Here is a 461,373-nt window from a genome sequence, read left to right as displayed (position 1 = left end):
GACGACCTGACCGCCACCCTCGACCGGCTCCGCGAGGTCATCGACCACGCCGAGCACAGCGACCCGGGACACTGCGCCGCGCGTGGCACCGTGATGTCGGTGGACAGGGCACCGGCCCTGAACCTCAGGTCCGGCGCCGGACCTGCGTGATCTTCACCTGAGCACGTGTCCGACGAGGCCGGTCCAGGCTGTCAGGCTCAGTACGCGCCGAACGGCCGGTCCGTCGAGACGATCTCCTTGCCGAGGGGCAGCAGCGAGATCGGGATGAGCTTGAAGCTCGCGATCCCCATGGGGATGCCGATGATGGTCACGCACAGCGCGATCCCGGTGACCAGGTGCCCGATCGCGAGCCACCAGCCCGCGACGACCAGCCACACGATGTTGCCGATCGTCGACCACGCCCCGGCGTTCGGGTGGTCGACGACGGTCCGGCCGAAGGGCCACAGCACGTAGTTGGCCATCCGGAACGACGCGATGCCGAAGGGGATGGTGATGATGAGGACGCAGCAGACGATGCCCGCGACCGCGTACCCGACGGCCATCCAGAAGCCGGCGAACACCAACCAGATGATGTTGAGGATCGTGTTCATGGTCTGAGCGTAGGCCCAGAGCCTCTCGCGGGCAGGGTCTCAGCACCCTCACCGCGAGATCCGCACCGCTCCCTCGCGGCTCCGCACGGCCCTACCCGTCGCCCCAGCGCTCGTACCGGACCGCCGCGAGCCCCGTCATCCCGCGGTGCGCTCGACGATCACGTACCCGTCCTCGTCGAAGACCACGGAGTACGCCGTCCCCGGGTAGGCCCGCTCGGCGTACTGCTCGACGTCGACAGGGGCGTTCCCGCCCCACGACAGCCTGTCGACGACCACGTAGTCGGGCCGCACGGACGGGTCCGTCGAGATCCAGTAGACCTCACGGTCCGTCGCGAGCTGGACGATGAGTCCGCGGTCGCTCGCCACGCTCGCACCGGCCGGGACCGCTGCGACGGCGCGCTCGGCCGAGGCGATCCGGTCGCTGCGCTCGTAGGTGGCGGGCGACCACAGGTCGCGGAGCGGGAACTGCGTCACGAGGACCGCCGCGACGACGGCCATCGCGACAGGCGCCAGCCGGGCGTAGGTACGCAGCAGCTCGAACCTGGATGCGCGCAGGCGCACGATCCCGTCGATCGCCGCGGCGAAGAGGATGGGCATGAGGATGACGGAGTAGTGCCACGTCGTCCCCCAGTAGAAGACCGTCGACCCCGCGAAGCGCCACACGAGGGTGGGCACGGCGACGAGCGCGAGCGGGGACCGCAGCGCGACGAGGGCCGTGATGACCACGAGCATGACGAGCGTCTCGATCTTGACCGCAGGCGTCAGCAGCCCCGCCAAGGTGTCGAGCAGACCCGAGACCGTGCTCCCCGAGCTCGCCGCCGAGCCGTCCTCGCTCAGCTTGCCCCAGTAGTCGTAGCGGCTCTGCGGGTTGAAGAACGGGATGATCACCGTGAGCACCAGCACGAACCCGACGGCGCCGGTCGCCGCGACGACCGCACCGAGCCGTCGCTGCCCGCGCAACCAGAGGACGACCCCGAAGGCAGCGACCGTGAGACCGAGGTCTTCCTTCACCCCGAGCAGCAGGACGACCCAGATCGCGCTCGCCCGCCACCTCTCGGTGAGGAAGGCCGCCATGCCGAAGGCGAGTATCGGCACCGCGAGGGAGTACTCGTGGAACTGCACGTCGACAGCCGACTGGATGCCCCACGCGAAGGCGTAGGCGAAGCCGACGGCCAGCCCGGGCCACGCGCCGAGAAGGCGCCGCGCGACGAGCGTGATCGGCACGATCGAGACCGCGACGAGCACGCACTGCGCGACGAGCAGCGTCACGGGCGAGGGGAACAGGCGGTAGAAGGGCGCGAGCACCACGAGCAGCGGGGAGAAGTGGTCACCCAGCTGGTTGAAGTCCGGCCCCTTGATGGGCACGATCGGCGCACCGAGCCGGGCGTACCCGGCGACGGCCTGCTCGAAGATCGCGTTGTCCCAGGACGGGTTCTCCCACCTGTACCAGCGGGCCAGCGAGAGCGTGAGGTACGCGGCGAAGGCCACGAAGGTCAGCAGCGTCACCGGCCAGTGGACGAGCGGGCCGCGCACGGCGGACCTCAGAGCCCTGTGGATGCGGCTCTGCGGCTGCGCACCCGGGTCGACGACCCGCCCGTCGGAGGTGCCGTCCCCACCGCCGGCTGCGGGCGCTCTGGGAGGAACCGCGGCCGGCTCTGTCCTCGGCTCGGCGGTCTGCTCGCGTTCGTCGTACCCGTGGTCCACCGGGACAGTCTGTCGCACGACCACGAGAACTACGATGCTGTCCATGCCCCCGACCCCCTCGACACCTCAGGCTGCGTCGCTCCCGGCCCACGCGGCGTATGCCGACGCGCTGGCCCGCGTGCACGACCGCATCGAGCAGGCGCGCAGCGACGCCGGTCTCGCGTTGTCTGGTGTCAGCGCCCCGGGTGAGGCCACCTCCTCGGTCCGCCTGCTCCTGGCCACCAAGACTCAGGATGCCGCCGCCGTGCGGGCTGCGGTGCAGGCCGATCGCGCCGCAGGTCGCGGGGCGTCGGTCCTCGTCGGCGAGAACCGCGTCCAAGAGCTCACCGAGAAGGCACCGGCCCTCGCCGACCTCGGGCTGACCACGCACCTCATCGGCCCCCTCCAGTCCAACAAGGTGAACCACGCGCTGCGCGCCCTGGCCCAGCACGGTCGGGGCTGCATCGAGACCGTCGACTCGCTCGCCCTCGCCGAGAAGATCGGCAGCCGGGTGCTCGCCTCGGCTCCCGCGCACGCGTCCCCGGCCGGCGGCCAAGGCGGCAACCACGTCGAGCCCTCAGCGCCGCCCGCGAGCGCCGTGCTCGACGTCTACGTCCAGGTGAACGTCTCGGGCGAAGAGTCCAAGGCTGGTGTCTCCCCCGACGCAGCCGTCGACCTCGCGCTCGCTGTCGCCCAGGTGAGCGGGCTCAGGCTGTCCGGCTTCATGACGATCGGCGCACGGTCGACCGACGAGGGCCTGGTCCGGGCCGGCTTCACGCGGCTGCGCGAGATCCGCGACGAGGTGGTCGGCTCGGGGGCCCACGGGACCCAGGGCGCCCGGGAGCTGTCGATGGGCATGTCCCAGGACCTCGAGTGGGCCGTGGCCGAGGGCGCGACGATCGTCCGCGTCGGGTCGGCGGTCTTCGGGGCGCGCTGACTCTCACGTGCGGTGCGCCGGGCCCGGGCAGATAAGGTCAGACCATGAAGATGCCCTTCTCCCGCAAGCCCGCCGTCACTGCACTCCCGCCGGGTGTCACGGAGGTGTGGGACGCCGAGGGGAACAGCGTGGTCGTGCACCTGCCGTTCGACTCGAGCAGCCCTGACGCGAGCCTCGTCGCCGACACCCTGTCCGACGCGATCGTCGCCGTGGTGCGCTCGGTCCAGGCGGGCGACTTCGGCCACAGCATCCCGGAAGGCACCTCGGGCGCCGGCGTCCGGATCCAGGTCGACGCGACCACACCGCTCGGTCCGCTCGCGAAGCGCAACGTCGAGATCTTGCAGGAGCGCCTGGGCCGGTCGATCCCGCTGTCGGTCGTCGAGACCCCGCTGCCGGTCGTCGTCGAGGAGGAGCCCGCTGCGGCCGCCGCTGTCACGCCCGCGGTCCCCGCGAAGCCCGTCGTCCGCGGCCCCGAGCCGAGCGAGGGTCTGGTGCCCGGGGTGTTCGTCTGGGACGAGGAGAACTCACGCCTGCGCACCGAGATCGTCGTGCTGGGCGAGACCGGGGCGGACGCCCAGACCCAGGTCGACCTGCGCCGCCTCGTCGAGCTGACCATCGCGTCGCTCGCGACCCCCGCGGTCCGCGAGCTGATCCCCGCCGACGCCCCCGAGGACTACGCGGTGTGGATCACCGTGGTCGTCAACGACGACGCTGCCGGCCCCCTCACCGAGAAGATGTTCACCGACGGCGAGGAGCAGTTCGAGGACACCCGCGTGGACTTCGTCGCGATGACAGAGTCCCGAGAGACCGTCGTCGAGATGCTCGCCGGCCGCTGATCACGGCTCAGCCCTGAACGGCTGCTGGCCGACCTGTCGGTCAGGCCGGACTCGGGTCGGCTCGTCTCTGGCGGGTCGAGAAGGGCAGGAAGTAGACCCCGGTCTGACGCCAGCAGCATCCTTGACAGACGCCCCGGACCTCCCTTCAGGGAGGTCCGGGGCGTCTGTCGTCCTGCAGGCCTCGGAGGTCTTCAGCACCGCGGGGCGTGCTCGCGTCCTGTGCCGCGCGTCCTCCCTTGCTCTTGGTGCCCCGGGGTCGCGGGTCGCGGGTCGCGGGGAGACAAGCACCCTTGACACCCCATTCACAGTCAAGCATGCTTGACAGGAGTCAAGCTCCTTTGACACCCGAACGGAGTATCCGTGAACGACCTCGTCTCGCACCTCCAGTCGCTCGACCCACCCGCCGCCACAGTGGTCCTGCTCGCCGTCGCCTCGCTCGTGCTCGTCCTGCGCGAGCCGATCACGGGCCGACGCTCCTTCGCGCGGTTCCGCGTCGAAGAGGCAGCCGAGGGCGAACCAGCCCGGCTGCGCCACTACAGGTCGTGGACGCTCCAGGGATGCACGTCCGCGATCCTGGCCGTCGTGCTGGTCCTCACCCTCCCAGGCGTGGGCCTCGCCGACATCGGCGCGCGCTGGCCGTCGTGGCCGAGCGGCGACTCGGTGGCCAGCAGCGCCGTGCGCGGGATGATCGCCGGCGTGCTGCTCATGATCGTCGTGGTCGCACTGGCGATGCTCGTCCGTAGGTGGCGCTCACGCCGCGCCGCGGCCAGCGCACCCACCGCCGCGGCCACCTCAGTCGAGTCAGAGGCTCCCTCCGCGGAACCTCGGGGCCAGATGGCAGCAGTCCTGCCGATGCTCCCCAGGACCGCAGCCGGGAGACGCGGATGGGCGATGCTCTCGCTGAGCGCCGGTGTCACGGAAGAGATCACCTACCGGGGCCTGCTCCTGCTCACGCTCGCGGTCGTCCTGCCGAGCGACGCTCCCACGGCCCTGCTCGTCGCGGTCGCAGCCGTGTCCTTCGGGCTCGCCCACTGGTACCAGGGATGGACCGGGATCGTCAGCACGGGGATCTTCGGCGCTCTCATGGCCGGGCTCTTCCTCGTGACGGGCAGCCTCCTCCTGCCGATGGTCCTGCACACGCTCGTGGATCTCCGGGCACTGATGCTCCCGGTGCCCGCCGGGCCCGCGACAACCCAGATCGGTACCACCGCCGACCGCGAGGCCACGGCTGGCACGACCACCCCCACCACCACGGCACCCCGTCCAGACCCGAGCTAGGTGACCTGCATGCGCAACGACGTCCGCACTCTGCGGGAGGCCGCAGGACTGTCCCAAGGGGCGCTCGGCACCGCCCTCGGCGTCTCACGCCAGACCATCAACTCGATCGAGACCGGGAAGTACGACCCGTCCCTCCCCCTCGCGATCGCCATCGCCCGCCACTTCGCCACGACAGTCGAGGAGATCTTCCATGTCGACGCCTGACAACCACCAGGACGGGGCCGGCTCGACCGCCCGCGGAGCACGCGCCGGGTTCAGCACCCGCGCCCACCACGTGCTGCTGCTCGCGACCGTCGGTCTGCTCCTGGCCATCGCGGGGACCTACGCCGCCTTCGACGACTGGGCGACGGGCGCCGGGGTCCTCTGCGGCGGAGGTCTTGTCCTCGTCCTGCTGTGGGTCGCCGGCCGCCGAGCCAGCCGGAGGGGCGCCGACGCAGCGACCGCAGAGCGGGTCTTCTCCGGTCGAGGAGACGAGCGAGACACCCGCGTCTACCTCGTGACCATGTCGGTCGTCGGCTTCGTCGCCTTCGTGGTCAGCGCCCTGCTGCCCGCCGCCTCGGGTCTCGGTCTCGACGCGGACGCCGCTCTGCGCGTCCTGCCCTACCTGCTCATCGCGACCGGTGTCATCACCTTCGTCGTCGTCGACCGCCGGACCTGAGAGTCGCGCCCGCACCTCGACCGCAGCACGCACAGCCAGCCCAGAGACGGGTCGACCCCGAGAGCATCGCTCTCGGGGTCGACTCGTCGTGCGCAGCCTCGGCCCGCTGCGAGGCCCGCGCACGGTGGCTAGCCACAGACGCCGGCCTCTCGGTGCCGTGCCCGTCACGGCACGCGTGCGGTCCACTCCGTCGTGGAGAACTTCGTCTCGACGAGCTCACGCGCCCGGGCCCACTCGGCCTCGGTCACGCTCCCCTCGACAGTCTCGTAGCGTCCTCGGAAGTGCGCCTTGAAGGCCTCGATGACCTCTGCGCGCGACATGCCCGTCTGCGAGCGCACGGGGTCGACACGCTTGTTGGCGCTCTTGGTGCCCTTGTCGCTCATCTTCTCGCGGCCGATGCGCAGGACCTCGAGCATCTTGTCGGCGTCGATGTCGTAGGCCATCGTCACGTGGTGGAGCACCGCTCCCCCGACGAAGCGCTTCTGCGCGGCACCGGCGATCTTGCCGGCGGGCGACGCGATGTCGTTGAGCGGCTGGTAGGTCGCCGCGACGCCGAGCTCGGCGAGGGCGCCGAGCACCCAGTCGTCGAGGAAGGCGTAGGACTTCTCGAAGCTCAGGCCCTCGACGAGCGAGCTCGGGACGGTGAGCGAGTAGGTGATGGTGTTGCCGGGCTCGATGAACATCGCGCCACCGCCCGAGACTCGGCGCACGACGGTGATGCCGTGCTTCTCGGCGCCCTCGGGGTCGACCTCGTTCTTGAGCGACTGGAAGGAGCCGATCACCACGGCGGGGGCGCCCCACTCCCAGATGCGCAGCGTCGGCGGGCGGAGCCCGGCGTCGACAGACTCCGAGATCGCCTGGTCGAGGGCCATGTGCATCTCGGGAGCCTGCGGACCGTCGTGGACGATCTCGAAGGTGTGGTCGTACCACCCCGTCGCACGGCCGAGCGCGCGCCGCGCCGCGATCGCCACGGCCTCGGGGCTGAAGCCCACGAGCACGGCGGTCGGGTCGAGCGTGCGGGTGATCGACTCCGCGAGCGCCGCGACCGACGCGTCGGCGGGCATGCCCTCGAGCGCCCTGTCGATGTCGGCGAGCGCCGTGTCGGGCTCGAGGAAGAAGTCTCCGCTGACCGCGACGTGCGCCAGCCGACCCTCCTCGACCTCGAGGTCGATCGCTACGAGCTTGCCACCTGGGACCTTGTATTCGCCTCTCACACAGGTCACCCTATGCCCACCGTCGACGGAGGTCTCCTGAGACACCCGACACACCGTCCTCGCAGCCCTGCCAGGTCGGAGCCAGGCCAGCGAGATCGTGACTTCGGAGCGAGATCGTGACTCCCGAGGGTCGATCTCGCTCCGAAGTCACGATCTCGACACCGGCCAGCCGGCCGGCACCGTCAGCGCGGGTCGACGCCGGCGTGGATCAGGCCGTAGATCGCGGAGTCTGTCAGCGCCTCCCACGAGGCCTCGAGCAGGTTCGCGCCGACCCCGACGGTCGACCAGCTGCGCTGCCCGTCCGTGGTCTCGATGAGCACCCGGGTGACGGCGTCGGTGCCGTGCATCTGGTCGAGGATGCGCACCTTGAAGTCGATGAGCTCGAAGTGCGCGATCTCGGGGTACACGGTCGCGAGCGCGAGCCTGAGCGCGTGGTCGAGGGCGTTGACAGGCCCGTTGCCCTCCCCCGTGACGACCTGACGCTGCCCGCCCGCCTGGAGCTTGACCGTCGCCTCGGACACCGGGACCGTCCCGCGGTGCCCTGTGCGCTCGACGATCGTCCGCCAGCTCTCGACGGTGAAGTACTGCGGGCGCTCTCCGCGGACCTCTTCGGTGAGCAGCAGCTCGAAGGAGGCGTCTGCGGCATCGTAGGTGTAGCCGTTCGCCTCGGCCTCCTTGACGCGGGTCGTCACCCGCGTGAGCACCTCCCCCTGCCCCGCGAGGTCGAAGCCGAGCTCTTTGCCCTTGAGCTCGATCGACGCGCGCCCGGCCATCTCGGAGATGAGCATGCGCATGTCGTTGCCCACGAGCGTCGGGTCGATGTGCTGGTACAGGTCGGGGTCGACCTTGATCGCGCTCGCGTGCAGGCCCGCCTTGTGGGCGAAGGCGCTCGCCCCGACGTAGGGCTGGCGGGCGTAGGGCGAGATGTTCGTGATCTCGCTGATGGCGTGCGCCAGGCGGCTGGACTCGGCGAGCCCGTTCCCGGCGAGCAGCGTGCGGCCGCCCTTGAGCTCGAGGTTCGCGACCACGGTGATGAGGTCGGCGTTGCCGGTGCGCTCCCCGTAGCCGTTGACCGTGCCCTGGACGTGCGACGCCCCGGCGTCGACCGCTGCGAGGGTGTTCGCGACAGCGCAGCCTGTGTCGTTGTGGGCGTGCATCCCGAGGATCGGGCCCTCGCCGACGGTCTCGCGGACGTCCGCGACGATCTCGCCGACCCAGTTGGGCAGCATGCCACCGTTGGTGTCGCAGAGCGCGACCACCTCGGCACCGGCCTCGAAGGCCGTGACGGCCGCACGCCGGGAGTACTCGGGGTCGAACCTGTACCCGTCGAAGAAGTGCTCGGCGTCGACCACCACCCGTCGTCCCTCGGCGACGAGGAACGACACGGTGTCCGTGATCATCGCGAGGTTCTCCTCGGGCGTCGTGCGCAGTGCCCGCTCCACGTGGCGGACGTCGAACTTTGCCACGAGGGTGATGACAGGTGCCTGAGAGGCCAGCAGCGCGAGGACCTGCGGGTCTTCGCTCGCCTGCAGCCCGACCTTGCGGGTCGCCCCGAAGGCGGCGAGCACGGCGTTGCGGAGCGTGAGCTCCTTCTGCGCCCGGGCGAAGAAGTCGGTGTCCTTGGGGACCGCGCCGGGCCACCCACCCTCGATGAACCCCACCCCGAGCTCGTCGAGGAGCGGCGCGATCGCCAGCTTGTCGGAGACCGAGAGGTTCATGCCCTCTTGCTGGGCGCCGTCGCGCAGGGTGGTGTCGTAGACGTGGAAGGTCACTCGTCTGCTCTTCTCTCGGTGTGTCACATGCTTCGGGACTGCTGATACCTCTCGGTGCCCCTCCCCTCCGCCGCGCTCGCTGCCCGGCGGGGTGTGCCGGACAAACAAAAAACCCCCCGGGGTACGGGAGGTCTGCGCGTCCGGAGGAAGGAACCGGACGCGCTACATGATGAGGAGCGCAGTGCTGACGTGGTGTGTCACGCCTCACATGATGCCACGTCTGCTCGCAGAGTCAACTTCCTGTCCGCGATGTGCGACTGGCGTCCCTGCGGCGCAGGGACGGGCTCCAGGCCCGGGCGGGATCGTCCCAGCTCTCTGACGCGTTGCCCCCACGCAGACAGCACGCTGCCCGGCGACGATCGCTCGTCGCCGGGCAGCCTGTCTGGTCACCCTGAGTGGTCGCTCAGACGAGGCGCGTCATCCATCCGTGCGGGTCCGCGACCCGGCCGGTCTGGATCCCTGTGAGCTCGTCACGGATCGACAGCGTGAGCTCGCCCGGGCCGCCGCCCGAGATGGTCGCGTCGAACTCCGCGCCCGCCAGACGACCGATCGGCGTGACGACAGCCGCGGTCCCGCACGCGAAGGCCTCGACGATCGAGCCGTCGGCCAGGCCCTCCTGGACCTCGGTGAGCAGGATGCGACGCTCGACGACCTCGTGACCGCGGTCCTTGAGCAGCTGGATGATCGACATGCGCGTGACGCCCTCGAGGATCGAGCCGGAGAGCTCAGGGGTCTCGACCGAGCCGTCGGCACGGACGAAGAACACGTTCATCCCGCCCAGCTCTTCGATCGCCGTGTTGGTCGAGGCGTCGAGGAACAGCACCTGCTCGAAGCCGTGCTCGTAGGCCTCGATCTGCGGCTTGAGGCTGGCCGCGTAGTTGCCGCCGCACTTGGCGTCGCCGGTGCCACCGGCACCTGCGCGGTGCATGTCCTGGGAGACCCAGATCGACACGGGCTTCACGCCGCCCGCGAAGTACGGACCGACGGGCGAGGCGATGACGAGGAACTCGGCCTCGAGCGAGGGACGTACCCCGAGGAAGGCCTCGGAGCCGTACATGAACGGCCGCAGGTAGAGGCTGGCCTCGGCTCCCGAGGGCACCCAGGCGGCGTCGGCGCGCACGAGCGCGGTGATGGCCCCGAGGAAGTCCTGCTCGGGCAGCTCGGGGAGCGCGAGGCGACGGGCCGACCGCGCGAAGCGGGCGGCGTTGGCCTCGGGACGGAAGGTCCAGACCGAGCCGTCGGCGTGGCGGTACGCCTTGAGACCTTCGAAGATCTCCTGCGCGTAGTGCAGCACCGCACTGGCGGGGTCCATCTGGAGCGGCCCGTACTTCTCGACGCGGTGGTCGGCCCACCCCGTCCCGGCGGTCCAGGTGACCCTGGCCATGTGGTCGGAGAAGACCGTGCCGAACTTCGGGTCGGCGAGGAGCGCCTCGCGCTCCGCGTCGGGCAGCGGGGCGTCAGAGGGGCGGATGTCGAAGGACGCGGCGCGGGCTGCGGCGTCGGACGTCTGGTCGAGCGTGGAACTCATGGTGGTAGGCCTTTCACCTGGCGACCAGACGAGTTTCCCACGCCGCGCCCCGTGATGGGGCACGGCGTGGGAAGAGGCCGTCCGGTCTGCGGGGACGCACGTCCGGCGACGGGCGTCCGGTGGAGCAGTGGCGGTGAAGACGGCCGAAGGGGTCTGAGCGTCAGCCGCGCACGCGGTCTGCGAGCTCTGTGCCCACCTCGGTCGTCGACCGTACTCGCGCGCCGCGCTCGACGAGGTCTGCCTCGACGGCAGCCTCCACGCGACGCGACTCCTCGGTCAGACCGAGGTGGTCGAGGAGCATCGCGACCGAGAGGACTGTGGCCGTGGGGTCGGCCTTGCCCTGCCCGGCGATGTCGGGCGCAGAGCCGTGGACGGGCTCGAACATGGAGGGTGCGGTGCGGTCCGGGTTGATGTTCGCCGAGGCCGCGAGGCCGATGCCGCCGGTGATCGCGGCGGCCTGGTCCGTCAGGATGTCGCCGAACAGGTTGTCGGTGACGATGACGTCGAATCGCGACGGGTTCGTCGTGAGGAAGATGGTGGCGGCGTCGACGTGGAGGTAGTCCGTCGTCACGTCCGGGAAGTCGGCGTTGACGGCCTCGACGGTCCGGCGCCACAGGTGACCCGCGTGCACGAGGACGTTGTGCTTGTGCACGAGCGTCAGGTGCTTGCGGGGGCGGGCCTGGGCGCGGGCGAAGGCGTCGCGGACGACGCGCTCGACGCCGAAGGCCGTGTTGACGCTGACCTCGTTGGCGACCTCGTGGGGCGTGCCGACGCGGATCGCGCCGCCGTTGCCGACGTACGGACCTTCGGTGCCCTCGCGGACGACCACGAAGTCGATCTCGCCGGGCTCGGCGAGGGGGGACTTCACGCCCTTGTAGAGCTTGCCGGGGCGCAGGTTGACGTAGTGGTCGAGGGCGAAGCGCAGCTTGAGCAGCAGCCCGCGCTCGAGGACACCCGAGGGGACGGACGGGTCGCCGATGGCGCCGAGCAGGATCGCGTCGTGCGTGCGGATCGAGGCGAGGTCCTCGTCGGTGAGGGTCTCCCCCGTCCGGTGCCAGCGCTGCGCGCCGAGGTCGAAGGCGGTCGGTGAGATCGTGGTGCCGGTCCCGGCCAGGGCTGCGTCCAGGACGGCGAGCCCCTGCTCGACGACCTCGATCCCGATGCCGTCGCCTGCGACCACTGCCAGCTCGATGTTCCTCGTCATGGTCCAGAGTCTAGACACAGTCCCACGTGTCGGGATACGGATCTCGCGATGCGAACCTTACGCAGGTCACGGGAACGGCCTTCTGTGAGACGCTGAACCGCATGACAGTCGTGAAGATCAACGCCATCGACGTACCTGAGGGCTCCGGCCCCGAGCTCGAGAAGCGGTTCGCCGCCCGCAAGGGAGCCGTCGAGAACTCACCCGGGTTCCTCGGCTTCGAGCTGCTCCGCCCGGTCAAGGGCGAGACCCGCTATTTCGTCTACACCAAGTGGGAGTCCGAGGAGGCCTACCAGGCCTGGGCCGACGGCCCCGCCCGCGCAGCCCACGCCGGCCCCCCGGCCGGAGCCGACGGCGCCCCCGCCGCCCGCCCCGCCTCGGTGGCCTCCGGGGCGAGCCTCCTCGAGTTCGAGGTGGTCCTGGGCGTCGACAGCCAGGGCTAGGGCTCTCAGGAGTCGCCCCGACCGGTGGAGCGCCGGGGCGACTCCGGCTCGAGCGAGACGGTCTCTGCCCGACCGGCCTCGACTGCCGCCACATAGCCCGCGAGGTAGCTGTCCTCGATCTCCTCGGCGCCGCTCTGCCCGTCCCAGCGGTCCGCGAGCCGCTCGCCGTCCACTGTGCAGCGCTCCAGCCGGAGCGCTCCGACAGGAGGACCACCTCCCCGGAGCTCGCACCGCTCGAAGGACGTGAGCGGCGAGACGACGGCAGTCCCGAAGGTGCAGTCGACGAACCGCCCGCCGACGAACCGCGCGTCGGAGAGGTCCGTCGTGTCGAAGGAGCACCGCTCGAAGGTCGCGTTCTCCCCGAGCGCGGCCCCTCGGAGCGATGCCCCGCCGAAGTCGCAGTCGACGAAGGTCCCGGCGAGCCTGACCTTCGGCATCCGCGCCGCGACGAGGCTGCACCGCTCGAGCCGGCGTCCGAGGATGCTCCCCACCGCGAGGGTGGCACCGTCGAGCGTGCACGCCACGAGCTCGGACTGGTAGACGTGCAGCCGGCCCTTCATGTGCGAGAGGTCGAGCGCCTCGAGGGTCAGGTAGTGGACGGCGAGGCCGTCCTTGCCCGCCGGGAAGCCCCGGAGGTCGACGGGCACGACGTCCGGAGCCCCCCACGGCGAGACCACCCGGTGCGGACCACGCGCGATCTTCGCCTGCTGCACCAGCTGGTCTCGGACCTCGGCGACGCGGTCTTCGTCCCACCGGCGTCGCAGGGCTGCGGCGCCGGACGACCGTGGAGTCTCGTGTGTCATGGCGGCACCCTAGCGGGTCGCCCCGACAGTGCGAGCCGGTTCGGTCAGGTGACCTGCTCGAGTCTCGCGCCCACTGCGCTCCGGCACCGTGGTCCCGTCCTCGACCTCACCCTCGCTCACGCCGAAGCGGTCGTGGACCCTGCGCAGCGGGCCGGGCAGCCACCAGGTGGCGCGCCCGAGGAGGGCGAGCGTGGCCGGGACGAGCAGCGCACGGACCACGGTCGCGTCGAGGGCGACCGCGAAGGCCAGCCCGAGACCGACCACCTTGAGGAAGGTGACGCCGCTCGTGGCCATCGCGGCGAGCACGACGACGAGCAGGAGCGCCGCACTGGTGATCGTGCTGCCCGAGCGGACCAGCCCCGTGGTGATCGCCTCGTGAGTCCCGGCACCGGCGAGGTGCGCCTCGCGGATGCGGCTGAGCAGGAAGAGCTCGTAGTCCATCGCGAGACCGAAGGCGACGACAGCGACGAGCACGAGGTTGCCCGGGGCGACGGCCCCAGCGGCGGTGAAGCCCGCGACGCCGGCGAGGTGCCCGTCCACGAAGGCCCAGGTGAGCACGCCGAAGGTCGCCGCGAGGGACAGCCCGTTGAGCAGCACGGCCTTGACCGGCGCGACCACAGAGCCGAGCGCGAGGAACAAGAGGACCAGCGTCACGCCGGCGATGAACAACGCGGTCCACGGGGCTGTCGAGACGATCGCCCGGATCGAGTCGGCGCTCGTGGCGGCGGCGCCGCCGACGAGCACCTCGGTCTCGGTCAGGACGTCGACGTCGCGGATCTCGGAGACGAGCGTGCGGGCCTCGGACGAGTCGGTGAGCAGGTCGGTCGCGACGGACACGTGCGTCACCGAGCCGGCCTGCGCGACGACCTCGGCGCCGAGCACACCGTCGAGAGCCCCGACCTCCGCGAGGAACACTTCGGTCTCCCCCGGGTCGAGCGGCCCCTCAACGCTGCGCACCGCCACCTCGACGACAGTCCCCGACTGCCCGGGGAACAGCTCGGCGACCCGCTCGGTCGCCTGACGCGGACCGGACGCCGTGGGCAGCTCGCGGGCGTCCCCGTCGGCGACCTGCAGGCCGAGGACCGGGAGGGCGAGCACCAGGAGGAGAGCGACCGACGCTGCGGCGACAGCCCCGGGGAACCGCAGGACGAACGCTGCGACGCGAGCCCACCCGCGCGCACCGGTACGGTCCTTGCCCCGCCGCAGACCCGCGAGGCGTGCGGTGAGGCTGCGGGGCAGCCGACCCGCGTCGACCCGGCGCCCGAGGACCGCGAGCAGGGCCGGCAGCAGCGTCACGGCGAGCAGCATGTCGAGGAGCACCACGGCCATACCGCCGAGGCCCATGGACCGCAGGAACATCTGTGGGAAGAACAGCAGACCTGCGAAGGCGATGAGCACGGTCACCCCGGAGAACACGACCGTGCGACCGGCGGTCGAGACCGTCGTGCGGACAGCCCGCTCGACGTCGTCGGTCCGTGCGAGCTCTTCGCGGAAGCGGCTGACGATGAACAGCGAATAGTCGATCGCGAGACCGAGCCCGAGGATCGTCGTGACGTTGACCGCGAAGGACGAGACGTCGGTGACGGTCGTCAGCACCCGCAGGAGGCCGAGGGCTCCGAGGATGGCCACCACCCCGATGGTCACGGGGAGCAGCGCGGCCACGAGGCCGCCGAAGATCACCAGCAGCAGGAGCACCAGCACGGGCATCGCGAACATCTCGGCCCGGACGATGTCGGACTCGGAGAGGTGCTGCATCTCGGTCATGACGACGACGGAGCCACCTACCTCGGTGGTCCAGCCGTCCGGCGCCCCGAGGGCGTCCTCGATGCCGTCGACCTGCGTCTGGCGTGCCTCCTCGGTGGTGCCGGACAGCGTGATCACGGCGAGGGCGCTGTGCCCGTCGCTGCCGAGCAGGCTGGTCGCGACGTCGGCCGGGAGGCCGTCCGTCCACGGCGTGAGCACTGACAGCGCAACGCCGTCCGGGAGCCCGCCGAGAGCTGTGGCGACGGTCTGGGCGAAGACCGGGTCCTCGGTCGAGACGGTCTCCGACCCGTAGACCACCACGACGTCGGCCGCGCTCCGTCCGAAGGTCTCCTCGAGCAGGGCGTCGGCGGCGGCGCTCTCCGACCCCGGGTCGGCGAATCCGCCGCTCTTGACGGACTCGGTGACGGCCGGCCCCAGGACGGCGGCGATGACGGTGAGGAGCCCCGCGAGCAGCAGGACCAGACCTCTGCGTCTGTAGGCGAAAGACCCGAGGGCTGAGAACACGATGGACTCCCTGACGTAAGATGTGACAGCCGATCACTTCAGTGAACACTGTTTGCTAACGGCGTTCACTAGAACATCTGGTGTTTACATATGTCAAGGCGGCGCACCCGTGCGCGGCGCGCCCAAGGAGGACGAGAGCGTGACGGCACAGACGACCCGCCGCGAGATGCAGCGGATGGCGACCGAGCTCGAGATCAAGTCGGTCGCCCGCCAGCAGCTCGCGCAGGACGGCGTCCAGGAGGTCACGCTGCGCGGTATCGCCCGCGACATGGGGATGACGGCGCCTGCGCTCTACAGGTACTTCCCGAGCCTCGACGACCTCGTGGCGTCCATGTGCGAAGACTTCTTCGAAGAGATCTCCGAGGCCCTCTCGGCGGCGGTCGTCGCGGCCGGTGACGACGGAGGGCGTGCCATGCACGCCGCGATCCGCACCTTCCGCGCCTGGGCCGTCGGGCACCGCAACGAGTTCGCGCTCATGTTCCGCCACGGCGCGGAGAACCCTGGAGAGGCCAGCAGCACCGCTCGCTTCGCAGCGGTGTTCTTCGACCTCTACCTGCGCCTGTGGGGGACTCAGCCCTTCGAGGTCCCCGAGCTCACCGCCACGTCAGCAGCGACCTGCGGCACGATCCGCGACTTCGTCGAAGAGTCCTTCGACCTGGTCGCCGCGGGAGACCACGCTCCCCCGCCCGCCGCGCTCTTCGTCTTCACCCGCACCTGGGTCCGGCTCTACGGCGTGATCGGCATGGAGGTCTCCGGACAGCTGGCCTTCATGTTCGACGACGTCACGCCCTACTTCGAGAGCGAGCTCGAAGACGCGGCGACAGCCCTCGGCATCCCCTACGTCCCGTCCGACGCTCCCGCGTAGCCAGCCCTGCGCAGCTCACGTGCGGTGACGGCCTCGCGCCCGCGCTCAGCCTGCGGAGCAGCAGCACGACAGAGGGGCCGACGTCCTCGCGGACGTCGGCCCCTCTGCGCGTCCGGGCGACGCGGGGTGGTGCGGTGCGGCTCTCGGCCGCGTCAGCGCGGGTAGAGCAGCTCAAAACGCTCGGTGACCACCATGAAGTCCTCGGGGACCGTGACGAGCCCCAGCACCCGGGTGAAGAACTCGGTGTGGTCCGTCCGCCACGCCTCGAGGCTCCGGTCGCCCTCTCCCTCGGCGGCCGCGAAGTCGTCGCTCACCTCGCCGAAGGGCACCACGGCGACGTCGGTCGTCCGGATGAGCGCCTTCGGGTGCCCTGCTCCGTCGACCACGATCGACAGGTCGCCCTCGCGAGGCAGCGGCGCGTCGTCGCCGTCGTACTCCGACAGGGCGGAGGACGTCGCGGTCTTCGTGCCGTCGAGGACGAGCCCGAGGAGCCTGTCCGCCTGCTCGGGGTTGTCGCCGAAGGACCAGGCGACAGGAGCGACGTTCTCGGCGACCGTCAACCCGCCCACGACAGCGATGCGCCCGAGACCGGCCTGCACACGCGCGTTCTCCCAGAACTCGGCGATCTCGTCGTCGAGCTCGGTGGCCTTCTCGATCCGCTCGAGCTCCTGCTCGGTCTCCTCGTACGGGAGCCCAGCGTCCGCTGCGCCGGCGACCACGCCTGCGTCGGAACCTGCGACAGCTGCGGTCCCTGCGTGGGTCCCTGCCCCCGCATCCGCAGAGCTGTCGTGCTGCTCCGCGACCTCGGGGTCCACGGGCTCGAGGACGAACACCGGGATCAGCCGTGACGTCTTGATCGCGTAGTCCGCGTAGTCGGGATAGGCCTCGACGGACCTGGCCCACCAGGTCTCACGCTCGGCACCCTCGAGCTCGCGCGCCAGGTAGTCCCGCACCACGGCGCCGTCGCGGAGCTCGACGTGGGGGTGGGCGACCAGGTTGTAGTACCAGGTCGGGTGCTTCGGCGCGCCACCGAGGGAGGCGACCACCGCGTACTGCCCGTCGTGCTCGACGCGCATGAGCGGGATCTTGCGGATCTTGCCGGACTTCGCACCGCGCGAGACGAGCACGATGACAGGCATGCCTCGCATCGTGGTGCCCTCAGCACCGTTCGTGCGCTCGATGAGCTCGACCTGCTCGCGCGAGAAGTCGTCGGTGCTGGGCTCGTACGTTCCGTGGAGAGGCATGACCCCAGTGAAGCAGGTCGGGCCCGCCTGCAAAAGCGCAGACGGGCCCGACCAGGGGAAAGACGAGGATCAGCGTCCTGCTGAACCCCGATACCTACTCATCGGGAAGCCCCGGGCTTCGACTCCGCCCGGAGCTCCTCCGTCACTCCGCGCTGCGTCAGCGCCCGGCGCTTCCCTCGACGTAGTCGGTGTCCGAGGGCTTGACCCAGGCGAAGAGCTTGCGCAGCTCGCGGCCGGTGGCCTCGATCGGGTGCGCCTCGCCCTTGGCACGGAGCTCCTTGAACTCGGGGGCACCGTTGTCCTGGTCGGCGATGAAGCGCTCGGCGAAGGCACCGTTCTGGATGTCCGCGAGGACAGCCTTCATGTTCTCCTTCACCTCGGGGGTGATGACGCGCGGGCCGGAGACGTAGTCGCCGTACTCAGCGGTGTCGGAGACCGACCAGCGCTGCTTGGCGATCCCGCCCTCCCACATGAGGTCGACGATGAGCTTGAGCTCGTGCAGCACCTCGAAGTACGCGACCTCGGGCTGGTAGCCAGCCTCGGTGAGCACCTCGAAGCCGTACTGGACGAGCTGCGACGCACCGCCGCAGAGGACAGCCTGCTCGCCGAAGAGGTCGGTCTCGGTCTCCTCGGTGAAGGTGGTCTTGATGCCGGCGGCGCGCAGGCCACCGATCGCCTTGCCGTAGGAGAGCGCGAGCTCCCACGCCGAGCCGGACGCGTCCTGCTCGACAGCGACGATCACGGGCACGCCGCGGCCGTCGAGGTACTCGCGGCGCACGAGGTGCCCCGGGCCCTTGGGGGCGACCATGACGATGTCGTGGCCGGCCTCGGGCTTGATGTAGCCGAAGCGGATGTTGAAGCCGTGCCCGAAGACGAGGGCAGCACCCTCGGTGAGGTTCGGGGCGATCTCCTCGGTGTACACATGACGCTGGACCTGGTCCGGCGCGAGGATGACGACGACGTCGGCGCCCTTGACGGCCTCCGCGACGGTCAGGACGCGCAGGCCCTCGTCCTCGGCCTTCTTGCGGGACGCAGAGCCCTCGCGCAGGCCGACGGTGACGTCGACGCCGGAGTCGCGCAGGTTGAGCGCGTGGGCGTGGCCCTGGCTCCCGTAGCCGATGACGGCAACCTTGCGGCCAGCAATGATGGACAGATCAGCGTCGTCGTCGTAGAACAGCTCAGCCACCGTAGATCTCCTTGGTTAGACGTGTGTGTCGTAGGTCGTGCATGAAGTGTGTCAGGCCGAGCGCGGGACGCGCTCGAGTGCCCGGTCGGTGATCGAGCGCGATCCGCGCCCGATCCCGACGGTCCCCGACTTGACGATCTCGCGGATGCCGAAGGGCTCGAGAGCCCCGAGGAGTGCCGAGAGCTTGTCCGGGTTACCGGTCGCCTCGATCGTGACGGCGTCAGGGACGACGTCGACGACGTGGGCGCGGAAGAGCTGCACAACCTCGAGCACGTGGGTGCGCGTGCTGAGGTCTGCTCTCACCTTCACGAGCATGAGCTCGCGCTGTACCGCCGCTGCCGGGTCCAGCTCGACGATCTTGATGACGTTGACCAGCTTGTTCAGCTGCTTGGTCACCTGTTCCAGCGGGAGGTCGTCGACGTCGACGACGACGGTCACCCGCGAGAGCTCTTCGTGCTCCGTCGGTCCGACGGCGAGAGAGTGGATGTTGAACGCCCTGCGTGCGAACAGGCCGGCGACGCGCGCGAGCACGGCGGGCTTGTTCTCGACGAGGACCGAGAGGGTGTGACGAGTCATGGTCTGGGCTCCCGGTCAGTCTTCGCGGTCCCACGCGGGCGAGATGCCGCGTGCGTACTGGATGTCGTCGTTGCTCACGCCCGCGGCGACCATCGGCCACACCATGGCGTCGCGCGACACGTGGAAGTCGATGACGACAGGCTGGTCGTTGATCTGCTCGGCGCGCTTGATGGCGGCGTCGACCTCGTTCGCGTGCTCGACCCGGATGCCCACGCAGCCGTAGGCGTCGGCGAGCTTGACGAAGTCCGGGATGTGCCGCGTGCCGTGGCCGGTGTGCAGGTCGGTGTTGGAGTACCTGGACTCGTAGAACAGCGTCTGCCACTGGCGGACCATGCCGAGCGAGGAGTTGTTGATCAGCGCCACCTTGATGGGGATGTCGTTGATCGAGCAGGTCGCGAGCTCCTGGTTGGTCATCTGGAAGCAGCCGTCGCCGTCGATCGCCCACACGGTGCGGTCGGGCTGGCCGACCTTGGCGCCCATCGCGGCCGGGATCGAGTAGCCCATGGTGCCCAGACCACCAGAGTTGAGCCACGTGTTCGGCCGCTCGTAGCGGATGAACTGAGAAGCCCACATCTGGTGCTGCCCCACGCCCGACACGTAGATGCTGTCGGGGCCCGAGATCTCACCGAGGCGGCTGATCACGTGCTGCGGGGCGAGGTGCCCGTCGTCGGGCTCCGTGAAGCCGAGCGGGTAGGTCTCGCGCCAGCTGTCGATCTGACGCCACCATGCCTCGAGGTCCGGCTTGCCGTGCGCCTCCTGCTCGCGGGCGAGCTCGGGCAGCAGGTCGGCGATGACCTCTTTGAGGTCTCCGACGATCGGCACGTCCGCGGCACGGTTCTTGCCGATCTCGGCCGGGTCGATGTCCGCGTGGATGATCGTCGCGTGCGGGGCGAAGCTCGAGAGCTTGCCAGTGACGCGGTCGTCGAAGCGGGCACCGAGGGCGAAGACCAGGTCGGCCTTCTGGAGCGCCGAGACGGCCGGGACCGTCCCGTGCATCCCCGGCATGCCGAGGTTCTGCGGGTGCGAGTCGGGCAGCGCGCCACGAGCCATGAGCGTCGTGACTGCAGCGGCGCCGGAGAGGTCGACGAGCTTGCGCAGCTCGGCCGCAGCGCCGGAACGGATCGCACCGCCGCCGACGTAGAGGACAGGCCGGCGCGCCGAGGCGAGCAGGCGGGCGGCCTCACGGATCTGCTTGCTGTGCGGCTTCGTCACCGGGTGGTACCCGGGCAGGTTGAGCTCGCTCGGCCAGTTGAACGTCGTGGACGCCTGCATCGCCGACTTCGCGATGTCGACGAGCACGGGGCCGGGGCGCCCGGTCGAGGCGATGTGGAAGGCCTCGGCGATGGTCCGCGGGATGTCGTCGGGGTCGGTCACCAGGAAGCTGTGCTTGGTCACCGGGAAGGTGATGCCGACGATGTCGGCCTCCTGGAACGCGTCGGTCCCGATGAGCGAGGCACCCACCTGCCCGGTGATCGCGACCATGGGGATCGAGTCCATGTTGGCGTCGGCGATCGGCGTCACGAGGTTCGTCGCACCGGGGCCCGAGGTCGCCATCGTCACCCCGACACGGCCCGTCGCGTGGGCATAGCCGGACGCCGCGTGACCGCCACCCTGCTCGTGCCGCACGAGGATGTGCCGGATCTTCTTCGAGTCCATGAGCGGGTCGTAGGTCGGGAGGATCGCGCCGCCCGGGATGCCGAAGACCGTCTCGACGCCTGCGGCCTCGAGCGAGCGGACGATCGACTCGGCGCCGGTGATCTCGGCCGTCGAGACGTCGGTGCGCGGCCGGCGGACGGCGTCGCCGGGGGCAGGCTTCGGTGCGGTCGGCGTCGCGGCGGGTGCCGCGCCTGCCGGCGCTCCGCCGCGAGGCGGTGCGGGTGTGGGGCCCTGGACCATCGGGTTCTCCTGGGTGCTGAACGACGTGTGCGGGAGTGCTTACTGGTCAGTGCTGGCGAGTGCTGGGAGCGCTGGTCGAGCTCGCCGGTCGTGCTGACAGGCACCGACGCTGGTGCGTGGTCCTGCCTGTGCGAGCTGAGGTCCGCTGCCGGGTGGGCGAAGATCCTCTGGTCGCAGGTCGTGACATGAAAAAACCCCTCGTCCCCGGGTAGGGGCCTTCGAGGGGTGAGCGCGCTGACGAAACCGAAGTGCTGGGCCTCAGCCGGCGCGCTCGGTAAGTACTACGAGGATGTTCGTCTGCATACGAAGCAGAGTACGCCTCCCCCGGGTTGATGTCATGCGGCCCCCCAACCGTCTCGCCTGGTGAGACGTGAGTGTTCATCCGGGAGGTCCTCGTCGCTCGGCCACAAGCCGCTGGCCCGCCCCGTCCTGCCAGCCTGCGCACGTCCTCGCCGACCGGCCGACGCCCGTCGGAGCGCCCCGGTGCAGACGCACGAGAGCCCGCTCCTCAGTCCCGCCCGGCCGCCGTCGACACGCAGACCTCGTTGCCGTCAGCGTCGGCGAGCACCCACCAGCTCGGTGCGTGCTCGTCCGACACGAGGGTGCCACCGGCGGCGAGAGCAGCCTCGACCCGGCCAGGCCCCTCGTCGACCGCGACCGAGACGTCGACGTGGAGCCGCCCCCGTCCCGGGCGTGCCGCGTCGGCCTCCTGGAACCAGACCTGCGGGCCCAGCCCGCGGGGGTCGGCCAGCGCGTCGTCGTCGTCCGGTGCCGCGTCGTACCCGAGGACCGCGGCCCAGAAGGGACGGATGCGGGAGTCGTCGGTCGTGTCGACGGCGATCTCGACGGCCTGCGGTGCGCCCGGCGCCTGCTCGACCCCGAGCTCGTCGGCGACCTGGGCCACACGCCGCGCCAGCAGGACGTCGCGGTCGGTCAGCCGCGCCACGTCGTGGCTGACCAGAGAGAGCGCGACGTAACCGTGCTGCAGCTCGACGTCGGGATGGTGCCCGGCCAGCTCTGCCTCCTCCCCGACGCGCTGCACGAAGGCGAGGGCCGAGACGAAGTCGGGGGTGCGGAAGTGCGCGCGGAGGCGTCCGAGGACGACGCGCCAGGGGGTCCCGGCGAGCGCGTCCTCGATCTCACCGGTCGTCAGATCAGCCATGACAGCCACTGTCGCACCTAGAGTGGGACACCACAACGCCTTCCGCCACCAGCACGAGACTCCCGGGACCTGCCGGGCGTACGAGAGGAGCACCGCCCCGTGGCCGTCCAGCCCCGCACCCGGCGCTCCCTCAGCACCGCAGCAGCTCTTGCTCTCGTGCTGACGCTCGGCGCGTGCGGCGACGACCCCGAGACTCTCGAGCACGTGACGGTGTCCGCATCGGTCACCGACCCCGACACCTCGCAGACGACCACGGTCCACGGGTACGTCCCGGACCTCGCCCTCCCCGCAGGGACGACCCTCGAGGCACCCCTCGACGACCCGGTGATCCTGGCCGTCGACGTGACGGTCGCGGTCGGACCGGACCGTGGCTTCTCCGTGCGCCCGAGCGACTTCACGCTCCGGACGTCGTCGGGAGACTCCGTGGCTGCGCTGACCTCCGTGAACCGTGCCCTCGAGGACGAGTCGCTGTGGCCTCTCCTCGAGGTCGGCTCGGGCAGCACCTTGCGCGGGTGGCTCGCCTTCCCGGTCGAGCGCGGGTCGGTCGACGGCGCGACGCTCGTCGCGGCGCGTCCCGAGTCGATGACTGTCGAGGGCCGCGGCTCGCTCGAGGCCGCGACCTTCGAGATCTCGCTCGAGCCTTCGGGCTGAGCCACCGACCAGCTCGGCCGCCTGGCGGCGGGGTCTCCGGTCAGCAGAGCCTCCTCCGACGAGAGCCTGAGCTCTCGCCTGCGTCGGCACCGGGTCGTAGACATGACCGTTGGTCGCACGCGGCACCGCAAGTCGCACACGCCACCGCCGGTCGCACACGCCGAGAGGGCGGGACTGGTCCTGATGGACCCGTCCCGCCCTCTCGGCGTCTAGCAGCAGCACCTCTGGGGCGCCGCTCGCGTCCGTCAGTACAGGACGGCACCCTGCGAGGCGGAGTGCACGAGCTTGGCGTACTTGGCGAGGACTCCCCGCGTGAAGGTCGGGGCGAGCGGCTCCCAGCCTTCCTTGCGCGCCTCGAGGACCTCGGGGTCGACGAGCACGTCGAGCGTCGCGTTGGCGACGTCCAGACGGATCCTGTCACCGTCCTGCACGTAGGCGATCGGTCCGCCGTCGACGGCCTCGGGCGCGACGTGGCCGACGCACAGACCCGTCGTGCCACCCGAGAAGCGGCCGTCCGTGAGCAGCAGGACGTCCTTGCCGAGTCCGGCCCCCTTGATCGCACCGGTGATGGCGAGCATCTCGCGCATGCCCGGTCCGCCCTTCGGGCCCTCGTACCGGATGACGACGACGTCGCCGGCCTTGATGGTCCCGTCCTCGAGGGCGTCCATCGCCGCACGCTCGCGCTCGAAGACGCGGGCGGTGCCCTCGAACACGTCGGAGTCGAAGCCCGCGGACTTCACGACCGCGCCCTCGGGGGCGAGCGAACCGTGCAGGATCGTGATGCCACCGGTCTTGTGGATCGGGTTGCTGAGCGCCCGGAGGATCTTGCCGTCGGGGTCGGGCGGCGCGATGTCCGCGAGGTTCTCCGCGACGGTCTTGCCGGTCACCGTGAGGCAGTCGCCGTGCAGCAGACCCGCGTCGAGCAGCGCCTTCATGACGACGGGGACGCCACCGATGCGGTCGACGTCGGCCATGACGTAGCGGCCGAAGGGCTTGAGGTCTCCCAGGTGCGGGACCTTGGCGGCGACGCGGCTGAAGTCGTCGAGCGTGAGCTCGACCTCTGCCTCGTGCGCGATCGCCAGCAGGTGCAGGACAGCGTTCGTCGAGCCGCCGAAGGCCATGACCACGGCGATGGCGTTCTCGAAGGCCTCCTTCGTCATGATCTGACGCGCGGTGATGCCCTTGCGGAGCAGCTCGACGACGGCCTCGCCCGACTTGTGGGCGAAGGCGTCGCGGCGGCGGTCCGCCGAGGGCGGTGCAGCAGAGCCGGGGAGCGACATACCCATGGCCTCGGCCACCGACGCCATCGTGTTCGCCGTGTACATGCCGCCGCAGGCACCCTCGCCCGGGCAGATCGCGCGCTCGATGCGGTCGAGGTCGCCCTTGCTCATGAGCCCCTTGGCGCAGGCGCCGACAGCCTCGAAGGCGTCGATGAGCGTGACGTCCTTCTCGGTCCCGTCCTCGAGCTTGACCCAGCCCGGCATGATCGTGCCGGCGTAGAGGAACACCGAGGAGAGGTCGAGACGAGCAGCCGCCATGAGCATGCCGGGGAGCGACTTGTCGCAGCCCGCGAGGAGCACAGAGCCGTCGAGGCGCTCGGCCTGCATGACGGTCTCGACCGAGTCGGCGATGATGTCGCGCGAGACCAGCGAGAAGTGCATGCCCTCGTGGCCCATCGAGATGCCGTCCGAGACGGAGATGGTGCCGAACTCGAGCGGGTAGCCACCACCGGCGTGCACGCCGCCCTTGACGGCCTTCGCGAGGCGGTCGAGCGACAGGTTGCAGGGCGTGATCTCGTTCCACGAGCTGGCGACGCCGATCTGGGGCTTGACCCAGTCGTCGTCTCCCATGCCGACGGCGCGGAGCATGCCGCGCGACGCGGTGGCCTCGATCCCGTCGGTCACCTTGCGCGAGCGGGGCTTGATGTCGACACCTGGTGCGGCGGACCTGTCCGCGGCGGCGGTCTCGGGGGCGGTGTGTGGCGTTTCGGTCATGCTCCCGAGTGTAGGACCGCCCGTCCGTGCGCACGTCAGAGGGTCACCCTTCGGACGGGACCTACGTCCCCGGATATCGGGGACCTACGGCCCACAGATCCGGTCCCCCGGCGGTCAAAGATTGAACTACGAACACACCACAGCTTCACAGTTCATCTGAGGGGATGAGAGCAATGACCGCAACAACGAGCACTCGAACACAGGGGCACACCGCAGTCGTCACGGGGGACGACATCGTGGTCCGGCCCGGGGCGCGACGCGCACTGGCCCTCGCCCGGCTGTCGACGGGGTTCATCTTCCTCTGGGCCTTCCTCGACAAGACCTTCGGTCTCGGCTACTCGACCCCGAGCGACCGCGCCTGGATCAACGGCGGAGAGCCGAGCCAGGGCTTCCTCAACAGCCCGGCCGTGGTCGGACCGTTCAAGGACTTCTTCGCCAGCATCGCCAGCCCCGCGACCGACGTCCTCTTCATGCTCGGCATGCTCGCCGTCGGCGTCGCAGTGATGGCAGGCATGGGCGTCCGCGTCGCAGCTGTCGCCGGCTCGCTCATCATGTTCCTCATGTGGGTCGCCGAGTGGCCCATGGAGGCCGGCACCAACCCGTTCATGGACTACCACATCATCTACGCGCTCGTCCTGGTCGTCGTCGCCTTCACGCTGGCTGGTGACACCTGGGGCCTCGGCAAGTGGTGGGCCAACCTCCCGATCGTCAAGAACAACGGATGGCTCCGCTGACCACATCTCCCGCGGGCTGCACCCAGTCCTGCAGGGCACCTCGAAGGGCCCCGTCGCCACAGCGACGGGGCCCTTCGGGCGTCCCAGGGCACCCGGGCTGCTCCCGTCCTGCCGAGCGACCGACGCCGCACTAGGGTGGCCCGATGACCACGATCCACTGGTTCCGACGCGACCTCCGGCTGGCCGACAACCCCGCGCTCAACAGCGCCTGGGAGGAGGCACAGGCCGACGACTCCCAGGTGGTCGGGCTGTTCGTCCTCGACGACGGGCTGTGGGGTCCCTCCGGGTCGCCGCGCCGCGACTACCTGCTCGCCAGCCTGCGCGCCCTCGACAAGAGCATGGGCGGACGGCTCGTCGTGCGGCGCGGGGACCCCGTCGACGTGCTGCCGAGGGTGGCGCACGAGGTCGGCGCCCAGACCGTGCACGTCGCGGAGTCCTTCGAGCCCTACGGCCGGGCACGCGACGAGAAGGTCGAGTCAGCCCTGGCAGAGGCCGGTGTCCGGCTGCAGCGCACAGGCTCGGCCTACGCGGTGTCCCCAGGACGCGTGCTGACCCGCACCGGCACGCCCTACAGGGTGTTCACCCCCTTCCGCACAGCCTGGCTCGACCACGGCTGGCGCGGACCCGCGGCAGACCTCGGTCCTGTCGACTGGGCAGACCTGGCCTCCGAGCCGTTGCCCGAGGCCGACGGTGAGCCGCTGCGCCCGGCGGGCGAGGCAGCAGCGCTCGAGCGGTGGCACGAGTTCCTCGAGGACGTCGACGGCTACGACTCCGACCGCGACCGCCCTGACCTCGACCTCACCTCCCGGCTCTCCGTCCCGCTCAAGTGGGGCGAGATCCACCCCCGCACCCTGCTCGCCGACATCAAGCAGGCGAGGGGCGACGGTGCCGCGAGCTTCAGGTCCGAGCTCGCGTGGCGGGAGTTCCACGCGGACGTCCTCTTCCACTCCCCCGAGGCCGCGACACTCTCAATCCGCGAGGTCATGCCGGACGACGCCTGGGCTCCGCGGTCGCAGGCCGACAGGTGGTTCCAGGCCTGGACGGAGGGCCGGACCGGCTATCCGATGGTCGACGCCGGGATGCGGCAGCTGCTCGCCGAGGGGTGGATGCACGGCCGGGTGCGGATGATCGTCGGGTCGTTCCTGGTCAAGGACCTGCACATCCCGTGGCAGCGTGGCGCACGGCACTTCATGCAGCACCTGCTCGACGCCGACCGCTCGCAGAACCAGCTGAACTGGCAGTGGGTCGCCGGGACCGGTCTCGACGCGTCGCCGTACTTCCGGATCTTCAACCCCGTGACGCAGGGACTGAAGTTCGACCCCGACGGCGACTACGTCCGGCGCTGGGTCCCCGAGCTGCGCGCCGTGCCCGGCAAGGCCGTGCACGAGCCGTGGAAGCTCCCCGACCCGCCCGAGGACTACCCTGACCAGCTGGTCGACCACTCCCGTGAGCGCAAGGAGTCGCTCGACGCCTACGCCCGCTTCAAGGACGCCTGAGCGGATCAGGCGTCGCGTGACCTGTAGTCGTCCTCGAGGACTGCCATGAGGAAGACGTCGCAGTACGAGTCGCCGTCGAGGGCGGCGTCACGCTGCCTGCCCTCCAGCACGAAGCCGAGAGACTCGTAGAGGGCGCGGGCCCGAGGGTTGATCGCGAGCACGTCGAGCTGGACGCGGTGCAGACGCGGTCCGTCGTCCCCTGCCCTGTCGCCGTCGAAGGCGTAGCGCAGCACCTGGTCGATCGCATCGCGCCCGTAGCCACGGCCGCGGTAGTCCGGGAGCTGAGCCAGACGCAGGTTGGCGCAGCGGACGTCCTCGTCGATGTCGTTGAGGACGATCTCGCCGATCATCTCGTCGCTCACCAGCTCGCCGCCACGTGTCATCGCGGGGGTGACAGCCCAGTCGTAGCGCCCTGGGCGGTCGCTGACCGTCCTGGCCCACTCGTCGATCTGCTCCCGGTCGAAGTCGGCCGTCGTCCCCGTCAGCCTCATGGCCTCGGGGTCCTGGAGCGACTCCCACATGCGGTCGGCGTCGGTCGCCTCGATCGGGCGCAGCCGGGCGATCTCACCGGTCAGTACAGGGCCGCGGGTCATCGGTTCTCCTCGTCAGGTGGTCCCGCCTGCGGGGCGTCAGCCGAGCAGCGGGGCATCAGCGTCGGCGCTGATGCAGGGATGCGGTCGTGACGCGTGCGGGGCGGGTACGGCGGTCGTCCGCCGTGCCCGCCCCGCACGCTCTTCGAGAAGTCGTCCCGGTCCCCGGGCGGCGACGTGTCAGCCGATGCGCTCGACGACCAGCTCGCGGACGCGGCCTGCGTCAGCCTGGCCGCGGGTGGCCTTCATGACGGCGCCGATGACAGCACCGATCGGGCCGAGGTTGCCGGAGCGGATCTTCTCGACGATGTCAGGCTGTGCGGCCAGGACCGTGTCGATCGCCTCGAGCAGCGGGCCGTCGTCGGAGACGATCTCCAGACCGCGGGCCACGACGACCTCTTCCGGGGAACCTTCGCCGGCGAGGACGCCTTCGAGGACCTGGCGGGCCATCTTGTCGTTGATGCGACCCGAGTCGACGAGCGACTGGAGCTGACCGATCTGCTCCGGGGTGACGGGCAGGTCCGCGAGCTCGACCTCGGTGGTCTTCGCGGCACGGGCGAGCTCGCCCATCCACCACTTGCGGGCGGCGGCCGGGCTGGACCCTGCAGCGATGGTGGTCTCGATGAGCTCGAGGGCACCGGCGTTGACGACGTCGCGCATCTCCGGGTCGGAGAAGCCCCAGTCGCCCTGGAGGCGACGACGACGGTCCGCAGGCATCTCGGGGAGCGTCGCGCGGATCTCTTCGACCCACTCCCGGCTCGGCTCGACGGGGACCAGGTCGGGCTCGGGGAAGTACCTGTAGTCCTCGGCGTCGGACTTCACGCGCCCGGCCGTCGTGGTCGAGGTGTCCTCGTGCCAGTGACGCGTCTCCTGCGTCACGGTCTTACCGGCGTCGAGGACGGCGGCCTGACGGGAGACCTCGTAGCGGACCGCGCGCTCGATCGACCGGAACGAGTTGACGTTCTTGGTCTCGGTGCGGGTGCCGAGAGGTGACTCGGGCGTGGCGCGCAGCGACAGGTTCACGTCAGCGCGGACGTTCCCTCGCTCCATGCGAGCCTCGGACACGTCGAGGGCCCGGAAGATGTCGCGCAGCGTCTGGACGTACGCACGGGCGACCTCGGGGGCGCGGTCTCCGGCGCCCTCGATCGGACGCGTGACGATCTCCACGAGGGGGATGCCGGCGCGGTTGTAGTCGACGAGCGAGTGGTCGGCTCCGTGGATGCGGCCTGTGCTGCCACCGACGTGGGTGTTCTTGCCCGCGTCTTCTTCCATGTGCGCACGCTCGATCTCCACACGGAAGATCGACCCGTCGTCGAGCTCGACGTCGAGGTACCCGTCGAAGGCGATGGGCTCGTCGTACTGCGAGGTCTGGAAGTTCTTCGGCACGTCCGGGTAGAAGTAGTTCTTCCGGGCGAAGCGGCAGGACTCCGCGATCGAGCAGTTCAGCGCGAGGCCGATCTTGATCGCGGACTCCACGGCCTTGCCGTTGACGACAGGGAGCGCTCCGGGCAGACCGAGCGACACGGGGGTCGTCTGGGTGTTCGGCGCTCCGCCGAACTCGACCTCGGCGGCGCAGAACATCTTGGTCTTCGTGCCGAGCTCGACGTGCACCTCGATGCCGATCACCGGGTCGAAGCGCGCGACGGCCTCGTCGTAGTCGACCAGGTCGACGTGGGCAGAGTGGCTCATCAGCGGATCTCCAGTTCAGGTGCCTGGTCGAGGATCGGTCCGCCCCAGACGTTCTCGAGGGCGGACTCGAGCGCTGCACCGACGCGGTACAGGCGCTCGTCGGCACGGGCCGGGGCGAGGATCTGGAAGCCGACAGGCAGGCCGTCGTCCGACAGACCGTTCGGGAGCGAGAGCCCCGGGACGCCGGCGAGGTTGGCCGGGATCGTCGCGACATCGTTGAGGTACATCGCGAGAGGGTCGTCGAGCTTCTCGCCGAACTTGAAGGCCGTGGTCGGGGCCGTCGGGGAGACGAGCACGTCCGCCTTCTCGAAGGCTGCGGCGAAGTCCCGCTGGATGAGCGTGCGGACCTTCTGGGCCGAGCCGTAGTAGGCGTCGTAGTAGCCGGCGGACAGCGCGTAGGTCCCGAGGATCACGCGTCGCTTCACCTCGTCGCCGAAGCCCGCTCCACGTGTGGCGGACATGACGCGCTCCGCGGTGACCGGTCCCTCGGTGGGCTCGACCCGCAGGCCGAAGCGCATGCCGTCGAACTTGGCGAGGTTGCTCGAGGCCTCGGCCGGCATGATGAGGTAGTACGCGGCGAGTGCGTTGACGAAGTGCGGGCAGGAGACCTCGACGACCTCGGCACCTGCGGACTTCAGCAGCTCGAGGGACTCCTCGAAGCGTGCTGAGACACCGGCCTGGTACCCCTCGCCGCTGAGCTCCTTGACGACTCCGACACGCACGCCGGTGAGGTCTCCGAGCGCGCCCTGACGAGCAGCGTCGACCAGGGTCGGGACGGGCTCGTTGAGCGAGGTCGAGTCGCGGGGGTCGTGCCCACCGATGAGCTCGTGGAGCAGCGCCGAGTCGAGGACCGTGCGGGTGACGGGGCCAGCCTGGTCGAGCGACGAGGCCATGGCGATGAGGCCGTAGCGGGAGACGCCACCGTAGGTGGGCTTCACGCCGACGGTCCCCGTCACGGCGCCGGGCTGGCGGATCGAGCCGCCGGTGTCGGTACCGATCGCGAGAGGGGCCTCGAAGGCAGCGACGGCAGCTGCCGAGCCACCGCCGGAGCCACCGGGGATACGGTCGAGGTCCCAGGGGTTGCGGGTGTTGCCGTAGGCGGAGTGCTCGGTGCTGGACCCCATGGCGAACTCGTCCATGTTGGTCTTGCCGAGGATGGGCAGCCCGGCTGCCTTGATCTTCTCCACGAGCGTCGCGTCGTAGGGCGGGATCCAGCCCTCGAGGATCTTCGAGCCGGCGGTCGTCGGCAGCCCCTTGGTGACCACGACGTCCTTGACGGCGATCGGCACACCGGCGAGGGGGTGCAGGTCCTCCCCCGCGGCGCGGCGGGCATCGATGTCACGAGCCGCGGCAAGGGCCGACTCGGTGCTGACGTGGAGGAAGGCGTGCACGTCGGTGTCGACCGCGGCGATCCTGTCGAGGTGCGCCTGGGTGACCTCGACGCTCGAGACCTCCCCGGCGGCGAGGTGGGCCGCGAGCTGCGCGGCGCTCTGACGTGTCAGGTCGCTCATGAGTCCTCCCCGAGGATCTGCGGGACGAGGAATCGTCCGTCTTCGCTCGCAGGAGCGCTGGCCATGATCTCGTCGACGTCGAGCGGGGCGACGGGGACGTCGTCACGGAAGACGTTGGAGAGCGGCAGCGGGTGGCTGGTCGCGGGGACGTCGGGCGTCGCGACGGCACTGACCTCGGCGATCGCGTCGACGATCACGACGAGCTCGCCTGCGAGGCGGTCGAGTTCTTCGGGGGTGAGGTCGATACGCGCGAGCGCTGCGACGCGCGCGACCTCGTCACGGGAGAGTGTGGACATAGGTCCAGTCTAGGCCAGCGGCCAGGCGCTCCGGCAGGGCCGTGGGGGCCCGTTCGAGTGACGAAGAACGAGGGATCTGCTTCCGTGCGACTGCAGACGTGCGACGTGCGATGTGCGACGTGCGACGTGCGACGTGCGACGTGCGACGTCAAAGTATGCGGGTACGACAAGAGCCCACCCCCGTGAAGGGGTGGGCTCTTGTTGAATGGTTGTCCGGCGGCGACCTACTCTCCCACACAGTCTCCCGTGCAGTACCATCGGCGCAGAGGGGCTTAGCTTCCGGGTTCGGAATGGGACCGGGCGTTTCCCCCTCGCTATGACCGCCGTAACTCTATTGGGTTGTCAACCGGTTCTCGGCCGTTACCCGAGAACCGCACAGTGGACGCGTAGCACACAAAATTTTGAGTGTTATCAAGTTGTCGGCTTATTAGTACCGGTCAGCTCCGAGAGTCGTTAGTCCTCTCTTCCACATCCGGCCTATCTACCCAGTGGTCTGCTGGGAGCCTCTCGAGGGTCAAGCCCTCATGGAAACCTCATCTTGAAGCAGGCTTCCCGCTTAGATGCTTTCAGCGGTTATCCCTTCCGAACGTAGCCAACCAGCCGTGCTCCTGGCGGAACAACTGGCACACCAGAGGTTCGTCCGTCCCGGTCCTCTCGTACTAGGGACAGCCCTTCTCAAGTTTCCTGCGCGCGCAGCGGATAGGGACCGAACTGTCTCACGACGTTCTAAACCCAGCTCGCGTACCGCTTTAATGGGCGAACAGCCCAACCCTTGGGACCTACTCCAGCCCCAGGATGCGACGAGCCGACATCGAGGTGCCAAACCATGCCGTCGATATGGACTCTTGGGCAAGATCAGCCTGTTATCCCCGGGGTACCTTTTATCCGTTGAGCGACGGCGCTTCCACAAGCCACCGCCGGATCACTAGTTCCGACTTTCGTCCCTGCTCGACCTGTCAGTCTCACAGTCAAGCTCCCTTGTGCACTTGCACTCGACACCTGATTGCCAACCAGGCTGAGGGAACCTTTGAGCGCCTCCGTTACATTTTAGGAGGCAACCGCCCCAGTTAAACTACCCATCAGGCACTGTCCCTGATCCGGATTACGGACCGAGGTTAGATGTCCAGAGCGACCAGAGTGGTATTTCAACGTTGACTCCACGAACACTGGCGTGCCCGCTTCACAGTCTCCCACCTATCCTACACAAGCCGCACCGAACACCAATACCAAACTATAGTAAAGGTCCCGGGGTCTTTCCGTCCTGCTGCGCGTAACGAGCATCTTTACTCGTAGTGCAATTTCGCCGAGTTCACGGTTGAGACAGCGGAGAAGTCGTTACGCCATTCGTGCAGGTCGGAACTTACCCGACAAGGAATTTCGCTACCTTAGGATGGTTATAGTTACCACCGCCGTTTACTGGGGCTTAAATTCTGAGCTTCGCCTTGCGGCTAACCCGTCCTCTTAACCTTCCAGCACCGGGCAGGCGTCAGTCCGTATACATCGTCTTGCGACTTCGCACGGACCTGTGTTTTTAGTAAACAGTCGCTTCTCCCTGGTCTCTGCGGCCCTTGCACGCTCGGCCAGCTAGTGGCTTCACGCTCCGGGCCCCCCTTCTCCCGAAGTTACGGGGGCATTTTGCCGAGTTCCTTAACCATGATTCTCTCGATCGCCTTAGTATTCTCTACCTGATCACCTGAGTCGGTTTAGGGTACGGGCGGCTTGAACCTCGCGTCGAAGCTTTTCTCGGCAGCATAGGATCACCAAATCCCCACCTAGGGTGGGTCCCGTCAGATCTCAGGCTATATGAACAGCGGATTTGCCTACTGTTCGCCCTACGTCCTTAGACCGAGACAACCGTCGCTCGGCTTGGCTACCTTCCTGCGTCACTCCTGTTAATACGCTTACCTACTACAAGCTTGGGTCCCGCGCTCCCCTGAGTCCTCAGCCCCGAAGGGCCTGTGGACCAGGCTTGGGCGGTTAGCATCACCTGGCTCGGTATGGGCGGTTCTTCGCCGGTAGGAGAATATCAACTCCTTGTCCATCGACTACGCCTGTCGGCCTCGCCTTAGGTCCCGACTTACCCAGGGCGGATTAGCCTGGCCCTGGAACCCTTGATCATTCGGCGGACGGGTTTCTCACCCGTCTTTCGCTACTCATGCCTGCATTCTCACTCGTGTAGGCTCCACCACTGGGTTACCCCGCAGCTTCACTGCCCACACGACGCTCCCCTACCCATCCACACACCTGGACCACGAAGGCCTGGTTAATATGTGAATGCCACAGCTTCGGCGGTGTACTTGAGCCCCGCTACATTGTCGGCGCGGAATCACTTGACCAGTGAGCTATTACGCACTCTTTCAAGGGTGGCTGCTTCTAAGCCAACCTCCTGGTTGTCTGTGCAACTCCACATCCTTTCCCACTTAGCACACGCTTAGGGGCCTTAGCTGGTGGTCTGGGCTGTTTCCCTCTCGACTATGGAGCTTATCCCCCACAGTCTCACTCCCGCGCTCTCACTTACCGGCATTCGGAGTTTGGCTAACGTCAGTAACCTTGTAGGGCCCATCGGCTATCCAGTAGCTCTACCTCCGGCAAGAAACACGCGAGGCTGCACCTAAATGCATTTCGGGGAGAACCAGCTATCACGAAGTTTGATTGGCCTTTCACCCCTACCCACAGGTCATCCCCCCAGTTTTCAACCTAGGTGGGTTCGGTCCTCCACGCGGTCTTACCCGCGCTTCAACCTGCCCATGGGTAGATCACTTCGCTTCGGGTCTAGACCCAGCGACTCATTCGCCCTATTAAGACTCGCTTTCGCTACGGCTTCCCCACACGGGTTAACCTCGCCACTGAGCACTAACTCGCAGGCTCATTCTTCAAAAGGCACGCTGTCACCCCTGCTAAGGAGGCTCCAACGGATTGTAGGCACACGGTTTCAGGTACTATTTCACTCCCCTCCCGGGGTACTTTTCACCTTTCCCTCACGGTACTTGTCCGCTATCGGTCACTAGGTAGTATTTAGGCTTATGAAGTGGTCTTCACGGATTCACACGGGATTTCTCGGGCCCCGTGCTACTTGGGATCCCCTTCGGGAGGTCACGTCATTTCGTCTACGGGGGTCACACCCTCTACGCCGGGCCTTTCAATGCCCTTCGACTATAACGAGACTTTCTGACTCCCTGACAAGCCGGCAGACTCATCTGAAAGGTCCCACAACCCCGCCCATGCAACCCCTGCCGGGTATCACACATGAACGGTTTGGCCTCATCCGCTTTCGCTCGCCACTACTCACGGAATATCTCTTCCTGTCGGTACTGAGATGTTTCACTTCCCGACGTTCCCTCCACACACCCTATATATTCAGGTGCAGGTAACACGACATAACTCGTGCTGGGTTTCCCCATTCGGAAATCCTCGGATCACAGTTCGTTTGCCAACTCCCCGAGGCTTATCGCAGGCTACTACGTCCTTCATCGGCTCCTAGTGCCAAGGCATCCACCCTGTGCCCTTAAAAACTTGACAACAAAAAATTGCAAAGAACCAAAGATAAATCTTTGATCTTACAAAGATGCTCGCGTCCACTGTGCAGTTCTCAAGCTACGGACGATCCCACCCAACACCACCGCCTACCCCCGAGCAAAGCTCAAGAGCGGTTCAACTGGTTCAGGGTGACCCGTGTCGAAAGCAACCAACCCGATCCGCCACCACCCGAAGGTGCTAGCCGGCTTGGCGCCTGAAGTTCACTTGCGTACAAGACGCCCGTGCCTTCAGGACCCAACAGTGTGCTCATGTCCCCACCCTCACAAGCCACCCGTTCCAACCAGACGAAGCTGGTGTACTGAAGCGACCGCTCGAGGCGAGTCCTAGTCAATGTTCCACCCGTGAGCAACCACCCACACCCTCATTCGGAGTGTGGAAGTGGCCACCTGAACCCTGCCGGGGTAGTCCCCGACTCGAGCCAGTGTGTAGCTCCTTAGAAAGGAGGTGATCCAGCCGCACCTTCCGGTACGGCTACCTTGTTACGACTTAGTCCCAATCGCCAATCCCACCTTCGACGGCTCCATCCCACAAGGGGTTAGGCCACCGGCTTCGGGTGTTACCGACTTTCGTGACTTGACGGGCGGTGTGTACAAGGCCCGGGAACGTATTCACCGCAGCGTTGCTGATCTGCGATTACTAGCGACTCCGACTTCATGGGGTCGAGTTGCAGACCCCAATCCGAACTGAGACCGGCTTTTTGGGATTCGCTCCACCTCGCGGTATCGCAGCCCTTTGTACCGGCCATTGTAGCATGCGTGAAGCCCAAGACATAAGGGGCATGATGATTTGACGTCATCCCCACCTTCCTCCGAGTTGACCCCGGCAGTCTCCTATGAGTCCCCACCATAACGTGCTGGCAACATAGGACGAGGGTTGCGCTCGTTGCGGGACTTAACCCAACATCTCACGACACGAGCTGACGACAACCATGCACCACCTGTACACCAGTCCGAAGACGCACACATCTCTGCATGATTCCGGTGTATGTCAAGCCTTGGTAAGGTTCTTCGCGTTGCATCGAATTAATCCGCATGCTCCGCCGCTTGTGCGGGCCCCCGTCAATTCCTTTGAGTTTTAGCCTTGCGGCCGTACTCCCCAGGCGGGGCACTTAATGCGTTAGCTGCGGCGCGGAACTCGTGGAATGAGCCCCACACCTAGTGCCCAACGTTTACGGCATGGACTACCAGGGTATCTAATCCTGTTCGCTCCCCATGCTTTCGCTCCTCAGCGTCAGTAGTGGCCCAGTGACCTGCCTTCGCCATCGGTGTTCCTCCTGATATCTGCGCATTCCACCGCTACACCAGGAATTCCAGTCACCCCTACCACACTCTAGTCTGCCCGTACCCGATGCAAGCTCAAGGTTGAGCCTTGAGTTTTCACACCAGACGCGACAAACCGCCTACGAGCTCTTTACGCCCAATAATTCCGGACAACGCTTGCGCCCTACGTATTACCGCGGCTGCTGGCACGTAGTTAGCCGGCGCTTCTTCTGCAGGTACCGTCACTTTCGCTTCTTCCCTACTGAAAGAGGTTTACAACCCGAAGGCCTTCATCCCTCACGCGGCGTCGCTGCATCAGGCTTTCGCCCATTGTGCAATATTCCCCACTGCTGCCTCCCGTAGGAGTCTGGGCCGTGTCTCAGTCCCAGTGTGGCCGGTCGCCCTCTCAGGCCGGCTACCCGTCGACGCCTTGGTGAGCCATTACCTCACCAACAAGCTGATAGGCCGCGAGTCCATCCTTGACCGAAAAACTTTCCAGACGCCGACCATGCGGTCGCGTCTCGTATCCGGTATTAGCCCCGGTTTCCCGGAGTTATCCCAGAGTCAAGGGCAGGTTACTCACGTGTTACTCACCCGTTCGCCACTGATCAACCAGAGCAAGCTCTGATGTCACCGTTCGACTTGCATGTGTTAAGCACGCCGCCAGCGTTCGTCCTGAGCCAGGATCAAACTCTCCGTAAATGTCTGCTATCAACCAGCCGAAACCAGTTAACAACCATACGAAGCAAGCCTCCCTGCAAAGAGAGAACTTGATTAATCAAGGCTACAAACCGAAAACTTGCGTTTTCAATTCATACCAAATAAACCTTGCCATCAGACCAGCCCCGACCGAAAGGCCGAGCACCAATCCAAGACAAGGGGTCTTGGCATTGACTATTAAGCACACTGTTGAGTTCTCAAGGAGCGGACGCGCATCACCCGTTCACTCATTACTGAGCGTCTGGCGTGAGGCAACCGTTCAAACTTACCCGACTCGCTTCCCTGCGTCAACCCGCCGTTTCCAGCGCGTTAACCCGGTCAAGCGGGCCTGGTGAAGACTACCTGATCTTCGCGGCCCTCCGAACCACTCTCACGAGCGACTCGGGCCGATGCCAGACAGCGTGACCGCTGTCCGAACCAGGCTCTCGACACTACCAGTCCCAGGCGAGCCTGAGTAGACCTTCGTGCGGAGAAGTCAGGACCCCGGGACCAGCCACTTCGCGCCGGCTCCGAAGAGCTTCGCAGTGGTGTCTGTGCCTCCCTGTCGGGCTGACGTCGAGAACATTACGCGACGTCAGCCCTGCCGCCAAACCCGTCGACGGTGACCGCAGTCACCCCTGCGACCCATCACTGCGCGGTCCGTGCATCCCCCTCGAGCCCACCCGGTCGCCGCCGGTCCGGGTGGCGACCGGGCACTCCCGGGGGCCGACCGCTCACCGCGCGCTGAACGCCGCGTCGAAGGCGGCATCGGGGGCGTCGAGCGCCAGACGTCGCACGAGCTCGAGCGCCTCGGGTGCGCCGACCAGCCGGTCCATCCCGGCGTCCTCCCACTCGATCGAGAGGGGTCCGGTGTATCCGATGGTGTTGAGCATGCGGAAGGCGTCCTCCCAGGGGACGTCGCCGCGCCCTGTCGAGATGAAGTCCCAGCCCCGGCGTCCGTCGGCCCAGGCGAGGTGCGAGCCGAGGCGCGAGTTGCGACCGTTGTGCATCCGCTTCTTCGTGTCCTTGCAGTCGACGTGGTAGATCCTGTCCTTGAAGTCCCAGAGGAACCCGACGGGGTCGATGTCCTGCCAGACCATGTGGCTCGGGTCCCAGTTCAGGCCGAAGGCCTCCCTGTGCCCGATCGCCTCGAGGGTGCGGACCGTCGTCCAGTAGTCGTAGGCGATCTCGCTCGGGTGGACCTCGTGCGCGAACCTCACGCCCACCTCGTCGAAGACGTCGAGGATCGGGTTCCAGCGGTCTGCGAAGTCCTGGTAGCCGGCGTCCACGGCCTGCTGGCTCACGGGCGGGAACATCGCGACGTACTTCCAGATCGAGGACCCCGTGAAGCCCACGACGGTCTTCACCCCGAGCCGGGCCGCGAGCCTGGCGGTGTGCTTCATCTCCTCGGCCGCGCGCTGGCGCACCCCCTCGGGGTCTCCGTCCCCCCACACGACGTCGGGCAGGATGTCGCGGTGCCGCTGGTCGATCGGGTCGTCGCAGACCGCCTGACCCTTGAGGTGGTTCGAGATCGCGTGGACCTGCAGACCGTGCTCGGCCAGGACGTCCAGCTTTCCCTGCACGTAGGCGTCGTCGTCCCAGCGCCACGGGTCGAGGTGGTCGCCCCAGCAGGCGATCTCCAGGCCGTCGTACCCCCAGCCGGCCGCGAGACGCGCGACCTCCTCGAAGGGCAGGTCGGCCCACTGGCCTGTGAAGAGGGTGATCGGTCGGACCATGAGGGACTCCTTCGAGAGGTCTGCGTCACGACTGCTCCGTCGTGCCGTCGGCCGCGCCTGCGCGGCCTGGTTCCTGCGGGGGTCGGACGCGACCGGCGTCCTGCGCCGGCCGCGAGCGCGACCTGTCGGCGCGACGGGCCGGCTGCGGTCCGGCCCCGAGCAGTCCACCCGGCCGTGTGCACGACCGTGGCGGGACGTTCGCCCGGGGATCAGACCCCGCGCCACGTACTGCCGTCGGCGGCTGACTCCTCGACCGCGGCGAGGACCTTCTGGACGGCCAGACCGTCGCGGAAGCTCGGGGCCGGTGGGACGCCTGTCGCGACCGCGCCGACGAGGTCGACCACCTGGTGGGTGAAGGCGTGCTCGTAGCCGAGCCCGTGACCGGCGGGCCACCAGTGCGCGAGGTAGGGATGGCCCGGCTCTGTCACCACGATCCTGCGGAAGCCGGCGGTCTCGGCGTCTTCGTCGGCGTCGTAGAGGTGGAGCACGTTCATGTCTTCGAAGTCGAAGGCGACCGAGCCGCGCGACCCGTTGATCTCGAGCCTGATGGCGTTCTTGCGCCCGGCCGCGAAGCGGGTGGCCTCGAAGACGGCGATCCCTCCCCCGGACATCCGGGCGAGGAATGCCGCGGCGTCGTCGACGGTGACTGGACCGCGACCGCTCCCTGCGACAGCGGACAGCCCGGCCGAGCTCTCGGCGAGGGGCCGCTCGGCGACGAAGGTCTCGAGCATCCCGGACACCCCCGTGATCTGCTCCCCCGTGACGAACTGGGCGAGGTCGATCACGTGCGCACCGATGTCTCCGAGAGCCCCCGAACCGGCTCTGGCCTTGTCGAGGCGCCAGGTGAGCGGAGACTCCTCGTCCGTGAGCCAGTCCTGGAGGTACTGGGCACGGACGTGACGCACGGTCCCGATGCGGCCCTCCTCGACCAGGCGTCGGGCGAGCTGGATCGCCGGGACCCGGCGGTAGGTGAAGCCGACCATCGCGAGGACGCCGCGCTCTGCGGCCGCATCGGCTGCGTCGGCCATCTGCGTCGCCTCTGCGACCGAGTTGGCCAAGGGCTTCTCGCAGAGCACGTGCTTGCCCGCCTCGAGCGCCGCGATCGCGATCTCGGCGTGCGTGTCTCCAGGTGTGCAGATGTCGACCAGGTCGACGTCGTCGCGGGCGACCAGGTCCTTCCAGCTCGCCTCGGAGCCGAGCCAGCCCAGCCTGTCGGCAGCCACCTGCGCGCTCTCGGCCGTGCGACCTGCGACAGCGGTCATCTCGGTCTCCAGCGGCAGGTCGAAGAACCGTGGGGCGGTGCGCCACGCCTGCGAGTGGGCGGCACCCATGAACGAGTGGCCCACCATCCCGATCCCCAGCCGGGGACGTCCGTCAGCCGACATCGTCGACTCCCTTCGAGCAGGGGTGGGGCCGGCCGCCTGGGCGCCGGCCCCACCGTGAGGTCGTGCGGACGGTCAGGACTCGAAGGCTGACGGGAGGTACTGCGCGACGTTGTCAGCCGTCACGACGGGCGCGTACAGCTGCACCTGGCGCGGGACCCCGAGCGAGGCGAGGTCGCTGACCGACTTCTCCTGGACCGCGAGGCGCGCCATCTTGATGCCGTCGGCCGCCTGGGTGGACGGGTAGACGACCGTCGCCTGGAGCACCGAGTCGCCGGCCTCGATCGACCTCATGACGTTGGCCGAGCCAGCCCCTCCGACCATGAAGAACTCGTCGCGCCCGGCGCTCTCGATGGCCGCGAGGACACCGACACCCTGGTCGTCGTCGTGGTTCCAGATGGCGTCGATCTGCGGCGCGGCCTGGAGCAGGTTGGCGGTCGCCGACTCACCACCCTGGATGGTGAAGTCGGCGGCCACCCTGTTGTCGACGTCGAGACCACAGCCCTCGAGCGCGTCCGCGAAGCCCTGGCTGCGGTCCTGGGTGAGCGGGAGCGAGTCGATCCCGGCGATCTCCGCGACGACGGCGTCGGGGTTGTCGCCCAGCTGCTCGCAGATGTACGTCCCGGCGCTGACCCCCATGCCGTAGTTGTCTCCGAGCACCGTGGCGCGCGCGGCGAAGGGGCTCGAGAACTCGCGGTCGACGTTGATGACGACGATCCCCGCCTCCATCGCCTCGGTCGCGATCTCGGTGAGGGCAGCCCCGTCGAAGGGCAGCAAGACGATGGCGTCGACCCCGTCGTTGATGAAGGTCTCGATCTGGCTGATCTGGAGGCTGACGTCGTTGGTGCCCTCGGCGACACGGAGCTCGACGTCGGGGTAGTTCTCGGCCTCGGCCTTGGCGGCCTCGGTGATGGCGCCCATCCAGCCGTGGTCGGCTGCCGGGGCGGAGAAGCCGATGACGACGGTGTCACCGGAGGCGTCGTTGTCGGAGGCTGCGGCCGGGGCGGCCGCAGCTGACGAGTCGGCAGGGGCCGGGGTGTTGGAGGTGCAGGCCGTGAGGACGAGGCCTGCGACGGCGAACCCTGCCACGAGGGCGGGGACGCGTCGTCGGTCGGTGCCGCGCTCCGGCGATCCGGTGCGGGCCGGCGGTGTCTGGCTGAACAGTCGAGCGGACATGAGAATCTCCTGTGATCGTCGTCCTGCTGCGGGTCTGGTGCGGGTGTCGTGCTGTGGCCGGGCCCCGCGGAGGGTGCCCGGGAAGGTCAGGTGGTGCGGCTGCGGGTCGCGAACCTCTGCTGGATGAGGACAGCCGCGACGATGATCACGCCCTTGACGACGGCCTGGGCCGAGGTGGACATGTTGTTCTGCGTGAACACGTTGGTGAGGGTGGTGAAGATCAGCACGCCGAGCACGGTGCCGACGATGGTGCCGCGTCCTCCGGCGAGGAGGGTCCCGCCGACGACGACAGCCGCGATGGCGTCGAGCTCGTAGAGCTGGCCGTTGGTCGACGAGCCCGCCGTGGTGCGGGCGAGCATCATGATCCCGGCGATGCCGGCGGTGAGGCCCGAGAGCGCGTAGAGGTACATGGTGTGGCGCCTCACCTTGATCCCGGCGAGGCGCGCGGCCTCCGGGTTGCCGCCCACCGCGACGGTGCGGCGTCCGAAGGTCGTGCGGTTGAGGAGCACCCACCCGCCGACCGAGACGAGCACGAACATCCACACGAGCACCGGGACCCCCAGGACCGAGGCCCTGAAGAAGTCGAGGAACTCCGGGACGCTGACCACCTGGGTCTTGCGGTTGGCGATGATCTCGGCGAGACCGCGCGCGCCGACCATCATGGCGAGGGTCGCCATGAAGCCGACGATCTTGCCGTAGGCGATGAGGATGCCGTTGATGAGCCCGCACGCGACACCGACCGCGAGCGCGACACCGACCATGACGATCCAGTGCGTGTCCCGCGCCATCGTCTGCGTGGCGAGGGTGCTGGCCCAGACTGTGGCGAGCCCGAGCACCGAGCCGACGGAGAGGTCGATCCCTCCGGCGGTGATGACGAAGGTCATCCCGATGCACAGCACGCCGAGCACGGCCGCGAGCCGGAGGATGGTGAGGGCGTTGTCGATGCTCGCGAAGCGCTCTCCGCCGGTCACCGCCCCGACGACGCAGAGCAGCACGAGGGCGAGGACAAGACCGAGGTTGCGGCCGACCGAGCCGTGCAGGCCCAGGCCGCGCGACGTCCCCTGCCCCGACGGCCCGGCCGCGGGGCTCCCTCGTCCGTCGAGGGGGGCTGGTGTGCTGAGTGCGACGCCCGCGTCGGGTGGCAGGTCTGCGGAGACGGTCCCGGCAGCGGCGTCCTTGCCGAGGGAGAGGCCTGGTCGTCCCGAGGGTGCTGTCGCACGGTCGCGGTCGCCGGTGCCTGACGGGGGTGTGGTCCTGTGCTCGCTCATGCGGCACGTCCTTCCATGACGAGGGCGAGCACACCGTGCTCGTCGATCGAGTCGGCGGGGCCTGTGTAGACGACGGTTCCTTCGGAGATGACGAGGACGCGGTCTGACATGCCGAGCACCTCGTCGATCTCGCTCGAGACCACGACGACGGCGGCGCCGTCGTCGGCGAGCCTGCGGACCAGGGCGTAGATCTCGGCGCGGGCGCCGACGTCGACGCCGCGGGTGGGCTCGTCGAGCAGCAGCACCCGGCAGCCGTGCACGAGCCAGCGGGCCAGCATCACCTTCTGCTGGTTACCACCTGACAGGGTCCGGGCGGGTCGGTCGACGTCGCTCGGACGCAGGTCGAGCGCTGCGGCCTGCTGCTGGGCGGCGGCGCGCTCCTCCCCCTCGGCGAGCATCCCGCCGCGGGCGAACCGCGCGAAGGTGGAGAGCGTGACGTTGCGGTAGACGGGCTCGTCGAGGAGCAGCCCCTGGCTCTTGCGCTCCTCGGGCGCGAGGCCGATCCCCGCGTCGACGGCCGAGCCGACGGAGCCGGGCCGCGTGCGCTGACCGGCCACGCGGACGGAGCCTGTGGTCGCGCGGCGGGCTCCGTAGACGGTCTCGAGGATCTCGGACCGGCCGGAGCCGACGAGACCGGCGAGCCCGACGACCTCGCCGGCACGGACCTCGAGGCTGACGTCAGCGAAGACGCCTGCCAGCCCGAGGCCCTCGACCGCCAGGAGCACCTCGGCGTCAGGGGCGAGCGGCGTTCTCGGGGGGAAGACCTGCTCGACGGTGCGCCCGGTCATGAGCCGGATGAGCTCGGGGGTGGGGGTGTCGGAGACCGCGAGGTTCTGGGCGACGGTCCGGCCGTCCTTGAGGACGGTGATGCGGTCGCCGATCGCGCGGATCTCTTCGAGCCTGTGGGAGATGTAGACGATCGCGACCCCGGCCGAGGTGAGCTCGCGCACGACCCTGAAGAGGTTCTCGACCTCTTCGGAGTCGAGGACCGCTGAGGGCTCGTCCATGACGATGACGCTCGCGTCACGGGACAGGGCCCGTGCCATGGAGACGATCTGCTTGCCCGCCGCGGAGAGCGACCCGACGTCCTGGGTGGGTGAGATGCCGGGGTGCCCGAGGCGGGCGAGCAGCTCACGGGTGCGGCGGACCGCGGCACGGCGGCGGGAGAATCCGGCCGAGGCGAGCTCGTGCCCGAGGTAGACGTTCTCGGCGACGCTGAGCCCGTCGACGACGTCGAGCTCTTGGTACATGGTCGCGATGCCGAGGTCCAGGGCGGCGACGGGGTGCGGGATGGTGACGACCTCCCCGCGGACGAGGATCTGCCCCTCGTCGGGCTGGTGGGCTCCGGCGAGCACCTTGATGAGGGTCGACTTGCCGGCGCCGTTCTGGCCGAGGAGGCAGTGCACCTCTCCGGGGAGGATGTCGAGATCGACGCCGTCGAGTGCACGGGCGCCGGGAAACTGCTTGACGATGCTGCGCATCTGCAGGAGCGGCTCTGCTGCTGAGGGTGGGTCCACGGTGACCATGCGTCTGAACCTAGGCGGTACTTCTGTCGACAGTCAAGCAAAAGTTGCAAGCAAGGCGATTGTTACCTGCTCGTAATCTGCTAAAGTCGCGCTCATCTGATCCGAGAGGTGGACCCCATGACGACCGAGGAGGCGCTCCGCGTCGTCCCCCGCACGGCCGGAGCCGGCGAGCTGTTCCAGCTGCTCCGCGACGGCCAGCCCCGCACGCGCGCCGAGCTCGCCGCCGTCACCGGGCAGGCACGCTCGACGATCGCTGCGCGCATCGACCTCCTCATGGCCTCAGGGCTCGTGGCCCCGGCCGGGGCGACGACGTCGACCGGCGGGCGACCGCCGGCCACCTTCGCCTTCAACCCCGATGCTCGGGTCGTCCTCGCCGTCGACCTCGGCGCGACGCACGCCCACCTCGCCGTGACAGACCTCGCGTCCACGGTGCTCGCCGAGCTCGAGGCTCCGATCTCGATCGCGGACGGGCCCGACGTGATCCTCGGGTGGGTGGCTCAGACGGGCGAAGAGCTCGTGAGGTCGAGCGGTCGCAGCCTCGAGGACCTCGTCTCCGTGGGGGTCGGGCTCCCCGGGCCTGTCGAGCACTCGACGGGCCGTCCGATCAACCCGCCGATCATGCCGGCCTGGGACGACGTCGACGTCCCAGGCGTGCTGAGCACCCGCCTGGGCGCCTCGGTCCTCGTCGACAACGACGTCAACATCATGGCGCTCGGCGAGCACCGCACCGAGTGGCCCGGGGTGAGCGACCTGCTGTTCGTCAAGGTGGCCACAGGCATCGGTGCCGGGATCATCAGCGACGGTGCGCTGCGCCGCGGCGCCCAGGGAGCCGCGGGCGACATCGGGCACGTGGCAGTCTCGGACCGCTCGGAGGTGCCGTGCCGCTGCGGCAACCTCGGCTGCCTCGAGGCCATCGCGAGCGGGCAGGCCGTCGCGCAGCAGCTCGCTGCGGGCGGGCTCGAGGCGTCGGGGTCCAACGACGTCGTGGCCCTCGTGCGGTCCGGCGACCTCGCTGCGAGCCGGGCTGTCCGCCAGGCCGGGCGCGACATCGGGACCGTGCTCGCCGGGTGCGTGAGCCTGCTCAACCCGTCGATGATCGTGGTCGGCGGGGTGGTCGCGTCGTCCGGGGAGCACCTGATCGCCGGGATCCGCGAGGTGGTCTACAGGCGCTCGCTCCCCCTGGCCACCCAGCACCTGCGGATCGTCGCCTCACGGACCGGCAACCGTGCCGGGGTGCTCGGAGCGAGCGCGATGGCGGTGGACCACGTGCTCTCGCCCGAGGCGATCGACGCGCTCATCGGCTGAGGGGGTCGTCGCCCGCTACGTCAGTCTTCTGAGTCCGTTGCTGCAGTCTCGGGCTCTGCTGCCTCGACAGACGAACCGACTTCGTCCAGGAGCGGGTCTGCCGCGGCCGGCGGTCCCTCGGCGAGGAGCGTGACAAAACCGGCCTCGTCGAGGATCGTCAGGCCGAGCTCACGCGCCTTGGCCTCCTTCGAGCCCGCGTTCTCCCCCACCACCACGAAGTCGGTCTTCTTCGAGACCGAGCCTGCAGCCTTGCCACCGCGCGCGATGATCGCCTCTTTGACCTGGTCGCGGTTGAAGCCCTCGAGCGATCCTGTCACCACGACGGTGAGGCCCTCGAGCGTTCGGACGATGGACTCGTCCCGCTCGTCGCGCATCTGGACCCCTGCCGCACGCCAGCGCTCGATGATCTCGCGGTGCCAGTCGGAGCCGTCGACCTCGAGGTCGTCGTCCTCGTCCGCGGGCGGGAGGGTCGCGGGGACCGCGGAGTCCCCCGGGACGGCATCCTCGGACAGCTCCGGGGCATCTCCGGGCACCGCGCCGTCGGATGCTCCGTCGACTGGCCTGACCGCGCCAGACTCATCCGGCTCGGACGCCTCGGGCTCGGGTGCCGCAGCGACCGAGGCCCGTCCGTTGAACCAGATGCGGACGGCGCGCGCGATCGTCGGACCGACGCCCTCGGTCGCGGCGAGCTCTTCTTCGGTCGCGTCCATGATCGCCTCGACCGACTCGAAGGCTGTCGCGAGCGCGCGTGCGGCGGTCGGGCCGACGTGCCGGATCGACAGGGCCACGAGGACGCGCCACAACGGCTGCGTCTTGGCCTTCTCGCGCTCGTCGAAGAACTTGACCGTGGTCGCCGACGGCTTGGACGGGTTCTTGGCGGTGGCCCTGGTGTAGAAGAACGGGATCTGCTCCCACACCCCTGTCCCGACGCCGGCCTTCTTCTTCTCGCGCCACACGAGGACGTCGGCGAGGTCGTCCACCTCGAAGTCGAAGAACCCGGCCTCGGTCTCGAGGACCGGCACCTGGACCGGGACGCCCTCGGCGTCGGCGCCCTCGGGTCGGTTGTGCTCGGGGTCCACGAGGGCGATCGCCGCCTCCCAGCCCATCGCCTCGATGTCGAAGGCACCCCGGCCAGCGAGGTGGAAGACCCGCTCACGGAGCTGAGACGGGCAGGACCGCTGGTTGGGGCAACGGATGTCGACGTCGCCCTCCTTCGCGGGGGCGAGCGGGGTCCCGCACGACGGGCACTCGGTCGGCATGACGAACTCGCGCTCGGAACCGTCACGCAGCTCGATGACAGGCCCGACGATCTCGGGGATGACGTCGCCAGCCTTGCGCAGCACGACGGTGTCGCCGATGAGCACGCCCTTGCGCTTCACCTCGCTGCCGTTGTGGAGCGTCGCCATGGACACCGTCGACCCGGCGACGAGGACGGGCTCCATCACCCCGAAGGGGGTCACCCGACCGGTCCGCCCCACGTTGACGAGGATGTCCCGCAGCTTCGTGTTGACCTCTTCGGGCGGGTACTTGTACGCGATGGCCCACCGCGGTGCGCGGCTCGTGGCGCCGAGCTGGCGCTGGAGGGCCAGCTCGTCGACCTTCACGACGATCCCGTCGAGCTCGTGCTCGATGTCGTGGCGGTGGTCGCCGTAGTAGTCGATCATCTCCTGCACACCGGGCATGCCCTCGACCACGCGGTTGTGGCTCGAGACCGGCACACCCCACTGCTCGAAGAGGGCGTACGCGTCGGACTGGCGGCGCAGGGTCGCGGGCGCACCCGCCTCCCAGTGCAGCGCGCCGACCCCGTGGGCGTACATGCGCAGCGGGCGGCTCGCGGTGACCTTCGGGTTCTTCTGGCGCAGCGACCCTGCCGCGGCGTTGCGGGGGTTGGCGAAGGGCGGCTTGCCGGCGGCCACCTGCGCCTCGTTGAGAGCGGCGAACTGGTCGACGAGCATGAAGACCTCGCCGCGGATCTCGATGAGGTCCGGGTGCGTGGACGGGTCCCCGCCGAGGGTCAGCGGGATGCTCTCGATCGTGCGGACGTTGAGAGTGACGTCCTCCCCAGTCCGCCCGTCACCGCGGGTGGCAGCACGGACCAGGACGCCCTTCTCGTAGAGCAGCGCGATGGCCAGCCCGTCGATCTTCACCTCGCAGAGGTAGTGGACCTGCGTGGTGCCGATCTCCCGGTGCACCCGCTCGGCCCACGCGTCGAGGTCTTCGGCGTTGAAGGCGTTGTCGAGGCTGAGCATCTGCTCGCGGTGGTCCACGGCCGCGAAGTCCGTCGAGAAGGTCCCACCCACCCGCTGGGTCGGAGAGTCGGGGGTGCGCAGCTGCGGGTACGTCTCCTCGATCTGACCGATCTCGCGCAGCAGGACGTCGTACTCGGCGTCCGACACCGTCGGGGCGTCGCGCACGTAGTAGGCGAACTGGTGCGCCTCGATCTCCTCGGCGAGCACCTTCCAGCGCTGCTGGGCTGCGCTCTGGTCAGGGCTCGCGGCGGTCGCGGACTCGTCGGGACCCTGGGCTGCGGGGGGTGTCTTCGTGCTCACCGGACCATCATCGCGCGAGCCACCCACATCCGCCCTGTGACACACGTGCGACGGCGCACGTGTGACGCCCTCGGCGCGGCCGGCCGACCTCGTACCGCTGGTGACCAGCGCACGAGCACACGTCGGGCGTCGTCCACAGGCAACCGGCGTCGCTCGACAGCAGGTCACCCGATGACCGTAGGGTGGTCCGATGACTGCAGAGCAGACCGACACCACCGCCCCGACGGCCGACGCCGACCCGCGCCTGTGGCTCGAGGACGTCGAGGGGGACGACGCCCTCGCCTGGGTCCGCGAGCGCAATGCGCAGACCACGAGCACCCTCGCCGCGACCGAGGAGTTCACGAGCACCCAGGCCGCGCTGCGCGGCGTGCTGGACTCCGACGCGAAGATCCCCGACGTGTCGAAGATCGGCGACCACCTCTACAACTTCTGGAAGGACTCGACGCACGTGCGCGGGCTGTGGCGCCGCACGACGCCCGAGTCGTACAGGACCGACGAGCCCGAGTGGGAGACGGTCCTGGACGTGGACGCCCTCGGTGAGACCGAGGGCGAGAGCTGGGTGTGGCACGGGGCGAGCATCTTGCGGCCCGCGTACCGCAAGGCTCTCGTGAGCCTGTCGCGCGGAGGGTCTGACGCCGACGTGACGCGCGAGTTCGACCTCGCGACGAAGGAGTTCGTCGCGCCCGAGGACGGCGGGTTCTACCGCCCGGAGTCGAAGGGCGACCTCGCGTGGGTCGACGACGACACTGTGTACGTGTTCACGGACACCGGTGAGGGCAGCATGACGTCCTCCGGGTACCCGCGGGTCGCCCGCCGCTGGCACCGCGGGACCCCGCTCGAGTCGGCGACGGTCCTGTACGAGGGCCGCACGGACGACATGTACATCTCGGCCTTCCGCAGCCACACCCCGGGCTTCGTCCGCGACTTCGTGGCACGCTCCCTCGCCTTCTACAGCAACGAGCTCTACGTGCTCGCCGCCGACGACTCCCTGACCAAGATCGACGTGCCAGACTCGGCCGAGGTCGGGTTCCGTCGCGAGTGGCTGCTGGTCGAGCTCCGCGACGACTGGACCGTCGGTGGGACGACCTACACCTCGGGCTCGTTGCTGGCGACGGGCTTCGACGACTTCCTCGCGGGCGGTCGAGACTTCACGGTCTTGTTCGAGCCTGACGAGTCGACGTCTCTCGCCGGGGCGACGTGGACGCAGCACCACCTGGTGCTCAACGTCCTCGCCGACGTGAAGAACCGCCTGCACGTGCTGACGCCGCCGGCCGACGGCGCTGGGCCGTGGGAGCGCAGCGAGATGCTCGGTGCCCCGAAGATCGGGACCGTCGCCGTCCGTGCCGTGGACGTCGACGCCTCAGACGACGTGTGGCTGGTCGCGACCGACTACCTCACACCGACGACGCTCTCGATCGCGACTGTCGGGCAGGAGCCAGAGCTGCTCAAGTCGATGCCGGTGTTCTTCGACGCCGACGGCCTCACGGTCGAGCAGCACTTCGCGACGTCGGACGACGGCACGAAGGTGCCGTACTTCCTGGTGCGCCGCGCCGACCTCGCACTCGACGGCACCGCCCCGACGCTGCTCTACGGCTACGGAGGCTTCGAGATCTCCTTGACCCCCGGGTACTCGGGCGGGCTCGGACGGGCGTGGCTCGAGCAGGGCGGCGTGTACGCGGTCGCGAACATCCGCGGGGGCGGCGAGTACGGACCCCGCTGGCACCAGCTCGCCCTCCAGGAGAACCGCCACCGCGCCTACGAGGACTTCTCCTCGGTCGCGAAGGACCTCGTGACGCGCGGCATCACCTCCCGCGACCACCTCGGGGTGCAGGGTGGGTCGAACGGCGGGCTGCTCACGGGGAACATGCTCACCCAGTACCCGGAGCTCTTCGGCGCCGTCGTGATCCAGGTGCCGCTGCTCGACATGAAGCGGTACTCCCACCTGCTCGCGGGCGCGTCGTGGATGGCTGAGTACGGCGACCCGGACGACCCCGCGCAGTGGGAGTTCATCCGGACCTTCTCGCCCTACCACCTCTTCGACGCAGACCGGGAGTACCCGCCGGTGCTCTTCACGACGTCGACGCGCGACGACAGGGTCCACCCGGGCCACGCGCGCAAGCTCGCCGCAGCGATGATCGAGGCCGGCAAGGACGTCACGTACTACGAGAACATCGAGGGCGGCCACGGCGGCGCCGCCAACAACGAGCAGGCATCCTTCATGCAGGCGCTGGCCTACAGGTTCCTGTGGGAGCGCCTGGGCTGAGCCGCACAGCATCCCAGCCCACGACGGCGGCGCACCCCACCGGGTGCGCCGCCGTCGCGCTGCCCGGCCACCTGTCGACGCGCGAGACGCGAGACGCGAGGCGCGCCCGCTCACCCGCGAGGTCGCACCCGCAGCGCCGAGGTCGCACGGACACGCCACATCAGCCCGGTGGGACGGCGAGTCGTGCGGATTCGTGCGACCTCGACGAGAAGGATGCGACCTGGACACGGGGAGAGCGACCTGGACACGGGGAGTGCCACCTCGCGGGTCGGGCTCGAGGGTCAGGGCTCTGGGTGGCGGGAGTCGTAGGCGAGGAGCCGGGGCTGCCAGCGCAGCAGGAGCAGGAGCACCACGACGCAGGCGAGTCCCCCGACCACGGCAGCCCAGCCCTCGCCCCACCAGGACGACTGCGCGCCGAGCACCAGGTCGCCGAGACGCGGTCCACCGGCGACCACGACGATGAACACCCCCTGGAGCCGTCCGCGCATGTCGTCGGGGGTCGCCGACTGGAGGATGGTCTGGCGGAACACCGAGCTGATCGCGTCGGACGCCCCGCACAGCACGAGCATGAGCAGCGCGGCGCCCAGCGCGACGACGAGCACGTGGTCCGGGCTGGTCCGCCCCGCCAGGACGAGCACGACGCCGAAGCCCGCGACCGACAGACCCCAGCCGATGATCGCCCACATGATGACGACCCCCTGCCTGTGCACGCGGGTCAGCCCGCCCGAGAACACCCCGGCGAGCAGACCGCCGACCGCGAGGGCGGCGGTGAGCGCACCTGTCGTGGCTGCTCCCCCGCCGAGGATCACCACGCCGATCGCGGGGAACAGCACGCGGGGCATCGCGAGGATCATCGCGACGAGGTCGACGAGGAAGGTCATGCGGACGTTGGGGCGCGTGGCGAGGTAGCGGAGCCCCTCGAGCACGGACGACAGCCCGACCCGGCGGCGCGCCGCGTCCTTGGTCCCCGACCGTGGGTCGACCTCGCCCTCGGCGCCGTCGACGCCGTCCCCGGCGTGCGAGGGCTCGGGTGGCATGCCGGGCAGCTGGACGAGGGCCCACAGCGCGGCGGTGAAGCACAGCACGTCGACCGTGTAGACGATGCCGTAGCCCCACCGGCTCACCACGAGGGCCGCGACCAGCGGACCGGCGGTCAGCGCGATGTTCCAGGTGATGGTCATGAGGGTGTTCGCCGCCGGCAGCAGGCGCGCCGGCAGAAGCCTGGGGATGATGGCCGAGCGCGCCGGGTTGTTGACCGCGAAGGCGGCCGACTGGAGCGCGACCAGCCCGTAGAGCAGTCCGACCGAGCCGATGTCGAGCCACGCCTGCGCGGCGAGCAGCATCGTCACGACCCACAGCACCACAGACGCCGAGAGCGCGACCTTGCGGCGGTCGTAGGCGTCGACGAGCGCACCGCCGTAGAGGCCGAGCACGACGAGAGGCACGAGCGCGCAGATGCCCAGCACACCGACGGCGAAGGTCGACGAGGTGAGCGAGTAGACCTGGAGCCCGACCGCCACGACCGTGAGCTGAGCGCCGAGGTTCGAGATCCCCAGCCCCCACCACAGGCGCCTGAAGGCAGGCGACTCGCGCAGCGGGGTGGTGTCGGCGAAGAGGCGGCGGCCGCTAGCCACCGGCGCGCTCGGCGAGGATCTCCGCGGCCCGCACGACGGTCCCGAGGGCGCCGCGGGCTCGGTCGGGGGTGCCGTCTGTGGTCCAGGTCGCGGCGCTGCCTGCGGAGGTGAGGACCACGTCGGCGAGCCCCTCGGCCGGGAGACCGAGACGTCGCCAGGGAACGCTCACGAGGTCGGCGAGCCCTCGGACGTCTGCTCCTGCGCACTGCGAGACGGTCGCGGGCGGCAGACCGGCCCAGAGCTGTGTCCCCCGCTCGACGGCGCGGGCGAGGAGCTCCCAGCCGCGAGAGTCCCAGCGTCCGTCGGCGACAGGGCCGACCTCGAGCCCGACGGCGTCGGCTCCCGACAGCACGACGGGCGGGACGGCGTCCCAGACCTGCCCGACGTGGACCACCGAGCGGGCACCTGCGGCGCGGACCGCGTGGACGACGGGCTCGAGCCCTTCGAGGATCTCCGGCCCGCGGACGGCACGCAGACGTGAATAGCCCGAGAAGCTCGGGATCACCCCCGCGGAGACCTGACCGAGGAGCGACTCGTCGACCTGGACCGTGAGCTCGACGCCCGGAGCCTGCGCCCGGACAGCAGCGACGTGCTCACCGATGCCCTCGGCGAGGGCGCCGACGAGGGCGCGCACGGCTCCGAGGTCGGAGAGCACCCTGTCACCGCGGGCCAGGTAGAGCGTCGCGGCGAGCGTCCACGGACCGACGACCTGGACCGTCAGCGGCCCGCTGTACCCGGCGCCGGCGATCGCGAGGGCGTCGAGGTCTTCACGCAGGAAGGCCTCGGCACGGCTCGCGTCGAGGCCGGGGTGGTCGGCGATCTTCCAGCCGTGCGGGCCGAGCTCGACGGGCATCTCGGGCAGGAGCAGCGCCGTCCGGGCGACGGGTTCGGACCCGGCTCCCCGGCCCGGGAGCTGGGTGAAGAACGGGAGACCGTCGACCCCCGTAGGCGCGGCCGACAGGTCGCCGATGATGGTCAGCAGCGACTCGAGAGGATCTGTCCCGGGCCAGACACCCGGACCGCTCGCCCCGGTCACGCCGAGCGCGCGGGCTCGGCCGTCGCGAGGCCTACCGGCTCGGCCGGGCGAGAGCGCGACGACGACACCACTGTGGACTGACCGAGGACCCGGGTCCCGAGGTACGCCACGAGCGACTGGCCCGCCGCGACCCCGCGGAGCGTCGCCCCCACGAGCTCGACCTCCATGGCACCGGTCGGTCCGCTCGCGTCGGGGACTGCGCGGACGCGGGCCGCCACGGGCTCACCGTGGGCACGGACCTGGACCTCGGCGTCGATCCACGCTGACGGTGCCGGGTCGCTCGGAGCAGCGGGAGCGTGAGCACCCGAGGCGGTTGCAGGGGTAGCTACCCCGTGCGCCGCGAGCACGTCGTCTGCGAGCCACACGCTCTGGTCGCCGACGATCCGGTCGACCGAGAGCATCTCGGCAGGTCCGACCACGACGGTGTTCGAGATCGGCTGGATGTCCAGGACGTAGCGCGGCTTGCCGTCAGCGGCAGGACGCCCGAGCTTGAGCCCCTTCCGCTGCCCGACCGTGTAGGTGTACGACCCCTCGTGCTCCCCGAGGACCGTGCCGTCGGAGTCGACGATGTCGCCGGTCTTCGCGCCGAGGCGCTCGCGCAGGAAGCCCTGGGTGTCGCCGTCCGCGACGAAGCAGATGTCGTAGGAGTCAGGCTTGGTCGAGACGCTCAGCCCGCGGGCCGCAGCCTCTGCGCGGACCTCGTCCTTCGTCTCGAAGGCCCCGAGGGGGAACATCGCGCGCTGGAGCCTGTCGGGGCCCATGACCGCGAGGACGTAGGACTGGTCCTTCGCGGTGTTCGGCGAGCGGTGCAGCTCGCGCAGCTCCGTGCCGTCGGCACGCGTCGAGGTGATCACCTGGGCGTAGTGCCCTGTCGCCACGGCGTCGAAGCCGAGGGCCGTCGCCTTGTCGAGCAGCGCCTCGAACTTGATGTGCTCGTTGCACCGCACACAGGGGTTGGGCGTGCGCCCCGCCGCGTACTCGGAGAGGAAGTCGGCGACGACAGTCTCCTCGAACTTCTCGGACAGGTCCCACACGTAGTACGGGATCCCCAGCACGTCGGCTGCGCGGCGGGCGTCGCCGGCGTCCTCGATCGAGCAGCAGCCGCGCGACCCCTCGCGGAACTGGTTGCGGTTGCGGGACAGCGCCATGTGCACGCCGACCACCTCGTGGCCGGCGTCGACGACGCGTGCGGCGGCCACGGCGGAGTCGACCCCGCCGGACATCGCTGCGAGGACCTTCATGAGCTCACCTCTCGATCGCTGCGGGGACGGCGCGTCCCGACAGACGCAAGACCGGCTGTCGTCGCGCGGGCGACGACGTCGGGGAGGACCTCGAGGACGAGGTCCACGTCGCTCTCGGTCGACGTGGCGCCGAAGGAGAAGCGCAGGGCCCCTCGTGCGTCGTCTTCGTCGATGCCGAGCGCGAGCAGGACGTGGGACGGCTGCGGCACGCCGGCCTGGCAGGCCGAACCCGTCGAGGACTGGACCCCCGCAGAGTCGAGGAGGTACAGCAGGGAGTCGCCCTCGCAGCCCTCGAAGGTCAGGTGCGCGTTGCCGGGCAGCCGCAGCGTCGGGTCGAGCGCCGGGTCGGGCCCGCGGAGCGTGGCCGACGGGACGAGGTCGGCGACCCCGCGCAGCAGGCGGTCCCGCAGCGAGGCGAGCCGGGGCGCCGTGGTCTCGCGCGCGGCGACGGACTCGCCGACCGCGACGGCGAGGGCGCGGATGCCGGCGGTGTCCAGGGTGCCCGAACGGATCCCGCGCTCTTGACCGCCCCCGTGCAGGACGGGAGTGACGTCGAGGCTCCGGCGGACGAGCAACGCACCTGCGCCGACGGGGCCACCGAGCTTGTGGCCGGTGAGGGTGAGCGCGTCGAGCCCGCTCGCGGCGAAGTCGACGGGCACGTGCCCGACGGCCTGGACGGCGTCCGAGTGCACGGGGATGCCGTAGGGACGCGCTGCGGCGACGACGGCGTCGATCGGCTGCACGGCGCCGACCTCGTTGTTGGCCCACATGACCGAGACGAGAGCGATCTCGTCGGCGTGGGCCGCGAGCTCGGCCCGGAGCGCGTCGACGTCGAGGATCCCCCGCGAGTCGACCGAGAGCAGGACGATCTCGGCGCCGGCGTGCTCGGCCATCCAGAAGGCGGGGTCAAGGACAGCGTGGTGCTCGACGGCCGAAACGAGGATGCGACGACGCTCGGGGTGCGACACACGGCGGGCCCAGAACAGGCCCTTGACCGCGAGGTTGTCCGCCTCGGTGCCGCCACCTGTGAAGACGACCTCGCTCGGACGGGCGCCGAGCGACCCGGCGACCTGCTCACGGGCCTCTTCGACGACGCGCCTGGCGGCCCGCCCTGCGGAGTGCAGGGAGGACGGGTTGCCCACGAGCGCCATCTGCTGCGCGTAGGCCTCGATCGCGGCCGACGACATGGGGGTCGTCGCCGCGTGGTCGAGGTAGGCAGACCGGTCAGGATTCACAGTCGACCAGTCTACGAGCCACCGCTGGGCGCGCGATCCGCCAGGGCTGTGACGTCTGCAGCCCTGAGTCCTGCTCCCTGCGGCACGTCATCCCTGCGCTGCGCGCTCCTTGTGCGCCCGGACGGCCTGGGCCGCCTGCGGGAGGACGTCGGCGAGGTCCCCCACCACGCCGAAGTCCGCGATCTCGAAGATCGGGGAGTCCGGGTCGTTGTTGACGGCGATGATGACGCTCGAGGCCTGCATGCCACCGCGGTGGTGCGGTGCACCCGAGATGCCCGCGCCGACGTAGACCCGCGGCGCGATGGTCACGCCGGTCTGGCCGATCTGCGCATCGTGCCCGACCCAGCCCTCGTCGACGGCGTCGCGAGTCGCGCCCACGGCGGCGCCGAGAGCGTCGGCGAGATCTTCGACGGGCCCGAAGTCACCGAGGGTCCCTCGACCACCGGCGACCACGTAGGCGGCCTCGTCGAGCGCGGGACGCCCGGAGGTCTCCCCTGCGGAGGCGTGGGGTGTGCGCGAGACGAGCACGGCGGCCGTCGCACGCTCTGTCGGCTGGACCGCGAGACGCTCGACCGCAGGCGCGGAGGGGACGGGCGCGCTCGAGGCCAAGACAGCGTTGGAACGCAGGGTGAAGACCGAGCGGCTCGTCGTCGGGGCGCACTCGACGTCCCAGGTCCCCGCGAAGACCCGCTTGACGCCCACCAGCCCAGCCTCGGTCACCGTGACACCCGAGGCGTCGTAGACGTAGCCGGCCGAGAGCGAGCGTGCGGCGAGCGCACCGATCTCCCTGTTGACGAAGGACGAGGTGAGCAGCACGACGTCGGCACCCCTGTGCTCGGCGGCAGCCGCGAGCGCCTCGGCGGCGACAGGGGTGAGGTGGGCTCCGACGGTCTCGTCGCCCGGGAGGTCGACGACCAGGACCGACGCCGCGCCCTGGTCGGCAAGACCGGCGAGGGTCGCCTCAGAGGGTTCGGCGAGGGCGACGGCGGTGACCGTCCCGAGGCTGCGGGCGAGGGTGAGCAGCTCGCGGGCGGGTGAGCGGAGGCCCTCGGCCGGGGTGTCGAGCAGGACGAGGACGGTGCGGTCTGGTGCAGTCATGGTCGGTCCGTCTCTCTCAGGTCAGACGAGGTCGTTGCGGATGAGGTAGTCGGCGAGCGCGAGCCCGCCCTCACCCTTGTCGGTGACGAGCTCCACGTCGGGGCGCGGCGGGCGCGGGGCGCTCGTGACGACGGTCGCCCGAGCAGCCTGCGCGCCGACGACCTCCGGCGCGAGGCCGACGTCGGAGAGCCCGAGGACGGTGATCTCCTTGGTGCGAGCCGCCATGATGAGCTTGAAGTTGGGGTAGCGCGGGGTGTTCACGTGGTCGGTCACGGAGACGACGGCGGGGGTCGGCGCGCTGAGCACCTCCGTCACGCCGTCGAGGTCGCGCTCGATCTCGACCTGGCCGTGCTCGACGCTCAGCCTGGACGCGAGCGTGAGCTGCGGGAGCCCGAGCTCGGCGGCGACGAGGCTGGTGACGACCGAGCCGAGACCGTCGAGCGCCGCCATCCCGGTGATGACGAGGTCGACGGGGGTCTGCGCGTCGAGGGTGCGGACGGCTGCGGCGACGGCCGTGGCGGTCGCGAAGACGTCCGAGCCGGCGAGCGCGTCGTCGCCGAGGCGGACGGCGGAGTCGACACCGATCTGGAAGGCCTTGCGGAGCGCGGCGTCGGCCTCGACGGGTCCGACGGTGAGCGCGACGACCTCGCTGGTCGCCCGCTCGGCCTCGTCGAGGGCCTCGACGATCTGCAGGGCGGCCTCGACGGCGTTCTCGTCGAGCTCGTTGAGGGTGCCGTCCTCAGCACCGCGCCTGACCCGGCCCTCGGGGGTGAGCCCTCGGTCGGAATGGATGTCGGGGACGTGCTTGACCGGGACGACGATCCTCATAGTGCCGCTCTCTCTTCCGTCGCGATGATCCTGCTGAAGCCTACAACGGGGCCGCGACGCGACCGGGCCGGTCGGGCGGCGCTGGAGAGGTCGGCGACGAGCCACAATAGGGCCATGAGCGACACACGAGCCGCCTCCGTCCACGGTCCGGTCCCACCCTTCGGGGTCCACCTCGACGGCGGTGGCGTCCGCGTCTCGGTGCTGGCCTCGCACGCGACCGGGGTCGACCTCTGCCTGATCGACGTGGTGCGGTCCGCCCCGGGCGCAGAGCCCCGCTACACCGAGCGGCGGGTGCCGCTGACCGAGCGTGCGTACGGCGTGTGGCACGGCTACGTGCCGGGCGTGCACGAGGGTCAGCGCTACGGGTTCAGGACCTACGGGCCCTGGGACCCGGCGGCCGGTCTGCGGCACAACCCGGCCAAGCTGCTGGTGGACCCCTATGCCCGCGGGATCGTCGGCGAGCTCGACTTCGGCCCGGAGACCTACGGCCACGTCGCCCACGTCGAGCCCGTCGGCGGGGCGCAGACCGCACCCACCGCAACCATCGCACCCACCGCACCCACCGCACCCACCGCACCCACCGCACCTGCGAGCCTCATGGGGGTGGCCGACCTCGCCCGCACGGACGACGCTGACCAGACGTCCCTCCCCGGCGTCCCCCGCACGCGCACACCGATGCTCGGCAGGCACGTCGTCGGCGACCCCTACGGCCCCGCTGACGACCGTGACTCCCTCGGCTCGGTGCCGCACTCGGTCGTCGTCGGGCCGCGCCACCACCACCCACCCGTCCGCCGCCCGCAGGTGCCGTGGCGCGACACCGTGATCTACGAGGCGCACGTGCGCGGGCTGACCCAGCAGCTCGCCGCAGTGCCCCAGCACCTGCGCGGTACCTACGCAGGTCTGGCGCACCCCGCCACCATCACGCACCTCAAAGACCTGGGCATCACCACGGTCGAGCTCCTGCCGATCCACGCCTTCGTCCCCGAGCCGCACCTCGTGACCAAGGGGCTGACCAACTACTGGGGCTACAACACGATCGGGTTCTTCGCCCCGCACAGCGGGTACGCGACGGCTGCAGCCCAGGCTGCAGGCCCGGGAGCCGTCCTCGACGAGGTCAAGGGCATGGTGCACCTGCTCCACGAGGCCGGTCTCGAGGTCCTCCTCGACGTCGTCTACAACCACACCTGCGAAGGGGGTGCGCCCGGTCAGCACATCGGCTGGCGGGGCCTCGACAACAGCGCGTACTACCTGCACGACGGCGGCTCGCCAGCACGGCTCGTCGACGTCACGGGGTGCGGCAACTCCCTGGACTTCAGCAGGCCGCGCGTCGTCCAGATGGCGCTCGACTCCTTGCGCTACTGGGCGCAGGAGGTCGGCGTGGACGGTTTCAGGTTCGACCTCGCCGTGACGCTCGGCCGCGACCACGCAGGCTTCACCTCGAACCACCCCTTCCTCGTGGGGCTGCAGACCGACCCCGTGATCAACCAGCTCAAGCTCGTCGCCGAACCGTGGGACGTCGGCATGGGCGGGTGGCAGACCGGCGGCTTCCCCGCACCGATGGCCGAGTGGAACGACAGGTTCCGCAACGCGACCCGCTCCTTCTGGCTCTCCGACCCCGCCGCCGCCGCCCACGGGCGCGGGGGCCACGGGATCCGCGAGCTCGCGACACGGCTCGCCGGGTCGGCTGACCTCTTCGGGCACTCAGACCCGCCGCTCGTGCGTGGCGCGATCGCCTCGGTCAACTACGTGACCGCCCACGACGGCTTCACGCTCGCCGACCTCGTCGCCTACGAGCACAAGCACAACCAGGCCAACGGTGAAGACGGCCGTGACGGCAGCGACGACAACCGCTCCTGGAACCACGGCATCGAGGGGCCGGTCCCGGCCGACTCGCTCGGCATGGAGATCGCTCCCCTGCGGCGCCGGTCGATCCGCAACCTGCTCGGCATGCTGCTGCTCTCCGCAGGCACCCCGATGATCACGGCCGGGGACGAGACCGGACGGACGCAGGGCGGCAACAACAACGCCTACTGCCAGGACAACGAGATCTCGTGGGTGGACTGGGACCTCACCCCGTGGCGAGAAGACCTCCTGGCCACCACCCAGCACCTGCTGCGCCTGCGGCGCGAGCACCTCGCGCTGCGCGTCGACGGGTTCTTCCTCGGCCACCCCCAGCCCGAGGACGAGCCCGGTCAGCCGGACCTCGCCTGGTACGACGCCGAGGCATCACCCGTCTCGCACGAGCAGTGGCACGACACCAGCACCCGGATCGTGCAGATGCTGCGCCGCGAGCGCCGAGGCCACGACGACCAGGAGATCGACGACTCGCACGTGCTGCTCGTCCTCAACGGCACCCTGGACGACGTCCACGTGACGCTCGCCGGGCGCGGCAACAGCTCGCGCGCCTGGACCCTCGCGTGGGACTCCGCGTGGGAGCACCCTGACGACCGCGAGCTGGCCGCGGACGGCGGACCGCACGACGTGGCGGCGGGGACGCGGGTCCACCTCGAGCCGCTGAGCATGCAGGTCTACCTCGCGTACCTGGACCACGCGTGAGCGGCCCGCAGGCTCCTGTCCTGTGGGAGGTCGTCGACCCGACGTCTGACGCGGCCCGGCAGATCCTCACGGAGTACTTCGACGACATCGTCGGCCGGTACTGGGGACGCCCGGCCACCCCGACCGAGGTCGCGACGGCGATGACCGACGAGCCGAGCGACGACCTCCAGGTACCGACGGGGCTGCTGCTCGTCGGCTCGGTAGACGGGACACCCGTCGCGTGCGGCGGGGTGCGGCTCGTCGGCGGCGGCGTCGGAGACCTCACGCGCATCTTCGTCTCCCCCGCCGTGCGCGGGAGGGGGCTGGGGGCCGGGCTCGTGGCCCGGCTCGAGGCGCTCGCGGTCGAGGCCGGGGTGCGGACGCTGCGCCTGGACGTGCGGGCCGACCTCGCGCAGGCCCGCTCGCTGTACCAGCGCCTGGGCTTCGTGGACGTCCCCAGGTTCAGCGACGCCCGCTACGCCGACCACTGGATGGCAAAAGAGCTGACCGCGCCCGCTCAGACGTCGAGCGCCCCTACGGTCTGACCGAAGAGCTCGACCCCTGTCGGCACAAAACCGAGCCGCAGGTAGAAGCCCTCGGGCCCACCCTCATCGCGCTCCCACAGGACCGTGATGCGGGAGGTCCCACGGCGGCGCGCCTCGGCGACCACCTGCTCGACCGCATAGCGCCCGACCCCTGTCCCCTGGGCCGACGCGTCGACGAGCAGCCGCCAGATGCCGGCCCGGAGCTCTTCGAGGTCGTTCTCCGGGTCGAAGCTCGCCATGACAAAACCGACCGCGACCCCGTCGCGCAGCACCACCCGCGGCCAGGCCGAGGGGTTGACGTAGGCCTCGGCGACGGACTCCAGGACCGACGCCACGAGACCCTCCTGGCCAGGGGCGAGGCGCAGGCCGACAGCCGCTGGCAGGTTCTGCGGGGTGAGCTCGGCGAGCGTCAGGCTGGTCATCCCCCGAGTGTAGGCAGACACCCCCGCCGGGAGACCCGGCGGGGGTGTCTGGTCCCTCTCACGCGCAGGGCGTCAGAAGGTCGGTGAGGCGAGGAGGTCAGGCGTTGCTGACCAGCCCGAGCTCGGCCACGTTGGCGAGGCCGGCGTGCCGCGGCACGACCCGGACCGTGTAGCCGAAGGCCCCGGAGAAGTCGAGGACGATCTCCCCGCCGAAGGCGAAGCGTCCGTTCTCGTACTCTTCGGTGACCTCGAGGGACTGCGTCTCGAAGCTCGACATCTCGTCGGACTCGGAGACCTTGCCGTGCACCACCTGCACGTCGACGTCGGCGGGCGTCAGCGCACCGAGCGAGACGTAGGCCCTGACGGCGAGCCTGTCACCGACCTGCGGGGACTCCCCGAGCCCTGCGGACTCGACGTGGTCGACGCGGACCTGCGACCAGTCGGAACGGACCGTGGCCTTCCAGCCCGCGAGGTCCTTGGCCCCCGCGTAGCCCGAGCCGTGCAGCTCCCTGCCCGCGACAGCAGCCGGGGCGTAGAGGTGCCGGACGTAGTCCTCGACCATGCGGGTCGCCTGGACCTTGGGGCCCAGGGTCGCGAGGGTGTGCCGGACCTGCTGCAGCCAGTGCTGCGGTGTCCCGTCCTCGCCCCGGTCGTAGAAGCGCTGGGCGACCTGGGACTCGATGAGGTCGTAGAGCGCAGCCGCCTCGAGGTCGTCACGACGGTCTGCGTCTTCGACGCCGTCAGCTGTCGGGATGGCCCAGCCGTTCTCGCCGTCGAACCACTCGTCCCACCAGCCGTCGAGGATCGACAGGTTCAGGCCACCGTTGAGCGCGGCCTTCATGCCCGAGGTGCCGCAGGCCTCGAGGGGGCGCAGCGGGTTGTTGAGCCACACGTCGCAGCCCGGGTACAGCGTCTGGGCCATGCCGATGTCGTAGTTCGGCAGGAACACGATGCGGTGGCGCACCGCGGGGTCGTCCGTGAACTTCACGAGCTGCTGGATGAGGCGCTTCCCCTGGTCGTCGGCCGGGTGCGACTTGCCGGCGATGATCAGCTGGACAGGGCGCTCGGGGTCGAGCAGGAGCGCGCGCAGGCGGTCAGGGTCGCGCAGCATGAGCGTGAGCCGCTTGTACGTCGGGACACGACGGGCGAACCCGATGGTCAGGACGTCGGGCGAGAGCGCCTCGTCGACCCAGCCGAGCTCGGCAGGGCTCGCGCCGCGCTTGCGCCAGGACTTGCGCAGGCGGGCCCGCGCGTCCTCGACGGTCTGCGCCCGCAGCTCGCGGCGCAGCGCGAACAGCTCGGCGTCGGTGATGGCCGAGGGGTCGAGCCAGCCTGTCGAGTCCGCGAGCGCCTCGGGGGTGAAGCGGCTCTCGGCGAGCTCGCTCACGCGGCGGTCGACCCAGGTCGGGGCGTGCACGCCGTTGGTGATCGAGCTGATCGGCACCTCAGAGCCGTCGAAGCCCGGCCACAGACCGTTGAACATGCCGCGAGACACCTCGCCGTGCAGCAGCGAGACACCGTTGGCACGGCCGCCGAGACGCAGGCCCATGACGGCCATGTTGAAGACCGTCGGGTCCCCACCCTCGTAGTCCTCGGCCCCGAGCGCGAGGACGCGGTCGAGCGGGACACCGGCGATCTCGTTGGCCCCGCCGAAGTACTGGCTGATGGTGTCGACACCAAAACGGTCGATACCCGCAGGGACGGGGGTGTGCGTGGTGAAGACCGTCGCGGAGCGGACGGCCTCGAGGGCCTCGTCGAAGCCGAGACCGTGCTGCGAGACGAGCTCGGCCACCCGCTCCACGCCGAGGAACCCTGCGTGGCCCTCGTTGGTGTGGTAGACCTCGGGCTCCGGTGCCCCGGTCAGGCGGGACCACAGGCGCAGCGCACGGACGCCGCCGACACCGAGCAGGAGCTCCTGCTGGAGCCTGTGCTCGCCGCCGCCACCGTAGAGGCGGTCGGTGACCTTGCGGGCGAGGTCGTCGTTCTCGGGGATGTTCGAGTCGAGGAGCAGCAGCGGGACGCGGCCGACGGCAGCCATCCACACGTGGGCGTGCAGCATCCGGTCGCCAGGCAGGTTGATCGAGACGGTCGCCGGGGTGCCGTCGTCCTCACGGACCAGCGTGACGGGCATGGCGTCGGGGTCGAGCAGCGGGTAGTCCTCGACCTGCCAGCCGTCGCGCGTGAGGGACTGGACGAAGTACCCGGCACCGTAGAGCAGGCCGACGCCGACGATCGGCACACCGAGGTCGGAGGCGCTCTTGAGGTGGTCGCCCGCGAGGATGCCGAGGCCGCCCGAGTACTGGGGCAGGACCTTGGTGATGCCGAACTCGGGCGAGAAGTACGCGATCGCGGCGGGCAGGTCGTCACCTGCGCCCTGGTACCAGCGCGGCTCGGTGAGGTACGTGCGCAGGCCTGCGGCCTCCACGCGGACACGCTCGACGAGCCCGGCGTCGGCGGCGAGGGCCGCGAGCTTCTCGGGGCTCAGCGCACCGAGGAGCGAGACGGGGTCGCCCTTGACCGAGGCCCACAGGGCAGGGTCGAGGCTCTCGAACAGGTCCCGGGTCGGGCCGTGCCACGACCAGCGGAGGTTGTGGGCCAGCTCGTCGAGATCGTGGAGCGCGGCGGGGAGGACGGTGCGGACGGTGAACCTGCGGATGGCTTTCACCTGGCTGACACTAACCACCCGACGGGCACCCCGTCACCAGTTCTCGGTAAATTCTCTGCAAGATCTGAAAAGGGTTGCTCGGAAGGGTGCCCGGACCCTCACGACCTGGGCCCTCTGTCCCGGTCAGGACGTCGCCGAGCACCACCAGGATCGCCTCCCGAGTGTCCGGACCGGCCAGGAGTCGGTAGGTTCGTCAGGTGACCTCCAAGCGCAGCGCGAAGCAGTCCTCGCGAACCAGTCCTGCACCCGCTCCGGCCGCCACCACTGACCCCACCAGCAGCGCGACCCCGAGCGCCGCCGCGGCACAGCCCGTCGGTCGGCACACCGCTGACGACTCCCCCGCAGCGGTGGCCGTCCTGGTCGACCCGATCGGCCGCATCCCCGTCGTCGACGTCGCCCCCGTGATCGCCGAGGGCCGCTGGCCCGCGAAGGCGAGCGTCGGCGAGGTCGTCCCCGTCGAGGCGACGGTCTTCCGCGAGGGGCACGACGCCGTCGCGGCCACAGCCGTCCTCGTCTCGCCCACGGGCGATCGCCACGAGGCCCGGATGGTCGACATCGCGCCCGGCCTCGACCGCTTCCGCGCCGAGATCGTCCCCGGCGAGGTCGGCGCCTGGACCCTCCTGGTCGAGGGCTGGTCCGACCCCTACGGCACCTGGGAGCACGACGCGACCGTCAAGATCGAGGCCGGCGTCGACGTCGACCTCATGCTCGCCGAGGGCGCAGCGCTCTTCGAGCGCGTCGCCGCCCTGCCCGGCCTCTCCCCCGAGGACGCCCAGGTGGTCGCCGGCACCGTGACGGCCCTGCGCGACACGAGCAGGCCCCCCGAGGTCAGGCTCGCCGCAGGCACCGCCCCCGAGGTGCACGCCGTCCTCGCACGGACCCCTTTGCGCGACATGGTCTCGCCCAGCCGCGCGTACCCGCTCCAGGTCGACAGGCCGCTCGCGCTCGCGGGCTCCTGGTACGAGTTCTTCCCGCGGTCGGAGGGTGCACGCCTCGACGAGACGACGGGCACCTGGGTGTCCGGCACCTTCTCGACGGCGGCCGAGCGCCTGCCGGCGATCGCCGAGATGGGCTTCGACGTCGTCTACCTCACGCCGATCCACCCGATCGGCACGACGAACCGCAAGGGTCGCAACAACACCCTCGACCCGCAGCCTGGCGATCCCGGGTCGCCCTACGGCATCGGCTCGGCCGACGGCGGGCACGACGCGATCCACCCCGAGCTCGGCACCTTCGCCGACTTCGACGCCTTCGTCGCCCGCTCGCGCGGGCTCGGCATGGAGATCGCCCTCGACCTGGCGCTCCAGTGCTCCCCGGACCACCCGTGGGTCACCGAGCACCCCGAGTGGTTCACCACCCGGGTCGACGGGTCGATCGCCTACGCCGAGAACCCGCCGAAGAAGTACCAGGACATCTACCCCCTGAACTTCGACAACGACCCCGAGGGCATCTACACCGAGATCCTGCGGGTCGTCAGGCTGTGGATCGAGCACGGCGTGACCGCCTTCCGCGTCGACAACCCGCACACCAAGCCGCTGCCCTTCTGGGAGCGCCTGATCGCCGAGGTCCGCACGACGAACCCCGAGGTGATCTTCCTCGCGGAGGCCTTCACCAAGCCCGCGATGATGCACACCCTCGCGAAGATCGGGTTCCACCAGTCGTACACGTACTTCACGTGGCGGAACACCAAGGAAGAGCTCACTGAGTACCTGGAAGAGGTCTCAGGTCCCTCGGGCTCCTACATGCGTCCGAGCTTCTGGCCGACGACCCACGACATCCTCCCGCCGTACCTGCAGGAGGGCGGCGTGGCCGCCTTCGCGATCCGTGCTGTCCTCGCAGCGACGGCGTCCCCGACGTGGGGCATCTACTCCGGCTACGAGCTCGCCGAGCGCGTGCCGCGCCCGGGCGTCGAAGAGCAGATCGACAACGAGAAGTACGAGCTCAAGCAGCGCGACTGGTCGCAGGCCGCGACCGTGGGCATCTCGACCCTGCTCACCCGCCTCAACGAGATCCGCCGCGAGCACCCCGCGCTGCGCCAGCTGCGCAACCTCACGGTGCACCCGACGACGGACGACTCGATCTTGGCCTTCTCCTCCCACCTCGCGGCCGAGCACTCCCCGACGGGCGTCGCCGACACCGTGGTGACAGTCCTCAACCTCGACCCGCACAGCACCCGCTCGGCGATGGTCTGGTTCGACATGGCTGCCCTCGATCTCGACGACGCATCGGGCCACCCCGCGGCCTTCGCCGCCCACGACCTGCTCACCGGAGAGACCTACTCCTGGGGCTCGCAGGCCTTTGTCCAGCTCGACCCCTGGGCCAACTGCGCCCACATCATCGACGTGAGGCCGCTATGACGCGCGCGACCGACCCGCCCACCATGCCGATCCCCGTGGGCGCGCTGCCGCCCCGGCGCCAGCCCACCGCCCCGGGCGGCGGTGCGAGCGACGAGGCCATGGAGACCGAGCACACCTTCCCCGGGCTGACCGACGACCCCGAGTGGTTCAAGACGGCCGTCTTCTACGAGGTGATCGTCCGGGCCTTCTCCGACTCGACAGGCGCCGGCTCGGGTGACCTCCGCGGGCTGATCCAGCGCCTGGACTACCTCCAGTGGCTCGGCATCGACTGCCTGTGGCTGCCGCCGTTCTACCCCTCGCCGCTGCGCGACGGCGGGTACGACGTCGCCGACTACACGGCGATCGCCTCGCAGTACGGGGCCATGAGCGACTTCACCGAGCTCATCGACGAGGCGCACAAGCGCGGCATCCGCGTGGTCATCGACCTCGTCATGAACCACACGAGCGACGAGCACCCGTGGTTCCAGGCGTCGCGCTCGGACCCCGAGGGTCCCTACGGCGACTTCTACGTGTGGAACGACGAGAACACGAAGTACCAGGACGCCCGCATCATCTTCGTGGACACCGAGACGTCCAACTGGACCTTCGACCCCGTGCGCCGGCAGTACTTCTGGCACAGGTTCTTCTCGCACCAGCCCGACCTCAACTTCGAGAACCCGAAGGTCGTCGACGCGATGATCGACGTCGCGCGGTTCTGGTGCCAGGTCGGCGTCGACGGCTTCAGGCTGGACGCGGTCCCGTACCTCTTCGAGGACGAGGGCACCAACTGCGAGAACCTCCCGGCGACCCACGAGTTCCTGCGGACCGTCCGCAAGGTGATCGACACGGAGTTCCCGGGGCGCATCATGCTCGCCGAGGCGAACCAGTGGCCCGAGGAGGTCGTCGAGTACTACGGGACCGACGAAGACCCCGAGTGCCACATGTGCTTCCACTTCCCGGTGATGCCGCGCATCTTCTACTCGATCAAGGACCAGCGCGCCAAGCCGATCCTCGACATCCTCGCGGACACCCCGGCGATCCCGGCCGGTGCCCAGTGGGGCACGTTCCTGCGCAACCACGACGAGCTCACCCTCGAGATGGTCTCGACCGAAGAGCGCGCATCGATGTACGGCTGGTACGCACCGGACCCCCGGATGCGCGCCAACGTCGGCATCCGGCGCCGGCTCGCGCCGCTGCTCGACAACTCCCGCAAGGAGATCGAGCTGGCGCACGCGCTGCTGCTCTCGCTCCCGGGCAGCCCGTGCCTGTACTACGGCGACGAGATCGGCATGGGCGACAACATCTGGTTGCCCGACCGCGACGCCGTGCGTACCCCGATGCAGTGGACCCCGGACCGCAACGCCGGGTTCTCCACGGCTGACCCGGGCAAGCTGTACCTGCCGCTCATCCAGTCGCTCGTGCACAACTACCAGCACGCGAACGTCGAGGCCCAGTGGGCCCAGCCGACCTCGCTGCTGCACTGGGTGCACGGCATGCTCAAGGTCCGCCGCCAGCACCCCGCCTTCGGGACCGGCACCTTCGTGCCCCTCGAGGCGGACAACGAGTCTGTGCTCGCGTTCTTGCGCGTGACTGCGGACGAGACGCTGCTGTGCGTGACGAACCTCGCATCGACCGCACGATCGGCCAAGATCAGCCTCCCCGGGTACGCCGGCGCGCAGCTCACCGACGTGTTCGGGGGTTCTCCACTCGGCTCGACGGGCGCCGAGGGCGAGGTCGTGGTCACCTTGGGTTCACGCGACTTCTACTGGCTCTCCGTCGCCCGTGCCGAGGAGCCCCTCGGCACGGTGTAGACGGGAGCGACGACCGCCTCCGGGCGGTCGGTCCACGACGACGAGGACGGCAGGTTCACCCCTATGGCACACGAGAGCCCAGCACCGGAGACCTCCGAGCGTCTCGACGCCCCGGACGTCCTCGAGGCCGTGCGCGCCTGGTTGCCCGAGCGCCGGTGGTTCCCGACGACGGCCGACGCGACGTCGGTCGTCCGGGTCTCCCGGACCGACCTCGGGACCGACGAGCACGGCGCGCACGCTGTCGTCGACCTGCTGCGGGTCGCGGGGACCTCGTCCTCGTCGCCGCTGACCCTGCAGGTGCCGCTCGTGCTCGAGCCGGCCGGGACACCACCCGCGGCGGTCGACGCCCGCGGGCTGGTGGCCGTGCTCTCCGACGGCAGCCGGCTGCTCGACGGGGCGTACCACCCGGCCTTCGTGTCGGCGTGGCTCGAGAGGGCCACCTGGGCCGAGGGCTCGGGTGCTGCGGGTGGGGAGTCCAGCTCCGCCCTCAGCCCGGCACGGTTCGACGTCCGTGGCCTGCACGTCCTCACCGGCGAGCAGTCGAACACCTCGATCTTGCTGCCGTCCGTCTCCGGCGGGTCGATGCTCAAGGTCATCCGGGCGCTGGCCCCCGGGCAGAACCCCGACATCGTCGTGCCGCTGGCCCTGACCCGCGAGGGCTGGGGCGGCGTGCCCGCTCCCTATGCGTGGAGCGAGACCGCGGTCGACGAGGGCGCTGTGGTGGGCGGGGGTCCTGCGGCAGGCGAGAACGCCGCTGCTGCCCCGACCGCCCTCCCCCGGACCTGGACCACGCACACCGGGGTGCTCGCCGAGCTCGTGCCGCAGGCGCGGGACGGCTTCGAGCTCGCCTGCGACTTCGCCCGTGAGGGTCAGCCCTTCGCCAACCCGGCGCGCGAGCTCGGGACCCAGGTGGCCCAGATGCACAGCGCCCTGCGCCGCGCCTTCGCGTCCGAGGTGCACGAGGCCGACCCCGAGTGGCTGCTCGACGCGATGCACCGCAGGGTCAGGTCGGCTGCCGGGGCCAGCACGGCCGTGCGGTCCAGGGTCGACCAGATCGAGGCCTTCCTCGAGCACATGCGCGGCGTGGCCGAAGAGGCCGTCCGTCAAGGACGCCCCCTCCCCCCGGTCCAGCGCATCCACGGAGACCTCCATCTAGGCCAGGCCCTCTACAGCCCGCAGAAGGGCTGGCGCATCCTCGACTTCGAGGGCGAGCCTCTGCGTCCGCTCGCCGAGCGCACCCGTCCGGACCTGGGCGAGCGCGACGTGGCCGGCATGCTGCGCTCCTTCGACTACGCCTCCGCGGTCGGCGGGGCGACGTCGAGCGAGTGGGCACGCTCGGCCCGCCGCGCCTTCCTCGAGGGCTACACGGGATACCTCAGCGTCCCGGGTGCCCTCGGTTTCGGCCGTCCCCCGTCGCTCGCCGACAGGGTGCTCATCCGCGACGCCTTCGAGCTCGACAAGGCCCTCTACGAGGTCGTCTACGAAGAGCGCAACAGGCCCTCCTGGATCTCGATCCCGCTCGACGCCGTCGACCGCGTGCTCAGCGGGCTGCCCACGCCCCTCACCTCGGCAGACGCCGGACGCCCCGGCCGCGGTGCCTGACCGTCCACCGTCCGCCCCGTCGTGCGCGCCTGGCCCTGCACGACCCTCTCGACCATGGAATGGTAGGGCTATGACCGACTCTGAAGCACCGGCTCCCGCAGCGTCCCGGGTCCCTGCGACCCTCGACGACCTCGCAGCCGTCGCGCACGGCACCTTCTTCGCCCCGCACAGCGTCCTCGGCGGGCACGTCGACCCAGGCTCGGGGGCCGTGACGGTCCGCGTGGTGCGCCCCCTCGCCGACGAGGTGGAGATCCTCACCGAGCACGGGGCCACCCCCGCCGAGCACGAGCACGAGGGCGTGTGGGCCGCGGTCCTGCCCGACGCCGGCGGGCACGTCCCGGACTACCGCGTGAGGGCCCGCTACGGCGAGGACGTGACAGTCGCCGACGACCCGTACAGGTTCTTGCCGACTGTCGGCGAGCTCGACCAGCACCTCGTCCGCGAGGGCCGCCACGAAGAGCTCTGGACAGTCCTGGGTGCGAACACCAAGACCTTCCCCGGCACGCTCGGCGAGGTCCACGGGACCGCCTTCGCGGTCTGGGCTCCCAACGCGCGCGCCGTCCGCGTGATCGGCGACTTCAACACCTGGTCCGGCTCGAGCCACCCGATGCGGTCCCTCGGCTCGACAGGTCTGTGGGAGCTGTTCGTCCCTGACGTCACCGCCGGGTCCCGCTACAAGTTCGAGATCCTCTCGGCCGACGGCTCGTGGCACCAGAAGGCCGACCCCATGGCCCAGGGCACCGAGATCCCGCCGGCCACGGCGTCGGTCGTCGTCGAGTCCGCCTACGAGTGGCAGGACGCCGACTGGCTCGAGCGTCGGGCCGCGGACGACCCGCACAACGCGCCGCTGAGCATCTACGAGGTCCACCTCGGCTCGTGGCGCCAGACGCTCTCGTACCGCGAGCTCGCCGAGCAGCTGACCGACTACGTGGTCGACATGGGCTTCACGCACGTCGAGCTCATGCCCGTCGCGGAGCACCCCTTCGGCGGTTCCTGGGGCTACCAGGTGACGTCCTACTACGCACCGACCTCACGCTTCGGGCACCCCGACGACTTCAGGTTCCTCGTCGACTCGCTCCACCAGGCGGGGATCGGCGTGATCGTCGACTGGGTCCCCGCGCACTTCCCGAAGGACTCGTGGGCTCTGGCCCGTTTCGACGGGACGCCGCTCTACGAGCACCCGGACCCCATGCTCGGTGAGCAGCAGGACTGGGGCACCTACGTGTTCAACTTCGGCCGGCCCGAGGTGCGCAACTTCCTCGTCGCCAACGCGACCTACTGGCTCGAGGAGTTCCACGTCGACGCGCTGCGCGTCGACGCCGTGGCCTCGATGCTCTACCTCGACTACTCCCGCGAGCCCGGCCAGTGGCGACCGAACGTCCACGGCGGGCGCGAGAACCTCGAGGCGATCGCGTTCCTGCAGGAGACCAACGCGACGGCCTACCGCCGCACCCCCGGGATCATGATGATCGCCGAGGAGTCGACCGCGTGGCCCGGCGTCACGAAGCCGACCGACGGTGGCGGGCTCGGCTTCGGCCTCAAGTGGAACATGGGGTGGATGAACGACACCCTCCGGTACCTGGCCGAGGAGCCCGTCAACCGGCGGTACCACCACCACGAGGCGACGTTCTCGCTGGTGTACGCCTACTCCGAGCAGTTCGTGCTGCCGATCAGCCACGACGAGGTCGTGCACGGCAAGGGCTCGTTGCTGCGCAAGATGCCCGGAGACGACTGGCAGCAGCTCGCCGGGGTCCGCACGCTCTTCGCGTACCAGTGGGCGCACCCGGGCAAGCAGCTGACCTTCATGGGCAACGAGCTGGCCCAGGGCACCGAGTGGGCCGAGTCGCGCAGCCTCGACTGGTACCTGCTCGACCACGCCCCGCACGCCGGGGTCCAGCGGCTCGTGCGTGACCTCAACACGGTCTACCGCGACCACCCGGCGCTGTGGGCTCTCGACCACGACCCCGCGGGCTTCGAGTGGCTCGACGCCTCGGACGCCGACCACAACGTGCTGTCGTTCCTGCGCAGGGACCGCGAGGGCAACGTCATGGCCGTCGTCATCAACTTCGCCGGGACGCCGCACCTCGACTACAGGCTGCCCCTGCCCTCGGGCGGGACGTGGCGTGAGGTCATGAACACCGACGCGCAGGTCTACGGCGGGTCCGGGGTGGGCAACCTGGGAGCCGTGCACTCCGACGACGTCCCCTGGACCGGTCGGCCGTTCTCGGCGCTCGTTCAGGTCCCGCCGCTCGGGGCCGTGTACCTGACGCCCGAGGGCTGACGGGCAGACGAGACGGCGCATCTTCTCGATTCGCCGAGAATTCACCCCGATGCGCGTACATTCCTCAAGAATTACTCCCCAGCACCGGGTCGTAGGTCCTCGAGAACCTCGACCCGTGAGTGGTAACTTGCGGTGCGGAAATCCTCCGCGCGCGGCTGGGTCTGATGAGACCCAGCCGCACCGGTACCACGCAAGGGGAGTTTCATGGGTCCGGTCCGACGTAGGACATCGCATCACCTCACAGTGCTTCTCGCATTCCTCCTGCTCCTCGGTGGGCAGGTTCTGGTAGCGCCGGCTGCCAGCGCCTCGACTGTCGACGGCGAGATCTCCCGCTCGGAGATTCTCGCGCGGGCGAACTTCTGGGTCAGCCGCAACGTCCCGTACAACCAAGGCCTCTCGACCGGAGACATCGACGGCCGGAAGTACCGTCAAGACTGTTCCGGCTTCGTCTCTATGGCCTGGCACCTTCCGACGAGCGCATCCACCCGCACGCTGTCGACCTACGGCAACCGGCTCTCCAGCCTTGATCAGCTGCAGCCTGGAGATATGCTCCTCGACGCGGGCACCCACAGCTCCCTCTTCGTCGGCTGGAACAACTCGTCCCACACCTCAGCGACAATCTGGCACGAGTCGACACCAGGGGTAGGAACGGTAGCGGCGACCTGGACTCGCGCCACGATGGGAAAGTACGTCCCATACTCCTACAAGAAGGTAGTCGGCGACACCGCGACAAACCCTAACCCCGGCATCCTGAAGCGCGAGGTCTTCGAGTCCGCGAGCAGCACGGGATGGTCCGCGCTACCGACCGGGATCGCCGGAGAAGCCGTGGCCTCGATCACCATGGACGGCGTCAAGTACATCTACACCGTCAATGACGGGATCGTCTACGAGGCAGCGTCGAACAACAACTGGAAGAACCTCAGTACTCAGATCACCAGCAGCGGTGGAGTTGCCGCTATCGCGATCGACGGGGTCAAGTACGTCTACACAGTGAACGGTGGCCAGGTCTACGAGGCAGCCTCCAACAACAGCTGGAAGAACCTCAACTCCGGGATACCCACCAGCGGACCCGTCGCAGTCACCTCGATGGGCGGCGTCAAGTACGTCTACACCGTCAACGGTGGCCAGGTCTACGAGGCAGCCTCCAACAACAGCTGGAAGAACCTCAACTCCGGGATACCCACCAGCGGACCCGTCGCAGTCACCTCGATGGGCGGCGTCAAGTACGTCTACACCGTCAACGGTGGCCAGGTCTACGAGGCAGCCTCCAACAACAGCTGGAAGAACCTCAACTCCGGGATCCCCAGCCGGGGACCGCTGGCTGCGACGTCAGCCGACGGGGTCAACTACGTGTACACGGTCAACGGCGGCCAGGTCTACGAGGCAGCCTCCAACAACAGCTGGAAGAGCCTGAACTCGGGCATCTTCAGCACTACCGGCGTGGCAGCCACCGAGATGGGCGGCATCAAGTACGTCTACACGATGTGACCTTCGTGGACACCTGACCCCGCGCTCGACTCACGTCGACTGGACGACCGTCGTGGTCCGAGCGAGGCGTCCGCTTGAAGGCGCAGGTGAGCCGCTGGCGATCGGGAGATCCCAGCGGCTCGCCTGCGCTCTGTCGTTCAGCTCGTCACCGCCGACCGGCTGGAATCGCTGACGTCAGTAGAGCGCGTTCGTCAGGGCGCGGCGGGCCGGTGCGACCCGCGGGTCCTGCGGGCCGAGGAGGTCGAAGTACTCCACGAGACGCTTGCGGAGCACGTCCTTGTCCTCGGCGTCGGGGACGAGCTCGATGAGACGGCCCAGGGCGTCTTCCACCTTGCCACCCAGGAGATCGAGGTCGGCCACGGCGAGCTGCGCCTCGACGTCCTCCGGGTGGTCGGCCGCAGCGGCACGGACCGTCGCGAGGTCCGCCCCGCGGGTGCGGAGCAGGAGGCGCGCCTGCGCCAGACCTGCGGTCGCGAGGTGGTCGCGAGGGTCTTCGCGCAGTGCCTGCTCGTAGGCCGCGACGGCCGTCTCGAGGTCGTCGGCCTCGATCGCGTCGTAGGCCTTCTGGTGCAGCGGGGGGAGCTCGGGCTCAGGCTCGGCTGCGACAGCGGGGACCGTCGGCTGCTGGCCCTCCGGCGGGGCCAGGACACCTGTCACACCGTTCGCCTCGGCGGCGGTCAGGAGCTCGTCGAGGACAGAGCGGATCTGTGCCTCGTCGGCGATCCCCTGGAACAGCGGGACCGGCTGCTGGGCGAGGACCGCGACGACAGTCGGGAAGGCCTGGACCTGGAAGGCCTGGGCGATCTGCGGGTAGGCGGTCGCGTCGATCCGGACGAGCAAGAACCGTCCGGCGTACTCGGCGGTCAAGGCCCCGAGGGTCGTCGCGAGACGTGCGTTCTCGGCGTCGGTCGGCATCCACAGGAGGGCCACCACGGGGACCTGGGCCGACTGCTGGACGACCGAGGGGAACATCTCGTCGGTGATGTCGACGACGAAGCCGCCGGCTGCGGGCGCTCCTCCCGGGGCTCCGGGCGGCGGCGCGCTCGGACGGCCGAGCGAGGACAGGTCGACCGCTCCGCGGACGTCGAACTGGGGACCGGGTGCGCCAGGCTGACTCATGGGGACTATCTTTCCATCCGTCGGTGACAAGGGAGACGGCTCGCCGTCCGAGCTGGACGGGGCGGGCCTGAGGGCTCGGACCACTCTACCGAGAGAGACGGCCACCCACCGGGCGGCCGTCTCTGAGCTGCTGCTGCCGGACCAGGAGCCCCCGCGAGCCCGTCAGGCTGCTGGGGGGCGGAGCGATCCCTGCGAGGGTCGGGGACCCGGGACGGTCAGGGGATCGACGCCGAGGTCGTGAGGAACTCGCTCCCGACAGCCTGCATCCCGGTCTCGCCGCCGTCCGCCGGCGGGACGTAGATGCCGACGACGATCGTCCGGCCCCACGACACGGAGTTGGAGTCGGGGGTGTCTCCGATCAGCGCGCGCTGCGAGGCTGCCGGGGACACGATCGCGCCCTCTTCACCCGTCAGGGTCGACGCGGAGTCGATCTGTGCGACCACGAGCGCACCGCCGTCGGCGGTCCGCACCGAGCGCAGGGCACCCTCGGGCGCCGAGTAGGTCTCGGTGTAGGTGCCGGCGAGCTCGGCCGCGATCGCCGTCTGCTTCGTGAAGGAGTCGGCCATCGCGGCCCGCAGCGGGTCGGCCGCGAAGTCCGCCGCGTAGGCAGAGCCCTCACGCGAGGCCAGCACGTCGACGTAACGGGCGACGGCGTCGGCCGGGGTGACCAGCAGCGAGGTGTCGTCGGGGGCCACGGCCTCGGAGCCGACGCTCGGTGCGGCGAAGGTCGGCAGGGTGATCGAGGGGAACAACCGGATCCAGGCCCAGAGCTGGTACTGAGCGCGCGCCGAGTCCTGGCCCAGCACGAACAGGCGCTCGGTCCCGAGGTCGTCGGGACGTGCCGACACCGCCATCGAGGTGCGTGGCCAGGTCTGGGTCGTCGGGAGGATCTCGGACTGGACCGTCGTGGGGAGCTCGGTGAGCCCGTCCTGGTTGCCGACGGCCGCGGCGACCTGCAGCTCGACGGTGCGCAGGGTCAGCGCGGGGCCGGTGAGCCTGGGCGCCAGCTCGGCCGGGTCGCCCGTCTCGGAGGCCGTGGTGAGGGCGGCGCCGATGGCGTCGAAGACTGCCGCGTCCTGGGCGCTCGAGAGCACCGGGAGCGGTGTCGGCGGGGCGGGGTCGGTCTGGACCGTGGGGAGCTCGGGGGTGCACGCGGTGAGCGCGACGAGCCCGGCGGCCACGAGCACGAGGGCGCGAGGGGTGCGGCGCATCAGTCGGAGTCCTTCGAGGTGTCGTCGGTCGGTTCGGTGGTCCCGTCGGTGCGGCCGGAGCCTGTCGACGGCGTCCCGCCTGCGCCCGGCGCGGGACGCGGGGTCCCGGCCGGGTCGGTTCCGGGCCGGGCGGGCTGCGCCCACGGCGACCTGGAGGCGCTCCAGGCCGAGGGCGCCTGCTGCTGGTCGCGGCGGATCCTGCGCGCGGGTGCGCTCTCGTCGCTCGACCGCAGCGTGATCCGCTGGAACGGCGAGCCCGGGTCGACAGGCCGCGCGGCGGGTGGGCGGGCGGAGGTGGTGGAGGACGTGGGCTTCGACGACTGCGGGGCCGGGCGCTGCCCGGACGGCGTCGTCGGTGCGGACGGGGCCGTCGGAGCCGGCCGGGTCGTCGGGGCCGAGGCGGCACCGGAGGCGACAGAGGCAGTAGTCGCCGGTCCCGGACCCGCGGTCGAGGACGCCGGAGCGGTCGGAGCCTCCGGGGCCGCTGTGCTGGGCGTGCTCGCGTCCGTCGCGCCTGCGGCGCCGGAGGCACGTCCCGCGGGCGCTGTGCCAGCCGCGGCAGCCCCGGGGGCGCTCGGTCCCCCGACGGCGGCAGACCCAGGTGCGGCGTCGTCCGGCGTGGTGCCGGCCGTCCCGGTCTCCGGGGTGCGGACACCCCAGGCCGCTCGCCAGCTGGACCCTGAGGTCGAGCCCGTGCCTTCAGGGAGCCAGGCGGCACGGTGCGCCTCAGGTGACGCTGGCTTCTTGTCGGCCTCGTCGGAGTCTTCAGGCTCGGCAGGCTTCACCACGGGGATCGCACCGGTCCAGGGCCACTGACGCTTCTGTCGCGGCGCAGCAGCAGCCGCGGCCTCGGTCTCGGCTTCTTGCTGCTCGGCGAGCTCGCGCAGCTGGCGGCGGGTCAGGGCCCCGGTAGCTGGAGTCCCACCAGCAGGTGTCGGCGCCGCAGCATCGTCAGCACGGGCGGCGGGCACCACGACGGGGCGGCGACGACGGCGTCCTCGGGTGACGATCCCGTAGATCAGGCCGAGCACGACGAGCAGGACCCCGAGGGCCACGCCGGGCCAGAGGAGGGGCGTGGTCACCTCGCGCGGCCACGACAGGGTCAGCTGGGGAGCCGCTGCGTCTTCTCCCACGGCCGCGACGAGCAGCACCTGGTCGGTCGACGTCGCGTCCCAGTCGAGGGTGGCCGTGCCGGTCCCGCTCGTGGACTCGACCCACATGTCGGAGCCCGACGGGTCCGGTCCGGGGGCGGCAGGGGCTGCAGCGTCGGTCTCGGCGGTCGCCTCGGCACTGGGATCGGCGGACGCGTCGGTCGCAGCGTCCGTCGCGTCACGTGTGTCTGAACCAGCGCTCGAGACCTTCGAGACCGTGAGGGTCTCCCAGTCCGAGGCGCCAGTCACGCGCAGGGCGGGGTCTTCTCCGACCCATCCCTCGACGTCGACCTGGGACCCGAGGGCGAGCACCACCTGGGCGTCGTCGGAGGACCGCGCCGTGATGGTCACGTCGCGGTCGACGAGCGAGAGGACCCCGGGGGCGGTCGTGAGCAGGGTGGCGCCGGACTGCTCTCCGGTCGTCATCACCGCCGTGTCGCTCGGACGCCAGACGGTTGCGGACGCGACGCCGAGGCCCGCCACGACGAGCCCGACGACCACGAGGCCGACCATAACGATTCTGTGCAGCACTGAGTGTTCCCTTCCGAACCAGATCTGTCAGCGTAGCGGCCACGGGCCTCGGGTGACGTGCCAGAACGCTCACAGGACCCGCCCCGGACCGGCCCGCACGAGCCGTGTTCACGAGACCGTCGAACGGATAGGGTGGTGGCGGACCGAGCCCGGACCGCAGTCAGCCCTCGTCAGACGACGACGGCCGACGCTCCCTGGCCTCTCGTCCCCACGACCTGATCTGGCATGTGAATGTTCAGTGCAGCATGCCCTACCCCGACCCCGGAGGTCTGCAGTGTCCGACGAACGTCCGATCTTCCCTGTCGTGATGCGCGGCTACGACCGCAGCCAGGTCGACGGCCGGGTGAGGTCGCTCGAGTCGGCCCTGGCAGACGCCCAGGCACGGATCGACGCCCTGGACGCCGACGTGCGACGCACCGGCGAAGAGCTCGTCGCCGCGCAGGACCAGCTCCGCGAGATCGACCGTCCGTCCTACGCCGGGCTCGGCTCGCGGATCGAGCAGCTCATGCGCTCGGCCGAGGAGCAGTCGAGCGACGTCCTCGACCAGGCGACCCGGCAGGCCGAGGAGGCCGTCGAGCGCGCCCGCCTCACCTCCTCGCAGATGAAGGCCCGCGCCGAGAACGAGGCCGCCGAGATCCTCGCCGCCGCGCGCCGCGAGGCCGAGGAGGTCCGCTCGGCTGCGGCCAACGAGGCCCAGACCACGACAGAGTCGGCCGAGCGCCGCGCCGAAGAGCTCGTCGGTTCCGCAGAGCGTGAGGCCGCGCGCATCCAGACCGCGATCTCGACCGAGGAGACCGAGCGACGGACGGCCCTCGAGCGTGAGCTCGGGACGCTGCGCGCGACCACGGAGCGGGAGACCACAGAGCTCCGCGTCACGACCGAGCGCGACGCTGACGAGCTCCGGACACGGACCGTCGCCGAGACCACGACCCAGCGCGAAGAGGCCGACCGCTACGCCCGCGAGCTGCGCGCGGCCGCCGACGTCGAGACCGCGGAGCTGCGCCACTCGACCGAGACCGAGATGGCCGACCTGCGCCGCACGACCGAGCAGAATGCCGCCGTGCTGCGCTCGACGACAGCCCGCGAGACGGACGAGCTCCGCCAGCGGACCGAGTCGGACGCCGCAGCCCTGCGGACCGCCGTCGAAGAAGAGGCCACCGCACGGCGCAACGAGCTCGACCGCGAGCTCGCGACGCTGCGCCAGGACACCGAGGCCGAGATCGCGAAGCTCCGCTTCGGGGTCGACCAGGAGCTCGACGCGCTGCGCCTGCAGGCCGAGCACGACCTCAACGACCTGCGCTCGACCACGCAGGGGTCCGTCAACGAGCAGCTCGCGAACGCGCAGCTCCAGGCGTCGCACCTCGTCGAGACCGCGCAGCGCGAGAGCACCGAGCTGCGCGAGACCGCAGCCCGCGAGACCACCGAGCTGCGCGAGACCACGACCCGCGAGACCACCGAGCTGCGCGAGTCGACGACCATCGAGGCGGAGCGGCTCGTCTCGGACGCCCGCCGCGAGGCCGAGGACGTGCTCTCGAGCGCCCGCGACGAGGCGTCGACGATGCTCACCACAGCGCGCGAGACTCTCGCCGCCGCCGAGCTGGAGATCGCCGCCAAGCACGAGGCCGCCCAGCTGGCCGACACCGAGCTGCACGCCCAGAGCAAGGCCGAGACCGACAAGCTGCTCGGGGACGCCGAGCGGCACGCCGCCGAGGCCGAGCGCCGCGCCGCCGAGGCGCTCTCGACCTACGAGCAGATCCGCAAGGACTCCGACGCGCACGCGAAGGAGTCCGCCGAGACCGCGCGGGCTACCGCAGCCGAGATCCTCGGCTCGGCCCGCCAGCAGGCCGAGCAGACCCTGTCCGACGCCCTCGTCGAGTCCGAGCGTGAGCGGTCGACCGCCCAGCGCCAGGTCGACGACCTCAACCGTCAGCGTGAGTCCATCACGGCCTACCTGGACGAGCTGAGGTCGCTGCTCGGCAGCGAGGCGATCCCGAGCGCGCAGACCCTCGAGAAGGCTGCTGCGGTCGAGGAGTCCTTCGCCGCGGCGACCAGCGGCTCGGGGTCGGCACCCGCTGCAGCCTCGACCGACGGCACGAAGAACGGCGCCGACGAGGCCGAGAAGACCTCCGGGGCGGCACCGTCGAGCCCGGCGCCCGCGCCCAAGGCGAAGAAGGCTGCGCGTCCGGCGCCGCTGTCGGCCGCAGGCACACCGGCTCAGCAGGCCCGCAAGGCCGCGTCGGGCAAGGGTGCCCGCCCCGCGCCGGTCTCCGCGACAGGCACCGGGACACCTTCCGAGACGGGCGCATCGGACGCCGAGGCCGGGACACCTGCCTCGGACGAGACCGTCTCCCCCACCCAGGACTGACGGCAGCCCAGGTGTCCGACGGTACGAGCACGTCAGACGCCGCGTGGCGCGAGGAACGCTCGCGCAACGCGGCGCACCAGGCGGCCGAGCTCGAACGACGCAGGTCGGTCGAGACGGCCGCCGCCCGCGAGCTGATCGCGGAGTTCGTCGCCAGGGCTGAGGCAGCCGGTGTCCCCACACAGCGGCTGGTCGCCCGGGGCTACCGAGGCTCGGGCACGTACCGCACGTCGATCGACGGCTGGTACCTCCGCAAGAACCAGAGCGTCGGGATCGGGTCGGACGGCCAGTTCTACGTGCTCTCCGTCGAGGGCTCGCTGCGTGCGCGACTGCGGGGCGCCACACCACCGCCGAGCGACCCTCCGCTGGTCCTCGGCCAGGGGGCTCGGGACGGCGAGTCGATCGACCTCGCCGAGGCCCTGGACCGCGCGCTGCACGGCACGACCGACGACCCGGCCTGACACGCTCCGTACGGTCAGCCGGTCGGGGTCTCGGGGCTCTGGGGCGTCGCCTCGGCCGCGCGCCAGAGCAGCCTGTCGAGGGCGGCCGCGACAGGTCCGGGCGCCTCGAGCGCACTGAGGTGGCCGGCCCCGGGGACCGTCACGAGCTCGGCGTCCCGGGCAGTGCTGACCATGTGCTGCGCAACCGCGAGCGGGGTGATGGTGTCGTCCTCCCCCACCACGACGACCACAGGTCCGTCGACGTCGGCCAGGACGTCGCTGCGGTCCGGACGCGCGGCCATCGCCCGCTGGGACCACGCGATCCCGGCGGGCTGCTGCTCGCGTATCCAGCCGGTCACGACGCCCGGCAGGTCCGGACGCTCCCGCACGCTCTCGTCGCTGAGCAACGAGGCGACCATGCCGAGCACGGCCTCGACCGAGCCTGAGGACTCCACCTCGTCGGCGACCCGCTCGCGGTTGGCCCGGGCGGGCTCCTCGTCGGCGGTCGACTTGGTGTCGACCAGGGCGAGCCCCGCGACGAGGCCCGGGTGGCGCTCGGCGAGCGCCAGAGCGACATAGCCGCCCATGGACAGGCCGGCGACGACCACGCGCTCATGACCGGCGGCCTCGACCAGCGTGGCGACCTCGTCGGCCGACCTGTCGACCGACGGCTCGCCGTCGGGGACGGCCGCTCTCCCGAGCCCGGGGAGGTCCGGGGCGAGGACCTGGAGGTCCGTGGCGAGCGAGCCGGTCAGGTCGTCCCACATGCGGTGGTCGAGCGGGAAGCCGTGCAGGAGGACGAGCGCGGTCGCAGGGCCGGTGCTGCTGGAGGTGTCGGTGTCGTTCACTGTCGTCCTTCGCTGTCGGTCGGTCGTCGGCGGATGTCGGTGCGTCGCCGGTGGCTCCTGGTGCGCTCACCTGGGAGGAGCGCGGGCGCGGCCCTCGGTGCTCGAGGGGCCTCAGCCCCAGCAGCGCAGGTGCCAGTGCCGGCGTGCGGCGAGCGCCGCCTCCCTGCCGAAGAGCGACTCTGTGGCCCAGGCGACGACGTGCGCCGAGCCCGCAGGCACCGGCTGGTGGCAGCCCGGGCAGGTGTAGGTCCTCTCGCTCGACCGCACGTTCTGCACGGTCCACTCCTCGCCGCGGCGGATCTCGGTGCGCCGACCCCCGGTGGCCCGCTCCAGGTCGAGCGGGCGGGGTTCTTCGGAGTAGGGGCGGCGCGAAGAGCGGCGGGACGACGGCATCCCTCCAGTCTGCCTGTGCTGCGCAGGCGAGACCAGCCGTGCTCGGTCGCGCCTGGCTGCGGCTGGTCGCACCCAGCCCTGCGCAGTCGGCCTGGCGACGCCTCCCCGTCACCGGCACGCCCCGCCGCGCCTGGTCGGCCCGCCTGGACGTGGCCCTGTCTGGCTGGACCTCGCTGGCACCCGCGCTGCGCGTGTGTGGAGACCGTGACCACCTGGTGGGAGCCCTGCGTCACGCGCACGGACCCAGCCCGCGCACAGCCTGGGAGGCTACAGTTGACGAGGCCGTCGACCGCGGACCACCCCCAGATCGAAGGACTGACGTCTTGAAGCACCGCACCTCGCGCGCCGTGACCGCGCTCACCATCGCCACAGCGCTCCTGCTCGCCGGGTGCGGGAGCTCGAGCGACGACGACGCCACAGCGACACCGAGCGCGACGGACGCCGCGACAGACGTCCCCACCCCCACCGCCGAGGACATCGCGGCCCTCGACGCCGTGACCGTCACCGGCGACGCCGGCAGCGAGCCGACGCTCGAGTTCACCGCGCCGCTCACGGTCTCCGCCCCGACGGTCCGCGTCCTCGACGAGGGCACCGGCGAGGACATGACGGAGACGAGCCTCGCCTCGATGCACTCCGTCGTCTACAACGCGGGTGACGGCAGCGTCGTCGACTCCAGCTGGGCCGAGCCGGCCGCCCCCGAGTGGGACCTGGCGACGGACTTCTCCGGCGTGCCTGCCCTCCAGGAGGCGCTCGTCGGCAAGAAGGTCGGGACGCGCATCCTCTTCGCGCAGACCGCGACCGACGGCACCACCTACCTCTACGTCTTCGACTCGGTCTCGGTGCGCGACACCCCGACCCGCGCCGACGGTGAGGCCGTGGCTCCGGCCGAGGGCCTGCCGACCGTGACGCTCGACGACACGGGCAAGCCGAGCATCGAGATCCCCGAGGGCTACACGGCCCCGGCCGACCTCGTCGTCCAGCCCCTCATCAAGGGCACCGGCCCCGTCGTCGAGGCCGGCCAGAACGTCCAGGTCCAGTACTCCGGCTGGAAGGTCTCCGACGGCGAGCAGTTCGACTCCTCGTGGGAGAACGGGTCGCCCTTCGTGGTGAACAACCTCGGCTCGGGTGCAGTCATCGCCGGCTGGGACCAGGGCCTCGTCGGCCAGACCGTCGGCAGCCAGGTCCTCCTGGTGATCCCGAAGTCCCTCGCCTACGAGGGATCGCAGAACGACCTCGCTGACGAAGACCTCGTCTTCGTGGTCGACATCCTTCGCGCAGGCTGACACAGCCTCGCTCGACCGAGAGCCCCGGACCGTCACGGTCCGGGGCTCTCGGCGTCTGCGGGCGAGGCTGTGACCACGCCCGGGACGGACTGCTTCCGACCGCGCCGTGGTGCACGCCTGCCGGCACCATCCCTCGCGTCCTCGGTCTCGGGACCCCGCGTCCTCGGACCGGGACCTCGGTGCGATCTCGGGCCGCTCTGCGGGTCGTATCGTTGAGGGGTGACCGATGCCACCGCCCCCAGCCCTGCCCGTGAGGTCCTGACGTGGGACGCCTTCGGCGTCGCCACGCGTGAGATCGCCGAGAAGGTGGTCGCGAGCGGCTTCCTGCCCGACGTCGTCGTCGCCATCGCCCGGGGTGGTCTGCTGCCCGGTGGCGCTGTCGCCTACGCCCTCGGCACGAAGGGTGTGGGCACGCTCAACGTCGAGTTCTACACGGACATCGGCGAGACCCTCCAGGACCCCCGGGTCCTCCCCCCGCTCATGGACACCTCAGAGCTTCCCGGGTCGAAGGTGCTCGTCGTCGACGACGTCGCCGACTCCGGTCGGACCCTCAAGCTCGTCATGGAGATCATGGAGGCCAAGGGCGTCGAGGCCCGGTCAGCAGTCCTGTACTCCAAGCCGCAGTCGATCGTGACCCCGGACTACTCCTGGAAGGACACCGACCTCTGGATCACCTTCCCGTGGTCGGCGCAGCCCCCGGTCGAGGGTGCGCACACCGCTGCGCGGGAGTGAGCTGGCCCTGGGCGGAGCGGACGACGGCGCCCACGCAAGGACGGGAGCGCTCCTCCGTCCAGCCGCACAGGTCGGCTCCACACCCTGACGTATCGTGGTCGATTCACTGTCGGACGAGGGACACGTGTCAGACAGTGGTCGGCACTCGAGGAGTTGGTGATGGCTAGGCTCAGTGACGTCGCACGGTCTGAACGCCGTGACAGCATCATCGCCGCAGCCGCTGAGCGATTCTCCAGCCAAGGATTTCATGCGACGTCGATGGCTGAGATCATCTCGGACTCCGGAGTGGCTGCAGGCACCGTCTACATGCACTTCGCCAGCAAGGACGATCTGATCGTCGCGACGGCAGAGCAGGCTCTTGACGGGGTCGCACGCACTCTGGCTGGCCTTCTCGACCGCGACCCTGCTCCTTCCCTGGCGGCCTTTCTCACGTCGATCCGGACCTCGCTGCCGTCGGACGCCTCAGGTGCGCTCCGCGCTCACCTAGTCCTGCACAGCTGGGCGGAGACGAGCAGAAATCCTCGTCTGGCCGCCCTCGTGAGCGACCGCTACGACGCGCTGCTCGCCGGGGTAAACCCGTTGATCTCGATGTGGAGAGAGCGCGGTGAGATGCCGAGCGACCGTAGCAGCGCTGAGCTCGGTCGGGACCTCTTAGCCCTCGTGCAGGGACACATCGTCCAGGCCGCGGTGCTCAGCGGCGGGCGTGATCCACGGAGGCGCGCTGTCCTGGACGCCGGCTCTGACCCCCCACCGGTAGTAGCGACGCGCCGCCCTGGTCGCACAGCCCGGCCACCCGCCGTCATTCGATCCCCTTCAGCGCACCGACCATGTCTACCCGCCTGATCCGCCTGCCGAGCAGCACCGTCGTGAGCAAGGAGAAGAACACGGCGATGAGCGTCGCGATCCCGATGCTGGCCAGTCCGATCTGCGCCGTGTACTCCAGACGTGCCGTCGAGAACGTCCCGACGTACATCCCCAGGAACCAGAAGCCAGCCGGTACACCCAGCAGCACGCCCAAGGCGGTCGCGACGATGTTCTCCCGGAAGGCCAGGCGTCTCAGGTCACGGGTCGTGAACCCGAGGACCTTGAGGGTGGCGTAGTCACGGGTGCGTTCGGTGAAGGCGAGCGCCCCGAGGCTGTAGAGGACGATGACGGCCAGGAGAACTGCGAAGACGCGGATCAGCATGAAGATCCCGCCCAGGTCGGTGACCATATCTGCAGCGTTGGTGCGCTGCGCCTGGAGCGTCAGGATGCTTACCACGTCCGCCCGTCCTCCCAGCTCGACGAGCGACGTCTCCTCCCCGACCAGCAGTGTCGTCGGCGTGAAGGTCTGCCCGAGGCTCTCCCACACCTCTCGTGACATGGTGAAGCCCTGCGGAGCGCTGCCCTTGACGACCTGATCCACTCGGAGGTCGACAGTCCCCTGGCCTGCTGGGAGCTCGAGCCTGACGGCATCACCAGCCGAGAGCTCGAGGCGTCGGGCCGTCGCCTCGCTCACCGAGACCACATCTAGGTCTGCTGCGCTCCCGTCGAGCATCTCGAGGTGCACATAGTGTCCGTCGTCGAGAACCGTCATGGCGCGGTCGAAACCGTCCGTCGGATCTGTGCGCACGACGACCTCCTGAACACGCTGCCCGTCTGGCGCGACCTCCTCCAGGGAGTCGAGGTCCGCCGAGGCTGCCAGTGCGGCACGAGCTGTGTAGGTGCTCTCCTCGACGAACGCCGTCCTGACCTGGCCGTTCATGCTGTCGGCCATCCCGAACCCTGCAAACAGCAGCATCAGGCTTCCTGCGACGGCGACGACCCCCATACCGAAACGTGCTGGGTTGGCACCGCTGTCACGCCAGGCCCAACGGCTGCCATAGCTGGTCCGCGCCCAGACGCTGCGAGCACGTTCGAGGAAGACTCGGCGCCCCCGAGCGATCCCGGGTCTGAGCTGGTCCGCAGGTATGCCTCGGAGGGCCGGGCGCGCCGCGAGATAGGCGCCCAGGACACACACCGCTACGACCAGGACGAGCACGACCACGGGGACGGTGGTGTAGGCGATAGACCATCGCGGCATGGACAGCATCGCCTCCTGAGTACCGAGGACGAAGGTCGACATCACCGGTGCCACAAGTAGCCCGACCAGAGCACCAAGCCCTCCCGCCACGAGCCCGTACATCATGAAATGAGCACCGATGGACCGGGCCGAGAAGCCGAGAGACTTCAGTGCCGCGATCTCCCGTGTCTGCATCTCGACGAGCCGTCGGGTGGAGGTGTACATGGCGAGGACTGCCAGAAGCACGAAGATGAAGGAGAACAACAACGAGAGATTCCGGATCTGGTCGACGCGGTCGAAGGCTGTGGAGACAGCGGGATTCGACTCCTGCCCTGTGACCCTGATCAGCTCGTCCCCTGCAAGAGCAGCAATCTGATCTTGCAGCTCGACGTCCGGCCGCGCGTCTACCCGCAGCACTGTCTGTCTCAGAGGTGCAGGGTCGAGGTCGGCGACCTCCGCTGCTGGGAGCAGCGCGTAGCTGTACAAGCTGTGATCGGGCGCCACCAGCGCCGGCGTTCCCGTGTAGTACAGCCTCTCCGCCGAGTGGTAGGTGCCGCTGACTGCGAACGACCGGGTCTGAAGCCCGATCGTCAGGTCGACTGTGTCGCCCACCTCGATGCCCTTCTCCTCGGCGAAGGGCACCGCCAACCAGATGCCCTGACCGTCGTGCTCGGGTCGAGAGCCCTCGTCGATCACCGGACGTGAGATCTCAGACGAGTCCTCCCCGAGGACCTCGATCTCGAGGGAGACATCGCCGTGGCTCGACGCCGCAGCACGGAGGAACGAGGCCTCTTCGACAGCGTTGACACCTTCGAGGGATGCGACGTCGTCGGCGAGCGCTCCGGCCGCGCCCGTCGTCGTCACCCACACGTCAGCAAGGTTGGTCTCGTCGGCGAGCTCTTCGAGCTGGTTGCTCAGACCGTTCCACGCACCTTCTAGCCCCGTGTAGATCAGCACGGAGAGCAGCGCCATGAGGAAGACGGCTACGAACTGAGACGCGTAGCGACGGAGATCGCGCACCAGCTTGATGGTGAGGTACCGGCTCACCAGTCGATCTCCTCAACTGAGATCGGTACCTGGTGCTCGACATGCGACTGCACCCGTCCGTCATGGAGGGTGACCGTGGCGTCACCGACGGCCGCGACAGACACGTTGTGGGTGACGACGACCACCGCTGTCTGCGTCGTCCCCGCGATGCTGCGGAGCAGTGCGATGACCGCGCGGCCGGTCTCCGAGTCCAGTGCTCCTGTGGGTTCGTCGCAGAGCAGGAGATGAGGCCTCTTCGCGATCGCTCGGGCGATCGCGACCCGTTGCATCTGCCCACCGGAGAGCTCGGAAGGGAATGACCGTTCTCTGCCAGCCAGGCCCACGCTCGCCAGCGCGTCGTCCGGCGACATGGCGTCACGACTGTACTGCGACCCGATACCGACATTCTCCGCTGCCGTCAGGTTCGGGATCAGGTTGTAGTGCTGGAAGACGAACCCGACCTGCTCGCGGCGGTACAGGGTGAGCCGGGCATCGTCGTAGGAACTGATCTCTTCACCCGCTGCCACGATCGTCCCCGACGTCGGCGTATCCATACCGCCGAGCATGTTCAGGGCTGTCGATTTCCCAGAACCCGACGGCCCGAGGACGACCGTCATCTTCGCGGGCTCGATATCGAAGCTGACATCGTCGAGAGCGGTGACATCTTGCGCGCCGGCGCTGTACTTCTTGACGACGCGAGAGAGTGAGATGAGCGTCATGATTCCTTCCACCAGCCGTTCAAAGACGAAAAGTAATTGCTGCTCGTTCGCGCAACGTCAGTGGGGATTCTTGGGCGAGGATTCTCTGAGCTACTGCTTCCCTGCTCTGAGCAATGTCTTCTCGCGCCTCGGAGACCGCAGCCCGAACGCTGGACACCTGCGGAAGCCCCAGCGCGTGGATCGCCGCCTGGACCCGGTCCTCGATCGTGCCGCGGACCACGTGGACGCCGAGATCGAGAGCAGTGAACTCACGGAGCAGCTCCGTGTCGGACAGCGTGCGGTAACGCTCAGAGACAGGCCGGTGACCATCCGGGTTCATGCTGAACTCGATCGGGAGATGGATCACGTCGGTGTACGTGTCGCGGGCGTGGAATCGGGCCATGACGCCGTACGCCCGGACATATCGTTTCAAGAATGGCAACGACGGGACCGTCACAGCAGCCTTGACCAGCTGCTGAGGGATACCCGCACCTGGGTTCAGTCCGATACGGGCCCTCACTGCCGCGTATGCCCACTCGTTTAGCACAGACCCGTCCGAGATGAAGCCGGTCTCGTGGAGCTCCGCCTCGGCCCTCAGTCGCTCTCCAAGCCGACGAAGCCCGAGCGCCAAAAGCTCCTCGGCACTCATGTGGTGGAACTTCCGTCCTGGGTACAGTGACGTGAGGATCTCTCGTGCGGACTGAGCGCTTACTAGTGGCATCCCAGTGGCCTTCGAAAGCGCAGTGGCTGTCGTGGTCTTACCGGTTGAGTAAGTGCCAGACACGACAACGCGTCGACCGTCCGTCACAGTGCCTCACTCGCCGCGTCTGGCAGGATATGCGCGACGTCCGCGATGGCATCGATCCCCTGCCCGGCGGCCGCCAGTCGGAGAGTTCGCCACACGGCTCCACGGACGACTACCTCATCGGCCTTCAGGATCTCGACGCGGACGTCGACCAGCTGGCCGACCTTGATCCAGGGACGGACGAGGTTGATGTCGAACCTCCGGAGCCAGAAGACTGCGCTCTGGTCACGAGACATGTGGTCGTACTCATACGCGATCGCCTGGGCGAGCTGGGCGAGGCATACGATCGCCTCACAGACCGAGAAGACCTTGGAATGAGCGCTCTGGAGCCCACGGAATCCGTCCGCGACTCCGCTCGACGCCGCAAGCGCCCCGAGCCGGGCGCGCATCACTCCCGCTTCGAGGTCGATGTCGATGTCAGTGATGTGCTGGGCCCGACTCCGCAGATGCCCCGCGAAAAAAGCCGGACTCGGCTCCTCCGCCCGGTGAGGAGTCTCTGCCGCGACCGGCACGACGGTCAGGGAGACCTTCATCGTCCCGACCACCACGGAGCAAGCAAAAGCGCGATCTTCTGGCAGCCAGTCGACGCGAGCCTCTACCGGGACAGCGACTAAGTCGTCCGTGGAGGCGGATCCCGCCCTGACCGACGCCGAGGTGACCATCAGACTCTCGAGCTCGACCGGCTCTTGCTGGAGCACGACCTCGAGCGCTAGACCAGCCAAGGAGACAGCATCGATCGTGCTGAGATGCCGCGAGACGACCCCCGCCTCTTTCGAGGACCAGGACCCGTCCTGCGTCACCGTGCTGATGCCGGTGACGAGACCCCTGACCAGGGTTTTCGTCGTGAAGGAGTAGGTCGAGCGACGGTGCCCGTCCCCAAAATAGCGTTCCCCGGGGGCCCCCAACGCGTGGTCGATCGTCGAGTAGTGGCTGGCCATGAGCGATCCCCCTGTCCGCCCAAACAGAGCCGAATGAGCGTTTAGGCTCAAAATAGACCAAGGGGACAGTGCTGTCAAACACCGAATATCACTCGGAGCGCCTGTAGTCGCTCGTCGTGTCCGAGATACGACACCAGGACCCGACATGGGTGAGGATCTCGATATCGGTCCGGTGACCCAGGCCGGACCCGTCGGCTCCGGCTCCGGCTCCGGCTCCGGCTCCGGCTCCGGCTCCGGGCAGCCTGGACCTGCTGGTATGCGGAGAGGCCCGGACCTGCAGATGTCTGCAGGTCCGGGCCTCTCCGAGGTCCAAGGGAGCTGGGTGGTTCTAGAAGTCCCAGTCCTCGTCTTCGGTGTTGACGGCCTTGCCGATGACGTACGACGAGCCGGAGCCGGAGAAGAAGTCGTGGTTCTCGTCGGCGTTGGGGCTCAGGGCGGAGAGGATCGCGGGGTTGACGTCGGTCTCGTCCTTGGGGAAGAGGCCTTCGTAGCCCAGGTTCATCAGCGCCTTGTTGGCGTTGTACCGGAGGAACTTCTTGACGTCCTCGGTGAGGCCGACACCGTCGTAGAGGTCGGCGGTGTACTGGACCTCGTTCTCGTAGAGCTCGAAGAGCAGCTCGAAGGTGTAGGCCTTCATCTCGTCGCGCTCGGCGGGGCTGAGCTTCTCGAGGCCCTTCTGGTACTTGTAGCCGATGTAGTACCCGTGGACGGCCTCGTCGCGGATGATGAGGCGGATGAGGTCGGCCGTGTTGGTGAGCTTGGCGCGGCTAGACCAGTACATCGGCAGGTAGAAGCCTGAGTAGAAGAGGAAGGACTCGAGCAGCGTGCTCGCGACCTTCCGCTTGAGCGGCGAGTCACCGTGGTAGTACTCGAGGACGATCTCAGCCTTGCGCTGGAGGTTGACGTTCTCCTCCGACCAGCGGAAGGCGTCGTCGATCTCCTGCGTGGAGATCAGCGTCGAGAAGATCGAGGAGTAGCTCTTGGCGTGGACCGACTCCATGAACGCGATGTTCGTGTAGACGGCTTCCTCGTGCGGCGTGATGGCGTCAGGGATGAGGCTGACGGCACCGACTGTCCCCTGGATGGTGTCGAGCAGCGTCAGTCCGGTGAACACCCGGGTCGTCAGCTCTTTCTCGACAGCAGTGAGGGTCGCCCACGACTGGATGTCGTTGGACACCGGCACCTTCTCGGGCAGCCAGAAGTTCCCCGTGAGCCTGTCCCAGACCTCGGCGTCCTTCTCGTCTTCGACACGGTTCCAGTTGATCGCCTGGACCCGGCTGACCAGCTTGAGCTTTCCGGTGGACATCGCTCTGAACTCCCTCTCCCACCGACACCGGTGGGGACTGACCAAACACCAAGAACCACACACCAGCAGGCACGAACCCACCAGCTTCCAGCAACACCCTAAGCCCAACCGCACCACCCAGACCGAGCGTCCAGAACAGTGCAGGTCGGGCGGCTGTCCAGCATCTGACGCCCCGAAGAGCACCGACGCCCAAGCACCAGACAAGAGGTCTCACGACCCCTCAAGCCCCAGACACCACCCCGCAACGCCCACCCCAGCCGCACTACGGTGACGTGCACCGCAGAGCGACTGGAGCGGGCGGGGTCTGCGATCGTGGTGGGCCTGGCAGGCCGCCCGCGGCCCGGCGATCGCAGACCCCGCCCGTGGAAGTCGCGGACCCTGCGAGCGGGTCCCTACCGGCAGCACGCCCTGCGGCCCGGCGATCGCAGACACGCGCCGCGGAAGGCGCGGACCCGACTACGACGTCACAGCATGCAGGAGACGCATCCCTCGACCTCGGTGCCCTCGAGCGCCAGCTGCCGCAACCGGATGTAGTACAGCGTCTTGATCCCCTTGCGCCACGCGTAGATCTGCGCCCGGTTCACGTCGCGCGTCGTCGCGGTGTCCTTGAAGAACAGCGTGAGCGAGAGTCCCTGGTCGACGTGCTGCGTCGCCGCGGCGTAGGTGTCGATGATCTTCTCGTAGCCGATCTCGTACGCGTCCTGGTAGTACTCCAGGTTGTCGTTCGTGAGGTACGGCGCCGGGTAGTAGACGCGCCCGATCTTGCCTTCCTTGCGGATCTCGATCTTCGAGGCCACGGGGTGGATCGAGGAGGTCGAGTTGTTGATGTAGCTGATCGAGCCTGTCGGCGGCACGGCCTGGAGGTTCTGGTTGTAGATGCCGTGCTCCATGACGGAGGCCTTGAGCTCGGCCCAGTCCTGCTGGGTCGGGATGTGCACGCCTGCCTCGGCGAAGAGCTCGGCGACGCGAGGTGTCGCGGGCTCCCACACCTGGTCGGTGTACTTGTCGAAGTACTCGCCGGTCGCGTACTTGGAGTCTTCGAAGCCGCCGAAGTAGCGCTTGCGCTCGATCGCGAGGCGGTTGGACGCCGCGATCGCGTGGAAGGCGACCGTGTAGAAGTAGATGTTCGTGAAGTCGATGCCCTCTTCGGAGCCGTAGAAGACCCGCTCACGGGCGAGATAGCCGTGGAGGTTCATCTGGCCGAGGCCGATCGCGTGGCCGGACTCGTTGGCGCGGCGGATCGACGGGACGGAGTCGATGCTCGTCTGGTCGGAGACTGCCGTGAGAGCACGGATCGCGGTGTCGATGGTCTTCGCGAAGTCGGGCGAGTCCATGGCCTTGGCGATGTTGAGCGAGCCGAGGTTGCACGAGATGTCACGACCGATGTGGTCGTAGGACAGGTCGGTGTTGTACGTCGACGGCGTCGAGACCTGGAGGATCTCGGAGCAGAGGTTCGAGTGCGTGATGCGGCCCTTGATGGGGTTCGCAGCGTTCACGGTGTCTTCGAACATGACGTACGGGTAGCCGGACTCGAACTGCAGCTCGGCGAGCGTCTGGAAGAACTCGCGAGCCTTGATCTTCGTCTTGCGGATCCGGGCGTCGTCGACCATCTCGTGGTACGTCTCGGAGATCGCGACGTCGGCGAAGGGCTTGCCGTAGACGCGCTCGACGTCGTACGGCGAGAAGAGGTACATGTCCTCGTTCTTGCGGGCGAGCTCGAAGGTGATGTCAGGGATGACCACACCGAGCGAGAGCGTCTTGATGCGGATCTTCTCGTCGGCGTTCTCACGCTTGGTGTCGAGGAACCGCATGATGTCGGGGTGGTGGGCGTGCAGGTACACAGCACCGGCACCCTGACGCGCCCCGAGCTGGTTGGCATAGGAGAAGGAGTCTTCGAGGAGCTTCATCACGGGGATGACACCCGAGGACTGGTTCTCGATGTGCTTGATGGGCGCGCCGTGCTCACGGATGTTGCTGAGCAGGAGGGCCACTCCGCCGCCGCGCTTGGACAGCTGGAGGGCGGAGTTGATGCCGCGGGCGATCGACTCCATGTTGTCCTCGATGCGCAGCAGGAAGCAGGAGACGGCCTCACCGCGCTGCGCCTTGCCCGAGTTGAGGAACGTGGGTGTCGCGGGCTGGAAGCGCCCGGCGATGATCTCTTCGACGATGTTGACGGCAGTCGCCTCGTCGCCGTCGGCGAGGGTCAGCGCGACCATGCAGACGCGGTCTTCGAAGCGCTCGAGGTAGCGCTTCCCGTCGAAGGTCTTGAGCGTGTACGAGGTGTAGTACTTGAAGGCGCCGAGGAAGGTCTCGAAGCGGAACTTCTTGGAGTACGCGAGGTCGAAGAGCGACTTCGTGAAGGCGGGGGTGTACTTCGCGAGGATCTCGGGCTCGTAGTACTTGTTCTCGACGAGGTACTCGAGCTTCTCCTCGAGGCTGTGGAAGAAGACCGTGTTCTGGTTCACGTGCTGCAGGAAGTACTGCCGCGCAGCCTGACGGTCCTTGTCGAACTGGATCTCGCCGTCCGGTCCGTAGAGGTTGAGCATCGCGTTGAGCGAGTGGTAGTCGAGCTCGGTCTCTAGGCCGATTTCCGTGACTGTCGTTGCCAAAACTGTTCCAATCCTTCGCGGACGCGGAGAACGTCCTCGGTCGTCCCGAGGAGCTCGAAGCCGTACAGGTACGGCACGGAGCACTTCTGGGAGACGATGGCGCCGGCGAGGCAGTAGGCCTCGCCGAAGTTGGTGTTTCCGGCGGCTATGACGCCGCGGATGAGCGACCGGTTCTGCTGGTCGTTGAGGAACTTCACGACCTGGCGGGGCACAGCCCCACCGTCGTTGCCTCCGCCGTAGGTCGGGACGACCAGGACGTAGGGCTCGTCGACGTGCAAGAACTCGTCCTTCGGCAGCAGCGGGATGCGCTGCGCCTCGAGACCGAGCTTCTCGACGAACCTGTGGGTGTTCTCCGACGCGCTGGAGAAGTAGACGAGGCGGGCCACGTCAGGAGACCTGAAGGGTCAGGCGACGGACGCGGAGACCTTGGCCGCGAGCGCGTTGATCTGGTCGGGGCGGAACCCGGACCAGTGGTCGTCGCCGGCGATCACGACGGGGGCCTGGAGGTAGCCGAGGCCACGGACCATCTCGAGGGCTTCCGGGTCTGCGCTGATGTCGACGATCGAGTACTCGATGCCCTTCTTGTCGAGGGCCCGGTAGGTCGCGTCGCACTGGACGCACGCCGGCTTGCTGTAGACCGTGATGCTCATGCGGAGTCTCCTCGAGGTGAGGGGCTGGGGAAGCCCGGAGTGTGCTGTGGTGCGGTGCCGCCGCTGCAGTGGTGACGGCCAAGAAGGCGGGTTCCCCAGAGCTGTGTGGCGTGGTGTGCTGCGGTGTCTGACGCCCTCGCGCGGATTGTGGTGTGGCCTGCGCGCTGGGAGTGAAACCACTATACCTAGTGCCTGGACCTGTTGGCCACCCCTAGAACTTGTAGCGCGTGTCGTGAGAGACACACGGTTGTGGATGGCCTGTGGACAACCTCGACGGGCCCCGTCGCCCCTGCGGGGCAGACGCACGAGCTTTGCCTGGACCACCCGGTCAAGTATCCCCGGGACCTCTGACATCCGGTGGTCAGGTCGATGTCGGACCGGCCCGTCGAGACCCGCCGGAGACTGTCCACCGCCTGTGGACGACGGCTTCCACGGGCGGTGGACAGCGAGGACGAGACGACCGTCACGCACCTCAGGACGCGCGGGTGAAAACAGTCTGCGTGCCACGCGTCCCGGCGTGTCCGGCGAGCGCGGCACCCGGGCGTCGGCACCGCCTGCCCCACGCGTCCCGCCTGGCCCGTGCGTCCCACCTGCCTCGGTGCCACCATCCTCACCAGCTCCGTCCCCGCCCACGAGGTCGCACCGCGAGGGACGAGGTCGCACCACGACAGACGAGGTCGTACAGACACGCCGAACCGTTCCCGTCAGCGGGAGAAGTTGGCGTGTCCGTACGACCTCGCGGTCAGGCGGACGACCTCACGGGCCGCGGGTCAGTACCGGATGTCGTCCTCAGCAGGCACCGTGCCCGTCGTCGCGAGGGTCCGGTACCAGTACGCGGAGTCCTTCCAGGTGCGCTCGAAGGTGTCGTAGTCGACGCGGATGATCCCGAAGCGGCGGTCGTAGCCGTAGCCCCACTCGAAGTTGTCGAGGAGCGACCACGCGAAGTACCCGCGGACGTCGGCCCCGGCGTCGATCGCCGCGCCGACGGCGGCGACGTGGTCGTGCAGGTACGACACGCGCAGCGGGTCGTGCACCCGGCCGTCCTCGGAGACCTCGTCGTAGAACGCCGCACCGTTCTCGGTGATCATCATCGGCTGGTCGGGGTAGGCGTCGCGGACCGTGAGCAACAGCTCGGTCATGCCGGCCGGCTCGATGTTCCAGCCCATCGCCGTGTACGGCCCCGGCTGCTGGATGAACTCGACGTCGGTCACGCCGATCCACGGAGATGCCGCGGACGCACCGTGCCCGTCGTTCTGCGCGGCCTCCCCGTCCCCCTCGAAGTGGCGGACGCGGACCGTCGAGTAGTAGTTGACGCCGAGCACGTCGAGGCGCTGGCGGGTGATCTCGCCGTCGCCGGGGAGGACGAAGCCCCAGTCGGTCACGTGCGCGGTGTCGGCGAGCAGGTCGTCGGGGTATGCCCCGTCGAGGACCGGGCCGAGGAAGGCCCGGTTGGCGAGGGCGTCGATCTTCCGGACCGCGTCGAGGTCGGCCGCCGCGGAGGGGTCGTCCGGGCGGATCACGTGCAGGTTGAGCGTGATCGAGACCTTGGCGGCGTCACCGAGGACCTCACGGATCGCCAGGGCCGCGAGACCGTGGGCGAGGTTGAGGTGGTGGACTGCGGCGAGCGCCGCAGCAGGCTCTGTGCGTCCCGGCGCGTGGACGCCCGAGCCGTACCCGAGGTACGCCGAGCACCAGGGCTCGTTGAGGGTCGTCCACACGTCGATCCGGTCCCCGAGCTCTTCGGCCATGCGGCGGGCGTAGACCGCGAAGGCCTCGGCGGTCGCACGGTTCGCCCAGCCCCCCTCGTCCTCGAGCTCCTGCGGGAGGTCCCAGTGGTAGAGCGTGACGACGGGCTTGATGCCGGCCTCGATGAGGCCGTCGACGAGCGAGGAGTAGAAGGCGATGCCCTCCGGGTTGAACTCACCGGTCCCGCCGGGCTGCACGCGTGACCACGAGATCGAGAACCTGTAGGCGTCGAGGCCGAGGTCCTTGATGTGCTGCACGTCTTCGGCCCAGCGGTGGTAGTGGTCGTCCGCCTGGTCGCCGGTGTCGCCGTTGAGCGTCTTGCCGGGGGTGTGCGAGAACGTGTCCCAGATGGACGGGCCGCGGCCTCCCTCGGTCGCTGCTCCCTCGATCTGGTACGAGGCCGTCGCCGAGCCCCAGACGAAGTCTGCGGGGAACTGGCGGGCGGCGGTGCCTGCTGCGGTCATGACTCTCCTCGATGTGTGCGGCGCTCGTCGTCGAAGCGCTTCGCTCCGACCTTATACGGGTGGGGCCAGGTCGGGCCGGACGCCCCTCGTCGGGGCGTCCGACCCGGGTAGTCAGGACCGCGCGCAGCTGTTGACGGACCTCACGACGGACGCGACGACGTCCGCGGCGGCCAGCTCGGCGACCCGCTCCGCAGAGACCCCGGCCCCGCTCGACACGAGGAAGGTGTGCGCCTCCCCCGGGAGCAGCGAGACGAGCATGTCGTCGACCACCCCGTCGGGCACGATGCGGTCGGCGAGGACCGAGACGTCCAGGGCCAGGGTCGCCGCCGAGACGTCGACCACGAGACCGCCCTCGACCGCACGGAAGGACACGTCGACCGCGGACGGGTCGAGCACGAGGTCCTTGGGCTCGGCGAAGAGGTGGATCTCGCGGACGTCGTCGAGCTCGGCGACGAGCACCTCGCGGGTCGCGTCCCCGGGGGTCGTGAGTGCCGCAGAGAGCGGCACCTCGTGCACGGAGCGCGCGGGCACGGAGACCGAGACCTGCTCGGTCTGGCTCTGCTCGCCGCCGCTCACGTCGAGACGACGCAGCGTCACCTGGCCGTCCCACGCCTCTGCGTGGTCGTTGACCACCACGAGCGTGGGCACGCCGTCGCGCGGCTGGACCGTCAGCAGGCGGTCCGCGTAGGCGTGGCGCAGGGCGTAGAACAGCGGCTTGGGGCGCTCGTCGCCGTCGACCGCAGCCCACGAGGTCACCGGCCAGCAGTCGTTGAGCTGCCAGACGATCGACCCGGCAGTCCGCGGCCAGTGCGAGCGGTAGTGCTCGATCCCGTACTGGACGGCGTGCGCCTGGTTGAGCTGGGTGGTCCAGTGCCAGTCGTCGAAGGCCGACGGCGTGGGAAGGTGCGGCTCGAGGCCTCGGTCGAGCTTGAGGTTGCCGTCGGCGGCCTTCTGGTGGAGCAAGAACTCGGGCGACTCCTTGGTGAGCGCCGCCTCGGGGATCGACCGGGTCAGGGTCGTCCACGCCGGCGGACCCTGGAAGCCGAACTCGGAGCTGAAGCGCGGGACCTGGTCGCGGTACGTGGTGTAGTCGACGCGGTTCCACACCTCCCACTCGTGCCGGGTGCCGTGGTCGGCGTCGTTGGGGTGCACGGCCGGTGCGCCGCTGGCGACCTCGGCCGTGAAGCCCGGGCTGTAGGGCGAGCCGTCGCAGTAGGGCCGGGTCGGGTCGAGCTCGGCGACGATCGCCGGGAACAGCTCCGTGTAGTAGCGGAAGCCCCACGTGCGGCCCTCGAGGTCCTGCTGCCATCCCCAGTCGAGGTAGCCCCAGAGGTTCTCGTTGCCACCGTTCCACAGCACGAGCGAGGCGTGCGGGGTGAGGCGGGCGACGTTCTCGCGCGCCTCGGCCTCCATCTCGGACCAGATCGGCTCTTCTTCGGGGTAGGCGGCGCAGGCGAGGAGGAAGTCTTGCCACACCATGACGCCCCGCTCGTCGCAGACGTCGTAGAAGTCCTCGGTCTCGTAGATCCCGCCGCCCCACACGCGCAGCAGGTTCATGTTGGCGTCGAGGGCCTGGTCGACGCGCCGCTCGAGGCGCTCCCGGGTGATCCGCGTGAGCAGGTGGTCGTCGGGGATCCAGTTGGCCCCCTTGACGAAGACCGGCTGGCCGTTGACCGAGATCGTGAAGGGCGTGCCCTGGTCGTCGGGCGTCGTGTCGAGCTCGACGGTGCGGAAGCCGATGCGCCGCTCATAGGTCTCGAGGGTCACGCCGTCGGTCGTGCCGAGGGTGAGCGAGAGGTCGAAGAGCGGGTGCTCCCCGTAGCCGACGGGCCACCAGAGAGGTGCGCCCGGGACCTCGAGGTGCACGACGGCGGTGGGGTCCCCGGGGACCACCGTCACCGTCGCGACGTGGTCGCCGATCCCGTGGGCGGCTGCGAGCGTGGCCGTGAGGATGACGTCGCCGTGGTGGCGGTCGTCGACACCCCGTCCGAGGTCGACGTGGACGTCGACGTGCCCGGTCCCGTCGGGGCCCACTGTCACGAGCGGCCTGACCTGGGCGAGGTGGGCGAGGGTCCAGCGCTCGAGGCGCACGCCCTTCCAGATGCCTGCGGTCTGGAGGTCGGGGCCCCAGTCCCAGCCGAAGGAGCAGGCCATCTTGCGGACCATGTTGAAGGGGTGGTCGTAGGCGCGCGGACGCAGCACGATCTGGTCGGCGACCTCGCGGGCGTGGGTGAGCGCCGAGCGCAGGTCGACGACCAGGTGGTTCTCGCCGTCAACGACCAGAGCCGCGACGTCGAACCTGTAGCTGCGGTGCTGGTTCGCTGCACGCCCGACCTCGGTGCCGTTGAGGCTGACCGTCGCGACGGTGTCGAGCCCGTCGAAGACGAGCTCGAGCTGCTCGCCGTCGGCCGCAGGGGACGCCGTGAAGGTCGTCTCGTAGCGCCAGTCGACCAGGTGCATCCACGCGAGCTCGGTCTCGTGGAGGTCGAGGTACGGGTCGGGGATCAGACCGGCGTCGAGCAGCGCGGTGTGGGAGGTCCCGGGGACCTGGGCAGGGACGGTGTCCTCGACGAGCCTGGAGGTCAGCTCGGGTGGCACCGGTCCGCCCGTGGCTCGCAGGGTCCATCCTGTGTGCAGCGTCTGGCTGGTCATCTGTGCGTGGGCTCCTGGGTCGAGAGGACGGTGGGGCCGCGAGACGTCGGCGGCTCGGTTCGATGAGGTGCAGGTCGGCGACAGGCCGGCGGGAGGTGGGGGGCAGCGGGCGGCAGACCGACGTCTGCAGCGCACCGGTGCGTCAGGGGTCGGGGGGTCGGTGCTGGCAGGACAGGTCGGGCTCCAGTCCATCCTGGGGCACCTCGCGAGACTTCGTCAACCTTCCTGACGAACCGTCTCGCAGGCCGTCTGCGCATGCTCCTTCCACAATCTTCGGAGAGCGAATAAAGTGGGCTCCAGACCGGTCAGCACACCTGAGACGGAGCAGTCGGACATGGTTCAGGCACAGCGTGGCGCGACGGCGAGCACCTCCGCCGTCGTCGACGCGATCCGTGCCGCCGGGACGATCTCCAGGGTGGGGCTCACGACCGTCACAGGGCTCACCGGTGCGACAGTCTCGACAGTCGTGCGACGACTGATCGACGAGGGCCTCGTGGTCGAGATCGGCCGCGCGGAGTCGACGGGCGGCAAGCCACGGGTGCTGCTCGAGCTCGAGCCGACAGCCCGCTACGCCGCCGGCGTACACCTCGACCACGCGTCGATCACCTGCACGGTGACCGACCTGACCGGCACGCCTGCCGCGATCTCGACCCGTCCTGGCCCCGGGACCGAGCACCCTGCCGCTGTCCTCGAGGCTGTCGCCGCCGAGGTCGACAGGCTCGTCGACGAGGCCGGGGTCGACCGCGAGCGCCTCTTGGGCGTCGGCGTCGTGGCCCCCGGCCCGCTCACCTCCTCGGGAGGCATGCACCGCACCCCGCCGAGCATGCGGCCCTGGACGGACTACCCGATCACCCTCGAGCTCGGACGGCTCACCGGGCTGCCGGTGCTGCTCGAGAACGACGCCACGGCCTCGGCTGTCGGCGAGTACTGGTCTGGCGGGACGGACTCCGAGGGCAGCTTCGCCGTCCTGTACATGGGCACGGGGCTCGGCGCTGGGCTCGTCCTCGACGGTGTCGCGTACCGAGGGTCGAGCGGCAACGCCGGGGAGATCGGTCACACCACGCTCGACCTCGACGGGCCGCTGTGCTGGTGCGGCACACGCGGCTGCGTCGAGGCCCTCGCGGGACCGGCCGCCGTCGTGGCCGAGGTGCGCGCCTCCCCGGGTCTCGCGCGCCAGCTCGGGGTCGCACCGGCAGACGGAGCACCCGCAGGAGAGCCCGGGTCGCCAGCAGACGCCGGCCGCACCGACGACCCTGCCACCGCGGACGACTCTGTGGTCTCGGCCTTCGCCGCCGTCGCCGCAGCTGCCGCCGCCGGCCACCCCGAGGCGCGCCGGATCCTCGACCGCTCGGCGCGCTACGTCGCCGCAGCCGCCCTCAACACCGTGAACCTGCTGGACGTCCGCATGCTCGTCCTCTCGGGGGCCAGCCTCGCTGCGGCCGGTGACGTGTACCTGCCCGTCGTCCGCGACCTCTTGTCCGCAGCACTCTTCGCCCGGGGCGACCACCCCGTCGACGTGCGGCTGTCCCGAACAGCCGCGAGCGCCCCGGCCGTCGGCGGCGCGGCCCTCGTGCTGCAGTCCCACCTCGTGCCGACGCTGGCACCCACTGCACACCCTCGCCCCAGCGCCCCGCTGAGCGAGATCTCCACCCTGTCGACGTAGGAGTCACCGATGACCTCACCTGCCAACAGCTGGCTGACCACCCCCACGCACCTCGACTGGCTCGACGAGCACGCCCGCAGCCTGCTCGCCTTCGGGTCAGGGTTCGTCAGCCCGCAGGGCGGTGCCGGGTGGCTGACGGACGACGGGACCCTCGACGCCGAGCGCGGGGTCTTCACCTGGATCACCTGCCGGATGGCGCACGTCTACGGGCTGGGTGCACTGCTCGGCGTCCCCGGGGACCGCCCGCTCGCCCAGGCTGCCCTCGACGCGCTGCGCGGCCGGCTGCACGACGACGTGCACGGCGGCTGGTTCGCCTCGGTCGCAGCCGACGGGACCGTCGACACGACCAAGAGCGGGTACGCGCACGCCTTCGTGGTGCTGGCCGCGAGCACGGGTGTGGTGGCCGGGCTCGACGGCGCGCGGGAGCTCCTCGACGACGCTCTCGACGTGCTGGACACGCGGTTCTTCGACGCCGAGACAGGTCTGCACGTGGACGAGTGGGACGAGTCGTGGTCGACCCTCGACCCCTACAGGGGTGTCAACGGGAACATGCACGCCGTCGAGGCGCTGCTCGCCGCGGCCGACGTGACAGGTGACGCCCGGTGGCGCGAGCGTGCCCTCGGGATCGCCCGGTACGTGGGCGTCGAGTGGGCGCCCGGCAACGGGTGGCGGATCCCGGAGCACTTCGACGAGGCCTGGGTGCCCCAGCCCGACCTCAACGAGGCCACACCGGACGACCCCTTCAAGCCCTACGGTGCGACGGTCGGCCACGGCATCGAGTGGGCACGGCTGTTCCTCAACCTGTCGGCCGGGCTGGGCGCGGACGCACCCGACTGGCTCGTCCCCGCGGCGCAGGAGCTCTACGCCCGCGCCGTCGCCGACGGCTGGCGCGAGAGCACCCCGGGAGCCCACGGCTTCGTGTACACGACGGGCTGGGACGGAGAGCCCGTCGTCGAGACCCGCATGCACTGGGTCGCCGCCGAGGCCGTCGGCGCGGCGGCGTCCCTGTTCAAGGCGACGGGCGAGGCCCGCTACGCCGCCGACTACGAGCGCTGGTGGGACCACGTCGCCGCGGTGTTCCTCGACGGCGAGCACGGCTCGTGGCACCACGAGCTCGACGCGACGAACACGCCGACCGCGAAGGTCTGGCCCGGCAAGCCCGACATCTACCACGCCTTCCAGGCGACGCTGTTCCCCCAGCTCCCGCTGGCTCCGTCGCTCTCGGTCGCGCTGCGCGACGGGCTGCTGCGCAGCTGAGGCTGCTCGGCCCCGCACGCGGGACGCCGAGCGCCGAGCCTGAGGGCCCCCCTGGGCCCAGGCTCGGTGCTCGTGCTCGTGCTCGTGCTCGTACCCGTGCTCGTCAGACCTGGACGACCAGCACGTCATCCTCTCCGTCAGCCTCGACGCGCGCCCCTCCCACCTCGACAGCCCAGGCGCTGCGTCGCTGCGACTCGACCCTGCGGACCTCGACGGACCCGCCCGTGCGCTCGACCGTGAACCTCGCCGCGACGTCGCCGTCGTGCTCGCTCGAGGGGACGACCACCTCGCTGCTGTGCCCGTCGGCCAGCTCGAAGAGGCGCAGCGTGACACCGTCCGCCCAGTCGTAGTCGGGCCTGTCGGAGCGTGCCCCGACCGGGAGCACGCGCCCCGGCCGGACGAGCAGGGGCAGGGAGTCGAAGCCGTGGTGCTCCTCGACCCACCGCGGGCCGACCACGGTCTCCCCGCTCAGCAGGTGCGTCCACGTCCCCTCGGGGACGTAGAAGGAGACCGTGCCCTCGGCCGAGAACACCGGGGCCACCAGCAGGCTGTCGCCGAGCATGTACTGGGTGTCGACGGTCGCGGCGGTCCGGTCGGCCGGGAGCTCGAGCATCATCGGTCGCATGACCGGCAGACCACGGGTGTGCGCGAGCTCGCCCAGCCTGCCGAGGTACGGCATGAGCGACATCTTCAGGCGCGTGAACTGGCGGGTGACGTCGACGGCCTCGTCGTCGAAGGCCCACGGCACGCGGTACGAGCTCGACCCGTGCAGCCGCGAGTGCGAGGACAGCAGACCGAAGGCCGCCCAGCGCTTGAAGACCGCCGGGTCGGGTGTCCCCTCGAAGCCGCCGATGTCGTGGCTCCAGTACCCGAAGCCCGACAGCGCGAGCGAGAGCCCGCCGCGCAAGGACTCGGCCATCGAGACGAAGGTCGACTCGCAGTCACCGCCCCAGTGCACGGGGAACTGCTGGCCACCGGCCGTCGCGGCCCGGGCGAAGAGCACGGCCTCGCCCTCGCCGCGCTCGGCCACGAGCAGGTCGAAGACGCACTTGTTGTACAGGTGCGCGTAGTAGTTGTGCATGGCCTGCGGGTCTGAGCCGTCGTGCCACACGACGTCTGTCGGGATGCGCTCGCCGAAGTCCGTCTTGAAGCAGTCGACGCCCTGGTCGAGCAGCACCTTGAGCTTGCTCTGGTACCAGGCTGCGGCGTCAGGGTTGGTGAAGTCGACCAGGGCCATGCCGGCCTGCCACATGTCCCACTGCCACACGTCGCCCTGCGGCGTGGTCACGAGGTACCCGAGCTCGCGCGCCTCGGCGAAGAGGTGGGAGCGCTGGGCGATGTACGGGTTGATCCACGCGGAGATCTTCAGCCCCTTGGCCCGCAGCCGGGCGAGCATGCCCTCGGGGTCGGGGAAGGTCGCCGGGTCCCACACGAAGTCGCACCAGTGGAACTGGCGCATCCAGAAGCAGTCGAAGTGGAACACCGACAGCGGGATGTCGCGCTCGGCCATCCCGTCGATGAAGCCCGTCACCGTCTGCTCGTCGTAGTCGGTCGTGAAGGAGGTCGACAACCACAGCCCGTAGGACCAGGCGGGCACGCGGGCCGGTCGGCCGGTGAGGGCCGTGAGCTTGTCGAGGATCTCCGCAGGGCTCGCCCCGTAGATCACGTAGTACTGCAGGTGCTGGCCCTCGACGCTGAACTGGGTCCGCGAGACCACCTCGGTGCCCACCTCGAAGGAGACCCTGTCCGGGTGCGCGACGAAGACTCCGTAGCCCGCGTCGGAGAGGTAGAAGGGCACGTTCTTGTAGGCCTGGTCGCTCGCCGTGCCACCGTCCTCGTTCCAGATGTCGATCGACTGGCCGTTCTTGACGAAGGGCCCGAACCGCTCGCCGAGGCCGTAGACGTGCTCGCCGACCCCGAGCGTCAGCTGCTCGTGGACAAAGCTGCGACCGTCGTCCCTCGAGACGATGCCCACGCTGCGCGGGGTCGACGACGTCAGGACGCGGCCGTCGGCCACGAACTCGACACCCCAGGCGCCGTCGGTCGAGACCCGCGCCGTGAGCGCCCCCGAGGTGATGCTCGCGACAGGGTCGCCGTCGACCACGGGCGCGATGGCCTTGGCGTCCCCGGGGGTGCGGGTGACGTCGAAGGACGGACCACGGTCGAGCACCCCCTGGAAGTGCTCGATCCGCACGCCCACGACGTCGTCGGCCGGGGTGTCGAAGGTGACGGTCACCTGGGGCCGGTTGAGGGTGTCGCCGCGGGTCTGGATCCGGGCGGTCGGGGCGAAGACCGTGAGCCGGGCCCCGTCCGCGGTGTCTTCGGCGACGACGTCGTCGACCGAGCCCGGGCGCAGGATGGAGACTCCGGGCAGGACCTGCCAGTAGCCGTCGGTGAACTTCATGAGGGCCTCTCGGTGAGCACTAGGACGTCCACGGGTGGGACGACGGCCGAGCCTCTGTGCACGGCGCTGGTGAGGAGGTCGGTGAGCGGGGTGCTCCCGACCGGGACGGAGACCGGCGAACCGGTGTGGTTGAGCAGGAAGAGCAGGTCGCCGCGGCGCACGGCCTCGACGCCGAGCCGCGCGGCAGGGGTGCCGAGCGCGGACAGGGTGCCGCTCTCGCGCAGGACCTCGGCCAGGACCGCGTCGAGCGCGGCGTCGGGGAGCAGCGCACCGACGTACCAGGCGCGGCCGGCGCCCGAGCGACGACGGACCACGACTGGGGCACCGGACAGACCGGCCGGCGCGCTGCTGCTGGCGACCACGACGGCCTCGACGGCCTCTGCGGTCAGGCCGCTGCCGTCAGCGCCGTGGGCGGCTTGGGTGCCTTCGGTGCCGTCAGCGCCCTCACCGCCGTCGAGCCGCAACCTCTCGACGTAGGAGTCGACGTGCGCGATGCCGGGAAGCACACCGTCCGGCCCGGCCCACAGGTCGGAGACGACGTCGAGGCCGTGGTCGTCGAGCGGCAGCCACTCTTCGCCGCTCGCACCGACGAGGTCCGCGAGCTGGACCGGGAACCGGCCCGGGCGCACGTGCGCGTCACGTGTGGCGACGTCGCTGAAGGGCCCCAGGACGAGCGTCCCGCCGCCCGCGACGAAGGCCCGCAGGTTCGCGGCGTCAGGCTCGTCGAGCAGGTAGAGGTTCGGGGCGAGCACCAGGTCGTACTCCCCCAGCGCGTCTCCCGGGCGGACCAGGTCGACCGCGACGCCGCGCTCCCACAGCGCCCTGTGCCACCGGCGGACCTCGTCGACCACGCGCAGCCGCCGGGTCGGCCCGGCCTCGCCCTCGGCGGCCCACCAGCTCGACCAGTCGACGGCGATCGCCACGGTCGCCCGCGAGCGCCCGCCGACCACGGGCCGCAGCCGCGCGAGGTCCGCGCCGAGGCCGACGACGCCGCGGTGCACGGCGGTGTCGGCTCCGGCGTGCGGGAGCATCGCCGAGTGGAAGCGCTCGGCCCCCGCGCGCGAGGCGCGCCACTGGAAGAAGCAGATGCCGTCTGCACCGTGCGCCACGGCCTGGAGGGACTCGAGCCGCATCCGCGCGGGCGTCTTGGGGACGTTGTGGTCGCGCCAGTTGACCGCGCTCACGGCCTGCTCCATGAGGAGCCACGGCGCTCCCCCGCCCAGGGACCGCATGAGGTCCTGGGTCAGGGCAGCCGAGGCGAGCGAGGTGGGGTCGACAGGGTCCGGGTACGCGTCGTCCGAGACGACGTCGAGGTCCTGCGCCCAGGACCAGTAGTCGACGAGCGGGAAGAACCCCATGAAGTTGGTCGTCACGGGGCGGCGGGGGTCCCGCTCGCGGATGATGTCGCGCTGCTCCCTGTACACCGCACGCAAGGCGTCCGAGGTGAAGCGCCGGAAGTCGAGCTCTTGGGTGGGGTTGATGAGGTACGGCGCCCGACGGGGCGGGACGACCTCCTCCCACCGGCTGTACCGCTGGCTCCAGAACGTGGTGCCCCAGGCCTCGTTGAGACCGTCGAGCGAGCCGTAGCGCTCGTCGAGCCACGTGCGGAAGGCGAGGGCCGTGGCGTCCGAGTGGCACACCTGCCCGAGCTCGTTGCCCACGTGCCACATCCGGACCGCCGGGTGCTCGACGTACCTGTCGACGAGGTCGCGGGTGATGTCCCGGGCGAAGCTGCGGTACACCTCCGACGACGGGCTGAACTGGTTCCGGGAGCCGTAGGTGAGGCGCACCCCGTCGCGGTCGACCGGGAGGGTCTCGGGGTACAGGTGGCCCATCCACGGTGGCGGTGACGCCGTCGGGGTCGCGAGGTCGACGGCGATGCCGTGCGCGTGCAGCAGGTCGAGGACCTCGTCGAGCCAGCCGAAGCTGCGCTCGCCGGGTCGTGGCTCGAGCAGAGCCCACGAGAAGACCCCGACGGTCACGAGGTTCACGCCCGCCGCCTGCATGAGGCGGGCGTCCTCGAGCCAGGTCTCGCGGTCCCACTGCTCAGGGTTGTAGTCCCCGCCGTAGAGCAGACCGAGCTCGTCGGTGAGCGTGGCCAGGGTCGGGCGCGTCGCTGCGTCAGGTGCCCTGCTCGCGTGGTCCGTCATGCGTGTCTCCTCCGAGCTCCGGCGTCCTCGGCGAGCCTGCGGAAGACCGTCGGCTCGTCGTCGAAGCGCTTCAATGATTGTAGGGGCTGCATCACTGCGCAGCTGTCCTCTCTTCTGTCTCGTGCCAACGTTCTGACAGAGGACGACGGGGCGAAGAACCGTCGAAATACTGTCGTCGAGGGCCCCGCTCCCCTACGCTGAGCCTGCGCGCAGCGCACGTCTGGCACCCGGCCGCCGGGGCCCAGGCCGACCGTCAGACCGAGGAGCACCCCGTGGCCACCATCGACGACGTCGCCCGTACGGCCGGTGTCTCTACCTCGACCGTGTCCTACGTGCTGAGCGGCAAGCGACCGATCTCGGCACCGACCCGGCTGCGCGTCGAGAAGGCCATCCGCGAGCTCGGCTACCGCCCGCACGCCGGTGCGCGGGCCCTCGCCTCGAGCCGTACCCAGGTCATCGCGCTCATGGCTCCGCTGCGGGTCGACGTCGACGTGAGCGTGATCATGCAGTTCGTCACCGGCGTGGTCACCGCCGCCCGGACCTACGAGCACGACGTGCTGCTCCTGACCCAGGACGACGCCGCCGGGCTCGACAGGGTGGCCAGCGGGTCGATGGTCGACGCCCTCGTGGTCATGGACATCGAGGACGACGACCCGCGCGTCCCGCTGCTGGCGACGCTGCGCCAGCCGACGGTGCTCATCGGCCTGCCGCACGAGGCTGCAGGCCTGAGCTGCGTCGACCTGGACTTCGAGGGCGCCGGACGGCTCGCCGTCCGCCACCTCGCAGCCCGCGGGCACAGGGCCGTCGGCCTGGTCGGCTCGCCGCCCGCCGTGCTCGAGCGCCACACCTCGTACGCCGAGCGCATCTTGCGGGGCTTCCGCAGCGAGGCGCAGTCGCTCGAGGTGCAGTCCGGGCACGTGGCGTGCGAGTCGTCGCCGAGCGGCGCACGTGCCGCCGTCGACGCCCTGCTGGCCGCCGTGCCTGATGTCACCGCCGTGGTGGTCCACAACGAGGTCGCCCTCCCGTTCGTCGTCTCTGCGCTCCACGACCGCGGGCTGCGCACACCGCAGGACGTCTCCGTCCTCGCGGTGTGCCCGCCCGAGGTGGCCGAGTCGCAGCCTGTCCCGCTCAGCTCGATCGACCTGCCTGCGCACACGATCGGCGCCGTCGCGGTCGAGATGGTCATGGCCCGTCTGGACCAGGACCACCCCGCCGAGACCCGGCTGCTCACCCCACGGGTGGTCGACCGCGGCAGCGTGCTCGACCGGGCTGCCGTGCCCGACCAGAGCGTCAGCCCTTGATCGCCCCGAAGATCACGCCCTTGGTGAAGTGGCGCTGCACGAAGGGGTAGACCAGCAAGATCGGCACGATCGCCAGGACCATCACGGCCATCTGGATCGGCAGACCTGTCACCGCCCCCGAGGCCACGTCCACCTGGCCCGTCCCGCTGCCCGGCAGCGTGACGCCCTGGAGGACGTAGGACCGCAGGACGAGCTGCAGTGGCCACTTCTCGTTGTCGTTGATGTAGAGGATCGCGTTGAAGAACGCGTTCCAGTACCCGACCCCGTAGAACAGCGCCACGACAGCCGTCGCGGCCTTGGACATCGGCAGCACGAGCGACCCGAGGATCCGCCAGTCGCCCGCACCGTCGATGCGCGCGGCGTCGAGGATGGCCGGCTCGATCCCCATGAAGAAGTTCCGCAGGATCAGCACGTTGAAGGCCGACACCGCCCCTGGCAGGATGAGCGCCCAGTAGGAGTCGATGAGCCCGAGCTCGCTCACGAGCAGGTACGTGGGGATGAGCCCGGCACCGAAGAACATCGTGATGAGGAAGACGAAGAGGATCGGCCGGTGGCCGAAGGAGTTCGACCGCGACAGCCCGTAGGCCGCGAGGATCGAGACGACAGTCGAGATCACCGTGCCGACAGCGGTGATCCCGATGCTGACGATCGTCGCCCGCGTGACGATCCCTCCGCTGAGGATCTGCTTGTAGGCGTTGAGGGTCATCTCCCCCGGGACCACGACGAGACCACCGGCGCGCAGCGTCTCGGCCTGCGTCGACAGGCTGGTCAGGACCACGGTGTACAGCGGGAAGACCACGACGAGCACCATGACGGCGAGGGTGAGGAACTTCAGGCTCGCGCCGACGGGGGTCGGTGGTTCTTCCCACACCGGACGGTGCTGGGACTGGAACCGGCGTCTCTTGCGCGGGGCCGGTGGCCCGGAGCCCCGGCTGTCGTCGACGACGTCGGAGGGCAGGACGGCCACGGAGGCCGAGAGCTCAGGTGATTGTCCGCTCATGCTCGCTTGTACACTCCCGATTCTCCGAAGACGTGCGCCAGCTTGTTGGCCCCGAGGACCAGCCCGAGGCTGACGACCCCCTTGACCAGACCGGCCGCGGCGGCGAAGCTCCAGTCGCCGTAGACGACCCCTTGGTAGTAGACGAAGGTGTCGATGACCTCGGAGACCTCGGCCCCGACAGCCCCGCGCTGGAGGATGAGCTGCTCGAAGCCGACGGTCAGCGCGTCGCCGAGACGCAGGATGAGCAGCAGGATGATGACGGGCTTGAGCGCGGGCAGCGTGATGTGCCACATGCGTCGCCACCGGCTCGCCCCGTCGACGGCCGAGGCCTCGTACAGCTCGGGCGAGACCGTGCTGAGCGCCGCGAGAAAGATGATGATCCCCCAGCCGGCGTCCTTCCACACGGACTGCATGGTGATGAGCAGGAGGAAGGTGTCCGGGTTGGTCATGAGGTCGAAGCCCTGGTGACCGTGCGCCCGCAGCGTCTGGTTGATCAGGCCGGCCCCGCCGAAGATCTGCTGGAACAGCGTCACCACGAGCACCCACGAGAAGAAGTGCGGCAGGTAGACGATCGACTGGATCGTCGTGCGGATCCGGGGTGTGATGACCGAGTTGAGCAGCAGCGCCAGGACGATCGGCACCGGGAAGAAGAACACCAGCTGGAAGGCGGTGATGGTCAGCGTGTTGCCGACGGCGTTGAGGAACAGCGGGTTGCTGAAGACCCTCTCGAAGTTGGACCAGCCGGCCCAGCTGCTGTTGAAGAACCCGGAGTACGGCGAGTAGTTCTGCCACGCGATGACGTTGCCGAGCATCGGGATGTAGGCGAACACGACGAGCAGGCCGACAGCCGGCAGCGTCATGATGAGCAGCGAGCGGTCGCGGCGCAGGCGGGTGCGCCAGCCGATCTTGCGCTGGACGACCGGGGTCCGCGCAGGGGGCGGGGCCGGTGTCCCCGCTCCGCTGCGTGCCCCGTCCTTCACGTCGGACGCCGTCACTGCTTGTCCAGGATGTCCTGGTAGAAGGTCCGCAGCTCGTCGCCGCCGGCCGACTTCCACGTGGCGATCGCCGCGTCGAGGTCGGAGAGCGACTTCCGGCCGCGCGAGATGTCCTTCTCGAGGTCGACGAAGGGCTGCGCGATCGAGGCGTACTGCTGCGGCTCGGAGATCTGCTGGCCGAAGAACACCGGCTCGGTGACGAACTCGGAGGCCGCAGCCTGCCAGGTCGACGAGGCCTCGACGTACCCGGGGTACTGCACCCGGGTGTTCGCGATCGGACCGTCCACGAGGAAGATGTACGTCGGCTGCAGCTCGGTCGCCGCGAGGTCGGTCGGCACGGGCAGCCCCTGCGCGTCCCGCGTGAAGTGCACTCCCTCGACGCCGTTGTTGACGACGTCGAACTCCGTCGTGCCGAAGGGGGCCGCGAGGACGTCGGCAAGCGAGAGCAGCTCTTTGATGCGGGCCTCGTCGTCGGACTTCTTGAGGAAGGAGAAGATGTTGGCGGGGTTGCCCTTGAACAGGACCGGCGTCCCGCCGTCGCCTGCGAAGGGGGCGAAGGGCTGCTGCCAGAACTCCGGGTTGCTCGCGAGGTTGTCGCGCAGCGCCTCGTGCCACGAGCCGAGGCCGTCGTTGGCGATGAGGGTCTTGCCGGACTGGAAGCGCTGCTTCGCGTCGCCGCTCTGGTCGGCGACGGCGTCGGGGTGGACCACACCCGCGGCGAAGACCGACGCGTTCCACTCGAGGGCCGCGCGGTACTCCTCGCTCTCGACCCTGTGGACCAGCTTCCCGGCGTCGTCGAGCTTCCACTTGGGCGGGACCGCGAAGATGATCGCCGCGCTGTTCCACAGGTCTTCGGTGCCCCAGCGGCCGGCGTTCGTGTCGGTGATCTCGACGGCGAGGTCGAGCAGGTCCTGCGCGCTCGTGACGTCGGGGGTGATGCCGAGACCGTCCAGGACGTCCTTGCGGTAGAAGATCGCGTCGGTGAGGATCTCGCCCGGGAACGGCAGGCCGTAGAGCTTGCCGTTGAAGACGCAGTACCTCCAGGCGTCGGTCGGGATGTTCGCGAGGTTCGGGTAGTCCTTGACCTTGTCGCCGCCGAGGTAGGGCGTGAGGTCCTGGAAGACGTTGCCGACGATCTCGCTGCCGAAGCGCGGCGGGAGGTTCCACGTCGGGACGCAGACCCAGTCCGGCACGTCGCGGGACGAGGCGAGCACCGTCGCGAGCTTGTCGCCGTAGGTGTTGCCGTCGGTGATCTGGAAGTCGATGGTCGACCCGAGCATCTCGTCGACGGCCGCGTAGTACTGGTTCCCGGACTTCGGCGGGATGGTGCCCCACAAGGGGGTCATCGCCGTGAAGGCCGTGCCCTTGCCGGGCGGCGTCGGGACAGACTGCACCAGCTCGGCGGGCAGCGTCGCGAACCCGGGCGTCGAGCCGTTGACGCTCGGGAAGTCAGGCTTCGCGTACTCGATCGGTACGTAGGTGGGGATGACGTCGGCGCCGGCTGCGACATAGCCGGTCGTCGGACCGGCGGACGAGCCGCCGCAGGCGGACAACAGGGACGGGACCCCGACGACGGCCGCTCCTGCGGCCAGCATGCCGAGGAAGGACCGTCGGTCGACCTGGAGGTCCATGAGGCGTCGATCGGTTCTGGTGTTCATGAGGGCGTCCTTCACTACGGTGTGTGGTTCGCGGCACGTCGATGTGCGTTCTCAAGGTCTGATCTTCGTCGAAGCGGTTCGACGGAAGGGACTTTACGACAGTTCGATGGTGCAGACAAGGGTTGGCAGCTGGCACTGAGAAACCTTCCAGAGCCTCGGTTTTTGGCGTCAACCAGCCGAAGAGGACACGAGGCGCCGGAAATCCAGACGCGACGACCAACCGACTCTGGTCATCGAACCGTTTCGAGGGCTACCCTGTCTGCACCTCGACCGAAGGACACCACAGTGCACCTCCAGGCAGACGACGACGTCAGGCCGACGACCGAGACCCACCCCGCCGGACCACCCGGCCCGACAGCGCCCGCAGACGGCCCAGGCCTCTCGGCGCGCAGCACCGAGCCTGGCGACCCCGGTGCCGCCGCAGCCCCCTCGGACAGCTCTTTCGCGCGGCGCGCCCGCACTCTCGTGGGGCAGATGACCCTCGCGGAGAAGATCGCCTCGCTCCACCAGGCCGTCCCAGCGCTCCCCAGGCTCGGGCTCGCCGCGTTCCGCACCGGGACAGAGGCGCTCCACGGTGTCTCCTGGCTCGGCACCGCGACGGTGTTCCCGCAGCCCGTCGGGCTCGCGGCCAGCTGGGACACCGACCTCGTCCGACGCGTCGGCGACGCCGTCGCGACCGAGGTGCGCGCCAAGCACGCCGCCGACCCGACAGTGAGCCTCAACGTGTGGGCTCCGGTCGTCAACCCGCTCCGGAACCCTCTGTGGGGTCGCAACGAAGAGGGCTACTCCGAGGACCCGGCGCTCACGGCCGAGATCGCGACCGCCTTCTGCTCAGGTCTGCGCGGCGACCACCCCGCCTTCTGGAAGACCGTCCCGACCCTCAAGCACTTCCTCGCCTACAACAACGAGGTCGACCGCGCCGTCACCAGCTCCCAGCTCCGGCCCCGCGTCCTGCACGAGTACGAGCTCCCGGCCTACCGAGGACCGGTCGAGGCAGGCGTCGTCGGCGCCGTGATGCCCTCGTACAACCTCGTCGACGGACGACCCAACCACGTCGCCCGCGAGCTGCTCGACGAGCTGAGGTCCTGGACACCGGCGTCGCTCCTCGTGGTCTCCGACGCCGCGGCACCGAGCAACCTCGTCGAGGGCGAGCGGTACTTCACCTCGGGGGCCGAGTCGCACGCCGCGGCGCTGCTGGCCGGCGTAGACTCCTTCACCGACCACGACACAGACTCTGGCCCGACGGTCCGCGACGTGACCGCCGCGCTCGAGGCCGGACTGCTCACCGAGGACGACGTCGACAGGGCCGTCGTACGCCTGCTCGAGCTCCGCCTGCGCACGGGCGAGCTAGATCCTGACCTCGACCCCTACGCCTCGATCCCCGCGGACGCGATCGACCTCCCTGAGCACCGAGCCCTCGCGCGCGAGGCGACAGCCGCCGGGGTCGTGGTGCTCGCCAACGACGGGATCCTCCCGCTGCTCGGACCGGACCGCGCCGCGCCGCGCCAGGTAGCCGTGGTGGGCCCGCTCGCCGAACGGGTCCTGCACGACTGGTACTCCGGCACTCCCCCGTACCTGTCCGACCTCGGCTCCGCTCTCGCCGACAGACTGTCTGACGCCGAGGTCACTGTGGTCGACGGCGCCGACAGGATCGGTCTGCGGGCGCGCAGCACAGGGACCTATCTCTCGGTCAGCGAGCCTGACGGAACCGTCACGGCCTCGGCCGAGCGCTGCGACCTCACCGCCCAGCTCGACGTGACCGACTGGGGGCACGGTGTCGTGACCCTGCGCAGCGCGGCCACCGACGCCCTCCTCAGCGGCGGGTCCTGGATCGTCCGGGCCGACGCGAGCCGGGTCGGCGGATGGGTGGCCCAGGAGACCTTCCGGCTGCACAGGCACACCGACGGAGCGTGGTCTGTCCAGCACGTCGGCTCCGGACGCTGGCTGCGCGTGCAGCACGGGTCCCTGACCCTGGTCACCGACGCGACCACCCTCGAGGACGCCGAGCGCTTCGACCTGCGCACCGTCCGGTCGGGCGAGGCGGCCGTCGCCGAGGCCGCGGGTGCTGCGGACGTCGTGGTCGTCGCCGTCGGCAACGACCCGCACGTCCTGGGCCGCGAGACCGAAGACCGCCCCGACCTCGACCTGCCCCGGGCCTCCCAGGAGATCTGGCGTGCTGCGGTCGAGGCGAACGACCGTGCTGTGCTCGCGGTCGTCTCGAGCTATCCCTACGCGCTGGGCGATGCCGCCGAGCAGGCCGCCGCGGTCGTCTGGTCCTCGCACGCCGGCCAAGAGCTCGGACCGGGCCTGACGGACGTGCTGGTCGGAGACGTCGAGCCGACAGGCCGGCTGACGCAGACGTGGGTGGCGAGCACCGCCGACGCCGGCGACATCCTCGACTACGACATCGTCTCGGCGAAGAGCACGTACTGGTACGACGAGACAGCGCCGCTCTACGCCTTCGGTCACGGTCTCGGGTATGCAGGAGCCTCCTACGGTCGCACGACCTCGCCGAGCAGCGTCGAGGTCGTGGCCGACGGTCACGTCGCCCCCTTCGACGTGTCGGTCGAGGTGACCAACACCGGAGACCGGCCACTGCACGAGCTCGTCCAGGTGTACGTCTCGCTGCCCGACCAGCACCCTGCTGGCCGCCGTCGACGGCTCGGCGGGCATCACCGTGTCGTCCTCGCCCCCGGCGAGTCACGCCGCGTCGAGGTGACCGTAGACCCAGCCTCGCTCGCCACCTGGGACGCTCATCACGACAGGTGGCAGACAGCGCCCGGGAGCTACAGGCTGGACCTCGGACGCTCGAGCGTCGACGTCAGGTCCGTCGAGTCCGTCGAGGTCGTCGGGCCGCACGCGCCGTCGCTCGGGCTGGGTGATACGGTCTCCGCCATCGCCTTCGACACCGTGCGTAACCTCGACCTCGTGCCATGGAGCCCACTCCACGGCACGGCGCTCGGTGTCCGACGAGGGGCGCGCAACGGCGAGGCGGTCTACTCGCGTGTCGACCTGGAGGATGTCACGGAGGTCCGGTTGTCCGCAGCCCGCTGGTCCGGCAGCCCTGGGCCGTCCAGAGACCGGGCGACCCTCTCGCTCGTCCTGCCCGACGGGACTCGCTCCGGGTCTCTCACTCTCCCGGCCGCGACCGAGGTCTGGACGGAGGTCGTCCTCCCCGTGCCGGAGTCGGCTCGACGGCTCGGAGACCTGACCGTGAGGCTCGAAGGCAGCGCACGGATCGCCCACCTCGATCTCGCCGGGCCTCAGGTCTGAGAGGTGCAGACGCCGCATCGCCCGGACGGCGTGTCCCCGTCAGGCTTAGTCAGGAGAAGGGACTGAGCTGCTCCAGGAATGAGGGTTCACCGTCGACGGTGACCTCACGGAGCATCGCCTTGCCCTGGGCGTCGGCGTCTGGCCAGTACACGTCCTCGTGACCGAGCTCGATGCCACAGACGACAAAGGCACGCCCCGCACGCTCCTCGTCGTCCTCGTCCTCGATCGGCACGCCGAGCTTGGTCACGATGCATGACCGCATCTCCTCGTGCTGCTCGCGGCTGAGCGAGAGCTCAGGGTCGAAGGGAAACTCCGTCGGCTCGGCCGCCCCCGGTGGCTGCGTGCCCTCAAGACCTGCATCCCCGCCGTCGGGGGCACTGCAGCCCGACAGGACGAGACCAGCAAGAGCGATGATGACAGCACCCAGGACATGAAGCCTGGAGGCACCCGGTGTCGAGAGAACCCCGCAGGTGGAAGATCTATGACTCACTGGGCGACGTCCTCGTCCGGGCTGACTGTGCGGGCAGTCATGACCGTAGACGGGCGCGTCGGTCTCATCGGCAGCCCGGTGCAGAGCTCAGAGGCGCTACTCGGAAGATGCGCGAGACAGTGCCAGGACCTGAGTGCAGAAACGCGTCCGCTAGGGGATCAGCTCGCCCCTAGCCCGCCGCGAGCGGTCAGAACAGCCGCGAGTCCACGTCGTCGACGCCGCGCATGGCGTCGTAGTCGAGGACGAGGCAGGCGATGCCACGGTCTGTCGCGAGGGTGCGGGCCTGCGGTTTGATCTCCTGGGCGGCGTAGACGCCGCGGACCGGGCGGAGCATCGGGTCCCTGTTGAGCAGCTCGAGGTAGCGGGTCAGCTGCTCGACGCCGTCGATGTCGCCACGGCGCTTGATCTCGACGGCCACGGTGCCGCCCGACGCGTCACGAGCCAGGATGTCCACAGGACCGATTGCCGTCGGGAACTCGCGGCGGACCAGCGAGTGGCCCGTGCCGAGCAGCTCGATCTGCGCGGCGAGCATGGCCTGGAGGTGGGCCTCGACGCCGTCCTTGATGAGGCCGGGGTCGATGCCCAGGTCGTGCTTGGAGTCGTGGATGATCTCGTGCAGCTCGATCTCGAGCCTGTCGTCGCTCTTCGCGTGCTGCACGGCCCAGACCTCGCTCACCCCGCGCTCGGAAGCCTCGGCGTCGGGCGCGGAGACGAGCATGGAGCAGGGCGGGCTCATCCAGTTGAGCGGTTTGTACGAGCCGCCGTCGGAGTGCAGCAGCACGCTGCCGTCGGCCTTGACCACGAGCAGCCGGGTCGCGAGCGGCAGGTGCGCCGAGAGCCTCCCCGTGTAGTGGGCCGAGCACCGGGCGACGACAAGACGCACAACAGACTCCTAGGTCGGGATCGCGGGGGTCCGAGCCAGGCGCTTCAGCCTGCTCAGACGACGTAGTGGCGGATGTTCGGTGGGGCTGCCTCGATCCACGAGGCCAGCCCGGAGTACGCGTCCCTCGACATGCTGAGGTCGAAGACCATCTCACGGTACCGGCACTGGACCAGATAGTGGTCCGGCTGGCCGGCCTGGTCGAGCGGGACGCGGCCTGTCACGACGAGGTCGTCACGCAGCCACTCGTGCTTGGGCGCGGGCCACAGGGACCTCGCACGCCACCAGACCAGCCGGTCCGCGCGGTACACCCCGAAGCCTGAGCTCCACGGCCCGCCGGCCACGTCGTCCGTCCGCAGGCGCAACGAGGCCGAGAAGGACCCGATGTGCCCGGAAAGAGCACGGAGCCGTGAGAACACCAGGGCCACCCCGAGCAGGGCTGCTACCAGCAGCCCCGCCAGGACGACCCAGAGTGTTGTCACGGCTCCGTCAGTTCCCTGTGCCTGCCGTCAGCGCTTCGCGCCGATGGAGACGTCCAGGTCCGTCGCGTCCACGACGACGGTCACGGTGTCGGAGTCGACCGAGAGGAAGCCCCCGGAGATCCCGACCGTGACGTCGTCGCCGTCGACAGCGGTCACCCGCACGACGCCGTCCCGCAGGACGGACAGCAACGGGGTGTGGCCGGCGAGGATGCCGATCTCACCGTCGGCCGCGGGTGCGCTGACCTGCTTGGCCGCGCCGGACCAGACCTTGCGGTCTGCTGCGACGAGGTCGACCTCGAGCTGTGCCACGTTCTACTCCTTGCGTTCAGTGCGGTCCTGTCGGGTCGTACAGCGTCAGACGCCGTACTCCTTCTGGATCCGCGCCCAGTTGCGCTCGAGGTCCTCGAGCCCACCGATGTTGAAGAAGGCCTGCTCGGAGATGTGGTCGAACTCTCCGTCGGCGATCTTCGAGAACGCCTCGATGGTCTCCGTGAGGGGGACCGTCGAGCCGGGCACGTTGGTGAACTGCTCGGCCATGTACGTGTTCTGCGAGAGGAACTGCTGGATGCGTCGCGCACGCGACACGACAGTCTTGTCCTCTTCGGAGAGCTCGTCGACACCGAGGATCGCGATGATGTCCTGCAGCTCCTTGTTGCGCTGGAGGATCTGCTTGACGCGCGTCGCGGTGTCGTAGTGCGCCTGGCCCACGTACCGCGGGTCGAGGATGCGCGACGACGAGGCGAGCGGGTCGACGGCCGGGTACAGACCACGCGACGCGATCTCGCGAGAGAGCTCGGTCGTCGCGTCGAGGTGCGCGAAGGTGGTCGCCGGCGCCGGGTCGGTGTAGTCGTCAGCAGGGACGTAGATCGCCTGGAGCGACGTGATCGAGTGACCACGCGTCGAGGTGATGCGCTCCTGCAGCTGACCCATCTCGTCGGCGAGGTTCGGCTGGTAGCCCACGGCGGACGGCATGCGGCCGAGCAGCGTGGAGACCTCAGAACCGGCCTGCGTGAAGCGGAAGATGTTGTCGATGAAGAGCAGCACGTCCTGCTTCTGCACGTCGCGGAAGTACTCCGCCATCGTCAGAGCAGACAGGGCCACGCGAAGACGCGTGCCCGGCGGCTCGTCCATCTGGCCGAAGACGAGGGCTGTCTGCTTGATGACGCCCGAGTCGGTCATCTCCTCGATGAGGTCGTTGCCCTCACGGGTACGCTCGCCGACACCTGCGAAGACGGACACACCGTTGTGGTTGTTGGCCACACGGTAGATCATCTCCTGGATCAGGACGGTCTTGCCGACACCTGCACCACCGAAGAGACCGATCTTCCCACCCTGGACGTACGGGGTGAGGAGGTCGATGACCTTGATGCCGGTCTCGAACATCGCGGTCTTCGACTCGAGCTGGTCGAATGCCGGGGGCTTGCGGTGGATCGGCCAGCGCTCGGTCACCTCGATCTGCTCACCGGGCTTGGCGTTGAGCACGTTGCCGGTCACGTCGAAGACGTGGCCCTTGGTGACGTCACCGACGGGGACGCTGATGGGCGCACCGGTGTCGGTCACGACGGCTCCGCGGACCAGGCCGTCGGTCGGCTTGAGCGCGATGGCGCGGATGAGGGAGTCACCGAGGTGCTGGGCGACCTCGAGGGTGAGCGTGAAGGACTGCTCCCCCTCGCCCTGGGCCGAGAGGTCGATCTCGACCGTCAGGGCGTTGTACATGTCGGGGATGGAGTCGGCCGGGAACTCGATGTCGACGACCGGACCGATGACGCGGGCAACACGGCCCACGCCGGGTCCAGCCTGGGAACCGGCCGTGGTTTCGACGGACGTGGCGGTCATTGCTGGCCTCGCTTCGCTGGGCCGGAGATGACTCCGGCGTGGTCTGTGCTTCGTGGTGGTGCAGGTGTCCTGGTGACGACGGCCAGGTGCGTCCCGGCCGTCATGATGCTGCCAGGGCGTCGGCACCGGAGACGATCTCGCTGATCTCCTGCGTGATCTCTCCCTGACGGGCCTGGTTCGCGAGCCGCGTGTACATGCGGACGAGATCTTCTGCGTTCTCCGTGGCCGTGTGCATCGCGCGCTGGCGGGAGGCCAGCTCGGACGCAGCAGCCTGGAGGAGGCAGCTGAAGATGCGGCTGCGGACGTACCGCGGCAGCAGACCGTCGAGCACGGCCTCGGGTGAGGGCTCGAAGTCGTACAGCGGCAGGACCGCTGCCTCTCCGGCCTCGCCGACACCGTCGACGATCTCGAGGGGAAGCATCCTGATGACCCGGGGACGCTGGGTCACCATGTTGACGAACTGCGTGTACACGACGTGCAGCTCGCCGACGCCGCCCTCGTCCGCCGGCGCGAGGAACGCGTCGAGGAGCGTGTCGGCGATCTGCTCGGCCTCGGCCGCGTCGGGGGCGTCAGAGCCACCCGTCCACGACTGCGTGATCTCACGTCCGCGGAACTGGTAGTACGCCAGTGCCCGACGTCCGCTCACGTAGAGCGAGACCTCCTTGCCAGCCTCGGTGAGACGCTGGATGAGGCTCTCCGCCTCACGGATCGCGCTCGCCGAGTAGGCCCCGGCCATGCCGCGGTCCGACGCGATGAGCAGGACCGCGGCACGGTTCGTGTCGTGACGCTCGGACGTGAGGGGGTGCCTCACGTCCGAGTGCGTCGCGACGGCCGACACGGCACGCGTGATCGCGGTCGCGTACGGCTGAGCCGCGGTTACCCGCGCCCGAGCCTTGCCGATGCGCGACGCCGCGATGAGCTCCTGGGCACGGAACATCTTCTTGAGCGACTGCGTCGACTTGATCCGCGCCTTGTAGACGCGCTGGTTGCCTGCCACGCGTCAGGCCTTCTTCTGCCGGACGATCTGCTCCTGCTCGACCTGAGCAGACTCGTCGTTCTCCTCGTCGCCGCCGACGAGCGGCGAGCCGTCACCCTTGAGGAAGCCGTTGCGGAACTCGTCGACCGCAGCCGTGAGTGCCGCCTCGGTCGCGTCCTCGAGCTTGCCCGTCGACTTGATGGTCGTGAGCACCTCGGTGTTGCGACGCAGGTGGTCGATGAGCTCGGCCTCGAAGCGGCGCACGTCGTCGACGGGGACGTCGTCGAGCTTGCCCTTCGTGCCGGCCCAGATCGACGCGACCTGGTCCTCGACCGGGTACGGCGAGTACTGAGGCTGCTTGAGGAGCTCGAGAAGACGCGCACCACGAGCGAGCTGGGCACGCGAGGCGGGGTCGAGGTCGGAGGCGAACATCGCGAAGGCCTCGAGCGAGCGGAACTGCGCGAGGTCGAGCTTGAGCGTCCCCGAGACCTTCTTCATGGCCTTGATCTGCGCGGAGCCACCGACTCGCGAGACCGAGATGCCGACGTCGACAGCAGGACGCTGGTCGGCGTTGAAGAGGTCGGACTGGAGGAAGATCTGACCGTCGGTGATCGAGATGACGTTGGTCGGGATGTACGCCGACACGTCGTTCGCCTTGGTCTCGATGACCGGCAGACCGGTCATCGAGCCGGCACCGAGCTCGTCCGAGAGCTTGGCACAGCGCTCGAGCAGACGGGAGTGCAGGTAGAAGACGTCACCCGGGTAGGCCTCGCGGCCCGGCGGACGACGCAGGAGGAGCGACACGGCGCGGTACGCCTCAGCCTGCTTCGACAGGTCGTCGAAGACGATGAGGACGTGCTTGCCCTCGTACATCCAGTGCTGGCCGATGGCCGAGCCGGTGTACGGCGCGAGGTACTTGAAGCCCGCGGGGTCGGACGCCGGAGCAGCGACGATCGTCGTGTACTCGAGCGCGCCGGCCTCTTCGAGGGCGCCACGGACGGCCGCGATGGTCGAGCCCTTCTGGCCGATCGCGACGTAGATGCAGCGGACCTGCTTCGACGGGTCGCCGGTCTCCCAGTTGTCCTTCTGGTTGATGATCGTGTCGATCGCGATCGCCGTCTTGCCGGTCTGGCGGTCACCGATGATCAGCTGACGCTGGCCACGGCCGATCGGGATCATCGCGTCGATCGCCTTGAGACCGGTCTGCAGCGGCTCGTGGACCGACTTGCGGGCCATGACGCCGGGCGCCTGGAGCTCGAGGGCACGGCGTCCGACGGTCTCGATCTCGCCGAGGCCGTCGATCGGTGCGCCGAGCGGGTCGACGACGCGACCGAGGTACCCGTCACCGACGGCGACGGAGAGGACCTCTCCGGTGCGGCGGACGACCTGTCCCTCTTCGACCCCGGTGAACTCACCGAGGATGACCACACCGATCGTGCGGACGTCGAGGTTGAGCGCGAGGCCCAGTGTGCCGTCCTCGAAGCGCAGCAGCTCGTTGGCCATCGCTCCCGGAAGACCCTCGACCTGAGCGATGCCGTCACCAGCCAGGACGACCCGGCCCACTTCCTCGGTGACGACAGTCTCGGGCTCGTAGGACTTCACGAAGCTGTCCAGCGCGGCCCGAATCTCGTCGGGCCGGATCGTCAGCTCAGCCATTGGTTCTCTCCTGTCGTGGCCGCGTGTGCGGTCGAACTTGCATGTCTGTGGTGCCGGCGCGGTGGACCGGTCGGGGACTGCTGGTCTCGGTCAAGAGGCCAGCTGCCGTCGTGCGGCCGCGAGACGGCTGAGGACCGTCGAGTCGAGGACGTCCGACCCGATCTGGATCCGCAGCCCACCGACGACCGCCGGGTCGACGGTCACGTTGAGCTGGACGGCTGTGCCGTAGGCCGACTCGAGCAGCGCTGCGAGACGGTCCTGCTGGGCGGCGCTGAGCTCGGAGCCCGAGGTCACCGAGGCGACCCTGCGCGACCGACGCTTCGCGGCGATCTCGCCGACCCGGCCGAGAGCCGGGACGAACCGCTCGCCACGAGGCTTCGCGGTCGCACGACGGCAGATCGCCAGCGTGACCGGGTCAGCCTTGCCCGCGAACAGGTCGTCGACGAGCTTGACCCGGCGGGCCGGGTCGGTGCTGCTGTCGGAGAGCGCCTGGCGGACCTCGCGCTGCCCGACCAGACCACGGGTGATCTGGAAGAGCTCGTGCTCGACCTTCTCGAGGGCTCCGCGTGCCTCGGCCGAGGCCAGGTACGCGTCGATCCCGAGGATGTCGACAGCATCGACGAGGTCGGCCTCGTGCGACCAGCGGTCTGCCACGAGGTCGGCGAGGGCGTCGACCGTCTTCGGGTCGAACGCGCTCGACAGGAGGTTGCGCACGAGCCCCGACTTGTCAGCCGCGGGACGTGACGGGTCTGCGAGAGACCGGCGCAGCGCCCCGGAGGCGTCGAGTGCGTCGACCACGGCGAACATCTGGTCACCGATGGTGTAGGCCTGCTCCCCCGCTGCCGCGAGCACCGGCGCGAGCCGGGCCTGAGCGGCGTCGAGAGACGACTGGCTGGTCCCGCGCATCACTTCCCCTTAGGTGCGGTGGTCAGGGCCGTCGCCTCGAGCTCGTCGAGGAAGCGGTCGACCACACGAGACTGGCGTGCGGTGTCTTCGAGGGACTCGCCGACGATCTTGGAGGCGAGCTCCGTCGCGAGCGAACCCACGTCGTTGCGCAGCGAGGTCGCTGCCTGCTGACGCTCGGCCTCGATCTGACGCTGAGCCGTCTCGAAGATGCGAGCAGACTCCTCGGACGCCTTGGCCTTCGCCTCGGCGACGATCGCGGTGGCCTCGCCACGTGCTTCCTCGCGGATGCGAGCAGCGTCGGTACGGGCTTCCTGGAGCTGGGCCTTGTACTCGGCGAGCAGCGCGTCGGCCTCGGCCTGCGCGTGCTCGGCCTTGCTGAGCCCACCCTCGATCTTGGCGGTGCGCTCGTCGAGGATCTCCGTGAACTTCGGCAGGACCAGCTTGTAGAACATCAGGCCGATCGCGACCATGACGACTGCTGACCACAGGATGTCGTACCCCGCGGGCAGGAAGAGCTGGATCCCGTCGACGTCGCCCTCGGTCGCGGCCAGGACGGCCACGGGTGCGGTGAGGGCTGTCATCACGCGGTGAAGAGGAAGCCGGCGACGATACCGAGAAGAGCGAGCAGCTCGACGAAGGCGACACCGATGAACATGGTGGTGCGGAGCTGACCGGCGACCTCAGGCTGGCGTGCCATGCCCTCGACGGTCTTGCCGATGAGGATACCCAGACCGATACCCGGGCCGAGCGTGCCGAGACCGTAACCGATGGTCGCGATGTTTCCGGTGAGCTCGGCGAGAGTGGTGGTGGTGTCCACTGGGGTGTTCCTTCCGTTGGGCGCCCGTCCGGGCGTCATGTGGGACGTGCTACGCGTGGTGCGTTGTCAGGGAAGTGCGGGTGCGCCGTGGCGCGTCGAGGCGCGAGCCTCGGGTCGAGACCGACCGTGAGGTCAGTGCTCCTCCTCGATGGACATCGAGATGTACACCGCTGCGAGCAGGGTGAAGACGTAGGCCTGGAGGGCCGCGACGAGCATCTCGAAGAGCGTGAAGCCGAAGCCGGCTGCGAGCGAGACGACGCCCATGGCCTTGAGGGCTCCGGCAGCCTCGAAGAAGAAGAACTGCGTCGCGCTGAAGCACAGGACGAGCAGCAGGTGGCCGGCGATCATGTTCGCCGCGAGACGCAGGGCGAGCGTGACCGGGCGGAAGACGAAGACCTGGAGGATCTCGATCGGCGTGATGAGGAAGTAGAGGAACCACGGCACGCCGGGCGGGAAGAGGCTCGTCTTGAGGTAGCCGAGCAGCCCGAACTTCTGGATGCCGGAGGCCAGGTAGACGACGTAGACCCAGGCTGCCAGGAGCAGCGGCAGGCCGATGAGGGCCGTGCTGCCGATGTTGAGGAGCGGGATCACGCCGGTGATGTTGAAGGCGAGGATCGCGAAGAAGATCGTCGTGAGCATCGGCAGGTACCGACGGGCGTTGTGGCCCAGGATCTCGTCCGCGATGGAGACCCGGACGAAGTCCAGGCCCATCTCGGCGATGTTCTGGCCGCGGCCGGGGACGAGCTTCGCGCGGCGCGCAGCGACGACGAAGAGCGCGATGAGCACGATCGCGGCGATGACGCGCACGAGCATGATCCGGTTGAACTCGAAGAGGGACCCCTCGAAGAAGATCGCAGAGGGGAAGAACTCAGAGATCGACGGGGGGTGGAACTCCCCGCTCTCACCGGAGGCGCTGAGAAGCACGATCGGGGCGATGGTGGACAGAGCAAACTCCCGGTGTTCATGGCCTCGTCGCCGACTACCTCGCAGGCGCGCGTCGATGGACCTGTCCGTCATGGATCAGAGGAATCCTAACCCACACCGTTGCGTGACGAAGACTGGATCTTGCCAGAACCATCACGACCAATCGACTAAAGCACCCTATCTGGGTGACACGTAGGGCTGACGTCCCTTGACGACCGAATACATGTCCAGACCGGCCGAACCGACCACACCCACGAGCACGACCACGGCGAACACCACGCGGTCGTAGAAGTCAGCCTGCCCGAGCAGCGCGAGGATGACCACGAGCACGACCATCTTGGCGATCCACACCCCCATGAGGACCGCCATCATCGTGTTCGGGCTCTTGTCGGCGGTGTAGAGCATCGACGCGATGGTCGACCCGGAGAAGAGCAGGGCGATGCCGACGCCGAGAGCCGCCGCCCACACACCGGGCGTACCGGACACCAGATATCCGATACCGACCCCCAGCACGGCGAGGCCGACGAGCAGCGCGAGCGTCGCGCGCAGCGCCGACCTGAAGATCTCCTTGCTCACATGCTCGGGCACGTAGGGGAGCTCCGAGGCGCCCTCACCAGGCTCGACGTCGTGGGTGGGCTCGGGGGTGCTCATGCGTGGTGTCCTCCGGGGGAGACGTGGCGGGCCCCACGCTCGCGGCCGCGGAGCGGGCCCAGCGTGAGGATGATCGAGACGACGACGGCGACGCCCAGGCCGGCCAGGACGGTCTGCCAGGGCACGACGACGAGCGCCGCGGTACCGAAGGCGAAGACCGCGCTCCACAGGTACATGATGACGACGGCGCGGGGGTGCGAGTGGCCGAGCTGCAGGAGCCTGTGGTGCAGGTGCATGCGGTCCGGGTGGAACGGCGACTTGCCCGCCAGGACCCGGCGGACGACAGCCAGGCCCATGTCGAGCAGCGGCAGCATGAGCACCGCTGCGGGCAGCAAGATCGGGATGAACGCGGGGATCTGCTGACGGTCGGAGGCCTGCTCGGGGTCGATCTGCCCTGTCACGACGATCGCGGCGGCGGCGATCGTCAGACCCAGGAGCATCGAGCCGGAGTCACCCATGAAGATCTTCGACGGGTGGAAGTTGTGCGGCAGGAAGCCCAGACAGACCCCCACCAGGGCAGACAGGATCACCGTCGCGAGGTTGGAGTAGTCGCCGGGGCTCGACTCGAGGGTCAGCAGGTAGGTGTAGACGAAGAACCCGGCCCCGCCGATCGCGATCATGCCGGCGGCGAGACCGTCGAGACCGTCGACGAAGTTCACGGCGTTCATCGCGACGACGACCGAGATGACGGTGACGAAGAGCGACATCCGGCTCGACCCGATCGTCAGACCGCCGATCGGCACGGTGATGAGCTGGACACCCTGCCACGCCATGAGACCAGCGGCCAGCACCTGGCCCGCGAGCTTGGTCATCCAGTCGAGGTCCCAGATGTCGTCGGCGACCCCGAGCAGACAGACGATCGCCCCGGCGCCGAGGATCACCCAGGCGTTGTTGTTGACCTCGAAGACACCCTCCAGGAAGGGCATCTGAGAGGCGAAGAGGAAGGCTGCCCCCAGACCGAGCAGCATCGCGACGCCGCCCAGCCGTGGGGTCGGGATGGTGTGGACGTCGCGCGAGCGCACGGCGGTCACGGCGTTGGTCCGGACGGCGAGCCAGCGCGCGAAGGGGGTCGCGAGGTACGTGACGGCTGCCGCGACGAGCATGACCAGCAGGTAGACCCTCACCCGGCGTCGCCACCGGGCCGGTCGGGGTCGGTCGAGGGCTCGGCGCCCTCGGCACGCTCTCCGGGCTCAGCAGGCTCTTCAGGCTGGGAGTGCTCGGGAGCACCAGCGACCTGGTCGGAGGCATCAGGCGCGCCCTCGGGCTCGGGCTCGGGCTCGGGCTCGGGCTCGGGCTCGGGCTCGGGCTCGGGCGGGAGGATGTCCTCGACAGCCGTGACCGTCCGGAGCTCCTCGAGGGAGATCGCCCCGGCGCGGACGACCCGGAGGGTCTCCCCCGTCGCGTCGACGATCGTCGACGCGACCCCGCCGGGGGCCTCCCCCGCGTCGAGGTAGGTGCGGACCGAGGCGCCCAGCTGCTCGTGCGCGTCGGTGGCCGTCGTGGCAGCAGGGTTCCCGGTGCGGTTGGCGCTCGAGACGGCCATCGGACCTGTCCGCGCGAGCAGCGCGAGGGCCGTGGGGTGGTCGGGCATGCGCAGCGCGACCGTGCCGTGCGTGTCGCCGAGGTCCCAGGCGAGGGACGGCTGGGCGGTGAGGATGAGGGTGAGCGCTCCGGGCCAGAACCTGGCCGCGAGGGCGCGTGCGCCGTCGGGCACGTCGGTCGCGAGACCGTCGAGGGTCGCGACCGAGCCGACGAGGACGGGCGGCGGCATCTGCCGGCCGCGCCCCTTGGCCGCGAGCAGCGCGGCGACGGCGTCGGCGTCGAAGGCGTCTGCCCCGATGCCGTAGACGGTGTCGGTGGGGAGGACGACGAGGCCCCCCGCCTGGACGGTGTTGACGGCCTCGTCGAGGGACGGGCCCCAGGTGGACGGGTCGTGTGCAGGGCGGATCGCGGACGTACTCACGACGACGAGTCTTCCACGATCCTCGCGCTGCTTCGACGAGCCACGACCATCCGGGGACGTCCTGTGAGGTCGGGACGGGTGTGGATCCCCTCGAAGTCACCCGTCGCGTCGACCATCTGGCGGGCTCCGGCATCCTGCACCTCGGCGTGCTCCATCACGTACAGCCCCCCGGGGACCAGCAGGCGTGCGGCCGCTCGTGTGACACCGCGAGGCACCTCGAGACCGTCAGCACCGAGCCCGTAGAGCGCGACGGCAGGGTCGTGCTCGGCGACCTCGCGGTCCTTCGGCACGGCGCCCGTCGGCACGTACGGCGGGTTCGACACGACGACGTCGCAGCGCCCGTCGAGCGCGGTCAGCGCGGTCCGCGCGTCCCCACGGACGAGCGTGACGCCTGGCGCGAGCCTGTCGACGTTGCGCAGGGCCCAGGCGTGGGCGGCGGCGTCGAGCTCGACGGCGTGCACCTGCGCCTGCGGCACCTCCTGGGCGATCGCGACGGCGATCGCACCCGACCCCGTGCAGAGGTCGACCACGACGACGCTGCCGCGCTCGGCGACCACGCGCAGCGCCTCGTCGACGGCCACCTGCGCGACGACCTCGGTCTCGGGCCTCGGGACGAACACGCCGGGCCCGACCTCGAGCTCGACGTGGCGGAACGGAGCCGTACCGGTCAGGTGCTGGAGCGGCAGCCGCTCCGCACGGGAGGTCGCGAGGCTGCGGAGGCGGTCGACCTGGTCCTGGTCGGCAAGCACAGGCCGGCCCAGCAGGGCGGCGTGCTGCAGGTCCCCGCGGGACACACCGGCCGCGTGGGCGACGAGGATCTCGGCGTCGACGCGGGGCGTCTCGATCCCTGCAGCGGCGAGCTCACGGGCCACGGCACGGACCAGCACGTCGGCGGTCTGCGACACGGCGAGCGTCGCGAGGGTCACCTCGGCCACGTCTCAGCTGCCGGCGGCGGCGAGCCGGGCGGCCTCGTCTGCCTCGATGGCCGAGCGGACCACGGGCTCGAGGTCGCCGTCGAGCACCTGGTCGAGGTTGTAGGACTTGTACCCCGTGCGGTGGTCCGCGATGCGGTTCTCCGGGTAGTTGTACGTGCGGATGCGCTCGGAGCGGTCGACGGTGCGCACCTGGGAACGACGGATGTCGTTGGCCGCGGCGGCCTCTTCTTCCTGGCGCGCGGCCAGGAGCCTGGCGCGCAGGACGCGCATGGCCTGCTCGCGGTTCTGCAGCTGAGACTTCTCGTTCTGCATCGACACGACGATCCCCGTCGGGATGTGGGTGATGCGGACTGCGGAGTCCGTCGTGTTGACCGACTGGCCACCGGGGCCCGACGACCTGTAGACGTCGATGCGCAGGTCGTTCTGGTCGATCTCGAGCTCTCCGGCGTCTTCGACCTCGGGGAACACGAGGACCCCTGCTGCGGAGGTGTGGATGCGGCCCTGCGACTCCGTCACGGGGACCCGCTGCACGCGGTGGACACCGCCCTCGTACTTGAGGTTGGCCCAGGCGCCGTCTTCGGGTGCCACGGTGCCCTTCGCCTTCACGGCGACCTGGACGTCCTTGTAGCCGCCGAGGTCGGACTCCGTGGCCTCGATGATCTCGGTCTTCCAGCCACGCCGCTCGGCGTAGCGCAGGTACATGCGGAGCAGGTCACCTGCGAAGAGCGCCGACTCCTCGCCGCCCTCACCGGCCTTGATCTCGAGGATGACGTCGCGGCCGTCGTCGGGGTCGCGCGGGATGAGCACGCGGCGCAGCTTCTCCGCGGCGTCGGTCGCGGCAGCTGTCAGCGCGGGGAGCTCTTCGGCGAAGGCTGGCTCCTCGGCGGCGAGCTCGGCCGCTGCTTCGGCGTCGTCGACGGCGGAGCGCCAGCCGCGGTACGCGGCGACCACCTGGTTGAGCTCGGCGTAGCGACGCCCGAGCGTCCGGGCGCGGGCCGCGTCGGCGTGCACCGCAGGGTCCGCGAGCTGCTGCTCGATCTCTGCGTGCTCGGCCATCAGCGGCTCGGCTGCCACGAAGGTCTCACTCATCTGGGGTTCCTGCCTGCGTGCGTGCGTGTGGGGTGCGCTGGACGGGTCGCGCTGGACGGCGCCTGGAGGCCGCCCGCCCGGGAATAGCAACAGCGCCGGTGAGACACCGTCCGACTGCCCCTGGAGAGGTTGTCGGCGGATCGTCTCACCGGCGCTGGAGAGGTGCTAGGACTTCTTGCCGTAGCGAGCCTCGAAGCGGGCGACGCGGCCACCGGTGTCGAGGATCTTCTGCTTGCCCGTGTAGAACGGGTGGCAGGCGGAGCAGACGTCGGACGAGATCTGTCCGGAGGTCTGGGTGCTACGGGTCGTGAACGTGTTGCCACAGGTGCAGGTGACCGTGGTGTCGACGTACTCGGGGTGGATTCCAGCCTTCATGGGGTGCATCTCCTTGGTTCGTGCGTCTGGGTCGAGGACAGGACCGTCCCCGTGAACCAGAAGCCAACGGGACATCATGCCACAACCACCGGGGGGACCGGAATAGTCCCGACGGTCGTCCTGGCGTCGGACCGTACCGCTGCACCGGCTCTGTGAGGAGCCGGTGCAGCGGTACGACAGGTGGTTCTGCGGCCGGAGCCAGCAGGTGCTGCAGGCGTCAGACGGTGCGGCCGGCGTTCTCGTCGTCGACGAGCCCGCTCGGTGTCGTCTTCTGCACCTGCATGAGGAACTCGACGTTGGACTTGGTGTCCTTGAGCTTGCCGAGCAGCAGCTCGATCGCCTGGGTGTGGTCGAGCGCACCCATGACGCGACGCAGCTTGTAGATGACCCTGAGCTCGTCCTGGGCCATGAGGATCTCCTCGCGGCGGGTCCCCGACGCGTTGACGTCGACTGCCGGGAAGATCCGCTTGTCGGCGAGGGACCGCGCGAGGCGCAGCTCCATGTTGCCTGTGCCCTTGAACTCCTCGAAGATCACCTCGTCCATCTTCGAGCCGGTCTCGACGAGCGCGGAGGCGAGGATGGTGAGCGAGCCACCGTTCTCGATGTTGCGCGCCGCGCCGAAGAACCGCTTGGGCGGGTACAGCGCCGAGGCGTCGACCCCACCCGAGAGGATGCGGCCCGAGGCCGGGGCCGCGAGGTTGTACGCGCGGGACAGGCGGGTGAGCGAGTCGAGCAGCACGACGACGTCCTGGCCGAGCTCGACAAGACGCTTGGCGCGCTCGATCGCGAGCTCGGCGACGATCGTGTGGTCCGACGCGGGGCGGTCGAAGGTCGAGGCGATGACCTCGCCCTTGACCGTGCGCTCCATGTCGGTGACCTCTTCAGGCCGCTCGTCGACGAGCACGACCATGAGGTGGACCTCAGGGTTGTTCGTCGTGATCGCGTTGGCGATCTGCTGCATGATGATCGTCTTGCCGGCCTTGGGCGGCGCGACGATGAGGCCGCGCTGGCCCTTGCCGATCGGGGCGACGATGTCGATCACGCGCGGGGTCAGACGTGTCGGGTCCGGCATCTCCAGGCGCAGGCGCTCCTGCGGGTAGAGCGGCGTCAGCTTGGAGAAGTCCGGGCGGGTGCGCGCCTCCTCGGGCGACATGCCGTTGACGCTGTCGAGGCGGACGAGCGCGTTGTACTTCTGGCGCCCGGCCGTGGCCTGGCCGCTCGTGTCGCCCTCGTGAGGCTGGCGGACGGCACCGGTGATGGCGTCACCGCGGCGCAGACCTGACTTCTTGACCTGATTCAGGGAGACGTAGACGTCGTTCTGGCCGGGCAGGTAGCCGCTGGTCCGGACGAAGGCGTAGCTCTCGAGGATGTCGAGGATGCCGGCGACGGGGAGCAGGACGTCGTCGTCGTTGACCTCGATGTCGTCGAAGCTCAGGTCGGGTCCGCCGTTGCGGCTGCGGCTGCGCTTCCCACGGTCGCGGTCGCGGTCACGGTCCCGGAACCTGTCACGTCCGCGACGACGACGGCCGCCGCGCTCGTCGTCCTCGTCAGAGGGACGGTCGGTCGCGCCGGCGCCGCGGTCGGTGGCGCGCTGGGCGTCGCGGGCCTGCTGGTCGCGCGTCTGCTGGGCGTCGCGCGTCTGCTGGTCACGAGACTGGCCGTCCCGCGTCGGCTGGCCGTCGCGGTTCTGGCGGTTGGCACGGGTCTGCTGACCGTCGCCGGACTGCTTCTCGGCCCCGGTCTGCTTGTCGGCGCCTCGCTGCTGGTCGCCGCCACGCTGCTCGGTGCGCTGGGCGTCCTCGCCCTGGGGCGCGTCGCCGGCGGCACCGGCCGAGCGGCCGGCGCGGCGTGAGCCACGGTCCCGACGGGGAGGCAGGGTGACGTCGACGACGGCGTCCTTCGCGCGGGCTGCGCGCTCGTCGGCGGTCTCGCCTGCGGCGAGGCGCACCTCGGCGCGCTCAGAGCGGACGCGGGAGAGCTCAGGGCCGTCGAGAGAGATCTCGGCGGGCGAGGAGACAGGGGACGAGGACACCGCGGGCGCCTCGGACCGGCCGGAGCGGCGTGACCCACGCTGGGCGCTGCGGCCGGACGTCTCGTCACGGGTGGTGGAGTCGGCGCTGCTGGCGCTCTCGTCGCGGCGCGTCGAGCTGTCGCTGGTGACGCTCTCGTCGCGGCTGGTGGTCGTGGTCGCGGGAGCATCTGCGGGAGCCTCGGTCCGAGACCTCGCCGGACGGTCGTCCTCGCGGGCCGGCGCTGCAGAGGCCGCCGGGGCCTTCGACGCTGCGGCGGAGCGGCCGGAGCCACCGCCCTGCGTCGACTTGATGGCGTCGACAAGATCGCTCTTGCGCATCTTGGACGTGCCCTTGACCCCGAGCTGGGAGGCGAGTGCCTGGAGCTCTGGGAGCCGCAGCGCGGAGATCGCGCCGGTGCGGGCTGTGCCACCAGCAGCGTTGCTGCGTTCGGTGGCGTCGATGGTGTCAGTCACGAAGGACCCTTCCCCTCGTACACAGCCACGACGGGAGGCGAGGAGGCTGCGGGCGGTCGACGTCCGGCACCGATGCGGCCGGGACGTAGTAGGAACGCGTCACGCGACGACAGACGTCGAGAGGTGACACGGTTCGGAGTGCTTCCCGCGTGTGTGCCGTGGCGACCATCGATGCTGTCCGCAGAGAGCAGGAGCACTCGCCGATGATGCGCTGTGGGTGGCTTCCGCGATGTCGACTGCACACCCGCGGCACGCTGCATCCCGGCTCAGAAGCCGGGCATAGCAGGAAACTGCACCCACTATAACACCGGAAGACCCGCGTGATTCCCGGGCTCAGAGCGCCCACCGGGTGATCTCAGCACGCACCTCTCCGGTGCCCCGCGCGCACTCCCCCACCGAGGTCGCACGCACTCTCACGAGGTCGTACAGACACGCCAGATTGTGGGGCCGGCGCCCCCGAGACGGCGTGTCCGTGCGACCTCGCGGGCAGACGTGCGACCTCGCCAGCAGACGCCCGACCTCGCCGGCGGATGTGCGACCTCGCCGCCGGACGTGCGACCTCGCGGGCGGACGTGCGACCTCGCCGGTCAGGTCGTTCAGAGACGGTCGACCGTGGCGCCCCGTCGGTCGATCTCCGGGTGCAGGACTGCCCAGCCGGAGGACCCGGCGAGGATCTCGTCGAGCACGGCGTCCAGGCGGGCACGGTCCTGGCGACGTCCCATCACGAGGACCGTCGGCCCCGCGCCCGAGACCGTGGCCGCCTCGCCGCGCTCCCGCAGGCGCTCGACGAGCTCCCACGTGCTGGTCATGACCGAGGATCGGTAGCCCTGGTGGAGCCTGTCCTCGGTCGCGTCGAGCAGCAACGAGGGGTCGGAGGCGAGCGCGTGCACGAGCAGCGCGGAGCGTCCGGCCGTGAAGGCGGCGTCGACGTGCGGGACCACCGAGGGCAGCACGCCACGGGCTGTCGAGGTCGCGAGCCGCACGACCGGGACGACGACCGTCGTCTCGACGTCAGGGTGCACCTCGAGGCGTGCCGCCCGAGCCGCGCCCCCGGATGTCCAGGCCACGGTCGCACCGCCGTAGATCGCCGGGGCCGCGTTGTCGGGGTGACCTTCGAGCTCTGTCGCGAGGGCCAGGACCGTCGCGTCGTCGAGGCTCGCGGGGTCCTCGAGCAACCCACGGGCAGCCAGCAGACCGGAGACCACAGCGGCAGCCGACGACCCCATGCCCCGGCCGTGCGGGATCCGGTTGGTGCAGCTCAGGTGCAGCCCGGTCCGGGGCGCCCCGACGTGGTCGAGGCCGCGGCGCAGCGCTCTGACGACGAGGTGCCGCTCGTCCGAGGGCACCTCCCCCGCCCCCTCGCCGACGACGTCGACCCGCACCTCGTCGGTACCGAGGGTGCGGACCTCGAGATGGTCGTGGTGGCCGAGCGCCAGACCGAGGCTGTCGAAGCCCGGACCGAGGTTCGCGCTCGTCGCCGGGACCTGGACACGGACGTGGTCGGCTCCGAGCCTCATCGCGGGCTCAGAGACCGAGGGCGTCGGCGATCGAGACCACGTCGGCGGTGACCCGCTGCGGGACGATCTCCGAGCCGTCGGCGGTCCGCAGCGCCCACTGCGGGTCCTTGAGACCGTGACCCGTGACGGTCACGACGATCCGCGCCCCGGCGGGCACCAGGCCACGCTCGGCGCGGGAGATGATCCCGGCGACGCCCGCAGCAGAGGCGGGCTCGACGAAGACGCCGACCTCGGCCGACAGGATGCGGTGCGCGAGCAAGATCTGCTCGTCGGTGACGGACTCGATGACCCCCTTCGACGTGTCGCGGGCCTCGACGGCCTGCTCCCACGAGGCAGGGTTGCCGATGCGGATCGCCGTCGCGATGGTCTCGGGGTCGGTGATCGGGTGGCCGGCCACGATGGGCGCGGCGCCCGCGGCCTGGAAGCCCCACATCTGCGGGAGGTGCGTGGAGACCCCGGCCTCGAGGTACTCGACGTAGCCCTTCCAGTAGGCGGTGATGTTGCCGGCGTTGCCGACGGGCAGCGCGTGGATGGTCGGCGCGTCGCCGAGCACGTCGACGACCTCGAAGGAGCCGGTCTTCTGGCCCTGGATGCGGTCGGGGTTGACCGAGTTCACGAGCTCGACCGGGTACGCCTCGGCCAGCTTGCGCGCCGCGACCAGGCAGTCGTCGAAGTTCCCGTCGACCTGGAGCAGCTTGGCGCCGTGCGCGATGGCCTGGCTGAGCTTGCCCATCGCGATCTTGCCGTCCGGCACGAGCACGGCGCAGGTCATGCCCGCAGCTGTCGCGTAGGCGGCGGCCGAGGCCGAGGTGTTGCCCGTCGAGGCGCAGACGACAGCCTTGGCACCCTTGTGCGCGGCAGCCGAGATGGCGGTCGTCATGCCGCGGTCCTTGAAGGAGCCTGTCGGGTTCATGCCCTCGACCTTGAGGAAGACCTCAGCACCTGTGAGCGCGGAGAGCGCCGGGGCGGGGACCAGCGGCGTACCACCCTCGCCGAGGGTGACGACGTGCGTGGTGAGGTGCTCGGGCAGCAGGTCGGCGTACTCGCGGATGATGCCTTGCCACACGTGGGCCATCAGGAACCTTCAACTCTCAGGACGGACAGGATGCCCTGGACGGCGTCCAGGTCGGCGATCGCGGCCACAGTGCCGGCGAGGGCCGACTCCGGGGCGTGGTGCGTGGTGATGACGAGGTGGGCGGCGGTCACGCCGTCGAGCGAGCTCTCGATCGGTGCCTGGCGGACCGCCTCGATCGAGACCGAGTGCTCGGCCACGACCTGGGCGACCTGGGCGAGCACACCCGGTCGGTCGGAGACGGCGATCCGCACCTGGTAGCGCGTCACCGCTGACGACGCCGGGGCGATCGGCAGCTGCGCGTAGTGCGACTCGGCCGGGCCCTTGCCGCCGAGGACGCGGTGCCGGGCGACCGAGACGACGTCGCCGAGGACTGCCGAGGCTGTCGGCGCGCCACCTGCTCCGCGCCCGTAGAACATGAGCTCGCCGGCGGCCTCGGCCTCGACGAACACGGCGTTGAACGCGCCGCGGACACCTGCGAGGGGGTGCTGCTCGGGGACGAGCGCGGGGTGCACGCGGGCGGAGACGCCTGCCTCGCTCGCCTCGCAGATGGCGAGCAGCTTGATGACGTGACCGGTCTGGCGTGCCCAGGCGACGTCCTCGGCCGTGACCGACGTGATGCCCTCACGGCTCACGTCGTCGATGGTCACGCGAGTGTGGAAGGCGAGGGATGCCAGGATTGCAGCCTTGGCGGCAGCGTCGTAGCCCTCGACGTCGGCGGTCGGGTCCGCCTCGGCGAAGCCGAGCTCCTGCGCCTGGCGGACCGCGTCGTCGAGGGCGAGGCCGTGGGTAGCCATTTGGTCGAGGACGTAGTTGGTGGTGCCGTTGACGATGCCCAGCACCCGCTGGATCGTGTCTCCGGCGAGCGACTCGCGCACGGGGCGGACGATCGGGATCGCCCCCGCGACCGCAGCCTCGTAGTACACGTCGACCCCGGCCTCGTCGGCCGCGTGGTAGAGCGTGGGGCCGTCTTCGGCGAGCAGGGCCTTGTTGGCCGTGACGACCGACGCCCCACCGGCGATCGCGCGCAGCAGCAGGGTGCGCGCAGGCTCGATGCCGCCCATGACCTCGATGACGATGTCCGCTCCGTCGACGAGCGTCTCGGCGTCGTCGGTGAGGAGCGCACGGTCGATCGACGGGTCACGGGGCGCAGCGGCGTCCCGGACGGCGATGCCGACCAGCTCGAGCCTGGCGCCGACGCGCGCAGCGAGGTCGTCGGACTGGTCGGACAGCAGGCGCGCGACCTGGGTCCCGACCACCCCGCAGCCGAGGAGTGCGACGCGGAGCGCCGATGGAGCGGGCACTGTGGCCACCCTTCAGGTCGTCGGTCGGTGCGGCTGCGCACCCTGGGGTGCGGCCGTGCCGGTCGGTCGTGGTCGAGCTGGTGGGACGAGGTCGAGCAGGTGGTGCGGGGTCGAGAGGTGCGCACGACGGACGGCCGCAGAGGCTGCTCGTCGGGCGGACGCCCACAGGATACGCGCTCCGTCGAGGCGGGCGAGCCGCCCGTCCGGCGCCGTGCGGGCAGAGCCTCGCGAGGTCGTGCTGTGGACGACCACGGGTCTGCAGCGCAGGCCCGAAGGGTCCGAAGGTCGATCAGCGACCGGTGCCTGGACCCTCGTCGCTGGAGGTGTCGTCGTCTGGCACCTCGCCGGTCTGCGGGGCTGCGGGGGCACCGGTCGTGGACCCCTGCGCCTCGCGGGCACGGATCTTGCGGATGCCGAGCACGACCAGGACCGTGAGGGCAGCGACCCCACCCGCGATCGAGAGCGCGAGGCGCAGACCCGGCGACAGCAGCGCGTCGTCGTCGGTCCCGGGCGTGGGCGAGTCCGTGGGGGCGTCGGTCGCCTCGGTGCCGCCGTCAGAAGGGTCGGTCGCCTCGGTCGACGCGTCCTCGGTCGTGGCCTCGTCCGAGGGGGCAGCCTGCTCGGCTGCCGCAGCCTCTTCAGCCGCTGCTGCCTCGGCAGCGGCGGCCTCCGCAGCCGCAGCGTCTGCCGCAGGGTCGCCGAAGGTGACGGGGGTGAAGGTCTCGTTGGTCGCGTTCTTGATGCCGTGCGCACCGAAGGTGATGATCCCGCACTGCACCTGCGTGCAGTCGACGGGCACCGCAGCACCCGCGCGGTCCACGGCCTCGAACTGGGCCGACGGCACGGTCAGGGGTGTGGTCCAGGTGCCGTCGGCGGCGATCTCACCACCGTTGGCCGCGACGGCCGTGCCAGCCCCGGGGAAGGCGACGAAGCGCTGGAAGCCCGCGTTCTGCGCGTCCTCGGTGTCCGGGGCGTAGAGGTAGTCGGCACCCGTCGCGCCACCCTCGCTCGGTCGCCACGACCCGCCCTCGGGGTCGTCGACCCACCCGAACACGACGTAGATGCCGCCGGCACCGCCCTGGACGGACTGGAAACCTGTCCCCGAGACCGTCACGACGCCGCCGGCGGCGACGGTGCTGACCGGCGCGCCGGACTCGTCGGCCACGGTCACCTGCGCCTCGGCCGAGGCCGTCGTCGAGAGCCCGACGAGCCCGACGCTCGCGAGCAGCAGCGCCACCCCGGTGCGGGCGAGGGCATGACGGGTGGCAGACGGTCGTCGGGTGACGGTTCGCAGCACGGGGTCCTCCTAGGAGAGCGGGGTGAGAGCGGGACGAGAGATCAAGGCAGGGTCGGGCTGTCGGGCAGGTCGTGGCGCGGATCGTCCGGCCGGGCGTCGCGCTGTCCCTTCGAGAGGATCGACGACTGGTGGTCCGTCTCCCCCGGCGTCGGTCGCACAGCGTGCTCGCGCACGGGCAGCACCACGAGCTCTCCGCGGTCGGGGTGCTCGAAGACGTCGATCGGGTACCTGTAGACCGCGGTGAGCAGGTCGGAGGTCATGACGTCGCGCGGGACCCCGTATCCGCTCAGGCGACCACCGTCGAGCACGGCGACGACGTCGGCGTAGGCGGCGGCCAGGGTCAGGTCGTGGAGCACCACGACCACGGCGTCCCCCGCCGCGGCCTGCTCGCGCGCCTGGACCAGGACAGCCTCCTGGTGGCGGATGTCGAGGGCTGCCGTCGGCTCGTCCAGCATGAGGACGCGCGTGCCCTGGGCGAGGATCCGCGCGAAGGACGCGCGCCCCTTCTCCCCGCCGGAGAGGGTCGGGAAGAGCCGCGGCGCGAGGTGCGTGACCTCGGAGATCTCCATCGACCGGGCGACCACGGTGTCGTCGTCGTCCTCCTCGGGGAGCCCACGCCACGGCGCACGGCCCATCCGGACGACGTCCTCGACGTGGAAGGGAAAAGACAGCCGCTGCTCCTGCAGCAGCACGGCGCGGCGGCGCGCGAGGTCCGACAGCCGGAGCCCGTGGAGGTCTTCGCCGTGCAGCCGGACGGTCCCAGAGCTCGGTGCGAGGTCGCCCGCGAGCACGGAGAGCAGCGTCGACTTGCCGGCACCGTTGGGCCCGACCAGGGCGAGGACCTCACCTGCGCGGAGCTCGAGATCGACGCCGCTGACGATCGGCACACCGTCGAAGGCGACGTGCACGTCGTGCGCGCTGAGCACGACGGTGCCCCGCGTCGGTGCATGGTCCTGCGGGCCCAGGGCCCGGCGACGGTGCGTCATGCCCAGCCTCCGGCGGTGCGTCGTGTCCGGCGGATGAGCCAGAAGAAGAACGGCCCACCGACGAGCGCCGTGAGCATGCCGATCGGCAGGTCTGCGTAGGCGACAGCGGTCCGCGCGACGAGGTCGGCGGCGAGCAGCAGCACCGCCCCGCCGAGCGCGGAGGCGGGGAGCAGGACCCGGTGCCCGGGCCCGACGACCATCCGAACCAGGTGCGGGACCACGAGGCCGACGAAGGCGATGATGCCGCAGAAGGCGACGGCCGCAGCGGTGAGCAGCGCGACGAGGACGACTGACACGATCCTCAGCCGCTCGACGTCCACGCCGAGGTGACGGGCCGACCGCTCCCCGAGGGACAGCAGGTCCAGGCGGCGGGCCAGCATCATGACGCCGACGAGCCCGACGACCACGAGCGGCAGGACCACGGTCACGTACTGCCAGCGCGTCCCGTTGAGGCTGCCGAGCTGCCAGAAGACGATCTGCTCGCGGGCCTGCTGGTCGCCGAGGAAGGTGAGGAAGGCGATGCCCGCACCGCACATGGCGTTGACCGCGACACCTGTGAGCACGAGGGTCACGACCTCGGTGCGTCCCCCCGACCTCGAGACGAGATAGACGAGCAGGGTGGTGACGAGCCCGCCGACGAAGGCGAAGACGGCGACGGTCCAGGTCCCGAAGAAGGTCCAGCCGAAGACGATGACCGTGCAGGCGGCGAGGGCTGCGCCGGAGGACACACCGACGACACCGGGATCGGCGAGCGGGTTGCCGAACACACCCTGCATGAGCGCACCGGCCGAGGCCAGGGCAGCTCCGACGAGCACGGCCATCACGACCCGCGGGAAGCGGATGGACCAGAGCGCGGCCTCGCCGTTCGGGTGGGTGACGCCGTCTGTCGCGAGGCCGAGGCGGCCGAGGACCGACCCGAAGACCTCGCCGGGCGGGATGCGCAGCTGGCCGCTGCCCGCAGAGATCACGGCGAAGGCGAGCAGCGCGACGGCGAGCCCGACGAAGAGCACCGTCACCTTGGCGGAGCGGGTGGTCACGAGGCTGGCGCCGCGGGTGCGTAGAGGGCGACGGCGAGGGCGTCGAGGACGTCGGCGGTCCCCGGTCCGTAGCTGAGGATCTCGTTGTCGCTCATGTCGACGATCCGGCGCTTCTCCCCCGCCGGTGTGCTCTGGAGCGCGGGGATCGCCTCGAGCAGCCCGTCGACCCCGCCGGCGGACTCGAGCCCCTTGGTCATGACGAGCACGACGTCGGGCGCGGCCGAGACGAGACCCTCGTCGTTGAGCGGTCGCATGCCCTCCCAGCCGATCTCGGTCGCGACGTCTGTCGCCCCGAGCGCGGTGATGAGGGTGTCCGCCCCGGAGTCGGTGCCGAACATGTAGTAGACCCCGGCCTGGCCGCGGACGTAGAGGAAGGCGACCCGGAGCTTCTCGGCAGGGTCCTGGGGTGCGACGGCCGCGATCTCGGCGATCTTGGCGTCGATCTGCGCGGCGGAGCGCTCGGCCAGCGCGGCGCCCTCGTCCGGGAGCCCGACAGCTGCCGCGACCTGGTCGATGATCGTCCCGACGTTCTCGAGCGAGCGCTCGGAGTCGACGACCACCACCGGGATCCCGGCGTCGCGCATCTGCAGGACGACGTCCCACGGGCCGAGGCTCGTGTCCGTGATGATGAGGGTCGGCGAGAGCGCGAGGATCGCCTCGGCGTTGAGGTCGTGCCCGGACTGCGTGACGAGCGGGAGGTCGGCGGCCTCGGGGAAGGACGACGAGGCGTCGCGCCCCACGAGGTTGTCACCGAGACCGAGCTCGTAGACGATCCGAGACGTGGTCCCGTAGACGTCGAGGGCGAGGATGCGGCTCGTGTCCGTGACGGTCACCTCGGTCCCCTGCATGTCGGTGACCGTGGCGGGGAGCGCGGGGGTGGGCGCGGACTCGGGGACCGGGATCGCCGCCTCGGCGAGCAGCGCCGTCGAGGGACCGACGTAGCCCTTGGGGTCGTCCACGAGCGTCGCGTCGGCGAGCGTCGTGCCTCCGTCGATCACCGCGGGTGCTGCGGCCTGCGGCGACGCGACCTGGCACCCGGCGAGACCGACGGCGACGACGACCGCGGCGACTGTGCTGACGAGAGCCCGCACGTCGCGTCGGGCGGTGCGGGGGTGGCCGGTCATGTCAGTCCGTTCGCGGTCGCGCGGGAGCGCCGGGCGGCGCCGAGGGAGGACCCCCGAGAGGAGGTATGGCTATCCTAACCCAGAGCCGTCGTGGGCCACGTCGACCTCCAGGGCCCGAGGCCGGCGTGACCCCGACCCTCCCGACCAGCATGTCAGTCCGGCGACGCGACTCCGAGGTCCCGAAGGTCCCGGATGTACCGCAGGTCGTCGTCGGCGTGCGCGCCGTGCGGGTCTGCCACCAGGATCACGTCCTCCCAGCCGGAACGGACGAGCTCGTGGAGCGCGACGCGGAGCGCCGAGCGCCCCGGGTCGACCGATCGCCAGGCATCGTCCGCGACAGCCTCGGCCGTCACCACGGCCTGCAGCTCCGGGTTGCGTCGGACGAACCTCGCCGGGTAGCCCCGGATCGTGAGGTCTCCGGTGGCCTCGGTCAGGTCGAGCATCCACTCGGGGTCGGCGAGGCGCTCCTGGTGCCACCGGGCGTACAGGGCCTCCGTCGCAGGGTCGGGGTCGTCGAGCCCGGTGGCGAGGACGAGGCCTCGGACCCTCCCCCGGAGCGTCACGCGGCGGAGCTCGCACCCGAAGAGGAAGCCCGAGCCGTGCACGGCCCGCAGCCCGTCGACGGTGACGTCCTCGAAGACCGCCCCGCTCAGCGTGCTCGCCTGCAGCTCGAGGTCGGTCACGTGGACACGGGAGATCGTGGGACGAGAGTCAGCCTCGGCCGCACGGGCCACCGAGCAGCCGTCGAGGGTGAGCCGCTCCGCGCGGAGGTCGTGGAGGTGGGCACCCGGCTCGAGCCTGTGGTCGCGGTGCACCGTGCGGACAGGCTTACGGCGTGACGCCCGGATCAGGAGGGACTCGGCGGACGCGGTCGCGGCGACCACCAGGTCGTCGAGAGCGCCCGGGACGGTGCCCGGCGGTGGTGGGCCGAAGACACCGAGCACAGCGGTGAGGCTGCGAGACCGCCCGAGGTCCGGGGCTGCCGCGACGATCCCGTCGTGCACCACGTGCACGCTGCTCAGACCCGTCGGTTGCTCGACCGACGCGATCTCGGTGTTGTCCTCGAGCGACACCACGAGCAGCCGCTGCGGCGCGGCCTCTCTGGTGGCGGTCCCCCCGGCCAGGACACCTGAGCCCTCGTGGAGCACACGGACGATCCCGGCCCGTCGCGCGGCCGCGGTCGGCAGGGTGAGCCTGAGCGGAGCCCGGCGCCTGCGCCGGACCACGGTCAGGGTCGAGCTGTCGACGACGCTCTCCATCGTCGACGTAGAGCCCGCGACGACGACCGTGCCGTCGCTCTCGGCTCGCAGCTCGTCGTTGCCCTTGCCGATCTTCGTCCGCAGGCTCCGGGTGACGCTCAGGGCGACGAGATCGATCTCCCACAGCCCCTGGTCCGTGAGCACGAGGGCGTGCCCGTCGATCCCGGGCTGGGCAGCCCGGAGCATCCCACGCACGCCGCTCACCACGCTCCATCGGCCGGTGCGCAGGTCGAGCACGCCGAGGCGGGTCGCGGCCCGTCCTTCGACCCACGAGGTCAGGAGGACCGAGCTGCCCAGCAGGACTGTGCTCGTGGGGATGTGGTGCGGTGCGTCCTCAGGGACCGGGGCACGCAGAGCGCGCACCACCGTCGTCGGCAGCTCTGGTCGTCGATCCACAGGGCGAGGGTAGCGCGAGGTCGTGGCAACCTGAGAGCTCGGGCCAGCACTCGGCCGTGCGCGAGCCGAGCCGTGGTCCAGCCAGGACGACGACCGGGGACGTCGCTGTCACCCGGCGGGCCCTGGGCCGGACCTCGCAGCCTCAGCCGACGTCGAGCGCCAGCAGGTCGTCCTCGGTCTCGCGCCTGACGATCACCCGGGCCGCACCGTCGGCCACGGCGACCACGGGCGGGCGCAGCACGTGGTTGTAGTTGCTGGCCATCGAGCGGCCGTAGGCACCCGTCGCCGGCACGGCGAGCAGGTCCCCGGGCGTGACGTCGGACGGGAGCTCGATGTCGGAGATGACGATGTCGCCGCTCTCGCAGTGCTTGCCGACCACCCGGGCGCGGACGGTCTCGGCCGAGCCAGACCGGTTGGCGAGGCGGGCCGTGTACTCCGCGCCGTAGAGGGCGGGACGGATGTTGTCGCTCATCCCGCCGTCGACGGACACGTAGGTGCGCACGCTGCCGTCGTCGAGGGTGACCGGCTTGACCACACCGACCGTGTAGAGCGTGACGGTGGTCGACCCGACGACCGAGCGACCGGGCTCGATCGAGATGCGCGGGACCGTCGTGCCGAGCTCCGCGCAGACGGCGCCCACCGCACCGGCGAGGTCGCGGGCGAGGGCTGGCACGTCGATGGGCGTCTCGGAGGGGACGTAGGCGATGCCGTAGCCACCGCCGAGGTCGAGCTCGGGGAGCAGGTATCCCGTCTCGGTCTCGAGGTCGGCGCGCAGCGCGAGCATCTTGCGGGCGTTCGCCTCGAAGGCTGCCGCGTCCTGGATCTGCGACCCGATGTGCGTGTGGGCGCCGAGCAGCTCGAGCTCGGGGTGGTCCAGGACGGCGCGCAGCGCCGCCAGGGCCTGCCCGCCGGTGAGGGAGACGCCGAACTTCTGGTCTTCGTGGGCCGTCGAGATGAACTCGTGGCCACCGGCGTGGATGCCGGTCGTCACGCGCACCATGACGGGCACACGGGTGCTGCTGTCGCGGCCTGCGTCGCGAGCAAGCTCGGCGACGCGGTCGATCTCCGCGAAGGAGTCCACGACGACCCGGCCGACACCGGCCTCGATCGCGCGGGAGATCTCCGCGTCCGACTTGTTGTTGCCGTGCAGGCCGATCTCCGCACCCGGGACCCCGGCACGCAGAGCGACGGCGAGCTCGCCCCCCGTGCAGGTGTCGACCCGGAGACCTTCCTCCCGGGCCCAGCGGGCGACGGCGACCGACAAGAAAGACTTGCCCGCGTAGTAGACGTCGACCTCGGCGCCGACGGCCGCGAAGGCCTCGGTGAAGGAGTCGCGGAACAGACGGGCCCGGTCACGGAAGTGCTTCTCGTCCATGACGAAGGCCGGCGTCCCGAAGTCTCGGGCGAGGTCGGTCGCCGTGAGACCGGCGAGGACGAGCTCTCCCGCGGGGGTGAGGTCGGCGCTCGTCGGCCAGACGTGCTGCTCGAGGGGCGCCGGGATCTGCGGGGTGCCGATCGCACTCACGTCGGGCGTGCTCACATCCGCTCCGGGGCGCTCACGCCGAGCAGCGCGAGGCCGTTGGCGAGCACCTGGCGGGTCGCGTCGTTGAGCCAGAGACGGGTGCGGTGGGTGTCGCCGATCTCCTCGTCGCCGACCGGGGTGACGCGGACGTCCGCGTACCACTTGTGGTACGCCCCGGCGAGGGCCTCGAGGTAGCGGGCCACGCGGTGCGGCTCGCGCAGCTCGGCGGCCTGGGCGATCACCCGCGGGAACTCGGTGAGAGAGCCGAGCAGCGCCGACTCGGTCTCTGCGGTCAGCAGCGACGGGTCGAACGCGTCCTCGCGGCGCACACCGTGGTCGGCCGCGTTGCGGGCGACGTTGGCGGTGCGGGCGTGCGCGTACTGGACGTAGTAGACCGGGTTCTCGTTGGTCGCCTTCGAGAGCAGGTCGAGGTCGATGTCGAGGCTCGAGTCCGTCGAGGAGCGCACCAACGAGTAGCGCGCGGCGTCGACACCGACGGCGTCGACGAGGTCCTCGAGGGTCACGACCGTGCCGGCACGCTTGGACATGCGCAGAGGCTGACCGTCCTTGAGCAGGTTGACCATCTGCCCGATGAGGATCTGCAGGTTGGTGCCCGGCACGTCGCCGAAGGCTGCGCACACGGCCATCATGCGGCCGACGTACCCGTGGTGGTCCGCGCCCAGCATGATGATGACCTCGTCCGCGCCGCGCTCGCGCTTGTCGAGGTAGTAGGCGATGTCGCCCGCGATGTACGCGGCCTGGCCGTCCGACTTGATGACCACGCGGTCCTTGTCGTCGCCGAAGTCCGTGGTGCGAAGCCACGTCGCGCCGTCGGCCTCGAACATGTGGCCGGACTCCTTGAGGCGCGCGATCGCGCGGTCGACGGCCCCGGTCTCGTGGAGCGTGTCCTCGTGGAAGTACACGTCGAAGTCGACGCCGAAGCCGTGCAGGGCAGCCTTGATCTCGTCGAACATGCGGTCGACACCGATGGACCTGAAGACCTCCTGGGCCTCCGCGTCGGGGAGCGTCAGCGGGTCCGGGTCACCAGCAGCCGCGACGTCGGCGAGGACCGCGTCGGCGATGTCCTGGATGTACTGGCCGCCGTAGCCGTCCTCGGGCGCGTCCTCACCCTTGGCGCGGGCGAGCAACGAGCGCGCGAAGCGGTCGATCTGCGCGCCGTGGTCGTTGAAGTAGTACTCGCGGGTCACCTCGGCGCCGGCGGCCTCGAGGACGCGGGCGAGCGAGTCGCCGACAGCGGCCCAGCGGACACCGCCGATGTGGATGGGCCCTGTCGGGTTGGCGGAGACGAACTCGAGGTTGACTTTCTTCCCGGCCTCGGCGTCGCCGCGGCCGTAGGCGGCACCCTGGTCGATGACCGTGCGGGCGAGCTCGCCCGCTGCTGCTGCGTCGAGGGTGATGTTGAGGAACCCAGGACCGGCGACGTCGACGCTCTTGATGCCCGGCGTCTGGGCGACACGGACGGCGAGGTCGTCGGCGAGGGCGCGCGGCTGCGTCCCAGCCTTCTTGGCCAGCTGGAGGGCGATGTTGGTGGACCAGTCCCCGTGCTCGCGCTGGCGCGGTCGCTCGACGAGGATCTGCTCGGGCAGAGCAGCGAGGTCGAGGGCCAGGGTGCCGTCGGCGATCTTGGCGGCGAGGGCAGCGCGGAGTGCTTCGGAGAGCTCGTTGGGGGTCACCGGTCGATCCTAGCGAAAGTTCCCCTGGGTCCCTTCGTCTTCCCAGCGCAGACGCGGAGCTCCCACGTCGCTCCTGGCCCTCCTGGCGAGACGAGAGCACCCCGGCTGCTCCTCCCGCGGGGACCCTGCCCGCGGACTCCTGCCCTGCAGCCACCCGACTCCCGTACTCTCGCAGGTGAGCGTCCAGGCGTCGCCGCCGGCGAAGACGCACCAGCAGAGCAGACGAAGAGAGTCCGACCGATGAGCGACAAGTCAGGGTTGATCGACCGCGCCGTCCACCAGCTGCGCTCGCACATCACCTCCGGGGACTGGCCCGTCGGCAGCAAGATCCCGACAGAGCCCGCGCTGACCGAGCTCCTCGGCGTCGGCCGCAACACCGTCCGCGAGGCCGTGCAGTCGCTCGTCCACGCCGGTCTGCTCGTCAGGAGGCAGGGGTCGGGCACCTACGTGCTCTCCGACTCCGAGCTCATGGTCGTCATGGGGCGCGAGATCGCCGGGGCCAACCAGCAGCACGTCCTCGAGATCCGCCGCAGCCTCGAGGTCGAGTCGGCGCGGCTCGCAGCCGTCCGCCGCTCCCCCGCCGACCTCGCGGTGCTCCGCGAGCTCAACACGGCCCGCCAGGACGCCTTCGCCTCAGGGGACGTCGACCTCATGGTCTCCTCCGACCTCGCCCTGCACCGTGCCATCGCGGCTGCGGCGGGCAACCCCGTGCTGCTGTCTCTCTACGAGAACCTCATCGACGCGATCGGCGCGAACATCCGCACCAACGTGATCGGCCTTGTCCACACGCAGTCCGAGGACGACCACGACGCGCTGGTCGACGCGATCGAGGCAGGCGACCCGGAGCGTGCGATCGACGAGATCACGTCGTACCTCGCGGTGTACATCGCCGGTGGACCTGCGACCCACGGTCCCGAGACACGCCAGGCCTCGACCGGAGGAGCACGGTCGCCTCAGCAGCCGAGGTGAAGGAGCGCTCGTCGTGCTGGTAGTGTGCTCCATGCCTGACCGGGCGGTCTGCACAGCGCGACACGTGCGAGACTCCGCCTGATCGTGGTCCCCGCCCTCGTAGCTCAGGGGATAGAGCGTCTGCCTCCGGAGCAGAAGGTCGTAGGTTCGAATCCTATCGAGGGCACCATCGCCGCGGATCGCGGCAGCGGCGCCTCACGTCGTGCAGCACGAACCCGGCCTTGCAGGCAGCGGACAATCGCCTCACCTCTCCCTGGCGAGATCAGGGCCAGGGAAGCAGCCCAGCCGACGACGATCAGCGAGTCAGCGCGGTCCGGCCGATCGCGTCATGAAGACGTCGACCTCGTCCTCAGAGTCCACGGTGAATCCGTGCCTCTCGTACAGCCGCCGAGCCGGGCTGCCCTGGAGGACGTTGAGCCGGAACGGGCGCGGGTCCTCCTCGGCGAGGATCTCACGCAGGACCTGGCTGCCGATCCCTCGCCCGTGCGCGTGCGGCGCGAGGTAGAAGTGCTCGAGCCAGCGCGCGTCGTCCTCGACGCGCACGGTGACGCAGCCGACCTCCGTGCTGTCCTCGACGATCACGCGGGTGCTCGTGGGCACGTAGGAATCACGCATCCGCTGCCGGACACGGTGGGGGTCGTAGCGGCCGAGACGCTCGAGATCCTCGCGCAGCACCTCCGCCCGGAGGTCTACGAGCCACTCGATGTCGTGCTCCGTCGCGGAGCGGAAGGTCGTCGCCACGGCGAGATCCTACCGACCCTCGCGGCTCCCGCGAGCCTCGCGGCTCTCGCGGCTCTCGCGGCTCTCGGCTAGCGTCGCTCTCATGCCGGACGAGCTCTCCGACCCCGACCGCCGCCCCGTGCGGCTCTTCGTCGGCCATGCCGAGTCGCCCGTGTGGTTCCCGGACCCGCGTGGGTTCGAGGAGATGCACCTCGACGACGAGCTCACCGACGCGCTGCGCGCGTGGGACGCCGAGTGGTACTCCTCGCGGCGCCCCGACGACTTCGAGTGGATCGGCGCGACCCCCGAGATCGAGCACCTGCGCCGTGGTGTCGACCTCGCCTACAGGATCTCCCGCGCGCTCGGCTCCGAGTTCGTCGTCGAGGTCGACCCCGCCGTCGACCGCTCGGGTCATGACGCGTACACCGTCCCGGAGAAGCTGCGCATCCGCTCCGACGGACCCCCACTGCAGCCTGAGGCTGCAGCGCAGTTCACCGAGTGGGCGGACCTCGAGCATGCTGAGCGCGAGCGCTTCCAGCGCGCCGTGTCCGAGAGGGAGCCTGGCGAGACATGGTCCGCCTACGCACCGCTCTCCGGGACGACATTCCGGCCGGGAAGTCCCAAGAAGCGCGGACGATGACCGTGCCGGCACCGTCACCGTCACGACGGGAGCAGAGCGGGTCCGTGCCGGAGCGAGCGACGGCCGCTCCCCGACGCCCGGTACTCGACCTGCCTCCAGCGGGCGAGAGGCGCATCGTGAAGCACGGCATCCGCACCCGGTGGGTCCCGACGGTCGTGGTGATGCTCGTCCTGGCCGTGGTTCTCGCGGTCGTCACTCTCGGGCGGAGCGTCGGCGGTCCTGACGCGCCGTCGCTGCGGGACGGTCCTGGGATGGCCTGCGTCCAGCTTGCGGACGAGGGCGCGTTCTCGACGGTCGAACCTGGCCTCTCGCCGGTCTCGGCCGACGTGCGGCTCGACGGTCGCCTGCTCTGCGTGTGGCCGGACGGGTCGGCGAGCACCTTCCACTACCTCCAGACAGACGCCACGTCGGTGAGGATGCTCTGGGTGGCCCTCGCCCTCGCAGCCGCCGCAGCCACCCACGCCGCGATCTGCACCAGCCGCCGGTTCGCCGTCTACGACGCCTGACTCAGGAGCGGAGTGCACCGAGCCCAGCCATGAGGCCCCAGCCCCACCCTCTCTGACCTGCTTCGACGCACGGAGGCTGCAGCTCGTGCCCTGGACAACCCCTCCGACCGTCGTGCAAGATCGACATGGAGACCGTTTTCCGCGGCGATGGTGCCGCACTCGACGAGGAGCCCCCACATGACACGTAGAGCACTCGTGGTGCGCGGGGGGTGGGACGGCCACTCTCCAGAGGCCGCGACCGACCTCTTCGTGCCCTTCCTCCAGGCGCAGGGCTTCGTGACCGAGATCGAGACGGACAACGAGGTCTACGCCGACGCCGACCGGATGGCGGGCGTCGACCTCGTGGTGCAGTGCGTGACCATGTCGGAGATCAGCGGACCAGCCCTCGCCGGGCTGCGGTCCGCCGTCGAGGCAGGGACGGGTCTTGCCGGGTGGCACGGCGGGATCGCCGACTCCTACAGGGCGAGCTCGGACTACCTCCAGCTGGTCGGCGGGCAGTTCGCGACCCATCCGGGGCGCCACCCCGACGAGCGGCCTGGCGATGCGAGCGACAACTATCTCCGGCACACCGTGAACATCACGGCCGAGGGACGCCAGCACCAGATCACCGCAGGCCTCACAGACTTCGAGCTCGACACCGAGCAGTACTGGGTCCTTCACGACGACCTGATCGACGTGCTGGCCACGACCACGCACCCGGTCCGTCCGTGGCACCCGTGGCACAGGCCGATCATCTCCCCAGCCGTCTGGACGCGGCTGTGGGGCGCGGGGCGCATCTTCGTGGCCACACCGGGTCACTCCCCCGAGGTCTTGGCCGACCCGAACGTCCGCACCATCGTCGAGAGGGGTCTGCTGTGGGCCAGCCGCACGGAGTCGGAATAGTCGGTCTGGGTGTCATCCTCGATGCCTACCTCGCCACGCTCGCGGAGCACCCTGGGATCCGCATCGCCGCCGTCGCCGACCTGGACGCCTCACGCGCCGAGGCCGTGGCAGCGCGGCTGCGCGACAGCCGGGCGAGCACCGTCGAAGAGCTCCTGACCTCGGACGACGTCGAGACCGTCCTCGACCTGACGACTCCCGGCGCCCACGCGCAGATCGCCCTGGCCTGTGCACGCAGCGGGAAGAACCACTACGGCGAGAAACCGTTGGCCGCGACCCTCGCTGACTCCCGAGCTGTCGTCGACGCTGCCGCACGGGCAGGGGTCGGTCTGGGCTGCGCCCCGGACACCGTCCTCGGGACAGGGGTGCAGACTGCTCGGGCGGTCGTCGACGCTGGCCTCATAGGACGCCCGACGGCGGCTGTCGCGACATGGGTCTCGGCCGGCCACGAGGCCTGGCACCCCCACCCCGACTTCTACTACCTGCCAGGTGGTGGACCGCTGCTCGACATGGGGCCGTACTACCTCACGAGCCTCGTCCACCTGCTCGGGCCTGTCGTCGCAGTGACGGGATCGGCCGGGCGTCTGCGTAACACCCGCACGATCGGGTCCGGTCCGCGCGCGGGCGAGGTGATCCCGGTCGAGGTCGCCACGCACGTCGCGGGCACCCTCGAGCACGCAGGCGGCGCGATCTCGACGGTGACCGTGAGCTTCGACGCACCTGGTACCCGGGCCCGCCCGATCGAGGTCTACGGGGAAGAGGGCGCCGTGTCGGTCCCCGACCCGAACACCTTCGGCGGAGACGTCGAGCTGCTCACCCGGGGTGGCACCTCGTGGGAGACCGTGACACCTCGTGCCGGCTTCGTCGACTCCTCCCGCGGGGTCGGGCTGCTCGAGATGGTCGGGGCTGCGGGGCTCGGGGACGCCCCGGCGCAGGCCCGCGCGAGCGGGGCCGTCGGGCTGCACGTCATGGAAGTCATGACAGGGCTGCTCGACTCCGCGAGCAGCGGTCGTCGGACCCAGATCTCGAGCGCACCCGCTCGACCTGACCTCGTGCCGCTCACCGAAGCCGCGACGTGGCGGGGCCTCTCCTGACGCAGAGCACCAGGAGAGATGTCGACCCGTCTCAGACGACGGGCTCGTCCCTGGCGACTGCGGCGGCCGACGACCTCGCCCCTGCTGCTGGTCGACCTGTCGCGGCCCAAGACGCCAGCAGGGTCAGCGCGTCCGCCGACGGTGTCGACGGAGCCGCGGTGTAGACGTTCACCTGAAGGCCTGGGTCGGCAGGGAGCACCAGGGCCTCGAAGTCGAGCTCCATCCTGCCGACCACCGGGTGGCAGAACACCTTGGTCCCCGACCGGTGGTACCTCACGTCGTGGGAGGCCCACAGCCTCCTGAAGTCCTCGCTGCGTGTCGAGAGCTCACCGACGAGCGCCGTGAGCGACGTGTCGTAGGGGTTGCGGCCTGCCTCGGCCCGGATGATCGCGACAGAGTCGTGAGCGACACGGTCCGCCTTCTCACCCCAGAACGCCCGGGCCGGCGTCGGGTCGAGGAACATGAACCGCGCGGCGTTCACGGGCCCACCGATGGTCTGCTCGGCCGACTCGAACAGCGGCGCGTAGAGCGCACGCCCGAGCACGTTGCAGCCGAGGACGTCGAGCCTGCCGTTGCGCACGAAGGCAGGGACGTCGGGCATCGCGTCGAGGATCCGCTGGACGGCCGGGCGCAAGACCGGCGCCGGTGCGCGGCGCGCCCGCGAGCGCGCAGCACCCGAGGCGTTCGCGGCCCGTGCCAGGTCGAAGAGGTGGCCGCGCTCCGCCTCGTCGAGCTGGAGGGCCTCGGCCAGCGCCTCGAGCACCTCTTCGGAGACCCCGCCGAGGTTCCCGCGCTCGAGCCGTGTGTAGTAGTCGACGCTCACCCCGGCGAGCATCGCCACCTCTTCGCGCCGCAGACCGGGCACCCGGCGGTGACCGCCGTAGGCAGGTAGCCCGGCACGCTCGGGGGTGATCCGCGCGCGGCGCGTCGAGAGGAACTCGCGGGTCTCGGTCTTCAGGTCCATCCTCCGACCGTACGACCTCGTGCCCGCCCGCGGGAGGTACCAGCGGTACCCGCCACGCTCATCACGCTCTCGCGCCGAGCCGCCAGGGGTCAGGTCGTGACGAAGCTCTTGAGGTACGCCGCTGGCGTGTGCCCGAGGGTCTGCCGGAACAGGTCGGTGAAGGTGCTCGGGTTCGCGTACCCGAGCCTGAGGGCGACCGCCGCGACCGACCGGCCTGACGAGATCTCGAGGAGCGCCTGCCGCATCCGGACGAGGATGCGCCACCGGGTCAGGGTCGTGCCTGTCTCCCGCACGAAGGCACGCGACAGGGTCCTCGAGCTGATGTTGAGGGTGTCGGCCCACTCGCCGAGCGTGCGGTCGTCTGCGGGGTCCGCGACGATCGCCTCAGCGACGGTGCGCAGCCTGGGGTCTGCGGGCATCGTGAGGTCGAGGGATGCGCTCTCGACCGGGACGAGGAGGTCCACGACCACCTGCTGCAGGCGCATCCGCACGGCGTCGTCGAGCACGGCCGCCTTGTTGTGGAGCACGAGCTCGTGGACGGCCCTGCTCAGCGTGATCCCCGCGATCCCGGCAGCCCAGGGAGGGTCGACCCGCTGGGGCGCGAGGTAGGTGACGTGGGTGAGCGTCCCCGGTGCCGCACGGACGTGGTGCCGGGTGTGCGCGGGGATCCAGATGGCGAGGCCCGGGGGGACGGTCCAGAGCTGGTGGTCTGCCTCGACCGTGAGAGCTCCCGCCCCGGTCCAGATGAGCTCGTGCTCCCTGTGCAGCCCGTCGACCCAGCTCCCTCCGTCGGGGCTGAGGATCGTCTCGGTGATGAACAACCACGGGTCGTCGACACGTGCGGGCTCCGCGTGGTCGTCGGGCGAGGTCCGCCGCGGCACCACGGACCGGCCCGTCGCGCCAGGCTCGTGCGCCGTCGGACGCTCGTCGAAGACCGGCGCCACCCACAGGCGCGTCGCTTCGGGCTGGTCACCGTGCGGCACGGGACGACAACCTACTAGACGCAGCCGCCTCGTGGCCTGCTGCCGTGCAGGACCCCAGGGGCCGGGCACCGGGCGCCTTGCGGCAGGTGTCGGGCACTAGGTGTCGGGCTCTCGCTGCCAGGACGTGATGCACGCGTCGGTTCAAGAGAAGGCCGTCTGAGTCCAGAGATGCGTGACGGCGTAGGCCCGCAACGGTGCCCAGTCCTCGCTGAGCCGTGCAGCCGCTGTACCGGTCCGGACCCCGAGGGCCTTCTTGAGCACGAGGTCGTCCGCCGGGTAGGCGTCACGATCACCGAAGAGGCGCAGCGCCACGTAGTCGGCTGTCCACGGTCCGATACCCCGCACGGCGAGCAGCGCAGCACGGGCGGCGTGCGGGTCGTCGTCCATACCTAGGAGGAGGTCGCCCGAGGCGACGGCATGAGCGAGGGCTGACACGGTCGCTGCCCGGGCTCCGGTGAGCCCGACGATGCTGCGCAGGGTGTCGACATCGACCGCTGCGACAGCCTCGGCTGTCGGGAAGGACCGGAATCCTGCTGGGGCGTCTCCCCCGAGCGCCGCGACCAGCCGCCCACCGAAGGTCCTGGCCGCGCCGAGCGACACCTGCTGCCCGATCACGGTCATCGCGGCGGTCTCGAACCCGTCGACCGAGCCCAGGATCCTCAGCCCCGGGCGCGCAGCGACAAGAGGTGCGAGCGTCCCAGACTGCGCGAGGTGCGCGTCGATCCCCTCGACCTCGCGGTCGAGGTCGAGCCAGCGCCGGACTGTCGCGACGAGCGCGTCGTCGACCGGGGCGTCACCGTCGTGGTCCACAACGCTCAGCCGGACCGATCCTGGCTCGTCCCACGCGACCGTGACGACAAGCTCGCCCCCACGAACAGTGCGCGAGTGCCGAGCAGCGAGCAGGTCGCAGGTCTCGATGCCGGGAATCGCATGGGCGGCAACAGTCCGCATCAGAGGCTCGAGGGTGATCGGGACCGTGTGCTCGAGCCGGACTGCCAGAGCGTTGCTCATGACGCCGCCTCGAGGTCGAGCAGCCATCGCTTGGCGGCAGTCCCGCCGGCATACTGCCCGGTGGTGCCGTCAGAGCGCACCACCCGGTGGCACGGCACGACGAGCGGCAGAGGGTTCTTCGCACAGGCTGTGCCCACCGCGCGGACCGCACGGGGGCTACCCGCGAGTGCGGCCACCTCGGTGTACGTCGCGGTGCCCCCATAAGGAATCTCGGGGAGGTGACGGACCACCTCGCGGCGGAACCCTGTCGTGAGAGTCAGGTCCAGCGGCAGGTCAAAGCTGTGCCGGCTGCCGGTCAGGTACTCCTCGACCTCGAAGGCCAGCCTGTCGAGCCGGGCCGGCGCACGCAGGACCCGAGGGCTCACCTTGCGGGCCAGCGTGTCGAGCACCTGATCGAAGCCCTCGACCGCGAAGGCCAGGCGGAGGACGCCGATCTCGGTCGCTGCCAGGAGCATCTCGCCGACAGGTGTGTCGACGGTGCGGTAGGCGACGTCGAGCAGCCCGCGCTCTTGCACGGCGAGCGCCAGCCGTGCCCGCAGCACCGACTCGACGACACTGTCCGCGTCGGTGTCCAGACCGACGAGGCCGTCCCAGCCCAGACCACTCTGCTCCTTCGGTTCCTTCTGCTCAGAGTCGTGCACCGTACACCTCCTCGTCCGTGGTCACAGGTCCAGCGAGTGCCGCGCGGAGCGCTCGCACCCCGTCGGCGGCGGCCCGACGTGCGGCTGCCTCGGTCCCGCCCAGCACGGCGGCGACCTCGGCGTAGGGCAGGCCACCCAGGTGGTGGAAGGCGACGCACTCCCGCTGGCGGGTAGGCAGCGTCGCGAGCGCGGCATACAGGTCGAGCCGTTCGGCCGCACCGATCCCGGCGGTATCCGGACGCTCAGGAACCGCCTCGACCGGGAGGGCGCGCCGAGCTCTGGCGCGGAGGTGGTCGATCCCCTTGCGACGGGCGATGGTCACCAGCCACGCCTCGACGTTGGCATCCTGAGGTAGCTCCGGGTAGGCGCGTATCGCCGAGACGAAGGTCTCGGCCCACACGTCGTCTGCGTCGTCAGGGCCGACGAGGGCCCGGCACACCCGCAGGACAGCGGCGCCGTGCGCCGTGACGACGTGGTCGAAGGCCCGTTGCATCAGAAGAGCACCTCGGCGAGTCGGCGCGGGTCTTCGATCGCGAGGAGCTGCTCCTTGCGGGCGATCCCGCCCGCGTACCCGGTCAGAGTCCCGTCAGAGCCGACCACGCGATGGCACGGCACGATGATCGAGAGGGGGTTGCGCCCGTTCGCGGCTCCCACCGCCCGCACCAGCCGGGCATCACCCAGAGCCAGCGCGAGGTCGAGGTAGCTGCGGGTGGAGCCGTAGGGGATCTCGGCCAGCTGGGCCCAGACCCTGTGCTGGAAGACGGTCCCGACAGCGGCTGTCGGCACCGTGAACTCGCGACGCCCGCCCGCGAAGTACTCGGCGAGCTCGCTCTCGAGCTGCCCGGCACCGTCGTCCGAGGGCTCGCCGAAAGAGTCGGGGAGGTGAGCCGCCCCCGCCATGAACAGACCGCTGAGCACTCCGTCTGTGCTCACGGCCGTCAACGGACCGACGGGCGACTCGATCACCCGGAACGTCCTCATACGACCCCCTCCCTTCCTGAAGCTGGTCCTGCTCGCCAGGCCCGCGTCCATCCGTGTCGACCGCCGATGCAGGAAGATGCAGAGAGCTGCGCACATCTGCTGCGGCACCTCGTGCGGACGCCGCACCATCATCCCAGTCACCCTGCAGACGTCGGCCAGACCCGGTTCGTGAGGTCCCGAACCTGTCGGATCTCGGAGGTCGGCATCCGCATCAGGTCCCGCACCCGCTCTGGAGAAAACATGGGACCTTTGACGCATGTGAGGGCGGACACACCCGCATAGCGTTGAAGACATCACATCCCCCGCACGACATCCCGATCGAAGGACCCGATGACCCTCACCGACGCACCGACCACAGTCGCCGCCGAGATCGACGCTCTCGTCGTCGCAGGCAACGCTGCGCTCGCCGAGTACGCGAGCTTCACGCAGGAGCAGATCGACCACATCGTCAAGAAGGCCTCGGTCGCAGCCCTCAACCAGCACGGCGAGCTCGCCGTGCACGCCGTGCGCGAGACCGGCCGCGGAGTCTTCGAGGACAAGGCCGTGAAGAACATCTTCGCGTGCGAGCACGTCACGAACTCGATGCAGAACCTCAAGACCGTGGGCGTCATCAGCCGCGACGAGCTCACCGGCATCACCGAGATCGCAGAGCCTGTGGGCGTCATCTGCGGTGTCACCCCGGTGACGAACCCGACCTCGACCGCGATCTTCAAGTCGCTCATCGCGCTCAAGACCCGCAACCCCATCATCTTCGGCTTCCACCCCTCGGCCCAGCAGTCCTCGGTCGCCGCAGCACGGGTCGTCCGTGACGCCGCCGTCGCCGCGGGCGCACCCGCCGACTGCATCCAGTGGGTCGAGCACCCCTCCCTCGAGGCCACCAACCTGCTCATGAACCACCCGGGTGTCGCGCTGATCCTCGCGACCGGCGGCAACGCGATGGTCCGTGCTGCGTACTCCTGCGGCAAGCCCGCTCTGGGCGTCGGCGCCGGGAACGTCCCCGCCTTCATCGAGCGCAGCGCCAAGCTCAAGCGCGCCGTGAACGACGTGGTCCTGTCCAAGGCCTTCGACAACGGCATGATCTGCGCCTCCGAGCAGGCCGTCATCCTCGACGCCCCGATCTACGACGAGGCCATGTCCGAGTTCGCGATCCTGCACGCCTACCGCGTGGACGCGGCCGAGAAGGCGATGCTCGAAGAGTTCATCTTCGGGGTCCAGGCCAACGGCACGAACTGCGGCGAGGCCAAGCTCAACCCCACCGTGGTCGGCCAGAGCCCCGAGTGGATCGCCGAGAAGGCGGGCTTCTCGGTCCCCGAGGGCACGTCGATCATCCTCGCGGAGGTCTCCGAGGTCGGCCCCAACGAGCCTCTCACCCGCGAGAAGCTCTGCCCCGTGCTCGCCGTGCTGCGCGCCGACGGCGCCGAGGAGGGTATCCGCCTCTCCGAGCAGATGGTGGAGTTCGACGGCCTCGGCCACTCGGGCTCGATCCACTCCGAGGACCAGGCGATCATCGAGGAGTTCGGCTCCCGCGTGAAGGCCGTCCGCATCATCACCAACGCCCCGAGCTCGCTCGGCGGCATCGGTGACATCTACAACGCCTTCATCCCCTCGCTGACCCTGGGCTGCGGCTCCTACGGACACAACTCGGTCTCCAACAACGTGTCGGCGATCAACCTCGTCAACATCAAGCGCATCGGCCGGAGGAACAACAACTTGCAGTGGTTCAAGGTCCCCGCCAAGACGTACTTCGAGCCGAACGCGATCCGGTACCTCGCCGACATGCGCGGCATCAGCCGGGTCACCATCGTCACCGACTCGACCATGACCCGCCTCGGCTTCGTCGACAAGATTCTCGACGTGCTCAACCGCCGCGGTGACCGCGTCGCCCTGCAGATCATCGACGACATCCTGCCCGAGCCGACCGTCGACTCGGTCACCGCAGGCGCCGAGCTCATGCGGGCCTTCAACCCCGACACGATCATCGCCCTCGGTGGCGGATCGCCGATGGACGCCGCCAAGGTCATGTGGCTGCTCTACGAGCACCCCGAGATCGAGTTCGCGGACATGAAGGAGAAGTTCTTCGACGTCCGCAAGCGCGCCTTCAAGTTCCCCGACCTCGGCGAGAAGGCCAGCCTGGTCTGCATCCCGACCACGTCGGGAACCGGCTCCGAGATGACGCCCTTCGCGGTCATCACCGACCCGGTCACGGGCAAGAAGTACCCGCTCGCCGACTACGCGCTCACCCCGACAGTCGCGATCGTCGACCCGGCACTGACCGCGATGATGCCCGGGTTCCTCGCCGCAGACTCCGGCTTCGACGCCCTGACCCACGCGACCGAGGCATTCGTCTCCGTCTACGCCAACGACTTCACCGACGGCCTCTGCCTGCACGCCATCAAGCTGATCTTCGAGAACATCGAGGCCTCGGTCAACGGCGCTCCCGGCAGCACCGAGCAGACCGTCGTCAAGGCCCGAGAGAAGATGCACAACGCCGCGACGATCGCCGGCATGGCCTTCGGCAACGCGTTCCTCGGGATCGTGCACGCGATGGCGCACGTCACGGGATCGGCCTTCCACCTGATCCACGGCCGCACCAACGCGACGTACCTGCCGCACGTCATCCGCTACAACGGCACCGTGCCCACGAAGCTCACGAGCTGGCCCAAGTACGAGCACTACGTGGCACCCGAGCGCTTCCAGGAGATCGCCAAGCACCTCGGTCTCCCGGCGTCGACCCCGGCTGAGGGCGTCGAGTCCTACGCCAAGGCCGTCGAGGCGCTCCGCGACAAGGTCGGCATCGCCCCGTCCTTCCAGGCACAGGGCGTCGCCGAGGAGAACTTCATCGGAAGCCTCGACTCGCTCGCCATGGCCGCCTACGAAGACCAGTGCGCACCGGCCAACCCGCGCATGCCGATGCTCGAGGACATGAAGACCATCATGGAGGCCGCGTACTACGGCACATCCTTCGAGGCAGTCCGCGCGAGCCGTCGCGCCGCGGTCGAGGCCGTCCCAGTGGTCTCTGCCAGCCCTGAGGAGGCAACCCCGGTCGACTCAGCTGCTGTCGAGATCCCTGAGGACCTCGCACCTGAGGCACCGAAGAAGGGCCGCCGCCGCTGAGACGCGGTGACCGCTAGCACCACCGCAGACGGCCGACGCCCCGCTCCTCTCGTCAGGAGCGGGGCGTCAGCCGTCTGTCGAAGGCTCTGCGGGAGTCGGAAAGACCCGTCGGTCACGTCAGGACTGGTCTGACCCGTCGCGGCCGGTCGAGCCCGTCACGGAGTGCAGTCAGGCCGGAGCGCGGTCACGCCACGACCTGCACACCGGCTCCAGCCGCGGGACCACGAGAGGGCCCGGCCACCTGGCCGGGCCCTCTCGTGAAGACGATGCTGGGGAAGGTCAGCTACGACCCTCGACACCCTCGGTGAACTCCCAGTGCCACGGCTCGAAGGCACCGCTGCCGCCGGCACGCGCCCAGGCGGGGTTGTCCCAGCCGTAGAGCGGTGCGTTCTCCTTGAGCCAGGCGAACTTCTCAGTTCCTTTGTAGGTCTCAGCGTTGAGGTCGACGGCGAGACCCCAGCCGTGCTCGGACTTGCCCGGGGTAGCCGCCAGGCCGCCCTTGGTCCCCTTGAGGGAGACCTGGGACGCGAGCGTCCTGTAGCCGTCGGTGATCTTCATGTTGACGCCGTACTTGGCCTTGTAGGCCTCGTTCAGCGCGATGAGCGCGTCGGCTGCGTCAGCGCGAGCGTACTGACCGGTGTCCCACAGCTCGCAGAGTCCCTCAGAGGACAAGTTGCCGTTGGTCCCCGTCGGGAGGTTGGTGATGTCGCAGCCCGAGGTGGTGAGCGAGGTGCGCTCCTCAGACCGGCTCGCGGCGGCGACAGTGCGCTGCTCGGTCGGGACGGACTGCGCGAGGCTGGCCGGCACGGCCGAGCCGCTCGACGCCGTAGCGAGGATGCTCGTCGCGGTCGGCCCCACGGCTTCCGCCTGGACCTCGGGGACGTCGACCACCTGGGGCTCGACCCCTGACTCGGCCTGGACGTCCGTGGACACGTTCCCAGCGCCAGCGGAGATCGGTACGGCGATCGTCGCGACAGCCAGGCTCGTCAAGACGGCGGCGCGCGGGATCCAGCGGTGCGACCCGGGGGTCGGGTTGTTCACGGGTGACGGGGTGCGTCGGACGCGAGCGGGACGCCGTGACTCACGTTCTGCCGCTTCGCGGATCGCCCGTCGGGAGAGGGGAGCTTCACCTGTGACCAGGTCGGACTGCTGCTCCACTACACCTCCATCATCTCTGCGGGCCTGACCGGCAACCACCGGGCAGACGAAGCGGCCTCGCACTCCTGGTCCGGGAGAGCCCGGACGAGGTGGCAAGACCGCAGTACCTCTGTCACAGAACAGTAACGAACGATCGGCCCGTTTCCAAGCCGTCTACCCAGACTTCACCTGCATCTACGGTGATCAGCGTGTGCGCGGACTGTGAAGCCGCTGGTGCAGCGGACCCGTTCACCGGGCCTCGCGCTGCATGGCGTCACGCACCTCACCTACGAGCTCTTCCAAGATGTCTTCGAGGAAGACGACTCCGAGGACCGCAGAACCGTCCCAGACCCGCGCCAGGTGTGCGCCGGAGCGCTGCATGGCGCGCAGCACGACCTCGACCTCGTCGTCCGGCGAGGCCTCGGCCAGCGCGCGGGTGCGCCACACCTGGAGCGGCACGTTGCGCTGGTCCTCGGTCGCGAACAGCACGTCCTTGAGGTGGAGGTACCCGATGAGGTCGCCGCCGGGGTCGACCACGGGGAAACGGCTGAAGCCTGTCCGTGCGACGAGCCTCTCGACCTCGTCCGGGGTGCAGCCCTCGGCCAGGGTCACGAGCTCGTCGAGGGGCACCATGACATCGGCGGCGGCGCGCTCCGAGAACTCGATCGCCCCGGCGAGCAGCCCCTGCTCGTCGACGAGCGAGCCCTGGGCCTGCGAGTGCTCGAGGATCGACTGGACCTCTTCGGCCGTGAAGGCCGAGGCGACCTCGTCCTTGGGCTCGACCCCGGTCAGCCGGACGGCGTGGTTGGCGAGCCAGTTGAGGGCGACGATCACAGGACGCAGCAGACGCCCCACGAGCACGAGCGGCGGGCCGAACCACAGCACGGCCTTGTCCGGCCCCGAGACCGACAGGTTCTTGGGGACCATCTCGCCGAGCACGACGTGCAGGTAGACCACGAGCGCGAGCGCCAGCACGAAGGCGATCGGGTGGACGAGCGCCGAGCCGACCCCGAGGGCCTCGAGCGGGACCTCGATGAGGTGCGCGAGCGCGGGCTCGGCGATCACCCCGAGCCCTGTCGAGCAGACGGTCACCCCCAGCTGGGCACAGGCGAGCATCAGCGAGACGTGCTCCATGGCCCACAGCACGGTCTTGGCGCGCTTGTTGCCGGCGAGCGCGAGCGGCTCGATGGCGCTGCGCCGCGCGGAGATGATCGCGAACTCCGCGCCGACGAAGAAGGCGTTCGCGGCGAGCAGCAGCGCGCCGATGGTCAGTGCGAGCCCGGAGCTCATGCCGTGTCTCCTGTCCGCAGACGCAGCCGGTCGACCCGGCGCCCGTCCATCTCCTCGACGGTGGCCGTGACGGTCCCACCCTCGTACTCAGCGTCGAGGCGCACCACGTCGCCGACGATGGGCACCCGGCCCAGCCTGGCCATGACGAGCCCGCCGAGGGTCTCGTAGTCGGGACCCTCAGGGACGCGAAGCAACGTGCGCTCCTCGAGCTCGTCGGGCCGGAGCAGCCCGGGGACCACCCACGAGCCGTCGGAGGCGAGCAGTGCGCCGGCGCGGCGCGCGTCGTGCTCGTCGGAGACCTCGCCGACGAGCTCTTCGACGACGTCCTCGAAGGTCACGACCCCCGAGGTGCCGCCGTACTCGTCGACGACCACGGCCATCTGCATGCCGAAGGAGCGCAGCTCGACGAGCAGCGGGCCGAGCCGCACGGTCTCCGGCACCCGGGGAGCCTCGTCCATCAGGGCGACCGCCGGGACGTGGTCTCGGCGCTCCCGCGGGACGGAGACGGCGCGACGCAGGTGGACGAGCCCGACGATGTCGTCCCTGGACGCGTCGATCACCGGGAACCTCGAGTGGCCGGTCCGTCGCGCGAGCTCGATCACGTCGTTGGCGGTGTCTTCACGGGCGACAACGGCCACCCGCATGCGGTCGGTCATCACGTCGACCGCCGTGAGCTCGTCGAGCTCGACGGCATTCGTGATGAGGCGGGCCGTGGAGACGTCGAGGGTGCCCACCTGGGCGGACCTGCGCACGAGCGCGGCGAGCTCGGGGGCCGAGCGCGCACCCGAGAGCTCCTCTTTGGGCTCGACGCCCACGCGCCGCAGGATCGCGTTGGCCGAGCCGTTGAGAGCCGCGATGACAGGACGCAGCAGCCGGGTGAACACCCGCTGCACGGGGACCACCTGACGAGCTGTCGGCAGCGGCCGGCTCAGTGCGTAGTTCTTGGGGATCAGCTCTCCGAACAGCATGGAGAAGAAGTTGACGAGCACGAGGGACACCGTCACGGCGACCACCCCGGCGACCGTCGCGGACAGCGCGGTGCTCTCGAGCGGACCGCCGACCAGGTTCTTGATGGCCGGCTGCGCCGTGTACCCGAGCAGGATGGTCGTGATGGTGATGCCGACCTGCGCGGAGGAGAGCTCGGTCGACAGGTGCTTGACGGCTCCGCGGACGCTGCGTCCGCGCCAGTCGGGGTCGTCGTCCTCGTCGTCGTCCGACCCGACCACCGCGGGATCGAGGGTGACGAGCGAGAACTCGCTCGCGACGAAGACTGCCGTGCCGATGGTGAGGAGGACGCCGAGACCGACGAACAACCAGTCGGTCACCGCTGCTCACCGCAGACGGAGGTGAGGCCCGCGTGGTCGTCGTGCAGACCAGGCCCGGAGGGAGTCGATGTCGAGGACACGTGTCGTGACGGATGGTCGGCTGTCATCAGGATGAGAATAATAGTCGACCGGCCGTCCGCCACCCGGCGCTCTCCACAGTTCCTCCAGGGAACTCGCGCGGGTCGACCGCCGTTTCTCGTGCCGAAGGGCCCGCCGGTGTGCAATTGTGAAGGCATGTCAGTCACCTCACCGCGCCCCGACGGCTCCCCCTCAGCCGGTGCCTCGATCCTCATCGTCGAGGACGAGCCCGCGATCGCCACGGCGATCGCCCAACGCCTGGGCGCCGAGGGCTGGCGCACCGAGGTGGCCCGCGACGGCCTCAGCGGGGTCGACGCCGCCGCCCGCATGCAGCCCGACGCCGTGGTGCTCGACGTCATGCTCCCCGGGATCGACGGGCTCGAGGTGTGCCGCCGCATCCAGGCCGAGCGCCCCGTCCCGATCCTCATGCTCACCGCGCGCGACGACGAGACCGACATGCTCATCGGCCTCGGGGTCGGCGCTGACGACTACATGACCAAGCCCTTCTCCATGCGCGAGCTCGTGGCCCGCCTCAAGGCGCTGCTCCGCCGCGTCGACAGGGCCGCTCAGGCCTCCTCGGCCTCCGACGGGGCCGAGCCGCCCATGGTGATCGGCGACGTCGTCATCGACCGCGCCCAGCGCCGTGTGCACCGCGCCGAGCAGGAGATCCACCTCACGCCGACGGAGTTCGAGCTCCTCGTCATGCTCGCGAGCTCACCCAAGACCGTGCAGACGCGTGAGCGCCTGCTCGCCGAGGTCTGGGACTGGGCCGACGCGAGCGGGACCCGCACGGTCGACTCGCACATCAAAGCGCTGCGCCGCAAGCTCGGCGCGGACCTGATCCGCACAGTGCACGGGGTCGGCTACGCCTTCGAGCCGCCCGCGAGCGCCTGAGGTCTGGACGCCTCGACCATGAGCTCCTCGCGCAACGTCCGCCCGCTCCGGCCGCACCTGCCGGACGTCAGGCCGCTCGACAGGTTCAAGACCCTCAAGATCAAGATGGCGATCGTGGTCGCCGCGTCGGTGACCCTCGCGGCCTTCGTCACGTGGCTCGGGCTGCGGTACAACCTCGGCCCGACCCGGACCTTCCCGCTCGCGATCGTCGCCTCGATGCTCTTCACGATGCTGCTGGCCCGCGGCATGACGTCGCCGCTGCGCGAGATGACCTCGGCAGCACGGTCGATGTCCGAGGGCGACTACAGCCGCAGGGTGCAGGCGACGAGCCGGGACGAGGTCGGGCAGCTGGCGACGGCCTTCAACATCATGGCGGAGGACCTCGACTCCTCCGACAGGGTGCGCCGCGAGCTCATCGCGAACGTCTCGCACGAGCTGCGGACACCCGTCGCGGCCCTGCACGCCCAGCTGGAGAACCTCGTCGACGGTGTGGTCGAGCCGACCCCCGCGACCATGCAGACGGCCCTGACGCAGACCGAGCGGCTGACGCGGCTCATCGCGTACCTGCTCGACCTCTCGCGGGTCGAGGCCGGGGCCGCCGACCTCAACCTCACCGAGGTGGTCGCGAAGGACTTCCTCGAGGACGTCGTGAACTCGGTGTCGACGATCGAGGCCGGCAAGCAGCTCGCGTTCTTCGTCGACGTCGAGCCCGAGGACGCGACCTTCACGGCGGACCAGGAACGGCTCCGGCAGATCTTGGTGAACCTGCTGCACAACGCGATCCGGCACTCCCCGTTCATGGGCGAGGTGAGCATCATGGCGCGCCGGACCGACGACGAGATCGTCTTCGACGTGAGCGACAACGGTCCCGGCGTCGCGGTCGAGGACCGTCAGCGGATCTTCGAGAGGTTCGCCCGCGGGGGCGCCGGGGTCAACGGTGCGCCGACGGCTGGCGGGACCGGGTCCGGTGGGACCGGGATCGGTCTGGCGATCGTGCGCTGGGCCGTCGACCTGCACGGCGGGACCGTCGAGGTCGCCGACACCCTCGCCGGTGCGACGATGCGGGTAGCTCTGCCGCAGCACCCACCGGGGGAAGAGCCTGACCCCTCGGAGAGCGACGTCGTGGGCGGGGCGAGCAGCTCCGGGGCCGACACGCTCTGAGGTCGCAGTCATCGCCACTTGTTATAGCCGGGCTATAACAACTACGCTGCTCGCATGACCTCCGACGACGCCGTCAGAATCGTTCGACCTGCCAAGCCCGTCGACACGCGACCCGCGGGACCTGCCCTCGCTCCCGGCACGGTCTCGGTCCGCGGTCTCACCAAGACCTTCGGGGCCGTGACGGCCGTCGACGACCTCAGCTTCGACGTCCTGCCAGGGCGCGTGACCGGGTTCCTCGGCCCCAACGGTGCCGGCAAGACGACCACGCTGCGCATGCTGCTCGGGCTCGCCACCCCCACGAGCGGCACGGCGACCATCTCCGGACGGGCCTACGCCGACATCCCGGACCCGCTCCGCGAGGTCGGAGCCGCGCTCGAGGCCACGAGCTTCCACCCGGGGCGCACGGGCCTCGACCACCTGCGGACCTACGCCCCGTACGCGGGCGCCGACGACACGCGCTGCCACGAGCTGCTCGAGCAGGTCGGCCTGGGGGCCGCCGGACGGCGCCGGGTGGGTGGCTACTCCCTCGGCATGCGCCAGCGCCTCGCCCTCGCGACCACGCTCCTCGGGAGCCCGCGGGTGCTGCTGCTCGACGAGCCGTCGAACGGCCTGGACCCCGAGGGCATCCGGTGGCTCCGCGGGTTCTTGCGGCACCTCGCCGCGCAGGGAATGACGGTCCTCGTCTCGAGCCACATGCTCTCGGAGGTGCAGCAGTCCGTCGACGACGTGGTGATCATCGCGGGAGGGCGCCTCGTCCACGCCTCGTCGATGACCGAGCTCAGCGCCCTCGCCTCGCCACGGGTCGCCGTGACCTCCCCCGACGGGCCTGCGCTCGACAGGCTCGCCGCCGAGCACCGGTGGCACGTCTCGAGCAGGTCGTCCGACGGCACGACCCTCGAGGTCGACCACGTGAGCACCGCGCAGGTCGGCGCCGCCGCCTTCGCCGCGGGCGTCGAGCTGCACGGGCTCCTCGACCAGACCGACAGCCTCGAAGACCTCTTCCTCAGGCTCGTCCAGCCGAGCACGTCAGGAGCAGCAGCATGAACGTCGCCCTGCGCAGCGAGTACAGGAAGTTCGTCACGACCCGCCTCTGGTGGGTCCTCCTGCTCGTCATGGCCGCCTACATGGCCTTCATCGGCATCTTCCTCGGCTGGTCCCTCGGGGCGGGCACGTCGGGCCTGGACTCGGGCGACGGCGCGAGCCTCACGTCGCCCGACAGCATCCGCAGCTCGGTGTACGGGACGGCCGCAGCCTTCGGCTACGTCTTCCCGGTGATCATCGGCGCACTGTCGATGACGGGTGAGTACAGGCACCAGACGATCACCCCCACCTTCCTCGCGAGCCCCTCACGCACCCGCGTGCTCGTCGCCAAGATGATCGCCGCCCTGCCGATCGGCGTCGTCTACGGCACCGTCGCGACCCTCGCGACCGTCGGCGCCGGAGCCGCAGGTCTGGCCCTCGGCGGGTCGGCGACGCTCCTCGGCGACGGCGAGACCTGGACGCTCGTCGCACGCTCCGTCCTCGCGCTCACGGTGTGGGCCCCCGTCGGTGTCGCCCTCGGCTCGATCCTCACCAACCAGGTCCTCGCGATCATCGTGATCCTCGTCTACACCCAGTTCCTCGAGGCCGTGCTGCGGCTCGGCCTGACCCAGGTCGGCGACGTCGGCGCGAGCGTGGCCAGCTATCTCCCAGGAGCAGCCGGCGAGGCGATCACCGGGGGCAGCGTCTTCTCCTCCGCCGGGATCGCCGACGTGCTCCCCTGGGGCGCCGGTCTGGCCGTGCTGGCGGGCTACGCCCTCGTGCTCGCCGCAGTCGGCTCGCTCACGACGCTGCGGCGCGACGTGTCGTGAGCCATACCCGCCACAGACGAAGCCCGGACCCTCTTTGGGTGTTCACCAGACTCTCGTTGCCCTGGGTTTGCCATGCGGTGAAGCCCGGAGAGATCGGACGAAAGTCACTGGGCGAATAGCCCCGGTTACGGTCCGGGACGTAGGTCTTTAGGCCCTAGGCTGGGAGCGTCAGATACCGCGCGCCGCGGTAGCGATCTGTACGAAAGTGGGCGAACCCTTCCGTGTCCTCGAATGCTGAGTCAGAGTCGATCAGTGCTGTGAGTGCCATCTTCGGAGCCAACGAGTGGCTGGTCGACGAGCTGTACGAGCAGTTCCTCGCCGACAAGAACGCCGTCGACCCTGCGTGGTGGGACTTCTTCGAGAGCTACACCCCGGGAGAGGCGAGCCCCGACACCTCGTCGATCGGCGGTGCGTCCGCAGGCAGCACCGCGCAGGCAGCGCCGGCCCCTGCGGCCCCGCAGCCTGCCACGACGCCGGCACCGGCAGCCCCCGCGCAGCAGGCCCCGGCCGAGAAGGCCAGCGCCGCAGCAACAGCCCCGCGCACCCACGGCGAGCAGGCCGCGCGCCAGGCGCAGAAGGTCCAGAAGGCCGCCGAGTCGCAGGAGGCCGCCGTGCACGCAGACTCTCCCACCCAGCCCCCCGTCGCCACAGCCCAGCCCGCGACGGCCCCCTACGCCGAGGTCGCGAAGGTGCGGACCTCCCCGTCGGCGACCGAGGGGCAGGACGACGTCCAGAAGCTCCGTGGCCCCGCCGCCCGGGTCGTCTCCAACATGGAGGCCAGCCTCACGGTCCCCACGGCGACGTCGGTGCGCGCCGTGCCGGCCAAGCTGATGGTCGACAACCGCATCGTCATCAACAACCACCTCGTCCGTGGTCGTGGCGGCAAGGTCTCCTTCACGCACCTCATCGGCTTCGCGCTCGTCGAGGCCCTCAAGGAGATGCCGTCCATGAACGCGAGCTACGCGCTCGTCGACGGCAAGCCCTCGGTCATCCAGCCGGCCCACGTGAACTTCGGTCTCGCGATCGACCTCCCGAAGCCCGACGGCACCCGCCAGCTCCTCGTCCCGAGCATCAAGGCTGCCGAGACGATGGACTTCGCGCAGTTCTGGGCCGCCTACGAGGACATCGTCCGCCGCGCCCGCAACAACAAGCTCACGGTCGAGGACCACCAGGGCGCCACGATCTCGCTGACCAACCCGGGCACCATCGGCACCGTGCACTCCGTGCCGCGCCTGGTCACCGGCCAGGGCGCGATCATCGGCGTCGGTGCCATGGACTACCCGGCGGAGTTCGCCGGGGCCTCGCTCGAGCAGCTGTCGAAGATGGCGATCTCCAAGGTCCTCACCATCACCTCGACCTACGACCACCGCATCATCCAGGGTGCGCAGTCGGGCGACTTCCTGCGGATCCTCGGGCTCAAGCTCATCGGCGAGGACGGCTTCTACGACCGCGTCTTCGCCTCGCTGCGGGTGCCCTACGAGCCCGTGCGCTGGGTCCGCGACAACACCGTGGACGCCGACGCCGAGGCTGCGAAGCCTGCACGCATCGCCGAGCTCATCCACTCCTACCGCTCGCGCGGCCACCTCATGGCCGACACCGACCCTCTCGCCTACCGCCAGCGCAAGCACCCGGACCTCGACGTCCAGACGCACGGCCTGACGCTGTGGGACCTCGACCGCACCTTCCCGGTGAACGGCTTCGGCCCCAAGCCCAAGGCGACGCTGCGCGACATCCTCGGTCTGCTGCGCGACTCCTACTGCCGCACCATCGGCGCGGAGTACATGCACCTCGCCGACCGCACGCAGCGCAAGTGGCTCCAGGCCCGCCTCGAGGCCGGCTACGAGCGCACCCCGCGCGAGGAGCAGCTGCGCATCCTGCGCCGTCTCAACTCGGCCGAGGCCTTCGAGACCTTCCTGCAGACGAAGTTCGTCGGGCAGAAGCGCTTCTCCCTCGAGGGCGGCGAGTCGGTCATCGCGCTCCTCGACGGCGTGCTGTCGAGCGCGGCCGACGCCGGCCTCGACGAGGTCTGCATCGGCATGGCGCACCGCGGCCGCCTGAACATCCTCGCGAACATCGCGGGCAAGAGCTATGCGCAGATCTTCTCGGAGTTCGAGGGCAACCAGGACCCGCGCACCGTCCAGGGCTCGGGTGACGTCAAGTACCACCTCGGCACCGAGGGCACCTTCACCTCCGAGTCTGGCGCGACCACCAAGGTGTACCTCGCGGCCAACCCCTCGCACCTCGAGGCCGTCGACCCTGTCCTCGAGGGGATCGTCCGCGCCAAGCAGGACCGCATCGACCTCGGCGGCGACGGGTTCTCCGTCCTGCCGATCCTCATCCACGGCGACGCGGCCTTCGCGGGCCAGGGCGTCGTGACCGAGGTGCTCAACCTCGCCCAGCTGCGCGGGTACCGCACCGGCGGCACGATCCACGTGGTCATCAACAACCAGGTCGGCTTCACCACGGGGCCGTCGTCCTCGCGGTCCACGCTGTACTGCACCGACGTGGCCAAGGGCCTCCAGGTGCCGATCTTCCACGTGAACGGCGACGACCCCGAGGCTGTCGTGCGCGTCGCGCAGCTCGCCTTCGAGTTCCGCGAGGAGTTCGACCGCGACGTCATCATCGACATGGTCTGCTACCGCCGCCGCGGCCACAACGAGGGTGACGACCCCTCGATGACCCAGCCGCTCATGTACAACCTCATCGAGGCCAAGCGCTCGGTCCGCAAGCTCTACACCGAGAACCTCGTGGCCCGCGGCGACATCAGCGTCGAGGAGGCCGAGCAGGTCCTCCAGGACTACCAGGCCCAGCTCGAGCGTGTCTTCACCGAGACCCGCGAGGGCGGCTACACCCCGCCCGCCAACTCCGACCCTGTCGCCGGTCTCGAGCGTCCTGAGTCCCAGCGCGAGGACGCCGGCACGATGGTCGGCTGGAAGACTGCGACCGACCAGTCGGTCCTCGACCGCATCGGGCAGGCGCACGCCACCCCGCCGGCCGGCTTCACCGTGCACCCCAAGCTCGCGCAGCTCCTCGAGAAGCGTGCGGCGATGTCCTCCGAGGGTGGCATCGACTGGGGCTACGGCGAGATCCTCGCCTTCGGCTCGCTGCTCATGGAGGGCACGCCGATCCGTCTCGCGGGCCAGGACTCGCGCCGCGGGACCTTCGTGCAGCGCCACGCCGTGATGCACGACCGCGAGACCGGCGCCGAGTGGACCCCGCTGCTCTACCTCTCGGGCGACCAGGCGAAGCTCTGGGTCTACGACTCCTCGCTCAGCGAGTTCGCGGCCCTCGGCTTCGAGTACGGCTACTCGGTCGAGCGCCCCGACGCGCTCGTGCTGTGGGAGGCGCAGTTCGGCGACTTCGTCAACGGCGCGCAGACCATCATCGACGAGTTCATCTCCTCGGCCGAGCAGAAGTGGGGCCAGAACTCCTCGGTCGTCCTCCTCCTCCCGCACGGCTACGAGGGCCAGGGACCGGACCACTCCTCGGCCCGCGTCGAGAGGTTCCTCCAGCTCTGCGCCGAGGACAACCTCACGGTCGCGTTCCCGAGCACCCCGGCCTCGTACTTCCACCTGCTGCGACGCCAGGCCTACGCCCGTCCGCGCCGCCCGCTCGTGGTGATGACCCCGAAGTCGATGCTGCGCCTCAAGGCCGCCGCCTCGCCGACCGAGGACTTCACGAGCGGCACCTTCCGCGAGATCATCGCCGACGACCTCGCCGAGGCCTCCGCCTCGTCGGTCGACCGTGTGCTGCTCTGCTCGGGCAAGGTCTACTACGACCTGCTCGCGCACCGCGTGAAGAGCGGCGACAGGTCGACGGCGATCGTCCGTCTCGAGCAGCTGTACCCGCTCGAGGGCGAGATGCTCCGCGAGGCGCTCGCGCCCTTCGGTGACGCCGAGGTCGTCTGGGTCCAGGACGAGCCCGAGAACCAGGGCGCGTGGCCCTTCATCGCGCTCAACGCCCCCGAGGCCATCGGCCGCGAGATGCGTGTCGTCTCGCGCACGGCGTCGGCCTCGCCGGCGGCCGGCTCGGCCAAGAAGCACCTCGCCGAGCAGACCGACCTGGTCGAGCGCGCCTTCGCCCGCTGACCCGGCTGCACGACCGCTCCACGTGGACGGGCGCACGACACGCGAAGGCGTGGCGGGCGCCCGTTCCGCGTCTGGCGCGCCGACCTGACGGAGAATGGGCTCAGCAGCCGTGACAGGCTCAGCACGACCGGACGCCCGGCATCCCTCGCCGTCCCCCAGCACCGAACGACCAGGAGCACCCGTGACATCGCCAGGCCAGGACCAGCTCCGCATCTGCGTCGTCGGAGACGAGCTCGCCGCAGGCGTCGGGGACCCGAAGGGCCTCGGGTGGCTGGGCCGGGTCACAGCCCGCACCCACTCCCCCGCGCTCACCATGGTCTTCCCGCTCGTGGTCCCCGGCGAGACGACGACAGCGCTCAGCGCCCGCTGGGAGGGCGAGTTCAACCGTCGGGCGACAGGTGCCCCCGAGGTCGACCACAGGCTCGTCATCGCCCTCGGCCGCGCTGACGTCGACGCCGACCTGTCGGTCGCCCGCAGCCGCCTCAACCTCGCGAACATGCTCGACGTCGCCGACTCCCGGCGCATCCCGGCCTTCGTCGTCGGCCCGCCCCCCGGTGCGGACGCCGACCGCGAACGGCTCGCCGAGCTCTCGTCAGCCTTCGGGGACGTGGCCAACCGCCGCCGCGTGCCCTACGTGGACACCTTCACCCCCCTCGTCGACCACGAGCAGTGGCTCGGCGACATCGCCGCCAACGGCGTCCCCTACCCGGGCCAGGCGGGCTACGGCCTCATGGCGTGGCTCGTCCTGCACACGGGCTGGTACGGCTGGTTGGGTCTGCCGGACGACGACGCGTCAGCCTGAGGGCTCGCGGACGGCTGCTAGGGGGCAAGCACCGTGCGCCCATCGGTGACACACCCGGCGACGCGTCGCACAGCGCCGTGACACATGACGAGAGCCCGTCCCCTGAGGGGCGGGCTCTCGTCGTGCGAGCGTCTGGTCCGGTCAGGCAGGATGCTCAGACCACCTGACACCGACCGCCGCGCTCGCTGTCGCTGTCGCTGTCGCTGTCAGAGCGTGTGCGAGACCGTGACGTCTCCGGAGACCGTGCTGGCGTCGACGAAGAGCGTCGCGCCGGCCTCGGCACGGACGATCTGCGCCGTGCGGTTCTCCCCCGTGATCCGCTCGCCGTCGAAGGACGCCGTCCCGGTCACGGTGCGCGCCTTGAGATCGATGCCCGTGCCGGGGGCGACCCGCACCGAGATGCGCCCGGACACGGTCTTGGTGCTCACGTGACCGGCGCTGCCGGCCAGCTCGAGGGCGACCTGGCCCGAGACTGTCTGCACGTCCGCCCGGGTGATCGTGCCCGCCACGTGCGCCGTGCCCGAGACCGTCCGGACGGTGACAGGTCCTGTGTGCTGCGTGACGGCTGCCCGTCCGGAGGCCGTGGTCAGGGACAACGGACCGGTGAGGCTGACTGCCTCGGCCGAGCCGCTCGCCGTGGTGACGGTGACCGGGGCCTCGACGTCCTGCACGCTCACGTCGGAGCGCGCCGTGGTGACCTTGACCGTCGCGGCGCGCGGGACCCGCACGACCACGTCAGCGGTGTCCTTGCCCGAGAAGCTCTTGACCCTGTCGACCAGGCCCTCGACACCCGAGAAGTCGTAGGAGACCGAGAAGGTCTCCCCCTCCAGCCGGGCGACGACGGGACGGTCGGACAGCGCGAGGACGTCGAGCTCGACGTCGACCCTGTCGTGCGCCTCCACGCGGACCGAGCCGCCCGTCAGCGAGACGACCACGCGGGTCACGGGCCCGTCCCCGGCGCCGAAGGTCGGCTGCTCACCGAAGGCTGCCGCAGCGTCGGCCGCGTTGGCCACCACAGAGGTCGTCAGGGTCCGCGGCTCCGCGATGACCCAGGTCTCGTTGCGCATGCACACACTCCTGTCGTCGGGGCGGTGCACGTCGGCTCGTCGGCTCTGCGCCCGGCCGGGTCCGTGCACCTCGTCGTCCCACCGTAGACGCCCTGGCTGGGCGTCACCAGAGACGTGCACCCGACCCGGCGACGACGCGCCCCGCCCAGACCTACCCTGCGGTGCTGAGGACCTCGCGGTCGAGGCGGGTGAAGGGGCTCGACGGGAACACCTGCTCGGTGAGCGTCACCAGCCCACCCCCGACGTAGACCTCGACGACAGTCGCGTCGACCACCACGACGACGTCGACGACGTCGTCCGCCCCGACCGGCAGCGGTGCCCAGTCGACCGAGGGGAAGGCCGGGTGGAAGTCGACGGCACCGCTCTGCGTCCTGTCGCAGGTGATGCTGCGCTCGTCCCCGTCGACCGTGAGGACCAGCCGATCCGACCCGCCGTCGTCACCGGTGAGCACGAGGGCTGTCCGGTCCCCCGCGCCGCAGGGCACGGAGAGCTCGAAGACACCCGGCAGGACCTCCGCCGGAGGCAGGACGGGGTGCTGGCGCACCCGGTGACGCCCGTCCGCGCCCAGCACGAGGTCGACCTCCCGGACGAGGGACATCGCCGAGCGCCACGGAGCTGTCGGGGTGTCGTTGGCGTACTCCCAGTTGCTGGCCCACCCGACCATCAGGCGTCGACCGTCCGGGACGTGGTTGAAGGAGACCGCGGCGTAGTAGTCCCTTCCGTAGTCGAGCCAGTCGTGGTCGGCGGGCTCGGTCGAGGTCGACAGGCGCTCCGCGACGAAGGTCGTGCCGTCGAAGTCTCCGACGAAGTACTGCGAGCCTGATCCTCCGGCGATCCCGCCGGGGTTGAGGCTGACGACGAGCACCCAGCGGGTCTCGCCGGTCTCCTGCACGACGAGCGGGAAGAGGTCGGGGCACTCCCACACACCACCGGTCGCGTGCGCCGGGCCGAAGGCCGAGGCGTAGGTCCACGAGAGGAGGTCGGGCGAGGTGTAGAGGACCGCACGCCTGTCGACGGCCTCGACGGCGACCATCACCCAGTGGCCCTCCCCCGGGCCGCCGTCGGCTCCGGTCTCTGCGCCGAACCAGAAGACCTTCGGGTCGCGGAACTCGGTCGACCCGATGTCCAGGACCGGGTTCCCCGCGTACCTGGTCCAGGTGGCTCCGGCGTCCACGCTGTAGGCCAGCGACTGCGACTGGATCCCCGGCGCACCGGCGCGAGGGCGGGCCGCACTGGTGTAGACCGCCACGAGGGCCGTCTCACCGGGCCCTGCGAGCCCGCTGGTGTTCTGGCTGTCGACGACCGCGCTGCCCGAGAAGGCCATCTCGTCGTCGGTCGCCCAGATCGCGACCTCCTGCTCCTGCCAGGTCACGAGGTCGGTCGAGGTCGCGTGCCCCCACGAGATCTCCCCCCAGGTCGATCCCTGCGGGTTGTTCTGGAAGAAGAGGTGATAGGTGCCGTCGTGGAACAGCAGACCGTTGGGGTCGTTGAGCCAGGTATCGCGCGCCGTGAAGTGGGCGACGGGACGCAGCGAGGGGACTGTGCCCGTGGAGGGAGGGGGGAAGGTCACGGTGTGGCTCCTGAAGAGTCGAGGGGTCGTCGTGCTGCGAGGGGGCGGCCGGAGCCGGAGCGGGCGGTGCGCCCGCCCCGGCTCGGTGGTCAGGCGCCGCCCTGCTGGAAGCGGTCGTAGGCCTGCTGGTAGGTCGCGGTCACGTCGTCGACGCCCATCGACTCGAGGGTCGAGACATAGCCGTCCCACTCGGCCCCGACGGTGCCCTCGACGATCCAGCTGGCGAACTTCTCCTTCACCAGGCTGTTGATGTCGGTCACGACGAAGGACGTCCGGTCGAGCTCGTCGGTCGAGAGCAGGACCGGGGGGTAGGCCTCGTTGGCCGCGTAGGGGGCGTAGTACTCCTCGACGAGGTCCTGGCGGACCTTGGCGCGCGGCTCGGGGGCCACGACGGTCTCGAAGTCTTCGGCCGTGGTGATCTTCGGGCCGCCGGGGGCGACCTTCTGGCGTCGCTCGCCCTCAGACTCGCCCTCGGCGGCAGGGATCTGGACCAGCATGCCGTCGGCGTCTTCTTCGAGGGTCACGCCGAGCGGGCCCCAGCTGGCCTGCGCGGACATCACCGGGTCGTACAGACGGTCGGCCCAGCGCATGGTCGCTGCCGGGTAGGCGTTGGCACGGGTGATCGCCATCGCCCCGCGGCTGATCTCCTGGTTGTTCGCCACGCTCGCCAGGCGCTCTCCGTCGACACCCTCGAGGACGCCGAGCATCGCGTAGTCGCCGGCGCGGTCGTCGCCGACCATCTCCTCGAGCTCCCACCAGAAGAACGACCCGAGGACCGGGGTCTCGGCCTTGCCCTTGGACAGGTAGGCCACGTCGTCCTGCGAGAAGGACTCAGGGTCGATCAGACCCTGGGAGTACCACTCGGAGAGGCCTTCGATCCCGGCGCGGTACTCGTCGGTGCTCGCGGTGAACTGCACCTTCCCGTCCCGGACGATGCGGTGGTCGTTGTTCTCCGGCTGGCCGCCGAGGGCTGCGACGAGGTCGTGCGGGTTGGCGCAGAACGAGTCGGTCCTGAAGGACAGCGGGATCTCGTCGGCCTTGCCGTTGCCGTTCGGGTCCTGCGTCTTGAAGGCCTCGAGGGCCGCGTGGTACTCCTCGACGGTCGTCGGCATCGCCAGCCCGAGGGCGTCGAGCCAGGCCTTGTTGATGTACAGGAAGTTCGGGTACTGCAGGATCCCGAGCTCTTCGACCGAGGGGAGGGTGTAGATGTGCCCCTCGGAGTCGGTGAGCGCCGCCCGGATGTCGGGGCGCTCCTCGAGGATCGCAGAGAGCGTCGGGGCGTACTCCTCGATGAGGTCTTCGAGGGGCAGCAGCGTCCCGTTGCTGCCGTTCTGGACGATCTCGGCGTCGCTCAGACCCGTGTTGTAGAGGACGTCGGGCAGGCTGTCGCCTGCGAGCATGAGGTTCTTCTTCTCGGCGTAGACCTGCTCGGGGAGGTTGGTCCAGTCGATCGCGATGTTGGTGTCCTTCTCCCACTGCTGGACGAGCTCCATGTCGCCGTAGTCGGGGGCGAGGGCGGACTTCGTCCCGCCGAAGGTCAGCGTGATCTTCGTGTCGACGACCGGCAGCCCCTCGAGGTTGAGGCCGACGTCGGCCGACTGGTCGTCGACGGCTCCGCCACCCCCTCCTCCGCAGGCGGCCAGCAGCAGCGACCCGGTGACGGTGAGCGTGGTGACTGTGGTGAAACGGCGGTGTCTCATGAGGGTCTTCCTGTCGGTTCGGCGCATCAGGGGGAGCATGGGCGGATCAGCTCTTCACAGCGCCGAGCAGGGCGCCCTTGGTGAAGTGCTTCTGCATGAACGGCAGCACGACCAGGAGAGGGATGCTCGAGATCACGATCATCCCGTACTTGATCAGCTCGCCGAGGCGTTGTGCAGCGGCGTAGGAGTCGAGGCCGGCGGTGCCTCCGGCGGAGGTCACCTCGGACTGGATGAGGACATTCCTCAGCACCAGCTGCAAGGGGTACTTGCTCTCGTCGTCGAGGTAGATGAGGGCGTCGAAGAACGCGTTCCAGTTCGCCACGAGGTGGATCATGATCATGAGGAAGATCAGCGGCTTCGACAGCGCCAGGACGATCTGGAAGAAGAACCTGAAGTCGTTGGCACCGTCCAGCTGGGCGGCCTCGCGCAGCTCGCCGGGGACGTTGTTCTCGAAGAACGCCCGGGCGATGATGAGGTTCCACACCCCGACGGAACCAGGCAGCACGACGGCCCAGATCGTGTCGAGCATGCCGAGGTCGCGGACCACGAGGTACCGGGCGATGAGACCGCCGTCGATGAACATCGTGGCGATGAAGACCATCATGATCACCTTGCGGCCGAAGAGGTCCCTGCGGGACAGCGCGTAGGCGCCGCACAAGATGAGGACCACGCTGATCGTGGTGCCCAGGACCGTGTACAGGACCGAGTTGGCGAAGCCCCTCAGGATCGCCGGGTCGGCGAAGATCCGCTGGTACCCCTCGACCGTGAAGCCCTTCGGCCAGAGCCACACCTGACCGTTGAGGATCGCCGAGGGCTCGCTGAACGAGGCGATCACGATGAAGTAGAGGGGGTAGAGGATCACGGCGATCGCGACCAGCAGCGTGCCGATCGAGACGACGGTGAACGCGGGGTCGCCGAAGCGCTCCCTGAAGGACCGCAGGGGTGGCAGCCTCCGAGGCTGACGCGGCGGCGGGTTCGAGCCTGCATCGGTGGCAGGGCTCGGCGGAGAGATCGTGTGGGTCATGGCGTCATCACCAGAGGCTCGATTGGCCTGCGCGCCTGGCGATCCGGTTGAACGTCAGGAGCAGGACGAGGTTGATCAGGGAGTTGAACAGGCCGATCGCGGCCGAATAGCTGAACTGCGCCTGCTGCAGCCCTGCCTTGTACACGTAGGTCTGGATCACCTCGGAGGTCGGCAGGTTGAGGTCGGTCTGCATGAGCAGGACCTTCTCGAACCCGAGGTTGAAGAGGTTGCCGATCGCCAGGATGAACAAGATCGTCACGACCGGGAGGATCCCGGGGATGTCGATGTGCCGGATCCGTTGCCACCTGTCGGCGCCGTCGACCCGGGCCGCCTCGTGCAGCGAGGGGTCGATCGCGGTGAGCGCGGCGAGGTAGACGATCATCGAGAAGCCGGCGTTCTGCCAGATGTCCGACCCGATGTACAGGGGCCGGAACCAGTCGGGTGATCCCATGAAGAAGATCGGGTCCCCGCCGAGGGCGACGATCGCGTTGTTGACGATCCCCGACTGGGGCGAGAACAGCAGGTGGATCATGCCGACGACCACGACGACCGAGATGAACGACGGCGAGTACAGGACCGTCTGCGTGAACTTCTTGAACCTGTCGCTCTGCAGCTGGTTGACGATCAGCGCGAGGATGATCGGCACCGGGAAGGCGATGAGCAGCCCGAGAGCGTTGACCGTGAGGGTGTTGGCCAGGAGCCTCTCGAACTGGAACGAGCTGATGAAGCGCTCGAAGTGCTCGAGACCGACCCACGGGCTCCCGGAGAAGCCGTCGGCCGGGTTGTAGTTGCGGAAGGCGATCTGGGCGCCGTACATCGGCCAGTACTTGAAGACGAGGACCGAGAGCAGCGCCGGGGCTAGTAATACGTATAACTGCCAGCTCCGCCGAGCACGCCTCAGCATCTGCCGGAAGCCTGCGGGACGTCGCACCGGGCGCGTCTGCGCGCTCCGGGGTGGGGACTTCGTGGTCATGCGGGCACCTTTGCCTCGGTCACCGATCCACGAGAGATCAGCGAGCACTCGACGGGATGCGCACCGGCGGTGTCCGGAGCGCCAGAGAGAAGGATCTCGACGGCCGTGGTGGCCATCTGCTCGTACGGGAGCTCGAGCGTCGTGAGCCCCGGGTCGAGATAGGGGGCGACCATCTGGTGGTTGTCGAAACCGACGATCGAGCAGTCCTGCGGGGTCCTCAGACCGAGCCTCTCGAGGGCCCTGTAGGCACCCCAGGCCGTGCGGTCGTTCCCGCAGAAGATCGCTGTGGGACGGTCGGAGGCGGACATGAGCTCAGTGGTGAGCGCGAGCCCGTCCTCGACGATCCCGGTGCCGTAGCGGACCCAGTCCGGCCGCTCGGCGATCCCGGCCTCGTCGAGGGCTCGGCGGTAGCCGGCGAGACGTCCGATCCCCGCAGGCAGCGTGCTGTCCGGTGACTGGATGTTGATCATCGCGATCCGGGTGTGACCTGCCTCGACCAGGTGCCGGGTCGCCGTGTAGCCGCCGAGCTCTTCGTCAGGGAAGACGCTCGGGACCAGACCGGCGCCGTCCTGGGCGTTGACGACCACTGTCGGGACGCCGGCGAGCCCCTCGGGCACCTCGACCACCCTGTGGAACATCGAGGCGTAGACGACGCCCCGGACCCTGTAGGACAGCATCGTGTCGACGGCCGCAGCCTCGAGCCCAGGGTCGCCGAAGGTGTCGACCCCGAGGATCACGTTGCCGGTCTCCCAGGCCAAGAGCTGCGCACCCTTGAGGAGCTCTCCTGCGAAGGGCGAGCTCGCGACCTCGTCGGAGATGAAGCCGATCATCCCGGACTCGCCGCTGCGCAGGGACCTGGCGAAGGCGTTCGTGCTGTACCCGAGATCACGGACCGCACCCATGACACGGTCCCGGGTCGCGTCGGCGACCCTGCTCCCGCGCACATTGTTGAGGACGAGCGAGACAGTCGCCTGCGAGACACCTGCACGCTCCGCGACATCCTTCATCGTCACGGGCTGGGTACGTCGCACCATCGCTGCTCTCCATCGAGTCGGTTAATCGTATGACTGAAAGGTAGGGGCGGTCTGCGGGCGGTGTCAAGAGCCGTCTCGCGGCAGTCTGACGGAGGCGGTCGCGCAGGGCAGGCCGGGCGCGTCGACGCCGCGCACGCGGCGCTCGCCGGCCCCGGCGCGACCCGGCCCGCTGGCATCTCAGCCGATCAGACCTGCACCGCGCAGCTCGACCGTGAGGTCTTGCGGGTTCGTCGCGACGGCGCACGCGTCCTCGTAGCTGACCACGCCGTCGCGGACCAGGTCGAAGAGGTGCTGGTCGAAGGTCTGCATCTTGTAGTAGCCGCCGTCGGCGATGAGGTCGAGCAGCGGCGGGTTGTTCGCAGGGTCGACGATCGCCTCGGCCGTGCGTCCGGTGTTGACCATGACCTCGCAGACCACCCGGCGCCCGGCGGTGTCCGCCCGGCGCACGAGCCGCTGCGAGACCACCCCGCGCAGCGACTGCGACAGCGCGGCACGGACCTGCGTCTGCTCGTGCGGCGGGAAGAAGTCGACCACCCGGTTGACGGTCTCCTGCGCGTCGATGGTGTGCAGGGTCGACATGACGAGGTGCCCGGTCTCGGCCGCCGCGAGCGCAGCCCGCACGGTCTCGGAGTCGCGCATCTCGCCGACGAGGATCACGTCGGGGTCCTGGCGCATGGCCGCGCGCAGGGCCGAGCCGAAGTCGTTGGTGTCGTGGCGGACCTCCCGCTGGGAGATGATCGCCTTCTTGTCCTCGTGGAGCACCTCGATCGGGTCTTCGATCGAGATGATGTTGACCTCGCGGAGCGTGTTGATGAGGTCGACCATCGAGGCGAGGGTCGTCGTCTTGCCCGAGCCTGTCGGTCCGGTGACGAGGACGAGGCCTCGGGGTTCCAGGGCGAGCTCCCCGACGATCTCGGGCAGCCCGAGCTCGGAGAGCGACACCGTCCCCTCGGTCACACGGCGCAGCACGAGCCCGACGTGCCCGCGGGCCTGGTAGGCGTTCACGCGGAACCGGCCCACGCCGTCGAGCTGATAGGCGAAGTCCGCCTCGTGGTTGCGCTCGAAGTCGCTCAGGAAGGAGTCCGGGAGCACCTCGGCGAGCATCGACAGGGTGTCGGCGGGCTCGAGCGGGGCGACCTGCAGCTTGCGCAGCCGCCCGTCGACCCTGACGCGCGGCGAGGAGCCGACCTTGCAGTGCAGGTCGGAGGCTCCTGTGCTCGCGAGGGCGTGGAGCAGCGGGATGACGGACTGGCGCGTTTCGCTCACGTGCGATCCATCGGCAGGAGCGCAGCGAGACTTGAGGCACGAGGGCAGGTGACAGCCGCCGCCACGCCCGGGTTCGAGGCACTGTCCTATGTGTGGGACCATAGAGACGAGGCTCGTGCGCTGTCGCGCGCGACCAACCAGTCCTTCGACGTCAGGGAGTAACCATGAGCAAGCGCGGACGCAAGCGTCGCAGCCGTAAGGGCAGCGCAGCGAATCACGGCAAGCGTCCCAACGCCTGATTCGTCGATACGTACACGAAGGGCCCCGTCGCAGCTGCGACGGGGCCCTTCGTGCGTCTGGGGTGAGCACCCGGATCCGGCGCTCCGGTGCTCCGGTGCTCCGGTGCTCCGGTACAGCCTGACGTGTCACGTGCGCACGTGACCAGGCCGAGGCACCGGCGGGCCTGCTCGCCCGGCCGTGCTCAGCCCTCGCTGAGCAGCGTGATCTGGGTGTGGATGCGCACCCGCAGGTGCTCGGGCGCCTGCTCGGTGCACGAGCGGCGGAGCAGACGCTTGACCATCTCGTCGATGCCGAGCTCGGCGAGGCACGGAGAGCACTCGGCGACGTGCACGCGCATCTTCTCGGCGTCCGAGGTGGTCATCTCGGAGTCCAGGAACTCGAAGAGGTGCTTCATCACCTCGTCGCAGCTGTCGTCGTCTCTCACCGTTCCCCCTTCGTGCTCGTCGTCCCTGCCGTACGGTCTGCCCCTGCGAATCCTCGGTCGGCCGCGTAGTCCGTCAGCAGCGCGCGCAGCTGGCCACGCCCACGGTGCAGCCTCGACATCACGGTGCCGATCGGCGTGCCCATGATCTCGGCGATCTCCTTGTACGGGAAGCCCTCGACGTCCGCGAGGTACACCGCGATGCGACGGTCCTCCGGGATCTCCTGGAGGGCCCGCTTGACGTCCGAGTCCGGCAGCCTGTCGAGCGCCTCGGCCTCGGCCGACCGCAGACCCGTCGAGGTGTGCGACGCCGCCCGGGCGATCTGCCAGTCCTCGACGTCCTCGGCAGCAGACTGCTGGGGCTCGCGCTGCTTCTTGCGGTACGTGTTGATGAAGGTGTTGGTGAGGATCCTGTACAGCCAGGCCTTGAGGTTGGTGTCAGGCCTGTACTGGTGGAAGGCCGCGAAGGCCTTGGCGAAGGTCTCCTGGACCAGGTCCTCGGCGTCGCTCGGGTTGCGGGTCATCCGCAGCGCGGCGGAGTACAGCTGGTCGAGGTGCGCGAGCGCGTCACGCTCGAACCGTCGGGTCCGTTCGGCGTCGCCCTCGGCCTCGGGCGCGCGGTGGGTGTCTTCAGTCATCACGACCGAGCCTAGTCCCACAGGCACCCCGGTGCCTGCACGGGCAGCCCGGGTGGTCGTCGTCTCTTCCAGTACGCATGTCACGAGGGCGTCAACACGACTGCGGCCGCACGCATTCCCGGTCGCCTCTGCGACGCCCTCGCGCAGCGTCCGCCCACGTCCGGCGATAGAGTCGGAGCCAGACGGCGCCGACCCCGGCGCCAGCACCTGCGAGACCCCGCGGGACCTGCTGGACCAGCTGCTCCCGGCCGGGCACAGCGGGACCTGCCGGACCCTGGTCGTGAGGAGACCCACCGATGCTGCTGCGCAAGATCGCCCGACCCCTGCTGGCCACCTGGTTCGTGCACGACGGCCTCGACGCCCTCCGCCACCCTGCGGCGCACGCCGTGGCGGCGCGCGGTCCGGCCGACCAGGTCACCTCCCGGATCGGCCAGGCCCCGCTCACGGAGAACCAGCTCAAGACCGCCGTCCGCGTGCACGGCGCGCTCACCGTCGCCGCCGCCGTGTCGATGGCCACGGGTCGCGCACCGCGCCGCTCGGCCCTGTTCCTCGCCGCACTGACGGTCCCGGTCGCCCTCGCCGACCAGCCCTTCACCTCCGGCCCGGTCTCCCGCTCCGTGCGGACGGAGCGGTTCGTCCGCAGGCTCGGCGCCCTCGGCGCTGCGCTGCTCGCCGGCGTCGACACCGAGGGGCGTCCCGGCATGTCGTGGCGGATCGAGAACGCCCGCGACAAGCACGCTGCGATCAAGGCCGCAAAGGAGACCACGGCTGCGCGCGCGGCCCGGGTCGCGAAGGTGAGCAAGGCGGCGTCCTCCGCCAAGACGAAGGTCGTCGACGCGGTCACCCCTGACTGACCCCAGCTCTCCAGCCCCGTCCGCGGGGCCCTCGCACGCCACCGGGTGCCGAGACCGCTTCACGGTCTCGGCACCCGGTGCCATAACCTGGGGACCATGACGAGCACCCCCACGACGAGCCCCGCCGAGCACGCCGACCTCTGGGCTGCGCCGACCCTGGCAGCAGCCCCCGGCCGGCTCGACGCGACGGTCGAGGTCCCCGGCTCGAAGTCGCTCACCAACCGGTTCCTGGTGCTCGCCGCGCTCGCCGACGGCCCGGGCACCCTGCGCGGCGCGCTGCGCAGCCGCGACACCGACCTCATGGTCGCAGCGCTCCGCTCCCTCGGTGCGACCGTGGTCGAGGGCGAGAGCCCGAGCGAGTGGCACATCACCCCCGGTGAGGTCACCGGGGACGTCACGGTCGACTGCGGGCTGGCCGGCACCGTCATGCGCTTCGTCCCGGCTGTCGCCGCGCTCTCCGGCGCCCGGGTGACCCTCGACGGCGACGAGGGCGCCAGGGTCCGTCCGATGGGACCGATCCTCGACGGGCTCCGCGGTCTCGGCGTGCGCGTCGACGACGGCGGGCGTGGGCTGCTCCCCTTCACCATCCACGGCACAGGCTCGGTCCGCGGCGGGTCGGTCGACGTCGACGCCTCCGCGTCGAGCCAGTTCGTCTCCGGTCTCCTGCTGGCCGCAGCGCGCTTCGAGCAGGGCCTCACGCTGCGCCACACGGGCACGACGCTGCCGAGCATCCCGCACATCGACATGACCGTCGAGCTGCTGCGCGAGGCCGGCGTGGTCGTCGACGACTCCCGACCGGCGATCTGGCAGGTCTCGCCGGGCCCAGTCGCAGCGCGCGACGTCAGGGTCGAGCCCGACCTGTCCAACGCCGGTCCCTTCCTCGCCGCAGCCCTCGTGGTCGGCGGCACGGTCCGCGTGCCGGGGTGGCCGGCGACCACCACCCAGCCCGGCGCGATGATGGCCGAGCTGCTGACCCGCATGGGCGGCTCCGCGCACCTCGAGGGCGACGTCCTGGCGGTCACCGGCACCGGCGAGGTCCGCGGGATCGACGTCGACCTGCACGCCGCGGGCGAGCTCGCCCCGACCATCGCCGCCCTCGCCGCGATCGCCGACTCCCCCAGCCGGCTGCGCGGCATCGCGCACCTGCGCGGGCACGAGACGGACCGTCTCGCGGCCCTCGCGACCGAGATCACCCGTCTCGGCGGGCAGGCCGAGCAGACGAGCGACGGTCTGGTCATCACCCCGCGCCCGCTGCACGGCGGGGTCTTCGAGACCTACCACGACCACCGCATGGCGACAGCGGGGGCGATCATCGGCCTGCGGGTGCCCGGGGTACAGGTCGAGAACGTCGGCACGACGGCCAAGACCCTCCCCGGTTTCACCGACCTGTGGTCCGGCATGCTCGCCGCACAGGGCGCGGGAGCCTGACCGCCGTGGGACGACGCCCGATCGACGAGTCCGACTTCCACAGCCGTCCGAGCAAGCGGGGCTCGCGCCCACGGACCAAGACGCGCCCCGAGCACGAGGACGCCGTCTCGGGCCTCGTCACCGGTGTCGACCGCGGCCGCTACACGCTCCTGCTCGACGAGGACCAGCCTGACGAGCACGTGATCTCGGCGATGAAAGCACGCGAGCTGACCCGGCAGCGTGTCGTCTGCGGCGACAGGGTCGACGTCGTGGGTGACACCTCCGGAGAAGAGGGCAGCCTCGCCCGCATCGTCCGGATCACCGAGCGCACCACGGTCCTGCGCCGCACAGCCGACGACACCGATCCCTACGAGCGCATCATCGTCGCGAACGCCGACCAGCTCGTCATCGTCACCGCCCTGGCCGATCCCGAGCCCCGCACCCGCATGATCGACCGCTGCGTGGTCGCCGCCTACGACGCCGGCATGGACGTCCTGCTCTGCCTCACCAAGGCCGATCTCGCCTCCCCCGACGCCCTGCGCTCCCTCTACGAGCCGATCGGTGTATCCGTCGTGACGACCTTCCGCGGCGACGAGGGCGAGATCACGCCGCTCGACGCCGTCCGCGACGCGCTCTCGGGGCGGACCTCGGTGTTCGTCGGGCACTCGGGGGTCGGCAAGTCGACCCTCGTCAACGCCCTGGTCCCCGGTGCCATGCGCACGACAGGCGTCGTCAACGACGTCACCGGGCGCGGACGCCAGACCTCGACCTCGGCGGTCGCCCTGCGCCTGCCCGAGCACGACGGAGCCCGCGGCTGGGTCATCGACACCCCAGGGGTCCGCTCCTTCGGGTTGGCCCACGTGCAGATCGAGCACCTGCTCACGGCCTTCGACGACCTCGACGAGGTCGCCCAGGAGTGCCCGCGTGGCTGCACCCACCTCGAGGGCTCTCCAGACTGTGCGCTCGACGACTGGGTCACCGCCGCCGACGACGACGAGGTGCGGGCTGCCCGCGCTGCCCGGCTCGACTCCTTCCGCAGGCTGCTGGTCTCGCGCAGCTGACGTCTCGCGCAGGCACGAGCCGGTGCGCCGTCCGCTGGTGACCTCCTGCTGGTGGACGCGCGCCGCGGCGCAGCGCCGCGACCTCACGAGATACGGTGAGGGGCATGACCGCCCGCTCCCAGTACGACGACGACCTCAGGCTCGCGCTCGTGATCGCCGACCAGGTCGACGCGCAGACCATGTCACGCTTCAAGGCCCTCGACCTGCACGTCGAGTCGAAGCCCGACCACACGCCCGTCTCCGACGCCGACAAGAGCGCCGAGGAGATCATCCGTGGGCAGCTCGGCAGGTCACGCGGCCGTGACGCCGTGCTCGGCGAGGAGTTCGGGGCGACGGGCCACGGCGCGCGCCGGTGGATCATCGACCCGATCGACGGCACCAAGAACTTCGTGCGCGGGGTCCCCGTCTGGGCCACCCTCATCGCGCTGGCCGACGGCGACGACATCGTCATGGGTGTCGTCAGCGCCCCGGCGCTCGGGCGCCGCTGGTGGGCCGCTCGCGGGACCGGCGCGTGGACCGGCCGTTCGCTGTCCTCGGCCACCCGTCTGCGGGTCTCCGGTGTCAGCGACATCGCTGACGCGTCGATGTCGTACTCGAGCCTGAGCGGGTGGGAGGAGCGCGGTCGGCTGCCGCACTTCCTCGACCTCTCGCGCCAGGTGTGGCGCACCCGCGCCTACGGGGACTTCTGGTCCTACATGCTCGTCGCCGAGGGAGCCGTGGACATCGCCGTCGAGCCCGAGCTCGAGCTGTACGACATGGCGGCCCTCGTGCCGATCGTCACCGAGGCCGGTGGACGCTTCACCTCGCTCGCCGGTGTCGACGGGCCCTTCGGCGGCAACGCGGCTGTGACCAACGGGCACCTGCACGACCACGTGCTCTCGGCCGTGGGGTTCCAGACGCACTGAGACCGCCTCGCGCTCGGCAAGGTCGGCCCCCCCGACGCGTCAGTCGGCAGCCGTCAGTCGGGAACCGGCGGACGGCCGTCGTGCGACTGTCAGCGAGGGATCGAGGAGATCTCGGTCGCGTCGTACCAGAGCAGGTCGCGGTCGGCCAGACGCTCGATCGCGTCGTCGTCGCCACCCATGACGGCCTGGATGTCGCTCGCGGCCTCGGGCTCGTCGACGTGCGCGCAGACGATGCGCACACCTGTCAGGGGTCCCTCGACCGTCACTGCGCTCGACGCGACGTCGTCGTCGTCCGCCGCTGCGTCGACGGGTCGGACCGAGGCGTCGGGGACGTCGACGGACACGACAGCGCGGAGCCACGGGACGGCGGGGTCGGCGGCGACGAGGACCAGAGAGTCGTCTGCTGCGGCGAGCTGGGCGACGTACTCGACCTCTTCCAGGTCGTCGACCCCCTCGGCGGCGAGCTCGGCCACGAGGGCCGGCGTCGCGGCGTGAGCCCCCCGCGTCTCGAGCGTCATGGTGGGGCCGGTGAGGGCGTCGATCTCGGCGAGCGTCACGGGGACGTAGAGGCGCATGGCTCTAGTGTGCCACCCGCGGCACACCAGTACGCCGAGTGCACAGACGCGACCGCCGGGTGATGTGGGCGACTTATCCACAGCATCCCGTTTGTCTGTACTTCGTCAACCTCACGTAGCTATACCTAGAGGACCGAGGACCCGGGCAGGAGTCGACGGAGCCGGACGTGCAGTCTGGCCCGAGCACTGGTCTCGGGCCCATCTGTCACCTACCGAAGGACCATCATGACTGCGCTGGCCCCTACAGCCCCCGCCGCCGACAGACAGGAGCTCCGTCGCACCGACACGGCATCTGTCAACCGGGAGAGCTCCGCCGCCACGGTCTCGGCACGCCACGGGCTGCGGCACAGGGCTGCTCCGGCCCCTGTGCGGCGCACACCCGCCCCACCAGGACGAGAACCTGCCGCCGACCCCGGCGACCCGACGGCGCTGTGCTGCGCCGTCGCCCACGCCGCGACCGAGGTCCTGCGGGGTGTGCGCCCTCTGGCCCAGCTCGTGCGGTCGGTGTCCCCCGAGGTCTACGACCAGCTCGAGACGCTCGCCCGCGTGAGGTCCGCCGCACGCGACCGGCGGGGCGCACCACCCACCCCGCAGTCCCGCTCCCGGGTCCGCAGGGCACGCGTGGTCCGGGTCGCGCCGGATGCCGCCGAGGCCACCGTGATCATCGACGACGTCGACAGGGTCAGGGCCGCCGCCCTCCGTGTCGAGCTGCACCGCGGACGGTGGCGCGTGGTGGTGCTCGAGATCGGCTGACACGACTGGCTGCAGCGCGACCAGCATCGCGCCAACCCTCCACCTGCGTGCCAGCAGCGCGCCACCTGCGCGCCAGCAGCGAAGGTACCCAGAACGCAGAGAGGGCCCCACGGTTGCCGTGGGGCCCTCTCTGCGTCTCGCCGTGCGGTCCTGCTCCGTTGTCAGGTGCAGTCCCTGCCGGCCTGTGTCACTTCTTCTTCCTGGCCCGTCGACGCTCTTCGCGGTTGCCCGACCCGTCCTCGTCGTCGGACGAGACCGTGCGCGTGGCGCCGCCCTCGCCGGTGACCACGGCACCGACGCCGTCTTCGCTCGGGGCCGTGTAGCTGAGCGGGACCTTGCGGTCGGGGCCGTCGAGCCCCTTCGCCACGAGCACCTTCTCGGTCCCGTCCTCGTCGGGCTGGGCGACGACAGCACCAGCCGCTCCGAGAGCCTGGGCGGCAGCGGTACCGGCTGCTGCCGCAGCACCGGCTGCCGTGACGGCCGGAGCGGTCTCGACCTTGACCTCGAGGTTGAACATGTAGCCGACGGACTCTTCCTTGATGGCCTCGGTCATGGCCTGGAACAGCAGGAAGCCCTCACGCTGGTACTCCACGAGCGGGTCGCGCTGGGCCATCGCGCGCAGGCCGATGCCCTCCTTGAGGTAGTCCATCTCGTAGAGGTGCTCGCGCCACTTGCGGTCGAGGACCGAGAGCACGACACGACGCTCCAGCTGGCGCATGTTCGCCTCGCCGAGCTCGGTCTCGCGCGCCGTGTAGGCGTGCTCGGCGTCGGAGAGCACCTCGGTGAGGATGAGCTCGTGGGTGAGCGCGTCGACGCTCCCCGCCTGGGCGACGACCTCGTCGACCGTGATCGAGACCGGGTAGACGGCCTTGAGCGCGGTCCACAGGCCCTCGAGGTCCCACGAGTCGGGGTGACCTGTCGCGGTCGCACCCTCGACGTAGGCGGTGAGCACGTCCTTGATGAAGTGCTGGATCTGCTCGGCCATGTCTTCGCCCTCGAGCACACGACGACGCTCGTCGTAGATGACCGAGCGCTGGCGCGAGAGGACGTCGTCGTACTTGAGGACGTTCTTGCGGATCTCGAAGTTGCGGCTCTCGACCTGACCCTGGGCCGAGGCGATGCCTCGGGTGACGATCTTGGACTCGAGCGGCATGTCGTCGGGGAACCGCTGCATCATCGAGTCGGCGAGCGCGCTGCCGAACAGGCGCATGAGGTCGTCCTGGGTCGACAGGTAGAAGCGGGACTCGCCCGGGTCTCCCTGACGGCCCGAGCGGCCACGCAGCTGGTTGTCGATACGACGCGACTCGTGGCGCTCGGTGCCCAGCACGTAGAGACCGCCGAGCTCGGCGACCTCGTCGTGCTCGTCGGCGACGGCCTTCTTCGCTGCCTCGAGGGCGTCGGGCCACGCGGCCTCGTACTCCTCCGGGGTCTCGGCGGCGTCGAGGCCCCGTGCCTTGAGGTCGGCGATGGCGAGGAACTCGGCGTTGCCGCCGAGCATGATGTCGGTGCCTCGACCAGCCATGTTGGTCGCGACGGTGACAGCGCCCTTGCGTCCGGCGAGGGCGACGATCGACGCCTCACGCTCGTGCTGCTTGGCGTTGAGGACCTCGTGCGGGACGCCCTGCTTCTTCAGCTTGGCGGCGAGCAGCTCGGACTTCTCGACGCTCGTCGTGCCGACGAGGACGGGCTGACCGGCCGCGTGACGCTCGACGATGTCTTCGACGACGGCGTCGAACTTCGCGTTCTCGCTCTTGTAGATGAGGTCGGGCTGGTCGATGCGCTGCATCGTGCGGTTCGTCGGGATGGGGACGACGCCGAGCTTGTACGTGCCCTGGAACTCGGCAGCCTCGGTGTCGGCCGTACCCGTCATGCCGCCCAGCTTGCTGTACAGGCGGAAGTAGTTCTGCAGCGTGATGGTCGCGAGGGTCTGGTTCTCGGCCTTGATGGCCACGCCCTCTTTGGCCTCGATGGCCTGGTGCATGCCCTCGTTGTAGCGGCGGCCGGCCAGGATACGGCCGGTGTGCTCGTCGACGATGAGCACCTCGCCCTTGATGACGACGTAGTCCTTGTCGCGCTTGAACAGCTCCTTCGCCTTGATGGCGTTGTTGAGGAAGCCGATGAGCGGCGTGTTGAGGGACTCGTAGAGGTTGTCGATGCCGAGGTAGTCCTCGACCTTGGCGATCCCGGGCTCGAGCACGCCGACGGTGCGCTTCTTCTCGTCGACCTCGTAGTCCTCGTCGACGGTGAGGCGGCGCACGACCCGGGCGAACTCGCCGTACCACTTGTTGGCGTCGCCCGAGGAGGGGCCGGAGATGATGAGCGGGGTGCGGGCCTCGTCGATGAGGATCGAGTCGACCTCGTCGACGACCGCGAAGTTGTGGCCGCGCTGGACGAGGTCGTCGGTCGACCACGCCATGTTGTCGCGCAGGTAGTCGAAGCCGAACTCGTTGTTCGTGCCGTACGTGATGTCCTTGGCGTACTGCTCGCGGCGCTCCGCGGGCGTCTGCCCGGACAGGATGCAGCCCGTGCTGAGCCCGAGGAAGCGGAAGACACGACCCATGAGCTCGCTCTGGTACTTGGCGAGGTAGTCGTTGACGGTCACGACGTGGACGCCGTCGCCCGACAGCGCGTTGAGGTACGCGGGGAGCGTGGCGACGAGGGTCTTGCCCTCACCGGTCTTCATCTCGGCGATGTTGCCAAGGTGGAGCGCCGCACCGCCCATGAGCTGGACGTCGAAGTGACGCTGCCCGAGGGTCCGACGGGAGGCCTCGCGGACGGCGGCGAAGGCCTCCGGGAGGAGCTCGTCGAGGGTCGCGCCCTGGGCGATCCGCTCCTTGAAGCGGTCGGTCTCCTCGCGCAGCTCTTCGTCGGTGAGCGCCTCGAAGCTGTCTTCGAGGGCGTTCACCTGGTTGGCGAGCCCTGAGAGCTTCTTGACGATGCGCCCCTCGCCGAAACGTAGGACCTTATCGAGGATCGCAGCCACGCAGTACTCCCGGTTCGAGTTCACAGCTCTCCCGCCGAGCCGAGCGGCTCAGAGGGCATACAACTCTCATCGTATGCGAGACCGGACCGGTCTCGACACACCTCTGCCGGGCGATGTCGGAGCCGACCTGGGAGGTCGTGGTGGTGGGCGCCGGGTCGTGGTGGTGGACGCCGGGTCGGGTGGTGGTCACCAGGTCGGGTGGTGGGACGAGGGGTCAGGCGGTGGGCGCCGGGTCGGGTGAGGCGTCGCACGTGCGACGGGGGGCCGGGGGGCAGAGTCTGACTCTGCTCCCCCGGTGCCCTCCGACCGACGCCCGGCCCCCTCCCCGATCAGGCCGGGTGGGGCGCGTCGCCCTTCCCGCTGCTGGGCTGCTCGGTGCTGCCCGCAGTGCTACCAGAGAGGTCCTCCAGGACTGTCGCGGCGTCCGCTCGCGTCTCCGCAGCTGCCGCCTGGCCGTCGTCCTGGTCGCCGTCCTCGTCGTCGACCGCCGTGTGCTCGCCACGGAACTGCGTCATGTAGAGGCGGTAGTACGCACCCCGACGCTCGAGCAGCTGGTCGTGCGAGCCGGTCTCGACGATCCGGCCGTCTTCCATCACGAGGATGGTGTCGGCGTCGCGGATGGTCGAGAGCCTGTGCGCGATGACGAAGGACGTCCGGTCGGTCCGCAGCGCCGCCATCGCGTGCTGGACGAGCAGCTCGGTGCGGGTGTCGACCGACGACGTCGCCTCGTCGAGGATGAGCAGCGACGGGTTGGCGATGAAGGCCCGTGCGATGGTCAGCAGCTGACGCTCACCTGCCGAGACGCTGCCACCGTCTGCGTCGAGCACGGTGTCGTAGCCGTCGGGCAGCTGCCGGACGAACCTGTCGACCATCGTCGCCTGGGCCGCGGCCACGACCTCGTCGTCGGTCGCGTCGAGACGCCCGTAGCGGATGTTCTCCCGGATGGTGCCCTCGAAGAGCCACGCGTCCTGGAGGACCATGCCGACCTGGGACCGCAGCTCGCCACGGCTCAGCGTCGTGATGTCGACCCCGTCGAGCAGGATCCGCCCGCCCGTGAGCTCGTAGAACCGCATGATGAGGTTGACCAGGGTGGTCTTGCCCGCGCCCGTCGGTCCGACGATCGCGACGGTGTGCCCGGGCTCCGCCGAGAACGACAGGTGCTCGATGAGCGGGACCTCGGGGTCGTAGCTGAACGAGACGTCCTCCAGCTGGACGAGCCCCTCGGTCCGCTCGGGGAGCGTCGCTGTGGCCTGCTCGGGCTCCTGCTCGTCGGCGTCGAGCAGCTCGAAGGTCCGCTCGGCCGAGGCCACACCGGACTGCAGCATGTTCGCCATCCCGGCGATCTGGCCGAGAGGCTGGGAGAACTCGCGGGAGTACTGGATGAAGGCCGTCGCGTCGCCGAGGGTGATCTGGCCCGAGGCGACCCGCAGGCCCCCGACCACGGCGATGAGCACATAGGAGAGGTACGAGACGAAGGTCATCGCGGGCATGATCATGCCCGAGACGAACTGGGCCCCGAACGACGCCTCGTACAGCTTCTCGTTGCGGACGTCGAACTCCTCGAGCATCTCCTCGTCGCGGCCGAAGCTGCGGACGAGCTCGAGCCCGGAGTACGTCTCCTCGACGTGACCGTTGACGGCCCCGGTGTTCTTCCACTGCGCGGCGAAGAGCTTCTGCGAGCGCGTGCCGATCACCCCGGCGATGACGCCGGAGAGCGGCAGCGCGATGAGGGCGATGAGCGCGAGCTGCCACGACACGATGAACATCATCGCGGTGATGCCCAGGACCGTGAGGACCGACTGCACCAGCTGGGAGAAGGCCTGCTGGAGCGCGGCCTGGATGTTGTCGACGTCGTTGGTCACGCGGGACATGAGATCACCGCGCTGCCGGGTGTCGAAATAGCTGAGCGGGAGCCTGTTGATCTTGTCCTCGATGTCCTGGCGCAGCCTGTAGACCACCCGCATGACGAGGCCGTTGAGGATGAACCCTTGAGCCCAGCTGAGGAACGACGCGACGACGTACAGGCCGAGCACCACGAGGATGAGCTGGCCGAGCCTGTCGAAGTCGATGCCCTGGCCGGGCACGATGTCGGCGTTGGAGAGGAGGTCGGCGAACTGGTCGTTCCCCTCCGCGCGCGCTCCCGCGACGACCTCCTCGAGCGGCACGCCCTCGGGCAGCCGTGAGCCCAGCACCCCGTTGAAGATCGTGTCCATCGCACGGCCGAGGATCCTCGGCGCGATGACGGTGAGGACCACCGAGACCACGACGAGCGCGACCACGACAGACATGCGCACCCGCTCGGGGGCCAGGAGCCCGACGAGCCGCTTGGCGGAGGGCCAGAAGTGCTGGGCCTTCTTGGCGGGGGCACCGCCGAACATGTCCCCGTCCATCTCGGTGGGGACGTACTCGGGCTCGAGGTCGTCGACCTCGTCGAACACCACTGTCGAGCCGGGCTGCGGGTCGCCTGCGGCGACGTCCTTCGGCTTCTTGCGCGCCATCATCACGCCACCCCCTCCACGCTCAGCTGTGACTCGACGATCTCGCGGTACGTCTCGTTGCTCTCGAGCAGCTCGTCGTGGGTCCCTCGACCGACGACAGCGCCCCCGTCCATGACGAGGATCTGGTCGGCCGACCGGATCGTCGAGACGCGCTGGGCCACGATGATCACCGTCGCGCCCGCCGTGGCCTCGCCGAGACCTTCGCGGAGCCTGGCGTCGGTCGCGACGTCGAGGGCCGAGAAGGAGTCGTCGAAGAGGTACACGCGAGGCCGTGCGACGAGGGCTCGGGCGATGCAGAGCCGCTGACGCTGGCCCCCGGAGACGTTCGTGCCGCCCTGGGACACCCGCTCGTCGAGGCCGTGCGTCTTCTCCCGCACGAAGTCAGCCCCCTGGGCGACCCGCAGAGCCTCCCAGAGCTCGGCGTCTGTCGCCTCGGGGCGGCCGAACCTCAGGTTCGAGCCGATCGTCCCCGAGAAGAGGTAGGGCTTCTGCGGGATCAGACCGACCACGCTGGCCATCTCGTGACGCCCGAGATCGCTGACCGAGACCCCGTCGATCGCGACGCTGCCCTGCTGGGGGTCGTACTGGCGCGAGACGAGGCTGAGCAGCGTGGTCTTGCCGGCACCTGTCGACCCGATGATCGCGGTCGTCTGGCCCGGCTCGGCGACAAAGCTGACCCCGTCGAGCACGGGACGCTCGGCGCCCGGGTACCCGAAGGTGACGTCGCGGAGCTCGACCCGGCCTGCGGTCGGGACCGTCGCAGCAGTCGTGCGCGGCACCGTCAGGCTGGTCTTGGTCCGCAGGACCTCGTCGATGCGCTCGGCGCAGACGACGGCGCGCGGCACCATCATCACCATGAACACGCCCATCATCACGGCCATGAGGATCTGCAGGAGGTACTGCAGGAACGCGGTCAGCGAGCCGATCTGCATCTCGCCCGCGTCGACCCGGTGACCTCCGAACCACAGCACCGCGGCTGTGGCCAGGTGCAGGATCATCATGATGATCGGGAACATCAGCACGAACACGTTGCCGACCTTGACCGACACCGTGGTGATCGCCATGTTCGCGCGCTCGTAGCGCTCCGACTCGAAGGGCTCCCGGACGAAGGCACGGACGACGCGGATGCCGGTGATCTGCTCGCGCAGCACACCGTTGATCCCGTCGATACGGTCCTGCATCAGCCGGAACAGGGGCAGGAGCAGGTAGACGAGGAAGCTCACGACGATCAGCAAGAACGGGACCGAGACCCACAGCAGCCACGACAGACCGACGTCCTCGCGGAGCGCCATGATGATCCCGCCGATGCACATGATCGGCGTCGACACCATGAAGTTCAGCGTCATGAGCACGAGCATCTGCACCTGCTGCACGTCGTTCGTGCTCCGGGTGATGAGCGTCGCGGTGCCGAAACCGTTGATCTCGAGAGCGCTCAGCGAGTCGACCTTGCGGAAGATCTCGCGGCGCAGGTCGCGACCGACGGCCATGGCGGTCTTGGCGCCGAAGTACACGCCGCCGATCGCTGTGAGCACCTGGACGAGGCACACCACGAGCATGGTGATGCCCGTGGACCAGATGAAGTCGGTGTCTCCGGTCGAGACGCCCTTGTCGATGATCTGGGCGTTGAGGCTGGGGAGGTAGAGAGCAGCGATGGTCGAGACCAGCTGCAAGATGAACACCCCCACGATCCACGCGGAGTACGGCTTCGCGTGGCGCAAGGTAAGAGCGACGAGTGTCACGGGACTTCCTTCGAGCAGTCGAGCAGACAGGGGAAGGGACAGGTCGACGCCTGTGGAGGCAGGTGCGACGGCACGGACCGGAGAGGTCCGACGACGGTGCGGTCCAGAGCTGGACGACCGGGGGCGAGCACGTCCGCACAGATCATGCCCGACATGAGCGAAATTCTGCTACTTCATTCTTGCTCTCCTCCGGACGGGGGCGCCGAGTCGTCAAGGGGTGCCGAGTCGTCCGAGGGCACCGGGCCGTCCAGGGGCACCGAGCGGTCGAGGTGCCCCGAGAGCTCGCTCGCGAGGTCGCCGGCCCGCTCCACCTCGACGCGGTCGAGCCCGAGCCACCGGGCGAGGACGCAGAGCTCTTGGGCGAGCGCAGCCGGGGTGCGGTCGGTGACCTCGGGGTCGCGGTGCGCCGAGAGCACCCTGAGGACACCTGCGCGCCTGTCCGCCTTGAGGTCGACCCGTGCGGCGATCGACTCTCCCTCGAGGAAGGGCAGCACGTAGTAGCCGTGGACCCTGCGGGGCGCCGGGACGTAGATCTCGATGCGGTAGTGCGTGCCGAAGAGCTCGGCGAGTCGCCTCCTCTCGAAGACGAGGGGGTCGAAGGGGCTCAGCAGCGTCTGCGCGACGGCCCTGCGCGGGGTGGTCGCGTCCCGGTGACGGAAGGTGGGGCGGTCCCACCCGTCGACGACCACGGGCTCGAGGGTGCCCTCGTCGACGAGCTCGGCGAGAGCGTCCCGCGGGGCCGCACCCTTGAGCCGGAAGTAGTCGGAGAAGCAGCGGAGCGTGCCGACCCCGTGCGCCCTCGCACCGATCTCGACCAGCCCACGGACGCACTCGGCGTCCGTGGGCACAGGTGCCGCCAGGACGTCCGCGGGGAGCACCCGCTCGACGAGGTCGTACCTCCGCTCGAAGCTGGCGGTCCGCCCTGCCGAGGTGATCTCGCCTGTGAAGAACAACAGCTCGAGCGCACGCTTGGCCACGCTCCACCGCCAGCCCCAGCCGTCCTCGGGCCGGTCAGAGGCCGAGCCGAGGTGCCGCTCGACCTCGGTAGCCGTCAGCGGGCCGTGCTCGGCGACGATCTGGCGGATCGCCTCGACCTCGGCGCTGTGGGTGGCCTCGGTCGCGCTGATGCTCCCCCAGGCCTGCTCCCGGTACCTGCGTCGTCGCCACTCGAGCAGCCTGTAGGTGGCGGGCGGGACGAAGGACGCCTCGTGCGCCCAGTACTCCACGAGCCGTCGCGGCGCGCGACCGGCGGCGCGGTCGAGCAGCGTGGTGTCGTACGGGCCCAGCCGCGAGTACACGGGGACCAGGTGCGCCCGGGCGAGCACGTTGACCGAGTCGATCTGCAGGAGCCCCATCCGGCCCACGGCCTTGTGGAACCGTGCCGCCGTGACCGGCCCTGACGGCCGCTCCCCCGCCAGCCCCTGCGCGGCGAGCGCGGTCCGGCGCGCGGCAGACAGGGACATCCGACGGGCGGCACGCGGTGCTGGAGAGACCATGGGCTGAGTGTGGCCTGCGCCACCGACATCCGTCGAGGTCAGGTCGCGCCCCTCACCTGCGCCCGCGCACGACGACGGCGCGACCTCTGCTGAGGTCGCGCCGTGGTCGTGCTGTCCCGCTGGTCACCGCCGCAGGTGATGCTGCGGCGGGTCGGGCGTACGCCTCAGTCGGCCGCTGCCGCCGCGGCTGCGAGCGCTGCAGCGTCGATGCTGCACGAGGTGTCCAGGGCGATCACGCCGTAGGTCCACCCTCGACGCCTGTAGGCGACGGAGGGACGCGCGGTCTCAGAGTCGATGAAGAGGAAGAAGTCGTGCCCCACCATCTCCATCTCGTAGAGCGCGTCGTCGATCGTCATGGCCTCGGCCGAGTGGAGCTTCTGCCGGATCACGACAGGAGAGTCTCCGAGCTGCGTCTCGACGGTCTCGCCCGGGTCCGAGGGAGCTGTCGGCTCCGGGGTGACGGGCGGGAGCGGCGGCTCGTACGGCCGGACGTCCGCGGTGTCCATGGGGGCGGGGTTGCGGAAGCGGTTCTTGCGACGGTCGTTGGCGCGACGCAAGCGTTCGGTCAGCTTGTTCATCGCGAGGTCGAGTGCTCCGAAACGGTCGTCTGCTGCGGCTTCGGCGCGGACGACGGGTCCCTTGTCGCGGACGGTCAGCTCGACGCGTTCGCGGATCCCAGACTGCCGGGGGTTGTTCTCGTGAGTGACCTCGACGTCGACGCGCTGGGCGCTCGGTGCGAGCTGCTCGATCTTGGCGAGCTTGTCCTCAGCGTGTCGGCGAAAACGGTCAGCCACCTCGGTGTGCCTACCGACGACAACGATCTCCATGTGAGCCTCCAAGGGAGTGGGTGGGCGTTGCTCCAACGCCCGTCTACCAGGTACGGGGGCGCCCTCGCGGGAGCCAGTTCTTCACCACCTCCCACCTCTGTCGAGATCTTCTAGACAGGCTATCCCGTCGGACGACCCGAGTGCACCACGAGACTCTGAGAAGAGGCTGTGACACCCTCGTCGGAGCTCTCACCAGGAAGTTCTCGACCGATCGTGCCAGGCCTGGGTGCGACCGCCAGCACGAGCCCGAGGACGACCGAGCACCCCACCTCGTGCAGGGCGCGCTCGCACTCCGCGAGGGTCGCACCCGTGGTGAGGACGTCGTCGACGAGCACGCAGACGATCTCCCGCCCGGTCCCCGGCCGTGCGCGACGCCGGTGACGCCGGCGGGCCCGCAGCGCCCCGGAGAGGTTGCTCGCGCGCTCTCGCGCACCCAGGCCAGCCTGGTCGAGCGTCCGCCTCTTCCGGTGGCCCAGCGCACGGACGAGCCGGACGCCGGGCTCCTGCGCACGCCTGGCGGCCGCGCCCCGTCCTCCGGCTCTCCCCGAGCCCGCTGCGGGCCCCGCGCCCGACAGCACCTCGACCGCCGCCCGCGCGAGCTCGGTGGTCGGCTGCCTCCCGCGTCGGCGCACAGCAGAAGGCGTCGAGGGAGTCGGCACCACCCACACCTCGCAGCCCAGCCGGAGGTGCTCGTCGACGACGGCTCGGCCCTCGGCGACGACCTCGAGGAAACGCGAGACCAGGACCGGCGTGACGTCGGTCCGTCCGCGGTCCTTCCACGCACCGACGAGCGTCTTGACGGACCCGGCGTACGGGACGCCGGCGAGCACCGGCCACAGGCTCACGAGCCCGTCATCCTCCCCGGCGTCTGCCCCGAGACCTCCGGCTAGAGAGGCGCCGACGTCTCGGGTGGGGTCGTCCGCACGGTGCCGCGCCGGAGCAGCACGGGGCGGCGGCAGACGGGCGAGCCGCGGTGCTGACAGGTCAGCACGGCGCGCAGCCGTCCCGAGCGCACCGAGGCAGCCCGGGCAGACCACAGCGTCGGGGGCACCGCAGCCGGCACAGGCCAGCGGTACCACCAGGCGGACGAGGTCCTGGAGGAGTGTGACGCAGGTCGTGGTCGTCCGCTGAGATCTCATGGTCCGACGGTCCCAGGACCTGCCGCTGTCCTGCCATCCAGCCCGCGAGACCTGTGGACGTCACCCCGCGTCCAGCGCAGTGTGGACGACGAGTCCTGAGCCCCTGCGAGGACCCCGTCGGCGTCGAGAGCACCGGAGGCAGCAGGGCACCCGAGGTACCGGAGCCGAGGAGCCTGGGCTCCCTGGGCCACCCGGTCGGCCAGCCTGGTCGACCCAGTCAGCCCGGGAAGGTCGGCAGCCTGACGTCCTGGGCGACCCGCGTCCAGGTCGCCCCTGTCGTCGCGCGGTTGAGCAGCTCGCCGTCTGTCGTGACCACGTAGACGGCCCGTCGTCCGCGACCCGAGGCGATCCACTCGGCCCCCTCGACCCCGGACAGCGCCTCGGAGTGTGCAGCGAGCGGCACGAGGTGGACCGTGCGCACCCCCGAGGTCTGGCCCTGGGCGAGCACGGCGAGCGTCGACTCGTCGACCCACACCACCTGCGAGGCGGCGACGACGGCCGCGCCTGCCACGAGCGCGTCGGAGAGCCTCACGGGGATGTCGGTATCGCCCCGGACGATCCCGGCCACGTCGATCCTGGTCTGCCCCGCAGTCCCCGTGCCGTCGCTCGAGACCACGGCGATGCGCGCCCCGTCGCGGGACACCTGGATCGACACGACGCTGCGGCCGTCGAGCCAGTCGGCGGCCACGGCCGTCACCACACCGTCAGGGGACACGACCTGGAGCGGCGAGCCGGGGAGCATGTCCCCGGACCAGGTCCAGCCGAAGCGGTCGATCGACGGCGCGACGAGGTCTTTCCCGGTGAGCAGCACCCGGCTGGGCTCTGCTGCCGTCGCCGCGGTCCGGATCGTCGTCCGCCCCGACCTGTAGACCACCTCGGCCCCGGTCACGCTGATCGCGAGGGCCGTCGGGTCGCTGCCCGCGAGGCTCAGGAGACCCTCGACGGGCTCGACCCCGGAGCTCGACACCGTGCTGACGGCCTCGCCGCTCAGGACCAGCGGGCTCGCGAGTGCGGGCATGGGGTCACGGCTCGGGTCGACCCGGGTGCGGATGTCGAGCGGCGCAGAGCTGACGGTCACCTCGACGGCCCGGACACCCGAGACACGCAGCAGCACGGCCTCGAGCTGGGCCCGGAGCATCGCCCGCTGGTCGTCCGTCGCCCCGAGCACCTCTTGGCTGAGGTCGACGCTCGCCGTCCCGTCCTCGTCCACGACGACAGAGTCGAGCACGAGCCGCGTGCCCTCGGGAGCGACGACCGAGACAGAGTCCCGCAGCCACTCGGACGGTCCGGCGAGCACCCCGTTGACAGCGTGCGCCGCGGTGTTCGTGCTCGGGTACCACCGCACGTCGGGGACGAGGAACTCTCCGTCCCGCGACGGGAAGTACAGGCTCGTCTGGCGGAAGATCGTGCTGAAGTTCGAGTCCGACATGAAGGTGCCGTCTTCGGTCCCGGTGATCCGCCACTGGCCGTCGGGCTGCTGCTCGAGGGAGAACGAGAGGTCCTGCAGCGTGCCGACGGTCGCCTCGGTGTAGCGCCCCTCGGCGTCGAGCTGGGAGGTCACCGCGACCTGACCGCGGATCTCCGCGACGACAGGTTCTGCGGGCTCGTCGGTCTCCGAGCCGTCGTCGAGGTCGGTCGGCGCACCCGCGATCGTCTCGTCCGTCGGGCCGGAGATCTGGTCCAGCTCGGGGTCGCGCGCCATGACGACGGTCCGCACCGTCGGGTCCCAGGCCTGCGCCGCCCCCTCGTCGAGGAACTCGCGGGCCGTCACCCAGTCTTCGTAGACACCGCCGGCCTGGGCGCTGAGGAATCCGGCGACGATCTCCTCAGGGCCGGCCCCCGCGCGCGGACCGCGCGGCTGGAGGTAGACGGGACCGGGGTCGGTGATGGTCACGTCGCCTCGCTGGACCCCGCCGTCCTGGGGGATCTGCGCACAGGCTCCCGTCACGAGCACGCTCGCGGCGACGAGCAGCCCCGTCACGGCGCGGCGGCCACGTCCGGCCCGCCCCGAAGCACCAGTGCAGGGTACGGACTGACGCTGTCGTCGGCTCATCGTGGTCCTCCGAGCTCGTGGACGGGTCCGACGGCACCGGGACCTGCACCGTCGTCGCCGTCAGGCTCGTGGTCGTCGTGCCCGGGCATGTGGGCGATGTCGGGCAGGCTCGCCGGTCCTGCCTCGTCGCTGCGGCGCGTGTGCGTCTCCGGGTCCGACTCGCGGTCTTCTGGCGCCTGGCCGGCCTCGAGCTCGATCGGCGAGCTCGTCAGCACGATGCCAGCCCGCCGCGGCAGGGTCAGCCTGAAGGCAGCACCCAGACCGGGCCGGGCCCACGCCTCGAGCCACCCACCGTGCAGGAGCGCGTCCTCGAGGGAGATCGCGAGCCCGAGCCCTGTCCCGCCGCTCGTGCGCGCTCGCGCAGGGTCGGCGCGCCAGAACCTGTCGAAGACGTGCGAGACCTGGTCCTTGGGCATGCCGACCCCGTAGTCGCGCACGTGCACCGCGACCGCGGTGAGGTTGGAGGAGACGCGCACCTCGACGGGACCGCTCTCGGCGTACTCGATCGCGTTGACCAGGAGGTTGCGCACCACCCTCTCGACCCGGCGACGGTCGATGTCGGCCGTGACAGGCCGCTCGTCGAAGTAGGCCGCGACCCACACGTCCTTGCGCGAGGCGAGCGGGGTCGCGTGGTCGATCGCCGCGTTGACGACGTCCCGCAGGTCGAGCGCCTCGGCGTCGAGGACGGCCGCCCCGGCGTCGAAGCGGCTGATCTCGAGCAGGTCGGCCAGCAGGTCCTCGAACCTGTCGAGCTGCGCCTGGAGCAGCTCCGCAGAGCGCTTGAGGACGGGGTCGAGCTCGTCACGGCTCTCGTAGATGAGCTCGCTCGCCATGCGCACAGTGGTGAGCGGGGTGCGCAGCTCGTGCGAGACGTCCGAGACGAAGCGGCGCTGCAGGGTCGAGAGGTCGTCGAGCCGCTGGATCTGGTCCTGGAGGCTCTCGGCCATCTCGTTGAAGGAGCGGGCCAGCGTCGCGATCTCGTCTTCGCCCTTGGCGAGCAGCCTCTCGTCGAGGTGCCCGTCGGCGAGACGCTCGGCGACCTGCGCGGCGCGCTGCACCGGTCTGACCACCTGGCGGGTGACGACCCACGTGCTGCACGCGAGGAAGATCACCAGGGCCGCACCGGCGATGGCGAGCACACGCTGCATGAAGCTCAGGGTCTCCTGCTCGGCCTCGAGGGAGTACAAGAAGTACAGCTCGTAGCTCCCGGCGACCGGGACGTCGACCTTCGACCCGACGAGCACGCCCGGGATCGTCCCCGTCCCCGAGCTGTCGGGGATCGAGACAGACTGCCAGCGCTGCTCCTCGCCCTGGGCGGTCTGGGCACGCAGGTCGTCGGTGACGAGCCCGCTCAGCTGAGGGGCGGTGCTGCTGTTGAGGACCGAGGACGCGCTGTCGGGGTCGGTGCGCCAGAGGAAGATCTCGCGGCCGCTCGAGCCACCGCCCTGCAGCAGCCGGACCAGGTCGTTGACGAGCTGCTGGACACCCGTCGTGGTCGTGGCGGTCGTCGTGTTGAAGGTCGTCTGCGCCTGGGAGGTCGAGCGCGCGCTCTCGGTGAGCACCTGGGTGATCCGCTGCTCGAAGAGACCGTCGCGGATCGCGCCCGAGAGGTACGTGCTGAGCACCATCACGGCGAGGAGCCCGAAGCCGATCGCCGTGGACGTCACGCGCAGCTGCATCGACGTGCGCCAGGCACGCACGACCTTGCGCAGGGCCCACTGGACCCGGCGGACGGCACGTCGCAGGCTGCGTCTCACCGACCGGGGGACCGGACGAGGCGCCCCGGTCATGTCGCCGTGGCGCCAGCCTTGTACCCGACGCCGCGGACCGTCAGCACGATCTCGGGGATCTCGGGGTCGTGCTCGATCTTGGACCGCAGACGCTGCACGTGGACGTTGACGAGGCGGGTGTCGGCCGCGTGCCTGTAGCCCCAGACCTTCTCGAGCAGGACCTCGCGGGAGAACACCTGCCACGGCTTGCGGGCGAGGGCGACCAGCAGGTCGAACTCGAGGGGCGTCAGGGAGATCGCGGTGCCGCCCCGGGTCACGCGGTGGCCGGTCACGTCGATCTCGAGGTCACCGATGGTCAGCCGCTCGGGAGCCGGCTCGTCGGTCCTGCGCAGCCGCGCACGGATCCGGGCGACGAGCTCCTTCGGCTTGAAGGGCTTGGAGATGTAGTCGTCTGCACCGGACTCGAGGCCCTGGACCACGTCGAGGGTGTCGCTCTTGGCGGTGAGCATGATGACGGGCACGCCGGACTCGGCGCGGATCTGACGGCACACCTCTGTCCCGTCCTTGCCCGGCAGCATGAGATCGAGCAGGACGAGGTCCGGGGAGGTGCTGCGGAAGACCCCGATCGCAGCATCGCCGTCCGCACAGAACACCGGGTCGAATCCCTCGGTCTTGAGGACCAGCCCGATCATCTCGGCGAGCGCGGTGTCATCGTCAACGACCAGCACACGTGACTTCATCCAGCCATCTTGCCATCCTCCCCGCGTGGGCGGCGCGTGGCACGATGAGCAGGGAGGATGATCTTCCACGAGCAGCACCCCGTTCTGGTCCGGCGAGCACAGCGAGAGGCACCACCGATGACGAGCCCTGAGGACGCGCCCGAGGAGAAGCCCGCGCCGTTCGCACCGCCCGGTGGGACGCCGCCTGAACCCGGTCCTGCTGCTCCCGCGCAGCCTGGTGCCGTGCAGCCTGATGCCGTGCAGCCCGCCTCCCCGAAGGCTCCGGCACCCGGTGGCTGGGGCCAGCCCTCCGCGCAGATCGGCTACGGCCAGCCCCGCTACGGGCAGTACGCACCGGGCGGCCCGCCGCAGGCAGCGCCCGGGGCTGGGCAGCAGCCGTACCCGGGTGCACCGCCCTCGGGCCCCGGGTACGGGACGCCGCAGAGCGGGCAGCAGTACGGCGGACAGCCGCAGTACGGCGCGCAGCAGTACGGAGGTGCCCAGTACGGCGGGCAGCAGCACGGCGGCTTCCCCGCGCCGGGCTGGCGCCCAGGTCCGGCGAAGCCCGGGATCATCCCGCTGCGTCCGCTCTCCCTCGGCGAGATCTACGACGGTGCCTTCGCGGCGATCCGCAAGAACCCCAAGGTGATGCTCGGGGTGGTCGCCCTCGTGACCGCTGTGGCGACCATCGTCCCCGCGCTGATCTCCTACCTCCTCGCACCGTCGGCCAACCAGTGGCTCGACGACGGCGTCGTCTCGCTCTTCGACGACGGCTCAGGGCAGGTCTCCTCCGAGCTCGGGCTCGACGGTCTGGCCGGCCAGCTGTCCCAGACCCTCTTGGTCACGATCGGCGTGTACCTCGGCTCGATCGTCACCACAGGGCTGCTCATCGTGGCCATCTCGCGCTCGGTGATCGGCAAGTCCTTCACGGTCTCCGAGCTCTGGCTGCAGGTCCGCTCGAAGCTGGTCGGGCTCGTCGCGATCTCCCTGCTCCCCTCGATCGGCATCCTGCTGGTGGCCGGGGTCTTCATCGGCGCCATCGCCCTGCTGGCGTCGGCCGACGCCGTCGGGCTCGTGCTGCTCGTGACTGTCGTCGCCCTGGTCGTGATCGTCGTGGTCGCCGTGTGGCTCACGACGAGGTTCATCCTCACCCCCGCCGCCTACGTCCTCGAGGGACAGCGGCTCGGCACGTCGATCGCCCGGGGGTGGACGCTGAGCCGCGGGTCGTTCTGGAGGCTCTTCGGCATCTACCTGCTGTCGTCGATCATCACCTCGATCGTCTCCGGTCTTGTCGCCTCGCCCGGTCAGATCATCGCCAACATCCTCTTCCCCACAGGTGACACCGTCCCCCTCGGCGCGGTCGCGATCACCGTCGTCGCGCAGATCATCGCCTCGACCATCTCGACGACCTTCTTGTCCAGCGTGGTCGCCCTGCTCTACATCGACGTGCGGATGCGGCGCGAAGGACTCGACGTCGAGCTGGCCGCGGCGGCCGACGAGGCCTGATGCACCTCGCAGGCATCCCCGTCGACCCTGACGCGACGACAGCCCGCGACCTGCTGCGCGGCGAGCTGACCAACCCCGTCTACCACGACAGCCCGACACTCTTCGAGAGGTTCGTGCGCTGGTTCACGGGGTTGTTCGACGGTCTTGTCGTGCCCGGGGTCAGCGGTGTCTGGGGCGCGGTGCTCGTGGTCGCCGGCGTGCTCGTCGTCGCCGGCGTCGCGCTGGTCGTGTCCGGGCCGTTGCGCCGAGACCACCGCCGGACCGCGGCCCCGGTCCTGGACCAGGACGACACCCGGTCGGCCGCAGACCTCCTGGCTGCCGCGGATCAGCAGGCCCGCGCCGGCGACCTGTCCGGTGCGACGCTCGACGCGTTCCGCGCCCTCGTGCGACGCTGCGAAGAGCGCGCGCTGCTCGACGACACCCCCGGCAGGACCGCCGACGAGGCCGTCAGGGCGCTCGGGGCACCGTTCCCCGGCTACGCGTCGGCCCTCGACCACGCAGGCGACACCTTCGACGCCGTCTACTACGGGCGGCGCCCGAGCGACCGCAGCACCTACGACGGCATCCGCGCGCTCGACGACGCGCTCGCCGCGACCTCCCCGCAGCTGCCGGCCGCGCGCACGCCCGTCGTCGGGACGCTCTCATGAGCCTCCAGGTGCCCGGGGCCCCGGCACCCGTGCCTCCGGCGTCTCCGGCGTCTCCGGCGTCTCCGGCGAGCACGACGACGTCGTCGTCTCAGTCGTCGAAGACTTCGGCCGCGCCTGCGAGCGCGCCGGTGCGCGGGGACGGGACCACCGTCGCGTCCCGCGCGCGACGACGCTGGCGGACGTCCCGCACGGTCGTGGCCGGGCTCGCCGCAGCGTTGCTCGCCGGGGCCGTCCTCGTGACGCTGACCCCCACGACGTCGACCATCAGGTTCGCCGCCGACAACCCCTCCCCCGACGGAGGGATGGCGCTCGCGCAGGTGCTCGGCGACCAGGGGGTCAGGGTCCGCCCGACCACGTCGGTCGCCGAGGCGATCGGCCTCGCCGGCCCCGGGACGACCCTGCTGGTCGCCGACGACTACGGCATGCCCGACGACGTCGCACGGTCGCTGACGGGCACCGGTGCCCAGGTCGTGCTCGTCGCCCCCGGGCCCGACCTCCTCGCCGCAGCGACGGACCAGGTGACCCACGCCTCCCGCAGCCCCGACCTCTCGACACCGCTGCCCGCCCGCTGCGAGGACCCCGACGCCGTCGCGGCCGGCGAGGTCACGACAGCCGGGGCCATGCTCAGGCTCGCCGACGACGCGCAGGACGCACAGGTCTGCTTCACCGACGCCTCGGGCGCCGGGCACTACGCCGTCACGACGCTCGACGACGACCCCGACGTCACGGTGCGCGTCCTCGACGACGCGACAGGCCTGACCAACGCCCAGGTGACGACGGCCGGCAACGCGGCGCTCGGCCTGCGGATGCTGGGGCACGAGGAGACCCTCGTCTGGCTGGTCCCCGACCGCCCGACGACGGCCGACGAGCCCGGGGGCGTCGTGGCGATGCTCCCGCCGTGGGCCGTGCCGCTCGCCGTCCAGCTGCTGCTCGTGGTGGTCGTCCTGGCCCTGTGGCAGGGGCGGCGTCTCGGTCCGCTCGCGACCGAAGACCTCCCTGTCGTGGTTCGCTCCTCGGAGACGACGCTCGGCCGGGGGCGCCTCTACAGGCGGTCGCGTGCCTACGGGCACGCCGGTGCGTCGTTGCGGGCCGGCGCTGCCGACAGGATCGCCCGGCGCCTGGGCCTGCCGAGGTCGAGCAGCCCCGACGCACTCGTGGACGCCGTCTGCCGCGCCACCTCCCGACCCTCCGAGCAGGTGCTCGGACTCCTCTACGGACCACCCCCAGCAGGCGACGTCGAGCTGACGCGCCTGGCCACAGATCTCGACGAGCTGGAGAGCGAGGTTCACCGCGCGTGAGCACCCCACCCCCACCCCCCTCATCCGAGACCACCCCACCCGCAGACCCCCGCGGACCCCAGGAGCCGAGCGTGAGCACCGAGAAGGCACAGGCCGCGGCGACCGAACCAGCCTCCGACGACCTGCGCGCCGTGCTCGGCCGTGTGCGGACCGAGGTCGCGAAGGGGGTCGTCGGCCAGGACGCCGCGGTGACGAGCCTGCTGATCGCCCTGCTCTGCCGTGGCCACGTGCTGCTCGAGGGGGTCCCCGGCGTCGCGAAGACGCTGCTCGTCCGCACGCTCGCGGCGAGCCTCGCCCTCGACACCAAGCGTGTGCAGTTCACGCCCGACCTCATGCCCGGCGACATCACCGGCTCGCTCGTCTACGACGCCCGGACGGCCGAGTTCAGCTTCCGTGAGGGGCCGGTCTTCACCAACCTGCTGCTCGCCGACGAGATCAACCGCACCCCTCCCAAGACCCAGGCCTCGCTGCTCGAGGCGATGGAAGAGCGCCAGGTGAGCGTCGACGGTGCGCCGCTGCCGCTGCCCGACCCCTTCCTGGTCATCGCGACGCAGAACCCCGTCGAGTACGAGGGCACCTACCCGCTGCCCGAGGCGCAGCTCGACAGGTTCCTGCTCAAGGTGCTGCTCCCGCTGCCCGAGCGCGACCAAGAGCTCGAGGTGCTCGCCCGGCACGCCGCCGGCTTCGACCCGCGCAACCTGGGTGCCGCGGGCGTCAGGTCGGTCGCGACGGCCGACGAGCTCGAGCGGGCGCGCCGCGAGGTCTCGCAGGTCCAGGTGTCGCCCGAGGTCCTGGGATACGTCGTCGACGTCTGCCGCGCGACGCGGTTCTCCCCCTCGCTGTCCCTCGGCGTCTCGCCCCGTGGCGCGACGGCCCTGCTCGCGACGTCGCGCGCCTGGGCCTGGCTCAACGGGCGCACCTTCGTCACGCCCGACGACGTCAAGGCGCTCGCCCACCCGACCCTGCGGCACAGGGTCCAGCTGCGCCCGGAGGCCGAGCTCGAGGGCGTCAGCGCCGAGACCGTCCTGTCGACGGTGCTCGCCTCTGTGCCTGTCCCGCGCTGACCCGTGGTCCTCACCTGGCGTGCCGTCGCCCTCACAGCGCTCGGGGTGGTCCCCGTGCTGCTCACAGGCAGCACGGGGACGGTCCTGCTCTGGGCCGTGGTGGTCGCCGCTCTCGTCGCCCTCGACGCAGGTCTCGCCGCATCCCCGCGCGAGGTGTCGGTCGAGCGGACGGTCCCGCGGGCCGTGCGCCTCACCGAGCAGACACGGTCGACGCTGCTGCTGCGCAACGAGTCCCGGCGACGGTTCGTCGGCGTGGTCCGCGACGCGTGGCAGCCCTCGGCAGGAGCCGTGTCGAACCGGCACGCCCTCGACCTTCCCCGAGGTGAGCAGCGCCGCGTCGTGACCACCCTCGCGCCGACCCGGCGCGGGGACCGGCAGGCCGACAAGGTGACGCTGCGCTCGCTCGGACCGCTCGGCATCGCCGGACGGCAGGCGTCGGTCGTCGTCCCCGGTGTGCTGCGGGTGCTGCCCGAGTTCGCCTCCCGCCGTCACCTGCCGAGCCGGCTGGCGCGCCTGCGCGAGCTCGACGGGCAGGCCGCCGTGCAGATCCGGGGCGAGGGTACGGAGTTCGACTCGCTGCGCGAGTACGTCATCGGAGACGACGTCAGGTCGATCGACTGGCGTGCGTCTGCGCGCGGGCAAGAGATGGTCGTGCGCACGTGGCGTCCCGAGCGGGACCGACGGGTGCTCATCGTCCTCGACACAGCCCGTACCTCGGCGGCTCGGATCGGCGACCAGCCGAGGCTCGACGCGAGCATCGAGGCGGGTCTGCTGCTCGGCGCTCTCGCCTCCCGCGCGGGTGACAGGGTCGAGATGGTCGCCTACGACCGCCAGCTGCGCGCCCGGGTCGCCGGAGCCGCAGGACCCCGGCTGCTGCCAGCCCTCGCCGACTCGATGGCACCGCTCGAGCCGAGCCTCGTCGAGACGGACTGGCCAGGGCTCGTGGGCCTGGTCCGCGAGCGCCTGTCGCAGAAGTCCCTCGTCGTGCTGCTCTCGACCCTCGAGCCCGCTGCGATCGAGACCGGTCTGCTGCCCGTGGTCGAGCAGCTGACAGCGCACCACACCGTGGTGCTCGCCTCGGTCGCCGACCCGGCGGTCGCCGCGCTGCGTGCCGGGCGGTCCACGGCCGCCGAGGTCTTCGACGCCGCGGCTGCCGAGCGCACCGAGCTCGAGCGTGCAGCAGCGACAATGGTCCTGGGCCGACGCGGCGTCGACGTCGTGTCAGCCCTCCCCGACGAGCTCGCCCCGCGGCTCGCCGACACGTACCTCTCACTCAAGGCCGCAGGAAGGCTCTAGATGCGACTCTCACCCAACAGCTCCGAGGCGCGCGAGCGCCGCAACCGCCGCGTCGCGCTCGCGATCGTCGCGGCGCTCGTGCTGACGACTGCTGCGCCTGCGTTGCTCTGGCTCTTCGGCTGAGCACCGTCGGCTGAGCTGCGCGGGCCGGTCGGCGGCTCGTCGCGACGTCCCTCCCGGCGGACGGCGACCCGGTGCGAGCCGGTCGCCGACGGAGTGCGAGACGATCGAGGACCAGACGGGTCTCAGCCCGCGACCTGCTGGACGCTCCCGGCACGTTCTTCGTCGAGGTCCCCGGTCGCGCCCTGCGTGACAGCGCGCTGGCCGAGCACGAGCACGTAGACCCAGAACACCGCGAGGGCGAGCGCCCCGATGACGATCTTGATCCACCAGACGAGCGACGACCCGGTGACGAAGCCCTCGACGAGGCCTGACAGCGCGAGGGTCGCCACGAGGCCCACGGCCACGGTGAACAGCGAGCGCCCCTCCTCGGCGACGGCGCGACCGCGGGGCCTCGGGCCGGGCGAGACGAGCGTCCAGAAGATCTTGAGACCCGCGGCGCCGGCGACGAGGATCGACGTGAGCTCGAGCAGGCCGTGCGGCGTGATGAGCTGGAGGAACATCCCGAGCTCGCCGTAGTGCGCCATCATGCCGCCGATCGCGCCCACCATGACGAAGTTCTGCACGAGCATGTAGACAGGCCAGATCCCGGTGATGCCGAAGGCGACGCACTGCGCGGCGATCCACGCGTTGTTGGTCCACACCACGGCGGCGAACCCTGCGCCCGGGTCGTAGTACGACGCGAAGGCGCTCTCGACGTACTCCTCGCGGTAGCTCGGCGGCCCGACCGCGGCCAGACCCTGCGGCGTGGTCGCGACCCACACGCCGGAGACCACGGCGAGCAGCAGGCAGGCGAGGGTGACAGCCACGACCCACCAGCGGAGCCTGTAGAACGCGGCAGGCAGCGACACGAGGACGAAGGTCTTGACGTCTCGCCACGCAGGCTCGTGCGCCCCGGCGATGGTCGTGCGCGCCCGGTTGAGCGTCTGGGACAGCTCGGAGACCAGGACGGGGTCCGGCGCTGAGGAGCGCAGGGTCGACAGGTGGGTGGCGACGGTCTGGTAGAGACGGACGAGCTCGTCGGACTCCGCCCCGTCGAGGCGGCGGCGTGCGCTCAGCTGCTTCAGCCGCTCCCACTCGCCGCGGTGCACGTCGGAGAATGCGTCCAGGTCCACGGACGATACCCTGCCATAGAACTGTGCGGTGCGTCGCTCGACGTACGCACCCCGACGGACCTGCAGGAGGACTCCGTGGACGACGGCATCGTCATCGGCGAGGGCGTGGTGCTCGACGCCCGTCCAGCGTCCTTCGCGACCCGGATGCTCGGCAGCGCGCTCGACATCGCCGTCCAGGGAGCGGTGCTGCTCGTCCTGCTGTGGCTCGCGACAGGGAGCGTCGCCGTCGGCGGCGAAGACATCGCGCCCGCGCTGCTCGTCTCCGTCCTCGTGCTCGTCATGGTCGTGGTGCCCACGACCGTCGAGACGCTGACCCGTGGCCGGTCCCTCGGCAAGCTGGCGACGGGCATCCGGGTGGTCCGCGACGACGGTGGGCCTGTGCGGGTGCGGCACGCGTTCATCCGGTCGCTCGTGGGCGTCGGGGAGCTGTGGCTCACCTTCGGGACCGTCGCGCTCGTCGCGTCCCTGACGAACACCAAGGGCAAGCGCATCGGCGACATGCTCGCCGGGACCTACGCGATCCGCATCCGCGGCGGGCGGTCGACCGTGGCTGTGGTCTACATGCCGCGGCCCCTCGCCGGCTGGGCGGCCTCCGCAGACATGCGCCGCCTCCCGGACGGCCTGGCCCTCGCGGTCCGGCAGTTCTTGGCGCGCGGGCAGAGGATGAACGAGACGTCTCGGGCCCGGATGGGCCAGGACCTCGCCGGGCGGGTCGAGAAGCTCGTCGCCCCAGGGCCGCCGCCCGGGACCCCGCCCGAGACCTTCCTCATGGCCGTCCTCGCCGAGCGCCGCTCACGCGAGTGGGCCGCAGCCCAGCGTGCACGGTCTGTCGCTGCCGAGCAGGCCGAGACCGTCCGCACGCTCCCCTACGGGATCCCCGACCCGGCGCGCTGAGGGACCTCGGTCTGCAGCGCCCGGCTCTGTCACCGCTGCGTCCCCTGCGGCCCACTGCTGTCCCTTGCTGTCCCCGCCATGTCCCCCGCTGTGCTCCCACAGCGTTCCCGCCTCGTCCCCACCGTGTCCCCGTGGCGATCAGGCCGCGGCCAGGACGACGACCGGCCGCGGCCGCCGCTGGCCGAGGTGCTCGACCCTCTCGAAGACACGGACCAGGACGAGCAGCACCACCAGGCAGGCCGCGAACCACGCCGGCCGGGTGAGCCACCAGGACGAGGTCCACCCCTCGGGCAGGTCGACGTGCGCTCCGACGGTCATGAGGCCGATCACCACGAACATCGCCGTGAGGTGCCAGAGGTAGACGGTCATGGACCGCGCCGACAGCCACGCGACAGCGCGGGCCACCCATGGAGTCTGGGCGAGCGCCACCAGCGGTCCCCGCAGCGCGACCGCACCGAAGACCTGGACGAGGGTGAGCGCGACGAGGCACAGAGTGGGCGGCCCCATGTTGGAGAAGGTGTCGCCGGGCATGCCGACCATGCTCAGCGGGTAGGGCCCCACGGTCACCGCGACCACGAGGCCGACGAGCCCGGCCGCTGCCAGCGCCGCGCAGGTCCGGGACGACCAGGAGAGCCGTCCGTCGGCGTAGGCGAAGCCGAGCGTGTATGCGAAGGCCCACACGAGGAAGAGGTTGGCGAGCCCGACGTGGGGGACGTCGGCCCCGAAGCGCAGGACGTCGACGCACAGGGCCGCGGCACCGATCGCGGCGACCCCGACCACCCCGGTCTTGGCGTACCAGGCCAGCAGCCCGTGCGACGCGGCGAGGAGCACCACGTAGATGCCCAGGTACCAGAGCAGCTGTGGGGCGATGGTCGCCGCGACCTCGACGGCCCCCTCAGGCACCCCGAGGGCGGGCAGGGCTGCCCGCAGCACCAGCCAGGTCCCGGCGAAGACCGCGACAGGCGGGACCAGTCTCCGCAGCCGGGCACCCATGAACTGCGACCAGGGCGCAGGCCTGCGCCGCACCTGCCCGAAGGTCGCCGCCCCGGCGACGAAGAACATCAGCGGGATCACCTGGATCAGCCAGGTGACCACCCACCCGGGCCCGCTGCCGAGGACGTTGACGACACTCATGTCGGAGCCGTCCCACGCGACCTGCGGCATGAGCCAGTGAGCGACCACGACGGCCACGGTCCCCACGGCACGCAGGAGGTCGAGCAGCGGGTCACGGGCCGGGCGGGCCAGGGTTCCAGCCGTCGTTCCAGGCGTCGACATCGCAGAGGTGGTCGTCGTGGAGCGTGTCGCAGCGGACGACGACACACGCTGCGCTGGCGGGCGAGAGACGTGCGAGACGGCCTGGCTCAGGCGCACCTGGGCGGTCGGCGTGGAGGGGGCGGGGCGGGACATGTGGACGACCTCGAGAGCTGGGGGACTGTGCTCTTCGAGTCTTGTCGTCGCAGGTCACAGGGCCCATGGGACAGTCCTCCGACTCTGGCGGAGGCCGACCCACCCACCGGGGTCGGGTTCTCCCACCCCCGGCACTGGGGGTGCCCGTGGTGCGGTCCGCCCCTCAGGCGTTGAGGCGGCGCAGCACGGCGAGGACACGACGGTGGTCGCCGGCGTCGAGCGGGAGGTCGAGCTTGGTGAAGATCGACGAGACGTTCTTCTCGACAGCACCGTAGGAGAGCACCAGACGCTCGGCGATCGCGGTGTTGGACCGTCCCTGGGCCATGAGCTCGAGGACCTCGTTCTCACGCGGGGTCAGGCGGGTGAGGCCGTCGTCGGCCCGCGCGGCTCCCATGAGCTGGGTGACGACCTCGGGGTCGAGGACCGTGTGGCCGTCGGCGATCCGCTCGAGGGCGTCGATGAAGTCCGAGACGTCGGCGACACGGTCCTTGAGCAGGTAGCCGACACCGCGTGCGTCACCTGTGAGCAGCTGCGCGGCGAACCGGGTCTCGACGTACTGCGAGAACAGCAGCACACCCTGCTGCGGGTCGGCCGAGCGGATCGCGAGGGCCGCGTGCAGGCCCTCGTCGGTGAAGGTCGGGGGCATCCGGATGTCGATGATGACCACGTCGGGTGCGCGCTCGGGCTCGAGGTCGGCGAGGAGCGCGCGGAGCTGCTCGCCGTCGCCCGCCGCCCCGACGACCTCGTGGCCGCGCCGGGTGAGGAGCGCGACGAGTCCGTCGCGCAGGATGACGGAGTCTTCGGCGATGAGCAGACGCACGGGGCTGTCCTGTCGGTCGTGGTGCGGGCGGGTGATACGGAGACGGACGGGTGTCCGGGTCGGAGACTGCTCAGACGTGCAGCGGCAGCACGACAGTGACGAGCGTAGGCCCACCGGGCGGGCTGGTGACGACGAAGGTCCCGTCGACCGAGCCGACCCGCTCGGACAGGCCGGCGAGCCCGCTGTGGTGCCCTTCGGCGTCGGGGACGAGGATCACCGCTCCGCCGACCCCGTCGTCACGGATCTCCAGGCGCAGCGCCCGGGCCCGGACGGCGACCCGGACGTGCAGCGCCGTGGCCTGGGCGTGCTTGATCGCGTTGGTGAGCAGCTCGGTCACGCAGAAGTACGCGATGGTCTCGATCGCCTCGGCAGGCCGTGACGCCGGCGGGCCCGGGAGGTCGACGTCGAGCTGGACGGGCAGCGGGCTGCGCGCCGCCAGGGTCTCGAGGGCGACACCGAGACCGTTGTCGAGGGCCGGTGGGTGGATCCCGCGGGACAGCTCTCGGAGCTCGACGAGCGTCTCCTTGGTCGAGACGTGCGCCGCCGCGATGAGATCCGTCAGCTCGCGCGAGGCCCCGCTGGCCGAGGCCTGCTCCTTCGCCTCGCCGAGCTGCATGGCGATCGCCACGAGCCTCGCCTGGGTGCCGTCGTGCAGGTTGCGCTCGATGCGGCGCAGCGTCGAGTCGGCGTCCTCGACAGCACGCCCGCGCGACTGCTCGAGGCTCGCGACACGCATGCTCGCCTCAGTGGGACCGAGCAGGCCCTCGGCGAGCATCCTGTGCAGGTGGGCCAGGCCGCGGACGATCGCCGCCCCGACGAAGAACAGCAGCAGGCCGGCGACAGCCATGACCACCTGGCGCGGGGTGGTGTCGACGAAGTAGTCGGGGAGCAGCTCGGCGCCGCGGTGCAGGACACCTCGGGTGTCCGGGACGGCTGGGAGGAACCTGGACCAGTACCAGTGGGTCATCGCGCCGAGCGGGACGGCGAGCCACACGACGGCGATCACCAGGGTGGCGATCGCGAGGGGCAGCTGGAGCACCATGAACGCGACGGCGCGCCAGCCGACGCCGTCGCAGACCATCGACCAGATCCCGGCCCAGAGTCCCTTCTTGCGGCGGAACGGCCGCGGGTTGTTGATCTCGGCGCGCAGCATCCCACGGGCCAGACCGCGGTCGGCGGCTCCGAAGCCCCGGGCGCCCACGATCATCGCGCCGAGGATCCCGCCCCCGCCGACCACCGTCACGAGCAGCCCGGCGGTCAGCGCGAACATCACGACGACGTAGACGAAGCCGACGACCGACCACAGGGTGACCACGAACAGGTAGCCGAGCTCGCGCCAGGTGCGAGCCCTGAAGGCACCGCTGAAGAACCCGACGCGCTCGAGGAGCTCAGGCTCCCGGGCGCGCCTCCAGGGGTAGGTCAGCGTCTCCATGCTCTCCATCGTCGTCACTGCCGGGCGCGCCGACCAGGGTGGCGTCCGCCGAGGTGCACGGGGGAGGTCCCCCGCGCGCCCCGACGGACGTGCCTCTCTCGCACGTCGCTCAGTACCTGTAGTGCTCTGCCTTGTAGGGGCCGTCTGCGTCGATGCCGAGGTAGCCGGCCTGCGCCGGGCTCAGCGTGGTGAGGCGGACGCCGAGGGCGTCGAGGTGCAGGCGTGCGACCTTCTCGTCGAGGATCTTCGGCAGGCGGTGCACGGCCACGGGGTACGCCTCGTCGGTCCCGGCCTTGGTGTAGATCTCGATCTGACCGATGACCTGGTTCGCGAAGGAGTTGCTCATCACGAAGGACGGGTGCCCCGTCGCGTTGCCGAGGTTGAGCAGGCGCCCCTCGGACAGCACGATGATCGACCGACCGGCACGCTCCCCCGTCGTGAAGGTCCACTCGTGCACCTGCGGCTTGATCTCGGTGCGCGTGACACCGGGGACCTGGGCCAGACCGGCCATGTCGATCTCGTTGTCGAAGTGGCCGATGTTGCCGACGATCGCCTTGTTCTTCATCCGCGTCAGGTGGTCGGCCGTGATGACGTCCTTGTTGCCCGTCGTGGTGATGAAGAAGTCGGCCTCGTCGAGGACGTCTTCGATCGTGGCGACCTGGTAGCCGTCCATCGCGGCCTGCAGGGCGCAGATCGGGTCGATCTCGGAGACGATGACACGCGTGCCCTGGCCGCGGAAGGCCTCGGCCGCTCCCTTGCCGACGTCGCCGTAGCCGGCCACGAAGGCGACCTTGCCGCCCATGAGCACGTCGGTCGCGCGGTTGATGCCGTCCGGCAGGGAGTGGCGGATGCCGTACTTGTTGTCGAACTTGCTCTTGGTGACCGAGTCGTTGACGTTGATCGCCGGGAACAGCAGCTGACCGGACTCGGCGAGCTGGTAGAGCCTGTGGACGCCTGTCGTCGTCTCCTCGGTGACACCGAGGATGTTCTCGGCGATCGTGGTCCACCGCAGCGGGTCGTCCTGCAGCACGCGGCGCAGCAGCGCGAGGACGACGTTGGTCTCCTCGGAGTGGTTGGGCTCCCCCGGGCGGGTGTCCGGCGGGACGGCGCCGGCACGCTCGTAGGCGAGGCCGTCGTGGACGAGCAGCGAGGCGTCGCCGCCGTCGTCGAGGATCATGTTGGGTCCCGCGTAGGGGGCGTCGACGCCCTCGACCGAGTCGCTCGGCCAGAGCAAGATCTGCTCCGTGCACTCCCAGTACTCCTCGAGGCTCTCGCCCTTCCACGCGAAGACCGGGACACCCTGCGGGTCCTCGACAGAGCCGTGAGGTCCCACGACCACGGCGGCGGCGGCCTCGTCCTGGGTCGAGAAGATGTTGCACGACGCCCAGCGCACCTTCGCGCCGAGCGCTGTGAGCGTCTCGATGAGCACGGCCGTCTGGACCGTCATGTGGATCGACCCTGCGATGCGGGCACCCGCGAGCGGCTGGCTCTCGCCGTACTCGGCGCGCAGCGCCATCAGACCGGGCATCTCGTGCTCGGCGAGGCGGATCTGGTGCCGACCCGCCTCCGCGAGGGAGAGGTCGCGGACCTTGTACTGGCCGGGGGACTCGCTGAAGCTGTGCGTCGACATGATGCTCCGAGGTCTCGGTGTGAGGGTCCTCGCCAGACTACTCGGCGGGCACCCTCCCAGCAGGGTCGTCCACAGGTGCACGGAGGACCCCTTCTGCACCTCGCAGACCTCGCGACCCACCCGGGGTCGACAGTGCGGACAAGTGTCGCGAGATGACCGATCGTTGACCGGACTCCTCCTCCGGGCAAGGCTTGGCAAACTTCAGCAGGAGTGAGCCACGCCACTGGATTCCTGTGACCCAGGCAACATCCGCGGATTTGCAGCGATTGAGTAGATCACAGACAGGTAACGATCGTGATCCGCGGCAGATCGCCGACCAGCCGCAGGTTTCCGGGTAAAGGAACGGTATCGCCACCCTCCGTTCACCGCTCGAGCATTAGCCACGACGGAGCGCATGGGGCATGGTGGAAAAGACCGATCAAGGACACGATCGGCCTGCGAGCGCCTTGAGCCGCCGCCGTCCGACGTGGATCTCGTCCCGGACCGGTCGCGTGATCTCGGCGTGGTGGCGCGACGAGCAGGTCTCGGCAGCGCCTTCGCCACGACGCCCTTCCCGGCACCCTCCCAGGTGCCGTCCTGGTGCGCCGACGCAGGCCTCACCCTGCCGCCAAGCAACGGACGGCAGGACACGCGAACGGGGAGACAGTGACCGTAGGACCAGGAGTCACCACACAGCAGGACCCGCACCAGGCAGGACGCACGGACGCAGCGGCAGGACAGGCCGCGCCCAGCGACTCCGACCAGGGTGCGCAGGATTCGCTGCTGACCAAGACCACCGGTACGACCACCGGGACCGAGGGCACGCCCGCGGTCCAGGTCGAGAACGTCTACAAGATCTTCGGCCGCCGCTCCGGCGAGGCCGCACGCAAGCTCAAGGCCGGCGCGAGCCGCGCCGACGTCGCCTCGCTCGGCACCGCCGCGGTGATCGACGCGAGCTTCGAGGTCGCCAAGGGCGAGATCTTCGTCGTCATGGGCCTCTCGGGCTCGGGCAAGTCCACGCTGATCCGCATGCTCAACGGGTTGTGGAAGCCGACGTCGGGGACTGTGCGCCTCGGCGGGCAGGACATCAACGCCGTCGGCGCCAAGAAGCTCCGTGACATCCGCCAGAAGAGCGTGAGCATGGTGTTCCAGCACTTCGCGCTGCTGCCGCACCGCACCGTGCTCGACAACGCCGCGTACCCGCTCGAGATCCAGGGCGTCGACAAGGCCAGCCGCCTCGAGCGTGCCCGCACGGCCCTCGACCTGGTCGGCCTGACCGACTGGGCCGACAAGCTGCCCTCACAGCTCTCGGGCGGCATGCGCCAGCGTGTGGGCCTCGCCCGCGCCCTGGCCGCCGACACCGACGTGCTGCTCATGGACGAGGCCTTCTCGGCCCTCGACCCGCTGATCCGCCGCGAGATGCAGGAGCAGCTCGTCGAGCTCCAGAGCAAGCTCGGCAAGACCATCATCTTCATCACGCACGACCTCAACGAGGCCATGTTCCTCGGCGACCGCATCGCCGTCATGCGCGACGGGCGCATCGTGCAGATCGGGTCCTCCGAGGAGATCCTCTCCGACCCGGCCAACGACTACGTCGCGCAGTTCGTCGCCGACGTCGACCGCACCCGCGTGCTCACGGCCTCCTCGCTCATGCACCGCCCGCGTGCCGTCGTCCCGATGTCTGCGGGTCCCCGTGGGGCCTCCCGCACGATGCGCGAGGCGCAGGTCTCCGCCGCGTACGTCGTAGACCGCTCGCGCACGCTGCGCGGTGTCGTCTACGACGCCGAGGTGGTCGACGCCCTGCGCGCCGGGGTCACCTCGCTCGAGGGCCTCGTCCGCGACGACCTCACCGCTGTCACCGAGGACACCTCGCTCGCCGAGGTCTTCGCCCCCGCGGCCGAGTCGCCGCTCCCCGTGCCCGTCACCGACGCGGCCGGTCGCCTCGTCGGCGTCATCCCGCGCGTGGTGCTGCTCGAGGCCATGGTGCCTCAGCACCTCGAGGAGACGACCGACGAGACCAGCACGCAGGACAGCGCGGACGACGACACCGTCGCGTCCGCCGCGGTCGAGCAGGCACCGACGAGCGCCGGGGCCGCTGACGCGGTCGCCGCAGAGCCCGTGCCCGCCGACCCGTCCGAGCAGACGACAGGAGAACACCCGTGATCACCGCCGCAGAAACCCAGTCGGGTCTCCCCCGCGCACCGCTCGGTGAGTGGGTCGAGGCTTTCGTGAGCTGGGTCACTTCTACCTTCGCTTGGCTCTTCGACCTCGTCAAGAGCGTCCTCACCTGGCTCTTCGACCAGCTCGACACGGTCCTCAGCGGTCCGCCGTTCTGGGTAATCGCCCTCGTCCTCGCTGGGCTCGCCCTCTGGGCACGCGGCTGGAAGCTCGGCCTCGGGGCCTTCATCGGCTTCGCCGTGATCGACATGGTCGGCCAGTGGGGCAACGCCATGGACACACTGGCCTTGGTGATCATCGCGAGCGCGATCGCGCTGCTGATCGCCATCCCGCTGGGCATCTGGGCAGCACGCAACGACTCGGTCTCCCAGCTGCTGCGTCCGGTTCTGGACTTCATGCAGACTATGCCGGCCTTCGTCTATCTCATCCCGACCGTCGTCATCTTCCTCACAGGTGAGGTCCCCGGCATCGTAGCGACAGTGATCTTCGCGCTCGCCCCAGGTGTGCGTTTCACCGAGCTCGGCATTCGTCAGGTCGACCGCGAGGTCGTCGAGGCCGGCCACGCCTTCGGCGCGACCGAGGGTCGCATCATGCGGCAGATCCAGCTACCGCTGGCTCTCCCGACGATCATGGCAGGGATAAACCAGGTCATCATGCTGTCGCTGTCGATGGTCGTCATCGCCGGCATGGTCGGGGCCGTCGGCCTCGGATCGGACGTCGTGCGAGCGCTCCAACGCGTCAACATCTCCCTCGGTTTCGAGGCCGGGCTCGCCGTGGTGATCCTCGCGATGTTCCTCGACCGCGTCACCTCCGCCCTCGGCGACAGGGCACCAGTGGCCAAGGCCCTGAAGGCCACGGCCGCCTGACCCCACTTAACCTGTGGGACGTCGCTCGCCCTGGGCGTCCGGCAGGTGCGACTGCACCACTCACCAACCCCGCGGGAGCGTCCATCAGGGTCGCTGCCTCTAGGAAGGAACCATGTTCAACCGTTCTACGCACCGCACCACACTCGTCGCCGGCTCGCTGGCGCTCGCCCTCGGTCTCGCCGCCTGCTCGTCGGGCGACGACGCCGCGGCAGACGAAGCACCTCGCCTCGAGAACGGTGACCTCGAGACGATCTCGGTCGGGGTCCACTCCGGCTGGGACGAGGGCATCGCCGTCTCGCACCTCTTCAAGGTCATGCTCGAGCAGGAGGGCTACACGGTCGACACGACCGAGGCTGATGCGGGTGTCGTGTATACCGGGCTGACCGGTGGTGACTTCGACGTGAACTTCGACATGTGGTTGCCGAACACGCACGCCGACTACCTCAAGAAGTACGGCGACGAGATGGAGATGCTCGGCGTCTGGTACGACGACGCGAAGCTCACCATCGCCGTCAACGAGGACTCCCCCATCACCTCGCTCGACGAGCTTGCAGATAACGCCGACGTCTTCGACAACCGTCTCGTCGGTATCGAGGCAGGAGCAGGTCTGACCCGCATCACCCAAGACGATGCCATCCCCGGGTACGGGCTCGACGACATGAACTTCGTCGTCTCCTCGACCCCCGCGATGCTCGCGGAGCTCAAGGGAGCGACGGATGCCGGGGACGACGTCGCAGTGACCCTGTGGCGCCCGCACTGGGCATACGACGCCTTCCCCATCCGCGACCTCGAAGACCCCGAGGGGCTGATGGGCGAGGCCGAGGAGATCAACTCGGTCGGCCGCGAGGACTTCGCCAAGGACTACCCGACCGCAGCATCGTGGATCGGCGCCTTCAAGCTGACCGACGAGCAGCTCTTCTCGCTCGAGAACATCATGTTCAACGAGAACAACGGCTCTGACCCGGACGCCTCCGCCAAGGAGTGGCTCGAGCAGAACCCGACCTTCGTCGACGACCTCAAGGCCGCAGCCGAGGCCTGAGCACCACCTGACGGACGGCCGCGCTGAGCACCCGTCCTGAACGCACGAGGCCGGTCTCCCCTGGTGGGGAGACCGGCCTCGTGCGTTCTCTCGCGCGGTCTGTCGCGCCCAGAGCGCACCTCCAGAACCGAGGTCGTGCAGAGAGCTGTCAGGGAGCCGTAGTCCCGCGCAGCGTGCCGGCGGCGTCGCGGAGGTCGGGCTCGAGGTAGATGCGCATCGTCAGCCCCGGGACCGCCGCACGCACGCGTGACTCGGCCTCGTCGATCGCGTCGGCGACCTCGCTCGCGCTCTCGGTCGTGTCGACCTCGATCTTCGCGGCGACCAGCAGCTCTTCAGGGCCGAGGTGGAGCGTCTTGAGGTGGATCACCGACGGCACGCCAGGTCCCACGAGCGCCTTCTCGATCGCCGCGACGGCGTCCTTCGAGGCGGACTCCCCCAGCAGGAGCGACTTGGTCTCGAGGGCGAGGACCACGGCGATGAGCACGAGCAGCACACCGATGCAGGCAGTCCCGGCAGCGTCGTAGCGACCGTCACCTGTCGCCAGGGTCATCCCGACACCACCGAGGGCGAGCACGAGCCCGACGAGCGCACCGAAGTCCTCGAGCAGGACGACGGGGAGCTCAGGAGCCTTCGCGGTGCGGATGAACTGGCTCCACGTCTGCTTGCCACGCACGAGGTTCGACTCGTGGACAGCGGTCCGGAAGGAGAAGCCCTCCATGCCGATGGCTGCGACCAGCACGACGACGGGCACCCAGTGCCAGGAGTCGATCCCGTGGGGGTCGGAGAACTTGTGGTACGCCTCGTAGAGGGCGAAGAGGCCACCGAGGCTGAACAGCACGATCGAGACGATGAAGGCGTAGATGTACCGCTCGCGCCCGTAGCCGAAGGGGTGCTGGGCGTCGGCCTCGCGGCGCGCACGCTTGCCGCCGACGAGCAGCAGCGCCTGGTTGCCCGAGTCTGCGAGCGAGTGGACCGACTCCGCGAGCATCGAGGAGGAGTGCGTCAGCAGGTACGCGACGAACTTCGTGACCGCGATGCCGAGGTTCGCGGCCAGAGCCGCGACGATCGCCTTGGAACCACCGTGTGCTGACATCGTGCCTCATCGTCCTGGAGCGACGCGCGGGGCCACCGTCTGGGCCGTCTTGCGCGGCAGCGCCGTGCTGCGGCGTCAAACCTACTCTGCCGCCGACAGGTCGACGACCTGAGCGCAGGAGCGTGTCAGTCCGCGAGCCTGCGCAGCGCCCCGCCCTTGTGCGCGGCGTGCGCGCCGGTCTTCTCCGACTCCACGACGAAGGCAGGGTCGTCCTGCGAGGCCGTGAACTTCTGCCCGGCGAGCTGGAAGTCAGCGGTCTTGCGCTCGACGACCTTCCCCTGGGTCCGCCCCTGAGGGGTGCCCCACGACACCCGGTCTCCCACCGTCAACGGCTCGGCCATGTGCTCGTCCCCTCGCTCGTCCTCGTCGGTCCGCGCCGGCGCGTGGCGTCGGTCTCGGACCAGTCGACCACGACGGTCGCCGACCTGCAGCGCGAGGGCAGCCGCCCCGCAGCGCGGGGGCTGACGTCCACCCTCGCGCGCAGCGTCGTCAGACCAGCGCCTCGGACTCCTCCCAGAGCCGCGCGGCGAGGTCAGCGTCGAGGGAGAGCGGGTTGACGTTCTTCGCGATCTCCTTCGACTCGTAGTAGGAGCCGGGGGTGAAGGTGACGCCCGGTGTCCCCTCCGCGAGCCAGACGAGCTCGTCGGCCGCCTTGTCGGGCTTGATCGTGAAGAGGCGCTTGAGCGGCGTGTGGTAGAGGAACCGCATGAGGTGCGTCGTGTCGCTCGCGAAGCTCGTCGCGACGACGCCCGGGTGGAAGGCCACGGCCGAGATCCCCTGGTCGCCGTAGCGCCGCTGCAGCTCGGAGGTGAAGAGGATGTTCGCGAGCTTGCCGTTGCCGTAGGCCGCCTGCGGGGAGTACGAGTGCTCGCCCTGCAGGTCGCCGATGTCGAACTTCGCGAAGACCCGGGCCGCGATGCTCGCGGTCTGGATCACGGTGGCCTTGCCTGCCACGAGCGAGGGCATGAGCAGCTGCGTCAGCAAGAAAGGCGCGAGGTGGTTCACCTGGAAGGTCTTCTCGTACCCGTCGACGGTCGTCTGACGGGCCCCCATGATCCCGCCGGCGTTGTTGGCGAGCACCTCGATCTGCGGGTACGCCTCCAGCAGGTCGCCGGCCAGCCGGCGGACCTGGGAGAGGTCGGCGAAGTCGGCGAGGTGGTGGTCGGCGCCGATCTTGTCGGCGACGGCGCGGGTGCGCTCGGGCGAACGACCCACGACGACCACCCGCTCCCCCGAGGCGGCGAGACGGCGCGCCGCGGCGGCCCCGATCCCGTCGCTGGCACCGGTGACGACGATGGTCTTCGGCACGGCCTAGAGCCTGCGGGCGTCGTCGACGAGCAGCACCGGGATGCCCTCGCGGACCGGGTAGGCGAGCGGCTCGTGCTCGGCCGTCGAGTGGAGCTCGGGCGCGCCGTCAGGGCCGACGCCGTCGACGAGGGTCGCCCCGCTCACCGGGCAGCGCAAGATCTCGCGCACCCACGGGTCGATCGGGAAGGGGCTCCCCGCGCCTGCGGCCTGCGCGCCGGGCTGCTGCGTGCTCATGCCGTCACCTCGTCCGTCTCGTCCTGCTGTGCGGTGGTCGTCGAGCCTGCGGAGTCTGCCGCGCGGACGAGCGAGAGCACGTCGTCGCGGACCTTCTCCATGATGTCTTCGTCCTCGGCCTCGACGTTGAGGCGCAGCAGCGGCTCGGTGTTCGAGGCACGCAGGCTGAACCACCAGCGGGGGCGCTCGTCCCAGTGGGTGACCGTGAGGCCGTCGAGCTCGTCGACGGTGACCGGGCCGGCGCCCTCCTCGGTGACGTAGGCCTGGACGACGCGCTCCCGCGCTGCCGGGACGTCGTCGACCGACGAGTTGATCTCACCGCTCGCCGAGTACGGCTCGTAGGCGAGGGCGAGGTCGGAGAGCGGGTGCGGCTGCTCGCCGAGCGCCGCGAGGACGTGCAGGGCGGCGAGCATGCCGGTGTCGGCGAAGAAGAAGTCGCGGAAGTAGTAGTGCGCGCTGTGCTCCCCACCGAAGACCGCGTCGTGCTCGGCCATCTTCGCCTTGATGAAGGAGTGGCCGACGCGGGTCCGCACCACCGTGGCACCGGCGGCGGAGAGCACGTCGGGCACGGCCCGCGACGTGATGAGGTTGTGGATCACCGTGGGGGTGCGCCCTTCCGCGAGCTCGCGGGCGACCTCACGCAGCCCGACGAGCGCGGTGATCGCCGAGGGGCTCACAGCCTGGCCCTGCTCGTCGACCACGAAGCACCTGTCGGCGTCGCCGTCGAAGGCGAGACCGAGGTCTGCACCGTGCTCGACCACGGCAGCCTGCAGGTCGACGAGGTTCTTCGGGTCGAGGGGGTTCGCCTCGTGGTTCGGGAAGGTCCCGTCGAGCTCGAAGTACAGCGGGACGATCTCGAGCGGCAGGGCCGGCAGCCCGGCAGCGGTCTCGAGGACCGCCGGGACCGTGTAACCGCCCATGCCGTTGCCTGCGTCGACCACGACCTTGAGCGGGCGGATGCCGGAGATGTCGACGAGCCCGCGCAGGAACGCCGCGTAGTCGCCGAGGGTCGAGCGCTCGCTCGTCTGGCCGAGCTCGGTCGCCGGGCCGGGCAGGCCATAGCCGAGGTACTGCTCAGCGAGGGCCTTGATCTCGGCGAGACCGGAGTCCTGACCGACCGGTCGCGCGCCCGCACGGCACAGCTTGATGCCGTTGTAGCGGGCCGGGTTGTGGCTGGCCGTGAACATCGCACCCGGGACGCCGAGCACACCGGAGGCGTGGTACAGACCGTCGGTCGAGCACAGACCGATCTGCACGACGTCGACCCCTGCGGCCACGAGACCGCGTGAGAAGGCCTCGACGAGCTCAGGACCGGAGTCGCGCATGTCGTGACCGACGGCGACCGTCGGACGGCGGCGCGTGCCCGTCGCCGTCGCGGCGCCCAGGACGGACTCGCTCGGAGTCGCGTCAGCCGCGTCGCCCGCGTCGGGGATCACCACGACAGTCGCGAAGGCCGCGCCGATGGCCTCGGCCACCGCCGGGCTGAAGGGCTCGGGCACCACTCCGCGCACGTCGTAGGACTTGATGAGGTCCGAGAGGTCGACCGGAGCCGGGCCGTCAGACGTGAGAGTGGAGTCACGGGGTTCCATGAGCACCAATCCTACGTGTCGCTCCCCAGCACGGAGTCCCTGTCGAGGGGGCGACCGTCGGCGGCTGCGTACCAGCCCGTGCGCTCGCAGTCGTGGCAGGAGAGGAACACCGCGGGGACCCCTGATCCGCTGACCGACAGGCGGGTGAGCGAGGAGGAGGCGCAGTCGGGGCACGAGGCCGGCCCGGGCGCGGCCGTGCGCGGCTGGCTCAGCGAGCCGAGCGGGACGTCTGGCGCCGGAGCCTTGCGGCGCCGCCGGGGCGCGGCCGCCCCACCGGTGTCGACCACGGCTGGTCAGCCTTCGCCGCGCAGGATGCGCAGGTGCCCGCGTCGCGCGACCTCGCCGGTCTGGACGGGCTCAGGGTCGGCCAGGTGCTTGGGCCGGCCGGCCTCACGGACAGCCTCGGCGAGGGCGACGAGGTCGTCGGGGGTCGGACCCTGGTCGACGTAGGCGGGCGCGAGGCGCACGACCTCCCAGCCGCGCGGCGCCGTCAGACGCTCGGAGTGCGTCTCGCAGAGGTCGTAGCTGTGCGGCTCCGCCATGTGCGCGAGCGGCCCGAGGACAGCCGTCGAGTCCGAGTACACATAGGTGAGCGTCGCCACTGCGGGTCGCGCGCAGGCGGTTCGGGAGCATTGGCGTACGGAGATCACACCGCAGACGGTACCTCCCGCCGCCGCTGCGCCATGCGTCCCACGCCGGACGTGATGGCCCTGACACCGTCGAGCGGGCCACCTTCACCCGCTCGGACTGCCCGTCAGGACCCGAGGGCTAGGCTGGGCAGCATGCGTGATCTCGTCCCGTCCGACCCGACCGTCCGGGGCAGCCGTCGCGACCGTCGCGGTCGCGGCATGCGCGGCCCGCTCCTGCCGATGTCGGTCCCTGCGCACCGCACCCGCGCCGAGCGCTTCGACGAGCACGTGCTCGCCACGGTCCAGCGCCTCGAGGCGTCGTGGGGCCGAGAGCTCACCGGGACCGAGTTCGCCGTCGAGGACGTGCCACCCTCCGACCCCGCACCGTGGGAGCACGGCGGCGTGCCGATGGGCCGCTACTTCCCGGCCGAGTCCGGGCAGCCCGGACGCATCCTCGTGTACAGGCGCCCGATCGAGTCGCGGGCCGTCGACGCGGCCGACCTCGCCGACCTGGTGCGCGACGTGGTCGTCGAGCAGGTCGCGCACATGCTGGCCCGCAGCCCTGAGGAGATCGACCCGCACTTCCGCGAGCCCGGCTGAGCCGAGGGAGATCACGGCTCTAGCCGCGCGGGTGAGACCGAGCCGGTCGAGCCCAGCACGCGCAGGCCTGCAGGCGCGGCTACGAGCGCGGCAGCCCGACAGTCGGTGAGCGGCGCACGACGATCGCGTCCTGCGCAGCGCTCGGGACCGTCGGCAGCAGGGTGCTGACCGAACCTGTCACCCCGGCCGCCCGGGCGGTGAGGACCCAGGCCGCCACGGTCGAGGACTGCGGGTCGGGCACGAAGCGGACGGCTCCAATCTCCGCGCCGTCGTCTCCCCGCGCTGCCGAGCTCTCGACGAGGTCGGCGAGGTCGACCGTCGTGGTCTGCCCGAGGGCGAGCTCGACGTCCTGGTCGACGATCAGGCGTCCGTCGGTCCCGTAGACCTCGAGGGTGCCCAGCGTCGACGGGTCCCACGACGTCGGGTCGCCAGCTGTCGCGTCGGTGGTCGGCTCGTCTGTCGCGTCGTCGCCAGCAGCGTCGTCAGCGGCCTCCTCGTCGTAGACGATCGGGACCTGGGCGGCGAGGTCGGTGCTGCCGTCGACCTCGGCGGGCAGCGCGACGAGAGACACCGTCCCCTGCGTCCCGTCGGGCAGCACGACGCTGCTCGGGCTCGTCGCGCTGCCGCGCTGCGAGGCGATCCAGGTCCGGTCGACCGGGGTGCCGAGCAACGGCTCGTCGCGGTCAGCCTTCCCCGTCTGGGTCGTCACGGCACCGGCGACGACGGGTGCGTCGGACTGCACGACGACGGAGTAGGTCCCCGCCGGCAGGCCCGACAGGCTCACGTCGGTCACGGTCCCGGCGACGAGGTCGGCGGTCTGCGCGCCGCGCAGCACACGCTGCCCGTCGGCCCCCAGGACCATGATCGTCGCCGTGGCGTCGCCCTCGGGTGCGAGCAGGCGGACCGAGGCCACGTCGTCGTCGCCGATCTCGGAGGCCTCGACCGTCAGCCCGGCGAGGACCTGCGCCGTGGCCGGTGCCTCCCCCGCGACCACGAGGTCGACACCGCGGGCGGTCAGACCGTCCAGGACGGAGTGCTGGAGCGTCGCTGTGACGAGAGCCCCCGTCGAGCTGGCCCGGACGACGATGCCCCGCTGCTGGGCGGCGAGGCCCTCGACGAGCGTCGAGACCTGCTCGCCCGGGGGCACGAGATAGGTGGTGGGGCCCGCGGGGTCGATCGGTCCCGACGGTCCCCACAGCTCGAGGGTCACCGTCGCCGGGGTGCGGCTCGGGTTCGCGAGGGTGAGTCGGCTGCTCGACCCGAGCTCCGTGCCTCCCCCGACGAGCCACTGGTCCACCCCGGGCGCGGCGCAGCTGGCCGCGGCGAGGCCGCGGAGGTCACCCGAGGCGGTGAGCGAGGACGCGCTCGCCGAGGTGTCGGACCCGTCGCCGGCTGACGTCGTCGAGCGCACGGCCTCTGCGCTGCCGCTCTGCTCGAGGAGCGCGTAGGCGCTCGGGTCGGCGCCCTGGACCGTCCGCTCGGCACCCGACGCGCTGCCCGTCGAGAGCGGGCTGAGCACTGACGTGGTGGCGGCGCCGAAGGCCGCGACCTGGAGGGTCGAGGCGGTCTCGACAGGCGTCGAGCCGAACTCGCTGTCACCTGTCGTGCCAGGGTCGGCCAGGGTCACGGGAGCCGGGCAGACGAGCGTGGCAGTGCGTGCCTCGACCGCGACCTGCTCGCCCGCGGGGACGTCGAGGGCACCGGCGGACCAGAGGTCGTCGCCGAAGGCGGCGAGGGACCCCGTGACTGCGACGACCGCGAGGCTCGCGACCACGGCCCGCGTGGCAGACCTGCGGCGCAGGCGGCGCTCGGGTGTGGTGCGCGGGCTCATCGGGCCCCTCCTCGACGACGACGGACCGGCAGGGCGAGCAGCACGAAGACCACGAGCACGGTGCCCTGCAGGATCAACCACGGTGCACGGCTGGCTCGCTCGTACTCGACCACGAGATGACCGCCGGCAGCGCCGAGCTCGAAGGCAGGCTGCTCGTCGCCGACCGACCGCAGCGGCTGCCCGTCGAGCGTCGCACGCCACCCCGGCGCGTAGTTCTCGGCCAGCACGACCACCCGCCCCGCAGCACCGGCAGGCACCTCGACGTCGACGCGCAGCGGCTCGGCAGCCAGGACACCTGACGGCACGAGGGTCCCGCTCTCGTCCGGGCTGTAGACGTCGGCCCACCCGGGCTGGAGCGCGGTCTCGGCCGAGCCGTCAGGGGCGACCCGCCAGATCGTGCCCGACTCGTTCTCGGTGATCCGCTCGAGACCGGCGACGGTGTCGATCCGGCTGACGAGCTCGGCCCTGGCGAGGTCAGGGGACGGCGGCACGAGGACGGCGCCGATCCCGGCCTCGCCGAGGACCGCGACCTGGTCGCCGTCGAGCCCTGCAGACAGCTGGGCGACAGGCTCCGCGAGGCTGTCGGGACGGTTCGTCAGACGGGCGACGTCGACGACCACCGAGGAGTCGACGAGCTGGGGCCCGTCGTCGTGCAGCAGCTGGTAGTGGACCGAGCCGTCGGAGCCGACCTCGAGGGCGAGCACCCGGGCCTGGCGACCGGAGTCCTGCATCTGCTGACCGACGGCCGGCACGATCGCCCGGTCGAGCGACTGCACGAGCACCGGGCTGTCGTCGCTGCGCGCCTGGACGGTCCATGCCGTCAGCCCCGCGAGCGGCACGGCAGCCAAGACCGTCGCGAGTGCGCCGACGGCCACCTGCCGCCAGCCGAAGGTGTGGCTCACAGCCTTCTCGCTGAGCCCGTCGAGCCCGAGGAGGGCAGCGGCGAGCAGACCCAGCGTCATGAGCGAGAGCCCTGCGCCGGGCCATCCCGTCACGGCGCCGTCGACCCCTGCGGCGACGACTGTCGCACCGGAGACGAGCGCTGTCGCCAGGCCGAGGGCCGCGACAGCCCAGCCGGCACGAGCAGCAGAGCCGCGTCCGCCCGAGCGGAGCAGACCGACGAGCGCAGCGAGCAGGAGCAACCCGCCGAGCAGCCCCGGTGCGTACCGCCAGATCTCGGCCCACACGCCGTCGGCCACGAACCACGGACGAGCAGGACCAGGGAAGCCGAGCAGCTGCTGCCACGCGACGGGCGCCTGCGACGGGGTCGCGAGACCGGGGTCGCCGAGCAGGATACGCCAGCCGCCGCTGTCCCAGGTCACCACGGCCCGGACCACGAGGGGACCGAGGACCGCGAGGGCGGGTACGGGGACGAGCAGCAGCGGACGACGGTGCCGCGGTGCGGCAGCGGCCACGACGACGAGGGCCACGAGGATCGGCAGCATGAGCACCGGGGCTCCGGCGACGACCACCGCGCACAGCAGGGCTGCGGCGCCGAGGGCAGCGAGAGACCCGCGGACCGGCGTGCGTGGTCCCGCAGAGGACGCCGGGCGCGGCGCGGCGTCGACGGGCTCGTCGTCGAGGCCTGAGCCGGCGGCGTCGTGGAGGTCGTCGGGGTCGTCGACCGTCACCGTGAGCGCGTCGGTCGACCGGCCGGCCGGGTGGGTGCCGACAGGCTCGTCAGACTCGGTCTTCTCGGGCGCGCCGGCCGTCTCGCTCGCCTCAGCCGTCCCGCTCGTCTCAGCCGCCTCCTTCGCCTCAGCCGTCTCGGAGACGGCAGCGGCAGCCGCACGGGCGGCGAGACGCTCGCGCTCCCGGTCCTGGAAGCGCTGGTCTGCGCGGGCCTGCGACCGCATGCGCAGCCGGCCCCACACGTCGGTGCGCTGGAGGCCGAGGGCCCGGACGAGGGCGAGGGCGAACCACGGGAGCGCGGCGTGGGCGAGGATCGCACCGAGGCGCCCCTGCCCGACGGCCGCGAGCAGCGTCGGGGCGGCGACCCACACCAGGACCGCCCAGGACCGCAGGCTCAGCGACCGGGTCACCACGCCAGCCGCGAACCAGGCCCCGAGGCCCGACAGCACGAGCCCGGCGACGACGAGCAGGTTGACGGCGAGCTGGAGGTCGCCGCCCGTGAGCGCGGTGACCGGGGCGATGGCTGTGAGCAGCGGGTCGGCCGGCGCGGAGGCACCGAGGCCGTCGCGGACCCAGCCGCCGGAGATCGCCTGCCACAGGTCGGACCAGCCGCCGCGAGCCGGGAGCAGAGCGCCGCCGACGACGCGCCCCGTGCTGGTGAGTGTCGAGACCGCGGGTCCGAGGGCGACGACGGTCACGACGCAGAGCAGCAGCACCAGGCCGAGCAGCGTGAGCCGACGCCGCCTGCCGGTCTGCAGGATCTCGGCGCGGTCGAGGTCGTCCGTCCTGTGGAGCGCCTTGCGCCGTGCACGCGCGGCGAGCCTGCGGTCCTGGTGGGAGGTGATGACGTCACGGGTCGTGGCCAGCAGCGGGGCCAGGCGTCGGCGCGGCACCGAGCTGGTGCGGGCCGCGACGGCCCGCGCCCTGATGGTCCGCGGGATCCGGCCGACGAGCCACAGCGGCGCCCAGATCTCCTCGAGCGCCTGGCCGGGCTGCTTGACGGCGATCCTGTAGAGCGCGCGGACCGGACCGGCGACCACGGCGAGGACGAGGAAGAACGGCAGCACGACGACGGGCAGGGTGGAGGCGAGGAAGAACAGCTGGGACCGCAGGCGCGGCCCGAAGGACGGGTCCCCCGAGACGAGGCTGTCGGAGGCACCTGCCGCGTCCGTGCGGGCACCGGCGGCGGTCCGGCTGCGCTCCCCGGTGAGGGACGCCCGGGCGTGGTGCACGACAGCCGTCGGCACCACGATCACCCGGTGCCCGGCGCGGCGCGCGCGGTAGCAGAGGTCGAGGCTGTCCCCGAAGACGCCGTAGGTCGGGTCCGTCCCCCGGAGCTCGAGCCACACCGAGCGGCGCACGAGCGCACCCGTGAGGCCGACCGCGAGGACGTCGTCGCGGGAGTCGTGCTGGCCCTGCTCGAGCTCGCCGTCTTCGACTCCTGTCATGCGGCGACCGCTGCGAGAGACCGTGTAGCCGACCTCGAGGAGCTCCTCGGGGGCGTCCCAGCGGACCTGCTTGGACCCGGCCACGGCGACGTTGCTCGTGTGCTCGAGGGCGCGCAGCAGGTGGTCGAGCGACCTGCGCTCCGGGGCGGAGTCGTCGTGGAACAGCCAGAGCCACGTGCTGTCGACGGCGGGGAGGTCGGCGAGCACCGCGGAGACGGCGGTCCCGAAGGAGCGAGCCCCGGGGACCCTGTGCACGACCACCTGGTCGGCGAGATCGGGGGCGACCTGTGCGCCCGAGTCCTCGGAGGTGTCGGCGACGACGACCCGCGACGGAGCACGGTCGGCAGCCAGCACGGCGCGGAGGGAGGCGTCGAGGTAGGGCGTGGTGCCACGGGTGACCAGGATCGCGGTCACGACCCCGGCGGGGGTGCGCTCCGCGGTCGGGTCCGCCGTGGGGAGAGGGCTCGGAGTTGTCATACCGTCGTCCATAGTGCCTCAACCGCCCGCAGACCGGCGGCGGCGAGCACGGCGCGGCGCGAGTCTGGGTGCTGCCTGTGGGGCACCGAGCACGCAGGTGCGTGCGGTCGAGGAGGCGCCCCAGGGAAGGGGTGGGTCAGACGGCGCGGCGCTTGAGCTTGCGGCGCTCGCGCTCGGAGAGCCCGCCCCAGATGCCGAAGCGCTCGTCGTTCTCGAGCGCGTAGTCGAGGCACTCGGACCTGACGTCGCAGCTCACGCAGACCTTCTTGGCCTCGCGGGTCGAGCCGCCCTTCTCGGGGAAGAACGCCTCGGGGTCGGTCTGGGCGCACAGAGCGCGCTCCTGCCACCCGATGATCGCCTCGTCGTCGGCGGCGCCGAAGAGCGGCAGCACAGGCGCGAGCGTCTGCGGTGCGTCCTCGGTCAGTCCCGCGTCAGTGGGGAAGTCTTTGTCCTCGTCGAGCAGGTCCCACATGGCACACCCCCTCCGGGCATCAGCAGTCGTCTCACGATCGGCGGCCGCGGCGGACGTATGAGCGTGATCTCGCTCACGTTCTCAGGGCGCACGGCGTGGACCGTTGACGTAAATTACACGCGTGTCACTTCTGTGAGTCAAGCCGAGTTGTTCCGTTTAGGACATAGGGGCGGGTGAAGTTCCGCACACCCCCGCGATTCGTGGCCCGACTACGATCGTGCTATGCCGCACACTCTGCCCTCCCTCCTCGGCGCCCTCACGACCGAGCCCGGACGACCACGCCTGACCTGGTACGGAGACGGCGGCGAACGCATCGAGCTGTCGGGCGCGGTGCTCGTCAACTGGGTGTCCAAGACGACGAACCTGCTGGTCGAGGAATTCGACGCCGAGCCGGGCACCGTGGTCGTGACCGACCTCCCCCCGCACTGGCGGACCCTCGTCTGGGCTCTCGCGACCTGGTGGGCCGGTGCCCACCTGCGCGTCGTGGACGACTCCTCGGACCCCGCCGCAGACCTCTCGGGCGCCGACGTCGTGGTCACCGCGACCCCGAACCGCTGGACGACCCCGGACGGCACACGTCCCCGTGGCACCGAGCTCGTCGCCGTCGCGCTTCCCGCGCTAGCCCGTAGCTTCGGCGCGGACCTCCCGCCCGGGACCGTCGACGCCGCGTCGGCCGTCATGACCTACGGCGACCAGGTCGGGTACGTCGCGCCGGCGGAGGACAGCAGCCCCGCCCTGACCTCTGCGGGCGAGACCGTGAGCACCGCAGCGCTCACGGGCTGGGCCGGGCGGTCCGCGGCCGCTCCCGGAGCGGACGGGGCACCGACGGCCGCCTCGCCCGACGGTGCACGGGTGCTCGTCCGGGCGGGCGAAGGCACCGGAGCCACCTCATGGCTCCTCGCCGTGGCGCTCGACGTGTGGGCGCGCGGCGGGTCGGTCGTGGTGCTCTCCGACGAGATCTCCCGGGAGCTCGTCGCCGACCCGGCACGCGCGGAGCGTCTGCAGACCAGTGAACGCGTCACCTGGGTCACGGTCTGACAGACGTCGTCGGGCGGTCAGCCTGACGCTCGGGCGGGATCGACGCAGGCGCGACAGCTCCCGCCCGAACGTGCTGACGACGAGGTCAGGGACGCCCGAGCGCCCTGTAGGCCCATCCTGCCGAGCGCCAGCGGACGGGGTCGAGCGCGTTGCGGCCGTCGAGGATCGTCTTGGTCGCGACGAGGCCGGCGAGGTCGTCGGGCTCGAGGTCCCGGTACTCGGCCCACTCGGTCAGCAGCAGCACGGAGTCCGCACCTGCGACAGCCTCGGCGACGGTCTCCACATAGGTGAGCTCGGGGTGACGGCGACGGGCGTTCGCGATCCCCTGCGGGTCGGTGACCACCACGTGCGCGCCCTGACGGGCGAGCCCGGCGGCGACGTCGAGCGCCGGAGAGTCACGGACGTCGTCGCTGTTCGGCTTGAAGGTCGTCCCGAGGACCGCGATGCGCTTGTCCCGGATCGTGCCCTCGTTGACCTCGCGCGCCAGGTCGATCATGCGTGTGCGGCGGCGGGAGTTGATCGCGTCGACCTCCCGGAGGAACCCGACGGCCTGGTCGGCCCCGAGCTCCCCTGCACGTGCCATGAAGGCACGGATGTCCTTCGGCAGGCACCCACCCCCGAAGCCGAGCCCGGCGTTGAGGAACCTGCGGCCGATCCGCTCGTCGTGGCCGAGCGCGTCGGCGAGCTGGGTGACGTCGGCCCCGGTCTCCTCGCACACCTCGGCCATGGCGTTGATGAAGGAGATCTTCGTGGCGAGGAACGAGTTGGCAGCCACCTTGACGAGCTCGGCGGTCGCGTAGTCCGTGACGATGCGCGGGGTCCCGGTCGCGAGAGCCTCGGCGTACACGGCATCCATCAGACCGGTGGCCGTCTCCCCGTCGGTCCCCGAGGGCACGCCGTAGACGAAGCGGTCTGGGGTGAGGGTGTCCTTGACCGCGAAACCCTCGCGGAGGAACTCTGGGTTCCAGGCGAGCATCGCACCGGGCACCGCCGTGGAGACCGTGGCCGCGAGCCTGGCGGCAGTTCCGACGGGGACCGTCGACTTGCCGACGACGAGGTCGCCGGCCGACAGGTGCGGGACGAGCGCGTCGACCGAGGCGTCGACATACGTGAGGTCGGCCGCGTACTCGCCCGGCTTCTGCGGTGTACCCACGCACACGAAGTGGACCTGAGATCCCGCGGCGTCCGCGATGTCGGTGCTGAACCGCAGCCGCCCCGAGGCCATGGCCTCGGTCAGCACCTCGGGGAGCCCGGGCTCGTAGAACGGTGCCTCGCCGCGAGAGAGCGCAGCGACCTTCTCCGCGTCGACGTCGATCCCGACGACCTCGTGGCCCAGCGCCGCCATGCACGCTGCATGGACAGCACCGAGGTATCCGCACCCGATGACAGAAAGACGCACGTTGACTCCTCAGAAGAAAACTGGTTGACACAACCTACCGAACTCGGAGCTGCGCCCGGAGACGAGCCGTCGCCGAGGGGTCACGGGAGCGCCGTGCAGCCTGGGTCCGGATCGTCGTGCCGGTACCCGCAAGACGCCCAGTCGGTAACCTTGGTCCACCATGACAGACAGCCCCCTCGCTCAGCACCCGGGCCCGCAGGCCTCGGACCCCGTCCTCGTCGTCTGCGTCGTCTACAACCCCGGCGACGAGCTGCGCGACTTCGGGAGGTCCCTCGCGATGGCGTCACGGCGTCAGGTCGAGCTCGTGGTGGTCAACAACGGCGAGCCCTCGACCGTCGCGGACGAGGTCGCCGCGAGCCTGGGTGGACGCGTGGTCTCCGCAGGGGGGAACGTCGGCTACGGGGCGGCCGCCAACGCCGGAGCACGCACCCTGCGCACCCCCTGGCTGGTCGTCGCGAACCCGGACCTCGTGTGGGAGCCCGGGTCCCTCGACGTCCTGCTCGACGCCGGAGAGAGCACCCCGACGGCTGGTTCGCTGGGACCGTGCCTGCTCAACACCGACGGCACCGTCTACGCCTCGGCCCGCGCGATCCCCTCGCTGCGCCAGGGGGCTGGGCACGCGGTCTTCGGCAAGGTCTGGCCGGCCAACCCGTGGTCCCGCGACTACCACCGGGCCCAGGCCGACACGACGACAGACCGACGACCCGCAGGCTGGTTGTCCGGCGCGTGCCTGCTGCTGCGGCGCGCCGCCTTCGACGCAGTCGGCGGCTTCGACGAGTCCTACTTCATGTTCTTCGAAGACCTCGACCTGGGCGAGCGGCTCCGTGACGCCGGCTGGCTCAACCTCTACGTCCCTCAGGCCCGCGTCACCCACGTCCAGGGAGTCTCCTGGAAGGCCAAGCCGGAGCCGATGATCCGGGCGCACCACGCGAGCGCCCGGCAGTATCTGCTCCGCCGCTACGACGCGTGGTACCAGGCGCCGGTCCGTCTCGCCGTGCGGCTCGGGCTCACGGCCCGCCAGACCCTCGAGGTGCAGCAGGCCCGCCGCGGGTCCTGACCCACCCCGGACCCGCCCACCGAGAGGGCGAGAGCCGCCCGACCTTAGGCTTTCTCGCAGGCCGTAAGGCACACTGGTGGACTATGCGCGGAATTATTCTTGCCGGCGGGTCCGGCACCCGACTCCACCCGATCACGCTCGGCATCAGCAAGCAGCTGGTCCCGGTCTACGACAAGCCGATGATCTACTACCCCTTGTCGACGCTCATCGCGGCCGGCATCCGGGACGTGCTCATCATCACGACGCCGCACGACGCGGAGCAGTTCCACAGGCTGCTCGGTGACGGCAGCCAGTTCGGCATCTCGATCGAGTACACCGTGCAGGCCGAGCCCAACGGGCTCGCGCAGGCCTTCGTGCTCGGGGCCGACTTCATCGGCACGGACAGCTCGGCGCTCGTCCTCGGCGACAACATCTTCTACGGGCAGGGCCTCGGCTCGCAGCTCTCGCGGTTCCAGGACATCGACGGCGGCGCGGTCTTCGCCTACCGCGTGGCGGACCCGACCTCCTACGGTGTCGTGGAGTTCGACGAGTCTGGCAAGGCGCTCTCCCTCGAGGAGAAGCCGACCGAGCCGAAGAGCAACTTCGCCGTCCCCGGTCTGTACTTCTACGACAACGACGTGGTGCAGATCGCCAAGGACCTCGAGCCCTCGGCCCGCGGCGAGTACGAGATCACCGACGTGAACCGCGAGTACCTGCGCCAGGGTCGCCTCCAGGTCGAGGTCCTCCCCCGCGGCACGGCGTGGCTCGACACCGGGACCTTCGACTCGCTCGTCGAGGCCTCCGACTACGTCAAGACGATCGAGCACCGTCAGGGCCTCAAGGTCGGCGCCCCCGAAGAGCTCGCGTGGCGCCAGGGCTTCCTCTCGGACGACGAGCTCCGTGCTCGCGCCGAGACGCTCATCAAGTCGGGCTACGGCACCTACCTGCTGAGCCTCCTCGAGGGCTGAGCACGCAGCACCCGCAGCACAGGATGCAGAAGAGGTCCCGTCGACGTCGACGGGACCTCTTCTGCATGTGCCGACCGGCCGGCAGAGGGGCTCAGACCTGCTCGAGCACCGACGGTGCCGCCGCAGCCCAGCGCTCGGCCCAGTCGCCGATGGGCGCGACACCGATCGCGGTGAGGGCGTCGTGACCCAGGACCGAGTACGACGGTCGCGGAGCCGGGCGGACGAAGTCAGCACTGGTGGTCGCGAGGATCGCGTCCGGGTCGAGCCCGGCTGCGGCGACAGCCGCCTGCGCGAAGCCGCGCCACGACGTCTGACCCGTCGAGGTCCCGTGGTACGTGCCCGACGGCGCCTTCGCCTCGACGAGACGGATCACGAGGTCGGCGAGGTCGACGGTCCACGTCGGCTGCCCGACCTGGTCGTCGACGACGCTCAGGGTGTCGCGCCCCGAGAGCAGCTTGACCATCGTCTTGGGGAAGCACGCGCCTCGGGCGCCGTAGAGCCAGGCGGTCCGCACGACGAGGTAGTCGTCGGTCTCGGCGCGCACGGCCCACTCGCCGGCACCCTTGGTGCGGCCGTAGGCGGACTTCGGGGCCGTCGGGGCGTCCTCCGCGTACGGCTCGGTCGCGTTGCCCGCGAACACGTAGTCGGTCGAGATCTGCACGAGCCGGGCACCGGCGGCGCGCGCCGCACGAGCGAGGTTCGCCGGGCCCACGGCGTTGACCGTGAAGGCTGCCGCCTCCTGCGTCTCGGCGTCGTCGACGGCGGTCCACGCCGCGCAGTTCACGACGACGTCGTAGCCGACGAGACCTCGTGTCGCGCTGTCGAGGTCCGTGATGTCGAGGGTGTCGCGGTCCGACCCGTCGACGGTGTGCCCGCGCTCTCTGAGTGCCGACACGAGATCCTGACCGAGCATGCCGTTCGCTCCCACTACCAACCAGCGCACAGAAGTCCTCATCCGTAGTCCCGCACCGTGGGGACCCACGGTGAACTCAGGCAACTCTATCCGGGGGCTAGGATGCCCGGGGTCGCCGAGCGCCGGAAACCGGGCGCGCCGAGCGGCCGTCAACTTAGGGGGCTGAGTCTGTGCTGTCTCGAGCTGTTCGTCCTGCGTCTGCCGGCGTCGTCGGAGCAGGGGTGGTGGTCCTGCTCCGCACCGTCGGTCTGCTCGAGGGCTATCTGGCTGTCGGGGTGCTGATCGTCTCGCTCCTGCTCCTCCCGACGTCGACGGTGCTGTCGAGACGCATCCTGCTCTCCCTGTCGATACTGGTGGGTTCGTCACCGTTGCTCTGGCTGGTCTCCGTGCCGACAGCAGGGCTGGGCCGGTCAGTCGTGGGGACCGCTCTCGTGGTCGGTGGCCTGGCAGCCTGGGTAGCCGCCGACCCGCCTGCGAGGGTCCGTCGAATCGTGCCGACGTTGCGCGTCGTCGACGTCGTGCCGCTGATCGCCGCTGCTGGCGCCATCTTCCTCGCAGCACCGTGGCTGCGGGTCTCCGGGCCGTCGAGCGCGCTGAGCCTGCTCCAGGGCGGGTGGGACAACTCAGCCCACTACTCCATGGTCCACATGATCCGACAGCTGGGCCGCACCTACGACGGGGCGACGCCACCTCCAGGCGCGGAGAGCCTGAAGTTCGCCGACTACCCGCAGGGGATGCATGCCTTCGTCGCGACCCTCGTCGAGCTGATGGCCGGCGAGGTGCCAGGGAGCACCGGGTCGGAGATCGTCGCCTTCGACCGGGCGCTCGGGATCGTCGTGGTCGTCGCCGTCGTGCTGTCGGCCGCCGCGGTCTGCTCGCTGCCACGCCTGCGCCGGTCTCCATCGGTCGCCCTCGTCACCACGGCAGTCGTGGTCACCGTCCTCGCGCTGGGGCCAGGCGCTGCGCTGGTCTCCGCAGGGTTCTTCAACTTCTACCTCGCGCTGGCGCTCTGCACAGCGGCCGTCGTCGTCGCGACGACCATGCCGAGGATCGTCATGCCGCTCCACCTGGGTGCGCTCCTGGCCACCCTCGTGGGTGTGACGTACGGGTGGGCGGTCCTGCTCGCCCTCGCCCTGCCAGCCGCGCTCGTCGTCCTCGTACCGTTGCGCCGTTCCCGTCTGCGCGCCTCGCGTCGGCAGTGGGTGGTCTCGGCCGTCATGGTCGCGGTGGCACTGGCTGCTGCGGGTCGCGCCGCCTCGGTCCTGAGCACGCTCGACGCGACGGACGTCCTCGTGATCGATGGCGGGATCTCGCCGGTGTCCCTGTCCTTCGTGACCGTGGCGACTGCCCTCGCAGTCGTCGGCTGCCTGCTGTGGGCCTGGCTACCCGGCTCGGCTCGCTGGTGGGCCAGGCGGGAGGGATGGCTGGTGTCTGTCCCCCTCAGCGGCGCCGCTGTGGCGATCGCTGTGGCACTGCTCCAGCTGAGCGCCGCAGACCACCTCTCGTACTACTTCTGGAAGTTCGCCTACGGTCTGCTGGTGGTGAGCGTCATGGTGGCTTCTGTGGCCTTCGCACACGTCGTCGCGTCCACCTACCAGGTCCGGACCGACGGGTCTGGTGCCCCAGCTGCCAGCCGCCGGCGGCGCACCGTCCTGGGGGTGGTGCTCGCGGGGGCGGTCACGCAGTCTTTCGGACTCACCCCGGTGGGGACCACCCTGGGCGGCGAGATCGACACCGCACCTGGAATCCAGGTCCGCGCAGACCTCGAACGGAGCGCCGCTGGCGACCAGCCGGCGCTCGAGGCTCTGGTCGCCGCAGCGGAGTCGTCGCAGTCGCGCGAGGGACGTCAGATCGCGCTCCTGCCACTCGGGGCAGAACGTGTCCACCCGATGTCGGCTGCCCAGTGGTCCCTCGCCCTCACGGGGAGGTGGACCGTCGAGGCGAATGCCGCCGTGTCCCCCCTCGGAAGCCTTGACGGCACCCACCGCTCCACGGCTGCGGTGATCTCCGCCGTGCTGGCGGCCGACCCGACGACCGAGATCGTCACCGACCCCGGCACGCTCGCCGGATACCTGGAGAGCCAGCCCGGTGGTGACTTCGCCAGTAGGATCAGGACCTGGTAGAGGCGCGCACCACCAGCGCCCCCGACGTACTGAGGAGAATCCTGTGGAGTATCGCGAGCTGTCCGTCCCCGGGGCGTGGGAGATCACGCCGAAGCAGTTCGGAGACCCGCGAGGCGTGTTCCTCGAGTGGTTCAAGGCGGAGAAGTTCGAGGAGGCCCTCGGCCACCCGCTCGACCTCCAGCAGGCGAACCTGTCGGTCTCGTCTGCGGGCGTGCTGCGCGGGATCCACTTCGCCGACACCCCGCCAGGACAGGCGAAGTACGTCACCTGCCCCAAGGGCGCCGTGCTCGACGTGGTCGTCGACATCCGGGTCGGCTCGCCGACCTTCGGTCAGTGGGACTCGGTCCTGCTCGACGACACCGACCGCCGCGCGATCTACCTCGGCGAGGGCCTCGGCCACGCCTTCATGGCGCTCGAGGACGACTCGACGGTCATGTACCTGTGCTCGACCGGCTACTCCCCCGGGCGTGAGCACGGGATCCACCCGCTCGACACCGAGGTCGGGATCGACTGGCCGACGACCGCGCGCGACGGCTCCCCGCTCACCCCGCTGCTCTCCGACAAGGACCTCGCGGCCCCGACCCTCACCGAGGCACAGGCCCAGGGCCTGCTCCCGACGCTCGAGCAGGTCACCACGCACCTCGAGTCCCTCCGGACCCGCTGAGACGTCACGGACCCTCAGCTCGACCAGCACACCGAAGCGGCGCGAGACCCTCGGGGCTCGCGCCGCTTCAGACTGCGGGAGGAGGCCGAGCTCAGCGCCGGACCGCGGCCGCGTAGGTCCCGACGTGCACCTGAGCGGCAGCGGCCCAGGTGAACCCGCCTGCGCGGGCCACCGCAGCATCGGCCAGCCTCGCCCGCAGGTCGGCGTCGTCGAGGAGCGCCGCGAGCTCACGACCGATCGACGCGTCGTCCGTCCCGCAGTACGCGACGGCATCTCCGCCGACCTCGGGCAGAGACAGCTCGCGGGTCGTCAGCACCGGGCTGTGGCACGCCATCGCCTCCAGGACCGGCAGACCGAAGCCCTCACCGAGGCTCGGGTAGGCGACCACCACCGCACCGCCGAGGAAGGCCGGGAGGTCGTCGAGAGGCAGGAAGCCCGTGCGCCGCACCGTGAGGTGCTCGGGCACGGCCTCGACTGCCTCGTCGATCGCGTCGTCCCACCCCCGACCGCCAGCCAGCACCAGAGCCGGCGGACGAGGCCTGTCGGTCACGGCCTCGACCCAGCCCCGCACCAGAGCCGGGACGTTCTTGCGCGGCTCGAGCGTGCCCAGGAAGCCCACGTAGTCGAGGCCGCCGATGTCGAGAGTGGCGCGCACGCGGTCCTGCTCCTCGGCGCTCGTCGCGTGGAACCTCTCGTGGTCCACCCCGTGGTACGCCACGTCGAAGCGCTCGGGGTCAGCACCGACCAGGCGGACCACCTCGTCGCGGGTCGCCCGGGAGGGGACGACCAGGCGCGCCGCCCGCCGGCTGGCGAGACGGATCGCGGTGCGGAAGAAGACCGCCTTCGAGCGCAGGTGCAGCTCGGGGGTCGTGAAGAAGGTCGCGTCGTGGAGCGTGACGACCACGGGGACGCCTGCGAGCACCGGCAGCGTGTAGTGCGGGCTGTGCAGGACGTCGGGGCGCACCCGGCGCACCAGCGCGGGCAGGCCGACCTGCTCCCACAGCAGGCGGACAGGACGTCGTCCGACAGCCTTGGGGGCGCCGATGACCTCGGCTCCGGGTGCCAGCGACCTGTAGTGGCCGACGTCGCGAGCCTGCGTGACCAGGACGAGGTCCACGCCGGCACGCACCAGCTCGGGGACCAGCTCGTCGACGTAGCGGCCGACGCCTCCGCGGTCGGCGGGGACGGCCGTGGCATCCAGCAGGACGCGCATGCGAGCTCCTTCGTACGGGGTGACCCAGGGGTCTACTTCTGCGGGCTGACGTCCGACCAGGCTAGGCGACCCTCAGGCTGGCGATCGCATGCCGTCCAGACGGCTTTCACCCGAAGTTGTGAGGAGACTGCGCAGAAGGGCACAGATGCGTCACATCATCCAGAGGACTGGCCGCTAGAGTGGGTCAACGTGACTGGCGACCGACCCCCGAACCTGCTGATCGTGCTGCCCGCGTGGAACGAAGAAGAGGCGCTGCCCGGGGTCCTTCGTGAGCTCCACGAGGCACTCCCGACGGCCGACCTCCTGGTCGTCAACGACGGGTCGACCGACCGCACCTCGGCGGTAGCCCGCAGAGCAGGCGCGATGGTCGTCGACCTCCCGCTCAACCTCGGGGTCGGCGGGGCGATGCGCGCCGGGTACAAGTTCGCCGCCCGCAACGACTACGACATCGCGGTGCAGGTCGACGCAGACGGCCAGCACGCCCCCGCCGACGTGGCTCGGGTGGTCGGTGCGCTGGCCACGGAGCAGGCCGACGTGGTGATCGGGGCTCGCTTCGCCGGGACCGGGTCGTACGAGGTGGGCGGGCCCAGGCGATGGGCGATGAAGCTGCTCTCGCTCTCGCTCTCGAAGGTCGCCGGGACACGCCTGACCGATACGACGTCGGGCTTCAAGGCGTCAAACCGTCGGGCCATCACGCTCTTCGCGGCCGACTACCCGGCGGAGTACCTCGGTGACACCATCGAGTCTCTCGTCATCGCCTCTCGTGCGGGACTGACGATCCGGCAGGTCGGCGTCGAGATGCGACCTCGGCAGGGTGGGACGCCGTCTCACAACCCGGCGAAGGCAGCCCTGTTCCTCGGGCGTGCGGTCCTCGCCCTCGTCATCGCGCTGTCCCGACCCGCCGCGACCGCGGCAGGAGAGAAGTCATGAGCGGCTACTACTTCGCGTGGGCGTGCTGCCTCGCCCTCGTCGTCTTCCTCGTGGTGCTCCTGAGACGCCGACGACTCCGCGAGAAGTACGCGCTCACCTGGATCGTCGTCGCGCTCGGCGTGTGCGTGCTGGGTGCGTTCCCCGGGGTGATCGAGAACATCGCGACCGCTGTCGGCGTCGTCACCCCGAGCAACCTGCTCTTCGCGATGGCACTCATCCTGCTGCTGGCCGTCTGCATCCAGCTGAGCGTCGAGATCACGGGCCTCGAAGAGGAGACGCGGACCCTCGCCGAAGAGCTTGCCCTCCTACGGTTCGACGTCGAGACCCTCCAGGGCTCGAACGCCCCTGAGGGCACCTCGACCGCACCCGACGGCGCAACCACCACGCCCGACGGCCCGACCGGGAGCTCCGGCGGCTCACGGCGGGGCGCATGACCACCTCAACGCCACGCCGCGACACCTCGATGCTCTCCGTGGCTGTCGGCCTCGGGATCTTCGGGCTCGCCAACTTCGCCTTCCTGGGCCTCGCAGGGCGTGACCTCACGCCAGCCGGCAGCGCACCCGTCGCGGTCGCCTGGACCATCCTCAATGCTGTCGGCATCGGCCTCTTCCAGCCCCTCGAGCAGGAGACCAGCCGCCGGCTGTCGGCCGCTCGGGCCCAGGGCCTCGCGGGAGCCAACCTGCGGTCCATGGTCCGGTACACCACCTTGGCCACGGCTCTCGTGCTCGTCATCGGGCTCCTCAGCCTCCCCTGGCTCGGCGACCTGCTCTTCTCAGGGGCTGACGAGCTCGTGCTCGTCACCGTCCTCGGGCTGCTCAGCCAGGCCCTCGCATACTTCGCGCGCGGGCTGCTCTCGGGCCAGGGACGCTTCACGTCCTACGGTGCACAGCTCGCCGTCGACGGCGTCCTGCGGATCGCCGGGGCTGCCGCGCTGTTCCTCACCGGGGCCGGGACACGGTTCTCCTACGGGCTCGTGCTCGTCGTCGTCCCGGTCCTCGCCACTGTGCTCACAGTCCCCGTCAGCCGGCTCGTAGCCACCTGGAGAGACCGTGACGGAGCACCGTCACCGACGCCCATGGCACCCCTGGTCGCCAGCTCCAGCTCGAGCCAGATCCTCGCGAACTTCGGTCCCCTCGCCATGGCCGCCCTGGCCACAGCCTCGCAGCAGGACCTCAGCGGACGCTTCGTCGCCGCAGTGACGATCGCGCGGATCCCGCTCTTCGTCTTCGCCGCCGTCCAGGCGGTCTTCCTCCCGGCGCTGGCGGCGCACGCTGCGCAGGACGCCGCAGCGAGCTTCGGCCGCGCGGTCCGCCGCGCGCTGCTGCTGACCGTCGCGCTCGGTGCCGCCGGTGTAGCCGGCGTCGCGCTGCTCGGTCATCTGCTCATGGAGCTGGTGTACGGGCCAGACTTCGCGGTGCCCACCTCGGTCCTCGTGCTCATCGCCGTCTCTGCAGCCCTGTTCATGCTCGCGCAGGTGTTCGCGCAGGCGCTGCTCGCACTCGACCTGGAGCGTCTGTCGACCGTCGCCTGGACTGTCGGCGTCGTCGTCTCGGTCCTCACCCTGCTCCTCCCCTGGGAGCTCGCGACCCGTGTCTCGACCGCGCTGTGCACAGGAGCCGGGGCCGCCCTCGTGCTGCTCGTCCTCGCCCTGCTGACCAGCACCCGGCGGTGGCACGCGCAGCTCGCGTCGGCCGTGCCCGAGAGCGCCCCTGCGGCGAGCAGCACCACAGCACCCGACGCACCGACCCTGGACGACGCGCCCCACCCGGTCAGCGCTGTCCCCGACGATCCCGAGGCACACCCATGACCGACACGCCCGTGAGCGCCGTGATGCTCGCCTACGGCGCCGAGCCCTACCTGCGCGAGGCGGTCGACGCAGTCCTCGCCTCGGCCGGTGTCGAGGTCGAGCTCGTCCTCGTCGACAACGGGGCGTCCCGGGAGTCCATGGCTCGTGTCCCCGACGACCCACGCCTGACCGTGGTGAGGCCAGGCACCAACCTCGGTTTCGCCGGGGGGATGAACCTCGCTGTCAGCCGCACCTCGCACCCGGTCGTCGTGCTCGTGAACTCCGACGCGCTCGTCGAGACCGACGCCCTGTCGGTGCTCGCCCGACATCTCGAGGACCCCCAGGTCGGCATCGCCGGGGCCACGATCCTGCTCGCCGACGAGCCGGAGACCCTCAACTCCGCCGGCAACCCGCTCCACGTCCTCGGCCTGAGCTGGGCCGGAGACATGGGGCACCCCGCCTCCGAGGTGGACGCGGTCCGCGAGGTCGCCTCGGCGAGCGGCGCCTGCATGGCGCTGCGCCGCGAGCACTGGGACACCCTGGGTGGCTTCCCTGCAGAGTTCTTCGCCTACGTCGAGGACATGGAGCTCAGCTGGCGCACGTGGCAGCACGGGCTGAGGGTCGAGGTGCTCCCGGACGCCCGCGCCGTGCACCACTATGAGTTCTCCCGCAGCCCGCTGAAGATGTACCTCGTCGAGCGCAACAGGCTCCTGCTGCTGCTCACGGTCCACGAGCGACGCACCCTCGCGCTGCTCGCCCTCCCGCTGCTCGCCTTCGAGGCCGCGATCCTCGTCGTGTCCGTGGCGCAGGGCTGGGGCCGCCAGAAGCTCCGCGGCTGGCGCTGGGTCCTGACCCACCTGCGCTGGGTCCGGGCCCGCCGCCGTCTCGTCCAGAGCACCCGCAGCGTCGAGGACGCGTCGCTCGTGCGGCTCCTCACCGACACCTTCGACCCCGCTCAGACCCCCTTGCCCCCCGCAGCGGCTCCCCTGGAGTCGCTGCTGCGCACCTACTGGCGCACCGTCCGCCGCCTGATCCGCCCGAGAGGCCGAGCATGACCCACACAGCCACCGACCTCACGAACGAACGCATGACCCCTCGCTGGGTCGAGCGGATCGTCACCGGGCGCGAGACGTCGACGCGCCGCGTGTTCTGGACGACCTTCGTCGCGCTCGCGCTCGTCAGCGGGATCTGGGCATTGTCGAACCCGCTCATGGCGTCGGTCGACGAGCCTGCGCACGTCATCAAGGCTGTAGCGACCGTGGAGGGCGCCGAGAACACCCGGACAGGTGGCAGCGCCGACGGTATCGGCAAGGTCGAGATCCCTCACCTCTACTACCAGCTGAGCCGGTACCCCAACTGCTTCGCCTTCCAGCCCTGGGTGTCGGTGGCGTGCCAACCCTCGCTCGCGGGGGACATCGACGCCGTCGCGACGGTCCCGACCTCCGCGATCAACTACAACCCGCTCTACTACGCGGTCGTCGGCTGGCCTGCGCTGCTGCCGGACGGGGAGCACACCGTCTACCTCATGCGCATCGTCAACGCGCTCGTCGCCTCGGCGCTCGTCGCGGCGGCAGCCGCGATCGTCTCGACCTTCCCCGCACGACGGTGGATCGGGCTGGCGCTGCTCCTCGTGCTCACCCCCACGCTCGTCAACCTGCTGGGATCGGTCAACCCGCAGTCCTTCGAGGTCGGCGGAGCGATCCTGCTGTGGGTGAGCCTCCTCGCTCTCCTGAGACATCCCGACCCTCGGTATCAGACCAGCCGGCTGGTAGCCGTCGTGGCTGCCACGGTCCCGCTCGCCAATGCGCGGAGTCTCGGCCCGCTCATGGTCGTCGTGATCCTCGCCCTGTGCATCCTCAGCGCGCCGTGGGAGCGGACCGTCGACCTGCTCCGGGACCGCAGATCATGGGTGGCGCTCGGACTGAGCGTCGCTGCCTGCGCAGCATCTGTGCTGTGGACGCTCACCCAGGACGCCCTGCCTGAGGGAGCGAGCCACGGGACCGCCCTCATCGACACCGTCAAGGGGACTCTCGGCCTCACGAGCGCCTACGTCCAGCAGATCTTCGTGGCGCTGGGTTGGCTCGACGTGCCCGCTCCGCAATGGGTGGTCTTCTCCTTCATCGCCTGCCTCGGCGCCGTGGTGATCATCGCGTGGGCTGCGGGCCGCACCCGGGACCGGCTCGTGACAGCGGCGGCGGCCGCAGTGGTCTTCGCTCTCCCGCTCGCGAGCCACATCACCCAGGCCGACAAGATCGGGTTCTTCTGGCAGGGACGTTATGCCTTCCCGATCGCCTTCGGCGTGGTCCTGCTGTCCGGGTTCGCCCTCGCCCACCGCGAACGGGTCATCCCGTCGTGGCTGACCACGAACATCGTCACGACCGTCGCGCTCGCCTTCGCGTCGCTCCAGGTGGTCATGTTCTACGGGATGCTCCGCCGGTACGCGAACGGCGAGACGGGCGGGTGGATCTTGCGGAGCCAGCTGCCGTGGCTGCCGCTGCCAGGGATCGTGGTGACCGCGTTGTACGCCGCGGCGTGGGTGGGGCTGGTCGTCGTGGTGCTCAGGTCGACCACGACACCGGTCGAGCCGGCTGCAGGGGCAGACTCTCTGGCGGAGGACCCGGTCGCCTCGTCCTGACCCTGTCGAGAGACGCTGGTCGCGTGGCGGCGAACCGCCACGCGACCAGCCCGCAGACCAGGTGCGGTCAGGTGACAGTCACTGCGCGGCACGCGATCTTCGGGTTCGTCCCGCCGTTGTTGATCGCGAAGACGCAGACGGTCCGAGCACCCCGAGCCGCTGGGATCACGGCGTCGTAGCCGTGGTCGTCCCCCAGGCCGTAGATCCGACCGACGTCAGGACGAGACCCCGAGGCCAGCAGCCCGCGGACGACCACGCCGTCGACGGTCACGTGGACCATGATCGGGTCACGTGTGTCGGGGTCGAGCGCCCAGCCACCGATGCGGAAGGCTCCCGAGGTCCCGGTCACGCTGTCGACCCGGCCGACGGGTGTCGCGTTCACCACCGACACCGAGGCGCACCCGATGGTGGGGTTGGACCCCTGCGGCAGATTGATGCCGAACACGCACACCTGATGGGCTCCGGCGGACGCCCTGAGGGTGGTCGAGTATCCGTGAGCATCTCCCAGACCGTAGATCCGGCCGACATCGGTCCGGGTGTTCTCAGCACGGACGCTCTTCGAGAACACACCGTCGACGTAGACGTGCACGTCGATGGATGCCGAGGTGTCAGGGTCGAGCGCCCAGCCCACGACGGAGATCTCCCCGGGCGACGGCGAGCTGACGGTGTCGACGCGCCCGATGGGGACCGGGTTGGTCACCACGACCTCCCGGCACCCGACCTGGGCGTTGGAACCCGCTCCGACGTTGATGCCGAACACGCAGACGGTGTGCCGGCCGGCCGAGGCGCTCACGGTCCCTGTGTAGCCGTGCGCCGGACCAGCCTGCCCGGGAGCCGACGCCTGGACGTCGGGGCGGGGCTGGTTGGCGTTCAGAGCAGTCGTCGGCTTCCCGTCGACGTAGACGTGCACCATGATCGGTGAGGTCGAGTCCGGGTCGCGAGCCCAGCCCTTGACCGTGATCGACGTCGAGGCAGCCGTCACGCTCTCGAGGACCCCCGTCGGGCTCGACGCCGTCGCCGTGACGGTGCGACAGCTTGCTGAGACATCTCCCCCTCCACCGATGTTGACGTAGCGCAGGCAGACCACGTGGCGCCCGGCGGACACCGCGACGTTCGCGTCGAACCCGTGGTTCCCCACGTCAGAGCGCGGGATCCCAGCCGGCACGGACGCGGCGAGCACGCCGTCGACGAACACCCTGACCGTGACGGCCGCCGAGGTGTTGCTCGGGTCTCGGACCCAGCCCGCGACGCGCACCGAGTTGCCTCCTCCTGTCGCCTTGTCCCAGCCGCCGACCGGGGACTCCGCGATCACCGGGTTGGCCAGCGCCGCGACGCGGTTACGGATGTCTCCGAAGGCGGCATAGAGGAACTTCCCGGGGCAGCTCGTGAGCTGGGCGTCCCGATGGCCGAACACCGTGTTGAAGGTGACCGGGGTGCCCGCGGGGTACTTCGACGCCCCACCGCCCGAGACGAGCGTCACAGCGGTGTTGCCGTTGGCCCGGTGCTGGGCCAGCTTCCAGGCGATGACCCTGCTGAGCGACTCGTTGAGAGCTGCGCTCGGGACCGCCTCCTCGTAGTTGCCGATCGCGGCGACGCCGACGATCCGCGAGTTGAAGCCTCCGGTGTGCACGCCGACCACGGGAAGGTCGGTACCACCGCCGCGACCCTCGTAGACCGTGCCGAACTTGTCGACGAGGAAGTTGTAGCCGAGGTCGCACCAGCCGCGGCCACCCGCTGCCTCGGGGCGCATGTGGTACTCGGCGAAGCCACGGAGCAGACCCGGGACCTGGGCCTGCGTGTAGCTGTTCGTGGAGGCTGTGTGGTGGATGGCCGCTGCTCGGAGCTCCTGGCCGTAGTCCACCTGGCACACCGGAGCAGCCGCACCCCACTGGGCTCGGCTCACCATCGCGGGCATGGCGATCGAAGCCGCCGGCAGGGCGAGCGCGGAGACTGCCCCACCCCCACCGGCGGTCTCACCAGCATCGGTGTCAGAGCCGCTCGGGGTCGGTGCCGGAACCGGTGTCTCGGCGCCGGTGGGCGCCTCCGTAGGCTCCTCGGACTGACCCGGATCGCCCGGTTCCGGGCTCGGGGGACCTGTGGGATCGCTCGGGGTCGGGCTCTCCGTGGGAGCACTCGGGTCCGGTGTCGGCGACGGTGCCGGGGAGATCGGGTCCTGGTCTGCCGTCGGCGACGGTGTCGGTGCAGGCGCTGAGGTCCCGGTGTCGGTGGGCTCGCCCGAGCTCTGGCTCGCTCCTGTCCCGTCAGGACCGGCACCCGGGTCGATGAGCACGACCTTGACCCCGGAGGGTGCAACCGTGGACGAGGAGACGACCAGCTGCACGCCTGTGGAGTCGGGGACGAAGATCGGGTCCGTCGCGCCGCGGCTCGCCTGCGAGCCGTCGGCGGTCTCGGCGTACTCCTCGGTCGCCCCCACCCAGCCCCAGTCGGTCCATGCTCCGCCTTGGAAGGTCCGGTACTGCACGACCACGTCCTCGAGGGCGCTGTCGAGGTCCCAGGTGATCCCCATGACGCTGAAGGGCTCGGCCGACATCTTCTCGGTGATGATCTCCGGCGCGACCTCGTCCGGGAGCGCACCGAGAGGGTTCTCGACCTCCAGGCCGGGCTCGGTCTCGGGGTCGGCTGTGGCCGGGACGCTCTCCGCGGAGGTCGCGTCGACGTCGACGAGCTCTGACTCGGCAGCAGCGTCGACACCGGAGAGATCGATCTCTGTCGTCTCGACCGGCGTGTCGGCCCCACCGGCAGGGGCCGTGGCGAGCGCGGGTACCGCCTGAGCCGCGGGCGCCACCGTCGTCGACAGGTCGGCGGCAGCCGCAGCCGAGGACGCGACCGCAGGCACGCTGACCAGCGAGAGCGCCGCAGCCAGAGCGACCATGGAGCGGCGCCGCGCTAATGAGACCCGAGAACCTGCCGATGTGTACATCTGGTCATGCTATCTACGGAAGCGTCCTCGGAGTCGACACACGACCTTCACCTCCGACGCGCGCATCGCCACCGTTGCTACTGTCCAAGCACCCCACCCCCGTACGTCTTGAGGATCATGCGCCGCCGTAGAACAGCACTCGTCATCTCGCTCTCCGTGATCCTCCTGGTCGGGATCGCCACCGGCGTCGCGGCCCTGGCAGGGTGGGGGCCCTTCGACCACGGCACGCCCCGGCCGGTCCCCTCGCCGACGATCTCGGCGACGTCCCCGGCACCCGAGGCGACAAGCACCATGCAGCCTCCGGCGCCGAGCGAGGAACCCTCGGAAGCCGCGACGGAGACTGCGCCCGCGGAGCCGGTCGGTCCCTCCCCAGAGCCGACGGACGACCCCACCCCGCCCGCAGGGACCGACACCGCCACCGTGCTCATCACCTACGCCTCGTGGGAGGACACGAGCTCGAGCGTCGAGGTCGGCGCCTACGCGGCCCTCGTCGAGCCCGCAGCCACCTGCACCCTCACGCTCACGCAGGGCTCCGAGACGAGGTCCCAGACGATCGACGCGCTCACCGACGTGAGCACGATGAGCTGCGGCGGGTTCCAGGTCGCGCGGTCTGAGCTCGCCCCGGGCACCTGGACCGCCGTCGTGACCTACAGCTCGGCGACGTCCGCCGGGACCTCGGCACCGGTCGAGGTGACCGTCCCGTGAGCGCGCCTCGCGCCGTCCGAGGCGGCACCGGACTCATCGCCCGTGTCCTCGTGGTCGCCGTCTTCCTCGGCCTGCTCAGCGCCGTCCAGGTCGTGTCGACCGCGCCGCCAGCCTCGGCCGCACCCGTCACCGACTTCAAGGCGGGCAACATCATCAGCGACGCCGTCATGCGCGACTCGTCGACCATGAGCGCCGCAGCCGTCCAGACCTTCCTCGATGCACGCGGCTCGGGCTGCAAGCCTGCGTCGGGGAGCATCTGCGTCAAGGACTACCGGGAGAGCACGCCGAGCCGGTCAGCCGACGCGCTCTGCACCCGGGCGTACACCGGCGCGTCGAACGAGTCCGCTGCCACGATCATCGCGAAGGTCGCGACTGCTTGCGGCATCAACCCGCAGGTCCTCATCGTCACGCTCCAGAAGGAGCAGGGACTCATCACCGCGACCGCGGGCAAGACCCCACGCACGTACGCGCGCGCCCTCGGTTTCGGCTGCCCGGACAACGTGGGCGGCTGGTGCGACCCCCAGTACGCCGGCTTCGCCAACCAGGTGTACTCGGCAGCCAAGCAGCTCCGACGCTACGAGTCGAACCCGAACGGCTACTCCTACAGGGCCGGGCGGACGAACACCGTCCTCTGGCACCCCAACGCCTCCTGCGGGACGACCCAGGTCTACATCGAGAACCAGGCTACGGCGAGCCTGTACAACTACACGCCGTACGCTCCCAACGCCGCAGCTCTCGCCGCCGGATACGGGTCCGGCGACGCCTGCTCCTCCTACGGGAACCGCAACTTCCACCTCTACTTCCAGTCATGGTTCGGTGGACCGACCAACCAGCTCCCGATCGGACGTGTCGAGTCCGTCACCTCCCAGGTCGGCAGCGGCACGATCCGGGTCCAGGGGTGGGCCCTCGACCCTGACACCACGGCCTCTGTCAACGTCCACGTCTACCTCGACGGGAAGGTCGTGACCGGCACGCTCGCCGGCATGGCGCGTCCTGACGTCGACAAGGCCTACGGCAAGGGCGCCGCTCACGGGTACGACCTCTCGATCTCGGCGACCAGCGGCCCGCACACCGTCTGCGTGTACGCGATCGACTCCACAGGCGGGCCGAACCCGGCGATCGGCTGCTCGACAGTCCAGGTCACAGGGAACCAAGCCCCCAAGGGCGAGGTCGAAGACGTCACCTCGACCTCGAGCACCATCCGGATCCGCGGCTGGGCTCTCGACCCGGACACGACGGCGTCCATCAACGTGCACGTCTACGTCGACGGGAAGCTCGCCACAGGCGCCACGGCCTCCGGCCTGCGGCCCGACATCGGCCGGCTGCACGGCCTGGGGGACGCGCACGGGTACGACATCACGGTCCCGGCAGCGGGGGGCAGGCGCTCGGTCTGCGTCTTCGCGATCAACGCGACCCCGGGGACCAACCCCACCCTGGGGTGCCGCACGGTCACGGTGACGAACCAGCCGCCCACGGGTGCCTTCGACAGCGCTACCCCGTCGCCCGGCTCGGTCCGTCTGCGTGGCTGGGCTCTCGACCCTGACACCTCGGCGTCGATCGCGATCCACGTCTACGTCGACGGAAAGCTCGTCACCGGCGCGTCGGCCTCGAGCCACCGTGCCGACATCGGCAGGATCTTCGGGCTCGGCGAGTCCCACGGTTTCGACGTGACGATCCCTGCCTCGAACGGGACCCAGACAGTCTGCGTCTTCGCGATCAACGCCACGCCCGGGACGAACCCTCGCCTGGGGTGCAAGACGGTCACCGTCATCAACAACCCCCCACGCGCTGCCTTCGACGGAGCGACGTCTCCGGCCCCAGGGACCGTGGCCGTCCGAGGGTGGGCCTTCGACCCCGACGTCGAGAGCCCGATCCAGGTCCATGCCTACGTGGACGGTCGGCTCGCCGGTGGGCTGACCGCCAGCACCCCTCGACCTGACGTCGCCCGGGTGCACGGGGTCGGCGAGAACCACGGCTTCGACACGACGCTGTCCGTCACGGCCGGCAAGCACTCGGTCTGCCTCTTCGCCATCAACGTCCCGTCCGGCAGCAACCCCAGCCTGGGGTGCAAAGAGGTGGACGTCGCCAACACGGTCACGACCGGGGCCGTCGACACGGTCACGACGACCGCGTCAGCCACCGGGACGCCGACCGCGCCCGCGACGCGCAGCACGCTGACGGCGACCGGCTGGGCGTGGGACTTCGACACCACGACACCCGTGGCGGTCGAGCTCCTCGTCGACGACGTGGTGGTGGCGTCAGGACAGGCAGCACTCCGGCGGACCGACGTCGCGGCCGGGCGGCAGGATGTCGGGTACACCTTCACCGTGGCCGCGCCCCCGGGGGCGCACACTGTCTGCGTCCGGGCATCAGACTCTCCAGCAGCCGCTCCCGTGGTGCTGGGCTGCCAGGACGTCTCCGTCCCGAACACCCCGGCACGCGGAGCCTTCGACTCGGCCACGGTCCTGCCGTCCGGCGCCGGTATCCGCGTCGGGGGCTGGGCGATGGACGTCGACACCTCTGCCTCGATCCCCGTCCACGTCTGGATGGACGGCGCACTGGTCGCGAACGGCTCCGCGTCCGGGAACCGGCCCGATGTCCACACCGCCTTCGGCAACGGAGCAGCTCGAGGGTACGACCTCACCTTCCCGGCGGTCAGCGGTCAGCACCAGGTCTGCGTCTACGCGATCGGGTGGCCCATCGGGACGGGGAACCCGTCGCTCGGGTGCCGGACCGTCACGGTCCCTTGACGTCGGCGCTCGAGGAGAGCCGGCGTCGGTCGACTAGGATGGCTCGGGCTCCTGGACCCTGCAGCCGCGTCCACGTGCCCGCCCGCCTCCCCGTCTGCCGAAGTGAGCCGCATGCGACCGCTCTTGCCTGTCGAGCACCCGTCCCGCCCGCCGTGGGTGGCCGTCGGGTCCCATGAGGACCGCGTGACGGCTGGGGTACGACCGTGATCCTCAGCTTCGGGACCTACGAGGCGGCGCGGCACCCTCGGGTGGGGATCCTGGTCGACGGTCTGCGCTCGCACGGGGTCGACGTCTCTGAGGTCAACCACCCGATCGGTCTGTCCACCTCGGAACGCGTCCGGATGCTCCAGCAGCCGTGGCGGCTCCCTCTCCTGCTCGTCCGGCTGCTGCGCGCGTGGACCCGGCTGTGGATCGGTTCGAGACCATTCCGCCGCCGAGGGTCACGCCCCGAGGCGGTCCTGGTCGGATACATGGGCCACTTCGACGTGATCCTGGCGCGCCTCCTGTTCCCCTCGGTGCCGATCGTCCTCGACCACCTGCTCTTCGCCGCCGACACCGCTCGGGACCGTGGGTCGGCGGGCGCGAAAGTGCGGCTTCTCAGCCTGCTCGACAGGCTCGCCCTGGCCTGTGCCTCGGTCGCGGTCGTCGACACCGAGGAGCACCGGCAGATGCTGCCTGTCCCCGGCCGAGGCGTCGTGGTACCGGTCGGCGCCCGGCAGGAGTGGTTCGAGGCGGCTGCCGCCACGACACCAGCCGCGGAGCGACGTCCCGGAGCCCTGAGCGTCGTCTTCTTCGGACTCTTCACCCCGCTCCAGGGGACGACCGTGATCGCCGAGGCCGTCCGAGACGTCCTGGCCACACACCCCGGCGTCCACGTGACCATGATCGGCGACGGCCAGGACGCGCAGGCCGCTCGCACCGTGCTCGCCGACCTCTCGGCCGTGACGTGGCAGACCTGGGTCGCCCCTGAGGACCTCCCCGAGGTGGTCGCCGCGCACGACGTGTGCCTCGGCATCTTCGCCGACTCACCGAAGGGACGGCGGGTCGTCCCGAACAAGGTCTACGAGGGGCTCGCCGCAGGGTGCGCCGTGATCACGAGCGACACGCCCCCTCAGCGCCGGACCGTCGCCGACCTCGCCGTGCTCGTGCCGCCCCGCGACCCCGCAGCTCTCGCCGAGCAGCTACGCCGGTTCGCAGACGACCACGAGCTCCTCGAGCAGCGCCGAGAGCTCACCCGACGGGGGTCCCAGCGGTTCGCCGCGAAGGCCGTCGTAGGACCGCTGCTCGACGTTCTGGGGCTCTCGACCTCAGGTGCATCAGCATGAGGCGGCTCGCGAGCGCCCTGAGATCACCTGTGACCCGGTGGGTCTTCCTCGGGATCGCCGTGGCTCTCGCCGTCTACGCGGTGTGGGTGAACTGGGACTCCCTGGTCCAGGCCGCGCAGGACATCTCACCCGGCACGATCCTCGCTGCTGCCGCAGCGTCCGTGCTGTACGTCTGGCTGACGCTCCTCTCCTGGCGCCGCGTGCTCACGGATCTCGGCTCGCCGCTGTCCCTGCGTGCAGCCACATCGGTCTTCGGGGTGAGCCAGATCGGGAAGTACGTCCCCGGCGGCGTCTGGAACATCGTCGCGGCGGCGGAGATCGGGGCCGACCATCAGATCCCCCGCCGACGGTCGGTCACCGCGATGACCGTCGCAGTGCTCGTCTCACTGGTCTCCGGCGCGGTGGTGGGGTGCGTGGGTCTGCTCGTCGCGCCACCGGGAGCCCTCGGGTCGTGGCGCTGGGTCCTGTGGTGCGCTCCGGTCCTGGCCCTCCTGCTGGTCCCCCGGATCATGAACCGGCTCATCGCCACGGTCTTCTCGATCACCCGTCGGGAGCCGCTCGAGCACCCGCTCACCCGAGGTGGCCTCGCGGCATCTGTCGGCTGGGCCCTCGCTGCGTGGGTAGTCGCCGGCCTCCAGGTGTGGCTGCTCGCGACAGGCCTCGACATGCCCGTCACGCCGCGGACCTTCGCGCTCGCCGTCGGCGGGTACGCGCTGGCGTGGATCGTCGGGTTCCTCGTCATCCTGGTGCCCGCAGGGGCCGGCGCTCGCGAGGCCGTCCTGCTGGTGGTCCTCGGCGGGGCACTGTCCTCCGGGTCGGTCCTGCTGGTCGTGCTCGTCAGCCGGGCTCTGCTGACGGTCGTCGACCTCGGGATCGCAGCCGTAGGGATCGCGCTCCAGCGCAGCCGCCGAGACTCCGTGCAGCCCCCGCCAGCCGGCCTCGGCTGACAGCTGCCGCCTACACTTGACCCCGCTCCTCGCACCCATTCCCCGTGCACGAGCCCACCGACAACGAGGAGCGTCCCTGACGTGCTGACACCGATCGCCGAGTCGCCCGAGGAGACCCGACCTCGGACGGCCAGGTCCTGGTCTTCACGCCTCGACCCTCGTCGCGTCCGATGGGACCTCGTCACCTGGCTCCTCGTCGCCACGACAGCGGTGGGCTCGATCCTCCGCCTGGCCGGGCTGTCCTGGGGACTCCCGCTCACGCTCCACGCGGACGAGTGGGTCGTCGTGGACGGTGCGATCGACATGGCGTCGAGGAACTCCTTCGAACCGGGGTACTTCTTCCGGCCCGACCACCTCGAGATGCAGCTCAGCTACATCGCGTACCAGGCTTACTCCCACCTCCTGCACGGCGTGAGCCCGGAGGTCCAGTTCGCGCAGGACGAGGCGACCTTCTACCTCATCTCGCGGTCGATCACGGCACTGTTCGGAATCGGCATGATCGTCGTCGCTGCGCTGATCGGCCGACGGTTCAGCCGTGTGGTCGGCCTCCTGAGCGCGATGGCGGTGGCCTTCTTCCCGCCGTTCGTGGAGAACTCGCACTTCGCCACCCCCGACGTCCCGCTGACCTTCGCCTGCATGGTCGTGATCCTCGGCTGCATCCGGTATCTCGAGTCCCGCGGCTGGCCCGACCTCCTGCTGGCATGCCTCGGGGTGGCGCTCGCCTTCACGATCAAGTACCCGGGCGCCGCGAGCGCGCTGATGATCGCTCTCGTCGTCGTGGTCACGGCTGTGATCGACAGACGCTGGTCGCGAGTGATCACCCACGGGGCCGGTGCGATCGCCGCCGTCGTGCTGATGATCTTCCTCGTCTCTCCGGTGCTGTTCACGAACATCGACGCTGTGCTCGAGCAGGTCCGAGGTCAGAACTCGACAGGGCACCTGGGCGCCGACGGGCTCGGCTGGTCCGGGAACCTGGTCTTCTATGCTCAGGACTTCGCGTCCGAGGCTGGGCTGCTGGTCGTCGTGCTGGCGGCTGCTGGGGCTGCCTGGGCCGTCCGTGACCGCATGCTGGCTGCACTGCCGCTCATGACCGGTGCGATCCTCTGGGTGGTCCTCAGCAGCCTCGAGCTCCACTGGGACCGCTGGGGCCTCCCCATGTACCTGACGCCGCTGCTCCTCGCGCCGATCGGGCTCACGAGGTCCTGGGTTGCCTTGCGGGAGAGGTTCCCGACCGCGCGCCTGGTGCCCGTCGGCGCAGCCGTCGTCTCTGGGTTGGCGCTCCTGAACCTGGTCGTGGCGTCGACGGCGACCACCGCCCGGTTCTTGGCGACTGACACCCGCACGGAGTCCCTCGACTTCTCGACCGACAACGGCTTCTCCATTGACAACAGCATCGTGGAGGGATACACGCCGCTCTCCCCTGGAGTTCCGCGCCTCTTCTTCGACAAGTTCTCGGTCGCTGACGGCGAGATCCGGGTCGCCGAGACCGGCGACGGTGCCACCGCACCGACTGTGGTGATGTCCAGCAGCGGGATGTCGGCCCGGTTCCAGGCAGAAGCGAAGTACGTCGACCAGCAGACTGTCTACAGGCTCCTCGACGAGCAGTTCCCCGTCCTCCAGCGGTGGACGAGCACACCCGAGCCGGAGGCGACCGCTCTCGAGCCGCTCAGCATCGTGCGGCACGTCGACTATCTCGGGTCGATGCTCCGCGGAGGGCTCGTGGGCCCCGACATCACGATCTACTCGGTGCCGGACGACCGCCGCTAGCGGTCATCACCCGGTCGCTCGTCTCTAGGGCCTCATCCGACGCCCGAGCACCGTGTAGGCCAACCGGCGCTGCAGCGCGAGGAGCCTGGCCCTGGCGTTGCCGAGCTTCACGTCGCCCGGGGAGATCAGGTCCGGCACGAGGTCCCGGGCTGATGAGTGGAAGGCCGCCGCAGCGTCTGCCTGCTCGCGCATCAGGCGGACCGACCACTGCTGAGCACTCACCCTGAAGGATGCGAGAGACTCCGGCAGCGCGATCATGTCACCCTGGACGAGCACAGGAGCATAGCTGCCTGCGTCGAGGTAGTAGCCCAGGTCCTGCCAGCCACCGGCCGCCTCGAGGGCAGACCGGCGCATGAGCACACAGGCAGGCTCGCCGAACAGGTTCCCCCCGGAGCGGACCGTGGCGCGCAGCGCCACCCGGCCGTCGACGACGCCCGAGAGCCCTCCGAGACCGCGCGCCCTGACGAAGACGTCCCCTCGGGCGTCGACGAGGTCGCGACGTGAGGCGACGAGGACGACGTCCTGGGATCGTGCCCCGAGCGCGTCGACTGCCGCGAGCTGGCGCTCGAGCATGTCCGGGTAGATCAGGTCGTCGCCGCAGACCAGCTTGACGAACTCTCCCTGTGCGAGCCGGGTGACCCGGTTCCAGTTCGCGGGGGCCCCCCCACCGGTGGGCGTGCGGACCATGCGGAGGCGGGAGTCAGCGGCGAACTGCTCGACGGCCTCCCACGTGCCGTCCGTCGAGGAGTGGTCCGCGACGATGAGCTCGAAGTCGGTGAACGTCTGCGCCAAGATGGATCGGAGAGTCTCGGCGACGAAGTCAGCGTTGTTGTAGGTGGGGACCACGACCGAGACGCGCGGGCTCATGACGCACCGTCCTGTCGGGTCTGACGCGCCACAGGTCCGGCCGTCGGAGCCATGCCTGCGTCCCCTGCCGACGCAGCAGGGACGGTCCTGCGGAACGAGAAGTCCCTGTGCAGGAAGTACGTCCCGAGAGCGAGCACCGCGGTGACGAGCAGCTGGGCGGGGATCTTCGGCACTCCGAGAACCTCCACGACCAGGGGCAGCAGGACGAGGTTGAGCCCGAGCGAGGTGAGACTGACGCTGACGAACCTCACGAGGTCGAGCAACACCCTCCCCCGCACCCGGAAGACGAGATAGCGCTGCATGACGAAGGAGCAGAGGACGGACGCGGCATGCGCGCAGACCAGGCTGAGGATGTAGTCGAAGCGCCCGATCTCGATCCGCTCGAAGAAGAGCTGGAACGCGATGAACCACGCCGTCCCGAGCACCGTGTTGAACCCGCCGACGAGGACGAAGGCGACGCGCTGGTCGCGGACCCACCGGGACAACGGTCCGGGGTCTCGCACTGTCTCGTCCACGTCCTGCACCGGCCTCTCCACAGAGCTCTTGACCTCCCAGGTCGTCAACCCGCCTAGACTACAGGCGTGACCCACGACGACGGCATCGACCACGTGCACCGCATCTCCATCGTGATCCCCGTCTACCAGGGGGCTCTCACGCTCGCTGCTGTGCTCGACGAGATCGCCCCCTTCACCCAGGACTTCACCACCCCGTCCGGCCACTCTGCCGTCGTCTCTGAGGTGCTCCTCGTGGACGACCACGGCCCCGACGGCTCGGCGGGTGTCATCCGCGAGCTCGCCGCGGCCCACGCCGTCGTCAGGCCGGTCTGGCTGAGCAGGAACTTCGGTCAGCACGCTGCGACGATCGCCGGCATGGCCTCCTCTGGGGGAGAGTGGATCGTGACGATGGACGAGGACGGCCAGCACGACCCTGCCGACATCGGGACGATGCTCGACGCGGCTCTGGCTGACCAGGCGACGCTCGTGTACTCCAAGGCGACCAACCCCGCTCCGCACGGGCTCGCGCGCAACTCCGCGTCGAAGCTGTCCAAATGGGTCGTCCGACTCGTCCTGGGCGACTCGAGGGCTACCCGCTACCAGAGCTTCCGCCTGATGCTCGGCGAGGTGGGACGATCTGTCGCCGCCTACGCCGGCGCGGGCGTGTACCTGGACGTCGCGCTCGGCTGGGTAGCGGGAGAGGTGACGACAGCGCCGGTCACGCTCCGTGCCGAGGGAGACCGGACCTCGGGCTACTCTCCTCGCAGGCTGCTCTCTCACTTCTGGCGCCTGGTGCTGTCGTCGGGAACCCGCGGGCTCCGGCTCGTCTCTGTCCTCGGAGCACTCACCGCCTGCTCAGGCGTCGTGTTCGCCCTCGTCGTCGTGATCAGCCGACTCGCCGGCGGGACCCTGCCGGCAGGCTGGACGTCGACGATGGTCGTCATCCTGCTGACCTCCGGCGTGACCCTCTTCTCTCTGGGTGTGGTGGCCGAGTACATCGGGGTCGCCGTGAACTCAGCGATCGGCAAACCCCCGTACCTCATCGTCAGCGACCCGCAGCTCGGCCCCCTGGGTCGCTCGTCCGCTGCTCGCCGCGCATCCGCGGCGCCCACCGAGCACGGTCGCTGACGCGTGACGGACCCGGCGACCCGGCCTGTCGTCCTCGTCCTCGGCGCGCGAGGACTCCTCGGCAGGGCTGTCGTCAAGGAGTACGCCCAGCGCGGCCACCCCGTCGTGCCAGCACAGGTCCGTTGGTACGACGACGAGGCCGCCACAGCCGACCTGCGTGCCGCGATCCGCGACCTGGTAGCCCGAGCCGACGGAGCCGGCTGGAGGGTGGTCTGGTCCGCGGGGGCAGGCGTCACCTCGTCCACCGTCGCTGAGCTCTCGAGAGAGCGCGACCGCCAGGAGACCCTCGTCGCAGAGCTGCTCTCACTGAGCGAGGACGAACGGCTCAAGGGCCGGGTGTTCTTCGCCTCGTCTGCGGGTGGCGTCTACTCGGGATCGGCGTACCCGCCCTTCACCGAGGACACCCGGCCCGTCGCACTCGCCCACTACGGACGGGCGAAGCTTGCCGGGGAGGCCCTGTTCACGACGCTTCACGCGGCTGGGATCGAGGTACGGATCGGTCGCCTGGCGAATCTCTACGGACCGGGCCAAGACCTTGCAAAACCTCAGGGGTTGATCTCTCAGCTGAGCCGGTCCCACCACACTGCCGTCCCGGTGAACATCTATGTCTCGCTCGACACGCTGAGGGACTATCTCTACGTCGACGACGCCGCCCGCTTGGTGGTCGACCTGGTCGAGCACGTCGACGACGAGGCCGGACCGGGCGCTGCGACTGCTGTGGTCAAGATCCTCGCGTCGGGCCGCTCCGTCTCGGTCGCGGCGCTCTTGGGCGAGATGAACCGGATCGTCAAGCGTCGCATCCCTGTGGTCCTCGCCGCGTCACCGCACTCCCGGCAGCAGGCGCGCGACCTCCGGCTCAGGTCCTGTGTCCTCACCGAGCTGGACGCGCGGCCGACGACGTCGCTCACCGTGGGAGTGGCAGCCACCAACGCCGATGTCGGCGCCCGATTCAGGTCACGAGACGTGTCGGGTCTGCGTCGGCTCGTCTGAGCCGAGGTCGAGGGGCGGGTGCACGAGAGTGACCGCCGGGCTGGTCGCCGCCCCGGGCCCGTACTGGATCTCTTTGACCCGCTCGAGCGTGTCCTCGAGGAGGACCCGGTTCGTGCGCTGGAGGTCGGCGATGATCAGCAGCGCGAAGGAGAGCAACGACCCGACGAGCATCCCCGTGCCGAAGATGAGCGACTGGACGTGCCCCGTCGTGTCGCCCTGGAACCAGAAGACCAGGAACCGCGCGAAGGGGATCACGGCGAGGACGCCGAAGACGACGCCCAGGGAGAGGAACACGGAGTGCGGTTTGAACATGATGTAGCTCCGGCTGATCGCGGAGGCCGACTTCATCATGTGCTGGCCGATGTTCTTGAAGAGACGGGACTCGCGCGTCTTGGGGTTTGTGGTGATCGGCACGCTCGCGATACGCAGACGCTTGTTGCCCGCCTGGATGATGGTCTCCATGCAGTAGCTGAACTGCGTCACCACGTTGAGCCTGAAGAGCGAGGCCCGAGAGTAGGCGCGGAAGCCGCTCGCGGCATCAGGGAGCTCGGTCCCGGCTGCCTTGTTGACCACCTGCGATCCCACGCGCTGCATGAGCTTCTTGAAGGGCGAGAAGTGCTGGATGGTCGCCGTCTGCCGGTCACCGATCGCGATGTCGGCATCGCCCCGCAGCAAGGGCTGCACGAGCGCCGCGATGCTCTGCTGCGGGTACTGGTTGTCTCCGTCGGTGTTGACGACGATGTCGGCACCGTGGCGGATCGCGTAGTCCACCCCGTCGCGGAAGGACCGTGCCAGGCCCATGTTCCGGGTGTGGAACACGAAGTGGTGCACCCCGAAGGCGCGCGCCACCTCGACGGTGCGGTCGGTCGAGCCGTCGTCGATGATGAGGATCTCGATCTCGTCGATCCCGTCGATCTTCGTCGGGATGGTCTCGAGCACCGACAGCAGGGTCCCCTCCTCGTTGAGGCAGGGCACTTGGACGAACAGTTTCATGTCACTCACAGGTCTCGGGGGGTTCTCTCCATCGTAGCGGCCCCCGAATCTGCGGCGGTCCCGCCGTCGGTAGGGTGTGGGGGTGACTGCGAACACCTCCCCGATGAGCGTCGCCCTGACCGTCGAGCAGCTGTGGCAGCCCGTGCCCGGCGGATCCGGGACCTACATCCGTGCTCTGACCGACGCGCTGGCCTCTCGTGACGACGTGTCGGTGGTCGGCGTCCGTGCACGACCGCACGGTCTCTCCCTCCCCCAGGACAGCCTCCCGGTCGAGGTGGTGGCCTCGCGGCTCCCGCGCAAGGCGCTGTACGAGTCCTGGGGTCGACTCCGACAGCCGGCACTGCCGCGTCCAGCAGGCATGCGCAACCTCCACCGCGGGTACGACGTCCTGCACGCCACCACCTGGGCCGTCCCGCCACGGACTGCACCGCTCGTCGTGACTGTCCACGACATCGCCTTCCTGCGCTCCCCCGAGCACTTCACGAGGCGTGGCGTCGCGTTCTTCGAGCGTGCCCTCGCCACCGTCCGGCGGGAGGCCGACCTCGTGATCGTCCCCTCGGAGGTGACCCGCGCTGACTGCGTCGACGCCGGGATCGACGCGGACCGCCTCCGCGTGGTCCACCACGGCACGAGGCCGTGGACCGTCACCGCGGCCGAGGTGGCAGCCTTCCGCCAGGCGCACGGCATCGGGCGCGACTTCGTCCTGTGGTGCGGCACCTTCGAGCCGCGGAAGAATGTCACGGCCGTCCTCGGTGCCTACGAGCGGTTGCTGGCCGAGGGCAGCGACCTGGACCTGGTCCTCGTGGGTCCCTCCGGGTGGGGCGGCACCTCGGAGCAGGTCCGACGCACGGTCGACGCCCTGCCCCCGGACCGGGTCCACCTGCTCGGGCGCCTGGACGACACCGACCTGCAGCGCGCCTATGCCGCCGCGAGCGCCTTCTGCTTCCCGTCGTTGTGGGAGGGTTTCGGCATGCCTGTCCTGGAGGCCATGAACCACGGCACCCCTGTCGTGACATCGCAGGGCACGTCGATGGCTGAGGTGAGCGGGGCGGGGGCGCTGCTCGTCGACCCGCTCGACGTCGACGCGATCGCCACCGCGCTGCTGCGCGCCACCGGCCCCGACGCCCCGGCCCTCGGGGCAGCAGGGCGCGCCAACGCGGCGTCGTACACCTGGGAGGCCAGCGCCCGGGCGCACGTGGCCGTCTACCAGGAGGCTGTCGCCCTCGGCGCTGACCGTGCCGGACGGGGGCGGCTGTGAACCACCCAGGCCCGACCACCGACCCGGTTCCGCTCCCGACGGTGCGGGCCGTCGTCGTCACGTGGAACGGACTCCACCTGATCCGGCCCTGCCTCGACTCCCTGCTGGCACAAGACCTCGAGCGAGGGCTCGAGGTCGTCGTCGTCGACAACGCGTCGTCCGACGGCACTGCCGAGATGCTCGCAGAGCTCTACCCGCAGGTCGAGGTGCGTGCCACCGAGGAGAACCTCGGCTTCGCGGGAGGTGTCGAGGTCGGCCTCGCCGGCCTGAGCACCGACTATGCCGTGCTGCTCAACAACGACGCGACCTTCGAGCCCGACGCGGTCCGGCGGCTCGTCGACCACCTCGAGGCACCCGGTCACGAGCGAGTCGGGGCGGTCACAGCGAAGATCGTGCTGACCGAGCACGACACGGACGGACGAACCCTCGTCAACTCGACGGGGAACATCCTCACCCGGGCCGGCGCTGCGACGGACCGCGACTGGTCGGCGCTCGACGGCTCGGAGTCGACCGACGTCGAGGTCTTCGGATTCTGCGGCGGGGCCGCGGCACTGCGGTCCACGGCGCTCGCTGAGGCAGGGGGCTTCGACGCCTCCCTCTTCCTCTACTACGAGGACACCGACCTCTCATGGCGGATGCGCGCGGCCGGGTGGGACATCCACTATGTCGCCCGTGCGCTCGCGCGACACCAGCATGCAGCGAGCTCTGACGCCGCGAGCCCGCTCTTCCGGTACTACAACACGAGGAACTCACTCCTGGTCTTCGGGCGTCATGCACCCCTCGGGGCCGTGATCCTGTCGCACGCCCGCCAGACGGCTGCGCTGCTGCAGCACTCCCTCCGCAGGTCCGAACCGCCCACGCTGCTGCGGGCCCGCCTGCGCGCACTGCTCGACGTCGCCCGCCGGCTGCCCCAGACAGCACGACAGCGCCGCACGACCTGGACAGGTCGTGCGGCGCTGAGGCGGACCGTGTACCGGGACGGGCTACGTCCCTAGCCCGGAGTTCCTCGGACGAGACGCCGGAGCCGACCCCCGACCCTGTTGAGAAGCTCCTTCGGCCCCCCGGCCGCCAGGTAGCCCTTGACCAGGCGCAGGTCCGAGGCGAAGTTCCACGGGGGCTTCTCGTGCGCCCGTGCGACCTGGTCTGGGTCTCCGAGACTCAGGGCGAGGTCAGGCGCCCTGCGCGGGAACCTGCAGAAGTCGACGAGCGGGGTGAGCACGTTCTTCCAGCGGTAGTCCTCCGCGAAGCGAGCGACCCCGCTCTTGACCTCGGCGATCGCCGCCTCGTCGAAGAGCATCTCCTCGAGGGCGACCTCGAGACCGTCGACGTCCTCGGGCTGGACGACACGTCCGAGGTTGTTCTCGAGGATCAGCGGACCGAAGGTGTCGCCACCTGTCGCCACGATCGGCAGGCCGGACCACAGGTAGTCGAGGATGCGCGTGCGGAAGCTGAAGGCCGTCTCGATGTGGTGGAAGTGCGTCGAGACCCCGAGATCGGCGTCCATGAGGTAGTCGGCACGCTCGTTGTAGGGCACCCAGCCGGTGTTGAAGAACACGTGCTTGCCGGTCAGGCCGAGCCTCTCGGAGAGCTGCTGCGTCTCCCACGCGATCTTCATGTCGGGCACGCCAGGGTTCGGGTGCTTGAGACCCATGAAGTACAGCTTCACCTCGGGGTGACGCTTCGCGAGGCGGTCGACCGCGTGGATCAGCGTCAGCGGGTCGAACCAGTTGTAGACGCCGCCGCCCCAGATGATGACCTTGTCGTCCACGCCGATGCCCGGGACCGTGCCCTTGATGGCGTGCTTCTTCTGCACAGGGTTCTGGTCGGAGATGCCGAAGGGCACCACGGAGATGAGCGAGTCGAGGCTCTCGTCCTCGTCGTAGACGAGGGCGTTGACGCGTCCCTGGCCGGCCATCTGCCCGAGCCAGAAGTCGCGCTGCTTGTCCGAGGCGCAGAGCACGAAGTCAGCGCGCTTGAGCTGCTCGTTGAGGATGCGGCTCGTCTCACGGATGGAACGGGCGCGCCCCTCTTCACCGAGGTCGCGGGCCTGCTCGAGCTGTTCGAGGTGCATGGGGTCGTACACGTCGGCGACGAGGATCTTGCTGCTGTCCTTGAGCCAGGGCGCACCCTCGAGGAGGAAGCCCTGGAAGATGATGATGTCGGCCCAGTCGGTGATCTTCTTGAGCTTGGGCCCCGCCTGGTAGAGGACCTCGAAGTCAGGGCTGGTGACGCGGGCGCCCGCCGTCGAGAGCAGCCTGACGTCGTGCTCGGAGGAGAGCGCCGTGGCGATCTCCCACGCGCGGATCGCCGGGCCGGCCATCCGCTCGAGCAGCGGTTCACCGGTGACGACGAGCACGCGGCTCTTGGACGTGAAGTGCTTGGCGACGCCGAACGCCTCGATGAGCACGTCGTGAGCGCTGTTGTAGCCCTCGATCGCGTACGCGGCCTCGATCGCGTGGCGGAACAGCGGGAAGACCTCACGGTCCGGGCGGCGACGGATCTTCTGCAGGAACTCCCGCGACTTCATGAGGGTGTCGAGGTTGTCCGTGAAGTAGTCGATCGCGTACGGACCCGTGAGGGCCATCTTCTGGATCTCGAGGGTGCCGACGTCGTCGCCGCCCGGCGAGCGCTGGAGGTCGAGGGCCGTCGCGTCGGTCTTCGTGCGGGCGAGCGAGCGGCGGACGGCGAGGGCCATCGCGGCGGGGAGCGCCTTGGCGAGCGACTCGTCGTCGAGGTTCTTGTACATCGACATGAGCGCGTTGCGCTCGAGGAGGTACGACTCGCGGAAGTTGCCGAACTTCTTCATCGTCACGTGGTGCTTGTGGAAGGCCAGCGACGTCGGCACGTAGCGCATGCGCCACCCGAGGATGTTGAGGCGCCACCCGAGGTCGACGTCCTCGTAGAACATGAAGAAGCGCTCGTCGAAGCCCCCGACCTCGCGGTACAGGTCCGCCCGTACGAACATCGCCGCACCGGTGCCGAAGAGCACGTCCTTGGGGACGTCGAACTCAGCAGAGTTCGGCTTCTCGGCCTCGCGCTTGTAGCCCATGCCGTACCAGGTGAGCGATCCGTCGGCGTAGTCGATGAGCTCACCCGACCAGTCGAGGACCTTGCTCGCCACGGCGCCGACCTGCGCGTCGGCCTCGAAGGCCTCGACAGCTGCGCGGATCCAGCCCGCGTCGGGACGCGCGTCGTTGTTGATGAACGCGACGTACTCGCCCTTGGCGTGCGAGACACCGAGGTTGCACCCGCCGGCGAAGCCTGTGTTCGACCCGGCGTCGACCACGACAGCGTGCGGGACCGCGGCGCGGATGGCCTCGACGCTGCCGTCCTGCGAGTCGTTGTCGACGACGATCAGCTCGAACTTGTCGCGCGGCCAGTCGATCTCGTCGAAGTACCGCAGGCACGTGATCGTGTCCTCGGCACCCTTGTAGTTGACGAGGATCACAGACACGACGCCCGGCTGGACGGCATCCTTGGGCAGGGCGATCGCCTCAGGGTTAGCAGACACGCATCCTCCGGGGAGTGGTTAGGGTGCCGACCTGCGTCGGCGTAGCCTGGCGGGCAGACCACTCATCGTAACCGGGGCGACCGCCCTCCAGACCCGTTCTGTATTGTGACTCTGGCTGTCCACGCCCTCCTCGGACAGCACCGAGAGCGAAGGACACCATGACAAGCACTCCAGCGGACCGCGCGGCGACGCTCGCAGAACAGCCTCTGCGCACCGCGGGCCCCAGGCTCGGCTTCGCCTCCGGGACCCTCTCGTCGATCAAGGACATCGTCGCCCAGCGTGAGCTGCTCGGGATGCTCGTCCGTCGTGAGCTCAAGGCTCGGTACAAGGACAGCTCGCTCGGCTTCCTCTGGACGCTGATGCGCCCGATCGCGATGCTCCTCATCTACTACATCGCTCTGGGCAAGTTCCTGGGTGCGGCTCGCAACATCCCTGACTTCGCGATCTTCATCTACACGGGACTCACCGCGTGGGGTTTCTTCTCGGAAGCAGTGACGGCAGGGACCGGGTCGGTCATCGCCAACTCTGGTCTCGTCAAGAAGGTCTACCTCCCGCGAGAGGTCTTCCCCCTGAGCGCGATCGGCTCCGCCCTGTTCAACTTCGGGGTCCAGCTCATGATCCTGCTCGCCGCGACGGCTGTCGTCGGTCGTTTCCCGACGGGTACGCGCTGGGGCTACTTCTTCATGGCCACAGCCATCCTCGTCCTCTTCGGGACAGCCCTGGCGCTCCTCTTGAGCGCCTGGAACGTCTATCTCCGAGACATCCAGTACCTCGTCGAGATCTTCGTCCTCATCTTCTTCTGGGTCTCCCCGATCGTGTACTCGTGGGAGCTCTTCGCGAACCAGGTCGCCAACGAGACGCTCCGAGAGCTCTACCTGTCCAACCCCATCACCCTCGCCGTGCTCGGGTTCCAGAAGGCCTTCTGGGTCGCCGGTGACGGAAAGCCGTTCCCAGACCATCTCTACTCACGGATGGGCATCGCCCTCGTCGTAGGGATCGTGCTGCTCTGGCTCTGCCAGCGTGTCTTCGCCCGTCTGCAGGCCAACTTCGCCCAGGAGCTGTGATGACCACCGTCGTTCAGATCGAAGGTCTCTCGAAGCACTTCGTCCTCCGCAAGGAGAAGTCGCTCAAGGAGCGAGTCGTCAACTTCGGGCGGTCGCGCAAGCACCGCGAGGACTTCTGGGCGCTGCGGGACATCGATCTGCAGATCGAGTCCGGGACGACGCTCGGGCTCATCGGCCCCAACGGCTCGGGGAAGAGCACGTTGCTGAAGATGGTCGGGGGGATCCTGCAGCCCGACAGCGGTTCCGTGAAGATCCGCGGTCGGCTCGCCGCCCTCCTCGAGCTCGGCGCCGGCTTCCACCCCGACCTCACCGGCCGCGAGAACGTCTACCTCAACGCCTCGATCCTGGGCCTCTCACGGGTCCAGATCGACCGGTACTTCGACGCGATCGTCGACTTCTCCGGGATCGAGGCCTTCATCGACACCCAGGTGAAGTTCTACTCCTCAGGGATGTACGTCAGGCTCGCCTTCGCCGTCGCCGTGCACGTCGACCCTGACATCCTCCTCGTCGACGAGGTCCTCGCTGTCGGCGACGAACCGTTCCAGCGGAAGTGCCTCGAGCGCATCAGAGAGTTTCAGGCCGAGGGTCGCACGATCGTCATGGTCACGCACGGACTCGACCAGGTTGCCGAGTTCTGCGACCGTGCAGTGGTCCTCGAGAAGGGTCGCATCGTCACGGACGGGACCCCTCGGGAGGCCCTGCGCACGCTCCGTGCGGACTTCGAGGAGGTCCGCCAGGAGGAGGTCGAGCGCAGGCAGCTCGCCGAAGAGCACACGCTGAACCGGGCGATCGCCCGGTTCACGGGCATCTCCCTCGCCACCTCCTCGGGTGTCACCAGCTCGGCCGAGATCGCGCCGGGTGAACAGCTCACCGTCCTCATGGAGACCTTCACCTCGGGTGAGGTCACCGACTTCAAGATCGGCGTGGGGATCGCAACCCCTCTGGGCACCGTCCTGTGGAGCACGACGACCGAGCTGCTCGGAGACGAGGTCCCCCCGATGCGTGGCACAGGGATGTACCAGTTCGCCCTGCGGGACATCCCGCTCACGGCAGGCGAGTACACCATCCAGACGACGCTCAGCGGGCTCGACGGGCGCGAGATCCACCATGTGCCGGCAGCTGCTCAGTTCTCGGTCGACGACACTCTCTCCAGCATCGGCCCAGTCCGGCTCGCCGCCTCGTTCGACGTCCGGGTCTAGAGCGGGCGCACCACGCACGAGACCGCTCCGGTGTCCCCGGCGCCGAGGATCCCGAACCCGACGAGCCCCGTGCAGCCAGACTGGCTGCGCGGGGCTCGTCGGTTGCGGGCGGTGTCTTGTCTCTACTCGACCTGACGCGGGTCCTTGACCCACTCGTTAGGGATGATCGTGTCCTGGGCGAAGGAGCTGAGGTCCAGCACGAGCTTCGCGGGTCGACCCTCCGGGTGGCTGACCCAGGTGTCGTCGATGCTCCAGAGGTAGCTCGACATCCCCCCGCCCTGGGTCCCGAGGAGTGCGATGCACCCGACCGACAAGAGCTTCATGGCGGTGCCGCTCCTGGCAGACGTCAGGGTGAAGATCTTCGTCACCCCAAGACCTGCCAGCACGACGAAGACCGGGAGCACGACCAAGAGGTACCGGCCGCTCACGGCGAGCGGGATACCCAGCGTCCGGAAGTCGGAGTAGTTCTGCACGAAGAGCACGACGATGTAGAGCATGCAGGTGGACAGCAGGAGGAGCGCACCGCGGTGCCGCCGGAGCACACCCAGCGACACGAAGATCGCCACGAGCACCGCCGCGATACCGACGTAGAGGATCAACCCGGTGATGTGAGGTCCTCGGGACTGCACGATCGAGTCCTCGAACACCACGCCGTACCAGGTGGAGTTCTTCAGCATGAGCGGGATCCAGTGCGCAGTGAGGTACGCGAGTCCTCCCAGCACAGAGGGAGCAGCGTCGGGGAACGCAGCGTCGAGCTCGTAGTTCCGCGCCCACGGAGCGTGCATCGAGCAGATGGACAGCGGGTGCACGTCCAGGCAGTCCGGCATGATCGACCTGTACAGCAGCACGTTGCCGACGTAGCGCTCGACGACGAGGGCGACAGCGAGCACGGCACCGAGCAGGAGGGCGATGTTGGCCACCCGTCGGCGTCTCTCTCCGTCACCGCTGAGGAACGCTCGCAGGCTCCCGGGTGGGGTCTGCCCACGCACGGAGATCTGCCGGACCAGGACTGCGATCCCGGCGATCGGCAAGAACGGCAAGAACGTGTACTTGGTGACGGCCCCGAGCCCCGCCCAGAGCAGGACGAGAGCCCATTCGCGCGGTGCGAACTGGTCCGCCTTGTAGAGGCGGACCACGCTGCGCAAGAACAACGGCGTGATGAGGAAGATGAGGTTGTCATAGTTGACGAAGGCTGCGAGGAAGACGATGAGCGGGGTCGCAGCGACCACCGCCATGCAGACGTTCGCCAAGGCGCGGCTCGCACCCAGCTCCCGGAAGAGCCACCGCCACGCGAGGAGACCCAACGACACCATGGTCACGGAGACGAGCCGCAGGACGAGGAGCTGGCGTCCGTCGTTGAGCCCGACCAGCTCGGTCACCCGCCACGGAAAGCTCAGCAGGTAGTGGTAGAGGTAGGACCCGTACCGCTCAGCATCTCCGAGCGGGCCGTCGGCTGCGACCTGCGTGATGAACGGGGTCCACCGCCGGCTGAAAGCCTCGACCGCGGCAAGGTGGTAGGACTCGTCGTAGATGACCTTGGACGATGCAGCGGCGATGATCGCTGCCTGCGCAGCGAACCAGAGGACGACGACGACGGCGAACACACGGCTCCCGAGGCCTCTGACGACAGCCTCGGCTGCCCTCCTGCCCCGTCCCACGACTCCCGAAGGTGTGCCGGTCGCAGCGACTGCCAGCGACCGCCGAGACGGTGGAGCCTCTACCACAGGGGGTACTCCTTGAGCCCGTCAGGAGTGAAGAGGTCGCGGTCCGGGGTCGGCCACCGCTTGAACAGGAAGTCGACCTCGTACTCCTTCACCCGGGGGTCGCGGGTCTGGGACTCGAAGTGGAACATCGTCGCCTCCCACATCCACAGGAGCCGGTACCCCACGTGGCGCAGCTTTCTCGAGAAGTCGACGTCGTTGAAGCTCAGCGGGAGAGCCTCCGACATCCCTCCGACGAGCTCGTAGTCCTCCCGACGCAGTGCGATGCACGCACCGGTGAGCCCAGAGGCCTCGCGGTTGAGCCGGAGGTCGGAGAACTCGCCGAAGGCGTCGTGCGGCCACCCGAAGTACGAGTGGAAGACCACGTCCTTGAAGTAGATGTGCCCGCCGTGCTGGAGGGTCTTGTCGGGGAACCAGAGCCGTCCGCCGGTGAGGCCGACGTCGGGCTCCTCGAGCGGGGCGACGAGAGTCTCGACGAACTGGTCGCTGACCGCCTCGACGTCGTCGTTCATGAGGATGATGATCTCTCCCGACGACGAGAGGAACCCTTCGTTGCACTTCTTGCTGAAGTTGAACTCGCCCGCGAAGGGCACGAGGACCAGCTTGTCGCCGGCGATCACCTTGAGCTGCTCGAGCACGACGTCGGGCGTCGCCAGGTCGTAGACGACGACGATCTCGAGCAGGGGCATCTCCGTGTGCGCGAGGAGAGACCGGACGGCCTCGAGCACGAAGCACCGACGGTCGCCCCAGACGAGTCCGTCACCACCACGCGTCGGGATGATCACGCTGACCGAGCGGTCGAGGTTCGCCTCCCGCACGATCCTGTAGAGGCCCGGTGCGTCACCGAACTCGGCGACCGCCCGGATGCCCACACGGTCGAGGTGCTCCTGGACAGCCTTGCGTCCCGCCACCCACGCGTAGGGCTTGGCATCGGGGTCACCGGCTGCCGAGCCCGGCACGACCCGCCAGTGATAGAGGACCTTGGGGATGTGCACGACCTCACGGGCGCGCTCCGTCACCCGGAGGACGAGGTCGTGGTCCTGGGACCCCTCGAAACCCTCGCGGAAGCCACCCACCTCGCGCACGAGCGCGGTCCGCAGGACAGAGAGGTGGCTCGTGTACATCTGGTGCCGCAACCGCTCGGGCGACCACGTCGGCTTCCTGAACCTGTCGTAGAAGACACCGTCGTCCCCGACCTTGTCCTCGTCGGAGTACACGTAGTCGACCTCGGGCGTGAGGACGTCGGAGACCTGCTGCAGCGCGTTCGAGGTCACGAGGTCGTCATGGTCGACCAAGACGACCCACTCGCCCCCCACCTCGGCGAGCGCAGTGTTCGAGGCGGCGACGATCCCACCGTTGACCTCGCGCTCGATCACGCGGATGCGGTGGTCCGAGGCGGCCTCGGAGCGCATGAGCGACCGCACAGCATCATCGGGGGAGGCGTCGTCGACGAGGATGAGCTCCCAGTCGTCACACGTCTGGTCCTTGACCGACGCGATCATCTCTCGGAGTGCATCGAGGGGAGGAGCGTAGACAGGCGTGACGATCGAGAACAGCGGGGCGTCACCCGTACGAGGGCTCACCGGCCTCTCCGGATGATCCGCACCGGTGCCAGCGCCGCTCGGCCTATGCGCCACGTCGACGACCTGTAGATGGTCGCCCGGTCCTCGGCCACCTTCCCGAGCTCGGCGTTGAGCTTGCGGATCTTCCTCTCGAGGGCCGGGACCCGTGCACGGCTCGCCGCGTTCTCGGCCTCGAGGCCGATGATGTGGTCCTTCATCGTCAAGAGGCTGTGGCGATCGGCCCGGATGACCGCGGCCTTCTGGGTGTACTCGTCGTCGACAGCCGGCAGGGTGGCGGCCGGACGCACCTGGACGTCAGGACGGGTGTCCTCTGGTGTCCTCAACCGCGCGGTCACCACGAACTGGTACGCGTCGGCGTACGGTCGGCTCCGCACCCAGTCGACCACCTCGGGCGAGAGCACTCCCGAGGGGATGTGGATCTCGGTGGCCAGAGCGTCGACCACGGTGCTCCGCGCAGACTCGAGGACGTAGCCTGAGTCCCACAGGAGGTCCTGGAGCGTCTCGTACGTGAAGAAGCGGATGTGGGTGGCGTCGAGGAGACCGCGGTCAGCGTAGTTCCAGCGCCCGGCCAGCAGCGCGAGCCGCACGCTGCCGTGGGCCACGTTGGGGATCGACACCACGACCTTCCCGCCGGGAGCGAGGAGAGACGCGGCGGACCGCAGCGCAGCTGCGGGGTCGAGGAGGTGCTCGAGGACGTCGCCGAAGACGACGGTGTCGAAGGAACGCCCCGAGAACGCGTCGGCGAGCGTCACAGCGTTGAGGTCGGCGACCACCAGCTGGTCCAGGTGAGCACGGGCAGCCTCAGCAGCCTCGGTGGAGTACTCGATACCGCTCACCGTGCAGCCGTTGCGACCGAGCGCTTCTGCCAGGTAACCGGTCGCGCACCCCACATCGAGGACCGTCTTGTCGGACCCCACCTCTTCGACGATGAGTGTGTGACTGATGTTCGCGTCGGACGAGTCCACCACGGCTTCGTATACGGTCACGCTCAAGGCTCCCTGGGTCGAGGCACCGAGCGCAGATCACCCCCGGTCTGTCCACAGGATACCGTCTCGCGCCCCGCCGACCAGATGCGTCCGGTGGACCTTCGTCAGAGAGGACGGAGCGCCTCTGCACGTCGTCGGCAGGAGATGCGGCCAGATGTCGACCGTTCTGTAGGCTTCCACTAGTCAATCCCGCCCAGGAGGAACCCTCATGCGTCTGCTCGTCACCGGCGGAGCCGGCTTCATCGGCTCGAACTTCGTCCACCAGACCGTCCGCGAGCGTCCGGACGTGCAGGTCACGGTCCTGGACGCGCTCACCTACGCGGGCGACAAGACGTCCCTCGCGCCGGTCGCCGACAAGGTCACCCTCGTCGAGGGCGACATCACGGACGCCGAGCTCGTCGACCGCCTCGTGGGCGAGTCCGACCTCGTGGTCCACTTCGCGGCCGAGTCGCACAACGACAACTCGCTGTCGAACCCGTGGCCCTTCGTCCAGACGAACCTCATCGGCACCTACACGCTGCTCGAGGCCGTCCGCAAGCACGGTGTGCGCTACCACCACATCTCGACCGACGAGGTCTACGGCGACCTCGAGCTCGACGACCCTGCGAAGTTCACCGCCGACACCCCGTACAACCCGTCGAGCCCCTACTCGTCGACCAAGGCCGGTTCCGACCTGCTGGTCCGCGCGTGGGCCCGCTCCTTCGGCATCCAGGCGACGATCTCGAACTGCTCGAACAACTACGGGCCGTACCAGCACATCGAGAAGTTCATCCCGCGTCAGATCACCAACCTCATCGACGGCATCAAGCCGCGCCTCTACGGCAAGGGTGAGAACGTCCGCGACTGGATCCACGTCGAGGACCACAACTCGGCCGTGTGGGCGATCATCGAGAAGGGCCGCATCGGCGAGACGTACCTCATCGGCGCCGACGGCGAGAAGAACAACCTCGAGGTCGTCGAGACCCTCCTCGAGATCTTCGGCTTCGCCAAGGACGACTTCGACCACGTCAAGGACCGCCCGGGCCACGACATGCGCTACGCGATCGACTCCTCCAAGCTCCGTGACGAGCTCGGCTGGGAGCCGGCGTACACCGACTTCCGCTCCGGCCTAGAGGCGACCGTCGAGTGGTACAAGGCCAACGAGGCCTGGTGGCGCCCGTCGAAGGACGCGACCGAGGCGAAGTACGCCGCAGCCGGTCACTGACCGCACGGCCTTCCCCGCTCCCTGAGGGGCGCGGAGAGGGCAGCCAGGTACGACGAAGGGCCCCGGTCACCCGGGGCCCTTCGTCGTACCTCTGTCTCCACCACGTCGTGGTGGGCCGCGTCCGGACCTGGCTCGGACCTGAGGACCGCTGTCGGACGGTCAGACGCCGGTGACCGCGGTGCCTTCGCCGATGACCACCCGCGGCACCCCGGCCCAGACGGCCGGGTCGGTGATGCGGCGGCCGTCCACGATCAGCCGCAGCCCCGGCACCTGCGCAGGGGTCAGCGTCGAGTACTCCGCGTGGTCGGCCTGGACGATCGCTACGTCGGCGGACTCACCGTAGGAGTACGCGTCGAAGCCGTGCGCCGCGAGCTCGTCGTCGCTGTACAGCGGGTCGTGGACGACCACCCGCGCCCCGCGGGCGCGGAGTGCCTCGACCGTCGCGAAGACCCCGGAGAACGCGGTCTCCTTCACTCCCCCGCGATACGCGGCACCGAGCACGACGACGCGCAGCCCGTCGAGCGACCCGAGCAGGCTCTCGGCCTGCGCGACGACGCGCTCCGGCACCGCGGCGTTGACGGCGCGCGCCTCGCGGACGATCGACGCGTCGGGGTCGACCGAGAGGTACAGGCGCGGGTACACCGGGATGCAGTGCCCGCCGACGGCGATGCCGGGACGGTGGATGTGGCTGAAGGGCTGGGAGTTGCACGCGTCGATGACGGAGTACACGTCGATGCCGACCTTCTCGGCGAAGGCGCCGAACTGGTTGGCGAGGCCGATGTTGACGTCGCGGTACGTGGTCTCGGCGAGCTTGGCCATCTCGGCGGCCTCGGCCGACCCGAGGTCCCACACGCCGTTGGCCCGGGCCAGGTCGGGGCGCTCGTCGAAGGTCAGGACAGACTCGTAGAACTCGCGGGCGCGGCGCGCACCCTCCTCGCTCAGCCCACCGATGAGCTTGGGGTACTTGCGCAGGTCGGCGAACACCCGACCGGTCAAGACACGCTCGGGAGAGAACACCAGGTGGAAGTCCGTGCCCTCGGTGAGGCCGGAGCCTTCTTCGAGCATCGGCTTCCAGCGGCCGCGGGTCACCCCGACCGGCAGGGTGGTCTCGTAGGAGACGAGCGTGCCGGCTGTGAGGTGCTCGGCGAGCGACCGGGTGGCGGCGTCCATCCAGCCGAAGTCCGGTGCGGCCGTCGCCTCGTCGACGAAGAGCGGCACGACGAGGACGACGGCGTCGGCTCCGGGGATCGCGTCGGCGTAGTCGGTCGTCGCACGCAGGCGGCCCGCAGGGACCAGCTCGGCGAGCTTCTCGGCGAGGTGCGCCTCGCCCGGGAACGGCTCGGTCCCGGCGTTGACCAGGTCGACCACGGTCTGGTTGACGTCGACGCCGACGACGTCGTGCCCCTGGTCGGCGAACTGGACGGCCAGCGGGAGACCGATCTTGCCCAGGGCGACTACGGCGATGCGCATGCAACATCCTCACGACGAGCGGCTTGGCCCTGCGCAGGACGGCAGCAGGGCTCCCAGCAGGATACTGCTGCGCACCCTCCGGGCCTCATCGGGCCTGCGCACCCTCGGGGCTGCGAGGCTGCGCAGGGCTGCAGGAACCTCCGGGCGTGGGCGTAGGCCACGACGGCCGCTGCGTCGCAGCAGCGGCTCCCCGGTCGCGACGGCCCCCGGCACTCTGGCTCAGACGAGGACCGACGCCGCCATGAGCCGGAGCGGCGCCTCGCGCGCCGCGATCCTGCGCAGATCCCGCGGGACGAGCGTCGCCGGACGGCCGTGGCGTCGCCGGGCCCGCCCGAGAGCGAGCATCTCGTCCACGGGGACCGACACATCGACGACCGCGTCGAGGACCGCCCTGTCGGCCCGCGACAGGACGGCTTCGCACCCGGGGGCTGCGTCGAGGACAGCCGCTGCGACGCGGGCCAGCGACGCCCGCTCGACACCGTCCCAGAACTCCGCCTCGCGGTTGCCGAGGACGCCGAACACGTGGATACGCAGCATCTTGGTGCAGACCGCAGCCCGTTGCCGCGCCGCGAAGCCGTGGAACCAGTCGGCCTGCACGATCCGCAGCACGAACTCGAGCTCGTCTGCCACGGGCCGGGAGACGTAGGTGATCCGGTCACCGGCATCGTCCTGGACGAGGTAGGCCGGGCCGCGCCTGTCGAAGGCGATCGGGGCGCCGCTGAACCAGAGCCGGGTCACGACCTCGACGTCCTCGCCGACCTCGAGCCCCGGCGTAAAGCGCACGGCGAGGCGGTCGAGGGTCGCTCGCTCGATCAGCCCGAGCGGTGCGGACCTGTAGCTGAGGCGGTCCCGCACACCGTCGAGCCCTGTGCTGCGGAACGGTCTCGCCGGTGGCGTGGGGACGACAGCACCCGTCCCGGCCCCGCCGGCCCCCGCGTGCGCGAGCCGCGCGACGACGACGGCTGCTCCGGTGCGCCTCTGGAGGGCGACCCACGAGTCCAGCGCCCCCGGGGCGAGCCTGTCGTCCGACCCCATGACCGCCACGAACCGTGCGGTCGCGGCGTCGAGCCCGAGGTTGAACGGCCCGGCTGGGCTCCGGGTGCCGTCGCTCAGCGCGAGCACCCGCACGCTCGACCAGGGCGGCACGACCACGGACTCCAGGTTCGCCTGGACGAGCGCAGGTTCCACGTGGTGAGCGACGACCGTGACCCGGACCGGCGTGCGGCAGTCGAGGGCCGACGCCACGGCCCGCGCGACGGGACGCTGGGCGGTGTGCACAGCGATCACGAGGTCGACCACAGGCTCTGTGCCGTCGGCTGCGCCCGCATCGTCCGGGCTCGAAGACCCTGTCGGGCTCATCGGCTGCGCTCCTGGACCGCGAGCGCGTACGCGTCGGTGTAGCCGCGCTGGACGGCCTCGGCGGAGAACCTGTCGCCGATCGTCCCGGCGATGTCCTCGGCGCTCAGACCAGCCGTCGCTGGGGCTACCCGCTGGACTGTCGAGGCGTAAGCGTCGACGGTCTGCTCCGCGACGAGCGCTCCGACGTGCGGCTCGATGTACTCGCCCTGACCGCCCGTCGCCCCGACGACCACGGGGCGCCCGTGCACGAGCGCCTCCGCAGCCGAGACGCAGAAGTTGTCCGCCTTGGTGGGAAGGAAGAACAGGTCGGCGGCGTCGAGGGCTGCGCCGACGCCGGCTGTGTCGACCGACCCGAGGAGGGTCACCTCGTCGGAGACCCCGAGGCTGGCCGCGAGCGCCAGCACGTCGTCGTGCAGGGGTCCGCTGCCTGCCCAGGTGAGCCGCGAGGCCAGGCCGCGGCGCCCGAGCTCCGCGACCACCTGGACGGCCAGCAGCGGGTCTTTGCGGTCGACGAGCCCGCCGACCCCGACGAGCTCGAGCGGGCGCCCCTCGAGCGGCCGGCGCGGTGCGAGGTCGTCGACGGGCGGGACGATGCAGGGCACGAGGGTCGTCGGTCCTCGCCGCACAGCGCGGACAGGTCGCGCGAGATAGTCGCAGACGGCGGTGACGACGTCGGGACGGCACAGCAGCTGCTTGAGCCCTGGGAGCGCGAGCCGCCAGGCGCGAGGCAGCGTGGAGGGGGTGGTCAGACCGGACCAGTGCTCGGTGTGCACCCAGGGGCGGTCTGGACGCCGGACCGTGAACGGCAGGAGCGTGGGGAACGCCATCGTGTGGACGAGGTCTGCGCGGTCGATCAACGGGTCGAGGGCCCGGCGGGCGGCTGCCACCTGTTCGGGGCGCTGGGGCGACATGACGAACCTGCGGACGGTGATCCCGTCGCGGTCGACGGTGTCGGCGCCGCCGGCCTCGACGGTCGAGCGGTCGGCCAGGTGCGGTGCGACGAGGTGCACGACCTCGACGTCGTCGTGCCGGGCGATCGCCCGGACGTCCTTGTCGACGAAGGTGCCCATGGTCGGGGAGGCGTCGCTGGGGAACCAGGTCGTCACGGCGAGGATCTTCACGTCGGCGACGCTACCAGCGAGGGCGAGCGTCGAGGCCGGTCGTGCGCTGCTCGGCGCGGGACCGGGACTGCTCCCTGCGTAGACTCGTCGACCGTGAAGATCCTCTCGGTCGTCGGCGCCCGTCCGCAGTTCGTCAAGCTCGCCCCGATCGCGCACGCTGCGGCCGCGCGCGGCGTGGAGCACGTGATCGTGCACACCGGTCAGCACTACGACCCGATGCTCTCGGACGTGTTCTTCACGGACCTCGGCATCCCGGCGCCTGACGTGCACCTCGGCGCCGGGTCGGGCTCCCACGGTCAGCAGACGGGTGCGATCCTCTCGGCGATGGACGCGGTGCTCGAGGAGGCACGCCCCGACTGGGTGCTCGTCTACGGAGACACCAACTCGACGCTCGCCGGGACGCTGTCGGCCGTGAAGATGCACCTGCCCGTCGCTCACCTCGAGGCAGGCCTGCGCTCCTTCAACCGCGCGATGCCCGAAGAGCACAACCGTGTGCTGACCGACCACGCCGCCGACGTGCTGCTGGCCCCGACCGAGGTCGCACGCCAGCACCTGGCTGCAGAGGGGCTCGCGGACCGGACCGTCGTGGTCGGTGACGTGATGACCGACGTCCTGCACACCGTGCGCGACTCGCTCACCGGCGCCCCTGCCTCGGTGCTCGCGACCGCCGGTGTCGAGGCCGGCGAGTACTACGTCGCGACCATCCACCGGGCCGAGAGCACCGACGACCCTGAGCGTCTCGCGGAGATCGCGCGCAGCCTCAAGGCGCTCGACAAGCCCGTCGTGCTGCTGGCGCACCCGCGGCTCGTGGCCCGCTCCGAGTCCTTCGGCATCGACTGGTCCGGTGGGTCGGTGCGTCTGCACGCCCCGCTCCCCTACCCCGAGCTGCTCGCTGCGACCATGTCGAGCGCGGGTGTCGTCACCGACTCGGGCGGCCTGCAGAAGGAGGCCTTCCTGCTGCGCGTCCCGTGCACGACCGTGCGCACCGAGACCGAGTGGGTCGAGACGGTCGACCTCGGGTGGAACGTCCTGGCGACCACCGCGGAGGAGATCCTCGCAGGCGTCCAGCGCCCCGCGCCGACGCCGACCGACGCGACGCCGTACGGCGACGGACATGCGGCCGAGCGAGTCGTCGAAGAGCTGCTGCGCCGTACGCACGGCTGACCTTCAGGTCTCTTCGCCGGCATCGCCGCATCACCCGACCCGGCTTTCCGTCACCTCCTCGTAGACCTCGCGACCCTGTCGGCCCCGTCGATCTCGCGGCCAGACGCCCCGCAGCCCACACCGGCCACGGGGCGTCTGTCGTCCCCAGACGAGCGCCGGTTCCTGGAGGCACGGGTAGGGCCTCGGGTTTCGAACGCATGTTCGACATGATTCAGGAGTCAGAGCCGGTGGGACCACCACCGGCACCCACACCTGAAGGAGTGAGATGAACGATCTCCACAGAGCCGCGGCGACAGCCGTCCTCGCGGCAGCAGGACCCTGGGGCGGCCACAGCAACGGGAACATCCCGCTCTCAGCACTCACCACGCTGAGCTGGGCACCAGGACACCGACTGCGCAGCGACGCTGCCGCAGCGTTCGAGTCGCTCAACCAGGCCTACCGCGCCAGGTTCGGGACCAGCATCTCGATCACGGACTCGTACCGGACCCTCGCCGCACAGCAGCACCTCTACGAGACCAAGGGCCCAGGCCTGGCAGCCGTGCCCGGCACCTCCAACCACGGGTGGGCCCTCGCGGTCGACCTCGGCGGAGGCATCAACAGCTTCGGCACCGCCCAGCACGTCTGGATGGTCGCCAACGGCCCCGCCTACGGATGGATCCACCCCACCTGGGCCCGCCAGGGCGGCGGCCGCGAAGAAGCCTGGCACTTCGAGTACGACGGAAACACCACACCCACACCACCTACGGAGGAAGACATGCCACTCACCGACACCGACATCGCCAAGATCTGGGCCTACAAGAACGCCGCGATCAACGGCACCCGCGACGTCTACGGGGTCGTGACCGACACCCGGAACCAGACGGCTGCAGTCTCCCGTGGGGGCAAGGACGTCAGCCTCCGCCAGGAGATCGCCGACACGAAGACGGCTGTCCTGACCCTCGTCTCCGACATCTGGGGCGTGAAGCCGACGGGCACCTCGACCTTCGGCGAGATGCTCATGCACATCAAGATGCGCCTGAGCAACGGCACCGCCCCCCAGGCGGCTGGTCTGTCGGAGGTCGCCGACCTGCGCAAGGAGATGCTCGCGGGCTTCGCGGAGATCAAGAAGTCCCTCTCCGCCTGACGTTCTCCCGGTGCGCCCAGCCGCCCGGCAGGCGCACCGGGCAGCTCTGCCTCTCACTGCCTTGGTCGGCGGATCGCTCGAAGAGTCACTCCTACGACGGTTCGTGCAGGAGCCTCTCGACGGCGTCGGTCCACCCCTGAGACTGGACCTCGGCCGAGAGCTCCCGCGCGTTCGTGGCAGACGCCTGCCGCCACCGCCCCACGGCGGCAGGCGAGAGCTCGTCCAGCACCGCGGCGAACCCCGCTGCGGTGAAGTCGGCCGTCACCGCACCGAAGCCCCGCGCCTCCACCTCACGAGCCATCTCCGGGCTCGGCCCGACGATGACGCCGAGCCGGGCCTGGACGTAGTCGAAGAACTTGTTGGGCAGCGTCCACTCGTAGTTGATGTTCACGGGCGGGAGCACGAACACCCCGACGTCGTAGCCGTTGAGCGTCCGCATCAGGTCGCGGTACGGCACAGGGTCCAGCACCCGCACGCGCGTCGACCCCGCGCACCTGGCGCGAAGCTCGTCGCGATACGCCTCGTCGTTGGGCATGAGCAGCAGGTCGAGCGTCACGGGCGTCGTGGACTGCTCGACGCCGTCGATCATCACCTCGAGATGCCTGTTGCGCTGGGCGTTGCCCGAGTGGACCAGCCTGATCGGCGAGCCCACCTCGCCCGGAGCGAGGTCTGCGTACGGCGCGGCGTTCGTCACCACACCGACCGGGAACCCGAGCTCCCGGGTGTACCGCTCCGCGATGCCCTGCCCGACAGTCGTCACCGACGCCGCCCTCGACACGAACCTCCGGCAGATCCACCGGATGTACGGCGCCACGAACCAGCGCCATCGCGGCAGCTCGCTGTTCTGCCCAGGGGCGTACTCGTGCAGGTCGGCGTGCACCCCGCGACGCGGTTGGAGGGACAGCGCGAGCGGGACCGTGTCGACGTCGTCGGCGAGGACCGCGTCAAACTCCCCCACGGGCAGCACGCTGCGTGCGTAGGCGACAGCGGCGTTGCCCCAGTAGACGCGCGAGTACTGCCGGGCCAGCAACCATCTCGGGTCTTTGCGCCACGCGAGCAGCTCGGCCGGGACCTCGTAGTGCCTCACGACGCCCTCGGGTGCCGGACCGTAGCCGCAGGTCGTCACGTCGTAGCGGTCGGCGAAGAGCCGCACCTGCTTGAGGACGCGCGCGTCGTCGGCGATCGGCGAGAACGACAGGACGAGCAGCGACGGGCGACTCACGCGGCACCTCCCTCGACGAGCGCGTCGACTGCACGCTCCCACCCGGCGACCTCGATCTCGGCCGAGAGCTCCCGGGCGCGGGCGTGCGCCGCTGCCTTGAAACCTCCGACAGTGTCGCGGTCGAGGGAGGTGAGCACCTCCGCGAGCGACTCGACCGAGAAGTCGGGCGACACGACCCCCACCCCCCACTGCTCGACGCGCCCCGCCATCTCGGGCGACGGCCCCACGACCACCCCGAGCCGCGCCTGCACGTAGTCGAAGAGCTTGTTCGGCAGCGACCACCGGATGTTGAAGTTGACGAAGGGGAACACCGCGAGCCCCACGTCGTAGCGGTTGAGCGTCTCGACCAGCTGCGCATAGGCGACAGGCTCGTGGAACCTGACGCGGCCGCGAGGGTCGGCGGCGGCGCGCTCGCGCAGCTCGAGCAGGTGTGCGGGGTCGTTCGGCATGAGGAACAGGTCGAGGGTGACGTCTGCAGGGGTCGCGTGGACCGCGTCGACGAGCAGGTCGAGCCGACGTTTGCGCTGCGCGACGCCGCTGTGGACCAGCCGGAGGGGTCCTTCGTCGACCGTCGGCACGGGGCCCGGCTCGAGGTCGTGGAACGGCGCCGCGTTGGTCACGACCCCTGCCTCGATGCCGAAGACCCGCCGGTACTCGGCCGCGATCCCGTCGGCCACCGTGGTGACCGACGCCGCACGCGTGACGTACCGGCGGCAGATCCACGCCTTGTACGGCGCGATCCGCTTCTTCCACGCCGCGTTCTCGTCGTGCTGGGCCGGTGCGTACTCGTGCAGGTCCGCGTGCACGCCGTAGGTCGGCGCGAGACCCACCGCGACGGGGACCGCCTCGACGTCGTTGGCGAGCACCATGTCGAAGCGCCTGCCGCGCAGCGACCGTCGTGCCCAGGCGACCGCAGACGTCGACCAGTACGCCCTGCTGTACCAGCGGGCGGTGATGAGCCTGCCGTCGACGTCGGTCGCCGAGAGCCCGGCCGGCACCTCGACGTGGTCGACGACGCCCGCAGGAGCCGGCCCGAAGCCGCAGGTCGTCACGTCGTAGCGGTCCTTGAACAGCTCGACCTGCTTGAGCACCCGGGCGTCCGCGACGATCGGCGAGAAGGACAGGACGAGCAGAGAGGCTCGGGTCATGGTGACTCCGTCCGAGGTCGGCGGGTGAGGGAGGCGTAGCGCTCGGAGAGCTCGGCTGCGCTGCTGGCGATGCTGCGGTGGGCGACCGTGAAGTCGCGCGCGGCCTGGGACAGGTGCCGCCGAGCAGTCGGGTCGAGCCGGAGGATCTCCCCGACGGCCCCCGCGAGCGCCCGGGTGTCACGCTCGGGGACGAGCGTCCCGGTGGTCCCGTCGTCGAGCATCTCCGGCGCGCCGCCGCTCGCGTAGACCACGGCGGGGACACCGCAGGCCTGGGCCTCGAGCGTCACCAGACCTGCTGCCTCGCGCCACTCGCCGTCCTGCTGCGTGGGCAGGACGAACACGTCCGCCCGGCGCATGGCGTCGCGGACGCCGGCGCGGTCTCGCATCCCCTCGAGGGTGATGTGCGGGTGCTCGGCGACGGCCGCACGCACGAGGGCCTCCTGAGACCCGGCGCCGACCACCCGGAGCCTGTGCGGGACGCTGCGTGCGAGGTCGACCGACGCCGCGAGCGCGTCGGCGACCCCTTTACGTCGTTCGAGGGCCCCGAGGAACAGCACCTCAGGGAGGTCGTCGCGCACGCTGTCGCGCGGTACCGGCACGTCGAGCAGCTGGTCACCGGTCGCCGGTCGCGCCTCGGTGCCGTCGGGGCCGGCCGGTGTGAAGAAGTCCGTGTCGACGCCCTGGTAGTGGACCTCGATCTTCTCGGCAGGGTACCCACGACGGACCGCCTCGCCTGCCAGCCATCCGCTCACGGCGAGCAGGGTCGTCGCGCGCTCCCCGCAGGTGCGCAGGTTGCGGGCCGTCACCCACGTCCAGAAGTCCCGGACCGCGTCGGACCGGCGGAACACGTCGTAGCCGTGGAGCGTGGCGACGAAGGGCACCCCCAGGTCGCGGGCGGCGCCGGAGCCCGCGAGGCTCCACGTGCCGAAGTGCTGGTGCACGAGGTCGGGCGCGAAGTCGCGCACAGCCCGGCGCTGCCGTCGGACCGCGGCGAAGGCCGCCGCGCTCCCCCGCAGGCCCGGGACCCCATAGGGGGTCGAGGTCTCCACGAGCGGCGCGACAGCAGGGTCGTCGACCTCGGCCGAGAGCGCGAAGAGGCGCCCGTCGACGTCGGGCATGTGCAGCAGGTGGTTCACGACGAAGTACGTGGGCGGGATCCGCACGGGTCCCGTCGTCACCGCGACGCGCGTCACCGCCAGAACCTGTCTGCCGCGTAGTACCGCAGCGTGCTCTCGCGGTCGAGAGCACCGAGCAGACCGGCAGGACCAGGTGGGAGCAGGCGCGCGAGCCGGCCGGACCGGGACCTGGCCGACGCAGCGGCGACGAGGGACTGCGGGGTCGAGGCAGGGTCGAGGCAGGCGTCGAGGACCAGCCGGTCCGCAGCCGAGAAGGGGCGCAGCACCCGCGGCGCGACGGCGACGAGGCTGCTCACGACGTCGCGCAGGTAGTCGGCCTCGCCGTCGGCCCAGAGGTCGACGGCGTCGCGCCGCCCGACGTTGTCGAGGACGTGGATGCGCAGCACCTTGATCGCCACAGCACGCTGGTACGCCCGAGGGAGCCTGGGGAACCAGTCACGGGCCAGCAGCGCCGTGTAGGGCGCCAACGACACCGCGAGCGGGCGGACCGTCGTGGTCACCCGAGTCTGGGCGTCGACACCCACCACGTACGCCGGGTCGTCCCACGCGAGGTCGATGCGCTCGGCGAGGTCCCACAGGCGCACCGTGAACGCGATGTCTCCGCCCACCTTCATGCCCTCGTCGAGACGCAGCCCGAGGTCCCCGAGGGACTCCCGACGCATGAGCCCGAGCGGGGCCGTGCGGTACGCCATCCGGTCCTTGACGGCGTCCAGCCGGGTCGTCCGGCGGGGACGGACGCGCGGGGTGTTGATGGGCGCCCCGCCCTGCATCGTCATCCGGGCGAGGACCATCTCGGCACCCGACTCCTCTGCACGGGCGTGCCAGGCCAGCAGCGCACCGGGCTCGAAGAAGTCGTCCGAGCCGATGATCGTCACGTAGGGCGCCGTCGCCGCGTCGATCCCCGCGTTGTACGGACCCGACGGGCTGCCGAGGCCGTCGCGCACCTCGAGCAGGCGCACGGAGCCACCGAGGTCGTCGGGGAGCACGGCGGCGACCTCGGACGCGTCGAGCTCGTGGCACGCGACAGTGACGCGCAGACGCCCGTCCGCGACGACCCGTCCCTCGGGCAGCGCGAAGACCGACCGGACGGTCCGAGCCACAGGCCTGCTGAGGTCGTGCAGCGCGACGACGACGTCGACGAGCGGGGCGGGTGCTCCCGCAGCGTCGAAGCCCCCGGCCGCCACGAGCCGAGCGGTCACGACCGGCCCGGACCTTCGAGCGCCGCGACGGCCAGCCGGAGGAGCCCGTCGACCTCGTTCTGCCAGGTGAGGGTCCGGGCCGCAGCAGCCGAGGCCGCACGGTACGTGCCGGCGTCCGCGATGACGGCGGCGATCGCGTCGGCGGTGGTCTGCGCGTCGTCGATGTCGAAGACCTGGCCTGCACCCGTCGCGCTCACCACCGAGGCGATGTCCGGCAGGTCCGAGGCAGCGACGGGCAGCCCCGCGTGGATCGACTCGAAGAGCTTGTTGGGCAGGCTGAACCGCTGGTTGAGCGTCACGGGGCGGCTGAAGATCACGGAGGCGTCGGCGTCGCGCAAGGTCGCGGGGACCTCGTCCGACGGCACGATGCCGACGAAGTGCACCCTGTCGTCCAGTCCCGCCGCGGCCACCCGGGCGTCGAGCACCGCCCTGTAGGCCTGAGATCCGCGTCCGAGGAGCACGAGGTGCGTCGAGGGATCGAGCAGCTCGAGAGCGTCGAGGGTCTGCTCGATCCCGCGGTTGATCGTCACGGCACCGCAGTAGGCCACGACCCGCGTATCGGCGCCGAGCCCGGCGAGCTCGCGCAGGCGGCCCGTCGCAGCGGGGTCCGAGACCACGGGCGCCGGTCCCACCGGGACGTTCCGCACGAGGGTCGGGGCTGCCGCGAGCCTCAGCTCACGGTGGAGCCAGTCGACGATGCTGCCCGACACCGTCGTCACCCCGGACGCACGCGGGGCGAGCCGCTTCTCGACCCAGGCCTCCCACCGACGAGCCACCGGCCGAGAACCCGCCTTGACACGCGCGGTCCAGATCTCGTGCGCGTCGAAGATGTACGGCGTCCCGAGGGATCGACCGGCGAGCCACGCGGGGAGCAGGGTGTCGGCGTCGTTGGCGTGGACGAGGTCTGGCCGCCAGCCCCGCAGAGACCGGACCGCGCGCAGCTGGAAGGAGCCCAGCCGGACCGTGTAGTGCATCCGCATCCACAGGCCGACCACGCGTGCCTTGAGACCGGCGGGGACGGCAGGCGTCGAGCGCGGCGTGCTGTGGGTCGTCGACCCTGCCGACGGACCGAGGTCGCCGTCCTGAGGGCTGCGGGTCTGGGCGGTCGCCTCAGTCCGCGCGTCGCTGGTCGTCGGAGCGGTCGGCCCGGCCGTCACCGATCGTCGGGAGCCTCGACGGAGAGCACCGCGGGCCCGGGCCACGACCTGGCGAGCCGTGCTGCCCAGCCGTGGCAGCGTGTGGTCGAGCTCGACCAGGGGCAGCCGCTCGACCTCGATCCCGCCGTCGAGGACGGTCAGGCCCGGCTCCTTCCCCTCGAAGGTCCCGAAGGCCACGACCCGCACCGCAGCGCCGGCGGCGGCATAGCTGTACGCCGTCTTGAGCACCCGGGTGTCGACCGAGAAGTCGTTGTAGACGAGCAGCGCGACGCGCGGGGCGCGCCCGTCGACGCTCGGCAGCTGGCGCAGGTTCTCGAGCCTCACAGGATCCCTCCGTCGACCTCTCCGGCCAGCCCGGCGAGAGCCGCCTGGGCTGCGAACTCAGGGACCGCAGCGACGAGCTCGTCGAAGGTCCCCCGGGCGACGATCCGCCCGTCTTTCATGAAGCACACCTGCTGGCTGGTCCGGATCGTCGAGAGCCTGTGGGCGACCGAGATCACCGTGATCTCCCCCGCCAGCTCGGCGATGGCCTGCGACACGTCCGCCTCCGTCTTGGTGTCGAGAGCGCTCGTCGCCTCGTCCATGACGAGCACGAGCGGGTCGACGTAGAGGGCCCGGGCGATCCCGATGCGCTGGCGCTGCCCACCCGAGAGCGCCATGCCCCGGTCGCCGATCCGCGCGTCGAGACCACCCTCACGGGCCTCGATCACGTCGAGCAGCTGGGCACGGCGCAGCGCGTCCCGCACCCGCTCGCGGTCGTAGTCCTCGGTCCACGTCAGGGCGACGTTCTGCGCGACGCTCGCGTCGAAGAGCGAGACGTCCTGCGGCACGTAGCCCACGCGTGAGCGCCAGGCCGCGAGGACGTTCTCGAGCGGCTCGCCGTCGAGCTCGATCTCCCCCTCCGACGGCACGAGCAGTCCGAGCAGGATGTCCACGAGGGTCGTCTTGCCCGAGCCTGACGAACCGACGAGGGCGAGCGAGCTGCCCATCGGCAGGGACAGGTCGACCCCGGTGACCGCAGGGGTGCTCGAGCCCGGATAGGTGAACTGGACACCGCGCAGGTCGAGGCTCAGCGGCTGGTCGGCGATCGGGTCCTTGCCGACCCGCTCGGCGTTCTCGATGTAGGACTTCGACGCGGTGATGTCGTTGATGACGGCCCGCACGTGCGGGATCGTCGAGGCGGTCTGCGTGACCACGGCCTGGAAGGCCGTGAGCGCTGGGACCATGCGGAAACCGGCGACGCCGAAGAAGGCGACGGCGCTGATCGCTGCGGCCTCGCCGCCGGTCGCGTAGGTCACCGCTCCGATCAGCAGGAAGCCCCCGACGAGCGCAGCCTCGAGCACGTAGCGCGGGAGCCCGCCGAGGAACGAGAGGTTCGACCGGGCCCGCGTCGTGTGGAGGCGGTTGGCGTGCACCACCCGAGCCACCTCGGGAGCCTGCCCCCGCAGGGTGATCTCCTTGAGGGCGCCGACCATCTCGGTCATGAGGCTCGCAACCCTGAAGGAGTAGTCCCGGTTGACACGTCCGGCGATCAGCGCACGCTTGGACACCCCGAAGTACAGCGTCCCGGCGATGACGCCGAGGTACAGCAACGTGATCCCGGCGGTGAGCGGCTGGACGATGATGAGCATCGTCAGGACCGCGAGGAAGGTCGTCACGAGCGACGGGAGCGTCGACACCGGGAGCAAGAACCCCGAGGTCGCGTTGGCGATCCCGACGTCGGCGAGCCGCACGAGCTGCGCGGTGTTGCGCTTGAGCCGCTCGGTCCAGGGGGCACGGATGTAGGCGTCGAAGAGCTGGTCCCCGATCTCGAGCTCGTAGACCGCGAAGCGTCGGGTCGCGACCCACTGGAGCGCCACAGCGACGACTCCCTTGAGCACGATGAGCAACGAGATCGCCGCGAGCACCCAGACGACAGAGTCGCGCTGGATCTCGCCGACCAGGGGCAGCGGGATCCCCGAGCCGTCGGTGTCGACCATCGCCGCGAGGGTGATCGCGAGCAGACCGAGCGCGGCGATGTCGAGGAGCGCGAGAGCGCTCGTGGCGACCACGTAGAACCCCAGGAAGCGTCGCGCCTTCGCCGGCAGCAGAGGCAGCACGTCCTGCAGGGTGCGCCAGATGAGTTTCACTGTGCTGGGGTCCTTCGGGTGAGGGCTGGTGGCCGGGGCTCGCTGTCAGGTGGGACGCCCGGCCGTCGACCAGACGCTGCGACGGAGGCGGTCGAGGCACGGTCGGAGCCCCACCATGGTCACACGCCGCTCAGTCGGGTCGGGTCGCAGACCGTACGACGGCGGCTGCGAGGTCGCCGGCCCTCTCGGACGACGCGTTGCTCCGGACCCACTCTCCGAGACGCCGCCGGGTGCCAGCGTCCGGACCGCCCGCGACGAGCATCGCCGTCATCGCCGCAGCAACCTCCTCGACGTCGTACCCGGTGACGGTCCCGAGCGCGTTCTCGCTGATGACGGGTCCCGCCGGCCCAGGTCCGGCGTACAGCACCGGGGTCCCGCAGGCGACGGCCGCGAAGACCTTGGTCGGGAAGGCGAAGTCGTAGCCCTGGCCAGGGCGCAGGCTGACGAGCGCACCGTGCGCTCCTCGGAGCCACGCGGCGGCGCCCTCGGGTGGCGCGGCCTCGACGAAGGACACGGCTCCGGTGCTCTCCGGCCCCAGACCGAGCCCCTCGGCTGCCGCTCGCATCGCGGGCCACGCGCTGCCCTGACCGAGGAACACCACGCGGGCGTCAGGGACGGTCTGGCGGACGCGGGCGAGGGCGTCGACGAAGATCTCGGCCCCCTGCCACTCCGAGGCGGTCCCGGCGTACAGCAGGTAGGGCGCACCGTCGGCCTGCGGCTCGACGGGCCCGTCCGGGGTGAAGACCTCGGTGTCGGTGCCGTTGCGCACCACAGTGATCCGGGAGTCGTCGACGCCGAGCACCCGCAGCCTGTCGGCCACGCCCTCGGACACGGCGACGGTCGCACGGGCACCCCGCAGCGCCCAGCCCTCGAGAGCCGTGAGCAGCCGGACGACCACGGGAGGTGCGCCGGTGCTGGCGGCTGCGTCGGACCAGACGTCCGCCGCGTAGTAGACGTAGGGGACGCGGCGCAGCGCGCAGACCGCGCGCACGACCACACCTGTTGTGGGCGGCGGCTCGCTCACGACGACGTCAGGCCGTCGCGCGACGAGCAGGCGCAGGACCAGCGGCAGGTCGAAGCTCATGTACTGGACGTAGCCGCGCACCACACCGGTGGTGTCACGCAGCACGGGCCAGCGAGACAGCGTCACGCCGTCGGGCAGGTCGACCCCTGGGCCTGTGGGCGCGGTCCGAGCCACGGCGTCGGTGGGCCGGACCGTGAGGACCGAGACCGTCGCCCCGAGCCGGCGCAGCGCTCCGGTCAGCGCCCACAGACGGAACGACGCCGCCGCCGGCTCGGGAGCGAAGATCCTGCTCGTGAGCACGACGTGCGGACGTCGTCTGTCTGTGTGCCGTCTACCCAAGGTCGATGCTCTGCCCAGTGCGGGCTGACTCGACCATCGCCTCCGCGACGCGCAGGGTCTGCAGGCCCTGCTCGAGCGTGACGATGTCGTGACGGATACCCAGGACGGCGTCACGGAACGCCTCGTGCTCCACGCGCAGCGGCTCCCGCTTGTGCAGGGCGAAGCGCACGACGTCACCCTCGGAGACACCGCGGAACGCCGCGATCGAGTCCCAGGCCGTGGCGATGGTGCCGTTGGCGTAGAAGGTCAGGTCGGCGCTGCCGGTGTCCACGACGAAGGCGCCGCGCTCACCGGTGACCACGGTGACCCGCTCCTTCATCGGGGAGAGCCAGTTGACCGTGTGGTTGACGATCACGCCGTTGGCCAGGCGCCCTGTCGCGAGCACCATGTCCTCGAACTCGCGTCCGCTGCGGTGCGCAGTCTGGGCCGAGATCGACGCGTAGGTGCTCTGCGCGACCCAGGCGGTGAGGTCGATGTCGTGCGTGGCGAGGTCCTTGACGACGCCCACGTCGGCGATGCGGGCCGGGAACGGGCCCTGGCGCCGGGTGACGATCTGGTAGATCGCCCCGAGCTCGCCCGCGGCGAGGCGTGCGCGCAGCTCTTGCAGCGCCGGGTTGAAACGCTCGATGTGCCCGACAGCCCCGACCAGCCCCGCCGAGGCGAAGGCGTCGACGATCCGCTGCCCGGCCTCCCCGGTGCTGGCGATCGGCTTCTCGATGAGCGTGTGCACACCCGCCTCGGCGAGCGCCAGGGCGATGTCCTCGTGGTAGACCGTCGGCACGGCCACGACAGCCGTGTCGATGCCCGCCGCGATCAGCGACTGGATGTCTGGCAGCACCTCGAGGCCGCCGGCCACGCCGTGCGGGTCGCCCGCAGGGTCGGCGACGGCGACGAGGTCGACGCCCTCGGTCTCGCGCAGGACGCGAGCATGGTGACGCCCCATCGCCCCGAGTCCGATGAGCCCTGCGCGCAGCGTGCGCTGTGCGCTCATCAGGAGCCCGCCTTGACCGTCGCGGTGACCGCGGCGACGACGCGCTCGAGGTCTGCGTCCGTCAGCGAGGGGTGCACAGGGAGCGAGATGACCTGCTGGGCCGCCTCTTCGGTCCGCGGCAGGTCGAGCCCGGGCGCGTAGCGCGCGAGCGAGGGCAGACGGTGGTTGGGGATCGGGTAGTACACACCCGAGCCGACCTGGTGCTCCTCGCGCAGCGCGGTGACGATGCGGTCGCGGTCCTCTGCGACGCGGATCGTGTACTGGTGGTAGACGTGCACGGCGCCCTCGCGGACCGTCGGCACCGTGACCCCCTCGAGCCCGGCGAGACCGGCGTCCAGGTGCGCGGCGTTGGCCTGGCGCTGGGCAGTCCAGCCCTCGACCTTGGTCAGCTGGACGCGACCGATCGCGGCGTGCAGGTCGGTCATGCGGGCGTTGAAGCCGACGACCTCGTTCGCGTACTGCGTCTCCATGCCCTGGTTGCGCAGCAGGCGGATGTTCCGCGCGATCTCGTCGGTCGCGCACGAGACCATGCCACCCTCGCCCGAGGTCATGTTCTTGGTCGGGTACAGGCTGAACATCGCGAAGTCGCCGAAGGCGCCCACAGGCGTCCCGTGCAGCTGCGCACCGTGCGCCTGGGCCGCGTCCTCGTACAGCGCGATGCCGTGCTCGTCCGCGATCACGCGGAGCTCGTCCATCGCGGCCGGGTGCCCGTAGAGGTGCACGGGCATGATCGCCTTCGTGCGCTCCGTGATCGAGGCGCGCACCGAGGCGGGGTCGAGGCAGAAGGACACAGGGTCGATGTCGGCGAAGACCGGGGTCGCCCCGGTGAGCGCGACGGAGTTCCCTGTCGCGGCGAAGGTGAAGGACGGGACGATGACCTCGTCGCCCGGGCCGACGCCTGCAGCGAGAAGGCCGAGGTGGAGCCCGGAGGTGCCAGAGCTGACGGCGACGCACTGGCGTCCGCCCACGAGCCTGTCGGCGAACTCGACCTCGAAGGCCTTCACCTCAGGGCCCTGGGCGACCATGCCGGAGAGCAGCACACGGTCGACCGCGGCCCGCTCGTCGTCCCCGATGATCGGCTTTGCTGCTGGGATGAACTGAAGGCTCATCGTGTCACGACCTCTCTCAACGTCTCGTCCTCGTCAGCCTGGTACACGCGCCCCGTGACCGGGCAGGACCATCGTCCGTCGCCCTCGTCCACCAGGGGGTGGCCCGCGTGCCCGACCCAGCCGCGCTGCTTGGCCGGGACGCCCGCCACGATCGCGAAGTCGGGGACGTCCCGCGTCACCACGGCTCCGGCGGCCACCGTAGCCCACGCGCCGATGCGCAGCGGTGCGACGCAGACCGCACGGGCTCCGATCGACGCACCGGTCCCGACGTCCACACCGACCGCGTGCCAGTCCGAGGTGTCCTTGATCGAGCCGTCAGGGTTGACGGCCCGGGGGTACTGGTCGTTGGTCAGGACGGCGGCCGGGCCGACGAACACGCCGTCGGCGAGGGTCGCGGGCTCGTAGACCAGGGCGTAGTTCTGGATCTTGCAGTCCGAGCCCACCTGGACCCCGCTGCCGATGTAGGCACCGCGTCCGACGACGCAGCGCTCGCCGAGCGTCACGTCCTCACGCACCTGCGCGAGGTGCCAGACCTGCGACCCCTCGCCGATCGTCGCCCGCTCGTCGACATCCGCGGACCCTGCGACCTTGACGCCCATGCACCGTTCCTCGTCATCTCGAGAGCGCTGTCCCACCTGGCGTGGCGCCCGTCGTGAGCCTATCGGAGGTCAGATGGGAGAATGTCGCCATGCAGGCACCTGACTCGCCCTCGGCCGCACCCGGCCGCGAGCGCTACGCCGACGACTGGCTCGTCGTCCCTCTGTACAACGAGGCGACCGTGGTCGCCGAGGTCGTCGCCGGGGCGATCGGCACGTTCCCCAACATCGTCTGCGTCGACGACGGCAGCACCGACGGCTCAGGGGCTGCAGCCCGTGCCGCCGGGGCCACGGTCCTCACGCACGCCGCGAACCTGGGCCAGGGGGCCGCCCTGCAGACCGGGATCTCCTTCGTCTGCGAGCAGCCGGGCGCGCGCGTGCTCGTGACCTTCGACGCGGACGGGCAGCACCAGGTCCAGGACGCCGCAGAGATGGTCGACCTCATCGCCTCGGGCGAGACGTCGATCGTCTTCGGCTCACGGTTCCTCGACGGCCGGACGAAGCCCGGCCTGCTCAAGCGCACGATCCTCAAGTTCGCGGTGTGGTTCACCAAGCAGAGCACCGGGATGCGGCTGACCGACGCCCACAACGGCCTGCGGGCCATGACGGTCCAGGCCGCGCGCGGCGTGCACCTCCAGCAGGACCGTATGGCTCACGCGAGCGAGATCGTCCTCCAGCTCGGTCGGACAGGTCTGCCGTGGCGCGAGCACCCTGTCCACGTCCTCTACACCGACTACTCGCGCGGCAAGGGTCAGTCGATGTGGAACTCGGTCAACATCCTCGTCGACCTGCTCTTCAAGTAACCCTCCCCTCCCCGCTGCTCATCCAGCCCCCCCCCCCCGACCGAAGGAACCTCATGGGCGGACAGTCCGTGCTCATCCAGCTGATCCTCCTGGCAGCCGTCGCCGTCGTCGCCGTGCTGCTCACGCGGTCGACCGCCGGGGCACGTCACCAGGCGATCCGCCGGCTCGCCCTGGCGGCCTTCGTCGCGGCAGCCGTGCTGTCGATCGCCTTCCCGGTGTGGCTCTCGCGCGCGGCGAACTTCGTGGGTGTCGGTCGAGGGACAGACCTGCTCCTCTACGCCCTCGTCATCGCCTTCCTCAGCTCGATCGCGACGAGCCACCGCCGCATGAACCAGATGTCGCGCCAGATCACGCTGCTCACGCGGGAGCTGACGCTCTCCGAGGCGCGTGGGTCCCGCACCACCACGGCCGCCAGCAGCCCGGCAGCGTCCGCCGCGTCCGGCCCGGCAGAGGCTACGGGTGAGGTCTGCGACCCGCCCGCGAGCCGCTCAGCCACGACGGGTACGACGGCGTCGGCCCCGGGCCGCGCGTCTCACGGGGCGTCGGAGCCCGAGGTCCCGTAGTCTCCTGCCAGATCTGGGGAACCCTTCTCCACAATCCCTCCACCCTGCGGGCGCTCGGGCTTCTCCACGCCGGCGACCCCCCGCCCTAGGATGACTCATCGTGACCTCACCTGACTCCCGGACGCGAGCCGCTCGCCGAGCCGACGCCAGCCCCGCACGACGCGAGCGCCCGGCGCACGCCCGTCCCGCGCGCCGGCACAACATCGGCAAGGTCGTCGCACTCACCCTCGTCGGGGTCTTCGCCTTCACGGGCACAGCCGCAGGGGCCCTGTACTACAAGCTCGACCACAACATCGAGACCGTCGACCTCGAGGCGCTCACCGACGAGTCCGTCCGTCCCCCCACGGCCGAGCCCGACCCCGAAGACCCGAACGGCGGGGTGGCGCTCAACATCCTGCTCATCGGGTCGGACGCCCGCAACGGCGAGAACGCTGCGATCGGCGGCGAGGCCGGCGGCATGCGCTCCGACACCACGATGGTCATGCACGTCTCTGCGGACCGGACCCGGGTCGAGGTCGTCTCGATCCCCCGTGACAGCCTCGTGGCGCTGCCCTCCTGCGAGACGACCAACGGCACCGTGTCCGCGAAGTCGAACGCGATGTTCAACTCGGCCTTCGCAGCAGGCTGGGACACCGGCGGTGACATCGAGTCGGCCGTGAGCTGCACCCGCAGCGCCGTCGAGTCCTTGACGAACGTCCGCATGGACGGGTTCATGGTCGTCGACTTCACGGGCTTCGAGAAGATGGTCGACGCGATCGGCGGCGTCCCGCTGTACCTCGACTCCGAGATCAACTCGCCGATGGCGGACCTCTACCTGCCCGCAGGTCAGCAGACGCTCAACGGGCAGCAGGCACTCGGCCTCGCCCGGGCTCGCAAGGGCGAGGGGCTGGACGGGTCTGACCTCAAGCGCATCGACCGCCAGCAGGACCTCCTCAACGCGATGGCCTCGACGGTGCTGTCCAAGAACCTCCTCACCGACACCCCCGCGCTCATCCAGTTCCTCAACTCGGCGACCTCGTCGCTGACCGTGAGCAACGAGTTCTCGAGCATCACCGACCTCGCCGGTCTCGCGCTCTCGCTCAAGGGCGTCTCGATGGACAGCATCGTCTTCGAGACCGTGCCGATCATGGACGCCCCGTCGGACAAGAACCGCGTGGTGTGGACGAGCGCCGCCGAGGACGTCTGGGCCAGCATGGCGGCCGACGTCCCGATCCCGCAGTCCGAGACGGCCTCGAGCACCGGGATCCAGACCCCCGGAGCAGCCGAGGCGGCCGACACGGCAGACGCACCGGCCGACGGCACCGCTGTCGTGGTTCCATGAGCATCACGACGACTCCCGAGGCGCTCCGCACCCCGGCACCGCCGACCGACCGACCAGCCACCTGACCGGGAACTGAATGTCACCCGACACCACGCCCCCTCGGCGGACGCCTCCCCCGAGCTTCACGCCGCAGTCCGGACGCCCCACGCGCCCGTCGGTCCGCGATGCCGCGATCGAGGTGCCGGACACCGGCGAGCAGGCACAGTCGGCTGCCCCTGCCGTCCGCGCGCGCCCGAGCACGAACGCACCGCAGGCCGGCGCGTCGGGCCGCGTGCCCGCGCGGGTCCCCCGGCCTGACGACGCACGGTCGTCGATGCGCCCCGTGACCCCGACGACGCGACCAGCAGCAGGTCCTGACCGCGCAGCGGCCAGCAAGACCCCGACGAGCGGCACCGGGACCCCGGTCTCCTATGCGCCCGCCTCCCGCACCGCGCGCCCCGGGGCGACAGGGGCCGCCCGGACTGGGACGCCGCAGCAGGCTCCAGCCCAGCGCGAGCCTGCGCGCCCGGCGTCGGCCCCGCCGCGGACCGCAGGGTCGCGTCCCGCCGGAGCACCGCCCGTCCGTCAGCCCGCCGGGCACGGCACACCCCCCTCGTCCCGGCCTCCGCTCAAGCAGCCAGCAGGATCCCGTCCTGGCGGTCCTGGCGGTCCTGGCGGTCCGGGCGGTCCCGGTGGTCCACGCGGTGCCGTCGTGCCCGAGGCCGGCCGCAGGCGCCCGCGCTGGCGTCGGATCGTCGGCCTCGGTGCCGCGGTCCTCCTCGTCTGCGTCATCGCCTGGCCCGTCGGCCTCGCGCTCTGGGCCAACGGCAAGATCAACCACATCGACGCGCTCTCGAGCGCACCCGAGACATCGGGCACCACCTATCTCCTCGCAGGCTCCGACTCGCGCGCCGACGGTGCGATCGGCGAAGACGGCACCGAGGGGGCACGGACCGACACGATCCTGGTGCTGCACGTCCCGGACTCCGGCCCGTCGTCGCTCATCAGCCTCCCGCGCGACACCTACGTCGAGATCCCGGGTCAGGGCGCCAACAAGCTCAACGCCGCGTACTCCTGGGGCGGTGCGCCGCTGCTCGTCGAGACCGTCGAAGGACTCACCGGCATGAAGGTCGACCACTACGTCGAGGTCGGCCTCGGGGGCGTCGAGGAGATCGTCGACGCTGTCGGCGGTGTCGAGCTGTGCCTCGACTACGACGTCAACGACCCCAACAGCGGACTCGTCTGGACTGCCGGGTGCCACACGACCGACGGCACCATGGCCCTGGCCTTCTCGCGGATGCGCTACTCCGACCCCCAGGGCGACATCGGGCGCGCCGAGCGTCAGCGTCAGCTGATCTCTGCGGTCAGCACCAAGCTCCAGGACAAGACCATCGTCTTCAAGCCGGCGTCGCAGACCGCGCTCATCAGCTCCGGCCTCGACGCCGTGACCGTCGACGAGTCGACGAACATCGTCGACCTCGGACGTCTCGCCCTCGCGTTCCGCAACGCGAACGGGGCCGGCGGCGTCACCGGCACCCCGCCGATCTCCACGATCGACTACAGGCCGGGCAACGTCGGCTCGTCGGTGCTGCTCGACCCTGACCTCGCACCGAAGTTCTGGCAGGACGTGCGGGACGGCACGCTCGCCCCGGGTGTCGTCGGCGGACTGCCGAAGTAGTACCTGCGGGGCCAGCCACCACGGGAGAGGTCTCCACAACGCCTCCACCGAGCGCTCCCGAGCGCTCCTCCCAGGAGACGCACAGGTCCCTAGGATGACGAGTCATGACCACTCCTGGCCCGTCTCGACGCGCGACGCACCCGTCTCCCAGCCAGGACCAGTCAGGTCGGCGAGAGCCCCGGGTGGGCGGCCCCGCCCATGCGAGGTCCCTGCGGACGCACCGGGTCAGCACCGTCGTCGGTCTCGTCCTGGCGGGTGTCCTCGCTTTCGGCGGGACCGCAGCCGCCGCCTTCTACCTCACCCTGCAGGGCAACGTCACCGAGGTCGACCTCGCCGGGCTGATCGACGAGGACCTCAGACCGCCCGAGCCCACACCCGACCCTGAGGACCCGAGTGCCGGGACCGCTGTGAACATCCTGCTCATCGGCTCCGACGACCGCAGCGGCGACAACGCTGCGATCGGCGGCGAGGACGGTGGCATGCGCTCCGACACGACGATCGTCATGCACATCTCGGCCGACAGGTCCCGAGTCGAGCTCGTCTCCATCCCCCGCGACTCCCTCGTCGACCTCCCCGCCTGCGAGACCACCCAGGGGACGGTCGAGGCCCGCGAGGACGCGATGTTCAACAACGCCTTCGCCGAGGGCTGGGACACAGGTGGCGACATCGCCTCGGCGGCGAGCTGCACGGTCCGGGCCGTGGAGTCGCTGACGAACGTCCGCCTCAGCGGCTTCGTCATGGTCGACTTCGTCGGGTTCCAGGGGATGGTCGACGCGATCGGGGGTGTGCCCATGACCATTCCCGAGGAGATCGTCGCACCGGAGGCGGGCCTCCACCTGCAGCCTGGCGAGCAGGTCCTCGACGGGACCCAGGCCCTCGGCCTGGCGAGGGCCCGCAAGGGGACAGGCCCCGACATGGACGGTTCCGACCTCAACCGCATCGGTCGCCAGCAGGAGCTGCTCGGGGCGATGGCCGACAAGGTGCTGAGCCAGGACATCCTCATGGACACGCCAGCCCTCATGTCCTTCCTCGGCGCTGCGACGTCGTCCCTCACCGCCAGCCCGGAGTACTCCTCGCTCCGCAACCTCGCAGGGCTCGCGCTCTCGCTCCGGGGGATCGAGCCTGAGGACATCACGTTCCTCATGACACCCGTCGTGGACTCGACCAAGCAGCGCTACAGGGTCGAGTGGACGCAGGAGGCCCACGACATGTGGGCGCGGATGGCCGCAGACGAACCGGTCGCGGGACCGGCCGACGTCACACGCTGAAGCCGGTCCGCCTGTCGCGCCCCGCCCGCAGGCGCGCGCCCTTCTCCTTGGCCTGCTCGCTCAGCGCGGCCTGGAAGGCGACCATCCGCTCGCGCAGCGCGAGCGACTCGTCGTCGGTCGCGCTCGCGAGGATGCGGGCCGCCAGCAGACCGGCGTTGCGCGCCCCGCCGATCGACACAGTCGCGACAGGGACCCCGGCGGGCATCTGCACGATCGACAGCAGCGAGTCCATGCCGTCGAGGTACGCGAGCGGGACGGGCACGCCGATCACCGGCAGGGGCGTCACCGCGGCCAGCATGCCGGGCAGGTGCGCGGCTCCCCCGGCACCGGCGATGATGGCGCGCAGACCGCGCCCGGCAGCCTCGCGCCCGTAGTCGATCATCTCGGTCGGCATGCGGTGGGCGGACACGACGTCGACCTCGACCTCGACGCCGAGCTCGGCGAGCGCGTCGGCTGCGGCCTGCATGACAGGCCAGTCGGAGTCGGAGCCCATGACGATGCCGACGACGGGGTTGCTCATGCGATTCTCCTCAGGGACGGTGCTGGGCTTGTCGTGCAGTGCAGTCTCGTGCCGGTGCTGGGCGACCGGTGGCCGTCCGGTCTGAGCCGGTCTCGCGAGCTCCGCCACGGGTCTCTGCCGTGGCTGTCCCGCTGGGGCGGCTCTCGACGTCAGCCGGGTGGGGTCTCTCCGCGCAGCATCGCCGCCGCGGAGAGCGCGCGCCGGCGGACCTCGTCGAGGTCGCTGCCGCTGACGTTGACGTGGCCGAGCTTGCGGCCGGGCCGGACCTGCTTGCCGTAGAGGTTCACCCGGGCGTCGGGGAAGGCGGCCAGCACGGTGGGCAGCGCGTCGGTGACGTCGTCGAGCGCGCTGCCGAGCACGTTCGCCATGACGGTCCACGGGGCCGTGGCAGCGGTCTCGCCGAGCGGGAGGTCGAGCACTGCGCGCAGGTGCTGCTCGAACTGGCTGGTGACCGATCCGTCGATCGTCCAGTGCCCGGAGTTGTGCGGGCGCATGGCCAGCTCGTTGACGACGAGCGCCGGCTCGGCGTCAGGGCCTGGGCGGACCTCGAACATCTCGACGGCCAGGACGCCGGTGACGTCGAGCCCTTCGGCGATGCTCAGCGCGACGGCGCGGGCTCGGTCTGCCTCTGCGGGCGTGAGGCCCGGGGCAGGTGCGACCACCTCGGAGCAGACCCCGTCACGCTGGACGGACTCGACGACGGGCCAGGTGCGGGCCTCGCCGCTCGGACGGCGGGCGACCAGCACGGCGAGCTCGCGGGTGAAGGGCACCTTCTCCTCGACGAGCAGCGTCGGTCCGCCGTCGGCGACAGCCGCGAACCAGTCGGCGACGGCGTCGGCCGATGCCACGACCCGCACGCCCTTGCCGTCATACCCGCCGCGGGACGTCTTGACGACGACCTCGCCGCCGCCCCCCTCAGAGATGAAGGCGTCGAGGGCCGTGCGGGCGGCGCTCTCCTCGCGCGGCAGCTCGAGCCAGCGCGGGCACGGCGCACCGAGCTCGGCGATCCGCCGTCGCATGACGATCTTGTCCTGGGCCTGGACGAGGGCGTCCGGGCCGGGGTGCACGGGGGTGCCCGCGGCGACGATCTCGCGCAGCAGCTCGTTGGGCACGTGCTCGTGCTCGAAGGTCAGGACGTCGGCACCGACCACCAGCGCGCGCAGCGCAGACTCGTCCGAGGCGACACCCACCGGGGCGTCGACCACCACCTGGGCCGCGCTCGACGCAGGGTCCTCGACGAGCACCCGCAGGTGCACCCCGAGCTCTGCCGCCGCAGGGGCCATCATCCGGGCAAGCTGCCCGCCACCAACTACTGAGATCACCGGAGCTGCCACGAGAGACCACCCTAGTCGACACCGGCACCCGAGACCTCGGCCGTCGCACAGGTGGACCGCAGGCTTCCGGGATACTCTTCCACGATGACCTCGCACGTCCGTCAGGCCACGTCGCCGGCGGGATCCCCGGACCCGGACGGACCAGTCGCCGCGCCCCAGGGCCGCGTGCCCTCAGCTCCCCCTACCGGGCACACCGAGCCGTCCACCCCCCAGACAGCGTCGGCACAGGCCCCCGACGCCGAGCCTCGCAGGTCACGCCGCAGCGCGCTCGTCGCGCGCGCCACGGAGCTGCTGCGCTTCGGGACCGTCGGCGGCGTCGCCTTCGTCGTCGACACGGGCCTGTTCAACCTCTTGCGCTTCGGCCCGGGCGACCTGCTCGCCGACAAGCCGCTGACCGCGAAGGTGCTCTCGGTCGCTGCCGCCACGATCGTCGCGTGGCTCGGCAACAGGTACTGGACCTTCTCGGACCGCAAGACCCAGACGCAGCTCCGCGAGTTCCTCGGCTTCGTGGTCGTCAACATCGGTGGCATGGGGATCGCCCTGGGCTGCCTGTGGTTCTCCCACTACGTGCTGGACCTGCGCTCCCCGCTCGCGGACAACATCTCCGCCAACGGCGTCGGGCTGGTCCTCGGCATGGTGTTCCGCTATCTGGCGTACAGGACCTTCGTCTTCACGGCGACACCCGCCGGGACAGCGGAAGACGGGACGCTGGCGGACGGGGCACCCACCGGCAGCGAGGAGGCTGCCACGAGGACCGGTGACGCTGCTACCAAGACCGCCGGCGCTTAGAGCTGCTCGAGATCGCGACACCGCGCGGGATCACGACGTCGGGGTTCATGGTCCGCGGCACCCCGGCGAGGAACACCGAGAAGATCGGCGGCTGACGCTGCGTGAGCTCGAGGCGTCCGCCGTCGGCAGCCGCGAGGTCGCGGGCGAGCGCCAGCCCGAGCCCGGTTCCCTTGCCTGACGTGACCTCGCGCTCGAAGATCCGTGGTGCGAGGTCGTCGGGCACGCCGGCACCCTCGTCGGTCACCGTGATGACCATCGCCTTGCTCGGGCCCGACTGCTTGGCGCGTACCGTCGTGGTCCCGCCGCCGTGCTTGAGCGAGTTCTCGATGAGGGTGGCGAGCACCTGGGCGAGGGCCCCGGGTGTCGCGAGGACGTGGATCTCGTCCGACACGTCGATGACGAGCCTGCGGCCCTGAGCCTCGAAGGTCGGGCCCCACTCCTCCTCCTGCTGCTGGAGCACCTCGACGAGGTGCACGGCCTCGGTCGTGCCGCCCGAGCTGCGCGAGCGGGAGAGCAGGTCGTCGACGACCCGGACGAGGCGCTCGACCTGCTCGAGGGAGATCCGTGCTTCTTCCTGCACCTCGGGGTTCTCGGGAGCCGCCATGGCGATCTCCTCGAGGCGCATCGACAGCGCCGTGAGGGGCGTGCGGAGCTGGTGGGAGGCGTCCGAGGCGAACTGCCGCTCGGCGGCGAGCCGACCGGCCATCCGGTCGGAGCTGCGGCCGAGCTCGGCGGCGACGAGGTCGATCTCCTCGACACCCGAGGGCTCGATGCGCGGGCGCACCTGACCCGAGCCGAGCTGCTCGGCGGAGGCCGCGAGGTACACGAGAGGCGCCGAGAGGCGGTTCGCCTGCCAGACGGCCATGACGATCCCGGCACCGAAGGCCACGACGGCCGCGGCGACCACGAGGACCACCACCTGCGCGCTGCGCAGGTAGAGCGCCCAGGTCGACACCTCGATCTGCACGATCCAGTTGGACTGCGTGCGGATCGGCCGCGACTCGGTGCGGCCCTCGATGGGGTCGCCGGCGGTGATCTTGTCGCCCACGCCGAACACCTGCACGTAGCCCGTGAGGTTGCCGTCGTCCCCGCCGACGTAGCGCTCGAGGAGGTCAGGGGTGATCTGCTCGTCCCGTGCCAGACGGTTCTCGATCGAGCGTCCGAGCTCGGAGGTGCGGGCCTGGAGCGAGCGGATCTCGTTGTCGCGCACGAGGGTCGCGCCGATGAGCGCGAGCGGGAGCCCGAGCAGGATGACGGCGACAGCCACGGCGGACACCGTGGCCATCAGTACTCGACGTCGCATGTCAGTCCTCGCTCATGGGGTCCGTCGGCGCACCGGGGTGGCCGGGCGCTGACGGACCCGCGTCAACCTGGGGGAGGGCTCAGCCCTCGCCGTTCTCGAACCTGAAGCCGAGGCCTCGCACCGTGGTGATGTAGCGCGGGGAGTTGGCGTCGTCACCGAGCTTGCGGCGCAGCCAGGACACGTGCATGTCGAGGGTCTTGGTCGAGCCGATCGGCTCGGAGCCCCAGACCTCGCGCATGAGCGCGTCGCGGACGACGACGGTGCCAGCACCCTGGACGAGCACACGGAGCAGCTCGAACTCCTTGGTGGTCAGGTGGAGCTCGCGCTCGCCCTGGAAGGCACGGTGCGCGGCGACGTCGACCTTGACGTCCTGCGCGTGGAGCTCTTCGGCCTCGGTCGGGTCGCCGTGGGTGCGACGCAGCAGCGCGCGGACGCGGGCGAGCAGCTCGGCGAGCCTGAAGGGCTTGGTGACGTAGTCGTCGGCACCGGCGTCGAGACCGACGACGAGGTCGACCTCGTCGGCACGGGCGGTGAGGACGAGCACGGGGGTGGTCAGGCCGAGACCGCGGATCGCACGGGCGACCTCGAGTCCGTCCATGTCCGGGAGCCCGAGGTCGAGCACGACCAGGTCGGCGACAGACGCGTTGTCGATCGCGCCTTGACCTGTTCCTTGCACGACCACGTTGTATCCCTCACGTGAGAGGGCGCGCGCCAAAGGTTCGGCAATGGCCGGGTCGTCCTCAGCCAGAAGTACGTGGGTCATTCGCCCATGCTAGGTCATGAAAGCCCCCTGCGGGTGATGAAGTTCGCGCATGCCTCGGGCGAGTGCATCACACATCGCGCCGGCCGTCGCGGCTCCGGCACCAGGGGCCGCCGGGTCAGAGCGCCGCAGGTCAGGCGTGCCGCCGGAGCACCGGTCGCGCGAGGGTGCGCTGAGTCAGCCCGCAGGGGCGCTCACGACGCCGGGGCTCCGCCCTGGGGCTGACGCCGCTCCCCCCGAGGCGTCTCTAGGCTGTCCCCCATGAACTGGTACGACAAGGCAGGCCGCTGGGCCGAAGAGCACCGCGCGCAGGTCGACGTCGTCGGGACCCTGCTCACGCTGCTCGTCGTCGTGCCGCTGTCGACGGCCATGTCCTCCGGGTACATCGACTACGGGCTCGGCACCGTGGGGACCGCACCCGTCCTCGCGCTCTTCGCGCTGCTGACCGTCGGGCCGCTGGCTGTGCGCCGGACCCGGCCGGTGCTCTCCGTGACCCTCGTCTACGCCGCCACCCTGGTCCAGATGCTGCTCGGCATGCCTCTCGTGCTGCCGGCCAACTTCTTCGTCCTCGTGGCCCTGTTCTCCGTCACCGTCTACGGACCGCGCTGGGCGCACCTCGTCGCCATCGCGACAGGCCTCCTCGGCTCGGCGCTGCTGGGGGCCATGCTCGGCCTGCAGAGCGGCGCCGGGAACACGATCTTCGGCATGATCCTGTCGGTCATCTTCGTCGGGCTGCTCTTCGTCGCGACCTGGGCTTTCGGGCTCGTGCGCCGCGCCCGGAGGGAGACCCTCATCGCGCTGCGTGACAGGACCCGCAGCCTCGAGGTCGAGCGTGACCAGCAGGCCCGCATCGCGACAGCCGCCGAGCGCTCGCGCATCGCCCGCGAGATGCACGACATCGTCGCCCACTCCCTCTCGGTGATGATCGCCCAGGCCGACGGCGGGCGCTACGCCGCCACGGCTGACCCCGAGGCCGCCACCCGCACCCTCGGGACCATCAGCGAGACCGGTCGCGCAGCCCTCGCCGACATGCGCAGGCTCCTCGGCGTGCTCCGCGACGAGCCCGACGACGAGCGGGGCAACGGCGGGGCCGCCGAGCGCACCCCGCAACCTGCCGCAGGAGACATCACAGCCCTCGTCGAGCAGGTGCGCGCCTCGGGGATGCGGGTCTCGCTCGTCCGCATGGGCGTCGCCAGGACCCTGCCCCCGGGCACGGGCCTGACGCTGTACAGGATCTGCCAGGAAGCGCTGACGAACATCCTCAAGCACGCAGGCCCGGACCCGTCGGTGACCGTCGTGGTCACGTGGGAGCGCCGCAGCGTCAAGGTCGAGATCGACGACGACGGGCGCGGCGCCTCGGCCGACAGCGACGGTGCCGGCCAGGGGCTGCTCGGCATGCGCGAGCGCGCCGCGATGTTCGGCGGGACCGTGACCTCGGGACCACGCCCCGGCGGCGGCTTCCGTGTGATGCTTGACCTTCCGCTGCCCGAGCCACGTACCGAGGAGCTCTCCGCACCATGACGACCGCCCTGCCCGACGCCTCACCGCACATCCGCGTCGCGATCGTCGACGACCAGCAGCTCCTCCGAGCCGGCTTCCGCATGGTGATCGACTCTCAGCCCGACCTCGAGGTCGTGGTCGAGGCCGGCGACGGCGCCCAGGCGGTCCGCCTGCTGACCGACCACCCCGTCGACGTGGTGCTCATGGACATCCGGATGCCGACCATGGACGGGCTCGCCGCGACGGCCCAGCTGACAGCCCTGTGGGCCGCGCACCCCGACACGGCTCCGCGCATCATCGTGCTGACGACCTTCGACCTCGACGAGTACGCCCTCGAGGCGATCCGCTCGGGGGCGAGCGGGTTCTTGCTCAAGGACGCCCCGCCCGAGGAGATGCTCGCGGCCATCCGCACCGTCCACTCGGGCGACGCCGTCATCGCCCCCTCGACCACACGCCGGCTGCTCGACAGGCTCGTGACGACCCTCCCGGCGGAGCAGCTCGCCGACTCGGGCAAGGCCTCGGCCGTCGACAGCCTCACCGACCGCGAGCGCGAGGTGCTCGTGCTCATGGCGCGGGGCCGCGCGAACCAGGAGATCGCCTCGGACCTGTTCGTCGCCGAGGCGACGGTCAAGACGCACGTGGGCAGGATCTTGGCCAAGCTGGGCGCCCGCGACAGGGTGCAGGCCGTCGTCACCGCCTACGAGACCGGTCTGGTCCGCCCCGGCGAGTAGCCCGGTCCTTCGTGGTGGTGCGGTCCCTCCGCAGGCGGCTCGACCGTCGTCGCAGGTCCGCCCGGGGGATGACACGACTCCGGGCAAGACCAGCCCTCGGCCCGACGCAGCGCGCGAGGCCCCAGAACTAGCGTGGTGATCACGTCGGGGGCGGGTTCCCCAGCTCGTGCGCTCTGCGGAGCGCGTCCGCCCCCGACGTCCATCGTTCCCCCCGCCACCAGGAGACATCTCGTGGACTCGTCCGCAGCACCCCACCCCCGCCCGACGTCCGGCGCGCCCGCCCAGCCTGCGGTCCGCGCCAGGTCCCTCACCAAGCTCTACGGCAAGGGTGCCGGGACCGTGCACGCGCTCGACGGGGTCGACGTGGACTTCGCGGCCGGCCAGTTCACCGCGATCATGGGCCCGTCGGGCTCCGGCAAGTCCACGCTCATGCACCTGCTCGCGGGGCTCGACTCGGCGTCGTCGGGGCAGGCCTTCATCGGTGACACCGAGGTCACCAGCCTCGACGACAACCACCTGACCTCGCTGCGCCGCGACAGGGTCGGCTTCGTCTTCCAGTCCTTCAACCTGCTGCCGATGTTCACGGCCGAGCAGAACATCCTGTTGCCGCTGACTCTCGCAGGGACACCCGTGACCGCCGAGGTGAAGGAGTGGCTGAGCACGCTCGCCGTCACCCTGGGCATCCAGGACAGGCTCTCGCACCGTCCCTCGGAGCTGTCGGGCGGGCAGCAGCAGCGCGTGGCGATCGCCCGGGCGCTCATCGCCCGTCCCGAGGTCGTCTTCGCCGACGAGCCCACCGGGAACCTCGACTCGCGCTCGGGCGCCGAGGTGCTGAGCTTCTTGCGACGCTCTGTGCGTGAGCTGGGCCGCACGATCATCATGGTCACCCACGACCCGGCGGCCGCCGCCTACGCCGACCGCGTGGTGCTCATCGCCGACGGCGCGATCGCCGGGGACATCGCCAACCCGACCCCGGAGTCTGTCCTCGCAGGGCTCGACGCGCTGCGCACCTTCGAGACGACCGCTGACACCGGCTCGACCCGGCAGGTGGCCTCCTGATGTTCGCCCTCACCTTCGCCCAGATGCGACGCAGCATCGGGCGGCTCGCTGCCGCCGGTGTCGCGATCGCGATCGGCACAGCCTTCGTGGCCGCCACCCTCCTCGCCTCCGACGTGCTCAAGCGCGCCAGCTACGACTCGATCGCCGCCCAGTACGGGCAGGCCGAGCTCGTGGTGCGCGCGGCGAGCGGGGCAGGCGGCTACGGCGACGCGACGTCGTTCGCGGCCGACGAGGCCCAACTCGACCAGATGCGCCAGATCGACGGCGTCGAGGCTGCAGACCCGGTCGAGTCGACCTACCTCCAGCTCCAGAACGGCGCCCGGAGCCTCTACCAGGCCACCATCGCCGTGCCCTCGTCGCCGAAGCTCCAGCCCCTCACTCTCGTGTCCGGCACCTTCCCGGCGTCGAGCGACGAGATCGCGCTCCCCGCGGACGCCGCCGAGCTCCTCGGCGTGGCTCCCGGCGACACGCTCACGGACCTCTCCTGGGGGCCCTCGGCCGTCGAGAGCAAGTCAGCCGTCGACGGCGAGAGCACGACCGCGTCCGACGAGCCTGTCGAGACGACGCTCACCGTCAGCGGGATCGTCGACGACCCCTTCAAGGCCTACGCGATGCAGGGCGGGGCTGCTGTGGTGACCGCGGACACCTTCACGGACCGTCGTTGGCCCGACTCCGACCCCTTGCACGTCGACATCGCCGTGCTGCTCGAGGCAGGCGCCGACGAGTCGGCGGTGAGCAGCGCGATCCAGGCCGTCGTCGCCGACCAGGGCATGACGGTGGAGACCAAGGACGCTGCCGCCGAGAGCTCGATCAACGCCGTCACCGGGGACCAGCAGGTCTTCACCCTGACGATCCTCTCCTTCGCGGCGATCGCGCTGCTCGTCGCGGCCCTCGTCATCTCGAACACCTTCCAGGTGATCGTCGCCCAGCGGACCCGGACGCTCGCGCTGCTGCGCTGCGTCGGCGCCAAGAAGTCCCAGCTGCGTCAGTCGGTCGTCCTCGAGGCCGCGACCCTCGGTCTGGTCTCGTCGGCGATCGGGCTGGCGGTCGGGTCTGCCTTCGTGCAGATCGCGGTCATGGTGCTCGGTCGGGTCGACCTCGACATCCCGGTCCCCAGCCGTATCTCCTTCTCTGCAGCCGCCGTGGTCTGGCCTCTCGTGGTCGGCACCCTGGTGACTGTCCTCGCCAGCCTCGTCCCTGCCCGGGCCGCGACCCGCGTCGCGCCCCTCGAGGCGCTGCGCCCCTCCGACGCACCGAGCGCGACAGCCGGCGGCGGACGGGTCCGTCTCGTCTTCACCCTGCTCCTCGTGCTCGGCGGCGCGCTCCTCATGGTCGGCGGCATCGCCGCCAGCCAGAACGGGCAGGTCGAGGTCGGTCTGCTGGCCGGCGTCCTCGGCGGGGCGACCTCCTTCGTGGGGGTCTTGCTCGGTGCCGTGTTCTGGGTGCCGAAGATCGTCGGCGCGGTCGGTCGGATGCTCTCGTCCGCAGGGCCGAGCACGCAGCTCGCCGCCGCCAACATCACCCGGAACCCTCGCCGCACAGCGGCGACGAGCAGCGCGCTGCTCATCGGCGTGACCCTGGTCGCCATGATGTCCGTCGGCGCCTCGACGGCGCGTGGCTCCCTCAGCTCGACCCTCGACGGCACCTACAACGTCGACGTGCAGGTCCAGGGACAGGCCTGGTCTGCGGGCACCGACGTGGAGCCCCTCTCTCCCACGCTGATCTCCGAGGTGTCGAGCCTCGACGGGGTGGCCGCCGTGGCACCGATCACCGAGGTCCTGGTGCGGACCGAGTCGGGTGGCGCGAGCGCAGACCAGGACACCGTGCAGGTCGTGGACCCGGCCTCCGCCCGGGCAGCCCTGCGCGACCCGTCGGTCCTGGACGGGCTCGACGGCACGCACGCCGTGGTCTCGACGAGCTACGCCGACTACTTCCTGGGGGGTTCGTCGACGATCACCGTCGAGGGCGACCTCGGAGAGGTGACGCTCGACGTCGTCGTCCGAGACATCTCCGGCATGAACGTCGTCGTCGACTCGAGCGTCGGCGAGCAGATCGTCTCGTCGACGGCACCGACCTCGGTCTGGGTCAAGGTCACCGACCTCGACGACGCCGGCAGCACGGTCAACGAGATCCGCGACGCTGTGTCGGGCACCTCGGTCGGCGTGGCAGGCGCCGCCGTCGAGCGGGCCACGATGCAGCAGGCCATCGACACCATCCTCGCGGTGGTCGTCGGCCTCCTGGCCATCGCCGTGGTGATCGCCCTCATCGGGGTGGCGAACACGCTCTCCCTGTCGGTCCTCGAGCGACGACGCGAGTCGGCCACGCTCCGGGCCATCGGGCTGAGCAAGCGCCAGCTGCGCTCCACGCTCGCGCAGGAGGGCATGCTCATCGCCGGGGTCGGCGCGGTCCTCGGGGTCGCCCTCGGGCTGCTCTACGGGTGGGTCGGGTCGTTGGTCGTCCTCGGCGGATTCGCCGACGTGTCGCTCACCATGCCCTTCGGGACGCTCGGGCTCGTCGTCCTGGTCGCCGTCGCGGCAGGTCTGCTCGCGTCGATCGTCCCCGGACGCTCGGCCGCGAAGACCTCGCCCGTCGAGGCGCTGGCCGTCGACTGACGTCCGCAGCACCGCAGCACCGCAGCACCGCAGAGGGCGGGCAGGCACCACGTCTGCCCGCCCTCTGCGGTGCTCAGCCTGGCTGCATGTGCTCGCCCGTCGGAGCGCAGGTCGTCGCGACCAGGGTGGAGCTGATCGGCCTGGCCGGCCGCCGGGTTCAGTCTGTCGAGCGCGAGCCGCGCCGGGCTCAGTCCTGGTCGAGGTCGCTGCGCCGGGCTGTCCTGGTCGAGCGCACTGCGCCCGGCTCAGTCCTGGTCGAGGTCGTACGTGCGGCGACCCGTGAAGCTGGAGACCGGACCGCAGAGCAGCCCGACGAGCCCGAGGACCGCGACGACGACCAGCGCCAGACCGAGGCCCGTCGTACCGCCCTGGAGGAAGCTCACACCGACCAGACCCGTCAGCACCTGCACGGTGATGACCGGGCCCCGCACCCAGGACCGTCCTACCGACACCCCGTAGGCGGCCGCCAGCATCAACCAGGCACCTGCCGCGCACGAGAGGGTGAGGGCGATCGCGACCGAGACGACCCTGTCCCGCCCGGGGAGGAGGTCGAGGGCACCGATCACCGCGAAGACGACGAGCGCGAGACCTTCGAGGGCGAGCAGGACCGACGTGGCCCAGACAGCAGGGTGGCGACGTACCTCGAACCAGCGGCCGAGGGCGCCCCGACGCTCAGGCGTGGGCTCAGACGGCTGGGAGATACCTGAGGAAGTCATAAGTGCTCCAGACGATAGCGGATAGATCACGGTGCTCTCGACCCTGTCCTTGGTCCTGGATCCGACGTCACAGCGCGCAGAGCGTGCCGATCCTCGCGAATCGGCTCAAGATCACCCTTGACCAGCGCCGTCGGGCATGCTTATAACCCACCTGGCGAGTGCCGTTGACCAAAAATGTGATCAAGACCTCAGTCGTCACGCAATAGAAACCTCCTGGTAACCCTTGTGCCGGGGATGGTTGAGGTGTGAACTGGTTACCAGCAGTCACAAGCCCCCCCTCTCCCTTTGCCGCGCCCTCCCCTGGGCCGGCTCGCCCCTGCCTAGGAGTTCTCATGGATTGGCGTCACCGCGCATCCTGTCTCGACGAAGACCCTGAGCTGTTCTTCCCCATCGGCAACACCGGTCCCGCGATCCTCCAGATCGACGAGGCGAAGGCCGTCTGCCGTCGCTGCCCCGTCGTCGACACCTGCCTCAAGTGGGCCATCGAGTCCGGCCAGGACGCCGGCGTCTGGGGAGGCCTGTCCGAGGACGAGCGCCGCGCCCTCAAGCGCCGCACCGCCCGCGCACGCCGCGCCAGCTGACGTCACGCTGAGCCGCACAACAGACTGAGCACCACCTGCTGAACCACGAGGCCCGGATCCCGCCCAGGGACCCGGGCCTCGCTGCATCCCCACCAGTGCACGCCTCCCCCGCCGAGGTCACACACGCTCTACCGAGGTCGTACGAACACGCCAGATCAGGCCGTCCCAGTCTCGATTCTGGCGTGTCTGTACGACCTCGCCGCGGAGCAGGCGACCTCGCCGCGGAGCAGGCGACCTCGCGGGTGCGAGGGTAGGGCCGGGTGGTCAGAGCAGCGTGATCAGACGTGCCCAGTCAGGCGCGTCCGGCGAGGCCTGCGATCCGGTCCGGTCCGGTCCGGTCAGGTGGTGCGGTCCGTTGGTCCGTTGCGGCCTACTGTCAGGCCGTCGGCTCGTGGGTCGTGACGCCGCGGAGGACGACGGCGACGGCGACGATCGTCCCGCCGCCCTCGCGGGGCTCCCACTCGATCGTGCCCTGGAGCTCGTTGGTGACGAGGGTCTTGACGATCTGGGTCCCGAGGCCGCCCGACGGGCCCTTGCCCTCGCCCATGCCGACGCCGTCGTCCTCGACGGTGACCGACAGGTGCGCCCCGTCCCGCTCCGCCCTGACCTCGACCGTGCCTCCACCGGCTGCCGACAGCCCGTGCTCGACGGCGTTGGTCACCAGCTCGGTGAGGATCAGCGCAAGGGCCGTGGCGTCCTGCGCGGGCACCATGCCGAAGGTCCCCGTCTGCACGGTGCGTACGCTCACGTCGGCCGAGGCGACGTCCGCGGTGAGGCGCAGCGCACGTCCCATCATGTCGTCGAACTCGACCTCTTCGTCGAGGGTCTGCGACAGCGAGTCGTGCACGAGGGCGATGGTCGCCACGCGGCGCATGGCCTCTTCGAGAGCCTCTTTGGCCTCGGGCACGGTCATACGGCGCGCCTGGAGGCGCAGCAGCGCCGCGACGGTCTGCAGGTTGTTCTTCACGCGGTGGTGGATCTCGCGGATCGTCGCGTCCTTGGTGATGAGCTCGCGCTCACGCCTGCGGAGCTCGGACACGTCGCGGCACATGAGGACAGCGCCGATCCGCTGGCCGTTCTCCGTCAACGGGACCGAGCGCACCGAGAGGCACACCCCGTGCGAGTCGACCTCGGTCCGCCACGGAGCCCGCCCCATGAGCACGAGCGGCATGGACTCGTCGACGGGCACCTGGTGCTCGACGAGCTCGGTCGTCACCTCGATGAGCGACTCGCCCACGAGGGCACCGATCACCCCGAGCCTGTGGAAGCAGCTGAGCGCGTTGGGGCTCGCGTAGAGCACCTCGCCCTCGGAGTTGAGGCGGATGAGCCCGTCGCCCACGCGTGGTGCACCCCGCCGCGGGCCCGTCGCGCCGTCGGGCGAGGGGAACTCGCCGGTGGTCACCATGTTCATGAGGTCGTCGGCGGCCTCGACGTAGTTGAGCTCGAGGCGGCTGGGCGTGCGTCCGCTGCCGAGGTTGGTCTGCCGGGCGACGACGGCGATCGGTCGACCCTCGTGCAGGACCGGGACGACCTCCTCGCGGACCGCATAGGTGCCGAACCACCGGGGCTCGCGCGAGCGCTGCGTGCGCTCCTCCGTGAGGGCACGCTCCAGCTGGGGCAGCAGCCCGCCGGGGGCGAAAGACCCGACGATGTCGTCGTGGTGGACCGTCGCACCTGTGCTCGGTCGGCACTGGGACACGGCCACGAAGCCGCCGTCGGTCGTCGGCAGCCACAGCACGAGGTCGGCGAAGGCCAGGTCGGAGATGAGCTGCCAGTCACCCACCAGCAGGTGGAGCCACTCGGCGTCCGCAGGGTCGAGCGCGCTGTACTTGGACACGAGGTTGCTCATGGTCGACACAGAGGAAGCCTACGCGGGCGAGCGCACCGCGCGTCGTCCGGACGTGCCCGCCCGCGCACCTCGTCCCCACAGCGGCAGACGTACACGCGAGCGCACCGTTCGGTAGGCTCGTGCTCACCCGTCACGGCGAAGGAGCACGACCCATGCGCACGAGCATCACCCTGGACCTTCCCCTGCCGACCGACGCCGCGGTCCGGCTGGTCAACGACCCCGAGTTCATCCGCCACAAGGCGGCGCAGGCCGGGTCGAAGGTGCTCACCGTCGACGTGACCTCGGGCACCGACGGCAGCTACACGTCGGCGGTCCGCAGGGTGATCCCGAGCGACCAGATCCCTGCGCAGGCGCGCTCCTTCGTGGGGTCAGAGCTCGAGATCCGCCAGACCGAGGCGTGGGCCGAGCCGACAGAGGGGGCCGACGGGCGCCGCTTCGGCACGGTCTCGGTCGAGATCACCGGCGCACCCGTGCGCATGACAGGGGCGATCACCCTGGTGCCCGCTGCCGGAGGCTCGACCATGACCTACGAGGGCGAGATCAAGTCCCCTGTCCCGCTCTTCGGGGCGAGCATCGAGAAAGCCGCCGCCGAGGCCATCCGCCAGGCCCTCACGGCCGAGGCCGCGACGGCCTCCGACTGGATCGCGACCCACCCGCAGGACTGACTCGTCAGGTGGTCGACGACGACCGCCCTCCCCCGACCAGGGCCGCCCTCTCGAGGGCGGTCCTGTCGTGCGCCTGAGCACCGTCAGAACTGGTCCCATGATAACGATTCGGCAACCTTCCACGCGGTCGGCAATGCTCTGACCTGCGGATATGCACTTCCGAGAGCCCATGGAAGCGCTCTCACCCCGACTGGGCATTGACGTGTGGGAGCGATCCCACCATGATCATCCGTGACGCATGGGAGCGTTCCCACAGGCGGGCTACCTCCTCCACATGCAGGTTCGACGGTCACCCCTCACCGGGGAGTCCGACAGTCCTTCACACGCACGGACGGCACCGCAGCCGGACCGTGGACAAAGGAGTCTTCACCTATGTTCAGCACCCCTCGTTCGCGTCGCCTCACCTCCGTGGTGGCCGGCGCCTCGATCATGGCGCTCGCGCTCTCGGCTTGCTCCAGCGACGACGAGGCCAGCGGCTCGTCGACCAACGCGGACGGCAAGATCGAGCTGACCGTCGCCACCTTCAACAACTTCGGCTACACCGACGAGCTCCTCGCCGAGTACACGGCCGCCAACCCGAACGTCGTCGTCAAGCAGACCAAGGCTGCCAAGACCGAAGACGCTCGCTCCAACCTCACGACGAAGCTCGCCGCCGGTGGTGACGGCCTCGCCGACATCGAGGGCATCGAGGTCGACTGGATGCCTGAGCTCGACATGGTCTCCTCGGCCTTCGCCGACCTGTCCGACCCTGAGGTCGAGGGTCGCTACGTCGACTGGAAGCTCAAGCAGGGCACGGCCTCGGACGGCACCCTCATCGGCCTCGGCACGGACATCGGCCCGGCCGGCATCTGCTACCGCTCCGACCTCTTCGAGGCCGCCGGTCTGCCGACCGACCGCGCCGCTGTCGCCGAGCTCCTGGGTGGCGAGGACGCCACCTGGGACGACTACTTCGCAGCGGGCAAGACCTTCACCGCAGCGAGCGACTCCGCCTGGTACGACTCGAGCAACGCCATCATGCAGGGCATGGTCGGCCAGGTCGAGGCAGCCTACGAGGACCCCTCCACGGGTGAGCCGAAGGACCTCGCGTCGAACACCGAGATCAAGGGCTTCTACGACTCGATCCTCGAGGTCGCCCCTGAGCTCTCGGCGCACCTCGACCAGTGGAGCCCCGACTGGGACGCCGCGTTCCAGAACGCCGGCTTCGCGACCATGCTCTGCCCCGCCTGGATGACCGGTCCGGTCGAAGAGCGCGCGGGCGGCGTCGACGGCTGGGACGTCGCTGACGTCTTCCCCGGCGGCGGCGGCAACTGGGGCGGGTCCTTCCTGACCGTCCCGAAGTCCGGCAAGAACGTCGAAGAGGCCAAGAAGCTCGCTCTGTGGCTGACCGCCCCCGAGCAGCAGATCAAGGCCTTCGCCAACGCGGGTACCTTCCCGAGCCAGGTCGCGGCGTACGAGGACACGACCCTCACCTCGGCGACGAACGACTTCTTCAATGACGCACCTGTCGGCGAGATCTTCATCAACCGCTCCAACGCGGTCAACCCGGTCCCGCCGTTCAAGGGCCAGAACTACTTCGCGATCAACCAGGCCGTCGGCGACGCCCTGAAGCGCGTCGACATCGAGCAGACCCAGAAGGCCGACGAGGCATGGGACCAGGCTCTGAGCGACTTCAGCAACCTGGGCTTCTGACCTCGCTGCACCACCGCGCCTGACCGCCGCGTCGGGCACGGCGCGCCCCACCCGGGGCGCGGCGTGCCCGACGCGGCACCGCCTCTGCTCATCCGCGCCCCGCTGCGGCGTCTGCCCGAAGGATCCTCATGGCTGTCCTGTCCCCACCCAAGCCCTCGACCGACGAGGAGCGCACACCCCGTCGGATCGCCTTCCGTCAGAAGCGCGGCAAGTGGGATGTGAAGCTCTCCCCGTACCTGTACATCTCTCCGTTCTTCGTCCTCTTCGCGATCACCGGTCTGTTCCCGCTGGTCTACACAGCCTGGGTCTCGGTCCACGACTGGAACCTGCTCATCGGGCAGGGCGAGATGGTGGGCCTGCAGAACTACGTGGACGTGCTCCACCAGCCGAACTTCTGGAAGGCGCTGCGCAATACCTTCTCGATCTTCCTGCTGTCCTCGGTGCCGCAGGTGATCATCGCGATCATCCTCGCCGCGCTCCTCGACGCGAACATCCGCGCCAAGACCTTCTGGCGCATGGGCGTGCTGCTCCCCTACGTGGTCGCCCCCGTCGCCGTCGGCCTGATCTTCGGCCGCCTCTTCGCCGACCAGTCCGGCACGATCAACGCCGTCCTGGACATCATCGGCGTCGACCCGGTCCGCTGGCACGCCGAGATCCTGCCCAGCCACTTCGCGATCGCCACGATGGTGAACTTCCGCTGGACCGGCTACAACACCCTCATCTTCCTCGCGGCCATGCAGGCCGTGCCGCGCGAGCTCTACGAGGCCGCGATCATCGACGGCGCCGGGCGCCTGCGCCAGTTCTTCTCGGTCACCGTCCCGCAGCTGCGCGCGACCATCATCTTCGTGGTCATCACCTCGACCATCGGCGGTCTGCAGATCTTCGACGAGCCGCGCATGTTCGACCCCTCCGGCATGGGTGGCGCAGACCGTCAGTGGATGACGCTCACCATGTACATCTACGAGCTCGGCTGGGGCAACCAGAAGAGCTTCGGCCGCGCCGCAGCCGTCGCGTGGATCCTCTTCCTGCTCATCGTGGTGATCGGCGTCCTCAACTTCCTCATCACCCGGCGGATCTCGTCCTCGGGCACCCGGGCGGTGGCCCGCGCCAAGAAGAAGTCGCTGCGCGAGGCACCCCCGACTCCCCCGGCACCGACAGCACCCCTCGCCCCCACGGGCGTCGGCGTGCCCGCCGCAGCCGACCCGACCACCCAGCCAGACGACCTGCCCGACAACGGCACCACGACCACCGGGAGGACGCGATGAGCTCGGTCCCTGTCATCGCCCAGACCGCCGGCAAGGGCGCTGCTCGCAGCGCCGCCAAGCGGCGCCGCAACAAGGTCGGCGGAGCCGACCGCCGCCCCGGGTGGATCACGTACACGCTGCTCGGCATCGTGCTGCTCGTGTCCGTCTACCCGTTGCTCTACGTGTTCCTGCTCGGGTCCTCCGACCAGCTGACGATCTCGCAGAACCCGATCCCCAGCCTCATCCCGCAGGGCAACCTCCTCGAGAACTTCTCCCGCGTCTTCGAGTCGAACATCCCGCTCCTCAAGGGCTTCGTGAACTCGATGATCGTGGCCGTGCTGCAGTCGCTGTCGGTCGTGGTCTTCTCGACCCTCGCCGGCTACTCCTTCGCGAAGCTGCGCTTCCGCGGACGTGGCCCGCTGCTCGTCTTCGTCATCGCGACCATGGCGATCCCGACCCAGCTCGGCATCGTCCCGCTGTTCATCGTCATGTCCGAGATCGGCTGGTCCGGAAAGCTGATCGCCGTGATCGTGCCCGGCATGGTCACCGCCTTCGGTGTGTTCTGGATGACCCAGTACCTCGAGAACGCCCTGCCCTTCGAGCTCATCGAGGCGGCCCGCATGGACGGCGCGTCGATGATCCGCACGTTCTGGCACGTCGCCATGCCGGCAGCCCGTCCCGCCGCAGCGATGCTCGCGCTCTTCACCTTCATCGGCAGCTGGACGGCGTTCTTCTGGCCGTTCATCATCCTCAACGGGTCGAACCCGACCCTGCCCATGGTGATCCAGCAGCTCCAGGCGAACTACTTCCAGGACTACTCGCTCATCATGGCCGGTGTGCTGCTCTCGACGCTGCCGCTGATCTTCGTCTTCCTCTTCGCGGGCCGCCAGCTGGTCGCCGGCATCATGCAAGGAGCTGTCAAGGGATGACCACCTCGACCCCCACCCCCGGCCAGACCGCGACGACCACGCCCCTGGTCTTCCCCGAGGGCTTCGTCTGGGGCGCAGCGACAGCGGCGTTCCAGATCGAGGGCGCAGCGCACGAGGACGGCCGCAAGGACTCCATCTGGGACACCTTCTGCCGCGTGCCCGGCGCCGTGCTCGACGGCCACACCGGCGACGTCGCGTGCGACCACTACCACCGCTACGCCGACGACACCCGGCTCATGAGAGAGCTCGGCATCGGCGCGTACAGGTTCTCCTCGTCGTGGGCGCGGGTGCGCCCCGACGGCGTCGCCGGTCCGGGCGGGGTCAACCAGAAGGGGCTCGACTTCTACTCGCGCCTCGTCGACTCGCTCCTCGAGCAGGACATCCTGCCGTGGATCACGCTGTACCACTGGGACCTCCCCCAGGCCCTCGAGGACAAGGGCGGCTGGACCGACCGCGACACCGCGTACCTCTTCGCCGAGTACGCCGTCACGATGCACGAGGCCCTGGGCGACCGCGTCGGGGTGTGGACCACGCTCAACGAGCCGTGGTGCTCCTCCTTCCTCAGCTACACCGCCGGGGTGCACGCACCGGGCCGTCAGTCACGGCCCGATGGCCTCGCGGCGGCCCACCACCTGCTGCTCGGCCACGGCCTCGCGACGCAGGAGCTGCGCGCTCGTGCGCCCGAGGCGAACCTCGGTCTCACGCTCAACCTCACGGTCGCCGAACCCGTCGACCCGACCAACCCTGACGACGTCGACGCGGCACGCCGTATCGACGCGCAGTTCAACAGGGTGTTCGCCGACCCGATCTTCCACGGCGCCTACCCCGTCGACCTGCTCCAGGACCTCGACGAGCTCGGACTGGCCGAGGGCTTCCTCGAGCACGTGCACGACGGCGACCTCGAGATCATCTCGACGCCGATCGACACCCTGGGCGTGAACTACTACCACGGCGAGAGCGTGTCGAAGACCCCGGCCGCACCGACCGAAGAGCTGCACGGCGACGCACCCGTCGCCCGCGAGACCTCGGCCCCGTGGCCTGCCGCAGACGGTGTCTACTGGCACCCGACCGGCGCGCCCGTGACCGACATGGACTGGGAGATCCAGCCCGAGCTCCTCACCCGCCTGCTGGTGCGCATGCACGAGGAGTACACAGGGCCGAAGGGCATGCGCCTGTACGTGACCGAGAACGGCTGCGCCTACGACGACGTCGCCGGCCCGGACGAGCAGGTCGACGACCAGGACAGGCTCTCGTTCTACGACCTCCACCTGCGCGCGACGCACGAGGCTATCGCGCAGGGGGCCGACGTCGCGGGATACTTCGCATGGTCGCTGCTCGACAACTTCGAGTGGGCCTGGGGCTACAACAAGCGCTTCGGTATCGTCCGGGTGAACTATGAGACCCAGGAACGGACCGTCAAGGCGAGCGGTGCGTGGTACGGCGAGGTCGCCCGGACCGGCACAGTCCCGCCGCGCCGCGCCTGAGGCGCAGCGCACCACAGCACCGGGGCCCAGGCCCCACGAGGAGATCCGATGAGCATGCAGGTCCCGACGCTCGAAGAGGTGGCGCTGGCCGCCGGGGTGTCACGCTCGACAGCATCACGAGCGATCAACGGCGGCTCACGGGTCTCCGCCGAGGCGCAGGCCGCCGTCGACGACGCCGTCGCCCGGCTCGGGTTCGTCCCGAACCGGGCGGCGAGGTCGCTCGTCACCCGCCGCACCAACTCTGTCGCGCTCGTCGTCCCCGAGCCCGACGAGAGATTCCTCAACGACCCGTTCTTCGCGGCGACGCTGCGCGGCATGAACTCTGTGCTGAAGAACTCCGACCTCCAGCTCGTGCTGCTCATCGCCAAGCTCGACGAGTCGGCCGGGCGCATCGCGCAGTACCTGCGCAACGGGCACGTGGACGGCGCGATCGTCGTCTCCCACCACCGCAAGGACGGGCTCGAGGGTGCCATCGAGGCGTCCCGGCTGCCCGCGGTCTTCGTGGGTCGACCCTTCCACCCCTTCCCGGGTCTGCGCTGCGTCGACGTCGACAACGTCGGGGGCGGGAAGATCGCGACCGAGCACCTCGTCGCGCGCGGGTGCCGGCGCATCGCCCACATCGCCGGGCCGGGCGATATGACCGCGGGCGAAGACCGGCTCGAGGGCTTCCACGCGGCCCTGCGCGAGGCGGGCCTCGAGCCCGGCCCCGTGGTCCGCGGTGACTTCACCATCGCGACGGGGGCGTCGGCGATGGACCAGATCCTCGCCGAGGACCCGAGCATCGACGCGGTCTTCGCCGCCTCCGACCTCATGGCCAGCGGCGCCCTCCAGTCGCTCGCCGCGCACGGGCGCCGGGTGCCCGAGGACGTGGCCGTCATCGGCTACGACGACCTCGGCGTCGCCGACGACACCGTCCCCGCCCTCACGACCGTCGCCAACCCTGTGGTCCGGATGGCCCGCCTCGCGACCGAAGAGCTCCTCGTGACGCTCGGGGCGATCTCGGCGGAGGACCTCGCCGACCCGTCCGACACCGAGCTCCCACCGGTCGTGGACCCGACAGGCCGCTCTGTGCTCGCCCCCGTGCTGGTGCTGCGGGCCTCGAGCTGAGGTCCTCCCCTCCTCCGCCCGAGCACGTCCCCATCCCGGCACCCGTCCCACCGCGGCAGGTGTCCCGCGCGTGACGCCGAGGTCGGAGCCGAGCCTGGCGCAGGCGCGCGCTGGAGGCCGAGAACCCGGCTCCCCAGGTAGATTGGTCTGTGACGTGCCGCACAACGGCGCGTCGTCGACAGCGAGGAGACCACCGACGATGTCCACCCAGCAGACCGCCGCGACAGACCACGACACCGCAGCGAGCACCGACGACCTGACGGGCGACGCAGCCCGGACGGGGCGAGCGGCGCCGGCAGCGTCCGCAGAGTCCACGGCGACGAGCCACCCGAGCATGGCCCAGATCTCTGTCCCGTGGGCCAACGCCCTGGGGCAGCTCGCCGGCGCCGTCGAGATCCTCGGCTACGAAGAGGGTCTCCACGAGATGCTCGCGACCCCACGGCGCGAGATCAACGTGGCCGTCCCGCTGCGCCGCGACGACGGCAGGGTCGAGCTGTTCAAGGGCTTCAGGGTGCAGCACAACGTCTCGCGCGGGCCCGGCAAGGGCGGTCTGCGGTTCCACCCCAGCGTCGATGCCGACGAGGTGCGCGCCCTCGCGATGCTCATGACCTGGAAGTGTGCCGTCGTCGACCTACCCTACGGCGGTGCCAAGGGCGGCGTCGGCATCGACCCCCAGCAGTACAGCGAGCGCGAGCTCGAGCGCGTCACCCGCCGCTACACGAGCGAGATCATGCCGATGATCGGCCCGGAGCGCGACATCATGGCCCCCGACATGGGCACCAACGAGCAGACCATGGCCTGGGTGATGGACACCTACTCGGTGAGCCAGGGCTACACGATCCCCGGGGTCGTGACAGGCAAGCCCCTCGCCGTCGGCGGCTCCCTCGGACGGGCCACCGCCACCTCGCGCGGGGTCGTGCACGTGACCATCTCCGCCCTCGCCGAGGTCGGGGAGACGCTCACCGGCGCGACCGTCGCCATCCAGGGCTTCGGCAAGGTCGGTGCCCACGCCGCGACGATCTTCGCGGAGGAGGGTGCCCGCGTGGTCGCGGTCAGCGACCAGTTCGGCGGGGTCCACAACGCTGCGGGCATCGACGTGCCGCGCCTGCTCGACCACGTGGCAGCGACAGGCTCGGTCGTGGGCTTCGACGGCGCCGACCCGCTCGGCAACGACGCGCTCCTCGCCCTCGAGGTCGACGTCCTCGTCCCCGCGGCCATCGACGGGGTGCTCGACTCCCGCACGGCGCCGTCGGTCCGCGCGAGGTTCGTCGTCGAGGGCGCCAACGGCCCCACGACCTCGGAGGCCGACGCGATCCTCGCCGAGAAGGGTGTCGTGGTCGTCCCCGACATCCTCGCCAACGCCGGCGGTGTGGTCGTCTCGTACTTCGAGTGGGTCCAGTCGAACCAGACGTACTGGTGGGACGCGAACGAGATCGAGCAGAAGCTGGCCGATCGCATGCACTCGGCCTTCCGCGAGGTCGCCGCGACCTCACGTGCGCAGGGCATCACGCTGCGCGACGCAGCACTGGTGATCGGTGTGCGCAGGGTCGCCGAGGCGCACCAGATCCGTGGCCTCTACCCCTGATCTCCGGCCGTCGCAGACCGACGCAGCCCTGCACCCCTCGCGTGAGGGGTGCAGGGCTGCGTCGATGTGGGCGGTGGGCCTCGGTCGCCGAGCGGCTGGCTGTCTCTCAGTCGCCGAGCGGCTGGCTGTCTCTCAGTCGCCGAGCGGCAGCCTGTCTCTCAGTCGCCGAGTGGCTGGCGGTCGGCCCAGGCGTGCAGGTCGGTCCGCGGCCCTGTGAAGAAGGGCACCTCTTCGCGCACGTGGTGGCGCGCCTCGGTCGCGCGGAGGTCGCGCATGAGGTCGACGATCCGTGCGAGGTCGGCCGCCTCGAAGGCGAGCAGCCACTCGTAGTCGCCCAGGGCGAAGGCCTGGACGGTGTTCGCCCGGACGTCCTTGTAGCCCGCCGCCGCGATGCCGTGGTCGCGGAGCATGGTCGCGCGCTCCGCGGCCGGCAGCAGGTACCACTCGTAGGACCTCACGAAGGGGTACACGCAGATGTACTTCTCCGGGGCCTCGTCCGCCATGAAGGCCGGGACGTGACCGCGGTTGAACTCCGCCGGACGGTGCAGGCCGACGTTCGACCACACAGGCTCGAGGTGACGGCCGAGGTCGGAGGCGCGCAGGCGCTGGTAGGCCCCCTGGACGGACTCGATCGAGGGCCCGTGCCACCACACCATGAGGTCGGCGTCGGAGCGCAGGCCACCGACGTCGTACCAGCCGCGGATCGTCAGGTCGGTGTCGACCCCCGAGTCCGCGCCACCGACCGAGGCCAGGGCGGCGTCGACGATCTCGGCACGCTCGGCGGCGTCGGTCGGGAGGGTCTGGACCGTCGAGAAGACCGACCACATCGTGTAGCGCACGGCCTCGTTGATGTCGTCCGTCGGGACGGTCTCGCCGGTGTCGGGACGGTGGTGCAGGTGCTGGTCGCTCATGGCGTGCTGGCTCTCTTCGTCGCGGGTCAGGAGTTCAGGGCTTCTGAGCACAGCGCGGGCACGCCGCTGTCCTCGCCGTCACGGCGACGGCAGCAGCCGGGCCGGCACACGGACCTGTAGGCGGGCAGGGTGCCGACGGTCTGCTGGACGATCTCGTCGCCGCGGGCCAGGGCGGCCCGCTCGAGGACGAGGTCGACCAGACCGGAGACGAAGGGCGCCCGGGTGCTCACGGTCCCGGCGCGCACGGCGGCGAGGCCGAGCTCGGCGGCCGTGGCGATCGCCTCGGTGTCGAGGTCGTAGGCGACCTCCATGTGGTCGGAGATGAACCCGATCGGCGAGATCACGACAGAGCGCACACCCGACTCGGCGAGCTCGCCGAGGTGGTCGTTGACGTCGGGCTCGAGCCACGGCTGGCTCGGCGGGCCGGAGCGCGAGCAGTACGCGAGCGTCCACTCGACGGGGTGGCCGAGGACCGTCGAGACCTCGGCGGCGACCACGGCGGCGAGGTCGAGGTGCTGCTGCGAGTACGTCGCACCGGAGACTGCCGAGGCGGCCTCCATGGTGTCCGGGATCGAGTGCGTGACGAAGACGAGGCGGGCCTCGGCTGCGAGCTCGGCACCGTCCTTCTCCGCGAGCGCACGGTAGCCGTCCACGACGGCGTCGATGTTGGCCTGGGCGAAGCCGGGGTGGTTGAAGTACGAGCGCACCTTGTCGAACTGGACGCTGCGCGACCCCTCGGGGCCGAGGTCGCCGAGCCCGTCGAGGGTCACGGCGAGGTCTTCGCGGTACTGGCGGCAGCCGGAGTACGAGGAGTACGCGCTCGTGACGAGGGCGACGGCGCGCTGGACACCCATCTCTTTGAGCTGCTCGACGGCGTCGCGCGTGTACGGCTCCCAGTTGCGGTTGCCCCACACGACCGGCAGGTCGATGCCGCGAGCGGCGAGCTCGCCCTCGAGGGCCGCCTGGAGGGCGAGGTTCTGCTCGTTGATCGGGCTCTTGCCGCCGAAGCCGTAGTAGTGCTCGCCGACCTCTTCGAGGCGGGAGTCGGGGATCCCCTTGCCGGCGGTGACGTTGCGGAGGAAGGGGACGACGTCTTCGGGCTTGTTGGGGCCTCCGAAGGAGTACAGCAGGAGGGCGTCGTAGGGCAGCTGGGGGCCGCGGGTGGTCTCGGCAGCCGTGCCGGGAGCAGCCTCGGTGTCTGGGGTGAGGGCCATGTGAGCCATCTTCGCACCGCTGGACAACCCCGCCACCGCGAGGGTCGGGCTGCGCGGTGTGAGTTTGACACGACAGAACGTCAGGTCGTCTGAGAGCCTGCCGCCGGGCGCCCCTGCGGGTAGCGGCAGCCCTGGTCCTCGTCGTGCGGGGTGACGAGAGCGTGCGCGGCGTGGTGCAGCAGAGCGCTCACGTCGGCGAGGTCGAGGACCACCTGCTGGCAGTGGCCGCACCTGTGGAGATGGCTGTCGTACCGCTCCTCCGAGGCCGGGGCGAGCACGCCGCAGGGGCGCAGGTCGATGCGCGGGACCATCCAGGCGCAGCCTGGCGGCGTCGACGGCGCCTCGACGATCTCCGCGAGCCACCGGGTCCGCAGCTCGACCTCCGCGACCCTCTGGAGCGCGTACAGGTCGTCGCCGTGGACACCGGCCAGGAGGGCGACCGAGCTCTTCGGCTCGTCCTCGACCACCCTGTACCAGAGCACCGTGCGGGACTGCGCCGACAAGGCCCCGAAGGCACGGACGACGAGCGGGACGTGCGAGCGCAGGGCCCAGGGGCTCTCGGCGAAGAGCGTGCGGTAGAGGTGGAGGCGGAACGGTCCGTCCACGTCGCAGCCTGCCGAGATCTCGAGGAGGACGTCGGCGAAGGCGCGGTTCACGGCGGACTCGGACGGGCTGCCCGGCGGCGACCACCGGCCTGCGAAGTCGTAGGCGGCCTGGCGGTGACGTCGCCAGAGCTCGAGGAAGGCGTCGACGTCTCCAGTGCTGACGTCCTCGACGAGAGCGGCGTCGGCTGGGCCCACCGAGCCTTCGGCGAGGTCGGTGTCGGTGTCTGTCGGGACATCGGTGAACATCTGAGACCCCTCCTGCGGCGAGCACCCCCTGCGACGCCGTGCGTCGATCATCCCAGGTGCCGAGCCGCTCGCGCAGAGGGGAACCCGCAGCGCGTCCGGCGGCGGGCTCGTGGAGCCGTCTCTCTCGTGACCATCTCAGGACCGCCGTCGGCCTGGTGCTGCGGCTGCTCGCGGGTCTGATCGCCGCCACACCACATCCGGGGCCAGGCCGCTGAGAGACAGATCACCCTCGACCGCGTTTGTCAGGAGGGTGGACAAACCCCGAAGTCTCGTTAGGCTCGACCTCGTGACCACTGCTGACCACCTCGGGCTCGTCCCTGCTCCAGCCCGCGCCGAGACCGGCTCCGGAGCCCCGTTCGTGGCTCGAGAGGGCGTCCTCGTCGCCGTCGACGAGGCCCTGCGACCAGCCGCCCGCTGGTGGGCCGGGGTCGTCTGCGCGGCGCACGCCATCGAGACCGTGCTGGCGGGGTCGGCGGACCCTGCTGCGAGGGCCGGCGGAGCGCGGTGGTCGCGCGCGAACTTCCGGCTCGCGCCCGCGCCCGCGCCTGGCCCAGCAGAGCAAGCAGCGACAAGGCCGACGGGGCCGGCTGGGCCGAGAGCCGGCGGCTACAGGCTCCGGGTGAACCAGTCCGAGGTCGACGTCGAGGCCGACGACCTGCCCGGTGCCTTCGCGGCCGCCCAGACCCTGCGCCAGCTCGCCGGCCCTGACGCCTTCAGGCGTGCGCCGCTGCGCACCGACCGCAGCGGGCTGACGCTCCCGGCCGTCGACGTCTCCGACTCCCCTCGCTTCGCCTGGCGCGGGATGCTGCTCGACGTCGCCCGGCACTTCATGCCCGTGCACGACGTGCTGCGCCTCGTCGAGCTCGCGGCCGCCCACAAGCTCAACGTGCTCCAGCTGCACCTGACCGACGACCAGGGCTGGCGCATGCAGGTGCTGCGCTACCCCCTGCTCACGGCAGTCGGCGGGTGGCGCACCGAGACGGGGGTGGGCACCTGGCGCAGCGACCGCACCGACGGGCAGCCGCACGGCGGCTGGTACACGCAGGACGACCTGCGCGAGATCGTCGCCTACGCCCGCGAGCGCGGGGTCGTCGTCGTGCCCGAGATCGACGTCCCGGGTCACGTCGAGGCGGCAGTGGCCGCCTACCCCGAGCTCGGCACCCGCAAGCAGCCGCACACAGTCCGTACCACCTGGGGCGTGAGCACCGAGGTGCTCGACCCCTCCGACGAGACCCTCGAGTTCTTCAGGCACGTGCTCGACGAGGTCCTCGACGTGTTCGACTCCCCCTGGGTCGCGCTCGGCGGTGACGAGGTCCCGACCACCCTGTGGCTCGAGAACCCGTCGATCGTCGAGCGGGCCGCCGCGCTCGGCCTGCCCGACGCACGGCACCTGCACGGGTGGTTCGTCGACAGGCTGTGCGAGCACGTGATCGCCGCCGGACGTCGACCGGTCGTGTGGGACGAGGCCTTCACGCCGACGCTCCCCGTCGAGACCGTCGTGACGGCGTGGCGCGGCATCAGCGTGGGCGCCGCGGCGATCGAGGCCGGGCACGACGTGGTCATGGCCCCCGAGCAGGTGGTGTACCTGGACCACCGGGCGGGCGAGCACCCCGACGAGCCGACACCCGTGGGGTTCGTCCGGACCGTCGCCGACGTCTACGCCTTCGACCCGCTGCCGGGCGCCGTGCGCGCCGCGCACCCAGGCCTCGACGAGGCGCCCGGGCGTCTCGTGGGCGTGCAGGCCCAGGTGTGGACCGAGCACCTCGACTCTCCCCGACGCGTCGACTTCGCGACCTTCCCCAGGCTCGCGGCCTTCGCGGAGGTCGCCTGGTCGCCCGAGGCCGACCGCGCACCCGGGTCGCCGGCCTCCGAGGCGTTCCTCGAGAGGCTGCGGACCGTGCACCTGCCGCGCCTGGACGCGGCAGGGGTCGAGTACCGCCCGCTCGACGGGCCGCTGCCCTGGCAGGCTCGACCTGGCGCACCCGGCTTCCCGCGCGACCTCGCGGCGGAGATGGCCGCTGCGGGGTGGGACGGCGCAGGCGGCTGGCACGAGGGCGACTCGCAGGACGACGTGCGCGAGGCGGCGCCGTCCGCGGCTCCCGCGACTCCCGCGACTCCCGCGACTCCCGCGACCGACGGTCTCGCGTGACGGCCAGCCGTGTCGAGACCGTCGTCCACGGCGTCCGTCTGCCTGACGCCTCGTCGACGACGGGGCTGACCGAGCCCGTCGACCTGCACCTCGGCCGCCGGGTGATCGCGGTGTCGCCGGCCGGTCGCCGGCCGACGGGCGTCGACGTGCTCGACGGTGACGGCCGTGTCGCCCTGCCCGGGCTGGTCGACGCGCACGTGCACGGCGAGGCAGCCGTGCTCGATCCCGAGGTGCAGCACGCCATGCTGCGCCAGGGGGTGACGAGCATCGTCGTCGGGCAGGACGGGGTGTCCTTCGCACCCTCGCACGTGCCCGGCGCTGAATCCATGCGGTCAGCCGGCGCAGCGCCCTCTCGCGCAGCCGGTGCCGGTGCCTGTGCCTGTGCCGACCGCACCCCGGCCCCGCACCCGTCCTCGTCCGCGAGCGCGAGCGCAGACCTCGACGCGACCACGTGGGCGAGCCGGTACTTCTCCGCGATCAACGGCGACCACCCGACCTTCGGCGGCGGCGGGGTCGCCGACCTCCTCGCGACCTACGACGGCACCACCCCGGTCAACGTCGCCTATCTCGTCCCGCACGGCACGCTGCGCTACGCCCTGCTCGGCGACAGCGACAGGACCGCGACCCCCGCCGAGCGCGACCTGCTCGTCGCAGCCCTCGTCGACGGGCTCGACGCCGGTGCTGTCGGCATGTCGACGGGTCTCGAGTACGTCCCGGCTGCCTACGCGGACCGCGAGGAGCTCGTCGCGCTGGCCCGGGTGCTCGTCGGTCGCGGACTGCCTCACGTGAGCCACATGCGCGGGTACGAGGACAGGGCGGGCGCTGCGATGGCCGAGCTCGTCTCGATCGCCGCCGAGACCGGCGTCGCCACCCACGTCTCGCACTACCACGGACCGGCCGCGGAGCTCGCGGGCTACGTCGACGACGCGCTCGCCTCCGGCCTGGACATCAGCTTCGACTCCTACCCGTACCTGCGCGGCGCGTCGATCCTCTCGATGGTCGCGCTGCCGACCTGGCTGCCGATCGCCGACCCGGAGCGGACCGTCGCTGCGCTGCGCGACCCGGCGGTGCTGGCCCGCCTGCGCACCGAGCACCTGCCGGGGCTCGTCGACCTGTGGCCCCGCGTGACGATGGCGTCGGTGCCGGGCGAGCACGTGTGGGCCGAGGGGCTCTCCCTCGTCGAGGTCGCGCGGCGCCTCAACCTCTCCCCCGCGGACACCGCCGTCGAGCTCCTGGTCAGCACAGGGCTGCGGGCCGGGTGCGTCTTCGCCCAGCCGCCGACCAACTCCGCTGCCTCGGTCCTCGCGCTCTCGACGCACCCTGCCCAGATGGGTGGCTCGGACGCCATCTACGCCGGTGGGCGCCCGCACCCGCGCGGCTGGGGTGCCTTCGCCCGGATGCTCGCCCAGGTGCGCTCAGGCGACTGGACGTGGTCGGAGGCGCAGCACCACCTGTCGACGGCCGCTGCACGTCGCTTCGGGCTCGCCGGGCGCGGGTCGCTCGAGGTCGGGTCGGTCGCCGACGTGGCCCTGGTCGACCCCGGGACGGTCCGGGACCTCGCGACCTACGACGAGCCGCGACGGCTGGCGACGGGCGTCACCGACGTCGTCGTCGCGGGACGGCGGGTGCTCTCCGACGGCGAGCTCACAGGACTCACCCCCGGCCGGTCGCTCCGGCCGTCGACCACGACCACTACCGCGCCCGCGCCCGCGCCCGCATCAGCGCACCGCACAGGAGGACGAGCATGAGCGAGCAGGACCGCACAGCGAGCACGACCAGTCACGGCCTGGAGGGTGTCGCCTCGGGCTCTGCCGAGACCCGTGGGACAGCGATCGGCAGCGACACCGTCGGTCCACGGACCAAGGGGCTCGCTCTCGGCGCACCGACGATCCTCGCGGAGGTGACAGCAGACCTCCCGTCGATGACAGGTGACACCTTCGGCTGGCCGCTGCTCACCCTCGACGACGCGGCCCTCGAGCACAATCTCACCACGATGGCCGAGGTCTGCCGGGCCTCCGGGGTGCTGCACGCACCCCACGTGAAGACGACGATGTCGCGGCAGGTCTTCGCGCGGCAGCAGGCCCACGGTGCCTGGGGTGCGACCGTCGCCAACCCCGCCCAGCTGCACACCGTCGTCGACTGGGGTGCGCGCAGGGTGTTCCTCGCCAACGAGATGGTCGACCCACGCGAGACCCGACGGCTGCGGACCCTCGTCGAGGCGTCGGACCCTCTCGACCCTCTCGAGGTATGGCTCTACGTCGACTCCGCCTACGGTGTGCGGCTGCTCGCGACGGCCTTCGCCGACGCCGCACCCGAGGTCCGCGAGCGGGTCGGCGTGCTCGTCGAGGTCGGGGTCGCCGGCGGCAGGACCGGCACCCGCGGGCCCGAGCAGGCGCTCGACCTCGCCCGCTCCGTCGCAGGTGCTGGCCTGCGGCTGGTCGGCGTCGCCGGGTACGAGGGGTCTGCCGCCTCGGGCACCACCCCAGACGACCTCGCCCGCGTCGCGGCGTACTGCAGGTCCTTGCGCGAGGTCGCCGGGCTCTTCGTCGAGACGGGCCTGGTGGGTCAAGACGGCTCCCCCGTCGTGGTCTCCGCAGGGGGCAGCTCCTTCCTCGACGTCGTGGTCGCCGAGCTGCCCGGACCCCTCGACGTCCCCGACGGCCGGACGACACCTGTCGACGTCCTCGTGCGCTCAGGCGCCTACGTCACGCACGACCACGGATTCTGCGAGCGCATGGACCCCTGGCGGCGCATCCCCGGCGGCGTCCCGATGCGTGCGGCGGCGACGGTCTGGGCCCAGGTGCTCTCGGCTCCTGAGCCGGGGCTCGTCGTGCTGGGTGCGGGTCGGCGCGACCTCGCCTACGACCTCGACCTCCCGGTCGCCCTGTCGGTGCGCCGCGTGGACGACGACGGTGTGCTCGCGCCGCCCGAACCTCTCGACGGTGCGCGCGTGACAGGGCTCAACGACCAGCACCTGTTCCTCGCCGTCGACGACCTCGCGCCCGGCACGCCTGCGCTGGGACCCGGCGACGTGGTCGGGCTCGGCATCTCCCACCCGTGCACGCTCTTCGACAAGTGGCGGGTCGCAGCGGTCGTCGACGCCGAGGACCGGGTCGTCGAGCTGGTCACCACAGACTTCTGAGCCAGAGGACGCCCTCCGTCTGCCCCTGTGCCTGTCCGTGTCACACGATCCCCCCCGCACCCCGCACCCCGCACCCCGCACCCCGCACCCCGCACCCCGAGGAGTCTCGATGACCACCCCCGCAGCCAAGACCCCCATCAGCACCCCGCACGCCCCGGCGCCCGCGCACACCTTCCACCAGGGGGTCCGCAAGGGTCCCTTCGTCCAGGTATCGGGGCAGGGCCCCGTCGACCCCGAGACCAGCGAGTACCTGTTCCCGGGCGACGTCGCCGCGCAGACCACCCGGACCCTCGAGAACGTCCGGGCGATCGTCGAGGCGTCGGGAGCGAGCTTTGACGACGTCGTCATGCTGCGCGTCTACCTCACGACGCGTGACGACTTCGCCGCGATGAACGAGGCCTACGGAGCCTTCGTCGCGCAGCACTGCCCCTCAGGCGTCCTGCCCAGCCGCACGACGGTGATGACAGGCCTGCCGCGCGAGGAGATGCTCGTCGAGATCGACGCCTTCGCGATCACCGACTGACGTCGCAGCCTCGGGTCGCGGCGTCGCCCGGCCAGCGGACGCGACACTGCGGGCACGGTCTCGTGCCGAGCACGGTCGTGCCGGCTCGATGCCGCCAGGCACGATGCGGCGGTCGGCGCACGCAGGCTCAGCGCTTGGCCCACGCCCAGCGCGGGCTGTCGAGCGGGCCCTCCCGGCCGTCGACGAGCGTCTCACCGACCGACTTCACGAGGTGCACCCGCTCGACGCTCGGCCGCCAACGCTGCCTGCGACGCTCCTCGTCGAGGGCGTCGAGGAGGATCTGCGAGTGCGTCACGAGGATTGTCTGCGTCCGCTCGGCGCTCGCGAGCACGAGGCGCGCGAGGGCGGGCAGCAGGTCCGGGTGCAGGCTCGTCTCGGGCTCGTTGAGCACCAGCAGCTCGGGCGGCCGGGGCGAGCCGAGGGCTGCGAGCAGCAGCAGGTAGCGCAGCGTCCCGTCCGAGAGCTCGGCCGTCGACAGCGGGCGGAGCAGACCAGGCTGGTGCAGCGCGAGACGGAAGAGCCCCGCGTCGGAGGTCACCTGGAGCTCGGAGCCCGGGAAGGCGTCGTCGACGGCTCGCTCGAGCTCTCCGTCGGCAGACATCCACTGGATGGTCGCGAGGGCTGCGGCGAGATCCGCCCCGTCGTCGGCCAGGACGGGCGTCTGCGTGCCGATGTGCGCTGCGCGGGCCGGGGCGTGCGGGTCGGTCCGGAACTGGTCGTAGAACCGCCAGTCCCGCAGGTCGCGGCGCACCCGGAGCATCTCCGGGGCACCGGTGTCGTCGACGAACTCGTCGATCATCGACTCCGAGGTCCGCAGGTCGCGGCTCGACTCCGTCCAGCGGCCCGCGTCGTCGCGGGTCCGCACGTGCCCTCGGCGCCGTTCCGCCTGGAGGGTCGCGGGGCGCAGCACGCCGCCCGACCAGACCGTCTCGGTCTTGATCTCCGGGTCGAGGGCGAAGGGCGAGTCCTGGCTGGTCTGCGGCAGACCCAGGTCGATCGCGTACCCGAGGTCAGGTCCGCTGAAGCCCAGGCGCAGCGCGACAGGACCCGTCCGACGCGTCCCCTCGGTGATCCCGCCCGGCCGCGTCCCGTGCTGCGGGCCCGCCCACAGAGTCGAGGGCAGTCCGCCCTCGGCAGCCAGCGCGCCGACCACGCGCCCCTGACCGCACGCGGCGAGCAGCCTGAGCGCCCTGAAGAAGTTCGACTTGCCGCTCCCGTTGGCCCCGGTGACCACGGTCAGCTGCCCGAGGTCGACCACGAGGTCGCGCAGCGTGCGGTAGCCCTCGACGGCGACGGTCTGGATCATGGGCAGAGCCTACGAGGTGGCGGTGACACCCGGCACCGGCACCAGCCACCGGCGGCTGCCTGCGCCCGGCAGCCCCGTCAGCGCCCAGCAGCGCTCGTCAGCGCCCGAGGCGGCGTTCCCGCTGGGAGTAGGCGCGCAGCGCGCGAAGGTAGTCGACCCTGCGGAAGTCGGGCCAGTAGGCCTCGCAGAAGTAGAACTCCGAGTGAGCCGACTGCCACAGCAAGAACCCGCCGAGACGCTGCTCGCCCGAGGTGCGGATGACCAGCTCCGGGTCGGGCTGGCCGCGGGTGTAGAGGTGCTGGCCGATGTGGTCGACGTCGATCGCGGCCGCGACCTCGTCGAGGGTGTCCCCGGCGGCGGCGCGCTCGGTGAGGAAGGCACGGACCGCGTCGGCGATCTCGTGGCGTCCGCCGTAGCCGATCGCGACGTTGACCTGGAGCCCTTCGACGTCGTCGGTCTGAGCCTGGGCGGCGCGCAGACGGTCGGCGAAGGCCTCGGGCAGCAGGTCGAGGCGGCCCACCACGCGCAGGCGCCAGCGCCGGCTGCGGGACAGGGCGTCGACCGAGTCGCCGATGATCCCGAGGAGGGCGTCGAGCTCTTCGGCCCCGCGGGACAGGTTGTCCGTCGAGAGCATCCACAGGGTGACGACCTCGATGCCGAGCTCTTCGCTCCAGCCGAGGAACTCTTCGATGCGGTCGGCGCCGCGGCGGTGGCCGTGGGCCGCGGGCTCGCCGAAGGACTTGGCCCACCGACGGTTGCCGTCGAGGATCACGCCGACGTGGCGCGGGAGCGGCTGCGAGGAGAGCGCTGCGGCGACGCGTCGTTCGTAGAGCCCGTAGAGCAGGTGGGGCATGCGCACGCGGATTCCTCCGGGAGAGACAGGACAGTGTTTCCACGGTACCGGAGGCGGTGGTGGGAGATGCGCAGCGTCGGCGAAGATGTCTTCACAGGACACCGGGCCCACGGCGGCTAACCTACGGCAGCGTAGGTTAGGGTCGGGGATGGCCGGACGGGTGCCTGCAGCACCCTCTGCAGCGCCCCTTGCCCGTCCGCCGAGAACCCCGGAGCACCCCGCCTCGGTGCGCCACCCCGAGCAGCGCCGCGAGCACCGACGACCACCAGGAGCCCCTCATGGCCAAGACCTCCCCGGCCGACGCACCCGGCCCGTCCACCGAGCCCGACGGCCCGCTCGAGCGTGTCGCAGACGCTGCCGAGGCCGTCGTCGACGCCATCAAGCCACGGCTGCGCGGATGGATCCACGCTGGCACGTTCCCCGTGGCACTGGTCGCCAGCATCGTCCTCGTCGTGCTCGCCCCGCCCGTCGCCGGCAAGGTGTCCACGGCGATCTTCGGCTTCACCGCGATCTTGCTCTTCGGCACCTCGGCGGTCTACCACCGCGGGACCTGGTCCCCCCGGGTGCACGCCGCGCTGCGCCGGGCAGACCACTCGAACATCTTCCTCATCATCGCCGGGACGTGCACGCCCCTCGCGGTCCTGCTGCTGCCGAAGGCCTCGGCGGTCACGCTGCTCGTCACCGTCTGGGCCGGGGCGCTGCTCGGGCTCGCCGCGCGGATGATCTGGATCGGCGCGCCGCGCTGGGTCTACGTGCCCGTCTACATCGCGCTCGGCTGGGTGGCCGTCTTCTACATGCCCCAGTTCGCCAGCAACGGGAGCCCGGCGATCGTGTGGCTCGTGGCGGTCGGCGGTCTCGCGTACAGCGTCGGAGCCCTCGTCTACGGCCTCAAGCGCCCCAACCCGAGCCCGCAGTGGTTCGGCTTCCACGAGATCTTCCACGTGCTCACCGTGGTTGGCTACGGCTGCCACTACGCGGCGATCCTCGTCGCCGTCCTCATCGTCCGCTGACCCCTCGCTCCAGCGTCACGCCCGACACACCCGCCGGGGAGACCCGGCCGCCGGGTCAGGCCTGCTGCGACGGGTCGGCCGGGACCGTCGTGTAGCGGCGGTTCGCCAGCGAGGGGTTGCGGTCACGCTCGACGGCCACGCCATCGGGGTCGACGTCTGCGGTCCGGTACGCCGGGGTGTCGCCGAGCTCGATCGCGACCGAGCCGTCGGGACCCACCAGCAGCGAGTGCCCGGAGACCCCCTTGCCAGCCTGGCCCACGGCCACCACGGCGCTGACGTTCTCGATCGCGCGGGCCTGCGCGAGGATCCGCCACTGCTCGACCTTGCCGCGCCCCGCTGCCCACGCCGCCGGGACGACGAGCACCTGCGCGCCAGCGTCGACAAGACGGCGGGCGCTCTCGGGGAACCGCAGGTCGTAGCAGGTCATCACGCCGACCTGCAGACCGGCGACGGTCACGACCAGGGGCGCCGCCGCAGGGTCCCCCGCAGCGAGACGGTCGGACTCGCGGTGACCGAAGGCGTCGTAGAGGTGCACCTTGCGGTACGTCCCGACGACCTCGCTGCCACGGACCACGACGACGACGTTGCCCGGCAGACCTCCGTCGGTCGCCGCGAGCACCATCCCGGCCACCACGGTCAGCGGGCCGCCCGTGCGGGTCGCACCCTCGACGGCACCGCCCGAGGCGACCTGCCGGGAGGTGAGCTCGCGCAGCGTGCTGACGAAGGGCCCGTCGAGGGTCTCGGCGTGCTCGGCGCCTACCCCGGCAGGGTCGTAGCCGTTCGCGTACTCGGGCAGGACGAGCAGGTCGCTCGACACCCGCAGCGCCTCGGCGACCGCGTGCCGCACGACGACGAGGTTGGCGGAGTGGTCCCCGCTCACCTCGGTCTGGGCGATGGTGACGCGCACGTCAGCCCCGGTCGGTGCGCTGGTCGGAGCTGATCCTGTCGTCGAAGACCGCCGAGGCCTGCGGGTCGGCGCCCTGGGAGTGGTTCACCTTGCGCAGCTTGCGGGTCATCGAGAGCATCAGCAGGATCGCGGCGACAGCCACCACGAAGATCGCGAGGAAGCCTGCGAGCCCGGGCGAGACGTCCGTGACCTCGAGGTCGGGGCGCATCGTCGGGATCCCCGGCGTGGTCGAGGTGGTGGCGGGCTCGGGGTCTGTGGTGGTCGACGCCGTGACCGCTGCAGAGGACGCCGGGGCGTACCCGAGGGCAGCCGCCTCGACGGGGTCGACCACGGTGAGCGTGCCTGCGGCGAGCGTCATCAGTGCGTCTCCTCGTGCGTGCGGATCCCGGCGAACAGGTCGTCCTCGGGCAGCGTCGTGGCGACGCGCGACTGGGCGAGCTCGTACTCCTCGAAGGGCCACTCGTCGAGCTCGAGGTCGCGCGGGACCGCGAAGAAGAACCCGTCGGGGTCGATCTGCGTGGCGTGCGCGCGCAGGGCCGCGTCGCGGGCGTCGAAGTAGTCCGCGACGGGGACCCGGGTGGTCACCTCGCGCTCGGGGATCTCGCGGGCGGCGCGGGACTCGACCCACTCGCCGAAGGGCGACTCGAGCCCGGCTCCGAGCATCGCCTCGTGGACGGCACGGATGCGGGCCATCGAGAAGCCGTGGTTGTAGTAGAGCTTGAGCGGCGTCCAGGGCTCCCCGCGACCGCGGTAGCGCTCGGCGTCGCCCGCGGTGTCGAAGGCCTCCTTCGACACCCTGTGGCACATGATGTGGTCAGGGTGGGGGTAGCCGCCGGTCGGGTCGTAGGTGGTGATCACGTGGGGCCTGAACTCCCGGACCAGCTCGACGAGCGGCGCGGCGGCCTCCTCGAGCGGTGTCAGCGCGAAGCAGCCCTCGGGCAGCGGCGGCAGCGGGTCGCCCTCGGGCAGCCCCGAGTCGACGAAACCCAGCCAGCGGTGCTGGACCCCGAGAGCCCGGGCGGCCTCGGCCATCTCGACCGTGCGGACCTCACGCATCTCGTCGAGGTCGGTGATCTCGCGCCCGTAGCTCGGGTTGAGGATGCTCCCCCGTTCCCCGCCGGTGCAGCTGACGACCAGCACCTCGACGCCCTCCGCGGCGTAGCGCGCCGTGGTGGCTGCTCCCTTGCTCGACTCGTCGTCGGGGTGAGCATGCACGGCCATGAGCCGCAACGGTGCTGTGGTCACCGCGTCCTCCTAGGGTTCGCCTGTGTGTGCGTGAGTGCGTGTGTGTGCCTGAGTGCGTGCGCGCGACCGTGCGCGTGCAGACGCACCCGTGGATTTCGGCTGTGCGCCGTTCGCGACAATAATCGACAACGACCATGATCCCATCGATGACCGACACCGACCGCCCGAGCGGGCCTCGACGTCGTCACACCGACCGCACCACCGACGCCGGAGAGGCGCACCCGTGACCGAGCACCCGAGCACCCGACCGGACGACGCGCGCCGTCACGACTCCCCCACCGAGCCGACCGCAGCGGCCGGTCCCGCCGACAGGGAGACCTCAGCACCGGACACCGGTCTCCAGACTGAGGGCCGCCCCGGCTCCCCGCGCGATGCAGCGCCCGCCCGCCCGGTCGGCTCTGCCCGACCGGCCGGCTCGACCCGACCGGTCCGGCTCACCGACGACGAGGCCTCCGGCACCGCCGCGGGCTCGGCAGCGCCCGTCGCCTCGGGCCGCTACGACACGCGCCGCGGGATCAGCAGGACCACGCAGGTCCGCCTGGCCGTCGCCGCCGTGACCGTCGCGGTCCTCTCGATCGCCTGGGTGACGATGGGCCCGACGGCCAGCACGGTCCGCGGCAAGGACTTCGGGTACTCGGTGAAGGGGCCCGAGGCCGTCGACATCACCTTCGACGTCGCCAAGCCCGAGGACTCGACCGTCGTGTGCACGGTCGAGGCGCTCAACGAGAACTACGCGCAGGTGGGCACCAAAGAGGTGACGATCGGCCCCGCGGAGGTCTCCGAGGCCCGCTACACCACGACCATCGCGACGACTGAGCTCGCGGTGACCGCCGTGGTCGACGAGTGCGTGCTGGTCGACTGACCCTCGGCGAGCCGGTCGGCTGGCTGACCCGTCCCGCCTGACCGGCTGATCGTCCGTCCCGGCCGGTCCGATGCCGTGCCCGGTTCTTCTGCATTGCTATACTGACGGATTCAGACGCTGACCCGGCTCGTGCCGATCGTGCTCAGGCGCACTGAAGCCGGGAGCCACTGACGTCACCAGCTGACGCAGACGATCGACGGGTCCCTGCCCACGTGCTCGCTGTGCCGACAGGCCCGCGCCTGGGCAACCCACCACTCGAGTCATCGCGGCCGCGCACCACGCGTCCGTGACAAGGAAGGAGCGACCTGTGGCAGAGAACGACGTCACCTGGCTGACCCAGGAGGCACACGACCGACTCCAGGCTGAGCTCGCGCACCTGACGGGTGAGGGCCGCACGGACATCACCGACCGCATCGCGGCAGCCCGCGACGAGGGCGACCTCAAGGAGAACGGCGGCTACCACGCGGCACGCGAGGAGCAGGCCAAGAACGAGGCCCGCATCCGCGAGCTCACGGAGAAGCTGCGGTCTGTGCGCATCGGCACCCCGCCCGACGACGGTGTCGTCGAGCAGGGCATGGTCGTGACCGCCGAGGTCGCCGGAGACGAGATGGTGTTCCTGCTCGGCTCGCGCGAGATCGCCGACACGACGGACATCGACGTCTACTCCGAGAAGTCGCCGCTCGGCGCCGCGATCCTCGGCAAGAAGGTCGGCGAGACCGCCTCGTACACAGCGCCCAACGGCAAGGAGATCGCGGTCTCGATCAAGGACGCCAAGCCGTACAGCGGCTGACTCCTCGGGTGACCGAGCCCGACGGCTCGGTCACGAGGCCGGGCAGCAGCCAGGTCCCCGCCAGACGACAGGAGGGGCCGCACCAGACGGTGCGGCCCCTCCTGTCGTCTGCTGTGGCGTCGCGCGAACGGAGCCGGGCAGGCACCGCGCACGTCAGCCAGCCGAGCCGTCAGACACCGGACGCCTAGGCAGCGGGGGCGCCCCCGGCGCCCTGCCCCTCACTCGGAGAGCCTGTACCCCTCGCCCCGCAGGTGGTCGAGGAGCGCCGCGCAGTGCTCGGGCCCCTTGGTCTCGACCTGCATGGTGACTTCGACCTCGTCGATCGCGAGGTCGACGCCCGTGCGCACGTGGTCGACGTGCATGATGTTCCCGCCCGAGCGGGCGAGGTCCTGCAGCAGGTCGGCGAGGGCGCCGGGCCTGTCGACGAGCCGCACCCGCAGCTGCATGTACCGACCGGCCGCGGCGAGCCCGTGACGCAGCACGCGCAGCAGCACGAGAGGGTCGATGTTGCCGCCCGAGAGCACGGCGACCACAGGTCCCTCGTACTCCTCGGGGTGCGCCATGAGCGCCGCGACCCCAGCCACCCCGGCCGGTTCGACGATGAGCTTGGCGCGCTCCGCGACGAAGAGCAGCGCGCGGGAGATGTCCTCCTCGGACACCGTGCGGATGTGACCGCCACCGTCCTTGATGATCTGGAAGGGCACGGCACCCGGTGTGCTCACGGCGATGCCGTCGGCCATCGTCGAGGCCGTCACGGTCTTGACGGGCTCTCCGGCCGCGAGGGACTGGAGGTAACCCCCTGCACGGGCCGCCTGGACCCCCACGACGCGCACGTGCGGGGCGACCGCAGCCATCGCGGCCACGACACCGGCCCCGAGCCCACCCCCGCCGACAGGCACGACGATCGTCTTGACGTCGGGGACCTGCTCGAGGATCTCGAGGGCGACGGTCGCCTGCCCGGCCACGACGTCGACGTGGTCGAAGGGGTGGATGAGCACGGCGCCTGAGCGCTCGGACTCCTCGCGGGCCGCCGTGAGCACGTCGTCGACCGTGGTCCCGACGAGCCGGACCTCGGCCCCGTACTCCCGGGTCGCCGCGACCTTGGGGAGCGCAGCATCGGTCGGCATGTAGACCACGGCGCGGATGCCGAGCAGCCGCGCGGCGAGCGCGACACCCTGCGCGTGGTTGCCGGCGCTCGCCGCCACGACCCCGCGGGCACGCTCGTCGGCGTCCAGGCGTGACATGCGCACGTAGGCGCCGCGGATCTTGAAGGACCCGGAGCGCTGGAGGTTCTCGCACTTGAGGTAGACAGGCGCACCCACGATCCCGGCGAGCGCGCTGCTGCGCTCGACGGGGGTGACCGTCGCGACGCCCTCGAGCGCGCGGGCGGCGTCACGGATGTCCTCGATCCCGACCGGGAGCTCGTGGTGGGGTCGCTCGGGCACCGTCGACAGGTCAGTGGTCGTCACGGTCACCCTTGCTCAGGTCGGGGGCGGAGGCCGGTCCCGACGTCGTCTCCGTCGTCGTGACGGTCTCGGTCGCCGTGGTGGTCCGGGTCGTCGCGGGGACGCCCGCGGAGAGCATGTTCTCCGCGCTCATCACCATGACCGACCGACGCCCTGAGGGCCTGACGTCGACGTGGTCGTCGAAGCCGAGCTCGGGGAACTTGTCGTGCCCGTGGAAGTACAAGAACACCGTGTTGAGCACCGCGACGATCGGCACCGCGAAGAGCGCACCGACGATCCCGGCGGTGAGCGTCCCGGCGGTCACGACGAGCAGGACCGCGACAGGGTGCAGCGAGACCGCGTGCCCCATCAGCCACGGCTGGAGGACGTTGCCCTCGATCTGCTGCACCAGCAGCACGACACCGAGCATGATGAGCGCCTGCCAGGGCCCGAGCGCGACGAGCGCGACCAGGACAGCCATCGAGCCGGTGACGATCGCGCCGACGAAGGGGATGAACGAACCGATGAACACGAGCACACCGAGCGGCAGCGCGAGCGGGACGCCGATGATCGCGGCCCCGATGCCGATGCCGACGCTGTCGATGAAGGCCACGAGGATCTGCGTGCGGGCGTAGGACGCGAGGGTCACCAGTCCACGACGACCGGCCTGGTGCGTGCGCTCACGGGCGCTGCGCGGCAGCAGGCCGACGAGCCACGACCAGATGCGGCGTCCGTCCATGAGGAAGAACAGCGTGCAGAACAGCGCGATGACTGCGCCGGCGAGCACCTGACCGACAGTCGTGGTGACCGACAGGGCACCGGACAGCAGCGCCGAGGAGTTCTCCTCGAGGGCTGCGAGCCCGCTGTCGAGGTAGCCGTTGAGCGCCTCGTTGTCGATGTGCAGCGGGCCGTCGGCCAGCCACGTGAGGGCCTTCTGGAAGCCCTGGACGGCCTGGTCGCTGAGGTCGCTGATGCCCGAGACGATCGAGCGCCCCGCGACGACCACGAGCAGCACGATCCCGGCGACGAGCAAGATCACCGAGGTCGCGGCAGCGAGGGCCGGCGAGAACCTCGCGCGGCGACGCAAGAAGCTCGAGACCGGCTGCAGCAGCACCGTGAGCAGCAGGGCGACCGCGACCGGGATGATGACGACCTTGAGGTACGCGACGAGCGAGAAGACCACCGCGAGCGCCGCGGCGATCGCGAGGAACCTCCACGCCCACGACGCGGCGGCCTGGACGCTGTGCGTCACGACCGACGACTCGGCGTCTCGAGGACGCGCGGCCGTCGACGACGCGAGGGTCGTCGAGGTCACGCGGACCGCGTGCGCACCGTCGTCGACGGTGCCGGACGCGTCGGGGCTGCTGGGCTGCTGTGCTGGGCGCCCGGAGTCGCTCATGTGCTGGAGACCTCTCGTCGTGCGTGGTCGGAGGGCGGCCGATGGGTCGGCCGGCTCTGAGACTAGGTGCGCGGGGCGCTGCCCCGGGGGCTGGTCCACGCCTCGCGCCCGCGAGCGCCCGACGTGGTACCGAGGCAAGGCTACGTCGGACGGGCGCCGGGAACACTGCGAACACCCCGGGTGTTGACGCTCGCGGGGAGCTCTCCCTACCCGTCGCACCCAGTTGGAGGCCCGCATGTTCGGCTCGTTGTTCGGCTCGTCCCTCAAGACGACCATGGTCACGCCCGAGCGCGCCCTGTCTGGCCGCGCCGACGCCCTGTACTCCGTCCCCGAGACCCACACCGTCCTGGGCACCCCGCTCGCCGGCCCGTGGCCCGAGGGCACGCGGGTGCTGTACCTGGGCCTCGGCTGCTTCTGGGGCGCCGAGAAGGAGTTCTGGCAGCTGCCCGGCGTCGTCACGACGGCCGTCGGCTACCAGGGCGGGTTCACCCAGAACCCGACGTACGAAGAGGTCTGCACGGCCATGACAGGCCACACGGAGACCGTGCTCGTCGCCTACGACCCCGCTGTCGTCAGCGACACCGAGATCCTGCGGATGTTCTGGGAGTCTCACGACCCGACCCAGGGCTTCCGCCAGGGCAACGACGTCGGGACGCAGTACAGGTCTGCCGTGTACTGGACCACGCCCGAGCAGGAGGTCGCCGCACGCACGACGCTCGACGTGTTCCAGCAGAACCTCACGGCGCGCGGCTTCGGCCAGATCACCACAGACCTGCGCCCTGCCGAGGCGGCCGGCCCCTTCTACTACGCCGAGGGCTACCACCAGCAGTACCTCGACAAGAACCCTGGCGGCTATTGCCCCGTTCACTCGACAGGCGTCGCCTGCCAGCCCGCAGACGCCTGACGCTCCTTCCGAGCCGCTGCCCCTGGGCGGCGGCCCAGGGGGCGGTGGAGCCTAGCGGTTCCCGCGCTTGCCGAGGCGCTTGCCGGTGAGCTTGCCGCCGCGGGTCCCCGCCTTGCGGGCCGCGGCGGCCTTGCGGTCGGTCTCGCGCCGGGCTGCGGCGGCCTTCTCCTGCGCCTTGGTGCGCGGCTTGGCCTGCTGGTCGCCCGAGCTCTTCGCGGCGTCCTGCTGTGCCGCTCGCCCGCGTGAGCTGTTCGCGGTGCGTCCGCGGACGATGCCGATGAACTCTTCCACGAGCTCGGTCGTCTCGTCCTCGGGCCACACGAAGCCGATCCTCGACTGCGGGCCGTCGGACACCGGACGGTAGGTGAGGTCCTTGCGGTGGTGCAGGCGCGCGACAGACTGCGGCACGACGACCACGCCCACCCCTGCGGCGACGAGCTCGATGGCAGCCGCGGTGGTCACGGGGCGTTCCTGGGCCGGGGTCCCCGGGAGCGTCTCCCACTCGAGCAGGTCGTCGAGGGGGTGCAAGAAGACCTCGTCGGCGAGCTCTTCGGAGCTCACCTCGTCGAAGGCCGCGACCACGTGCTCCTTCGGGACCACGACCACGGGGATCTCCGTGTACAGCGGGATCACGCTCAGGCCCTCTCTGCCGAGCGGGAGCCTCAGCAGCCCGGCGTCGACAGTGCGGTCCGTCACCACGGCACCGCGGTCGAGGACGTCCACCTGGACGAGCTCGAGGGGGACGTCGGCGAGACGGGTCCGCCACACCCCGACCCACTTCGCAGGGGTCACGCCAGGCGCGATCGCGAGCCTGAAGGACGGCCCACCGGCCTGCTCGGTGATGGGCTGGTCCGCGGAGGAGTCTTGCTCCTCGGGGACCTGCGGGTCGTCGAGGCTCGGGTCAGAAGGCACGGAGTCAGGCTACCCGGCCTGAGACCGATACCCTTGGAGCATGACGTCCCAGAAGACCCCGCAGACCATGAAGCCCGCCACAGCGGCGAAGAAGCTGGGCGTGTACCTGCCTGCGACACCCGCCGAGTTCCAGGAGAAGGTCATCTCCCGCGACGAGCTCAACGCACTGACCACCAACCCGCCGGAGTGGCTCGTCGAGCTCCGTCGCAACGGGCCGCACCCGCGCCCGACTGTCGCCGCACGCCTCGGCGTCTCGATCGCCGGTCTCGCCCGCGGTGGCGTGACCGAGGCCCTGACCACGGACGAGATCAACGAGATCCGCGACGACGAGCCCGACTGGCTGGTGCGCGAGCGCGAGGTCCAGGCGAAGGTCCGCGAAGAAGAAGAGCGTCTGCGCGAGCGTGACGCCAAGCTCGCCGAGAAGGCCGAGCGCTCCGCCAAGCGCTGACCTCGCCTCCGGTGGTCGCACGACGGCGTGCGCCCACCGATCAGCTGGTCCGGCACGACAGCTCAGAGATAGGCGTTGACGACCGGGGAGTCCCCGCTCACGTCGACCTCGAGGCGCAGCGGCGGCACGTCACCGTCGAGGATCACGTAGACCACCTGCACGGACCCCGTCCGGCCGCAGGGCACCTCGACAGGCGTCATCCGGCCCGACGCTGTCAGGCGGCTGCGCATCGCGTCGCGCAGGTCTGACGACGAGCGCACACCTCCTTCGAAGGCGTCGACCTCACGGTCGGTCCCGGAGCGCAGCGCCCTCACGTAGTCCGACGCCACCCCGAGAGCAGAGTCACCCGAGGTCGGGTCGACCAGCGCGTGGTGACCGTCGTCGTCGTGCACGGCGCGGACCTGCTCGAGGACCAGGCGGGTGCCCGTGCCGTCTGGCGTCCCGTCGCCCGGGTCGCCGGTCTCCACAGGGTCCTGGGCGCCTGTCGCACCGGCGGTCGGCTCGGAGGACGAACCAGACGTCGAGCCGGGGGTCGGGTCGCCCGGCGACCCCCAGCTGAGGGCGTAGGACGCCCGGGTCGTGGTCGGGGTCCCGTCCACTCGGGTGCGGACGGTGTCGAGGGTCACGAGGGTCACGGGCCCGTCCTGGTCGTCGGCCTCGGTGACGTCGACCACCGCCACGTCGGCGTCGGTGAGGTCGACGGTCCGGGTCTCTCGCTCGACCTGCGAGGTGTGCCCCTCGAAGAAGGCCCGCGCCTGGTTCCCGAGGTCCATCTCCGGGTCGACCAGGGCTGCGACGGTCGAGCGGGCGTCTGCCGGTGCCCCCGCCGCAGCGGTGGCCACCCCGACCTGGTCCTCGAGCTCGGCGAGGACAGCCGCGAAAGCCTCCGCAGCGACCACCACGTCGGCCGAGGCGGCCCTGTCGTCGGCCAGACGCTCGAGCGGATGGTCGGGTCCGCACCCGGTCGTGAGCATGCCGAGCAGCAGCGCCGTCACGAGCGCGACGCCGCGTCGAGCCTTGCTCCCCTGTCTCGTGCTCACCGGTCCATCCTGGCGGACCACCTGCCCTGCCCGCATCAGCCCGAGGGCTGACTCCGTGGGAGCCGCGGATCGGCCGAGGGACCGAGCAGACGACGAAGGCCGCCCTCCGGAGAGGACGGCCTTCGTGTGCCATCTGCCCCCCGCGACCGAGGGGTGGCTGCCTGGGCTCAAGACGTGCAGAGCGTGCAGAGCGGGTGGTGCTGGTGTTCCAGGTGGTGCTGGTGGTCAGCCGACGCCGACGATGTCGACGACGAAGACGAGCGTGGCGCCCGGGCCGATACCGGCCTGCGGCACGCCGCGCGAGCCGTAGCCGAGCTCCGGCGGGATCGAGAGCAGGAGACGCGAGCCGATGTTCTGGCCGACGAGACCCTGGTCCCAGCCGCCGATGACAGCCCCGATGCCGATCGGGAAGTCGATCGTGGCACCACGGTCGTAGGAGTTGTCGAAGACGCCGCCGTCCCAGGACTGGCCCAGGTAGTGCACGACGATGTTGTCGCCTGCAGCGACCTCAGCCCCGTCGCCCTGGCTCAGCACCTGGACGTGCAGGCCCTCGGGGGCGCCGCCGGCCGGGAAGGTGATCTGGGGCTTGTCACCGAAGGATCCGGTGGCCTGGGGAAGTTCGATCGTCATGCGGGTACCTCTCAGGAGTGGGGAGTGCGAAGGGTGCGAGGACTGCTACTCGCCGCGGAGGATCGCGAGGAGGCGCAGGAACTCGAGGTAGAGCCAGATGAGCGTGACCATCAGGCCGAAGGCTGCGGACCAGGCGTACTTCTTGGGCACGCCGTTGCGCACGCCGCGCTGGATCGCGTCGAAGTCGACGATCAGCGAGGCGGAGGCGAGACCGACGGCGATGAGGCCGACGGCGATGCCGAGCGGGCCCTCACGGAGCGGACCGAAACCACCGTCGCCCACACCCGCGAACATCATGACGACGTTCACGAGGGAGAAGACGAGGTAGCCGACCATCGCGAAGAGCAGCCAGCGCGTGAAGCGCGGGGTCACGCGGACACGGCCCGAGCGGAACAGCCAGAGGCACGCCGCGAAGGTGCAGACCGTCGCGAGGACGGCCTGGAGCACGATGCCGCTCCACTGCGCCTCGAAGACCTTGCTGATGCCGCCGAGGAACACACCCTGCGCAGCCGTGTAGGCGACGATGAGGGCCGGGCTGGGCTCACGCTTGAAGGCGTTGACCAGACCGAGGACAAGACCGACGATCGCACCGATGAAGGTGAAGGCGGGCGGGAGCATGACCCAGGAGACGGCACCGACGGCGACGAGGAGGGCCAGCAGCCCACCGGTCTTGACGATGACGTCGTCGTAGGTCAGACGCCCGGTGTCGGCCGTCGTGGCCGACGGCGAGCTGTACATGGTGTTGAGGGTCGCGGCGTCGGTCGCTGCGTAACCAGCCCCGTACTGCTGCTGACCGTACTGAGCCTGCTGGCCCTGCGCGCCTGCAGGCGCGCGGCCTGAAGCGTTCGCCTTCTCACCGAAGACGTCGCTCCGGGCAAAGATGGGACTTCCCACTGGGTACCTCCTGGTCGCGGTTCCGGTCCGACGCCGTGGCGCCGCCGAGGGGCTCTCGCTGGCCGGATGATGACTCGTCGTTCCACTGTAGTCAACGCACCGAGCAGCGCCAACGTTCCCGCTGCGCTGTGGACGAACGGTGCAGGACGTGTCCACCGGACGGCCTGCTGGGCGCCTCGAGGACCATCTTCCCTGTAGCCGATCGGCCGACCGGCCAGGACGAGGATCGGCCGGACGACCGTAGGCGCAGCACCCCACCTCTCCGTAGGCTCGGACCAGCAGCAGCCACCGGACCGGCAGCCGGACCGGTGGACCTGACCCTGAACCACCACGACAGGAACGAGCACCTGATGATCGAGGTACAGAACCTCACCAAGAGGTACGGGCAGAAGACGGCGGTCGACGGAGTCTCCTTCACGGTCCGCCCCGGGATCGTCACCGGGTTCCTCGGCCCGAACGGCGCCGGCAAGTCGACGACCATGCGCGCCATCGTCGGGCTCGACCGTCCCACGTCAGGGTCGGTCACCGTCAACGGCAAGCCCTACGCGCAGCACTCCTCGCCGCTCACCCAGGTGGGCGCGCTCCTCGACGCGAAGGCCGTCCACACGGGTCGCAGCGCCTACAACCACCTGCGCGCCATGGCCGCGACGCACGGCATCCCGCTCTCACGGGTGAACGAGGTCATCGAGATGACGGGCCTCGAGAGCGTCGCCAAGAAGCGTGTCGGCGGGTTCTCGCTCGGCATGGGCCAGCGCCTGGGCATCGCGGTCGCCCTGCTGGGCAACCCCCGCACCCTGCTCCTCGACGAGCCCGTCAACGGTCTCGACCCCGAGGGCGTCGTCTGGGTCCGTCAGCTGACCCGGGCGCTCGCCGCCGAGGGCCGCACGGTGTTCCTCTCGAGCCACCTCATGAGCGAGATGGCCCAGACCGCAGACCACGTCGTGGTCATCGGCCGCGGGAAGATCCTCGCGGACGCCCCGGTCTCCGACATCGTCGCCCGCGCCAAGGGCAACGGGGTGCGCGTGCGCAGCCCGCAGGCCGCACAGCTCGTCGAGCTGCTCCGCCCGACAGGCGCCGAGATCACGAGCGACGAGCCCGGTCTGCTGTACATCAACGGCGCGCAGTCTGCGCAGATCGGCGAGACCGCGGCCGCGGCCGGCATCGTCCTGCACGAGCTCTCCCCCGTGAGCTCGACCCTCGAAGAGGCGTACATGGAGCTCACCGCAGACTCCGTCGAATACCACTCGGCCACCGCCTCGGGCGCGAAGGCCACCACGACCGCAGCACACGCCGGAGGCACCCGATGAGCACCGAGACACTCAGCCGCACCGCGGCGACCACCCCCAAGGCCGAGCGCTACAAGGTGACGTTCCCGCGTCTGGTCAAGAGCGAGATCATCAAGCTCACCACGGTCCGCTCGACCATCTGGTCGCTCGCCGTGATGGTGTTCATCGTCCTGGGCTTCGCGGCCCTCATGTCCTTCGCGCTCCGCTCGCAGGACATCTCCGACTTCGGGAGCGAGCTGCCGCTCGGTGCGTCCGTGGCGACCTTCGGCATCAGCTTCGGCCAGCTCGTCATCGTCGTGCTCGGTGTCATCTCGATCGGTTCTGAGTACAGCACCGGGATGATCCGCTCGACCCTCAGCGCGGCACCGGCCCGCATCCCGGCGCTGCTCGCCAAAATGCTCGTCATCGCCATCGTGTCCTTCGTGGTCTCGCTGGTCGCGCTCTTCGCGGCCTTCTTCCTCGCCCAGGCGATCTTGCCGTCGACGCAGACCGCGTCGCTCGGTGACCCGCAGGTCCTGCGGATGATCGTCGGCGGGGCGCTGTTCCTCGCCGTGATGGCGATGTTCGCGGTGGCCGTCGGTGCGATCGTGCGCAACACCGCGGCGGGCATCTCGATCATCGTCGGTCTCGTCCTCATCCTCCCCGGGATCCTCGTGTCGATCCCGTGGGAGTGGGTCAAGACCATCGGTCGCTACCTCCCGGACTCCGGGATGACGGTGTTCTCCGAGGCAGGGACCATGTACCACGACGTCTGGACCGGATTCGGCATCCTCGTGATCTGGACCGTCGTGGCGACAGTCATCGCCTCGGTGCTCATCAAGCGCCGGGACGCCTGACCTCGGGTCCGTCCCCAGGGGCGCTCAGCCAGCGCTCGTCTACACCGCAGACCACCCCCTCGCCCCTCTTGTCACGGGAGGCCAGGGGGTGGTCTGCTGTCGGGCATGACACGAACCGCAGACGTCGTGGTGGTCGGCGCAGGCCTCGCCGGGCTGGTCGCCGCCGCAGAGGCTGCCGACGCCGGGCGCTCGGTGACAGTCCTCGACCAGGAGCCCGTGCAGTCCTTCGGCGGGCAGGCGTACTGGTCCTTCGGCGGTCTGTTCCTCGTGGACTCGCCCGAGCAACGACGCCTCGGCATCCGCGACTCGGTCGACCTCGCGTGGCAGGACTGGACAGGGTCGGCCGGTTTCGACAGAGCAGAGGACTTCTGGCCGCGCCGGTGGGCACGCGCCTACGTCGACTTCGCCGCGGGCGAGAAGCGCCCGTGGCTGCACGGCATGGGCGTGCGGTTCTTCCCCGTGGTCGGGTGGGCCGAGCGGGGCGGGTACACGGCCCAGGGCCACGGCAACTCGGTCCCGAGGTTCCACATCACCTGGGGCACGGGACCCGGCATCCTCGAGCCCTTCGTCCGGCGGGTCCTCGACCACGTCCACGCCGGTCGGGTCCAGGTGCTCTTCAGGCACCGGGTGGACGGGCTGACCGTCCAGGACGGTGTGGTGACAGGGGTCCAGGGCGCGGTCCTCGCGCCGAGCGACGTCACCCGCGGAGCCTCGAGCAGCCGTGAGGTCGTCGGCGGATTCACGGTCGACGCGCAGGCCGTCGTGGTCGCGAGCGGTGGGATCGGCGGCGACCACGACCTCGTCCGCGCGGCCTGGCCGGCACGGCTCGGCACACCGCCCGAGCACATGATCACCGGGGTCCCAGCGAGCGTCGACGGTCGGATGATCGGCATCAGCCAGCAGGCCGGGGCACGCCTGGTCAACGCGGACAGGATGTGGCACTACGTCGAGGGCATCAAGAACTGGGACCCCGTGTGGCCCGGTCACGGGATCCGGATCTTGCCTGGTCCGTCCTCGCTCTGGCTCGAGGCGACAGGTGCCCGGCTACCCGTGCCGCTGTTCCCGGGCTTCGACACCCTCGGCACCCTCGCGCACCTGCGGACCACCGGCTACGACCACAGCTGGTTCGTGCTCAACCAGGCGATCATCGAGAAGGAGCTCGCGCTCTCGGGCTCCGAGCAGAACCCGGACCTCACCGGGCGCAGCGTGCGCCAGCTGCTCGGCCGGCTGACCAAGGGCGCCACCCCGCCTGTCGAGGCCTTCAAGGAGAAGGGCGAAGACTTCGTCGTGGCCAGCACCCTCGGCGAGCTCGCCACGGGCATGAACCGGGTCGCCGGGAACGACCTCATCACCGAGACCGGTCTGCGCGAGGTGGTCGAGGCGCGCGACCGCGAGATGGCCAACCCCTTCGGCAAAGACCTCCAGGTGACGGCCCTGCGAGCGGCACGCGCCTATCTCGGCGACAGGCTGATCCGTGTCGCGACGCCCCGGGCGCTGCTCGACGAGCGTGACGGACCTCTTGTCGCCGTCAGGCTGCACGTCATCACCCGCAAGACGCTCGGCGGCCTGGAGACAGACCTCGACGCTCGTGTCCTCGGGGCCGACGGTGCAGCCGTCCCCGGTCTGTACGCCGCGGGCGAGGCCGCCGGCTTCGGGGGTGGCGGGATGCACGGCTACAGGTCGCTCGAGGGGACCTTCCTCGGCGGGTGCCTCTTCTCGGGGCGGGCCGCCGGACGGTCCGCAGCAGCCGCCGTGGGCTGAGACGAGGGCCCGACGGCCTGCGTCACCCCCGCAGACCCTCACGCTCGGCGTCCGCGTGCCGATGGGACCGGAGAGTGACGACGGTCGACCACGACCGCCGCGACGTCGTGGGGCAGCGGCAGACCGGTCGTCTGGACGCGAGGAGCGACGAGTGAGCGGGCTAGCAACCGTGGTCGGAGACCCTCCGGGGATCTCCCGGTGGTCGGCGGCGCTCGCGTCCATGGTCGTGAGGTCGTCGGGCGGCTCGCTCCTGACGCTCCAGATCCCCCTCACCCTGGTCGTCGGGCTCGTCGTGGCGCTCTTCGCGGTCGCGGCCTCGCAGATCCTCGTCCACCCGGCGATCGTCCTGTCGGTCCTGCTCATCCTCGGCGGGTGCGCCTACGCGCGGTGGGCGCCAGCCCGTCGTATCGGGTCGCGCTGGGCACCTGTGGTGATCTGCCTCGTGGACTTCGCAGCCATCGGTCTGCTGCGGTACGGGACGCACCTGGAGTTCGGCATCCTCGGGGTCCTCTCGGTGTTCCCCGCCGCATGGCTCGCCCACACCTACCTGTGGCGCGGCGCGGCGCTCGCCGGGGCCGCGACCGTCGCGGTCACCGTCGTCCCCGAGCTCGCCACGTCGACAGCGCTGACCGTGCACGTCGGGGTCCGCCTGATCCTGCTGCCGCTCATCGTGGCCGCCGTGATCGTCGCCGTCGTGGTCATCACAGAGCACACGGCCTTCCAGGAGCGCGAGCTGCAGCGCGAGCACGCCCGCCTGGACGCAGCGCTGACCGAGAGCGAGTCGACGTCGCTCCTGCTCGACGCGATGCTCGAGTCCCTCGACACAGGTCTGCTCGCCATCGACTCCTCGGGCGAGACGATCCGGATGAACACGACGACGCGCGAGCTCTACGACCTCACGCTGCCCTCGACAGGCGCACGGGCGGTCTTCGCCGCGGACCGCACGTCTCCCCTGGGGCGCGAGCTGATGCCGGCGGCCCTCGCACGGCGGGGTGAGCAGGCCACAGGCCGGCTCATGTGGTTCGGCCTGCCGAGCGGACGGCAGCGGGCGATCTCCGCCAACATCGTGAGGATCGTCGACTCCGCAGGGGTCGACCGTGGAGCGCTCGTCGCCCACCACGACGTCACCGAGCTCATGGAGGCGATCGAGTCGAAGGACAGGTTCGTCGGGACCGTCTCGCACGAGCTCCGCACGCCCCTGACCTCGATCATGGGATATCTCGAGCTGATCGCCGAGGACGACAGCGCGGGCGACCACCCGCTGTCGCCCGAGACCCGGGAGTACGTGTCGATCGCCCGGCGCAACGCCGAGCAGCTGCTCTCCCTCGTCTCCGACCTCCTGACGACAGCGCAGATCGACTCGGGCGCCCTGCGGCTCACGACGGACGAGACGTCCCTCAGCACGCTCGTCTCCGAGGCTGTCGAGGCCGCGCGACCTCGTTTCGACGAGGCGCAGATCCGTCTCACGGCGAACGTCGTCCCCACAGTCCCGCAGGAGATCGACCGTCGCCGCATGGCGCAGGTGATCGAGAACCTGCTCTCCAACGCGCTCAAGTACACCCCTGCGGGCGGGTCGGTGACAGTCGCGACCTCGACGGTGCTCGACGCCTCTGTCCTCACCGTGAGCGACACGGGCATCGGCATGAACCGGGCAGACCTCGGCAAGATGTTCACCAAGTTCTTCAGGGCGGAGTCGGCCCGTGAGAACCGGATCCAGGGATTCGGTCTGGGCCTGGTGATCTGCCGCGCGATCGTCGAGGCGCACGGGGGCAAGCTCCGCATCGACAGCGCGCTCGGGCGCGGCACCAAGGTCTCTGCGGTGCTGCCCGTCGGGGTCGTCGAGGACTGAGGAGGGCGCGGACCGAAGAGGGCGCGGACCGCATCGGTCCTGCGCCTGGGCCTGCACCTGCGTCGTCCTGCTAGCCGGGCGGCGCGTGCTCGTCGAGCGCCTCGAGCTCACGGAGGGCGTCACGGGCCCGAGCCAGCCGGGCGGTCTCGGGCTCGTCCCACCAGTACGGACCGCGCTCCCCGAGACCAGCCTTCGCCAGCCCGACCCGCCGACGCGATGCGGCCACCCGCTCGTCGTCACCAGCCTTCTTGCCCGCCCGCACGCCTGACCGGCCCTTCCCGAGGTGCGAGGTGAGCGCCTCGACGACGTCAGCGGGCAGGCTCGGGTCGGTCCGACGCCACCGCCTGCCGTGGATCACGAGCCAGCGCTCCTCGTCGGGCACCGAGGAGCCGGTCCCCCGGGTCTCCTGAGCGGATGTGGTCGAGGTGCCCGTGGCCTCGGCCTCAGAGGTCTGGTCGTGGGAGGTCATCGTCCAGAGATCTCACACTTCCGTGCCGTCGGCCTCTCGGCGGGCGCAGCGCAGGGGAATCAACCCGCGAGACGGACACCCGGCCGACCGGGGCCCGTCGACGTCACGACCACTGTCGTCGCACCGTCGACCAGCCCAGCCACGGTGCACCCGTCGACCTGGACGACGAGCGCTCCAGCAGGTGAACCGTCGAGGTCGACGGCGTCGAGCCGGGCCTCGGGGACGATGCTCGCCGCGTCGCGGACCGCCGCCGTGAGCTCGTCGCGCGGGACGGCGCGATCCATCCCTCGGACCATCACGAGCCCGAGGACCTCCGCCTGCACGAGCGACGCCGTGGGCACCCGAGCACCTGTCGTCAGGGTGGTGACCTCGACGTCCGAGGCGGCATCTCTCGCCCATCGCCTGACGGACTGCGGCGCGCCGTCCTCACCGTCGGTGTCGGTGTCCTCCACCAGGACGAGGCTCCTGCCGTCGACCGTGACCTCCACGGCGTCGCGCCGGACCTGCGGGGGCATACCCATCTGCACATCTCCTCTGTCGTGACCTACCAGCGTAGAGCGGGCCTCGTTCGAGGCGTCGAGTTTTCCCGGCGCGACGACCCTGGCCCCTGGCCGCACACACATCGACATACAGAGACTCGTTTGCAAAGAAACCCTTGCAAAGAGTCCTCTGCACTCGTACAGTCGACCTATGACCACCCGTGACGAGCCCTCGACCACCGAGCACGCACCGGCCGCAGACCCCGGTCCCTCGACGTCGGCAGCCCCCGCTGAGCAGCGGATGCTGGACATCGAGTCCTTGCGAGGTCTCGCGCACCCACTGCGCATCCAGCTGCTCGAGATCCTCGGGTCGCGGGGGCCGCTCACCGCGAGCGGTCTCGCCCACCTCACCGGCGAGTCGAGCGGCACCACCAGCTATCACCTCCGTCAGCTGGAGCGGCACGGCTTCATCCAGGAGGAACCTGGACGCGGCACGGCCCGCGAGCGCTGGTGGCGGACCCGTCCGGGTGGCTTCGCCGTGCCGACGGCGTCGTTGTCGGAGTCGAGCCCGGCCAACCGCGAGGCGGTCTCCCTCGTCAACCGGGAGTTCGTGCAGGCCCAGCACCGTCACCTCATGGCGCACGTGGAGCACGGCACGACCGAGCTCCCCGAAGACTGGGCCGAGGCCAGCACAGTCACGACCGTGAACCTGCGGGTCACCGCGGAAGAGCTCGAAGAGATCTCCGCCGAGCTGCACGAGCTCTCGCAGCGCGTCGTCGCCCGCTACCGCGCGGGACGCGACCGACCCGAGGCACGGCCGATCCAGATGAACCTCAACGCCTTCCCCCTCATGTTCTCCGAGGAGACACCATGACCCCCGCCACAGCCGGACCGCTCCACGGCCCCCGGACGCTCCACGCCGCCGAGCACGTCCCGCTCTTCCCCTCGCCCTCCGCCCTGCACGCCCGCGGCCTGACCGGCCTGCTGGTGAGAGCGAGCCTGGCGGTCGCCGCCTGGGGCGAGGGCCGAGCGGTCCGGCGCGCCGACGCCGCTCTCGTCCGCCCTGCTCGGCGCCACCGCGGCGCGGTCCATGGATGGTCGGACCTCCCCCAGACCCGCGAGCACTACGCGGACCGGCGCGCGGCGGGGTTCCTCGAACCCTGACGCCCGGTCCGCCCAGGGTCCGCTGTCAGACGAGCGTCAGACGAGCGCGTCTCGGCGCTGCTCGACCTCGCCCGACGCCGTGGGCCTCGTGGACCGCACCCGGGCGGCCCCGCTGGTCTCGCCCACCGGCCCGCCGAGCGCGCGCAGCGCGTTGAGGATCGCGACGAGGTCGACGACCTCCTGCAGCCCTGCGCCCACGATCGCGGGGATCGCCCCGAAGGCGGCCAAGACCATGAGCACCAGGCTGAGCCCGATCCCCAGACCGATGCTCTGCAGGGCGATCCTGACGGTCCGCCGGGAGATCGCGACGGCGTCGGCCACCCGGCTGATCTCGTCGACGAGCACGACCACGTCGGCCGACTCGCTCGCGGCGGACGCACCGCGGGCCCCCATCGCGACACCCACGTCGGCGACGGCGAGGACCGGGGCGTCGTTGATGCCGTCGCCGACCATCATCACCGGTCGGCCGGTGAGCCCGGCGACGGCGTCGACCTTGCCCTGCGGCAGACGCGCCGCCCGGACGTCGTCGATCCCGACCTCTCCAGCCACGGCGTCGGCGGTCGCCTGAGCGTCACCGGTGAGGACGACGACGTGCTCGACGCCCGAGGCGCGCAGCCTCGAGACCGTCGTGGCGGCGTCGGCACGGATCTCGTCGGAGAGCGTCACGGTCCCGGCGTAGCGGCCGTCGACGCCGACCATGACGGACATCTCGCCGGGGACCAGCTCAGGCCGGAGGACGTCGGCGGAGGTCTCCGCGACCAGGTCGTAGGAGCCGACGACCACGAGACGCCCGTCGACGTGGGCGCGCAGCCCGCGCCCGGGGAGGTCGTCCACGGTCACGTCGGTCGAGAGGTCGAGGCCCCGGCCCGTCGCCTCGTCGACGATCGCCTGGGCGAGCACGTGCGAGGAGAGCCTCTCGGCGGAGGCGACGAGCGCGAGCAGCTCGTCGGCCGTGCGCCCCTCGGGCAGCACGCGGGAGACGCGCGGCTCACCGTGGGTGAGGGTGCCGGTCTTGTCGAAGGCCGCGGTGCGGACCCGTGCGAGGCGTTCGAGGGTTCCGCCGTCCTTGACGATGACGCCGTTCTTCGCAGCGCGGCTCATCCCTGCGATGAAGGAGACCGGCGCGGCGATGAGCAGCGGGCACGGGGTCGCGACGACGAGCACCTCGGCGAAGCGTACGGGGTCGCCGGTGATGGCCCAGGCGGCGCCGGCGATCGCGAGGGCGACGAGCGTGAAGGGCACGGCGTACCTGTCGGCGAGCCTGACGAAGGGCGCTCGGCTCTCTGCGGCGCCCTCGACGAGCGCGACGATCTGCTGGTACTGCGAGCCTGCGGCCGTCGCTGTCGCACGGACCGTCACCGCGGTCGAGCCGTTGACCGCGCCCGAGAGCACGGTGTCCCCACGGTGACGGACGACGGGCAAGGACTCCCCCGTGGTCGAGGACTCGTCGAAGTCTGCGGCCTCGTCGACCAGTACGGCGTCGACGGGGACCATCTCACCCGGCTTGACGAGGAGCAGCTGCCCGACGGTGACGTCGTCGACCGCGACGTCGAGCACCGACCCCTCGCCCAGCACGAGGTGCGCGGAGCGCGGGGCCCGTGAGAGCAGCGTCGTGAGCTCGTCCCGGGCGCGGTTCTCGGCATAGTCCTCGAGGGCCTCGCCGCCCGTGAGCATGAGGACGATCACGAGGGACGCCCAGTGCTCACCGACGGCGAGGGTGCTGAGGATCGCGACGAGGGCGAGCACGTCGAGACCCCACTGGCCACGGCGGGCGTCCTGCACCATGCCCCACCCCTGCTGCGCGGCCACGACGAGCGCGAAGGTGGTCACGAGCACCCGCGCGACGGTGGGCCCAGAGCCCGGCAGCGCGAAGAAGGCGAGCAGGGCGACGAGCCCGACGGTGACGGTGAGGGCGACCGTCGGGTACCGGCGTGAGAACTCCAGGACTCGTGTCATATGTCCAGTGATACACCTCTGAAAATGCTTGTTCAAGCAAGCAAAGGCTTCCCTCAGCCGCAGGATCCTGCGGTTCCTGAGGCAAGCCTCACCAGAGTGAGGTCGCCCTGGCCGCCGTCAGAAGAGCGCCCCAGGACCCTCCAGCACGCCCGCCACAGACGCTCCGACGAGCACGAGGCCGAGCACCCCGAGGACCGCCCCCGCGAAGACCGCGTCCCTCCTGTCGAGCGGCACGGGTCGCCACGTCGTCCGATCTCCGTCGCCGAGGCCGCGGAGCTCGAGCGTGCCCGCGACACGGTCCCCGCGGCGCACGGAACCGACGAGCAGCGCGAAGGCCGACGCCGCGTGACCCCGCAGACCGACCCGGGGCCGCCCGCGCCGACCGAGGGGTGCCCGCACGGACTGGGCCCGCCGGATCGTCTGCCACTCCGCTCCCATCTGCTGGAGCAGCCTGTACCCGGCGAGCACGGCGAAGGTCACCTTCGCCCCGAGCCGGGCGTGCTGGTGCAGGCTCGTGACGAGGGCGACGCCGTCGGTCGTCGCGACGAAGGCGACCGACAGCAGACCCATCAGCAGGGTCCGGCCGGCCAGGCCCGCGCCCACCCAGAGGCCCTCTGCCGTGACGCGCAGCCCGGCCCCCTGCCACACGACCTCCCCCGGGCGGCTCAGCATGTTGACGAGCAGCACGCCGAGGGCGAAGGCGACGAACGGCAGCTGCGCGACGAGCAGAGCCCGGGGCCGCACGCCTGTCCCGAGCAAGACCGCCCCCGCCACGAGGACGTAGAGCACCGCAGGTGTCATGGGGTCGAGCACCAGGAGCAGCACAGCGGAGACGACGAAGAGCAGCGCGAGCTTCACTGTCGGGTTCCGCCGGGCGAGCGGCGAGGCCAGGGCGAGCGCGTCGGGCTGCAGGACGCTCATGCCCTCACCCCTGCGGAGGTCGCCGGTGCCGGCTCGAGTGTGCCGGACCCGGCCACGGGATGACGGCCCAGGGCCTGGAGCGCCGACTGCAGCGCCGCCGTGCTCGAGCACCGCTCGACGAACCACCGGACGATCGCGGGCAGCTCGAGGCCCGCTCCGTCGAGCACGGCCGCGTCGGACAGGACGTCGTGCGTGGACCCCGAGGCGAGCACCCGGCCCCGGCCGACGACGACCACCTCGTCGGCGACCTCGGCCGCGAGGCGGAGGTCGTGGGTCGAGAAGACGACCGCCCCACCAGCGTCCGCCACCGAGCGCAGCGCGTCGGCGACCACCATGGTGTCGCGCCTGTCGAGCCCGAAGGTGGGCTCGTCGGCGAGCAGCACGTCACGACCGTGCGCGAGCATCGCCGCGAGGCTCAGCCGTCGCTTCTCACCACCCGACAGCTGGTGCGGGTTGCGGTCCGCGCAGTGCTCGAGGCGGTGCTCCCGGAGCATCCGGGCCACCGTCGGCGCAGGGTCGGCGAGGCCGTGCGCGATCTCGTCCGCCACGGTGTGCGCGACGAGCTGGTGCTCGGGGTTCTGGAACACCATCCCCGGGCGCTGGCCGGACACCGTGCCCGCGAGAGGCCGGGCGAGACCCGCGAGCGCGTGCAGCAAGGTCGACTTGCCGGTCCCGTTCTCCCCCAGGACGGCCACGACCTGCCCCGCGCGCACGTCGAGGTCGAGGCCGTCGAGGACGGTCTGACGACCGTGGCCGACAGCCAGCCCGTGGGCCCGCAGCAGGACGCTGCGCACCCCGGTCTCGGCCGACGCCGGACGCGGAGCCGCGTCGCACGGCACGAGACCGGCGAGGAGCTGGTCGTGCGCCCCCGAGGCGAGGTCCCCGACCTTCCCGCTGAGGGCCGTGAGCTCGGCCTCGAGAGGCAACCAGCAGCCGAGGGCGTGGAGCGCCGCGGCGTGCTCTCGCAGCACCTGGGCGGTCGGGCCGTCCGCGACGACAGTCCCGTCGGCGTCGAGCACGACGGCCCGGCCGGGCAGCCCGTCCAGCCCGGCCTCGCCGGCGTAGTCGTCGAGCCTGTGCTCGACGAGCAGCACTGTGAGCGACGCGTCGCGGGCGACCTCCTCGATGGCGGCCCGCACGGCCCGCACCCCGCTCGCGTCGAGCATCGACGTGGGTTCGTCGAGCAGCAGCAGCCCGGGGCGGCCGATCACGGCGGCCGCGAGCGCGACCCGCTGGGTCTGCCCGCCGGACAACCGCGCCGTCTGCCGCTGAGCCAGGTCCCCCACGCCGACCTGCTCGAGGGCCGCCCCGACCCGCGGACCGATCTGGGCGGGTGGGACGGCGCGGTTCTCGAGGACCAGGGCGAGCTCTGCGTCGACCTGCGGCAGGCAGACCGAGGCCGAGGGGTCCTGCCCGACGACCCCGAGGAGGGCCGAGCGCTCGTGGACAGGGCTCGACAGGTCGAGGTGCTCCCCGTCTCCCCCGAGGACCAGCGTCCCCTCGACCTCCGCGGGGGTGCTGTGCGGCACGAGCCCGGCGACGAGGTGCAGCAGGGTGGACTTGCCTGCCCCTGAGGGCCCGAGGACGACGACCCGCTCCCCCGCGGCGACGTGCAGGTCGACCCCGCGCAGGGACGGGCGGTCCCTGCGCGGGTAGGTGACCGTGACACCCGAGAGGGTGATCCCCGCGAGACCCGGACCGGTCGTCACCGCGAGACCCGAGCTGGTCGTCACCGCGAGGCCGTGCGGCCGACGGCAAAGCTGTCGACGACACCTGTGCGCACGAGCGCGTCGACGACCACCTTGGCGAGCAGCCCGCCGAGGACGACCCCCGAGACCACCTGGATGGCCAGGCGCGTCCAGAACAGGTCGGTGCCGTACCAGCCGGACCTGAAGGCGCTGAAGAAGAACACCGCGAAGGCGCCCAGCCCACCGGACAGTGCGTAGGTGAACCACGAATAGCTCCGGTAGCGAGTCAGCGCGAAGGGCAGCTCGCTGCCCGCCCCCTGGATCGCTGCGGCGACGAAGAGCAACGGCCCGACGGCCGACCCGAGGAACACGACCTCGATGACCGAGGCGAGCACCTCGGCGACCACCCCGGCACCGGGGCGCTGGATGATCGCGACAGCGACGGGCGCGACGATCAGCCAGCCGCCGAGCAGCACGTGCTGGGTGAGGTCACCGAAGGGCCCGGTGACCGCGGCGAAGGCGATCCATCCCTGGACGAGCGCCCAGTACAAGAACCCGAAGACGACACCCAGCACGACGACGAGCATGAGCTCTTTCAGGCTCCAGGGCGCACGTCGCGAGCGGGCGGGGCGGTCCTGACGCACGTCCTGCGCGGCCTTGCCGGCCGCCTGCTCGGGGGTCATCGGGCAGCCTCGCCGTCGGTCTCGGTCTCGGTCTCGGTCTCGGTGGCGCCAGGCTGCGGGCTGCCGGCGGTCCTGGTGCCGTCGGTACCGTCGGCACCTCCGCGGAGGCTGGGGCTGTTGACGGAGAGCGTCACGTGGGTGGTCACGTGCTGGACCGTCCTCCCGACGCTCTGCCACGCACCGACCACCGTGGTGAGGATGTCGGCGACGTCCCCCGCGAGCCGGGTGACGTAGTGGTCGCTGCCGACGACGGTCCCGGCTGCGCGCGCCTGCTCGATCGCGGCGTAGATGTCACGCATGTGGTCCGGCGCCCCCGAGCCGGCGAGCGGCTGGTCGGCGAGCGGGTACAGCGCCCACTGGGCGACGGCCTCCACCCCCGTCGCCTCCAGGACGACCGAGGGTGCCGCCGGCAGCGCCCGACCCCCGGCCAGGTCGCAGGTGACCTCCCCGGGGCACCCGCGGGACAGCATGATGCTGGCTGACACGTGCTCCCCGCTGCGGCCGGCTGCTGCGACCAGGGCGGAGAGATACTCGGCGATCCGCTGCTCGGGTCCGGCGACCCGGGTGCTCACAGGGTCGGTCTCGACGGTCAGCCCGTCGGTCGGCGTCTGGGCCAGGGCACCGGTGATGATGCGGACGTAGTCCGAGCTCATCACCGAGAGGGTGACGCGCGCGCCGACACCCAGCTCGGCAGGCGTGGGGCTCGGCTGCTGGGCCGGGGTGGGTGCGGATGAGGTGCGGTGCGTGGTGGTGTGCACTGTCGTGCCCTTCTCGTCTCGAGGTGGGGCACGGGCGTCACCGACGCACGCCCGCTGCTGCAGGCGTGCGTGGGTGACGTAAGAGATGCCTCCCTGCGCTGGCATGATCCAGATCAGGTTCGACGGTCGAAGGTTGAGAACCTTCCTCTCAGCCCGGCTCACCGGACTCCCGTGTTCAGGCACCACCCTAGGGGGCACCGGGGCTCGCTGACCAGCCAGGCCGTGGGTCGAGACAGGCTCAGCCCGGCACAGCGTCAGGTCCTCGCGGCGTCGGCTCGGCACAGCGTCAGCCCCAGGGTGGACCCCGGCCCCTCCCGCGGGACCGCCCGCACGTGCGGGCACCGGCGCAGATCAGCCCGCGGGCTGATGCCCTGCGGTACGTGCCGACGGGAGGATCGTCACCATGACCTCCTCCCAGGCGACGAGCCGGCCCCGCATCCCCCGGCGCGGCGCCGCCGAGAGCGCGCCGCCTGCGCAGGTCGACGGACCGCCACGGCGGCGCACCCACGTGCGGGCCAACGCACCGCACGTGGTGCCCTTCGACACCGTGCGCGAGGTCGGCATCCCCGCGCGCTCCCTCGCGTCGTCCGGCACGCCGGCCGTGTCACCACCCGTCCCGTCGTCGGCCGAGCGGACCGCCACCCCCCAGGCGCGCCCGGCTGTCCGCGTCGTGCCGTCGCCACCTCCACCTCCCGCCCTTCCCGCCGCCGGACCGCCAGCCTCGTGGCCCCTGCCCGACGAGGAGTCCCCCGAGCACGCGGTGCGCAACCCACGACGCACAGCCCTCCTGGTCGCCGTCCCCGTGGCCGTCGTCGTCCTCGGTCTCGCAGCCGTCGCCCTCGGCGTCTCTGGCCGCTCCGACGCACCGCAGGGAGACGGCGCGGGCAGCGGCGCGGCCTCGGCGCCGCAGGACGGCGGCGTCGCGGAATCTCCGGCGACAGGTCTCGACCCCGAGCTCGAGCGGCGGTTCGCGCTGGCCGTCGAGGCCGCGGCCGCCGACGGGGTCACGCTCACGCTGACCTCCGGGTGGCGCTCCGCCGAGGACCAGGCCGCTCTCGTGGAGTCGGCCGTCGAGCGCTACGGCTCGCTCGAGGAGGCCCGGCGGTGGGTGCTGCCGCCGGGACGCTCTGCGCACGTCGCCGGTCGTGCGATCGACGTCGGCCCGACCGACGGCGCCCTGTGGCTCGAGCAGCACGGAGCCGACCTGGGCCTGTGCAGGGTCTACGCGAACGAGCTGTGGCACTTCGAGCCGGTGATCGAGCCGGGCGGCGCGTGCCCGGCTCTGCTCGACGACTCGTCGAGCGGGTGGGACGGGCTGGGCTGACCGGCGGGCGGTCAGGCGGGCAGTCAGGCGAGCACGCAGGCGGGCAGTCACAAAGAAGGAGCCACGGGCACGAGGGCGGTGCAAGACTGGGACCCCACGTCCCCCGTCGGAGCCCCCACCCGTGACCGTTGATCGTCCCCGTCCCCTCCTCCCGCTGGCCCAGACCGGCACGAGCGCCGGCGCCCGCCCCGCCGCCTCGGGCGATACCGAGACGCTGCGTGCCGACTGCTCACGCTGCGCTGGTCTGTGCTGCGTCGCCCTGCCCTTCGCGCGGTCGGCGGACTTCGCCTTCACCAAGGCGGCCGGCGACCCCTGCGGCAACCTCACGGAGGGCTTCGGCTGCGGCATCCACGCCCGGCTGCGCAGCTCGGGCATGCGCGGGTGCACGGTCTACGACTGCTTCGGGGCCGGGCAGCAGGTGGTGCAGGGCACCTACGCCGGGAAGACCTGGCGGGACGGTGCCCCCGCCGCCGAGATGTTCGAGGTGTTCCCGGTGGTCAAGAACCTCCACGAGCTGCTCTGGTACCTCACCGACGCGCTGTCCCACGAGGCTGCCGAGCCCGAGCATCCGGCCTTGCGCGCCGAGGTCACACGCACGGAGTCGCTGACCCGAGGGAAACCTGCCGAGCTGCTGGCGCTCGACGTCGACGCCGAGCGGCAGCGGGTCAACGCCGTCCTGCTCAGGGCGAGCGCCCTGGTGCGCGGCCAGGCACCCGGGAAGCCCCGAGACCACCGCGGAGCCGACCTCCTCGGAGCCAGGCTCCGCGGTGCGCGGCTGGCCGGGGCGCACCTGCGGGGCGCGTACCTCATCGGCGCTGACCTGCGCGGGGCAGACCTGCGCTGGGCCGACGTCATCGGTGCGGACCTGCGCGACGCAGACCTGCGCGGGGCGGACCTCTCGACCGCGCTGTTCCTCACCCAGGCTCAGGTGGGCTCTGCACGCGGCGACTCGGGCACCCAGCTCCCGGCCCGCCTCGACGAGCCCGACCACTGGACTACGTCCTGACCCAGGGGTCAGCGGCGCGCCGAGCCGGACGCCCGACGCCGGATGACGGATGCCGGATGCCGGATGCCCAGGGTGCGCGCGTGGACCGTGAGAGTGCGCTCTTCGACCGAACGAGCGCACGACAACCGCCCCGGCCCAGTCTGGCCCGGCTGAGCAGCCCCCTCCCCTGAGGGGCGTCAACCCGTGTCTCGACCGACCAGCACCGCCGATCTGCGGCAACTACTAAAACGTTATCAATAACGTTTGACACGACGCCGTCGCGCTTGCCAGACTCAACTCCACGCACCCCTGAGGGGCACCACGACAGGTCTCGACGACGACGACCGAGCAGCAGACGACGACTGTCCGCTGCACCTGTGGCACCACCGGGGAGCACGGCCGACCAGGACGCGGGACACCCGCACCCGGCGGTCACCAGCGGTCGGCCTCGTGCGAGGCCCCGTCCACCGTGCAGCTCAACGAAGAGGATGAGTCTCATGAAACTACGGAAGATCCTGGCGATCTCAGCGGCCATGGCTGTGGGTGCCGGAGCTCTCGGTGCCTGCGGAGGCGACGACTCCGGTTCCGGGTCCGACGACTCGAGCATGACGTTCTGGCACAACTCGACCACCGGCGAGGGCAAGGCCTACTGGGAGAGCACCGTCGCCGACTTCGAGGCCGCCAACCCGGGCGTGACCATCTCGATCCAGGCGATCCAGAACGAAGACATGGACGGCAAGCTCCAGACCGCCCTCAACTCCGGTGACGCGCCCGACATCTTCATGGCACGCGGCGGCGGCAAGCTGGCCGACGTGGTCGAGGCCGGACAGGTCAAGGACATCTCCGACGCGATCGACGACACCACCCGGGCCGCCCTCGGCGACGCCGCGCTCAACGCCTTCAGCGTCGACGGGAAGATCTACGGCATGCCGACGGCGATCCTCCCCGGAGGCGTCTACTACAGCCAGGACCTCTTCGACCAGGCCGGCATCACGGCAGCACCGACCACCATGGACGAGCTCGACACCGCGGTGAGCGCACTCAAGACCGCGGGGATCTCACCCGTCGCCCTGGGCGGCAAGGACGCGTGGCCCGCCGCTCACTGGTACTACTTCTTCGCGCTGCGCGAGTGCTCGCAGCAGACCATCGAAGACGCCGCCAAGTCCAAGAGCTTCGACGACCCGTGCTGGCTCGCCGCCGGTGAAGACCTCCAGGCCTTCGCCGACACCGAGCCCTTCAACGACGGGTTCCTCACCACGACGGCGCAGCAGGGTGCTGGCTCCTCGGCCGGTCTCATCGCCAACCACCTCGCGGGCATGGAGCTCATGGGCGCCTGGAACCCCGGGGTCATCGCCAGCCTGACGCCCGACGAGAAGCCCCTCGCCGACCTCGCCTGGTTCCCGTTCCCGGCGGTCGACGGCGGAGACGGCGACCCCGGCGCCATGATGGGCGGCGTCGACGGCTTCTCGTGCTCCGTGGACGCCCCGGACGCGTGCACGGACTTCCTCAACTTCTTCATGCAGAAGGAGTACCAGGAGGGCTACGCCAACGCCTTCCACACCCTCCCGGCCAGCAAGGACGCCCAGGGCGTCGTGAGCGAGCCCGCGCTCCAGTCCATCCTGACCGCGTACAACGAGGCACCGTACGTCACGGTCTGGATGGACACCCTCTTCGGCCAGAACGTCGGCAACGCGCTCAACAGCGGGGTCGTCGACCTGCTCGCCGGCAAGGGTGACCCTGCAGGCATCGTCCAGGCCGTCGCCGACGCAGCGGCCAAGGGGTAGTCGACCACCATGAGCGAATCCTCGGACAAGGACGTCCTGACTTCGAGGACCTCGCCCGGCGCGATCGCGACGGTGGGGGACGAGCGTCCCTCGTCCCCCACCGTCCGGCCCGCTCAGCGGCGACGTCCCGACTGGCGCAAGCGGCTCGAGATCCTCCTCCTGTCGGGCCCCGCCATCTTCATGTTCCTGGCCTTCGTCATCTTCCCCGTGGTGATGGCCGCCTACTACGGGTTCTTCAGGTGGAAGGGCTACGGGGCCCCGACAGACTTCGTCGGTCTGGACAACTACCTCATCATCTTCAAGGACAGCGCCTTCCACGAGGCGCTCATGCACAACGGCTTCATCCTCGTGATGTCGCTCGTGCTCCAGGGCCCTGCTGCCGTGGCGCTCGCGCTGCTGCTCAACCAGAACATGCGCGGACGCTCACTCGTGCGGGTGCTGATCTTCGTGCCCTACGTCATCTCCGAGGTGATCGTCGGGACCGGCTGGAGCCTCATGCTCCAGACCAACGGCGCCGTCAACGGCATGCTCGTCAAGATGGGCCTGCCCGGCTGGACCGTCGACTGGTTGTCCGACCCCAAGGTCGCCATCTGGTCGCTCATGGTGATCATCACCTGGAAGTACGTCGGCTTCGCCGTGATCCTCTTCCTCGCAGGCCTGCAGAGCATCCCCACCGAGCTCTTCGAGGCGTCCGCGATCGACGGCGCGACCTACTGGAAGACCCAGCGCTACATCACCCTCCCGCTGCTCGGCCCGACCATCCGCATCTGGGCCTTCTTGTCGATCATCGGGTCGCTCCAGCTCTTCGACCTCGTCTACATCGTCTGGGGCCAGTACGTCGCGTCGACCGCAGGGACGTCGACCATGGCCACCTACATGGTCACCAACGGCCGCATGGCCGGGAACTACGGCTTCGGCAACGCCGTCGCGGTCGTGCTCTTCTTCATCTCGCTCGCCATCGCGCTCGTGTACCAGCGCTTCGTGCTCCGCCGCGACACCGAGGGTGCGCTCACAGAAGGGAAGAAGTGATGACCACCATCGCAGCCCGACGGTCCGTCGCCCCCGTGCGACCCCGAAAGCACTCGACGATCGACAGCGCGAGTCCGACCACCTACCTCATCGCGCTCGTCTTCGTGACGGTCTGCATCGCGCCGGTGCTCTACATCATCCTCGGCGGTTTCAGGACGAACGCGCAGATCACCACAGACCCCGCGGGCTTCCCGAGCCCGTGGCAGCTCGGCAACTACGCCGACGTGCTGTCGAACTCCATCTTCTGGCGGCAGGTGGGCAACTCGGCGATCAGCGCGATCTTCACGACAGTCGGCGTCGTCGTCCTCGGCGTCATGGCCAGCTACGTCATCGCGCGGTACACGTTCAAGGGGCGCGGGGCGATGTACTCGCTCTTCGCCGCTGGTCTCATGTTCCCGATGACCGTGGCCATCACGCCGTTGTACATCCTCATCAAGAACCTCGGGCTGATGAACAGCCTCGCGGGGATCATCCTGCCGCAGATCGCCTTCGCGCTGCCCACGACCATCATCATCCTCGTGCCCTTCCTGCGGGCGATCCCCAAGGAGCTCGAGGAGGCCGCCGCGATCGACGGGACGAGCCGCCTCGGCTTCTTCTTCCGCATGGTCGTCCCGCTCTCGGTCCCCGGTGTCGTGACGACAGGGATCCTCGCCTTCATCGGCAGCTGGAACAGCTACATGCTCCCGCTGTTCATCCTCAACGACGAGTCCACCTACACGCTGCCGCTGGGCGTGCAGGCCTTCGCCTCGCAGTACTCCGTCGACACGGCGAAGGTCTTGGCCTTCACCTCGCTGTCGATGATCCCTGCACTGGTGTTCTTCTCGCTGTTCGAGCGCCGGATCGTCGGCGGCCTCACCGGAGCGGTCAAGGGCTGAGGCCCTCGACGCCCACCGCACGTCCCCAGATCAAGGAGAAGTCCCGTGCCCGATCCCTCCCCCACGCTCCCCGAGGTCTCCGAGCAGGTCCGCGCGCTCCACGCCCGGATGACCCTCGAGGAGAAGCTCGCCCAGCTCGTGGGCTACTGGCTCGACCAGAGCGGCACCGTCGCACCGATGCAGTCCGAGATGGCCTCGGGCCAGAAGGACCCCGGTCGGCTCGCGGAGATCACCGAGCACGGGCTCGGGCACTACACGCGGGTCTACGGCACCCGCCCGGTCGACCCTGTCGAGCGGGCGGGGTGGTTGTGGTCGGAGCAGCGGCGGCTCCAGAAGGAGACCCGCCTCGGCATCCCCGCCCTCGTCCACGAGGAGTGCCTGACGGGTCTGGCCGCCTGGAAGGCCGCGACCTTCCCGACACCGTTGGCCTGGGGGGCGTCCTTCGACCCTGATCTCGTCCACGAGATGGCCCGGCTCATCGGCACCTCGATGCGCCAGCTGGGGATCCACCAGGGCCTGGCCCCTGTCCTCGACGTCGTGCGCGACCCGCGCTGGGGACGGGTCGACGAGTGCATCGCCGAAGACCCGTACCTCGTGGGGACCGTGGGCACGGCCTACGTGCGCGGCCTGCAGGACGCCGGCGTGCACGCGACCCTCAAGCACTTCGTCGGGTACTCGGCCTCGACCGCGGGGCGCAACCACGCCCCCGTGAGCGCCGGGCCTCGGGAGATCGCCGACGTCTTCCTCCCGCCCTTCGAGATGGCCGTCCTCGACGGCCGGGCCCGGTCGGTCATGAACTCCTACACCGACATCGACGGGGTCCCCGTCGCGTCGACCCCCGCCTACCTCACCGAGATCCTGCGGGAGCGCTGGGGATTCGACGGCGTGGTCGTCGCCGACTACTTCGCTGTCGCCTTCCTCGAGGTCATGCACGCCGTCGCGGCCGACAGGGGCGAGGCCGCGGCCCTCGCGCTCCAGGCCGGCATCGACATCGAGCTGCCGACCGGCGACGCGTACCTCGAGCCGCTCGCGGCGAAGGTGCGTGACGGCTCGCTCGACGAGGCCTTCGTCGACAGGGCCGTGCTGCGGGCTCTGGCGCAGAAGGACGACCTCGGTCTCCTCGACCCCGCGGCCTTCGACGACGGGCCGCCCGAGGAGATCGACCTGGACTCTCCGGCGCACCAGGACGTCGCCAGGCGCCTGGCCGAGGAGTCGGTCGTGCTGCTGTCCAACGACGGTGTGCTGCCGCTGCTCCGCGACGGGGCCGCGCCGGCGCGGGTCGCTGTCGTGGGGCCGAACGCGCACCGGGCAGAGGCCCTCATGGGGTGCTACTCCTTCGCCAACCACGTGCTCGCCCACCACCCCGGGCTGCCGCTCGGGTTCGACATCCCGACGGTCTTCGAGGGGCTGGCGGCGGCCTTCGACGCGAGCCGCGTCGAGCCGCCGGAGCTGCGCTTCGTGGAGGGCTGCTCGGCCGAGGGCGACGACACGTCGGGCTTCGCCGAGGCCGTGTCCGCGGTCGAGTCCTCCGACGTCGCCGTGGTCGTGGTGGGCGACGACGCCGGGCTGTTCGGTCGCGGGACCGTGGGCGAGGGCAACGACACGGAGTCGCTCGAGCTGCCGGGGGTCCAGCGCCGGCTGGTCGACGCGCTGCTCGCCACGGGCACGCCCGTCGTCCTCGTCCTGCTCACAGGTCGTCCCTACGCCGTCGGCTGGGCCCTCGACGGACCCGACGGCACCGGGGGGCGTGACGGCGCGGGTCCGCGCCCGTCCGCCGTGGTGCAGGCGTTCTTCCCCGGCGAGGGTGGAGGACTGGCCCTGGCAGACGTCCTCGTCGGCCGGGTCAACCCCTCCGGACGCCTGCCCGTGTCCATGCCACGGGCCGCCGGGGCCCAGCCGTACTCCTACCTGCACCCGCGGCTCGGCGGGCCCTCCGACGTCACGTCGACAGACCCCACACCGGTCCGGCCCTTCGGCTTCGGGCTCTCGTACACGACCTTCGAGTACACAGACCTCGAGGTCAGCCCCTCGGTCGTGGCCGGCGAGCCGTTCACGGCGGCAGTCACCGTGACCAACACCGGGACGGTGGCCGGGGTCGACGTCGTGCAGCTCTACGGGCACGACGTCGTCGGGTCGGTCGCCCGCCCGCTCGTCCAGCTGCTCGGCTATGCACGGACCGACCTCGAGCCTGGAGAGTCCCGCCGGCTCGAGCTCACGGTGCCCACAGCACGCCTGGCCTTCTCCGACCGGAGGATGGTCCGTGTGGTCGAGCCCGGCGACGTCGAGGTCTGGTTCGGGGCGCACTCGGCCGCCTCACGCCGGGCGACCAGCACCGGCGACTCGACAGGCGGCGCCATCACGAACGTCCGGGCGACCGGCACCACCGAGCTCCCCGGCGCGGCGACGGACCGGCACAGGCTGACGGTCACGGGAGAGGTGCACGAGGTCACCCCGGCCGACGCCCGGCTCGTGAGCGTGCGGGTCGTCGGATGAGCGACGTGCCTCAGACGCGCCCGGCACGGCCGCTGGCCAGGGTGCAACCCTCGGGCCGGAGGCCTGCGACGCAGGCTCGCCGGCACGGCACGGCCGTGATCGGGGCTACGATCCGCCTATGAAGAGCCGGGTCACGATCGTCGACGTCGCCGAGGCCGCAGGGGTCTCCGTCGCCACGGTCTCCAAGGTCGTCAACGAGAGGTACGGCGTCGCTGCAGCGACCCAGGTCCGCGTCCAGGGGGTGATCGAGACGCTGGGCTACGAGTCCAGCCTCGTCGCGCGCAGCATGCGGGCGCACAAGACGCACGTGATCGGCGTGCTGGTCGCCGAGTTCGAGCCGTTCAGCGCGGAGATCCTCAAGGGCGCCGCCTCGGCCCTCGCCGAGACCGACTACGAGCTGCTCGCCTACACGGGCGCGCAGCGCAGCCGGCGCGAGGGATGGGAGCGTCGCTACCTGTCCAGGCTCAGCGGGACGCTCATCGACGGCGCGCTGCTCGTGACCCCGACGGTGAGCGATGCGAGCACCTCGGTCCCCGTGGTCGCGATCGACCCGCACACAGGACCCCTCGGCCTGCCGACCGTCGACTCGGACAACGTCACCGGGGCTCGCGCCGCGACCGAGCACCTCGTCGCCCTCGGGCACCGCCGGATCGCCTTCGTGGCCGGGCGCTCCGACCTCGCGTCGTCGGCCCTGCGCGAGAAGGGCTTCCGCGACGCCATGGCCGAGGCCGGGCTCGCCGTCGACCCTGACCTCGTCCGCGTCGGGGAGTACTCCAAGGAGTCAGCACGCGCGGCGGCCACCGAGCTGCTGACGCTGCCGGCACCGCCGACCGCGATCTTCGCGGCCAACGACCTGTCCGCCCTCGAGACGATCAAGGTCGCGCACGAGCGCGGGCTCGACGTCCCCGGGGACCTGTCGGTGGTCGGATTCGACGACATCCCCGAGTCCACGGGCGGCATCCCGCCGCTGACCACGGTCCACCAGCCGATCCAGGAGATGGGCGCCGCGGCGACCCGGCTGCTCGTGGCGCTGATGAACGGCACCCCTGTCGACAGCACCTACGTCACGCTGCCGACGTCGCTCGTCGTCCGGGGGACGACGCGGAAGCTGGGCTGAGGGCGGCTCGGCTGTCCGGCGCCGAGCTGGTGCCCCCGCAGGGGTTCGAACCCTGACTGTGCCGATTTTAAGTCGGCTGCCTCTGCCAGTTGGGCTACGGGGGCCACGCTGCCCGGCCGGTCACGACCTGCAGGGCAGGCATCGGACGATACAACACCGGGCGCCGCGACGGGGGCAGACAGACCGGAGCCGGCTGGAGACGCCTAGAGACGACGACGGGGACGCACCGTCACGGTGCGTCCCCGTCGGGGTGGGGTGCTCTGCCTCAGCAGAGCACCCCATGAGGCGTCGTCAGGACTTCGACGCGTCCTCGGTGTTGTTGGTCTCGGTCGGAGCCATCGGGGTGGTCTTCGCGGCCTCGGCCGGAGCCTCCTTCGGCTTGGCCGGCACGGAGACCGCGCGGAACTCGGCGCGCGGGTCGTGGATCGAGCCGAGGGAGACGACCTCGCGGCGCAGGAAGTACGTCCCGAACCAGTTGGTGAGGATGCGGATCTTGCGGCTCGCGGTCGGCATCGCGGCGACGTGGTACGCGCGGTGCATGACCCAGGCCGGGAAGCCCTTGAGCTTGATCGAGCCGAAGAGGATCGCGACACCCTTGTGCAGACCGAGCGAGGCGACGGTGCCGAGGTTCTTGTGCTTGTACTCGGTGACCGGGCCCGACTTCAGCGACTGGAAGAGGTTGTCGGCCATGACCTTCGCCTCACGGATCGCGTGCTGGGCGTTCGGCGGGCAGAACTTGCCGGGGTTGTAGAGGTCGGGGACCGCGGCGCAGTCACCGGCGCCCCAGGCACCCTCGACGACGTTGCCGTCCTCGTCCGCGACCTGGAGGGTCGGCAGGACCATGAGGCGGCCCATCTTGTCGAGCGGCAGGTCCGAGGTGCCGAGCACCGGGTTGGCCTTGACACCAGCGGTCCAGACGATGGTCTCGGAGTCGAACTCGACACCCGTCGAGGTGACGACGTGGCCGTCGACGCACGAGCTGAGGAAGGTCGAGAGGTGGAACTCGATGCCGCGCTTCTTCATCTCGGCGAGGGCGTAGTTGGCCATCTCGAGGGTGAGCTCGGGGAGGATGCGGTCCGTGCCCTCGATCATGACGAAGCGGATGTCGTCCTGCGAGACGCCCGGGAGGTTCTTGGCGGCCGCACGGGCCATGTCCTCGGTCTCGGCGAGCGCCTCGATGCCGGCGAAGCCACCACCGATGAAGGTGAAGGTGAGCATGCGGCGGCGGAGCTCGGGGTCCCAGGTGGAGGACGCGAGGTTGATGCGGTTGAGGATGTGGTTGCGGAGCGCCACGGCCTCTTCGACGTTCTTGAAGCCGATGCCCTGCTCCGCGAGTCCCGGGATCGGGAGCGTGCGGGCGACCGAGCCGAGACCGACGATGAGGTGGTCGTAGGTGATCGAGTACACGTCGCCCTCTTCGGGGGTGATCTCGATCGTGCGGTTGCCGTGGTCGATGTTCGTGACCTTGCCCTGGAGCGTGTCGACGTGCTTGAGCGCGCGGCGGTGCGGCGCGACGACGTCACGGTCCTGGATCGATCCGGCCGCGACCTCGGGGAGGAACGGCGCGTAGGTCATGTACGGGCGAGGGTCGACGACGACGATCGCAGCCTCGCGGCGCCCGAGGCGCTTGCGGAGGCGACGGGCGGAGTAGAGGCCGACCGATCCACCACCGAGCACGACGATGCGCGGAACCTTGCGCGGCTTGGGCGCGCGTGCAGGTTCCGTCGACGATGAGGAGGACGCACTAGCCGGGGTCACGTCAGTCTGAGCCATACAGCCATGATATTCGCGGGGCTTTGGTCCGCGAACCCGGAACGCAGTGATCCGCGGCACAGAAGCTCTCACATCTCGCGCACACAGCGTCCACCTGCGACGACGAGAGGTACGCCAGCGGCGAACCTCCCGCCCGGGCTCACCCCTGGGCGACGCTCCAGGCGATCCCGTCGAGGATGTCGTGCTCGCTCGTGACGACCTCGGTGAGCTCTCCCCCGGCGGCGGCGACCTCGTCGCGCACACGGCGGACGACCTCGGACCACACCAGGGCCCCGGCAGCGATGACGTCGACACGGCCCGGGTGCATGAAGCCGAGGGCGGCGCGTTCGTCGCGGGTCTTGGACAGGAGGTCGTCGCAGGCCGCGAGGGTCTGCTCGACTGTCAGCACAGACCCGTTGATGCGGTCACGGTCGTAGCGCTCGAGCCCGAGGGCGTGCGCTGTCACCGTCGTGACGGTGCCTGCGAGGCCGACCAGGGTCCCGGTCTGGCCGAGCGGGACGGCGAGGGCAGCGGCGTCGAGTGCAGCCCTGACGTCGCTGCGGGCGGCGGCGACCTGCTCTGCGGTCGGCGGGTCGAGCGTGAGGTGGCGCTCGGTCATGCGGACGCAGCCGACGTCCATCGACCGCGCGGCGTCGGGGGCGTCGGTGCCGAGGACCACCTCGGTCGAGCCGCCACCGAGGTCGACCACGAGGTAGGGCGCCGTGTGGCCTGCTCCGAGGACGCTCGTCGCCCCGCGGAAGCTGAGCTCGGCCTCTTCGTCGCCCGAGATGACCTCGGGCTCGACGCCGATCGCCGCGAGGACCCCGTCCACGAAGTCTTGGCGGTTCTCGGCGTCGCGGGACGCCGACGTCGCGACGAAGCGCACGCGCTCTGCGCCGAGCTCGTGGCACGTCTGCGCGTAGCGGCGGGTGGCCTCGAGGGTGCGCTCGAGCGCCTCGGGTGCCAGCCTCCCGGTCTTGTCGACGCCCTGACCGAGCCGGACGACCTCCATCTCGCGGACCAGGTCCGTGAGGGTGCCGGCCTCGACGTCGACGTCGGCGACGAGCAGGCGGATCGAGTTGGTGCCGCAGTCGATCGCGGCGACGCGACGGGTGCCCGGGGCGGGCGCCTGTGCCGCTGTCGAGGCGTCGGGCGAAGAGGGGGTGGTGTGTGCAGCCGAGGTCATGAGACCTAGCCTGCCACCTCCCGCCGACACCCGCGGACCCGACCGGTCTGCTCCTGTCAGCAGGTGCAGCGGTCCTGTCGCCAGGTGTGCGCGATGAGCCCGAGCGCCTCGTCGCCGAGGGGGTTCACGCCAGGTCCGGCGGCGAGGGCGTGCCCGACGAGCACGTGCAGGCACTTGACGCGGGTGGGCATGCCGCCTGCGGAGATCCCGGCGATCTCCTCGACGTGACCGAGCTCTTCGCGCTGGGCGAGGTAGTGCTCGTGGGCGGCGCGGTACGCGGCGGCGAGCTCCTCGTCCTCGAGCAGGCGCTCGGACATCTCCTTCATCACGCCGTTCGCCTCGAGCGTGCTCGCGGCCGCGACGGCGCCCGGGCTCGTGAGGTAGTACGTGGTCGGGAACGGGGTCCCGTCGTCGAGCCTCGGCGCTGTGCGCACGACGAGCGGGCGCCCGCAGACGCAGCGGGCAGCGATGCCGACGACCCCGCGGGGCACGCGTCCGAGCTGCTCGGCGAGGACCTCGAGGTCACGCTCGGTGACGGCTGTCGGGTCTGGGACGACGGCGTTTGCCGGCTCGGTCACGGGGCGTTCCTTCGTTCGGGTGGGCTTCGATCGCGCGGACCATTGTCTCCCGGATCCCCCGCTGCCCCGAACCAGGAGGTCAGCCGGTCTGCCCGGCCACCCCGACGGAGTCCCAGACCGTGGAGTACCAGGGCTGGTCCTCGACGAGACCCGAGGTGACGGCGCCGTCCTCGACGGCGCCCTGGGTCTCGGCGGGCACGGGTTCCTCGACGGACTCGGGGTCGACGACCCTGTAGGCCTGCTCCCCCGGGAACACGAAGGTCAGCCGCTCGCGCGCCTGGGCGATCACGAACCTGTCGTCCTGCCAGCGGCTGAGCTCGTTGGTCGCGTCGGCGTTCTGCTCCTGGATCTGCGCGAGCTGCGACCTCAGCTCTTCGTTGGCAGAGCGCTGCTTGAAGAACTGCAGCGCTGTCGGCAGCGTGAGGATGAACCCCATGAGCGCGACCAAGATGATGACGGCCGACCGCACCGTGAAGATGCGCACCCAGCCGCGGGGCTTCGCGACGGGCGCGGGTCCGCTCTGACGGACGGGCGCTGGTCGTACGGCACGGGACGATCCTGTCGTGCCGCCTCGGGGAGCGGAGCTCCCGCGGGGCGCTGGGGCGCTGCGCGGGGTGGGGGCGCTGCGCGGGGCCGACCGCGGAGCGGCCCCGGCGGTCCGACCCGTCGGCCGCGGGACCGAGGGGACGTCCCCGGTCCGTGACGACGTCGGGCGAGCGGCCTTCCGACCCGATCCCGGGCTCGCGGCACCGTCAGGACGGGGCGCGGGAGGGCGGGAGGAGTGAGGCACAGGGCAATCCTGCCCCGTCGGCCCGGAGGACGCGGCGTGCGACTCGCCAGCCTCCACATCCCTCACACACCCCGCGCCCCGTCCGGGCGGCGCACGCGGTCAGGTGCGCCACGCGGTCACGCGGTGCTGGCGGCGTACCGCGCGGGGTCCACGTCGAAGGCAGGCCCGCAACCTGCGCAGCGGGCGGGGGCTCGCCTCCGGGGAGCTCATCGCGTGGTGACGCTCCGGAACCCGCGCAGGCGCAGGCTGTTGCCCACGACGAAGACGCTCGAGAGCGCCATCGCAGCCCCTGCGAGCATCGGGTTGAGCATGCCGAGCGCCGCGACGGGGATCGCCGCGACGTTGTAGGCGAAGGCCCAGAACAGGTTGGTCTTGATCGTCCGGAGCGTCGCGCGGGACAGCCGGATGGCATCGACGGCGCTGCGCAGGTCGCCACGCACCAGCGTGATGTCGGAGGCCTCGATCGCGACGTCCGCTCCGGTGCCCATCGCCAGGCCGAGGTCCGCCTGCGCGAGCGCCGGGGCGTCGTTGACGCCGTCGCCGATCATCGCGACGACCCTCCCCTCGGACTGCAGGCGGGTGACGACGTCGACCTTGTCCTTCGGGAGGACCTCGGCGATCACCTCGTCGATGCCCACCTCCGCGGCGATCTGCCGGGCGACGGCCTCGTTGTCCCCGGTGAGGAGCACGGGGGTCAGACCGAGCGCCTTGAGCTGGGCGACGGCCTCGGCGCTCGTCGGCTTGACGGTGTCGGCGACCACGAGGACACCGCGTGCCTGCCCGTCCCAGCCGACAGCGACGACGGTCTTCCCCTCGCCCTCGGCCTGGGTCTTGGCAGCGACCAGCGCAGGGCTGAGCTCCTGGGACCACTCGGCGAGCAAAGACTGGCGACCGACGAGGACGGCGCGGCCGTCCACGACACCCTGGACCCCCTTGCCCTCGACGTTCGCGAAGTCCTCGGGGACCGCGAGCGCCCCGACCTCCTGCCTCGCACCCTGGGCGACAGCCTGCGCGATCGGGTGCTCGGAGGCGTCTTCGAGCGAGCCGGCGAGCCGCAGCAGCTCGGCGCGGTCTGTCCCGGGCTCGACCACGACGTCGACGAGGGTCATCTTCCCTGTCGTGACCGTCCCGGTCTTGTCCAGGACGACGGTGTCGATCGCGCGGGTCGACTCGAGCACCTCCGGGCCCTTGATGAGAACGCCCATCTGCGCACCCCGGCCTGTGCCGACCAGGAGCGCCGTCGGCGTCGCGAGCCCGAGCGCGCAGGGGCAGGCGATGACCAGGACCGCGACCGCAGCCGTGAAGGCCGCGCTCACGGGGAAGCCTGCGCCCAGCCACCCGCCGAGCGCTGCGGCGGCGATCACGATGACGATCGGCACGAACACACCGGAGATCCTGTCGGCCAGGCGCTGGACCTCGGCCTTGCCGGTCTGGGCGTCCTCGACGAGACGGGCCATCTGCGCGAGCTGGGTGTCTGACCCGATGCGGGTCGCGCGGACCACGAGGCGTCCACCGGCGTTGGTCGTCGCGCCGGTGACGGCGTCCCCTGCCGAGACCTCGACAGGGACCGACTCACCCGTGAGCATCGACTCGTCCACGGCGGACGTCCCGGACACCACGACACCGTCCGTGGCGATCTTCTCGCCCGGCCGCACCACGAACTCGTCGCCCGCAGCGAGGTCCTCGACCGGGATCTTCGTCTCGACGCCGCCGCGCAGCACCGAGACCTCTTTGGCGCCGAGCTCGAGCAGCGCGCGCAGGGCCGCCCCGGCCTGCTTCTTGGAACGCTTCTCGAAGTACCGACCGGCGAGGATGAACATCGTGACGCCGGCACCCACCTCGAGGTAGATGTTCGCCGCACCGTCGGACGGTGCGAGCGTGAGCTCGAAGGGGTGCGTCATGCCCGGGGTGCCCGCGGTGCCGAAGAACAGCGCGTACAGCGACCACAAGAACGCGGCGGAGGTACCCACCGAGATGAGCGTGTCCATGGTCGCGGTGCCGTGCCGGAGGTTCGCCCACGCGGCCTTGTGGAACGGCCACGCCGCCCACACGATCACCGGGGAGGCGAGGACGAGCGAGGCCCACTGCCAGGAGGTGAACTGCCAGGCCGGGACCATGGCCATCGCGATGACGGGCACCGTCAGCACGACAGCACCGATCAGCCGGTGGCGCAGCGAGACCAGCTCAGGGTCTTCGCCGTCTGCGGTCGGACCGTCCGTGCTCCCGCCCACGGGGGCGGGCAGAGCAGCGCCGTACCCGGTCTTCTCGACCTCGGCGATCAGCATCGCCGGGTCGAACCCGTCCGGGACCGTCACCCGGGCCTTCTCGGTCGCGTAGTTCACGGTCGCGACGACGCCGTCGAGCTTGTTGAGCTTCTTCTCGATCCGCATGGCGCAGGAGGCACAGGTCATCCCGCTGATCTCCAGCACGATGCCGGCGGTCACGCCCGGAGGGGCAGTCGTGCTCATGTCAGTTCCTTCTCTCGGCTGGTGGGAGTGGGTCCGACCTCTCGGTCAGTGCTCCTCCGGGTGCGGTCCGCTCTCGGGTCCCGCGGGGTCGGCGCCGGGAGCGGCGTCGAGCACGAGCTCGGCGGTGCGGACCTGACCGTCGACCTGGAAGTCCAGGTACAGCAGGTACCGGCCCGCGGTCGGGGTCTGGGCCGCGAAGGCGATCTCCGGCCCGGCTGTCTGACCGGGCTCCGGGTCGCCGCCCTCGGCGTGGACGTGCAGATAGGCGAGGTCGCCGTCGCGCAGCGCGACGAGGTGGCCGAAGGCCCCCAGGTACGGCTCGAGGGCGACGACAGGCTCGCCGTCCCTGGTGACGGTGAAGGTGAGCTCGCTGGCCTCCCCCGCGACCAGCTCGCCGTCGACGGTCACGGTGAAGCCGTCCACCTGGTCGCTCCGGGCCGGCTGCGGGACTACTGGGTCCAGGTCCCCGGCGACCTGGACCGTGCGAGACAGCGTGAGGGACTCCTCGGCACCGGCTGGCGTGACGTCGGCGTACACGCGGTAGCTCCCGGCTGCTGCCCACTCCCAGGGCGTCGACCAGGTCCCGGTGGTCTCGTCCAGCTCGGGGTGGACGTGGCGGAACTGGCTGCCGTCGGCCCGCACCACGATCAGGTGCAGGTCCTTCTCGTGCGCTGTCGTGTACTGCCTGACCGGCGCCCCCGAGGTGTCCCGGACCTGGAATCTCAGCTCCCCGGCCTCACCGACCTGCGTCGGTGCGTCGATCGACGAGAGCTCGTACCCGGCGGCGCCGAGCGCGAGGCCCGCGAGCCCGCTGTCCGCAGGTCCGGTCCCTGTGGTCTCTGTCGTCACGGCGCTCTCGGCTCCGTGGTCTTGTCCGTGCTCGTCCATCTCGTCCCCTCCGGTCCAGCTGTCGACGGTGCTCTCGGGTACGACCGCCCCGGCGACGCCGTAGGCGCCACCGAAGGTCAGCACAATCCCGAGGCCGTAGAGACTCAGTCGCGCCCAGGTCTTCATGCGGACCGCACGGCCGAGTAGCCGGCCTCGTCGACGGCTGCCAGGACCTGTGCGTCGTCGAACGCTCCGGAGCCCGTCACGACGAGCCGACCCGTCGCGGCGCTCACCTGGATGTCGTCGACCCCGGCGACCGCGCCGACCTCCTCGCGGACCGAGAGCTCGCAGTGTCCGCAGGTCATGCCGCTCACCTGGTACTCCTTCGTGGCCATGACGGACCGTCCTCTCATGCGTCTAGATACCCCCACGGGGTACCTCGTCCCCTGGAACGTATACCCCGTTGGGGTATTCCACAAGGCTAATTCGAGAGATGTCACGTCCGCCGCACCACCCTGCCATCGATACCCCTACGGGGTACCTCAATCGAGCCGCCTGACGCGCTCGTCAGCCCGTTCGTCTCACGTTGACACCCATACCCCCCATGGGTATACCTTGACGACCGCCGGGTCCGCCGGCCCATCCTCAGGAGGAGATCTCATGTCTACCCACCCCCCGCCGTCGTCCAGGAAGCGGTGGCTCGGCCTCGCGCTCATCGCCACGGCCCAGTTCGTGGTCATCATGGACACGTCGATCATCGGAGTCGCCCTCCCGGACATCCAGGCAGACCTCGGCTTCACGTCCGAGTCGTTGTCCTGGGTGTTCAACGCCTACGTCGTCGCCTTCGGCGGCCTCCTCCTGCTGGGCGGTCGCCTGGCCGACGTCTTCGGCGCCCGCAAGATCTTCGCGCTGGGCTGGGTCGTGCTGATCGTCGGGTCTGTCCTCGCCGGAGCCGCGGGCAGCATCGGGCTCGAGATCGCCGGCCGGGCGATCCAGGGTGCCGGGTCGGCGATGATCGCCCCGGCCGCACTGACCCTGCTGATGATGCTGTTCGGCGGCACGCGCGACCTGCCGAAGGCCTTCGCCGTCTACGGTGCGGCGGCTCCAGTCGGAGGTAGCGCCGGGGTCTTCCTCGGAGGGATCCTCACCGAGTACGCGAGCTGGCACTGGGTCTTCTACGTCACCGTGCCGATCGCGGTCCTGGTGCTCGCGTTCACGGCGTCAGCCCTCCCGCGCACCGAGAGGAAGACCTCGGGTTCGATCGACGTCGTCGGCGCGCTCACCGTGACCCTCGGTCTGGCTGCGCTCGTCTACGCGGTCGTCAACGCCCCAGAGGTCGGGTGGCTCGCTCTGCCGACCCTCGCCGCGCTGGCCGCAGGCGTCGTGCTGCTGGTGATCTTCTTCGTGGTCCAGGCGCGGAGCCGCGACCCTCTGCTCCGCCTCGGGCTGCTGCGTGCGCCTCTGCTGGCCGCCGCGAACGGCGCCCAGCTGATGCTCGGTGCCGCATGGGTCTCGATGTGGTTCTTCCTCAACCTCTACCTGCAGCAGGTCCTCGGCGCGAGCGCCTTCGCGGCCGGCGCGGCGCTCCTGCCGATGACAGGGCTCGTCGTGCTCGTCATGCTGGCCGTCGCACCTCGGCTCCAGGACCGCTTCGGCGCGAGGTCGTTGATCGTGGCGGGGCTGCTGCTGCTCGCAGCCGGGCTCGTGTGGCTGTCCTTCGTGCGTCCCGACGGCAGCTATGCCGTCGACGTGCTGCCCGCGTCGCTCCTGGCCGCCCTCGGCATGTCCCTCACCTTCGTGCCGTCCCTCGGCACGGCGATCAACGCGGCTCCGCCAGCCGAGACCGGTGTGGCGTCGGGCCTGGTGAGCACGAGCTACCAGATCGGCTCCGCGCTCGGTCTCGCCGCGCTCACGGCCATCGTCTCCGTGGTCGCCGGAACCGACCCCGCTCCGGTCGACCTCACAGCCGGCTACTCGGCCGCCTTCGTCGGAGCGGCGGTCCTCGCCCTCGTCGGCGCTGCCGTGACGGCTGTCGCGATGTCGAGGCCCCGCGTGGGTACTCACTAGCGGTCGGCGGTCGGCGGTCGGCGGTCGGCGGTCGGCGGTCGACCAGCGTTCGGCATCGACTGCTGGTCTCTCGCAGGAGACCACGACCGGTCTCCCGCCGAAGACCACGTCCGGTCTCTCGCAGGAGACGACGACGCCCGGTGGCCCCTCACGGGACCACCGGGCGTCGTCAGCAGGTCAAGGACCTACCGGTGAGCTGATGCTCAGGCGTTCCAGCGCGGGAAGGCCGAGGCACCGGCGTAGACAGCCGAGTCGCCGAGGGACTCTTCGATACGCAGGAGCTGGTTGTACTTGTTGATGCGCTCGCCACGGGCGGGGGCACCGGTCTTGATCTGGCCAGCGTTGGTCGCGACGGCGAGGTCTGCGATCGTCGTGTCCTCGGTCTCGCCCGAGCGGTGCGAGATCATCGCGGTGAAGCCGGCGCGCTGCGCGAGCTGGACAGCGTCGAGGGTCTCGGTGAGGGTACCGATCTGGTTGAGCTTGACCAGCAGCGAGTTGGCCGAGCGGGCCTTGATGCCCTTGGCCAGACGCTCCGGGTTGGTGACGAAGAGGTCGTCGCCGACGATCTGCACCTTGTCACCCACGAGGGCGACGAGCTCGGCCCAGGAGTCCCACTCGTCCTCGGACAGCGGGTCCTCGATCGAGACGAGGGGGTAGTCGGCGACGAGCTGCGCGTAGTACGCGACCATGTCGGCCGGGCTCGTGGCCTTGCCCTCGAACTGGTAGGCACCCTCGGAGAAGAACTCGGTCGCTGCGACGTCGAGCGCGAGGCCCACGTCGACGCCCGGCTTGAAGCCGGCCTTCTCGATCGCGACGAGGATCAGGTCGAGCGCGGCACGGTTGCTCGAGAGGTTCGGCGCGAAGCCACCCTCGTCACCGAGACCGGTCGAGAGGCCCTCGCTCTTGAGGACGGACTTGAGGGAGTGGTAGACCTCGGCGCCGATGCGCAGGCCCTCGCGGAACGAGGAGGCACCGATCGGGGCGACCATGAACTCCTGGATGTCGACGTTGGAGTCGGCGTGCGACCCACCGTTGAGGATGTTCATCATCGGGACGGGGAGGACGTGGGCGTTCGGGCCGCCGACGTAGCGGAAGTACTCGAGGCCTGCGGACTCCGCAGCAGCCTGCGAGACGGCGAGCGAGACGCCGAGGATCGCGTTGGCGCCGAGCTTGCCCTTGTTGGGGGTGCCGTCGAGGTCGATCAGCGTGGAGTCGAGCTCGCGCTGCTCCTCGGCCTCGAGGCCGATGATCTCGGGGGCGATCTCTTCGTTGACGGCGTCGATGGCGCCCTGGACGCCCTTGCCGAGGTAACGGCCCTTGTCACCGTCGCGGCGCTCGACTGCCTCGAACGCACCCGTGGACGCACCGGAGGGCACGCCTGCGCGGGCGGACGAGCCGTCGTCGAGGACGACCTCGACCTCGACAGTGGGGTTTCCGCGGGAGTCGAGGATCTCGCGTGCGTAGACGACTTCGATGCTGGCCACAGATGCTCCTTCTAAGGACTACGGGTTTACGACCCAACACTAGTCGGATCCGGGCGGTCCTGGGGCGGGATGTTCGACCTATGGCGCACACGTTCACGCCTGAGCCACCCCCGCGTCACCGCTGCGCCACGTCGGTCAGGGGCCCGCGTGACGCTCCACGTCGCGGATCTCGGACTCGAGCGTGCGCAGGGCCGCGCGGAGCGCACCTTCGGCGTCGACGTCTGCCGCCTGGGCCCTGCGGACGACGGCGAGCAGCTCGGCGCCGACCTCCTCGGAGGTCAGACCTACCGGGCCGGGCGCCTCTGCCGCCCCGCCGTCCGGCAGGCCCGCGCGTCGGGCACGCGTGACGACCTTCTGCGCGCGCGAGAGCGCGCCCTGATCGAGAGGGATGCCGTCGAGGACCGACGCACGAGCCTTCTCCTGCTGCTTGATCTGGTCCCAGCGGGTGGTGAGGTGCGCAGCGTCGACGTACTCGTCGTCGCCGAAGACGTGCGGGTGGCGGCGGTGCAGCTTCGCGACGAGGTCGGCGGCGACGTCGTCGAGGGTGAAGGGGTCGTCGGGGTCCTCCGCGGCGATCCGCGCGTGGAAGACGACCTGGAAGAGGACGTCGCCGAGCTCTTCGCGCAGCCCTGCCCTGTCCCCGGTCTCGATGGTCTCGACGAGCTCGTATGTCTCCTCGAGCAGGTACCTCACGAGCGACTCGTGGGTCTGCTCGGCGTCCCACGGGCACCCACCCGGGGAGCGCAGCACATCCATCGCCTCGACGAGGTCGCGGAGCCGGTCGGCATCGCGGAGCCGGTCGGCGTCACGGAGCTGTTCAGCGTCGCGGAGCGGGTCGCGGACGGCGCCGGAGGGCTCGGTGCCCGACGGCTCGGTGCGGGCAGCAGAGGTCATGCTCTGATTCTGCCGCAGCCTCGACGCACGACGGGCTCGTCGCCACCGCGAGGGTGGACGACGAGCCCGTCGGCGGGGGCTGGGGACGGCCTGCGGTCGCAGGCCGTCCTCCTCGGTCAGACCGAGACCTTCTCCTCTGCGCCGATCGCGGCGACGATGTCGTCGACGCGCTGCTTGGCGTCGCCGAAGAGCATCGCGGTGTTCTCCTTGAAGAACAGCGGGTTCTGCACCCCGGCGTACCCGGTGGCCATCGACCGCTTGAACACGACCACCTGCTTGGCCTTCCACACCTCCAGGACGGGCATCCCGGCGATGGGCGAGCCCGGGTCGTCGAGAGCGGCCGGGTTGACGGTGTCGTTCGCGCCGATGACCAGCACGACGTCGGTCTCGGGGAGGTCGTCGTTGATCTCGTCCATCTCGAGGACGATGTCGTACGGGACCCTGGCCTCGGCGAGCAGCACGTTCATGTGGCCCGGCAGGCGCCCGGCGACGGGGTGGACACCGAAGCGCACGTCGACGCCCTGGGCCCGCAGCCGCGAGACGAGGTCCGCGACGGGGTACTGCGCCTTGGCGACGGCCATGCCGTAGCCGGGCGTGATGACCACGGAGCGGGCTTCCGAGAGCATCTCGGCGACCTCGACGGCGGTGACCTCGCGGTGCTCGCCGTAGTCGGTGTCGTCGGAGCCCGCGGCAGGGGCGCCGTCGTCAGAGCCGAAGCCGCCGAGGATCACCGAGACGAAGGACCGGTTCATCGCCTTGCACATGATGTACGACAAGATCGCACCGGAAGAGCCGACGAGCGCACCGACGATGATCAGCAGGTTGTTGCCCAGCATGAACCCGGCCGCGGCGGCAGCCCACCCGGAGTACGAGTTGAGCATCGACACGACGACAGGCATGTCGCCGCCGCCGATCGAGGCCACGAGGTGCCAGCCGATCGCGAGCGCGACGACCATCATGACGAGCAGCGGCCACACCGACGGGCTGGCGAGGAACCAGACGAGCAGCCCGGCGCACGCGAGGAGCCCGGCGAGGTTGAGCAGGTTGCGCCCGGGGAGCGTCAGCGGCGAGGACTTGATGCGCGCCGAGAGCTTGAGGTACGCGACGATCGACCCTGTGAAGGTGATGGCCCCGATGAAGATCCCGAGGAACACCTCCACGAGGTGGAGCGTGTCTGCGTGGGTCTCGGTGAGGTAGGAGTTGACGCCGACCAGCACGGCGGCAAGACCGACGAAGCTGTGCAGCATCGCGATCATCTCTGGCATCTGCGTCATCTCGACGCGTCGTGCCTGCCAGGTGCCGACGCCCGCACCGACGACGAAGACCATCGCGATGAGCAGGGCTGTGACGAGGACGGGCCGCTCGCTGCTGTCGAGGCCGAGGGCTACGGTCGCGAGCAGGGCCAGCCCCATGCCGAGCATGCCGAAGATGTTGCCGCTGCGGGCTGTGCTCTGCTTCGAGAGCCCGGCGAGGCTGAGGATGAAGAGGATCGTGGCGAGGACGTACACGGCCTGCGCGAGGGAGGCGAGCGTCATGTCAGGCGTCCTTCCGGAACATGGTGATCATGCGGTAGGCCACGAGGAACCCGCCGAAGATGTTGATGCTGGCGACTGTCGCGGCGACGAGGGCGAGCGAGGTGACCCACCAGTCGTCGCTGCCGATCTGCAGCAGCGCGCCGACGAGGATGATCCCCGAGATGGCGTTCGTCTGGGCCATCAGCGGCGTGTGCAGCGAGTGGCTCACGTTGGAGATGACGTAGTAGCCCACGAAGACGGCGAGCACGAAGACCGTGAAGAACCCGACGAAGGCCGGTGGGGAGAACGCCACGGCCAGCCCGAGGAGCACTGCTCCGAGCCCGTAGGTCGCCAGGCGGCGCTGGCTCTGGCGCCGGGCGGCCTCGGCGGCCAGCCGCGCCGCCACGACGGGGTCGACGGCGGAGACTGCTGCGGCGACCGGGGCCGGGGCTGCTGCCGAGACCTGGACGGGCGGCGGGGGCCACAAGACCTCTCCCCCGAGCGTGACGGTCATCCCGCGCTGCACGACGTCGTCCATGTCGAGGACGATCTGGCCGTCCTTGCCGGGCGTGAGCAGCTTCATGAGGTTGACGATGTTCGTGCCGAGGAGCTGCGAGGTGTGCTTGGGCAGCCGGCTCGCGAGGTCGGTCCAGCCGATGATCGTCACGCCGTCGTCGGTGACCACGACGCTCCCGGGGACCGTGAGCTCGCAGTTCCCGCCGCCTGAGGCGGCGAGGTCGACGACGACGCTGCCTGGACGCATGGCCGCGACCATGTCGGCCGTGATGGTCCGCGGAGCCGAGCCCCGCACGAGCGCCGTCGTGATGACGATGTCGGCCCAGGCGCTCTCCTGGGCGTACATGACGGCGGTCAGCCGCTCCTGCTCGTCGGTCATCGCCTGGGCGTAGCCGTCCGAGGACACCTCTTGCTGGGCGGCCTGCGCCTGGACGAACTCCGCGCCCATCGACTCGATCTGCTCCCCTGCCTCGGGTCGCACGTCGAAGGCGCGGACCTGCGCGCCGAGACTGACCGCGGCACCGATGGCCGCGAGCCCTGCGACGCCACCGCCGATGACGAACACCTTGGCCGGAGCGGTCTTGCCAGCCGCGGTGACCTGCCCGGCGAACATGCCGCCGTAGGCCTCGGCGGCCTCGATGACAGCGCGGTACCCCGCGACGTTCGACATCGTGCTCAGGACGTCGAGCGCCTGGGCGCGGGAGATCCGCGGGACCGCGTCGAGGGCGAGGGCGTTGACGCCCTGGTGCCAGAAGGCCTGGACGAGGTCCGGGCGTGCGGCCGGCGCCATCATCGAGACGATCGTCGCCCCCGAGCGCAGCCGCGCGATGTCGTCGTCGGCAGGCGGGTTGACACAGGTGACGATGTCGCTGGCCCACACCTCGTCGTGGCCGACGACCGACGCCCCGGCGGCGACATAGCTCGCGTCGTCGAAGCTGGCCTCTGAGCCCGCTCCGCTCTCGACGGCGACGTCGTAGCCGAGCGCGACGAGCTGCGCGACCGTGGTGGGGGTCGCCGCGACGAGCCTCTCCCCCGGACGTGTCTCGCGGGGTGCTCCGATCTTCATCGATTCTCCTCGTTCACTGGTCCGTGGACAGGCCGGTCGGCCGGAACCGGGTGCTGGGACGGCGTGCGCCCCGGCTGATGGAGCCTGGTCTACCACATACAGCGGTAAGCGTTTTCCAAACGGTAGTCGACACTCCGTCACCGGTCTGGTCTGGAGGTGGTGGGGAGGCGTCGTGCGCCGACCCACCGTCCATGGTGACCTACGCCGGACCCTGCGCTCAGGGACCTAAGCCCTTGCTGACCTGCGTCGTGGGCCGGTCGCGTCATCGCTGCGGGTGCTGGGCACCCGGCCTGCCGTGGGGTCCCGGCCGGCTGCCCAGCGCGCCTGCTACCGGCGCGTCCCGACCGACGCTGCTGCCGACACGTCGCCCGTGATGACGGCGTCGATGAGCTCCGTGGCCCAGGCGAGGATCTCCGCCCCGCGCAGCGGCCGCCCACCGATGCGGCCGGTGGTCGGGAAGGGCACGAGGACCGAGCGGATCGCCGGCTTGAGGATCGTCCCGGGGTACAGACGCTTGAGGCGCAGCTCAGCAGACTCGGCGAGGTCGACGGGCGCGAAGCGCACGTACTTGCCCTGCGCCGTGACGTCGGAGAGCCCGGCAGCCCGCGCGTGGTTGCGGAAGGCCGCCACGTCGAAGAGGTTGCCGACCACCTCGGGGACCGCGCCGTACCTGTCGACGAGCTCAGCCCGGATGTCCGCGAGGTCGGCGTCGGTCTGCGCGGCGGCGATCTTGCGGTACGCCTCGAGGCGCAGCCGCTCGTGCGCGATGTACTCGTGCGGCAGGTGCGCGTCGACAGGCAGCTCGATGGTGACCTCGGGCGCCTCCTCCTCGGCCTCGCCGCGGAAGGCTGCGACGGCCTCCCCGACCATCCGCACGTAGAGGTCGAAGCCGACCCCGGCGATGTGCCCGGACTGCTCACCGCCGAGCAGGTTGCCCGCGCCGCGGATCTCGAGGTCCTTCATGGCCACGGCCATGCCCGACCCGAGGTCGGTGTTGGCCGCGATGGTCGCGAGACGGTCGTGCGCAGTCTCCGTCAGGGGACGCTCGGGCGGGTAGAGGAAGTACGCGTACGCCCTGTCCCGACCACGCCCCACGCGCCCGCGGAGCTGGTGCAGCTGGGAGAGACCGAGCATGTCGGCGCGCTCGAGGATCAGCGTGTTGGCGTTCGAGATGTCGAGCCCGGTCTCGATGATCGTCGTGCAGACGAGCACGTCGAACTTCTTCTCCCAGAAGTCCATGATCACGCGCTCGAGCTGGTGCTCGCCCATCTTGCCGTGAGCCACCTCGATGCGGGCCTCGGGCACGAGCTCTTTGAGGCGCGCGGCCGTCCGGTCGATCGAGTCGACCTTGTTGTGCACGTAGAACAGCTGGCCCTCGCGGAGCAGCTCACGGCGGATCGCCGCGGTGATCTGCTTGTCGTCGTACGCCCCGACGTAGGTGAGCACCGGGTGGCGCTCCTCAGGCGGCGTCGCGAGCGTCGACATCTCCCGGATCCCGGTGACCGCCATCTCGAGGGTCCTGGGGATCGGGGTCGCGCTCATGGCGAGGACGTCGACGTTGGTGCGCAGCTGCTTGAGCGTCTCCTTGTGCTCGACCCCGAAGCGCTGCTCCTCGTCGACCACCACGAGGCCGAGGTCCTTGAAGCGGATGGACCCGGAGAGCAGGCGGTGCGTGCCGATGACCACGTCGACTGTGCCGTCCTTGAGCCCGTCGACGACCTCCTTCGCCTCCTTGTCGGACTGGAAGCGCGAGAGGCCCTTGACCACGACGGGGAAGCCCGCGTAGCGCTCGGCGAAGGTGTCGTAGTGCTGCTGGACGAGCAGGGTGGTCGGGACCAGGACCGCGACCTGCTTGCCGTCCTGGACTGCCTTGAAGGCCGCCCGGACCGCGATCTCGGTCTTGCCGTAGCCGACGTCGCCGCAGACCAGACGGTCCATGGGGATCGTCTTCTCCATGTCCTGCTTGACCTCGTCGATGGTCGCCAGCTGGTCGGGGGTCTCGGTGTACGCGAAGGCGTCCTCGAGCTCGCGCTGCCACGGGGTGTCCGGCCCGAAGGCGTGGCCCTTGGTCGCCATGCGCGCCGAGTAGAGACGGATGAGCTCGGAGGCGATCTCCTTGATCGCCTTCTTCGCCCTGCCCTTCGTCTTGGCCCAGTCCGAGCCGCCCATCTTGTTGAGGGCCGGGGACTCACCACCGGTGTACTTGGTCACCTGGTCGAGCTGGTCCGTCGGGCAGAAGAGCCGGTCTCCGGGCTGGCCGCGGCGCGAGCTCGCGTACTCGATGACGAGGTACTCACGGGTCGCGGCAGCAGCACCGCCACCCAGGGTGCGCTGGACGAGCTCGATGAACTTCCCGACACCGTGCTGCTCGTGCACCACGAAGTCGCCAGCCCGCAGCTGGAGGGGGTCGACGATGTTGCGGCGCTTCGACGGCATCTTGCGCATGTCTCGGGTCGAGGACCCTGCGCGGCCTGTCATGTCTGACTCGGAGAAGACGGCGATCTTGAGGTCGGGTGCGACGAACCCTGGGCCGAGCGGCGCCGGGGTCACGAGGACCACCCCGCCCTCGGGGTCCGTGGTGATCTCACCGACGAGCCGCGCCGGTGCGTCGGCGCTGCTCAGCTGCTCGACCATGCGCTTGGCCGGGCCGTGGCCCTCGGTCGTCATGATGAGTCGCCAGCCGGCGTGCTGGAGCCCGCGGACGTCGTCGAGGGCGCGCGAGACGTCACCGTGGTACGCCTCGACCTCACGGGCACCGATGCGCAGCACGTCGGCGTCAGGGTCCTGGAGGGGTGCGTCCTCGTCGCTGTCGTCCTCGGGGTTGTCGAGCCCGAAGGGGCTCAGGGTCCACCAGCCGAGGCCGCGGCGGGCCGAGAGGTCACGGGCGTCGTCGATCGTGTCGAAGGAGGCGGCGCTGAGGTCGATCGGGGTCGACCCGCCGGCCGCGGCCGACGTCCAGGCCGCGGCGAGGAACTCTTGGGTCGTCGCGACGAGGTCGTGCGCACGTCGTCGGACCCGCTCGGGGTCGCTCAGCACGACGAGGGCGTCGTCGGGGACGAGGTCGAGGACCGGCACCATGCGGTCGACGAGGACCGGGGCGAGGGACTCCATGCCCTCGACGGCGATGCCCGCGCCCATCTTGTCGAGCATCTCGGCGGCACCGGGGAGCTGCTCGACGAGGGCCGAGGCGCGGTCGCGCACGTCGTCGGTGAGCAGCATCTCGCGGCAGGGAGGCGCCCAGACGCCGTGGTCGGCGATCTCGAGGCTGCGCTGGTCGGCGACCGCGAACCAGCGGATCTCCTCGACCTCCTCGCCCCAGAACTCGACACGCAGCGGGTGGTCCTCGGTCGGTGGGAACACGTCGAGGATCCCGCCGCGCACGGCGAACTCGCCGCGGCGCTCGACCATGTCGACGCGTGCGTAGGCGGCTGCGGACAGGCGGTCGGCGACCTCGGCGAGGTCGGCGCGGTCACGGACCTCGAGGCGTACGGGCTCGAGGTCGCCGAGACCCTCGACGACGGGCTGGAGCAGGGCACGCACGGGCATGACGAGGACGCGGACCGGTCCTGTCATGCCGAGGTCGGCCGAGGGGTGGGCGAGGCGGCGGAACACGGCGAGGCGCTTGGCGACGGTGTCAGAGCGCGGAGACAGACGCTCGTGCGGGAGCGTCTCCCACGCGGGCAGCACCGCGACGTCGTCGTAGGGCAGGTAGCAGCGCAGCGCCGAGGCGAGGTCGTCGGCCTCGCGGCCCGTCGCCGTGACGACCACGAGCGGGCGCGAGCCGTCGGCGCCGGTCTCCGGGATGAGGCCCTCGCTCGCACGGGCACCGGCCATCGCGGCCAGCAACGGCGGGCGCACGCCCGCCGGGCCGATCACGTCGAGCGCGCCGCGGGCCCGCACACGGTCGACCGTGGCGCGCGCGCCCTGGTCCTCGAGGAGAGCGGAGATGATGCCCGTGAGATTCATGTGTCCTTCACCAGTGCCGACGATCGGCCGGCCAGACGCCGGTCGTGCGCTCGCGCTGCGCCCATGACAGATGGTCGGGGCAACGCGAACAGGCCCGAATCATGAATGATCCGGGCTACGTGGTTCTAGCGTACGACGCACCACCGACATCGCGCGGGGAGACCCCGGAGGACCGGGGAGGCCCCACGGGTACCCGGGTCAGCGCTGGTCGTCGGGGATCGGGATCGGCTGCGGGCCGGGCCTCGGCGTCCGGTCCGGCGGGGTGAGAGGGCCGGGCTCACCACCGGGGCCTGTGGGCAGCGGGAGCGGGAGCGGGTCGACCGTCGGTCCCGGGGCTGGTGCGACCGGGGTGCTGGTCGGCGGTGGCTGCTGCTGGAGCAACCACTCCTCGTGCGAGTCAGCGACGATCCCGGCAGCATGCTGCAGGCTCGCCGTCGTCGCACGGAGCCTGGTCGTCGCCGTCTGCACGTCGCTGAGCCTCGTGCGGTCCACGTCGGCGTCGAGGACGCTCTGCGCCACCGTGAGCGCGTCGGCCAGCCCTGTGCGCGACGCGGGGTCGGCGACCTTGCCGTCCGTCGCCCTGAGGAGCTCGTCGGCGGAGAGGACGGCCGTCTCGAGGGTCGAGCGCGAGGAGTCGAGGTCGGCGAGCGCCTCGTCGAGGTCGGTGTCGGGGGTCGACGTGCCACTCGGCTCAGCCGTCGGAGCGCCGGCGGCCGGGTCGTCGGTCACCGTGCCTCCTGGGACGGGTTCGCGCTGGCTGGCGAGCAGCACGAGCACGACGACCGCCCCGGCCACGAGCAGCACGGAGAGGAGCGCGAGGAGGATCTGCCTCTGCCGGCGGGCGGACAGCGCGTCCGGTGCGCCGTCGTCGGGCAGGTGGTCGAGCGGCGAGCGGTCCTGCGGCATCACGGCCCCTGTCAGTGGCATCGGTGCGGCTCGTTCGAGGGGTGAAATCTACAGGCTCGGAGAGCCTGCTGTCAGACCTCTCGTCTACGGATCTGGTGAAGCTGTCACGCCCGGGCTGCGGACGGGGGCGATGCCGGTGCCGGCCCCGGCGTCGTCGCCAGCTCCGCCTCCGCGAGCGCTGCCCGCACAGGTGCGAGCCCGTCCTCGTCGTACCTGTCGCCGACGTCGTCGAGCATGTACCGGCACGCCCACGCCGTGGCCCGGGCTGGCACCAGGTCCAGCTGCGCGCTCTCGGTCCACCCCTCGAGGAAGGCTCGCCACGTCGGGTCTCCGAGCAGCGGGACGGCGTGGGGGTCGAGGTGGAAGATGCTCGCTGTGCGCGCCCGGTCGAGGGCGGCAGGCCCGGCCGCGGCGTTGGTCCAGTCGATGACGGCGGTGACCTCGTCGTCGTCGCCGAGCACGATGTTGAGAGGGTGCAGGTCGAGGTGCAGCAGCACGTCCTCCTCGCTCCTGGGGTGGTCGTCGTCCCCTCGCACCCTGGCGAGCCCTGCAGGCGGGCGGACGGTGCTGATCGCGGCCTGGGCTCGGCCGCACGCTGCTCCGCGCCTGCGCGCCCTGTCGAGGCTCATCCCGTCGAGCGCAGCCGCGTCGGTCCCCGGCGCACGGCGGATCAGCGCCGCTGCGCCGTCGCCCGAGGGGCTGTCGTACCGGTCCACGAGCTCGGGCACCGGGACCACGGCTGCTGCGGCCGAGGACGCAAGGTGCTCGTGGTCGAGCACCTGCGGCCAGCTGAGGCGCAGCACGACGTCGTCGACTCCGAGCACCCGCCCGGTCGCCCCACCGAGCGGCACGAGCCGCTCCGGGTCCAGCCCGAAGCTGCGCGACGCCTCGCGCACCAGCCGGGCGACGTCCTGCTCGTCCATGACGTTCCCCTCCCTGCGACAGACCGGTGTCGCGTAGACCGATATCACCCATGGTGACTTCTCCCCCAGCCTCCCACGAGGATTCAGCCCCGTGACCTGCGCTCACGCCGATACGATCGGCGTGCCTGCAGCCCTCCGGTCGCAGAGCCCCTCACGAGAGAAGGCACTCCCATCATGTCGCCGTCCCTGTCCCGCCCCTCGGGCCTCTCCCTCCGCGGCCTGTCCGTCGTGGCACTGTCGGCCGTCGCCGCCCTCGCCCTGTCGAGCTGCTCCGTCTTCGACAGCTCGGGTTCCTCGAACGAGCCCCCGCGCGACGAGACGAACGGCCAGATCACCGAGACGGCCGACGCCGACGTCTTCTCCATCAAGGTCGGCGACTGCCTCGACTACGCGGCCCTCGGGTCGGGTGAGATCAACTCGGTCCCCGTCGTCCCCTGCGGCGAGCCGCACGACGGCGAGGTCTACGCGGAGATGTCGTTGCCCGACGGCGACTACCCCGGCGACGACGCCGTCAGCCAGCAGGCAGACACCTACTGCTACGACCAGTTCGCGACCTTCGTCGGGATCCCCTGGGACGACTCGTCGCTCGACTACTCCCCGCTGACCCCGACGGCTGACAGCTGGGACGGCTTCGACGACCGTCTGATCCAGTGCGTCGTCGCCTCGCAGGACGACGTCACCGAGTCCTTCAAGGGCTCGCAGCTCTGAGCTGCTCCGGACGACAGACGACGGGCCGCCCTACCTCTAGGTAGGGCGGCCCGTCGTCTGCGAGCAGCCCGTCGACAGTAAGCAGGCTGTCGTCTGCGAGCAGACCTCAGAGGGTCAGTCGGGCCTCAGAGCGCGACCCCGACGAGCACAGGCTCAGGGACGAGCTCGATGCCGAATGCTGCGTCGACACCCCCGCGGACCTCACGAGCGAGCCGCACGATGTCGTTCGCGGTCGCGTGGCCACGGTTGGTGAGGGCGAGCGTGTGCCGGGTCGAGACCCTCGCGGCGCTGTCCGGCCCGTCGACGCCGTACCCCTTGCCGAAGCCGGCACGCTCGATGAGCCACGCGGCCGAGACCTTGACGACGCTCGGGTCGATCGTGCCGAGGGCCGGGCCTGTCGTCGTGGTCGGGGTCGCCGTCCGCACGGGGAACACCGGGACGCCTTCGGGCAGGTCCGCGACGAGGTCCGCGGGGATGATCGGGTTGGTGAAGAAGGAGCCGGCGCTCCAGCGGTCGTAGTCCGGCTGGTCGCCTGTGTCGAGGAGCATCCCCTTGCTGCCGCGCAGCTCGAGGACGGCGTCGCGCACCGCGCTCGTCTCGGCGCGGGCGCCCTCGTCGACACCGAGCCGGCGGGCGAGCTCGGGGTACACGATGGGCGTCGAGAGCGTCCCGATGCGCAGCTGGAAGCTCACGTCGAGGACCACGTAGCGCGGGCTCGGGTACCACGGCGCCCGCGGGTCGACATCGCCAGGCTCGCCTGCGCGCGAGTGCGGCATCTGCGTCGAGCGTTTGAGCATCGACGTGCGGTAGCCGAAGTCCAGGTCGACGAGAGACAGGGTTCGCACACGACCGCGCCCGCGGTCCCAGACCCTCACGTTGGCGACAGAGCCGGAGATCTCCTGGCCGTAGGCGCCGATGTTCTGGACCGGGGCTGCGCCGACGGTCCCCGGGATACCCGAGAGCGACTCGACACCGACCCAGCCGCGGTCGATCACCTCGGCGACGAGGTCGTCCATGCTGTGCCCGGCCGGGGCGGTGAGGTTCGCACCGCCGCAGGAGTCGGCGCTCTCGACGCGCAGCCCGGAGCGCTGGTCCTGGATCACGACCCCGGAGAAGCCCTCGTCGGCGACGAGCAGGTTCGAGCCGCCGCCGAGGATCAGCGCGGGCTCACCCGCGTCGTCAGCAGCCCGGACGGCGTCGATCAGCTCGGCCTCGGTGGTCGTGCGGACCAGGGTGTCCATGTCCCCGCCGACGCGCAGCGTCGTGAGGTCGGCGAAGGTGGGTTCGGCCAGTGCTCTCAGGTCCTCGGTCACCCGGCCAGTTTAAGACTCCGATCCTCACCTGCGCTGCCCGCGCAGGTGAGGATCTCGGGCAGGCGAGCTGACAGGAGCCAGACCGGCGGGCGAGCAGCGGGCAGGCCTGTGCGGGCGGGCCTGTGCGGGCACAGCCCTGCCGCTGCTCCGCATCCCCGGTGCCGGGGCGGGGCCGCCACCGGCGGGGCAGCACGCCTCAGCCGCGCGAGCGGGCCTCGGCCCGGGCGATGTCGTCGTCCTCGTCCATGAGCACCTCGACGGCGAAGGCGTCGGCGACCATGTTCTCGGCCACCGCCATCTCCATGCCGAGGGTCGTCGTCTCGGTCCGGCGCTCGTCGTCGGTCGGGGCCGAACCGTCGACCCGCGCGCTGTCGCCCTGGGCACCCGTGGCGTCCTCGGGGACGAGGCGGGCGACGTGCTTGGACAGCAGGATCGAGAGCACCACGAACACGGTGATGCCGGTGAGCGTCTGGCGCGCACCGATCGACTCGGCCAGCAGGCCGACCACCGGGGGCGCGACGAGCGAGGACATCGAGGCGAAGGCCGAGACCACCGAGACACGAGCGGCGGCCCTGAGCGGGTCGTCCGAGGCGGCCGCGATCCCGACAGGCACAGCCAGGGCCGCGCCGAAGCCCCACAGGACCACGCCGACGGCGGAGACCGCGAGGGTCGGGCCGAAGCCGAAGAGCAGCAGGCCGACCATCGAGACCACGCCCGAGGCCCGCAGCACGAGCACGCGCCCGTAGCGGTCGATGAGCCTCGTGCCGAAGATCCGCACGACGGTCATCGCGGTGACGAAGGCACCGAAGACCAGCGCACCGGTGCTCTCCGAGGCCGCGAAACCGTCCACGACGCTGATCGCCAACCAGTTGTTGGCCGAGCCCTCGGACAGCGACGCGGCGAGGATGACCACGCCGATGAAGAGGGTGCGCGGCTCACGCCAGGCACCGAGCGCGGAGGCGAGGCTGGCACGCCGGGCGCGGACCACGGCACGGGCGCCTGTCGTCCCCGGTGCAGCCTGGACCACGCCGCCGCGGATCTCGGCCTTCTGCACCCGACGCACCCGGGCGGTCGACGCACGCTCCCAGCGGACCTCGCCCGCGAGGTGCGTGTCGTGGATGATGTAGCGCACCGAGACGAGGCGCCAGACGAGCGTCAGCGTGGTCATCACGAGGAACTGCACCACCACGGGGACCTCGAGAGCCGAGGACCCGGCGCCGATGAGCGACCCGAGGACGGCGCCGATCGAGAAGGCGGCGTGGAACTGGGGCACGATCGCCCGGCCCATCCGCCGTTCGACGCTCGCGGTCTCGACGTTCTGCACCACGTTGAGCAGCGCGATGCTCATGCCGTTGAGGAAGATGCCCACGACCAGCACCCAGGTGTGCCCGACCGCGGGACCGATGCCCTCGAGCGCCAGCGCGAGGAAGCTCGACGACGCCGCGAAGACGTAGACGGGCGTCCCGCCGAAGCGCAGCACGATCGACCCCGCGAAGGTCACCATGACGAGGGAGCCGACGGCTCCGGCGAGCATCACGGCGCCGAGGTCGGCTGTGGTCAGCCCGAGCATCTCCCGGATGGTCGGCAGGCGCGCCAACCAGCTCGAGGTGTTGACCCCGAGGATGAGGAAGAGCCCGAGGAGGGCGATGCGCGCGTGGTGGAGGGCGCGGTCGGGGGAGGTCGAGGCCTTGATCGTTCTGTTCCTTCGCTATCGAATCGATTCGAAAGCCTGCCACGATGCTGATCGAATCGTTCCGAGGCTTGCTGACAATTGTCAGGTACGCTGGCGGCGTCCGTCAATCAGATGCGCCCAGGGGAAGCGAGGATCACATGTCGGCTCACCGTCCGACGCTCGCGAGCGTCGCCGAGGTGGCCGGCGTCTCGATCTCGACAGCCTCTCTCGCCTTCGCCGCCTCCGGGCCGATCGCCGAGAAGACCCGCGCCCGCGTGATGGCCGCAGCCGAAGAGCTCGGCTACCGCGGGCCGAACCCGCTGGGGCGTCAGCTGCGCTCCGGCCGCTCGGGCATCGTCGGGGTGGTCATCGGCGACAAGCTGCGCCGGTCGTTCCGCGACCCTGTCTCCGTCCAGGTCCTCGACGGCCTGGCCAGCACCCTCGGCTCTCTCGGCCTGGGGGTCCTGCTCATCCCCGGGACGAGCGACGAAGAAGGCCTGCAGACCGTCGACCCGCTCATCGAGACCGCCGCGATGGACGTCGCGATCCTCATCTGGGGTGTCCATGCGAACGACAAGAGCGTCGAGGCGCTCGAGCGCCGCGGCGTGCCGATGGTCGTCGGCGAGGGGCGCCCGCTCGAAGGTGCCCCGCTCGTGGGGATCGACGACCGCGGCGGCACCGCCGAGCTCACGCGCTACCTGACGGATCTCGGCCACGAACGCATCGCCGTCGTCAGCCTGCCCTTCTCGGCCGACAGGCGCTCGGGCGAAGCCACCTCCCTCGACGACATCGAGTGGACCCCGACGCGCAACCGCCTCGCGGGGATGCACGACGCCGGGCTCGACCCCGTGCTCGTGTGGGAGACCGAGGCGTCGCTCGTCGAGCACGGCCATGCCGCCGCGATGGAGGTGCTCTCCCCCGAGCGCTGGCCCGACGTCTCGCAGCGACCGACGGCCCTCGTCGCCCAGTCCGACCTGCTCGCGGCCGGGGCGATCCTCGGCGCACGCGAGCTCGGCCTGCGGGTGCCGGAGGACGTGTCGATCGCCGGCTTCGACGGCCTCGACCTCCCGTGGCTCGGGGCCGACGTGCTGACGACCGTCCGTCAGCCGCTCGCCGACAAGGGCGCCGCCCTCGGTCACGCCGTCGAGGGGATCCTCGCGGGCGACGAACCTACGGTGACGATCCTCGACGTCGAGCTCGTCGTCGGCACGACGACAGCACCCCCAGCGCAGAGCTGATCAGTCCCGCGTCTCCCAGAGTCACGAGGTCTCACCCCTGAGTCACGGGGTCTCACCCCGAGTCACGAGGCCTCACCCGTGGGCACGAAGTCGCCCCCGGAGTCGCGAGGTCGTACCCGGAGGCACGAAGTCGCATCCCCAGCCACGAGGTCGTAACCATAGGCACGAAGTCGTACCCGGAGGCACGAGGTCGTACGGACACGCCAAATCCTGAGGATCCGTGGGAGATCCCGCGTGTCCGTGCGAACTCGACGAAGAACGTGCAACCTCGTGGGTGTCAGTGCGACATCATGAGCGTCAGTGCGACGTCGACGAAGGACGTGCGACCTCGTGCGCGAGCGCGCGAGGTTGGACGTGAGCGTGCGACCTCGTGCGCGAGCGCGCTACATCGTGCGCGAGCGCGCGAGGTTGGACGTGAGCGCGCTACCTCGTGCGCGAGCGTGTTCCCCCGTCAGAGGAAGGCCTCACCGGGCTCAGAGGGCGACGACGGCCTGAGACTTGCCGAGGACGCGGGCGCCCTCGAAGGTGACCGTGAGGTCGACGCGGGCCGTGCGGGCCTCGAGGTCGATGGCACCGATGACTGCAGACACCTCGACGACGGCCTCACCCGGGTTGGGCACGGGGACAGGACGGGTGAATCGCGTCTGGTAGTCGACCACCCGACCCGGGTCGCCCGCCCAGTCTTCGACGAGAGCGACAGCCGCACCCATGGTGAACATGCCGTGGGCGATCACACCGGGGAGACCGACGCCCTGGGCGAAGGTGTCGTTCCAGTGGATGGGGTTGAAGTCTCCGCTGGCACCGGCGTACCGGACGAGCCTGGACCGGTCGACGGTGACCGTCCTGGTGCCGACGACGGACCCGACCGTGAGGGTCGTGATGTCAGGGACGGGGCTGAGCGTGGTCACAGACCCTCACCTCGGACGGCGAGCGTGGAGCTCACGCTCGAGACGAGCTCGGCACCCTCGGTGCTGGCTTCCGCCTGGCTGGTCGCGGCGTCCGCGTCGGCGGGCAGGGCATAGATGTCGCAGCGCGTGCTCACCATGGCGAGGCCGGCGCGCTCGGTGATCGACACGACGTGCAGGACCGTCACGAGCTCGTCACCGGCGACGATCGGACGGTGGTGCACGAACCTCTCGTCGGCGTGGACCACGCGAGAGAAGTCGACCCCCGCCTCGGGGTCCTCGATGTACTGCGCCTCAGCGCGCTGAGCCACGAGGACCGCGAAGGTCGGGGGCGCGACGATGTCCGGATACCCCAAACCCCGCGCTGTGACCACATCGTGGTGCGCGGGGTGGGACGAACCTACCGCAGCAGCGAACTCACGGATCTTCTCTCGGCCAACCGAGTACGGGGCATTGGCCGGATACTCGCGCCCGACGTAGTCGAGGTTGACCGAGGAGGATGTCATCGCTGCGCTGGTGACCGAGAAGGTCAGCGGGTCTCGCGGTGCGGGTTGTGCTTGCTGCAGCGCGGGCAGAACTTCGCGAGCTCGAGACGGTCGGGGTTGTTCCGACGGTTCTTCTTCGTGATGTAGTTCCGCTCCTTGCACTCGACACAAGCGAGCGTGATCTTGGGGCGAACGTCTGAACTCTTGCTAGCCACGGTCGTGCCACCTCTCGCGCCGCCGGGGGCGCTACGAACTTCGGATGACGCACACCGCCGGCCGGCGCGCGCGTGTTGCCAGTGCTGGTAGCGGGGGCGGGGCTCGAACCCGCGACCTCACGATTATGAGCCGTGCGCTCTGACCAACTGAGCTACCCCGCCGCATCGATGTCCAACGTCTGACGCAGGAGACATAGTCCCACGCCTGACGCCGACACACCAACAGAGCCCCCGATGGGAATCGGACCCATGACCTCAGTCTTACCAAGACTGCGCTCTACCACTGAGCTACGGGGGCAGCGCGGAAAACATTACATGCTCAGGGGCTGGTAGACGAAATCGGCTCCGTGTGGCTCCGATCACGGCCCTGACGCTCCGCGAACGACAACGATACAGCAGCCCAGGAGTGCTTCTGCACACCGCTGCCGACAGCCCTTCGCGCCCCCCGGAGAGCACCGCCAGACGGCGGGTTCGGGCGGGGTCGAGGGCGGCGCGGTCAGTACGCGCCGGACCCGTAGGACCGGCGGTTCCGGCGGGGTGCGCACGCAAGACCGGCGGGGCGACGACAGTGCGCGCACGCAGGACCGGCGGGGTACGCCGGGCCCCTCACGCAACACCGGTGGGACGACAGTGCGCGCACGCCCGACCCACGCGTGACGGCGCAGGCACGGACGACCGGTCAGAGCAGAGGAGAGGAGAGCGGGCCGCACCACGACGAGCAGCCCCCGGGAAGCACTGAAGGCGCCACCCTGACGGGTGACGCCTTCTCGTGTGGCAACTGAGGGATTCGAACCCACGTAGTCTGTGACGGCTGATTTACAGTCAGCTCCCTTTGGCCGCTCGGGCAAGTTGCCGTGATGACTTCTGCGGGTAGATCGTGCTGGTCAGCAGCCGGACGAGCCGGATGCAGCCACCTACGCTGCAGGAGCACCCCAACAATACAAGAGGGTCCGGCCAGGACGAAATCCGTGGCGCGAAGGTGTCGCAGGACACCCTGACCTGGCAGGCACCGGCGGCGTACGGTGGCGACGTGACGACATCTCCAGCCTCGCCCACTCCCGCCACGCCGGGGAGTCCCGACGGACCGGGCGGCACCGCCACCGACGCCTCTGGCAGCACCACCTCGACAGATGCAGCTCGCGGATCAGCGCGCTGGGGGCTCACGCTCGGCATCGCCAGCTACGCCATGTGGGGCACGCTCCCCCTCTACTTCCCGCTGCTCCAGCCAGCCGGGGCGCTCGAGATCATCGCGCACAGGATCGTCTGGAGCCTGTTGTTCTGCCTCGTGCTCCTCCTGGCCACCCGGCAGATGCGCGGCTATCTGGCGGTCATGCGCTCTGGCCGCATGCTCGCGGTCCTCTCGGCCGCCGCGGTGCTGGTCGCGGCCAACTGGACCATCTACGTCTTCGCCGTGACCTCCGACCACGTGGTCGACGCGGCTCTCGGGTACTTCATCAACCCGCTCGTCACGGTCCTGCTCGCGGTGCTCGTCCTCAAAGAACGGCTGCGCCCTGCCCAGTGGGTCGCGCTCGGCTTCGGCGGTGCCGCGGTGGTGGTCATCACGGCGGGGCTGGGGACCGTGCCCTGGGTGGCTCTCGGTGTCGCCTTCTCCTTCGGCTTCTACGGGCTGCTGAAGAACCGTGCCGGCCGGACCGTCCCGGCGATCCCCGGCCTCGCGGTCGAGACGACGGTCCTGGCCCCCGTCGCCGTCCTCTATCTCCTCTGGCTGGGCGCGCAGGGCACGAGCACCTTCGTCCAGGAGGGCACGGGCCACGCGCTGCTGCTCGTGTCCTCAGGCATCGTCACCGCGCTCCCCCTGCTGTGCTTCGGCGCGGCCGCCCGCCTGCTGCCGCTGAGCGTGGTCGGGATGCTCCAGTACCTGGCGCCGATCATGCAGCTCGCGCTCGGGGTGCTCGTGTTCCACGAGGAGATGCCCGTGGTGCGCTGGGTCGGGTTCTCCCTCGTGTGGTGCGCCCTCGTGCTGCTCACGGTCGACGCGCTCAGGTCGCTGCGGGTCGCCCGGGTCGCCCGCGTCGCGCAGCGCTGATCTCGCCACCCCGCTCACCGTCTCTCCCCGCCTGCCGCTGCTGCCGTCACGCCCTGCTCGCTGCCCTCTCAGGCCCCGCTGAGCACGTCCTGCCGGGTTCCCACGAGCGTCGTCCACACCCCCTCACGCGCCCTGCGCGCATCAGATACCGTTGCATGAACCCCTATCCCGTCTCACGAGGAGTCTCACCGTGGCCGATTCATCGATGGACATCGTCAGCAAGGTCGACCGCCAAGAGGTCGACAACGCCCTCAACCAGGCGGTCAAGGAGGTCGCGCAGCGATACGACTTCAAGAACATCGGTGCGTCGATCGCCTGGAGCGGCACCGAGAAGATCGTCATGATCGCCAACTCGGAGGAGCGCGTCCTCGCGATCCTCGACGTGCTGCAGTCCAAGCTCATCAAGCGTGGTGTCTCGCTCAAGCACCTCGACACGGGCGAGAACGAGCCGCAGCTGTCCGGCAAGGAGTACCGCCTCGAGGCGACCCTCAAGGAGGGCCTCGCGGGCGAGAACGCCAAGAAGGTCACCAAGCTGATCCGCGACGAGGGCCCCAAGGGCGTCAAGACGCAGATCACCGGCGACGAGGTCCGCGCCACGAGCAAGTCGCGCGACGACCTCCAGGAGGTCCAGGCACTCCTCAAGAACGCCGACCTCGACTTCGCCGTGCAGTTCACCAACTACCGCTGACCGTGCCGCTGCCCCGCGTCGTCGCGACGGACCTCGACGGCACGCTGCTGCACTCCGACGGCTCGTTGTCGGAGCGGTCACGCGTCGCGCTGCGCGCCGTCGAGGACGCCGGCGTCCACGTGCTCTTCGTGACGGCGCGCCCGCCACGCTGGCTCACGGGCCTGGCCGACGCGATCGGCGGGCACGGGCACGTGATCTGCCTCGGCGGCGCGGGAGTCTTCGAGGTCGCGACGTCGCGGGTCAGCGAGGTGCACGCCTTCGGCGAGACGGCGGTCCGCGAGGTCGTCGCCGACCTGCGCCGCGCGGTCCCGGGCATCGCCTTCGGTCTCGAGGGGCCTGACGGACCGTCCTTCGACCCACGGTTCTACGCCGAGGACGACCACGTCGTCGCGGAGGCTCCACGGGTCCCCGTCGAGGACCTGCTCGACCAGCCTGTCGGCAAGCTGCTCGCACGGCACCGCGAGATGCCCGACGAGACCTTCTTCGACGCCGTCCGCGAGACCGTCGGCGACCGTGCGATGCTCGCCTTCTCGGGGGCCGCAGGTCTGGCCGAGATGACGGCTCCGGGCGTCACCAAGGCGACGGCGCTCGAGCACTGGTGCTCGAGCCGCGGCATCGACGCAGCCGACGTGTGGGCCTTCGGCGACATGCCGAACGACCTGCCGATGCTGCGCTGGGCCGGTCGCTCGATCGCCGTCGCGAACGCGCACCCCGACGTGCTCGCCGCCGCGACGCACAGCACGACCTCGAACGACGACGACGGAGTGGCCCGCGCCCTCGAGGCCCTCGTGCCCGAGGCCGTCGAGACTGCAGTCGCCTCTGAGGACGTCACCGCGGACCTCTCGGGGGACGTCCAGCAGGACGCAGCCCCCGAGGCCGTCTCCTGACCTGCGCCCACACCGGACCCTGAACCGGTCCGTCGACCGACGCGGCGGTGCACTCCCGAAGGCACTACCACGCGGGCTGGACGCGTCACCGCGCCGCTCAGAAGGTGAAGCGCCGCACCTCGGTGCGCAGCGCCGACGCCATCGCGGCGAGGTCGTTGACCGCTGCCTGCGTCTGCGCGGCCGCCTCGGTCGTGAGCGTGGCGGCACCCGAGACACCCGTGATCGTCGCGGCGATCTCGCCGCTGCCGTCGGCCGCGACCTGGACCGAGCGGCTCATCTCGGCCGTCGTGGCGGTCTGCTCCTCGACCGCAGACGCGATCGAGAGCTGGAACTCGTTGATCTCGGAGATGATCGTCGAGATCTCGCTGATCGCCTCGACGGCACCGCTCGTGTCGGACTGGATGGACTCGACCCGGCGCGCGATGTCCTGCGTCGCGCGGGCGGTCTCCTGGGAGAGCTCCTTGACCTCGTTCGCGACGACGGCGAAGCCCTTGCCCGCCTCACCGGCGCGCGCGGCCTCGATGGTCGCGTTGAGGGCGAGCAGGTTGGTCTGCTCGGCGATGCTCGTGATGACCTTGACGACGTCGCCGATCTCGCGCGAGGAGATGCCCAGACGGCTGACCCGCTCGGTGGTCTGCTCGGCCGAGGCCACGGCCTGCGCGGCGACGCGCGCCGCGTCGTTGGCAGACTGCGAGATCTCCCGGATCGCCGCGCCCATCTCACCGGCACCGTCGGCCACCCGGCCCACGTTCTGCGACACCTCGTCGGCCGAGGCTGCGACCACACCCGACTGCGCCGAGGTCTCCTCGGCGGCCGAGGCGATCTGCGCTGCCGTCGCGGAGAGCTCTTCGGAGGCCGCGGCGACACCGTCGGCCGAGCCGACGACCGAGGACATGACGGACCGCACGTCGAGGATCGCGGCATCGAGGGCCTGCGCCATCCGTCCGATCTCGTCGCCCGAGGTGACACCCGTCGTCGCGAGCAGGTCGCCCTGCGCGAGGCGGTCAGTGGCCTTCTGCACGCGGCGGACGTCGCGCAGGATCGCGCGGGTGACGAAGAAGGCCAGGAGCCCCGAGGCGAGGATCCCGACGGTGAGCGTCACGGCGACGAGGATCATCGCGGCGCGCGCGTTGGCCGCACCCTCGGCGGCGCGGCTCTCGCCCTGGGCAGCCTGAGCCGTGGTCTCGGCCGTGAAGGGCTCGACGAAGGCCGTGATCATCGGCCGGATGGTCTCCTGGAAGTTCGTCGCGAACCCGGCGTCGTCGCCGGCGTCGGCGAGCGAGAAGAGCTCACCCTCCGAGGCCTCGTAGAAGGCGTCGAGCTTGCTGCGGAAGGAGTCCATGCTCGCGCTGTCGATCTCGAAGGGCGCGTAGTCCTCGATGAGCGCGTCGATCTCGCCGCGGCGCTCGGTGAGCTCGGTGCGCAGGACCTCGCGGGTCTCCTCGTCGGCCATGCCGTACTGGGTGATGCGGGCTCGGTCGCCCTGGAACGCACGCTGGATCTCGCCGAGCACCACCATCGGTGCGACGTTCTCCGTGTAGAGCTGCGCCTGGCCGTCACGCAGCGACGCGATGCGCTGGACCGCGAGCAGACCTGTGACGAGCGCGGCGACGGCCATGAGGGCGATCGCGGCACCGATCTTCAGACCGAGAGGTCGGTTCGACAGGGAGTGCCACGGGCGGCGGGGGGTGGACGGCATGAGCGTGCTCCTCGATGAACATGGGCGCACCCTGGCGGGTGCTCCACACTCATCGGCCACGCGCGTCGCGCTGTGACATGTCCCCCGGGTGATATCCGGGGGACGGTGTGACACAGCGTCGGCCGCGCTCCCCCGACCTGTCAGTACCGGGTGATCGGCCCGTCCTGCGTACCCCGGCGGCCTGCAGGTCCGCCGGCCATGCGCTCGAGCCGCTGGATGCGCTCAGGCATCGGCGGGTGGGTCGCGAAGAGCCTGCGGGCCCCACCCCCGCGGAAGGGGTTCGCGATCATCATGTGCGAGACGTCGACGAGACGCTGGTCCTGCGGCAGCGGCGCACGCTGGGTCCCGGACTCGAGCTTGCGCAGCGCGGAGGCCAGTGCGAGCGGGTCGCCTGTGAGCTTGGCACCGTCTTCGTCGGCGTCGTACTCGCGGGTCCGCGAGATCGCGAGCTGCACGACAGTCGCGGCGAGCGGGGCCAGGAAGGCCATCGCGAGCATGGCGAGCGGGTTGCCTCCGCGGTCGCGGTTCCCACCGAAGAACATCAAGAACTGCGCGATCCCGGTGATGACACCGGCGAAGGCCGAGGCGACCGACGAGGTGAGGATGTCGCGGTTGTAGACGTGCATGAGCTCGTGACCGAGCACCCCGCGGAGCTCGCGCTCGTCGAGCAGCGTGAGGATCCCCTCGGTGCAGCAGACCGCGGCGTTCTGCGGGTTGCGGCCCGTCGCGAAGGCGTTCGGCGCGGCTGTCGGCGACACGTAGAGGCGAGGCATGGGCTGGCGGGCGGCGGTCGAGAGCTCCCGGACGATCCTGTACATGGCGGGCTGCTCGATCTCGCTCACGGGGCGCGCGTGCATCGCGCGGATCGCCAGCTTGTCGGAGTTCCAGTACCCGTAGGCGGTCGTCGCGACACCGATGCCGCAGAACAGCACGAGCATCGTGCCGCTGCCCTGCCCCACGAGAGCCCACAGCCCGAGCAGCACGGCCCACATGAGACCGAACAGCACGGCCGTCTTGAGTCCGTTGTAGTGCCTGTGCCCCATCGTGCCCACCTCTGGTCTGAGTCCTGCGTCGTCTATCTGCCACAACGCACGAGCCCCCGTGGGCGTTCCCGTCTCCAGGAAGCTCACAGGGACTCGTCAGCGGCCGGTCAGCCGGGCCCTTGCAGCCGGGCCGGGGCCGTACCGACGCCGGCCAGGCCAGGGTCGGTCACGCCAGAGCCCGTCAGGCTGGCGTCGTTCAGCGCCCGAGGGTGATGTCCAGCATCTCCTCGCGCGAGACGACCTTGATGCGCTCGCGACCGGCGGCCTCGCCGAGGGCACGCTCGTGCGCGTCGAGCAGCTCCCAGCCCGACCACTGCACGACCTCGACCCCGCGGTCCGCGAGGAACCCGGTGATCGCGTCGGGCGAGGGCTGGGTCGCGGAGGCGAAGCCGTCCTGGACGCTGTCCTCGACGAGGTGACGGATGGTCTCCGAGGCGTCGGACTTGGTGTGGCCGATGAGACCGACAGGGCCGCGCTTGATCCAGCCTGTGCAGTACACGCCCTCGAGGTGCTCGCCGTCGAGGTCGAGGACCCGGCCCTCGGCGTTGGGCACGACACCCTTGACGTCGTCGAAGGGCAGCTCGGCGAGCGGAGAGCCGAAGTAGCCGACAGCGCGGTAGACGGCCTGGACGGGCCAGTCGTGCGTCTCGCCGGTGCGGCTGACGGTGCCGTCGCCGTTGAGGCGGGTGCGCTCGGTGCGCAGCGCGTCGACCTTGCCGTCGCCGTCGGTGTCGAGGATCTCGGCCGGAGCGTGCAGGAAGTGCAGGTGCAGGCGACGTGAGGCGGAGAAGGTCGACGGGTCCTTGAGGGTCCAGTCGGTGAGGGTCTTGACGACCTGCTTCGTCTGGTTGGACGAGCCGATCGCGGCCATCGAGCCCTCGTCGAACTCGAAGTCCTCGGGGTAGACGATCACGTCGACGTCGGGGACGTGCCCGAGCTCGCGGAGCTCGAGCGGCGAGAACTTCGCCTGCGCGGGGCCGCGGCGGGCGAAGACGTGCACGTCGGTGACGGGCGAGGCCTTGAGACCCTCGTAGACGTTCGCGGGGATCTCGGTGACCAGCAGGTCGTCCGCGTGCTTGGCCAGGACGCGGGCGACGTCGAGGGCGACGTTGCCGGCCCCGATGACCGCGACCTGCTGCGCCTCGAGCGGCCAGGTGGTCGGGACGTGCGGGTGGCCGTCGTACCAGGACACGAAGTCGGCCGCGCCGTAGGAGCCGTCGAGCTCGGTCCCCGGGATGTCCAGGGGGGCGTCGGTGATCGCACCCGTCGAGAAGATCACCGCGTCGTAGAACTCGCGGAGCTCGTCGAGCTTGATGTCGATGCCGTAGTCGACGTTCGACAGCAGGCGGATGTCCCCGCGCTCGAGCACCCTGTGCAGGGCGGTGATGATCTGCTTGATCCGCGGGTGGTCGGGCGCGACGCCGTAGCGCACGAGACCGAAGGGCGCGGGCAGCCGCTCGAAGAGGTCGATGGAGACGTCGAGCTCCGTCTTGGAGAGGATGTCGGCGGCGTAGATGCCAGCCGGTCCGGCCCCGACGATCGCGACGCGCAGCTGACGGTCAGTGCTCACGGAGATGCATGCCTTCCGGTAGGTGTCCCGAGCGCGGCTCGGCAGAGTGGTGCTCCTGGTACTTAGTCTAGGCTTACCCGCGCCGCTCAGGGACGACGGAGGGCCCTGGACAGGCGCACCAGGGGCTCAGCCCGCGAGGCGCAGGCTGTCCTGGATCTCGCGGACCTGGCCGAAGAACGCCTCGGTCTGCGGGCCCGTGCACGTGCCCGTGACCTGCACGACGTCGAAGACCGGGCCGTTCTCGAGCACGCACATGCGCAGCGCCTGGACGAGCGTGCCGCCCTTGCCGTCGGAGAAGTACCCCTCGACCCGCATGCCGGGCGCCCCGAGGATCTCCACCGAGTCCTCACGCAGGGTCTGGGTGAACCGCGGCAGCGCCTTGAGGCTCTTGTTGACCGCGGCACGCGAGTCGGCGACGGTGTGGCCGACCCCGAACCGCTGGACGGTGACGAGCACGTTGGGTCGGAACTGGCCCGAGGGCACCTCGGCCGCGAGGGCGAGGGGCAGGCCCACGCCGGCGAGCGCGACCCAGCCGTCGGGCTGGTCGATCTCGAGGGCGGGGTAGGCCGGGAAGGCGTCAGACGGGAAGGCGAGCGTGCCGGGCATCAGTCTTCGGAGTCCACGTCGAGCAGAGGGAGGTCGGCCGAGGTCACCAGGCGGGAGGTCACGGCGTACTCGACGAGCCGGGCACGACGGTTGGTCGCGAGCTGCTTGGGTCCGCCGCGCAGGCCCTTGACACCCATGCGGTCCAGCTTGTCGCACACGTTGTCGAGCTTGCGGTTGAAGCGGGTGGTCGCCCAGCCCAGGCGCTTGGCGGCCTCGGCGGTCGACGGGATCTCGCTCAGACCGGCACCGTCGCGCTTGAGCATGGGCTCGCAGAGCGCGACGATCAGCTGCTTCTGGCTCGTGGTGAAGGAGATCACGCCGATGGTCGTCTCGCCGATGAGGGGGTCGTCGGTGAGGACCTCCTGGTAGGGCGAGCCCTCGAGGTGGGCCAGCAGCTCGTAGGTGGTCGGTCCTGCGGTGAAGACGATCGTGGTCGTCTTGAAGACGATGGGCAGCCTGTTGCCGGGCGAGAGCCACGACTGCACGCCGCCGCTCGCGTCGCAGATGGTCGCCGAGATGAGCGACCCGACGTTCGACAGCCACCAGATGCCGTCCACGTGCGTGATGCGCAAGAACCTGCGGTGCAGGTAGGGGTTGTCGTCGACGGAGAGGTCGGCCTCGCGCCCGATGTCGAAGGGCTCGTCGAGGGACGGCTTGAACCACTCGCCGCAGTAGTCGATCGCCAGCTCGGTCATCGCAGAAGTCCACACTCTCTCTCGTGCCCCGTCAGGGCGTCGTGCTCGCCGCCGGGCTCGGTGCCGACGACGCGTGTGCTCGCCCGCTCGACTCTAGCGGGAAGCGCTGTCAGTCGAGGCATGCCCGCGCCGGGGAGCCGGACAACCGGCCGTCCCGGACGATCGCGACCTCGAGGCAGGGGTTGGAGACCCCGAAGGAGTTGACGCTCGCGCTGAGCACGCTCGTCTGGCGGTACTCCTCGGTCGACGCCGAGCCGATCGTCGTCACCGGACGGTAGGCATAGGTGTCGGAGGACCCGGGCTCGGGGTTCTCCCACGAGAACACCACCTGGCTCGAGCCGTCGCTGCCCGTCGCGGTCAGCTCGACGGGGGCGGGCACCGTCGAGGCCTCGAGCAGGTCGGGGCGGCTCATCCGCTCGACGACCACCCCGCCCGCGACGAGGAGCGCGAGCACGGCGGCGACCGACGTGATCGCCGTCGGCGACCTCCAGCGCGAGGGCCGCCTCGGCGGCTGCTGCTGCGTGGGCGCGAGCGTGCCGATGCTCAGGCCGGCCGGCTGGCCGGGCCCGCCGGGCGATCCAGCGTGAGCCTGCGCGACGGCCGGGTCGACCGGACCGACGACCCCGTACCCCGTGGTCACGGGCTGCGCGGCGGGCGCCGCGTCGGGGTAGACGACGGCCGGCACGTAGGGCGAGCCGCCGACGCGCCCGTAGCTGCTGCCTGTGAAGGAGTCGCTGCGGTGCCCCGAGACGGAGTCGACCATGACGCCGTCGCCCGTCGCGCCGGGCTGCAGACCCGAACGCCAGGAGTCCTCGGAGTGGCCTACGCCGTAGCCCGGGTGGAACCTGTCGCTCGCGAGCCGGATGCGGGTGCCACCGTCGCCGGTCTCGTCCTGTCCGTCGGTCGGGTCCCTGTCACCGGACAGGTGCGAGATGGTGGTGCTCGTCGAGTCGTCGATGATGTCGATCGACGTGGACGTGAGGTTCAGTCCCGACTGGACCCGCTGGAGGGCCCGCCCGAGGTCGAGCATTGAGGGGTACCGCATGTCGGGTGACTTGGCCATGGCCGCGCCGAGCACCTGCTCGAGCTCGGCCGGGACGTCACCGCGGCCGATCGGCGGGAGCGGGTCGCGGGTGATGCGCTGGACGAGCGCGCGCTGGGTGTTGTTGCCCCCGGGGACCTCGAAGGGCGAACGACCTGCGAGCAGCGTGTAGATGGTCGCCCCGAGCGACCACACGTCGCTGCGCACACCGCTGCGAGGCTCGGCCGTGAGGTTCTCGGGCGGGGACCACGGCACCGACATGCCGTCGGCCCCGGCCTCGCTCTGCTCGATGGTCGCCGAGATGCCGAAGTCCGTGAGCGCCGGGTGCCCGTAGTCGGTCACCAAGATGTTCGCGGGCTTGATGTCGCGGTGCACGATCCCGTTGCGGTGCGCGGTCTCGACGGCCCCGGCGATCTGGATGCCGACCCGCAGCGTCTCCGCCACGCCGAGAGGCTCGCGCTTGTACCGCGCGGACATGGTCGAGCGGGAGCAGTACTCCATGGCGAGGAACAGCCGGCCGTCGTCGGTCACGTCGGTGTCGAAGATCGTGACGATCGAGGGGTGGCTCGACAAGATCGCCATCAGGTCGGCCTCGGCCGTGAAGGCCGCCCGGGTCGCCTCGTCCGCGCGCTGCGGGAGCAGCACCTTGATCGCGACCTTCCGGCGGGGACGCAGCTCCTGGTAGAGGAAGACGTCGGCGAACCCGCCCGAGCCGATCACGCTCAGGTACTCGTAGCCGGCGATCTCCGGCGGCGCCGAGGGCGGCCTGCGTGCTCTCATGCAAGACCCTCGAAGGTCAGCCGGACACCGTCGCCGAGATCGGCGACGTCACCGCTCATGACGAGGGTCGGCTCCTGCGGGTGCAGGCGGCGCGGCGGCTGGCCCGGGCGCAGCAGGGTGGTCCCGTTGACGGTCGTGAGGTCGACGAGCAGGACGTTCCAGCCCTCGAGGCGGACCTCGAGGTGCGAGCGGGAGATGTCCTGGCTCGGGCTCGGCACAGTGACCAGGCGGGGAGCCTGCGCCTGGGCCGTGACCACGTGGGCCTGCGGGTACCGGCCGAGCACGAGGGGCTGCTCGAGCTCGACGACGTCGCCCGTCGAGAGCACGACCCGGCCCAGCGACGGCCTGGGGACCACCTCGGCCTGCGGGTTGAGGCCGCCCCCGCACACGGCGCAGGTCGAGCGGACGGGGGTGTTGGCGTGCCCGTAGGCACAGCTGCGGGCCAGGATGGTCGGCACCTGGGACGGAGCAGCAGCCGGGGCGGCCTCGTCTGCGGCAGGCGGGGTCCCAGGCAGCTGGACGGTCCACTGCGGGCCTGAGCCCTGCGGGTACAGCGGCGCTGCCGGAGCCGGCGGCGCCGCCGGGCTCGGCGCAGCCCAGCCGGCCTGCTCGGGCGCCGGGTCCGAGGTGGGCACGGAGCCGGTCCCTGCGGGGAGCGCCTCCCCCGGAGGCATCTGCGGAGCCGCCTGGTACACCGGGTACGGCGCGTGGCCTGTGGGCGACGGCTGGTCCGGGTGCTGGTCCGCGCCCGACGGTGCAGGCCACGACGCGGCGGCGGGCAGCGGAGCAGCCGGCGCGGGCTCCGGCGGGGGTGGCGGGACCGGGGGCAGCCCGGTGCTCGGAGCGAGCACGGAGGGCGTCACCGCGCTCTCGTCGCGCCCGACCGCGTCGGGAGCGGCCTCACCGGGAGCAGCCTTCCTGAACCGTGCCTCGTCGAAGCCGCCCGTCTCGGTCTCGGCCGAGCCGGTCTCGTCGACCTGGGCTGCACCGCCCGCGACGTTTCCGCGCTCGCTCTCGTCGCGCCCGGGGTCGACGGGCGCGGCGTGGTCGGGGCCGGTCTCGGCGACTGCTGCGGCGCGCGCGGCGAGCACGCCGCGCACTCCTTCGAGGGAGAACACGGTGTCTTCGAGGTCGTCGTCCGTCTCGGCCTCGTCGGTCGAGACAGCCGCGTCGGTCGAGACAGCCGCGCCTGCTGAGACGCCCTCGCCGCCGGTCTGCTCGCCCGACGGCGCCACGGCGGGTGCCGCAGAGTCCTGGACGTCGTCGGCCTGCGGTGCAGCCTCGTGCGCGGGGGTCCCCTCGCCCTGCTGGATCTCGTCGGAGAGACCTTCCGGGGGCGCGTCCCCGGCCGCGGCCTCGTCGGTCACGGAGTCGCCGGTCACGGGTTCGTCGCCGGCCGGGTCGTCGCCCGCGAGCTCGTCGGTCGGCGCCTCGGGGAACTCCCCGAGGGTGCGGGCGAAGTCCGGCTCGGCGGGGTGGACGGGGACCATCGCCGGGTCGAGGCCGGAGACCTGCTCCTCGCCCACGGCGTCGGCAGCCTGTGCGTCCTCACGCAGCTCGCCACCCTCGCGCACCTCGTCGTCCGTGCCGCTGCCCCCGACGGCGGCGACGGCTGCGACAGCCGCGAGCCCGTCCTCGTCGATCGTGTCGTCGGCGGTCCCGACAGACGCGACGTCCGTCGCCGACGCCCCCGCTGTCGCACCGGCCTCGTGCGGGCGCTGCCAGCTCACCGAGCGGGCCGTGACGACGCCCGTGGTGAGCGCGAGGGTCAGCGCCGCCTCGAGACCGGTCTCTCCGACTGCGAGCTCGTAGCGGTCGACGTCGGTGAAGCGCTTGTCGGCCCAGGTGGTCATGCCGAAGGCCTCGATGGTCTCGCTGCCGACCTCACCGGCCAGGTGGACCGAGACCCGGCCACGGGCCACGACGTGCAGGACCCCGGTCTCCTCGCCCTCAGGGCCGGACTCGTGGACGACCACGCCGAAGTCCGGGAGCTCGCGCAGCGACGGGTCCAGGACTGTCGTGAGGCTGTCGAGCACGTCGGCCATGCCGTCAGGGCGCCCGAGGGTCTCGAGCGCGGACCAGATGGCCGAGACCGCTGCCGGCTCGACGGCGTCGTCGAGCAGGACGACCACGCCGGGCCTGACGAGGGCGAAGGCCGTTCCGGGCGCGTAGCTGATCGACATCTCTTGTTCATCCTCACACCGGGGTCGGCAGCGCCGCGTGCTCGCGCTGCCGTGGACTTGGTTCTGCCTGGACGGTACTGCGTGGTCGCCCGCTCTGCTACGCGGAGACGGACCGTCCCGTCCAGCTGCCCTGCGGGGGCGGCGCGGGGACCTGGCCTGCGGGGGTCGGGGCGACGTCCACCACGACCACCGTGACGTTGTCCCGGCCACCGGCGAGCAGGGCCGCGTTGACGAGCTGGTCGGCGGCGAGCTGGGGGTGCGGCTGCTGCCGGAGCACCTCGGAGATCTGGGCGACCGAGACGTCCTCGGTGAGGCCGTCGGAGCAGATGAGCAGACGCTCCCCGGGCACGATCGGCAGGCTCCAGCAGTCGGGCTCGGGCTCGACGGTCCCGCCGAGCGCCCGGGTGATCACGTGCCTGCGGGCGAAGGTCCGCGCCTCTTCGGGCGAGACCTCGCCGGCGGCGACGAGCTCCTGGACGAGGGAGTGGTCGACGGTGATCTGCTGGAGCTCGGAGTTCAGGAAGCGGTAGGTGCGGGAGTCTCCGACGTTCGCGACGAGCCAGGTAGGCACCCCGTCGCGCTGGACGACCACGGCCCCGGTCATCGTGGTGCCGGCGTGCCGCCCGGGCTGGGTCGCGATCTGGGTGACCGCGCGGTGCGCCTCGCGGATCGTGGCGTGCAGCTCGTCGAGGGTCACGTTGTCGGACTCCGCGAGCGCGCAGAGGACCTCGACGGCCGCGGCGCTCGCCCGGGCGCCGCCCTCGTGGCCACCCATGCCGTCGGCGACGAAGTAGACCCCGCGCTCGGCGTGGAAGGCGTCTTCGTTGGCGGCCCGGCGCCGGCCCGGGTGCGTGGTCGCACCCCATCGCAGGGCGCTGACGGCGTGCCGCTGATCCACTGCCCGTCACCTGCCTGTCGGTCTGTCGGTCTGTCGTGCAACGACGTCTCGCGGTCCGTGCTGGGCCGCGTCTGCCGGCGTCCTGGGGGCGCCGCTCCGCCCGTTCGGGCAGGACTGACGCTAGTCGCCCGTCCGAGGTGCTGCGATGGGGACTACTCCCCCGCAGTCACGGGGCTCTCCGGCGTGCGCGGACGGACGTGTCGTGCGAGTCAGGGCCACGGTCGCCGCGCAGGACGCGAGGGGTCGCGCAGGACGCGAGGGGTCGCGTCGAGCGTCTCGACGTCCGCCCGGCGCACCCGGGGCGACGAGCCGTCGCCCCGTGCTGCCCAGCCCGTCGGGGGGTCAGGCCGTCCGGTCGACCAGGGACTCAGCGAAGGCCACGAGGGCGTCCTTCACAGGGCCGTCCGGGAGGGGGACGAGCTCGGCGACGGCGTCCTGCGCCCAGGCGACAGCCTGCGCGCGGGTCTCCTCGACGACGGGGTGAGCACGCAGAGCCGCGACAGCCCCGGCGAGCGCCTCGTCGGAGCTGAGGTCGGAGTCGAGGAGGGCGAGGATCGCGAGGTCGTCGGGCGACGGCTGGGAGCTCGCGGCGACGTGGCTGCGCAGCAGGAGGACAGGCATGGTCGGCACGCCCTCGCGCAGGTCGGTCCCCGGGGTCTTGCCGGTGAGCGCACCGTCGGAGGTGAGGTCGATGACGTCGTCGGCCAGCTGGAAGGCGACGCCGACCTTCTCGCCGAAGTTCGCGACGATCTCGACGATCTCCGGGCGGCACCCTGCGTACCTGGCACCGAAGCGCGCGGAGGTCGCGATGAGCGAGGCGGTCTTGTCCGAGAGCACCTGGAGGTAGTGCTGGACCGCGTCTTCGTCGGGCCTGGGGCCCACGGTCTCGTGCAGCTGGCCGAGGCACAGCCTCTCGAAGGTCTCGGCCTGCCAGCGGACGGCCTCGGGGCCGAGCCCGGCGACGGTCACGGAGGCCCGCGCGAAGAGGAGGTCGCCGGTGAGGATCGCGACAGAGTTGCCCCACACCTCGTGGGCGGCGGGTGCGCCGCGGCGCAGGGGCGCGGAGTCCATGACGTCGTCGTGGTACAGGGTCGCCAGGTGGGTGAGCTCGACGACGACCGCTGCGTCGATGACCTCGGGCCTGGCGGACTCGCCGAGCTCGGCGGTGAGCAGCGCGAGCAGGGGGCGCAGGCGCTTGCCCCCGGCGTCCACGAGGTGGCGCGAGGTCGTGTTCGCGAGCTCGTCCGCGTGCGTCACGGAGTCGCGCAGACGCTCCTCGACGTAGGCGAGCCGTGCGGCCAGCCTCTCGGCAAGGTCAGGGTCCGGCACAGGCAGCCCGATCGAAGCAGTAGTCACGAGGTAGAACCTATCGTCTGTCGTGCCCCGAGCGTGCACTGACACCCGGCGGCAGAGGTCACACAGCGGTCGGCGGTGAGGGCCCCGGTGGACCGCGGTCCTCACCGAGCGCCCCTCAACCGATGCCTGTGGCCCACCCGACGAGCTCGAGCAGCGGCGCCGGGAAGACGCCGAGCACGACCACGAGCGCAGCGCACACCGCGACGGCCACGGCTGTGGGGCCCAGGCCCGTGACGACGGTGACCTGGGGCGCGCCGTCCGCGAGCAGCACAGACGTCTGCGCCGGGCTGCTGGCCAGGCCCTCCGAGTCGCCCTCGACCCGCGCGCCCGGGGTGGCAGGTCCGTCCGGGAGCAGGTCGGCAGGTCCGTCCGGGAGCGTCCCGGCAGGGTCCATGAAGAACATGATGACGATGATCCTGATGTAGAAGAACACCGCCACGGCAGAGGCGAGCACACCGACGACGGCGAGCACCTCGCCCGTCCCGAGCTGCGGGTTGCCCTCTACCGCTGCGGAGAAGGCACCGAACTTCGCGATGAAGCCCGCGGTCAGCGGGATACCGGCGAAGGACAGCAGGAACACCGAGAAGCACGCGGCGAGCCAGGGGCTTCGCTTGCCGAGCCCTGCCCACTGGCCCAGGTACGTGGCCTCGCCGAGGACCTCTCCCCCGCTGCCACGCTCGCGGACGAGGGAGACGACGCCGAAGGCACCGACCGTGGCGACCCCGTAGGCGACGAGGTAGAAGATCACGGCCTTGATGCCCTGGGGGTTGAAGCCGAGGATCGCGACGAGCACGAAGCCTGCGTGCGCGATCGAGGAGTACCCGAGCATGCGCTTCATGTCGGTCTGGGTGGCACCGACGACCACGCCGACGGCCATCGTGGCGATCGCGACGACCCACATCGCCGTCTTGAAGGACAGCAGCATGTCGAGCGTGCCGCCGAGCCCGCCGAACCACAGGATCCGCACGAGCGCACCGAAGGCGGCGATCTTGGTGCACGCCGCCATGAAGCCCGTGACCGGGGTGGGCGCACCCTGGTAGACATCGGGCACCCAGGCCTGGAAGGGCACCGCACCGACCTTGAACAGCAGACCGCAGACGACCATGAGGAAGCCGACGAGCCACAGCAGCTCCCAGCCGTCGGGCGAACCGCCCTGCACGACCGCGGTCGACGCCGTGGCCAGGTCGGCGAAGCGCACCGACCCCGAGTAGCCGTACAGCAGGGCCGAGCCGAAGAGGAAGATCGCCGAGGCGAAGGCACCGAGCACGAAGTACTTGAACGACGCCTCCTGCGACAGGAGCCTGCGCCGACGGGCCATGCCCGACATCACGTAGAGCGGCAGGGAGAGCACCTCGAGGGCGATGAACATGGTGAGCAGGTCGGCCGCTGCCGGGAAGATCAGCATCCCGCCGATCGCGAAGAGCAGCAGCGGGAACACCTCTGTCTGCTCGAGGCCACGACGACGCGCGAGCTCTTCGTAGTCCGAGCCCGGGATCGCCGCGACGCTCGGCGCGAAGGCGTCCTGCCCGCTCGCGCTGCGGTCGACGACCACGAGCACGGCGAGGAAGGCCACGACGAGGATCGTGCCCTGGAACATCAGCGAGATGCCCTCGATCACGAGCGACCCGCCGAGGACGACGACAGCACCAGGCTTGTCGGGTCCGAGCCACTCGACGCACTGCCAGACGACCACGAGCAGCGCGGCGACGAGCGCCACGAGGATCAGCGACACCTGGACCGCGCGTCGGAGCCGCGCGGGGACGAAGGCCTCGACGAGCACCGCGAGCACACCGGCCCCGAAGACGACGAGGAGCGGCGCGACGGCGGTCCACTGCACCTCGGGCGGCGTGAAGCTCCCGGCGGCGGCGACGACGGCGGTCGTGGTCGAGCCTGCGGCTGCGCTGGCGGCTGCTGTGGTGAGGATCATGAGTCGCTCCCCTCGGTCTGTGCGTCGGAGAGCGGGACGACGTCGGCGACGCCGACCTGCTCGAGGGTGACTGCTGCGGGGTCGCGGACCAGGTCGAGCGCAGGTCCGGGCACGAATCCGAGCACGAGGAGCGCCACGACCAGCGGGGCGACCACCCAGCGCTCGCGCGCCGAGAGGTCACGCGTCCCGGCGAGCTCGGGCCGCACGGGGCCCGTGAAGATCCGCTGATAGGTCAGCAGCACGTAGAGCGCCGCGAGCACGACCACGAAGGCCGAGACGATCGCGGCGACGGGGTACCTGCCGAAGGACCCGACGAGCACCATGATCTCGGAGACGAAGGTCGACAGACCCGGGAGCGACAGCGCGGAGAGCCCGGCGAGCAGGAACACCCCAGCCAGGACCGGGGTGACCTTGGCGAGACCGCCGAGCTCGCTGATCCGGCGCGAGCGGCCTGTCACGGTCCGCCGGACGACGAAGCCGCCGATGAGGAACAGCAGCCCTGTCGAGATCCCGTGGTTGAGCATGTAGAACGAGGCGCCCGAGACGCTGAGCTGGGTGAAGGCGAAGATGCCCAGGACGATCACCCCGAAGTGCGACACCGAGGTGTAGGCGACCAGGCGCATGAGGTCGTCCTGACCGAGGGCGAGCAGCGCGCCGTAGAGGATCGACACGACAGCCAGCACGATCACCACCGGCGCCGCCCACCGGCTCGCGTCGGGGAACAGCGGGAGGCAGAGCGTGAGCATCCCGAAGGTGCCGACCTTGTCGAGCACACCGACCAGCAGGACGGAGGTGCCCGCGGGTGCGTGCTCGGCGGCGTCGGGCAGCCAGGAGTGCACGGGGAACATCGGGGCCTTGATCGCGAAGGCGAGGAAGAACCCGAGGAACAGCAGGCGCTCGGTCGTCTGGTCGAGGCCGAGCCCTGTGAGGTTGTCCGTGAGGAAGCCCTGCTCTCCCCCGGGTCCCTGGACGTAGAGCACGATCACCGCGGCGAGCATGACGAGCCCGCCGGCGAGGGAGAAGATGAGGAACTTGATCGCCGCGTACCGGCGGCGGGCGCCGTCGCCGAAGCCGCCGATCATGAAGTACACCGGGACCAGCATGGCCTCGAAGACGACGTAGAAGAGGAAGACGTCGCGCGCGCTGAAGACGAGCACCATGAAGGTCTGCAGCACGAGGACCAGCGCGAGGTAGTGGCGCAGGCGCCCCTCGCCGGCCTCGCGGAGGACGACGTCGGTCTCGCTCTCGGGACCGGCAGCACCGGGAACGCCGTCCGCGCCGGCGGTGCCGGCGACGCTGCCGACGCTGCCGACGCTGCCGACGCTGACCTTCGCGCGCCGGGTGCTGGCGGCACCGCTGACGCCCTGCTCGCGCCAGGCGGCGCCGATGACGAGCGGCACGAGGGCCACGCTCAGCACGACGAGCAGCAGGCCGACGCCGTCGACGGCGACGGCGTAGCTCGCGCCGATCTGCGGGATCCACGCGTGGGTCTCGGCGAGCTGGTGCTCGGCCGCCGCCGAGGTGTCGAAGGCGGCGATCGCGGCGATCACGAGCAGCACCTCGACGAGCGAGAAGGCGAGCGCGACGGGCCGAGCGAGCCTGCGCGAGCCGCGGGGCAGCGCCCACAGCACGAGCGCGCCGACGAGCGGCACGACGGCCAGCAGGGTGAGCCACGGGATGTTCGGGTCGATGGTCATCTGTCCGCCCCTCTCAGTTCCACACGAGCAGGACGACGACGACGAGGACACCGAACCCTGCGAGCATCATGGCCGCGTAGGACCGGACGTAGCCGTTCTGGACCTTCTTCACGGCCTCGCCGAGCAGACCCAGGGCCCCTGCGGCTCCCATGAACCCGCCGTCGACGACCTTCTTGTCGGCGTAGACGAGGGACCGCGTGAGGTACTGCCCAGGGCGCATGACGAGGTTCTCGTTGACGACGTCCTGGTACAGGTCGGCGCGCGCGGCACGGGTCAGGACGCTGCCGACGGGCGGCTCGACGGGGACCGTCGAGGCACCGTACTGGCGCCAGGCGAGGACGGCCCCACCGAGCACGAGCAGCAGCGTGAGGACCATGATCACCGGGACGGGCAGCACGGGCTCGTGGTGCTCGACGTGTCCGGTGACGGGCTCGAGCCACGAGGCGAACGCTCCCCCGACCATGAGCAGACCGCCGAGGGCGGCCGACCCGACGGCGAGGACCACCATCGGCACGGTCATGAGGGCGGGCGACTCGTGCGGGTGCCGCACGGGCAGCCCCGAGCCGTCGTCGCTCTCGACCCAGCGGCGCTGACCGTGGAAGGTCATGAAGAACAGCCTGGACATGTAGAAGGCCGTGATCCCCGCGCCGACGAGGGCGACGAGACCGAAGACCCACGGCTGCCAGCCGTGGCCACCGTCGGCTGCGAAGGCGCTCTCGATGATCTTGTCCTTGCTCCAGAACCCTGAGAAGGGCGGGATGCCGAGGATCGCGAGCCAGCCGAGCCCGAAGGTCACCCAGGTGACCTTCATGACCGCGGAGAGCCCTCCGAACCTGCGCATGCTCACGTCGTCGGACATGCCGTGCATCACCGAGCCAGCTCCGAGGAACATGCCGGCCTTGAAGAACCCGTGGGTCAGCAGGTGGAAGATCGCGAAGGCATAGCCGATCGGGCCGAGGCCCGCGGCGAGCATCATGTAGCCGATCTGCGACATGGTCGAGGCGGCGAGGGTCTTCTTGATGTCGTCCTTGGCGCAGCCGACGACAGCACCGAACACCAGGGTGACGGCGCCGACGACCGCGGTGACGAGGAGAGCATCCGGGGCCAGCGTGAAGACCGGGCCGGACCTCACGACGAGGTAGACACCCGCGGTGACCATGGTGGCGGCGTGGATGAGGGCGGAGACGGGCGTCGGGCCGGCCATCGCGTCCCCGAGCCAGGACTGCAGGGGGAACTGGGCGCTCTTGCCGCAGGCCGCGACGAGCAGCATGAGGGCGATCGCGGTGAGGCGGCCCGTGTCGGTGGTCTCGGCCCCGGCGAAGACCGAGGCGAAGTCGACGGCCCCGAAGGAGCTGAACATCAGCATGAGCGCGACGATCATCCCGACGTCGGCGACGCGGTTGACGATGAAGGCCTTCTTCGCGGCTGTCGCGTTGGCGGGCACGTGGTTCCAGAACCCGATGAGCAGGTAGGACGCGAGCCCCACACCCTCCCAGCCGACGAAGAGCAGCAGGTAGGAGTCCGCGAGCACGAGCAGCAGCATCGCCGCGACGAAGAGGTTGAGGTACGCGAAGAACCTGCGCCTGTCCGCGTCGTGCTCCATGTACGCGACCGAGTACAGGTGGATGAGGGTGCCCACGAAGCTGACGAGCAGCACGAAGGTCAGCGACAGCGGGTCGACCCGCAGGCCGACGTCGACCACGAGCGAGCCGGCGTCGAACCAGCGCCCGACGTGCACGTCGACGACGCGGTCGGCGGCGTCCCAGCCGAGCAGGGTGAGCAGGTACACGGCGCCGAGCACGAAGGTCGCCGCCGAGGCGAGCACGCCGAGCCAGTGGCCCCACGCGTCGGCGCGGCGGCCCGCGAGCAGCAGGATCCCGGCACCGACGAGCGGTACGACGACCAGCAACCAGGCAGAGTCGATCACAGAGGTGTCCACAGGTGTCCGCTCCCCGTCAGTTCTTCAGCAGGTTGACGTCGTCGACCGACGCAGACCTGCGGGTTCTAAAGATGGACACGATGATGGCGAGCCCGACGACCACCTCGGCGGCTGCGACGACCATCACGAAGAAGGCGATGACCTGGCCGCTGAGGTCTCCGTGCATGCGCGCGAAGGTCACGAAGGCGAGGTTGGAGGCGTTGAGCATGAGCTCGATCCCCATGAACACGATGATCGCGTTGCGGCGCAGGAGGACCGTCGTGGCGCCGATCGAGAACAGCAGGGCCGAAAGCACGAGGTAGTTGGACATGTCCATGTCAGCTCTCCTCCTCGGTGGTCCGCGGCGGGGTGGTGTCGGCCGCACCCGGGGTGCTGGGGTCGGCCGTCGGCTCGCCGGGGCCGTCCGTGCGGTCCACGTCGTGCGACGGGCCCGAGCCGACACCCCGTGGTCCCTGGCCGGACAGGTGCGCGATCTGCGCGTCGAGCGGCGCCTGCCGCTCCTGCCCGCGCACCCGCAGCACCCGCGAGACCGAGGCCTCGATGGGTCGGCCCTGCGGGTCGAGGGCTGGGACGTCCATCGCGTTGCGCTGGGCGTAGACCCCCGGGGCGGGCAGCGGGACGAGCGACTCTCCGCTCGCGACCCGTGCGTCGGCGCGCTCCTTCTGACCCACGCGCGGGGTGAGCCGCTGCTTGTGGGTGAGCGTGAGGGCGGCGAGGGCGGCCGTGATGAGCAGGACGCCGACGACCTCGAGGTTGAACACGAAGTCGCCGAAGAGCACCCGGGCGATCGCGACGGGGTTGGTGTCGGCGTTCGCCTCCTCGAGACCGATCCCTGCGGGGAAGGACACCCGCAGGATCACGCCGACGAGCACGGCGCCGAGCCCGATGCCGAGCAACCAGCCCACGAGCCGCTGACCACGGATGGTCTCGACGAGGGAGTCCGAGGCGTCGACGCCGACCAGCATGATGACGAAGAGGAAGAGCATCATCACGGCGCCCGTGTAGACGACGATCTGCACGATGCCGAGGAACGGCGCCTCGAGGGCGACGTACATGACGGCCAGGCAGACCATGACGAAGACGACGCAGAGCGTGGCGTGCACGGCCTTGCGGGCGAAGAGCAGCCCGAGCGCGGCGATCACCATGAGCGGCGCGAGGCACCAGAAGAGGACGGCCTCCGCCCCGCTCGTCACGAGCGGCCCGTCCCGGTCGGAGCGGGTGCTGTCGCGGGTGCCGACGCGGCTGGTCCCGAGGCGCCCCGCCCGGCGGCGGCGCGGGCCGTCTCGAGCGTCGGGTCGTCGGGCCTGTGCTCGGCGACCCACGCGACCTGCTCGGGCGTCGGCCCGGTGACCTCGCCGCGGTAGTACTGGGTGTCCTCGGTCCCGGGGACCATCGGGTGCGGTGCGGCGAGCATGCCGTCGCGCAGCGGGGCCAAGAGGTCCTCCTTCTCGAAGATCAGCCCGGCACGTGTCGGGCCTGTCAGCTCGTACTCGTTGGTCATGGTGAGCGCGCGGGTCGGGCAGGCCTCGATGCACAGGCCGCAGAAGATGCAGCGCAGATAGTTGATCTGGTAGACGCTCCCGTACCGCTCACCGGGTGACCTGTGACCGCCGTCAGGGAGGTCGGCGTTGCTCGCGCCCTCGACGTAGATGGCGTCCGCCGGGCAGGCCCAGGCGCAGAGCTCGCAGCCGATGCACTTCTCTAGGCCGTCGGCGTAGCGGTTGAGCTGGTGCCGGCCGTGGTACCGGGGCTTGGTGGGCACCTTCTCGAAGGGGTACTGCTCCGTGACCGTCGGCCTGAACATCGAGGAGAAGGTCACGCCGAAACCGGCGACGGGGGCGATGAGCTCGCGGACCCCCGACGCTGCCGGGCGCAGCTGCTGGTACCCGGCCGAGCCGTCGGTCGAGCCTGTCGCAGGTCCGCCGGTCGTCTCGCGGCCTCCGTCACTGCTGTGCGTGCTGTGCGTGCCGTGGTCACTCATCGTCGGTCTCCTTCGCGTGGGCCGTCGAGCTGTCGGACGCTGCTGGGACGCCTGGGCCGCCTGGGCCGGCTGGACCTGCTGAGATCGCCGCGGTGGCTCGCTGGCGCCGCGCTGCACGCGGCGAGGGTGGGAGCGACTGCCCGGGCAGCGGGGGGACGGGATATCCACCCGCGAAGGCGTCGAAGGGCTCGCCGGCCGCAGCACCTCCGGCGCCCGCAGCACCGCCAGCTCCCGCAGGCTCCTGCGCCGACGCAGGCTGCTTCTCGGGCCAGAACCTCAGCACCAGCATCGCCAGCAGGGCGACCGCGAAGACCACGACCCCGACGGTCTGGAGGTCGACGCCGCTGAACTCGCGGACACCGCGGACCACCGAGACACAGACGATCCAGGCGAGTGCGGCCGGGATGAGCACCTTCCAGCCGAAGCGCATGAACTGGTCGTAGCGCAGGCGCAGGACCGTCCCGCGGATCCACACGAAGAGGAACATGAAGCCCCACATCTTCACGAGGAACCAGAGGATGGGCCACCAGCCCTCGTTGAACATGCCGTCGTTGATCGCGGAGATCGGGAAGGGGGCGCGCCACCCACCGAGGAACAGCGTCGTGGCGACTGCGGAGACGTTGATCATGTTGATGTACTCGGCGAGGAAGAACCACGCGAACTTCATCGAGGAGTACTCGGTCATGTACCCGGAGACGAGCTCGCCCTCGGCCTCGGGGAGGTCGAAGGGCAGACGGTTCGTCTCGCCCACCATCGAGATCACGTAGATGAGGAAGGCCGGGAACAGCGGCAGGATCAGCCAGTACTCGGTCTGGTAGTCGACGATGTCACCCGTCGACATCGAGCCGACCATGATGAAGACGCTCACGAGGGACAGTCCCATCGCGAGCTCGTAGCTGATGACCTGCGCCGTCGAGCGGACCGAGCCGAGCAGCGGGTACGTCGAGCCCGAGGACCAGCCGCCGAGCACGATCCCGTACACGCCGACCGACGCGCAGGCGAGGATGTACAGGACAGCGACAGGGAAGTCGGTCAGCTGCGCGGGTGTCGAGATGTTCGTGAAGGGGATGGTCACCTGCGGTCCGAGCGGGATGACCGCGAAGGTCAGCAGCGCGCAGAACACCGAGATCATCGGCGCGACGAGGTAGACGATCTTGTCGGCCGCCTTGACGGTGATGTCTTCTTTGAGGAGCAGCTTCATCGCGTCGGCGAGGGACTGCAGCAGCCCGAAGGGCCCGTGCACGTTGGGCCCGGGCCGCACCTGCATGCGGGCGACCACCTTGCGCTCGAACCAGATCGCGATGAGCACGCTCGTCAGCAAGAACACGAGGATGAGGACGGCCTTGACGAGGTAGGTCCAGAAGGTGTCGTTCGAGAAGTCGACCATCACGCACCGTGCCCTTCGACGGAGGTCGGTACGGCGCCGGCGGCGCGCACCTGGACGACTGCGCCGGGCGAGACGCCGAGGGTGCTGTGCACCTGCGACCCCGGGGAGTTGAGCGGCACCCAGACCACGTGGTCCGGCATGTCCGTCACGACGAGCGGGAGCGTGATCGCGCCCGTCGACGTGGACACCTCGACTGACGACGGCAGGTCACCGCCGACAGGGGCCGTATCCCTGCCTGCACCGGTCACGAGCGCCGCCGCCGTGGTGGCCGACATCCGGGCGACAGGCCGCTTGGCCGTCCCGGCGAGGAAGAGCTCGCCGTCCTGGGCCCGCCCGCAGTCGAGCAGCATCCGCCACCCGGCGAGCACGGCCTGACCAGGCTGGAGCCCCGCAGGCTCGGTCACGGGCTCGGCCGGAGCCTCGACCCGCGCACCGTCCCAGCCGGCGAGCTGCTCGATCTCGGCGCGTGCGGCGTCGAGCGACCCCAGACCGAGCGAGACACCCATGACGTCAGCGACGGCGTCGAGCACCCTGTGGTCGGACAGCGCAGAGGAGTCCAGCGCTGCGGGGAAGGGACGGATGCGACCCTCCCAGCTCCAGTACGCGCCGGCCTTCTCGGCCGGCGGCGCGACGGGGAAGACCACGTCCGCGTGCTCGGTCACGTCGCTCGCCCGCACCTCGAGCGAGACGACGAAGTCCGCCACCTCGAGGGCACCGCGCGCCGCGACAGGGTCGGGCAGGTCGGCGAGCTCGAGACCGCCGACGACCACACCGCGCAACCGCCCCTCCGCGAGGGCCGAGACGATCCCGGCCGTGTCGAGGCCCGGGGAATGCGGGAGGGTGTCGACCGACCACGCGGCCGCGAGGTCGACCCGCGCCGCGGCGTCGGAGACCGGGCGACCGCCCGGCAGCAGGGTGGGCAGGGTGCCGGTCTCGACACCGCCGCGCTCACCAGCACGCCGCGGGACCCAGGCGACCCGTGCGCCTGTGCGCTCGGCGAGCCGCAGCACGGCGGAGAGGCCCCCGGGGACGCCTGCGAGACGCTCCCCGACGAGGATCACGCCCCGGCCGCCGTCCGCGAGCGCGTCGTGCACGTGGGCGAGGTCGTCATCGGTCCCGACGGCGTCGAGCACCTCGGGCTCGGTCCCCGGCGCAGCGGGGAGCAGCTCGCCGCCCCGGTCGCCGATCCGCAGCAGACCGCGCGAGGCGAAGGGCGCGATGCTGAAGGCTCGCAGACCACGGGTCTTGGCGGCCTTGCGCAGCCTGAGGAACACGACCCCGGCTTCTTCCTCGGGCTCGAGCCCGACGAGCAGCACGGCCGAGGCCGACTCGAGGGCGTCGAAGGTGACACCCAGACCAGAACCGGCGACGGCGTGCCCGAGGAAGGCGAGCTCTTCGTCGGAGTGCACCCGGGCACGGTGGTCGACGTCGTTGGTGCCGAGCACCACCCGGGCGAACTTCGCGTAGGCGTAGGCGTCTTCGATCGTCAGCCGACCGCCGGGCAGCACACCGACACCGCCGGCCGAGCGCCTGTCCGCCGTGCACGCGGCCCGCAGACCGGCGGCGGCCGCGTCGAAGGCCTCCATCCAGCTGGCCGGGCGCAGCTCGCCGCGGAAGCCGTCGGCCCCGCGCTCGCGGATCATCGGTGTGGTGATGCGGTCCGGCGCGGTCTGCCACGTGAAGGCAAAACGGTCCTTGTCGGTGATCCACTCCTCGTTGACCGCAGGGTCCTCCCCCGCCAGCCGGCGCATCACGGTGCCGCGGCGGTGGTCGACGCGGATCGCCGATCCCGAGGAGTCGTGCTCGGCGACCGACGGCGTCGAGACCAGGTCGAAGGGACGGGACCGGAACCTGTAGGCGGCCCCGGTCAGGGCACCGACCGGGCAGATCTGCACGGTGTTGCCGGAGAAGTACGACGCGAAGGGCTGCCCGGACTCGTCGGGCTCGGCGCCGCCCGTGGGCCTGTCGCCCGGGCCCTCGGGGTCCGCGAAGCCGAGCACGTCGGTGTCGAAGCGGCCGATCTGCTGCTGCGCGCCACGCTTCTGCAGGTCGATGAAGGCGTCTCCGGCGATCTGCTTGGAGAACCTCGTGCAGCGCTGGCACAGCACGCAGCGCTCACGGTCGAGGAGGATCTCGGTCGAGATCGAGATCGGCTTGGGGAAGGTCCGCTTGACGTCGACGAAGCGGCTGGTCGGCCGACCGTTGCTCATGGCCTGGTTCTGCAGGGGGCACTCGCCGCCCTTGTCGCAGACGGGGCAGTCGAGCGGGTGGTTGATGAGCAGCAGCTCCATGACCCCCTTCTGCGCCTTGTCGGCGACAGCCGAGGTGTGCTGGGTCTTGACGACCATGCCCGGCGTCGCCTCGAGGGTGCAGGAGGCCTGCGGCTTGGGCATCGGACGGACGTTGCCCTCGCGGTCGGGCATCGCGACGTCGACGAGGCACTGGCGGCACGCGCCGGCGGGCTCGAGCAGCGGGTGGTCGCAGAACCTCGGGATCTGCACCCCGACCTGCTCGGCTGCGCGGATGACGAGGGTGCCCTTGGGCACGGAGACCTCGACGCCGTCGAGGGTGAAGCTGATGTGGTCGGGCCGTGCCGGGGGCTCGGCCTGTGCGCCCTTGTCGACAGCGCCTTTGTTGTCGGTGACGGTCATCAGTGGCCTCCTGCGCCGGCTCCTACGAGCGCAGCGGCCCGCGTCCTCGGCGGATAGTCGAACAGGGCGGAGCGCGCGGGTGGGAACAGCTCGCTCGCGGGGGTGTGCATCCCGGCGTCGAACTCCTCCCGGAAGTACTGGACGGCTGAGGTGATGCACGAGGTGGCACCGTCGCCGAGGGCGCAGAACGCGCGGCCGAGGATGTTGTCGCAGGTGTCGAGGAGCGTGTCGATGTCGCCCTGGGTGCCCTGACCGGCCTCGAGGCGCCGGAGCACCTGCTTGAGCCAGTACGTGCCCTCACGGCACGGTGTGCACTTGCCGCACGACTCGTGGGCGTAGAACTCGGTCCACCGGGTCACGGCACGGACCACCGAGGTGGTCTCGTCGAAGATCTGCAGCGCCCGGGTGCCGAGCATCGAACCTGCCGCGGCGACAGACTCGTAGTCGAGCGGGACGTCGAGGTGCTCGGCCGTGAAGATCGGCGTCGACGACCCGCCCGGTGTCCAGAACTTCAGCTCGTGCCCCTCCCGGACGCCCCCGGCCATGTCGAGCAGCTCACGGAGGGTGATGCCGAGCGGTGCCTCGTACTGGCCTGGACGCGTGACGTGGCCCGAGAGCGAGAACAACCCGTGGCCGGCCGACCGCTCGGTCCCCATGGACGTGAACCAGGAGGCCCCGCGGGCGACGATCTGCGGCACGGAGGCGACAGACTCGACGTTGTTGACGACCGTCGGCCGGGCGTAGAGACCGGCGACGGCCGGGAAGGGCGGCTTGAGCCTCGGCTGGCCGCGCAGCCCTTCGAGCGAGTCGAGCAGCGCGGTCTCCTCGCCGCAGATGTACGCCCCCGCGCCGGCGTGCACGGTGACGTCGAGGTCGAATCCCGAGCCGAGCACGTCCTTGCCGAGGAACCCCGCGGCGTAGGCCTCCTCGACGGCCTTGAGCAGCCTGCGGTAGACGTGCAGGACCTCCCCGCGGACGTAGATGAAGGCGTGGTGGCAGCCGATCGCGTAGGAGGTGATGGCCACCCCCTCGACGAGGGTCTGCGGTGTGGCGAGCATGAGCGGGATGTCCTTGCAGGTCCCCGGCTCGGACTCGTCGGCGTTGACCACGAGGTACCGCGGGCCACCGTCGGGCGCGGGCAGGAAGCCCCACTTCATGCCCGTCGGGAACCCTGCACCGCCTCGGCCGCGCAGACCGGAGTCCTTGACGGTCTGGACGACGTCGGCGGCAGGCTGGGCGAGGGCGGCGCGCAGCCCCTCGTACCCGCCGTTCGCGAGATAGGTCTCCAGCGTCCAGGAGCGCTCGGCGTCCCAGTGCGCGGAGAGGACCGGTGCGAGCTCGGTGCTCATCGCTCCCCCTCGGTGGTCGTCGACGTGGTGTCGGCGGCCGCAGGATCGGTCTTCTCGTCGGCGGCCGGGGTCGGCTCGTCGGTCGACGTGGTGGTGGCCGGCGAGGTGTCGGCCGGTGTCTCCTCGGTGCGCTCGGCGCTCGACTGCTCGGCACCCGTCGACGGTGTCGCATCGGCGACCCCGCTGCCCTGGGCCGGAGCGTCCTCGTCGGGGGTCTGGTCTTCGGCACCGGTCCCACCCGGGCCGTCGGCACCTGCCGTCCACCCGTGCTCGCGCGCCAGCCGGGTCCCCCGGGTGGTGGGCTCACCGGCTCCGACACCCTCGTCGGCGCGTCCGTCCGTGAACCCCGCGAGGACGCGGGACATCTGCTTGAAGGAGCACACCGACGACGCTCCGCGCGTCGGCGCGACGTCCTTGCCCAGACGCAGGTCGTCGACGACGCCGCGGGCGCTCGCCGGGGTCTGCTGGTCGAAGAACTCCCAGTTGACCATCATCACCGGGGCGTAGTCGCAGGCCGCGTTGCACTCGATCCGCTCGAGGGTCACCGCACCGTCGTCGGTCGTCTCGTCGTGGCCGATCCCCAGGTGCTCCGACAGCTCGTCGAAGATCTCGTCGCCGCCCATGATCGCGCAGAGCGTGTTGGTGCAGACCCCGACCGTGTACTCACCGTTCGGGCGGCGCTTGTACTGCGTGTAGAACGTCGCGACAGCCGAGACCTCGGCCGGGGTGAGGTCGAGGATCCCCGCGCAGAACGTGATGCCCGAGCGGGAGACGTAGCCGTCCTCGGACTGGACGAGGTGCAGCATCGGCAGGAGCGCGGAGCGGGCCTGCGGATACCGGGCGACGATCTGGTGTGCGTCGGCGGTCAGCCGGGCGAGGGTGACCTCGTCGTAGCCGGTCCCCGTGGGGCCGACAGGTCGCTGCCCGGCGGGCTGGGTCTCGAGGCTCATCGGTCCACACCTCCCAGGACTGGGTCGAGCGAGGCGACCGCGACGACGACGTCGGCGACCTGGCCGCCCTCGCACATCAGGGCGACAGCCTGCAGGTTGTTGAAGGACGGGTCGCGGAAGTGCGCCCTGTAGGGACGGGTGCCGCCGTCCGAGACCAGGTGAACGCCGAGCTCGCCGCGGGGGTGCTCGACGGTCTGGAACACCTGCCCGGCCGGGACCCTGAAGCCCTCGGTCACGAGCTTGAAGTGGTGGATGAGAGCCTCCATCGACTGCCCCATGATCTCCCTGATGTGCTCGAAGGAGTTGCCCGCACCGTCGGTCCCGACGGCCAGCTGCGCAGGCCACGCGATCTTCTTGTCGGCGACCATCACGGGTTCACCCACGGAGCGCTCGAGCCGCTCGATGCACTGCGCAGCGATCTTGAGCGACTGGTAGCACTCTTCGATGCGCAGCACGACGCGGGAGTAACAGTCGGCGTCGGTCGAGGTCGGGACGTCGAAGTCGTAGGTCTCGTAGCCGCAGTACGGCGCGGACTTGCGGACGTCGTAGGGCAGACCCGCCGAGCGGAGCACCGGACCTGTCACCCCAAGGGCCATGCAGCCCGCGAGGTTGAGGTGCCCTGTGCCGACGAGCCTGGACTTGAAGATCGGGTTGGCGAGCATGAGGTCGCTCAGCTGCGCGAGGTACTTGCGGACCTCGGCGTCCATGTGCCAGAAGTCCTCGGAGAGTCCCGCGGGGACGTCCTGCGCGACACCGCCGGGTCGGATGAACGCGTGGTTCATGCGCAGACCCGTGACCGACTCGAAGATCCGCAAGATCTCCTCACGGGCTGTGAAGGAGATGGTCATGACCGTCGTCGCGCCCATCTCGTTGCCGCCGGTACCCAGGCACACCAGGTGGCTCGCGACCCTGTTGAGCTCCATGAGCAGCACGCGGATCACCTGCGCGCGCTCGGGGACGTCGTCCTCGATGCCCAGCAGCCGCTCGATCCCGAGGCAGTACGCGGCCTCCTGGAAGAACGGGGCCAGGTAGTCCATCCGCGTGCAGAAGGCGACACCCTGGGTCCAGGTGCGGAACTCCATGTTCTTCTCGATGCCCGTGTGCAGGTAGCCGACCCCGCAGCGCGCCTCGGTCACGGTCTCGCCGTCGATCTCGAGCATGAGGCGCAGGACCCCGTGGGTCGAGGGGTGCTGGGGACCCATGTTGACGACGATGCGCTCTTCGCCCAGCTCGGCGATCTCGGCCGCGATCTCGTCCCAGTCCCCGCCCGAGGACTCGAAGGACGGGACCGACGTGTCGTCGACAGGCGGGCGTGCGGCGTGCGGCCGGGCGGTCCCGGGCGCCGGTCCGGTCGACCTGGCGCTGCTCTGCGTGCTCACGAGTAGGACCTCCTCTGGTCCGGCGGGGGCACCGTCGCACCCTTGTACTCCACGGGGATGCCACCGAGCGGGTAGTCCTTGCGCTGAGGGTGGCCGGGCCAGTCGTCAGGCATGGCGATCCGGGCCAGGGCCGGATGACCGTCGAAGACGATCCCGAAGAAGTCCCAGGTCTCGCGCTCGTGCCAGTCGTTCGTCGGGTAGACGGTCGTGGTCGTCGGGATGTGCGGGTAGGAGTCGGGCACGGTGACCTCGAGGCGCAACGACCGTCCGTGGGTGATCGACATCAGGTGGTACACCGCGTGGAGCTCGCGCCCGACGTCACCGGGGTAGTGCACGCCCGAGACGCCCAGGCTCAGCTCGAAGCGGAGGTCCTGGTCGTCGCGCAGCGCCTGGCACACCGCGACGATGTGCTCCGGCCGCACGTGGATGGTCAGCTCGGTCCGCGCACCCGAACCGGCGGGCGGGTCGACCACCACACCCTCGACGGCCGTGTCGAAGGCAGTCCCGCCCTCGGCCAGCACCTCGGCCAAGACGTCGACCACCTCGTCGTACCAGCCGCCGTAGGGCCTCGGCGTCGCGAGCGGCCGGGTGACCGGGCGGACGAGACCGCCGAAGCCAGAGGTGTCCCCCGAGCCGTGCGCCCCGAACATCCCTGTGCGGACCTCGACGACCTCGAGCTCTTCACGCCCCTCGGGAGCGGCCGGGGCCGCGAGCACGTCGCCGCCGGCTGTCACGTCGGTCCGCGGCTCGGCCGCCGACCCTCCCCCTGCGCCGGGGTCCTTCTCCGTCATCGCAGCAGACCCTTCATCGCGGAGGTCGGGGTCGCCTCGAGAGCGGCGGCCTCGGCGGCACGTGCTGCCTCCCGGCGGTTGACGCCGAGCGGCTGGTCCTGGATCTGCTGGTGCAGCGCGAGGATCGAGTTGATGAGCATCTCGGGGCGGGGCGGGCACCCGGGCAGGTAGATGTCCACGGGCACGATGTGGTCGACACCCTGGACGATCGCGTAGTTGTTGAACATGCCGCCGCTCGACGCGCACACGCCCATCGACAGCACCCACTTGGGCTCGGGCATCTGGTCGTAGACCTGACGGACGACCGGAGCCATCTTCTGGCTCACCCGCCCCGCCACGATCATGAGGTCCGCCTGGCGCGGTGACGCACGGAACACCTCCATGCCGAAGCGCGAGAGGTCGAAACGGCTCGCGCCCGCCGCCATCATCTCGATCGCGCAGCACGCGAGCCCGAAGGTCACCGGCCACAGCGAACCCTTGCGGAAGTACCCCGCAAGGTCTTCGACGGTGGTCAGGAGGAATCCTGAGGGAGCTTCTTCGATCCCCATGTCGTCAGTACCTCTCGTCGCGTGGCGTGGCCGAGGGCGGACAGGCTCGCAGCGCGGTCGAGACGCGCGACGGTCCTCCTCGGGAGGAGCAGGTGCGCAGGTGCAGGTTCATCAGTCCCACTCGAATCCGCCGCGGCGCCACTCGTAGACGAAGGGCACGGTGATGAGGGCGAGGAAGGAGAGCATCGCGACGAGCCCGAACATCGCGAGCGTCGAGAAGTCGACGGCCCACGGGTAGAGGAACACGACCTCGATGTCGAAGATGATGAAGGTCATCGCCACCAGGTAGTACTTCACCGGGAAGCGGCCCCCGCCCGTCGCGTGCGGTGTCGGCTCGATCCCGCACTCGTAGGCGTCGAGCTTGGCGCGGTTGTAGCGCTTGGGACCGATGACAGCGCTCGCGGCGACGCCGCCGAGAGCGAGGACCATCGCGATCCCCATGAGGACCAGCAGCGGGACGTACGGGTTGTTCATGCGTTCGGCACCACCCTCGCGAGCCCGGCGATCACGCGGTCGACGATGTCGCCGCCGTGAGGCTCGTAGCAGTCGGACAGGAGCTTGACGACGATCTTCATGACGAGCGGCCTGGGCAGCCCGTAGGTGGTGCACAGGCGCATGATGCGAGGGTGCTCGATCACCCGGACGAAGATCCGCCCGAGCGTGTAGTAGCCGCCGAGGTCGCGGCTCATGGTGTCGGCGTAGGTCGACAGGGCCCGCTCGCGCGAGTCGTCCGTGGTCCGTGCGGCGGCCTGGGCGATCACGTCGGCGGCGACGCGGCCGGCCTGCATGGCGTAGGCGATGCCCTCACCGTTGAAGGGGCTCACCATGCCGCCCGAGTCGCCGACGAGCATGAGCCCGCGGGTGTAGAGCGGCTTGCGGTTGAAGGCCATCGGCAGCGCGGCCCCGCGGACCGGGCCGATCTGGTTCTCCGGGGTGAAGCCCCACTCTTCGGGGGTGTTCTCCATCCACTGCGCGAAGAGCTTCTTGTAGTCGATCTTCGTGGCGGCGGCGGTCGAGGAGACCGACCCGAGACCGACGTTGACCGTGCCGTCGCCGAGGGCGAAGATCCAGCCGTACCCGGGCAGCAGGTTGGACTTCCCCGGGGCACCGTCCCACAGCTCGAGCTGGGACTCCATCCACGGGTCGTCGTGGCGGGGGCTGGTGAAGTAGGTGCGGACCGCGACGCCCATCGGCCGGTTCATGGCCTTCTCGATGCCGAGCGACGTCGCCATGCGGGCCGAGACACCGTCGGCGGCGATGACGACAGGTGCGCGGTAGGTCGTCTCGTCACCGGCGCGCCGTCCGTCGGCGTCGACGGGCCTGGCGGTCACGCCGACCACACGCCCCGTGCGCTCGTCGACGACGGGCCCGGTGACGTTGGTGCGCTCCATGAGCTTGGCGCCGGTCGCCCGGGCGTGCTCGGCGAGGGTCTGGTCGAGGTTCATCCGCGAGCGCGCGAGCCCGTACGACGGGTACGAGCGGAGCTCGGGCCACGGGAACTCGAAGGAGCGACCGCCCGCGACGGCGCGCAGACCGATGTTGCGGATCCAGCCGTCTTCCTCGCGGGTGGGCACACCCATCCGGACGAGCTCGCTCACGGCGCGCGGGGTCAGGCCGTCGCCGCAGATCTTGTCGCGGGGGAAGCCTGACTTCTCCATGAGGATGACGTCGAGGCCAGCGGCGGCGCAGTAGTGCGCAGCGGCAGACCCGGCCGGGCCCGCGCCGACGACGATGACGTCTGCGTCATCGTTGCCCGTGAGTCTCATGCCGTGCCACCTGTCCGACGCGAGCTGCCTGTGAGGTCTGGGGCGGGGGTCAAGCCGTGACAGAGGTCACCGTCGAGCCCCGTACCTGCCGTGCTGGTTGTGGTCGTCTCGCGACGACCGCTTGTGAACTTCTTCACAAGCGACGAGGCCACTCTATCCACGGTTCCCTCACATTGTCTGCTTAGGCGACCCTTGCCTGGCCGCAGGTCAGGGACCTGCGGGAGCGCACCTCAAGAGGTCGCTGCAGTACCCCGCGAAGTCCGGCGCGGCCGCCCTGGACGGCAGCGCAGAGCCGGGTCCGAGCGCCGGGGCGCACCCGGGCACCCGGTCGGCCGGGTGGCCGGGTGGCCGACCGACACCCAGGTGACGACCCGGGAGAGGACTCAGGCCGGGCGTGTCGCCCTGTGCAGCGCGACGATCCCACCGGTGAGGTTGCGGTAGCCGACAGAGCCCCACCCGGCGTCGAGCAGGAGACGGCCCAGGCCCTCCTGGTCGGGCCAGGCGCGGATCGACTCCGCGAGGTACTCGTAGGAGCCGGAGTCCTTGGTGACGGCCCCGGCGACCTTCGGCAGGGCGCGCATGAGGTACTCGGAGTAGACGGTGCGGAACGGCTTCCACGTCGGCTGGGAGAACTCGCACACCACGAGGCGCCCGCCCGGGCGCACCACGCGCAGCATCTCGCGGAGCCCGCCCACGGTGTCCACCACGTTGCGCAGGCCGAAGGAGATGGTCACGGCGTCGAAGGACGCGTCGGCGAAGGGCAGACGGGTCGCGTCACCGGCTGTGAAGGGGAGGTCGGGCCTGCGAGACTTGCCGACGCTGAGCATGCCGAAGGAGAAGTCGCACGGGACCACGCGCGCGCCCGCCGCGGCGAAGGGCTCGCTCGACGTGCCGGTCCCCGCAGCGAGGTCGAGGACCGTCTCCCCCGGCTGGGCGTCGACGGCCTGGAGCGTGGCGCGACGCCACGACCTCGTCTGCCCGGCCGAGACCAGGTCGTTGACCAGGTCGTAGTGCTGGGCGATCCCGTCGAACATCGACGCGACCTCGGTGGGCTTCTTGTCCAGGCTCGCACGTGACATGAGGCCATGCTCTCACCCGAGGCACGCACGCGGCACCTCGCGGTCGTACGCTTGGAGGCGATGAATCCCCTGTCGTCCGCGGACGTTGCCCCCGAACCGTCGTCACCCCAGCTCGTGGTCCGCACCACGCTGCTCGGCACCGTCCTCGACGAGCACCCCGCAGCGCTGCTCAGGCTGCTCCCCCGCACCGCTCCCCTGGCCTGGGTCCGCCGCGGCGACGGCCTGGTCGCCTGGGGCGAGGTGGCCCGCGTCGAGACGCGCGGCCCCACACGGTTCGCGGACGCCGAGGCCGCCTGGGCGGCGTTGCGCTCGCGCGCCGTCGTGCGCGACGACGTCGACCTGCCTGGCACGGGCCCCGTGGCCTTCGGGTCCTTCGCCTTCGAGGAGGGGTCGGAGCAGCGCAGCGTGCTCGTCGTCCCGCGGGTGGTCGTCGGACGACGCGGACGGACCGCGTGGATCACGACCATCACGACCTCGCAGACCTCGGCAGGCTCGGCGCCGACCCTCGCCCCCGTCCCCACGCTCGCCCACGTGCTCGAGGACGTCGAGCCGGTGACAGCACCCGGAACCGTGACGTACAGCCAGGGAGCCGTCGCCGACGAGGCGTGGACCGACGCGGTCGAGCAGGCGGTCCAGCAGATCCGCGACGGCCGCCTCGACAAGGTGGTCATGGCGCGCGACGTCCAGGCGCGGACCGAGGCGCCGATCGACCCGCGGTGGCTGCTGACCCGCCTGGCGACCGCGTACACGGGCTGCTGGACCTTCAGCGTCGACGGCATGGTCGGCGCGACCCCCGAGCTGCTGGTCCGCAGCGAGAAGGGTCTGGTCACCTCGCGGGTGCTCGCCGGCACGATCCGCCGCACCGGTGGGGAGGAGGCCGACCTCGCCAGGGCCGCGAAGCTCGCGCACTCCTCCAAGGACCTCGAAGAGCACGAGTACGCCGTCGCGTCGGTCGCCGAGGCGCTCGCCCCGTTCTGCCAGTCGCTCAACGTCCCCGAGACGCCCTTCGTGCTGCACCTGCCGAACGTGCTGCACCTCGCGAGCGACGTCACCGGCGTGCTGTGCACGCGGGGGACGGGCAGCCTGGCCGCCCAGGCGGGCTCTGCGAGCCCGACCGCGACCGCGGGGCTGGTCGGCCCTTCGGGGCTGGTCGGACCAGGCAGCACGTCCACGTCCGCAGGCAGTCCCACCGTCACCCCGCCGTCGAGCCTGACCCTGGCCGCTGCGCTGCACCCGACCGCCGCCGTGTGCGGTACGCCGACGCCCGTCGCGAACGACCTCATCCGTGCCCTCGAGGGCATGGACCGCGCCCGCTACGCCGGTCCCGTCGGCTGGGTGGGCGGCGACGGAGACGGCGAGTGGGGCATCGCGCTGCGCTCTGCCTCGCTCGACCCCGAGGACCCGCACTCAGCCCGGCTCTTCGCAGGATGCGGTGTGGTCGCCGCCTCGGACCCGGCCGCCGAGCTGGCCGAGACCGAGGCCAAGCTCGAGCCGATGCGGCTCGCCCTCGGCGCGGAGCCCGTCGGCTCCGACTAGTCTCGTCCGCATGGCCGACCCCCTCTTCGAGAGTCTCTTCGCCGCGCTCGAGGCGAACCCGACGAGCACGCCGCTCCGCCTCCAGGTAGCCCGGCTGCTGCTGGACCGCGGCCGCCTGGAGGAGGCGACGACCCAGGCCGCGACGGCGCTGGCCCACTCCCCCGGCGACACCGACGCCCTCGCGCTCCTCACCGAGGCGACCACGGCGATGCGCGCAGCCGGTGCACGAGGAGGGGCTCTGGGCACAAGCAGCCCGTCGGAGGCGGACCACAGCGAGTCAGCGGTCGACGTACCGGACGGCTCGAGCGCCTACACCCGTCCGCCGGTCCCAGGCACTGCGGCGGCCCACCCAGTGAGGGTCGCCGACGACACCTCAGCTCCTGACGCACCTCGTCCGTCCCTGGACTTCGACTGGAACCGCGCCGAGTCCGAGGTGGGTGAGTCCTCCGTCCCGCCGCCCTTCGTCGACGCCACCCCGCCGACATCCACCCCGCCGACCTCCACCCCGCGAGCGCTGCCCGTCGAGCCCGGTGCCGAGGAGCCCGCGGCCCTCCTTGACGTCGACGAGCGCCGGGTGACCCTCGACGACGTCGGTGGCCTCGAGACCGTCAAGCGCCGCCTGCGCGAGAGCTTCCTCGAGCCGATGCGCCACCCCGAGCTCGCCAAGGCCTTCGGCAAGACGCTCCGCGGCGGACTCGTCCTCTACGGCCCGCCGGGCTGCGGCAAGACCTACATGGCGCGGGCCATCGCCGGCGAGCTCGGCGCCAGGTTCCTCACGGTCAACCTCACCGACATCCTCGCGCCGCACTTCGGGCAGACCGAGCGGAATCTGCACGCACTGTTCGAGCGTGCGCGGTCGCTCACCCCGGCCGTGCTGTTCCTCGACGAGATCGACGCGATCGGGGCGAAGCGGTCGAGCATCGGCGCCGGGTGGTCCGGCATGCGCGCGATGGTCGACCAGCTGCTCATGGAGCTCGACTCGATGGAGGCCGACAACGACGGCCTCTTCGTGCTCGCGGCGACCAACAGCCCGTGGGACGTCGACCCCGCCCTGCTGCGCCCTGGCCGCTTCGACCGGATGCTGCTCGTGCTGCCTCCTGACGAGCCTGCCCGTGACGCGATCTTGCGCATGCACCTGGAGCGCCGCCCTGTCGCCGGGATCGACGTCGCCGAGCTCGTGCGCAGCACCGCAGGGTTCTCGGGCGCCGACCTCGAGCACCTCGTGGCCTCAGCGGCCGAGCAGGCCATGATGCTCTCGATCCGCTCGGGCGAGGTCCAGCCGATCACGATGACCGAGCTGCGGCACGTGCTGGGCGAGGTCCGCCCGTCGACAGGTGCGTGGCTCGCATCCGCGAAGAACGTCGTGGCCTTCGCCAACACGGACGGACGGTACGACGACCTCGCGGAGCACCTCGCCGAGCGCAAGCGACGCTGACCGGTGGCCCAGACCGCTGACGAGGTCGCCGTCCACGCGCAGGCCTATCTCTCGATCGGGCAGACCGACCGCGCCGCAGACCTCCTCGAGCGCGCCCTGGCCGAGGACCCAGACGACCTCGGCCTGCTGCTCACCCTCGCGAAGACCCGGTCGGCGCAGGGTCGGTGGGCCGAGGCGGTCGAGGTCGCCCGCGCAGCCGTCGCGGTAGACGCCGTCTCGCCCGCCGCGCGGCTGGTCCTGGCGGAAGCCGCGCTCAGGCTCGGCGACACCGTGCTGACGGCCGAGCAGGCCGAGGTGGTGCTCGCCCGTCGCCCCGAGGACCCGACCGCGTTGCTGCTGCTCGCGGCGAGCGGAGCCGACGACAGGTCGCCCGCCGGCCGGGCACTGACCCGTGAGCGGTCCAGGCGCGCACTGTCCTCGGGCGACGAGCCCTGGATGATCGCGATGGCGGCACGGCTCGAGGCTCATGCCGGGAAGGTCTCCGAGGCACGCAGGCTGGTCAGCGCGGGCCTCGAGCGGCATCCGACGGACGACGGGCTGCTGCGGGCACGTCTGGACCTCGCCTCCGAGCCGTCCGACGAGACCGTCGCAGTCGTCGAAGACCTCCTCGCCGCGTCTCCGACCGACCCGGACCTGCACTTCCGCTACCTCGCCCTGGTCGCCCAGCGCCGACGTCGACGGCTCACGGCGCTCTGGGCAGCACCCGTCGCGACGGCTCTCGGGCTCACGGTCCTCGACGGTGCGTGGCGGTTCGTCTGGGTCGCGCTCGTCCTCGTGCTGGGCCTCGGGTCCGCGCTCGGAGGCCTTCGGGAGTCCCAGGGTGTTCCCGCCCCCGTCCGCGCCGGGCTCGCGCTCGGCGGACCGTGGGACTGGGTCGAGCGGGCTGCCGTACGGATCGGGTCGCTCGCCGTGGTGCTCGGGTCGCTCGTGCTGGCCGGTGGCGTCCCTGCAGGCGCCGTCCTGCTCGTCGTGGCCTCGGGCTGCTGGGTCGTGGCGCGGGCCGTGCAGCTCCGCCGCGAGCGCAGGTCGGCCCGCGACGCCGACGCCGCGACCAGGCCGGTCGTCGGCGGCACCCCCTCGCAGGCCGAGGACCGGACGGCCGCGGGCTCGCCACCCGGCCCCGCCACGGTCTCGGTCGCAGCCGACCGACGCTTCCAGGCTCTCGCGACCCCGGTGCTCCTGCTCCCTGTCGCAGCACTGTCGCTCCTGCCTGCGAGCACACCGGAGGACCTCGCTGCCCGGGCGGCGCTGGGGCTCGTCGCGGCCGTCGTCGCACTGACCGCGGTCACAGAGTCTGTCGGCTGGGGGCCGCTGCCCACGGTGCGCCGCACAGCGGTCGTGCAGCGCAGCGTCGTGGTGGTCCTGGCTGTCGCCGCCGCGGTGCTGCTCGTCCCGTCAGCCGACAGGCTGGGCCAGGCGACCGCGGAGTGGACCCGTGAGAACCCGTCGACACGCGACGTCGGCCCGACCGGCGAGGTCCGGCCGACGATCCCTCCAGGCAGCCTCACCCCAGCACCGTCCCCGAGCATCTCGGTCACGGTGCCGGACCTCTCGGTCCTGACGGACCTGCCCGACCTCGGACCGTCGCAGGACTGACGGGGCTGCCCACGCACGAAGGCGGCGCCACGCAGGGGAACGTGGCGCCGCCGGGTCCTCACCCGGCACGAGGGGGGCGCGCCGGGGAGGAGTGTGTGTCCTGTCCTCAGCCGTTCTGGCCGGGGAACAGGTCGCCCAGGTCCGGGATGTTGCCCGGGGACTCCGAGCCGGGCAGCGTGCCCTGACCGGGGAGCGTGCTCCCGCTGTCGCCGCTGCCGTCCGAGCCCTGGTCGTTGCTGGTCGCGTCTTCGGTCTTCGTCGCCAGCGTCACGGGGACGTCGATCGACTTGCCGTCGCGGATCACCGTGAGGGTGACCTCGGTGCCTGAGGCGAGACCGCGGACGAAGCCTGTGAGCGACTCCGCGCCCGTGACGGCCTTGCCGTCGATCGCGACGACCACGTCGTCGGCCTGCAGCCCGGCCTCCGAGGCCGGCGAGCCGTCCGAGACCGTGCCCACGACAGCGCCCTGACGGGTGGTGCCATCGGCCGTGCCTGTGCCGTCGCCGAGCGTGACGCCGAGGAAGGCGTGCTCTGCGGTCCCGGAGTCGATCAGCTGCCCGCCGATGTTCTTCGCGAGGGTCGAGGGGATCGCGAAGCCGAGGCCGATCGAGCCGGACTGGCTCGACGAGCTCGACTGGGACAGCGACGCGATCGACGAGGTGATGCCGATGACCTCACCACGGGAGTTGAAGAGCGGTCCACCGCTGTTGCCCGGGTTGATCGCGGCGTCGATCTGGATCGCGTTGGTGACGACGGGCGCCTGGCTGCTCGCCGAGGTCGCCGTGCTCACGGGGCGGTCGATCGCGGAGACGATGCCCGTGGTCGCGGTGTTCGACAGGCCGAGCGGGTTGCCCACGGCCATCACGGCGTCGCCGACGGTCACCTCGGCCGAGTCGGCGAAGACGGCCGACTGGAGGTCTGAGGGCGGGTCGACGATCTGCACGACCGCGAGGTCTGTCGCGGGGTCGAGACCGGTGATCTTGGCCTCGTACACCCGGCCGTCGGCGAGCGTCACCTGGACGGTGTCGTCGTTCGCGCCGCCGACGACGTGGTCGTTGGTGAGGATGTGGCCCTGGTCGTCGATGATGACGCCCGAGCCCTCGCCCTGGCCCTCGGCCGTCGTCACCTTGATCGCGACCACGGAGGGCGCGACGGCTGCGCTGACGGCCTTCCAGTCGGGCGAGCCGTCGGTCGACTCGGCGACCGGGACGGCCACCGAGCTGTCGTTCTTCTGGCCGACGCTGCTGATGCTCGTCGGGGCCGTGCCCGCGGCGTCGTCCGAGCCGAGCTGGCCCGTCAGCGCGGCGGTGCCGGCGCTGGCGAGCACGGCGGCCAGGACGGCCGTCGTGGCGATCGGCAGCACGAGGCGTCGCTTGGCCGGTGCCGTCGCGACGGCCGTGCCACCGCCCTGCGGGGGCTGCTGACCGAAGGCCGCGCCGTAGCCGTGCTGCTGCTGCTGGGGAGCGTGCTGAGCACCTGCGAAGCCGTGCTGGCCCGAGCCCTGGTGCGTGCTGTAGGTGTCGTGCTGAGGCTGGTGCTCCGACCGGGCGGCGTGCGCCTGCGGCACGGCCTGGGTCCGGGGTGCCTCGGGGACGGGCGGCATCGGCCGGGTCTGCTGCATCGGCTCGATGCGCTCGGTGGGCTGGTTGCCCTGCAGACGGTCAGCGCCGTCCGCGGGGGTTCCGTCTGCTGGTGTGTGCTGAGTCGTCATGGGGGTTCCCTCTCTCCGGGTCTTTCTGCTGACCCCTACTCAACCCCCTCGATCTGTGGCGACCCTTGAACTTTCCTGGGAACTTGCTGCGAATGATGTCCGGTACGCGAGGTGCGGCGGAGCCTCAGCCGCTGAGCGCTGCCGTCACCCGGTCCGCGAGCGCGCGTCCCTGCGCGCCCCGGTCCTGACGGTCGACCACCACCTCGACGACGCTGATCCCCGGGCGGGGCGCGGCGAGCACCTCACGCAGGGCTCCGACGCTGCTGACGGCCTCGTGGTGCACCCCGTACCCGGCGCAGAGCGCACCGAGGTCGGCGCCGTGCGGGGTCGCGAAGACCCTCTCGAAGATGTCCGCGTGCTCGGGGCGTCCGTGCTCGAGGGTCGCGAAGATCGCTCCCCCGTCGTCGTTGACGACCACGACCTGCGCCTGGACGGCGGGTTCGTCGGGCCCGCGGAGCAGACCGCCGACGTCGTGCAAGAACGTGAGGTCTCCGAGCAGGGCACGGACCGTCGTCGGGCCGGTGGCCTGCGCGGCGAGCGCGACGCCGACGACGGTCGAGACCGTGCCGTCGATCCCGGCGAGACCACGGTTCGACACGACGACGGGTGCGTCGTGCCAGGAGGCGACGAGCTCGAGGTCGCGGGCCGGGCTGCTCGACCCGATGACGAGCACGTCGTCAGGCTGGCTGGCCCACGCGACCTCGGCCGCCACGGCGAGCGAGGTGGGACGTGCGCCGGTGCCGGTGCCTGCGTCTGGGCCGGTCCCCCCGTCCCCAGCCACGGTCGTCTCGACCACGGTGCGGGCTGCGGTCGAGGCGGTCTGCCACCTCTCGAGCCACGTGCGCCCGGCCGCAGGGACCGCGCCAGGTCCGTCGGGCTCGCCGAGCCGGTCCGGCCCGCCAGCCTGGTCGAGCCAGGCGGAGGGGACCGCGGCGAGCACGACCGACGCAGAGCGTGCGGCATCAGGCCACTGCTCGGCACCGGGCGCCACGACCACGACCCTCGCCCCCGATCCGAGGAGCGTCTGGACGGGACGGGACACCGTCGGTCGGCCGAGCACCACGACCTGACGGACCTGGGCCGTCAACGGCGAGCCGCCGAGCACGAGGCGGTGCGCAGCGACGAGGTTCGGCCCGCCCGCAGCGCCCGAGGACACCTCGGCGAGCAAGGGCCAGCCACGGGCCTCGGCGAGGAGTCGTGCGACGTCCCCGGCGCCGTCACCGGCGACGACCACCGTCGCCGGCTCGTCGGCGAGAGCGAGGATCTCCGCAGGGGCGTCGGTCACCGTCTCCCGGGGGACCACGCGGGCGAGGACCTGGGGCGACGGCTCGGCACCGCCGTCGACGGCCAGCCCCCGTGAGAGCAGCCCGACGTCAGCGGCCGTCGGGACGAGCGGGTCCCTGTAGGCCAGGTTCACCTGGACCGGCCCTGGGGACGCCGTCCGGCTGCCGGTGGCCGCCGCGACGGCACGACCGAGCTGCGCACGCAGGTCGCCGAGCTCACCCGGACGACCCGTCGGCGCAGGCACGTCGAGGGCGAGCCGGGTCGCCGAGCCGAAGATCCCGACCTGGTCGCCCGTCTGGTTGGCACCCGTGCCCCGCAGCTCGTGCGGGCGGTCTGCAGTGAGCAGGAGCAGCGGGACCCCCGCGTGGTGCGCCTCGAGGACGGCCGGGTGCAGGTTCGCCACAGCAGTCCCGGAGGTCGTCACCACGGCGACAGGTGCGGTCGGCGAGGGGGCAGCCGGCGAGGGGACGTCAGACGAGGAGCCTGCAGTCACCCCGCTCACGGACCGCCCGGCCACGAGACCAGCACCCTTGGCCAGGCCGAGCGCGAGGAAGCCCGCGTCGCGCTCGTCGACACGCACGTGCAGACGCAGACCCGGGTGGCGGCCCGAGCGCACGGCGTGCGCGAGGGCGTAGGCGAGGGGTGCGCTGCGCGACCCCGGTGCGAGGACGACCTCATGGACCCCCAGACCGACCAGGGTCTCGACGAGGGTGTGCGCAGCGACCACCGAGGGAGCCGATGCGCCAGGCTCGGACGGTGCGGCGCTCATGCCGCTCCCCCGCCGTGGCGGGCGGTCTTGGCGGTGCTCGCGACGAGCGCCTCGACGCGGGTCACCCGCTCGGCCCAGCGCCCGGCGACCTCGGGCGCCAGCCTGGCGGCGTCGGTCGCCTCGAGGGTCGCCGGGCTCGGGACAGGACGCCCGACGGCGATCGCCCCGTCGACAGGGAGCAACGGCTCGTCGACGGTGTCCTGCACGAGCAGCTGGGAGGTGGCCAGCCCGCAGGCGTGGTAGAGGCGCGGCAGCGCGGCCGCGAGCGCGACCCCGGCGGCCAGACCGACCGAGCTCTCGAGCGCAGACGACACGACGACGGGCAGCCCGACCTGCTCGGCGAGCTCGAGGCAGGCACGGACCCCGCCGAGGGGCTGGACCTTGAGCACGATGATGTCGGCAGCGTCCTGCCGGACGACCTCGAAGGGATCCTCGGCCCGGCGGACAGACTCGTCGGCGGCGACGGGCACCGAGGTGCGTCGGCGCACGGCTGCGAGGCCGGCGACGTCGGCGCACGGCTGCTCCACGTACTCGAGCCCGCCCGCGGCGCGGTCGAGGTGGACCAGCCTGGAGACGGCCTCGTCGACCTCCCACGCCCCGTTGGCGTCGATGCGGATCCTGCCGCCGGGTCCGAGCGCGTCCCGGACGGCCTCGAGCCGGGCGATCTCCTCGGCGAGGCTCTGCCCCCGCTCGGCGACCTTGACCTTCGCGGTCCGGCAGCCGCCCGAGGCGAGGACGATGCTGCGCGCACGCTCCGGGTCGGTCGCCGGGACGGTGACGTTGACGGGCACGTGGCTGCGCACCGGGGCGGGCCAGCCGAGGTCGGCGGCCTCGCGGGCCGCAGACCACCAGGCGGCGGACTCCGCGTCGTCGTAGTCCCAGAAGGGCGAGAACTCGCCCCAGCCGGCTGCTCCCTCGAGCAGGACGCCGTCGCGGGCCTCGAGGCCTCGGAACCGCGTGGTCAGGGGGGTCGTGTAGACGTGCACCTGACCAGGTTAGGCCCCGGCGGCCGCGGGCTGGAGCGCGAGCAGCGTGCGCCGCAGGAGGAGCTCGGCGTGCACCCGCACGTCGCCGCCCTCGCTGAGCGCCGACACCGCAGCCCCGTCGACGACGGCCACGACGATCTCGGGGCCCACAGGGATGTCCAGCAGGTCGACGATCTGCGTGACGGCCTCGTCGAGCCCTGCGCGCCCGGCCGCGTACGCGCCGGCGAGGGTGTCGTCGCGTCCCGCGCTCACGAGGTGCTCGTAGTGGCCGCGGACGGCGAGGGGACCGCCCGCCGGCAGGACGGCGTCGACGAGCACGGCGCACCGGCGCTCGAGCGAGAGCACCGCGGCGACGGAGCCAGGTCGCCCGAGGACTTCAGGCACCCCTGCGGTCGCACCTGCGGTCAGCTCTGCTGTCAGCTCTGCCCTCACCTCGGCTGTCAGGTCGGCTGTCACCTCAGCCGTCACAGCGGCGAGCACGGCGTCGGCGTGGACCGCCCACCGCTCCGCGAGCCGGGTCCCTGCGGCGCCCACGAGGTCGTCGAGAGAGGCGAAGTAGTACGTGGTCGCCGCGAGGGGAACGTCGGCACGCTGCGCGATGGTCCTGTGCGTGAGGGTCGAGGGGCCGGCCTCGACGACCAGGGCGGCGGCGGCCTCGACGATCGCGTCGCGGCGCGCGGCCCCCCGGGGTTGGCGGCGCAGCGGCGTGGTCACCCGCAGACCATAGCGAGGCTCTGTGACCGGCATGTTTCGGGGCGGTCGCGGCGCGGGCGCTGTCGCCTAGGGTGGGTGCGTGAGCTCTCTCCCCGCACCTGTGTCCCAGACCTTCGACCCCGAGAGGTGGCGCCTGGTCGCCGGCTTCGAGGAGCTGACCGACATCACGTACCACCGCGGCGTGGACAGGACAGGCGAGCACGAGCGCGACCTCCCCGTGGTGCGTATCGCCTTCGACAGGCCAGAGGTCCGCAACGCCTTCCGTCCGCACACCGTGGACGAGCTGCACAGGGTGATGGACCACGCGCGCATGACCTCCGACGTCGCCGCGGTGATCCTCACCGGCAACGGGCCGAGCCCCAAGGACGGCGGCTGGGCCTTCTGCTCAGGTGGCGACCAGCGCATCCGAGGGCGTGACGGCTACAGGTACACGACGGCCGACGAGTCCGGCTCTGCGGCGCAGACGGCCGACCACATCGACCCAGCCCAGGCCGGTCGGCTGCACATCCTCGAGGTCCAGCGGCTCATGCGGACCATGCCGAAGGTGGTCATCGCCGTGGTCAACGGCTGGGCGGCCGGCGGCGGTCACTCGCTCCACGTCGTGGCGGACCTGTCGATCGCGAGCCGCGAGCACGCACGGTTCAAGCAGACCGACGCGAACGTGGGGTCCTTCGACGCAGGCTACGGCTCGGCCCTCTTCGCCCGGCAGGTGGGCCAGAAGCGGGCGCGCGAGGTGTTCTTCCTCGCCCGGGAGTACTCGGCGCAGGACGCCTACGAGTGGGGCGCCGTGAACGAGGTGGCCGACCACGCCGACGTGGAAGACCTCGCCCTCGAGTACGCGCGGACCATCGCGACGAAGTCGCCCCAGGCGATCCGGATGCTCAAGTTCGCCTTCAACCTGGCCGACGACGGGCTCGCGGGCCAGCAGGTCTTCGCCGGTGAGGCGACGCGTCTGGCGTACATGACGGACGAGGCCGTCGAGGGCCGGGACGCGTTCCTCGAGCGGCGGGACCCCGACTGGTCGGCGTACCCGTACTACTTCTGAGCAGGACGCCTGCTGCTCGGCGGGACCCCCGGGGGGGCAGCGGCAGTTCAGCGGGACGCTGGGGGACAGCGGCCACGAGTCAGCGATCAGACTCAGCCGTGCGACCCAGCCGTGGGGCTCAGGGCGCCGCGAGGAACGAGCCGACGAAGGAGATCACCTCGCGGCCGAAGTACGCCGCCGCGACGCTCAGCAGGACGAGCGCGCCGAAGGCCAGCAGGACGGGGACCACGGATGCTGCGCGACGCGGCTCGTCGGTCGAGTCGTAGCCGGTGACGGCCCGCGAGGTGACGGACCTGCGGACCGAGGGCGTCGTCGCGCGCGCTGAGCGTGCGGTGCGAGCCGGACGGATCGGGAGCCTGGGGTGCGTGAAGGTTGCCATGACTCGATCTTTCCCTCGCGCGGGCGCGGGCACATCGGGCCGACGGATGGTCGTGGTCCCCCGGCCGTCATGCGTCAGGCTGACCCCGGCGGACCGGGGTCAGCCTGACGGATGAGTCAGCTCACCGAGAAGGAGCCGCCGTCGCTGGGGACGAGCTCGACCCAGGTGTTCCCCGGCGCCAGCCGGACCGGCTGACCGTCAGCCCCGGTGAGCGTGGTCGGAGCCGACGAGCTCTCCTTGCTCCACGTCGCCGGGACGGACTTCCCACCCGAGACGACGAGCGCCTCGCCCGTCCCGATGACCTGGGTCTCCGGCACGGGGGTGCCTGCAGGGTCGACGAACTCGGTGTTGAAGATGTCCACGCTGAGCACCACGACCGAGGTGGCTCCGAGCTGCTCGCCCGTCACCGAGACCGCCGGTGTGGTCCCCTCCGAACGCAGGTAGCGACCTGACGCCTCGTCCCACGCCCACGAGGGGCTGCTGTAGCCGGACATCCTCACGGAGAGGTTCGCCGCAGGCGTCCCTGCCGCCGTCGAGGCGCTCTCGGCGTCGGAGGCGAAGGCGAACTGCTCAGCCGGGGAGTTGAGGTGCTCGGCATCTGCCTGAGCGGTGAACTCGGCGAGGGTGCCGTAGACGTTGTGCGGAGCCCGGCGGTCCGACGACCGGGCGAACCCGGCGTCGCCACGGTCGTTGGAGACGACCTGCAGCCCGCTGGCCGTGACGGCGTCGACGAAGGGCGGCTGCCCGCCGGAGAAGACCATGAGGCCGACGAGCGGCGCGATGATGTGCGCGTCCATCGGGCGTACGGACCGGATGGGCCCCACGACCTCGGGCTGCTGAGAGTGGTAGACGGCGATGTACCGGGTGACACCGCCCTCGACGACCTCTTCCCAGACGACGTCCGCCGCCTCGAGCCCGGTCTGCGGGCGCGCCTCGCGGGAGTTCTCGATCTTCACGGCCAGCGCAGGCCGGTTGACGAGCTCGTCGCTGGCGACGCCGGTGAGCGGCCACGTCGAGGGGACGACAGGCTCGGGTGCGCCGGCACGGTCAGCCGTGGCGTCAGGCGTGGCGCCCACGGTCGTCGTCCCGCCGCCCGCTCCCGAGGAGCAGGCCGCCAGCAGCAGCGCCGTCGAGACGAGCGCGACTGCGAGCCTCGTCCGGCTCTGCTGCCGGGCGGTTCCGGTCGGCGTGCGGTGGTGTCGCTGCACGTGGGGGCTCCCTCGTCACGGGCTCTGAGGCCGTCTGGTGCTGAGCGCGCGGGCCTGTGCTGGGCACGGCCGCTGCGCGCGGGTCGAGACAAGAGTAGGACCCGACCTACTCTGGTCTGGTGAAGGACCCGGCTGAAACCTCCCCGAGCGCGACCCACCTCGCGGCAGACGACGCCCGACGGCGTGTCGAGGCCGCCTTCGACGCCGCCCCGGGCAGCACGACAGCGTGCGTCGTGGTCCCGACCTCTGGCTCGACCGGTGAACCTCGACGCGTGCAGGTCTCCGGCAGCGCGCTGCGCGCCTCCGGGACGGCGACCGCGACGAGGCTCGGCGGCCACGGCTCGTGGCTCCTCGCCCTGCCCACCACGCACGTGGCCGGGCTGCAGGTGGTCGCCAGGTCTGTGCTCGCCGGGACCGTGCCTGTGGTCCTCGACCTCGCGCACACCTTCCGTGGCGCGGCCTTCGCGGCCGCAGCAGACCAGGTCGAGGGCACGCGGCGCTACACCTCGCTCGTGCCCACGCAGGTGCACAGGCTGATCGCAGAGGCTCGTGGCGGGGACTCTGCAGGGCTCGACGCGCTCGCCTCCTTCGACGCCGTGCTGCTCGGCGGCGCGGCCACCCCGGCCCCTGTCCTCGCCGAGCTCCGTGCCGCAGGCGTCAGGGTGGTCACCACCTACGGCATGAGCGAGACGGCGGGCGGCTGCGTCTACGACGGTCGTCCCCTCGACGGGGTCACGGTCCGCACGGTCGACGGGCGCGTGCAGATCTCCGGGCCGGTCTTGGCCGACGGCTATGTCGACGACCCAGAGGCGACCGCGGCGGCCTTCGTGACCGACCTCCCGGCAACCCCAGCACCGGACCCGGCCCCAGGTGCGGGATCTCCTGCCCGGTCCGGCGCCGGGTCAGGCCCAGCCCGGTGGTTCCGGACGAGCGACCTCGGCGAGCTGGCCCCCGACGGGACGCTCAGGGTGCTCGGTCGGGCCGACGACGTCATCATCAGCGGCGGTGTCAACGTCGCTCCGGCAGCAGTCGAGGCCGTCCTCGTCGGCCTCCCCGAGGTCAGCGAGGTCTGCGTGGTCGGGGTGCCGGATCCCGAGTGGGGCGAGGTCGTCGTCGCGGTCGTCACGCCGGCGCTCGACGGCACCGACGTGTCGCAGGACACCCTCCTCGCCGAGGCCCGGTCCCACGTCACCGATATCCTGGGAGCGCCGGCCGCACCCCGCCACGTCGTCGTCACCGACGCCCTCGCGCTCCGCGGACCCGGAAAGGTCGACCGCCGTGCGGTCGCGCTGCTCGCGGCGCGTCGTCTCGGACGACCGACCTCGACGTCCGACCGCTGAACGGAGCACCATGGCCACCTCCTCCGAGTGGGTCGCAGGGGCACGCCCCCGCACCCTCCCCGCCGCCGCGACCCCCGTGATGGTGGGCTCGGGCGCAGCGGCGCAGATCGACGCCTTCCACCTCGGTGCCGCGCTCCTCGCCCTGGTGGTCGCCGTCGCGCTCCAGGTGGGCGTCAACTACGCCAACGACTACTCCGACGGCGTGCGCGGCACGGACGCGGACAGGGTCGGCCCGCTGCGACTGACGGGCTCGGGCGCCGCCCAGCCCTCGCAGGTCAAGACCGCCGCCTTCGCGGCCTTCGGCGTCGGCGCCCTCGCAGGTCTCGCGCTCGTCGTCATCACCGGGCACTGGTGGCTCGTCGCCGTCGGCGTGCTCTCGATCGCAGCGGCCTGGTACTACACGGGCGGCAAGAACCCCTACGGCTACCGCGGTCTGGGTGAGGTCGGCGTCTTCGTCTTCTTCGGCCTCGTGGCTGTGCTCGGCACCACCTACACCCAGGCAGACCAGATCACGGTCCCCGCGGTCCTGGGAGCCGTCGCGGTCGGTCTGCTCGCCTGCGCGATCCTCATGGTCAACAACATCCGCGACGTGCCGACCGACATGCTCGTGGGCAAGCGGACGCTGGCCGTGCGCCTCGGAGAGTTCCGGGCACGGCGGGTCTACGTGCTGATGATCTGGCTGCCGCTGCTGCTCGGTCTGCTCTGCGCCTTCGCGAACGGCTGGGCTGTCATCGTGCTGCTGCTGGCCTTCCCGGCCGTCCTGCTCACGCTGCCGGTGATCGCCGGGGCGCGTGGCCTGCTGCTCGTACCGGTCCTCGCGGGGACCGGCATGTACGAGCTCGGCTTCGGCCTACTTCTCGGGGTCGGTCTCGCGATCTGACGCGACCGGCACCTCGCCGGGAGCGGGCGTGGCCTGCACGGCGGGGGCCTGGTCGTCGACCGTGACCGTCGCCGCACGCGCCGGCTGCGCGGCGGACGCGTCGATCGCCTCGTCCTCGTCGGCGTTGTCGCGGTCGAGGCGCTCGGTGAGCTGCACCCCGCTCGTCTGACGCTGCGTGCGACGCGTGGCGATGTACAGCGCAGCGGCCTCTCGCTGACGGCTCAGCGCGAGGTACGAGACCAGCAGCGCGACGAGGATCGCGACGACCCCGAGCAGCCAGCCGCGCATACCCACGAGGTAGAGCACGATGCCGACGACGACGATCAGGGCGATCCGCAGCGCGGAGTAGATGATGAAGGGCACGCTCCCAGACTAAACGCTTAGGCTGGAGGGATGCTCCGAGTACTCGCAGTCATCGCCGCCTTCGCCCTGCTCGTCTACGCCCTCAGCGACTTCGCCACGAGCGACGAGCGCGACAGGGGCGGGATCCCGAAGTGGCTGTGGGTGATCATCATCGTGGTGCTCGTGTACTTCGGTCCGCTCGCCTGGATCGCGTACAGCCGGTCGCGGCGCTCAGCCGCAGCCCCCGCCTCCGGACGCGCCTCCTTCCCTGGCGCCCCGGCCCGCGGCCGCCGTCGTCCGAACCAGCCTGTCGCCCCTGACGACGACCCCGACTTCCTGTGGCGGCTGGCCCGCGAGCAGCGCGAGCAGGCCCGCCGCGAGGGCGCAGCCGTCCAGCCTGACGAGCTCCTGGACGGCGACCCGCGCGCCGACAGCCCGGCAGCCCCCACGGGCGACGTGGTCGACCCGCCTCGGGCCCCCCAGGACCCGAGCAGCCTCGGGACCGACGGGACGCACGGCGACGCGAGCAGCGAGAGCACCGACGGGCACGACGACACCGACGGCAGCACCCCGAGCCGCGGCCCCTCGGTCTGACGACGCAGCACCGCGCAGGCTCGCCCCGGCGCACCCCGCACGACGGGCACGACGCACGACAGCCACCCCGCACGACGGCTGCACCGCACGACGCGCCACCGCACGACGGCTACCCCGCCCGAAGAGAAGACCCCCAGCACCGTGACGGTGCTGGGGGTCTTAACTTTGTGGGAGAGCTGCCGGGTGAGCCAGGCTCAGATGCCGGAGTAGGAGTGCTTCCCGGTGAAGAGCAGGTTCACACCCGTAAAGTTGAACAGCACGCAGGCGTAGCCGACCACGACGAACCAGGCGGCACGTCGACCGGCCCAGCCGCGGGTCGTGCGGGCGTGGAGGTAGGCCGCGTAGACGACCCAGATGACAAAGCTCCAGACCTCCTTGGGGTCCCAGCCCCACGCGCGGCCCCAGGCGTCCTCGGCCCAGATCGCGCCGCCGATGATCGTGAAGGTCCACAGCACGAAGCCCACGGCGTTGAGCCTGAAGCTCAGCGCCTCGAGGGCCGTGGGCGTGGGGATCTGGTCGAGGAAGCGCCAGTTCATCAGGCGCCAGGCGGCCACGTTGCGGCCCCGCACGACTGTGCCCTCGCCGCGGAGCAGCGTCGAGCCGTTGTCGCGGGAGTCACGGAGCAGCTGGAGGGCGCTCGTCGCGAAGGACACCGTGAAGATGCCCGTCGCCGTCACGGCGACACCGACGTGGATCACGAGCCAGTAGTTCTGCAGCGCCGGCTGGACCTCGTCGGCCACCACGTGGAACACGTTGAGCCCGAGCACCAGGAACATGGCACTGAGGAAGGTCACGACGACGCCGAGGAACCTCACGTCGACCTTGAGCTGGAGCAGCAGGAACAGCCCGACGGCCACGAAGGTCCCGCTGAGCCAGAACTCGTACATGTTGGCCCACGGCACGTGACCGGCCGCGACCCAGCGGGTCGCGAAGGCAGCCGCGTGGATCAGGAACCCGATCGTGGTGGTCGACATCGCGATGCCGAGGGCCTTGCTGCGACGGCGCTCTTCGACGAGCTCGGAGGGTGCGGTCGCCGACGACACGCCGTACTGCTCGGGGCCGCCGCTGCCGGCCAGGACGGTGGTCTTGGCTGCGCGTGCGGTCTTGCGCTGCACCATCGCGTCGGTCACCTGGGAGAGGTCCATCGCGAAGGCGATCATCGCGACGGTGTACGCGGTCGCGGCCCCCCACGCGAGGAGATCGCTGATCTCAGAGAGGTTCATCGGTCGGCCTTTCGGGTGCTGCTGTCGGGGGTGCTGGTGCCGTGCTGCGGGTGGGTCAGGTCCTCGGGGAGCGCCGGGAGGGCGTGGAGCAGCGCGTCGACCTCGCCCTGGAGGCCGGTGTCGTCGCCGCGCGCGAGCCCGGCCACCTCGACCACTGTACGTCGGACGGTCCGGCCGCTGCCGTCGGGGTCCGGGGCCTCGTCCTGGGTCGCACGGACCCAGATGCGTCGGCGCGGGGTGAAGAGCGAGACAGAGACGCCGAGGAGGGCGCCGAGGGAGGAGGCGAGCAGCCAGCCGAGCGTCGGGTCGTGCCGCAGGTCGAGGGCGACGAAGCGGGGCAGCGCGTCGAACTCGATGGTCCCGAGCCCGTCCGGGAGGTCCACGGTCTCGCCCTGGCCGACGAGCAGCGTGACTGCCGTGCCGTCCTCCTCGAGGGACTGCGTCATGCCGTCGGTGTCGAGCCTGTACACGTTCTGCGGCACCCCGTCGTCGAGCCCGAGGTCGCCGTGGAACACGGTCAGCACGAGCATCGGGTTGATGGGGTCCGGGAAGATCGACCGGGCACCGGAGTCGGTCACCTCGGCTGTCGGGAGCAGATAGCCGACGAGGCCGACCTGCTCCCCCGTCGAGACGTCGGGGACCTTGATGACGCCCTGGGAGGTGTAGACGTCGTCCTGCGGCAGGAACGGCACCGACCCCGCGAAGGCGATCTCGCCGGCAGAGTCACGGACCGTGACGCTCGGTGCGAAGCCGTTGCCCTGCAGGTAGATCTTCGCCCCCGACTGGTCGAGCGGGTGGTTGACCTTGATCTGGTCGGCACGCTCGGTGCCGTCGGTCTCGCGGACCGTGACGAAGGCCGTGAAGTCCTGCGCCTTGGCGTCGGTGATGCGGAACTGGGACTCGAAGGAGTCGAGGGTCATCGAGAAGGGCTCGAGGCTGTTCTCGTCGAAGAGCGCCCCCGACTCGAAGGTGTCGTAGTCGACGACAGAGTTGGCGAAGCCGCGACCCTCGACGACGATCGCCTGCCCGCGGTACTCGAGCATCTGCCCGGCACCGAAGGAGATGAGGATGCCCAGCAGGCTGATGTGGAACACCAGGTTGCCGGTCTCGCGCAGGTAGCCGCGCTCCGCGCTCACGGTCAGCGCTCCGCTCGGCTCGACGTCGGTGACCACACGGAAGGCGGGCAGACCGAGATAGCGGCGGCGCAGGTGCTTCACGGCCGCGGCCGAGACGTCCTCAGGGCTCACGAGATCCGCCGGTGCCAGGTAGCGGCCCCGGGCCGGGAATCTCGCGAAGCGGCGAGGCGTGCGCGGCGGCGCCGTGCGCAGCGCGTGCAGGTGCGCCTTGGTGCGCGGCAGGATGCACCCGACGAGGGAGGTGAACAGCAAGATGTAGATGGCCGAGAACCACACCGAGGCGTACACGTCGAAGAACCCGAGTCGGTTGAGCCACTCTCCGAGCGTCGGGTTGTCGATCATGTACTGCGCGACGGCCGCAGGGTCCTGCTTCTGCTGCGGGAACACCGAGCCGGGCACGGCCGCGACGGCGAGCAGCATGAGCAGGAACAGCGCGACCCGCATCGAGGTGAGCTGGCGCCACGCGAAGCGCAGCATCCCGACCGCGCCGAGCCTGGGGACGGTCGGCCCGGGGCTGGTCGTCGAGGTGTCGGCCGCCCCGCTGAACTCGTCGGCGATGCCTTCAGGGCGGTACGAGCCGCCTGCGGTCGTCCCGCTGGTGTCGTCGGCCATCAGACCAGAGTCTCCGTCCCGCTGATGAGGCCCTGCATGGACCTCGTGAGCTCGCCCCACAGGCCGGTGACGAGGGCGAGGCCGACGAGGACGAGGAGCGCCCCGCCGATCCTCATGACGGCGAGGCGGTGCTTGCGCAGGAACGCGACGCCTCGCGTGCTGGACTGCAGCCCGAGGGCGAGCAGCAAGAAGGGCAGCCCGAGGCCGATGCAGTACGCGACCGCGAGGATCCCGCCGCGCAGCGCCGAGCCCTCCTGGAAGGCGAGGGCGTTGATCGCCACGAGGGTCGGGCCCATGCACGGGGCCCAGCCGAGCCCGAAGGCGAAGCCGAGCAGCGGCGCGCCCCACAGGCTGGCGCGGGGGCTCACGTGCATCCGCCGCTCACGCTGGAGGGCAGGCACGGCCCCGAGGAAGGCGAGACCCATGACGATCACGACGACCCCGAGGACCCGGGTGATGACGTCTTCCCAGCGGATCAGGAAGGACCCGACGGTGCCGCTGACGATCCCGATGGCCACGTACACGACCGTGAAGCCGAGGACGAAGAGGCTCACGCCGAGCAGCAGCCTGCCGCGACCGGCCGAGGCACGGCCCGGGGCGCCGGGGTCGGAGACGCTCGACGCCGACAGCCCGCTGACGAAGCCGAGGTAGCCGGGGACGAGGGGCAGCACGCAGGGTGACGCGAAGGAGATGAACCCTGCGAGCAGCGCGACAGGGACCGCGAGGATCATCGCGCCGCTGAACGCCGTGGTCGCGAAGGTCTCGCCGATGCCGGCAGCCTGGGTCTGCAGGGCCGGACCGGCCCCGATGAGCGTGTGCACGGTGGAGATCAAGCCCCTGCCGGCTCGGCGAGGACGTCGTCGATCAGCCCGTCGAGCGTGGTCGCGTCGACCTGGCCGAGGACGCGTGCCGCGACCCGGCCCTGGCGGTCCAGGACGACCGTCGTCGGCACGGCACGGACCGGCACGACCTCCTGGAGGGAGGCGACGACCGAGCCGTCGGTGTCGGCGATCGAGGGCCAGGTGATGTCGTGCTCACGCTCGAAGGCGAGGGCGGCACCGGCGTCGTCGACGCCGTTGATGCCGATGAACCTCACCCCGTCGTCCGCGCGGTCTGTCGCGACGGTCAGCAGGTCGGGCGCCTCGGCGCGGCACGGCGGGCAGGCCGCGTACCAGGTGTTGAGGACGACCACGGCGTCCTCGTCGGAGCGGGTGGCGACAGGCTCGCCCTCGAAGTCGACTCCCGAGAGGTCGACCACGTCGCCCCGCTCGTCGAGCGACCAGGTCCGCAGGCTGCCGTCGCCCGACTGGTACCCCTGGCCCTGGACGTCGTCAGGGTTGGTATTCCCGGAGTCGGAGGCGCAGCCGGCGAGCAGGAGCGCTGCGCCGGCCAGGACGGACACCGCCACGGCGGCGCGGGGTCGTCGGGCACCTCGTCGGCCGGGCTGGGAGACGGACGTCAGGCGGGGGCGGAGAAGAGCAGGGTGCACCCGCCCACTATCCCCGATGTCACTGAGAGATGTCTGAGAAGCCGGTCGTCCCACGGTGTGACGTGGGCGACCGGCCTCCCTGACGAGGACGACCGTCAGGCTCCCGAGACGCCCGATGCTCCGGGCAGCAGGGCCGCCGCGGGCTCTGTGTAGTGGAGGCCGACGAGGCGGTCGCCGTCGAAGCGCAGCGAGGTCACCGAGGCGAGCGAGCACTGACGCTTGCGGGGGTCGTGCCAGAGCCGCTTGTTCTCGAAGGCCTGGCGCGCGATCCAGATCGGCAGCTGGTGGCTGACGAGCACTGCCTCGTGACCCTCGGCCTGCTGGCGGGCGGTCTCGACAGCAGCGTGCATGCGCGCGACCTGCTCCTTGTAGGCCTCGCCCCACGACGGGCGGAAGGGGTTGATGAGGTGCGGCCAGTGCTCGGGGTGCCGCAGGGACCCGTCGCCCACGCCGAAGGTCTTGCCCTCGAAGTAGTTGCCCGCCTCGATGAGGCGTTCGTCGGTGCCGAGCTCGAGGCCGAGACCTGCGGCGATCGGGGTCGCGGTCTCCTGCGCGCGCTGGAGCGGCGAGGCCGTGACGACGGTGATGTCGAAGTCCCCTGCCGAGAAGTGGTCGGCGACGCGCTGGGCCATCTGGTGCCCCAGCTCGGAGAGGTGGTAGCCCGGGATCCGTCCGTAGAGGATCTTCTCGGGGTTGAAGACTTCGCCGTGTCGCATGAGGTGCACTGTGGTGGTGGCCATGGGCCCATCCTCCCAAACTTCTCGCGCGCCCCCTTCATGCACGGCCGCACGCCGTCACACAGTCACCCGAGCCGGACGCGGCGCCCGGTCCGCGCCGGGTGCCCGGTCCAGTCTGCGCCTGGCGCCGCGCCCAGTCCGCGTCATGCGCCGCGCCCAGTCCGCGTCGGGCGCCGCGCTCAGTCCGCGTCGGACCTGCGGCACGCCCCGGCGACGAGGGACATCGCCTCGCCGAGCACCCGCATCTGCTCAGGGCTCAGGACGTCGACCATGTGGCGCCGGACCGACCTCACGTGGTGCGGTGCTGCCTCGGCGAGCGTCGACATCCCGGCGTCGGTGAGCACGCAGTCGACCCCGCGCCCGTCGTCGAGGCATGCCTGACGCCGGACCAGCCCGCGGTCCTCGAGCCGTCGGACGGTGTGGGTCACGCGGCTGCGCGAGTGCGCGAGGGTGTCCGCGAGCGCCGACATGCGCAGCGTGCGCTCGGGGTTCTCCGACAGCCTGACGAGCACCTCGTACTCGTGGAGCGAGAGCTGGGACTCGGCGTCGAGGTCACGGTTGAGCGCCTCGGTGAGGCGCGCGCTGCCCTCGAGGAACGATCGCCAGCTCACCTGCTGCTCGTCGTCGAGCCACGGGATCGGTCCGCTGTCGCTGCTCATCACTCACGTATCTCCTGGTCCCAGGCCTGCGGAGGCAGGGGTCGGCCTGCCATCCCCCTCTTGGACCCTAGCGGCCCGACGCGCGTGACGGAGACTCGGGCGCAAGAATCGGGAGACGGGGGGGACTTGCGCCTCGCGGCAACTTAGTAGAAGATTCAATTATTGAAGGTGAGAGAGAACCTCCCGCCGTCCACTCGCCGCTCGTCCGGGTCCAGCCCGTCCGAGCACGGAACACCTCAGGAGCTCACATCATGACTGCACTCCCCAACGGACTCGTCGCCGGCACCTACAACGCCGACCCCAGCCACAGCACCGCGGCCTTCGTCGTCCGCCACGCCGGCATCTCCAAGGTCCGCGGCACCCTCGGCCTGAACTCCGCGACCATCACGATCGGTGAGGACGTCGAGAGCTCGACCGTCGTCGCCGAGCTCGACGCGACCGCCGTCAACACCGGCTCGCCCGACCGCGACGCCCACCTCACCAGCGCCGACTTCTGGGACGCCGAGAAGAACCCGACCTGGACCTTCACCTCCACCTCGGTCTCCTCCGACGGCGACGACTTCGTCGTGACCGGCGACCTCACCATCAACGGCGTCACGAAGTCGGTCGAGCTCGAGACCGAGTTCGACGGCACCGCGGTCGACGCCTACGGCAACCCGCGCGCAGGCTTCGAGGCCAAGACGGAGATCTCCCGCAAGGACTTCGGCCTCACCTGGAACGTGGCCCTCGAGGCCGGCGGCGTGCTCGTCAGCGACAAGGTCAAGATCTCGCTCGACATCTCGGCCATCAAGGCCTGACCCGAGCACCACGACCCGACCGCGGCAGCGCCGCAGGTCGGGTTACCTGGCCACCGGACGGAGCGACCCCCGGCTCCCCGACCGGCCCCTGAGAGCCCGCCTGCCCCTGCGCAGGCGGGCTCTCGGCGTCTGGCGGGCACTCGGTCTGACAGGCTCTCGGTCTGGCGGCCTCTCGGTCGCGCGGCGGCGACCTACAGCCCCGCTGCCTCCCGGCCAGACCGCTCGCGCGAGTGGAAGGCGAGGATCTGCAGCTCGCTGCCGAGGTCGACCGAGCGCAGCTCGACGTCGTCGGGGACCTGGAGCGCGCGCGGGGCGAAGTTGAGGATCTCCCGCACGCCGGCTGCGACGACCACGTCGCACACCTCCTGCGCGTGCTCGCCGGGGGTCGCGATCACGACGATCGACACGTCGAGGTCGCGCACGACGTCGGCGAGCCGGGCGACGTCCTCGACCACCACCCCGGCCACCTCTGTCCCCACGAGCGCGAGGTTCGAGTCGAGCAGCGCCGCCACCGTGAAGCCGCGGGCTCCGAATCCCGAGTAGTTGGCGAGGGCGTGACCGAGGTTGCCCGCCCCGACGATCGCGACCCGCAGCTCGACGACGAGCCCGAGGGCCGACTGGACGCGCTCGCGCAGCGTGTCGACGTCGTAGCCCACCCCCCGCCGCCCGTGGGAACCGAGATGGCTGAGGTCTTTGCGCAGCTGGGCCGGGCCCACGCCTGCGAGCTCGGCGAGCTGCTGCGAGGAGGCGCTCGTCACGCCGCGGGCAGCCAGGTCGGTGAGCACCCGCAGGTACCCCGGGAGGCGCTCGACGCTCGCCGGCGGCATGGTGCGGCGGATCTCGACGACCTCGCGGAGCCCCACGGCCTCGGCTGCCGAGGTGGTGGGCTCGGGGCGGGTCGCGGTCATCCCCTCAGGGTAGGGCCGTGCACAGCCGCTCGGCGCGCGTGCCCGTCGACAGGTTCGTACGGTGGGGCTCGTGCCCCCACGTCCCGCTCAGATCACCGCCCGCGTCCGGACCAGCCGCACCGGGGTCCTCACCGGGCGCGCGCTGCGGCTGTGGGCCCTGAACCCCCGCTGGTCGATGGCCGTCAAGGCGTCGGTCGCGGCCGCCGTCGCCTGGTACGTCGGCGTGCTCGCGCCGGCCCCCTTCTCCGACTATCCGTACTACGCACCGCTCGGCGCGGTCATCGCCACGTCGACCACTGTCGCCCGGTCGGTCCGGGAGACCGCCCAGACCACGGGTGCGATCTTGCTCGGGGTCGTGATCGCCCGGCTCGCCGACGCGTTCCTCGACCCCGGTGCGCTGTCGATCGCTCTCGTCGTGTGCCTCGCCACGCTCGGGGCGGGATGGAGCCGTCTCGGCGAGATGGGCGCGTACGTCACCACGACGGCGCTCTTCGTCCTCGTGATCGGCAGCGGCGACCCCGGCGACTTCGTCGGGGCGTACGCGGGACTCGTGGTCGCCGGGGCGCTCGTCGGCATCGGCGTGAACTTCGCCTTCCCACCCCTGCCGCTGTCCCCCTCCGACGTGGCCCTCGACGGGCTGCGCGACACGCTCGCCGACCAGCTCGACTCCCTCGCAGACGGGCTGCGCGGTGACAGGCCCCCGACCGCTGAAGAGTGGGACGACAGGCGTTTTGCGATCCGACCGGTCCTCGAGAAGAGCCGGGCAGCCGTCGCGTACGCGGGCGAGGCCAGCAAGGGCAACTGGCACGCCCGGCGCTACAGCGCCTGGTCGGTCGCCCAGGCCCGACGGTCGGTCATGCTCGAGAAGCACGCGAACCTCGTCGACCACCTCACGAACCTGCTGACCGAGACCGAGACGCAGAGCGCACGCGACCCCGCGCTCGGCCCCGACCTGCGTCCGCCGGCGGCGGACGCCCTCGCAGAGTACGCAGCCGCGCTCCGCGCCCTCGAGGTGTCCACGGACGACTCGATCCCCGACCCGCCGACTGCCCTCAGGCATGCTGTCGACGCGCTGCGGGACGCGGTCCGTGAGCAGCGGTCGCGCCGCGAGGGCGACTTCCTGGCCGCCGGGGCTCTGGTCCTCGGCCTCGACCGCGCGCTCCGGTCGGTCGGGGCGGACGCCGACGAGCGCCGCGCCGAGGAAGAGGCCGGTGTCGACGACGTCGAGGGCGACAGTGCCGGTGACGGTGACGGCGAGACCAGCGAGGAGGGTGGAGCCACCGAGCAGCTCAGGCCGTGAGCGACCTGCGCAGCCGCGCCTCGTCGACCCGCCAGAAGGCCTGCTGCACACCGTCGACCTCGACGACGGGTACGTGGTCGCCGTAGCGGGCCCGGAGCTCGTCGGAGGCGTCGACGTCGGCCGTGCGCCACGCCTCGCCGAGGTCGTCGCAGACGCGCGCGACCACCTCGAGGGCCTCGACGCACAGGTGGCAGTCGTCGCGGGTGAAGACCACGACTCGTTCTTCAGGGTTCACGCGACCCACACTAGGCGGTCGGCTCCGCCCACCTGCCCCGCAGCCCGTCCCTGGTTAGAGTGGGTGGCGTGCGCATCGACAGGACAGACCCGGAGTCGGGCGAGCTGGTAGCCGAGACGGCCCTGACGACGGCCGACGTGAGCGCGACCTCCCCAGCTCCCGGCGCATCCCCCGACGAGCAGGGCGCCGCAGCAGCACGGCCGGTCGCCGCGTTCTTCGACGTCGACAACACGATCATCCGCGGGGCGAGCTCGTTCTACCTCGCCCGCGCGCTGTGGCGCCGAGGCTTCTTCCGCAAGCGGGACATCTTCAACTTCGCGTTCCAGCAGGCGCGGTACCTCGCCTTCGGCGAGACCAACCAGCAGATCGACGAGGTGCGCTCGCGCGCGCTGTTCCTCATGACAGGCCACTCTGTCGCCGAGGTCGTGGCGATCGGCGAAGAGGTCTACGACCAGGTCCTCTCGCAGCGGATCTTCCCGGGCACGCAGAAGCTGCTCGACGCCCACCAGGCCGCAGGCCACCAGGTGTGGCTCGTCACGGCGACGCCTGTCGAGATCGGCGACCTCATCGCGCGGCGCCTGGGCGCGACGGGCGCGCTCGGGACCGTCGCCGAGCACTCGAACGGCTTCTACACGGGGCGCCTCGTCGGCGACATGATGCACGGCACAGCGAAGGCCAACGCCGTGCAGGTGCTCGCAGCCGACCTCGACATCGACCTCGAGGCATCGTCCGCCTACGGCGACTCGATGAACGACGTGCCGCTGCTGTCGACCGTCGGCAACCCGTGCGCGATCAACCCCGACCCACGGCTGCGCAAGCACTCCAAGACGATCGGCTGGCCGATCCGGGAGTTCCGCGGGAAGCGGCGCGCCGCCAAGCGCGGCATGAAGACCGCGAGCTGGGCTGGCCTCGCCTGGGCCGCGGGGCTCGTCGTCAGGTCGGCGACGCGCGCTGTCCGCGGGCGTCTGGGGCACTAGCAGAGGCGACGAGAGGGCCGGGGCAGCGCGCCCCGGCCCTCTCGTGGTGCGCGGCGACCTCAGCCGAGGCGGACCATCGTCCACGAGACTGCCGGCAGGTCGACGGTCAGCACACCGTCGACGACCTTCGCCGTGCTGTTGTCCTGCGGCAGGACCGACGTCGAGTCGTCGGCCGTGGCAGCCCAGGTGTGGTCGGGGTTGGACAGGGTGAGCGCCTCGACCACGTCGACGTCCGCGCCGCCAGCAGCGTGACGCAGGGCGCTGAGGTCCACGGTGACGCCCGTCGAGCCGTCGGTCGAGCGGTTGACGACGAAGAGGCTCACTGCCCCGGTCTCAGGGTCGCGGGTGGCGACGGCGTCGACGAGGGGGACCTCGCCGAAGCGTGCCGTCGGGTAGGTCGGCGCCTCGATGCCGACCCGCAGGACGTCGCCCACGGCGTGCTCCGACGCCTGCGCGAAGGGGTGGAAGATGGTCTGCTTCCATGACCGCCCGCCTGGCTCGGTCATGATCGGGGCGATGACGTTGACGAGCTGGGCGAGAGACGCCGCGTGCACGCGGTCGGTGTTGCGCAGCAGCGAGACGAGCAGGTTGCCCACGACCACGGCGTCGGCGACGTTGTAGCGGTCTTCGAGCAGGACCGGCGCGACGGGCCAGTCGTCCCCCGTCGGCGGGACCGACTCCGCGCGCTTCTGGTACCAGACGTTCCACTCGTCGAAGGAGATGTTGATCCGCTTCGTGTGCTTGCCTGCGGCCCGCACGTAGTCGGCCGCAGCCGTCACGGACTCGATGAAGTGGTCCATGTCGACAGCCGAGGCGAGGAAGGACCCGAGGTCGCCGTCCTCCTCGAAGTAGTACGCGTGCGCCGAGATGTAGTCGACGAACTCGTAGGACTCCTCGAGGACCGTGGCCTCCCACGCGCCGAAGGTCGGCATCGACGAGGACGACGAGCCGCAGACGACCAGCTCGATGCTCGGGTCGATCATCCGCATGGCGCGGGCTGTCTCGGTGGCGAGCCGCGCGTACTCCTCGGCGGTCTTGTGGCCGATCTGCCAGGGTCCGTCCATCTCGTTGCCCAGGCACCACATCGTGATGCGGTACGGCTCTTCGTGGCCGTTCGCCCGGCGCAGGTCGGAGTAGTAGGTGCCGCCCGGGACGTTGCAGTACTCGAGCAGGTCGAGCGCCTCCTGGATCCCGCGCGTGCCGAGGTTGACGGCCATCATCGGCTCGACACCAGCCTTGCGGACCCACTGCATGAACTCGTCGACACCCACGAGGTTCGGGTCGCTCGAGTGCCAGGCGAGGTCGAGGCGGGTGGGGCGCTGGTCCTTCGGGCCGATGCCGTCCTCCCAGCGGTAACCGGACACGAAGTTGCCACCGGGGTAGCGGACCGTCGAGACGCCGAGCTCACGGGTGAGCTCGACGACGTCCCCGCGGAAGCCGTGCTCGTCCGCGCTCTCGTGCTCAGGGTCGTGGATGCCTGTGTAGACGCAGCGTCCGAGGTGCTCGACGAAGGAGCCGAAGGTGCGGCGCCGGACAGGTCCGACCGTGAAGGCCGGGTCGAGCGTCAGGGTGACGGCCGAGGAGTTCGCGCCTGCGGCGTCGGTCGGGGTGTCGTGGCTCATGGTTCTCCTGTCGTGTGCACGGGCGTCGGTGCCGCGTGGGTCCCGGGCGCAGGGCGAGCCTCTGACGCCAGGTTCTACATCGTTGTAGAGAGATCATGCACCAGCGCTCCGAGAGCGTCAACAGCGGCGCTCACCCTCGCCCGCGCAGAGCAGGACCACCCCGTCCGACCGCGTCCGGACGCCTGTCGCCCGACGCTTCCAAAGGCCCAGCCTCCCTGCCAGACAGTTCGGACAGAGCGGACGACTCCGCGTCAGGCTGGCCGAGAGGGGTCGGCAAAACCGTCCCGGTGGGGTTACTGTGCTCCTTACCCGAGGTTGTACAACGATGAAGAACGGCGGGGCGGAGGTCCCGTGGCCTCCGGACGGCAGCACGAGCAGCACCGGTGCCGCCCGCCGGAGAAGAAGCGACCGAGCAGCGCACGGCACCGGTGCCGCGCGAGAACGTAGCAACGAAGGAGTGGCTATGAACGACTGGGCGATCCCAGACCGACGGAGCCCGGGCACACCGCCCAGCAGGTTCCGGTCCGGACGAGGAACCGCGAGCGAGGCCGACGGCTTCTCCCGACGCTCCTTCCTGCGCGGCGGGGCCTTCCTCGCCGGGGGCACGGCGCTCATGGCCCTCGGCGGCTGCGGAGCCGTCGCCCGCCCGCAAGAACAGCTGAGCTTCTGGCACCTGCTGACAGGCAGCGACGGCCGGACCCTCACGACCATGATCGACGAGTTCACCGCGGCGAACACCGACGTGAAGGTCCGTCAGACGATCCTCGGCTGGGGCTCCCCCTACTACACCAAGCTCGCCATGGCCTCGGCCGGCGGCCGCGCCCCGGACATCGCCGTGATGCACAGCGCCAGGGTACCCGGCTACGCACCCGGCGGTCTGCTCGACGCCTGGGACGCCGACCTCCTCGCCGACCTCGGTGTCTCGGCCGAGACCGTCCCCGAGCTCGTCTGGAAGAAGGGCCTGAACGGCGACCGTGTGCTGTCGGTCGCGATGGACACCCACCCCTTCGTCCTCTACTACGACAAGACGGCCGCGAGCACCGCCGGAGTCCTCGACGCCGGCGGTCTCATCACCGGCGCGGACTCCCCCGAGGGCTTCCGCGACGTCGCGCTCGCGATGGCCGAGGTGACCGGAGGCCACGGGCTGGCGTACGGCTTCCTCAACGACCCGTCGAACATGTGGCGCATGTTCTACACCTGGTACAAGCAGACCGGGGCCGAGATGTCCTTCCCCGAGGGCGGCACGGTCCAGTACGACCGCGACGCTGCGATGACGTCGCTCGAGTGGATCGTCTCGCTCCTCGACGACGAGGTCGCCTCGAGCAGCAACGACGGCGGCACCGCGATCTCCGAGTTCGCCACAGGGCGGACCGGGATGTTCCTCGGTGGCGTGTGGGAGATCGGCACCTTCAAGGAGAACGACATCGACCTGGGCATGCAGGTGATCCCCACGGTCTTCGACACCCCCGTCGCCTTCTGCGACTCGCACTCCTTCGTCCTGCCGCACCAGAGCTCGCCCGACGCGTGGAAGCGTGAGAAGTCGCACGAGTTCGTCGCCGACCTCCTCAAGTCCTCGCTCCAGTGGGCGGAGGCCGGGCACATCCCCGCCTACACCCCGGTGCTCGAGTCGCCGGCGTACCAGGAGCTCGTCCCCCAGCGCGACTACGCCGACGCCGTCGACTACGTCGTCTACGACCCGGAGGCCTGGTTCAGCGGGTCGGGGTCCGACCTGCACCGCCACTTCGGCGACGCCATGCAGAGCGTCTACATGGGGAGCGTGAAGCCCGCCGACGGGCTCGACGCCTTCGTGGACCGCATCAACACGCTCATGTCCCGGCCGAGCCCGGTCTGACCGACGAGAGGGACGAGGAAGTCTCATCATGACCACACCTGACCTGAAGGGGCGCACAGACGCGCCCCCCACCCCCGCGGCGAGAGACGCTGCCTCACGCTCGCTCAGCGCACGCCGACGCTCGGACACCATCCGCGGCTGGATGTACATGGCGCCGTTCGCGATCGCCTTCGTGCTGTTCCTCGTCTGGCCGACGATCTCCGGCTTCTACATGAGCTTCACGGCCCGCAGCCTCACCGGCGCGGGCTCCGAGCTCGTCGGCCTGGCCAACTACTCCGAGGCCTTCGGCGACTCCGAGATGTGGAAGTCGCTGTGGAACACCGTCGTGTTCACGGTCCTCAGCACCATCCCGCTCGTCGTCGTGGCCCTGCTGCTCGCGACCCTGGTCAACATGAACCTCAAGGGCCAGTGGGTCTGGCGGCTGTCGTTCTTCATGCCGTTCCTGCTCGCCTCGACAGTCGTCTCGCAGTTCTGGCTGTGGATGTACAACCCCCAGCTCGGCCTCGTCAACGAGGTCCTCGGGTGGGTCGGGATCGAGCCCAAGGCCTGGCTGCAGGACCCGTCGACGGCCATGATGTCCGTCGTCGTCACGACCGTCTGGTGGACCGTTGGCTTCAACTTCTTGCTCTACCTGTCGGCGCTCCAGAACATCCCTGACCACCAGTACGAGGCCGCAGCCCTCGACGGCGCGAGCACCACGCGCCAGTTCTTCTCGATCACCCTGCCGCAGCTCGGCCCGACCACGGTCCTCGTGTCGATCCTCCAGCTGCTCGCCTCGCTCAAGGTCTTCGACCAGATCTACCAGATGACCGGCGGTGGCCCCGGCGGCGCGACCCGGCCCATCCTCCAGTACGTCTACGAGGTCGGCTTCACCGGGTACCGCCTCGGCTACGCCTCGGCGATCTCGTACATCTTCTTCTTCCTCATCGTCGTCGTGTCCGTGGTCAACATCGTCGTCATCAACCGCAGAGGAGCACGGTCGTGACTGCTCAGACTCTCGAACGCACCCCCGTCGCCCCTGTGCGCGGCGCCACCAAGAAGCCGCGTCGCAGGCCGCGCGCCGGCAGGATCGTCTCCTACGTGGTCATCGCCGTGCTCGCCTTCGGCTGGCTCGTGCCGGTCCTGTGGGCCGTGATGACCTCCCTCAAGACCGAGTCCGAGGCCGCTGCCGCACCGATCACGATCGTCCCCGAGAGCGGGTTCACCCTCGACGCCTACGCCCGGGTGCTTTCGTCCAGCCAGGTGCCGCGGTGGGCCCTCAACAGCCTCATCACGGCGACGGCCGTCACGCTCATCACCCTGGTCATCAGCGCCCTGGCTGGCTACGCGCTCTCCAGGCTCGACTTCAAGGGCAAGAAGATCGCACTCGCCGTGATCATCGGCTCGATCATGGTCCCCGGGCAGATCCTCATCGTCCCGCTGTTCCAGCAGATGCTCGACTTCGACCTCGTCGACACGTACTGGGGCGTGATCCTGCCGCAGATCGTGGCGGCACCGATGGTGTTCATCCTCAAGAAGTTCTTCGACCAGATCCCGCGCGAGCTCGAGGAGGCCGCGCTCGTCGACGGCGCGAGCCGGTTGCGCATCCTGCGGCAGATCATCGTGCCGCTGTCCCGCCCGATCCTCGCGGCGGTGTCGATCTTCGTGTTCATCGGCGCGTGGAACAACTTCCTCTGGCCGTTCATCGTCATCAACGACTCGGACCTCATGACGCTCCCTGTCGGCCTGCAGACCGTCGTGAGCGCCTACGGCATCCAGTACGCGCAGAACATGGCGCAGGCCGTGCTCGCAGCGCTGCCGCTGATCGTCGCGTTCTTGTTCTTCCAGCGGCAGATCATCAAGGGCATCTCGACGACCGGGATCGCCGGCCAGTAGACGCCCGACCAGCACCACGGACCGACGGCGGCCGTGCCAGCACCCAGGTGCTGGCACGGCCGCCGTGCTGTGTCAGCGTCTGCTGTGCCACCGTCGCGCTGTGCCACCACCGTGCTGCGCAGCGGTGCTGCTGCAGGTCAGCCGCGCCCCGCGGCGGCATCCACCTGAGCCAGCAGCGCGAGGACGTGGTCGGTCAGCACCCCGGCAGCCTCGGCGTCGTAGGACTCGTGCCCAGGGTCGGCGAACAGGTGGGCGCTACCCGGCAGCAGCAGGAGCTCGGCGTCCGGGCTCGCCTCGACGAGCTGACGAGCGGCGTCGATGTCGCCCTCGTCCACGAAGAAGGGGTCTGCCTCGGTCGCGACCACCCTGACGGGCACCCCCGCAGGCCACTCCTCGCCGAACTCGCTCACCGGCAGGCATGCACTCACCAGCACGGCGCCACCGGCCCCCGGGGTCGTCTGCGCGAGCCGCTGGGCCGGCACCACCCCGAGCGAGAACCCGATGTAGACAGCGCCCGGCGGTGTGCCCTCGGCGGCCTCAGCGCCGCGGCGCATGATCGTGCCGAAGCCGATCTCCGAGGCGTGGGCGACACCCGAGTCGATGTCGTCGAAGAGCCTGCCCTCGAACAGGTCCGGGGTCCGCACGTCGTGCCCTGCGGCGCGGAGCAGCTCCGCGAAGGTCTCGACGCCGGGGGTCAGCCCCAGCGCGTGGTGGAACAGCAGCACGTCAGCCATGACGCTCCTCGTCTCGGTCGGCAGGGTCCGCGGGCGGTCGTCGTCCACGCGTCCAGCCCACTCTCCACGCCGCAGGCCCGACAGTCCACAGGAGGTGCTCCGGCGACGCGCCGTCCCCCCACGCCCTGGGGAGGTCAGGCGCGTCAGAGCGTCCGGGCTCGCAGGTCCGAGCCTGCGCCCGCGCGACCTGTCGACTCGCGCACGACGATCTCGAAGCCCGCGACCACCGACGTCGGCGTCCACCCCTCGCCGCGTGCGGCGATCCGGGCCTGGAGCAGCTGGACCGCCGTCGTGGCGATCTCCTCCCGGCCCGGCGAGACCGACGACATCGGCGGCGAGGCGTAGCGGGCCTCGTCGATGTCGTCGAAGCCGATCACGGCGACCTCGTCGGGGACCGAGACCCGGCGCACGTGCAGGGCGTGCATCGCGCCGAGCGCGAGGGCGTCGTTGAGACCGAAGACGGCGTCGATCTCCGTGCCCGAGTCGAGCAGCCTGTGCATGGCCTCGGCCCCGTCGGCACGGTGCCACAGGCCGGCCTCGCCGATGAGCGCGGGGTCGGGGGCAATCCCGGCGTCCTCGAGGGCCTGGAGGTACCCCTGCGTGCGGAGGGCGGCCGTGCCGACCTGCTCGCCGAGGTGGGCCCCGATCATCGCGATCCTGCGCCGTCCCTGGCTGACGAGGTGCGCCGTCGCGGCACGCGCCGCCTCGACGTTGTGCATCGTCACGTGGTCGTGGCCGGAGCCGAACATGCGCTCGCCGAGCAGGACCATCGGGAAGTCCACGTCGAAGGCCGCGCGGTCCTCGGGGCCGAGGTCGAGCGGGGAGAAGATCACCCCGTCGGTGAGGTGCTTGCGCTTGCCGGACAGCAGCTCGAGCTCGCGCTCACGGACTGCGCCGGTCTGCTCGATGAGCACCGTGAGGCCCACGGCCTCGGCGGCCCGGATGACGGAGTCGGCGAGCTCGGCGAAGTACGGGAGGCTGAGCTCGGGGACCGCGAGGCAGATCATGCCCGTGCGCCCCGAGCGCAGGTTCCGCGCCGAGACGTTCATCTGGTAGTCGAGCTCTTTGATGGCCGCGAGCACCCGGTCGCGCGTCGTGTCGCGGATGTACGGGTACCCGTTGACGACGTTGGACACGGTCTTGATCGACACGCCCGCGAGCTGGGCGACGTCGTGCATCGTCGTTGACATCCGCTGGACCACAGCCCCTTCTCCACCCCGGTCAGGTGCGGCGGCAGCGCCTACCCCCGGGAACGACTCGGGCCCGGTCGAAACCGGGCCCGGACGAGACTACTTCTTGTTACGACGCTGGTGGCGCGTCTTGCGAAGCAGCTTGCGGTGCTTCTTCTTGGCCATACGCTTGCGGCGCTTCTTGATGACGGAGCCCATGGGTCCTCGCAATGTTGATCGGGTCTGCTCGCGCAGCACGCCGTAGAACCGCTCAGAGCCTCTGCCCGGCCGCTGGCCGGAAGACTAGAAGAGGTACATGCGACGCCCACGCTCGGGAAAGTCCTGCACTAGCCTACCTTCTTCGGGAGGCTCGGCGCGACGCGGTGGTCTGACCACCGTGCAGCAGCGGTCAGGAGGACAGCTGGTCGCCCTCGATCACCGAGGTCGACAGGTAGGTCGTGAGGGCGTCCTGCGGCACCCGGAACGACTTTCCGACGCGCACGGCGGGCAGCTCGCCCGAGTGCACGAGGCGGTAGACGGTCATCTTCGACACCCGCATCGCGTCGGCCACCTCGGCGACGGTCAGGAACTGAACGCGCGGTGCTTCAGAGCTCATCGTGTGAACCTTCGTGTCGCGACCCTCGAGGGGCCGTGCGGTGTGCCGCTGGAGGCGGCACGTCAGGGTGGTCGTCCTCGGCCCACGACGTCTGACGTGTGGCCCGTGTGACACCTGAGGCTCACGTGACGTTCGCCCTGGCCACACCTTAGAGGCTGGGAGGCGCGGAGGAAAGGTGGAAACTCTGCCTCCGCGCCGCTTTCGTCGTGTTGCTCCTCAGACGTCCAGGCTGACGTCGAGACCGAGCAGCGGGAAGGTGGCCTGACGGGTCGCGCGGATGGCCCTGTCGACCTCCTGCTCGGGGTCGTAGCCCTGCGCCCACGGCCTGAAGCCGACCTCGCCCTCCCGGTCGCACATGACCTCCGGTGCGCTGTGGCCGAGCACGTCCTCGACGTGCGTCCGCCAGGCGGCGGGGACCAGGGTGCTCGGCGGCACGGGGCGGTGCTGCGCGATCGCGAGGACGTGGCACCACGCGACCGGGACCACCTCGACGATCGCGTACCCGCCCCCGCCGAGAGCGACCCAGCGTCCGTCGCTCAGCTCGTGCGCGAGGTCGTGCACCCAGGAGGCCGCCTGGCGCTGCGCGTCGACGGCCACGTCGAGGTCGCTCAGCGCGTCGTGCCCGTGGGCGTCGCAGCCGTGCTGCGAGACGACCACCTCGGGTCTGAAGGCCCGCAGGGCCTCGGGGACCACGGCGTCGACCGCGCGCAGCCACTGCGACCCGCTCGTCCGCGGCGGGAGGGCGACGTTCACAGCTCCCCCGGGCGCGCCGTGACCCCCGGTGTCCGTCGCGTGACCGGTGCCGGGGAACAGCGTGGCGCCGCTCTGGTGCACCGAGACCGTCAGCACCCGGCTGTCGTCCCAGAACGCTGCCTCGACACCGTCTCCGTGGTGCGCGTCGAGGTCGACGTACGCGACCCGCTCGGCGCCGTCGTCGAGCAGGGCCTGGATCGCGACCGCGGCGTCGTTGTAGACGCAGAACCCCGAGGCTGCGCCCGGCATCGCGTGGTGCATGCCACCGGCGATGCTGACCCCGTGGCGCGTCTGGCCGCGCCACACGGACAGCGCGACGGCGACGGTCCCGGCGACGATCCGCGCGGCCGAGTCGTCCATCCCCGGGAAGATCGGGTCGTCCTCGGTGCCCAGACCACGGCTCTCGTCCTCGACCCCGCGGCCCGCAGCGTGCACGGCTGCGACGTAGGCGGGGTCGTGCACCGTCGACAGGAGGGCGTCCGACGCGATCCCCGCGTCGACCAGGCGCACGTCGTCGGGATCGATCAGCCCGAGCTCGCGCGCCAGGCGCAGGGTGAGGTCGAGGCGCAGGGGGGACATGGGGTGTCCAGGGCCGAAGTCGTGCAGCGCGAGCTCTGGGCTCCACGCGACGTCCGTCGTGTCCGGGCTGTCCGCGCGGTCCGGGCTGAAGGGCATGGTCCACGGTAGCGCGCCCACCCTCGCTCAGGCCCTTCTCGTGGCACAGTTCGGTGGTACGTGTCTATCTCGACGCAGGGAGCAGTCATGGCATCCGGGTTCTCGGGACGCCTCTGGGCAGGCCGCGAGCTTGTCGACCGCATGGCCCGCCAGTCCCCGGCCCGCCTCGCCCTCACGGTGTTCGCCGCGGTCATCGCCGTCTTCACAGGGCTCCTGTCGACGCCCTTCGCGACGACCTCCGGGGTCCGCGCCCCGTTCGTCGACGCCCTCTTCACAGCCACCTCGGCGGTGTGCGTGACGGGCCTCGTGACGGTCCCCACGGGGACGTACTGGTCGACCTTCGGGCAGGCCGTCATCCTCGTGGCCATCAAGGTCGGCGGGCTCGGCGTCATGACGCTGGCCTCGCTGCTCGGCATGGCCGTCTCGCGCCGCATCGGGCTCACGCAGAAGCTGCTCACGGCCTCCGAGACCAAGACCACCCGGCTCGGCGAGGTCGGGTCGCTGATCCGCGTCGTCATCATCACCTCGACCACGATCGAGGTGGCGCTCGCACTCCTGCTGGTCCCGCGCTTCATCGTGCTGCGCGAGACCGTCGGCGAGGCCGTGTGGCACGGCATCTTCTACGCGGTGTCGGTCTTCAACAACGCCGGGTTCATCCCGACCGAGGAGGGCCTGACCCCGCACGCGGGCGACTGGCTGCTTCTCCTGCCGATCATCGTCGGTGCGTTCATCGGGGCGCTCGGGTTCCCGGTGATCCTCAACGTCGCCCGGAACCGCCGTCAGTTCCGCAGGTGGAGCCTGCACGCCAAGCTCACCGTCGTCACCTCGGGGCTGCTCGTGGTCGCCGGGTCGCTCATGTTCGTCCTGCTCGAGTGGACGAACCCCGGGACCTTCGGTCGCATGCCCGTGGGCGAGAAGCTGCTGTCGGGCCTCTTCATGGGGGTCATGCCGCGGTCCGCGGGCTTCTCGACGGTCGACATCGGGCAGATGCACGAGGCCAGCTGGCTCGTCACCGACTCACTCATGTTCGTCGGAGGCGGTTCGGCG

The 461,373-nt window shown here is 70.6% G+C and carries 382 protein-coding genes, 5 tRNA genes, 3 rRNA genes and 1 riboswitch (2 of these 391 only partly in view); of the genes, 143 read left to right on the top strand and 247 right to left on the bottom strand.

Translation table 11 applies throughout. The annotated features are described in order from the left end of the window. Positions 1-150 carry the 3' end of a MerR family transcriptional regulator gene (locus SANBI_RS05365; protein WP_319159657.1) on the top strand. It extends 279 nt beyond the left edge of the window, so only the last 150 of its 429 coding nucleotides appear in the window; its start codon lies off the left edge, out of view; its stop codon occupies positions 148-150. A gap of 47 nt (positions 151-197) precedes the next feature. Here SANBI_RS05365 and SANBI_RS05360 read toward each other — a convergent pair whose 3' ends face one another. Both SANBI_RS05360 and SANBI_RS05355 read right to left on the bottom strand, forming a co-directional pair. Then, positions 198-590: a YccF domain-containing protein gene (locus SANBI_RS05360; protein ID WP_319159655.1), complete on the bottom strand. Its 393-nt coding sequence runs from the start codon at positions 588-590 to the stop codon at positions 198-200. A 135-nt stretch (positions 591-725) separates the two neighbouring features. Then, positions 726-2,339, bottom strand: a complete 1,614-nt coding sequence (locus tag SANBI_RS05355) for a DUF2079 domain-containing protein (protein ID WP_319159653.1) — start codon at positions 2,337-2,339, stop codon at positions 726-728. On the opposite strand from SANBI_RS05355, the gene SANBI_RS05350 reads away from it, so the two are divergent. The 5 genes from SANBI_RS05350 (at position 2,338) to SANBI_RS05330 (ending at position 5,982) form a co-directional block, all read left to right on the top strand. Further along, the gene (locus SANBI_RS05350; RefSeq protein ID WP_408669739.1) at positions 2,338-3,210 is read left to right on the top strand and encodes a YggS family pyridoxal phosphate enzyme; all 873 of its coding nucleotides are present in this window, start codon (positions 2,338-2,340) and stop codon (positions 3,208-3,210) included. The two genes, SANBI_RS05355 and SANBI_RS05350, sit on opposite strands and share 2 nt — an antisense overlap. A gap of 44 nt (positions 3,211-3,254) precedes the next feature. Continuing rightward, positions 3,255-4,046, top strand: coding sequence for a hypothetical protein (locus SANBI_RS05345; RefSeq protein WP_319159649.1), 792 nt, complete (start codon positions 3,255-3,257; stop codon positions 4,044-4,046). A 360-nt stretch (positions 4,047-4,406) separates the two neighbouring features. Further along, entirely contained in the window at positions 4,407-5,324 is a 918-nt protein-coding gene (locus SANBI_RS05340; protein ID WP_319159647.1) for a CPBP family intramembrane glutamic endopeptidase, read from the top strand. Between the two features lie 9 nt (positions 5,325-5,333). Then, on the top strand, positions 5,334-5,528 hold the full coding sequence (locus SANBI_RS05335; RefSeq protein WP_179914392.1) for a helix-turn-helix transcriptional regulator: 195 nt from the start codon (positions 5,334-5,336) through the stop codon (positions 5,526-5,528). Continuing rightward, positions 5,515-5,982 (top strand): hypothetical protein, encoded by a 468-nt coding sequence (locus SANBI_RS05330; protein ID WP_319159645.1) that lies wholly within the window; start codon positions 5,515-5,517, stop codon positions 5,980-5,982. Before SANBI_RS05335 ends, SANBI_RS05330 begins: the two co-directional genes overlap by 14 nt. 164 nt (positions 5,983-6,146) lie before the next feature. Here the strand turns inward: SANBI_RS05330 and SANBI_RS05325 are convergent, their stop codons facing one another. The 4 genes from SANBI_RS05325 to SANBI_RS05310 form a co-directional block, all read right to left on the bottom strand. Continuing rightward, entirely contained in the window at positions 6,147-7,196 is a 1,050-nt protein-coding gene (locus SANBI_RS05325; protein ID WP_319159643.1) for a lipoate--protein ligase family protein, read from the bottom strand. Between the two features lie 182 nt (positions 7,197-7,378). Then, the gene (gene cimA, locus SANBI_RS05320; RefSeq protein ID WP_319159641.1) at positions 7,379-8,968 is read right to left on the bottom strand and encodes a citramalate synthase; all 1,590 of its coding nucleotides are present in this window, start codon (positions 8,966-8,968) and stop codon (positions 7,379-7,381) included. 403 nt (positions 8,969-9,371) lie between these two features. Beyond that, positions 9,372-10,496 carry a branched-chain amino acid aminotransferase gene (locus SANBI_RS05315; protein WP_056130984.1) on the bottom strand — a complete coding sequence of 375 codons (1,125 nt, stop codon included), beginning with the start codon at positions 10,494-10,496 and terminating at the stop codon, positions 9,372-9,374. Between the two features lie 160 nt (positions 10,497-10,656). Further along, positions 10,657-11,700, bottom strand: a complete 1,044-nt coding sequence (locus SANBI_RS05310; protein WP_319159638.1) for a 3-isopropylmalate dehydrogenase — start codon at positions 11,698-11,700, stop codon at positions 10,657-10,659. A 101-nt stretch (positions 11,701-11,801) separates the two neighbouring features. Between SANBI_RS05310 and SANBI_RS05305 the strand changes: the two genes are divergently transcribed. Next, complete coding sequence (locus SANBI_RS05305; protein WP_319159636.1) at positions 11,802-12,140, top strand: antibiotic biosynthesis monooxygenase family protein; 339 nt, start codon at positions 11,802-11,804, stop codon at positions 12,138-12,140. A gap of 5 nt (positions 12,141-12,145) precedes the next feature. On the opposite strand, the gene SANBI_RS05300 is transcribed toward SANBI_RS05305, so the two are convergent. After that, entirely contained in the window at positions 12,146-12,943 is a 798-nt protein-coding gene (locus SANBI_RS05300) for a pentapeptide repeat-containing protein (RefSeq protein ID WP_319159634.1), read from the bottom strand. A 9-nt stretch (positions 12,944-12,952) separates the two neighbouring features. Next, on the bottom strand, positions 12,953-15,211 hold the full coding sequence (locus tag SANBI_RS05295; RefSeq protein WP_319159632.1) for an MMPL family transporter: 2,259 nt from the start codon (positions 15,209-15,211) through the stop codon (positions 12,953-12,955). A gap of 139 nt (positions 15,212-15,350) precedes the next feature. Here SANBI_RS05295 and SANBI_RS05290 point away from each other — a divergent pair, with 139 nt between their 5' ends. Then, on the top strand, positions 15,351-16,076 hold the full coding sequence (locus tag SANBI_RS05290; protein WP_319159629.1) for a TetR/AcrR family transcriptional regulator: 726 nt from the start codon (positions 15,351-15,353) through the stop codon (positions 16,074-16,076). A gap of 152 nt (positions 16,077-16,228) precedes the next feature. Here SANBI_RS05290 and SANBI_RS05285 read toward each other — a convergent pair whose 3' ends face one another. The 5 genes from SANBI_RS05285 to SANBI_RS05265 all read right to left on the bottom strand — a co-directional run bounded on the left by SANBI_RS05285 (position 16,229) and on the right by SANBI_RS05265 (position 22,140). Continuing rightward, entirely contained in the window at positions 16,229-17,320 is a 1,092-nt protein-coding gene (locus SANBI_RS05285; protein WP_319159627.1) for a nitroreductase/quinone reductase family protein, read from the bottom strand. 157 nt (positions 17,321-17,477) lie between these two features. Then, positions 17,478-18,506, bottom strand: a complete 1,029-nt coding sequence (gene ilvC, locus SANBI_RS05280) for a ketol-acid reductoisomerase (protein WP_056130969.1) — start codon at positions 18,504-18,506, stop codon at positions 17,478-17,480. Between the two features lie 51 nt (positions 18,507-18,557). After that, a complete protein-coding gene (gene ilvN / locus SANBI_RS05275) occupies positions 18,558-19,082 on the bottom strand; it encodes an acetolactate synthase small subunit (protein ID WP_012866084.1) in 525 nt (174 codons plus the stop codon). Between the two features lie 15 nt (positions 19,083-19,097). After that, the gene (locus SANBI_RS05270; RefSeq protein ID WP_319159623.1) at positions 19,098-20,978 is read right to left on the bottom strand and encodes an acetolactate synthase large subunit; all 1,881 of its coding nucleotides are present in this window, start codon (positions 20,976-20,978) and stop codon (positions 19,098-19,100) included. 508 nt (positions 20,979-21,486) lie between these two features. Further along, the gene (locus SANBI_RS05265) at positions 21,487-22,140 is read right to left on the bottom strand and encodes a VOC family protein (protein ID WP_319159621.1); all 654 of its coding nucleotides are present in this window, start codon (positions 22,138-22,140) and stop codon (positions 21,487-21,489) included. A 99-nt stretch (positions 22,141-22,239) separates the two neighbouring features. On the opposite strand from SANBI_RS05265, the gene SANBI_RS05260 reads away from it, so the two are divergent. After that, positions 22,240-22,791, top strand: coding sequence for a DUF4352 domain-containing protein (locus SANBI_RS05260; protein WP_319159619.1), 552 nt, complete (start codon positions 22,240-22,242; stop codon positions 22,789-22,791). A 245-nt stretch (positions 22,792-23,036) separates the two neighbouring features. On the opposite strand, the gene ilvD is transcribed toward SANBI_RS05260, so the two are convergent. After that, positions 23,037-24,785, bottom strand: coding sequence for a dihydroxy-acid dehydratase (ilvD, locus tag SANBI_RS05255; protein ID WP_056130956.1), 1,749 nt, complete (start codon positions 24,783-24,785; stop codon positions 23,037-23,039). A gap of 173 nt (positions 24,786-24,958) precedes the next feature. Here ilvD and SANBI_RS05250 point away from each other — a divergent pair, with 173 nt between their 5' ends. Then, a complete protein-coding gene (locus tag SANBI_RS05250; RefSeq protein WP_319159616.1) occupies positions 24,959-25,519 on the top strand; it encodes a DoxX family protein in 561 nt (186 codons plus the stop codon). A gap of 143 nt (positions 25,520-25,662) precedes the next feature. Next, on the top strand, positions 25,663-27,015 hold the full coding sequence (locus SANBI_RS05245) for a cryptochrome/photolyase family protein (RefSeq protein WP_319159614.1): 1,353 nt from the start codon (positions 25,663-25,665) through the stop codon (positions 27,013-27,015). 5 nt (positions 27,016-27,020) lie between these two features. Here SANBI_RS05245 and SANBI_RS05240 read toward each other — a convergent pair whose 3' ends face one another. The 12 genes from SANBI_RS05240 to SANBI_RS05185 form a co-directional block, all read right to left on the bottom strand. After that, positions 27,021-27,608, bottom strand: a complete 588-nt coding sequence (locus SANBI_RS05240; protein ID WP_319159612.1) for a GNAT family N-acetyltransferase — start codon at positions 27,606-27,608, stop codon at positions 27,021-27,023. Positions 27,609-27,785: 177 nt separating this feature from the next. Then, positions 27,786-29,294, bottom strand: coding sequence for an Asp-tRNA(Asn)/Glu-tRNA(Gln) amidotransferase subunit GatB (gene gatB / locus SANBI_RS05235; RefSeq protein ID WP_179914471.1), 1,509 nt, complete (start codon positions 29,292-29,294; stop codon positions 27,786-27,788). Continuing rightward, positions 29,294-30,805 carry an Asp-tRNA(Asn)/Glu-tRNA(Gln) amidotransferase subunit GatA gene (gene gatA, locus SANBI_RS05230; RefSeq protein ID WP_319159609.1) on the bottom strand — a complete coding sequence of 504 codons (1,512 nt, stop codon included), beginning with the start codon at positions 30,803-30,805 and terminating at the stop codon, positions 29,294-29,296. Before gatA ends, gatB begins: the two co-directional genes overlap by 1 nt. Continuing rightward, positions 30,802-31,101, bottom strand: a complete 300-nt coding sequence (gatC, locus tag SANBI_RS05225) for an Asp-tRNA(Asn)/Glu-tRNA(Gln) amidotransferase subunit GatC (RefSeq protein WP_056130937.1) — start codon at positions 31,099-31,101, stop codon at positions 30,802-30,804. The genes gatA and gatC overlap by 4 nt, the downstream gene beginning before the upstream one ends. Positions 31,102-31,312: 211 nt before the next feature. Then, positions 31,313-31,429: ribosomal RNA gene (gene rrf / locus SANBI_RS05220) — 5S ribosomal RNA — on the bottom strand. A 79-nt stretch (positions 31,430-31,508) separates the two neighbouring features. Continuing rightward, a 23S ribosomal RNA gene (locus tag SANBI_RS05215) occupies positions 31,509-34,620 on the bottom strand. 455 nt (positions 34,621-35,075) lie between these two features. Beyond that, positions 35,076-36,599, bottom strand: a 16S ribosomal RNA gene (locus tag SANBI_RS05210). The 16S, 23S and 5S rRNA genes sit together here, the layout of an rRNA operon. Positions 36,600-37,330: 731 nt before the next feature. After that, a complete protein-coding gene (locus SANBI_RS05205; RefSeq protein WP_319159605.1) occupies positions 37,331-38,332 on the bottom strand; it encodes a sugar phosphate isomerase/epimerase family protein in 1,002 nt (333 codons plus the stop codon). A gap of 209 nt (positions 38,333-38,541) precedes the next feature. Continuing rightward, entirely contained in the window at positions 38,542-39,717 is a 1,176-nt protein-coding gene (locus tag SANBI_RS05200; RefSeq protein WP_319159603.1) for a Gfo/Idh/MocA family protein, read from the bottom strand. A 72-nt stretch (positions 39,718-39,789) separates the two neighbouring features. Further along, complete coding sequence (locus SANBI_RS05195; protein ID WP_082544243.1) at positions 39,790-40,890, bottom strand: substrate-binding domain-containing protein; 1,101 nt, start codon at positions 40,888-40,890, stop codon at positions 39,790-39,792. A gap of 86 nt (positions 40,891-40,976) precedes the next feature. Next, positions 40,977-42,158 carry an ABC transporter permease gene (locus SANBI_RS05190; protein ID WP_319159600.1) on the bottom strand — a complete coding sequence of 394 codons (1,182 nt, stop codon included), beginning with the start codon at positions 42,156-42,158 and terminating at the stop codon, positions 40,977-40,979. After that, entirely contained in the window at positions 42,155-43,684 is a 1,530-nt protein-coding gene (locus SANBI_RS05185; protein ID WP_319159597.1) for a sugar ABC transporter ATP-binding protein, read from the bottom strand. The genes SANBI_RS05190 and SANBI_RS05185 overlap by 4 nt, the downstream gene beginning before the upstream one ends. 117 nt (positions 43,685-43,801) lie before the next feature. On the opposite strand from SANBI_RS05185, the gene SANBI_RS05180 reads away from it, so the two are divergent. Next, a complete protein-coding gene (locus SANBI_RS05180; protein WP_319159594.1) occupies positions 43,802-44,989 on the top strand; it encodes an ROK family protein in 1,188 nt (395 codons plus the stop codon). A gap of 20 nt (positions 44,990-45,009) precedes the next feature. Here SANBI_RS05180 and ligA read toward each other — a convergent pair whose 3' ends face one another. Next, complete coding sequence (gene ligA, locus SANBI_RS05175) at positions 45,010-47,538, bottom strand: NAD-dependent DNA ligase LigA (RefSeq protein WP_319159592.1); 2,529 nt, start codon at positions 47,536-47,538, stop codon at positions 45,010-45,012. 190 nt (positions 47,539-47,728) lie between these two features. Between ligA and SANBI_RS05170 the strand changes: the two genes are divergently transcribed. Further along, positions 47,729-49,801: a prolyl oligopeptidase family serine peptidase gene (locus SANBI_RS05170; RefSeq protein ID WP_319159590.1), complete on the top strand. Its 2,073-nt coding sequence runs from the start codon at positions 47,729-47,731 to the stop codon at positions 49,799-49,801. A 281-nt stretch (positions 49,802-50,082) separates the two neighbouring features. On the opposite strand, the gene SANBI_RS05165 is transcribed toward SANBI_RS05170, so the two are convergent. The 6 genes from SANBI_RS05165 to SANBI_RS05140 form a co-directional block, all read right to left on the bottom strand. Continuing rightward, the gene (locus SANBI_RS05165; RefSeq protein WP_319159589.1) at positions 50,083-51,435 is read right to left on the bottom strand and encodes an MFS transporter; all 1,353 of its coding nucleotides are present in this window, start codon (positions 51,433-51,435) and stop codon (positions 50,083-50,085) included. Further along, the gene (locus SANBI_RS05160; protein ID WP_319159587.1) at positions 51,428-52,471 is read right to left on the bottom strand and encodes a uroporphyrinogen decarboxylase/cobalamine-independent methonine synthase family protein; all 1,044 of its coding nucleotides are present in this window, start codon (positions 52,469-52,471) and stop codon (positions 51,428-51,430) included. Before SANBI_RS05160 ends, SANBI_RS05165 begins: the two co-directional genes overlap by 8 nt. Then, the gene (mnmA, locus tag SANBI_RS05155; RefSeq protein ID WP_319159585.1) at positions 52,468-53,712 is read right to left on the bottom strand and encodes a tRNA 2-thiouridine(34) synthase MnmA; all 1,245 of its coding nucleotides are present in this window, start codon (positions 53,710-53,712) and stop codon (positions 52,468-52,470) included. Before mnmA ends, SANBI_RS05160 begins: the two co-directional genes overlap by 4 nt. Beyond that, positions 53,709-54,947, bottom strand: coding sequence for a cysteine desulfurase family protein (locus tag SANBI_RS05150; protein WP_319159583.1), 1,239 nt, complete (start codon positions 54,945-54,947; stop codon positions 53,709-53,711). Before SANBI_RS05150 ends, mnmA begins: the two co-directional genes overlap by 4 nt. 87 nt (positions 54,948-55,034) lie before the next feature. Further along, positions 55,035-56,045 carry an electron transfer flavoprotein subunit alpha/FixB family protein gene (locus tag SANBI_RS05145; RefSeq protein WP_319159579.1) on the bottom strand — a complete coding sequence of 337 codons (1,011 nt, stop codon included), beginning with the start codon at positions 56,043-56,045 and terminating at the stop codon, positions 55,035-55,037. A 21-nt stretch (positions 56,046-56,066) separates the two neighbouring features. After that, positions 56,067-56,873, bottom strand: a complete 807-nt coding sequence (locus SANBI_RS05140; RefSeq protein WP_319159577.1) for an electron transfer flavoprotein subunit beta/FixA family protein — start codon at positions 56,871-56,873, stop codon at positions 56,067-56,069. Positions 56,874-56,987: 114 nt separating this feature from the next. Between SANBI_RS05140 and glgX the strand changes: the two genes are divergently transcribed. Next, positions 56,988-59,429 carry a glycogen debranching protein GlgX gene (gene glgX, locus SANBI_RS05135; protein WP_319159575.1) on the top strand — a complete coding sequence of 814 codons (2,442 nt, stop codon included), beginning with the start codon at positions 56,988-56,990 and terminating at the stop codon, positions 59,427-59,429. Next, positions 59,426-59,953, top strand: coding sequence for a GNAT family N-acetyltransferase (locus SANBI_RS05130; RefSeq protein ID WP_319159572.1), 528 nt, complete (start codon positions 59,426-59,428; stop codon positions 59,951-59,953). Before glgX ends, SANBI_RS05130 begins: the two co-directional genes overlap by 4 nt. Here SANBI_RS05130 and SANBI_RS05125 read toward each other — a convergent pair. After that, on the bottom strand, positions 59,926-60,375 hold the full coding sequence (locus tag SANBI_RS05125; protein WP_319159570.1) for a GNAT family N-acetyltransferase: 450 nt from the start codon (positions 60,373-60,375) through the stop codon (positions 59,926-59,928). The genes SANBI_RS05130 and SANBI_RS05125 overlap by 28 nt on opposite strands. Positions 60,376-60,472: 97 nt before the next feature. After that, entirely contained in the window at positions 60,473-63,040 is a 2,568-nt protein-coding gene (glgP, locus tag SANBI_RS05120; protein WP_319159568.1) for an alpha-glucan family phosphorylase, read from the bottom strand. 197 nt (positions 63,041-63,237) lie between these two features. On the opposite strand from glgP, the gene SANBI_RS05115 reads away from it, so the two are divergent. From SANBI_RS05115 to SANBI_RS05095, 5 genes are all read left to right on the top strand, one after another. Then, a complete protein-coding gene (locus tag SANBI_RS05115) occupies positions 63,238-65,397 on the top strand; it encodes an alpha-1,4-glucan--maltose-1-phosphate maltosyltransferase (protein ID WP_408669738.1) in 2,160 nt (719 codons plus the stop codon). Continuing rightward, positions 65,394-67,187 carry a maltose alpha-D-glucosyltransferase gene (gene treS / locus SANBI_RS05110; protein ID WP_228087647.1) on the top strand — a complete coding sequence of 598 codons (1,794 nt, stop codon included), beginning with the start codon at positions 65,394-65,396 and terminating at the stop codon, positions 67,185-67,187. The genes SANBI_RS05115 and treS overlap by 4 nt, the downstream gene beginning before the upstream one ends. A gap of 63 nt (positions 67,188-67,250) precedes the next feature. Then, complete coding sequence (locus tag SANBI_RS05105) at positions 67,251-68,789, top strand: maltokinase N-terminal cap-like domain-containing protein (RefSeq protein ID WP_319159565.1); 1,539 nt, start codon at positions 67,251-67,253, stop codon at positions 68,787-68,789. A 70-nt stretch (positions 68,790-68,859) separates the two neighbouring features. Then, positions 68,860-71,070 carry a 1,4-alpha-glucan branching protein GlgB gene (gene glgB, locus SANBI_RS05100; protein ID WP_319159563.1) on the top strand — a complete coding sequence of 737 codons (2,211 nt, stop codon included), beginning with the start codon at positions 68,860-68,862 and terminating at the stop codon, positions 71,068-71,070. A gap of 243 nt (positions 71,071-71,313) precedes the next feature. After that, positions 71,314-72,558, top strand: coding sequence for an NlpC/P60 family protein (locus SANBI_RS05095; protein WP_319159561.1), 1,245 nt, complete (start codon positions 71,314-71,316; stop codon positions 72,556-72,558). A gap of 174 nt (positions 72,559-72,732) precedes the next feature. On the opposite strand, the gene SANBI_RS05090 is transcribed toward SANBI_RS05095, so the two are convergent. The 3 genes from SANBI_RS05090 to SANBI_RS05080 all read right to left on the bottom strand — a co-directional run bounded on the left by SANBI_RS05090 (position 72,733) and on the right by SANBI_RS05080 (position 76,552). Beyond that, positions 72,733-73,677 carry a tetratricopeptide repeat protein gene (locus tag SANBI_RS05090; RefSeq protein WP_319159559.1) on the bottom strand — a complete coding sequence of 315 codons (945 nt, stop codon included), beginning with the start codon at positions 73,675-73,677 and terminating at the stop codon, positions 72,733-72,735. Positions 73,678-73,892: 215 nt separating this feature from the next. Next, positions 73,893-74,888 carry a hypothetical protein gene (locus SANBI_RS05085; RefSeq protein WP_319159557.1) on the bottom strand — a complete coding sequence of 332 codons (996 nt, stop codon included), beginning with the start codon at positions 74,886-74,888 and terminating at the stop codon, positions 73,893-73,895. Further along, positions 74,888-76,552 (bottom strand): hypothetical protein, encoded by a 1,665-nt coding sequence (locus SANBI_RS05080; RefSeq protein WP_319159554.1) that lies wholly within the window; start codon positions 76,550-76,552, stop codon positions 74,888-74,890. The genes SANBI_RS05085 and SANBI_RS05080 overlap by 1 nt, the downstream gene beginning before the upstream one ends. Before the next feature lie 292 nt (positions 76,553-76,844). Here SANBI_RS05080 and SANBI_RS05075 point away from each other — a divergent pair, with 292 nt between their 5' ends. Continuing rightward, a complete protein-coding gene (locus tag SANBI_RS05075) occupies positions 76,845-78,935 on the top strand; it encodes a coiled-coil domain-containing protein (protein ID WP_319159552.1) in 2,091 nt (696 codons plus the stop codon). Positions 78,936-78,946: 11 nt separating this feature from the next. Beyond that, the gene (locus tag SANBI_RS05070) at positions 78,947-79,393 is read left to right on the top strand and encodes a hypothetical protein (protein WP_056137023.1); all 447 of its coding nucleotides are present in this window, start codon (positions 78,947-78,949) and stop codon (positions 79,391-79,393) included. 14 nt (positions 79,394-79,407) lie between these two features. Here SANBI_RS05070 and SANBI_RS05065 read toward each other — a convergent pair whose 3' ends face one another. Both SANBI_RS05065 and SANBI_RS05060 read right to left on the bottom strand, forming a co-directional pair. After that, positions 79,408-80,220: an alpha/beta fold hydrolase gene (locus SANBI_RS05065; protein ID WP_319159549.1), complete on the bottom strand. Its 813-nt coding sequence runs from the start codon at positions 80,218-80,220 to the stop codon at positions 79,408-79,410. Between the two features lie 111 nt (positions 80,221-80,331). Beyond that, entirely contained in the window at positions 80,332-80,613 is a 282-nt protein-coding gene (locus SANBI_RS05060; protein ID WP_319159548.1) for a hypothetical protein, read from the bottom strand. A gap of 323 nt (positions 80,614-80,936) precedes the next feature. On the opposite strand from SANBI_RS05060, the gene SANBI_RS05055 reads away from it, so the two are divergent. The 3 genes from SANBI_RS05055 (at position 80,937) to SANBI_RS18810 (ending at position 83,471) form a co-directional block, all read left to right on the top strand. Then, positions 80,937-81,896: an FKBP-type peptidyl-prolyl cis-trans isomerase gene (locus SANBI_RS05055; RefSeq protein WP_319159545.1), complete on the top strand. Its 960-nt coding sequence runs from the start codon at positions 80,937-80,939 to the stop codon at positions 81,894-81,896. A 219-nt stretch (positions 81,897-82,115) separates the two neighbouring features. Continuing rightward, positions 82,116-82,628 carry a phosphoribosyltransferase gene (locus tag SANBI_RS05050; RefSeq protein WP_056137013.1) on the top strand — a complete coding sequence of 171 codons (513 nt, stop codon included), beginning with the start codon at positions 82,116-82,118 and terminating at the stop codon, positions 82,626-82,628. A 159-nt stretch (positions 82,629-82,787) separates the two neighbouring features. Next, positions 82,788-83,471 (top strand): TetR/AcrR family transcriptional regulator, encoded by a 684-nt coding sequence (locus SANBI_RS18810; RefSeq protein ID WP_408669737.1) that lies wholly within the window; start codon positions 82,788-82,790, stop codon positions 83,469-83,471. Here the strand turns inward: SANBI_RS18810 and SANBI_RS05045 are convergent. The 10 genes from SANBI_RS05045 to SANBI_RS05000 all read right to left on the bottom strand — a co-directional run bounded on the left by SANBI_RS05045 (position 83,428) and on the right by SANBI_RS05000 (position 97,563). Beyond that, the gene (locus tag SANBI_RS05045) at positions 83,428-85,716 is read right to left on the bottom strand and encodes an ABC transporter permease (RefSeq protein WP_319159541.1); all 2,289 of its coding nucleotides are present in this window, start codon (positions 85,714-85,716) and stop codon (positions 83,428-83,430) included. The genes SANBI_RS18810 and SANBI_RS05045 overlap by 44 nt on opposite strands. Beyond that, positions 85,713-86,414 carry an ABC transporter ATP-binding protein gene (locus SANBI_RS05040; RefSeq protein ID WP_319159539.1) on the bottom strand — a complete coding sequence of 234 codons (702 nt, stop codon included), beginning with the start codon at positions 86,412-86,414 and terminating at the stop codon, positions 85,713-85,715. Before SANBI_RS05040 ends, SANBI_RS05045 begins: the two co-directional genes overlap by 4 nt. 19 nt (positions 86,415-86,433) lie before the next feature. Beyond that, on the bottom strand, positions 86,434-87,177 hold the full coding sequence (locus SANBI_RS05035) for an AAA family ATPase (protein WP_200945533.1): 744 nt from the start codon (positions 87,175-87,177) through the stop codon (positions 86,434-86,436). A 20-nt stretch (positions 87,178-87,197) separates the two neighbouring features. Continuing rightward, positions 87,198-88,136 carry an AvrD family protein gene (locus SANBI_RS05030; protein ID WP_319159537.1) on the bottom strand — a complete coding sequence of 313 codons (939 nt, stop codon included), beginning with the start codon at positions 88,134-88,136 and terminating at the stop codon, positions 87,198-87,200. Positions 88,137-88,464: 328 nt separating this feature from the next. Then, entirely contained in the window at positions 88,465-89,442 is a 978-nt protein-coding gene (nrdF, locus tag SANBI_RS05025) for a class 1b ribonucleoside-diphosphate reductase subunit beta (RefSeq protein WP_319159534.1), read from the bottom strand. Between the two features lie 464 nt (positions 89,443-89,906). Continuing rightward, positions 89,907-92,051: a class 1b ribonucleoside-diphosphate reductase subunit alpha gene (gene nrdE / locus SANBI_RS05020; protein WP_056136996.1), complete on the bottom strand. Its 2,145-nt coding sequence runs from the start codon at positions 92,049-92,051 to the stop codon at positions 89,907-89,909. Then, positions 92,021-92,437: a class Ib ribonucleoside-diphosphate reductase assembly flavoprotein NrdI gene (gene nrdI, locus SANBI_RS05015; protein WP_056136993.1), complete on the bottom strand. Its 417-nt coding sequence runs from the start codon at positions 92,435-92,437 to the stop codon at positions 92,021-92,023. Before nrdI ends, nrdE begins: the two co-directional genes overlap by 31 nt. Before the next feature lie 18 nt (positions 92,438-92,455). After that, positions 92,456-92,701, bottom strand: a complete 246-nt coding sequence (gene nrdH / locus SANBI_RS05010) for a glutaredoxin-like protein NrdH (RefSeq protein ID WP_319159529.1) — start codon at positions 92,699-92,701, stop codon at positions 92,456-92,458. Positions 92,702-93,471: 770 nt separating this feature from the next. After that, the gene (locus SANBI_RS05005) at positions 93,472-94,911 is read right to left on the bottom strand and encodes a GH1 family beta-glucosidase (protein WP_319159527.1); all 1,440 of its coding nucleotides are present in this window, start codon (positions 94,909-94,911) and stop codon (positions 93,472-93,474) included. A gap of 111 nt (positions 94,912-95,022) precedes the next feature. After that, positions 95,023-97,563 carry a glycoside hydrolase family 2 protein gene (locus tag SANBI_RS05000; RefSeq protein ID WP_319159524.1) on the bottom strand — a complete coding sequence of 847 codons (2,541 nt, stop codon included), beginning with the start codon at positions 97,561-97,563 and terminating at the stop codon, positions 95,023-95,025. A 334-nt stretch (positions 97,564-97,897) separates the two neighbouring features. Between SANBI_RS05000 and SANBI_RS04995 the strand changes: the two genes are divergently transcribed. Next, positions 97,898-99,226 (top strand): ROK family transcriptional regulator, encoded by a 1,329-nt coding sequence (locus tag SANBI_RS04995; RefSeq protein WP_319159522.1) that lies wholly within the window; start codon positions 97,898-97,900, stop codon positions 99,224-99,226. 9 nt (positions 99,227-99,235) lie between these two features. Next, a complete protein-coding gene (locus tag SANBI_RS04990; protein WP_319159520.1) occupies positions 99,236-100,483 on the top strand; it encodes an AGE family epimerase/isomerase in 1,248 nt (415 codons plus the stop codon). A 103-nt stretch (positions 100,484-100,586) separates the two neighbouring features. Here the strand turns inward: SANBI_RS04990 and yicI are convergent, their stop codons facing one another. Then, on the bottom strand, positions 100,587-102,887 hold the full coding sequence (yicI, locus tag SANBI_RS04985) for an alpha-xylosidase (protein ID WP_319159518.1): 2,301 nt from the start codon (positions 102,885-102,887) through the stop codon (positions 100,587-100,589). Continuing rightward, positions 102,884-105,037 (bottom strand): beta-galactosidase, encoded by a 2,154-nt coding sequence (locus tag SANBI_RS04980; RefSeq protein ID WP_319159515.1) that lies wholly within the window; start codon positions 105,035-105,037, stop codon positions 102,884-102,886. The genes yicI and SANBI_RS04980 overlap by 4 nt, the downstream gene beginning before the upstream one ends. 272 nt (positions 105,038-105,309) lie before the next feature. On the opposite strand from SANBI_RS04980, the gene SANBI_RS04975 reads away from it, so the two are divergent. Next, on the top strand, positions 105,310-106,338 hold the full coding sequence (locus tag SANBI_RS04975) for a LacI family DNA-binding transcriptional regulator (RefSeq protein ID WP_319159512.1): 1,029 nt from the start codon (positions 105,310-105,312) through the stop codon (positions 106,336-106,338). Here the strand turns inward: SANBI_RS04975 and SANBI_RS04970 are convergent. The 3 genes from SANBI_RS04970 to SANBI_RS04960 are packed head-to-tail and all read right to left on the bottom strand — an operon-like array spanning position 106,328 to position 109,991. Next, positions 106,328-107,338, bottom strand: a complete 1,011-nt coding sequence (locus SANBI_RS04970; protein WP_319159509.1) for a carbohydrate ABC transporter permease — start codon at positions 107,336-107,338, stop codon at positions 106,328-106,330. The genes SANBI_RS04975 and SANBI_RS04970 overlap by 11 nt on opposite strands. Further along, a complete protein-coding gene (locus SANBI_RS04965) occupies positions 107,335-108,333 on the bottom strand; it encodes an ABC transporter permease (protein ID WP_319159507.1) in 999 nt (332 codons plus the stop codon). Before SANBI_RS04965 ends, SANBI_RS04970 begins: the two co-directional genes overlap by 4 nt. Further along, positions 108,330-109,991 (bottom strand): extracellular solute-binding protein, encoded by a 1,662-nt coding sequence (locus SANBI_RS04960; protein WP_319159505.1) that lies wholly within the window; start codon positions 109,989-109,991, stop codon positions 108,330-108,332. Before SANBI_RS04960 ends, SANBI_RS04965 begins: the two co-directional genes overlap by 4 nt. A gap of 285 nt (positions 109,992-110,276) precedes the next feature. Here SANBI_RS04960 and SANBI_RS04955 point away from each other — a divergent pair, with 285 nt between their 5' ends. Continuing rightward, on the top strand, positions 110,277-113,264 hold the full coding sequence (locus SANBI_RS04955) for a glycoside hydrolase family 3 C-terminal domain-containing protein (protein ID WP_319159503.1): 2,988 nt from the start codon (positions 110,277-110,279) through the stop codon (positions 113,262-113,264). A 49-nt stretch (positions 113,265-113,313) separates the two neighbouring features. Here the strand turns inward: SANBI_RS04955 and SANBI_RS04950 are convergent, their stop codons facing one another. The 28 genes from SANBI_RS04950 to argS all read right to left on the bottom strand — a co-directional run bounded on the left by SANBI_RS04950 (position 113,314) and on the right by argS (position 142,937). Beyond that, positions 113,314-113,526, bottom strand: a complete 213-nt coding sequence (locus SANBI_RS04950) for a hypothetical protein (RefSeq protein ID WP_319159501.1) — start codon at positions 113,524-113,526, stop codon at positions 113,314-113,316. Between the two features lie 415 nt (positions 113,527-113,941). After that, positions 113,942-114,637 (bottom strand): endonuclease NucS, encoded by a 696-nt coding sequence (nucS, locus tag SANBI_RS04945; protein ID WP_319159499.1) that lies wholly within the window; start codon positions 114,635-114,637, stop codon positions 113,942-113,944. Positions 114,638-114,690: 53 nt separating this feature from the next. Continuing rightward, complete coding sequence (locus SANBI_RS04940) at positions 114,691-115,116, bottom strand: DUF2550 domain-containing protein (protein WP_319159497.1); 426 nt, start codon at positions 115,114-115,116, stop codon at positions 114,691-114,693. A 27-nt stretch (positions 115,117-115,143) separates the two neighbouring features. After that, positions 115,144-115,425, bottom strand: a complete 282-nt coding sequence (locus tag SANBI_RS04935; protein WP_056136960.1) for a F0F1 ATP synthase subunit epsilon — start codon at positions 115,423-115,425, stop codon at positions 115,144-115,146. A 45-nt stretch (positions 115,426-115,470) separates the two neighbouring features. Then, the gene (atpD, locus tag SANBI_RS04930; protein WP_056136958.1) at positions 115,471-116,952 is read right to left on the bottom strand and encodes a F0F1 ATP synthase subunit beta; all 1,482 of its coding nucleotides are present in this window, start codon (positions 116,950-116,952) and stop codon (positions 115,471-115,473) included. 100 nt (positions 116,953-117,052) lie between these two features. Then, positions 117,053-117,949: a F0F1 ATP synthase subunit gamma gene (locus SANBI_RS04925; protein ID WP_056136956.1), complete on the bottom strand. Its 897-nt coding sequence runs from the start codon at positions 117,947-117,949 to the stop codon at positions 117,053-117,055. 3 nt (positions 117,950-117,952) lie between these two features. Then, positions 117,953-119,584 carry a F0F1 ATP synthase subunit alpha gene (atpA, locus tag SANBI_RS04920; protein WP_056136954.1) on the bottom strand — a complete coding sequence of 544 codons (1,632 nt, stop codon included), beginning with the start codon at positions 119,582-119,584 and terminating at the stop codon, positions 117,953-117,955. A gap of 90 nt (positions 119,585-119,674) precedes the next feature. Continuing rightward, on the bottom strand, positions 119,675-120,490 hold the full coding sequence (locus tag SANBI_RS04915; RefSeq protein WP_056137178.1) for a F0F1 ATP synthase subunit delta: 816 nt from the start codon (positions 120,488-120,490) through the stop codon (positions 119,675-119,677). After that, positions 120,490-121,071 (bottom strand): F0F1 ATP synthase subunit B, encoded by a 582-nt coding sequence (locus SANBI_RS04910; RefSeq protein WP_056136953.1) that lies wholly within the window; start codon positions 121,069-121,071, stop codon positions 120,490-120,492. The genes SANBI_RS04915 and SANBI_RS04910 overlap by 1 nt, the downstream gene beginning before the upstream one ends. After that, entirely contained in the window at positions 121,071-121,346 is a 276-nt protein-coding gene (gene atpE / locus SANBI_RS04905; protein ID WP_056136951.1) for a F0F1 ATP synthase subunit C, read from the bottom strand. Before atpE ends, SANBI_RS04910 begins: the two co-directional genes overlap by 1 nt. 93 nt (positions 121,347-121,439) lie before the next feature. Beyond that, positions 121,440-122,324 carry a F0F1 ATP synthase subunit A gene (gene atpB, locus SANBI_RS04900; protein WP_056136949.1) on the bottom strand — a complete coding sequence of 295 codons (885 nt, stop codon included), beginning with the start codon at positions 122,322-122,324 and terminating at the stop codon, positions 121,440-121,442. A gap of 84 nt (positions 122,325-122,408) precedes the next feature. Continuing rightward, on the bottom strand, positions 122,409-122,882 hold the full coding sequence (locus SANBI_RS04895; RefSeq protein ID WP_082544233.1) for a hypothetical protein: 474 nt from the start codon (positions 122,880-122,882) through the stop codon (positions 122,409-122,411). Beyond that, positions 122,879-124,006, bottom strand: coding sequence for an MraY family glycosyltransferase (locus tag SANBI_RS04890; RefSeq protein WP_056136947.1), 1,128 nt, complete (start codon positions 124,004-124,006; stop codon positions 122,879-122,881). Before SANBI_RS04890 ends, SANBI_RS04895 begins: the two co-directional genes overlap by 4 nt. Further along, a complete protein-coding gene (locus SANBI_RS04885) occupies positions 124,003-124,845 on the bottom strand; it encodes an L-threonylcarbamoyladenylate synthase (RefSeq protein WP_319159489.1) in 843 nt (280 codons plus the stop codon). The genes SANBI_RS04890 and SANBI_RS04885 overlap by 4 nt, the downstream gene beginning before the upstream one ends. Beyond that, complete coding sequence (prmC, locus tag SANBI_RS04880) at positions 124,842-125,780, bottom strand: peptide chain release factor N(5)-glutamine methyltransferase (RefSeq protein ID WP_319159487.1); 939 nt, start codon at positions 125,778-125,780, stop codon at positions 124,842-124,844. The genes SANBI_RS04885 and prmC overlap by 4 nt, the downstream gene beginning before the upstream one ends. A 3-nt stretch (positions 125,781-125,783) precedes the next feature. Then, entirely contained in the window at positions 125,784-126,869 is a 1,086-nt protein-coding gene (gene prfA, locus SANBI_RS04875; protein ID WP_056136946.1) for a peptide chain release factor 1, read from the bottom strand. Between the two features lie 165 nt (positions 126,870-127,034). Continuing rightward, positions 127,035-127,244, bottom strand: a complete 210-nt coding sequence (gene rpmE, locus SANBI_RS04870; RefSeq protein ID WP_056136944.1) for a 50S ribosomal protein L31 — start codon at positions 127,242-127,244, stop codon at positions 127,035-127,037. Between the two features lie 217 nt (positions 127,245-127,461). After that, the gene (gene rho, locus SANBI_RS04865; RefSeq protein WP_319159485.1) at positions 127,462-129,729 is read right to left on the bottom strand and encodes a transcription termination factor Rho; all 2,268 of its coding nucleotides are present in this window, start codon (positions 129,727-129,729) and stop codon (positions 127,462-127,464) included. Between the two features lie 596 nt (positions 129,730-130,325). Continuing rightward, on the bottom strand, positions 130,326-131,246 hold the full coding sequence (thrB, locus tag SANBI_RS04860) for a homoserine kinase (protein WP_319159483.1): 921 nt from the start codon (positions 131,244-131,246) through the stop codon (positions 130,326-130,328). 7 nt (positions 131,247-131,253) lie between these two features. Further along, entirely contained in the window at positions 131,254-132,321 is a 1,068-nt protein-coding gene (thrC, locus tag SANBI_RS04855) for a threonine synthase (protein ID WP_179913406.1), read from the bottom strand. Then, on the bottom strand, positions 132,321-133,631 hold the full coding sequence (locus SANBI_RS04850) for a homoserine dehydrogenase (RefSeq protein ID WP_319159480.1): 1,311 nt from the start codon (positions 133,629-133,631) through the stop codon (positions 132,321-132,323). The genes thrC and SANBI_RS04850 overlap by 1 nt, the downstream gene beginning before the upstream one ends. 280 nt (positions 133,632-133,911) lie before the next feature. Continuing rightward, on the bottom strand, positions 133,912-134,919 hold the full coding sequence (locus SANBI_RS04845; RefSeq protein WP_319159478.1) for a hypothetical protein: 1,008 nt from the start codon (positions 134,917-134,919) through the stop codon (positions 133,912-133,914). Between the two features lie 41 nt (positions 134,920-134,960). Further along, positions 134,961-135,905, bottom strand: coding sequence for a heme ABC transporter ATP-binding protein (locus tag SANBI_RS04840; protein WP_319159476.1), 945 nt, complete (start codon positions 135,903-135,905; stop codon positions 134,961-134,963). Beyond that, the gene (locus SANBI_RS04835; protein ID WP_319159474.1) at positions 135,902-136,942 is read right to left on the bottom strand and encodes a FecCD family ABC transporter permease; all 1,041 of its coding nucleotides are present in this window, start codon (positions 136,940-136,942) and stop codon (positions 135,902-135,904) included. Before SANBI_RS04835 ends, SANBI_RS04840 begins: the two co-directional genes overlap by 4 nt. Further along, complete coding sequence (locus SANBI_RS04830) at positions 136,939-138,066, bottom strand: heme/hemin ABC transporter substrate-binding protein (RefSeq protein WP_319159471.1); 1,128 nt, start codon at positions 138,064-138,066, stop codon at positions 136,939-136,941. Before SANBI_RS04830 ends, SANBI_RS04835 begins: the two co-directional genes overlap by 4 nt. Positions 138,067-138,218: 152 nt before the next feature. Continuing rightward, a complete protein-coding gene (locus tag SANBI_RS04825; RefSeq protein ID WP_319159469.1) occupies positions 138,219-139,721 on the bottom strand; it encodes a hypothetical protein in 1,503 nt (500 codons plus the stop codon). A 142-nt stretch (positions 139,722-139,863) separates the two neighbouring features. Beyond that, the gene (gene lysA, locus SANBI_RS04820) at positions 139,864-141,261 is read right to left on the bottom strand and encodes a diaminopimelate decarboxylase (RefSeq protein ID WP_408669736.1); all 1,398 of its coding nucleotides are present in this window, start codon (positions 141,259-141,261) and stop codon (positions 139,864-139,866) included. Further along, positions 141,258-142,937: an arginine--tRNA ligase gene (argS, locus tag SANBI_RS04815; RefSeq protein WP_319159467.1), complete on the bottom strand. Its 1,680-nt coding sequence runs from the start codon at positions 142,935-142,937 to the stop codon at positions 141,258-141,260. The genes lysA and argS overlap by 4 nt, the downstream gene beginning before the upstream one ends. A 240-nt stretch (positions 142,938-143,177) precedes the next feature. Between argS and SANBI_RS04810 the strand changes: the two genes are divergently transcribed. Both SANBI_RS04810 and SANBI_RS04805 read left to right on the top strand, forming a co-directional pair. Beyond that, a complete protein-coding gene (locus SANBI_RS04810) occupies positions 143,178-143,906 on the top strand; it encodes a FadR/GntR family transcriptional regulator (RefSeq protein WP_056136923.1) in 729 nt (242 codons plus the stop codon). Positions 143,907-143,999: 93 nt separating this feature from the next. Then, a tRNA-Arg gene (locus SANBI_RS04805) sits at positions 144,000-144,075 on the top strand. Positions 144,076-144,209: 134 nt separating this feature from the next. Here the strand turns inward: SANBI_RS04805 and SANBI_RS04800 are convergent. Beyond that, the gene (locus tag SANBI_RS04800) at positions 144,210-144,647 is read right to left on the bottom strand and encodes a GNAT family N-acetyltransferase (RefSeq protein WP_319159465.1); all 438 of its coding nucleotides are present in this window, start codon (positions 144,645-144,647) and stop codon (positions 144,210-144,212) included. 82 nt (positions 144,648-144,729) lie between these two features. On the opposite strand from SANBI_RS04800, the gene SANBI_RS04795 reads away from it, so the two are divergent. From SANBI_RS04795 to SANBI_RS04780, 4 genes are all read left to right on the top strand, one after another. Next, positions 144,730-145,266 carry a hypothetical protein gene (locus SANBI_RS04795; protein ID WP_319159463.1) on the top strand — a complete coding sequence of 179 codons (537 nt, stop codon included), beginning with the start codon at positions 144,730-144,732 and terminating at the stop codon, positions 145,264-145,266. Between the two features lie 116 nt (positions 145,267-145,382). After that, a complete protein-coding gene (locus tag SANBI_RS04790; RefSeq protein WP_319159461.1) occupies positions 145,383-145,772 on the top strand; it encodes a hypothetical protein in 390 nt (129 codons plus the stop codon). 177 nt (positions 145,773-145,949) lie between these two features. After that, positions 145,950-146,654 (top strand): ThuA domain-containing protein, encoded by a 705-nt coding sequence (locus SANBI_RS04785; protein ID WP_319159459.1) that lies wholly within the window; start codon positions 145,950-145,952, stop codon positions 146,652-146,654. Next, positions 146,627-147,745: a Gfo/Idh/MocA family protein gene (locus tag SANBI_RS04780; RefSeq protein ID WP_319159457.1), complete on the top strand. Its 1,119-nt coding sequence runs from the start codon at positions 146,627-146,629 to the stop codon at positions 147,743-147,745. The genes SANBI_RS04785 and SANBI_RS04780 overlap by 28 nt, the downstream gene beginning before the upstream one ends. Before the next feature lie 31 nt (positions 147,746-147,776). Here SANBI_RS04780 and SANBI_RS04775 read toward each other — a convergent pair whose 3' ends face one another. The 6 genes from SANBI_RS04775 to SANBI_RS04750 form a co-directional block, all read right to left on the bottom strand. Beyond that, positions 147,777-148,709, bottom strand: a complete 933-nt coding sequence (locus tag SANBI_RS04775) for a helix-turn-helix transcriptional regulator (RefSeq protein ID WP_319159455.1) — start codon at positions 148,707-148,709, stop codon at positions 147,777-147,779. Between the two features lie 89 nt (positions 148,710-148,798). Beyond that, positions 148,799-149,692: an AraC family transcriptional regulator gene (locus SANBI_RS04770; protein ID WP_319159453.1), complete on the bottom strand. Its 894-nt coding sequence runs from the start codon at positions 149,690-149,692 to the stop codon at positions 148,799-148,801. Positions 149,693-149,833: 141 nt separating this feature from the next. Beyond that, positions 149,834-150,703 (bottom strand): DNA-3-methyladenine glycosylase family protein, encoded by an 870-nt coding sequence (locus tag SANBI_RS04765; protein ID WP_319159451.1) that lies wholly within the window; start codon positions 150,701-150,703, stop codon positions 149,834-149,836. After that, positions 150,700-151,302 carry a methylated-DNA--[protein]-cysteine S-methyltransferase gene (locus tag SANBI_RS04760; protein ID WP_408669754.1) on the bottom strand — a complete coding sequence of 201 codons (603 nt, stop codon included), beginning with the start codon at positions 151,300-151,302 and terminating at the stop codon, positions 150,700-150,702. The genes SANBI_RS04765 and SANBI_RS04760 overlap by 4 nt, the downstream gene beginning before the upstream one ends. Positions 151,303-151,330: 28 nt before the next feature. Continuing rightward, on the bottom strand, positions 151,331-151,837 hold the full coding sequence (locus tag SANBI_RS04755) for an RNA polymerase sigma factor (protein WP_319159449.1): 507 nt from the start codon (positions 151,835-151,837) through the stop codon (positions 151,331-151,333). After that, positions 151,837-152,325 (bottom strand): methylated-DNA--[protein]-cysteine S-methyltransferase, encoded by a 489-nt coding sequence (locus SANBI_RS04750; protein WP_319159447.1) that lies wholly within the window; start codon positions 152,323-152,325, stop codon positions 151,837-151,839. The genes SANBI_RS04755 and SANBI_RS04750 overlap by 1 nt, the downstream gene beginning before the upstream one ends. A gap of 330 nt (positions 152,326-152,655) precedes the next feature. On the opposite strand from SANBI_RS04750, the gene adhE reads away from it, so the two are divergent. Beyond that, complete coding sequence (gene adhE / locus SANBI_RS04745) at positions 152,656-155,439, top strand: bifunctional acetaldehyde-CoA/alcohol dehydrogenase (RefSeq protein WP_319159445.1); 2,784 nt, start codon at positions 152,656-152,658, stop codon at positions 155,437-155,439. Between the two features lie 279 nt (positions 155,440-155,718). Here the strand turns inward: adhE and SANBI_RS04740 are convergent, their stop codons facing one another. The 3 genes from SANBI_RS04740 to SANBI_RS04730 all read right to left on the bottom strand — a co-directional run bounded on the left by SANBI_RS04740 (position 155,719) and on the right by SANBI_RS04730 (position 159,191). After that, positions 155,719-156,480, bottom strand: coding sequence for a M15 family metallopeptidase (locus tag SANBI_RS04740; protein ID WP_319159443.1), 762 nt, complete (start codon positions 156,478-156,480; stop codon positions 155,719-155,721). Between the two features lie 345 nt (positions 156,481-156,825). Beyond that, complete coding sequence (locus tag SANBI_RS04735) at positions 156,826-157,866, bottom strand: hemolysin family protein (protein ID WP_319159441.1); 1,041 nt, start codon at positions 157,864-157,866, stop codon at positions 156,826-156,828. Then, the gene (locus SANBI_RS04730; protein ID WP_319159438.1) at positions 157,863-159,191 is read right to left on the bottom strand and encodes a hemolysin family protein; all 1,329 of its coding nucleotides are present in this window, start codon (positions 159,189-159,191) and stop codon (positions 157,863-157,865) included. The genes SANBI_RS04735 and SANBI_RS04730 overlap by 4 nt, the downstream gene beginning before the upstream one ends. 234 nt (positions 159,192-159,425) lie before the next feature. Here SANBI_RS04730 and SANBI_RS04725 point away from each other — a divergent pair, with 234 nt between their 5' ends. The 6 genes from SANBI_RS04725 (at position 159,426) to SANBI_RS04700 (ending at position 168,064) form a co-directional block, all read left to right on the top strand. Further along, on the top strand, positions 159,426-160,163 hold the full coding sequence (locus SANBI_RS04725; RefSeq protein WP_056136898.1) for a response regulator transcription factor: 738 nt from the start codon (positions 159,426-159,428) through the stop codon (positions 160,161-160,163). Positions 160,164-160,181: 18 nt separating this feature from the next. Next, a complete protein-coding gene (locus SANBI_RS04720) occupies positions 160,182-161,324 on the top strand; it encodes a HAMP domain-containing sensor histidine kinase (protein ID WP_319159436.1) in 1,143 nt (380 codons plus the stop codon). 54 nt (positions 161,325-161,378) lie between these two features. Then, entirely contained in the window at positions 161,379-162,368 is a 990-nt protein-coding gene (locus tag SANBI_RS04715) for an ABC transporter ATP-binding protein (protein ID WP_319159434.1), read from the top strand. After that, positions 162,365-163,174, top strand: coding sequence for an ABC transporter permease (locus SANBI_RS04710; protein ID WP_319159432.1), 810 nt, complete (start codon positions 162,365-162,367; stop codon positions 163,172-163,174). Before SANBI_RS04715 ends, SANBI_RS04710 begins: the two co-directional genes overlap by 4 nt. Positions 163,175-163,431: 257 nt before the next feature. After that, positions 163,432-167,262: a multifunctional oxoglutarate decarboxylase/oxoglutarate dehydrogenase thiamine pyrophosphate-binding subunit/dihydrolipoyllysine-residue succinyltransferase subunit gene (locus tag SANBI_RS04705; RefSeq protein WP_408669735.1), complete on the top strand. Its 3,831-nt coding sequence runs from the start codon at positions 163,432-163,434 to the stop codon at positions 167,260-167,262. Positions 167,263-167,443: 181 nt separating this feature from the next. Further along, the gene (locus tag SANBI_RS04700; RefSeq protein ID WP_056136890.1) at positions 167,444-168,064 is read left to right on the top strand and encodes a GDSL-type esterase/lipase family protein; all 621 of its coding nucleotides are present in this window, start codon (positions 167,444-167,446) and stop codon (positions 168,062-168,064) included. A gap of 206 nt (positions 168,065-168,270) precedes the next feature. Here SANBI_RS04700 and SANBI_RS04695 read toward each other — a convergent pair whose 3' ends face one another. The 7 genes from SANBI_RS04695 to SANBI_RS04665 all read right to left on the bottom strand — a co-directional run bounded on the left by SANBI_RS04695 (position 168,271) and on the right by SANBI_RS04665 (position 176,698). Next, the gene (locus SANBI_RS04695; RefSeq protein WP_179913881.1) at positions 168,271-169,131 is read right to left on the bottom strand and encodes a DUF4097 family beta strand repeat-containing protein; all 861 of its coding nucleotides are present in this window, start codon (positions 169,129-169,131) and stop codon (positions 168,271-168,273) included. A gap of 151 nt (positions 169,132-169,282) precedes the next feature. Then, the gene (locus SANBI_RS04690; protein ID WP_319159427.1) at positions 169,283-170,701 is read right to left on the bottom strand and encodes a glycoside hydrolase family 32 protein; all 1,419 of its coding nucleotides are present in this window, start codon (positions 170,699-170,701) and stop codon (positions 169,283-169,285) included. A gap of 89 nt (positions 170,702-170,790) precedes the next feature. After that, positions 170,791-172,401, bottom strand: coding sequence for an ABC transporter substrate-binding protein (locus SANBI_RS04685; protein WP_056137167.1), 1,611 nt, complete (start codon positions 172,399-172,401; stop codon positions 170,791-170,793). 46 nt (positions 172,402-172,447) lie between these two features. Then, positions 172,448-173,425, bottom strand: coding sequence for a carbohydrate ABC transporter permease (locus SANBI_RS04680; RefSeq protein WP_319159423.1), 978 nt, complete (start codon positions 173,423-173,425; stop codon positions 172,448-172,450). 7 nt (positions 173,426-173,432) lie between these two features. Next, positions 173,433-174,242 (bottom strand): ABC transporter permease, encoded by an 810-nt coding sequence (locus tag SANBI_RS04675; protein WP_319159421.1) that lies wholly within the window; start codon positions 174,240-174,242, stop codon positions 173,433-173,435. Positions 174,243-174,394: 152 nt separating this feature from the next. After that, the gene (locus tag SANBI_RS04670; RefSeq protein ID WP_319159419.1) at positions 174,395-175,432 is read right to left on the bottom strand and encodes a LacI family DNA-binding transcriptional regulator; all 1,038 of its coding nucleotides are present in this window, start codon (positions 175,430-175,432) and stop codon (positions 174,395-174,397) included. Between the two features lie 177 nt (positions 175,433-175,609). Then, a complete protein-coding gene (locus SANBI_RS04665; protein WP_319159417.1) occupies positions 175,610-176,698 on the bottom strand; it encodes a type IV pilus twitching motility protein PilT in 1,089 nt (362 codons plus the stop codon). Between the two features lie 164 nt (positions 176,699-176,862). On the opposite strand from SANBI_RS04665, the gene SANBI_RS18805 reads away from it, so the two are divergent. Continuing rightward, entirely contained in the window at positions 176,863-176,937 is a 75-nt protein-coding gene (locus tag SANBI_RS18805; RefSeq protein WP_156968370.1) for a 50S ribosomal protein bL37, read from the top strand. A 182-nt stretch (positions 176,938-177,119) separates the two neighbouring features. On the opposite strand, the gene rsrA is transcribed toward SANBI_RS18805, so the two are convergent. Further along, positions 177,120-177,362, bottom strand: coding sequence for a mycothiol system anti-sigma-R factor (rsrA, locus tag SANBI_RS04660; protein ID WP_082544226.1), 243 nt, complete (start codon positions 177,360-177,362; stop codon positions 177,120-177,122). Beyond that, a complete protein-coding gene (locus tag SANBI_RS04655) occupies positions 177,359-178,069 on the bottom strand; it encodes a sigma-70 family RNA polymerase sigma factor (RefSeq protein ID WP_306526180.1) in 711 nt (236 codons plus the stop codon). The genes rsrA and SANBI_RS04655 overlap by 4 nt, the downstream gene beginning before the upstream one ends. 224 nt (positions 178,070-178,293) lie before the next feature. Here SANBI_RS04655 and SANBI_RS04650 point away from each other — a divergent pair, with 224 nt between their 5' ends. The 4 genes from SANBI_RS04650 (at position 178,294) to hisN (ending at position 182,224) form a co-directional block, all read left to right on the top strand. Further along, a complete protein-coding gene (locus SANBI_RS04650; protein WP_179913873.1) occupies positions 178,294-178,851 on the top strand; it encodes a DoxX family membrane protein in 558 nt (185 codons plus the stop codon). A 96-nt stretch (positions 178,852-178,947) separates the two neighbouring features. Continuing rightward, on the top strand, positions 178,948-180,279 hold the full coding sequence (gene aroA, locus SANBI_RS04645) for a 3-phosphoshikimate 1-carboxyvinyltransferase (protein WP_319159414.1): 1,332 nt from the start codon (positions 178,948-178,950) through the stop codon (positions 180,277-180,279). 5 nt (positions 180,280-180,284) lie between these two features. Further along, the gene (rsgA, locus tag SANBI_RS04640) at positions 180,285-181,319 is read left to right on the top strand and encodes a ribosome small subunit-dependent GTPase A (RefSeq protein ID WP_056137156.1); all 1,035 of its coding nucleotides are present in this window, start codon (positions 180,285-180,287) and stop codon (positions 181,317-181,319) included. Positions 181,320-181,423: 104 nt separating this feature from the next. Further along, positions 181,424-182,224 (top strand): histidinol-phosphatase, encoded by an 801-nt coding sequence (hisN, locus tag SANBI_RS04635; RefSeq protein WP_056136875.1) that lies wholly within the window; start codon positions 181,424-181,426, stop codon positions 182,222-182,224. 89 nt (positions 182,225-182,313) lie between these two features. Here the strand turns inward: hisN and SANBI_RS04630 are convergent, their stop codons facing one another. After that, positions 182,314-182,799 (bottom strand): DUF6912 family protein, encoded by a 486-nt coding sequence (locus tag SANBI_RS04630; protein ID WP_319159411.1) that lies wholly within the window; start codon positions 182,797-182,799, stop codon positions 182,314-182,316. Between the two features lie 225 nt (positions 182,800-183,024). Here SANBI_RS04630 and SANBI_RS04625 point away from each other — a divergent pair, with 225 nt between their 5' ends. Beyond that, positions 183,025-183,552 carry an Rv3235 family protein gene (locus tag SANBI_RS04625; RefSeq protein ID WP_319159409.1) on the top strand — a complete coding sequence of 176 codons (528 nt, stop codon included), beginning with the start codon at positions 183,025-183,027 and terminating at the stop codon, positions 183,550-183,552. Between the two features lie 187 nt (positions 183,553-183,739). Here SANBI_RS04625 and secA read toward each other — a convergent pair whose 3' ends face one another. The 9 genes from secA to mtrA all read right to left on the bottom strand — a co-directional run bounded on the left by secA (position 183,740) and on the right by mtrA (position 198,757). Further along, positions 183,740-186,535, bottom strand: a complete 2,796-nt coding sequence (gene secA / locus SANBI_RS04620) for a preprotein translocase subunit SecA (protein ID WP_319161181.1) — start codon at positions 186,533-186,535, stop codon at positions 183,740-183,742. Positions 186,536-186,864: 329 nt separating this feature from the next. Further along, the gene (locus tag SANBI_RS04615; RefSeq protein ID WP_319159407.1) at positions 186,865-189,036 is read right to left on the bottom strand and encodes an ABC transporter ATP-binding protein; all 2,172 of its coding nucleotides are present in this window, start codon (positions 189,034-189,036) and stop codon (positions 186,865-186,867) included. Further along, positions 189,036-190,772 carry an ABC transporter ATP-binding protein gene (locus SANBI_RS04610; RefSeq protein ID WP_319159405.1) on the bottom strand — a complete coding sequence of 579 codons (1,737 nt, stop codon included), beginning with the start codon at positions 190,770-190,772 and terminating at the stop codon, positions 189,036-189,038. The genes SANBI_RS04615 and SANBI_RS04610 overlap by 1 nt, the downstream gene beginning before the upstream one ends. A 173-nt stretch (positions 190,773-190,945) precedes the next feature. After that, complete coding sequence (locus SANBI_RS04605) at positions 190,946-192,268, bottom strand: winged helix-turn-helix domain-containing protein (protein ID WP_319159402.1); 1,323 nt, start codon at positions 192,266-192,268, stop codon at positions 190,946-190,948. A 164-nt stretch (positions 192,269-192,432) separates the two neighbouring features. Further along, the gene (hpf, locus tag SANBI_RS04600; RefSeq protein WP_056136862.1) at positions 192,433-193,095 is read right to left on the bottom strand and encodes a ribosome hibernation-promoting factor, HPF/YfiA family; all 663 of its coding nucleotides are present in this window, start codon (positions 193,093-193,095) and stop codon (positions 192,433-192,435) included. A 119-nt stretch (positions 193,096-193,214) separates the two neighbouring features. Continuing rightward, entirely contained in the window at positions 193,215-193,940 is a 726-nt protein-coding gene (locus tag SANBI_RS04595) for a ComF family protein (RefSeq protein ID WP_319159399.1), read from the bottom strand. A gap of 511 nt (positions 193,941-194,451) precedes the next feature. Next, on the bottom strand, positions 194,452-196,287 hold the full coding sequence (locus tag SANBI_RS04590; protein WP_319159397.1) for an LpqB family beta-propeller domain-containing protein: 1,836 nt from the start codon (positions 196,285-196,287) through the stop codon (positions 194,452-194,454). Next, the gene (gene mtrB, locus SANBI_RS04585; RefSeq protein ID WP_319159394.1) at positions 196,284-198,044 is read right to left on the bottom strand and encodes an MtrAB system histidine kinase MtrB; all 1,761 of its coding nucleotides are present in this window, start codon (positions 198,042-198,044) and stop codon (positions 196,284-196,286) included. Before mtrB ends, SANBI_RS04590 begins: the two co-directional genes overlap by 4 nt. Positions 198,045-198,073: 29 nt before the next feature. Further along, positions 198,074-198,757: an MtrAB system response regulator MtrA gene (gene mtrA, locus SANBI_RS04580; protein WP_056136853.1), complete on the bottom strand. Its 684-nt coding sequence runs from the start codon at positions 198,755-198,757 to the stop codon at positions 198,074-198,076. 117 nt (positions 198,758-198,874) lie between these two features. On the opposite strand from mtrA, the gene SANBI_RS04575 reads away from it, so the two are divergent. The 6 genes from SANBI_RS04575 (at position 198,875) to SANBI_RS04550 (ending at position 204,670) form a co-directional block, all read left to right on the top strand. Beyond that, the gene (locus SANBI_RS04575; RefSeq protein ID WP_319159390.1) at positions 198,875-200,242 is read left to right on the top strand and encodes a hypothetical protein; all 1,368 of its coding nucleotides are present in this window, start codon (positions 198,875-198,877) and stop codon (positions 200,240-200,242) included. Then, positions 200,242-200,889, top strand: a complete 648-nt coding sequence (locus SANBI_RS04570; RefSeq protein WP_319159388.1) for a DUF4129 domain-containing protein — start codon at positions 200,242-200,244, stop codon at positions 200,887-200,889. Before SANBI_RS04575 ends, SANBI_RS04570 begins: the two co-directional genes overlap by 1 nt. After that, positions 200,886-202,187, top strand: coding sequence for a DUF4350 domain-containing protein (locus tag SANBI_RS04565; RefSeq protein ID WP_319159386.1), 1,302 nt, complete (start codon positions 200,886-200,888; stop codon positions 202,185-202,187). Before SANBI_RS04570 ends, SANBI_RS04565 begins: the two co-directional genes overlap by 4 nt. A gap of 71 nt (positions 202,188-202,258) precedes the next feature. Then, a complete protein-coding gene (locus SANBI_RS04560) occupies positions 202,259-203,251 on the top strand; it encodes an AAA family ATPase (protein ID WP_461786663.1) in 993 nt (330 codons plus the stop codon). 3 nt (positions 203,252-203,254) lie between these two features. Beyond that, positions 203,255-204,547 carry a DUF58 domain-containing protein gene (locus SANBI_RS04555; protein ID WP_319159384.1) on the top strand — a complete coding sequence of 431 codons (1,293 nt, stop codon included), beginning with the start codon at positions 203,255-203,257 and terminating at the stop codon, positions 204,545-204,547. Beyond that, positions 204,548-204,670, top strand: coding sequence for a hypothetical protein (locus SANBI_RS04550; RefSeq protein ID WP_319159381.1), 123 nt, complete (start codon positions 204,548-204,550; stop codon positions 204,668-204,670). It abuts the gene before it with no gap. 122 nt (positions 204,671-204,792) lie between these two features. On the opposite strand, the gene SANBI_RS04545 is transcribed toward SANBI_RS04550, so the two are convergent. Continuing rightward, positions 204,793-205,782, bottom strand: coding sequence for a stage II sporulation protein M (locus SANBI_RS04545; RefSeq protein ID WP_319159379.1), 990 nt, complete (start codon positions 205,780-205,782; stop codon positions 204,793-204,795). A 75-nt stretch (positions 205,783-205,857) separates the two neighbouring features. On the opposite strand from SANBI_RS04545, the gene SANBI_RS04540 reads away from it, so the two are divergent. Next, positions 205,858-206,676 (top strand): RDD family protein, encoded by an 819-nt coding sequence (locus tag SANBI_RS04540; RefSeq protein ID WP_319159377.1) that lies wholly within the window; start codon positions 205,858-205,860, stop codon positions 206,674-206,676. Between the two features lie 138 nt (positions 206,677-206,814). On the opposite strand, the gene SANBI_RS04535 is transcribed toward SANBI_RS04540, so the two are convergent. From SANBI_RS04535 to ahcY, 4 genes are all read right to left on the bottom strand, one after another. Beyond that, complete coding sequence (locus SANBI_RS04535; protein WP_319159374.1) at positions 206,815-207,951, bottom strand: acyltransferase family protein; 1,137 nt, start codon at positions 207,949-207,951, stop codon at positions 206,815-206,817. A gap of 295 nt (positions 207,952-208,246) precedes the next feature. Next, positions 208,247-208,903, bottom strand: a complete 657-nt coding sequence (locus SANBI_RS04530) for a response regulator transcription factor (RefSeq protein ID WP_056136836.1) — start codon at positions 208,901-208,903, stop codon at positions 208,247-208,249. A 70-nt stretch (positions 208,904-208,973) separates the two neighbouring features. Continuing rightward, positions 208,974-210,335 carry a sensor histidine kinase gene (locus tag SANBI_RS04525; RefSeq protein WP_319159370.1) on the bottom strand — a complete coding sequence of 454 codons (1,362 nt, stop codon included), beginning with the start codon at positions 210,333-210,335 and terminating at the stop codon, positions 208,974-208,976. A gap of 109 nt (positions 210,336-210,444) precedes the next feature. Continuing rightward, on the bottom strand, positions 210,445-211,965 hold the full coding sequence (gene ahcY, locus SANBI_RS04520; protein ID WP_319159368.1) for an adenosylhomocysteinase: 1,521 nt from the start codon (positions 211,963-211,965) through the stop codon (positions 210,445-210,447). A gap of 762 nt (positions 211,966-212,727) precedes the next feature. Here ahcY and SANBI_RS04515 point away from each other — a divergent pair. The 3 genes from SANBI_RS04515 (at position 212,728) to SANBI_RS04505 (ending at position 216,027) form a co-directional block, all read left to right on the top strand. Further along, positions 212,728-214,107, top strand: coding sequence for a quaternary amine ABC transporter ATP-binding protein (locus tag SANBI_RS04515; protein ID WP_319161179.1), 1,380 nt, complete (start codon positions 212,728-212,730; stop codon positions 214,105-214,107). After that, positions 214,104-214,988, top strand: coding sequence for an ABC transporter permease (locus SANBI_RS04510; RefSeq protein ID WP_319159366.1), 885 nt, complete (start codon positions 214,104-214,106; stop codon positions 214,986-214,988). Before SANBI_RS04515 ends, SANBI_RS04510 begins: the two co-directional genes overlap by 4 nt. 112 nt (positions 214,989-215,100) lie before the next feature. Further along, positions 215,101-216,027 carry a glycine betaine ABC transporter substrate-binding protein gene (locus tag SANBI_RS04505; RefSeq protein WP_319159364.1) on the top strand — a complete coding sequence of 309 codons (927 nt, stop codon included), beginning with the start codon at positions 215,101-215,103 and terminating at the stop codon, positions 216,025-216,027. Positions 216,028-216,175: 148 nt separating this feature from the next. Here the strand turns inward: SANBI_RS04505 and SANBI_RS04500 are convergent, their stop codons facing one another. The 7 genes from SANBI_RS04500 to SANBI_RS04470 all read right to left on the bottom strand — a co-directional run bounded on the left by SANBI_RS04500 (position 216,176) and on the right by SANBI_RS04470 (position 220,901). Next, positions 216,176-217,120: a cation diffusion facilitator family transporter gene (locus tag SANBI_RS04500; RefSeq protein WP_319159361.1), complete on the bottom strand. Its 945-nt coding sequence runs from the start codon at positions 217,118-217,120 to the stop codon at positions 216,176-216,178. Positions 217,121-217,245: 125 nt separating this feature from the next. Continuing rightward, positions 217,246-217,461: a hypervirulence associated TUDOR domain-containing protein gene (locus SANBI_RS04495; protein ID WP_319159359.1), complete on the bottom strand. Its 216-nt coding sequence runs from the start codon at positions 217,459-217,461 to the stop codon at positions 217,246-217,248. Between the two features lie 148 nt (positions 217,462-217,609). Continuing rightward, the gene (locus SANBI_RS04490) at positions 217,610-218,428 is read right to left on the bottom strand and encodes an SDR family NAD(P)-dependent oxidoreductase (RefSeq protein WP_319159357.1); all 819 of its coding nucleotides are present in this window, start codon (positions 218,426-218,428) and stop codon (positions 217,610-217,612) included. A gap of 3 nt (positions 218,429-218,431) precedes the next feature. Continuing rightward, the gene (locus SANBI_RS04485) at positions 218,432-218,662 is read right to left on the bottom strand and encodes a Trm112 family protein (protein WP_319159355.1); all 231 of its coding nucleotides are present in this window, start codon (positions 218,660-218,662) and stop codon (positions 218,432-218,434) included. Beyond that, the gene (locus SANBI_RS04480; RefSeq protein WP_319159353.1) at positions 218,659-220,251 is read right to left on the bottom strand and encodes a phosphomannomutase/phosphoglucomutase; all 1,593 of its coding nucleotides are present in this window, start codon (positions 220,249-220,251) and stop codon (positions 218,659-218,661) included. Before SANBI_RS04480 ends, SANBI_RS04485 begins: the two co-directional genes overlap by 4 nt. An 11-nt stretch (positions 220,252-220,262) precedes the next feature. After that, positions 220,263-220,538, bottom strand: a complete 276-nt coding sequence (locus SANBI_RS04475) for a hypothetical protein (RefSeq protein WP_319159351.1) — start codon at positions 220,536-220,538, stop codon at positions 220,263-220,265. Positions 220,539-220,544: 6 nt separating this feature from the next. Then, a complete protein-coding gene (locus SANBI_RS04470) occupies positions 220,545-220,901 on the bottom strand; it encodes a DUF3499 domain-containing protein (RefSeq protein WP_056136819.1) in 357 nt (118 codons plus the stop codon). Positions 220,902-221,033: 132 nt separating this feature from the next. Between SANBI_RS04470 and SANBI_RS04465 the strand changes: the two genes are divergently transcribed. Continuing rightward, positions 221,034-221,480, top strand: coding sequence for a metallopeptidase family protein (locus SANBI_RS04465; protein WP_319159348.1), 447 nt, complete (start codon positions 221,034-221,036; stop codon positions 221,478-221,480). Positions 221,481-221,559: 79 nt separating this feature from the next. Here SANBI_RS04465 and SANBI_RS04460 read toward each other — a convergent pair whose 3' ends face one another. From SANBI_RS04460 to SANBI_RS04450, 3 genes are all read right to left on the bottom strand, one after another. Further along, on the bottom strand, positions 221,560-223,311 hold the full coding sequence (locus tag SANBI_RS04460; protein WP_319159346.1) for a DUF5719 family protein: 1,752 nt from the start codon (positions 223,309-223,311) through the stop codon (positions 221,560-221,562). Then, positions 223,308-226,868: a glycosyltransferase family 2 protein gene (locus SANBI_RS04455; protein ID WP_319159344.1), complete on the bottom strand. Its 3,561-nt coding sequence runs from the start codon at positions 226,866-226,868 to the stop codon at positions 223,308-223,310. Before SANBI_RS04455 ends, SANBI_RS04460 begins: the two co-directional genes overlap by 4 nt. Positions 226,869-227,004: 136 nt before the next feature. Then, the gene (locus tag SANBI_RS04450) at positions 227,005-227,340 is read right to left on the bottom strand and encodes a WhiB family transcriptional regulator (protein ID WP_056136813.1); all 336 of its coding nucleotides are present in this window, start codon (positions 227,338-227,340) and stop codon (positions 227,005-227,007) included. Between the two features lie 222 nt (positions 227,341-227,562). Here SANBI_RS04450 and SANBI_RS04445 point away from each other — a divergent pair, with 222 nt between their 5' ends. Further along, positions 227,563-228,378, top strand: coding sequence for a TIGR03089 family protein (locus SANBI_RS04445; protein ID WP_319159342.1), 816 nt, complete (start codon positions 227,563-227,565; stop codon positions 228,376-228,378). 85 nt (positions 228,379-228,463) lie between these two features. Here the strand turns inward: SANBI_RS04445 and SANBI_RS04440 are convergent, their stop codons facing one another. Next, positions 228,464-229,777, bottom strand: a complete 1,314-nt coding sequence (locus tag SANBI_RS04440) for a UDP-glucose dehydrogenase family protein (protein ID WP_319159340.1) — start codon at positions 229,775-229,777, stop codon at positions 228,464-228,466. A gap of 160 nt (positions 229,778-229,937) precedes the next feature. On the opposite strand from SANBI_RS04440, the gene SANBI_RS04435 reads away from it, so the two are divergent. Together SANBI_RS04435 and rfbA are read left to right on the top strand one after the other, a co-directional pair. After that, positions 229,938-230,834 carry a glycosyltransferase family 2 protein gene (locus SANBI_RS04435; protein WP_319159338.1) on the top strand — a complete coding sequence of 299 codons (897 nt, stop codon included), beginning with the start codon at positions 229,938-229,940 and terminating at the stop codon, positions 230,832-230,834. An 83-nt stretch (positions 230,835-230,917) separates the two neighbouring features. Continuing rightward, positions 230,918-231,781, top strand: coding sequence for a glucose-1-phosphate thymidylyltransferase RfbA (gene rfbA, locus SANBI_RS04430; protein ID WP_319159336.1), 864 nt, complete (start codon positions 230,918-230,920; stop codon positions 231,779-231,781). A gap of 91 nt (positions 231,782-231,872) precedes the next feature. Here the strand turns inward: rfbA and rfbD are convergent, their stop codons facing one another. Beyond that, positions 231,873-232,724, bottom strand: a complete 852-nt coding sequence (gene rfbD / locus SANBI_RS04425) for a dTDP-4-dehydrorhamnose reductase (protein ID WP_319159334.1) — start codon at positions 232,722-232,724, stop codon at positions 231,873-231,875. Positions 232,725-232,918: 194 nt separating this feature from the next. Here rfbD and SANBI_RS04420 point away from each other — a divergent pair, with 194 nt between their 5' ends. Both SANBI_RS04420 and rfbC read left to right on the top strand, forming a co-directional pair. Further along, positions 232,919-234,817, top strand: a complete 1,899-nt coding sequence (locus tag SANBI_RS04420; RefSeq protein WP_319159332.1) for a hypothetical protein — start codon at positions 232,919-232,921, stop codon at positions 234,815-234,817. Between the two features lie 43 nt (positions 234,818-234,860). Further along, positions 234,861-235,481 carry a dTDP-4-dehydrorhamnose 3,5-epimerase gene (gene rfbC / locus SANBI_RS04415; protein ID WP_319159330.1) on the top strand — a complete coding sequence of 207 codons (621 nt, stop codon included), beginning with the start codon at positions 234,861-234,863 and terminating at the stop codon, positions 235,479-235,481. Positions 235,482-235,572: 91 nt separating this feature from the next. Here the strand turns inward: rfbC and SANBI_RS04410 are convergent, their stop codons facing one another. After that, positions 235,573-236,694, bottom strand: a complete 1,122-nt coding sequence (locus SANBI_RS04410) for a glycosyltransferase family 4 protein (RefSeq protein ID WP_319159328.1) — start codon at positions 236,692-236,694, stop codon at positions 235,573-235,575. Between the two features lie 189 nt (positions 236,695-236,883). Here SANBI_RS04410 and SANBI_RS04405 point away from each other — a divergent pair, with 189 nt between their 5' ends. Genes SANBI_RS04405 through SANBI_RS04385 form a run of 5 tightly spaced genes read left to right on the top strand, consistent with a single transcriptional unit; the run spans position 236,884 to position 242,045 of the window. Further along, positions 236,884-237,624, top strand: a complete 741-nt coding sequence (locus SANBI_RS04405) for a glycosyltransferase family 2 protein (RefSeq protein ID WP_319159326.1) — start codon at positions 236,884-236,886, stop codon at positions 237,622-237,624. Continuing rightward, the gene (locus SANBI_RS04400; RefSeq protein WP_319159324.1) at positions 237,621-238,058 is read left to right on the top strand and encodes a DUF2304 domain-containing protein; all 438 of its coding nucleotides are present in this window, start codon (positions 237,621-237,623) and stop codon (positions 238,056-238,058) included. The genes SANBI_RS04405 and SANBI_RS04400 overlap by 4 nt, the downstream gene beginning before the upstream one ends. Then, positions 238,055-239,431: a lipopolysaccharide biosynthesis protein gene (locus tag SANBI_RS04395; protein ID WP_319159322.1), complete on the top strand. Its 1,377-nt coding sequence runs from the start codon at positions 238,055-238,057 to the stop codon at positions 239,429-239,431. Before SANBI_RS04400 ends, SANBI_RS04395 begins: the two co-directional genes overlap by 4 nt. Continuing rightward, the gene (locus SANBI_RS04390; protein WP_319159319.1) at positions 239,428-240,465 is read left to right on the top strand and encodes a glycosyltransferase family 2 protein; all 1,038 of its coding nucleotides are present in this window, start codon (positions 239,428-239,430) and stop codon (positions 240,463-240,465) included. The genes SANBI_RS04395 and SANBI_RS04390 overlap by 4 nt, the downstream gene beginning before the upstream one ends. After that, positions 240,462-242,045: a DUF2142 domain-containing protein gene (locus SANBI_RS04385; RefSeq protein ID WP_319159317.1), complete on the top strand. Its 1,584-nt coding sequence runs from the start codon at positions 240,462-240,464 to the stop codon at positions 242,043-242,045. The genes SANBI_RS04390 and SANBI_RS04385 overlap by 4 nt, the downstream gene beginning before the upstream one ends. A gap of 67 nt (positions 242,046-242,112) precedes the next feature. Here SANBI_RS04385 and SANBI_RS04380 read toward each other — a convergent pair whose 3' ends face one another. Next, complete coding sequence (locus SANBI_RS04380; protein WP_319159315.1) at positions 242,113-244,938, bottom strand: N-acetylmuramoyl-L-alanine amidase; 2,826 nt, start codon at positions 244,936-244,938, stop codon at positions 242,113-242,115. A gap of 165 nt (positions 244,939-245,103) precedes the next feature. Here SANBI_RS04380 and SANBI_RS04375 point away from each other — a divergent pair, with 165 nt between their 5' ends. The 5 genes from SANBI_RS04375 to SANBI_RS04355 all read left to right on the top strand — a co-directional run bounded on the left by SANBI_RS04375 (position 245,104) and on the right by SANBI_RS04355 (position 252,480). Further along, a complete protein-coding gene (locus SANBI_RS04375; protein WP_319159313.1) occupies positions 245,104-245,691 on the top strand; it encodes a hypothetical protein in 588 nt (195 codons plus the stop codon). Further along, on the top strand, positions 245,688-248,441 hold the full coding sequence (locus SANBI_RS04370) for a hypothetical protein (RefSeq protein WP_319159310.1): 2,754 nt from the start codon (positions 245,688-245,690) through the stop codon (positions 248,439-248,441). Before SANBI_RS04375 ends, SANBI_RS04370 begins: the two co-directional genes overlap by 4 nt. A 203-nt stretch (positions 248,442-248,644) precedes the next feature. Next, complete coding sequence (locus SANBI_RS04365; RefSeq protein ID WP_319159308.1) at positions 248,645-249,766, top strand: glycosyltransferase; 1,122 nt, start codon at positions 248,645-248,647, stop codon at positions 249,764-249,766. Next, on the top strand, positions 249,763-250,713 hold the full coding sequence (locus tag SANBI_RS04360; RefSeq protein ID WP_319159306.1) for a lysylphosphatidylglycerol synthase domain-containing protein: 951 nt from the start codon (positions 249,763-249,765) through the stop codon (positions 250,711-250,713). The genes SANBI_RS04365 and SANBI_RS04360 overlap by 4 nt, the downstream gene beginning before the upstream one ends. 81 nt (positions 250,714-250,794) lie before the next feature. Next, complete coding sequence (locus SANBI_RS04355; RefSeq protein WP_319159304.1) at positions 250,795-252,480, top strand: ArnT family glycosyltransferase; 1,686 nt, start codon at positions 250,795-250,797, stop codon at positions 252,478-252,480. A gap of 24 nt (positions 252,481-252,504) precedes the next feature. Here SANBI_RS04355 and SANBI_RS04350 read toward each other — a convergent pair whose 3' ends face one another. Together SANBI_RS04350 and SANBI_RS04345 are read right to left on the bottom strand one after the other, a co-directional pair. Next, the gene (locus tag SANBI_RS04350) at positions 252,505-253,347 is read right to left on the bottom strand and encodes a glycosyltransferase family 2 protein (protein WP_319159302.1); all 843 of its coding nucleotides are present in this window, start codon (positions 253,345-253,347) and stop codon (positions 252,505-252,507) included. Further along, positions 253,344-253,862, bottom strand: a complete 519-nt coding sequence (locus SANBI_RS04345; protein ID WP_319159300.1) for a GtrA family protein — start codon at positions 253,860-253,862, stop codon at positions 253,344-253,346. Before SANBI_RS04345 ends, SANBI_RS04350 begins: the two co-directional genes overlap by 4 nt. A 66-nt stretch (positions 253,863-253,928) precedes the next feature. Between SANBI_RS04345 and SANBI_RS04340 the strand changes: the two genes are divergently transcribed. Then, positions 253,929-254,969 carry a glycosyltransferase gene (locus SANBI_RS04340; protein WP_319159298.1) on the top strand — a complete coding sequence of 347 codons (1,041 nt, stop codon included), beginning with the start codon at positions 253,929-253,931 and terminating at the stop codon, positions 254,967-254,969. 3 nt (positions 254,970-254,972) lie between these two features. Further along, entirely contained in the window at positions 254,973-255,959 is a 987-nt protein-coding gene (locus SANBI_RS04335; protein WP_319159295.1) for an NAD-dependent epimerase/dehydratase family protein, read from the top strand. Here the strand turns inward: SANBI_RS04335 and SANBI_RS04330 are convergent. Further along, positions 255,924-256,952 carry a glycosyltransferase family 2 protein gene (locus SANBI_RS04330; RefSeq protein ID WP_319159293.1) on the bottom strand — a complete coding sequence of 343 codons (1,029 nt, stop codon included), beginning with the start codon at positions 256,950-256,952 and terminating at the stop codon, positions 255,924-255,926. The two genes, SANBI_RS04335 and SANBI_RS04330, sit on opposite strands and share 36 nt — an antisense overlap. An 82-nt stretch (positions 256,953-257,034) precedes the next feature. Between SANBI_RS04330 and SANBI_RS04325 the strand changes: the two genes are divergently transcribed. Then, positions 257,035-258,210, top strand: a complete 1,176-nt coding sequence (locus SANBI_RS04325; protein WP_319159291.1) for a glycosyltransferase family 4 protein — start codon at positions 257,035-257,037, stop codon at positions 258,208-258,210. Next, positions 258,207-259,205: a glycosyltransferase family 2 protein gene (locus SANBI_RS04320; protein WP_319159289.1), complete on the top strand. Its 999-nt coding sequence runs from the start codon at positions 258,207-258,209 to the stop codon at positions 259,203-259,205. Before SANBI_RS04325 ends, SANBI_RS04320 begins: the two co-directional genes overlap by 4 nt. On the opposite strand, the gene SANBI_RS04315 is transcribed toward SANBI_RS04320, so the two are convergent. Next, complete coding sequence (locus SANBI_RS04315) at positions 259,202-261,721, bottom strand: glycosyltransferase (RefSeq protein ID WP_319159286.1); 2,520 nt, start codon at positions 261,719-261,721, stop codon at positions 259,202-259,204. The two genes, SANBI_RS04320 and SANBI_RS04315, sit on opposite strands and share 4 nt — an antisense overlap. A 158-nt stretch (positions 261,722-261,879) precedes the next feature. On the opposite strand from SANBI_RS04315, the gene SANBI_RS04310 reads away from it, so the two are divergent. After that, complete coding sequence (locus SANBI_RS04310; RefSeq protein ID WP_319159284.1) at positions 261,880-262,785, top strand: ABC transporter permease; 906 nt, start codon at positions 261,880-261,882, stop codon at positions 262,783-262,785. After that, the gene (locus SANBI_RS04305; protein ID WP_319159282.1) at positions 262,785-263,984 is read left to right on the top strand and encodes an ABC transporter ATP-binding protein; all 1,200 of its coding nucleotides are present in this window, start codon (positions 262,785-262,787) and stop codon (positions 263,982-263,984) included. Before SANBI_RS04310 ends, SANBI_RS04305 begins: the two co-directional genes overlap by 1 nt. Before the next feature lie 122 nt (positions 263,985-264,106). On the opposite strand, the gene SANBI_RS04300 is transcribed toward SANBI_RS04305, so the two are convergent. The 3 genes from SANBI_RS04300 to SANBI_RS04290 form a co-directional block, all read right to left on the bottom strand. After that, positions 264,107-265,588 (bottom strand): DUF2142 domain-containing protein, encoded by a 1,482-nt coding sequence (locus SANBI_RS04300; protein WP_319159280.1) that lies wholly within the window; start codon positions 265,586-265,588, stop codon positions 264,107-264,109. A 113-nt stretch (positions 265,589-265,701) separates the two neighbouring features. Then, positions 265,702-267,288, bottom strand: a complete 1,587-nt coding sequence (locus SANBI_RS04295) for a glycosyltransferase family 2 protein (RefSeq protein WP_319159278.1) — start codon at positions 267,286-267,288, stop codon at positions 265,702-265,704. Next, a complete protein-coding gene (locus SANBI_RS04290; RefSeq protein ID WP_319159276.1) occupies positions 267,285-268,274 on the bottom strand; it encodes a class I SAM-dependent methyltransferase in 990 nt (329 codons plus the stop codon). The genes SANBI_RS04295 and SANBI_RS04290 overlap by 4 nt, the downstream gene beginning before the upstream one ends. Positions 268,275-268,482: 208 nt before the next feature. Between SANBI_RS04290 and rfbB the strand changes: the two genes are divergently transcribed. Continuing rightward, complete coding sequence (rfbB, locus tag SANBI_RS04285; RefSeq protein ID WP_319159274.1) at positions 268,483-269,478, top strand: dTDP-glucose 4,6-dehydratase; 996 nt, start codon at positions 268,483-268,485, stop codon at positions 269,476-269,478. Between the two features lie 159 nt (positions 269,479-269,637). Here the strand turns inward: rfbB and SANBI_RS04280 are convergent, their stop codons facing one another. The 3 genes from SANBI_RS04280 to SANBI_RS04270 form a co-directional block, all read right to left on the bottom strand. Then, the gene (locus SANBI_RS04280; protein ID WP_319159272.1) at positions 269,638-270,948 is read right to left on the bottom strand and encodes a nucleotide sugar dehydrogenase; all 1,311 of its coding nucleotides are present in this window, start codon (positions 270,946-270,948) and stop codon (positions 269,638-269,640) included. 219 nt (positions 270,949-271,167) lie between these two features. Then, on the bottom strand, positions 271,168-272,307 hold the full coding sequence (locus SANBI_RS04275; RefSeq protein ID WP_319159270.1) for a glycosyltransferase: 1,140 nt from the start codon (positions 272,305-272,307) through the stop codon (positions 271,168-271,170). Then, on the bottom strand, positions 272,304-273,428 hold the full coding sequence (locus tag SANBI_RS04270) for a glycosyltransferase (RefSeq protein WP_319159268.1): 1,125 nt from the start codon (positions 273,426-273,428) through the stop codon (positions 272,304-272,306). Before SANBI_RS04270 ends, SANBI_RS04275 begins: the two co-directional genes overlap by 4 nt. Before the next feature lie 93 nt (positions 273,429-273,521). Here SANBI_RS04270 and wecB point away from each other — a divergent pair, with 93 nt between their 5' ends. Both wecB and SANBI_RS04260 read left to right on the top strand, forming a co-directional pair. Then, a complete protein-coding gene (wecB, locus tag SANBI_RS04265; RefSeq protein ID WP_319159266.1) occupies positions 273,522-274,592 on the top strand; it encodes a non-hydrolyzing UDP-N-acetylglucosamine 2-epimerase in 1,071 nt (356 codons plus the stop codon). A gap of 265 nt (positions 274,593-274,857) precedes the next feature. After that, on the top strand, positions 274,858-275,715 hold the full coding sequence (locus SANBI_RS04260; protein ID WP_319159264.1) for a M15 family metallopeptidase: 858 nt from the start codon (positions 274,858-274,860) through the stop codon (positions 275,713-275,715). A gap of 91 nt (positions 275,716-275,806) precedes the next feature. Here SANBI_RS04260 and SANBI_RS04255 read toward each other — a convergent pair whose 3' ends face one another. From SANBI_RS04255 to SANBI_RS04210, 10 genes are all read right to left on the bottom strand, one after another. Continuing rightward, positions 275,807-276,937 (bottom strand): glycosyltransferase family 1 protein, encoded by a 1,131-nt coding sequence (locus SANBI_RS04255; RefSeq protein WP_319159263.1) that lies wholly within the window; start codon positions 276,935-276,937, stop codon positions 275,807-275,809. Continuing rightward, positions 276,934-278,085 carry a glycosyltransferase family protein gene (locus SANBI_RS04250; RefSeq protein WP_319159261.1) on the bottom strand — a complete coding sequence of 384 codons (1,152 nt, stop codon included), beginning with the start codon at positions 278,083-278,085 and terminating at the stop codon, positions 276,934-276,936. Before SANBI_RS04250 ends, SANBI_RS04255 begins: the two co-directional genes overlap by 4 nt. After that, a complete protein-coding gene (locus SANBI_RS04245; RefSeq protein WP_319159259.1) occupies positions 278,082-279,278 on the bottom strand; it encodes a glycosyltransferase in 1,197 nt (398 codons plus the stop codon). Before SANBI_RS04245 ends, SANBI_RS04250 begins: the two co-directional genes overlap by 4 nt. Beyond that, positions 279,275-280,420, bottom strand: a complete 1,146-nt coding sequence (locus tag SANBI_RS04240) for a glycosyltransferase (protein WP_319159257.1) — start codon at positions 280,418-280,420, stop codon at positions 279,275-279,277. The genes SANBI_RS04245 and SANBI_RS04240 overlap by 4 nt, the downstream gene beginning before the upstream one ends. Continuing rightward, positions 280,417-281,901, bottom strand: a complete 1,485-nt coding sequence (locus SANBI_RS04235) for a glycosyltransferase (RefSeq protein WP_319159255.1) — start codon at positions 281,899-281,901, stop codon at positions 280,417-280,419. The genes SANBI_RS04240 and SANBI_RS04235 overlap by 4 nt, the downstream gene beginning before the upstream one ends. Continuing rightward, positions 281,898-283,706, bottom strand: a complete 1,809-nt coding sequence (locus SANBI_RS04230; protein ID WP_319159253.1) for an ABC transporter ATP-binding protein — start codon at positions 283,704-283,706, stop codon at positions 281,898-281,900. Before SANBI_RS04230 ends, SANBI_RS04235 begins: the two co-directional genes overlap by 4 nt. Before the next feature lie 130 nt (positions 283,707-283,836). Then, on the bottom strand, positions 283,837-285,030 hold the full coding sequence (locus tag SANBI_RS04225) for a glycosyltransferase family 4 protein (RefSeq protein WP_319159251.1): 1,194 nt from the start codon (positions 285,028-285,030) through the stop codon (positions 283,837-283,839). Between the two features lie 31 nt (positions 285,031-285,061). Further along, positions 285,062-286,060 carry a Gfo/Idh/MocA family oxidoreductase gene (locus tag SANBI_RS04220; protein WP_319159249.1) on the bottom strand — a complete coding sequence of 333 codons (999 nt, stop codon included), beginning with the start codon at positions 286,058-286,060 and terminating at the stop codon, positions 285,062-285,064. Continuing rightward, positions 286,060-287,169, bottom strand: coding sequence for a DegT/DnrJ/EryC1/StrS family aminotransferase (locus SANBI_RS04215; RefSeq protein ID WP_319159247.1), 1,110 nt, complete (start codon positions 287,167-287,169; stop codon positions 286,060-286,062). The genes SANBI_RS04220 and SANBI_RS04215 overlap by 1 nt, the downstream gene beginning before the upstream one ends. Beyond that, positions 287,166-287,768 (bottom strand): acyltransferase, encoded by a 603-nt coding sequence (locus SANBI_RS04210; protein WP_319159246.1) that lies wholly within the window; start codon positions 287,766-287,768, stop codon positions 287,166-287,168. Before SANBI_RS04210 ends, SANBI_RS04215 begins: the two co-directional genes overlap by 4 nt. An 89-nt stretch (positions 287,769-287,857) precedes the next feature. Here SANBI_RS04210 and SANBI_RS04205 point away from each other — a divergent pair, with 89 nt between their 5' ends. From SANBI_RS04205 to SANBI_RS04185, 5 genes are all read left to right on the top strand, one after another. Beyond that, positions 287,858-288,568 (top strand): glycosyltransferase family 2 protein, encoded by a 711-nt coding sequence (locus SANBI_RS04205; protein WP_319159244.1) that lies wholly within the window; start codon positions 287,858-287,860, stop codon positions 288,566-288,568. A gap of 53 nt (positions 288,569-288,621) precedes the next feature. Continuing rightward, positions 288,622-289,131: a DUF2304 domain-containing protein gene (locus SANBI_RS04200; protein WP_319159241.1), complete on the top strand. Its 510-nt coding sequence runs from the start codon at positions 288,622-288,624 to the stop codon at positions 289,129-289,131. 100 nt (positions 289,132-289,231) lie between these two features. Next, positions 289,232-290,452 carry an LCP family protein gene (locus tag SANBI_RS04195; RefSeq protein ID WP_319159239.1) on the top strand — a complete coding sequence of 407 codons (1,221 nt, stop codon included), beginning with the start codon at positions 289,232-289,234 and terminating at the stop codon, positions 290,450-290,452. Between the two features lie 76 nt (positions 290,453-290,528). Continuing rightward, positions 290,529-292,109 (top strand): LCP family protein, encoded by a 1,581-nt coding sequence (locus SANBI_RS04190; RefSeq protein WP_319159237.1) that lies wholly within the window; start codon positions 290,529-290,531, stop codon positions 292,107-292,109. 104 nt (positions 292,110-292,213) lie between these two features. Further along, complete coding sequence (locus SANBI_RS04185) at positions 292,214-293,377, top strand: LCP family protein (protein WP_319159235.1); 1,164 nt, start codon at positions 292,214-292,216, stop codon at positions 293,375-293,377. Here SANBI_RS04185 and purE read toward each other — a convergent pair. Together purE and SANBI_RS04175 are read right to left on the bottom strand one after the other, a co-directional pair. Next, on the bottom strand, positions 293,367-293,897 hold the full coding sequence (purE, locus tag SANBI_RS04180) for a 5-(carboxyamino)imidazole ribonucleotide mutase (RefSeq protein WP_056136735.1): 531 nt from the start codon (positions 293,895-293,897) through the stop codon (positions 293,367-293,369). The genes SANBI_RS04185 and purE overlap by 11 nt on opposite strands. A 149-nt stretch (positions 293,898-294,046) precedes the next feature. After that, entirely contained in the window at positions 294,047-295,183 is a 1,137-nt protein-coding gene (locus SANBI_RS04175) for a 5-(carboxyamino)imidazole ribonucleotide synthase (protein ID WP_408669734.1), read from the bottom strand. A gap of 132 nt (positions 295,184-295,315) precedes the next feature. Between SANBI_RS04175 and SANBI_RS04170 the strand changes: the two genes are divergently transcribed. Continuing rightward, positions 295,316-296,020, top strand: coding sequence for a GtrA family protein (locus tag SANBI_RS04170; RefSeq protein WP_319159230.1), 705 nt, complete (start codon positions 295,316-295,318; stop codon positions 296,018-296,020). On the opposite strand, the gene SANBI_RS04165 is transcribed toward SANBI_RS04170, so the two are convergent. Then, positions 295,998-297,323, bottom strand: coding sequence for an ATP-binding protein (locus SANBI_RS04165; protein WP_319159228.1), 1,326 nt, complete (start codon positions 297,321-297,323; stop codon positions 295,998-296,000). The genes SANBI_RS04170 and SANBI_RS04165 overlap by 23 nt on opposite strands. A gap of 79 nt (positions 297,324-297,402) precedes the next feature. Beyond that, complete coding sequence (locus tag SANBI_RS04160) at positions 297,403-298,086, bottom strand: response regulator transcription factor (protein ID WP_012865871.1); 684 nt, start codon at positions 298,084-298,086, stop codon at positions 297,403-297,405. Positions 298,087-298,344: 258 nt separating this feature from the next. Here SANBI_RS04160 and SANBI_RS04155 point away from each other — a divergent pair, with 258 nt between their 5' ends. From SANBI_RS04155 to SANBI_RS04140, 4 genes are all read left to right on the top strand, one after another. Next, positions 298,345-299,604, top strand: a complete 1,260-nt coding sequence (locus SANBI_RS04155) for a sensor histidine kinase (protein WP_319159225.1) — start codon at positions 298,345-298,347, stop codon at positions 299,602-299,604. Then, positions 299,601-300,314 carry a response regulator transcription factor gene (locus tag SANBI_RS04150; protein WP_319159223.1) on the top strand — a complete coding sequence of 238 codons (714 nt, stop codon included), beginning with the start codon at positions 299,601-299,603 and terminating at the stop codon, positions 300,312-300,314. The genes SANBI_RS04155 and SANBI_RS04150 overlap by 4 nt, the downstream gene beginning before the upstream one ends. A 231-nt stretch (positions 300,315-300,545) precedes the next feature. Next, positions 300,546-301,373 (top strand): ABC transporter ATP-binding protein, encoded by an 828-nt coding sequence (locus tag SANBI_RS04145; protein WP_319159222.1) that lies wholly within the window; start codon positions 300,546-300,548, stop codon positions 301,371-301,373. After that, positions 301,373-303,985, top strand: coding sequence for an FtsX-like permease family protein (locus SANBI_RS04140; protein WP_319159219.1), 2,613 nt, complete (start codon positions 301,373-301,375; stop codon positions 303,983-303,985). Before SANBI_RS04145 ends, SANBI_RS04140 begins: the two co-directional genes overlap by 1 nt. 245 nt (positions 303,986-304,230) lie before the next feature. Here the strand turns inward: SANBI_RS04140 and SANBI_RS04135 are convergent, their stop codons facing one another. After that, positions 304,231-304,701 (bottom strand): hypothetical protein, encoded by a 471-nt coding sequence (locus SANBI_RS04135; protein WP_319159216.1) that lies wholly within the window; start codon positions 304,699-304,701, stop codon positions 304,231-304,233. 332 nt (positions 304,702-305,033) lie between these two features. Here SANBI_RS04135 and SANBI_RS04130 point away from each other — a divergent pair, with 332 nt between their 5' ends. Beyond that, positions 305,034-305,282, top strand: a complete 249-nt coding sequence (locus tag SANBI_RS04130) for a WhiB family transcriptional regulator (protein ID WP_012865865.1) — start codon at positions 305,034-305,036, stop codon at positions 305,280-305,282. A 376-nt stretch (positions 305,283-305,658) separates the two neighbouring features. Here the strand turns inward: SANBI_RS04130 and SANBI_RS04125 are convergent, their stop codons facing one another. Then, the gene (locus SANBI_RS04125) at positions 305,659-307,131 is read right to left on the bottom strand and encodes a sensor histidine kinase (protein WP_319161177.1); all 1,473 of its coding nucleotides are present in this window, start codon (positions 307,129-307,131) and stop codon (positions 305,659-305,661) included. A 152-nt stretch (positions 307,132-307,283) separates the two neighbouring features. Here SANBI_RS04125 and SANBI_RS04120 point away from each other — a divergent pair, with 152 nt between their 5' ends. From SANBI_RS04120 to SANBI_RS04090, 7 genes are all read left to right on the top strand, one after another. Next, positions 307,284-307,796 carry a DUF2505 domain-containing protein gene (locus SANBI_RS04120; protein ID WP_319159209.1) on the top strand — a complete coding sequence of 171 codons (513 nt, stop codon included), beginning with the start codon at positions 307,284-307,286 and terminating at the stop codon, positions 307,794-307,796. A gap of 372 nt (positions 307,797-308,168) precedes the next feature. After that, positions 308,169-309,485 (top strand): ABC transporter substrate-binding protein, encoded by a 1,317-nt coding sequence (locus SANBI_RS04115; protein ID WP_319159207.1) that lies wholly within the window; start codon positions 308,169-308,171, stop codon positions 309,483-309,485. A 128-nt stretch (positions 309,486-309,613) separates the two neighbouring features. After that, positions 309,614-310,750 carry a carbohydrate ABC transporter permease gene (locus SANBI_RS04110; RefSeq protein WP_319159204.1) on the top strand — a complete coding sequence of 379 codons (1,137 nt, stop codon included), beginning with the start codon at positions 309,614-309,616 and terminating at the stop codon, positions 310,748-310,750. Next, a complete protein-coding gene (locus SANBI_RS04105) occupies positions 310,747-311,658 on the top strand; it encodes a carbohydrate ABC transporter permease (protein ID WP_319159201.1) in 912 nt (303 codons plus the stop codon). The genes SANBI_RS04110 and SANBI_RS04105 overlap by 4 nt, the downstream gene beginning before the upstream one ends. Continuing rightward, positions 311,655-313,142, top strand: a complete 1,488-nt coding sequence (locus SANBI_RS04100) for a GH1 family beta-glucosidase (RefSeq protein ID WP_319159198.1) — start codon at positions 311,655-311,657, stop codon at positions 313,140-313,142. Before SANBI_RS04105 ends, SANBI_RS04100 begins: the two co-directional genes overlap by 4 nt. A 48-nt stretch (positions 313,143-313,190) precedes the next feature. Then, positions 313,191-314,249 carry a LacI family DNA-binding transcriptional regulator gene (locus SANBI_RS04095; protein WP_319159195.1) on the top strand — a complete coding sequence of 353 codons (1,059 nt, stop codon included), beginning with the start codon at positions 313,191-313,193 and terminating at the stop codon, positions 314,247-314,249. Between the two features lie 334 nt (positions 314,250-314,583). Continuing rightward, on the top strand, positions 314,584-315,834 hold the full coding sequence (locus tag SANBI_RS04090; RefSeq protein ID WP_319161175.1) for a Glu/Leu/Phe/Val family dehydrogenase: 1,251 nt from the start codon (positions 314,584-314,586) through the stop codon (positions 315,832-315,834). A 158-nt stretch (positions 315,835-315,992) separates the two neighbouring features. On the opposite strand, the gene hemQ is transcribed toward SANBI_RS04090, so the two are convergent. The 3 genes from hemQ to SANBI_RS04075 all read right to left on the bottom strand — a co-directional run bounded on the left by hemQ (position 315,993) and on the right by SANBI_RS04075 (position 318,810). Then, positions 315,993-316,745, bottom strand: a complete 753-nt coding sequence (gene hemQ / locus SANBI_RS04085) for a hydrogen peroxide-dependent heme synthase (protein ID WP_056137127.1) — start codon at positions 316,743-316,745, stop codon at positions 315,993-315,995. A gap of 26 nt (positions 316,746-316,771) precedes the next feature. Continuing rightward, the gene (locus SANBI_RS04080; protein WP_082544253.1) at positions 316,772-317,959 is read right to left on the bottom strand and encodes a ferrochelatase; all 1,188 of its coding nucleotides are present in this window, start codon (positions 317,957-317,959) and stop codon (positions 316,772-316,774) included. A gap of 80 nt (positions 317,960-318,039) precedes the next feature. Then, a complete protein-coding gene (locus tag SANBI_RS04075; RefSeq protein WP_319159190.1) occupies positions 318,040-318,810 on the bottom strand; it encodes an RNA polymerase sigma factor in 771 nt (256 codons plus the stop codon). Between the two features lie 286 nt (positions 318,811-319,096). Here SANBI_RS04075 and SANBI_RS04070 point away from each other — a divergent pair, with 286 nt between their 5' ends. From SANBI_RS04070 to SANBI_RS04055, 4 genes are all read left to right on the top strand, one after another. Continuing rightward, positions 319,097-320,959 (top strand): beta-N-acetylhexosaminidase, encoded by a 1,863-nt coding sequence (locus tag SANBI_RS04070; protein ID WP_319159189.1) that lies wholly within the window; start codon positions 319,097-319,099, stop codon positions 320,957-320,959. Continuing rightward, on the top strand, positions 320,956-322,707 hold the full coding sequence (locus SANBI_RS04065) for an N-acyl-D-amino-acid deacylase family protein (protein ID WP_319159187.1): 1,752 nt from the start codon (positions 320,956-320,958) through the stop codon (positions 322,705-322,707). Before SANBI_RS04070 ends, SANBI_RS04065 begins: the two co-directional genes overlap by 4 nt. After that, entirely contained in the window at positions 322,704-324,101 is a 1,398-nt protein-coding gene (locus SANBI_RS04060; protein ID WP_319159184.1) for an alanine racemase, read from the top strand. Before SANBI_RS04065 ends, SANBI_RS04060 begins: the two co-directional genes overlap by 4 nt. Before the next feature lie 109 nt (positions 324,102-324,210). Beyond that, entirely contained in the window at positions 324,211-324,624 is a 414-nt protein-coding gene (locus SANBI_RS04055; RefSeq protein ID WP_319159181.1) for a RidA family protein, read from the top strand. A gap of 127 nt (positions 324,625-324,751) precedes the next feature. Here SANBI_RS04055 and SANBI_RS04050 read toward each other — a convergent pair whose 3' ends face one another. Then, the gene (locus SANBI_RS04050; protein WP_319159179.1) at positions 324,752-325,930 is read right to left on the bottom strand and encodes an AAA family ATPase; all 1,179 of its coding nucleotides are present in this window, start codon (positions 325,928-325,930) and stop codon (positions 324,752-324,754) included. Between the two features lie 97 nt (positions 325,931-326,027). Then, complete coding sequence (locus SANBI_RS04045; protein WP_319159177.1) at positions 326,028-326,789, bottom strand: isoprenyl transferase; 762 nt, start codon at positions 326,787-326,789, stop codon at positions 326,028-326,030. Between the two features lie 272 nt (positions 326,790-327,061). Between SANBI_RS04045 and trhA the strand changes: the two genes are divergently transcribed. Beyond that, entirely contained in the window at positions 327,062-327,793 is a 732-nt protein-coding gene (gene trhA, locus SANBI_RS04040; RefSeq protein ID WP_319159174.1) for a PAQR family membrane homeostasis protein TrhA, read from the top strand. Between the two features lie 55 nt (positions 327,794-327,848). On the opposite strand, the gene SANBI_RS04035 is transcribed toward trhA, so the two are convergent. Genes SANBI_RS04035 through mca form a run of 3 tightly spaced genes read right to left on the bottom strand, consistent with a single transcriptional unit; the run spans position 327,849 to position 329,945 of the window. After that, positions 327,849-328,700, bottom strand: a complete 852-nt coding sequence (locus SANBI_RS04035) for a nitrilase-related carbon-nitrogen hydrolase (protein ID WP_319159172.1) — start codon at positions 328,698-328,700, stop codon at positions 327,849-327,851. Between the two features lies 1 nt (position 328,701). Continuing rightward, positions 328,702-329,058 (bottom strand): hypothetical protein, encoded by a 357-nt coding sequence (locus SANBI_RS04030; protein ID WP_056136695.1) that lies wholly within the window; start codon positions 329,056-329,058, stop codon positions 328,702-328,704. Then, positions 329,058-329,945, bottom strand: a complete 888-nt coding sequence (gene mca / locus SANBI_RS04025; RefSeq protein ID WP_319159170.1) for a mycothiol conjugate amidase Mca — start codon at positions 329,943-329,945, stop codon at positions 329,058-329,060. The genes SANBI_RS04030 and mca overlap by 1 nt, the downstream gene beginning before the upstream one ends. Before the next feature lie 223 nt (positions 329,946-330,168). Between mca and SANBI_RS04020 the strand changes: the two genes are divergently transcribed. Continuing rightward, entirely contained in the window at positions 330,169-330,807 is a 639-nt protein-coding gene (locus SANBI_RS04020) for a DUF4307 domain-containing protein (RefSeq protein WP_319159168.1), read from the top strand. Between the two features lie 307 nt (positions 330,808-331,114). Beyond that, the gene (gene greA / locus SANBI_RS04015; protein ID WP_319159165.1) at positions 331,115-331,597 is read left to right on the top strand and encodes a transcription elongation factor GreA; all 483 of its coding nucleotides are present in this window, start codon (positions 331,115-331,117) and stop codon (positions 331,595-331,597) included. 218 nt (positions 331,598-331,815) lie between these two features. Here greA and ilvA read toward each other — a convergent pair whose 3' ends face one another. Both ilvA and SANBI_RS04005 read right to left on the bottom strand, forming a co-directional pair. Then, positions 331,816-333,066 carry a threonine ammonia-lyase gene (ilvA, locus tag SANBI_RS04010; RefSeq protein ID WP_319159162.1) on the bottom strand — a complete coding sequence of 417 codons (1,251 nt, stop codon included), beginning with the start codon at positions 333,064-333,066 and terminating at the stop codon, positions 331,816-331,818. Further along, the gene (locus tag SANBI_RS04005; protein ID WP_319159160.1) at positions 333,053-334,441 is read right to left on the bottom strand and encodes an AI-2E family transporter; all 1,389 of its coding nucleotides are present in this window, start codon (positions 334,439-334,441) and stop codon (positions 333,053-333,055) included. Before SANBI_RS04005 ends, ilvA begins: the two co-directional genes overlap by 14 nt. Before the next feature lie 235 nt (positions 334,442-334,676). Here SANBI_RS04005 and msrA point away from each other — a divergent pair, with 235 nt between their 5' ends. Next, entirely contained in the window at positions 334,677-335,345 is a 669-nt protein-coding gene (gene msrA, locus SANBI_RS04000; protein ID WP_319159157.1) for a peptide-methionine (S)-S-oxide reductase MsrA, read from the top strand. 51 nt (positions 335,346-335,396) lie between these two features. Here msrA and SANBI_RS03995 read toward each other — a convergent pair whose 3' ends face one another. Beyond that, positions 335,397-336,257, bottom strand: a complete 861-nt coding sequence (locus SANBI_RS03995; RefSeq protein ID WP_319159154.1) for a LysR substrate-binding domain-containing protein — start codon at positions 336,255-336,257, stop codon at positions 335,397-335,399. A gap of 40 nt (positions 336,258-336,297) precedes the next feature. Between SANBI_RS03995 and SANBI_RS03990 the strand changes: the two genes are divergently transcribed. Next, complete coding sequence (locus tag SANBI_RS03990; RefSeq protein WP_056136679.1) at positions 336,298-336,705, top strand: DUF5997 family protein; 408 nt, start codon at positions 336,298-336,300, stop codon at positions 336,703-336,705. 62 nt (positions 336,706-336,767) lie between these two features. Here SANBI_RS03990 and SANBI_RS03985 read toward each other — a convergent pair whose 3' ends face one another. From SANBI_RS03985 to SANBI_RS03975, 3 genes are all read right to left on the bottom strand, one after another. After that, complete coding sequence (locus SANBI_RS03985) at positions 336,768-337,745, bottom strand: hypothetical protein (protein WP_319159150.1); 978 nt, start codon at positions 337,743-337,745, stop codon at positions 336,768-336,770. A gap of 225 nt (positions 337,746-337,970) precedes the next feature. Then, entirely contained in the window at positions 337,971-338,375 is a 405-nt protein-coding gene (locus tag SANBI_RS03980; protein ID WP_056136675.1) for an FKBP-type peptidyl-prolyl cis-trans isomerase, read from the bottom strand. Between the two features lie 45 nt (positions 338,376-338,420). Next, positions 338,421-339,269 carry a Bax inhibitor-1/YccA family protein gene (locus tag SANBI_RS03975; RefSeq protein WP_319159146.1) on the bottom strand — a complete coding sequence of 283 codons (849 nt, stop codon included), beginning with the start codon at positions 339,267-339,269 and terminating at the stop codon, positions 338,421-338,423. A 350-nt stretch (positions 339,270-339,619) separates the two neighbouring features. On the opposite strand from SANBI_RS03975, the gene SANBI_RS03970 reads away from it, so the two are divergent. The 4 genes from SANBI_RS03970 (at position 339,620) to SANBI_RS03955 (ending at position 345,001) form a co-directional block, all read left to right on the top strand. Beyond that, positions 339,620-340,576 (top strand): ABC transporter ATP-binding protein, encoded by a 957-nt coding sequence (locus SANBI_RS03970; RefSeq protein WP_319159143.1) that lies wholly within the window; start codon positions 339,620-339,622, stop codon positions 340,574-340,576. Beyond that, positions 340,573-341,391, top strand: a complete 819-nt coding sequence (locus SANBI_RS03965; protein WP_319159141.1) for an ABC transporter permease subunit — start codon at positions 340,573-340,575, stop codon at positions 341,389-341,391. Before SANBI_RS03970 ends, SANBI_RS03965 begins: the two co-directional genes overlap by 4 nt. 105 nt (positions 341,392-341,496) lie before the next feature. Then, positions 341,497-343,152, top strand: a complete 1,656-nt coding sequence (locus tag SANBI_RS03960) for an FAD-binding dehydrogenase (protein WP_319159138.1) — start codon at positions 341,497-341,499, stop codon at positions 343,150-343,152. Between the two features lie 151 nt (positions 343,153-343,303). Further along, the gene (locus SANBI_RS03955) at positions 343,304-345,001 is read left to right on the top strand and encodes a sensor histidine kinase (protein WP_319159136.1); all 1,698 of its coding nucleotides are present in this window, start codon (positions 343,304-343,306) and stop codon (positions 344,999-345,001) included. Positions 345,002-345,071: 70 nt separating this feature from the next. On the opposite strand, the gene SANBI_RS03950 is transcribed toward SANBI_RS03955, so the two are convergent. Both SANBI_RS03950 and SANBI_RS03945 read right to left on the bottom strand, forming a co-directional pair. Continuing rightward, complete coding sequence (locus SANBI_RS03950; protein ID WP_319159134.1) at positions 345,072-345,470, bottom strand: biopolymer transporter Tol; 399 nt, start codon at positions 345,468-345,470, stop codon at positions 345,072-345,074. Positions 345,471-345,529: 59 nt separating this feature from the next. Then, positions 345,530-345,991, bottom strand: coding sequence for a hypothetical protein (locus SANBI_RS03945; RefSeq protein WP_319159132.1), 462 nt, complete (start codon positions 345,989-345,991; stop codon positions 345,530-345,532). A gap of 169 nt (positions 345,992-346,160) precedes the next feature. On the opposite strand from SANBI_RS03945, the gene SANBI_RS03940 reads away from it, so the two are divergent. Next, positions 346,161-346,823 (top strand): helix-turn-helix domain-containing protein, encoded by a 663-nt coding sequence (locus tag SANBI_RS03940; RefSeq protein ID WP_319159130.1) that lies wholly within the window; start codon positions 346,161-346,163, stop codon positions 346,821-346,823. Continuing rightward, positions 346,820-347,113, top strand: a complete 294-nt coding sequence (locus SANBI_RS03935; RefSeq protein WP_319159129.1) for a hypothetical protein — start codon at positions 346,820-346,822, stop codon at positions 347,111-347,113. The genes SANBI_RS03940 and SANBI_RS03935 overlap by 4 nt, the downstream gene beginning before the upstream one ends. A 36-nt stretch (positions 347,114-347,149) precedes the next feature. On the opposite strand, the gene SANBI_RS03930 is transcribed toward SANBI_RS03935, so the two are convergent. The 5 genes from SANBI_RS03930 to SANBI_RS03910 form a co-directional block, all read right to left on the bottom strand. Continuing rightward, positions 347,150-349,069: a heavy metal translocating P-type ATPase gene (locus tag SANBI_RS03930; RefSeq protein WP_319159127.1), complete on the bottom strand. Its 1,920-nt coding sequence runs from the start codon at positions 349,067-349,069 to the stop codon at positions 347,150-347,152. A gap of 117 nt (positions 349,070-349,186) precedes the next feature. Then, complete coding sequence (locus SANBI_RS03925; RefSeq protein ID WP_319159124.1) at positions 349,187-349,990, bottom strand: energy-coupling factor transporter transmembrane component T family protein; 804 nt, start codon at positions 349,988-349,990, stop codon at positions 349,187-349,189. Next, positions 349,987-351,699: an ABC transporter ATP-binding protein gene (locus tag SANBI_RS03920; protein WP_319159122.1), complete on the bottom strand. Its 1,713-nt coding sequence runs from the start codon at positions 351,697-351,699 to the stop codon at positions 349,987-349,989. The genes SANBI_RS03925 and SANBI_RS03920 overlap by 4 nt, the downstream gene beginning before the upstream one ends. A gap of 20 nt (positions 351,700-351,719) precedes the next feature. After that, positions 351,720-352,361, bottom strand: coding sequence for an ECF transporter S component (locus SANBI_RS03915; RefSeq protein WP_319159120.1), 642 nt, complete (start codon positions 352,359-352,361; stop codon positions 351,720-351,722). Next, on the bottom strand, positions 352,358-353,224 hold the full coding sequence (locus SANBI_RS03910; protein ID WP_319159118.1) for a YkoF family thiamine/hydroxymethylpyrimidine-binding protein: 867 nt from the start codon (positions 353,222-353,224) through the stop codon (positions 352,358-352,360). The genes SANBI_RS03915 and SANBI_RS03910 overlap by 4 nt, the downstream gene beginning before the upstream one ends. Continuing rightward, a riboswitch (TPP riboswitch) is annotated at positions 353,193-353,293 on the bottom strand. It overlaps the preceding gene by 32 nt. 229 nt (positions 353,294-353,522) lie before the next feature. Here SANBI_RS03910 and SANBI_RS03905 point away from each other — a divergent pair. From SANBI_RS03905 to SANBI_RS03875, 7 genes are all read left to right on the top strand, one after another. Further along, complete coding sequence (locus SANBI_RS03905) at positions 353,523-354,443, top strand: M15 family metallopeptidase (RefSeq protein ID WP_319159116.1); 921 nt, start codon at positions 353,523-353,525, stop codon at positions 354,441-354,443. 121 nt (positions 354,444-354,564) lie between these two features. After that, positions 354,565-355,449, top strand: coding sequence for a pentapeptide repeat-containing protein (locus tag SANBI_RS03900; RefSeq protein ID WP_319159114.1), 885 nt, complete (start codon positions 354,565-354,567; stop codon positions 355,447-355,449). A gap of 476 nt (positions 355,450-355,925) precedes the next feature. Continuing rightward, the gene (locus SANBI_RS03895; RefSeq protein WP_319159112.1) at positions 355,926-357,212 is read left to right on the top strand and encodes an extracellular solute-binding protein; all 1,287 of its coding nucleotides are present in this window, start codon (positions 355,926-355,928) and stop codon (positions 357,210-357,212) included. 9 nt (positions 357,213-357,221) lie between these two features. Continuing rightward, the gene (locus tag SANBI_RS03890) at positions 357,222-358,241 is read left to right on the top strand and encodes a carbohydrate ABC transporter permease (protein WP_082544199.1); all 1,020 of its coding nucleotides are present in this window, start codon (positions 357,222-357,224) and stop codon (positions 358,239-358,241) included. Next, complete coding sequence (locus tag SANBI_RS03885; RefSeq protein ID WP_319159108.1) at positions 358,241-359,116, top strand: carbohydrate ABC transporter permease; 876 nt, start codon at positions 358,241-358,243, stop codon at positions 359,114-359,116. Before SANBI_RS03890 ends, SANBI_RS03885 begins: the two co-directional genes overlap by 1 nt. 45 nt (positions 359,117-359,161) lie before the next feature. After that, the gene (locus tag SANBI_RS03880) at positions 359,162-361,609 is read left to right on the top strand and encodes a beta-xylosidase/alpha-l-arabinosidase (RefSeq protein ID WP_319159105.1); all 2,448 of its coding nucleotides are present in this window, start codon (positions 359,162-359,164) and stop codon (positions 361,607-361,609) included. Positions 361,610-361,727: 118 nt separating this feature from the next. Beyond that, entirely contained in the window at positions 361,728-362,726 is a 999-nt protein-coding gene (locus SANBI_RS03875) for a LacI family DNA-binding transcriptional regulator (protein ID WP_319159103.1), read from the top strand. A gap of 27 nt (positions 362,727-362,753) precedes the next feature. On the opposite strand, the gene SANBI_RS03870 is transcribed toward SANBI_RS03875, so the two are convergent. The 8 genes from SANBI_RS03870 to SANBI_RS03835 all read right to left on the bottom strand — a co-directional run bounded on the left by SANBI_RS03870 (position 362,754) and on the right by SANBI_RS03835 (position 370,723). Continuing rightward, positions 362,754-362,830: transfer RNA gene (locus tag SANBI_RS03870), tRNA-Leu, on the bottom strand. Between the two features lie 187 nt (positions 362,831-363,017). Next, the gene (locus tag SANBI_RS03865; protein ID WP_319159100.1) at positions 363,018-364,499 is read right to left on the bottom strand and encodes an NAD(P)/FAD-dependent oxidoreductase; all 1,482 of its coding nucleotides are present in this window, start codon (positions 364,497-364,499) and stop codon (positions 363,018-363,020) included. A 139-nt stretch (positions 364,500-364,638) separates the two neighbouring features. After that, positions 364,639-365,664: a Ppx/GppA phosphatase family protein gene (locus SANBI_RS03860; protein WP_319159097.1), complete on the bottom strand. Its 1,026-nt coding sequence runs from the start codon at positions 365,662-365,664 to the stop codon at positions 364,639-364,641. A gap of 56 nt (positions 365,665-365,720) precedes the next feature. Further along, on the bottom strand, positions 365,721-366,242 hold the full coding sequence (locus SANBI_RS03855) for a DUF501 domain-containing protein (protein ID WP_319159094.1): 522 nt from the start codon (positions 366,240-366,242) through the stop codon (positions 365,721-365,723). A 79-nt stretch (positions 366,243-366,321) separates the two neighbouring features. Then, a complete protein-coding gene (locus SANBI_RS03850; RefSeq protein WP_156382886.1) occupies positions 366,322-366,678 on the bottom strand; it encodes an FtsB family cell division protein in 357 nt (118 codons plus the stop codon). Positions 366,679-367,238: 560 nt separating this feature from the next. Continuing rightward, on the bottom strand, positions 367,239-369,500 hold the full coding sequence (locus SANBI_RS03845) for a heavy metal translocating P-type ATPase (protein ID WP_319159089.1): 2,262 nt from the start codon (positions 369,498-369,500) through the stop codon (positions 367,239-367,241). Positions 369,501-369,545: 45 nt separating this feature from the next. Further along, the gene (locus tag SANBI_RS03840; RefSeq protein WP_319159087.1) at positions 369,546-370,514 is read right to left on the bottom strand and encodes a heavy-metal-associated domain-containing protein; all 969 of its coding nucleotides are present in this window, start codon (positions 370,512-370,514) and stop codon (positions 369,546-369,548) included. Continuing rightward, positions 370,511-370,723, bottom strand: coding sequence for a heavy-metal-associated domain-containing protein (locus tag SANBI_RS03835; protein ID WP_319159085.1), 213 nt, complete (start codon positions 370,721-370,723; stop codon positions 370,511-370,513). The genes SANBI_RS03840 and SANBI_RS03835 overlap by 4 nt, the downstream gene beginning before the upstream one ends. 265 nt (positions 370,724-370,988) lie before the next feature. On the opposite strand from SANBI_RS03835, the gene SANBI_RS03830 reads away from it, so the two are divergent. Next, on the top strand, positions 370,989-372,395 hold the full coding sequence (locus SANBI_RS03830) for an MFS transporter (RefSeq protein WP_319159083.1): 1,407 nt from the start codon (positions 370,989-370,991) through the stop codon (positions 372,393-372,395). Positions 372,396-372,598: 203 nt separating this feature from the next. On the opposite strand, the gene eno is transcribed toward SANBI_RS03830, so the two are convergent. From eno to SANBI_RS03795, 7 genes are all read right to left on the bottom strand, one after another. Next, a complete protein-coding gene (gene eno, locus SANBI_RS03825) occupies positions 372,599-373,879 on the bottom strand; it encodes a phosphopyruvate hydratase (protein WP_056136632.1) in 1,281 nt (426 codons plus the stop codon). Positions 373,880-374,014: 135 nt separating this feature from the next. Further along, complete coding sequence (locus SANBI_RS03820) at positions 374,015-374,773, bottom strand: nucleoside triphosphate pyrophosphohydrolase (protein ID WP_319159081.1); 759 nt, start codon at positions 374,771-374,773, stop codon at positions 374,015-374,017. A gap of 116 nt (positions 374,774-374,889) precedes the next feature. Then, a complete protein-coding gene (gene pntB, locus SANBI_RS03815; protein WP_319159078.1) occupies positions 374,890-376,308 on the bottom strand; it encodes a Re/Si-specific NAD(P)(+) transhydrogenase subunit beta in 1,419 nt (472 codons plus the stop codon). A 1-nt stretch (position 376,309) separates the two neighbouring features. Further along, on the bottom strand, positions 376,310-377,869 hold the full coding sequence (locus tag SANBI_RS03810; RefSeq protein ID WP_319159076.1) for a Re/Si-specific NAD(P)(+) transhydrogenase subunit alpha: 1,560 nt from the start codon (positions 377,867-377,869) through the stop codon (positions 376,310-376,312). Positions 377,870-378,196: 327 nt separating this feature from the next. Further along, the gene (gene mfd / locus SANBI_RS03805) at positions 378,197-381,835 is read right to left on the bottom strand and encodes a transcription-repair coupling factor (protein ID WP_319159074.1); all 3,639 of its coding nucleotides are present in this window, start codon (positions 381,833-381,835) and stop codon (positions 378,197-378,199) included. Between the two features lie 198 nt (positions 381,836-382,033). Further along, positions 382,034-382,762 carry a hypothetical protein gene (locus tag SANBI_RS03800; RefSeq protein WP_319159072.1) on the bottom strand — a complete coding sequence of 243 codons (729 nt, stop codon included), beginning with the start codon at positions 382,760-382,762 and terminating at the stop codon, positions 382,034-382,036. Between the two features lie 83 nt (positions 382,763-382,845). Beyond that, positions 382,846-383,664 (bottom strand): phosphotransferase family protein, encoded by an 819-nt coding sequence (locus SANBI_RS03795; RefSeq protein WP_319159070.1) that lies wholly within the window; start codon positions 383,662-383,664, stop codon positions 382,846-382,848. A 174-nt stretch (positions 383,665-383,838) separates the two neighbouring features. Between SANBI_RS03795 and SANBI_RS03790 the strand changes: the two genes are divergently transcribed. Then, positions 383,839-384,372, top strand: a complete 534-nt coding sequence (locus SANBI_RS03790) for a septum formation family protein (RefSeq protein WP_319159067.1) — start codon at positions 383,839-383,841, stop codon at positions 384,370-384,372. Between the two features lie 125 nt (positions 384,373-384,497). Here SANBI_RS03790 and SANBI_RS03785 read toward each other — a convergent pair whose 3' ends face one another. Both SANBI_RS03785 and SANBI_RS03780 read right to left on the bottom strand, forming a co-directional pair. After that, the gene (locus SANBI_RS03785) at positions 384,498-385,685 is read right to left on the bottom strand and encodes a UDP-N-acetylmuramate dehydrogenase (RefSeq protein ID WP_319159065.1); all 1,188 of its coding nucleotides are present in this window, start codon (positions 385,683-385,685) and stop codon (positions 384,498-384,500) included. Positions 385,686-385,881: 196 nt separating this feature from the next. Beyond that, a complete protein-coding gene (locus SANBI_RS03780) occupies positions 385,882-387,255 on the bottom strand; it encodes an MFS transporter (RefSeq protein WP_319159063.1) in 1,374 nt (457 codons plus the stop codon). Positions 387,256-387,515: 260 nt separating this feature from the next. Between SANBI_RS03780 and SANBI_RS03775 the strand changes: the two genes are divergently transcribed. Next, entirely contained in the window at positions 387,516-388,595 is a 1,080-nt protein-coding gene (locus tag SANBI_RS03775) for a LacI family DNA-binding transcriptional regulator (protein ID WP_319159061.1), read from the top strand. 473 nt (positions 388,596-389,068) lie between these two features. Here SANBI_RS03775 and SANBI_RS03770 read toward each other — a convergent pair whose 3' ends face one another. The 6 genes from SANBI_RS03770 to SANBI_RS03745 form a co-directional block, all read right to left on the bottom strand. Continuing rightward, positions 389,069-389,503: a MaoC family dehydratase gene (locus tag SANBI_RS03770; RefSeq protein ID WP_179913260.1), complete on the bottom strand. Its 435-nt coding sequence runs from the start codon at positions 389,501-389,503 to the stop codon at positions 389,069-389,071. Next, positions 389,500-390,006 (bottom strand): FAS1-like dehydratase domain-containing protein, encoded by a 507-nt coding sequence (locus SANBI_RS03765; RefSeq protein ID WP_319159058.1) that lies wholly within the window; start codon positions 390,004-390,006, stop codon positions 389,500-389,502. Before SANBI_RS03765 ends, SANBI_RS03770 begins: the two co-directional genes overlap by 4 nt. Before the next feature lie 23 nt (positions 390,007-390,029). Next, the gene (gene rpmG / locus SANBI_RS03760) at positions 390,030-390,200 is read right to left on the bottom strand and encodes a 50S ribosomal protein L33 (protein WP_082544193.1); all 171 of its coding nucleotides are present in this window, start codon (positions 390,198-390,200) and stop codon (positions 390,030-390,032) included. 85 nt (positions 390,201-390,285) lie between these two features. Further along, positions 390,286-390,362, bottom strand: a tRNA-Met gene (locus tag SANBI_RS03755). A 64-nt stretch (positions 390,363-390,426) separates the two neighbouring features. After that, positions 390,427-390,498: transfer RNA gene (locus SANBI_RS03750), tRNA-Thr, on the bottom strand. 474 nt (positions 390,499-390,972) lie between these two features. Next, positions 390,973-391,054, bottom strand: a tRNA-Tyr gene (locus tag SANBI_RS03745). A 332-nt stretch (positions 391,055-391,386) separates the two neighbouring features. Here SANBI_RS03745 and rarD point away from each other — a divergent pair. The 3 genes from rarD to SANBI_RS03730 all read left to right on the top strand — a co-directional run bounded on the left by rarD (position 391,387) and on the right by SANBI_RS03730 (position 393,822). After that, positions 391,387-392,247, top strand: coding sequence for an EamA family transporter RarD (gene rarD / locus SANBI_RS03740; RefSeq protein ID WP_056137092.1), 861 nt, complete (start codon positions 391,387-391,389; stop codon positions 392,245-392,247). A 190-nt stretch (positions 392,248-392,437) separates the two neighbouring features. Next, positions 392,438-392,935: a YajQ family cyclic di-GMP-binding protein gene (locus SANBI_RS03735; RefSeq protein ID WP_200945532.1), complete on the top strand. Its 498-nt coding sequence runs from the start codon at positions 392,438-392,440 to the stop codon at positions 392,933-392,935. A 2-nt stretch (positions 392,936-392,937) separates the two neighbouring features. Further along, the gene (locus tag SANBI_RS03730; protein ID WP_319159053.1) at positions 392,938-393,822 is read left to right on the top strand and encodes a Cof-type HAD-IIB family hydrolase; all 885 of its coding nucleotides are present in this window, start codon (positions 392,938-392,940) and stop codon (positions 393,820-393,822) included. Positions 393,823-393,919: 97 nt separating this feature from the next. Here SANBI_RS03730 and SANBI_RS03725 read toward each other — a convergent pair whose 3' ends face one another. The 25 genes from SANBI_RS03725 to SANBI_RS03605 all read right to left on the bottom strand — a co-directional run bounded on the left by SANBI_RS03725 (position 393,920) and on the right by SANBI_RS03605 (position 425,138). Beyond that, the gene (locus SANBI_RS03725; RefSeq protein WP_056136606.1) at positions 393,920-395,521 is read right to left on the bottom strand and encodes a methyl-accepting chemotaxis protein; all 1,602 of its coding nucleotides are present in this window, start codon (positions 395,519-395,521) and stop codon (positions 393,920-393,922) included. A 140-nt stretch (positions 395,522-395,661) separates the two neighbouring features. Beyond that, positions 395,662-396,564: a zinc metalloprotease HtpX gene (htpX, locus tag SANBI_RS03720; protein WP_056137090.1), complete on the bottom strand. Its 903-nt coding sequence runs from the start codon at positions 396,562-396,564 to the stop codon at positions 395,662-395,664. Positions 396,565-396,760: 196 nt separating this feature from the next. After that, the gene (locus SANBI_RS03715; RefSeq protein ID WP_319159046.1) at positions 396,761-398,134 is read right to left on the bottom strand and encodes an FAD-dependent oxidoreductase; all 1,374 of its coding nucleotides are present in this window, start codon (positions 398,132-398,134) and stop codon (positions 396,761-396,763) included. 126 nt (positions 398,135-398,260) lie between these two features. Beyond that, positions 398,261-398,740: an LpqN/LpqT family lipoprotein gene (locus SANBI_RS03710; protein WP_319159043.1), complete on the bottom strand. Its 480-nt coding sequence runs from the start codon at positions 398,738-398,740 to the stop codon at positions 398,261-398,263. Further along, entirely contained in the window at positions 398,740-399,435 is a 696-nt protein-coding gene (locus SANBI_RS03705; protein ID WP_056136600.1) for a hypothetical protein, read from the bottom strand. Before SANBI_RS03705 ends, SANBI_RS03710 begins: the two co-directional genes overlap by 1 nt. Before the next feature lie 109 nt (positions 399,436-399,544). After that, positions 399,545-401,257 carry a serine/threonine-protein kinase gene (locus tag SANBI_RS03700; protein WP_319159040.1) on the bottom strand — a complete coding sequence of 571 codons (1,713 nt, stop codon included), beginning with the start codon at positions 401,255-401,257 and terminating at the stop codon, positions 399,545-399,547. Beyond that, positions 401,254-403,440, bottom strand: a complete 2,187-nt coding sequence (locus SANBI_RS03695) for an FHA domain-containing protein (RefSeq protein ID WP_319159038.1) — start codon at positions 403,438-403,440, stop codon at positions 401,254-401,256. The genes SANBI_RS03700 and SANBI_RS03695 overlap by 4 nt, the downstream gene beginning before the upstream one ends. A gap of 97 nt (positions 403,441-403,537) precedes the next feature. Further along, the gene (locus tag SANBI_RS03690; protein ID WP_056136595.1) at positions 403,538-404,338 is read right to left on the bottom strand and encodes a PP2C family protein-serine/threonine phosphatase; all 801 of its coding nucleotides are present in this window, start codon (positions 404,336-404,338) and stop codon (positions 403,538-403,540) included. Between the two features lie 342 nt (positions 404,339-404,680). Continuing rightward, positions 404,681-405,694, bottom strand: a complete 1,014-nt coding sequence (locus SANBI_RS03685; RefSeq protein ID WP_179913267.1) for a polyprenyl synthetase family protein — start codon at positions 405,692-405,694, stop codon at positions 404,681-404,683. Positions 405,695-405,809: 115 nt separating this feature from the next. After that, positions 405,810-407,621, bottom strand: a complete 1,812-nt coding sequence (gene nuoN, locus SANBI_RS03680) for an NADH-quinone oxidoreductase subunit NuoN (protein WP_319159034.1) — start codon at positions 407,619-407,621, stop codon at positions 405,810-405,812. Next, on the bottom strand, positions 407,618-409,318 hold the full coding sequence (locus SANBI_RS03675) for an NADH-quinone oxidoreductase subunit M (protein ID WP_319159032.1): 1,701 nt from the start codon (positions 409,316-409,318) through the stop codon (positions 407,618-407,620). Before SANBI_RS03675 ends, nuoN begins: the two co-directional genes overlap by 4 nt. 13 nt (positions 409,319-409,331) lie before the next feature. After that, on the bottom strand, positions 409,332-411,245 hold the full coding sequence (gene nuoL, locus SANBI_RS03670; RefSeq protein WP_319159030.1) for an NADH-quinone oxidoreductase subunit L: 1,914 nt from the start codon (positions 411,243-411,245) through the stop codon (positions 409,332-409,334). A 28-nt stretch (positions 411,246-411,273) separates the two neighbouring features. Beyond that, positions 411,274-411,573 (bottom strand): NADH-quinone oxidoreductase subunit NuoK, encoded by a 300-nt coding sequence (gene nuoK, locus SANBI_RS03665; protein ID WP_319159027.1) that lies wholly within the window; start codon positions 411,571-411,573, stop codon positions 411,274-411,276. Position 411,574: 1 nt separating this feature from the next. Next, positions 411,575-412,450 carry an NADH-quinone oxidoreductase subunit J gene (locus SANBI_RS03660; RefSeq protein WP_319159025.1) on the bottom strand — a complete coding sequence of 292 codons (876 nt, stop codon included), beginning with the start codon at positions 412,448-412,450 and terminating at the stop codon, positions 411,575-411,577. Beyond that, positions 412,447-413,238, bottom strand: coding sequence for an NADH-quinone oxidoreductase subunit NuoI (gene nuoI, locus SANBI_RS03655; RefSeq protein WP_319159023.1), 792 nt, complete (start codon positions 413,236-413,238; stop codon positions 412,447-412,449). Before nuoI ends, SANBI_RS03660 begins: the two co-directional genes overlap by 4 nt. After that, entirely contained in the window at positions 413,231-414,625 is a 1,395-nt protein-coding gene (gene nuoH / locus SANBI_RS03650) for an NADH-quinone oxidoreductase subunit NuoH (protein WP_319161174.1), read from the bottom strand. The genes nuoI and nuoH overlap by 8 nt, the downstream gene beginning before the upstream one ends. Next, positions 414,625-417,276 carry an NADH-quinone oxidoreductase subunit G gene (locus tag SANBI_RS03645; protein WP_319159021.1) on the bottom strand — a complete coding sequence of 884 codons (2,652 nt, stop codon included), beginning with the start codon at positions 417,274-417,276 and terminating at the stop codon, positions 414,625-414,627. Before SANBI_RS03645 ends, nuoH begins: the two co-directional genes overlap by 1 nt. Next, positions 417,276-418,625 (bottom strand): NADH-quinone oxidoreductase subunit NuoF, encoded by a 1,350-nt coding sequence (gene nuoF, locus SANBI_RS03640; protein ID WP_319159019.1) that lies wholly within the window; start codon positions 418,623-418,625, stop codon positions 417,276-417,278. Before nuoF ends, SANBI_RS03645 begins: the two co-directional genes overlap by 1 nt. Continuing rightward, positions 418,622-419,575 (bottom strand): NADH-quinone oxidoreductase subunit NuoE, encoded by a 954-nt coding sequence (nuoE, locus tag SANBI_RS03635; RefSeq protein WP_056136581.1) that lies wholly within the window; start codon positions 419,573-419,575, stop codon positions 418,622-418,624. The genes nuoF and nuoE overlap by 4 nt, the downstream gene beginning before the upstream one ends. Next, a complete protein-coding gene (locus tag SANBI_RS03630) occupies positions 419,572-420,954 on the bottom strand; it encodes an NADH-quinone oxidoreductase subunit D (RefSeq protein ID WP_408669733.1) in 1,383 nt (460 codons plus the stop codon). The genes nuoE and SANBI_RS03630 overlap by 4 nt, the downstream gene beginning before the upstream one ends. Further along, positions 420,951-421,745: an NADH-quinone oxidoreductase subunit C gene (locus tag SANBI_RS03625; RefSeq protein WP_319159017.1), complete on the bottom strand. Its 795-nt coding sequence runs from the start codon at positions 421,743-421,745 to the stop codon at positions 420,951-420,953. The genes SANBI_RS03630 and SANBI_RS03625 overlap by 4 nt, the downstream gene beginning before the upstream one ends. Continuing rightward, positions 421,742-422,293 carry a NuoB/complex I 20 kDa subunit family protein gene (locus SANBI_RS03620; RefSeq protein ID WP_056136574.1) on the bottom strand — a complete coding sequence of 184 codons (552 nt, stop codon included), beginning with the start codon at positions 422,291-422,293 and terminating at the stop codon, positions 421,742-421,744. The genes SANBI_RS03625 and SANBI_RS03620 overlap by 4 nt, the downstream gene beginning before the upstream one ends. 111 nt (positions 422,294-422,404) lie before the next feature. Next, positions 422,405-422,767 carry an NADH-quinone oxidoreductase subunit A gene (locus SANBI_RS03615; RefSeq protein ID WP_056136572.1) on the bottom strand — a complete coding sequence of 121 codons (363 nt, stop codon included), beginning with the start codon at positions 422,765-422,767 and terminating at the stop codon, positions 422,405-422,407. Then, a complete protein-coding gene (locus SANBI_RS03610; RefSeq protein WP_319159014.1) occupies positions 422,764-424,059 on the bottom strand; it encodes a geranylgeranyl reductase family protein in 1,296 nt (431 codons plus the stop codon). The genes SANBI_RS03615 and SANBI_RS03610 overlap by 4 nt, the downstream gene beginning before the upstream one ends. Before the next feature lie 383 nt (positions 424,060-424,442). Continuing rightward, positions 424,443-425,138 (bottom strand): demethylmenaquinone methyltransferase, encoded by a 696-nt coding sequence (locus tag SANBI_RS03605; protein WP_056136568.1) that lies wholly within the window; start codon positions 425,136-425,138, stop codon positions 424,443-424,445. Positions 425,139-425,198: 60 nt separating this feature from the next. Here SANBI_RS03605 and SANBI_RS03600 point away from each other — a divergent pair, with 60 nt between their 5' ends. From SANBI_RS03600 to SANBI_RS03590, 3 genes are read left to right on the top strand one after another with little or no spacing between them, the layout of a single operon-like run. Then, entirely contained in the window at positions 425,199-426,674 is a 1,476-nt protein-coding gene (locus SANBI_RS03600; protein WP_319159010.1) for an isochorismate synthase, read from the top strand. A gap of 10 nt (positions 426,675-426,684) precedes the next feature. Beyond that, on the top strand, positions 426,685-428,109 hold the full coding sequence (locus SANBI_RS03595; RefSeq protein ID WP_319159008.1) for an ATP-binding protein: 1,425 nt from the start codon (positions 426,685-426,687) through the stop codon (positions 428,107-428,109). Between the two features lie 3 nt (positions 428,110-428,112). Next, positions 428,113-429,705, top strand: a complete 1,593-nt coding sequence (locus SANBI_RS03590) for a tetratricopeptide repeat protein (protein WP_319159004.1) — start codon at positions 428,113-428,115, stop codon at positions 429,703-429,705. Positions 429,706-429,811: 106 nt separating this feature from the next. Here SANBI_RS03590 and SANBI_RS03585 read toward each other — a convergent pair whose 3' ends face one another. The 4 genes from SANBI_RS03585 to SANBI_RS03570 all read right to left on the bottom strand — a co-directional run bounded on the left by SANBI_RS03585 (position 429,812) and on the right by SANBI_RS03570 (position 435,169). After that, a complete protein-coding gene (locus SANBI_RS03585; RefSeq protein WP_319159002.1) occupies positions 429,812-431,416 on the bottom strand; it encodes a S1C family serine protease in 1,605 nt (534 codons plus the stop codon). Positions 431,417-431,540: 124 nt separating this feature from the next. Next, positions 431,541-433,469, bottom strand: coding sequence for a 2-succinyl-5-enolpyruvyl-6-hydroxy-3-cyclohexene-1-carboxylic-acid synthase (gene menD, locus SANBI_RS03580; protein ID WP_319158998.1), 1,929 nt, complete (start codon positions 433,467-433,469; stop codon positions 431,541-431,543). Beyond that, entirely contained in the window at positions 433,466-434,455 is a 990-nt protein-coding gene (locus SANBI_RS03575; RefSeq protein ID WP_319158996.1) for an o-succinylbenzoate synthase, read from the bottom strand. Before SANBI_RS03575 ends, menD begins: the two co-directional genes overlap by 4 nt. A 9-nt stretch (positions 434,456-434,464) precedes the next feature. After that, a complete protein-coding gene (locus SANBI_RS03570) occupies positions 434,465-435,169 on the bottom strand; it encodes a hypothetical protein (protein WP_319158993.1) in 705 nt (234 codons plus the stop codon). Positions 435,170-435,248: 79 nt separating this feature from the next. Between SANBI_RS03570 and SANBI_RS03565 the strand changes: the two genes are divergently transcribed. Continuing rightward, positions 435,249-436,214, top strand: coding sequence for a 1,4-dihydroxy-2-naphthoyl-CoA synthase (locus SANBI_RS03565; RefSeq protein WP_319158985.1), 966 nt, complete (start codon positions 435,249-435,251; stop codon positions 436,212-436,214). A 118-nt stretch (positions 436,215-436,332) separates the two neighbouring features. On the opposite strand, the gene SANBI_RS03560 is transcribed toward SANBI_RS03565, so the two are convergent. Further along, complete coding sequence (locus SANBI_RS03560; protein WP_319158983.1) at positions 436,333-436,593, bottom strand: hypothetical protein; 261 nt, start codon at positions 436,591-436,593, stop codon at positions 436,333-436,335. A 116-nt stretch (positions 436,594-436,709) separates the two neighbouring features. Continuing rightward, positions 436,710-437,801: a DUF3048 domain-containing protein gene (locus SANBI_RS03555; RefSeq protein ID WP_319158981.1), complete on the bottom strand. Its 1,092-nt coding sequence runs from the start codon at positions 437,799-437,801 to the stop codon at positions 436,710-436,712. A gap of 119 nt (positions 437,802-437,920) precedes the next feature. On the opposite strand from SANBI_RS03555, the gene SANBI_RS03550 reads away from it, so the two are divergent. Together SANBI_RS03550 and SANBI_RS03545 are read left to right on the top strand one after the other, a co-directional pair. Continuing rightward, positions 437,921-439,141 (top strand): AMP-binding protein, encoded by a 1,221-nt coding sequence (locus SANBI_RS03550; protein ID WP_319158979.1) that lies wholly within the window; start codon positions 437,921-437,923, stop codon positions 439,139-439,141. A 10-nt stretch (positions 439,142-439,151) separates the two neighbouring features. Next, entirely contained in the window at positions 439,152-440,021 is an 870-nt protein-coding gene (locus SANBI_RS03545) for a 1,4-dihydroxy-2-naphthoate polyprenyltransferase (RefSeq protein WP_319158977.1), read from the top strand. Here the strand turns inward: SANBI_RS03545 and SANBI_RS03540 are convergent. Next, positions 439,992-440,384 (bottom strand): DUF4229 domain-containing protein, encoded by a 393-nt coding sequence (locus SANBI_RS03540; protein WP_319158975.1) that lies wholly within the window; start codon positions 440,382-440,384, stop codon positions 439,992-439,994. The two genes, SANBI_RS03545 and SANBI_RS03540, sit on opposite strands and share 30 nt — an antisense overlap. A gap of 30 nt (positions 440,385-440,414) precedes the next feature. On the opposite strand from SANBI_RS03540, the gene SANBI_RS03535 reads away from it, so the two are divergent. Further along, a complete protein-coding gene (locus SANBI_RS03535) occupies positions 440,415-440,957 on the top strand; it encodes a PLD nuclease N-terminal domain-containing protein (protein ID WP_319158973.1) in 543 nt (180 codons plus the stop codon). A 194-nt stretch (positions 440,958-441,151) separates the two neighbouring features. Here the strand turns inward: SANBI_RS03535 and ccsB are convergent, their stop codons facing one another. The 6 genes from ccsB to SANBI_RS03505 form a co-directional block, all read right to left on the bottom strand. Continuing rightward, positions 441,152-442,180, bottom strand: coding sequence for a c-type cytochrome biogenesis protein CcsB (gene ccsB, locus SANBI_RS03530; protein ID WP_319158971.1), 1,029 nt, complete (start codon positions 442,178-442,180; stop codon positions 441,152-441,154). Continuing rightward, positions 442,177-443,928, bottom strand: coding sequence for a cytochrome c biogenesis protein ResB (gene resB / locus SANBI_RS03525; protein ID WP_319158969.1), 1,752 nt, complete (start codon positions 443,926-443,928; stop codon positions 442,177-442,179). Before resB ends, ccsB begins: the two co-directional genes overlap by 4 nt. Beyond that, the gene (locus SANBI_RS03520) at positions 443,928-444,749 is read right to left on the bottom strand and encodes a cytochrome c biogenesis CcdA family protein (RefSeq protein WP_082544246.1); all 822 of its coding nucleotides are present in this window, start codon (positions 444,747-444,749) and stop codon (positions 443,928-443,930) included. Before SANBI_RS03520 ends, resB begins: the two co-directional genes overlap by 1 nt. 8 nt (positions 444,750-444,757) lie before the next feature. After that, the gene (locus SANBI_RS03515) at positions 444,758-445,303 is read right to left on the bottom strand and encodes a TlpA family protein disulfide reductase (RefSeq protein WP_319161169.1); all 546 of its coding nucleotides are present in this window, start codon (positions 445,301-445,303) and stop codon (positions 444,758-444,760) included. Between the two features lie 209 nt (positions 445,304-445,512). Beyond that, positions 445,513-446,157 carry a histidine phosphatase family protein gene (locus tag SANBI_RS03510; protein ID WP_056136541.1) on the bottom strand — a complete coding sequence of 215 codons (645 nt, stop codon included), beginning with the start codon at positions 446,155-446,157 and terminating at the stop codon, positions 445,513-445,515. Positions 446,158-446,333: 176 nt separating this feature from the next. Further along, positions 446,334-446,813, bottom strand: a complete 480-nt coding sequence (locus SANBI_RS03505) for a MarR family winged helix-turn-helix transcriptional regulator (RefSeq protein WP_319158967.1) — start codon at positions 446,811-446,813, stop codon at positions 446,334-446,336. A 251-nt stretch (positions 446,814-447,064) separates the two neighbouring features. Here SANBI_RS03505 and SANBI_RS03500 point away from each other — a divergent pair, with 251 nt between their 5' ends. After that, positions 447,065-447,610, top strand: coding sequence for a YceI family protein (locus SANBI_RS03500; protein WP_056136537.1), 546 nt, complete (start codon positions 447,065-447,067; stop codon positions 447,608-447,610). A 191-nt stretch (positions 447,611-447,801) separates the two neighbouring features. On the opposite strand, the gene SANBI_RS03495 is transcribed toward SANBI_RS03500, so the two are convergent. Next, a complete protein-coding gene (locus SANBI_RS03495; protein WP_319158964.1) occupies positions 447,802-448,518 on the bottom strand; it encodes a redox-sensing transcriptional repressor Rex in 717 nt (238 codons plus the stop codon). A 70-nt stretch (positions 448,519-448,588) separates the two neighbouring features. Here SANBI_RS03495 and SANBI_RS03490 point away from each other — a divergent pair, with 70 nt between their 5' ends. After that, positions 448,589-449,818, top strand: coding sequence for an FUSC family protein (locus tag SANBI_RS03490; RefSeq protein ID WP_319158961.1), 1,230 nt, complete (start codon positions 448,589-448,591; stop codon positions 449,816-449,818). Here the strand turns inward: SANBI_RS03490 and SANBI_RS03485 are convergent. Next, complete coding sequence (locus tag SANBI_RS03485; RefSeq protein WP_319158959.1) at positions 449,808-450,053, bottom strand: glutaredoxin family protein; 246 nt, start codon at positions 450,051-450,053, stop codon at positions 449,808-449,810. The genes SANBI_RS03490 and SANBI_RS03485 overlap by 11 nt on opposite strands. A gap of 59 nt (positions 450,054-450,112) precedes the next feature. Here SANBI_RS03485 and SANBI_RS03480 point away from each other — a divergent pair, with 59 nt between their 5' ends. Next, a complete protein-coding gene (locus SANBI_RS03480) occupies positions 450,113-451,030 on the top strand; it encodes an HAD family hydrolase (RefSeq protein WP_319158957.1) in 918 nt (305 codons plus the stop codon). 59 nt (positions 451,031-451,089) lie between these two features. Here the strand turns inward: SANBI_RS03480 and arfA are convergent, their stop codons facing one another. Then, entirely contained in the window at positions 451,090-452,652 is a 1,563-nt protein-coding gene (gene arfA, locus SANBI_RS03475; RefSeq protein ID WP_319158955.1) for an arabinosylfuranosidase ArfA, read from the bottom strand. Between the two features lie 463 nt (positions 452,653-453,115). Between arfA and SANBI_RS03470 the strand changes: the two genes are divergently transcribed. From SANBI_RS03470 to SANBI_RS03460, 3 genes are read left to right on the top strand one after another with little or no spacing between them, the layout of a single operon-like run. Then, on the top strand, positions 453,116-454,504 hold the full coding sequence (locus SANBI_RS03470; protein WP_319158953.1) for an extracellular solute-binding protein: 1,389 nt from the start codon (positions 453,116-453,118) through the stop codon (positions 454,502-454,504). 28 nt (positions 454,505-454,532) lie between these two features. After that, positions 454,533-455,489, top strand: coding sequence for a carbohydrate ABC transporter permease (locus SANBI_RS03465; RefSeq protein ID WP_319158951.1), 957 nt, complete (start codon positions 454,533-454,535; stop codon positions 455,487-455,489). Then, complete coding sequence (locus SANBI_RS03460; RefSeq protein WP_056136527.1) at positions 455,486-456,379, top strand: carbohydrate ABC transporter permease; 894 nt, start codon at positions 455,486-455,488, stop codon at positions 456,377-456,379. The genes SANBI_RS03465 and SANBI_RS03460 overlap by 4 nt, the downstream gene beginning before the upstream one ends. A 137-nt stretch (positions 456,380-456,516) precedes the next feature. Here the strand turns inward: SANBI_RS03460 and SANBI_RS03455 are convergent, their stop codons facing one another. From SANBI_RS03455 to SANBI_RS03435, 5 genes are all read right to left on the bottom strand, one after another. Beyond that, entirely contained in the window at positions 456,517-457,113 is a 597-nt protein-coding gene (locus SANBI_RS03455; RefSeq protein WP_319158948.1) for a dienelactone hydrolase family protein, read from the bottom strand. Between the two features lie 143 nt (positions 457,114-457,256). Then, positions 457,257-458,303, bottom strand: coding sequence for a LacI family DNA-binding transcriptional regulator (locus tag SANBI_RS03450; RefSeq protein ID WP_319158945.1), 1,047 nt, complete (start codon positions 458,301-458,303; stop codon positions 457,257-457,259). A 99-nt stretch (positions 458,304-458,402) separates the two neighbouring features. After that, positions 458,403-458,501 (bottom strand): 30S ribosomal protein bS22, encoded by a 99-nt coding sequence (locus SANBI_RS03445; protein ID WP_003792170.1) that lies wholly within the window; start codon positions 458,499-458,501, stop codon positions 458,403-458,405. Between the two features lie 190 nt (positions 458,502-458,691). After that, complete coding sequence (locus tag SANBI_RS03440) at positions 458,692-458,898, bottom strand: helix-turn-helix domain-containing protein (RefSeq protein ID WP_056136525.1); 207 nt, start codon at positions 458,896-458,898, stop codon at positions 458,692-458,694. Between the two features lie 216 nt (positions 458,899-459,114). Then, positions 459,115-460,326: an acetoin utilization protein AcuC gene (locus SANBI_RS03435; protein WP_319158943.1), complete on the bottom strand. Its 1,212-nt coding sequence runs from the start codon at positions 460,324-460,326 to the stop codon at positions 459,115-459,117. Positions 460,327-460,413: 87 nt separating this feature from the next. On the opposite strand from SANBI_RS03435, the gene SANBI_RS03430 reads away from it, so the two are divergent. Further along, positions 460,414-461,373, top strand: partial view of a TrkH family potassium uptake protein gene (locus tag SANBI_RS03430; RefSeq protein ID WP_319161166.1) — the 5' portion only. It continues 417 nt past the right edge of the window; 960 of the gene's 1,377 nt are visible here — the first part of the coding sequence; it begins with the start codon at positions 460,414-460,416; the stop codon falls past the right edge of the window.

Source organism: Sanguibacter biliveldensis, from assembly GCF_033798665.1.
Classification (GTDB): Bacteria; Actinomycetota; Actinomycetes; order Actinomycetales; family Cellulomonadaceae; genus Sanguibacter; species Sanguibacter inulinus.
This window is presented reverse-complemented; position numbering and strand designations above follow the sequence as displayed.

Bases quoted from the DNA above. Each gene is read 5' to 3' on its own strand.
- SANBI_RS03585 (WP_319159002.1), bottom strand. From the start codon at position 431,416: ATGACGACTCAGCACACACCAGCAGACGGAACCCCCGCGGACGGCGCT.
- SANBI_RS04750 (WP_319159447.1), bottom strand. From the start codon at position 152,325: ATGAGGACGTTCCGGGTGATCGAGTCGCCCGTCGGTCCGTTGACGGCC.
- nuoK (WP_319159027.1), bottom strand. From the start codon at position 411,573: ATGGACATGTCCAACTACCTCGTGCTTTCGGCCCTGCTGTTCTCGATC.
- SANBI_RS05305 (WP_319159636.1), top strand. From the start codon at position 11,802: ATGACAGTCGTGAAGATCAACGCCATCGACGTACCTGAGGGCTCCGGC.
- SANBI_RS04775 (WP_319159455.1), bottom strand. From the start codon at position 148,709: ATGGACCTGAAGACCGAGACCCGCGAGTTCCTCTCGACGCGCCGCGCG.
- SANBI_RS04160 (WP_012865871.1), bottom strand. From the start codon at position 298,086: ATGACCCACGTACTTCTGGCTGAGGACGACCCGGCCATTGCCGAACCT.
- SANBI_RS04170 (WP_319159230.1), top strand. From the start codon at position 295,316: ATGACCTCGCACGTCCGTCAGGCCACGTCGCCGGCGGGATCCCCGGAC.
- SANBI_RS03865 (WP_319159100.1), bottom strand. From the start codon at position 364,499: ATGGCTCAGACTGACGTGACCCCGGCTAGTGCGTCCTCCTCATCGTCG.
- SANBI_RS04525 (WP_319159370.1), bottom strand. From the start codon at position 210,335: ATGGAGACGCTGACCTACCCCTGGAGGCGCGCCCGGGAGCCTGAGCTC.
- SANBI_RS03895 (WP_319159112.1), top strand. From the start codon at position 355,926: ATGAAACTACGGAAGATCCTGGCGATCTCAGCGGCCATGGCTGTGGGT.
- SANBI_RS04055 (WP_319159181.1), top strand. From the start codon at position 324,211: ATGACCACCCCCGCAGCCAAGACCCCCATCAGCACCCCGCACGCCCCG.
- SANBI_RS04840 (WP_319159476.1), bottom strand. From the start codon at position 135,905: ATGACGCACCGTCGCCGGGCCCTGGGCCCGCAGGACCATGCACCGACG.
- SANBI_RS04460 (WP_319159346.1), bottom strand. From the start codon at position 223,311: ATGAGCCCGCGCACCACACCCGAGCGCCGCCTGCGCCGCAGGTCTGCC.
- SANBI_RS03710 (WP_319159043.1), bottom strand. From the start codon at position 398,740: ATGCCCGGCACGCTCGCCTTCCCGTCTGACGCCTTCCCGGCCTACCCC.
- SANBI_RS04495 (WP_319159359.1), bottom strand. From the start codon at position 217,461: ATGGCCGAGCCGTTGACGGTGGGAGACCGGGTGTCGTGGGGCACCCCT.
- SANBI_RS04075 (WP_319159190.1), bottom strand. From the start codon at position 318,810: ATGTTCACCGATGTCCCGACAGACACCGACACCGACCTCGCCGAAGGC.
- SANBI_RS04570 (WP_319159388.1), top strand. From the start codon at position 200,242: ATGCACCTCGCAGGCATCCCCGTCGACCCTGACGCGACGACAGCCCGC.
- SANBI_RS03795 (WP_319159070.1), bottom strand. From the start codon at position 383,664: ATGGACGAGCAGGACGTCGCCCGGCTGGTGCGCGAGGCGTCGCGCAGC.
- SANBI_RS04140 (WP_319159219.1), top strand. From the start codon at position 301,373: ATGTTCGCCCTCACCTTCGCCCAGATGCGACGCAGCATCGGGCGGCTC.
- SANBI_RS03820 (WP_319159081.1), bottom strand. From the start codon at position 374,773: ATGACCTCTGCTGCCCGCACCGAGCCGTCGGGCACCGAGCCCTCCGGC.
- SANBI_RS04080 (WP_082544253.1), bottom strand. From the start codon at position 317,959: ATGGCCCTCACCCCAGACACCGAGGCTGCTCCCGGCACGGCTGCCGAG.
- SANBI_RS04445 (WP_319159342.1), top strand. From the start codon at position 227,563: ATGCCGCACACTCTGCCCTCCCTCCTCGGCGCCCTCACGACCGAGCCC.
- SANBI_RS04110 (WP_319159204.1), top strand. From the start codon at position 309,614: ATGGCTGTCCTGTCCCCACCCAAGCCCTCGACCGACGAGGAGCGCACA.
- SANBI_RS04165 (WP_319159228.1), bottom strand. From the start codon at position 297,323: ATGCGACGTCGAGTACTGATGGCCACGGTGTCCGCCGTGGCTGTCGCC.
- SANBI_RS03885 (WP_319159108.1), top strand. From the start codon at position 358,241: ATGACCACCATCGCAGCCCGACGGTCCGTCGCCCCCGTGCGACCCCGA.
- menD (WP_319158998.1), bottom strand. From the start codon at position 433,469: ATGAGCGCCGCACCGTCCGAGCCTGGCGCATCGGCTCCCTCGGTGGTC.
- SANBI_RS04995 (WP_319159522.1), top strand. From the start codon at position 97,898: ATGGTTCAGGCACAGCGTGGCGCGACGGCGAGCACCTCCGCCGTCGTC.
- SANBI_RS03935 (WP_319159129.1), top strand. From the start codon at position 346,820: ATGACCCCCGCCACAGCCGGACCGCTCCACGGCCCCCGGACGCTCCAC.
- SANBI_RS04410 (WP_319159328.1), bottom strand. From the start codon at position 236,694: ATGCGCGTCCTGCTGGATGCCACGGCCGTCCCCGCCGACCGCGGAGGC.
- SANBI_RS04185 (WP_319159235.1), top strand. From the start codon at position 292,214: ATGACCACTCCTGGCCCGTCTCGACGCGCGACGCACCCGTCTCCCAGC.
- SANBI_RS04765 (WP_319159451.1), bottom strand. From the start codon at position 150,703: ATGAGCAACGCTCTGGCAGTCCGGCTCGAGCACACGGTCCCGATCACC.
- SANBI_RS03860 (WP_319159097.1), bottom strand. From the start codon at position 365,664: ATGACCTCGGCTGCACACACCACCCCCTCTTCGCCCGACGCCTCGACA.
- SANBI_RS05005 (WP_319159527.1), bottom strand. From the start codon at position 94,911: ATGACCGCAGCAGGCACCGCCGCCCGCCAGTTCCCCGCAGACTTCGTC.
- SANBI_RS04485 (WP_319159355.1), bottom strand. From the start codon at position 218,662: ATGAGCACGCAGCAGCCCGGCGCGCAGGCCGCAGGCGCGGGGAGCCCC.
- SANBI_RS04630 (WP_319159411.1), bottom strand. From the start codon at position 182,799: ATGCGCCTCTACGTCCCCGTGACGCTCGCCGAGATCGACGCCCTCACC.
- SANBI_RS03610 (WP_319159014.1), bottom strand. From the start codon at position 424,059: ATGAGACTCACGGGCAACGATGACGCAGACGTCATCGTCGTCGGCGCG.
- SANBI_RS05285 (WP_319159627.1), bottom strand. From the start codon at position 17,320: ATGCCTCTCCACGGAACGTACGAGCCCAGCACCGACGACTTCTCGCGC.
- SANBI_RS03500 (WP_056136537.1), top strand. From the start codon at position 447,065: ATGACTGCACTCCCCAACGGACTCGTCGCCGGCACCTACAACGCCGAC.
- SANBI_RS05090 (WP_319159559.1), bottom strand. From the start codon at position 73,677: ATGAGTCAGCCTGGCGCACCCGGTCCCCAGTTCGACGTCCGCGGAGCG.
- SANBI_RS04795 (WP_319159463.1), top strand. From the start codon at position 144,730: ATGCCGGACGAGCTCTCCGACCCCGACCGCCGCCCCGTGCGGCTCTTC.
- SANBI_RS05170 (WP_319159590.1), top strand. From the start codon at position 47,729: ATGACTGCAGAGCAGACCGACACCACCGCCCCGACGGCCGACGCCGAC.
- SANBI_RS03965 (WP_319159141.1), top strand. From the start codon at position 340,573: ATGAGCACCGAGACACTCAGCCGCACCGCGGCGACCACCCCCAAGGCC.
- SANBI_RS04725 (WP_056136898.1), top strand. From the start codon at position 159,426: ATGTCAGTCACCTCACCGCGCCCCGACGGCTCCCCCTCAGCCGGTGCC.
- SANBI_RS03465 (WP_319158951.1), top strand. From the start codon at position 454,533: ATGACCACACCTGACCTGAAGGGGCGCACAGACGCGCCCCCCACCCCC.
- purE (WP_056136735.1), bottom strand. From the start codon at position 293,897: ATGAGCAACCCCGTCGTCGGCATCGTCATGGGCTCCGACTCCGACTGG.
- trhA (WP_319159174.1), top strand. From the start codon at position 327,062: ATGGCCAAGACCTCCCCGGCCGACGCACCCGGCCCGTCCACCGAGCCC.
- SANBI_RS05345 (WP_319159649.1), top strand. From the start codon at position 3,255: ATGAAGATGCCCTTCTCCCGCAAGCCCGCCGTCACTGCACTCCCGCCG.
- SANBI_RS03890 (WP_082544199.1), top strand. From the start codon at position 357,222: ATGAGCGAATCCTCGGACAAGGACGTCCTGACTTCGAGGACCTCGCCC.
- SANBI_RS05080 (WP_319159554.1), bottom strand. From the start codon at position 76,552: ATGGTCGGCCTCGTGGTCGTCGGGCTCGTCGTGGCGGGCCTCGGCGTC.
- mtrA (WP_056136853.1), bottom strand. From the start codon at position 198,757: ATGAAGTCACGTGTGCTGGTCGTTGACGATGACACCGCGCTCGCCGAG.
- SANBI_RS04090 (WP_319161175.1), top strand. From the start codon at position 314,584: ATGGCCCAGATCTCTGTCCCGTGGGCCAACGCCCTGGGGCAGCTCGCC.
- nuoN (WP_319159034.1), bottom strand. From the start codon at position 407,621: ATGATCCTCACCACAGCAGCCGCCAGCGCAGCCGCAGGCTCGACCACG.
- SANBI_RS04735 (WP_319159441.1), bottom strand. From the start codon at position 157,866: ATGAGCTCCGGGCTCGCACTGACCATCGGCGCGCTGCTGCTCGCCGCG.
- pntB (WP_319159078.1), bottom strand. From the start codon at position 376,308: ATGACGCTCGCCTCCCTCGCGCAGGCCGTGTACGTCCTCGCCACGATC.
- SANBI_RS04915 (WP_056137178.1), bottom strand. From the start codon at position 120,490: ATGCGCGGGACCAGCCAGTCGTCTCTCGACGCCGCTCAGGCCCGGCTC.
- SANBI_RS04980 (WP_319159515.1), bottom strand. From the start codon at position 105,037: ATGACGGACCACGCGAGCAGGGCACCTGACGCAGCGACGCGCCCGACC.
- SANBI_RS05205 (WP_319159605.1), bottom strand. From the start codon at position 38,332: ATGGTCCGACCGATCACCCTCTTCACAGGCCAGTGGGCCGACCTGCCC.
- SANBI_RS05030 (WP_319159537.1), bottom strand. From the start codon at position 88,136: ATGGCCAGCCACTACTCGACGATCGACCACGCGTTGGGGGCCCCCGGG.
- SANBI_RS05185 (WP_319159597.1), bottom strand. From the start codon at position 43,684: ATGGTCACCGTGGACCCACCCTCAGCAGCAGAGCCGCTCCTGCAGATG.
- SANBI_RS04455 (WP_319159344.1), bottom strand. From the start codon at position 226,868: ATGACAACTCCGAGCCCTCTCCCCACGGCGGACCCGACCGCGGAGCGC.
- SANBI_RS04100 (WP_319159198.1), top strand. From the start codon at position 311,655: ATGACCACCTCGACCCCCACCCCCGGCCAGACCGCGACGACCACGCCC.
- resB (WP_319158969.1), bottom strand. From the start codon at position 443,928: ATGGCCGACGACACCAGCGGGACGACCGCAGGCGGCTCGTACCGCCCT.
- SANBI_RS05140 (WP_319159577.1), bottom strand. From the start codon at position 56,873: ATGAGGATCGTCGTCCCGGTCAAGCACGTCCCCGACATCCATTCCGAC.
- SANBI_RS04395 (WP_319159322.1), top strand. From the start codon at position 238,055: ATGACCACCTCAACGCCACGCCGCGACACCTCGATGCTCTCCGTGGCT.
- SANBI_RS03765 (WP_319159058.1), bottom strand. From the start codon at position 390,006: ATGACATCCTCCTCGGTCAACCTCGACTACGTCGGGCGCGAGTATCCG.
- SANBI_RS04105 (WP_319159201.1), top strand. From the start codon at position 310,747: ATGAGCTCGGTCCCTGTCATCGCCCAGACCGCCGGCAAGGGCGCTGCT.
- atpA (WP_056136954.1), bottom strand. From the start codon at position 119,584: ATGGCTGAGCTGACGATCCGGCCCGACGAGATTCGGGCCGCGCTGGAC.
- SANBI_RS04125 (WP_319161177.1), bottom strand. From the start codon at position 307,131: ATGAGCAACCTCGTGTCCAAGTACAGCGCGCTCGACCCTGCGGACGCC.
- SANBI_RS03925 (WP_319159124.1), bottom strand. From the start codon at position 349,990: ATGAGCGTCCTGCAGCCCGACGCGCTCGCCCTGGCCTCGCCGCTCGCC.
- SANBI_RS05355 (WP_319159653.1), bottom strand. From the start codon at position 2,339: ATGGACAGCATCGTAGTTCTCGTGGTCGTGCGACAGACTGTCCCGGTG.
- SANBI_RS04810 (WP_056136923.1), top strand. From the start codon at position 143,178: ATGAGCGACAAGTCAGGGTTGATCGACCGCGCCGTCCACCAGCTGCGC.
- SANBI_RS04060 (WP_319159184.1), top strand. From the start codon at position 322,704: ATGAGCGAGCAGGACCGCACAGCGAGCACGACCAGTCACGGCCTGGAG.
- SANBI_RS04565 (WP_319159386.1), top strand. From the start codon at position 200,886: ATGAGCCTCCAGGTGCCCGGGGCCCCGGCACCCGTGCCTCCGGCGTCT.
- SANBI_RS04220 (WP_319159249.1), bottom strand. From the start codon at position 286,060: ATGAGCGCACAGCGCACGCTGCGCGCAGGGCTCATCGGACTCGGGGCG.
- SANBI_RS04400 (WP_319159324.1), top strand. From the start codon at position 237,621: ATGAGCGGCTACTACTTCGCGTGGGCGTGCTGCCTCGCCCTCGTCGTC.
- SANBI_RS03645 (WP_319159021.1), bottom strand. From the start codon at position 417,276: ATGACCGTCACCGACAACAAAGGCGCTGTCGACAAGGGCGCACAGGCC.
- SANBI_RS03840 (WP_319159087.1), bottom strand. From the start codon at position 370,514: ATGAAGACCTGGGCGCGACTGAGTCTCTACGGCCTCGGGATTGTGCTG.
- SANBI_RS04305 (WP_319159282.1), top strand. From the start codon at position 262,785: ATGACCACCGTCGTTCAGATCGAAGGTCTCTCGAAGCACTTCGTCCTC.
- SANBI_RS04670 (WP_319159419.1), bottom strand. From the start codon at position 175,432: ATGGTGCGACGTACCCAGCCCGTGACGATGAAGGATGTCGCGGAGCGT.
- nrdH (WP_319159529.1), bottom strand. From the start codon at position 92,701: ATGAGCATCACGGTCTACAGCAAGCCGGCGTGCGTCCAGTGCGACGCG.
- SANBI_RS05200 (WP_319159603.1), bottom strand. From the start codon at position 39,717: ATGTCGGCTGACGGACGTCCCCGGCTGGGGATCGGGATGGTGGGCCAC.
- treS (WP_228087647.1), top strand. From the start codon at position 65,394: ATGACGCGCGCGACCGACCCGCCCACCATGCCGATCCCCGTGGGCGCG.
- SANBI_RS03940 (WP_319159130.1), top strand. From the start codon at position 346,161: ATGACCACCCGTGACGAGCCCTCGACCACCGAGCACGCACCGGCCGCA.
- SANBI_RS04990 (WP_319159520.1), top strand. From the start codon at position 99,236: ATGACCTCACCTGCCAACAGCTGGCTGACCACCCCCACGCACCTCGAC.
- SANBI_RS04005 (WP_319159160.1), bottom strand. From the start codon at position 334,441: ATGAGCGACTCCGGGCGCCCAGCACAGCAGCCCAGCAGCCCCGACGCG.
- SANBI_RS03595 (WP_319159008.1), top strand. From the start codon at position 426,685: ATGGCCGACCCCCTCTTCGAGAGTCTCTTCGCCGCGCTCGAGGCGAAC.
- SANBI_RS04950 (WP_319159501.1), bottom strand. From the start codon at position 113,526: ATGCGGTCATGCATCGTGACCAAGCTCGGCGTGCCGATCGAGGACGAG.
- SANBI_RS04450 (WP_056136813.1), bottom strand. From the start codon at position 227,340: ATGTGGGACCTGCTCGACGAGGACAAAGACTTCCCCACTGACGCGGGA.
- SANBI_RS04650 (WP_179913873.1), top strand. From the start codon at position 178,294: ATGCTGCTGCGCAAGATCGCCCGACCCCTGCTGGCCACCTGGTTCGTG.
- SANBI_RS04500 (WP_319159361.1), bottom strand. From the start codon at position 217,120: ATGTCAGCACACGGTGGTTCCAAGGCGATCGTCGCGGCTCTGGCCGCG.
- SANBI_RS03725 (WP_056136606.1), bottom strand. From the start codon at position 395,521: ATGCCGTCCACCCCCCGCCGCCCGTGGCACTCCCTGTCGAACCGACCT.
- hpf (WP_056136862.1), bottom strand. From the start codon at position 193,095: ATGGAGATCGTTGTCGTCGGTAGGCACACCGAGGTGGCTGACCGTTTT.
- SANBI_RS04275 (WP_319159270.1), bottom strand. From the start codon at position 272,307: ATGAGCCCGACAGGGTCTTCGAGCCCGGACGATGCGGGCGCAGCCGAC.
- SANBI_RS04605 (WP_319159402.1), bottom strand. From the start codon at position 192,268: ATGGTCTCTCCAGCACCGCGTGCCGCCCGTCGGATGTCCCTGTCTGCC.
- gatC (WP_056130937.1), bottom strand. From the start codon at position 31,101: ATGTCCACACTCTCCCGTGACGAGGTCGCGCGCGTCGCAGCGCTCGCG.
- nuoF (WP_319159019.1), bottom strand. From the start codon at position 418,625: ATGAGCACCGAGCTCGCACCGGTCCTCTCCGCGCACTGGGACGCCGAG.
- SANBI_RS05145 (WP_319159579.1), bottom strand. From the start codon at position 56,045: ATGACTGCACCAGACCGCACCGTCCTCGTCCTGCTCGACACCCCGGCC.
- SANBI_RS04260 (WP_319159264.1), top strand. From the start codon at position 274,858: ATGAACGATCTCCACAGAGCCGCGGCGACAGCCGTCCTCGCGGCAGCA.
- SANBI_RS05000 (WP_319159524.1), bottom strand. From the start codon at position 97,563: ATGACCAGCCAGACGCTGCACACAGGATGGACCCTGCGAGCCACGGGC.
- SANBI_RS04575 (WP_319159390.1), top strand. From the start codon at position 198,875: ATGACGAGCCCTGAGGACGCGCCCGAGGAGAAGCCCGCGCCGTTCGCA.
- SANBI_RS04675 (WP_319159421.1), bottom strand. From the start codon at position 174,242: ATGTACGGCGCCCAGATCGCCTTCCGCAACTACAACCCGGCCGACGGC.
- SANBI_RS04480 (WP_319159353.1), bottom strand. From the start codon at position 220,251: ATGGAACCCCGTGACTCCACTCTCACGTCTGACGGCCCGGCTCCGGTC.
- SANBI_RS03810 (WP_319159076.1), bottom strand. From the start codon at position 377,869: ATGAAGATCGGAGCACCCCGCGAGACACGTCCGGGGGAGAGGCTCGTC.
- SANBI_RS04190 (WP_319159237.1), top strand. From the start codon at position 290,529: ATGTCACCCGACACCACGCCCCCTCGGCGGACGCCTCCCCCGAGCTTC.
- SANBI_RS03600 (WP_319159010.1), top strand. From the start codon at position 425,199: ATGAATCCCCTGTCGTCCGCGGACGTTGCCCCCGAACCGTCGTCACCC.
- SANBI_RS04755 (WP_319159449.1), bottom strand. From the start codon at position 151,837: ATGCAACGGGCCTTCGACCACGTCGTCACGGCGCACGGCGCCGCTGTC.
- SANBI_RS04200 (WP_319159241.1), top strand. From the start codon at position 288,622: ATGGGCGGACAGTCCGTGCTCATCCAGCTGATCCTCCTGGCAGCCGTC.
- SANBI_RS04465 (WP_319159348.1), top strand. From the start codon at position 221,034: ATGCGTGATCTCGTCCCGTCCGACCCGACCGTCCGGGGCAGCCGTCGC.
- atpE (WP_056136951.1), bottom strand. From the start codon at position 121,346: ATGACGCCCGGACGGGCGCCCAACGGAAGGAACACCCCAGTGGACACC.
- SANBI_RS04715 (WP_319159434.1), top strand. From the start codon at position 161,379: ATGACCTCCGACGACGCCGTCAGAATCGTTCGACCTGCCAAGCCCGTC.
- SANBI_RS03440 (WP_056136525.1), bottom strand. From the start codon at position 458,898: ATGAGCTCTGAAGCACCGCGCGTTCAGTTCCTGACCGTCGCCGAGGTG.
- atpD (WP_056136958.1), bottom strand. From the start codon at position 116,952: ATGACCGCCACGTCCGTCGAAACCACGGCCGGTTCCCAGGCTGGACCC.
- hisN (WP_056136875.1), top strand. From the start codon at position 181,424: ATGACCGCCCGCTCCCAGTACGACGACGACCTCAGGCTCGCGCTCGTG.
- SANBI_RS05250 (WP_319159616.1), top strand. From the start codon at position 24,959: ATGACCGCAACAACGAGCACTCGAACACAGGGGCACACCGCAGTCGTC.
- atpB (WP_056136949.1), bottom strand. From the start codon at position 122,324: ATGACGGACAGGTCCATCGACGCGCGCCTGCGAGGTAGTCGGCGACGA.
- SANBI_RS03545 (WP_319158977.1), top strand. From the start codon at position 439,152: ATGGCCACCTCCTCCGAGTGGGTCGCAGGGGCACGCCCCCGCACCCTC.
- arfA (WP_319158955.1), bottom strand. From the start codon at position 452,652: ATGAGCCACGACACCCCGACCGACGCCGCAGGCGCGAACTCCTCGGCC.
- SANBI_RS03675 (WP_319159032.1), bottom strand. From the start codon at position 409,318: ATGACCATCGACCCGAACATCCCGTGGCTCACCCTGCTGGCCGTCGTG.
- thrC (WP_179913406.1), bottom strand. From the start codon at position 132,321: ATGGCCCACGTGTGGCAAGGCATCATCCGCGAGTACGCCGACCTGCTG.
- SANBI_RS05060 (WP_319159548.1), bottom strand. From the start codon at position 80,613: ATGCCGTCGTCCCGCCGCTCTTCGCGCCGCCCCTACTCCGAAGAACCC.
- SANBI_RS05085 (WP_319159557.1), bottom strand. From the start codon at position 74,888: ATGCGCCGCACCCCTCGCGCCCTCGTGCTCGTGGCCGCCGGGCTCGTC.
- SANBI_RS03875 (WP_319159103.1), top strand. From the start codon at position 361,728: ATGAAGAGCCGGGTCACGATCGTCGACGTCGCCGAGGCCGCAGGGGTC.
- SANBI_RS05265 (WP_319159621.1), bottom strand. From the start codon at position 22,140: ATGGCTGATCTGACGACCGGTGAGATCGAGGACGCGCTCGCCGGGACC.
- SANBI_RS04150 (WP_319159223.1), top strand. From the start codon at position 299,601: ATGACGACCGCCCTGCCCGACGCCTCACCGCACATCCGCGTCGCGATC.
- SANBI_RS04695 (WP_179913881.1), bottom strand. From the start codon at position 169,131: ATGCGCAACGAGACCTGGGTCATCGCGGAGCCGCGGACCCTGACGACC.
- SANBI_RS04215 (WP_319159247.1), bottom strand. From the start codon at position 287,169: ATGAGCCTTCAGTTCATCCCAGCAGCAAAGCCGATCATCGGGGACGAC.
- SANBI_RS04330 (WP_319159293.1), bottom strand. From the start codon at position 256,952: ATGAAACTGTTCGTCCAAGTGCCCTGCCTCAACGAGGAGGGGACCCTG.
- SANBI_RS04210 (WP_319159246.1), bottom strand. From the start codon at position 287,768: ATGGGCGTCAAGGTCGCAGGGTCCGCGGATGTCGACGAGCGGGCGACG.
- SANBI_RS03495 (WP_319158964.1), bottom strand. From the start codon at position 448,518: ATGACCGCGACCCGCCCCGAGCCCACCACCTCGGCAGCCGAGGCCGTG.
- SANBI_RS05360 (WP_319159655.1), bottom strand. From the start codon at position 590: ATGAACACGATCCTCAACATCATCTGGTTGGTGTTCGCCGGCTTCTGG.
- SANBI_RS03845 (WP_319159089.1), bottom strand. From the start codon at position 369,500: ATGAGCACGACTGCCCCTCCGGGCGTGACCGCCGGCATCGTGCTGGAG.
- SANBI_RS04590 (WP_319159397.1), bottom strand. From the start codon at position 196,287: ATGAGCCGACGACAGCGTCAGTCCGTACCCTGCACTGGTGCTTCGGGG.
- SANBI_RS04435 (WP_319159338.1), top strand. From the start codon at position 229,938: ATGACAGACAGCCCCCTCGCTCAGCACCCGGGCCCGCAGGCCTCGGAC.
- SANBI_RS05270 (WP_319159623.1), bottom strand. From the start codon at position 20,978: ATGGTCCAGGGCCCCACACCCGCACCGCCTCGCGGCGGAGCGCCGGCA.
- rfbA (WP_319159336.1), top strand. From the start codon at position 230,918: ATGCGCGGAATTATTCTTGCCGGCGGGTCCGGCACCCGACTCCACCCG.
- gatA (WP_319159609.1), bottom strand. From the start codon at position 30,805: ATGAGCGACCTGACACGTCAGAGCGCCGCGCAGCTCGCGGCCCACCTC.
- gatB (WP_179914471.1), bottom strand. From the start codon at position 29,294: ATGAGCCACTCTGCCCACGTCGACCTGGTCGACTACGACGAGGCCGTC.
- SANBI_RS03930 (WP_319159127.1), bottom strand. From the start codon at position 349,069: ATGACACGAGTCCTGGAGTTCTCACGCCGGTACCCGACGGTCGCCCTC.
- SANBI_RS03780 (WP_319159063.1), bottom strand. From the start codon at position 387,255: ATGCTCGGGCTGACCACAGCCGACCTCGGCGCCGTGATGCTCGCCGGA.
- SANBI_RS04535 (WP_319159374.1), bottom strand. From the start codon at position 207,951: ATGTCGACGCCTGGAACGACGGCTGGAACCCTGGCCCGCCCGGCCCGT.
- SANBI_RS03945 (WP_319159132.1), bottom strand. From the start codon at position 345,991: ATGGGTATGCCCCCGCAGGTCCGGCGCGACGCCGTGGAGGTCACGGTC.
- SANBI_RS05180 (WP_319159594.1), top strand. From the start codon at position 43,802: ATGACGACCGAGGAGGCGCTCCGCGTCGTCCCCCGCACGGCCGGAGCC.
- SANBI_RS04135 (WP_319159216.1), bottom strand. From the start codon at position 304,701: ATGACTTCCTCAGGTATCTCCCAGCCGTCTGAGCCCACGCCTGAGCGT.
- SANBI_RS04960 (WP_319159505.1), bottom strand. From the start codon at position 109,991: ATGAACACCAGAACCGATCGACGCCTCATGGACCTCCAGGTCGACCGA.
- SANBI_RS03800 (WP_319159072.1), bottom strand. From the start codon at position 382,762: ATGCCACTGACAGGGGCCGTGATGCCGCAGGACCGCTCGCCGCTCGAC.
- SANBI_RS04310 (WP_319159284.1), top strand. From the start codon at position 261,880: ATGACAAGCACTCCAGCGGACCGCGCGGCGACGCTCGCAGAACAGCCT.
- SANBI_RS03450 (WP_319158945.1), bottom strand. From the start codon at position 458,303: ATGTCAACGACGATGCACGACGTCGCCCAGCTCGCGGGCGTGTCGATC.
- SANBI_RS04280 (WP_319159272.1), bottom strand. From the start codon at position 270,948: ATGCGCATCGCCGTAGTCGCCCTGGGCAAGATCGGTCTCCCGCTGGCC.
- SANBI_RS03970 (WP_319159143.1), top strand. From the start codon at position 339,620: ATGATCGAGGTACAGAACCTCACCAAGAGGTACGGGCAGAAGACGGCG.
- ilvN (WP_012866084.1), bottom strand. From the start codon at position 19,082: ATGACTCGTCACACCCTCTCGGTCCTCGTCGAGAACAAGCCCGCCGTG.
- SANBI_RS03980 (WP_056136675.1), bottom strand. From the start codon at position 338,375: ATGACGATCGAACTTCCCCAGGCCACCGGATCCTTCGGTGACAAGCCC.
- SANBI_RS05300 (WP_319159634.1), bottom strand. From the start codon at position 12,943: ATGACACACGAGACTCCACGGTCGTCCGGCGCCGCAGCCCTGCGACGC.
- mnmA (WP_319159585.1), bottom strand. From the start codon at position 53,712: ATGAAGGTCCTCGCAGCGATGTCCGGCGGGGTCGACTCCGCCGTGGCC.
- SANBI_RS03705 (WP_056136600.1), bottom strand. From the start codon at position 399,435: ATGACCGAGCTGGCGATCGACTACTGCGGCGAGTGGTTCAAGCCGTCC.
- SANBI_RS03830 (WP_319159083.1), top strand. From the start codon at position 370,989: ATGTCTACCCACCCCCCGCCGTCGTCCAGGAAGCGGTGGCTCGGCCTC.
- ccsB (WP_319158971.1), bottom strand. From the start codon at position 442,180: ATGAACCTCTCTGAGATCAGCGATCTCCTCGCGTGGGGGGCCGCGACC.
- SANBI_RS04625 (WP_319159409.1), top strand. From the start codon at position 183,025: ATGACTGCGCTGGCCCCTACAGCCCCCGCCGCCGACAGACAGGAGCTC.
- thrB (WP_319159483.1), bottom strand. From the start codon at position 131,246: ATGAGGCTCGGAGCCGACCACGTCCGTGTCCAGGTCCCGGCGACGAGC.
- SANBI_RS03950 (WP_319159134.1), bottom strand. From the start codon at position 345,470: ATGACCTCCCACGACCAGACCTCTGAGGCCGAGGCCACGGGCACCTCG.
- SANBI_RS05310 (WP_319159638.1), bottom strand. From the start codon at position 11,700: ATGACGAGGAACATCGAGCTGGCAGTGGTCGCAGGCGACGGCATCGGG.
- SANBI_RS04680 (WP_319159423.1), bottom strand. From the start codon at position 173,425: ATGACCCACACGATCTCTCCGCCGAGCCCTGCCACCGATGCAGGCTCG.
- SANBI_RS05190 (WP_319159600.1), bottom strand. From the start codon at position 42,158: ATGAGCGAGCACAGGACCACACCCCCGTCAGGCACCGGCGACCGCGAC.
- SANBI_RS04030 (WP_056136695.1), bottom strand. From the start codon at position 329,058: ATGACGCTCGCCGCAGGCACGCTCACCGTGGTCGACCCCGTCGAGGCG.
- SANBI_RS03470 (WP_319158953.1), top strand. From the start codon at position 453,116: ATGAACGACTGGGCGATCCCAGACCGACGGAGCCCGGGCACACCGCCC.
- nuoI (WP_319159023.1), bottom strand. From the start codon at position 413,238: ATGAGTGACCACGGCACGCACAGCACGCACAGCAGTGACGGAGGCCGC.
- SANBI_RS04375 (WP_319159313.1), top strand. From the start codon at position 245,104: ATGCGCCGCCGTAGAACAGCACTCGTCATCTCGCTCTCCGTGATCCTC.
- SANBI_RS04350 (WP_319159302.1), bottom strand. From the start codon at position 253,347: ATGAGCCCGCGCGTCTCGGTCGTGGTCCCCACCTACAACAACGCTGAC.
- SANBI_RS04895 (WP_082544233.1), bottom strand. From the start codon at position 122,882: ATGAGCACCCCCGAGCCCACCCACGACGTCGAGCCTGGTGAGGGCGCC.
- SANBI_RS03850 (WP_156382886.1), bottom strand. From the start codon at position 366,678: ATGGGGTTCATCCTCACGCTGCCGACAGCGCTGCAGTTCTTCAAGCAG.
- SANBI_RS03905 (WP_319159116.1), top strand. From the start codon at position 353,523: ATGACCTCCTCCCAGGCGACGAGCCGGCCCCGCATCCCCCGGCGCGGC.
- SANBI_RS03445 (WP_003792170.1), bottom strand. From the start codon at position 458,501: ATGGGCTCCGTCATCAAGAAGCGCCGCAAGCGTATGGCCAAGAAGAAG.
- SANBI_RS04115 (WP_319159207.1), top strand. From the start codon at position 308,169: ATGTTCAGCACCCCTCGTTCGCGTCGCCTCACCTCCGTGGTGGCCGGC.
- nuoE (WP_056136581.1), bottom strand. From the start codon at position 419,575: ATGAGCCTCGAGACCCAGCCCGCCGGGCAGCGACCTGTCGGCCCCACG.
- SANBI_RS04830 (WP_319159471.1), bottom strand. From the start codon at position 138,066: ATGACCGGCCACCCCCGCACCGCCCGACGCGACGTGCGGGCTCTCGTC.
- SANBI_RS03790 (WP_319159067.1), top strand. From the start codon at position 383,839: ATGTCGCCGTCCCTGTCCCGCCCCTCGGGCCTCTCCCTCCGCGGCCTG.
- SANBI_RS04720 (WP_319159436.1), top strand. From the start codon at position 160,182: ATGAGCTCCTCGCGCAACGTCCGCCCGCTCCGGCCGCACCTGCCGGAC.
- SANBI_RS03835 (WP_319159085.1), bottom strand. From the start codon at position 370,723: ATGGCCACGAAGGAGTACCAGGTGAGCGGCATGACCTGCGGACACTGC.
- SANBI_RS03455 (WP_319158948.1), bottom strand. From the start codon at position 457,113: ATGGCTGACGTGCTGCTGTTCCACCACGCGCTGGGGCTGACCCCCGGC.
- SANBI_RS04910 (WP_056136953.1), bottom strand. From the start codon at position 121,071: ATGACAGCCCTCACCGCACCCGTGGCCGTCCTGGCCGCGACCGAGGGC.
- SANBI_RS04155 (WP_319159225.1), top strand. From the start codon at position 298,345: ATGAACTGGTACGACAAGGCAGGCCGCTGGGCCGAAGAGCACCGCGCG.
- SANBI_RS03625 (WP_319159017.1), bottom strand. From the start codon at position 421,745: ATGACGGAGAAGGACCCCGGCGCAGGGGGAGGGTCGGCGGCCGAGCCG.
- hemQ (WP_056137127.1), bottom strand. From the start codon at position 316,745: ATGAGCGACCAGCACCTGCACCACCGTCCCGACACCGGCGAGACCGTC.
- SANBI_RS05195 (WP_082544243.1), bottom strand. From the start codon at position 40,890: ATGTCCGCTCGACTGTTCAGCCAGACACCGCCGGCCCGCACCGGATCG.
- SANBI_RS04250 (WP_319159261.1), bottom strand. From the start codon at position 278,085: ATGACCCGAGCCTCTCTGCTCGTCCTGTCCTTCTCGCCGATCGTCGCG.
- SANBI_RS04130 (WP_012865865.1), top strand. From the start codon at position 305,034: ATGGATTGGCGTCACCGCGCATCCTGTCTCGACGAAGACCCTGAGCTG.
- SANBI_RS03960 (WP_319159138.1), top strand. From the start codon at position 341,497: ATGACACGAACCGCAGACGTCGTGGTGGTCGGCGCAGGCCTCGCCGGG.
- SANBI_RS04390 (WP_319159319.1), top strand. From the start codon at position 239,428: ATGACCGACACGCCCGTGAGCGCCGTGATGCTCGCCTACGGCGCCGAG.
- rarD (WP_056137092.1), top strand. From the start codon at position 391,387: ATGTGGGGCACGCTCCCCCTCTACTTCCCGCTGCTCCAGCCAGCCGGG.
- SANBI_RS04505 (WP_319159364.1), top strand. From the start codon at position 215,101: ATGTTCAACCGTTCTACGCACCGCACCACACTCGTCGCCGGCTCGCTG.
- SANBI_RS04380 (WP_319159315.1), bottom strand. From the start codon at position 244,938: ATGGTCGCTCTGGCTGCGGCGCTCTCGCTGGTCAGCGTGCCTGCGGTC.
- mfd (WP_319159074.1), bottom strand. From the start codon at position 381,835: ATGAATCTCACGGGCATCATCTCCGCTCTCCTCGAGGACCAGGGCGCG.
- nuoH (WP_319161174.1), bottom strand. From the start codon at position 414,625: ATGGTCGACTTCTCGAACGACACCTTCTGGACCTACCTCGTCAAGGCC.
- SANBI_RS03700 (WP_319159040.1), bottom strand. From the start codon at position 401,257: ATGAGAGCACGCAGGCCGCCCTCGGCGCCGCCGGAGATCGCCGGCTAC.
- SANBI_RS05245 (WP_319159614.1), top strand. From the start codon at position 25,663: ATGACCACGATCCACTGGTTCCGACGCGACCTCCGGCTGGCCGACAAC.
- SANBI_RS03695 (WP_319159038.1), bottom strand. From the start codon at position 403,440: ATGTCGATCAGCTACGCGCCCGGAACGGCCTTCGCCCTCGTCAGGCCC.
- yicI (WP_319159518.1), bottom strand. From the start codon at position 102,887: ATGAAGTTCACCGACGGCTACTGGCAGGTCCTGCCCGGAGTCTCCATC.
- msrA (WP_319159157.1), top strand. From the start codon at position 334,677: ATGTTCGGCTCGTTGTTCGGCTCGTCCCTCAAGACGACCATGGTCACG.
- SANBI_RS03910 (WP_319159118.1), bottom strand. From the start codon at position 353,224: ATGCCAGCGCAGGGAGGCATCTCTTACGTCACCCACGCACGCCTGCAG.
- SANBI_RS03560 (WP_319158983.1), bottom strand. From the start codon at position 436,593: ATGGCAACCTTCACGCACCCCAGGCTCCCGATCCGTCCGGCTCGCACC.
- SANBI_RS04710 (WP_319159432.1), top strand. From the start codon at position 162,365: ATGAACGTCGCCCTGCGCAGCGAGTACAGGAAGTTCGTCACGACCCGC.
- glgX (WP_319159575.1), top strand. From the start codon at position 56,988: ATGAGCGACACACGAGCCGCCTCCGTCCACGGTCCGGTCCCACCCTTC.
- SANBI_RS05105 (WP_319159565.1), top strand. From the start codon at position 67,251: ATGGCACACGAGAGCCCAGCACCGGAGACCTCCGAGCGTCTCGACGCC.
- SANBI_RS04120 (WP_319159209.1), top strand. From the start codon at position 307,284: ATGCGCACGAGCATCACCCTGGACCTTCCCCTGCCGACCGACGCCGCG.
- aroA (WP_319159414.1), top strand. From the start codon at position 178,948: ATGACGAGCACCCCCACGACGAGCCCCGCCGAGCACGCCGACCTCTGG.
- glgB (WP_319159563.1), top strand. From the start codon at position 68,860: ATGACCGACTCTGAAGCACCGGCTCCCGCAGCGTCCCGGGTCCCTGCG.
- SANBI_RS04175 (WP_408669734.1), bottom strand. From the start codon at position 295,183: ATGATGGCCCCTGCGGCGGCAGAGCTCGGGGTGCACCTGCGGGTGCTC.
- SANBI_RS03775 (WP_319159061.1), top strand. From the start codon at position 387,516: ATGTCGGCTCACCGTCCGACGCTCGCGAGCGTCGCCGAGGTGGCCGGC.
- SANBI_RS04095 (WP_319159195.1), top strand. From the start codon at position 313,191: ATGAGCATGCAGGTCCCGACGCTCGAAGAGGTGGCGCTGGCCGCCGGG.
- SANBI_RS03615 (WP_056136572.1), bottom strand. From the start codon at position 422,767: ATGAACAACCCGTACGTCCCGCTGCTGGTCCTCATGGGGATCGCGATG.
- SANBI_RS05315 (WP_056130984.1), bottom strand. From the start codon at position 10,496: ATGAGTTCCACGCTCGACCAGACGTCCGACGCCGCAGCCCGCGCCGCG.
- nrdF (WP_319159534.1), bottom strand. From the start codon at position 89,442: ATGTCCACCGGAAAGCTCAAGCTGGTCAGCCGGGTCCAGGCGATCAAC.
- SANBI_RS03535 (WP_319158973.1), top strand. From the start codon at position 440,415: ATGCTCCGAGTACTCGCAGTCATCGCCGCCTTCGCCCTGCTCGTCTAC.
- SANBI_RS05330 (WP_319159645.1), top strand. From the start codon at position 5,515: ATGTCGACGCCTGACAACCACCAGGACGGGGCCGGCTCGACCGCCCGC.
- SANBI_RS05350 (WP_408669739.1), top strand. From the start codon at position 2,338: ATGCCCCCGACCCCCTCGACACCTCAGGCTGCGTCGCTCCCGGCCCAC.
- rfbB (WP_319159274.1), top strand. From the start codon at position 268,483: ATGCGTCTGCTCGTCACCGGCGGAGCCGGCTTCATCGGCTCGAACTTC.
- SANBI_RS03915 (WP_319159120.1), bottom strand. From the start codon at position 352,361: ATGACCCCCGAGCAGGCGGCCGGCAAGGCCGCGCAGGACGTGCGTCAG.
- SANBI_RS03435 (WP_319158943.1), bottom strand. From the start codon at position 460,326: ATGCCCTTCAGCCCGGACCGCGCGGACAGCCCGGACACGACGGACGTC.
- SANBI_RS03990 (WP_056136679.1), top strand. From the start codon at position 336,298: ATGACGTCCCAGAAGACCCCGCAGACCATGAAGCCCGCCACAGCGGCG.
- ahcY (WP_319159368.1), bottom strand. From the start codon at position 211,965: ATGTCGACGCACAGCTTCAGCGAGTCCCCCGGCCAGTACAAGGTCCGC.
- SANBI_RS05125 (WP_319159570.1), bottom strand. From the start codon at position 60,375: ATGACCAGCCTGACGCTCGCCGAGCTCACCCCGCAGAACCTGCCAGCG.
- SANBI_RS04785 (WP_319159459.1), top strand. From the start codon at position 145,950: ATGACACGTAGAGCACTCGTGGTGCGCGGGGGGTGGGACGGCCACTCT.
- SANBI_RS05240 (WP_319159612.1), bottom strand. From the start codon at position 27,608: ATGACCCGCGGCCCTGTACTGACCGGTGAGATCGCCCGGCTGCGCCCG.
- prfA (WP_056136946.1), bottom strand. From the start codon at position 126,869: ATGAGTGAGACCTTCGTGGCAGCCGAGCCGCTGATGGCCGAGCACGCA.
- SANBI_RS05335 (WP_179914392.1), top strand. From the start codon at position 5,334: ATGCGCAACGACGTCCGCACTCTGCGGGAGGCCGCAGGACTGTCCCAA.
- SANBI_RS04550 (WP_319159381.1), top strand. From the start codon at position 204,548: ATGCGACTCTCACCCAACAGCTCCGAGGCGCGCGAGCGCCGCAACCGC.
- SANBI_RS18810 (WP_408669737.1), top strand. From the start codon at position 82,788: ATGGCTAGGCTCAGTGACGTCGCACGGTCTGAACGCCGTGACAGCATC.
- SANBI_RS03605 (WP_056136568.1), bottom strand. From the start codon at position 425,138: ATGTCACGTGCGAGCCTGGACAAGAAGCCCACCGAGGTCGCGTCGATG.
- SANBI_RS04205 (WP_319159244.1), top strand. From the start codon at position 287,858: ATGCAGGCACCTGACTCGCCCTCGGCCGCACCCGGCCGCGAGCGCTAC.
- SANBI_RS04385 (WP_319159317.1), top strand. From the start codon at position 240,462: ATGACCCACACAGCCACCGACCTCACGAACGAACGCATGACCCCTCGC.
- SANBI_RS04615 (WP_319159407.1), bottom strand. From the start codon at position 189,036: ATGATGGCGCGCAAGAAGCCGAAGGACGTCGCCGCAGGCGACCCGCAG.
- SANBI_RS04970 (WP_319159509.1), bottom strand. From the start codon at position 107,338: ATGAGCGGACAATCACCTGAGCTCTCGGCCTCCGTGGCCGTCCTGCCC.
- SANBI_RS03505 (WP_319158967.1), bottom strand. From the start codon at position 446,813: ATGAGCAGCGACAGCGGACCGATCCCGTGGCTCGACGACGAGCAGCAG.
- SANBI_RS03510 (WP_056136541.1), bottom strand. From the start codon at position 446,157: ATGGCCACCACCACAGTGCACCTCATGCGACACGGCGAAGTCTTCAAC.
- rpmE (WP_056136944.1), bottom strand. From the start codon at position 127,244: ATGAAGGCTGGAATCCACCCCGAGTACGTCGACACCACGGTCACCTGC.
- SANBI_RS03620 (WP_056136574.1), bottom strand. From the start codon at position 422,293: ATGGGGATCGAAGAAGCTCCCTCAGGATTCCTCCTGACCACCGTCGAA.
- adhE (WP_319159445.1), top strand. From the start codon at position 152,656: ATGACCCTCACCGACGCACCGACCACAGTCGCCGCCGAGATCGACGCT.
- ilvD (WP_056130956.1), bottom strand. From the start codon at position 24,785: ATGACCGAAACGCCACACACCGCCCCCGAGACCGCCGCCGCGGACAGG.
- SANBI_RS05040 (WP_319159539.1), bottom strand. From the start codon at position 86,414: ATGACGCTCATCTCACTCTCTCGCGTCGTCAAGAAGTACAGCGCCGGC.
- SANBI_RS04360 (WP_319159306.1), top strand. From the start codon at position 249,763: ATGAGGCGGCTCGCGAGCGCCCTGAGATCACCTGTGACCCGGTGGGTC.
- htpX (WP_056137090.1), bottom strand. From the start codon at position 396,564: ATGGGGCACAGGCACTACAACGGACTCAAGACGGCCGTGCTGTTCGGT.
- SANBI_RS04050 (WP_319159179.1), bottom strand. From the start codon at position 325,930: ATGATCCAGACCGTCGCCGTCGAGGGCTACCGCACGCTGCGCGACCTC.
- SANBI_RS04685 (WP_056137167.1), bottom strand. From the start codon at position 172,401: ATGAGACACCGCCGTTTCACCACAGTCACCACGCTCACCGTCACCGGG.